Annotated in this window: 414 protein-coding genes, 5 tRNA genes, 1 other RNA gene, 4 pseudogenes and 1 riboswitch (2 of these 425 cut by a window edge); of the genes and pseudogenes, 188 read left to right on the top strand and 236 right to left on the bottom strand. The window is 55.1% G+C overall.

Features of this window, described 5'->3' with window-relative positions:
• The 5 genes from K0H63_RS19695 to K0H63_RS19675 all read left to right on the top strand — a co-directional run.
• Positions 1–2,081, top strand: partial view of a molybdopterin-dependent oxidoreductase gene (locus K0H63_RS19695; protein ID WP_220066159.1) — the 3' portion only. The gene continues 772 nt to the left of window position 1, outside the view; 2,081 of the gene's 2,853 nt are visible here — the last part of the coding sequence; its start codon lies off the left edge, out of view; its stop codon occupies positions 2,079–2,081.
• Between the two features lie 27 nt (positions 2,082–2,108).
• Positions 2,109–2,678 carry a formate dehydrogenase FDH3 subunit beta gene (gene fdh3B, locus K0H63_RS19690; RefSeq protein WP_220066158.1) on the top strand — a complete coding sequence of 190 codons (570 nt, stop codon included), beginning with the start codon at positions 2,109–2,111 and terminating at the stop codon, positions 2,676–2,678.
• A 45-nt stretch (positions 2,679–2,723) separates the two neighbouring features.
• The gene (locus K0H63_RS19685; protein ID WP_220066157.1) at positions 2,724–3,695 is read left to right on the top strand and encodes a formate dehydrogenase subunit gamma; all 972 of its coding nucleotides are present in this window, start codon (positions 2,724–2,726) and stop codon (positions 3,693–3,695) included.
• 517 nt (positions 3,696–4,212) lie between these two features.
• Complete coding sequence (locus K0H63_RS19680; protein ID WP_220066156.1) at positions 4,213–4,545, top strand: immunity protein Imm33 domain-containing protein; 333 nt, start codon at positions 4,213–4,215, stop codon at positions 4,543–4,545.
• A gap of 88 nt (positions 4,546–4,633) precedes the next feature.
• Positions 4,634–5,350 carry a DUF2971 domain-containing protein gene (locus K0H63_RS19675; RefSeq protein ID WP_220066155.1) on the top strand — a complete coding sequence of 239 codons (717 nt, stop codon included), beginning with the start codon at positions 4,634–4,636 and terminating at the stop codon, positions 5,348–5,350.
• A 163-nt stretch (positions 5,351–5,513) separates the two neighbouring features.
• Here the strand turns inward: K0H63_RS19675 and K0H63_RS19670 are convergent, their stop codons facing one another.
• Together K0H63_RS19670 and K0H63_RS19665 are read right to left on the bottom strand one after the other, a co-directional pair.
• Positions 5,514–5,936: an organic hydroperoxide resistance protein gene (locus K0H63_RS19670; protein ID WP_220066154.1), complete on the bottom strand. Its 423-nt coding sequence runs from the start codon at positions 5,934–5,936 to the stop codon at positions 5,514–5,516.
• Positions 5,937–6,206: 270 nt separating this feature from the next.
• On the bottom strand, positions 6,207–6,641 hold the full coding sequence (locus K0H63_RS19665; protein ID WP_258405618.1) for a MarR family winged helix-turn-helix transcriptional regulator: 435 nt from the start codon (positions 6,639–6,641) through the stop codon (positions 6,207–6,209).
• A 369-nt stretch (positions 6,642–7,010) separates the two neighbouring features.
• On the opposite strand from K0H63_RS19665, the gene K0H63_RS19660 reads away from it, so the two are divergent.
• Positions 7,011–8,345, top strand: coding sequence for a coproporphyrinogen III oxidase family protein (locus tag K0H63_RS19660; RefSeq protein WP_220066153.1), 1,335 nt, complete (start codon positions 7,011–7,013; stop codon positions 8,343–8,345).
• Positions 8,346–8,393: 48 nt separating this feature from the next.
• Here the strand turns inward: K0H63_RS19660 and K0H63_RS19655 are convergent, their stop codons facing one another.
• Together K0H63_RS19655 and K0H63_RS19650 are read right to left on the bottom strand one after the other, a co-directional pair.
• On the bottom strand, positions 8,394–10,382 hold the full coding sequence (locus K0H63_RS19655; protein WP_220066152.1) for a GGDEF domain-containing protein: 1,989 nt from the start codon (positions 10,380–10,382) through the stop codon (positions 8,394–8,396).
• Between the two features lie 262 nt (positions 10,383–10,644).
• Positions 10,645–12,561 carry a hypothetical protein gene (locus K0H63_RS19650; protein WP_220066151.1) on the bottom strand — a complete coding sequence of 639 codons (1,917 nt, stop codon included), beginning with the start codon at positions 12,559–12,561 and terminating at the stop codon, positions 10,645–10,647.
• A gap of 370 nt (positions 12,562–12,931) precedes the next feature.
• On the opposite strand from K0H63_RS19650, the gene K0H63_RS19645 reads away from it, so the two are divergent.
• Positions 12,932–13,531 carry a pentapeptide repeat-containing protein gene (locus K0H63_RS19645; RefSeq protein ID WP_220066150.1) on the top strand — a complete coding sequence of 200 codons (600 nt, stop codon included), beginning with the start codon at positions 12,932–12,934 and terminating at the stop codon, positions 13,529–13,531.
• Positions 13,532–13,735: 204 nt separating this feature from the next.
• Positions 13,736–15,244, top strand: coding sequence for a putative bifunctional diguanylate cyclase/phosphodiesterase (locus K0H63_RS19640; protein ID WP_220066149.1), 1,509 nt, complete (start codon positions 13,736–13,738; stop codon positions 15,242–15,244).
• Here K0H63_RS19640 and K0H63_RS19635 read toward each other — a convergent pair.
• Positions 15,238–15,876: a CPBP family intramembrane glutamic endopeptidase gene (locus K0H63_RS19635; RefSeq protein ID WP_220066148.1), complete on the bottom strand. Its 639-nt coding sequence runs from the start codon at positions 15,874–15,876 to the stop codon at positions 15,238–15,240. The two genes, K0H63_RS19640 and K0H63_RS19635, sit on opposite strands and share 7 nt — an antisense overlap.
• Positions 15,877–16,015: 139 nt before the next feature.
• On the opposite strand from K0H63_RS19635, the gene K0H63_RS19630 reads away from it, so the two are divergent.
• Positions 16,016–17,254 carry a methyl-accepting chemotaxis protein gene (locus K0H63_RS19630; protein WP_220066147.1) on the top strand — a complete coding sequence of 413 codons (1,239 nt, stop codon included), beginning with the start codon at positions 16,016–16,018 and terminating at the stop codon, positions 17,252–17,254.
• A 37-nt stretch (positions 17,255–17,291) separates the two neighbouring features.
• On the opposite strand, the gene K0H63_RS19625 is transcribed toward K0H63_RS19630, so the two are convergent.
• Together K0H63_RS19625 and K0H63_RS19620 are read right to left on the bottom strand one after the other, a co-directional pair.
• The gene (locus K0H63_RS19625) at positions 17,292–17,693 is read right to left on the bottom strand and encodes a GFA family protein (protein ID WP_220066146.1); all 402 of its coding nucleotides are present in this window, start codon (positions 17,691–17,693) and stop codon (positions 17,292–17,294) included.
• Between the two features lie 191 nt (positions 17,694–17,884).
• Complete coding sequence (locus tag K0H63_RS19620; protein ID WP_220066145.1) at positions 17,885–20,623, bottom strand: M16 family metallopeptidase; 2,739 nt, start codon at positions 20,621–20,623, stop codon at positions 17,885–17,887.
• Positions 20,624–20,851: 228 nt separating this feature from the next.
• Here K0H63_RS19620 and K0H63_RS19615 point away from each other — a divergent pair, with 228 nt between their 5' ends.
• A complete protein-coding gene (locus K0H63_RS19615) occupies positions 20,852–21,448 on the top strand; it encodes an Hpt domain-containing protein (RefSeq protein ID WP_220066144.1) in 597 nt (198 codons plus the stop codon).
• On the top strand, positions 21,448–22,578 hold the full coding sequence (locus K0H63_RS19610; protein WP_220066143.1) for a response regulator: 1,131 nt from the start codon (positions 21,448–21,450) through the stop codon (positions 22,576–22,578). Before K0H63_RS19615 ends, K0H63_RS19610 begins: the two co-directional genes overlap by 1 nt.
• On the opposite strand, the gene K0H63_RS19605 is transcribed toward K0H63_RS19610, so the two are convergent.
• On the bottom strand, positions 22,575–22,769 hold the full coding sequence (locus K0H63_RS19605) for a hypothetical protein (RefSeq protein ID WP_220066142.1): 195 nt from the start codon (positions 22,767–22,769) through the stop codon (positions 22,575–22,577). The genes K0H63_RS19610 and K0H63_RS19605 overlap by 4 nt on opposite strands.
• Positions 22,770–22,865: 96 nt before the next feature.
• Here K0H63_RS19605 and K0H63_RS19600 point away from each other — a divergent pair, with 96 nt between their 5' ends.
• A complete protein-coding gene (locus K0H63_RS19600; protein ID WP_220066141.1) occupies positions 22,866–23,894 on the top strand; it encodes a GlxA family transcriptional regulator in 1,029 nt (342 codons plus the stop codon).
• Positions 23,895–24,052: 158 nt separating this feature from the next.
• Positions 24,053–24,823: a phosphatase PAP2 family protein gene (locus K0H63_RS19595; RefSeq protein ID WP_220066140.1), complete on the top strand. Its 771-nt coding sequence runs from the start codon at positions 24,053–24,055 to the stop codon at positions 24,821–24,823.
• 38 nt (positions 24,824–24,861) lie between these two features.
• Here K0H63_RS19595 and K0H63_RS19590 read toward each other — a convergent pair whose 3' ends face one another.
• A complete protein-coding gene (locus K0H63_RS19590; RefSeq protein WP_220066139.1) occupies positions 24,862–25,161 on the bottom strand; it encodes a hypothetical protein in 300 nt (99 codons plus the stop codon).
• Between the two features lie 208 nt (positions 25,162–25,369).
• Here K0H63_RS19590 and K0H63_RS19585 point away from each other — a divergent pair, with 208 nt between their 5' ends.
• The 5 genes from K0H63_RS19585 to K0H63_RS19565 all read left to right on the top strand — a co-directional run bounded on the left by K0H63_RS19585 (position 25,370) and on the right by K0H63_RS19565 (position 29,747).
• Complete coding sequence (locus tag K0H63_RS19585) at positions 25,370–26,011, top strand: TetR/AcrR family transcriptional regulator (protein WP_220066138.1); 642 nt, start codon at positions 25,370–25,372, stop codon at positions 26,009–26,011.
• Entirely contained in the window at positions 26,008–26,970 is a 963-nt protein-coding gene (locus tag K0H63_RS19580) for an HlyD family secretion protein (RefSeq protein ID WP_220066137.1), read from the top strand. The genes K0H63_RS19585 and K0H63_RS19580 overlap by 4 nt, the downstream gene beginning before the upstream one ends.
• On the top strand, positions 26,963–27,946 hold the full coding sequence (locus tag K0H63_RS19575) for an ABC transporter ATP-binding protein (protein WP_434086738.1): 984 nt from the start codon (positions 26,963–26,965) through the stop codon (positions 27,944–27,946). The genes K0H63_RS19580 and K0H63_RS19575 overlap by 8 nt, the downstream gene beginning before the upstream one ends.
• Positions 27,936–29,063 (top strand): ABC transporter permease, encoded by a 1,128-nt coding sequence (locus K0H63_RS19570; protein ID WP_220066136.1) that lies wholly within the window; start codon positions 27,936–27,938, stop codon positions 29,061–29,063. Before K0H63_RS19575 ends, K0H63_RS19570 begins: the two co-directional genes overlap by 11 nt.
• Positions 29,064–29,141: 78 nt before the next feature.
• Entirely contained in the window at positions 29,142–29,747 is a 606-nt protein-coding gene (locus K0H63_RS19565; RefSeq protein ID WP_220066135.1) for a DUF2238 domain-containing protein, read from the top strand.
• A 50-nt stretch (positions 29,748–29,797) separates the two neighbouring features.
• Here K0H63_RS19565 and K0H63_RS19560 read toward each other — a convergent pair whose 3' ends face one another.
• Complete coding sequence (locus K0H63_RS19560) at positions 29,798–30,037, bottom strand: hypothetical protein (protein ID WP_220067961.1); 240 nt, start codon at positions 30,035–30,037, stop codon at positions 29,798–29,800.
• Positions 30,038–30,331: 294 nt separating this feature from the next.
• Between K0H63_RS19560 and K0H63_RS19555 the strand changes: the two genes are divergently transcribed.
• Positions 30,332–30,658 (top strand): hypothetical protein, encoded by a 327-nt coding sequence (locus K0H63_RS19555; protein WP_220066134.1) that lies wholly within the window; start codon positions 30,332–30,334, stop codon positions 30,656–30,658.
• A gap of 70 nt (positions 30,659–30,728) precedes the next feature.
• On the opposite strand, the gene K0H63_RS19550 is transcribed toward K0H63_RS19555, so the two are convergent.
• Positions 30,729–31,061 carry a thioredoxin family protein gene (locus tag K0H63_RS19550; RefSeq protein ID WP_220066133.1) on the bottom strand — a complete coding sequence of 111 codons (333 nt, stop codon included), beginning with the start codon at positions 31,059–31,061 and terminating at the stop codon, positions 30,729–30,731.
• Between the two features lie 156 nt (positions 31,062–31,217).
• Between K0H63_RS19550 and K0H63_RS19545 the strand changes: the two genes are divergently transcribed.
• Entirely contained in the window at positions 31,218–31,655 is a 438-nt protein-coding gene (locus K0H63_RS19545) for a DUF6491 family protein (RefSeq protein WP_220066132.1), read from the top strand.
• 18 nt (positions 31,656–31,673) lie between these two features.
• Here K0H63_RS19545 and K0H63_RS19540 read toward each other — a convergent pair whose 3' ends face one another.
• From K0H63_RS19540 to K0H63_RS19510, 7 genes are all read right to left on the bottom strand, one after another.
• Positions 31,674–32,612 carry a sensor domain-containing diguanylate cyclase gene (locus K0H63_RS19540; protein WP_220066131.1) on the bottom strand — a complete coding sequence of 313 codons (939 nt, stop codon included), beginning with the start codon at positions 32,610–32,612 and terminating at the stop codon, positions 31,674–31,676.
• A 514-nt stretch (positions 32,613–33,126) separates the two neighbouring features.
• A complete protein-coding gene (locus K0H63_RS19535; protein WP_220066130.1) occupies positions 33,127–33,552 on the bottom strand; it encodes an Hsp20/alpha crystallin family protein in 426 nt (141 codons plus the stop codon).
• Between the two features lie 161 nt (positions 33,553–33,713).
• A complete protein-coding gene (locus K0H63_RS19530) occupies positions 33,714–33,896 on the bottom strand; it encodes a hypothetical protein (RefSeq protein WP_220066129.1) in 183 nt (60 codons plus the stop codon).
• 173 nt (positions 33,897–34,069) lie between these two features.
• Positions 34,070–34,282, bottom strand: a complete 213-nt coding sequence (locus tag K0H63_RS19525; RefSeq protein ID WP_220066128.1) for a hypothetical protein — start codon at positions 34,280–34,282, stop codon at positions 34,070–34,072.
• Between the two features lie 78 nt (positions 34,283–34,360).
• Positions 34,361–35,497, bottom strand: a complete 1,137-nt coding sequence (locus tag K0H63_RS19520; RefSeq protein WP_220066127.1) for an ABC transporter permease — start codon at positions 35,495–35,497, stop codon at positions 34,361–34,363.
• Positions 35,494–36,228, bottom strand: a complete 735-nt coding sequence (locus tag K0H63_RS19515; RefSeq protein ID WP_220066126.1) for an ABC transporter ATP-binding protein — start codon at positions 36,226–36,228, stop codon at positions 35,494–35,496. The genes K0H63_RS19520 and K0H63_RS19515 overlap by 4 nt, the downstream gene beginning before the upstream one ends.
• Positions 36,229–36,231: 3 nt before the next feature.
• Positions 36,232–37,755, bottom strand: a complete 1,524-nt coding sequence (locus K0H63_RS19510; protein ID WP_220066125.1) for an alpha/beta hydrolase — start codon at positions 37,753–37,755, stop codon at positions 36,232–36,234.
• A 90-nt stretch (positions 37,756–37,845) separates the two neighbouring features.
• Here K0H63_RS19510 and K0H63_RS19505 point away from each other — a divergent pair, with 90 nt between their 5' ends.
• The 5 genes from K0H63_RS19505 (at position 37,846) to K0H63_RS19485 (ending at position 42,807) form a co-directional block, all read left to right on the top strand.
• Entirely contained in the window at positions 37,846–38,217 is a 372-nt protein-coding gene (locus tag K0H63_RS19505; protein ID WP_011761680.1) for a GntR family transcriptional regulator, read from the top strand.
• A gap of 10 nt (positions 38,218–38,227) precedes the next feature.
• The gene (locus tag K0H63_RS19500) at positions 38,228–39,082 is read left to right on the top strand and encodes an ABC transporter ATP-binding protein (RefSeq protein WP_220066124.1); all 855 of its coding nucleotides are present in this window, start codon (positions 38,228–38,230) and stop codon (positions 39,080–39,082) included.
• A complete protein-coding gene (locus tag K0H63_RS19495) occupies positions 39,079–40,320 on the top strand; it encodes a hypothetical protein (protein ID WP_220066123.1) in 1,242 nt (413 codons plus the stop codon). Before K0H63_RS19500 ends, K0H63_RS19495 begins: the two co-directional genes overlap by 4 nt.
• Positions 40,321–40,499: 179 nt before the next feature.
• The gene (locus tag K0H63_RS19490; RefSeq protein WP_220066122.1) at positions 40,500–42,293 is read left to right on the top strand and encodes an AMP-dependent synthetase/ligase; all 1,794 of its coding nucleotides are present in this window, start codon (positions 40,500–40,502) and stop codon (positions 42,291–42,293) included.
• A gap of 115 nt (positions 42,294–42,408) precedes the next feature.
• On the top strand, positions 42,409–42,807 hold the full coding sequence (locus tag K0H63_RS19485) for an acyl-CoA thioesterase (protein WP_220066121.1): 399 nt from the start codon (positions 42,409–42,411) through the stop codon (positions 42,805–42,807).
• A gap of 86 nt (positions 42,808–42,893) precedes the next feature.
• On the opposite strand, the gene K0H63_RS19480 is transcribed toward K0H63_RS19485, so the two are convergent.
• Positions 42,894–45,077: an OsmC domain/YcaO domain-containing protein gene (locus K0H63_RS19480; protein ID WP_220066120.1), complete on the bottom strand. Its 2,184-nt coding sequence runs from the start codon at positions 45,075–45,077 to the stop codon at positions 42,894–42,896.
• A 247-nt stretch (positions 45,078–45,324) separates the two neighbouring features.
• Here K0H63_RS19480 and K0H63_RS19475 point away from each other — a divergent pair, with 247 nt between their 5' ends.
• Together K0H63_RS19475 and K0H63_RS19470 are read left to right on the top strand one after the other, a co-directional pair.
• Positions 45,325–46,071, top strand: a complete 747-nt coding sequence (locus K0H63_RS19475) for a transporter substrate-binding domain-containing protein (RefSeq protein WP_220066119.1) — start codon at positions 45,325–45,327, stop codon at positions 46,069–46,071.
• Between the two features lie 81 nt (positions 46,072–46,152).
• A complete protein-coding gene (locus tag K0H63_RS19470; RefSeq protein ID WP_220066118.1) occupies positions 46,153–46,455 on the top strand; it encodes a hypothetical protein in 303 nt (100 codons plus the stop codon).
• A 1,004-nt stretch (positions 46,456–47,459) separates the two neighbouring features.
• Here the strand turns inward: K0H63_RS19470 and K0H63_RS19465 are convergent.
• On the bottom strand, positions 47,460–47,942 hold the full coding sequence (locus K0H63_RS19465; protein WP_220066117.1) for a MarR family winged helix-turn-helix transcriptional regulator: 483 nt from the start codon (positions 47,940–47,942) through the stop codon (positions 47,460–47,462).
• A 109-nt stretch (positions 47,943–48,051) separates the two neighbouring features.
• Here K0H63_RS19465 and K0H63_RS19460 point away from each other — a divergent pair, with 109 nt between their 5' ends.
• Positions 48,052–48,927, top strand: coding sequence for a DMT family transporter (locus K0H63_RS19460; RefSeq protein WP_220066116.1), 876 nt, complete (start codon positions 48,052–48,054; stop codon positions 48,925–48,927).
• A gap of 5 nt (positions 48,928–48,932) precedes the next feature.
• On the opposite strand, the gene K0H63_RS19455 is transcribed toward K0H63_RS19460, so the two are convergent.
• Positions 48,933–49,679 carry a class I SAM-dependent methyltransferase gene (locus K0H63_RS19455; RefSeq protein WP_220066115.1) on the bottom strand — a complete coding sequence of 249 codons (747 nt, stop codon included), beginning with the start codon at positions 49,677–49,679 and terminating at the stop codon, positions 48,933–48,935.
• Between the two features lie 134 nt (positions 49,680–49,813).
• Here K0H63_RS19455 and K0H63_RS19450 point away from each other — a divergent pair, with 134 nt between their 5' ends.
• Entirely contained in the window at positions 49,814–50,668 is an 855-nt protein-coding gene (locus K0H63_RS19450) for a 23S rRNA (adenine(2030)-N(6))-methyltransferase RlmJ (protein ID WP_220066114.1), read from the top strand.
• Positions 50,669–50,776: 108 nt separating this feature from the next.
• Here the strand turns inward: K0H63_RS19450 and K0H63_RS19445 are convergent, their stop codons facing one another.
• From K0H63_RS19445 to K0H63_RS19435, 3 genes are read right to left on the bottom strand one after another with little or no spacing between them, the layout of a single operon-like run.
• Positions 50,777–51,457, bottom strand: coding sequence for a lytic transglycosylase domain-containing protein (locus K0H63_RS19445; RefSeq protein ID WP_220066113.1), 681 nt, complete (start codon positions 51,455–51,457; stop codon positions 50,777–50,779).
• A complete protein-coding gene (locus K0H63_RS19440; RefSeq protein ID WP_220066112.1) occupies positions 51,457–52,473 on the bottom strand; it encodes a DUF3137 domain-containing protein in 1,017 nt (338 codons plus the stop codon). Before K0H63_RS19440 ends, K0H63_RS19445 begins: the two co-directional genes overlap by 1 nt.
• A 4-nt stretch (positions 52,474–52,477) precedes the next feature.
• Positions 52,478–53,047: a LemA family protein gene (locus tag K0H63_RS19435; RefSeq protein WP_220066111.1), complete on the bottom strand. Its 570-nt coding sequence runs from the start codon at positions 53,045–53,047 to the stop codon at positions 52,478–52,480.
• A gap of 637 nt (positions 53,048–53,684) precedes the next feature.
• On the opposite strand from K0H63_RS19435, the gene K0H63_RS19430 reads away from it, so the two are divergent.
• The gene (locus K0H63_RS19430; RefSeq protein WP_220066110.1) at positions 53,685–55,292 is read left to right on the top strand and encodes an AbgT family transporter; all 1,608 of its coding nucleotides are present in this window, start codon (positions 53,685–53,687) and stop codon (positions 55,290–55,292) included.
• Positions 55,293–55,360: 68 nt separating this feature from the next.
• Here K0H63_RS19430 and K0H63_RS19425 read toward each other — a convergent pair whose 3' ends face one another.
• Complete coding sequence (locus tag K0H63_RS19425; RefSeq protein ID WP_220066109.1) at positions 55,361–56,713, bottom strand: S8 family peptidase; 1,353 nt, start codon at positions 56,711–56,713, stop codon at positions 55,361–55,363.
• A gap of 264 nt (positions 56,714–56,977) precedes the next feature.
• Here K0H63_RS19425 and K0H63_RS19420 point away from each other — a divergent pair, with 264 nt between their 5' ends.
• The 4 genes from K0H63_RS19420 (at position 56,978) to K0H63_RS19405 (ending at position 59,332) form a co-directional block, all read left to right on the top strand.
• On the top strand, positions 56,978–57,427 hold the full coding sequence (locus K0H63_RS19420; RefSeq protein WP_220066108.1) for a YaiI/YqxD family protein: 450 nt from the start codon (positions 56,978–56,980) through the stop codon (positions 57,425–57,427).
• Between the two features lie 52 nt (positions 57,428–57,479).
• Positions 57,480–58,478 (top strand): DUF3137 domain-containing protein, encoded by a 999-nt coding sequence (locus tag K0H63_RS19415; RefSeq protein WP_220066107.1) that lies wholly within the window; start codon positions 57,480–57,482, stop codon positions 58,476–58,478.
• 278 nt (positions 58,479–58,756) lie between these two features.
• Complete coding sequence (locus K0H63_RS19410; protein WP_220066106.1) at positions 58,757–58,933, top strand: hypothetical protein; 177 nt, start codon at positions 58,757–58,759, stop codon at positions 58,931–58,933.
• Between the two features lie 102 nt (positions 58,934–59,035).
• Positions 59,036–59,332 carry a DUF6482 family protein gene (locus tag K0H63_RS19405; RefSeq protein ID WP_220066105.1) on the top strand — a complete coding sequence of 99 codons (297 nt, stop codon included), beginning with the start codon at positions 59,036–59,038 and terminating at the stop codon, positions 59,330–59,332.
• Between the two features lie 87 nt (positions 59,333–59,419).
• On the opposite strand, the gene K0H63_RS19400 is transcribed toward K0H63_RS19405, so the two are convergent.
• Both K0H63_RS19400 and K0H63_RS19395 read right to left on the bottom strand, forming a co-directional pair.
• Positions 59,420–62,560, bottom strand: coding sequence for an efflux RND transporter permease subunit (locus K0H63_RS19400; protein ID WP_220066104.1), 3,141 nt, complete (start codon positions 62,558–62,560; stop codon positions 59,420–59,422).
• A gap of 43 nt (positions 62,561–62,603) precedes the next feature.
• Positions 62,604–63,740: an efflux RND transporter periplasmic adaptor subunit gene (locus K0H63_RS19395; RefSeq protein ID WP_220066103.1), complete on the bottom strand. Its 1,137-nt coding sequence runs from the start codon at positions 63,738–63,740 to the stop codon at positions 62,604–62,606.
• Between the two features lie 422 nt (positions 63,741–64,162).
• Between K0H63_RS19395 and K0H63_RS19390 the strand changes: the two genes are divergently transcribed.
• Positions 64,163–64,837, top strand: a complete 675-nt coding sequence (locus tag K0H63_RS19390) for a TorF family putative porin (RefSeq protein WP_434086772.1) — start codon at positions 64,163–64,165, stop codon at positions 64,835–64,837.
• Here the strand turns inward: K0H63_RS19390 and K0H63_RS19385 are convergent.
• Positions 64,834–65,520: a DNA-3-methyladenine glycosylase I gene (locus K0H63_RS19385; protein ID WP_220066101.1), complete on the bottom strand. Its 687-nt coding sequence runs from the start codon at positions 65,518–65,520 to the stop codon at positions 64,834–64,836. The genes K0H63_RS19390 and K0H63_RS19385 overlap by 4 nt on opposite strands.
• Positions 65,521–65,566: 46 nt before the next feature.
• Positions 65,567–66,421: an NAD(P)H-binding protein gene (locus tag K0H63_RS19380; RefSeq protein ID WP_220066100.1), complete on the bottom strand. Its 855-nt coding sequence runs from the start codon at positions 66,419–66,421 to the stop codon at positions 65,567–65,569.
• Between the two features lie 115 nt (positions 66,422–66,536).
• On the opposite strand from K0H63_RS19380, the gene K0H63_RS19375 reads away from it, so the two are divergent.
• Positions 66,537–67,436, top strand: coding sequence for a LysR family transcriptional regulator (locus tag K0H63_RS19375; protein ID WP_220066099.1), 900 nt, complete (start codon positions 66,537–66,539; stop codon positions 67,434–67,436).
• 46 nt (positions 67,437–67,482) lie between these two features.
• Complete coding sequence (locus K0H63_RS19370; protein WP_220066098.1) at positions 67,483–68,136, top strand: glutathione S-transferase family protein; 654 nt, start codon at positions 67,483–67,485, stop codon at positions 68,134–68,136.
• Here K0H63_RS19370 and K0H63_RS19365 read toward each other — a convergent pair.
• On the bottom strand, positions 68,133–68,663 hold the full coding sequence (locus tag K0H63_RS19365; RefSeq protein ID WP_220066097.1) for a thioesterase family protein: 531 nt from the start codon (positions 68,661–68,663) through the stop codon (positions 68,133–68,135). The two genes, K0H63_RS19370 and K0H63_RS19365, sit on opposite strands and share 4 nt — an antisense overlap.
• 138 nt (positions 68,664–68,801) lie before the next feature.
• Positions 68,802–70,838, bottom strand: a complete 2,037-nt coding sequence (gene prlC, locus K0H63_RS19360; protein ID WP_220066096.1) for an oligopeptidase A — start codon at positions 70,836–70,838, stop codon at positions 68,802–68,804.
• A 303-nt stretch (positions 70,839–71,141) separates the two neighbouring features.
• Between prlC and K0H63_RS19355 the strand changes: the two genes are divergently transcribed.
• The 8 genes from K0H63_RS19355 to K0H63_RS19320 all read left to right on the top strand — a co-directional run bounded on the left by K0H63_RS19355 (position 71,142) and on the right by K0H63_RS19320 (position 79,739).
• Positions 71,142–71,834, top strand: coding sequence for a hypothetical protein (locus K0H63_RS19355; protein ID WP_220066095.1), 693 nt, complete (start codon positions 71,142–71,144; stop codon positions 71,832–71,834).
• Between the two features lie 112 nt (positions 71,835–71,946).
• Positions 71,947–72,555 (top strand): hypothetical protein, encoded by a 609-nt coding sequence (locus K0H63_RS19350; protein ID WP_220066094.1) that lies wholly within the window; start codon positions 71,947–71,949, stop codon positions 72,553–72,555.
• A gap of 130 nt (positions 72,556–72,685) precedes the next feature.
• Entirely contained in the window at positions 72,686–74,041 is a 1,356-nt protein-coding gene (gene gorA / locus K0H63_RS19345) for a glutathione-disulfide reductase (RefSeq protein WP_220066093.1), read from the top strand.
• A 98-nt stretch (positions 74,042–74,139) separates the two neighbouring features.
• Positions 74,140–74,535 carry a VOC family protein gene (locus K0H63_RS19340; protein ID WP_220066092.1) on the top strand — a complete coding sequence of 132 codons (396 nt, stop codon included), beginning with the start codon at positions 74,140–74,142 and terminating at the stop codon, positions 74,533–74,535.
• Positions 74,536–75,024: 489 nt separating this feature from the next.
• Positions 75,025–76,401 (top strand): COG3014 family protein, encoded by a 1,377-nt coding sequence (locus K0H63_RS19335; protein ID WP_220066091.1) that lies wholly within the window; start codon positions 75,025–75,027, stop codon positions 76,399–76,401.
• 15 nt (positions 76,402–76,416) lie between these two features.
• Positions 76,417–77,028 (top strand): penicillin-binding protein activator LpoB, encoded by a 612-nt coding sequence (lpoB, locus tag K0H63_RS19330; protein WP_220066090.1) that lies wholly within the window; start codon positions 76,417–76,419, stop codon positions 77,026–77,028.
• A gap of 52 nt (positions 77,029–77,080) precedes the next feature.
• Complete coding sequence (locus K0H63_RS19325; RefSeq protein WP_220066089.1) at positions 77,081–78,487, top strand: DUF6844 domain-containing protein; 1,407 nt, start codon at positions 77,081–77,083, stop codon at positions 78,485–78,487.
• Positions 78,474–79,739 (top strand): CsgG/HfaB family protein, encoded by a 1,266-nt coding sequence (locus K0H63_RS19320; RefSeq protein ID WP_220066088.1) that lies wholly within the window; start codon positions 78,474–78,476, stop codon positions 79,737–79,739. Before K0H63_RS19325 ends, K0H63_RS19320 begins: the two co-directional genes overlap by 14 nt.
• A gap of 78 nt (positions 79,740–79,817) precedes the next feature.
• On the opposite strand, the gene K0H63_RS19315 is transcribed toward K0H63_RS19320, so the two are convergent.
• The 4 genes from K0H63_RS19315 to K0H63_RS19300 form a co-directional block, all read right to left on the bottom strand.
• A complete protein-coding gene (locus K0H63_RS19315) occupies positions 79,818–80,711 on the bottom strand; it encodes a pirin family protein (RefSeq protein WP_220066087.1) in 894 nt (297 codons plus the stop codon).
• A gap of 98 nt (positions 80,712–80,809) precedes the next feature.
• The gene (locus K0H63_RS19310; RefSeq protein WP_220066086.1) at positions 80,810–83,116 is read right to left on the bottom strand and encodes a penicillin acylase family protein; all 2,307 of its coding nucleotides are present in this window, start codon (positions 83,114–83,116) and stop codon (positions 80,810–80,812) included.
• 33 nt (positions 83,117–83,149) lie between these two features.
• Complete coding sequence (locus tag K0H63_RS19305) at positions 83,150–84,004, bottom strand: LysR family transcriptional regulator (protein ID WP_220066085.1); 855 nt, start codon at positions 84,002–84,004, stop codon at positions 83,150–83,152.
• 139 nt (positions 84,005–84,143) lie between these two features.
• Positions 84,144–84,311 (bottom strand): YqaE/Pmp3 family membrane protein, encoded by a 168-nt coding sequence (locus K0H63_RS19300; RefSeq protein WP_203325419.1) that lies wholly within the window; start codon positions 84,309–84,311, stop codon positions 84,144–84,146.
• A gap of 143 nt (positions 84,312–84,454) precedes the next feature.
• On the opposite strand from K0H63_RS19300, the gene K0H63_RS19295 reads away from it, so the two are divergent.
• Complete coding sequence (locus K0H63_RS19295; protein ID WP_220066084.1) at positions 84,455–85,636, top strand: GGDEF domain-containing protein; 1,182 nt, start codon at positions 84,455–84,457, stop codon at positions 85,634–85,636.
• Here K0H63_RS19295 and K0H63_RS19290 read toward each other — a convergent pair.
• The 13 genes from K0H63_RS19290 to moaA all read right to left on the bottom strand — a co-directional run bounded on the left by K0H63_RS19290 (position 85,610) and on the right by moaA (position 94,632).
• A complete protein-coding gene (locus tag K0H63_RS19290) occupies positions 85,610–86,284 on the bottom strand; it encodes a TIGR01621 family pseudouridine synthase (RefSeq protein WP_220066083.1) in 675 nt (224 codons plus the stop codon). The two genes, K0H63_RS19295 and K0H63_RS19290, sit on opposite strands and share 27 nt — an antisense overlap.
• A gap of 3 nt (positions 86,285–86,287) precedes the next feature.
• Entirely contained in the window at positions 86,288–87,547 is a 1,260-nt protein-coding gene (locus tag K0H63_RS19285; protein WP_220067954.1) for a sensor histidine kinase, read from the bottom strand.
• 49 nt (positions 87,548–87,596) lie between these two features.
• Positions 87,597–88,274 (bottom strand): response regulator transcription factor, encoded by a 678-nt coding sequence (locus K0H63_RS19280; RefSeq protein WP_011761640.1) that lies wholly within the window; start codon positions 88,272–88,274, stop codon positions 87,597–87,599.
• Between the two features lie 19 nt (positions 88,275–88,293).
• Positions 88,294–88,818 (bottom strand): hypothetical protein, encoded by a 525-nt coding sequence (locus K0H63_RS19275; RefSeq protein ID WP_220066082.1) that lies wholly within the window; start codon positions 88,816–88,818, stop codon positions 88,294–88,296.
• Positions 88,819–88,858: 40 nt separating this feature from the next.
• Positions 88,859–89,221, bottom strand: a complete 363-nt coding sequence (locus K0H63_RS19270; RefSeq protein ID WP_220066081.1) for a YgiW/YdeI family stress tolerance OB fold protein — start codon at positions 89,219–89,221, stop codon at positions 88,859–88,861.
• A gap of 69 nt (positions 89,222–89,290) precedes the next feature.
• Positions 89,291–90,403 carry an ABC transporter ATP-binding protein gene (locus tag K0H63_RS19265; protein ID WP_220066080.1) on the bottom strand — a complete coding sequence of 371 codons (1,113 nt, stop codon included), beginning with the start codon at positions 90,401–90,403 and terminating at the stop codon, positions 89,291–89,293.
• Positions 90,387–91,064: a molybdate ABC transporter permease subunit gene (gene modB / locus K0H63_RS19260; protein WP_220066079.1), complete on the bottom strand. Its 678-nt coding sequence runs from the start codon at positions 91,062–91,064 to the stop codon at positions 90,387–90,389. The genes K0H63_RS19265 and modB overlap by 17 nt, the downstream gene beginning before the upstream one ends.
• Positions 91,064–91,852, bottom strand: coding sequence for a molybdate ABC transporter substrate-binding protein (gene modA, locus K0H63_RS19255; protein WP_220066078.1), 789 nt, complete (start codon positions 91,850–91,852; stop codon positions 91,064–91,066). The genes modB and modA overlap by 1 nt, the downstream gene beginning before the upstream one ends.
• Positions 91,853–91,873: 21 nt before the next feature.
• Positions 91,874–92,332, bottom strand: a complete 459-nt coding sequence (gene moaE, locus K0H63_RS19250; protein ID WP_220066077.1) for a molybdopterin synthase catalytic subunit MoaE — start codon at positions 92,330–92,332, stop codon at positions 91,874–91,876.
• A gap of 1 nt (position 92,333) precedes the next feature.
• Positions 92,334–92,585 (bottom strand): molybdopterin synthase sulfur carrier subunit, encoded by a 252-nt coding sequence (gene moaD, locus K0H63_RS19245; protein ID WP_220066076.1) that lies wholly within the window; start codon positions 92,583–92,585, stop codon positions 92,334–92,336.
• Positions 92,586–92,590: 5 nt separating this feature from the next.
• Positions 92,591–93,067 (bottom strand): cyclic pyranopterin monophosphate synthase MoaC, encoded by a 477-nt coding sequence (gene moaC, locus K0H63_RS19240; RefSeq protein ID WP_203327269.1) that lies wholly within the window; start codon positions 93,065–93,067, stop codon positions 92,591–92,593.
• A complete protein-coding gene (moaB, locus tag K0H63_RS19235; protein ID WP_220066075.1) occupies positions 93,061–93,597 on the bottom strand; it encodes a molybdenum cofactor biosynthesis protein B in 537 nt (178 codons plus the stop codon). The genes moaC and moaB overlap by 7 nt, the downstream gene beginning before the upstream one ends.
• A gap of 54 nt (positions 93,598–93,651) precedes the next feature.
• A complete protein-coding gene (gene moaA, locus K0H63_RS19230) occupies positions 93,652–94,632 on the bottom strand; it encodes a GTP 3',8-cyclase MoaA (RefSeq protein WP_220066074.1) in 981 nt (326 codons plus the stop codon).
• Positions 94,620–94,754, bottom strand: a riboswitch (molybdenum cofactor riboswitch). It overlaps the preceding gene by 13 nt.
• 235 nt (positions 94,755–94,989) lie before the next feature.
• On the opposite strand from moaA, the gene K0H63_RS19225 reads away from it, so the two are divergent.
• The 3 genes from K0H63_RS19225 (at position 94,990) to K0H63_RS19215 (ending at position 99,337) form a co-directional block, all read left to right on the top strand.
• Positions 94,990–96,642: an electron transfer flavoprotein-ubiquinone oxidoreductase gene (locus K0H63_RS19225; RefSeq protein WP_220066073.1), complete on the top strand. Its 1,653-nt coding sequence runs from the start codon at positions 94,990–94,992 to the stop codon at positions 96,640–96,642.
• Between the two features lie 279 nt (positions 96,643–96,921).
• Positions 96,922–98,832, top strand: coding sequence for a methyl-accepting chemotaxis protein (locus K0H63_RS19220; RefSeq protein WP_220066072.1), 1,911 nt, complete (start codon positions 96,922–96,924; stop codon positions 98,830–98,832).
• A gap of 127 nt (positions 98,833–98,959) precedes the next feature.
• Entirely contained in the window at positions 98,960–99,337 is a 378-nt protein-coding gene (locus K0H63_RS19215; protein ID WP_011761627.1) for a hypothetical protein, read from the top strand.
• A gap of 121 nt (positions 99,338–99,458) precedes the next feature.
• Here K0H63_RS19215 and K0H63_RS19210 read toward each other — a convergent pair whose 3' ends face one another.
• The 4 genes from K0H63_RS19210 to K0H63_RS19195 all read right to left on the bottom strand — a co-directional run bounded on the left by K0H63_RS19210 (position 99,459) and on the right by K0H63_RS19195 (position 102,493).
• Positions 99,459–100,148 carry an MOSC domain-containing protein gene (locus K0H63_RS19210; RefSeq protein WP_220066071.1) on the bottom strand — a complete coding sequence of 230 codons (690 nt, stop codon included), beginning with the start codon at positions 100,146–100,148 and terminating at the stop codon, positions 99,459–99,461.
• A gap of 36 nt (positions 100,149–100,184) precedes the next feature.
• On the bottom strand, positions 100,185–100,775 hold the full coding sequence (locus K0H63_RS19205; RefSeq protein ID WP_220066070.1) for a GNAT family N-acetyltransferase: 591 nt from the start codon (positions 100,773–100,775) through the stop codon (positions 100,185–100,187).
• Positions 100,776–100,933: 158 nt separating this feature from the next.
• Positions 100,934–101,812, bottom strand: coding sequence for a PfkB family carbohydrate kinase (locus tag K0H63_RS19200; RefSeq protein ID WP_220066069.1), 879 nt, complete (start codon positions 101,810–101,812; stop codon positions 100,934–100,936).
• Between the two features lie 120 nt (positions 101,813–101,932).
• A complete protein-coding gene (locus tag K0H63_RS19195; RefSeq protein ID WP_220066068.1) occupies positions 101,933–102,493 on the bottom strand; it encodes a GNAT family N-acetyltransferase in 561 nt (186 codons plus the stop codon).
• Between the two features lie 288 nt (positions 102,494–102,781).
• Between K0H63_RS19195 and K0H63_RS19190 the strand changes: the two genes are divergently transcribed.
• Entirely contained in the window at positions 102,782–102,955 is a 174-nt protein-coding gene (locus K0H63_RS19190; protein WP_220066067.1) for a hypothetical protein, read from the top strand.
• On the opposite strand, the gene K0H63_RS19185 is transcribed toward K0H63_RS19190, so the two are convergent.
• Entirely contained in the window at positions 102,915–103,337 is a 423-nt protein-coding gene (locus tag K0H63_RS19185; RefSeq protein ID WP_220066066.1) for a GNAT family N-acetyltransferase, read from the bottom strand. The two genes, K0H63_RS19190 and K0H63_RS19185, sit on opposite strands and share 41 nt — an antisense overlap.
• Positions 103,330–103,695 carry a nuclear transport factor 2 family protein gene (locus tag K0H63_RS19180; RefSeq protein WP_220066065.1) on the bottom strand — a complete coding sequence of 122 codons (366 nt, stop codon included), beginning with the start codon at positions 103,693–103,695 and terminating at the stop codon, positions 103,330–103,332. The genes K0H63_RS19185 and K0H63_RS19180 overlap by 8 nt, the downstream gene beginning before the upstream one ends.
• Before the next feature lie 326 nt (positions 103,696–104,021).
• Between K0H63_RS19180 and K0H63_RS19175 the strand changes: the two genes are divergently transcribed.
• Both K0H63_RS19175 and K0H63_RS19170 read left to right on the top strand, forming a co-directional pair.
• Positions 104,022–104,267, top strand: coding sequence for a hypothetical protein (locus tag K0H63_RS19175; RefSeq protein ID WP_220066064.1), 246 nt, complete (start codon positions 104,022–104,024; stop codon positions 104,265–104,267).
• 135 nt (positions 104,268–104,402) lie between these two features.
• Entirely contained in the window at positions 104,403–104,876 is a 474-nt protein-coding gene (locus K0H63_RS19170; RefSeq protein ID WP_220066063.1) for a peroxiredoxin, read from the top strand.
• Positions 104,877–104,906: 30 nt separating this feature from the next.
• On the opposite strand, the gene K0H63_RS19165 is transcribed toward K0H63_RS19170, so the two are convergent.
• From K0H63_RS19165 to ompR, 3 genes are all read right to left on the bottom strand, one after another.
• Positions 104,907–106,850: a methyl-accepting chemotaxis protein gene (locus tag K0H63_RS19165; RefSeq protein ID WP_220066062.1), complete on the bottom strand. Its 1,944-nt coding sequence runs from the start codon at positions 106,848–106,850 to the stop codon at positions 104,907–104,909.
• A 68-nt stretch (positions 106,851–106,918) separates the two neighbouring features.
• On the bottom strand, positions 106,919–108,235 hold the full coding sequence (envZ, locus tag K0H63_RS19160) for a two-component system sensor histidine kinase EnvZ (protein ID WP_220066061.1): 1,317 nt from the start codon (positions 108,233–108,235) through the stop codon (positions 106,919–106,921).
• A 15-nt stretch (positions 108,236–108,250) separates the two neighbouring features.
• The gene (gene ompR / locus K0H63_RS19155; RefSeq protein ID WP_011761616.1) at positions 108,251–108,976 is read right to left on the bottom strand and encodes an osmolarity response regulator transcription factor OmpR; all 726 of its coding nucleotides are present in this window, start codon (positions 108,974–108,976) and stop codon (positions 108,251–108,253) included.
• 202 nt (positions 108,977–109,178) lie between these two features.
• Between ompR and greB the strand changes: the two genes are divergently transcribed.
• The 3 genes from greB (at position 109,179) to K0H63_RS19140 (ending at position 114,240) form a co-directional block, all read left to right on the top strand.
• Complete coding sequence (gene greB / locus K0H63_RS19150; protein WP_011761615.1) at positions 109,179–109,676, top strand: transcription elongation factor GreB; 498 nt, start codon at positions 109,179–109,181, stop codon at positions 109,674–109,676.
• Positions 109,677–109,800: 124 nt separating this feature from the next.
• Entirely contained in the window at positions 109,801–112,134 is a 2,334-nt protein-coding gene (locus K0H63_RS19145) for a Tex family protein (RefSeq protein WP_220066060.1), read from the top strand.
• Between the two features lie 165 nt (positions 112,135–112,299).
• The gene (locus tag K0H63_RS19140; RefSeq protein ID WP_220066059.1) at positions 112,300–114,240 is read left to right on the top strand and encodes an LTA synthase family protein; all 1,941 of its coding nucleotides are present in this window, start codon (positions 112,300–112,302) and stop codon (positions 114,238–114,240) included.
• Here the strand turns inward: K0H63_RS19140 and K0H63_RS19135 are convergent, their stop codons facing one another.
• The gene (locus tag K0H63_RS19135; RefSeq protein WP_220066058.1) at positions 114,241–114,741 is read right to left on the bottom strand and encodes a hypothetical protein; all 501 of its coding nucleotides are present in this window, start codon (positions 114,739–114,741) and stop codon (positions 114,241–114,243) included.
• 51 nt (positions 114,742–114,792) lie between these two features.
• Positions 114,793–115,575 carry a pimeloyl-ACP methyl ester esterase BioH gene (bioH, locus tag K0H63_RS19130; protein ID WP_220066057.1) on the bottom strand — a complete coding sequence of 261 codons (783 nt, stop codon included), beginning with the start codon at positions 115,573–115,575 and terminating at the stop codon, positions 114,793–114,795.
• Positions 115,576–115,601: 26 nt separating this feature from the next.
• Here bioH and K0H63_RS19125 point away from each other — a divergent pair, with 26 nt between their 5' ends.
• Positions 115,602–116,354 carry a ComFC family protein gene (locus K0H63_RS19125; RefSeq protein WP_220066056.1) on the top strand — a complete coding sequence of 251 codons (753 nt, stop codon included), beginning with the start codon at positions 115,602–115,604 and terminating at the stop codon, positions 116,352–116,354.
• On the opposite strand, the gene K0H63_RS19120 is transcribed toward K0H63_RS19125, so the two are convergent.
• Positions 116,351–118,846: a M14 family zinc carboxypeptidase gene (locus K0H63_RS19120; protein WP_220066055.1), complete on the bottom strand. Its 2,496-nt coding sequence runs from the start codon at positions 118,844–118,846 to the stop codon at positions 116,351–116,353. The genes K0H63_RS19125 and K0H63_RS19120 overlap by 4 nt on opposite strands.
• A 220-nt stretch (positions 118,847–119,066) precedes the next feature.
• On the opposite strand from K0H63_RS19120, the gene nfuA reads away from it, so the two are divergent.
• Positions 119,067–119,645 carry a Fe-S biogenesis protein NfuA gene (nfuA, locus tag K0H63_RS19115; protein ID WP_011761608.1) on the top strand — a complete coding sequence of 193 codons (579 nt, stop codon included), beginning with the start codon at positions 119,067–119,069 and terminating at the stop codon, positions 119,643–119,645.
• A 92-nt stretch (positions 119,646–119,737) separates the two neighbouring features.
• Here the strand turns inward: nfuA and K0H63_RS19110 are convergent, their stop codons facing one another.
• A complete protein-coding gene (locus K0H63_RS19110) occupies positions 119,738–121,000 on the bottom strand; it encodes an MATE family efflux transporter (protein ID WP_258405617.1) in 1,263 nt (420 codons plus the stop codon).
• Between the two features lie 85 nt (positions 121,001–121,085).
• Between K0H63_RS19110 and K0H63_RS19105 the strand changes: the two genes are divergently transcribed.
• Complete coding sequence (locus tag K0H63_RS19105; RefSeq protein ID WP_220066054.1) at positions 121,086–122,135, top strand: polysaccharide deacetylase family protein; 1,050 nt, start codon at positions 121,086–121,088, stop codon at positions 122,133–122,135.
• Here K0H63_RS19105 and K0H63_RS19100 read toward each other — a convergent pair.
• The 12 genes from K0H63_RS19100 to K0H63_RS19045 all read right to left on the bottom strand — a co-directional run bounded on the left by K0H63_RS19100 (position 122,132) and on the right by K0H63_RS19045 (position 134,031).
• Entirely contained in the window at positions 122,132–123,151 is a 1,020-nt protein-coding gene (locus K0H63_RS19100; RefSeq protein ID WP_220066053.1) for a protein-glutamate methylesterase/protein-glutamine glutaminase, read from the bottom strand. The genes K0H63_RS19105 and K0H63_RS19100 overlap by 4 nt on opposite strands.
• Positions 123,148–123,969: a CheR family methyltransferase gene (locus K0H63_RS19095; RefSeq protein ID WP_220066052.1), complete on the bottom strand. Its 822-nt coding sequence runs from the start codon at positions 123,967–123,969 to the stop codon at positions 123,148–123,150. Before K0H63_RS19095 ends, K0H63_RS19100 begins: the two co-directional genes overlap by 4 nt.
• Before the next feature lie 101 nt (positions 123,970–124,070).
• Positions 124,071–126,653: a methyl-accepting chemotaxis protein gene (locus tag K0H63_RS19090; protein WP_220066051.1), complete on the bottom strand. Its 2,583-nt coding sequence runs from the start codon at positions 126,651–126,653 to the stop codon at positions 124,071–124,073.
• 28 nt (positions 126,654–126,681) lie between these two features.
• Entirely contained in the window at positions 126,682–127,221 is a 540-nt protein-coding gene (locus K0H63_RS19085; protein WP_011761602.1) for a chemotaxis protein CheW, read from the bottom strand.
• 15 nt (positions 127,222–127,236) lie between these two features.
• Positions 127,237–129,324, bottom strand: coding sequence for a chemotaxis protein CheA (locus tag K0H63_RS19080; protein WP_220066050.1), 2,088 nt, complete (start codon positions 129,322–129,324; stop codon positions 127,237–127,239).
• Positions 129,325–129,343: 19 nt separating this feature from the next.
• On the bottom strand, positions 129,344–129,706 hold the full coding sequence (locus K0H63_RS19075; RefSeq protein ID WP_011761600.1) for a response regulator: 363 nt from the start codon (positions 129,704–129,706) through the stop codon (positions 129,344–129,346).
• A 14-nt stretch (positions 129,707–129,720) separates the two neighbouring features.
• Positions 129,721–130,002, bottom strand: a complete 282-nt coding sequence (locus tag K0H63_RS19070; protein WP_220066049.1) for an STAS domain-containing protein — start codon at positions 130,000–130,002, stop codon at positions 129,721–129,723.
• A 167-nt stretch (positions 130,003–130,169) separates the two neighbouring features.
• Positions 130,170–130,805 (bottom strand): SCO family protein, encoded by a 636-nt coding sequence (locus K0H63_RS19065; RefSeq protein ID WP_220066048.1) that lies wholly within the window; start codon positions 130,803–130,805, stop codon positions 130,170–130,172.
• Positions 130,806–130,814: 9 nt separating this feature from the next.
• Positions 130,815–131,714: a heme o synthase gene (gene cyoE, locus K0H63_RS19060; protein ID WP_220066047.1), complete on the bottom strand. Its 900-nt coding sequence runs from the start codon at positions 131,712–131,714 to the stop codon at positions 130,815–130,817.
• 13 nt (positions 131,715–131,727) lie between these two features.
• Positions 131,728–132,711, bottom strand: coding sequence for a COX15/CtaA family protein (locus tag K0H63_RS19055; RefSeq protein WP_220066046.1), 984 nt, complete (start codon positions 132,709–132,711; stop codon positions 131,728–131,730).
• Positions 132,711–133,253: a redox-active disulfide-containing membrane protein gene (locus K0H63_RS19050; protein WP_220066045.1), complete on the bottom strand. Its 543-nt coding sequence runs from the start codon at positions 133,251–133,253 to the stop codon at positions 132,711–132,713. Before K0H63_RS19050 ends, K0H63_RS19055 begins: the two co-directional genes overlap by 1 nt.
• 28 nt (positions 133,254–133,281) lie before the next feature.
• Positions 133,282–134,031: an SURF1 family protein gene (locus K0H63_RS19045; protein ID WP_220066044.1), complete on the bottom strand. Its 750-nt coding sequence runs from the start codon at positions 134,029–134,031 to the stop codon at positions 133,282–133,284.
• Between K0H63_RS19045 and K0H63_RS19040 the strand changes: the two genes are divergently transcribed.
• Positions 134,030–134,245, top strand: a complete 216-nt coding sequence (locus tag K0H63_RS19040; protein WP_220066043.1) for a DUF2909 domain-containing protein — start codon at positions 134,030–134,032, stop codon at positions 134,243–134,245. The genes K0H63_RS19045 and K0H63_RS19040 overlap by 2 nt on opposite strands.
• 2 nt (positions 134,246–134,247) lie before the next feature.
• Here K0H63_RS19040 and K0H63_RS19035 read toward each other — a convergent pair whose 3' ends face one another.
• From K0H63_RS19035 to lexA, 6 genes are all read right to left on the bottom strand, one after another.
• Complete coding sequence (locus tag K0H63_RS19035) at positions 134,248–135,123, bottom strand: cytochrome c oxidase subunit 3 (protein ID WP_220066042.1); 876 nt, start codon at positions 135,121–135,123, stop codon at positions 134,248–134,250.
• Positions 135,120–135,686: a cytochrome c oxidase assembly protein gene (locus K0H63_RS19030; protein WP_220066041.1), complete on the bottom strand. Its 567-nt coding sequence runs from the start codon at positions 135,684–135,686 to the stop codon at positions 135,120–135,122. Before K0H63_RS19030 ends, K0H63_RS19035 begins: the two co-directional genes overlap by 4 nt.
• Position 135,687: 1 nt before the next feature.
• The gene (ctaD, locus tag K0H63_RS19025; RefSeq protein WP_220066040.1) at positions 135,688–137,283 is read right to left on the bottom strand and encodes a cytochrome c oxidase subunit I; all 1,596 of its coding nucleotides are present in this window, start codon (positions 137,281–137,283) and stop codon (positions 135,688–135,690) included.
• Between the two features lie 10 nt (positions 137,284–137,293).
• Positions 137,294–138,856 carry a cytochrome c oxidase subunit II gene (gene coxB, locus K0H63_RS19020; protein ID WP_434086737.1) on the bottom strand — a complete coding sequence of 521 codons (1,563 nt, stop codon included), beginning with the start codon at positions 138,854–138,856 and terminating at the stop codon, positions 137,294–137,296.
• A 388-nt stretch (positions 138,857–139,244) separates the two neighbouring features.
• Positions 139,245–139,751 carry a cell division inhibitor SulA gene (locus K0H63_RS19015; protein WP_220066038.1) on the bottom strand — a complete coding sequence of 169 codons (507 nt, stop codon included), beginning with the start codon at positions 139,749–139,751 and terminating at the stop codon, positions 139,245–139,247.
• Complete coding sequence (lexA, locus tag K0H63_RS19010) at positions 139,748–140,371, bottom strand: transcriptional repressor LexA (protein ID WP_203325366.1); 624 nt, start codon at positions 140,369–140,371, stop codon at positions 139,748–139,750. Before lexA ends, K0H63_RS19015 begins: the two co-directional genes overlap by 4 nt.
• A gap of 151 nt (positions 140,372–140,522) precedes the next feature.
• Here lexA and plsB point away from each other — a divergent pair, with 151 nt between their 5' ends.
• From plsB to K0H63_RS18995, 3 genes are all read left to right on the top strand, one after another.
• Complete coding sequence (gene plsB / locus K0H63_RS19005) at positions 140,523–142,946, top strand: glycerol-3-phosphate 1-O-acyltransferase PlsB (RefSeq protein WP_220066037.1); 2,424 nt, start codon at positions 140,523–140,525, stop codon at positions 142,944–142,946.
• Positions 142,946–144,202, top strand: a complete 1,257-nt coding sequence (mtr, locus tag K0H63_RS19000) for a tryptophan permease (protein WP_220066036.1) — start codon at positions 142,946–142,948, stop codon at positions 144,200–144,202. Before plsB ends, mtr begins: the two co-directional genes overlap by 1 nt.
• A gap of 63 nt (positions 144,203–144,265) precedes the next feature.
• Positions 144,266–144,339, top strand: a tRNA-Gly gene (locus K0H63_RS18995).
• A 33-nt stretch (positions 144,340–144,372) separates the two neighbouring features.
• On the opposite strand, the gene K0H63_RS18990 is transcribed toward K0H63_RS18995, so the two are convergent.
• Complete coding sequence (locus K0H63_RS18990) at positions 144,373–144,798, bottom strand: globin family protein (protein WP_220066035.1); 426 nt, start codon at positions 144,796–144,798, stop codon at positions 144,373–144,375.
• A gap of 98 nt (positions 144,799–144,896) precedes the next feature.
• Here K0H63_RS18990 and K0H63_RS18985 point away from each other — a divergent pair, with 98 nt between their 5' ends.
• Positions 144,897–145,673: a VOC family protein gene (locus K0H63_RS18985; protein ID WP_220066034.1), complete on the top strand. Its 777-nt coding sequence runs from the start codon at positions 144,897–144,899 to the stop codon at positions 145,671–145,673.
• 31 nt (positions 145,674–145,704) lie between these two features.
• Here the strand turns inward: K0H63_RS18985 and K0H63_RS18980 are convergent, their stop codons facing one another.
• The 5 genes from K0H63_RS18980 to K0H63_RS18960 all read right to left on the bottom strand — a co-directional run bounded on the left by K0H63_RS18980 (position 145,705) and on the right by K0H63_RS18960 (position 152,386).
• Complete coding sequence (locus K0H63_RS18980) at positions 145,705–146,676, bottom strand: ribonuclease T2 family protein (protein ID WP_220066033.1); 972 nt, start codon at positions 146,674–146,676, stop codon at positions 145,705–145,707.
• An 89-nt stretch (positions 146,677–146,765) separates the two neighbouring features.
• Positions 146,766–149,912: an efflux RND transporter permease subunit gene (locus K0H63_RS18975; RefSeq protein WP_220066032.1), complete on the bottom strand. Its 3,147-nt coding sequence runs from the start codon at positions 149,910–149,912 to the stop codon at positions 146,766–146,768.
• Between the two features lie 9 nt (positions 149,913–149,921).
• Positions 149,922–151,502: an efflux RND transporter periplasmic adaptor subunit gene (locus K0H63_RS18970; protein ID WP_220066031.1), complete on the bottom strand. Its 1,581-nt coding sequence runs from the start codon at positions 151,500–151,502 to the stop codon at positions 149,922–149,924.
• A gap of 28 nt (positions 151,503–151,530) precedes the next feature.
• The gene (locus tag K0H63_RS18965; protein ID WP_220066030.1) at positions 151,531–151,881 is read right to left on the bottom strand and encodes a heavy metal-binding domain-containing protein; all 351 of its coding nucleotides are present in this window, start codon (positions 151,879–151,881) and stop codon (positions 151,531–151,533) included.
• Positions 151,882–151,978: 97 nt separating this feature from the next.
• Entirely contained in the window at positions 151,979–152,386 is a 408-nt protein-coding gene (locus K0H63_RS18960; RefSeq protein ID WP_220066029.1) for a hypothetical protein, read from the bottom strand.
• Between the two features lie 478 nt (positions 152,387–152,864).
• Here K0H63_RS18960 and K0H63_RS18955 point away from each other — a divergent pair, with 478 nt between their 5' ends.
• A complete protein-coding gene (locus tag K0H63_RS18955) occupies positions 152,865–153,428 on the top strand; it encodes a NapC/NirT family cytochrome c (protein ID WP_220066028.1) in 564 nt (187 codons plus the stop codon).
• An 86-nt stretch (positions 153,429–153,514) separates the two neighbouring features.
• On the opposite strand, the gene K0H63_RS18950 is transcribed toward K0H63_RS18955, so the two are convergent.
• Together K0H63_RS18950 and rsmD are read right to left on the bottom strand one after the other, a co-directional pair.
• On the bottom strand, positions 153,515–153,808 hold the full coding sequence (locus K0H63_RS18950) for a DUF1145 domain-containing protein (protein WP_220066027.1): 294 nt from the start codon (positions 153,806–153,808) through the stop codon (positions 153,515–153,517).
• The gene (gene rsmD / locus K0H63_RS18945) at positions 153,808–154,437 is read right to left on the bottom strand and encodes a 16S rRNA (guanine(966)-N(2))-methyltransferase RsmD (RefSeq protein ID WP_258405616.1); all 630 of its coding nucleotides are present in this window, start codon (positions 154,435–154,437) and stop codon (positions 153,808–153,810) included. Before rsmD ends, K0H63_RS18950 begins: the two co-directional genes overlap by 1 nt.
• 174 nt (positions 154,438–154,611) lie before the next feature.
• Here rsmD and ftsY point away from each other — a divergent pair, with 174 nt between their 5' ends.
• The 4 genes from ftsY to rpoH all read left to right on the top strand — a co-directional run bounded on the left by ftsY (position 154,612) and on the right by rpoH (position 159,040).
• Positions 154,612–156,309, top strand: coding sequence for a signal recognition particle-docking protein FtsY (gene ftsY, locus K0H63_RS18940; RefSeq protein ID WP_220066026.1), 1,698 nt, complete (start codon positions 154,612–154,614; stop codon positions 156,307–156,309).
• Positions 156,306–156,995 (top strand): cell division ATP-binding protein FtsE, encoded by a 690-nt coding sequence (ftsE, locus tag K0H63_RS18935; RefSeq protein ID WP_203325351.1) that lies wholly within the window; start codon positions 156,306–156,308, stop codon positions 156,993–156,995. The genes ftsY and ftsE overlap by 4 nt, the downstream gene beginning before the upstream one ends.
• A gap of 9 nt (positions 156,996–157,004) precedes the next feature.
• On the top strand, positions 157,005–157,970 hold the full coding sequence (ftsX, locus tag K0H63_RS18930; RefSeq protein WP_220066025.1) for a permease-like cell division protein FtsX: 966 nt from the start codon (positions 157,005–157,007) through the stop codon (positions 157,968–157,970).
• 212 nt (positions 157,971–158,182) lie between these two features.
• Positions 158,183–159,040: an RNA polymerase sigma factor RpoH gene (rpoH, locus tag K0H63_RS18925; RefSeq protein WP_011761571.1), complete on the top strand. Its 858-nt coding sequence runs from the start codon at positions 158,183–158,185 to the stop codon at positions 159,038–159,040.
• Positions 159,041–159,129: 89 nt separating this feature from the next.
• On the opposite strand, the gene menE is transcribed toward rpoH, so the two are convergent.
• From menE to K0H63_RS18900, 5 genes are all read right to left on the bottom strand, one after another.
• Complete coding sequence (gene menE / locus K0H63_RS18920) at positions 159,130–160,593, bottom strand: o-succinylbenzoate--CoA ligase (RefSeq protein WP_220066024.1); 1,464 nt, start codon at positions 160,591–160,593, stop codon at positions 159,130–159,132.
• On the bottom strand, positions 160,590–161,663 hold the full coding sequence (menC, locus tag K0H63_RS18915) for an o-succinylbenzoate synthase (RefSeq protein WP_220066023.1): 1,074 nt from the start codon (positions 161,661–161,663) through the stop codon (positions 160,590–160,592). Before menC ends, menE begins: the two co-directional genes overlap by 4 nt.
• Positions 161,656–162,492 carry a 2-succinyl-6-hydroxy-2,4-cyclohexadiene-1-carboxylate synthase gene (menH, locus tag K0H63_RS18910; RefSeq protein ID WP_220066022.1) on the bottom strand — a complete coding sequence of 279 codons (837 nt, stop codon included), beginning with the start codon at positions 162,490–162,492 and terminating at the stop codon, positions 161,656–161,658. Before menH ends, menC begins: the two co-directional genes overlap by 8 nt.
• On the bottom strand, positions 162,474–164,192 hold the full coding sequence (gene menD, locus K0H63_RS18905) for a 2-succinyl-5-enolpyruvyl-6-hydroxy-3-cyclohexene-1-carboxylic-acid synthase (RefSeq protein WP_220066021.1): 1,719 nt from the start codon (positions 164,190–164,192) through the stop codon (positions 162,474–162,476). The genes menH and menD overlap by 19 nt, the downstream gene beginning before the upstream one ends.
• Positions 164,193–164,750: 558 nt before the next feature.
• Complete coding sequence (locus tag K0H63_RS18900) at positions 164,751–165,182, bottom strand: Lrp/AsnC family transcriptional regulator (protein ID WP_203325344.1); 432 nt, start codon at positions 165,180–165,182, stop codon at positions 164,751–164,753.
• Positions 165,183–165,347: 165 nt separating this feature from the next.
• Here K0H63_RS18900 and yjeH point away from each other — a divergent pair, with 165 nt between their 5' ends.
• A complete protein-coding gene (gene yjeH / locus K0H63_RS18895) occupies positions 165,348–166,604 on the top strand; it encodes an L-methionine/branched-chain amino acid transporter (protein WP_220066020.1) in 1,257 nt (418 codons plus the stop codon).
• On the opposite strand, the gene K0H63_RS18890 is transcribed toward yjeH, so the two are convergent.
• Complete coding sequence (locus tag K0H63_RS18890) at positions 166,601–167,209, bottom strand: energy transducer TonB (protein ID WP_220066019.1); 609 nt, start codon at positions 167,207–167,209, stop codon at positions 166,601–166,603. The genes yjeH and K0H63_RS18890 overlap by 4 nt on opposite strands.
• 174 nt (positions 167,210–167,383) lie before the next feature.
• Here K0H63_RS18890 and K0H63_RS18885 point away from each other — a divergent pair, with 174 nt between their 5' ends.
• Together K0H63_RS18885 and K0H63_RS18880 are read left to right on the top strand one after the other, a co-directional pair.
• Positions 167,384–168,139, top strand: a complete 756-nt coding sequence (locus tag K0H63_RS18885; RefSeq protein ID WP_220066018.1) for a class I SAM-dependent methyltransferase — start codon at positions 167,384–167,386, stop codon at positions 168,137–168,139.
• A gap of 62 nt (positions 168,140–168,201) precedes the next feature.
• Positions 168,202–169,026: an HDOD domain-containing protein gene (locus K0H63_RS18880; RefSeq protein WP_220066017.1), complete on the top strand. Its 825-nt coding sequence runs from the start codon at positions 168,202–168,204 to the stop codon at positions 169,024–169,026.
• On the opposite strand, the gene K0H63_RS18875 is transcribed toward K0H63_RS18880, so the two are convergent.
• Both K0H63_RS18875 and K0H63_RS18870 read right to left on the bottom strand, forming a co-directional pair.
• Positions 169,023–169,460 (bottom strand): tellurite resistance TerB family protein, encoded by a 438-nt coding sequence (locus K0H63_RS18875; RefSeq protein ID WP_220066016.1) that lies wholly within the window; start codon positions 169,458–169,460, stop codon positions 169,023–169,025. The genes K0H63_RS18880 and K0H63_RS18875 overlap by 4 nt on opposite strands.
• Before the next feature lie 25 nt (positions 169,461–169,485).
• A complete protein-coding gene (locus K0H63_RS18870; RefSeq protein WP_220066015.1) occupies positions 169,486–170,028 on the bottom strand; it encodes a DUF2780 domain-containing protein in 543 nt (180 codons plus the stop codon).
• 231 nt (positions 170,029–170,259) lie between these two features.
• Here K0H63_RS18870 and K0H63_RS18865 point away from each other — a divergent pair, with 231 nt between their 5' ends.
• Together K0H63_RS18865 and K0H63_RS18860 are read left to right on the top strand one after the other, a co-directional pair.
• A complete protein-coding gene (locus K0H63_RS18865; protein WP_011761559.1) occupies positions 170,260–170,961 on the top strand; it encodes a hypothetical protein in 702 nt (233 codons plus the stop codon).
• 12 nt (positions 170,962–170,973) lie between these two features.
• Positions 170,974–172,389 carry a DUF4145 domain-containing protein gene (locus K0H63_RS18860; protein ID WP_220066014.1) on the top strand — a complete coding sequence of 472 codons (1,416 nt, stop codon included), beginning with the start codon at positions 170,974–170,976 and terminating at the stop codon, positions 172,387–172,389.
• Between the two features lie 15 nt (positions 172,390–172,404).
• Here K0H63_RS18860 and K0H63_RS18855 read toward each other — a convergent pair whose 3' ends face one another.
• Together K0H63_RS18855 and K0H63_RS18850 are read right to left on the bottom strand one after the other, a co-directional pair.
• Positions 172,405–172,740, bottom strand: a complete 336-nt coding sequence (locus tag K0H63_RS18855) for a hypothetical protein (protein WP_220066013.1) — start codon at positions 172,738–172,740, stop codon at positions 172,405–172,407.
• Positions 172,741–172,809: 69 nt separating this feature from the next.
• Positions 172,810–173,790, bottom strand: coding sequence for a LysR family transcriptional regulator (locus tag K0H63_RS18850; protein WP_220066012.1), 981 nt, complete (start codon positions 173,788–173,790; stop codon positions 172,810–172,812).
• 109 nt (positions 173,791–173,899) lie between these two features.
• Here K0H63_RS18850 and K0H63_RS18845 point away from each other — a divergent pair, with 109 nt between their 5' ends.
• The 8 genes from K0H63_RS18845 (at position 173,900) to K0H63_RS18810 (ending at position 181,115) form a co-directional block, all read left to right on the top strand.
• Positions 173,900–175,102, top strand: a complete 1,203-nt coding sequence (locus tag K0H63_RS18845) for a multidrug effflux MFS transporter (RefSeq protein ID WP_220066011.1) — start codon at positions 173,900–173,902, stop codon at positions 175,100–175,102.
• Positions 175,103–175,240: 138 nt separating this feature from the next.
• Positions 175,241–175,822: a tRNA-uridine aminocarboxypropyltransferase gene (locus K0H63_RS18840; RefSeq protein ID WP_258405615.1), complete on the top strand. Its 582-nt coding sequence runs from the start codon at positions 175,241–175,243 to the stop codon at positions 175,820–175,822.
• 101 nt (positions 175,823–175,923) lie between these two features.
• Positions 175,924–176,268, top strand: coding sequence for a hypothetical protein (locus tag K0H63_RS18835; protein WP_434086736.1), 345 nt, complete (start codon positions 175,924–175,926; stop codon positions 176,266–176,268).
• Positions 176,265–176,906 carry a class I SAM-dependent methyltransferase gene (locus K0H63_RS18830; protein ID WP_220066008.1) on the top strand — a complete coding sequence of 214 codons (642 nt, stop codon included), beginning with the start codon at positions 176,265–176,267 and terminating at the stop codon, positions 176,904–176,906. Before K0H63_RS18835 ends, K0H63_RS18830 begins: the two co-directional genes overlap by 4 nt.
• A 198-nt stretch (positions 176,907–177,104) precedes the next feature.
• Entirely contained in the window at positions 177,105–178,436 is a 1,332-nt protein-coding gene (locus K0H63_RS18825; RefSeq protein ID WP_220066007.1) for a M16 family metallopeptidase, read from the top strand.
• Positions 178,433–179,854 carry a M16 family metallopeptidase gene (locus tag K0H63_RS18820; RefSeq protein WP_220066006.1) on the top strand — a complete coding sequence of 474 codons (1,422 nt, stop codon included), beginning with the start codon at positions 178,433–178,435 and terminating at the stop codon, positions 179,852–179,854. The genes K0H63_RS18825 and K0H63_RS18820 overlap by 4 nt, the downstream gene beginning before the upstream one ends.
• A 165-nt stretch (positions 179,855–180,019) precedes the next feature.
• Positions 180,020–180,595 (top strand): hypothetical protein, encoded by a 576-nt coding sequence (locus K0H63_RS18815; protein WP_220066005.1) that lies wholly within the window; start codon positions 180,020–180,022, stop codon positions 180,593–180,595.
• Positions 180,555–181,115 carry a hypothetical protein gene (locus tag K0H63_RS18810; protein ID WP_220066004.1) on the top strand — a complete coding sequence of 187 codons (561 nt, stop codon included), beginning with the start codon at positions 180,555–180,557 and terminating at the stop codon, positions 181,113–181,115. The genes K0H63_RS18815 and K0H63_RS18810 overlap by 41 nt, the downstream gene beginning before the upstream one ends.
• 6 nt (positions 181,116–181,121) lie before the next feature.
• On the opposite strand, the gene trmL is transcribed toward K0H63_RS18810, so the two are convergent.
• Positions 181,122–181,586, bottom strand: coding sequence for a tRNA (uridine(34)/cytosine(34)/5-carboxymethylaminomethyluridine(34)-2'-O)-methyltransferase TrmL (trmL, locus tag K0H63_RS18805; RefSeq protein ID WP_220066003.1), 465 nt, complete (start codon positions 181,584–181,586; stop codon positions 181,122–181,124).
• A 78-nt stretch (positions 181,587–181,664) separates the two neighbouring features.
• On the opposite strand from trmL, the gene K0H63_RS18800 reads away from it, so the two are divergent.
• Positions 181,665–181,925, top strand: coding sequence for a hypothetical protein (locus K0H63_RS18800; protein ID WP_220066002.1), 261 nt, complete (start codon positions 181,665–181,667; stop codon positions 181,923–181,925).
• 110 nt (positions 181,926–182,035) lie between these two features.
• Here the strand turns inward: K0H63_RS18800 and K0H63_RS18795 are convergent, their stop codons facing one another.
• The 5 genes from K0H63_RS18795 to exaC form a co-directional block, all read right to left on the bottom strand.
• Positions 182,036–184,288, bottom strand: coding sequence for a xanthine dehydrogenase family protein molybdopterin-binding subunit (locus K0H63_RS18795; protein ID WP_220066001.1), 2,253 nt, complete (start codon positions 184,286–184,288; stop codon positions 182,036–182,038).
• Positions 184,285–184,740, bottom strand: coding sequence for a (2Fe-2S)-binding protein (locus tag K0H63_RS18790; RefSeq protein ID WP_220066000.1), 456 nt, complete (start codon positions 184,738–184,740; stop codon positions 184,285–184,287). The genes K0H63_RS18795 and K0H63_RS18790 overlap by 4 nt, the downstream gene beginning before the upstream one ends.
• A 3-nt stretch (positions 184,741–184,743) precedes the next feature.
• On the bottom strand, positions 184,744–185,355 hold the full coding sequence (locus K0H63_RS18785; protein ID WP_220065999.1) for a nucleotidyltransferase family protein: 612 nt from the start codon (positions 185,353–185,355) through the stop codon (positions 184,744–184,746).
• Entirely contained in the window at positions 185,352–186,407 is a 1,056-nt protein-coding gene (locus K0H63_RS18780; RefSeq protein WP_220065998.1) for an XdhC family protein, read from the bottom strand. Before K0H63_RS18780 ends, K0H63_RS18785 begins: the two co-directional genes overlap by 4 nt.
• A 150-nt stretch (positions 186,408–186,557) precedes the next feature.
• Positions 186,558–188,078 carry an acetaldehyde dehydrogenase ExaC gene (exaC, locus tag K0H63_RS18775; RefSeq protein WP_220065997.1) on the bottom strand — a complete coding sequence of 507 codons (1,521 nt, stop codon included), beginning with the start codon at positions 188,076–188,078 and terminating at the stop codon, positions 186,558–186,560.
• A gap of 275 nt (positions 188,079–188,353) precedes the next feature.
• Between exaC and K0H63_RS18770 the strand changes: the two genes are divergently transcribed.
• The gene (locus K0H63_RS18770; RefSeq protein ID WP_220065996.1) at positions 188,354–190,132 is read left to right on the top strand and encodes a sigma-54-dependent Fis family transcriptional regulator; all 1,779 of its coding nucleotides are present in this window, start codon (positions 188,354–188,356) and stop codon (positions 190,130–190,132) included.
• Positions 190,133–190,153: 21 nt separating this feature from the next.
• Here the strand turns inward: K0H63_RS18770 and K0H63_RS18765 are convergent, their stop codons facing one another.
• Positions 190,154–191,515, bottom strand: a complete 1,362-nt coding sequence (locus K0H63_RS18765) for an ATP-binding protein (protein WP_220065995.1) — start codon at positions 191,513–191,515, stop codon at positions 190,154–190,156.
• On the bottom strand, positions 191,512–192,198 hold the full coding sequence (locus K0H63_RS18760; RefSeq protein ID WP_220065994.1) for a response regulator: 687 nt from the start codon (positions 192,196–192,198) through the stop codon (positions 191,512–191,514). The genes K0H63_RS18765 and K0H63_RS18760 overlap by 4 nt, the downstream gene beginning before the upstream one ends.
• 197 nt (positions 192,199–192,395) lie before the next feature.
• Between K0H63_RS18760 and K0H63_RS18755 the strand changes: the two genes are divergently transcribed.
• From K0H63_RS18755 to K0H63_RS18740, 4 genes are all read left to right on the top strand, one after another.
• Complete coding sequence (locus K0H63_RS18755; protein WP_220065993.1) at positions 192,396–192,887, top strand: Spy/CpxP family protein refolding chaperone; 492 nt, start codon at positions 192,396–192,398, stop codon at positions 192,885–192,887.
• Positions 192,888–193,010: 123 nt separating this feature from the next.
• The gene (gene fieF / locus K0H63_RS18750; protein ID WP_220065992.1) at positions 193,011–193,880 is read left to right on the top strand and encodes a cation efflux pump FieF; all 870 of its coding nucleotides are present in this window, start codon (positions 193,011–193,013) and stop codon (positions 193,878–193,880) included.
• Positions 193,881–194,061: 181 nt separating this feature from the next.
• Entirely contained in the window at positions 194,062–194,631 is a 570-nt protein-coding gene (locus K0H63_RS18745) for a porin family protein (RefSeq protein ID WP_220065991.1), read from the top strand.
• 312 nt (positions 194,632–194,943) lie between these two features.
• Entirely contained in the window at positions 194,944–195,489 is a 546-nt protein-coding gene (locus K0H63_RS18740) for a porin family protein (protein WP_220065990.1), read from the top strand.
• Between the two features lie 65 nt (positions 195,490–195,554).
• On the opposite strand, the gene glnG is transcribed toward K0H63_RS18740, so the two are convergent.
• From glnG to ppnP, 4 genes are all read right to left on the bottom strand, one after another.
• Positions 195,555–196,967, bottom strand: coding sequence for a nitrogen regulation protein NR(I) (gene glnG / locus K0H63_RS18735; RefSeq protein ID WP_220065989.1), 1,413 nt, complete (start codon positions 196,965–196,967; stop codon positions 195,555–195,557).
• A gap of 18 nt (positions 196,968–196,985) precedes the next feature.
• Complete coding sequence (gene glnL, locus K0H63_RS18730) at positions 196,986–198,032, bottom strand: nitrogen regulation protein NR(II) (protein WP_220065988.1); 1,047 nt, start codon at positions 198,030–198,032, stop codon at positions 196,986–196,988.
• A 126-nt stretch (positions 198,033–198,158) separates the two neighbouring features.
• Complete coding sequence (locus K0H63_RS18725) at positions 198,159–198,695, bottom strand: DUF4124 domain-containing protein (RefSeq protein ID WP_220065987.1); 537 nt, start codon at positions 198,693–198,695, stop codon at positions 198,159–198,161.
• Between the two features lie 101 nt (positions 198,696–198,796).
• Positions 198,797–199,105, bottom strand: coding sequence for a pyrimidine/purine nucleoside phosphorylase (gene ppnP / locus K0H63_RS18720; protein WP_220065986.1), 309 nt, complete (start codon positions 199,103–199,105; stop codon positions 198,797–198,799).
• Positions 199,106–199,321: 216 nt separating this feature from the next.
• Between ppnP and K0H63_RS18715 the strand changes: the two genes are divergently transcribed.
• Positions 199,322–200,869: an AbgT family transporter gene (locus tag K0H63_RS18715; protein ID WP_220065985.1), complete on the top strand. Its 1,548-nt coding sequence runs from the start codon at positions 199,322–199,324 to the stop codon at positions 200,867–200,869.
• 56 nt (positions 200,870–200,925) lie between these two features.
• Here the strand turns inward: K0H63_RS18715 and ovoA are convergent, their stop codons facing one another.
• The 4 genes from ovoA to K0H63_RS18695 form a co-directional block, all read right to left on the bottom strand.
• Positions 200,926–203,055, bottom strand: coding sequence for a 5-histidylcysteine sulfoxide synthase (gene ovoA, locus K0H63_RS18710; protein WP_220065984.1), 2,130 nt, complete (start codon positions 203,053–203,055; stop codon positions 200,926–200,928).
• 223 nt (positions 203,056–203,278) lie between these two features.
• Entirely contained in the window at positions 203,279–203,905 is a 627-nt protein-coding gene (locus K0H63_RS18705) for a Type 1 glutamine amidotransferase-like domain-containing protein (RefSeq protein ID WP_220065983.1), read from the bottom strand.
• 18 nt (positions 203,906–203,923) lie between these two features.
• Positions 203,924–204,478 carry a TFIIB-type zinc ribbon-containing protein gene (locus K0H63_RS18700; protein ID WP_258405614.1) on the bottom strand — a complete coding sequence of 185 codons (555 nt, stop codon included), beginning with the start codon at positions 204,476–204,478 and terminating at the stop codon, positions 203,924–203,926.
• A gap of 99 nt (positions 204,479–204,577) precedes the next feature.
• A complete protein-coding gene (locus K0H63_RS18695) occupies positions 204,578–205,042 on the bottom strand; it encodes an Lrp/AsnC family transcriptional regulator (protein WP_220065982.1) in 465 nt (154 codons plus the stop codon).
• A gap of 152 nt (positions 205,043–205,194) precedes the next feature.
• Here K0H63_RS18695 and K0H63_RS18690 point away from each other — a divergent pair, with 152 nt between their 5' ends.
• Both K0H63_RS18690 and K0H63_RS18685 read left to right on the top strand, forming a co-directional pair.
• Positions 205,195–206,373 carry a PrnB family protein gene (locus K0H63_RS18690; RefSeq protein WP_220065981.1) on the top strand — a complete coding sequence of 393 codons (1,179 nt, stop codon included), beginning with the start codon at positions 205,195–205,197 and terminating at the stop codon, positions 206,371–206,373.
• Entirely contained in the window at positions 206,370–207,485 is a 1,116-nt protein-coding gene (locus K0H63_RS18685; RefSeq protein ID WP_220065980.1) for an aminotransferase class V-fold PLP-dependent enzyme, read from the top strand. Before K0H63_RS18690 ends, K0H63_RS18685 begins: the two co-directional genes overlap by 4 nt.
• Positions 207,486–207,630: 145 nt before the next feature.
• On the opposite strand, the gene glnA is transcribed toward K0H63_RS18685, so the two are convergent.
• A complete protein-coding gene (gene glnA / locus K0H63_RS18680; protein ID WP_220065979.1) occupies positions 207,631–209,040 on the bottom strand; it encodes a glutamate--ammonia ligase in 1,410 nt (469 codons plus the stop codon).
• 458 nt (positions 209,041–209,498) lie between these two features.
• Between glnA and typA the strand changes: the two genes are divergently transcribed.
• Positions 209,499–211,313 carry a translational GTPase TypA gene (gene typA / locus K0H63_RS18675; protein ID WP_220065978.1) on the top strand — a complete coding sequence of 605 codons (1,815 nt, stop codon included), beginning with the start codon at positions 209,499–209,501 and terminating at the stop codon, positions 211,311–211,313.
• Between the two features lie 51 nt (positions 211,314–211,364).
• Here the strand turns inward: typA and K0H63_RS18670 are convergent, their stop codons facing one another.
• The 6 genes from K0H63_RS18670 to K0H63_RS18645 form a co-directional block, all read right to left on the bottom strand.
• Entirely contained in the window at positions 211,365–213,398 is a 2,034-nt protein-coding gene (locus tag K0H63_RS18670) for a M20/M25/M40 family metallo-hydrolase (RefSeq protein ID WP_220065977.1), read from the bottom strand.
• 233 nt (positions 213,399–213,631) lie between these two features.
• Positions 213,632–214,717 carry a PepSY-associated TM helix domain-containing protein gene (locus tag K0H63_RS18665; protein WP_220065976.1) on the bottom strand — a complete coding sequence of 362 codons (1,086 nt, stop codon included), beginning with the start codon at positions 214,715–214,717 and terminating at the stop codon, positions 213,632–213,634.
• A 4-nt stretch (positions 214,718–214,721) separates the two neighbouring features.
• Complete coding sequence (locus K0H63_RS18660) at positions 214,722–216,797, bottom strand: TonB-dependent siderophore receptor (RefSeq protein WP_220065975.1); 2,076 nt, start codon at positions 216,795–216,797, stop codon at positions 214,722–214,724.
• A gap of 113 nt (positions 216,798–216,910) precedes the next feature.
• Positions 216,911–217,240 (bottom strand): DUF3325 domain-containing protein, encoded by a 330-nt coding sequence (locus K0H63_RS18655; RefSeq protein WP_220065974.1) that lies wholly within the window; start codon positions 217,238–217,240, stop codon positions 216,911–216,913.
• Positions 217,237–218,796: a PepSY-associated TM helix domain-containing protein gene (locus K0H63_RS18650; RefSeq protein ID WP_220065973.1), complete on the bottom strand. Its 1,560-nt coding sequence runs from the start codon at positions 218,794–218,796 to the stop codon at positions 217,237–217,239. Before K0H63_RS18650 ends, K0H63_RS18655 begins: the two co-directional genes overlap by 4 nt.
• Positions 218,793–219,092 (bottom strand): hypothetical protein, encoded by a 300-nt coding sequence (locus K0H63_RS18645; RefSeq protein WP_220065972.1) that lies wholly within the window; start codon positions 219,090–219,092, stop codon positions 218,793–218,795. Before K0H63_RS18645 ends, K0H63_RS18650 begins: the two co-directional genes overlap by 4 nt.
• Positions 219,093–219,293: 201 nt before the next feature.
• On the opposite strand from K0H63_RS18645, the gene K0H63_RS18640 reads away from it, so the two are divergent.
• On the top strand, positions 219,294–220,643 hold the full coding sequence (locus tag K0H63_RS18640) for a diguanylate cyclase domain-containing protein (protein ID WP_220065971.1): 1,350 nt from the start codon (positions 219,294–219,296) through the stop codon (positions 220,641–220,643).
• Entirely contained in the window at positions 220,640–221,533 is an 894-nt protein-coding gene (locus tag K0H63_RS18635) for a hypothetical protein (RefSeq protein WP_220065970.1), read from the top strand. The genes K0H63_RS18640 and K0H63_RS18635 overlap by 4 nt, the downstream gene beginning before the upstream one ends.
• Positions 221,534–221,595: 62 nt before the next feature.
• Here the strand turns inward: K0H63_RS18635 and K0H63_RS18630 are convergent, their stop codons facing one another.
• Together K0H63_RS18630 and K0H63_RS18625 are read right to left on the bottom strand one after the other, a co-directional pair.
• Complete coding sequence (locus K0H63_RS18630; RefSeq protein ID WP_220065969.1) at positions 221,596–222,249, bottom strand: DUF2959 domain-containing protein; 654 nt, start codon at positions 222,247–222,249, stop codon at positions 221,596–221,598.
• A gap of 17 nt (positions 222,250–222,266) precedes the next feature.
• Positions 222,267–222,488: a hypothetical protein gene (locus K0H63_RS18625; RefSeq protein ID WP_011761512.1), complete on the bottom strand. Its 222-nt coding sequence runs from the start codon at positions 222,486–222,488 to the stop codon at positions 222,267–222,269.
• Positions 222,489–222,559: 71 nt separating this feature from the next.
• On the opposite strand from K0H63_RS18625, the gene K0H63_RS18620 reads away from it, so the two are divergent.
• The 7 genes from K0H63_RS18620 to K0H63_RS18590 all read left to right on the top strand — a co-directional run bounded on the left by K0H63_RS18620 (position 222,560) and on the right by K0H63_RS18590 (position 228,132).
• The gene (locus K0H63_RS18620) at positions 222,560–223,555 is read left to right on the top strand and encodes a virulence factor BrkB family protein (RefSeq protein ID WP_434086735.1); all 996 of its coding nucleotides are present in this window, start codon (positions 222,560–222,562) and stop codon (positions 223,553–223,555) included.
• Positions 223,542–224,507 carry an alpha/beta fold hydrolase gene (locus K0H63_RS18615; protein WP_220065967.1) on the top strand — a complete coding sequence of 322 codons (966 nt, stop codon included), beginning with the start codon at positions 223,542–223,544 and terminating at the stop codon, positions 224,505–224,507. Before K0H63_RS18620 ends, K0H63_RS18615 begins: the two co-directional genes overlap by 14 nt.
• Positions 224,508–224,578: 71 nt before the next feature.
• Entirely contained in the window at positions 224,579–225,016 is a 438-nt protein-coding gene (dtd, locus tag K0H63_RS18610) for a D-aminoacyl-tRNA deacylase (RefSeq protein WP_220065966.1), read from the top strand.
• Between the two features lies 1 nt (position 225,017).
• A complete protein-coding gene (locus K0H63_RS18605; RefSeq protein WP_220065965.1) occupies positions 225,018–225,461 on the top strand; it encodes a thioesterase domain-containing protein in 444 nt (147 codons plus the stop codon).
• 144 nt (positions 225,462–225,605) lie between these two features.
• Positions 225,606–226,826, top strand: coding sequence for a S1 family peptidase (locus K0H63_RS18600; RefSeq protein WP_220065964.1), 1,221 nt, complete (start codon positions 225,606–225,608; stop codon positions 226,824–226,826).
• Between the two features lie 12 nt (positions 226,827–226,838).
• Positions 226,839–227,384, top strand: coding sequence for a hypothetical protein (locus K0H63_RS18595; protein ID WP_220065963.1), 546 nt, complete (start codon positions 226,839–226,841; stop codon positions 227,382–227,384).
• 157 nt (positions 227,385–227,541) lie between these two features.
• Positions 227,542–228,132, top strand: coding sequence for an FMN-dependent NADH-azoreductase (locus tag K0H63_RS18590; RefSeq protein WP_220065962.1), 591 nt, complete (start codon positions 227,542–227,544; stop codon positions 228,130–228,132).
• Here K0H63_RS18590 and K0H63_RS18585 read toward each other — a convergent pair.
• Together K0H63_RS18585 and K0H63_RS18580 are read right to left on the bottom strand one after the other, a co-directional pair.
• Complete coding sequence (locus tag K0H63_RS18585) at positions 228,129–228,335, bottom strand: hypothetical protein (protein ID WP_220065961.1); 207 nt, start codon at positions 228,333–228,335, stop codon at positions 228,129–228,131. The two genes, K0H63_RS18590 and K0H63_RS18585, sit on opposite strands and share 4 nt — an antisense overlap.
• Before the next feature lie 3 nt (positions 228,336–228,338).
• Positions 228,339–228,656 (bottom strand): rhodanese-like domain-containing protein, encoded by a 318-nt coding sequence (locus K0H63_RS18580; RefSeq protein ID WP_220065960.1) that lies wholly within the window; start codon positions 228,654–228,656, stop codon positions 228,339–228,341.
• Positions 228,657–228,818: 162 nt separating this feature from the next.
• On the opposite strand from K0H63_RS18580, the gene K0H63_RS18575 reads away from it, so the two are divergent.
• Entirely contained in the window at positions 228,819–229,949 is a 1,131-nt protein-coding gene (locus K0H63_RS18575; protein WP_220065959.1) for an HD domain-containing phosphohydrolase, read from the top strand.
• Between the two features lie 5 nt (positions 229,950–229,954).
• Here the strand turns inward: K0H63_RS18575 and K0H63_RS18570 are convergent, their stop codons facing one another.
• The 22 genes from K0H63_RS18570 to K0H63_RS18465 form a co-directional block, all read right to left on the bottom strand.
• On the bottom strand, positions 229,955–230,695 hold the full coding sequence (locus K0H63_RS18570) for a hypothetical protein (protein WP_220065958.1): 741 nt from the start codon (positions 230,693–230,695) through the stop codon (positions 229,955–229,957).
• Between the two features lie 35 nt (positions 230,696–230,730).
• Positions 230,731–231,963, bottom strand: coding sequence for a beta-ketoacyl-ACP synthase (locus tag K0H63_RS18565; protein ID WP_220065957.1), 1,233 nt, complete (start codon positions 231,961–231,963; stop codon positions 230,731–230,733).
• The gene (locus K0H63_RS18560; protein ID WP_220065956.1) at positions 231,960–232,685 is read right to left on the bottom strand and encodes a 3-ketoacyl-ACP reductase FabG2; all 726 of its coding nucleotides are present in this window, start codon (positions 232,683–232,685) and stop codon (positions 231,960–231,962) included. The genes K0H63_RS18565 and K0H63_RS18560 overlap by 4 nt, the downstream gene beginning before the upstream one ends.
• Positions 232,686–232,700: 15 nt before the next feature.
• Positions 232,701–233,204 carry a hotdog family protein gene (locus K0H63_RS18555; RefSeq protein WP_220065955.1) on the bottom strand — a complete coding sequence of 168 codons (504 nt, stop codon included), beginning with the start codon at positions 233,202–233,204 and terminating at the stop codon, positions 232,701–232,703.
• Positions 233,197–234,354, bottom strand: a complete 1,158-nt coding sequence (locus K0H63_RS18550; RefSeq protein WP_258405727.1) for a beta-ketoacyl-[acyl-carrier-protein] synthase family protein — start codon at positions 234,352–234,354, stop codon at positions 233,197–233,199. The genes K0H63_RS18555 and K0H63_RS18550 overlap by 8 nt, the downstream gene beginning before the upstream one ends.
• A 93-nt stretch (positions 234,355–234,447) precedes the next feature.
• Positions 234,448–235,104 carry a DUF3261 domain-containing protein gene (locus K0H63_RS18545; protein WP_220065953.1) on the bottom strand — a complete coding sequence of 219 codons (657 nt, stop codon included), beginning with the start codon at positions 235,102–235,104 and terminating at the stop codon, positions 234,448–234,450.
• On the bottom strand, positions 235,104–236,378 hold the full coding sequence (locus K0H63_RS18540; protein WP_220065952.1) for an NAD(P)/FAD-dependent oxidoreductase: 1,275 nt from the start codon (positions 236,376–236,378) through the stop codon (positions 235,104–235,106). Before K0H63_RS18540 ends, K0H63_RS18545 begins: the two co-directional genes overlap by 1 nt.
• The gene (locus K0H63_RS18535) at positions 236,379–238,778 is read right to left on the bottom strand and encodes an MMPL family transporter (protein WP_220065951.1); all 2,400 of its coding nucleotides are present in this window, start codon (positions 238,776–238,778) and stop codon (positions 236,379–236,381) included. It lies immediately after the preceding gene.
• A 5-nt stretch (positions 238,779–238,783) separates the two neighbouring features.
• Positions 238,784–239,488, bottom strand: coding sequence for an outer membrane lipoprotein carrier protein LolA (locus K0H63_RS18530; protein ID WP_220065950.1), 705 nt, complete (start codon positions 239,486–239,488; stop codon positions 238,784–238,786).
• A 54-nt stretch (positions 239,489–239,542) separates the two neighbouring features.
• On the bottom strand, positions 239,543–239,974 hold the full coding sequence (locus tag K0H63_RS18525; protein WP_220065949.1) for an acyl-CoA thioesterase: 432 nt from the start codon (positions 239,972–239,974) through the stop codon (positions 239,543–239,545).
• On the bottom strand, positions 239,971–241,527 hold the full coding sequence (locus K0H63_RS18520; RefSeq protein WP_220065948.1) for an HAL/PAL/TAL family ammonia-lyase: 1,557 nt from the start codon (positions 241,525–241,527) through the stop codon (positions 239,971–239,973). The genes K0H63_RS18525 and K0H63_RS18520 overlap by 4 nt, the downstream gene beginning before the upstream one ends.
• Positions 241,528–241,564: 37 nt before the next feature.
• Positions 241,565–243,223 carry a glycosyltransferase family 2 protein gene (locus K0H63_RS18515; protein WP_220065947.1) on the bottom strand — a complete coding sequence of 553 codons (1,659 nt, stop codon included), beginning with the start codon at positions 243,221–243,223 and terminating at the stop codon, positions 241,565–241,567.
• Positions 243,223–243,585, bottom strand: coding sequence for an ApeI family dehydratase (locus K0H63_RS18510; protein ID WP_220065946.1), 363 nt, complete (start codon positions 243,583–243,585; stop codon positions 243,223–243,225). The genes K0H63_RS18515 and K0H63_RS18510 overlap by 1 nt, the downstream gene beginning before the upstream one ends.
• Positions 243,578–244,942 (bottom strand): AMP-binding protein, encoded by a 1,365-nt coding sequence (locus K0H63_RS18505; RefSeq protein WP_220065945.1) that lies wholly within the window; start codon positions 244,940–244,942, stop codon positions 243,578–243,580. Before K0H63_RS18505 ends, K0H63_RS18510 begins: the two co-directional genes overlap by 8 nt.
• Positions 244,943–244,960: 18 nt before the next feature.
• Positions 244,961–245,509, bottom strand: coding sequence for a COG4648 family protein (locus K0H63_RS18500; RefSeq protein ID WP_220065944.1), 549 nt, complete (start codon positions 245,507–245,509; stop codon positions 244,961–244,963).
• Entirely contained in the window at positions 245,509–245,757 is a 249-nt protein-coding gene (locus tag K0H63_RS18495) for an acyl carrier protein (protein ID WP_126168558.1), read from the bottom strand. Before K0H63_RS18495 ends, K0H63_RS18500 begins: the two co-directional genes overlap by 1 nt.
• A 4-nt stretch (positions 245,758–245,761) precedes the next feature.
• The gene (locus K0H63_RS18490; RefSeq protein WP_011761486.1) at positions 245,762–246,022 is read right to left on the bottom strand and encodes a phosphopantetheine-binding protein; all 261 of its coding nucleotides are present in this window, start codon (positions 246,020–246,022) and stop codon (positions 245,762–245,764) included.
• Positions 246,019–246,846, bottom strand: a complete 828-nt coding sequence (locus tag K0H63_RS18485) for a lysophospholipid acyltransferase family protein (protein WP_126168557.1) — start codon at positions 246,844–246,846, stop codon at positions 246,019–246,021. Before K0H63_RS18485 ends, K0H63_RS18490 begins: the two co-directional genes overlap by 4 nt.
• On the bottom strand, positions 246,839–247,543 hold the full coding sequence (locus K0H63_RS18480; protein ID WP_220065943.1) for a beta-ketoacyl synthase chain length factor: 705 nt from the start codon (positions 247,541–247,543) through the stop codon (positions 246,839–246,841). Before K0H63_RS18480 ends, K0H63_RS18485 begins: the two co-directional genes overlap by 8 nt.
• A 208-nt stretch (positions 247,544–247,751) precedes the next feature.
• On the bottom strand, positions 247,752–248,633 hold the full coding sequence (locus K0H63_RS18475) for a DUF3014 domain-containing protein (protein WP_220065942.1): 882 nt from the start codon (positions 248,631–248,633) through the stop codon (positions 247,752–247,754).
• A 104-nt stretch (positions 248,634–248,737) separates the two neighbouring features.
• The gene (gene recG / locus K0H63_RS18470) at positions 248,738–250,813 is read right to left on the bottom strand and encodes an ATP-dependent DNA helicase RecG (protein WP_220065941.1); all 2,076 of its coding nucleotides are present in this window, start codon (positions 250,811–250,813) and stop codon (positions 248,738–248,740) included.
• A gap of 292 nt (positions 250,814–251,105) precedes the next feature.
• Positions 251,106–253,646 carry a penicillin-binding protein 1A gene (locus K0H63_RS18465; RefSeq protein WP_220065940.1) on the bottom strand — a complete coding sequence of 847 codons (2,541 nt, stop codon included), beginning with the start codon at positions 253,644–253,646 and terminating at the stop codon, positions 251,106–251,108.
• Between the two features lie 184 nt (positions 253,647–253,830).
• On the opposite strand from K0H63_RS18465, the gene K0H63_RS18460 reads away from it, so the two are divergent.
• From K0H63_RS18460 to K0H63_RS18420, 9 genes are all read left to right on the top strand, one after another.
• The gene (locus K0H63_RS18460; RefSeq protein WP_220065939.1) at positions 253,831–254,910 is read left to right on the top strand and encodes a pilus assembly protein PilM; all 1,080 of its coding nucleotides are present in this window, start codon (positions 253,831–253,833) and stop codon (positions 254,908–254,910) included.
• Positions 254,898–255,491 carry a PilN domain-containing protein gene (locus tag K0H63_RS18455; protein ID WP_011761479.1) on the top strand — a complete coding sequence of 198 codons (594 nt, stop codon included), beginning with the start codon at positions 254,898–254,900 and terminating at the stop codon, positions 255,489–255,491. Before K0H63_RS18460 ends, K0H63_RS18455 begins: the two co-directional genes overlap by 13 nt.
• A complete protein-coding gene (locus K0H63_RS18450; RefSeq protein ID WP_220065938.1) occupies positions 255,488–256,120 on the top strand; it encodes a type IV pilus inner membrane component PilO in 633 nt (210 codons plus the stop codon). The genes K0H63_RS18455 and K0H63_RS18450 overlap by 4 nt, the downstream gene beginning before the upstream one ends.
• The gene (locus tag K0H63_RS18445) at positions 256,117–256,635 is read left to right on the top strand and encodes a pilus assembly protein PilP (protein ID WP_220065937.1); all 519 of its coding nucleotides are present in this window, start codon (positions 256,117–256,119) and stop codon (positions 256,633–256,635) included. The genes K0H63_RS18450 and K0H63_RS18445 overlap by 4 nt, the downstream gene beginning before the upstream one ends.
• Positions 256,636–256,656: 21 nt before the next feature.
• Positions 256,657–258,714, top strand: a complete 2,058-nt coding sequence (locus tag K0H63_RS18440; protein WP_220067950.1) for a type IV pilus secretin PilQ — start codon at positions 256,657–256,659, stop codon at positions 258,712–258,714.
• 210 nt (positions 258,715–258,924) lie between these two features.
• Complete coding sequence (gene aroK / locus K0H63_RS18435; protein WP_011761475.1) at positions 258,925–259,440, top strand: shikimate kinase AroK; 516 nt, start codon at positions 258,925–258,927, stop codon at positions 259,438–259,440.
• A gap of 6 nt (positions 259,441–259,446) precedes the next feature.
• Positions 259,447–260,526: a 3-dehydroquinate synthase gene (gene aroB, locus K0H63_RS18430; RefSeq protein WP_220065936.1), complete on the top strand. Its 1,080-nt coding sequence runs from the start codon at positions 259,447–259,449 to the stop codon at positions 260,524–260,526.
• A gap of 13 nt (positions 260,527–260,539) precedes the next feature.
• Positions 260,540–262,084: an AAA family ATPase gene (locus tag K0H63_RS18425; RefSeq protein WP_220065935.1), complete on the top strand. Its 1,545-nt coding sequence runs from the start codon at positions 260,540–260,542 to the stop codon at positions 262,082–262,084.
• 51 nt (positions 262,085–262,135) lie between these two features.
• Positions 262,136–262,978: a Dam family site-specific DNA-(adenine-N6)-methyltransferase gene (locus tag K0H63_RS18420; RefSeq protein ID WP_220065934.1), complete on the top strand. Its 843-nt coding sequence runs from the start codon at positions 262,136–262,138 to the stop codon at positions 262,976–262,978.
• 28 nt (positions 262,979–263,006) lie between these two features.
• Here the strand turns inward: K0H63_RS18420 and K0H63_RS18415 are convergent, their stop codons facing one another.
• Together K0H63_RS18415 and K0H63_RS18410 are read right to left on the bottom strand one after the other, a co-directional pair.
• Positions 263,007–263,189 (bottom strand): DUF2970 domain-containing protein, encoded by a 183-nt coding sequence (locus K0H63_RS18415; protein WP_220065933.1) that lies wholly within the window; start codon positions 263,187–263,189, stop codon positions 263,007–263,009.
• A gap of 12 nt (positions 263,190–263,201) precedes the next feature.
• Positions 263,202–263,549, bottom strand: a complete 348-nt coding sequence (locus K0H63_RS18410; protein WP_220065932.1) for a hypothetical protein — start codon at positions 263,547–263,549, stop codon at positions 263,202–263,204.
• Between the two features lie 231 nt (positions 263,550–263,780).
• Here K0H63_RS18410 and rpe point away from each other — a divergent pair, with 231 nt between their 5' ends.
• The 3 genes from rpe to trpS are packed head-to-tail and all read left to right on the top strand — an operon-like array spanning position 263,781 to position 266,149.
• Positions 263,781–264,455, top strand: a complete 675-nt coding sequence (gene rpe, locus K0H63_RS18405) for a ribulose-phosphate 3-epimerase (protein ID WP_220067949.1) — start codon at positions 263,781–263,783, stop codon at positions 264,453–264,455.
• A gap of 5 nt (positions 264,456–264,460) precedes the next feature.
• Positions 264,461–265,138: a phosphoglycolate phosphatase gene (locus K0H63_RS18400; RefSeq protein ID WP_220067948.1), complete on the top strand. Its 678-nt coding sequence runs from the start codon at positions 264,461–264,463 to the stop codon at positions 265,136–265,138.
• 12 nt (positions 265,139–265,150) lie between these two features.
• Entirely contained in the window at positions 265,151–266,149 is a 999-nt protein-coding gene (trpS, locus tag K0H63_RS18395) for a tryptophan--tRNA ligase (RefSeq protein WP_220065931.1), read from the top strand.
• A 53-nt stretch (positions 266,150–266,202) separates the two neighbouring features.
• Here trpS and K0H63_RS18390 read toward each other — a convergent pair whose 3' ends face one another.
• A complete protein-coding gene (locus K0H63_RS18390; protein WP_220065930.1) occupies positions 266,203–267,093 on the bottom strand; it encodes a LysR substrate-binding domain-containing protein in 891 nt (296 codons plus the stop codon).
• 125 nt (positions 267,094–267,218) lie between these two features.
• Between K0H63_RS18390 and K0H63_RS18385 the strand changes: the two genes are divergently transcribed.
• The gene (locus K0H63_RS18385) at positions 267,219–268,091 is read left to right on the top strand and encodes a DMT family transporter (protein WP_220065929.1); all 873 of its coding nucleotides are present in this window, start codon (positions 267,219–267,221) and stop codon (positions 268,089–268,091) included.
• Here the strand turns inward: K0H63_RS18385 and K0H63_RS18380 are convergent.
• The 4 genes from K0H63_RS18380 to K0H63_RS18365 form a co-directional block, all read right to left on the bottom strand.
• Positions 268,081–268,647, bottom strand: coding sequence for a BON domain-containing protein (locus K0H63_RS18380; protein WP_220065928.1), 567 nt, complete (start codon positions 268,645–268,647; stop codon positions 268,081–268,083). The genes K0H63_RS18385 and K0H63_RS18380 overlap by 11 nt on opposite strands.
• Complete coding sequence (locus tag K0H63_RS18375) at positions 268,644–269,237, bottom strand: phosphoheptose isomerase (protein ID WP_011761463.1); 594 nt, start codon at positions 269,235–269,237, stop codon at positions 268,644–268,646. Before K0H63_RS18375 ends, K0H63_RS18380 begins: the two co-directional genes overlap by 4 nt.
• A gap of 106 nt (positions 269,238–269,343) precedes the next feature.
• A complete protein-coding gene (locus K0H63_RS18370) occupies positions 269,344–269,670 on the bottom strand; it encodes a YraN family protein (protein WP_220065927.1) in 327 nt (108 codons plus the stop codon).
• Positions 269,667–271,496, bottom strand: coding sequence for a penicillin-binding protein activator (locus tag K0H63_RS18365; RefSeq protein WP_220065926.1), 1,830 nt, complete (start codon positions 271,494–271,496; stop codon positions 269,667–269,669). Before K0H63_RS18365 ends, K0H63_RS18370 begins: the two co-directional genes overlap by 4 nt.
• A gap of 88 nt (positions 271,497–271,584) precedes the next feature.
• Between K0H63_RS18365 and rsmI the strand changes: the two genes are divergently transcribed.
• Both rsmI and rnpB read left to right on the top strand, forming a co-directional pair.
• Positions 271,585–272,430, top strand: a complete 846-nt coding sequence (rsmI, locus tag K0H63_RS18360; RefSeq protein ID WP_220065925.1) for a 16S rRNA (cytidine(1402)-2'-O)-methyltransferase — start codon at positions 271,585–271,587, stop codon at positions 272,428–272,430.
• A gap of 65 nt (positions 272,431–272,495) precedes the next feature.
• Positions 272,496–272,853: RNase P RNA component class A (rnpB, locus tag K0H63_RS18355), an RNA gene on the top strand.
• 94 nt (positions 272,854–272,947) lie between these two features.
• Here the strand turns inward: rnpB and K0H63_RS18350 are convergent.
• Both K0H63_RS18350 and K0H63_RS18345 read right to left on the bottom strand, forming a co-directional pair.
• On the bottom strand, positions 272,948–274,579 hold the full coding sequence (locus K0H63_RS18350) for a BamA/TamA family outer membrane protein (protein ID WP_434086734.1): 1,632 nt from the start codon (positions 274,577–274,579) through the stop codon (positions 272,948–272,950).
• A gap of 159 nt (positions 274,580–274,738) precedes the next feature.
• Positions 274,739–275,959: a threonine/serine exporter family protein gene (locus K0H63_RS18345; RefSeq protein ID WP_041410642.1), complete on the bottom strand. Its 1,221-nt coding sequence runs from the start codon at positions 275,957–275,959 to the stop codon at positions 274,739–274,741.
• Positions 275,960–276,106: 147 nt separating this feature from the next.
• On the opposite strand from K0H63_RS18345, the gene K0H63_RS18340 reads away from it, so the two are divergent.
• Together K0H63_RS18340 and K0H63_RS18335 are read left to right on the top strand one after the other, a co-directional pair.
• Positions 276,107–276,511, top strand: coding sequence for an MAPEG family protein (locus K0H63_RS18340; RefSeq protein ID WP_220065923.1), 405 nt, complete (start codon positions 276,107–276,109; stop codon positions 276,509–276,511).
• A 144-nt stretch (positions 276,512–276,655) separates the two neighbouring features.
• Positions 276,656–279,058: a YgiQ family radical SAM protein gene (locus K0H63_RS18335; RefSeq protein ID WP_220067947.1), complete on the top strand. Its 2,403-nt coding sequence runs from the start codon at positions 276,656–276,658 to the stop codon at positions 279,056–279,058.
• Between the two features lie 97 nt (positions 279,059–279,155).
• Here the strand turns inward: K0H63_RS18335 and K0H63_RS18330 are convergent, their stop codons facing one another.
• Complete coding sequence (locus K0H63_RS18330) at positions 279,156–279,647, bottom strand: DUF2938 domain-containing protein (RefSeq protein ID WP_220065922.1); 492 nt, start codon at positions 279,645–279,647, stop codon at positions 279,156–279,158.
• Between the two features lie 75 nt (positions 279,648–279,722).
• Between K0H63_RS18330 and K0H63_RS18325 the strand changes: the two genes are divergently transcribed.
• On the top strand, positions 279,723–280,160 hold the full coding sequence (locus K0H63_RS18325) for a helix-turn-helix domain-containing protein (RefSeq protein ID WP_220065921.1): 438 nt from the start codon (positions 279,723–279,725) through the stop codon (positions 280,158–280,160).
• 49 nt (positions 280,161–280,209) lie between these two features.
• Here K0H63_RS18325 and K0H63_RS18320 read toward each other — a convergent pair whose 3' ends face one another.
• From K0H63_RS18320 to K0H63_RS18290, 7 genes are all read right to left on the bottom strand, one after another.
• Entirely contained in the window at positions 280,210–280,758 is a 549-nt protein-coding gene (locus K0H63_RS18320) for an HPP family protein (protein WP_220065920.1), read from the bottom strand.
• Between the two features lie 48 nt (positions 280,759–280,806).
• Positions 280,807–281,460: a type B chloramphenicol O-acetyltransferase gene (gene catB, locus K0H63_RS18315; protein WP_220065919.1), complete on the bottom strand. Its 654-nt coding sequence runs from the start codon at positions 281,458–281,460 to the stop codon at positions 280,807–280,809.
• Positions 281,461–281,639: 179 nt separating this feature from the next.
• The gene (locus tag K0H63_RS18310; RefSeq protein ID WP_220065918.1) at positions 281,640–281,942 is read right to left on the bottom strand and encodes a hypothetical protein; all 303 of its coding nucleotides are present in this window, start codon (positions 281,940–281,942) and stop codon (positions 281,640–281,642) included.
• 29 nt (positions 281,943–281,971) lie between these two features.
• A complete protein-coding gene (locus K0H63_RS18305; RefSeq protein WP_220065917.1) occupies positions 281,972–282,442 on the bottom strand; it encodes a hypothetical protein in 471 nt (156 codons plus the stop codon).
• 20 nt (positions 282,443–282,462) lie between these two features.
• The gene (locus K0H63_RS18300) at positions 282,463–283,002 is read right to left on the bottom strand and encodes a peptide-methionine (S)-S-oxide reductase (protein WP_220065916.1); all 540 of its coding nucleotides are present in this window, start codon (positions 283,000–283,002) and stop codon (positions 282,463–282,465) included.
• 232 nt (positions 283,003–283,234) lie between these two features.
• Positions 283,235–284,446: a M56 family metallopeptidase gene (locus tag K0H63_RS18295; RefSeq protein ID WP_220065915.1), complete on the bottom strand. Its 1,212-nt coding sequence runs from the start codon at positions 284,444–284,446 to the stop codon at positions 283,235–283,237.
• Positions 284,439–284,834: a BlaI/MecI/CopY family transcriptional regulator gene (locus K0H63_RS18290; RefSeq protein WP_220065914.1), complete on the bottom strand. Its 396-nt coding sequence runs from the start codon at positions 284,832–284,834 to the stop codon at positions 284,439–284,441. Before K0H63_RS18290 ends, K0H63_RS18295 begins: the two co-directional genes overlap by 8 nt.
• 204 nt (positions 284,835–285,038) lie before the next feature.
• Here K0H63_RS18290 and K0H63_RS18285 point away from each other — a divergent pair, with 204 nt between their 5' ends.
• Positions 285,039–286,007, top strand: a complete 969-nt coding sequence (locus K0H63_RS18285; RefSeq protein WP_220065913.1) for a hypothetical protein — start codon at positions 285,039–285,041, stop codon at positions 286,005–286,007.
• Here K0H63_RS18285 and K0H63_RS18280 read toward each other — a convergent pair.
• Complete coding sequence (locus tag K0H63_RS18280; protein ID WP_220065912.1) at positions 285,996–286,589, bottom strand: GNAT family N-acetyltransferase; 594 nt, start codon at positions 286,587–286,589, stop codon at positions 285,996–285,998. The two genes, K0H63_RS18285 and K0H63_RS18280, sit on opposite strands and share 12 nt — an antisense overlap.
• Before the next feature lie 95 nt (positions 286,590–286,684).
• On the opposite strand from K0H63_RS18280, the gene K0H63_RS18275 reads away from it, so the two are divergent.
• The 3 genes from K0H63_RS18275 (at position 286,685) to K0H63_RS18265 (ending at position 288,860) form a co-directional block, all read left to right on the top strand.
• The gene (locus tag K0H63_RS18275; RefSeq protein ID WP_220065911.1) at positions 286,685–287,149 is read left to right on the top strand and encodes a methyltransferase family protein; all 465 of its coding nucleotides are present in this window, start codon (positions 286,685–286,687) and stop codon (positions 287,147–287,149) included.
• A 111-nt stretch (positions 287,150–287,260) separates the two neighbouring features.
• Positions 287,261–288,676, top strand: a complete 1,416-nt coding sequence (locus K0H63_RS18270) for a homospermidine synthase (RefSeq protein WP_220065910.1) — start codon at positions 287,261–287,263, stop codon at positions 288,674–288,676.
• Positions 288,677–288,713: 37 nt separating this feature from the next.
• Entirely contained in the window at positions 288,714–288,860 is a 147-nt protein-coding gene (locus K0H63_RS18265) for a hypothetical protein (protein WP_220065909.1), read from the top strand.
• Here the strand turns inward: K0H63_RS18265 and K0H63_RS18260 are convergent.
• From K0H63_RS18260 to K0H63_RS20235, 4 genes are all read right to left on the bottom strand, one after another.
• On the bottom strand, positions 288,848–290,002 hold the full coding sequence (locus K0H63_RS18260) for a porin (protein ID WP_220065908.1): 1,155 nt from the start codon (positions 290,000–290,002) through the stop codon (positions 288,848–288,850). The genes K0H63_RS18265 and K0H63_RS18260 overlap by 13 nt on opposite strands.
• Positions 290,003–290,065: 63 nt before the next feature.
• Positions 290,066–291,382, bottom strand: a complete 1,317-nt coding sequence (gene potE / locus K0H63_RS18255; protein ID WP_220065907.1) for a putrescine-ornithine antiporter — start codon at positions 291,380–291,382, stop codon at positions 290,066–290,068.
• Positions 291,383–291,442: 60 nt separating this feature from the next.
• Complete coding sequence (gene speF / locus K0H63_RS18250; protein ID WP_220065906.1) at positions 291,443–293,605, bottom strand: ornithine decarboxylase SpeF; 2,163 nt, start codon at positions 293,603–293,605, stop codon at positions 291,443–291,445.
• Between the two features lie 225 nt (positions 293,606–293,830).
• Positions 293,831–293,884, bottom strand: a complete 54-nt coding sequence (locus tag K0H63_RS20235) for a hypothetical protein (RefSeq protein WP_350355128.1) — start codon at positions 293,882–293,884, stop codon at positions 293,831–293,833.
• A gap of 418 nt (positions 293,885–294,302) precedes the next feature.
• On the opposite strand from K0H63_RS20235, the gene K0H63_RS18240 reads away from it, so the two are divergent.
• The 3 genes from K0H63_RS18240 to K0H63_RS18230 all read left to right on the top strand — a co-directional run bounded on the left by K0H63_RS18240 (position 294,303) and on the right by K0H63_RS18230 (position 296,518).
• Entirely contained in the window at positions 294,303–294,650 is a 348-nt protein-coding gene (locus tag K0H63_RS18240; RefSeq protein WP_220065905.1) for a YkvA family protein, read from the top strand.
• Between the two features lie 181 nt (positions 294,651–294,831).
• On the top strand, positions 294,832–295,881 hold the full coding sequence (locus tag K0H63_RS18235) for an acyltransferase family protein (protein ID WP_220065904.1): 1,050 nt from the start codon (positions 294,832–294,834) through the stop codon (positions 295,879–295,881).
• An 82-nt stretch (positions 295,882–295,963) separates the two neighbouring features.
• Positions 295,964–296,518 carry a hypothetical protein gene (locus K0H63_RS18230; RefSeq protein ID WP_258405726.1) on the top strand — a complete coding sequence of 185 codons (555 nt, stop codon included), beginning with the start codon at positions 295,964–295,966 and terminating at the stop codon, positions 296,516–296,518.
• A 75-nt stretch (positions 296,519–296,593) separates the two neighbouring features.
• Here the strand turns inward: K0H63_RS18230 and K0H63_RS18225 are convergent, their stop codons facing one another.
• The 4 genes from K0H63_RS18225 to K0H63_RS18210 form a co-directional block, all read right to left on the bottom strand.
• Positions 296,594–297,169 carry a YSC84-related protein gene (locus K0H63_RS18225; RefSeq protein ID WP_220065902.1) on the bottom strand — a complete coding sequence of 192 codons (576 nt, stop codon included), beginning with the start codon at positions 297,167–297,169 and terminating at the stop codon, positions 296,594–296,596.
• 167 nt (positions 297,170–297,336) lie between these two features.
• On the bottom strand, positions 297,337–299,379 hold the full coding sequence (locus K0H63_RS18220; protein WP_220065901.1) for a S9 family peptidase: 2,043 nt from the start codon (positions 299,377–299,379) through the stop codon (positions 297,337–297,339).
• Positions 299,380–299,447: 68 nt separating this feature from the next.
• Positions 299,448–300,299, bottom strand: a complete 852-nt coding sequence (locus tag K0H63_RS18215; protein ID WP_220065900.1) for a hypothetical protein — start codon at positions 300,297–300,299, stop codon at positions 299,448–299,450.
• Positions 300,300–300,379: 80 nt separating this feature from the next.
• On the bottom strand, positions 300,380–300,769 hold the full coding sequence (locus tag K0H63_RS18210; RefSeq protein ID WP_220065899.1) for a nitrous oxide-stimulated promoter family protein: 390 nt from the start codon (positions 300,767–300,769) through the stop codon (positions 300,380–300,382).
• Between the two features lie 265 nt (positions 300,770–301,034).
• Here K0H63_RS18210 and K0H63_RS18205 point away from each other — a divergent pair, with 265 nt between their 5' ends.
• From K0H63_RS18205 to K0H63_RS18180, 6 genes are all read left to right on the top strand, one after another.
• A complete protein-coding gene (locus K0H63_RS18205) occupies positions 301,035–301,751 on the top strand; it encodes a hypothetical protein (RefSeq protein WP_220065898.1) in 717 nt (238 codons plus the stop codon).
• Between the two features lie 72 nt (positions 301,752–301,823).
• Positions 301,824–302,123: a hypothetical protein gene (locus K0H63_RS18200; RefSeq protein ID WP_220065897.1), complete on the top strand. Its 300-nt coding sequence runs from the start codon at positions 301,824–301,826 to the stop codon at positions 302,121–302,123.
• A complete protein-coding gene (locus K0H63_RS18195) occupies positions 302,120–302,428 on the top strand; it encodes a DUF3630 family protein (protein ID WP_220065896.1) in 309 nt (102 codons plus the stop codon). The genes K0H63_RS18200 and K0H63_RS18195 overlap by 4 nt, the downstream gene beginning before the upstream one ends.
• Complete coding sequence (locus K0H63_RS18190) at positions 302,425–303,402, top strand: serine/threonine protein kinase (protein WP_220065895.1); 978 nt, start codon at positions 302,425–302,427, stop codon at positions 303,400–303,402. The genes K0H63_RS18195 and K0H63_RS18190 overlap by 4 nt, the downstream gene beginning before the upstream one ends.
• A gap of 115 nt (positions 303,403–303,517) precedes the next feature.
• Positions 303,518–304,132, top strand: a complete 615-nt coding sequence (locus K0H63_RS18185) for a thiol:disulfide interchange protein DsbA/DsbL (protein ID WP_220065894.1) — start codon at positions 303,518–303,520, stop codon at positions 304,130–304,132.
• A gap of 388 nt (positions 304,133–304,520) precedes the next feature.
• The gene (locus K0H63_RS18180; RefSeq protein ID WP_041409936.1) at positions 304,521–304,733 is read left to right on the top strand and encodes a DUF1107 domain-containing protein; all 213 of its coding nucleotides are present in this window, start codon (positions 304,521–304,523) and stop codon (positions 304,731–304,733) included.
• Between the two features lie 4 nt (positions 304,734–304,737).
• On the opposite strand, the gene K0H63_RS18175 is transcribed toward K0H63_RS18180, so the two are convergent.
• Positions 304,738–304,941, bottom strand: a complete 204-nt coding sequence (locus K0H63_RS18175) for a cell division protein ZapB (RefSeq protein WP_011761426.1) — start codon at positions 304,939–304,941, stop codon at positions 304,738–304,740.
• Positions 304,942–305,113: 172 nt separating this feature from the next.
• Between K0H63_RS18175 and K0H63_RS18170 the strand changes: the two genes are divergently transcribed.
• Both K0H63_RS18170 and K0H63_RS18165 read left to right on the top strand, forming a co-directional pair.
• The gene (locus K0H63_RS18170; RefSeq protein WP_220065893.1) at positions 305,114–306,667 is read left to right on the top strand and encodes a Na+/H+ antiporter NhaC family protein; all 1,554 of its coding nucleotides are present in this window, start codon (positions 305,114–305,116) and stop codon (positions 306,665–306,667) included.
• 51 nt (positions 306,668–306,718) lie between these two features.
• Complete coding sequence (locus K0H63_RS18165; RefSeq protein ID WP_220065892.1) at positions 306,719–307,072, top strand: RidA family protein; 354 nt, start codon at positions 306,719–306,721, stop codon at positions 307,070–307,072.
• 2 nt (positions 307,073–307,074) lie between these two features.
• On the opposite strand, the gene K0H63_RS18160 is transcribed toward K0H63_RS18165, so the two are convergent.
• The gene (locus tag K0H63_RS18160; RefSeq protein ID WP_220065891.1) at positions 307,075–307,335 is read right to left on the bottom strand and encodes a Rho-binding antiterminator; all 261 of its coding nucleotides are present in this window, start codon (positions 307,333–307,335) and stop codon (positions 307,075–307,077) included.
• Positions 307,336–307,485: 150 nt separating this feature from the next.
• Between K0H63_RS18160 and K0H63_RS18155 the strand changes: the two genes are divergently transcribed.
• From K0H63_RS18155 to K0H63_RS18145, 3 genes are all read left to right on the top strand, one after another.
• Entirely contained in the window at positions 307,486–308,193 is a 708-nt protein-coding gene (locus tag K0H63_RS18155) for a DUF1223 domain-containing protein (protein ID WP_258405725.1), read from the top strand.
• Positions 308,194–308,265: 72 nt separating this feature from the next.
• Complete coding sequence (locus K0H63_RS18150; RefSeq protein ID WP_220065889.1) at positions 308,266–309,597, top strand: esterase/lipase family protein; 1,332 nt, start codon at positions 308,266–308,268, stop codon at positions 309,595–309,597.
• A gap of 182 nt (positions 309,598–309,779) precedes the next feature.
• Positions 309,780–311,324, top strand: a complete 1,545-nt coding sequence (locus K0H63_RS18145; protein WP_220065888.1) for a S8 family serine peptidase — start codon at positions 309,780–309,782, stop codon at positions 311,322–311,324.
• Between the two features lie 45 nt (positions 311,325–311,369).
• Here K0H63_RS18145 and K0H63_RS18140 read toward each other — a convergent pair whose 3' ends face one another.
• A complete protein-coding gene (locus tag K0H63_RS18140; RefSeq protein WP_220065887.1) occupies positions 311,370–312,005 on the bottom strand; it encodes a class I SAM-dependent DNA methyltransferase in 636 nt (211 codons plus the stop codon).
• Between the two features lie 253 nt (positions 312,006–312,258).
• The gene (locus tag K0H63_RS18135) at positions 312,259–313,704 is read right to left on the bottom strand and encodes a DUF3300 domain-containing protein (protein ID WP_220065886.1); all 1,446 of its coding nucleotides are present in this window, start codon (positions 313,702–313,704) and stop codon (positions 312,259–312,261) included.
• Positions 313,705–314,558: 854 nt separating this feature from the next.
• On the opposite strand from K0H63_RS18135, the gene K0H63_RS18130 reads away from it, so the two are divergent.
• Positions 314,559–315,260, top strand: a complete 702-nt coding sequence (locus tag K0H63_RS18130; RefSeq protein WP_220065885.1) for a hypothetical protein — start codon at positions 314,559–314,561, stop codon at positions 315,258–315,260.
• A 1,299-nt stretch (positions 315,261–316,559) separates the two neighbouring features.
• Positions 316,560–319,772: a hypothetical protein gene (locus K0H63_RS18125; RefSeq protein ID WP_220065884.1), complete on the top strand. Its 3,213-nt coding sequence runs from the start codon at positions 316,560–316,562 to the stop codon at positions 319,770–319,772.
• 542 nt (positions 319,773–320,314) lie between these two features.
• Here the strand turns inward: K0H63_RS18125 and K0H63_RS18120 are convergent.
• Genes K0H63_RS18120 through K0H63_RS18110 form a run of 3 tightly spaced genes read right to left on the bottom strand, consistent with a single transcriptional unit; the run spans position 320,315 to position 322,724 of the window.
• The gene (locus K0H63_RS18120) at positions 320,315–321,745 is read right to left on the bottom strand and encodes an ATP-binding protein (RefSeq protein WP_220065883.1); all 1,431 of its coding nucleotides are present in this window, start codon (positions 321,743–321,745) and stop codon (positions 320,315–320,317) included.
• Positions 321,745–322,419: a response regulator transcription factor gene (locus K0H63_RS18115; RefSeq protein ID WP_220065882.1), complete on the bottom strand. Its 675-nt coding sequence runs from the start codon at positions 322,417–322,419 to the stop codon at positions 321,745–321,747. The genes K0H63_RS18120 and K0H63_RS18115 overlap by 1 nt, the downstream gene beginning before the upstream one ends.
• Before the next feature lie 2 nt (positions 322,420–322,421).
• Positions 322,422–322,724, bottom strand: coding sequence for a PepSY domain-containing protein (locus K0H63_RS18110; protein ID WP_203325194.1), 303 nt, complete (start codon positions 322,722–322,724; stop codon positions 322,422–322,424).
• Positions 322,725–322,968: 244 nt separating this feature from the next.
• On the opposite strand from K0H63_RS18110, the gene K0H63_RS18105 reads away from it, so the two are divergent.
• Positions 322,969–323,799 (top strand): choice-of-anchor H family protein, encoded by an 831-nt coding sequence (locus K0H63_RS18105; RefSeq protein ID WP_258405613.1) that lies wholly within the window; start codon positions 322,969–322,971, stop codon positions 323,797–323,799.
• Between the two features lie 160 nt (positions 323,800–323,959).
• Here the strand turns inward: K0H63_RS18105 and K0H63_RS18100 are convergent, their stop codons facing one another.
• Positions 323,960–325,123 carry a CaiB/BaiF CoA transferase family protein gene (locus K0H63_RS18100; protein ID WP_220065880.1) on the bottom strand — a complete coding sequence of 388 codons (1,164 nt, stop codon included), beginning with the start codon at positions 325,121–325,123 and terminating at the stop codon, positions 323,960–323,962.
• A gap of 377 nt (positions 325,124–325,500) precedes the next feature.
• Between K0H63_RS18100 and K0H63_RS18095 the strand changes: the two genes are divergently transcribed.
• Entirely contained in the window at positions 325,501–326,586 is a 1,086-nt protein-coding gene (locus tag K0H63_RS18095) for a branched-chain amino acid aminotransferase (RefSeq protein WP_220065879.1), read from the top strand.
• Positions 326,587–326,679: 93 nt separating this feature from the next.
• On the opposite strand, the gene K0H63_RS18090 is transcribed toward K0H63_RS18095, so the two are convergent.
• The 8 genes from K0H63_RS18090 to K0H63_RS18055 all read right to left on the bottom strand — a co-directional run bounded on the left by K0H63_RS18090 (position 326,680) and on the right by K0H63_RS18055 (position 339,880).
• The gene (locus K0H63_RS18090; RefSeq protein WP_220065878.1) at positions 326,680–331,164 is read right to left on the bottom strand and encodes an EAL domain-containing protein; all 4,485 of its coding nucleotides are present in this window, start codon (positions 331,162–331,164) and stop codon (positions 326,680–326,682) included.
• A gap of 309 nt (positions 331,165–331,473) precedes the next feature.
• Entirely contained in the window at positions 331,474–332,085 is a 612-nt protein-coding gene (locus K0H63_RS18085; RefSeq protein ID WP_220065877.1) for a LysE family translocator, read from the bottom strand.
• Position 332,086: 1 nt separating this feature from the next.
• A complete protein-coding gene (locus K0H63_RS18080) occupies positions 332,087–332,839 on the bottom strand; it encodes an SDR family oxidoreductase (RefSeq protein ID WP_220065876.1) in 753 nt (250 codons plus the stop codon).
• Positions 332,839–334,032 (bottom strand): 2-methylaconitate cis-trans isomerase PrpF, encoded by a 1,194-nt coding sequence (gene prpF / locus K0H63_RS18075; protein WP_220065875.1) that lies wholly within the window; start codon positions 334,030–334,032, stop codon positions 332,839–332,841. Before prpF ends, K0H63_RS18080 begins: the two co-directional genes overlap by 1 nt.
• A 179-nt stretch (positions 334,033–334,211) precedes the next feature.
• Positions 334,212–336,800 (bottom strand): Fe/S-dependent 2-methylisocitrate dehydratase AcnD, encoded by a 2,589-nt coding sequence (gene acnD / locus K0H63_RS18070; protein WP_220065874.1) that lies wholly within the window; start codon positions 336,798–336,800, stop codon positions 334,212–334,214.
• Between the two features lie 101 nt (positions 336,801–336,901).
• Positions 336,902–338,038, bottom strand: coding sequence for a bifunctional 2-methylcitrate synthase/citrate synthase (gene prpC, locus K0H63_RS18065; protein WP_126168474.1), 1,137 nt, complete (start codon positions 338,036–338,038; stop codon positions 336,902–336,904).
• Positions 338,039–338,228: 190 nt separating this feature from the next.
• Positions 338,229–339,113, bottom strand: a complete 885-nt coding sequence (gene prpB, locus K0H63_RS18060) for a methylisocitrate lyase (RefSeq protein ID WP_220065873.1) — start codon at positions 339,111–339,113, stop codon at positions 338,229–338,231.
• Complete coding sequence (locus K0H63_RS18055) at positions 339,110–339,880, bottom strand: GntR family transcriptional regulator (protein WP_220065872.1); 771 nt, start codon at positions 339,878–339,880, stop codon at positions 339,110–339,112. The genes prpB and K0H63_RS18055 overlap by 4 nt, the downstream gene beginning before the upstream one ends.
• A gap of 346 nt (positions 339,881–340,226) precedes the next feature.
• Between K0H63_RS18055 and K0H63_RS18050 the strand changes: the two genes are divergently transcribed.
• Positions 340,227–340,736 (top strand): 2-thiouracil desulfurase family protein, encoded by a 510-nt coding sequence (locus K0H63_RS18050; RefSeq protein ID WP_220065871.1) that lies wholly within the window; start codon positions 340,227–340,229, stop codon positions 340,734–340,736.
• A 134-nt stretch (positions 340,737–340,870) separates the two neighbouring features.
• Here the strand turns inward: K0H63_RS18050 and yihG (K0H63_RS18045) are convergent, their stop codons facing one another.
• Complete coding sequence (yihG, locus tag K0H63_RS18045; protein ID WP_220065870.1) at positions 340,871–341,812, bottom strand: 1-acylglycerol-3-phosphate O-acyltransferase, YihG family; 942 nt, start codon at positions 341,810–341,812, stop codon at positions 340,871–340,873.
• Positions 341,805–342,725, bottom strand: coding sequence for a 1-acylglycerol-3-phosphate O-acyltransferase, YihG family (gene yihG, locus K0H63_RS18040; protein WP_220065869.1), 921 nt, complete (start codon positions 342,723–342,725; stop codon positions 341,805–341,807). Before yihG (K0H63_RS18040) ends, yihG (K0H63_RS18045) begins: the two co-directional genes overlap by 8 nt.
• Positions 342,726–342,910: 185 nt before the next feature.
• Between yihG (K0H63_RS18040) and K0H63_RS18035 the strand changes: the two genes are divergently transcribed.
• Positions 342,911–343,774: a substrate-binding periplasmic protein gene (locus K0H63_RS18035; RefSeq protein ID WP_220065868.1), complete on the top strand. Its 864-nt coding sequence runs from the start codon at positions 342,911–342,913 to the stop codon at positions 343,772–343,774.
• Positions 343,775–344,007: 233 nt separating this feature from the next.
• On the opposite strand, the pseudogene K0H63_RS18030 reads toward K0H63_RS18035, so the two are convergent.
• A pseudogene (locus tag K0H63_RS18030) lies at positions 344,008–344,898 on the bottom strand (YifB family Mg chelatase-like AAA ATPase); the annotation flags it as partial.
• A 94-nt stretch (positions 344,899–344,992) separates the two neighbouring features.
• Between K0H63_RS18030 and K0H63_RS18025 the strand changes: the two are divergent.
• The 3 genes from K0H63_RS18025 to K0H63_RS20155 all read left to right on the top strand — a co-directional run bounded on the left by K0H63_RS18025 (position 344,993) and on the right by K0H63_RS20155 (position 347,258).
• Complete coding sequence (locus tag K0H63_RS18025) at positions 344,993–346,510, top strand: recombinase family protein (protein ID WP_220065867.1); 1,518 nt, start codon at positions 344,993–344,995, stop codon at positions 346,508–346,510.
• 172 nt (positions 346,511–346,682) lie between these two features.
• Positions 346,683–347,000, top strand: coding sequence for a hypothetical protein (locus K0H63_RS18020; RefSeq protein ID WP_220065866.1), 318 nt, complete (start codon positions 346,683–346,685; stop codon positions 346,998–347,000).
• 126 nt (positions 347,001–347,126) lie between these two features.
• Positions 347,127–347,258 carry a hypothetical protein gene (locus K0H63_RS20155; RefSeq protein ID WP_258405612.1) on the top strand — a complete coding sequence of 44 codons (132 nt, stop codon included), beginning with the start codon at positions 347,127–347,129 and terminating at the stop codon, positions 347,256–347,258.
• Between the two features lie 250 nt (positions 347,259–347,508).
• On the opposite strand, the gene K0H63_RS18015 is transcribed toward K0H63_RS20155, so the two are convergent.
• Entirely contained in the window at positions 347,509–347,778 is a 270-nt protein-coding gene (locus K0H63_RS18015; RefSeq protein WP_220065865.1) for a hypothetical protein, read from the bottom strand.
• Positions 347,779–348,042: 264 nt separating this feature from the next.
• Between K0H63_RS18015 and K0H63_RS18010 the strand changes: the two genes are divergently transcribed.
• A complete protein-coding gene (locus tag K0H63_RS18010; RefSeq protein WP_220065864.1) occupies positions 348,043–348,681 on the top strand; it encodes a recombinase family protein in 639 nt (212 codons plus the stop codon).
• Positions 348,682–349,107: 426 nt separating this feature from the next.
• The gene (locus K0H63_RS20230) at positions 349,108–349,455 is read left to right on the top strand and encodes a BRO-N domain-containing protein (protein ID WP_220065863.1); all 348 of its coding nucleotides are present in this window, start codon (positions 349,108–349,110) and stop codon (positions 349,453–349,455) included.
• 646 nt (positions 349,456–350,101) lie between these two features.
• Here the strand turns inward: K0H63_RS20230 and K0H63_RS18000 are convergent.
• Positions 350,102–350,530 carry a thermonuclease family protein gene (locus K0H63_RS18000; protein ID WP_220065862.1) on the bottom strand — a complete coding sequence of 143 codons (429 nt, stop codon included), beginning with the start codon at positions 350,528–350,530 and terminating at the stop codon, positions 350,102–350,104.
• A 128-nt stretch (positions 350,531–350,658) separates the two neighbouring features.
• On the opposite strand from K0H63_RS18000, the gene K0H63_RS17995 reads away from it, so the two are divergent.
• Complete coding sequence (locus K0H63_RS17995) at positions 350,659–351,510, top strand: hypothetical protein (RefSeq protein ID WP_220067960.1); 852 nt, start codon at positions 350,659–350,661, stop codon at positions 351,508–351,510.
• Positions 351,511–351,528: 18 nt separating this feature from the next.
• On the opposite strand, the pseudogene K0H63_RS17990 reads toward K0H63_RS17995, so the two are convergent.
• Positions 351,529–352,185, bottom strand: a pseudogene (locus K0H63_RS17990) (magnesium chelatase domain-containing protein); the annotation flags it as partial.
• A 282-nt stretch (positions 352,186–352,467) separates the two neighbouring features.
• Between K0H63_RS17990 and K0H63_RS17985 the strand changes: the two are divergent.
• A complete protein-coding gene (locus K0H63_RS17985) occupies positions 352,468–353,418 on the top strand; it encodes an ABC transporter substrate-binding protein (RefSeq protein WP_258405424.1) in 951 nt (316 codons plus the stop codon).
• Between the two features lie 42 nt (positions 353,419–353,460).
• Positions 353,461–355,290: a GGDEF domain-containing protein gene (locus K0H63_RS17980; protein WP_220065860.1), complete on the top strand. Its 1,830-nt coding sequence runs from the start codon at positions 353,461–353,463 to the stop codon at positions 355,288–355,290.
• Between the two features lie 62 nt (positions 355,291–355,352).
• Here K0H63_RS17980 and K0H63_RS17975 read toward each other — a convergent pair whose 3' ends face one another.
• Positions 355,353–356,156 carry a substrate-binding periplasmic protein gene (locus K0H63_RS17975; protein WP_220065859.1) on the bottom strand — a complete coding sequence of 268 codons (804 nt, stop codon included), beginning with the start codon at positions 356,154–356,156 and terminating at the stop codon, positions 355,353–355,355.
• Between the two features lie 80 nt (positions 356,157–356,236).
• Between K0H63_RS17975 and paeA the strand changes: the two genes are divergently transcribed.
• On the top strand, positions 356,237–357,547 hold the full coding sequence (gene paeA, locus K0H63_RS17970; protein WP_220065858.1) for a polyamine export protein PaeA: 1,311 nt from the start codon (positions 356,237–356,239) through the stop codon (positions 357,545–357,547).
• A 51-nt stretch (positions 357,548–357,598) separates the two neighbouring features.
• Here paeA and ilvY read toward each other — a convergent pair whose 3' ends face one another.
• Positions 357,599–358,477, bottom strand: coding sequence for an HTH-type transcriptional activator IlvY (ilvY, locus tag K0H63_RS17965; protein ID WP_220065857.1), 879 nt, complete (start codon positions 358,475–358,477; stop codon positions 357,599–357,601).
• Positions 358,478–358,692: 215 nt separating this feature from the next.
• On the opposite strand from ilvY, the pseudogene ilvC reads away from it, so the two are divergent.
• The 7 genes and pseudogenes from ilvC (at position 358,693) to K0H63_RS17930 (ending at position 368,752) form a co-directional block, all read left to right on the top strand.
• Positions 358,693–360,173: pseudogene (gene ilvC, locus K0H63_RS17960) on the top strand (ketol-acid reductoisomerase).
• A gap of 777 nt (positions 360,174–360,950) precedes the next feature.
• Positions 360,951–362,621, top strand: coding sequence for an acetolactate synthase 2 catalytic subunit (gene ilvG / locus K0H63_RS17955; protein WP_220065856.1), 1,671 nt, complete (start codon positions 360,951–360,953; stop codon positions 362,619–362,621).
• Complete coding sequence (ilvM, locus tag K0H63_RS17950; RefSeq protein WP_220065855.1) at positions 362,618–362,869, top strand: acetolactate synthase 2 small subunit; 252 nt, start codon at positions 362,618–362,620, stop codon at positions 362,867–362,869. The genes ilvG and ilvM overlap by 4 nt, the downstream gene beginning before the upstream one ends.
• A gap of 63 nt (positions 362,870–362,932) precedes the next feature.
• Entirely contained in the window at positions 362,933–364,789 is a 1,857-nt protein-coding gene (ilvD, locus tag K0H63_RS17945; RefSeq protein WP_220065854.1) for a dihydroxy-acid dehydratase, read from the top strand.
• A gap of 1 nt (position 364,790) precedes the next feature.
• Positions 364,791–366,383 (top strand): threonine ammonia-lyase, biosynthetic, encoded by a 1,593-nt coding sequence (gene ilvA, locus K0H63_RS17940; RefSeq protein WP_220065853.1) that lies wholly within the window; start codon positions 364,791–364,793, stop codon positions 366,381–366,383.
• Between the two features lie 436 nt (positions 366,384–366,819).
• Positions 366,820–367,950 (top strand): pyridoxal-phosphate-dependent aminotransferase family protein, encoded by a 1,131-nt coding sequence (locus K0H63_RS17935; RefSeq protein WP_220065852.1) that lies wholly within the window; start codon positions 366,820–366,822, stop codon positions 367,948–367,950.
• 85 nt (positions 367,951–368,035) lie between these two features.
• Complete coding sequence (locus tag K0H63_RS17930) at positions 368,036–368,752, top strand: substrate-binding periplasmic protein (protein ID WP_220065851.1); 717 nt, start codon at positions 368,036–368,038, stop codon at positions 368,750–368,752.
• Here K0H63_RS17930 and K0H63_RS17925 read toward each other — a convergent pair.
• Together K0H63_RS17925 and creD are read right to left on the bottom strand one after the other, a co-directional pair.
• Complete coding sequence (locus K0H63_RS17925) at positions 368,749–369,531, bottom strand: phosphatase PAP2 family protein (protein ID WP_220065850.1); 783 nt, start codon at positions 369,529–369,531, stop codon at positions 368,749–368,751. The genes K0H63_RS17930 and K0H63_RS17925 overlap by 4 nt on opposite strands.
• Positions 369,532–369,679: 148 nt before the next feature.
• Positions 369,680–371,119 carry a cell envelope integrity protein CreD gene (gene creD, locus K0H63_RS17920; protein ID WP_220065849.1) on the bottom strand — a complete coding sequence of 480 codons (1,440 nt, stop codon included), beginning with the start codon at positions 371,117–371,119 and terminating at the stop codon, positions 369,680–369,682.
• A 280-nt stretch (positions 371,120–371,399) separates the two neighbouring features.
• Between creD and K0H63_RS17915 the strand changes: the two genes are divergently transcribed.
• Together K0H63_RS17915 and K0H63_RS17910 are read left to right on the top strand one after the other, a co-directional pair.
• Positions 371,400–371,708 carry a hypothetical protein gene (locus K0H63_RS17915; RefSeq protein ID WP_011761380.1) on the top strand — a complete coding sequence of 103 codons (309 nt, stop codon included), beginning with the start codon at positions 371,400–371,402 and terminating at the stop codon, positions 371,706–371,708.
• Between the two features lie 28 nt (positions 371,709–371,736).
• Positions 371,737–372,321: a HupE/UreJ family protein gene (locus K0H63_RS17910; RefSeq protein ID WP_220065848.1), complete on the top strand. Its 585-nt coding sequence runs from the start codon at positions 371,737–371,739 to the stop codon at positions 372,319–372,321.
• A gap of 66 nt (positions 372,322–372,387) precedes the next feature.
• Here the strand turns inward: K0H63_RS17910 and ubiK are convergent, their stop codons facing one another.
• The 5 genes from ubiK to K0H63_RS17885 form a co-directional block, all read right to left on the bottom strand.
• The gene (ubiK, locus tag K0H63_RS17905) at positions 372,388–372,645 is read right to left on the bottom strand and encodes a ubiquinone biosynthesis accessory factor UbiK (protein ID WP_011761378.1); all 258 of its coding nucleotides are present in this window, start codon (positions 372,643–372,645) and stop codon (positions 372,388–372,390) included.
• 126 nt (positions 372,646–372,771) lie between these two features.
• Positions 372,772–374,928: a catalase/peroxidase HPI gene (gene katG / locus K0H63_RS17900; protein WP_220065847.1), complete on the bottom strand. Its 2,157-nt coding sequence runs from the start codon at positions 374,926–374,928 to the stop codon at positions 372,772–372,774.
• Between the two features lie 293 nt (positions 374,929–375,221).
• A complete protein-coding gene (locus K0H63_RS17895; protein ID WP_220065846.1) occupies positions 375,222–378,293 on the bottom strand; it encodes a multidrug efflux RND transporter permease subunit in 3,072 nt (1,023 codons plus the stop codon).
• A gap of 12 nt (positions 378,294–378,305) precedes the next feature.
• Entirely contained in the window at positions 378,306–379,424 is a 1,119-nt protein-coding gene (locus K0H63_RS17890) for an efflux RND transporter periplasmic adaptor subunit (RefSeq protein WP_220065845.1), read from the bottom strand.
• 16 nt (positions 379,425–379,440) lie between these two features.
• The gene (locus K0H63_RS17885) at positions 379,441–380,007 is read right to left on the bottom strand and encodes a TetR/AcrR family transcriptional regulator (RefSeq protein WP_220065844.1); all 567 of its coding nucleotides are present in this window, start codon (positions 380,005–380,007) and stop codon (positions 379,441–379,443) included.
• Positions 380,008–380,151: 144 nt separating this feature from the next.
• Between K0H63_RS17885 and rep the strand changes: the two genes are divergently transcribed.
• Positions 380,152–382,164, top strand: a complete 2,013-nt coding sequence (gene rep / locus K0H63_RS17880; protein ID WP_220065843.1) for a DNA helicase Rep — start codon at positions 380,152–380,154, stop codon at positions 382,162–382,164.
• A gap of 12 nt (positions 382,165–382,176) precedes the next feature.
• On the opposite strand, the gene K0H63_RS17875 is transcribed toward rep, so the two are convergent.
• Positions 382,177–384,765, bottom strand: coding sequence for a bifunctional diguanylate cyclase/phosphodiesterase (locus K0H63_RS17875; RefSeq protein ID WP_220065842.1), 2,589 nt, complete (start codon positions 384,763–384,765; stop codon positions 382,177–382,179).
• A 215-nt stretch (positions 384,766–384,980) separates the two neighbouring features.
• On the opposite strand from K0H63_RS17875, the gene K0H63_RS17870 reads away from it, so the two are divergent.
• The 4 genes from K0H63_RS17870 to K0H63_RS17855 all read left to right on the top strand — a co-directional run bounded on the left by K0H63_RS17870 (position 384,981) and on the right by K0H63_RS17855 (position 385,421).
• Positions 384,981–385,057 (top strand) — tRNA-Arg (locus K0H63_RS17870).
• A 35-nt stretch (positions 385,058–385,092) separates the two neighbouring features.
• A tRNA-His gene (locus K0H63_RS17865) sits at positions 385,093–385,168 on the top strand.
• 23 nt (positions 385,169–385,191) lie between these two features.
• Positions 385,192–385,268, top strand: a tRNA-Pro gene (locus tag K0H63_RS17860).
• A 76-nt stretch (positions 385,269–385,344) separates the two neighbouring features.
• Positions 385,345–385,421: transfer RNA gene (locus K0H63_RS17855), tRNA-Pro, on the top strand.
• 185 nt (positions 385,422–385,606) lie between these two features.
• Here K0H63_RS17855 and K0H63_RS17850 read toward each other — a convergent pair.
• From K0H63_RS17850 to hemC, 11 genes are all read right to left on the bottom strand, one after another.
• Positions 385,607–387,526: a bifunctional diguanylate cyclase/phosphodiesterase gene (locus K0H63_RS17850; RefSeq protein WP_220065841.1), complete on the bottom strand. Its 1,920-nt coding sequence runs from the start codon at positions 387,524–387,526 to the stop codon at positions 385,607–385,609.
• A gap of 8 nt (positions 387,527–387,534) precedes the next feature.
• Complete coding sequence (locus K0H63_RS17845; protein WP_220065840.1) at positions 387,535–388,242, bottom strand: transglutaminase-like cysteine peptidase; 708 nt, start codon at positions 388,240–388,242, stop codon at positions 387,535–387,537.
• Between the two features lie 16 nt (positions 388,243–388,258).
• The gene (locus K0H63_RS17840) at positions 388,259–388,864 is read right to left on the bottom strand and encodes an OmpA family protein (protein ID WP_220065839.1); all 606 of its coding nucleotides are present in this window, start codon (positions 388,862–388,864) and stop codon (positions 388,259–388,261) included.
• Positions 388,861–390,270: a TolC family outer membrane protein gene (locus K0H63_RS17835; protein ID WP_220065838.1), complete on the bottom strand. Its 1,410-nt coding sequence runs from the start codon at positions 390,268–390,270 to the stop codon at positions 388,861–388,863. The genes K0H63_RS17840 and K0H63_RS17835 overlap by 4 nt, the downstream gene beginning before the upstream one ends.
• Before the next feature lie 29 nt (positions 390,271–390,299).
• A complete protein-coding gene (locus K0H63_RS17830; RefSeq protein WP_220065837.1) occupies positions 390,300–391,682 on the bottom strand; it encodes an HlyD family type I secretion periplasmic adaptor subunit in 1,383 nt (460 codons plus the stop codon).
• Positions 391,679–393,850, bottom strand: a complete 2,172-nt coding sequence (locus K0H63_RS17825; RefSeq protein ID WP_220065836.1) for a type I secretion system permease/ATPase — start codon at positions 393,848–393,850, stop codon at positions 391,679–391,681. The genes K0H63_RS17830 and K0H63_RS17825 overlap by 4 nt, the downstream gene beginning before the upstream one ends.
• A 94-nt stretch (positions 393,851–393,944) precedes the next feature.
• Positions 393,945–407,630, bottom strand: a complete 13,686-nt coding sequence (locus K0H63_RS17820) for an Ig-like domain-containing protein (RefSeq protein WP_220065835.1) — start codon at positions 407,628–407,630, stop codon at positions 393,945–393,947.
• Between the two features lie 316 nt (positions 407,631–407,946).
• Positions 407,947–409,113: a heme biosynthesis HemY N-terminal domain-containing protein gene (locus K0H63_RS17815; protein ID WP_220065834.1), complete on the bottom strand. Its 1,167-nt coding sequence runs from the start codon at positions 409,111–409,113 to the stop codon at positions 407,947–407,949.
• Complete coding sequence (locus K0H63_RS17810) at positions 409,110–410,297, bottom strand: uroporphyrinogen-III C-methyltransferase (protein ID WP_220065833.1); 1,188 nt, start codon at positions 410,295–410,297, stop codon at positions 409,110–409,112. Before K0H63_RS17810 ends, K0H63_RS17815 begins: the two co-directional genes overlap by 4 nt.
• Positions 410,298–410,354: 57 nt before the next feature.
• Positions 410,355–411,074, bottom strand: a complete 720-nt coding sequence (locus K0H63_RS17805) for a uroporphyrinogen-III synthase (RefSeq protein WP_220065832.1) — start codon at positions 411,072–411,074, stop codon at positions 410,355–410,357.
• Positions 411,075–411,076: 2 nt separating this feature from the next.
• Positions 411,077–412,009 (bottom strand): hydroxymethylbilane synthase, encoded by a 933-nt coding sequence (gene hemC, locus K0H63_RS17800; RefSeq protein WP_220065831.1) that lies wholly within the window; start codon positions 412,007–412,009, stop codon positions 411,077–411,079.
• A 205-nt stretch (positions 412,010–412,214) separates the two neighbouring features.
• Between hemC and K0H63_RS17795 the strand changes: the two genes are divergently transcribed.
• Entirely contained in the window at positions 412,215–414,644 is a 2,430-nt protein-coding gene (locus tag K0H63_RS17795) for a class I adenylate cyclase (RefSeq protein ID WP_220065830.1), read from the top strand.
• Positions 414,645–414,668: 24 nt separating this feature from the next.
• On the opposite strand, the gene cyaY is transcribed toward K0H63_RS17795, so the two are convergent.
• The gene (gene cyaY / locus K0H63_RS17790) at positions 414,669–415,001 is read right to left on the bottom strand and encodes an iron donor protein CyaY (RefSeq protein ID WP_220065829.1); all 333 of its coding nucleotides are present in this window, start codon (positions 414,999–415,001) and stop codon (positions 414,669–414,671) included.
• Positions 415,002–415,081: 80 nt separating this feature from the next.
• On the opposite strand from cyaY, the gene lptM reads away from it, so the two are divergent.
• From lptM to K0H63_RS17755, 7 genes are all read left to right on the top strand, one after another.
• Complete coding sequence (gene lptM, locus K0H63_RS17785) at positions 415,082–415,243, top strand: LPS translocon maturation chaperone LptM (RefSeq protein WP_086015277.1); 162 nt, start codon at positions 415,082–415,084, stop codon at positions 415,241–415,243.
• A gap of 11 nt (positions 415,244–415,254) precedes the next feature.
• Complete coding sequence (gene lysA / locus K0H63_RS17780; RefSeq protein ID WP_220065828.1) at positions 415,255–416,499, top strand: diaminopimelate decarboxylase; 1,245 nt, start codon at positions 415,255–415,257, stop codon at positions 416,497–416,499.
• A gap of 62 nt (positions 416,500–416,561) precedes the next feature.
• On the top strand, positions 416,562–417,389 hold the full coding sequence (dapF, locus tag K0H63_RS17775; RefSeq protein WP_220065827.1) for a diaminopimelate epimerase: 828 nt from the start codon (positions 416,562–416,564) through the stop codon (positions 417,387–417,389).
• Entirely contained in the window at positions 417,386–418,021 is a 636-nt protein-coding gene (locus K0H63_RS17770) for a DUF484 family protein (protein ID WP_220065826.1), read from the top strand. The genes dapF and K0H63_RS17770 overlap by 4 nt, the downstream gene beginning before the upstream one ends.
• Positions 418,022–418,023: 2 nt before the next feature.
• Positions 418,024–418,914 (top strand): tyrosine recombinase XerC, encoded by an 891-nt coding sequence (xerC, locus tag K0H63_RS17765; RefSeq protein ID WP_220065825.1) that lies wholly within the window; start codon positions 418,024–418,026, stop codon positions 418,912–418,914.
• Positions 418,914–419,630, top strand: a complete 717-nt coding sequence (locus K0H63_RS17760; RefSeq protein ID WP_220065824.1) for an HAD-IA family hydrolase — start codon at positions 418,914–418,916, stop codon at positions 419,628–419,630. The genes xerC and K0H63_RS17760 overlap by 1 nt, the downstream gene beginning before the upstream one ends.
• Positions 419,631–419,740: 110 nt before the next feature.
• Positions 419,741–420,328, top strand: a complete 588-nt coding sequence (locus K0H63_RS17755; RefSeq protein ID WP_220065823.1) for a HupE/UreJ family protein — start codon at positions 419,741–419,743, stop codon at positions 420,326–420,328.
• A gap of 20 nt (positions 420,329–420,348) precedes the next feature.
• Here K0H63_RS17755 and K0H63_RS17750 read toward each other — a convergent pair whose 3' ends face one another.
• The 4 genes from K0H63_RS17750 to K0H63_RS17735 all read right to left on the bottom strand — a co-directional run bounded on the left by K0H63_RS17750 (position 420,349) and on the right by K0H63_RS17735 (position 425,800).
• Positions 420,349–420,840 (bottom strand): AlbA family DNA-binding domain-containing protein, encoded by a 492-nt coding sequence (locus K0H63_RS17750; RefSeq protein WP_220065822.1) that lies wholly within the window; start codon positions 420,838–420,840, stop codon positions 420,349–420,351.
• Positions 420,841–420,904: 64 nt separating this feature from the next.
• Positions 420,905–422,194, bottom strand: a complete 1,290-nt coding sequence (locus K0H63_RS17745) for a sigma-54-dependent transcriptional regulator (protein ID WP_220065821.1) — start codon at positions 422,192–422,194, stop codon at positions 420,905–420,907.
• Positions 422,178–424,541: an ATP-binding protein gene (locus tag K0H63_RS17740; protein ID WP_220065820.1), complete on the bottom strand. Its 2,364-nt coding sequence runs from the start codon at positions 424,539–424,541 to the stop codon at positions 422,178–422,180. The genes K0H63_RS17745 and K0H63_RS17740 overlap by 17 nt, the downstream gene beginning before the upstream one ends.
• Positions 424,541–425,800 (bottom strand): ABC transporter substrate-binding protein, encoded by a 1,260-nt coding sequence (locus K0H63_RS17735; RefSeq protein ID WP_220065819.1) that lies wholly within the window; start codon positions 425,798–425,800, stop codon positions 424,541–424,543. Before K0H63_RS17735 ends, K0H63_RS17740 begins: the two co-directional genes overlap by 1 nt.
• A 259-nt stretch (positions 425,801–426,059) precedes the next feature.
• Between K0H63_RS17735 and K0H63_RS17730 the strand changes: the two genes are divergently transcribed.
• Positions 426,060–427,397 (top strand): MFS transporter, encoded by a 1,338-nt coding sequence (locus K0H63_RS17730; RefSeq protein ID WP_220065818.1) that lies wholly within the window; start codon positions 426,060–426,062, stop codon positions 427,395–427,397.
• 59 nt (positions 427,398–427,456) lie between these two features.
• On the top strand, positions 427,457–428,479 hold the full coding sequence (locus K0H63_RS17725; RefSeq protein WP_220065817.1) for a porin: 1,023 nt from the start codon (positions 427,457–427,459) through the stop codon (positions 428,477–428,479).
• Between the two features lie 60 nt (positions 428,480–428,539).
• Here the strand turns inward: K0H63_RS17725 and K0H63_RS17720 are convergent, their stop codons facing one another.
• Positions 428,540–428,692: a hypothetical protein gene (locus K0H63_RS17720; protein WP_220065816.1), complete on the bottom strand. Its 153-nt coding sequence runs from the start codon at positions 428,690–428,692 to the stop codon at positions 428,540–428,542.
• On the opposite strand from K0H63_RS17720, the gene K0H63_RS17715 reads away from it, so the two are divergent.
• Both K0H63_RS17715 and K0H63_RS17710 read left to right on the top strand, forming a co-directional pair.
• Positions 428,691–429,632, top strand: coding sequence for a DUF72 domain-containing protein (locus K0H63_RS17715; protein ID WP_220065815.1), 942 nt, complete (start codon positions 428,691–428,693; stop codon positions 429,630–429,632). The two genes, K0H63_RS17720 and K0H63_RS17715, sit on opposite strands and share 2 nt — an antisense overlap.
• 114 nt (positions 429,633–429,746) lie before the next feature.
• Positions 429,747–430,211 (top strand): Sbal_3080 family lipoprotein, encoded by a 465-nt coding sequence (locus tag K0H63_RS17710; protein WP_220065814.1) that lies wholly within the window; start codon positions 429,747–429,749, stop codon positions 430,209–430,211.
• A gap of 23 nt (positions 430,212–430,234) precedes the next feature.
• Here K0H63_RS17710 and ric read toward each other — a convergent pair whose 3' ends face one another.
• The 6 genes from ric to K0H63_RS17680 all read right to left on the bottom strand — a co-directional run bounded on the left by ric (position 430,235) and on the right by K0H63_RS17680 (position 438,204).
• On the bottom strand, positions 430,235–430,939 hold the full coding sequence (gene ric, locus K0H63_RS17705) for an iron-sulfur cluster repair di-iron protein (RefSeq protein ID WP_220065813.1): 705 nt from the start codon (positions 430,937–430,939) through the stop codon (positions 430,235–430,237).
• 373 nt (positions 430,940–431,312) lie between these two features.
• Positions 431,313–431,699, bottom strand: coding sequence for a DUF3718 domain-containing protein (locus tag K0H63_RS17700; RefSeq protein WP_220065812.1), 387 nt, complete (start codon positions 431,697–431,699; stop codon positions 431,313–431,315).
• A 290-nt stretch (positions 431,700–431,989) separates the two neighbouring features.
• On the bottom strand, positions 431,990–432,748 hold the full coding sequence (locus K0H63_RS17695; protein WP_220065811.1) for a hypothetical protein: 759 nt from the start codon (positions 432,746–432,748) through the stop codon (positions 431,990–431,992).
• Between the two features lie 146 nt (positions 432,749–432,894).
• Positions 432,895–435,000, bottom strand: a complete 2,106-nt coding sequence (locus K0H63_RS17690) for a TonB-dependent receptor plug domain-containing protein (protein ID WP_220065810.1) — start codon at positions 434,998–435,000, stop codon at positions 432,895–432,897.
• 258 nt (positions 435,001–435,258) lie between these two features.
• The gene (locus K0H63_RS17685; RefSeq protein ID WP_220065809.1) at positions 435,259–437,103 is read right to left on the bottom strand and encodes a choice-of-anchor I family protein; all 1,845 of its coding nucleotides are present in this window, start codon (positions 437,101–437,103) and stop codon (positions 435,259–435,261) included.
• Between the two features lie 99 nt (positions 437,104–437,202).
• A complete protein-coding gene (locus tag K0H63_RS17680) occupies positions 437,203–438,204 on the bottom strand; it encodes an alpha/beta hydrolase (RefSeq protein ID WP_220065808.1) in 1,002 nt (333 codons plus the stop codon).
• Between the two features lie 241 nt (positions 438,205–438,445).
• Here K0H63_RS17680 and K0H63_RS17675 point away from each other — a divergent pair.
• Positions 438,446–438,658: pseudogene (locus K0H63_RS17675) on the top strand (hypothetical protein); the annotation flags it as partial.
• 139 nt (positions 438,659–438,797) lie between these two features.
• On the opposite strand, the gene K0H63_RS17670 reads toward K0H63_RS17675, so the two are convergent.
• Both K0H63_RS17670 and K0H63_RS17665 read right to left on the bottom strand, forming a co-directional pair.
• The gene (locus K0H63_RS17670) at positions 438,798–439,298 is read right to left on the bottom strand and encodes a hypothetical protein (RefSeq protein WP_220065807.1); all 501 of its coding nucleotides are present in this window, start codon (positions 439,296–439,298) and stop codon (positions 438,798–438,800) included.
• A gap of 198 nt (positions 439,299–439,496) precedes the next feature.
• Positions 439,497–440,498: a hypothetical protein gene (locus K0H63_RS17665; protein ID WP_220065806.1), complete on the bottom strand. Its 1,002-nt coding sequence runs from the start codon at positions 440,496–440,498 to the stop codon at positions 439,497–439,499.
• 600 nt (positions 440,499–441,098) lie between these two features.
• Between K0H63_RS17665 and K0H63_RS17660 the strand changes: the two genes are divergently transcribed.
• The 4 genes from K0H63_RS17660 to K0H63_RS17645 all read left to right on the top strand — a co-directional run bounded on the left by K0H63_RS17660 (position 441,099) and on the right by K0H63_RS17645 (position 445,650).
• Entirely contained in the window at positions 441,099–442,214 is a 1,116-nt protein-coding gene (locus K0H63_RS17660) for a sugar diacid recognition domain-containing protein (protein WP_220065805.1), read from the top strand.
• 120 nt (positions 442,215–442,334) lie between these two features.
• The gene (locus K0H63_RS17655) at positions 442,335–443,597 is read left to right on the top strand and encodes a GntP family permease (protein ID WP_220065804.1); all 1,263 of its coding nucleotides are present in this window, start codon (positions 442,335–442,337) and stop codon (positions 443,595–443,597) included.
• Between the two features lie 9 nt (positions 443,598–443,606).
• Positions 443,607–444,782, top strand: coding sequence for a glycerate kinase (locus K0H63_RS17650; RefSeq protein ID WP_220065803.1), 1,176 nt, complete (start codon positions 443,607–443,609; stop codon positions 444,780–444,782).
• Between the two features lie 472 nt (positions 444,783–445,254).
• A complete protein-coding gene (locus tag K0H63_RS17645) occupies positions 445,255–445,650 on the top strand; it encodes a c-type cytochrome domain-containing protein (RefSeq protein ID WP_220065802.1) in 396 nt (131 codons plus the stop codon).
• Between the two features lie 104 nt (positions 445,651–445,754).
• On the opposite strand, the gene K0H63_RS17640 is transcribed toward K0H63_RS17645, so the two are convergent.
• The 6 genes from K0H63_RS17640 to prmA form a co-directional block, all read right to left on the bottom strand.
• Positions 445,755–447,365: a PQQ-binding-like beta-propeller repeat protein gene (locus tag K0H63_RS17640; RefSeq protein ID WP_220065801.1), complete on the bottom strand. Its 1,611-nt coding sequence runs from the start codon at positions 447,363–447,365 to the stop codon at positions 445,755–445,757.
• Between the two features lie 253 nt (positions 447,366–447,618).
• On the bottom strand, positions 447,619–448,218 hold the full coding sequence (locus tag K0H63_RS17635) for a hypothetical protein (protein WP_220065800.1): 600 nt from the start codon (positions 448,216–448,218) through the stop codon (positions 447,619–447,621).
• A 75-nt stretch (positions 448,219–448,293) separates the two neighbouring features.
• Entirely contained in the window at positions 448,294–449,328 is a 1,035-nt protein-coding gene (locus K0H63_RS17630) for a hypothetical protein (protein WP_220065799.1), read from the bottom strand.
• Positions 449,329–450,645: 1,317 nt separating this feature from the next.
• Complete coding sequence (gene fis / locus K0H63_RS17625) at positions 450,646–450,951, bottom strand: DNA-binding transcriptional regulator Fis (protein ID WP_011761333.1); 306 nt, start codon at positions 450,949–450,951, stop codon at positions 450,646–450,648.
• A gap of 14 nt (positions 450,952–450,965) precedes the next feature.
• Positions 450,966–451,937, bottom strand: a complete 972-nt coding sequence (gene dusB, locus K0H63_RS17620; protein ID WP_220065798.1) for a tRNA dihydrouridine synthase DusB — start codon at positions 451,935–451,937, stop codon at positions 450,966–450,968.
• 147 nt (positions 451,938–452,084) lie between these two features.
• Positions 452,085–452,972: a 50S ribosomal protein L11 methyltransferase gene (prmA, locus tag K0H63_RS17615; RefSeq protein ID WP_220065797.1), complete on the bottom strand. Its 888-nt coding sequence runs from the start codon at positions 452,970–452,972 to the stop codon at positions 452,085–452,087.
• Positions 452,973–453,365: 393 nt separating this feature from the next.
• Between prmA and K0H63_RS17610 the strand changes: the two genes are divergently transcribed.
• The 5 genes from K0H63_RS17610 to K0H63_RS17590 all read left to right on the top strand — a co-directional run bounded on the left by K0H63_RS17610 (position 453,366) and on the right by K0H63_RS17590 (position 458,877).
• Positions 453,366–454,097 carry a fumarate reductase cytochrome b subunit gene (locus tag K0H63_RS17610; RefSeq protein WP_220065796.1) on the top strand — a complete coding sequence of 244 codons (732 nt, stop codon included), beginning with the start codon at positions 453,366–453,368 and terminating at the stop codon, positions 454,095–454,097.
• A gap of 164 nt (positions 454,098–454,261) precedes the next feature.
• Positions 454,262–454,936 carry a fumarate reductase cytochrome b subunit gene (locus tag K0H63_RS17605; protein WP_220065795.1) on the top strand — a complete coding sequence of 225 codons (675 nt, stop codon included), beginning with the start codon at positions 454,262–454,264 and terminating at the stop codon, positions 454,934–454,936.
• A gap of 80 nt (positions 454,937–455,016) precedes the next feature.
• A complete protein-coding gene (locus K0H63_RS17600; RefSeq protein ID WP_220065794.1) occupies positions 455,017–457,056 on the top strand; it encodes a fumarate reductase flavoprotein subunit in 2,040 nt (679 codons plus the stop codon).
• A complete protein-coding gene (locus tag K0H63_RS17595) occupies positions 457,053–457,781 on the top strand; it encodes a fumarate reductase iron-sulfur subunit (protein ID WP_220065793.1) in 729 nt (242 codons plus the stop codon). Before K0H63_RS17600 ends, K0H63_RS17595 begins: the two co-directional genes overlap by 4 nt.
• Positions 457,782–457,887: 106 nt before the next feature.
• Positions 457,888–458,877 (top strand): LysR family transcriptional regulator, encoded by a 990-nt coding sequence (locus K0H63_RS17590; protein ID WP_220065792.1) that lies wholly within the window; start codon positions 457,888–457,890, stop codon positions 458,875–458,877.
• 151 nt (positions 458,878–459,028) lie between these two features.
• On the opposite strand, the gene rho is transcribed toward K0H63_RS17590, so the two are convergent.
• Positions 459,029–459,150: the 3' end of a transcription termination factor Rho gene (gene rho / locus K0H63_RS17585; protein WP_011761324.1), read on the bottom strand. The gene runs 1,141 nt beyond the window's last position; only the last 122 of its 1,263 coding nucleotides appear in the window; the start codon falls outside the window, past its right edge; it ends in the stop codon at positions 459,029–459,031.

Raw genomic sequence — 459,150 nt, 5'->3', positions numbered from 1 at the left:
GCTTCTCCCGCACAGCGGCCCACGCCGACCTGCACGTGGGCATTCGCCCCGGCACCGACATTCCCTTTATTTACGGCATGTTGTGGCACATTTTTGAAAACGGCTGGGAAGACAAAACCTTTATCGACCAGCGCGTATTTGGCATGGACAAAATCCGCGAAGAAGCCAAAAAATTCCCGCCAAAAGAAGTGGCTGATATCACGGGTGTGTCTGAAGAGGCCATCTATCAGGCCGCCAAGCTGATGGCCGATAACCGCCCCGGCACCGTGGTTTGGTGTATGGGTGGTACCCAGCACCACGTGGGTAACGCCAACACCCGTGCCTACAGTATTCTGCAGCTGGCGCTGGGCAACATGGGCGTTTCCGGTGGTGGTACCAACATCTTCCGTGGTCACGACAACGTACAGGGCGCCACCGACCTGGGCCTGCTGTTTGACAACCTGCCCGGTTACTACGGCCTGACCAGCGCCGCCTGGCAGCACTGGACCCATGTGTGGGATCTGGATCTGGAATGGGTCAAGGGTCGTTTCGACCATGGCACTTACCTGGGTCGCGAGCCCATGACCACCCCCGGTATTCCGTGCTCCCGCTGGCACGACGGTGTGCTGGAAGACAAGGCCAAGCTGGCTCAGAAAGACAATATCCGTCTGGCGTTTTTCTGGGGGCAGTCGGTTAACACCGAAACCCGTCAGCGCGAAGTGCGTGATGCACTGGACAAGATGGACACAGTGGTTGTGGTTGACCCCTTCCCAACCATGGCCGGTGTTATGCACCGCCGTAAAGATGGCGTCTATCTGCTGCCTGCCGCGACCCAGTTTGAGACCCGTGGTTCCATCTCCAACTCAGGCCGCTCCATCCAGTGGCGTGAACAGGTTATCGAGCCGCTGTTCGAGTCCAAGACCGACATCGAAATCATGTACCGTCTGGCGGAAAAGCTGGGTATTGCCGAGCAATACACCAAGCGCATCAGCAAAGAAAATGGCGTGCCGCTGATTGAAGACATCACCCGCGAAATCAACCGCGGCATGTGGACCATCGGTATGACAGGCCAGAGTCCAGAGCGTATCAAGGCCCACACCATGAACTGGGGCACCTTCTCGCAGAAGAGCCTCGAAGCCGAAGGCGGCCCATGCAAGGGCGAAACCTACGGTCTGCCATGGCCATGTTGGGGTACGCCCGAGATGAAACACCCAGGCACCCAAATTCTCTATAACACAAGCAAACATGTGAAAGACGGCGGCGGTAACTTCCGCGCCCGTTATGGCGTTGAGTATCAGGGTCAAAACCTGCTGGCCGAGGGCTCTTTCTCCAAGGGGGCTGAGATTGAAGACGGCTATCCCGAATTCACCGCCGACATGCTCAAGCAACTGGGCTGGTGGGACGACCTGACAGCGGCAGAAAAAGCCGAGGCCGAAGGCAGAAACTGGAAGACGGATCTGTCCGGCGGCATCGTGCGTGTTGCCATCAAGCACGGCTGTATTCCTTTCGGTAATGCCCGTGCCCGCTGTGTGGTGTGGACCTTCCCCGATGCCGTGCCTGTGCACCGTGAGCCGCTGTACACCGCCCGTCGCGATCTGGTGGCCAAGTACCCCACCTACGACGACATGCAGGTGCACCGTCTGCCTACCCTGTACAAGTCGATTCAGGAAAAAGACTTCAGCGGCAGCTATCCGCTGGTGCTCACCTCCGGTCGTTTGGTGGAGTACGAGGGTGGCGGCGAAGAGTCCCGCTCCAACCCCTGGCTGGCCGAGCTGCAGCAGGAGATGTTTGTGGAAATCAACCCGGGCGACGCTGCCGACCGGGGTATTCGCAACAATGACAATGTCTGGCTGGAAGGCCCAGAGGGTGGCCGCATCCTCATCAAGGCACTGGTGACACCCAGGGTGAAACCCGGCGTGACCTTTATGCCTTACCACTTCGCCGGTGTGATGCATGGCGAGAGTTTGGCCCCCAACTATCCGGAAGGCACCGTGCCCTACGTCATCGGTGAATCCGCCAACACGGCCCTGACCTATGGCTACGACCCTGTGACCCAAATGCAGGAAACCAAGTCGAGCCTGTGTCAGATAGTCAAGGCCTGAGTGCGGTAATCGAGGAGATAAGTCATTATGGCTACAATGAAATTTTTGTGTGACACCAAGCGCTGCATCGAGTGCAACGGCTGCGTCACCGCCTGTAAAAACGAAAACGATTCCGCCCTCGAGTGGGGTATCCAGCGCCGCCGCGTCGTTACCATCCGTGATGGTGAGCCCGGCGAAAGCTCCATTTCGGTCGCGTGCATGCACTGCTCCGACGCCCCCTGTATGGCGGTGTGTCCGGCCAACTGCTTCTACAAAACCGACGATGGCATAGTGCTGCACGACAAGGACACCTGTATCGGCTGTGGCTACTGCCTGTACGCCTGTCCGTTTGGCGCGCCCCAGTTCCCTAAAAAGGGTGCCTTCGGCAGCCGCGGCAAAATGGATAAGTGCACCTTCTGTGCCGGTGGCCCGGAAGAGAACTTCTCCGACGCCGAGCGTCAGAAGTACGGCAGCAACCGTCTCGCCGAAGGCAAACTGCCCATGTGTGCCGAGTTGTGTGCCACCAAGGCGCTGCTCGCCGGTGATGCGGAAGTGGTTTCCAGCATCTTCCGTGAGCGCGTGGCCTATCGTGGTGCCGACAACGGTGCCTGGAAGTAATTACAGCCAGGGGGGCGGTCTGTTCGCCCCCAACGGAGGTTAACAATGAACAATTGGTTCAAAATCCTGGCCGTGGCTGTGCTTCTTATGCTGGGTATGGGGCTCGGCCATGCTGCCGATGCCAATGCCCAGTTGGGAGATGCCCAGATGTGGGCCGAGCTGAAAGAGGGCGCCGTGGGTTACACCACCTCGACCAGTGAGTTTCATGGTCAGCCCATCAATACCTACGACCCCAGACTGCTGGAGGCTCGCGGCACCTGGCTGGCGCCGGGCCTGATGGCGGCGTTGTTTGGCATGATAGTAGTGTTTGCCCTGTTCATCATTGTCAATGGTATCTCCAAATTGCACCACGGTTTTTCGGGCAAGATGGTGTACCGCTGGTCCAAGCTGGACGTGAGCATTCACTGGTTGGGGGCCATCCCCTGCCTGCTGCTTATCCTCACGGGTTTGGTACTGCTGGCAGGGCGATTCTTCTTCCAACCCTGGTTGGGTGAGGGCGTGTGGGCCGGTCTGGTGTATGCCGCCAAGCAGGTGCACGATGTCATGGCCATTCCCTTTATGATTGGCTGGGCGCTGATGACCCTGATGTGGGCCAAAAATCAGCTGCCGAAAATGTACGACATCAAGTGGTTTATGGTGGTGGGTGGCTATATCAACTTTGGCCCCTTCAAGAACCAGCACCCCGACGCGGGCTTTGCCAACGCCGGTGAAAAAATGTGGTTCTGGACCTTTGCCCTGTTCGGACTGGTGATCTCGGCCTCCGGCATGTTGCTGTTGTTCCCCAACCTGTTTGAGCCAAGTCGTACCTTAAGCCTCACCGCTCTGATCCTGCACGGCATCAGCGCCATCATTATTTGTGCCTTCTCCATAGTGCACATCTTTATGGCGACTGTGATGTCTGAAGGCGGCATGGAGTGTATGGTGTCGGGTTACTGTGATGAGAACTGGGCCACCCAGCACCACAATTTGTGGTTTGATGAGATCAAGGCTAATGGTTCTCTGAAGTATAAGGACTAATTCCTTAACCTTTAATACTGAAAAGCCCCGCAATTGCGGGGCTTTTTGTTGCTTGCAGCAACGGGGCTGCTTTGAGTTGACTGAGCCAAGCTGCGCTTGGCAAAAGGTCGTGGGCGTCCCGCCCACACCCGGGGAAAGGGGGCCGTTTCGACTGGCCCCCTTATCCAATCCCCCTGCGACTCCCTACGAAGCGGAAAGCCCCTCGGTGATTTGCTTCAAATTGCCTGGCGCGCCAGACGCTCATCCTTGATTCGACTGGCGCTGGCTCGGCGTCCTTGCCTCGCCCAAGGCATTTGAACCAATCCCCTTCGGCCGCTTCGGGGGAGGAGTGGTGCTTTACGAAGGCTTGCCATGTTTTGAGTGAGGTTGTGATTGGCTTTTACTTAAAATCCTGAACGAGTGCGCTTTTCACCCAAGATGGATTTTGATAAGTTTTAAAAATCGAATTTAAAAACAGTATGTTGTGACATTTGTGTGCATGTGCACGAAGCAAATATAGCAAGTCATAGGTGATGCTGTGCCAAGCAAAATTGAAATACATAAAAGGTTCAATGCTATTCCTTTTCCTCCCAAAGAAAGGGAAAAGCTGGGGATTGCGATCGAAACTATCGGGAAGCTTCCAATTAATGGATTGCGGCGCAATCCAGAAAATGGGACCTGTGGTTGGTACATTTGGTGTGGCGAAGAAATGTCTGACGATGCAGACTTTTTCAAGCCTCTGCATGTTGGCCACATATTGGAGTATCTGCCTGAAATTGAGCAGTATTTATCATTGCCACCAGGTTATAGATTTTTGGTTGCTCACGAGTACGAAGACGTTTGGCAAGATCTTCAGCTCACTACTCTATAACAAGGCCGCGTATGTCGCCTACGGTTGGGCTTGTGCTATGCAGTTCGCCCGTGTCGGCAAAACTAATAGCCTTTAGATGGATTATCGTATGACTAATAATCAACAAACCTTCTACAAGTATAAGTCACTAAATAATTTTGAGTTTCTACTGGATTTGATTCTCAGGGAAAGATTGTATGCTGCTCTTCATTACGAATTAAATGACCCAATGGAAGGTGTGGTTAAGATTGACGGAACGATCCCAAAGGATAAAGAACAAGAGTGGGATGATTTAATTAAAACGTTCCGTATAGTCTGTTTTAGTCGAGAGAAAGATCACCCTCTGATGTGGTCTCATTATGCAGATGGGGCAAGGGGATGTGTTATAGAGTTTCAGTTAATTGATGATCAGCAAATACATAAGGTCTCATACGTCAAAAAGCCATTGATAACTGAGAAGCATATCACCAGAAAAAATGCGGAAGAAATTCTCATTTATAAAGAGAAGCCTTGGAAGTATGAGGCGGAAAGCCGATGTCTACTTGATGTGGATGACAAGTTTTTGCCCATTCATATCAAATCTGTGACATTTGGAAGCAGAGCTGAAAAATCAAAAGTAGATATGTTGATTCATATTTTATCGCTATGTAAGCCAGATTTGGCAATCCAAGTTATGGGTGAGCAAGGGCTAATTGATGGCATAAAAGTCGTGTCTCGTAACAGGAGGGTTTATATGGGAGATAGAGTTAGGAGTGAAGATTATTGCCCGCAATGTGCCGAGGTTAAAATGACGCAACAAGATTATGTTTCACGGCATTGTGGGTAGAGGAACTCTTGAGCAAAATGGTGGGAGAGGCTGCACATCGTACTTTCCCATGGCTTTGCTTTGGAACTATAAGGGCGGTGTTTCATTGCCGCTGGGCTCTTTTCTGGCGCCGTGTGTGATAAGGGGACGGGCTGAGAAGTGTTGCACCCGTCCCTTATTTTGATCAGATAAGAGTCAGGGTCACATCCACGTTACCGCGGGTGGCGTTGGAGTAGGGGCATACCTGGTGCGCCTTTTCAATCAGGGCTTGGGCCTGGGTCTGCTCCAGACCTGCAAGCTTGACGCCCAGCTCCACCGAGATGGCGAAGCCCACGCCCTTGGGGTTGGCACCTATGCCGACCTTAGCCGTAACCTCGGGTTCGTTTGGCAGTCGCAGTTTGTCCTGGCCGGCGACAAATTTGAGTGCGCCGATAAAGCAGGCGGAATAACCGGCGGCAAACAGCTGCTCTGGATTGGTGCCCGGACCGTCATTGCCACCCAGGGCCTTGGGTGTGCTGAGGCTGACACTCAGGCGACCATCGTCGGATGCGGATTTTCCTTCACGTCCACCGATAGAAGTGGCGCTGGTATTGTACAGTGCGTTCATAAGTATTCCTCGTTAAATAGGTGTCTGGTTGCGTTCGTTTAGCTTTGTTATTTCAATAATAGTTATCGCGGTAACCATGCTGTGAAATAAAAAGCCATTACGGCGTCTTGATGATAAAGTTATCGCGATAACTAAATGTGCGCAAGTATAAATGACGGCGCAACGTGCAAGAACGCCTGAAATGTGAGCTGGATCACGTATGGGGCGACAGATGGGAGTTGAGCATTGTGAAGCGGTCGCAGCTTGGTAAGGGGCTAGGAAATCGCAGGGTTAGCTGCCGAGTTTGTAGCGCAGGTCGTCCAGCAGCTGTTTGAGCGCTTGCAGTTCGGGGATTTCCATTCCGCAGTGGCTAATGATGCATTGGTTGACCTCAAGGGCCTGTTGCTCCATGGCCTTGCCTGCTTCGGTCAGGGAAATCACCAGAGAGCGCTCATCCTCATCGCTGCGGCGTCGGTGTACCAGACCTTGGCTCTCCAGGCGCTTGATGACGGGGGTCAGAGCACCCGATTGTTGCCCGAGACGCTCTGCTATGTCCTTGAGGCCCATTCCATCCTGCTCCCAGAGGATCAGCATAATGAGATACTGGGTGTACGTCAGGCCCAGTGGCTCCAGCAGCGGTTTATAGAGAGAGGTCATTGCCAGCGAGGTGGAGTAGAGGGCAAAACAGAGCTGGTTGTCCAGAAGCAGGCGTTGATGGCTGGGCATGGCTTTTATCTTCAATGACTTGTTTGGCGGCACTATAGCAAATGCGACCGGGGCGGGCAAAAGTCCGGGCAGGGCGCGGCATAGAATTGATGATCGGTGTCGTCCCTGTGCCTCAGTGTGCGCGGCTGACTCGCGGGCCAAGGTTATGTATCCGGCTTGTAATCGTGTGATAAACGAACTGTGTATTCGCAATGGCTAAAATATGCGCTGCTTAACAAAAACGGTAATCTAAACTTGCTGGAACGGCCAAATTGGTGGAAGTTCACATTTTACCTATGTCTAAATGGGTAGGCTATGGATAGCAAACTCGAAATGTTTTCTTTGTTTTTCAAAAAGATCCATTTCAGATAATCTTTGACAGGAAGCCCTATGACCAGCAGTTCAACCTTAGCCATTCCCGCCGCCCATCAGGCGCAAGTCGATATTACTCTGCCGGCATGGCTGCTGGGCACCGCTGAGCGGGTGATGAACTTCTATGTTGATCGCAACCTGCGGCTCGATACCCTGTCGGTCGATACCATGCCCGCACCAGTGCCCGGCAAAAAGTACATGCTGTATGCCCACGTGCCCTTTTGCCATACCCTCTGCTCTTACTGTACCTTCCACCGCTTTACCTTTAAAGAGGATAAGGCGCGCGCCTATTTCATTTCACTGCGCAAAGAGATGACCATGGCCAAGGAGCTCGGCTATGACTTCGAATCCATGTACATAGGCGGCGGCACCACCACTGTGCTGGAAGACGAGCTGGCCCGCACCATTGAGCATGCGCGGCTGCTGTTCCCGTCCATTAAGGAAGTCTCCTGCGAGTCTGACCCACGCCACCTGGCAAGCCCCGAGTTCCGTCAGCTCAAGGGGCTGGTGGACCGCATGTCCATTGGGGTGCAGAGCTTCGATGACGGCATTCTCAAGATGACCGACCGCTTCGAGAAGTTTGGCTCGGGGCTGCAAACCTTTGACCGTATTCAGGCGGCCAAGGAGCTGTTCCCCATCATCAACGTGGATTTGATTTTTGGTTTCCGTGGCCAGACGGAAGAAGTGATCCAGCGGGATCTCGACATGGCCCGTCGCCTCGACCCCCGGCAGATCACCACCTATCCGCTGATGATCACCCACCAGACCCGCAAGAGCGTGAAGGGCAAGTTGGCGGCGCCACAGGCAGATCTGGCTCGTCAGTACAGCCAAATCCTCACCAGTTTGCGTGGCCAGTACAACCAGCTGTCGAGCTGGGCATTCGGCAAGGCCAATGACGAAGGCTTTGACGAGTACGTGATTGATTATGATGAATACCTAGGCGTAGGCTCGGGCTCGTTCAGCTTCCTCGGTGACACCCTGTATGTGAACACCTTCTCGCTGCGCAAATATCAGGAGCGCATCGAGGCGGGCAAGATGAGCGTTGAGCAGCAAAAACGCTACGACACCAAGGCCATCATGCAGTACCGCTTTTTGTTGGGGCTCTTCTCAGGCAGGCTGTCGCGCCAGTATTTCCGCGACACCTTTGGGGTGAATCTCGATACCGCGTTGTTTAAGGAAATGGCCGCCATGAAGCTGATTGGCGCCCTGAAAAACGACCCCGCCAACCCCGAGGAACTCCTGGTTACCGACAATGGCAACCTGATGGGCCTCTTAATGATGAAAGAGTTTTACTCCGGCATGGATAACGTCCGGGCACAGCTGCGTAAGCCGCTGAAGAATTGCGATATGTAAGGCGTGCTTGTACCTGTAGGAGGTTAGCGGCATTCAATATTGATGCGTTTACTCTGCGATATTGGTTGCGGGATGGTCCGGTGCGATAAGCCCGCTGGCTGAGTCCATGAACCGCTGACAGAAGCTGTCTGCACAAACCTGTTGGCGACCGTTGGCTTTTGCCCGGTAAAGCAGTTCATCAGCCTGACGAATCGCCTCTTCAATGTCCGGGATGTCGGTTGCACCGGTACCCTCGAGAGCAGCTATACCGGCTGAGAAGGTAACATTAAAACCAATGGCCGGCTCCTCCTGACACGCCTGAATAAATGAGCGCTGCACACGCTGTAGCAGGCCTGCAAATACAATGGGGTCTTTCTCCGTCGCCAGCAGAATAAACTCCTCACCACCAAAGCGGCCGATAATGTCCGTTTGCCTCAGTGTCTTTTTCGCCGCCTGAGCAAATGCCCGCAAGACGGCGTCGCCAACGTGATGCCCATGTTTATCATTGATGGCTTTAAAGAAATCCAGATCCAACAGGGCAACGGATAACGGGAACTGCTGACGTTCGGCAAGTCGTTGCATCTGACGGGCCTGATGTAGAAAGGCACGCCGGTTAAGCAGTCCCGTTAAAGGATCCGTATCCGAGAGTTGTTGCAGTTTTATCCTGTGCTGGCGGCTGCGAAGTAGGTACAGCGACAATATCAGGGTGATCATTACGCCTGCACTAATCACTATCAGTGTAATATGAAGCCTTGCTTTTGCTTTTTGTTCTGCCGCGGCAATACGTGCTGCTTGTTTTTCTTGCGCTGCGGCCTGTGTTTCTTCCTGAGCCAGTGCCAGGCGGGTTTGAAAGCTGCTTAGCATTAACGACCGCGCCTCAGCGTCTTTTGCGGCTCTTAATTGATGATAACGCTGAGAGGCTTCAAGTGCGGCCTGATAATGACCTTGCTTCTGATAAATTTGTTGCAGTAGATCCTGACGCTCCCAGTTATCTTCTTCTGTAATTCTGTCAGCCATTTCTTGCGCCGCTGACACATTCCCCAGCAATAGATATGCTAGCCCGGCATAATATGCAGAGCTCTCATTCAGGTGCGGTATTTGCTGTACGGGATTAAATTGCATTAATCGATTTACATTGGAAAAGTTGCCTTGCTGAATTTCTGCCAACCAAACAATTTTTTCCATGACGTCTGAACAGGCGATATTATTGTGGGCTGAAAGCGAAGCCTGGGCATAACGAACTTTTTCTTGGAACGGCAGAAAATACATATTGGCAATGTTGCAGTAAATAATTGCTACGTGATCTGGTTCGTTGGTCTGCAGATAGTGACTAATTAATTGATTGTAAAGCTCAATGGCTTGATTTGTGTCGCCAATTAGGTTGCTGTGATATGCGAGCTCTTCGCTTAAATAATACAGGTAGTCTTGATGTTTTGATGCTACGCTTCCTTTTTTTACCACTTGTGATAACTGGAATAAGGGTTGAGGTATTTTCTCGAAGAGCTGGCGTTTATAATAAATTTCCAGCAAATGCCTTAAAAAGACTATGTGTACATAAGGGTCATTTTTTAGTGCCGGTTCAAGCTTCAGACTTTCCAGTAAAGTAGTCGCTTTCTCTGGCATATTTTGATAGGTGTACATGCCATAACTTCGTATAGTCATGGCATAGATATAGAGCTCAGGATGTTGTGCGAAATTAATTAAATTGAGCGCTTTAGATAAATTCTCTTCGATAGCATCTATCCCATAAGACCGCAGGTTTTCAGCTTTAAATATCAATAAGGCAGCGTGCCGTACCGGATCATTGCTTGCCTCTTTTATGCGCAGATCTATTTGACTGGTTAAACTGTCCTTGTTTTCAGAATGGATATTGTCCAGCTCAAACCTTTCTGCTTGGATCTGGGTCATGCCGTATCGCTCTTGCGCCAGAGCCGGTAGCGTTAGAAGCAGTGCCGTCAGCCCTGCAAGGATGAGCCGAATAAAGCGCAGCATGGGTTTTTGACCATCCATGTCGAGAGCAGAGTTAAAAAGCGAATAGGGCATAGCACTGAAGATCAACAGAGTCACTCCAATAGCAAGTTTTATACAATGTTACATATAATCAAAAAAATAGGCTGTCGTATTTTGCTTGTTTTGTGAACAAAATGTCTGTTTGTTGCCATGCCACACGAAGCCACTGCCAATGTCGAAATATTCGTTAATCACCTTGGCGGTACTTAAGCCCGCTTGCATTTTATCCCTCTCTGGCTTGTTCAAAGTTGAGGAGGTGCTTCAGCCCTGTACTGATTAAGCTTACCCTTGGTTAACTTGTGGTTCCGTATTAGCCTTCCGCTCGTTTCCCGGAATCGCAGGAGACGGCGAAATATTCCGGCGCTGTGCTTAAGGTAAATCTGGGGTACAGGTTAATCAATTCTTCATAAGCAGTCGGTTTTCTGTGCTGCAACTCAAACAGGGCTCTCAGGTGATGTTCCTTGAGTCCGCCGGGGTTTTGTTCGAGGGCATTCATCACCCTTTCTCTGTCGATTTCAACACCAAACATGGTGAAGGAACCCGAAGAAAAAGACTTGATGGCAAAGTAGAGCGGATCGAGTTCATCATCCTGCCATTCGAGATTTGGATGGCTGCCGCTGATACTTTCATAGACACGCGGCTCACCAATTTGAGCCGCTGCCAGTGCAATGGCTTTGATTTCCTTGTCTGTCCACGCCATATCATTGGCCCAGAACAGCCAAGCGGTTGAATCCAGCTGCCCCAGCATCGCCAGCAGTGTTTTGCGGTCTGGCTGAGCACCTTGTTGTTTTAACCACTGAGCGACTTCCAGGCCGGGCATATTGAAGTTGAGTGCTAAAAAGGTGTTGCTGAGCAGCACCATGTATGACCTGTCTTCCTCTGAGGACGCCTGAGCCAGCAGTGTGCCAACGGGGTATTGCTGCCAGTCTGGTGTTTGTTGCATGGCGTCCCGCAGGGGCGCAATTAGCTCGTTCATTTGCGAGGGCAGACTGGTATCAGAAGACCAGATTTTCTCGGCGCAGTAGCGTATTTCAGGCGAGTTTTTCACTTTGTCCATAAAAGGCGAGTCGCGATATTGGGCCAGTTTCTCCGGGTTGAATCGGCGGGCATCAAACCATGCTTGCTGCTGTTCGCATTGCTTTAAACGTGCCCTGGTGTCTTCGTCCAGAGTACTGCCGATATTCCCAAGCTGCTGCAACAGGTCTTGTCTGGCGGTAACGTCATAGCTATCTGTGTACGCTACGTGAACAGAGAATCCTTGTTCTTCCAGGATTTTTACCGTGCGAATTGCCCGTCCACCCCGTCGCATTTTACTGGCGCTGCTCAGCACCACCGGCTGCGCTTGGGGTAACTTTTCCCAAAACCTGGTAAAGGCCTCTGTGCGAACAAGGGTCTCGGTAATTTCCAAATGCAAACCAATCAGAGTGTTGTACATCAGCTGGTTTTCGTACGCCGCATCGGATTGCAGCAGGGATGGAAAGGTATCCAGCAAGGTAGTGGCAGATGTCAGGTCACCGACCTTCAGCGACGCCAAATAAAAGCGCGGTATCGGGCTCAAATAGCGGTTTTCGAGTATCTCGGATGGCACAGAAGCACCGCGAATTTGGGAAATATAGACATCAATATCTCCTTTGTCCGGCGCCCTGTTCCAAAGGTCTGGAAATTGTGTTTTCCACAGGCGTCCTATCCCACTCTCCATAGCTGACAGATTGTCCGCCAGGTCGCTGGTTGCTGGAAGTTGAAAGACGCTATTCGCGGTTTTCAATACTTCGCGGCCCGGCTCACTTTGAGACAGAAAAGACTCAGCAGTTAACACCGCCTCACGCAGTTTGACGAATCGATAGAAATCCCGGCCTTTGTCAAAGTCGTCCACCGCCAATGCATCGGCTATATCCAAGAGTGGTTCGCCCTGCTGGTAAAGCTGCCATGCCATCAGAGTGCGCTGCTGTTGTTGTTTATAGTCGGCATTAGCGCCCAGGCCTGCAGCCCGCAGACACTCGACGGCACTCAGACTGGTCTCCAAAGGGCTATCTTCGAAGGTCAGCAGCTGTGTTTGCCGGTTTGCCTCTGCGATAGTGTCAGCGGTATCTCCCGGGGCATCCCGACCGCTTTCTAAGGCCTTTGTCTTACCCGGCTCCAATGTGGTTGGGGACGGCGAAAGTAAGGTTAACGCGCCAACAATGCCCAGGATGGCGGCGATGGCCAAGGTTATTTGGGTCTTATTCATAACAATCCCTGTAACGCGCGCTCGTTGCCGCTTGGCTGCCGGAGTGGCGGTGTTATAACGCAGTGGCTGAGTGGATGCTTAACCGGGCAGGACGTTGATGAAGCAACTGTCGAGGTTGACGCTGAGTCATGGCGGTCCATGCCGTATGAGAGTTCACTTAAAACAGCCATGTTTTCATACTGGTATCTCTGATTCAAGGAGATGTCATCAAATTCAACCGTTTCTTAGACTAAACGCCAGTCAGAGCCGATTAACGCTGCCAGCGAAATATCGGCGGTGTAGTTTATGCGTGATTGGGCACAATTCAAAAGATGACGGAGCAGGTCTGTTTTGATAAAGATGCATCATCGAACAAGACACTGGACTGAATATGCCTGATTTCAGCGATGGCGAGCACTACTACGATATCCGCTTTGAGCAACTGGACATGGCCAATGCCTGTTATCGGGACATGGAGTTTGAAGACTGCGTGTTTTCAGATTGCGACTTCTCGGCTGCCTCTTTCCAAAACTGCTGCTTTACTCAATGCCGCTTTGAGCGTTGTAACCTCAGTCTGGCGGTATTTGCCGCAAGCCGCTTGTTCGGCGTGACCTTTATAGAAAGCAAGCTGATCGGGGTGGACTGGACCCGTGCCGATTGGCCCGACTTTCATCGTGACTTTGAGCTGGCATTCCAGCAATGCATCCTGAACGACGCCTCTTTTTATGGCCTGACGATGGAGCAACTGGTCATGGCCGAATGCCGGGTGCAGGAGGTGGATTTTCGCCACGGCAACTTCAGCGGCGCCAGCCTCACCCAATGTGACTTCTCCGGCAGCCTGTTTGTGCAAACCAATTTAAGCCGTGCCGACTTCAGCGGCTCTGAAGGTTTTAACATCAATGTGCTTGAAAACACCCTCAAGGGCGCAATCTTTTCGCGGTTCGATGCCTTGAGTTTGCTGGAGTCGCTGGGCATAGAGCTGGTGGATTAACTCTGGGTCGATTCGGCGATCGCCCTGGCATGTTAAAGGGAAGGGATTGACGTGGAGTGGTTGAGCCAACACCTGATTGTTGAATTGTTCTCTGTTAACCACATGAAAATTAGAGATTTGCCAGTATAACCATTTTTATTGTGCGATTTTTGTTGATGGCTGTGATAATTTGAGCAAACGAATCAGTTACAGGTTCAGCCAATTATGGACAGAGCTGTCATTTCGGCCTTCCGGGTCGCCATCATTTATGCGGTTTTTGCCGGATTCTGGATCCTGTTTTCAGATATTGCCGTTGAATTACTGCTCGACAGCCCTCAGCTTCGCGCCATAGCACAAACATACAAGGGATTGGCCTTCGTCATCATTACGGCAACCCTGCTGCTGATGTTGGTGCTCAGGAGCAACAGGGCGCTGGAAAAAGCCAACGACATGGACACCTTGACCGGGTTGAGCAGCCTCAGCGTGTTTATCCGTTCCCTGAATAATACCATCCGTAAACTCAAGCCAAATGAGCGCCTGATCCTGGGCTATCTGGATATCGATGATTTCAAGCAAATCAACGACACGCTTGGCTATGAGCGTGCAGATGCCTTCTTGCGGGATTTGGCCAACGACATCAATGATGCTGCCCTGCCTGGCTCTGTGGTGTCACGCCTACATGCAGACCAGTTTGCCAGTTTTGGCCGCCTGGATACTTCGGTGGATATGGAAGCCCATATTCGGGGATTTCAACGTTTGTTCGCTCACCGTGCCAGGCAACATGGGATAGATGCCACTTGTTGTATAGGTGTTGCCCTGTTCCCTGCCGATGGCACCAATGCCAAAGAAATGATGGTATCGGCCACCGAAGCGCTGAATATTGCAAAAAAGAAGAAAAACGCCATTCAATACCATGATAAGGCACTCAGCGAAAAAGCCTCGCAGCGACGTCAGTTGGTCATGGATTTACGTCAGGCCATCAGTGACGAGGTCCTGTCGCTGGTGTATCAACCCAAGTATGAATTGAGCACGCTCACTGCATGCGGCGTTGAAGTGCTGGTGCGTTGGCATCACCCGGTGAAGGGCTATATTTCCCCCGACGTGTTTATTCCACTGGCCGAGGAAAATGGTATGACAGCGGCCATCTCCAAGCTGGTGGTCGACAAGGCAGCAGCTGAGCTTGGCAGTGCAGGTCTGCTGGATGGCAGTCTGGCGCATGTGGCAGTGAATGTGTCGGCGGACGAATTCAATAACGCCGAAGAAATGTATGCACTGACCCAATTTATCAAAAGCAAAAAAGCACTGGCACCCTATGTGCGGATTGAAATCACCGAAACTGCCACGCTCACCGACATGCAAAAAAGTGTGGAGATTATTTCCAACCTTCAGGCCAGCGGTATCACTTTTTCCATCGATGATTTCGGTACCGGTTATACCTCCCTCGCAATGCTCAAAGACCTGACCGTGGATGAAATTAAAATCGATCGCAGTTTTGTCTCCGGGGTGGAGCTGGACGAGCGCTCATGCACCATCGTCAGTGCCATTGTCGCCATGGCCCAAAGTTTCGATATCCATATCGTGGCTGAAGGGGTCGAAAATGCCGCGCAGCTGAAAATATTGCAGGATATGGGATGCCAGCAGGCTCAGGGGTTTTATCTGGGACGTCCCATGGCATTGCATGATTTGGTGAAGCACCTTAACCAAGACACCACCGAGTTCAGCGCCGCTCACTGAGGGACGAGGCTGAGATACTGGCCTGCGCCCAGGGTAAAAAGCCACAGCCCCCAGAGGCTATGTTCCAGCACGCAGGCGGCAGTTGAGCGGGAGCTGGCATAGGTGTATGCAAACATCAGCCCTCCAACAAACGCCAGTACCACGGCAATCCAATTGGCATAGATGATATGGGCCAGGGCAAATACAGCTGCACTGACCCAAATTCGTAATGTCTTGCTTGGCATTATCCCTTTGAATCGGTGGAATAAATAAGTGCGAAATATCAGCTCCTGTGGGATCACCGAAAACAGCGGATACAGGGCAAGCAGCAAACACCAGGTGTAAAAATCGCGGGTGGGCAGTACAAAGACTTGCTCCGGGGCATAAGCAGACAGAGCCAGGATTGATATCAATACGCCAACAGCAAACAGCACCGGCGAGTACCACAGCAGGCGTTTCAGATTGGCATAGTTGGTCAGGCGAAAACGCTTAAAGTGGCTATCGTTCAGGATCAAAAACAGGCACAGCAATGCCAGCAGGCACAGCAGAGGTAACAACCAGTTGCTCAGTAGGTGTCGATAGTGAAAGGCGGTAAGTGGCAGGAGCACAAACATGCACACAAACTCTGCCCATCGCAGTAACCGGCTTGCCATTTTATTCTCCCATGGGTCTCCAACAACACTAGCACAGGACGTAAGCTCTCGTTTTGCATCTTGGTTGGATGAATATTTTTGGCAATAAATTCAATCAACAGCCATACTCAAGTGCCAAAAAGGGAGACCGGGAACCAATATGACAACCAAGACTGTGTGGCTGATTATTCTGATGGGCTACGGGCTCACTGGTGCCCTGTTTGCGGGAGCCTGGATGCTCGGCTGGTGGCTGGCAGGATTGCTGTCGATGGCGGCCTTCGGTGCTCTGGTTGCCTGGGCTATCCGACGCCAGTTCGCCGACAGCGCCCGGTTTTTGGCACAGTCCATGGACATTCACAACGGTAGCGTCGACCTCCAATCCAGGCTGGATGCTGCCAACCATTCCTCTCTGCGTGAATGTATTGAGGCCAGCAATGGCATGCGGACTTTTATGGATCAGCAACTCTTGCTGGTGTCCGAGTCTGTGGGGCGTCTCATTCCAATCTCATCTGAATTATCAGAGTCTTACTCAAATATGACCCAAAAGGTCAGCCTGCAGAATCAAGTCAGCGGTGCCATTGAAGCCGACATGGAGTCCATGTGGCAGGCCTGTTTGCATGTGCAGGCCATGACAGAGCGCATTGTGGCGGCCTCTAATGCCAGCGATGACAGGGCCAAGCAAGGCATGAGCACTACCCAGGTTGCCCTGACGAGTTTTCATGACTTGGCCGAACGTCTGGAAAAGGCCTTTGCCGAGGTGGAACAACTCAAACAAAGCAGTGACAGAATTGGCGGCATACTCGAGGTGATCAACTCTATTTCACAGCAAACCAACTTGCTGGCACTGAATGCCGCTATAGAGGCGGCCAGGGCCGGAGAGGCTGGCAGAGGGTTTGCTGTAGTGGCCGATGAAGTTCGTTCTCTGGCTGGCCGAACCGCCGAGTCAACCCACGAGGTGCGTGCCATTACCGATGAAATCTTGCGGGCGGTGAGCATGCTGTCCCAGCATATCCACGAATCTCACGGTGAACTCTCGGTGACCCAGAACCAAATCGATGGGGTGGAAGTGTCTCTGTCCGGCATCGCAGAGGCCGTGCAGGAGACCAATGGCGCAGTGGCCGAGATTTCTCTGGCCATCGAAGACCAGACCCGGGCGGCCAAGCATGTGCGCCAGTCCATTGAGGGATTGCAGGACCTGAACCGGGATGCACTGACAGGCTCGCAGATGCACACGGTCTCGGCCGATGATCTGACCCGGCTGGCGAACCATCTGTATGACAAGATGGCCGTGTTTCAACTGTCACAGCACCCAGATAGCAAAACGTTCGTGCGCCGCAGCCAAAGCCGCAATGAGCCTGAACCTTCTGTGGCAGGCTCATCAGGGGTGGAGCTGTTTTAGCCGAGCCGTCCCTGATTAGCCGGGATTAGTCGGTCTGTTAAGCCTTGCGATCCGAGGGATGATTGACCCCATCACAGACGGGGACGTCGCCCAAAAGGAAGGGATCCACGCCTTCCAGGCAACCGATGTTGTATCCAAACTCGGCAGGATTGGAGCGGCGTTGGTGATGGGTGTAAATGCCACAGTGGCCGCAGAAGAAGTGCTTGGCCGTGCAGGTGTTGAATTGGTATTGGCGCAGCGCGTCCTGCCCTTTGAGAATTTTCAGCCCCGCCAGCGGCACGCTGGCGGCTATGGCGCCACGGCGACGGCACATGGAGCAGTTACAGCGACGTGGATTGACAATCCCATCGGGTAAATAAAGCTCCAACACCACGGCGCCGCAGTGGCAGCTGGCAAGATGTTTGTCCCGTATTTGTGTGTTGCCCACCTGTTTAATCATTGCGCACATCCCCCAGGTGCAGAGCCAATGAAGAAGTCTTAAGGTACGGCTGAAGGTGAGACCGGGCAAGTAAAATGCGTGGATTCGGCGAGTTTACTGCGCAAAGCACATGGTCAGCGCCTGAGCCTGGAGAGAGCGACATCCATAAAAAAACCGGACGCGTAAGCGTCCGGTTTTGTCAATTGAAGAGCTTACTCAACCTTACTTTGATCGCCTGCTTTAATCAGGGCGAAATCATCCACCTTGATGTATTTGCGGAAGGCCTTGTTCAGGTCGTCTGCCGTCAGTGCAGCCAGTTTGGCTTCAAAATCGGCATCAAAGGCCATGGTGCGCTCAAGCTTGAGGTTGCTCACCAGGGTGCCCACCAATTCTTTGTCCTGCGAGCGGCTGACCTTACGGCCCTGCAGCAAGCCAGACTTGGCAGCTTCCACTTCGTCCGCAGTAAAGCCGTCTTTCAGCAGCCTGGCTATCTCCTCCCGGAAGCCGAGTTCAACCTTGGCCAGGTTTTGTGGCGCGCAGATGGCGTAGGCACCCAGGGAGCCGCGCTGATCTTCACTGCTTAAGCGCAGGAAAGAGCCGGCACCGTAGCTGAGGCCATCCTGCTGACGCAGACGGGTGGCCAGACGCGAGCTTAAGAAGCCGCCGCCGAGGATGTAGTTACCCAGGGTCAGTGCAGGCGCATCGGCATCCATATCACCCACAGGCAGACTGAGGGAGGCCACAAAGGTGGCGTTTTCCTTGTCCGGTGTGTTGAAGGTGATGGGCGAGGCATCGAGCTTCACATATGGCGAGGCGATACGCTGATAGGTCTGCTTGCTCTTCCAGCCCTTGGTGAGGGCGTCCAGGGCGCTGACTGTAGCGTCTTTATCGAAGTCACCGATAATGGACACCTGCATCTGCTTGGCATTGTAGAAATCGCCGTGATAACGCTTCACCTGCTTGAGGGTGAGCTTTTCCAGCTCGGCCAACTGCTCTTCAAAGGTGCCCACATAACGCGGGTCGTCCTTGCCATAGGGCGACTGATGGCGGCTGTAGGCATTAAAGGCCAGCGACTGTGGGTCTTGCAGGTTTTGCTCAATGGCCACCTTGGTTTCAGTCTTGTACAACTCAAACTCTTTTTCAGGGAAGCTTGGGCTTCGCAGCACGTCTGTGACGATATCGAGCACCGGCAACAGGTTGGCCCTGGTGGTTTCTACCGAGGCAAACAGGTTACCATTGCTGCCACCGATACGCAGGCTCGCCTGCAGCTTATCCAGCTCTTCTTTGATTTGCTCGCGGCTGTATTTACTTGAGCCACGCAGCAGCATCTCACCTACAGCATCGCCAACGGCATTCTTGCCAGACAGGCTGCGAAGGTCGCCAAACTGGCCGCTTATCCTCACCACCACGGATTCGCCGCGGGTCTTTTTCTGCAGCAAAGACACCTTGGTGCCTGAACTCAGGTTGAGGGTTTCGGTGCGGCTGTCGATGTTGGCCTGTGACGGGTCAAAGGCCTCACCCTGTGCCACCTGCTCGCGGCCCTTGTAGTCTTTGACCAGGGCATCGACGTCGGCCACCAGAGGAATTTCTACCCGTGCCGGCTTCTCGGCCGGAATAAAGCGCCCCAGGGTGCGGTTGTTCTGGGTTAGATAGTACTCGGCAACCCGCTGCACATCGGCGGCGCTGACGCTCTCCAGGCGGTCACGGTTTAAAAACAGCAAACGCCAGTCGCCCATGCCCAGCCACTCAGACAACTCAAGCGCTACACGCTCGGAAGAGTTGAACGCCAGGGTCAGGTTTTTCAGCAGGGTACGCTTGGCGGTTTCCACTTCTTTGTCGGTAATGGGGTTATTGCGAATGGATTCCAGGGTATCCAGCAGGGCTTTTTGAGTGGCATCCATGTCGGCGGTCTTGTCCATTTCGGCCATGAAAATGGCCACACCAGGATCTTGCCACTGGAAGTTCATCCCAAATACCGAGGAGGCCAGCTTGGCTTCGACCAGCGATTTGTGCAGGCGGCCGTTGGGGGTGGCTGACAGCACTTCATTGAGCACATCGATAGCGGCATAGTCCTCGTGGGCGCCCGGCGGCACATGGTAGATGGTGCCGAGCAGTTGCACGTCGCCAACCCGGCGCACGGTAACCTGACGCTCGCCGTCCTGCGCAGGCTCCACAGTGTACAGAGGCTCTATGGTGCGGTTGGGCTTGGGAATTGTGCCGAAGGTGGCTTCAATCTTTTTCAGCATGTCTTCTGGCGCAAATTTGCCCGCCACAATCAGGGTGGCGTTATCGGGCTGATAATACTTGCGGTAAAAGTCCTGTAGACGCTCGATGGAGACATTCTCCAAATCAGAGCGTGCACCTATGGTGGACTTGCCATAGTTATGCCATTCAAACGCAGATGCCATCATGCGCTGCAGCGTGATGCGAAAAGGACTGTTTTCGCCGCGCTCAAACTCGTTGCGCACCACTGTCATTTCGCTGTCGAGATCTTTCTTGGCGATAAAGGAATTGACCATGCGGTCCGATTCCATCGACAAGGCCCAATCGATGTTTTCTTCGGTGGCGGCGAAGGTCTCAAAGTAATTGGTGCGATCTGTCCAGGTGGTGCCGTTGGGGCGGGCACCGTGGGAACTCAGCTCTGCCGGAATGTCCTTGTGCTTGGGGGTTCCCTTGAACACCAGGTGCTCCAGCAGGTGGGCCATACCTGTCTCGCCGTAGTTTTCGTGCTTGGAGCCGACTTTATAAGTCACGTTAACGGTCACGGTTTCCTTGGTGGGGTCAGGAAACAGCAACACCTTGAGACCATTGTCGAGGCGATATTCGCTGATACCTTCTACCTCGGTGACCTTTTGGAGGTCGGCCAGTGCCTGAATGGGGGTGAGACTGCACAGGGCCAGCACCATGGCGGTGGCCAGGGTCGGCAGGCGCCGCTTGAAAGTGGTTTGCATTGAGACGTCCTTTTCCTTGTTGAAGGGATTAAAAAATCAACATTAACAAGCCCTAATAACACAATCCAGTTTTTTACGCCGTGGCGTGCCGGCGCAGCGTCCCGGGGATGAAAATCCGCTGCTATCTGCATAGCTGACTATACTTTGAGACTGCGGTAGCGCTTTTATGCAATCAATTCATTCACTTCAATGCGTCACCATTTTATGGACAGCCAGTGGAGACAGACAATGCCCCTGCCAGTAAGCCCGCTGCAAGCTCTGGATTATGCCTCGGCCCTGAGGCGTCTTGGCGGAAATCAGCAACTGCTGAATGCCGTATTGGCAAAGTTTGCCGAAGATTTTCAAACGTTTCCCGAACGTTTAGTTAGCCTGTCTGAGGCGGGCCAATGGGACGAGCTGAGGATCCTGACCCATACCCTCAAGGGAAGTGCTGCCAACATCAGTGCCGGGCGCCTGAGCAGCGCCGCCGCTGCCATCGAAAGCGTAATTAAGAGTGGTGCTCTGATGCTTTCTCCAGCGCTTTGCGGCGAGTGTCTGGAGGCATGGCAGCAGTTGTCGCAAGAGCTTGAGGCCATACACGAAGCCCAGCAGGTACCTGAGCCGGTCGCCATGAGTCTCAGCGAAATGTTGGTAAGGCTGAAACGGTTGGAGGTGCTGATTGACAGTGATTTTGCTGCGGCAGACGCCATGTTTCTCGAACTGAGGCAGCTGCGGGTGCCTGATAGATACCAGAGTGACTTCAATCTGTTTATCAAATTATTCGATGCATTTGATGTGCGTGCAGCCAAGTCGGTTTTGGCCAGACTGTTGGGGAGGGAAGCCTGATGCGTGATAAACCGGAACTCTTGTTGGTGGATGACTCTCCCAACGAAATTCGTATATTGATGGAAATTCTCAAGCAGGATTATCGTCTCAGGGTGGCCACCAATGGTGCCCAGGCGCTGGAGATGATTGGCGAAGCCAACCCTGATCTGGTGTTGATGGATGTGGTGATGGAGCCCATGGACGGTTATGAGGCCTGTAGCCGTCTTAAGCTGGACTGGCCCGAATTGCCGGTAATCTTTGTCTCGGCCAACACAGAAACCGATGAAATCCTCAAAGGCTTTGCTGCGGGCGGCCAGGACTATATTACCAAACCTTTTGATCCCGAGATTTTGCAGCGAAAGGTCAGGCTTACCTTGTCGCAGGCTGCGCAGCGCCTGCAACTCTCCAGCGAAAAACAGCAGGCCACGGCCATGGTGATGGCCGCCATGAACAGCGCTGCGGATATCAGTGTGGTGGTTAATTTTCTGCGGGCCTGCACCAAGCACAGGGATGCCCAGGCCCTGGTACAGGAAATCTGCCGTGCCAGTGCCAATTTTGGGGTACAGGTGTGCAGTCGTATTGTGGGCGTGGGTGACAGGCCCTTTTATGCCGCCAGTCAGGGGGCTGTGCAGCCCCTTGAACAGGTGTTGATGGATAGGGCCTCGGAGTTTGAATGCCGCATGCTGGAAAAAGGTAACAGACTGATTTTAAAGTTTTCATCCGTGGTGATGTTGGTGAAAAATCTGCCGGAAGTACCTTCGCGTGCCGGTGAGCTTAAAGATTACCTGCTTATCCTGATGGAAGCGGCACACGACCTCAATCAGCGGATCACCGCCGATACCAGCATGGCGCAGCAGCGGCTTTCCCTCATGATGGATACCATTGACAAGTCCCGGGTAGCACTTCAGGAAATCAAAGACTTCCAGGTTGACCACAAGGAAAAAAACCTCGCCATTATGAATCAGTTGATGCTGGAAATTGAAACCGGCTTTGTCTCCATGGGACTCTCGGAAGAGCAGGAAGTCTGGATAACTGGGGTTATCAAAGACAAGCTGGATGAGAGTCTGGCGCACCTGGAATCAGGGCTGACGGTCGACCGTAAGCTCCATGGCATAGTCGAGCAGCTCGATGCCCTGGTGCAAACCTTTTAATCGGCACAGTCACAGCCCCGGCGCCACATCAAACCTGCGCCGAGGGCGGTGATCAGCATCAGTGTCGGTAACACCACAAAGTGCACCATGGGTGAGGCCGCCAGCTGAAAATTCAGCCACAGCAACAGATACCAGCTGACACCCAAATAACCGCTGCCCATCAAAACCTGAGTCAGAGAAAACTTTTTCATGGCCTTACCTCCTTGGTGGCGATGAAAAGAGTTTAAAAAAACACCAGCAAGCCTTAAAGTGTCGTTAATGACAGTTTTATGGTTGAAAGTGACACAATGATGCAGACAGCTTGCAACACCCTGAATATCGCGATCCTGATACCCGAGACACCGGTAATGAGCGGTGTGACGGCGTTTTTGGATCTGTTCCGCCATGCCAATACCTATGCTGAACGAACCGGTCATGCCGGTGTACCCACGATAGAACCCAGAGTGTATTCGGCCCGGGGTGGCTGGGTGAGTGCCGACGGAATAGGGGTGGAATCCTTGTCCATGGCTGCGCTGGACCTGACACAGGTCGATGCTCTGGTTATCTCGGCGCCGCTCATTTTGGATGGCCGGGATTTGCATCGCGAGCTGGCGGGCTTCAAGGCCTTTGATGTTCAGATTAAGGCCTTGGCAGATCTAGGTGTACCCGTCGCCGCATGCTGCGCCGGTGCCCTGCTGTTGGCTGACACCGGGCTCCTGGATGGTCGTAAGGCCACAACGGCCTGGTGGCTGGCGCCGCTGTTTGAGCAACACTTTCCCAAGGTTAAGCTGTCGATGGAATCTTTGGTGGAACACGATGGCCTGTTTTTTACCGCAGGTGCCTCCACGGCAAGCTACAGCCTGGGACTGGCCCTGTTGGAGCAATTGGTGGATGAGCACTTTGCCCAGGCGATGGCAAAAGTCTTTCTAATCGACCCCAACCGCAGCTCCCAGCGGGTGTTTATGGATCAGGTGCCACTGCAGCCCCTGCATACTGATCCCCAGGTGGCCGATATCATGCACTGGATAAGCAATAACCTCACCGGGGATTTGGCGTTGGAGTCGCTGGCCGAACGTTTTGCCATGGGCAAGCGCACCCTCATTCGGCGCTTCAAGGCAGCGCTGCACGACACCCCCTCGAGTTACATTCAAAAGCTGCGCATAGACAGAGCAAAGCGCTTACTGGAGCGCACCGATCTGCCTCTGGAGCGCATCCTGCCCGAGCTGGGATACGAGGATGTCAGCTCGTTTCGAAAGCTCTTTATCCAACATACCAGCCTGACCCCCAAGGCATACCGGGAGAAGTTTCGCCCCAGCGAGCGTTGCTGCGACCACTGAGGTGGCCGATATCATCCGACCAAGGGGCTAAACGCATTGGACATATGTCCTAAAGCCCGGGTATTGGGGCATGTCGGCAGGGTCTTTTCCCCTTGGTACTGGAACTTTCGTTGTAAACTCCGGCCTTAAAAACCAAGACGTAACAGGTTGGAGCTTGCATGCCCCGGATTCACTTTGACATCAGTCCACGACAGTGGTGGCTTCGCCATCTGCACATTCCCCTGCTGCTGGGGCTGACATTTTTGGTGTTGGCGACCCATTGGGACTGGGATATTGCTGTGTCTTCCGCGTTTTTCCGCCTGGAAGGCGGTGTGCATTCCTGGCCGCTGAGGTATTGGTGGTTAACCGAGAAGGTGTTGCATACCGGCGGGCGGGACCTGGTGGTTCTGGTCTCGGTGCTGTTGCTGGCGCTGACTGTAACCGCCGCGCTGAGTCAGCGTTATAAACCTTATCTGCGCGGATTTCTGTATCTCCTGTGCTCAGTGGCACTCAGCGTGATGCTGGTGCGTTGGGGTAAGTCGCTGACTCAGGTGAACTGCCCCTGGGATCTGACCTTATTCGGTGGCAAGTATCCCCATGTGCCTTTTCCGGCGAGCATGGAAGGCCCGGGCTTTGGGGGGCAGTGCTTCCCCGGCGGTCATTCCAGTGGCGCCTTTGCCTGGGTCGCACTCTACTACTTTGCCATGGCCTATTTTCCCCGCTGGCGCTGGCGTGTGCTGGCTTCAGTGCTGGCGGTTGGGGCCGTGTTTGCCCTGACTCAGGAGCTTCGCGGTGCGCACTTTTTAACCCATGATATTACCAGCCTGTTGTTGTCCTGGCTGGTGGCCACCTTACTCTATCCGCTGTTTTGGCGCCGTGGCTTTAACGCTGACAGGGCTCTTTCCGTCAGCGCCGCCAAGGCCGCCAACGCAGTCGCCAAGCCAGACTGAGTTTGAACCCGGCAAACCGCCGTGTTGATGTCGCGACGTTAAAACTGAGATAGCAATGCCAGCAGCAGTAGCATTAAAGACAGTCCGATGGCGGCCTTGTGGAGTCTTAAGTAGATAACCACGGGCGTATCCTGGCTGTCTTTCAGCTCACCCTGGCTTAAGGCTTCCTTGATGTAATTACTTCTTACCGCCGTGCCGGGGTGGCGATTGTAGCTGTAAGCTTGATGCCAGATATGTGGGTAGTGAGACTTGATGTGGGCGACCAGCCTGCGCCAGGCTCCCAGGTCCAGTAGCTGCAATGCCAGAACCAGATAAATGACATAATCGGCTGCGTGCATGTGATTTTTCCTCCCTGCTAAATCCTGGCTCGTCTCCATGACAGCCATACTTGCTGCGCGTTTCCCGCGTGTTTGCCCCCTAGAATCCCAAGCATTTCCTACGGCGACAAATTCCTCATTATTAAAGAAAGTGGAGAATTTTCATACTGCCATTTACCCGGCCTTTCTCCTAGTATGTTCATCAAGAGAGGAATTTCGGGAGTTCAGTATGTCGGACCCGGGCCGCCCCAAGGGTGACAGTGATGCCAGAGCCAGATTAATTGCCGCCGCGATAGAGTGTTTTACCGAGCGCGGTTATCAGGCGGTTTCAACCCGCAGCATAGCCCGCAAAGCCGGTGTGGATGCGGCCATGATCCGTTATTACTTCGGTGGCAAACCGGGGCTCTTTGAACACATGGTCAGGGAAGTCCTGTCACCGGTTCTGGCGAAGTTTCAGAGTCTGTCTCAGCAGGGCGCACCCTCAGATTTGGCCGCCCTGATGCAAACCTACTACCGCGCCATCGGCGCCCATCCCAGACTGCCCCGACTGATACTGACGGTATTGCACGAAGGCCAGAGCAGTGAGGCATTCAGGCTGCTGATGTCGGTCTTTGGGGATGTGCTGCGTCTGTCGCACAGTTGGCTGATGCAATCCCTGGTGGCCAATGGCGCCATTCGTGCCGACGTAGACCCACAACTGGCCCGCCTCAGTCTCATCAGCCTGATGGTGTTCCCCCTGATTGCCCCGCCTGCTTTGGTCGCCTCACTGGGGATAGACACCAGCCCGGACGGGCTGATGCGTTTGGTGCCTCATCATATCGCTGTACTTAGCCAGGGCATTTTGGCAAGTGATGCCGGAGATAAATCATGACGTTAATAAAATTCCCCCACTGGGCGGCGCTGTTTGCGCTGTGCCTCACCGCTTGTGGCGAGTCCTCGTCTGCCGTATACGGCACGGTGGAGCGTGACCGCTTAACCCTGATCGCGCCCGCCACGGAACTCATTGCCGACATTCAGGTACGGGAAGGCGACAGGGTGAGCGCAGGCACAGCGCTGCTGCGGCTCGACAGCCGCGCCGCCGACGCCAGGCTGGCGCAGGCGATGGCCAATCTCGCTCAGGCACAAGCCCGTCTTGCCGAGCTGACCCGGGGCGCCCGGGATGAAGAGCTGGCGCGGGCCGAGGCGCGGCTTGCCGGTGCCAGGGCGACCCTGAACGAGGCGAGGGCCCAGTATGAGCGCACAGTCCGTCTGGTGGCTGAGAAGGTGCTGACCGCCGCCGACCTCGACAGGGCCGTTGCCGGTAAAGACAGGGCCCAGGCCGATGTCGACAGTGCCAGTCAGGCGCTGAAGGAGTTGATTGCCGGTACCCGCAGCGAGCAGCTATCGCAGGCTGCTGCTGCAGTGGATGCCGCCCAGGCTCAGGTGCTGCTTGAGCAAAAGTTAAAGGCGGATTTAACCCTGATTGCCGCTCGGGATGCCGTGGTGGACCTGTTGCCCTGGCGAGTGGGTGACAGGGTGAATCAGGGGAGCCAACTGGTGGGCTTGCTCGCCCAGGATGCTCCCTATGTCCGGGTCTATCTGCCTGCCTCTGCCCTCGATAAACTGCTTCCCGGCGCCGAGGTTGGAGTGCGGGTGGATGGGTGGCCAGAACCGGTTATGGGCAAGGTGCGCAATATCCGCAGCGAACCCGCCTTTACTCCCTTTTATGCTCTCAACGAGCGTGACAGGGCTCGCTTGATGTACCTGGCTGATATCGACCTGCCGGTAGACGCAGGTTTGGCTACCGGGCTTGCGGTGGAAGTCTTGTTGCCGGAGGCAAACCATGAGTGAGGTTCCCGCGACCGAAACCCGCGCCACAATGCCTCAGGCGAATGTTCCTCTCGCAATCGAGACCCGAGGTATGACACGGCAATTTGGTGCTCTCAAGGCCGTGGATGGCGTGGACCTGGCGATTCCCCGCGGCAGCATCTTTGGATTTCTCGGCCCCAATGGCTGCGGCAAGTCCACCTCCATCCGTATGCTGACCGGGCTGCTTAAGCCCACCAGTGGTGATATCCGGGTGCTGGGTGAGCCCCTCAAGGGCGCAGAAGAAAAACTGCGCCGCCGCATCGGTTATATGACCCAGAAATTCTCTCTGTACGAGAACCTGACGGTGCTGGAGAACCTGAGATTTGTGGCACGCATCTACGGTCTGCAAGGCAACCAAGCCAAAGACCGGATAGCGCAGCTGTTATCCCTCTACAGCCTCGCAGGCCGTGAAGGCCAGATGGCGGGCTCCATGAGTGGTGGGCAGAAACAGCGGCTGGCGTTGGCGGCCGCCACCATACACGAGCCAGAGCTCTTGTTTCTCGATGAGCCCACCTCGGCGGTAGATCCGGAAAACCGCCGCGAGTTCTGGGAGCGTCTGTTCGATCTCTGTGCCAAGGGCTGCACCATTTTGGTGTCCACCCACTACATGGATGAGGCCGAACGTTGCCATGGGCTTGCCATTCTGGAGCGGGGCATCAAGCGTGCCGACGGCTCGCCCAAGGCGCTGATGCAGGCCATGGGTGCCAGGGTGGTGGAAATCGGTGGCCAGGACTTAAGAACACTCAAGCAGCAATTGTTGGCCGAAGCGCCGGTATTGTCGGCGGCGCAGATTGGCAGTCGCCTGCGGGTGCTCATTCGCAGCCAGATAGATGACCCCGTGGCCTGGCTTGGCCAGCGCGTGGGGGCGAGGGAAATGGACGAGGTGCGTCCCAGCCTCGAGGATGTGTTTGTGACCTGCACCGGCCAGCGGGCCGGGGGAGGTGCCCATGTGGCTTAGAATTCTGGCCATTCTCACCAAGGAGCTTAAACAGCTGTCACGGGACCGCATGACCTTCGGCATGATAGTGATGATCCCGCTGGTACAGCTGATGCTGTTTGGCTACGCCATCAATACCGACGCCAGGCATCTGCCTGCCGGTTTGGTGGACATGAGCGGCAACAGCCAGGGCAGGGCTCTGGTGCAGGCCGTTTCTGCTACCCAAGTGGTCGACTTTGTTGAGCACTATCAGTCGATTGCCCAGGCTGAAGAGGCCATTACCGCCGGACATGTGAAGGCTGCACTGGTGATCCCGGCTGACTTTGGCGCTCGGCTGGTTACCCATCCACAGGCACAGACCGGCAAGGGGAGCTATTTTTCGCGCCCGGTGGCGCAGTGGCTGGTGGATGGTTCAGATACCGTGGTGGCCTCCACCATCAAGTCACTCAGAACCATGCCCCTTGCTGAAGTGCTTGGGCTGCCGGTGCCCGAGAGTACGGCTACCATGGAGGTGGTGATGTACTTCAATCCCGAGCAACGTACCGTGGTCAACATAGTCCCGGGTCTCCTTGGGGTGATACTGACCATGACCATGGTGCTCTTTACCTCGGCCGCGATTGTGCGGGAGCGGGAGCAGGGCAACATGGAGTTTTTAATTACCACGCCGGTCAAGCCACTGGAGCTGATGCTGGGCAAGATTTTGCCCTACGTGCTGGTGGGCTTTGTGCAGGTGGCCATTATTCTGGGTGCGGGTAAGTTATTGTTCGCCCTGCCCATACGCGGTGGCCTCGACTCGCTTGCGTTGGCGGCCATGCTGTTTATTCTGGCAAGCCTCACCCTCGGTCTGGTGATTTCCACCATAGCCCGTACCCAATTGCAGGCAATGCAGATGACAGTGTTTATCCTGCTGCCATCCATTTTGTTGTCCGGCTTTATGTTTCCTTACGAAGCCATGCCGGTGCCGGCGCAGTGGATTGCCGAAGCCTTGCCGGCAACCCACTTTATGCGCATGTCCCGGGCCATTATCCTGCGGGATGCCGAAGTGACGCAGCTGGGATTCGATGCGCTCTGGTTGTTGGGTTTCTGCGCTCTGGGGCTGCTGGTCGCGACCCTCAAATTCAACAAGCGACTGGATTGATGCGGGTCCCTTGGCACTGACAAGCGGCCGCTTCGGGGTTACACTGCCAAAGTCTCTTGATTAAATTGAGGTTTCTCCATGGTAAGGATGCTTTGGTTGTTGGTGTTTTTTGCCGTATTCCTCTGGTCGGCGGTGGGCCCATTTGACCGCTTTACCTGGTTTTTGGAAGTGGTGCCCGCACTGATAGGGTTTGCAATTCTTGCGGCTACTGAGCGGCGTTTCCCTCTCACGCCCCTGGTGTATGGCCTTATCCTTATTCACTGCGTGATCCTGATGGTGGGCGGCCATTACACCTATGCCGAAGTGCCGCTGTTCGACTGGCTGAAAGAGCCCATGGGCTGGGAGCGCAATAACTACGACAAAGTGGGCCATTTTGCCCAGGGCTTTATCCCTGCCATGATTGCCCGTGAACTGGTGTTGCGACTGGGGGTAATGACCAGGGGCAACTGGTGTAATTTCTTCGTGGTGTGCTTCTGCCTGGCGTTGAGTGCCTTTTACGAACTCATCGAGTGGTGGGTGGCCATTGCAAGTGGCGAAGGCGCCGAGGCCTTTTTGGGGACTCAGGGTTATGTGTGGGACACCCAATCCGACATGGGCTTCGCTTTACTTGGCGCCATAGTGGCCTTGCTCAGTTTAAGCCGCTGGCATGACCGCCAGTTGACGGCTCTGAAGCAGCCAAACTGATAGCCGCACACCTTCAAAACCGCCTTCGGGCGGTTTTTTGCTTTTCAGTGTCAGTCGTTTTCGTCGTCTCCGCTGGGAGAGGCCTTGTTTTTGCGTTGCTCCTGCTTGGCTTCATCGAGCTGTTTCAGGGATTCGGTGGGGATCGGAAAAAGCGATATCAGCGGGAAAAATGCCAGAAAGAGATAGGCGCCTTTGGGCATGTTTCTCGCCCAGCGGTACAGGCGCCACATCAGCCAGGGCAATACAGCCAGCATGAGTATGACAAAGCCAATCAGCGGCAGCTCATCCATGGTCTATTTCCCTTTTGCAGTTGGCAATATGTCCTTATGGCTTTGATATGGTGCTGAATCGTCAACTATCAAGTGGACGCTGCCTTATAGGCCGCGCAGTCCGTTGCAGCGTCCGCCTGTCCGGACGGACAGCCTTGAGTGTCCGCTGCCGGTGAACGGACAACCGGGGAGAGTGTCCGGTTTTGTTTAGATTTTAAAAAATCAATCATAGTCAGTGTGTTACATGTTTGGCACGGGAGTTGATTCAGTCAGTCTGTCCAACAGGGACGAACAATTCACTCAAGGAGTTTTGCCATGAATCATCTGACCATAAAAAATCTGACCGTAAAAAGCCTGCTGCTGGCCAGTTTGTGTGTGACGCCGTTTTGCCAAAGTGCAGAAGTCGGCCATCTGGAACAGGATATTCGCGATGGTCTCAGACAGGCACAGAAGCAGGGACTGGTGAGCGAACAAAGTGATATCCGCATCGAGCAGAGCCAATCTGTTTCAGCGCTGACGTCCACGATGTCAATAGACTCCATGGCCGATAGCCGGGTGCAGATGCAAGCCCTGCCGTTGGAGTCGGTCAGCCGTTTGTTGCCGGATTCATTCGATGGTGTTTCGCTAACAGCGAGGGATTAAGCATTATGAAATCTGCTTATGCCGCCGGAGCCGTGACTCTCCCATGGCCCGGTGGTGACAGGCAGAGTCGTCAGCTAAAACACAGGGAATAGGGCCGCTCAAGCAAGTTTTTGATATCGGCCATGGAAAACACCCGCGCCAACTCACCAAAACTGTCCCCATGGAAAAACACTCTGACAACCGGCAGTGAGAACACCCCAAGCTGTCCACAAAGCACTGCCCCTGAGGCCTGGCAATCGATATAGGCCAGCGTCATGGCAGGGAACTCCGTTGCAAGCAAAGCGGCAATTCTTGGCTTGAGCGCCTGGCATACGCCGCAGTCTTTTCCGCCAATCAACAGCAATAGCCCCGGATGTTGCGCAAGTGCCTCGGCCAGTTGTTGCGGCGTTTCCAGCGTAAGCATGTCAAAGTCTCTCAATCTGCATGTGATAGCGCATTTTGCCACAGTTTTTATAAGGCGGCCTGGATGCAATTTGACACTATGAGCTGACTGTATCCCTTCGGTGTTGGCGCTACACTGAATGTCTACAAAGCTTGGTATTCCATAGGGAGATGCCTGATGAAAAGTGCGCGTAAATCCATTGCAGTGATGAGTTTGTTCTTCTTGCTGCTGGCCTGTTCAAGCAATCGCCTCAGCCGTGATGAGTGGGAGTTGAAGGTGAACGACTCCATTAGCCAGTGGCAACTGGAAAGCGTGAAAAAAGTGAATACTTTCAGGCTCGACAGCTGGGCCAGTTTGGGGGAAAAGCATCTGATCCTGCGAACCAGTCCCGGCAAGCCGTATTTGGTTGAGCTGGATGCCCGGTGTCCGCAACTGCACTTTGCCAGGGCGCTGATGCTTGATCAGGCCATGTCCACCAGTTTGGATGCGGGCTTTGATTCGGTGTTTACGGCCCAGGAGCCCCATATAAAGTGCCGGATAAAGACCATCTATCCCCTCAACAGGGAGCAGGATAAAGCCTTACTGGCGTTGGATAAGCAGGTCGCTGAGGACTAAACCGCCACTCCCAGGCGCTTAACAGGACAGCAGCTTGCAGCAATTCCTTCCTGCCGCTTTGGCCTGATAGAGCGCAGAGTCGGCCAGGGAACAGAGAGTGTGTTCCTGCTCCATTTGCTGCCCCGGCTCCAGGGTCGCGATGCCGAGGCTCGACGTCAGCTGCAGCCCATCTTCTAGTCTGATATTCAGGTTTTCGATAGCGGCGCGCACCTTTTCGGCAAGCCCGAGCCCCGCGGCGGCGTTTGTATTGCCAAGCACCAGTGCAAACTCATCACCACCAAAACGGCAGGCCAGATCTGTGGGGCGTTGACACACCGACAAGAGCACCTGACTGACCTGCTGTAAATGCTCGTCTCCCACCAGATGGCCGAAATGATCATTGCAGGCTTTGAAGTGGTCCAAATCCAGTAAAATCAGGGTGAGTGGGACTTGCTCCCGTTGGCTTCTGCGCCATTCGTTGTGTAAAAAGCTGTTGAATAAACGCCGATTGGCGAGGCCGGTCAGCGGGTCATGCATCGACAGCTTGGCAACCTTCAGTTCCAGCAGTTTTCGCTCGGTGATATTGACATGGGCAATGGCAAAATAGCGCGACGCCAGACCGGCAATTTCGGTCACCCGCATCATAAACCAACGCTGGGTTGTGGGGCTGTGGCAGGGGTATTCAAGGTAAAACTGCGCTCCTTCACCTGCCATCACCCGCCTGATGCCTTCTGCGGCAGTTTTGCTGAATGACTCGGTCGCGCCATCGCAAACCCGCAAGTAGTTGGTACCAAGCCAGTTGTGTCCCTGTGTCATGCCGTTCTCTTCGGCAAACTTGTTCCAGGCAAGGTTGGTGTAGACGATGGTGCCCTGGATATCGATGACAACCACCTGATCTTCAATCGAATTCAGCAGTGCCTGCAGGCACAGGGCGCTGTCGGCAAAGGTGGTTGTCTCAAGCAGAGCGGCATCATTCATTCAATCTTCCCCGGCGGCCGTAACAGTAAACAAGCGGTCAAATGTGAATGAACACCGGCCACCTGGCGTTGTGTAGAGTCGTATTCTTGCCATTTTCGAGTGCGTTGGCACCGTGTGGAACGCTCTCCAGTGACCCTGGCATGTGTGCAAACATGCCAAGCAAAGCCCTCCATGGCAAGAACGCCGGCCGCAATTGTCGATACAGCGCTAATTTGTGGTGTCAGGTTTTCGCACGCTCCCCGGTTCCGCAAATTGTCACCGGTGGAATGTCAGTAAATCAAAGGCCGATACGTTTGGTGCTGGAAGTTATCCGTTGGCCCCTGAGGCGGTTATCTGGTCGCCGTTCCCATAGTTTCGATAGCAGTGACCCGAGGTGCGGGGATAAATTTTTTGATTGAGTGCTTTGGTGAAACGCCTTATTGGGACAAGGCACTGGAACAAGAGAAAGGCGCACATCAGGGATAAACAAAGCGCCGCGATAGCGGCGCTTTTCTTCGTACCATGAGCCATGACTCTAGTGGATATCAATCCGTTGGCAGCGTTCTTTTTTGACCTCTGTCTTTGGCAGGGCCAGGTATAACATGCCGTTTTCGAATCGGGCATCGATGGCAGTATCGTCAACGTTGTCAGGCAACTGGAAGCGGCGGGTAAATTGCCCGTGGAACCGCTCATTCAGATGCTGCTTATCGTCGGTGTGCTCATACTTGCGTTCGCCGCTGAGAACCAGATAGCCATCTTCAACGGCCAATTGGATGTCATCCTTACTGATCTCGGGCATTTCGACTTTCAGCTGATAGCTTTCGGCGTTTTCGCTGATATCGGTCGCAGGTAACCAGTTGCGCTGGCCATTTACCATGGCGGTAGGCCAATGCAACATGGGCTCAAACCGGCGCAGCATGTCGTCGAAAGTTTCAGCAGGATTCCAGGGACGCAGTTTCATGGTGTCCTCCTTACAGACGTCCGTCCTGTCTCACTTCAACGAAGGGGAGAACTACATCTCCCTTGAAAAATTATGGTCTTTACCCGGTGCTTTTCAAGGCTTCAAAGGCCTGTTCGTGTGCCTGGCGTGTCCCGAAATATTGCCAGCCTTGAGTGAGGTTTTCAGCGGTCAGGGGGCGGCTGTTTGACGTTGGCGGAATGGTAGAAGGCAAGTGTCATGGCGACTGTCATGGGCAGGGCAATGGCCAGCCCTGTGATCAGGCTGTCCATGGCAACACCGCAGGCTATGCCTATGGCAAGTCCGGGTCCAAGCGCTGACAGCAGCGCAGTGAATTTGGTTTTCATTGGGGTCGTCCCTGATGCCTGATTGATTCAATGCCGTGCGTCCGGCCTGTATCACATGGCAGTTCATCCGCGTCCAAACAGCCCCACCTCAACCGTCAGAAAGCGGCGCAGTGGCTTAAGCTCTGGACATAAAGTGGTGATTGCTGCGTCCGGCTGTGTAAGCTGTACTCAACTCAGAGTCGGGAGATTTCACGCTTCAGCTCGTAGCCGGGTTCGGTCACTATGGCCTCCAGCGCCGCGATACGGGCCTTGAGGGCGGAATTTTCATCGGACAAGGCTTTTACGTCGATTGGGGAGCGGGTGCGCTGGCTTCGAAAATAACTGGTCAGGACCTGGGCTGCGAAAGCGGCCAGCATGATCAGGGTGACTGCGGTTAACTTATCCATAAGGTGTCTCCTTGATATTTCAGGTGTTCTCTGTGGTTATTGCCGGGGAAGCTCCCCGGCAACCTGGGGCATTGGCCATTACAGACCAAACACCACCTTTTCACTCTTGAGCGATCTTTCCATGGTGAAGGCCAGTACCAGCGCGATGGCCAGGGTCCCGGCCGAAGTCGCCAGTAGCTGCATCATCGGCAAGTCTTTACCCTTTACCAGTTCCATCAGCGCCTGCTGCTGGCCTGAGATAGGCAGCCAGGCCAGCACGTCGGGCGCGATTTGGTAGGTGGAGGCCATGGCCAGCGCCAGGGGCACAAACAGCACCATGGTGAGATAGGACTGCGCCTCTTTAAAGGTTTTGGCCATAAAGGACACGGCCAACTCGAGGCTGGCGGCCAGCAGGGCAACCGGCAGGGCGACCAGCAGCATCACCAACATAAATCTGGGGTCCAGATTGATGGCAAAGCCCAGTTCCTGCCAGGGCACCATGGCGTAGGCAAACTTGGACACGAGCAAGATCAGCACTACCCCCAGGATGGCAAAGCCGGTCACCGCCAGGATTTTCGACCACACCAGCTCGCGGGTGCTGATGGGATGACTCAGCAACAATGCCAGGCTGTTACGCTCACGCTCACCGGCGCTGGTGTCGATGGCCAGGTTCATGCCCGAGATAAACACCGAGTAAATCATGGTGAAGATGGCCAGACCCAGGATCATGCCGCCCTTGGAGTCGGCGGTGGCCTCATCCTGCAGCTCCACATTGAGGGGCTGCACCACCCTTGGGTCAATGCCGCGGGCAATGAGTCTCAGACTGCCCATTTCGGCGCTGTATTGCTGCAGCAATGCCTGCAGGCGGCGAATGGACTTTTGCAGCTTTTCGTCTGAATTGTCGGCCACCAGGGTCACCAGTGCCGCTTCCCCTTTGGCCATTTGCGCCGGATATTCTTCGGCGATCACGAGGCGTATGGGTTTGGCCTGAGTCGCATCGTCGCTGTGGCTGACGCCCTTGCTTTCGAGGTAATGCACCAGATCCTTGGCCTTGGCGGCATTTTCTATCTTGATGAAGAGGTCATCCGGACTGGAGAGCTGATTTATCAGCACCATAAAGAGACCAGACATGATTAGCGGCGTACCTATGGCGTAATAGAGGCCCGCCATCACGGAGCGCTTGTCCCGGAGCGCATCGAGAAACTCTTTGCGCAGCATTGTCAGTATCCGTTTCATGCGGCTATTCCTTCGTCGGTTCCAATCAGTTGAATAAAGGCTTCTTCCAAAGAAGCGTGTCCGGTTTGCTCACACAGCTCGGCGGGGCTGCCCACGGCAACCACTTCACCACGGGCCATCACGATCACCCTGTCACAGAGCGCGGCGACTTCCTGCATCACGTGGCTGGAGAAGAGGACGCAGTGTCCCTGGGCGCGTAAATCACTCAGCATGCCCCTCAGCACCCGGGTACTCATCACATCCAGGCCGCGGGTGGGCTCATCGAGGATGATGTTTCGCGGTTGATGCACAATGGCCTGCGCCAGTGCGGTTTTCATTCTTTGCCCCTGAGAGAAGCCTTTACAACGACGGTCGGCAATGTCCTGCATGTGCAATTGAGCCAGCACCCGGGTGGTGGCCTCATCGGCTGCGCGGCCATTTATGCCAGACAGTTCGGCGAAAAAGCGGATGTATTCCCGAGGAGTTAAGCGCTCGTAAAGGCCAAAGGGATCCGGAAAGAGTCCCAGGGCCTGCTTGGCGATAATGGGCTGCTCGGCCACATCAACCCCATCGATGATGGCATTGCCCTCATCGGGCTTCAGCAAGCCAAACAGGGTGCGCAGACAGGTGGTTTTCCCCGCGCCGTTGGGGCCAAGCAATCCGGTGATCTCACCGTCACGGGCCTCAAAACTAAGGTTGTTGAGCGCCTGTACCTGGCCAATTTTTTTGTATAAGCCATTCACTTTAATCATGATTTATTCCTTATTGGCCAAAGGGCTGACGGCAGGCAGTGGCTCGACCGTACTGGCATTGAGATAAAAACCCCGGCGGATATCCTTTTGCAGGCAGTCTGTGTCCAGCGCATCGACAGCGCCTTCGCTGACAAATTCGGCAATGATGCCACTGGCACAGGATTCACGGGCGATACCATGGCCCGAGTAGGGCGCCACCAGATGGCGGGCATTGGGCATGTTCGCCATGGCCATCTCGGCCCAGCTCGGTGGGGTGGCAGGGTCCAGCTCACCGGACAAGAGGAGCACCGGCAGCTTGGTGTCCACCGCGTCGGCAAAGGAAGCATCCATGGCGGGCACCTGCCAAACGCTGCAGGCTTTTTGCAGGCCATCGAGCATCAGCTTGCCGTAGTAACTCTGTTGCAGGCGCTGTTGCAGGTCGGCATCGATGCGATGCATGTCTTCGCCGCACACCACGGAATTGTGCATACCGGCGGCCAAATCCAGGCTGCCCAGAGTCATGCCGTACAAACCGAGAATGCTTTGATAGTTGCCTTTGGACGCTTCGTGGATGGCCAGCGGCAACAGGGCGCGGGTAGTGGGTGAGTAGAGGGCCAAACGCACTACCCCGGCAAACTTACTGCGGGTGAGCAAAAACTGCTGTGGCTCGCCGGTGAGGGGATGATTAACGCCAATATCCACCGGGCTTTGAGCCAGGCGACTGTGCACGGCGGCCAGCTCGTCGGCCAGTTGCGGGAAGCGCGCCTGACAGGCGGTATTCCCGGCACAGTCTTTAAGCATCAATGCCACTGCACGGTCAATGGCTTCACCAATGGCCAGTACCGATTGCTGCATGGGCACAACACCATCGAGGGTGACGGTTGCCAGCGCCTCAGGGTAGTGGCGCAGGTACAGCTGCCCCATGCGGCTGCCGTAAGACACGCCGTAAACGTGCAGCTTTTGGTAACCCAGTGCCTTTCGCACGGCTTCGAAGTCACTCAGTGCAGTGACACTGCCATACTGGCTGATATCGGCCTCCTGGGTAGCCAGGCACGCGCGGGTTTCGGCAATCATGTCGGCGTTTTCATCGTCGATGGCCAGGGGATCCAGGCCGTTGTCGCTGCAGGCCAGCAAGTTGGAGCGACCGGTGCCGCGCTGATCGATGAGCAGTATGTCACGGGTCTGACGCACCTTGCGGAACATGCTGTTAAAACCTGCGGCATTGTCGATGGCGGATTGGCCGGGGCCACCTGCGATGGCGAGAAACGCCTCACCGGGAAAGCTGGGCTTGATGGCAGGCAAGACGGCGTAGTGGATATCTATTTGTTTGCCATCGGGCTTTGCGGGGTTTTCCGGTACTGTAACCAGGCCGCACAGGGCGCGATCGGAGATGTCCTTCAGATAGCAGCTCTGTGGCCCGTCGCTTGCGGGCCGTTCCAGTATGTCTGTCGCCATGGCATGGCTTTTCATGGCCATCATCGCCAACAGGGCTGCACCGGCAAGCCGGGGAGCCTTGTGGGCAAGTTGGCGTAAATTCCTTAGCTTCATAAGACCTATTTCCTTTTTGCAATCCTGGCCGACTGTGTTAGTTTATAGTGTATCGGTGTATCAATGTATTAATACAGTGATTCAAGGCTAATGTTAGAACTTCTCAATGTCAACCCCTCGAGTGGCGAGCCGATTTACCGGCAGTTGCACGAGCAGATAGTCAGACTCATAGTCTCTGGGCAGTTATCCCCGGAGACAGTGCTGCCGTCTGTGCGCCAGATGGCGGAATATCTGGCGGTTAATCCCATGACGGTATCGCGCGCCATCCAGCAGTTGGTGGATCAGGGCTATCTGGAGCGCCGACGTGGTCAGGCTACCCGGGTGGCTGAGAGCAGCGGCAACCACGCCACCTCGGGGGCGCAGCTGCTGACGCCTGAGCTGGAAAAGCTCTGTCAGCAGGCGCGACAACTGGGCGTAGACCTTGATGAACTTAAATCTCTGCTCGACAGCATCTGGCAATGAGGCCTGAAGGATGGACATGGAACTGATGAACGATGGCCCGCTGCTTGAAATCCGGGGACTGAAAAAACGCTTCGGTGACAAGACGGCATTAAATGGCGTGGATCTCACCCTGGAAAGCGGCATGGTGGTGGGGCTGCTGGGGGAAAATGGCGCCGGTAAATCTACCTTGATGCGCTGTATCCTTGGCCTGATGGACGCCGATGAAGGCGAAATCAGCACCCTTGGACAAGCGCCTGCGACGCTCTCGGCCAGCGCTAAGGCCCGCATCGGTTATGTGCCGCAGCAACACTATGGCTACGAAGGCTTCAGTGTTGAGCGGGCCTTGTCGCTGCATGCCAGTTTTTACCCCGACTGGGACCCAAAGCTTGAGCAGAGCTGGATGAAACGCTTCGGTCTTGACCCCAAGGCGCAGGTAAATCGCCTCAGCGTGGGGCAGCGCCAGTCGCTCGCCATCATCATGGCCATGGCCTACCGTCCAAGCCTGCTGGTCCTCGATGAACCGGTGGCGAGCCTTGATCCATCTGCCCGTCGCCGCTTTATGGGCGACCTGTTTGAGCTGGCGCTGGAGTCGGGGTCGGCGGTCATTTTCTCATCCCATATCACCTCAGATCTGGAGCGGGTCGCCAGTCATGTAGCGCTGCTCAAAGACGGCCAGTTGCTTATTATGGGTGAGCTGGACGCGGTGCGTGAATCGGTACGCTTGCTGACCCTGGCCGAAGGCAGCCAGTTGCCGGGCGCTTATCGGGTGCTTGGGCGACAGGGTAACCGGGTGCTGGTGGATGGCTTCAGCGGTGAATCCTTCCCCGGGCTGCTGGGCGTGGACACTGTGAATCTGGAGCAGCTCTTTATGGAGCTGCACCCATGAGAGCCCTGACAAGCTTTTGGTCGCTCTGGTGTAAAGACGTTGGCAGCGCCAGCTTTATTGGTATGGGAGCCCTGTTTGCTGTGGTGTTTGTGCCCATGGCCTTGGTGCTTGGCAAAATCGACGAGGCGGGCTTTATGTTGAGCTTTGCCATCATCGGCTTTTCCAGCGCTATCGCCTGGCAGTGGAACCGCCTGCACGCCGCCGAATGGAGCCTGATTAACCCCGGTTTTAAGGCCATGGTACGCCAACAGTCATTGGCGCTGATAGGTGCCAGTGTGGCTATCATCCTGGCCAGCTGGGTATGGCTGGATGTGCCCCTTGGCTACGGTGGTCTGGCGCTACTGCTTGGCGCTGGCTTTTTATGGCTTTGCAGTCGCCGACCCGGCAACTTTTATCTGTCCATGGTGGCCTTTTTTGCCATAGTGCTGTTTAAACCCCTGCTGGCGTTGGCGCCCATTATTAACTCCCTGGCCCTGCCACTGGCGTTGTTGGCCTGGATATGGCTGGATGCCAGGCTGTGGCATACCCTATGGCAGCGTGGCGCTGTGAGTATTTACTGTAACGGTATGACCACCGGTGGTTTTTTCCTGCCAAGCTGGCGATGGTTGCAACCAACCCGGGCCGTGGATGCCTGGTTGTTCCCCTTCAGTTATTTCGGTGGCCCGGCCATTAACGCTTTTTTGCTGTTAATCCCTGTGATGGCACTGCTTGTCAGTGTGCTGCTGAAAATAAAGGGCAGCGACACCAGCTTTTTGCACCTGTGGGTACAGTTTTCGGTGATGATGAGCGCCATGGCCCACTGGACCCGCACCATGCGCTGGCATTCTGTGGATGGCCTGCTGATGCTGCCGCTGTTTTCGGGCTGGGATGATTTTTGTCAGCGCTATTATCGCGCTCAGCTGCGTTTTTTACTGCTGACAGCGCTTAGCATGGCGCTGACCGCTGCCGTGGCGATTGGCCTGTTTGCCTTACCCGTTTGGCTGTGGCTGCTCACCATTCTGGCCACCGTCTGGGGGGCGGCGCTGATAATGGCTCTTGGGGTATTCTGTCGTAACAGTTTGCATACTACAGCACTGATGTTACTGATGATTTTACCTCTGGTGACCGTGGATGTTGCCATTCGATTCAGCCTCAAAGGTGAGATAGATAGCGGGCTGTGGCTGGCAGTGAATGCAGGACTTGTGGTGATTAGCCTGCTTTTGATGCGGGCCACCGCAGGACGTCTGCCAAGGGCATAATCCTCCTTAACCCACGACTGTGCCACCCATAAACTCCATGGGTGGCGCTCACTCTTTCGACAATTTTAGAGTAATAACTCTTACCTTTGTGTGTGCCTTGGGCTAGAATGCCGCCAAAAAGAGGAACAGTTGTAAGCCAAAGTGGCTGCAAGGTCCCCGGTTTATCAGGCAGGTAACTCATGTCACTCGAGCAATTTCATCTGGTCAGGCTGCTCAAAGCCAAGACTCAACAAAATCCCGATGCCATCGCCCTGAAAGGCTTCGAAAAGGCCGCTCCCTGGGATGCTGTCAGCCGCAAGACCTTCGATCACAGCAGTGACAGTCTGGCGATGCAATTGATTGCCGGTGGGTTGGACGTGCAGGCCAGGGTGGGTATTATGTCGAACAACTGTCCACAGTGGACGGTTGCCGATGTGGCCGCACTCAAGGCTCGCGCCGTGGTCGTGCCCATCTATCCCACCAGTACCCTCGAGCAGGCGGCTTACATACTCAATGATGCCGAAGCCAGTTGGCTGTTTGTGGACAACGCCGAGCGCTACGGGCTTGCCTGCGAGCTGCGTGCCCTGTGCCCACAGCTCAAGTCGATAGTGGTGTTTGATGACGCTGTGACCCTGGTCCACGGTAGTGACTTCCACCTGAGCCAGCTTTTGATGTCTGCACCCGATGGCGAAGCGGCCAAGGAGTTGGGAACCCGCCTGGCGCAGGCCAATCTGGATGACTTGCTGACACTTATCTACACCTCGGGCACCACGGGGGAGCCCAAGGGCGTGATGTTGCCCCACAGAGCCATAGCTTCCACCATTCGCCAGCACGACAAACGCCTGGCCTTTACTGAAGGTGATGTGTCGCTGGCGTTCTTGCCACTGAGCCATATATTCGAACGCGCATGGAGTTTTTATGTGCTTGGCCGCGGCGGCTGCAATGTGTACCTGACCGACACCAATCGCGTAAAAGAAGCCATAGCGGCGGTGCGTCCTCACACCCTTTGCGTCGTGCCCCGCTTCCTTGAAAAAGTCTACAGTGCGGTGCAGGACAAGTTGTCCCGGGCGCCGGCATCCCGCAAGGCCCTGTTTGCCTGGGCCATGTCAGTGGGTGGGCGCCGCTTTGAAGTGGCTCAGGGCCGCGCCAAAGGTGGCTTGTTGTTATCCCTGCAGGCCAGATTGGCTGACAAACTGGTGGGCAGCAAGATCCGTGACGTGCTGGGTGGCAGACTCAAATTTATGCCCTGTGGCGGTGCGGCGCTTAACACCGATGTGGGCGCCTTTTTCAATGCGGTCAATGTGCCCGTGCTCTGTGGTTATGGTCTCACCGAAACCACGGCCACGGTAACCTGTAATACCCTGGATAACCGGGTGCCCGGATCCAACGGTCAGTGTTTGCCCGAGGTGGAAATCCGCATCGGTGAAAACGATGAAATTCTGGTCCGTGGCGATACCGTGATGACCGGCTATTACAAGCGCACCGAAGATACCGCCAGCGCCTTTGACGATGGCTGGTTTAAAACCGGTGATGCCGGGCGACTGGATGAGGCCGGTAACCTCTTTATTACCGATCGTATCAAGGAGCTGATGAAGACCAGTAACGGCAAATACATCGCACCGCAGCGGGTGGAAGGTGTTGTGGGTCGTTGCCCCTTTATCGAGCAGGTGGCGGTGATTGCCGATGCCCGCAACTATGTGACGGCGCTGATTGTGCCGGCCTATGAGGCGCTCGAAGCCTGGGCCAGGGAGAAAGGGCTGAAGTACGAATCGCCACTGGAGCTTATTCGTCACAGCCATGTGCTGGAGCACTTTGAAGCGCGGCTTAAGCTGATGCAGGAAGGTCTGGCAGGCTTTGAGCAAATTAAAAAGTTCACCCTGCTGCCAGATGCCTTCACTACGGAGTCGGGGCTGATTACCCCTACGCTGAAGCTGAGGCGCAAGGTGATTTATCACAAGTATCAGCGGGAAATCAGTGCCATGTACGGCAACTGAACCCAATGAGATAACAGGCCGCCTTCTGGCGGCCTGTTATTTTCTGTCATGGTCTTGAGAGCCTGATATACTGTTGGCGCCTATTAGAATCAAAATCCAACAGGAACAGTAACCTATGGCACAGTTTGACCTCAGTATTCAGCCCAGATTCAACGAAACCGATGGTTTGGGCCATATCAATAACACGGTGATCCCCGTCTGGTTTGAGGCCGCCCGCGAGCCGATTTTTGCCATCTTCAACCCCGAATTGGACCTGAACCACTGGAACCTGATTGTGGCCGGGTTCACCATCGCTTTTACGGCGCCCACCTATTACGGCAAGCCGGTTGAGGTGGTTTCCCGCATCTCCCGCATCGGTAACTCCAGTTTTGAAGTGCTGCAGCAGAGTTTTCAGGCCGGCAAGATGACCGCCGAAGCCAAAACCACCCTGGTGCATTACGACTACCAGACCGAAAAAAGCGTGGCTATTCCAACCGATATCCGCGAGTTGCTTGGCGCCTACCTCACCGCCTGACGTCAGTTTCCTTGCCAACAAAAAAGCCAACCCAAGGGGTTGGCTTTTTGATGTCCGGTTCTGCGTCAGTAACGCAGAACTGCGAATTACAATCCGGCCAGTTTGGCGCGGGCGGCGTGCAGCTTCTTGTAGCTTTCAATCAAACGCTGATGGCGATCCAGTCCTTCCAGTTTTGTGCTGGTTGGGGTGAGGCCATAGAAACGCACTGAACCTTCCACCGAGCCGATGACCGCATCCATGGTCTCTTCGCCGAACATGCGGGTGAGGTTATGGCGGTAGTCTTCCAGCACGAGCTCATCATCCAGGCTGATTTCCAGTACTGCCGACATGGCCTGATAGAAGAGGCCGCGTTTTACGGTGTTGTCGTTGTACTGCAGGAAGGTTTCGGTCAGTTCCTGGGCCGCTTCAAGCTCGCCCAGCGCCAGGTAGCACAGCAGCTTGAGCTCGAGAATGGTCAGCTGACCCCAGACGGTGTTTTCATCGAACTCGATACCAATCAGGGTGATGATGTCGGTGTAGTTATCCAGCTCGCTCTCTTCTAAGCGCTCAACCAAATCGGCAAGCTCATCGTCACTCAGGCGGTGCAGGTTGAGGATATCTTCACGGAAATCCAATGCCTTATTGGTGTTGTCCCAAATCAGGTCGGTCACCGGATACACCTCTGAGTAGCCGGGTACCAGAATGCGGCAGGCGCTGCCAAGGGCAGTGAATTCAGCGATGTAGGCCTCAAGACCCAGGTCTTCGAGAATGCCGAACAGGGCGGCGGATTCTTCTTCATTGGTGCCGGAGAAATCCCACTCCACAAACTCATAGTCGTGTTTGGCACTGAAGAAGCGCCAGGAGATCACCCCGGTGGAGTCGATAAAGTGCTCGACGAAGTTCTCCGGCTCCTGCACCGCCATGCTGTTGAAGGTCGGCTTTTGCACATCGTTCAGGCCCTCGAAGCTGCGGCCCTGCAGCAGCTCGGTGAGGCTGCGCTCCAGCGCCACTTCCAGGCTTGGGTGGGCGCCGAAGGAGGCAAATACACCGCCGGTGCGTGGGTTCATCAGGGTTACGCACATCACCGGAAACTGGCCGCCGAGGGAGGCATCTTTTACCACCACCGGGAAGCCCTGGGCCTCCAGCGCTTCGATACCCGCCACTATGCTGGGGTACTTGGCCAGCACCTTTTTAGGCACGTCCGGCAGGGCAATTTCTTCTTCGATAATTTGGCGTTTAACCGCGCGCTCGAAGATTTCCGACAGACACTGTACCTTGGCTTCGGCCAGATTGTTGCCTGCGCTCATGCCGTTGCTGAGGAACAGGTTTTCAATCAGGTTGGACGGGAAATATACGGTCTCGCCATCGCTGTGGCGGGTGTAGGGAATGGCGCAGATACCGCGCTCATAGTTGCCCGAGTTGGTGTCCACCAGATGTGAACCGCTAAGCTCGCCATCGTTGTCGTAAATATCCAGGCAATACTCGTCCAGCAGGCCTGCGGGCAGGGAGTCGTCCTCTTCCAGTGGGAACCACTTTTCGTTGGGATAATGCACGAACTCGGCATTGGCAATTTCTTCACCAAAATACTGATCGTTATAGAAGAAGTTGCAGCTGAGGCGTTCGATAAACTCACCCAGTGCCGAACACAGGGCGCTTTCTTTGGTGGCGCCTTTGCCGTTGGTAAAACACATGGGCGAGGCGGCGTCGCGGATGTGCAGCGACCAGACATTGGGCACCAGGTTGCGCCAGCTGGAGATTTCAATCTTCATCCCCAGCTCAGCCAGTTTGGTGGTCATGTTGGCGATGGTCTGCTCCAGTGGCAGATCCTTACCCAGAATAAAGGTGCTGTGGTCGGCATCGGGCGTCACCATCAGCATGGCCTGAGCGTCTTCGTCGAGGTTTTCCACGGTTTCGATAACGAACTCGGGGCCAGTCTGGACAACTTTTTTCACGGTGCAGCGGTCGATGGAGCGCAGAATGCCTTCGCGGTCTTTGTCGCTGATGCTCTCTGGCAATTCCACCTGAATTTTGAACTGCTGGTTATAGCGGTTTTCCGGGTCAACGATGTTGTTTTGCGACAGGCGGATACCTTCGGTGGGAATATCCCGCGATACGCAGTACACCTTAACGAAATAGGCAGCGCACAGGGCGGAAGAAGCCAGGAAGTAGTCGAACGGACTGGGGGCGGAGCCATCGCCCTTGTAGCGAATAGGTTGGTCGGCAACCACTGTGAAGTCGTCAAATTTGGCTTCGAGTCTCAGGTTATCGAGAAAATTAACTTTGATTTCCATGGGATAATTCCAGATGTTGCGGGCAAATGAAGTTGCCCTGCGGCAAGACCGCCTAAAAATTAGCGCAATTATCGGCTTTTTTGCCCCATTAGTCTTGGGTTAATTGTGCAGGCACAAATCAGGTTAAAAGAGGAGGAAGTTTGCCGCAGCGCTGCGATAAGGCGTCCTATACTGAGAACAGGCTTGAGGCCCTGCCCAAGATGGCGCAGCCAACCACTCGAGAGTAAGGAATACCAAGGGGTTAACAGTGGCAAAAATTCGCGAGTTTTATGGAATCTTGCTCGTGCTTATCAGCCTGTGTTTTGGTGTCAGGGGCGAAGAGGCTCCACTGGTGTTTATTAATGCCAGGGATGAAAACAACAGCGGCTATAAATGGTTGCAACTGGTGTATGACGAAGCCTTTAAGCGACTGGGCAAGGAATACGAAGTCCGTATATATCCGGATAAGCGAGGCGAACTTCTGTTGGCACAGGGTGCTGTCGATGGCGATCTCGCCCGAACCCAAGACTTTATCGTGCTGCATCCCAACCTGATTTTGGTGCCTGTGGCGGTGGCATGGAGCAATGTGGCAGCGTTAACCACCAGGGAGGACTTGGTCCTGCAACAGTGGGAAGATCTGGCCCTGTACGATTTAAGAGTGGAATACCGCCGTGGCTCTGTATTGGCTGAGACTCGCCTCGTGCCTCTCATCAAGCCGGAAAATCTTTCCATCGCCAATGACTGGGAGACCGGGATTCGAAAATTACTCGCCGGCAGAACCGATGTGTACGTGGATATGGAGGTCGACGTGATGTCGCTGCTCGCCAGCGGCGCCTTCCCCCACGCGAATCTGAAAATGGCGGGGGTGCTGGAAAAAGTTTACGGCTACCCCATACTGCACCCCAAGAATGCTGCCTTGGCCAAACCCCTGGAAAAGGTGTTGGGAAGCATGACCCGTGAAGGGTTAATTGAGTCCTACCGTCGTCAGGCATTGGAAGTCAGCGGCAGTCCTTAATCCGTTCTATTGGCGTATGACGTGGCTTTATCACCATGCCGGGGAGTATGATGGACCCATAAGCAGTTGGTGGAGTGTGGTATGAGCGGTTTTACGCCCGAGTTGGCAGTTGTATTACTGAATCTGGCGATCATAGTGTTGGCTTACGGCTTGGTATATCCCAGGGTTGCAGGCAGCGATTTTCAACGTATTTCCATCTGCGACCTGGGCGCCTCCGGGTTGGCCCTGCTGACAGTGGGGATGAAATACTGGGGTACAGGTGCAGCCTTTAATTTGCTTTTTACTGAGGTGAATTGGTTCTGGTTTACTTTGGTCAGCTACTTTGTACTCGAGCTGCCAGCCATCTTTTGGTACTTCAAAAAGTACGGAGTGAAACTCTCCTGAGTCTGTTTTTGCGGCCATTCCTGTTTGGTTTATTCCGGCAGGTTTGGATGGCATTACCCCGCATCTCTGGTGATTTATTTTCATCTATTATCGTTGGGTCATATAAGGTGTTCCTGAGGTGCCTGCGGAGCGAGGCCTTCAATCCGCGACTTCCGTTTGTTGCATTCCAGACATCGTGAGCACGTGTTCCACTACCCAAATAAAAACTGACAATCGACCTGATAACTCCTTCGATTCGGTGATTTGCTGTCTGTTAAGTGCTGTAGTTCCATCTGATGCAATGGGTAGGCGTTAGATGACTTCCCAATGATTTATATTGTTTACAGGGTAATTTATTTCATCTATTTAATCATTAATTGATAATTAAAGCGTTGTTTTTAATTCACATTACTTTCTTTGATGATTTGATGGATGCTTTATTTGGTATCGTTCTGCGAGGTTGGGACGATGGGGTTAGCGTGAAACTTCCGTAAATTTCGGACTGGCCTACCGTGCCCGTGTCAGTGTCTCTATTGGCCTTTGACCACTCAGGCCCAAGCTCAAGTCCCAGTGCAGCGATTGAATGAGCCTTCGGACTATGCAGGGCCTCATGCTATTTCACGCCTGGTCTGGCGCCATTTTTGCCTGAGCAACCCAGATGTAAAGAAGAAGTCAAAGCTTAACAGATGAGAGATTTTTATCTGTGGTGCGATGTGCAGCACATCTCCACCTATCGCTTTTTGAGGTGTTTTTGCCAATATGCCAGAGGAGGTATCCGCGCGGTTTTGTCCGTGGTTCACGGATGCCAGCCCGGTGGTAAGGGGGCGGAAGGTGTGCTGATCTCTTTGGGGGACTAAGCCGGATACTGGGTCGGTGCCAGCGGCTTAAATAAAAGAAAAGACTCAAAGGTTACACTTAACACCTCTGCTTGTAAGTCAGGTCATGAGCGCCTAAGCGCAATAAAGTAACGAACAGTTCCGGATACCGCTGATAGTCTGAGCCGTGAATGTGGATCCCAACGACACTTACTCAAAATGAGCAAGCCAATCTTTCAATAGCCGGCTGAGGAGCAGTTGCTCATCCCGGCTCAACTTGGACAGTACCCGATTTTGCGTCTCGACATGACGCGAGAGTACCTGCGCCAGGGTTGAAATTCCCTTGGGAGTCAGACAAACTTCGACACTGCGTCTGTCTTTCTGGCAGTGCTCCCGGGCAATAAACCCCTTCGCTTCCAAGCGGTCGAGTCGGTTGGTCATGGCACCGGATGTGAGCATCATGGCAGACAGCAAATCCGACGGTGTGAGCCGATAGGGAGCACCGCTTCGTCTCAGGGTGGCGAGTACATCAAACTCGCCGGGTTTGAGACCATAGGCCTTATGGCAAAGCGCGATTTCCTGCTCCAGATGTTTGGTGAGTCTTGCCAGACGACCCATGACACCCATGGAAAGGGTATCCATGTCGGGTTTCTCTTTTGCCCACTGCGCCAAAATTTTATCTACGGCGTCCATATAAAATCTCATACTTTCATTAGTATAAAAGTATCTTAGCATAAAGATACTTTACGAAAAGTTTTTTCTGCGTTAGCCTGAAAACAATCTCAATATAAAGATACTTTGTATGAATATAATTTTAGCCCTATTGACTGCGGCCCTGTGGGGAACCACTTATGGGGTGACGCAATACACTTTACCCGACTGGCCGCCCCTGCTTTTGGGGGCAATTCGCGCTCTGCCAGCGGGGGTAATTCTCTGGTGTTTTCGCCCTAAGTTTCCCGTCCGTGATCATGGGTTGGCGCTGCTGAAATTAGGGGCTGTGAACATAGCACTCTTCTTCAGTTTGATTTTTGTCATGGCCCATACCTTGCCATCGGCTATCTCGGGTGTGGGCATGGTGTCCGTTCCCCTGTTTGCGATGATCTTCCAGTTTCTGGTGCTAAAGCATAAGCCTACAGGGCCACAGATATTGGCTGGCGTCTTGTTGTTGGTTTTGGGATTAATGCTCTTTAACCCCGCCAGCTTGACACTGAATCCCGTAGGACTTGCCGCCATGTTTGCCGCAATAAGTTGCATCATTTTGGGTAGTCGTATGACTCAAACCCTGAGTGGCAGGCTACATTGGTGGGATGTGCTGGTGTGGCAATTGATTCTGGGTGGCGCCCTGTTGGCGTTGGTCAGTATCGGTCAGTGGCTAATTGCACCAAGTGGATTTGTGGCTGTGGCAGATGGTATCAGTGGCCGAGAGTTTGCCGGCATCGCCTGGATTGTGCTCTTCAACACTGTGCTTGCTTATGGTCTGTATGTGTTTTTGATGCAGCGGATGAGTATTGTCGACTTTACCTTTGGTGGCATTGCCAACCCCATCACGGGTATTGCCCTGGGTGTGCTGCTGATTGGTGAGCAATACAGCCACACCCAGTACATGCTGATGGCCGGAATGATAGTGTCTTCACTGTTACCCAGTCTGTGGCAGCGCTTTAAACGGCCTGCTAACTGAGCCAATCAGCCCATGGCCGCTTTGACATACACGTCGAAGCGGTTTTTCTTGGTCTCGATGCGGGTGCTGGGTTTGATGCCATCGAGATCTTCGGCATAGTCGGGCCGCTTTACCACCACCCGTTTTTGCGCCAGCCTCAGCGCCGGAGCAAGCAGACCATCGGCATCTGTGTCGGCACCAACCAGCGACTGGAATACCCGCATCTCCTTTTTCACCAGTGCGGATTTTTCCCTGTGTGGATACATGGGGTCCAGGTACACCACGTCGGGTTTGTCTTCGAGATTGTCCAGTGCTTCAAGACTGGAGCCATGCACCAGTTGCATTCGCTGCTGCATCCAGGGTCCAATTTCACCATCGAGATAAGCACGGCGCAGGCCGTCTTCAAGCAAGGCCGCTACCACTGGATGGCGTTCTATCAGTAGTACCCGGCAGCCAAGACTCGCCAGCACAAAAGCATCCCGCCCAAGGCCCGCGGTGCCGTCCACCACAGTTGGCGTTGCCCCGGCCTTTAGGCCCACTGCCTTGGCAATGGCCTGGCCACGGCCGCCACCGAACTTGCGTCTGTGGGCAACGGCGCCAGACACAAAGTCCACCATGATGCCGCCGAGCTTGGGTTCGTCACGCTTTTTCAGCGTGAGTACGTCTTCCTCAAACAGCAGGGAAAATTCGGCATCGTCATTGGGCATCAGGTCCCAACGGGCACAAATTTGTGTAAGACGTGGATCGTTTGGCGCTATCTGGATGGGAAACAAGGCTGGATGTCCTGTAATGAAACTCGCGGCAGTATAACGCCAACCCGGGCGCGCCGGAACAAAAGCATACAGTGGCTTGGCAAGCAGTTATAATGTTGGCAGTTTTCAACCCAGTACAGATCCCGGGATCCCCTATGTTGAGTTATCGCCATGGCTTTCATGCCGGCAACTATGCGGATGTGCTCAAGCACGCCATTTTGCTGCAAGTTATCGATTTAATGCAGAAAAAGGATAAGCCTTTTGTGTACATAGACACCCATTCCGGGGCGGGTGGCTATAGTCTGATGGATGAATTCGCCCAAAAGACCGGCGAATACAAAGAGGGTATCGCCCGCCTGTGGGATAAAACCGATTTGCCTGCGTCGCTCAAACACTATGTTGAGGCAGTGCGCCACTTCAATGAAGGCAACGAGAATCCCACCGAAGATTTGACCTGGTATCCGGGTTCGCCAGCGTTTGTGGATATGCACCTTCGGGAAAACGACCGCATGGTATTGCACGAGCTGCACGGTACCGACTTTGAACTCCTGAATGAATACTTTGAAGGTGCCCGTCAGGTACAGGTCAGTAAGTGGGATGGCTTAAGCGGTCTGCTGGCCAGCGTGCCGCCGCTGGAGCGTCGTGGTGTAGTGTTGGTAGACCCGAGTTTTGAAATCAAGACCGACTACGAGGCCGTGGCCGATGCCATCATCAAGGCCCATCGCAAGTTTGCCACCGGGGTATATATGCTTTGGTATCCGGTGGTAAACCGGGCGCAAACCGAAGCCATGCTCTCAAAGCTGAAAGACAGCGGCATTCGCAGGCAGCTTCGGATTGAGCAGGGCATCAAGCCCGACTCAGACGAGTTCGGCATGACGGCAGCGGGCCTTTGGGTGATTAACCCACCCTGGCAACTGGATACCATAGCCACAGAGATGCTGGACTATTTGCAGCCGGTGCTGAATGTGGATGGCGGCTATGTCAAGGTCGAGTGGGAAGTGGGCGAGTAACAGCTTGTCGTCGACTCCAATAAAAAACGGGCATTTTGCCCGTTTTTTATTGGCCGCGGGTCTTGGGTGGGAAAGTACTGAAGGCTTTATGTCCCTAGGCCCGGCCTGTTAAGTGCGCAAATTGCGATAGCGCTGCAGGAGGATATTGACCCGCTCTATGTAGGCCTTGGTCTCGGGATAAGGGGGTATACCACTGTATTCCTCAACCCGGGTCGGACCGGCATTGTAGGCGGCAAGTGCATGATTTAAATCACCCTGGAATCGGTCCAGCATCAGCGACAGGTAACGACTGCCACCCAGGATATTGTCCTGGGGCAGGAAAGAGTTACGCACGCCCATATCCTTGGCCGTTCCCGGCATCAGTTGCATCAAGCCCACGGCGCCGGTGCGGGAAATCGCCTTGGGATTAAAGTTGGACTCGGCATGGATCACCGCTCTTATCAGCGCCGGCTCCAGCGAGTAGGTTTTGGCAGCCAGTAAAATGTCTTTCTCGTAGCTGCGGTTCAAGCGGATGGTACGCCAATTAACCTTGGACTTGGGATTACAGGCATAACAGTCAAACAGCAGGATTTCATACTTGCCGCTGGATGGCGCCTTGTCGCTGAATGCCACTGTGCCATTGGGCTGGACATACTGATACACCTTGGTTTGGGTGCTGGTGCCATTTTCGGAGTAGCGCGCGGTAATGCGGGGTTTCTCGGCGCTGGATGACGATGTATCAGAAGCACCGGCGCTGGTGCCGGTGAGAACAAATAAAAGCAGGGAAAACAGCGACCAGCGAAATGACATTAGAGACCTGTGTACTCGTTAAGCTTAAGTAATTCTATGATAGCAAAGAGTTGCTTCATTTCGCCGTGGATCCGGCCGAATTCGTCTTCAAAGGTGGCGGCGCTGAAAATCGACGACTGCTCGAAGCGATTTTGGCTGCTCTCTATGGTGATAAGCAGGCGGTCGCGGTGGAATGCACATTGGATCCGGCTGGAGAAAAACTGCGCCAGCGCCATGAGTCGTTCCATAAAGGCGGTGGTTAACAGCACCCTTGCTTCAATCTGATCCGTTGAAAACACATCGAACATTTTTTCAAACTGCGGATCTTCCAGATGCACCCGTTCCAGCCCGCCATGGCTGTCAGAGAAAAAGTTGGTCAGGGATCCCCGAGAGCGAATGGCCACAGTATGGCCTCTGAAGGCTTTGTGACTGGAGAGTGAAATAAATAAGCCCCGAAAGACAGTCACATCACGGCTTTTATCCTTGTCCCTTTCTTCCCGCAGCAAATGTACTTCGTTGATGCCGATGCTGACCCCAAGATAGCTACCAAGCACACAGTCATCGAAACGCGCCTTGTCATAAGAGGGCAAAATTTTTGCCTCTTTAAACATACGGAGCCCCATGTCCTGCCCTTTGGCAAACACAAAGTCAGGGCCGAAAAACCGGAAAATCCGCGGGTAAATTTCGCTTTGCACCGCCCCGGTATATTGGCGCATCGGCGAGCTGGCCCAGCGCCAGATTAAAAAGGCGATGCCCACGGCCGCAATCCAGCTGAAGGGCACAAACTGGGCGCCGGGTTTTATCAGCGGCAGACAGGCGATAAGCAGAGCGAGAAACACACCCAGCCCAAGATAGATGCGTTGCCGTGCTTGCTTCAGTGCCCTGATGCGTTGGTTTTCAAATTTACGGCTGAGGGGGGCGATTTCGGCATCGTAATAGGCCTGCAGACGGGGTAGGTCGTCTTTGTGTGCCTTGAGCCCTGTGGCTGCCCGCTGCGCCCTGATGGGCGCACCGAACAGAAATGACAGCATGTTCATGGGGTTACTTCAGGTAGTCGCTGGCGTTTACCGGTGCCCTGTCGGCTTCCTGAGCTTCAAAAAACGGCATGGCCTTAACCGATGCCATGCTGGCAATCAGCGAGCCGGGGAAAATTTCCACTGCGGTGTTAAGTTCCGACACGGCCGAGTTGTAAAAACGGCGGGCGGCACTGATGTGGGCTTCCACTTCGTTGTAGGTTTGCATGGCTTGCACCATGGTCTGGTCGCTTTTCAGCTCTGGGTAGTTTTCAACCGTCACCATCAGCTGACCCATCTTGCTGTTGAGCGCATCGGCCTGTGCCAGGTGCTGGCGCACAGCATCGGCATCATTTTTGTCGTAACCGGCGGTGAGTTGAGTGCGCAGCGCGGTGATCTCGGTCAGCAGCGACTTTTCGTGATCCATAAATTTCTGCGCAATGGTCAGAATATTGGGGACCAGATCGGCACGCTTTTTAAGCTGCACATCGATACCCGCCAATGCCTCACGGGCAGTATTGCGCTTCTTGATCAGGCTGACATACCAGAGGTAGGCCACTATCAAGACTAAAACCAGACCTATTAATAATCCTTCCATCATCAATCCTTTCAAAGGGGTGCCTGCAGGCCATTGCTGCCCAAGATAACCACAAATCGGGCCAAATTGCACCCGTGGCGGGTGAAATCTAAACAGGTTGGACATCAGTATGGTGGTTTTCCCCGCTTTTTATCATCAGAAACTATTGATAGTTAAGATTTTATATTGCATTGCGCAACTGGCCGTTAAATATCAGCGTTAAGGTGGTTTGTTTGCGTCTTCAATTCTGTATCTGTCTGTATTTATGGTGAAAAAGCACCATTCGATTTGAGTGAAAAAACGACACCAATGCAAGCTAACATGTCAATGGCAGCGGTTTATCCCTGTGAAAAGACGCTTATTTGGCAATTTAACAATTAGCCCCGCCTTACAAGCCTGTAATCAGTCATTTAGTTCAGCTTGAGTTCAGCCTGAATACAATAGAGTTACAGGTGCACAACATTTGGATTTGGCGACCAATTTGCCGTGATGGGATCCCCCGAGGGATCCCTTTTTTTCAGCTTAAGTTTGACTTAACTCGTTTGTGATAGGGTTTCGAGCCCGCAGCTGACGCTGGTTTGGCGTTTATGCCGCCCATTGCTGCTGAATGAATTAATGATAACGAGTGCTGCCCAGCAGCCAGGCCGAAGGAAAGAACATGAGCACCAACTCCCGGGAGGCGACCGCCTCTGAAACACCGGAAGACATCGCCAAAAGCGGCTGGTTTGTCCGGTTTTTGAATCTGGTGGAGCGTCTGGGGAATCTCTTGCCCCATCCCATCACCCTGTTTGCCATGTTCTGTGTTGCTGTGGTGCTGCTGTCAGGGATCCTGGGCTATTTCGAGCTCTCGGTGACCGACCCCCGTCCCGAAGGCGCCTCCGGTCGCAATGCAGATGGGATCATTTCGGTCGTCAGCCTGATGAATGCCGAAGGTCTGCGCCTCATAGTCTCCAACCTGGTGACCAATTTCACCGGCTTCACACCCCTGGGCACTGTGCTGGTTGCCCTGCTTGGGGTGGGCATTGCCGAGCGTTCCGGCCTGCTCAGCGCCGCGATGCGCGCACTGGTTATAGGCCGCTCCCGCCGCCTGGTGACTGTCACCATCGTTTTTGCCGGCATCGTATCAAACACGGCCTCCGAGCTTGGCTATGTGGTGCTTATCCCCATGGCGGCAATGATTTTTCACTCCCTCGGAAGGCACCCTCTCGCCGGTTTGGCAGCCGCTTTTGCCGGGGTGTCGGGGGGGTACAGTGCCAACTTGTTGTTGGGCACCATAGACCCCTTGCTGTCGGGCATCACCGAAGCCGCCGCCCGTATGATTGACCCCGAGTATGTGGTTGGCCCCGAGGTGAACTGGTACTTCATGTTTGCCTCTACCTTTGTCGTGTCCTTTATGGGCGCCTGGGTGACCGAAAAAATTGTCGAGCCCAAGTTGGGTAAGTACGACCCCAGTGAAGCCTCCATCGATCTCGATGGTCAGGCCATGGAGCAGGTCACCGACATCGAGCGCCGTGGCTTGAAAATGGCGGGATTGGCTGTCCTTGTTCTGGGCGTCATTCTGGCCTTGACCGTGGTCCCTGAAGGTGCGCCGCTTCGTCATCCGGATACCGGCCTGGTGGCCGGCTCACCCTTCCTTAAGGGCATAGTGGTGTTTATCTTTGTCTGCTTTGCCATTCCCGGTCTGGTGTATGGCAAGGTGGTTGGCACCATGAAAAAAGACACTGATGTGATCAACGCCATGAGCCACAGTATGGGCACCATGGGGATGTACATAGTGCTGGTGTTCTTCGCGTCTCAGTTTGTGGCCTTTTTCAAGTGGACCAATCTCGGTGCCGTGCTGGCGGTAATGGGCGCAGATGCCCTGAGTGCCATTGGCCTCACCGGCCCTTTGCTGTTTTTGCTGTTTATCGCCATGTGCGGCTTTATCAACCTGATGCTGGGCTCGGCCTCTGCCCAATGGGCGGTCACGGCGCCGATTTTTGTGCCCATGTTGATGTTGGTGGGTTATGCCCCCGAGACCATTCAGGCGGCGTACCGGATTGGCGACTCGGTCACCAACCTTATTACCCCCATGATGAGTTACTTCGGCCTTATCCTGGCGGTGGCCTGCCGTTACAAGAAGGACATGGGCATAGGTACCCTGGTGGCCACCATGCTGCCTTATACCCTGGTGTTCTTTGTCGGCTGGACCAGCTTCTTCTTCCTGTGGGTGTTCGGCTTTGGCTTACCGGTGGGGCCGGGCGCCGCCACCTACTACATCCCGTAAGGGTGCCCAACAAAAAAGCCCCGCCAGAGCGGGGCCTTTTTGTCGTCAAGTAACAGCGCCGTCAGCGATTAAAAACTGCTGACATCGAGTCGACCATTGCTGGAGACTTTACCCTGGCAGGAACCCGTGGGTGTGGCACCGTTAAGCAGAGCATCCTTCACGTCCATGTGGCTGGCACTGGGGTGCAGGGCTTTGTAGAGTGCGGCAGCGCCCGATACATGAGGTGTAGCCATGGAGGTACCGTTGTAGCTGGCGTAGCCTGAAATCACCTGACCCTTGCTGCTCTTGGGCACGGTTGAGTAAATGCCGGAGCCCGGAGCACAGATATCCACAGTGGTGGCACCATAGCTGGAGAAGGAACTCATGGCACCGCTGCTGGTGATGGAGGCCACAGCAATGATGTTGTCATTTGGGTATTCGGCTGGATAGCAGTTTGAGCCCGAGTCGCAGTTGTAGCTGTCGTTACCGGCCGCGGCGATGAAGAGGATACCTGCATCATTGGCACGGCCAATGGCATCTTCCAACGCCTGAGAGTAACCACCGCCACCCCAGCTGTTGCTGGTAGCGACCAGATTGAGCCCATGGCGCTGTTTCATATCGGTGAAGTAGTCCACCGCCTTAACGGCATTGGCCGTGGTACCGCCTCGGCGACCCAGGAACTTGCCGCTCATCAGCTTCACGTTCCAGCAAACCCCCGCCACGCCTTTACCATTACCGCCGACAGCGCCTATGGTACCGGCCACGTGGGTGCCGTGATCATCTATGGTGCCATCAAACACCGAGTTATCGTTGCCATCAAAGTCCCAGCCATAAACGTCATCCACATAGCCATTGCCATCGTTGTCTATGCCGTCGCCTGGGATTTCGCCGGGATTTTGGAACGCGTTGTCTGCCAGATCTTCGTGCTCGTACATGTAGCCTTCGTCGATAATCCCAACGACCACATCGCTGCAATCTGTGTTACCGGCATTCCATTGCTCACCCGCGTGTGAACCCCAGCCATTGGCCGGGTTGGTGGCGTCACCGTACATGCCCCAGAGCGAGCCATTGGTGTAGTAGGTGTCATTGGCCGCGTCGGCGTGCTGGTAAATCCAGTTGGGTTCAACAAATTCCACGTTGGGATCGGCGGCCAGTTCGCGCATGGCTGCTGCCATGTCCTTGCCAACGGGCAGGCTGACGAGGCGAAGTTCGCCGCGCTGATTTTTGCCGAGGGTTTCAATGTGGTTGGCCTGAACTCTGGCCAGGGCGAGTTCTTTTTGGCTGTCGTTGGAGTCGGCGCGGTATTGGACAATCAACTCATCGGCAACGTGGGCGCGACCATTTTTGAGCCCTTGCATCGCTTTGTGATTGTCGGCAGCCAGGGAGCCGGCGCTGGCCAGTGCAATGGCAACGGCAAGAGAAACGCGAGTCTTAATCTGCATGCTTAATCTCCTAAAGAGTATTGTTATCAGGGTTTTATACTTCTTATTCACGTGATTTACGTGCCCGGTTTTTGTGACCGGAGATCTGAACATACAAGCATTGGGCGAAAAAGTGTACAACTTTATAACAATCTGTTAACTATTGTTGCCCGTGTACCCCCGCCCCTGGCTCTGGCATAATTTGCACTTTAGCCCAATGGGTTGCGACAACCGCGGCCGCGAAAGCGAGTCGTGCCATATACAGTCTGTGTTTGCGGAGTCTCTGTGCAAATTTGGGTCGATGCCGATGCCTGCCCATCGGTGATTAAAGAGGTGCTTTTTCGTGCCGCCGAGCGGCGACAAATCACAGTGACCCTGGTGGCAAACCAGAGTGTGCGTGTGCCGCCATCACCTTTTATCAAGTCGATTAGGGTGGAGTCGGGGTTCGATGTGGCCGACAACGAAATCGTCAAACGCGTCAGCAAAGGTGAGCTGGTGATCACCGCCGATATTCCGCTGGCGGATGAAGTGATTGCCAAGGGTGCGCTGGCCCTCAACCCCCGTGGCGAGCTTTATACCGCTGAAAACGTCAAGGCCCGGCTGAATATGCGTGATTTTATGGAAACCCTGCGTGCCAGCGGGATCCAGAGTGGTGGCCCTGCGCCCCTGTCACAGGCCGACCGCCAGGCATTTGCCAACCAGTTGGATCGCTGGCTCGCCAAGCTGCCCAAGTAACATCCACAGCCCGGAAGTGGGCGTTGTTAATCTCAGACCATCAGGGAGTCAGATGGCCACCTCAGACTTTAATATTCCATTCGAGCATCGAAAGCCATTTTCCAAACACTATCAGCAATTTATCTGGCCGTTGTGTAAAAAGTTGGAGGCAAGGCGCGGGCCCATTGTGGCCCGTCAGCAGGCGCGGATGGCGGAAATCAGACCCGTCACCCGGTTATTCTGGCCGATGATTTTGCTGTCGTTTGGCAGCAGTGTCCTGGGGTTTTTTGGCGTTCTGCCATCACCGTGGATTTTCATCGGCTTTGGTTTGGCCTTTGTCATTATGCTTGGCATGGCCGCGCTGGCCTGGTGGGCGGGCAACGAACTGTCCAATTTTATGGATGAAGGCATGGACAGGCTTTATCCCAGGGTACTGGCGTATTTTGGCAATGACTTTGTCCTCAAGTGGGGCAAGGAGGCTACCGGCCAGCACAGAGCCTATGAAGATTTCGGCATTTTCCCCAAGCACGATAAATCGAGCTGCTTCAGCCACCTGAAGGGCAGCCACCACGGGGTGCCGTTCGAGTTCTTCAATGTGGGTTTTTACGAAAAGAAAAACAACGATAAGTACGAGCTGGAATTCAAAGGTGTATTGCTGGCTTTTACCCTGAAAAAAGCCTTCAGGGGCACCACCCGGGTGGTGCGCGATGGCGGCTTCTGGCTCCGCCTGGGGCAGCGGGGGCTCGACAGGGTGAAGCTGGAAGATCCCCGCTTTGAGGCGAATTTTGAGGTATTTGCCTCGGATCAGGTGGAAGCCCGTTATCTGCTGAACCCCGGCATGATGGAGCGCTTCATCGAGCTCGACAGCCACTTTGGCCATGGGCTTGAGGCCTGTTTTAAAGACAACAAGCTGCTTATCCGTGTGCCCACCTCGCGGGATTTTTTTACCCACGACCAGGACCATGAAAAGCCCATCGATTTTAAAGATCCCATTGAAGCGATCTTTGCCGATCTCGGCTTTATTTTTGGTATTGCCGACGAGTTGGCGATTGCGCGCCATACGGGGCTGTAATGCTGGCAAAATGCCCAATTTCAATGGCTTATTTGATGTGTTAAAAACAGCATAGCGTACTGTTTGTGTTAACTATTCCTTTGCAGTATGAGATATGAGCAATTGATGGTGTTTTTCGCTCGACATTTGAGCGGATGCGCTGTAAATTGCGCCCGCCCTGCAGGTCGCCGGGTGCTTTGAACAGAACGCCGCCTGAGACGTTGGCCGCCGGGAGCCGTCAAAGCCAGCAACGCCCACGGGCTCAAATAAGCATGTCAGATTTCATTTCGAGGACACCCATGAAGTACGCTTTTGCAGCGCTCCTTGTTATTTTTGCCAGCGGCTGTGCCACCACAGGCAGCGAGCAGGTTGCCAATCCACAAGTGCAGCAAGCCGAGGCAGTCGCCGGCCACAAGAATCGTTCTGTGATGCCGGGCAAGGCAGCCAATCCAAGAAAAGCCGTATCAGCCCTCTGAGCCGAGCCTTTTAAGACCCCGCCCAACGCGGGGTTTATTTTTTAATCCATTCAGTCGTTGGCGGCGTATCCATTCTGGCAACCCAAGCCAAGGAGCCTTGCCATGACAATTCGCTTTTCAAGCCTGAAAGTTCTGCCTTGCATCGATAAGGCCTGCATTCACTCGCTGGACATGTCCCTTTACCAGCTGTCTGTGGTGATAGACGGCGCTGAACTGTATGTCACCGATGAAGAGGATCGCATGCTCAGGAGTTTGAATCTGTGCCAGATGCAGGCGCTGCTTGAGGGCTTGCCGGTTCGCCAGACTGTACTGCGTCAGGAGAGTGCATACGATGAAATGGTGGGGCAGGCAGTGCGACACTGTGACAATGCCATGGAAATTCCGCTGCGCGTTGCCTGAGCGCAACCAGGCCCAACACCCCAGCCGTAATAAAAAGCCCCGCAGTGCGGGGCTTGTTGCTTCATGCTATTCGATGGCGCCACTGACTCAGTGTTTGCCAGCCTCCGCACCGGATTGTGCCTTTTTCTCGCGCTTGCTGAAGATACGCTCAACAATCACAAAGAACAGCGGCACGAAGAAGATACCAAGGAAGGTCGAACTCATCATACCGCCGAGCACACCGGTACCGATGGCGTTCTGGGCACCCGACCCCACACCGGTGGAAATGGCCAGTGGTACAACCCCCAGACCAAAGGCCAGCGAGGTCATCAGAATGGGGCGCAAACGCACTCTTACTGCGTGCAGCGTGGCCTCAATCAGACCCGCACCCTTCTCATAGTATTCTTTGGCGAATTCCACGATAAGAATGGCGTTCTTGGTGGCCAGACCCACAGTGGTCAAGAGGCCAACCTGGAAGAACACGTCGTTGGACAGACCGCGTCCATTCATGGCCAGCAGGGCACCGATGATCCCCAGCGGCACAACCAGCACCACGGCAAAGGGCACTGACCAGCTCTCATAGAGGGCCGCAAGTACCAGGAACACGACCAGAATCGACAGGGCATAGAGGGCCGGAGCCTGGTTGCCTGAGAGTCGCTCTTCATAGGACAGGCCGTTCCACTCGACACCAAAGCCCGGTGGCAACTGCTCGACAATCTTTTCGATGTCATTCATGGCATCACCCGTGCTGTAGCCAGGGGCGGTGGCGCCCTGGATATTCATGGCGGGCAAGCCGTTGAAGCGCTCCAGACGTGGTGAGCCAAAGTCCCAGCGGCCGGTGGCGAAGGCCGAGAAGGGCACCATTTCGCCCTTGGCGTTACGTACATACCAGGTGTTCAGGTCTTCAGGCTGCATCCGGTACTCGGCATCGCCCTGTACATACACCTTCTTCACCCGTCCACGGTCGATAAAGTCGTTCACATAGCTGCCGCCCCAGGCGGTGGCGATGGCACTGTTCACCGAGGAGATATCCACACCCAGAGCGCGCAGTTTAGCATGGTCGATATCCAGCTGGTACATGGGCGCATCTTCCTGACCGTTGGGGCGCACGCCCACCAGGTTGGGATTTTGTGCCGCCATGCCCAGCAGTTGGTTACGGGCCTCCAGCAGCTTGGCGTGACCCTGGCCATTCTTGTCCTGCAGGTAGAAGTCGAAACCGTTGGCGGTACCGAGTTCAATCACTGCCGGTGGCGCAAAGGCAAACACGAAGGCTTCTTTAATCTGGGAGAAGGCCATCATGGCACGACCCTGCAACGAGAACACGTCCTGCCCCGCGCCTTCACGCACGGCCCAATCTTTCATGCCAACGAAGGCAATACCCATGTTCTGACCCATGCCCGCAAAGGAGAAGCCGGCCACCGAGAACACAGAGTTCACGTTGTCCTTTTCCTCTTCGCGGAAGAACTTGTCCATCTTTTCCAGCACCTTCACCGTGGACTCCTGGCTGGAGTTGGTGGGCAGGATCACCTGGGCAAAGAGGATGCCCTGGTCTTCATCGGGCAGGAACGCAGTGGGCATACGCATAAAGATCCAGCCGGTCGCGACCACCAATGCCAGATATATCGCCATCACCCTGGCTGAGCGCTTGAGGATTGCGGCAACGCTGCCCTCGTAGCGCGAGGTCATCTTTTCAAAACTGCGGTTGAACCAGCCAAAGAAGCCGTGCTGACCATGGGCATGGCCTGGCTTGAGAGGCTTGAGCATGGTGGCGCACAGGGCGGGCGTCAGGATCAGGGCCACCAGTACCGACAGCGCCATGGCCGACACGATAGTGATGGAGAACTGACGGTAAATCACCCCGGTTGAACCTGACATAAAGGCCATGGGCACGAATACCGCCGACAGGGTCAGACCGATACCCACCAGGGCGCCGGTGATCTGATCCATGGACTTGCGGGTGGCTTCAACCGGCCCCAGACCTTCTTCCTGCATCACACGTTCAACGTTTTCCACCACCACGATGGCATCGTCTACCAAGAGACCGATGGCCAGCACCATGGCGAACATGGTCAGGGTGTTAATGGAGAAACCAAAGGCCGACAGAATGGCGAAAGTACCCAGCAGTACCACAGGCACGGCAATCGTCGGGATAAGGGTTGCGCGGAAGTTCTGCAGGAACAGGTACATAATCACAAATACCAGTACCACGGCTTCCAGCAGGGTGTGCACTACGCCTTCGATGGATTGTTTAACGAAGGGCGTGGTGTCGTAGGGATAAACCACCTCGAGGCCCGCCGGGAAGAAGGGCTTCATTTCGGCGATTTTTTCCCGCACCCGGGTCGCGGTATCCAGGGCGTTGGCTCCCGTTGCCAGGCTGATGGCGATACCGGCAGCCGGGCGGCCGTTGTAGAACGACTCCACCACATAGCTTTCGGCGCCCAGCTCAACCCTGGCTACGTCGCCGAGGAACACCTTGGCACCGCTGGTATCTGACTTGAGAATAATCTTGCGGAACTCTTCCGGGGTCTCCAGACGGCTCTGGGCCGATACTGTAGCGTTCAGCTCCTGGCCCAGTACCGCAGGCGCACCACCGAGCTGACCTGCTGACACCTGGGCGTTTTGCTCGCGAATCGCTGCAATCACGTCCTGCGTGGTCAGGCTGTATTGGGTCAGTTTCAGTGGGTCCAGCCATATACGCATGGCGTAAGGCGCACCGAACAGGGTAATTTCACCCACACCGGCAACCCGGCTTAAGGGGTCCTGAACATTGGAGCCCACATAGTCGGCGATATCGTTTTTGGTCAGGCTGCCATCTTCCGACACAAAGCCCAGTACCATCAAAAAGCCCGAGGTGGACTTGTTCACCCTGACACCCTGCGCCTGAACTTCCTGCGGCAGCAGAGGCATAGCCGATTGCAGTTTGTTCTGAACCTGTACCTGGGCGATGTCGGCATCGGCCTCGGCATTAAAGGTCAGGGTGATTTCGGCGTTACCGAAACCATCACTGGTGGAATTTATATAACGCAGGTGATCCAAGCCCGTCATGCGCTGCTCAATCACCTGGGTGACCGAGTCTTCCAGCGTCTTGGCGGAGGCGCCTGGGTAGTTGGCGGAGATCACCACAGTGGGTGGTGCGATGTTCGGGTACTGGGACACGGGCAGGCTTTTGATAGCCAATACCCCTGCCAGCATCACCAAAATCGCGATCACCCATGCAAAAATGGGTCGATCAATAAAGAAACGTGCCATAGCTTAATCCTGAATTTCGCGGGTTCCTGAGGTCCTTGGCCAATTACTTGGCCTGCGCCGCGGTGGCAGTGACCGGTGCACCGGGGCGTATTTTCTGCAGCCCTTCAACAATCAATTTATCGCCGGCATTCAGCCCTGACGTAATACGCCACTGATGATTGATAACCTCCGCTGTGGTCACGGTACGGGCCTCAACCTTGTTTTCGGCGTTCACCACCATGGCCACGGCTTCACCGCGGGTGTTGCGGGTAATGGCCTTTTGCGGCACCAGAATGGCGTTGGGATCCACCCCTGTGTTCAGCATGGCGCGTACATACATACCCGGCAGCAACACGTTGTCTGGGTTGGGGAATTCGGCTCGCAGAATCACAGAACCCGTGTTTTCATCCACGCTCACTTCGGCAAATTGCAGCTTGCCCTTGTGCTCGTAGGTGGTGCCATCTTCGAGTACCAGTTGCACTTCGGCGTTATCGGCCGCCTGCAGCTTACCGGCTTTTAGCTTGGACTTGAGGGCCAGCAGCTGGGCGCTGGATTGGGTGATATCCACATTAATGGGATCCAGCTGCTGAATGGTGGCCAGTATCTGCCCCTGATTAGCGGTGACCAGCGCGCCTGGCGTTACGGACGATTTTCCGATGCGGCCAGAAATCGGGGCCTGCACTTCGGTGTAATTCAGATTGATATTGGCGGTATGTAGCTGGGCCTCGGCCACCTTCACCCGGGCCAGCGCTTCCTTGTAGGCAGCATCGGCTTCGTCAAAGTCCTGCTTGGAAATGGCATTGGTTTTCACCAATTTTTCGTAGCGGGCGGCGCGGGCCTTGGCGCTGGCCAATGAAGCCTGCGCGCTGGCGAGGTCGGCCTTGGCGCTTTCGAGGGTGGCCTTATAGGTGGCGTCATCGATTTTGTAGAGTGACTGACCTTCTTTCACTTCACGCCCTTCAACGAAGTTACGCTCCATGATGATGCCGGAAACCTGGGGGCGAACCTCGGCTTCGAGGAAAGCGCGGCTGCGGCCGGGCAGTTCAACCATGATGTTCTGGGGTGCAGCAGTGACCTGCACTGTGCCGACTTCCATGGGGGGCATTTGCTGCTGATTGGCAGCTTGCTGAGCATCTTCCTGGCAGGCACTGACCCACAAGACCATGCCTATGGCCGAGGCAATTTTTAACATTTGCCGCATTGAAATCTCCTTTTTGTGTCTGGGCTAACGGGGATGTGCGGATAAAAAGCTCACGATACCCAGACAAATCGCCCATTTTTAATACTAAATTTATGATCAGTCAGTTATCTCACACAGGATGGGGCAGCTCAAGTCAGCAAATGGCTTAAATTTGTAAAGGAATGCAAAAATCTCGTTTATTTGCATGTATTTAGCTATTTGTTAACATTTGAGTTTATGAGAAAGTCAGTCGGTAACCTCCGTTAACAGCTGTTCATATTTCTTCATAAACTGTCGCGAGCTGTTCACGCGCCTCATCAAGGCCATTCATAACCCGTCCTTATCATTGCCCTCAGCGGGAAAACCCACATTAAGAGGCAGTGATGATGAAATTGAATAAAACCTTGTTGGCCATGGCCGCCATTGCGTGTTCCAGCGGTGTGATGGCACAGGAAGCCAAGGTATTCGGCGGCACCCTGGGGGGCAAACTGACCATCGCCAGCGACTACGTATTCCGTGGCGAATCGGAAACCATGGACGGCGACGTGCCTGCCATTCAGGGCACCCTGAGCTGGAGCAATGATGCCGGCTGGTATGCCGGTTTCTTCGGCTCCAATATCAAGTTTGCCGATCCGAATCTGGAAGTGGTGACAGGGCCCTTTATCGGCAAGGCCGGTGCATTTGGCGATTCAGGTTTCACCTATGATGTGATGGTGTTTTCCTACCTGTATCCCGGCGCCTCCTACAGTAATTACACCGAGTTGTGGATGAAAGTCGGCAAACAGTTCGGCCAGCTGAACATGCAGCTGGAAGTCACCCCCACCCTTGATGACTGGTTTGGTGTCGCCGGTTGGCAAGGGGTTAACTATGCCATTCACCCAAGCTATTCCTTGGACAACGGTGTTCAGCTGTCAGGCTCTGTTGGGTATCAGGACCTGGACGGTGAAGGTGCCGAGGGCTGGGGTCACTGGAACCTGGGCGTCTCCAAAACCTGGGCCGGCTATACCCTGGACCTGAGATACCACGGCAGCACTGTGGGCTCAGATCACAAGGTTTACGGTACCCAAACCGAGATTTTTGACGATCGTTTTGTGGTTGGGATCAGTAAAGCGTTTTAAATCCGGTTGTCACCCACACCACAGGAAATAATGCGGCTGATTTGTGCCAGCGTCCGGCCCGATTCAGCCTGCCAGTGGTTAAAGGCGGCCTGAGCCTGGGTCAGCCCCTTTTGAGTGGCCATCCCGGCATCCACCAGGCCTGTTGCCCTCAGATAACCTTCAACATCTGAGGTCAGTAGGAAGGTGTCTTTCCCTGTGGCGCGCAGGAAGTAGGGGCCTGTGTTGCCCCCAAGCCGCGCACCACGCTTCCTGAGCACCTGCCACAGCGAGGTGATCTCTTCCCCGGGCCAGAGAGCAATGTAACGCGCCAAACTGCCATGTTCTGCGGCAATGTCTTTTATCATCAGGGCATTGTCATAAATGGCCTGGGTCTTTTTGGCATGGCGGATAAGGGCTGGATCGCTTGCGCGTGCGGTGAGCTGCTCCGGTGACATCAGCAGCACTTTAAGCGGATCGAAGCCAAAGAACGCGGTTTCATAGGCCGACCACTTGGCATCGACTACCTTCCACACAAAGCCACTCTGAAATATCTGTTTGCTCATGGCCGACAGCAGGCGGTCATCGGAATACTCCTGATATTCGTCGGCCGACAACGACTGCGGCAGCAGGGCTTCCAGCGCATCGGCGCCGCCTTTGCGCTCGGCGGCGCGCTGATAAATACTGGCAAAGGATTCGATTTTCATGGACTTCCCTGAATCTGTGAATGGCTTTGCCAGTTTACTTGCACACTCAGTTTGGCTTCAACGCTCCTTTGATGACGGCAGCCAAACCAGTGGGTGCGCGGCCAAGCAGCAGGGCTAAATCATCGCTGCGTTTATCGTATTCCCCTGCGGCAATGGCCCGACTGGCGCCGCCGAGTGCCGTGGCTAAAAATGCCGGTAATCCCATTTTCAGCAGCCCATCGATTTGGGCTTCGGCCGAGATAAGGTGGGTGCTGATGGCTTTGCCACTGAGCTGTCCAAGCAGGGCGGCGATATCGGCATAGGACAGGAGTTCAGGGCCGGTCAGTTCATAGGTCTTGCCCGTGTGGCCATCGGTCATCAAAATTCGCGCCAGCGCCTCGGCAAGATCCTGTTTGCTCACGGGGGCAAAGCGTCCCTCCGCAGCGGCATGGGTCAGTACGCCCGTTTCCAGTGTGTGGCCCAGGCCCATGAGTTGCAGCTCTGCATAAAAGGCGTTGCGCACCACAGTGGCGGGAATGGCTGCCACGCTGATGGCTGCCTCGGTGGCGGCGTGGCTTGCGCCAAAACTGAAGGCGCTGTCCAGTGAGGGTGATTGAAAACTGGTGTATACCAGCTGGGCAACCCCGGCCTTTTTGGCTGCGGCGATAACCCGCAAATGTTGACCGAGTCTGATATCGTTCGGTGTATTACCGGAAATAAACAGCACCTTGTCTGCTCCCGCCATGGCCGCATCCAGTGAATCTGGCTGGTCATAGTCGGCAAACACGGCATGGCCGAGTGCTGGGTCCAGTTTGTCCGGTGAGCGGCTGCCCAGTCGTACAGTTTCGGTATTACCAAGAGTTTTCAGGGCATTGGCAGTAAGGGTAGCCAGTTCACCACTGGCGCCGAGTATCAGGATCATCTTAAGTACCTCAGGGTTGGTATGAATGAGGTGCTCAGTTTATTCCCGTGGCGAAATTGGATAATGAGTGATTTACTTATATCTTTGGTAATTCAAACTTAACAAAAGGTCGCCCATGGACGCTTCACAATTGTATCGCATGTTGGTGTTTGCTTCGGTTGTAGAGCAAGGGTCACTGACGATGGCCGCGGAAGTGTTGGGGATCAGCCGCTCCATGGTGAGCCAGCACCTGAAAAAGCTGGAAGAGCGTTTGGGTTGCGAGCTGCTTCACCGCACCACCCGGCGTATCAGCCTAACCGAAGATGGGCGGGAATTTTTCCATTATTGCGGCGAGCTGTTGCAGCTGGCAAGGCAGGCCGAGGCCGTGACACGCCCGGCGGATGAGCATCTTCACGGTAGCCTTCGGGTGACTGCGCCGGTTGGCCTGGGTGAACACACGCTGCTGCCCCTTCTCGGCGACTTTCATCGCCGTTATCCCAACATTCGCCTCACACTGATGCTTGAGGACAGCAAGCTGAACCTGCTTGAACATCAAATTGACGTGGCCATTCAGGCCGGTTGGCCGGAGGATTCCGAATTCAGGGCCATTAAGCTTGGCAGTTTTGATGAGCAGTTGGTGGCCAGCCCCGAATACGTGGCGGCTCATGGAAAACCGTTACACCCAGACAACTTACAGCATCATCAATGGTTGGCCCATGCATCAAGCCATCTGCCCAAAACCTTGACGCTGCACAATGGTCAGGGTGAAGAGTTTCGGGTCAGGATCACCCCTTTTATCAGTTGCAACAGCACCAATGGCCTGATTGCCCTGGCGCTGCAGGGGCTGGGGGTGGTGATACTGCCGGATAATCTGGTGACTGAGCATTTGGCGTCAGGGGCACTGGCACTGCTTTTGCCTGACTATCATTTGCGCGAAGGCGGTGTATATGCCCTGCATCCCTACAAGGAAAACACGCCCCCGAGGGTGCGGGTATTTCTCGACTTTCTCAAGGAGCGCTTGATCCAATCCCGCTAAAACCAACTAAATTAAACAAAGGGCGTTTGATTGGGAGCCTGATTCCATGGAGCTCTTTTACCATCCGTTGTCGCGATATTCCCAAAAGGTTCTGCTTGGATTGTATGAAAAGCAGGTCAACTTTTATCCCCGGGTAACAGAGCTCAGGGATCCCATTCAACGTCAGGCATTCAGCAAGATTTACCCTCCCTGCAAGCTGCCACTGCTCAAGTGCGCCGATGGCAGTCTGGTGCCTGAATCCACCATCATCATCGAATATCTGGACCAACATATCCCCGGAGGCTCGCGGTTGCTGCCAAGAGACAGCGCCGAGTGCCTGCGGGTACGCTTATGGGACAGGATTATCGACAACGACGTCAGCAATCAGTTGTATTTGCTGGAGCAGCAATTGGGCATGGCGCCTGAACACCGTAATGAGCTGGCCATGGCGCAGGTCAGGCAGCGCTTGGTGCAGGTATTGGCCAGCATTGATGATGAACTGGCCGATTCCCATTGGCTGGTGGGGGATGGCTTTACCCTGGCGGACTGCGCCCTGGTGCCCTGCCTCGAACCCGCGTTTGAACTCATGTCCTTACTGGATTTGGAAAACCTTTGTCGTTACCGCCAGCAGGCCAAGCTCAGAGGTGCATGGGAGCTGGTGGCCGAGGAGGCACAGCTCGCCGCCGCCGAAGAAGTTACCGGGCTTAAACTCATCCCTTAGCTGTTACGCTCTTTCTTGAGCTGTAAAAAGGCTTTCCATTTTTGCACTTCAGGCGACAATTCGGGCGTTTCGCCTTCATAGCCCGCTTCCCGCACCAGCTCACTGATGGGCACCTGCTTGCGGTTACACACGAATACCCCGCGCACATGCACTATGCAGTGCAGGCCTCGCTCGCTGACAAAGCGTTGATCAATATAAAAATATTTTTCGTCCCAACCGACTACCCGGCTCTCGATGGTGAATTTTTGCAGTGGCTTGATGTCGCGGATATAGGTGAATTCGGCGGCGTTGACTATGGGCATCCACTTGAGCTTGAGGAAACGCTTCAGCAGGCCCATTTCCGCCAGCATGTAGGTGCGGGCCAGATCCATAAAGGCCGGATAACGACTGTTGGTCAGGTGCATATTGATGTCGCAGTCTGACGGCAGGGCGCGATACTCAATGAGGCTGGTGTCGAGAAAACCAATGGAGCGGCAGTGGCGAACACGCCATAAAAACAACCAGATAAGTCTGAAATACAGGTTCATGGATTCGTAGTTTAGAGTTTTTGCGTAAAGCAGAAGGCTAACAGAGGTCCTACCAGCGGGCAACTGTCAGTGCATCCACAAGGCCTTTGCTCCGGGGAATAAAAAAGGCGCCGAAGCGCCTTTACGATGAGGTCAGTCTCAGTGCTGAATACCGCTGTGGCGCAGCAGCGCATCTGTGTTGGGCTCGCGACCCATAAAGCGGCGGAACAGTTCCATGGGTTCTTCGCTGCCACCCATCTCGAGGATATGGGCGAGGAAATCACGGCCGGTATCCGGGTTAAAGATACCTTCGGCCTCAAAGCGTGAGAAGGCATCGGCCGACAGGACCTCGGCCCACTTGTAGCTGTAGTAACCTGCGGCATATCCCCCGGCAAAAATATGCGAGAAGCTGTGCTGGAAGCGGTTAAAGCTGGGGGGGATCACCACGGCCACCTGCTGACGCACTTCGTCCAGGGTTTCCTGGATGCGGGCACCGTCTTCGCCGCTGTATTCCAGATGCAGGCGGAAATCGAACAGTGAAAATTCCAGCTGGCGCACCATCATCATGGCGGACTGGAAGTTTTTGGCCGCCAGCATCTTGTCCAGCATGGCCTTGGGCAGCGGCTCGCCGGTTTCATAGTGGCCGGAGATTTCGCCGAGGGCTGCTTCTTCCCAGCACCAGTTTTCGAGGAACTGGCTTGGCAGCTCCACGGCATCCCAGGGCACACCATTGATGCCGGATACGCCACCCACTTCTACCTTGGTCAGCATATGGTGGATGCCATGGCCAAACTCATGGAACAGGGTAACCACCTCATCATGGGTAAAGAGTGCCGGCTTGTTGCCCACGGGACCATTGAAGTTACAGGTGAGGTAAGCCACGGGCTTTTGCAGCCCATCGGGGGTTTGACGACGAACCCGGCACTCGTCCATCCAGGCGCCACCACGTTTACCGCTGCGGGCGTAGAGATCCAGATAGAAGCTGCCTCTGTGCTCCCCTTCGCTGTCCATAATGTGGAAGAAACGCACGTCTTTATGCCAGCGATCAAAATCCTGCTGCTCGACGATTTTCATGCCAAACAGACGCTCTACCGTGTGGAATAGGCCGCTCAATACCTTGTTTTCAGGGAAATAGGGCCGCAGCTCTTCCTGGGAAATTTCATATCTGTGTTGTTTGAGTTTTTCGGCGTAAAAGCTTAAATCCCAGGCCTTGAGATCGGTTTGGCCATACTCTTTGGCGGCGAAGGCCTTGAGCTCATCCAGCTCCTGCTTGGCCTGGGGACGGGAGTGCAGCGCCAGCTCGTTCAGGAAGCTGATGACCTGAGCCGGTGTCTCGGCCATCTTGGTGGCCAGCGACTTGTGGGCAAAGCTTTCGAAGCCGAGCAGGGTGGCCAGCTCGTGACGCAGCGCCAGCAGCTCTTCCATCAGCGGGCCGTTGTCAAACTCGCCGGCATTGGGGCCCTGATCCGAGGCGCGGGTGACGAAGGCGGTGTAGCACTCCTGGCGCAGTTCACGGTTTTCGCTGTACATCATCACAGGCAAATAAGATGGGAAGTCGAGGGTGAACAGATACCCCTGCTCGCCTTTCTCTTCTGCCATGGCGCGGGCTGCCGCCAGAGCCGACTCGGGCAGGCCCTGCAGCTCATTCTCATCAGTAATGACTTTCTGCCAGGCGTGGGTGGCATCCAACACCTGATTGGAGAAGCTGCTGGACAGTTCCGACAGGCGCTTTACTATTTCGCCGTAACGGGCCTTTTTGTCGTCATTCAAACCGATACCCGAGAGCTCAAAGTCTCGCAGGGCATGGTCAATCACCTGTTGCTGCGCCTTGGACAGGCCCTTAAATTCATCGGAGCTTTTAAGGGTTTTATAGGCCTGGTACAGCCCCTGATGCTGGCCAACAAAGGTGCCATATTCAGAAAGCAGTGGCAGACAGGCATCGTGGGCGGCACGCCATGCTTCCGTACTGAGTACGGAATTCATGTGCGATACCGGTGACCAAAGTTTGCTGAGGCGATCGTCTGCTTCCTCCAGCGGCGCAACCAATCCCTGCCAGCTGAAATCGCCACGTTCCAGTACCCGTGTAATTTCAGCCCGGCAGTGGTCGATGGCCTGCTCGACCGCGGGCTGAATGTGCTCTGGCTTGATGGCCGAAAAGGGGGGCAGCGCGTTGGCCGCAAGCAGTGGATTGGTCATGGAGATCCCTTATTGTCGTGCAAAGAGTGTCGTGCGAAGCAGCTTGTGCAAAGCAGTTGCGGCCAAGGCCATGGAGCATACATAAGGGCTGGCCGCGGATTTATCAAGGCAAAGCCATACGCCAGCCAGATGACTGCAATGAACATGGCAGATTTTCATTGATCTGTATCCGGTTTTGCATTCATTGGCACTTTACAGTGTCAACTTTGCTGACCGCTCCGCAAATGCTATCAATTCTCATTTACTGTCGCTGGCCCCGCATTAATATTTGCCCAAGAGTAAAACAGATTCGGGATGGGTGGTATGAAACGCACAGCGATTGCCCTAATCGCCTTTATGGCATTGCCGGTAATGGCGGCAGAGCCTGAGTTTGCCATGGAGCTGGGGTGGGACAGCAAGTATGTGTCTGAGGGACGCAATAACTTGTCCCAAGGCGGCATAGGTTGGGCCGGTGCTTCTGCCACAGTGGGCGATTTCAGCGCCTTTACGCTGGTTGGGCGTGCCGATACTGAGCACTTTACCGAGTGGAACTTTGGCGTGGAATACCAGCTGCATCTGCACGAATCGCTGGAAGCCTTTGTTGGCGTTCAGCGCATAGAAGCCTATGGGGACGTGCGCTGCAGCGACAATGAACTCTTTGCCGAACTTGCCTGGACCAGCTGGGACTACCTGGTACCCTCCATTGCTTACACCTACAGCACCGAAGCCGGCGGCTATTTTGTGGAGCTGAGCCTGCACAGCAACTGGCATCTTGGTGAACAACTCACCCTGAGTCCCTACCTGACTCAGGGATTCGACTTCCAATATGTCACCGAAGATCATAATGGCGCCAATCACCTGCAATTTGGCCTCGAAGCCGCCTGGGCATTGGCTGACAACCTGACGGCTTCGGCCCACGTCAGCCGGGTCATTGCCGGAAAAGATATCGAGGTCGACATGGGTGAAGAGGCAAGGGACGAAACCTTTGCCGGTGTTCGCCTTGCCTGGGCGTTTTAACCGGCCTGAACTACACTTGTGAAACACAGATTGGGGCGGGATTGCCCCAAGGTTGCAACCGCCTGCCGCAGTGATATGTCAGCGCGTTGCATCACCAACAGGAGGACAGGGAATGTCACCTCACTTCAACCTCTTTTCATGTCGGTTTTTGCCATGGCTGCTGGTCACCTTATGGGTGGGCACGCCTTCAACCCTGTTTGCCCGCCAAGGCGTGGACGAAGGCGCCAGCGAGTATGAATCCCTTATCAAGGCCACACAAGTTGCGCCGGAAGAGTCGGTACAAGGTCAGTCTGCTGGCGACACTCAGTTGCTGAATAATCAAAGCTTGCTCAGGCCGCGCCATCAGAGCAGGGAAACAGCCCTCGACAGTGAAGGGCGTCCGCTCGCCATTCCCACAGAGGTTAAACCTGTCATGGAGTTTGGGCCAGAATCCCGTGACTGGCAGTGGGACGCCAACAGGGATAAATCGGTTTCCACCGGGAAACGCAGCAAGGCATCCAAAACGTCGTCGGGCAAAGGCCGCGGTAAAGTGGCCAACGATCCCAACTGCCGCTGGCTGGATAGCCGGATTTCACAGCTTGAAGACTTACTCGCATCCAGTGGCGGCGGTACCCACCACCAGGATGAACTTAAGGCGAGAATGGGGGAGTGGCGTTGCCTCAAGTGCGGCGGCGACGGGCCAAAGCAAGGTGACCACTCGCGCTGCCAATACCGCCGCTGAGCCCTGCGTCGACCAAGCCAAACGCCCCATCCTGTGACAAACTGACGCACAGGCCGGTCTTTGCTCTGGTCTAGGTGCAAAAAGCTCCCTACAATTGAGCCTTTGCCGGTCGTTCACAACGGAGAGTTACATGGCCCAACACTACGATTACATCTGTCTAGGTGCAGGCAGTGGCGGTATTGCGTCCGCCAATCGCGCCGCCATCCGTGGCGCCAAGGTTTTATTGATTGAAGCCAAGCATGTCGGTGGTACCTGCGTAAACGTTGGCTGTGTGCCGAAAAAAGTGATGTGGTACGGTGCCCAGGTTGCCGAGGCCATGCATCTTTACGCCAAAGACTATGGCTTTGATGTGGATGTGAAAAACTTCGACTGGAACACCCTGGTGGCCAGCCGTGAAGCCTACATTGACCGGGTACATGCCGCCTATGGACGTGGCTTCGCCAGCAACGGCGTCACCCTGGTGGAAGGCTATGGCAAGTTTAAAAATAACAACACCATAGAAGTAAACGGTGAAGAGTACACGGCCGATCATATTCTGATTGCCACCGGTGGCCGCCCAAGCATCCCCAATATTCCGGGCGCCGAGCACGGTATCGACTCCAACGGCTTTTTTGCCCTGACTGAACAGCCCAGGCGGGTTGTGGTAGTGGGCGCCGGTTATATTGCGGTGGAGATTGCCGGTGTGCTGCACGCCCTTGGCAGCGAAACCCACCTGTGTGTGCGTAAGCACTCACCGCTGCGCAGCTTCGACCCCATGCTGAGTCAGGCACTCACTGATGCCATGGCCGAAAATGGCCCCACACTGCATACCCATGCCGTGCCCAAGGCCGTGGAAAAAAATGCCGATGGCAGCCTGACGCTGCTGCTCGAAAACGGTGAGACCATCACTGTGGATTGCTTGATCTGGGCCATTGGCCGTGAGCCTGCCACCGATAAAATCGGTCTGGAAAATACAGATGTGGCCCTGGACGACAAGGGTTACGTCATAGTGGATGAATGGCAGCAAACCAGTGCCAAAGGTATCTACTGCGTTGGCGATATCATGGCCGGCGGTATTGAGCTCACCCCGGTAGCCGTGAAAGCCGGACGTTTCTTGTCTGAGCGCCTCTTTGGCGGCCAGCCCAATGCCAAAATGGACTATAGCCTGGTGCCCACCGTGGTATTCAGTCACCCGCCCATAGGCACCATGGGGCTGAGTGAGCCCGATGCCAAGGCGCAATACGGCGAAGATCAGGTGAAGGTGTACACGTCGACCTTCACCTCCATGTACACCGCCGTGACTGCCCATCGCCAACCCTGCAAAATGAAACTGGTGTGTGCCGGTGCCGATGAGAAGGTGGTGGGTATCCATGGTATTGGTTTTGGGATGGATGAAATCCTCCAGGGCTTTGGCGTGGCCATCAAGATGGGGGCCACCAAGGCCGACTTCGATGCCGTGGTGGCTATCCACCCCACCGGCGCCGAAGAGTTTGTGACCATGCGCTGAAATTCAACAGCCGCTCAATGAGCGGCTTTTTTCTGCCCTGTCGCCCGCATTTTATCTTCCGACATCGTCAATATTCCCCTCAGTAAGGAACTCCCGAGATGATTGACCACCTGAGTACCTACGCCACCAACTACATAGCCACCCGCGACTTTTATATCGCCGCCTTTGCCCCTCTGGCTTACCCACTGCTGTTTGAAGAGGAGGCCAGCTGGGATGCCCAGTGGCCGACCCGGCGCATGTGCGCCTTTGGTCCCGCAGGAAAACCCATTTTCTGGGTGATTGAAACCGTTGAGCCAGCGTCGCCGAGGCACACCGCCTTTGTGGCGCCAAACCGTGGTGCGGTGGCCGACTTTTACCACGCAGGCCTGGCTGCAGGCGGACAAGACAACGGCGCCCCCGGCTTAAGGCCCATCTACCATGAGCACTATTTTGGTGCGTTTCTGCTGGACCCCGATGGCAACAATGTCGAGGCGGTATGCCATACGCCGGAATAAGCTGCGGCTCAATGTAAAAAGACCGCCCTTCGGCGGTCTTTTTATGTCTTGGTGTAAAGCGTCGCTCACCAGGGGATGGGTGGAGGCTCCAGGCGTTGCCCCTGATAACTGAATGACGCGACTACCTTACCTACCTATTTATAATCAAATTATAAATAGGTATATAAACTTTTTATTTTTAAATATTTGGAATATTTGTCTTATTTATTAATTTAAACATCATTGGTTAATTTAGCGTGTATTAAAGTGCGTTCGTGAATGAAAATAAACAATGAACAGTTTTGTGACGCGCATCTGTTTTTTAAATGTATTTAAAATTGATATTTTTATTGTGGAAGTTGTAAATTCCATTGGCAAGGGAATGCAGTTGCATGGAAATAAGCGATTTTTCTGAATTATCTTTCCTCGACCTCCCTAGAAATATGAAACTTAATCAGCTTATACGCTCAGCCAGATGGAATGGTGGAGTTATTCTGCGGGACAACTAATATGAAAAATGCATTGACAGTTACACTCTTGGCGTTAGCTATATCAGGATGCGCAATTACAGAAAGAAAAAATCAGGGTAAGTTGGACACCAGCTTAGTTCAGGGCAATACCCTTGAGGCCATTACGTTGGCTAAGGAAAAAGCAGGTCTTGATGAGAAAACCAACCAGCTTTCGGATCAGCTTTGGGGTATGCAAGCGGGCAGCTTACTGCGAATGAATAAAGATTACACAGAAAGTAATCGCTATTTCGACAGCATCGAAGATGTGATGTTCATGGAGGATACCGAGGGGGTGCTTGAGTCTACCGGCGAGCTTATCGGTTCGACAATAACCAATGATGCCATGTTGGATTATGAACAAACCTATTATGACTCTGTCATGGTTAATACATATAAGGCATTGAATTTTATATCTATTGGTGACCGTGATAATGCTCGTGTCGAGTGGAATCGTTCGGATGAGAGACAGCGTCGGGCTGCTGATTATTTCGCCAAAAAAATCAATAAACAAAAAGAACAATTAGAAGGTAAAGATGAAGCAACTTCAAAGAATCTAAACAAAAGCTTACTCGAATCAGAGAAAGTGGTTGCTCAGCATAACTTCACCAGTACTGAATGGCAGGCTTATGATGGCTATATCAACCCATTCTCCACATTCATGCATGGCTTGTTTTTTATGCTGAATGCCCAAGATAACAGTGATCTCAACAAGGCCATTGATAGTTTGAATCGGGTTGCAGCGATTACACAGACCAAGGTGTCAGCAGAGACTTTGAAATTAGCTGAGGAACTGCAAAAAGGCACCTCAAACCTCGCTGGACTTAACAAGGTTTGGGTTGTGTTTGAAAATGGCCGCGCAGTTAAAAAAGAAGAGTTGCGTATCGATTTGCCACTATTTTTGGTATCAGACAATGTAGCTTATACGGGTATAGCCTTACCACGGCTTAAAGAATTACCGGCACCCTATGACAGCCTGAAAGTCGGTGATGTGAAAACCGAGGTAGTGGGCGATATGGACAAGATCATTCAAGCCGAATTCAAAGAAGAGTTTCCAGTTATTCTAACTAAGGAAATCAGCCGAACGTTAATTAAAACCGTAGCTCAAAAGCAAATCAATGATCAGAATCCTCTGCTGGGGTTGGGAGCTGGCTTGCTGCAAGCCATCAGTACCCAAGCGGATACTCGCACCTGGAGCATGCTACCCAAAAATTTCCAAGCAGCAGTCGTAGATGCACCGGCACAAGGCAAGTTGACTCTGAGTTTGGGTGAAAAGACTACACCTATTGATGTGGATATTCCGGCAGGTAAAAACGCCATAGTTTATGTCAAGGCCACGACAGCCACAGCCTTACCCATCGTCGATGTTATCAGTCTGTAATTAAGAGCACATTCAATGAAAAACAAAATACTTACCGCTACCTTGATTGGGGCAACCCTTATGTCTGGCTGTCAATCGACTTCCTATGTACCCAAGGATTCTAAAGAGATTGTGACCATGGGACTGTCACACCGGGATTTTGATGATGCGGCGAATCAAGCCCTGAATGAGATCATTGCCAGCCCACTATTGGTACATCCTCAGGCGGCCCAGGGTGGACGCTATATCATGGCTATTTCTAATGTGGTTAATGATACGGCGCAACGTATCGATACCGATCAATTGACTAAGAAGATCCGTGTGGGCCTGCTGCAAAGTGGCAAGTTTATTACAACAACCGCCATCGGTCTTAATGGCGCTGAAGATGAAATGACGGCCAAAGTGAGGGAACTGCAAAACTCCAAACTGGTTAATCAAGCCACTGTGAAACAGAACGGAACAGTGATTTCTCCGGACTTCAGCCTGAGCGGCAAGATTATCCAACGTACCAACAAAATCGATCGCTCCTCCCAGTTGGTGGATTACTACTTTCAACTGACACTGACTCAGTTGGAAACAGGCCTGGCCTACTGGGAAGGGGAGTACCCCATTTCCAAGCGTGGCAGTAACGATTCTGTTACCTGGTAATTAACCTAAAAACCCCGGTATTCCGGGGTTTTCCCAATGGAATGGAGCAATTATGAAGCTGTCATCGAAATTCAATAAAACACTGCTTGCCTTCGCGACGTCGTCTCTCCTGTTCACGGCAGTTAGCCACGGTGAAGAGCAGACCGCTCAGGATGCCGATGTTTTGAGTGCTGCGCCAACCCTGACCAAAGAAGAGGTTGTTGCGGCTGAAGAGCAAGGGTTGGATGATGCAGGTGCATACGTTCAGCAACAGGTGCAGGCATTTGTCGATAGTAAAGTGACTCAATTCGCTGAACAGAATAAACAGGTGCACCTGCACTTTGGCACGGCTCTAGTGTCTGCCAGGCCAACAGAAGCGGGATGGAGCGATGCCCGTATCATGGCTTACCGAAATGCTCAGCAGAAAGCGCGGGAATCCCTGCTTAAGCAGCTGTATCGTGATGTCGCCTCAGAAACTCTCAGAACAGCATTTAAAAACAACAAATTGCCGGAGTTTACCGCAGAGGAGCTCCAAACTGAGAGTCGGTTGGAGGCCATTCTTGATAAATTGGTTACCTTGGCCGATGCGACCTTGAATGCTCAGTTAGCCGAGGTTGGAGTGGATGCCGCCGAATATGATGCTGCACCACCAACTAAGCGTAAATTGATGATGCAGAAGGCCATTACTCAGATTTCCAAACAGAGATCTCGAGGCGATATTAGCGGCTCGCAAGTCATGAAGACCTACGAGGCCACTGATAAAAATGGCAATACGGCAGTGGCAGTAGTAGTGGCAACGTCGGTTAAGAAAAAGAACTTCCTTTCCTCATTGCGCCTGAGCAAAGGCAATATTGAACCCAGTCCGGAAAAAGCGGGTGACTCTTTGGGCAGCTATTTGTCCAAACAGAAACCCAATCTGGTTTACCAATATGGCACTAAGCTGCTGTGGGATGAAAAAGGCTACCCCATGCTAGTGTCCTTTGGTATGTCTGGTAATGATTGTAATCCAAGCGACTATGAAGAATGTGCCGATAATCGGGATTTTAGCTTTGCAGATGCTGAGCTTGATGCGTTGTCACATATCGCTGAAAGCTATTCCTTGATGGGAACTTATGAGTCTGAGAGCCGTAAAACCAGCGGCAAGAGCCGCACTGCCACGGCGACTCTGAACCAGAACAAGGACACTGACGTCAGTGAAGACGCTGTCTCAGAGATGATTAAAGAGGTGTCTGAAGCTTCGTCCATGACCTCCAATGTCAAAGGTTTGGTGGGTTTGAAAACGGCCATGCGCTGGACCGAGAAACATCCTGTGACTAATCGTGAAGTTAACGGCGTGGTGCTGGTATGGCATCCCAAGGCTGAGCAGGATTCTCAGGCATTAAAAAACGGTAAGTTAATAGAGAAAAAGGCCAATGCTGCCAAAGCGAACATAAAATCCGGCACAGGTGAGAGCGATGGGGCATCCAATGAGGAGTTTTAAGCATGGCATTTATGGCTGCACTCTCTTGTTGCTGACTTCTTCTCCCTTTGCTTTTGGCGGTACTGTGGAAGTCGAAGCCAGCGGCTCAGGTTTGAGCCGCGAGCAGGCGATAGAAAATGCGCTGACAGAGGCAGTTCGCCAAGTGCGCGGAGTGAATATTGATCAGCAGATGGTGCGACAGGCGATGAAGGTTAAGGTGAATGATGAGGCAGTGTTGTCCTCTGAGATCACTAATAAGACGGCTTCCCGTACGCAAGGCTATGTCGAGCGTTATCAAATCCTGGATGAAGCCTGTACGGAGCAGTATTGCAATGTGGTGATTTCGGCCAGTATACCTGTGTATAAATCACCGGGGATTACTCCGGATAACAGGCGTAAGCTGGTTGTGTCCAGATTCAGTGGTCGTTCGGGTGCAGAGTTCAGCCAATATTTGCAAACCCATCTGGTACAGAGCCGTCGCTTTGCCGTACTCGACCGGGAGCATAACGCTGCCTTTAGTAATGAACGTAATTTGCTCCTGAGTGCAGATACTCCCCAGTCTGAGAAAATTCGCCTTGGGCAAGTGCTGGGAATGGACTATCTGGTAGCGGGCAGCGTGGCTGTGGAGAGTGGTCAGTATACCAACAGCATCAGCCTGACGGGTGAGCGGCAAAGCTCGGAATACGGTCAGGCCAGAGTGTCATACCAAGTGATCAATATCGCGACCCGGCAGATAAAATGGCAAGACGATGCGCTTATTGCTTTGGATATGGCGAATCCTGAGCAAATAGCCGCTGAAGCTGCCGAAGAAGTTGCCAGAACCATTATTGATGCCATTTATCCTATAAAGGTGTTGTCGCTGAGTGGTAATCAACTGGTGCTGAATCAGGGGGGAAAGAATGTTGTCGAAGGTTACCGTTACGATGTTTATGGCTTAGGGAAAAAACTGGTAGATCCTTACACCAAAGAATCCCTTGGACGTGAGGAAATACTGCTGGGGCAAGTGAGGATCGATAGGGTTTCGACCAAGCTTTCTTATGCGAGTGTGACCAGTGGTGATATACGAGCAATGGCCAAGGATACTGTGTTGCGCAAGGCTAAGGTTGTTCCGGACGCATCCGGGCAAGTGATGCATCCAGTGCAATCGACTGTCACGCCGGCAGTTTCGGGAGGTATATTGCTGCCAGTGGCGGCACCAGCACCAACACCGTCGCCGGAGGGGGGCGTGACTATCCCTGCGCATTCGTCAGTGGAGTCTGAGCAACGCGAGTGAGCAAGGGTAGATAAGCACCATCCATCATAAAAAGACCGCCGAAGGGCGGTCTTTTTATGTCTTGGTGTAAAGCGTCGCTCACCAGGGGATGGGTGGCGGCTCCAGTCGTTGCCCCTGATAACCTGTGACCGGGCCGAAGCGGGGATCCTGTGCCAGCCATTGTGCCTGGGCCTCGGCGATTTCCGCCTTGCTGTGGCCGACAAAGTTCCACCAGATGGTGATGTCATCGGGGAGGGGCTCGCCACCGATAAGCAGCAGGCGGCATCCGGCCTGCAAGCTGATGGTCACGGACGTTTCGCCCCAGTTCAAAAAGGCCAGTTGGTTATCGCTGAAGCTCTCCCCTGCCAGGTGGAAGATTCCCTCCAATGGCATGAGTCCGTGCTCGAATGTTGGCTCAAGGGGCAATGTCAGGGTCACCGGCGCCCCAGTGTCGGCACTGTGGAAAATCTCCAGTCCCAATATGGGTGAGAAGTGCAGCACTGGGGAGTGGTGTTCCGCCCAGTCGCCTATCAGGAGGGTGAAATTCGCCCCGGCGTCCTGCCAGCGCGGCAGCGTGGGATAATGATCGAACCTGGGTGCTGTGTCCTTGTGGGCAGCAGGCAGGGCAATCCAAAGCTGAGCGGCGTGCAGATGGGTCTGATTTGGCAAAGACTCTTCGGTGTGGGCAATGCCGTGGCCTGCGGTCATCAGATTAACCTGGCCGGGACGTATCACCTGAGTACTGCCCAGGCTGTCGCGATGCAGTATTTCTCCCGCCATCATCCAGGTGAAGGTTTGCAGCGCCGTGTGTGGGTGTTCGCCCACGTTCACTGTTACCGGGCCTGAAATGGGGCCAAGGTGATCCAAAAAACACCAGGGGCCAATCAGGCGTCTGGCCTTTTGGGGAATGGCCCGGGCCACAGGTATGCCACCAACGTCGCTGGTTCTGGGGAGCAGTCGCTCTGCCACTGGCTGGGTTGCTTTTGTTTCCATGGCTAATGCCCTGTTGAATGTTGTCTAATCAGACTCGAACATTTCCATGGTTTTGGCAAATCACCTGGCCAGTTGGCGGTCGTTCCTTTTCATTTGGTTTACTGCGGGGTTAAACGCAGCATGTGCTTTACCTCGCCCGGCAGCAAGGGTGTTGGCCTGTGATTGGCGTAATCGTCAAAGCCGCTGCGGTAATAAGGCGATAACGGATGGCCAGACTGACCGCCCGGCACCATCAGGATGCCATCGGACTCGCGCCCCGGCTGCACTATCAGACGCTGGGACGCACCGAAGCCCGGGCTTTGCACCGCAGGTTCGAAGTGGCCCCCGAATCCAGCTACCTGTGGCATGTCCAACAGCGGTGCCAGCAGTGGGATTTGCTTGCTGAAAGGATGCTGTATTTTCAGCGCATTGACCTTGCCCCAATTGAGATCGGCAAGCTTGCCGGCTTGAGAATGGCGGCTTAGCAGTTCATCCCGGTTATTGCGGTAAATTTGTAGCAGGTAGCTGTCCCAATCGGCCATGTTTTCGGGAAGCCAGGAGTCCGGTTGTTGGCGCAGCAATTGCCATACCGACACTTCCAGATTCCCCTTGATTTTGCTCAGGCTGAGACCTTCTTCGGCGAGGCGGGTTTGCAGCGGGGCAAACAGGCTGTCCATGACCCGAATACGGAATTTGCTGACCAGGGTGTAGCCCACCGACTCGCTGCAGGCACAGGCGCCCCAGTTGGCCAGCGCCTTGAGGTCATCCGCAAATTCATCGGGTTGCAGTTTCAGCGTCTTGGTCAACAACTGGTGCCAAGGTGTTAGAAACAGCGCTCTGTTATCCAGTTGCATGGCGAGAAAGTCCCGCTCGTCGAAGTTATCTTTGGCCAGCAGGTTGTCACGAATTTGCGCTGCGCGGCTGGCAATGGCATAACCGCCGTCGCCGAAGCGTTGGGTGTCTGATATGGACAGGACTCGGCTATTGGCGCTCCAGAGTCGCTGATTGGTGGGGTTACTGACGATGGGCACATCTTCAGCCGGTATTGCCCAGCCATTGGCTTGCCAGCGGTTGGCAGCCTGCGCCGTCTGGGTTGGGTTATCCCGCGCCGAAATGGCACCGGTCAGGCGCCAGGCCGCATTGCCAGCCTCATCCACTATCAGCATGTTTTGCACCGGGATGCCGGTATGTCGGGTGAGTTCCAGCCCCTCACCCACGCCAGTGGCGGTTTCCAGATGCATCAGGTTGAGGTTAATGGCAAAGTCGCCGTGAGCCACCCAGGAAAGCGCATAGTCTTTGTCGCCGAGGTGTTTCACCGGACCAAAACGGGACAACCTGAGTGTCATGTCTTTGCCTGCGCCTGTGCTGTCTAGGCGCTCTGTAACGGTTTCGGTGGCTTCATCTGCCGCCAGTTCAATCCAGTCTGCGGTGTCAATATAGCCGTTGGTAAAGCCCCAGGCGATATGACCATTGGTGCCGACCACAATGACCGGAGCGCCGGGCAGACTCACACCCGTAACCTGAATATCGCGCTCGCCCATGTCACCGCCGGTATGGGGGTAATTGAGCTGGGCTCTGTACCAAATGATGGGAACGGCGAGGCCGAGGTGCATATCGTCGGACAGCATGGCGTGGCCGCTTTGGGTAAGGTGCCCCGTGACTGCCCAGTTGTTGCTGCCCTTGACGAAGGCATCGAGCTCGCTTCCTATTGTGCTGAGCTCCGCTCTGTCGAGCGCTGCGGCGGACAAGGTGGGCGCCACCATGGCCTGGGTAGGCAGGGTGCTGCCGTCCAATGCGGCCTGAATAGGGTCGTTCTGGCTGACGAAGGCGAGCATCTCGTCGCCATAAAGCTGCTTGATACGTTCCAGCACCAGCTCGCGCTCAACCGTATTCCCCTGTAAATCCAGATACATGGAGAATATAGTCAGCAGGCTGTCTTCGGGTTGCCAGGGCTGAATATCGCCGCCGCTCAGCAGGTATTCAAAACCGGGCAGGGCTTGCTGGGACAGCGCATGATTTACGCCGCGGCTATAGGCCTCCAGTACGGCTCTGTCTTCTGCAGGCAAGTGCTTCAGCAGGGCCTGGGCGCGTTTTCTGAACTGGTGAAAGCGGTGGCGCTCGTCCAGCTTCAGCGCCGCATCACCAAAGAGTTCAGCCAGCTCGCCGGCTGAGTTGCGCCGCAGCAAATCCATTTGAAAAAATCTGTCCTGACCGTGGGCGTATCCCAGTCCAAAGGCGGCATCGCGCCGACTTTGAGCCCGTATGACGGCGGTACCCAGGTTATCCCGCTCAATGTCGACGGCCTGCTCCAGCCCCGCGACAAGCTTGTTGCCACCCAGCTCAGGCAGGCTGGCGTGGAGGGTAACATACAGGCTGATACACAAGAGCAATACCAACAGCAGTAACCATTTGATGGTTTTTAACATGGGGTTCTTCCTTGATAGTGATTGCTGCGGTCGTTATTGGGCGGCGTCTGTGCCGGTTTGTTCATCCAGCCAGCCAATGAATTGCTGGATCTGGCGCTTGTTACGGCATTCCTGTGGCAGTTGGATGCTGTAACCCGGGCCCGGCAGGATTTTTTCCGGCAGACAGGGTTTCAGCCAGCCTTTTTCCACCAGGGATGCCACCAACAGCGAGCTGGTCAGTGCCAGTCCCTGTCCGGCGAGGCAGGCCTGTACCAGCTGGTCTTCGCGATCAAACTCGATGAACTGGGCTTCTTTGAACTTGCCATAATCTTTCTGCCATCTATCCCAGTTGATTTGTGTGACACCTGAATGACGGCGCACGTGCATCAGGGTTTGCTGGGGATGTTTGCGGGACAGATAGGCGGGGCTGGCATAAATACCAAAGTGTTCTGTCAGTGTGGCCTCTTCGACCTTATCTGCCGGGATAATGGCCACATGCCCACCCTGGGTATCGGGGGTATCGGAATGGCTGACCGATACCCTTACCTCGGGAAAACGTCGCTGAAAGTAGGGTAAATGCTGCGCCAGCCACAGGGCGGCAAAGCCGTGTGGGGCGCTGATATGTATTTCAGAGTCTTCACCCACCCCCAGACTGGTCAGGGTTTGATCTATCTGGCGCAGCACCTGGCGACTGGTCTCAAATAATGTGTACCCCGCAGCCGTAAGTTCTACCGCCCGGGTGTGGCGAATAAACAACTGAATATCGAGCTGTGACTCCAGATTGCGAATTTGATGGGAAACCGCCGTCGGTGTGAGCTCCAGTTCCTTGGCCGCGAGTTTAAAACTGAGATGTCGGGCTGCCGCTTCGAAAACCCGTAGACCATTGAGAGAAGGTAGATGCGCAAACATGATTTATAGATGAATAAAATGACGTCATAAACAGGATGATGGTCATTAAATGGCAAAAAGTCCACAACCCTGAGTAATTAAATTCATCTATAAAAAAGCCCCATCAAGGGGCTTTTTCAATTGTGTTGTGAGCCTGGTACTAGCTCTTTGTCACGACCCACAGGGCATGCAGCAGGCCGGGCAGCCAGAAAAACAGGCACAAAATGATATTGATCAGCAGATGCTTTCCCGCACCTTCTTTTAAAAATACCGCCACAGGTGGCAGCAATATGGCGATGATCACCAGCAGTAGTTTATTGGTATCCATTAGATCTCCTTGCTCGAACTACTTGGCTAACTTCGCAACTGAGCCGAAAAATGGCAAGACTTGTCGGACAAAAAACTGACATTATCTCTTTGCGGCGGCTATAGTAAAGCCACTAAAAAAAGAATAAGTACAATCGGGGTTTGATGGACATCCAAGCTGAGATCCTCATTGAGGTCATAGTGCTGTTGACGGCCGCCTGTGCCGCAGCCTGGGCACTGCTGGCGGGCCCATTACGCATTGCACCAAAGGCCTGTCGCCAGTACGCAGTGGCCAATGGTTTGTTGATGTTGGGGCTTATTCTCAACACCTTCCGTTCGGAGGAGCCGAGCTATCTTGCCTGGTTCGGTGCCGATTTAAGTCTGATTGGCGGCATCATCATGATGCGCTTTGGCACTGTATTCCTGTTTCGATTGCCGATGAACTATAAGCCTGAGCTGTTGCTGTTGGCTGTGGTGATATTCGCCATGTTGCTGGTGCCGCCGTCGGTGGAATCACAGCATTATCTCGGCATCGTGTTTTCGTTGGCGGCGGCCGTGCTGTTCGCCCGTTTGGGGGTGTCGACCTACAAGGGGTTGCTACCGGGTGTCGGTGCCAGTATCACATTAATGCTGGTCATGCCCCTGATACTGGCGGCTGCGTTGTTTTTAGTGCGACTCGGACTCATCCTGACCCAGGAACATGCAGAAGAGCGCTTCATTTCCATCCATACAGCCGATGCCGTGCCCATGCTGTGGTTTTATTTGGTGCTCAGTCTCAGTATCAATGTGGTCGCCATAGGCAATGCCCTCACTCGACTGGTACAAAAAATACGGGTACTGGCAGACAGGGATATGCTGACAGGGCTTTGGAATCGCCGCAGCGCTGAACTGAGACTCAGAGAGCTGTATCTGCGCTGGCAGAAGGGACGCGAGTCTTTTGCCATAGTGTTGCTGGATTTGGATCACTTCAAAAAAATCAATGACAAGCTTGGGCATCAGGCGGGCGATGCGGCGCTGCGGCAAGCGGCGCTGATTTTAAGCAACAGTCTCAGAGAAACCGATATGTTATGTCGCTTTGGTGGCGAGGAGTTTTTGGTCATTTTAGCCGGCGCCGGTATAAAGCAGGCACATCTGGTGGCCGAAAAACTGCGGGAAAGCCTGGCGGCAACGGCGCTGCGGTGGGATGACGACGAGGTGGTTTTGAGCGCCAGTTTTGGCTGTGCCGCGATGGCTGAGGGGATGAGTATCTCTCAGCTGATTTCGGCCGCCGACCATGCCATGTATCAGGCAAAGGCTTGTGGCCGCAACTGTGTGATGGATTCAGCGGCCGGGCCAGTCCAGGGCTGATGGATTGCGCCAGTCGTTTTTGAGCTGCTGTGATAGTGCTTCTGAACGGAAGGCTTCACCCTCTGAGGGCTCGCTTTCGAAGTGGTATTCCTGACCACGAAATTGAAACTCCAGCTGCCAGGCGTGTAGATACGCTCTGTCAGAGGTTTCACCGCCGTAAAGGGTATCACCGAGTATGGGGGTACCCAGGCTTGCCAGGGCGACCCTGAGCTGGTGGGTTTTTCCGGTAAGAGGCTTGAGCAGATAGGCCCTTAATCCCTCGGCCACCGAAGCGGAGAAAAATTGGGTAACGGCCGGGTTATCCATGGTGCGCAGTAACTTGTATTGGCTGCGACGGGACTTGGCCATGTCACCGGCAATCTTGCCCTGCTTCTTCTTTGGCTTGCCCCTGGCGAGCGCCAGATAATATTTCTGCACCCCATGACGGCTGAACAGCTCGGTAAAGTCGGCTGCTGCAGTGCTGGACTTGGCCAGTATGATGAGGCCCGAAGTCAGGGTGTCGAGCCTGTGCACCGGGTAGAGCTTTATCCCCAAATCAGATTCGGCCTGCGCCACTACACCGGCGCTGCCATCTTGGCTATGAAAGTGCACGCCCGGTGCCTTGTCGATAAGGAGAAAATCCGCCTCGTCGGCGATGATGCGATACATAGCTTATTGAAACTCGATGACGGCTCTCAGACCCGGTTGGTTGTCTTCGAGGCGTATATGGGCCTGATGGCGCGATAATATCGCCTTCACCATCGACAGTCCAAGCCCCGTGCCCTGATGATGGCGGCTGGGGTCGAGTCGTACCAGGCGCTCGAACACCCGCTCGCGGCTTTCTGGTGGGATCCCCGGGCCATTGTCGGCAATGACCACTTCGCGGCCATTTTGGCTGATACGAATGGCGGCCCCGTCTCCTGCGTATTTGATGGCGTTATCCACCAGATTGAACAGTGCCTGAAACAACAGGTGCTTATCGCCCTGCAGCGTACATTCACGTCCGAGTTCCAAACTGAGGGTTTGACCGCGTTCTTCGGCCAGCAATTCGGCCATCTCCACCAGATCGGCACACAGCTCCGAAAGGCTTAGCTGCTGCAGATCCAGCTGTTGCTGCCCTTCTTCGATACGGGTCAAAGACAACATGGCATCGAAGGTGGCCAGGCAAAAATCCAACTCCTCTATCAATTGCTCGGCTTTCTCGGCGCGTTCTTCCTGGGGCTTATCCCTCAGCTGTTCAAGGCCGATGCGCAGGTGCGACAGCGGCGTGCGCAGGTCGTGGGCGATATTGTCGGTCACGCCACGCACCGCCTGCAGGTTGGCCTCAAGGGTGTCCAATACCCGGTTAAACTGGCGCGCCAGCATATCGAACTCATCCTGACGCCAACTAACCGGCAGCCGGGTGTCGTAGTGGCCGCGCTCGATGCGCTGTGCCAGGCGGTTGTATTGCACCAAACGGCGCAGAATGGCTTTGGAAAACAGATACCCCAGGGCCATGGTCAGCACTATGGTCAGGGTCATGGTGGTCACTGCAGCCCGCAGGAATTTCTTAATCAGGGTCGCCAGCTGGTCGGTGCGGGTGGCAATCAGCACAGGCCCGTAGCGGGTAATCACCAAGCCACCGGTGAGAATGTGCAGCTTGTCGGGGCCACCGGTCAGAATGGGGAACTCTACCGTTTCTGGCAGCAGCGGAATATCTTCCGGCATCAGGCTAAGCGAACCGACGATATCGAAGCTGTTGCGCCAGGCCACCAACACCGACTTGGGATCGGCGGCGCGGATCTGGGCGGCAAAACTGCGCCGGTCAACGGATTGTGCCAGTTGAATATAGCGCTGCTTTTCGGTCTCCAGGTGCTGCTCTATCTGATACTGCTGCTCAGTAACCAGTTGGCGGTAGAGGGTGAACAGCAGGGCGCCGGTGATAAGGGTCACCAGCGCGGTAAAAATCAACGTGATGCCCCAGATGGAGCTTTGGTGAGGCTTAATGCCTTTGGCGAAGACGATAACCCGCTCCCCGGACTGTTTCTATCAGTTCGCCGTAGCCCAGTTCTTCAAACTTGCGCCTGAGTTTGGCGATATGGACATCAATCACATTGGTACGGGGATCGAAGTGATAATCCCACACGGCCTCGAACAGCAGGGTGCGGCTGATGACCTGATTGGGGTGTTCCATCAGGTACTTGAGCAGCTGAAATTCCTTGGGTTGCAGCATCAGCTCGTGGCCATCCAGGGTCACGTTGCGGGTGAGCAGCTCCATTTCCAGCGGGCCCGCCTGCAGGTGTGTCTGCACAGGTGCGGTTTGCCCCCGGGATACCAGAATTTCGGCGCGAACAAGCAGCTCTGAGAAGGCGAAAGGCTTGGTCATGTAATCGTCGCCGCCGCTGCGCAGACCCTTTACCCGCTCGTCCACGTTGGACAGCGCCGAGAGAATAAGCACCGGAGTTTGATTCGCGTTGGCCCGCAGCGCCGCCAGCAGTGCCAGACCATCGAGGCCGGGCAACATGCGGTCGAGAATGATCAGGTCATACTGGTTGCTGGTGGCCAGCAACAGCCCCTGATGACCATCGGCGGCCGCTTCAATATTGTGTCCCTGCTCGGAAAAACCTTTGACTATGTATTCTGAAGTGGTGTTGTCGTCTTCAACCAAAAGGATTTTCACAGTCGCTCCTTAGTGTGGCTCAGCGTTCCCATTGCAGCATAGGCAAGGGTTTGAGCTTTTGGATGTCAAAGGCGTGTTTGCGCTTGCCGTTTTCATCCACCATTTTGAATTCCAGGTAGCTGATCCCCAGATCGTGTTCCAACTGGGCACCCATTAACTTACCTTCGTGCCGCTCACTGGCCATACGCACCAGTTCGGAAAAGCGCAGCTGCTTGCGATCGAGCAATTTGACCGCTTCCAACTCGTCGTGGTCGTCGGCTTCCAGCTTGCTGTTGCGCTGCAGGATCAGTGTGCCATCGGTGGCGCGAAAGGTCAGCTCTGTGAGGGTGTTTTCATCGGCATTGATCACGTCGAACTCGTATCTGAGCTCCCCGTCCTGCACATCCAGCTCAAAATCGGCGATATAACCGGGATGGTCTGTCTCCACCCTTTCCATCATGGCAACAGGGTTGACCCTGTCACCCGTGTTGAGCAAGTTGAACAAACTGGTGTTGGCCGAGGCGCCGGCTGTCACCATCAATGCTCCAAGCAACCAATATCTCATTGATGCCTCCATAAAAAACCAGTGTCGGTATCCTAAAAGACTATCCCTGTGATGTCACCACGCGGATGCTGTCTATCTCCACTTCCGGGCCGCGCCAGCCTTTGTCGATTTTGCCCCTGAGTTCTACCTGAGTCCGGTCGCTCAGGCTCAGGGTGCGCAGCAACACAGGGTCGATTTCTACCTTGATCTCGCCGCTGGCATCACGCAGCACAAAGTGCTTGTTGTCCAGACGTTTAACCAGTTGACCATTCAGTATCGCACGGGCGCCATCGGCGGCCTTGAGGGCCTCATGGGTGTTATTTACCTGGCGGGCCGCCTGCTCGGTATTGGCCGCATGGGTGAGGGCAGTGGCCGTGGCTGTAATCAGCCCCAGCGCCAGAACCAATGGCATTATGATACGCATGGGCACTCCTCATTTCAGACTATGGCAGCAGTCTAACGGCTTGGGACTGAAATGAGGGTGGCGGCAAGATTAAGCTTTGATCATCTCGAAGATGTGTACCTGATCTGACTTGAGCGCTACCTCGGTGGCCGCGCCCTGCGTAAGCGCCAGTTTGTGGGCCAGATGCAGCGGGATCTCGACGTTGAGTCTTTCTCCCGAGTCCTGGACACTGGCTTCTATCCGCACCGATTCTCCCAGGGTCAGCAGGCTGTCGATATGGATAGGCAGAATATTGAAACTGCGACACAAACGGCCGCTGGCAATGGAGTTGAAGCGTATTCCCTGATTGGGGATCACCCAGCGCACCTTGTCGCCAATGTTTACACGGGGCAGGCTATCGGAGGCAATCAGGCGGTCGCCGAACTTCAGCCAGGTCACGCCCTTGGCGCCATCCTGGGCGACCACATGGGCATCGAAGATATTTCGCAGGCCCATTTGCCGGGCAACGGCTTCGTTGCGGGGACGGGAAAAGACGTCCTGGGGTGTGCCGTGCTGCAGCATATGTCCCTGACTAATCAGCAGCATACTGTCCGCAAGCAGCAGGGCTTCATTCAGGTCATGGGTCACCATGATAACCGGAATGTTCAGCTCGGCTTTGAGCCGGGCCAGTTCCAGATAGAGGCGTTCCCGGGTTTCACGGTCTACGGCCGAGAAGGGCTCGTCCAGCAGTAATACCCTGGGCTCCCGCGCCAGCGCTCTTGCCAGCGCAACGCGTTGCTTTTGGCCGCCGGAAAGCTGGGAAGGCAGGCGGTCGGTCAAACCATGAAGATTGACCTTTTCCAACGCTGCCAGGGCTCTTGGCCTGCGCTCGTGGCTGGGCAGATGGTCAAGGGCAGCCATGATATTGCCAAGGGCACTGAGTTTGGGAAACAGGCCAAAATGCTGAGGGACAAACCCTATATGCCTATGCTGGGGCGAGCAGTTGATGCCCTCTTCACTGTCAAACCAGGTGCGTTTACCGCAGCGAATGCTGCCACTCTCGGGTTTGGCGAGCCCGGCAATCATCCTCAGCAGTGTTGTTTTACCGCCACCCGAAGGGCCCACCACCGCCAGAAATTCACCGGCACGGCAGCGAAAATTGGCCTCGATGCGGATTCCTTTGGTTTGTCGAATCTGTACCTGAAGCTCAGCGTTGCCGCTCATGCTGGCCTCCCATTCGACGTGAAAGACTGGTGGTCAATGCCAGTGCACTGATGGCAAAAAGCAGCAGAATAAGCGACATGATCCCGGCAGCGTCGAAGTCAAATGCCTGCACGCTGTCGTAGATTGCTATGGAGATGGTTTTGGTTTCACCGCTGATATTGCCGCCCATCATCAGTACGACGCCAAATTCTCCCAGCACATGGGAAAAGGTGAGCACCAGAGCGGTGACCAGTCCGGGCCAGATCATCGGCAGTTCTATGCGGGTGAGGATTTTGCTTTTGCTCATGCCGCAGCATGCCGCGGCGTCCCGCACATCCACGGGAATGGCTTCGAAGGCCCGCTGTATGGGCTGTAACGCAAAGGGAATATTGACCAAGATTGACGCCAGTACCAGGCCTGAAAAATGGAACACCAGCTCAATGCCAAAGCTGTCCCTGAGCCATTGGCCGAGCCAACTCTCACTGCCGAAGCTGACCAGCAGATAGTAACCCACCACAGTGGGGGGCAAGACCAGTGGCACCATGATGAGGGCCTCAATCAGGCTCTTCCCGCGAAATTGATGATAGGCGAGGGCGCGCCCGGCAAACACGCACAGCGGCAGCAGGATAAGCACTGTCACCAGCGCCAGCTTGCCCGATAGCCACAGCGACTGCCAATCCATCAGGGCGCTCCGTGGGCCTTGGTCGGCAGTGAGAAACCATAGTCGGCGAAGACTTTACGTGCCTCATCTCCCTGTAAATATTGGTAAAAGCTATTGGCAGCAGCAGAAGCCCTCGGCATTAACACCATGCGCTGTGCCAGCGGCTGATGCTGGTCTTCCGGGATGGGGAGGTAATTCGCCTTGGTACGAAACTGGGGTGCAACCGCCAGCGACAGAGCCACTATGCCGCCCTGGGCCGAGCCGGAAATCGCAAATTGCGCCGCCTGAGAGACGTTTTCACCCAACACCAATTTGTCTTTGATGGCGTCCCACAGGTCTGCCTGTTGCAGCAGGGCTCTGGCGCGTTCGCCGTAGGGGGCTAAATCCGGATTGGCCAGAGCAAAGCGCTTGAGCTCGCCGGTTTTAAGCAGTTGCCGCAAACCTTCAAACTCATTATCCAGCTTCAGCGGCGAGGACTTGGCTGCCACCAAAGCCAACCGGCCATAGGCGTAGATAACACCGTTGTTTTGCACCACGCCGGCGTCCTGCAGCCGGTTTACATACTGCTCGTCGGCGGAAAGAAACAACTCAAAGGGCGCGCCATGGCGGATTTGTGAGGCAAAGTTACCCGATGAGCCATAACTGACCCTGAGCTTATGGCCAGAGCTCTGCTCAAAGTTGCGGGCGATGTCTTCCATGGCAAACTTAATGTTGGCTGCCGCCGCCACAGTGACTGTCTCGGCACGGGCAAATCCGAGGGTGCCACCCCCCAGCAGTATCAGCAGCACAAGCAGACGCACTAACATCATCCTTGGTCCTTCGCGGGTTGTTTATTGCTCCCAGGCCTTGGCGGCCTGATCGTCTGCATCGCGGGCCTCGACCCAGCCTTGGCCCTTGTCACTGGTTTCCAGTTTCCAGAAGGGGGCCTTGGTCTTTAGGAAGTCGATAAGGAACTCACAGGCAGCGAAGGCCGCCTTGCGATGGGCACTGCTGACACCGATAAACACAATTTGCTCACCCAAGTGCATAGTACCGACCCTGTGGATGATGGTGAGGTGATTCAGCGGCCAGCGTTCACGGGCCTGGTCGGCGATTTGTTCCAGCACCTTTTCGGTCATGCCGGGGTAGTGCTCCAGGGTCAGGTCGCTCACCTGATTACCTTCGTTGAAGTCACGCACTTTGCCGACGAAGGTCACCACGGCGCCATCCTGATTGTCGGCGGCAATGCGTTGGTATTCCCCGGGCACGCTGAAATCGGCGGTTTGCACCAGAATGCGGTTTTGGCTCATATCAACCTCCGGTGACCGGCGGGAAAAAGGCCACTTCGTCGCCATCCTTGATGGGCGTGTGCCAGTGGCACAGGGTTTGGTTCACCGCTACCAGCAGCTTGTCAGAGGCCAATACCTTGGCCCATTTGTCGCTGCGATTTGCCAGGGTTTGGCGCAGTGCATCGGCGGTTGCCGTGCCTTCACCGGCATCGAGTGTCAGAGAGGATTCACCCAAGAGCTCACGTACCTGAGCAAAAAAAAGCACATTTATCATATGAGTTACACCTTGAAGTGGCCGGATTTTCCGCCACGTTTTTCCAAAAGACGTACCTGAGAGATCACCATGTCCTTCTGGACAGCTTTGCACATGTCGTAAATGGTCAGCGCGGCCACGGAGGCGGCAGTCAGGGCTTCCATTTCCACTCCGGTTTTTCCTGACAGCTTGCACAAACTGGTTATTCTGACCCGGCTCTGTTCCGGCTCCGGCTCCAGTTCCACTTCCACTTTGGTCAGCGCAAGCGGGTGACAGAGGGGAATCAGATCGGAGGTTTTCTTGGCTGCCATGATACCGGCGATGCGGGCGGTGGCGAATACGTCACCCTTGTGATGTTTGCCTTCGAGGATCATCGCCAGTGTGGCGGGGGCCATCTCTATGTAGGCTTCGGCGCGGGCCTCGCGCTCGGTCACGGTTTTATCCGTGACGTCCACCATATGGGCTGTGCCCTTGTCACTCAAATGGGTAAAAGCACTCATGATGATGGCAACTCCTTGGCGGGTTTAAGATGGGCAACAAAATTACAGGGGCGATGGCGGGCATCCAGTTGTTCACTGAGTATGCCACGCCAGGCGGTGCGACAGGCACCGGTGGAGCCGGGCAGGCAAAAAATGGCGGTACCGTTGGCGACGCCGCCAAGGGCACGGGATTGCACAGTGGACGTGCCAAGCTCCTGGAAACTCAGGTAGCGGAACAGCTCACCGAAACCCTCAATGGCCTTGTCAAACAGAGGCATCACGGCATCCGGCGTATTGTCACGGCCCGAGAAGCCGGTACCGCCGGTGCTGATAATTACCTGCACCTCAGGGTCGGCAATCCAGGCGGAGATGTGGGCGCGAATGAGGTATTTGTCATCCTTGATAATGCGCCGGGCAACGAGCCTGTGACCCGCCCCGGTAACGGCATCGGCAAGGAAGGCGCCCGAGGTATCGTTGGACTCATCCCGGGTATCTGACAGCGTCAGCACAGCAATATTCAGGGGTTTGAATTCGGTTTCGCGGCAGTGTCCCATGGTGTCTCCTTCGGCACTGGGTGAACTGAAACAGATCAGGGGCAGCGGCTGAAATCAGCCGCCAATGGACGCCAGATGCTGGGTCACGCCGGTAATGCCCTGATGCAGGAAGTGGGTCTCTTTTTTGAGCCTGAGCTGATCTTCGAGCCGCGCCAGCAACGCCGGTTGTTGCTCTGGGCTTTGCAACAGATCCCGAAGATCCAGTCCCTGCTCGGTGAAGAGACACAGATGCAGCTTGCCCTTGGCGGACACCCGCAGCCGGTTACAGCTGGCGCAGAAGTTATTCTCATAGGGCATGATAAGCCCGATGCGGCCCCGATAGTCGCTGTGGCTGAAGTTTTGTGCTGGACCATCTTCGGCGCCGCGTTCGTCCAGCTGCCAGCCATCGGCAAGCAGCTGTTGCTTGATTTGGCTGCCGGGCAGATGGTGTGCCTGGAAATAGTCGCGACCAAGGCCGGTTTCCATCAGCTCGATAAAACGCAAATCGATGGGGGTGTTTTTGATCCAGTGCAGGAAGCGTGGCAAGTCTTTATCGTTGAGGCCCTTAAGCAGCACGGCGTTGATCTTTACCCGCTCGAAGCCAGCATTCAGGGCGGCATCTATGCCCCTCATCACGGTATCGAATTTGTTTTCACCGGTAATTTGGTAAAACATTCTGGGGTCGAGACTGTCCACCGACACATTGATACGGCGTAATCCCGCATCAAACCACTCTTTGGCATGTTGCTCCAGGCGGTAACCGTTGGTGGTGGTGGCCAGGGTATTGATGGCCTGGTTGTCTGCGATGACCCGGATGATATCGGTAAAGTCTTTGCGCAGGGTCGGCTCTCCGCCGGTGATACGCACCTTGCGGGTACCGGCCTTGGCAAAGGCGGCAATCAGATTTTCGATTTCACTGAGGGTCAGAAAACTCGGCCTACCATCTGGGTGGTAGCCGTCGGGCAGACAATAGCTGCATTTGAAGTTGCAAACGTCGGTAACCGACATCCGCAAATAGTGAAACTTACGACCAAAGCTGTCTTGAAGTTGAGACATGATCACCTTTCCAAGTATCGGGAGGTGAAGCCATTTCTGCACCCCACCCCGGTGGCACCGCGCCACGGCTCAAACACCATATCCATTGACTTAGGTGCAGGAGCTCGGAGAACCGTCATTGAGGGATTATAGGCCTAAAGCATGACCGAACCATACCTCTAAACGTGTATTTATTGGTCTGGATCATGCTGCCGTGAACAAATTGTGACGCCGCTCACTCGGAATATTATGGTGGTTTGCACTGCCCCAACCAGCTATCTACTGTGCCTGCGAGTGGATTTCGGGTAAGGTGGTTGAGTTACAGAATATAAAACACCCGTTTACATCGGGGGCACAAGTACAGGAATGAGGTGAAAGATGGAACGCGAATTCATGGAGTTCGATGTTGTTATCGTGGGTGCAGGTCCTGCCGGATTGGCGACAGCCTGCCGCTTAATGCAGATTAGCCGTGATGCAGAAAAGGAACTGACCGTTTGCGTGGTCGAAAAAGGATCTGAAGTCGGCGCGCACATTTTATCGGGCGCCGTGTTTGAGCCCAACGTGCTGGATGAGCTGTTCCCCGATTGGCGTGAAACGGGCGCTCCGCTCAATACCGCCGTGACCCATGATGAAATCCATCTGCTCAAGTCCCCCCATGACGGCAAACTGATGCCCAATGCCATAGTGCCCAAAACCATGCACAACGAAGGCAACTACATCATCAGTGTGGGTAACCTGGTGCGCTGGCTCGGCGGTCGCGCCGAAGAGCTTGGCGTGGAAATCTTCCCGGGCTTTGCCGCCAGTGAGCTCCTGTTCAATGACGATGGCAGTGTTAAAGGCATACTTATCGGTGATATGGGCATCGGCGCCAATGGCGAGGCCAAAGACAGCTTTATGCCCGGCATGGAGCTGCACGCCAAATACACAGTTTTTGCGGAGGGCTGTCGTGGCCACCTCGGTAAGCAGTTGATTGAAAAGTTCCACCTGGACAACGGCAAGACCCCGCAGCATTACGGTTTGGGTTTCAAAGAACTGTGGAAAGTACCCGAAGGCAAGCACACGCCCGGGCTGGTGGTGCACACAGGTGGCTGGCCCTTGACCGAGTCCAAGTCATCCGGTGGTGGCTTCCTCTATCATATGGAAGATAACCAAGTGGTGGTTGGCCTCATTATCGACCTGAATTACCAGAATCCGCATCTGAGCCCCTTCGATGAGTTCCAGCGTTACAAGACCCATCCAGTGATTGCCCAGTATCTGGAAGGCGGCGAGCGCATCTCTTACGGTGCCCGTGCCATTACCAAGGGCGGCCTGAACTCTCTGCCCAAGATGAGTTTCCCCGGTGGTTTGCTGATTGGCTGTGATGCCGGCACCCTGAACTTTGCCAAGATTAAAGGCACACATACCGCCATGAAGAGTGGCATAGTGGCGGCTGAAACCCTGGCCGAAGCCCTGTTTGTTGGGGTTGAAGGGGGTAAGGATCTGGATTGCTTCCAAGAGCGCTTTGAGCAGAGCTGGCTCGGTGACGAGCTGCACCGCTCCCGTAACTTTGGTCCGGCCATGCACAAGTTCGGTACCTTCCTGGGCGGCGCTTTCAACTTTATCGACCAGAATATTTTCGGCGGCAAGCTACCCATCACCCTGCGTGACAACAAAGCAGACTACGCCCAAATGGGTCTGGCGAGCGATTTCCCCAAAATCGATTATCCCAAGGCAGACGGTAAACTGAGCTTCGACAAGCTTTCTTCTGTTTATTTGTCCAACACCTTCCATGAGGAAGACCAGCCCTGCCATCTGCGCCTCAAGGATGCCGCCGTACCGCTGGCAGTTAACCTGCCAAAGTTTGATGAGCCGGCGCAGCGATACTGTCCAGCCGGTGTGTATGAAGTGGTCGAAGAAGCGGGTGAAAAGAAGTTTGTCATCAATGGTCAGAATTGTATCCACTGCAAGACCTGTGACATCAAGGACCCCAGCCAGAATATTACCTGGGTAACCCCAGAAGGCGCCGGTGGCCCCAACTATCCCAACATGTAAGGGTGGTTGTAAGCAACTCATTGGCCGGAGAAGAAATTCTCCGGCTTTTTTATATCAGGTAATTGCGAATTGCCCAATCTTTCGCCATAATTCGCCGCCTAAAAATCATAAGCTCATTTTTTCTTCAGTGCCCACTGTTAGCCCCCTTGTCACCGCAATGGGCGGCGTTATTACTTTTTATGCATTATTTCTGAGCCAAGCGGAAAAAACGCTTATTAGGGTCAATACTGCATAGTGAGTATTTATCCCTATTTCCTCAGCTTCAGGAAGAATAAGGCAATGAACTTAAACATGCTTACCATCAAACAAAAGATTTTGCTTACTGTCTCGCTGGCGGTGATCCTTTCCACCGTCGCGGTGGGGCTATTGGGGCAGCACAGCGCCAGAGACGTGGTAGAGCAGCGGATGCTGGGCTCAGAAATGCCGGCCAAAATGCTGAGTATCCGCAACGAGCTTGAAAAAGACATGGTAAGCCTGCTAAACGCTGCAAAGCAGCTGGCTGATAGCCGCATGTTAGGCAAATGGCTTGAGCAGGGGCGTCCTGCAGAAGACGAGTCCAGAGTGGTTGCCCAGTTGCAGGATGTGGCCAGTCAGTACCAGCTGGCACAGGCTTCCTATGCCGACCGCGAAACCGGTGCTTACTACACCCAGGGTGGCTTCTTGCGGGTACTGACCCCGGAACAGGACGGCTGGTTTTTCGATTATCGCAGCAGCGGTGTGCAGCAAAGCCTGAATGTGTTTACCGAAGCCAACGGTGAAGTGAAGCTGTTTATCAACTATCAGCAGCTCAATGGTCGCGGCCTTGCGGGACTGGCCAAGTCGCTGGATGCCATGGTGCAGCGGCTCAAGTCTTTTAAGCTGGAAGAATCCGGCTTTGTCTATCTGGTCGATGCGAAGGGTGAAGTGCAACTGCACTCAGATCCCGGCAAAATTCGTAAGGCCACGCTCAACTCCTTGTATGGTAAAAGCGGCAGCTTGTTGTCCAGGGCCGATTTCAACTACATGGAGGTGGAAGTGGACGGTCAGCCCATGATGGTGGCCAGTAGCTATTTACCCTCCATCGATTGGTACTTGGTCGCTCAGGTGCCAGAGGCTGAAGTGTTCGCCCTGCTGGATGACGCCGCGCTGAAAATTCTATTTTCTACTTTGTTGATTGCACTCGCTTTTGTGGTGTTGTCTGGTTTTGTCGCTTCCAGTGTCAGTAAGCCTATCGCCGCCGTTGCACGTATGTTCCGTGATATAGGTGAGGGTGAAGGGGACTTACGCCAGCGTTTGCCGGTGCAGGGTGAAGATGAATTGGCGCAACTTGCCAGCGGCTTTAACAGCTTTATCAGCAAAATCCAGGACTCTGTGATTGAAGTGGCCCAAACCAGCGAGCAGCTTGGCAAGTCGGCCATTGATGTGTCACGCCAGGCACAGCAAACATTGGAAGACAGCCAGGATCAGAAAGACCGCACCATGCAGGTGGTGACCGCCATCAACGAGATGGGCGCCACAGTGAACGAGATTGCCGCCAACGCAGCCCAGGCTGCCGAAGCCGCCAAGGACGCCGACCGGGCCTCTGGCTCGGGTCAGAAGGTGGTGACCCAGGCGCGGGATACCATCAATCAGCTTTCCAAAGATGTGTCTCAGGTGGGTGAGGTGATTGAGTCCCTGGCCACCCATACCAAGTCCATCGGCAGTATTCTGGACGTGATCCGCGCGATTTCAGAGCAAACCAACCTGCTGGCGCTCAATGCCGCCATCGAGGCTGCCCGCGCCGGGGAAGCCGGCCGTGGATTTGCCGTTGTGGCCGACGAGGTGCGTAATCTGGCATCCCGCACTGCGGCCTCCACCGATGAGGTGCAGGTAATGATAGATAAGCTGCAATCCGAATCGGCCAGGGCGGTCAATGCCATGTCCCAGAGCCGCAGCCGCTCCCAGGAAGGGGTGTCGGCGGTTGATGAAGCCAGCAATACCCTGAGTGGCATTTCCGATCAGATTGGACTTATCAGCGACATGAATATTCAGGTGGCTGCCGCAACCGAAGAGCAATCGACCGTAGTGGAAGATATCAACCGCAATGTGACTGAGATTAACGACATCACCCAGCGCACCGCAGCAACGGCTCAGGCAGCTGCCCGAGCCAGTAAAGATCTCAATGCCCTTGCCACTCGCCTCGATCAGCTGGTGGCTCGCTTTAAGGTGTAAATCATCGCTGGGCCGGGCTCGCAGCGCCGGACACAAGCGCTTGCGACCCGGGCCAGAGTGGCGTAACCTGCCCGGGTCTACTGCAATTATCGGTGCCCTGTCGCGGCACTAAATCAGAGGAAATACCATGTCAGTAATCGCCGTCCCGGAGCTGGAAAGGCCACAAGTTAAATCCCACCACAAGGCTCGTCACCTGAAGAAGCTGGCGCTGGGTCCCTGGGCTGAAACCTGTATCGAATTTCGCTTTCAGGCTGATGAAGACAAGTTCGAAGCGCTGGATGAAGCCCTGGCCAATCAGGAAATCGAAAACGGTTGGGATCTGCTGATTGCCTATTACAACGACCGCTACCATGTGTCTGTGAGTTTCTTCTCTGGTCAGGGCAGTGTGGCCGAGGTGGCTAACACCGTAGCCGAGAGCATCCGTGGTGTGTTTGGCGATCTGCCGCTGACCATTTATGCCGGTGATGCCAACTATGGCGACTGGGACACCACTTACGTGGATTAATGTCTCATCTGGATGTAAATAAGCCCGGCATTGCCGGGCTTTTTGTTTTGAAAGACAGTGTTAAAGCCTGCCGAGAATACGGGCATAGGCCTGTAGCTTGTTCGTTGAATCTGGGCCAGTGTTATTGCCCCGGACCCATCAAGCGCGGGCGCCAGTCTTCAATTTTGCCGCTGGCAAGGCGCTTTTCCAGGCTGTTGCGCCAGCTTTGGGCTAGGCCCGGGCATGCCAGCAATCGCCGATAACCCGTTTCGTGAAACTCAGCCGAAAAATAACACTGCATGGCATCTGCCACACTGATGTCAGACAGGCGTTCTTTCAGCTGCAGAGTATCGGTTTCAGTGATTTCACCGGGCGTCAGCACACGGTAGAACCAGCCACTTTTACCCAGCGTTTGCATCACCAGCGCAAAGCCGGGGTAGGCGAAGCGTAAATCCAGCTTAAAACAGGGAGAGCGTGGCTGAGTCACCTGCAGTACTGTGCTGCCAAAGCTGAGAATGTCACCAATGTGCAGTGTTTCTTCCGTCAGGCCAACGGTACTGATGTTTTCACCCATTGCCGGGGCATCCACAAAACCCCGGAACATATCCCGTCGGCGATACTCGCCGTAATGTTCCCGGGGAAAATGATGCACCGCCCTGTCAGGTCCGCCATGGTGGCGGGTATCCACCTGGGCATCGCCCACAATGCCCTGTGCTGTGACTTGCAGTACTGCTGCGCGCTGTTTGTGTGCGATACCGCTGGATACCTGGCCGAGTTGACTGCTGTCTGTACCGTGATAGAGGGCTGATTTGGTGATGAATGTAGCGGACAATGAGGCGCTCCCCTGTGCTGTTACCCTAATCCCTGACTAGGGCGTCAGAGTAACAGCGGCGCGCCACAACGCCAAGTCATCCACCAGGGCTCCCCGGGTCAGATTGGCGGCAAAGCCCAGCCAGGGTGGGGTATCCAATCCGGCTTTTGGGGTGAAGCCGAGTTTGCCCAGCAGGGCGATGCTGGCGCCGTTACCTGCCATGGCGCGGGCTATCAGCTCAGTCAGGCCGTACTTATCGATGGCCAGCACCATGGCGGCTCTGGCCGCTTCGGCGGCCAGGCCCTGGCCCCAAAAGGGGCGCATTAATCTGAAACCCAGGTCGACACTGGCGTCCCCATGTCGCTTCAAACCACAGAAACCGATGAACTCACCCGAGTGAAGCTGAATGGCCCAACGGCCAAATCCATGGTCGTGGTAATGTTGGTACCCCAGGATAAAGTCCCGGGCCGCTGTTGGGCTCTCAAAGGGTAAGTCCCCGGTGTATTTGAGTACTTCTGCATCCCGGTTCAGGGTGTAAAAATCCGTCGCATCGTCCACTGTGAAGCGGCGTAGTCCCAATCTTGGGGTCAGGGCAAGGCAGAGTTCGGAGGGCATGGGTTCCTCAGTGTCGGCGGCAGGCTTGAGCATGCTGTTTTGGAAATCCTAAAACACCACTGGGGCAGAGGCCAAACTTTGCGCAAAAAAAAAGCCCCGTTCGGGGGACGGGGCGACATAACGAGCAAACAACTGACAAATGGGAAGTTCAGGAGCGCAAACCCAAAATCATGCATCTCACGGGGCTTATACTAGGGCGCCTTGGTTGCAGTTGTATGACATTCTGCCTCTTTTTCCGCCAGATGATCTTTAAGTGCTTCACCGGGGGTAGAGCTTTCACTTTCCACAGCAATCGCTGCCCAAATGGCGGCTTCTTCCATGGCCTGTTTCAGGGTAAGAGCCGACACCAAACCATGAATAAGCCCCGCGGCATACACATCACCCGCCCCCGTGGTATCAACCACATTCGCGGGCCTGGCCGGTACATGCAGGGTTCCGGCTTCGCTGTAGGCACGGGCCCCTTTGGCGCCATCGGTCACGATAAAATGCTGCAGGCTGTCACCGGCAATGCCTTTGGCGTACTGCCACAGGTCGCCAGAGGCTCTGCCGGCGAGATCCGATGCCGAGGTGATGAGGATATGACAGGGACGCTGACGCTCGTCCTTGGCCAGTTGCCCAACCACCAGACAATGTTCCAGCGCCGTTTTGGCCCAGCTGACGGCGCCTTCGGCGGACGAGTTGATATAGAGTACATCCCAGCGCTGCCAACGGGGCGGCGCCGGCAACTCGAAGACGGGTCTCTGGGGTCGTATGATGGTGCGGTCACCATTGGGAGTCATCATCAGCAACATCTCACAGGTATTGCCGGGGCGGCGCGAAATGAGGTGGCAATCGATACCCGCAGTGCTGGTTTCGGCGAGCAGCCAGTCGCCCACCTTATCTCTGCCGACCTGACTGACCAGGGCGACCCTGTGTCCGGCCCATACCAATCCCAGACCGGTATTGGCGCCACCGCCTCCCAGGCGTTGACCGCCATCATGGTAATGAAAGCGCCCGCCGCTGGTCAGGGGTTTGTCCAGCAACAAGATGCGGTCACAATTGAGGTTGGCTACCAGTAAAACATTGGCCATGGCAAGGTTCCGGAAACTGTCTTGCATTGATGGTAACCGTCCTTGGCTGGGCTGCAAAGCGGGGCGTGAATGACTCGGCGGATTGGCGTACCGTTTCCTGATCTGGGTCGCGCTTTGGCCTCAGAGGATGCCAACAGGCCGGGAGCGCCACTCCCGGGCTAGCAGGGCATATTGATACTCTGAGCCCCAGGCCCCTTTAAAGAAGATATTCTCCACCCAGTGGGCTTCTCGCCTGAAGCCCAGGGCTTCCAGTAGTCGCCAGCTGGCCAGGTTCTCTGTATCACAGATTGCCGTCACCCTGTGCCCCGCACTTTGCAGCAGATACCAATCCAGCAGACAGGTGACGGCTTCCTTTGCCAGGCCTTGGCCCTGATGTTGGGGAGCCAGGGTAAAGCCGATTTCCAGCTGGTTCTCGTCGATAAAATGCAGCGCCAGGTCGCCCAGTAGCGCATCGGTGTCTTTGTCGACAATGGCCATCTGAAACCAGGAATCGGCTGTGCCGAATGTACCGCCCAGCTGTGCGTTCAGCAGGGCTTCTGCCTTGCCCATGTCGTAATCTGACCAGCCTTGATAGCGGGCTACCTCTGGCTGTTGGCGGTAGAGGGTGAACGCAGGCAGGTCTTGTTGGGACAGTGGGCGCAGTGCCAGGCGCGTCGTCTTAAGTTGGGGGGCTGTGAGCATGGGATGTCCTTGGCTTTTAACCGGTCGGTATATTGTAATTTTATTAAAATCAATGCGTTGTAGTGTGAAGCCTCTCTCGGCGTAAGCCCCTGCGCCAATTACTGTGCGATATTTGCCACCCGGGTAAGGGGACCGCTGACGTTATTTGGCTAACACATTGTAAGTTATGGCTTTGCTAAGCAGGTGCCTCTCGCTGCCAAAGCGAGCGGATCCACTGAAAGTGGAGATTTTGCTCTAAACTGCAGACTTCAACCTATGCCGAGTGATCACATGGATGTGATGTAGAAAATGGATTTTCTTTTTTTACCGACATTGACCGCAGAGCGCAGGCTGGAGATGTACCTGGCCTGCCTCGAAGAATTTGAACGTTTGGACTACGACGACAAATACGTGGCCGAAATCCGCCATGAAGTTGAGCGTATCAGGGCTGGTATACGTTCGGGCGGTGTATCTCCATCATGATCCCCGGGTTGCCCAGGTCGGTAAAACCAAACTGACGATACAGACCATGGGCATCGCTGGTGGCCAGCATCATACGTCTCAGCCCGGCGAGTTCCGGGTGCGCCATTACGGCCTGCATCAGTACTTTGGAGCCACCTTGTCCGCGGTGGCTTTCCAGCACAAAGACATCGGCCAGATACGCGAAGGTCGCCTTATCGGTGATCATACGCGCAAAGCCGATTTGGTCGTTTCCGCAGAAGAGCCCGAAACAGAGACTGTTTTCAAGGGCGCGGCGTAATGTGGCTTCCGGGATCCCTTTTGCCCAATAGGAATGTTGCAAAAAACCGTGGATGACGGACATGTTCATGTCAGACAGTGCGCTGGTAACCCTGAAATCAGTCATTGCCGGGGATTCCCTGAATTTTGTCTGCGCCAAAGCTCCACAGGGTTTGGATAAGACCGTCTCGAATTTCATACACCACGGCCACTTCAAACGCATCGGGGCCTAACCCTGTGATGTGCTCATGGTCTATCACTTTATTTCCCAGCACCATGCGATTGCTGACTTCGGCATGGAGTGTGGGTACACAAAAGCGTTCTTTTCGATAAAACTCAGCAAATTCGGCCTTACCCTGCAATACAGGCTTGGACGCGGGTGGACGGATAACGGCCACCTTGTCACTGAAAAAGCGTAAAAAGGCGTCCAGGTCATGGGCGTTATAGGCGTCCAGCTGCCCTTGCACCAATTGCTCCGGTGTCATCTTGTTTCCTTTTTTCTGAGTAAATAAGCCGTCGCTACTATGGCGCTATCCCGCTTGCTATGGGCGTTAGTGCTGCTTTAACAACCAACAGGAATAGCATGCCTGAAAAAAAATATAAAAAAATTTTTTGTGCTCTTTAACGTATCTGATTTTGTAACTGGTTGTATAAGAAGCCATTAATATATTGCGCGCAATTTATTTCGCCATATTTTTGACTGGTCAAAAAAACTGCTATTGAAAGTACTGATTTTTTTGAACAAAATTCGCCGTGAATAGAGCTGAATCTATTCCTGAGTAACAGATCGGAATAATTGAAGGATATTGTCATGAAACGGCAGATTTGCTATGCCATTCTCGCGTATGCCGCCTGGCTTACTTATCAGGATATCAACGGCACACTGCAGGACACTAACCTTGAAGGCATGCAGCCTCTGCTTCGCCAGGCTGTTGCCCAGCAGGTGGGTGATGCCAAGAGCTTGTCGGCTTATCGCAGCGAGCCAGAAACGGCAACATGTGTTGACCCCTATGCCTGTAATCAGGCCGGGAACAAGTCTCCTGAACAGGGAGAATAATGACCCTGCAGGTCAACTCAGTAACAAACGGCGCCACAGGGTGCCGTTTGTGTTTTTTGCCCCTGCTTTTTCTCGGTGTTTGTCATGCCTTAAAGGGAGTAGCATGACGAAAACAATCCCTCTCTGGAGCTTATTATGATCACTACAGGTCAATTTCTGCCTGCGGGCCAACTGGCCGAGCTCACCGCCGATGGCATGGTGAACCATGATGTACAAAGCCTGTTTGCCGGCAAAAAAGCCGTAGTATTTGCCGTTCCCGGCGCTTTCACCCCTACCTGCTCTGCGGCTCACCTGCCCGGTTACGTGGTGCTGGCCGACGAGATAAAGGCCAAGGGTGTCGACTTTATCGCCTGCATTTCCGTGAACGATGCCTTTGTAATGAAGGCCTGGGGTGATGCCCAGAATGCCGCTGAGATTAAGATGCTGGCCGACGGCGATGGTCAGTTTACCCAGGCATTGGGCCTGACCATGGACACCGGGGCATTCGGCGGCGTACGTTCACAGCGCTACGCCATGGTGGTAGATAATGGCGTGGTAACCCTGCTGAACGTTGAAGCGCCCAAAGCCTTCGAGGTGAGCAAGGCCGAAGTAGTGTTGGCGGCGCTCTGAGATTGCAGACCCGGCTAAGCCGGGTCTTTATTAAGCCTGTGCTTTGCCACTCAGGGCGTCTTCGATGGCGGAAACCTGAGTGGCAACTTCGGCGGCGATGGCCTGGCTCTCATTGACAGCCTGACTGGATTGGGTCAACAGCGCCGTCATGGCATCGTTAAAGGCTTCCAGGCAGCGCATTTGGGCTCTGGCATTGTTCAGCCCCTCCTCTGCGGTGCCCGCCATCACTCCTGCATGTTCACGCACGGCCTCGGCCGCTTCCCACAGCTGGCTGGCTTTTTGTTGCTGGGTGCCCGTGGCTGAGTCTATGCCATCCACCCTCAGTGCCAATTGATCGCTGGCGCCCTTGAGTTCACCCAGAATATTCTGGATTTCCTTGAGCGAAACCTGCGTGCGCTGAGACAGGCTGCGTACCTCATCGGCCACCACGGCAAAACCGCGTCCCTGTTCTCCGGCTCTGGCAGCCTCGATGGCGGCGTTGAGGGCCAGCAGGTTGGTTTGTTCGGCGATATTTCCAATCACATCTATGATGCCCGCGACCTTACTCACGGAACCATTCAGGCTCAGCAGCGAGCTATTACAGTCCTCAACGGCGCCACGGGTTTCCTTGATGGCGCTCAGCATTTCTTCCGCACCTGCCTGACTTTGCGTCATGCGTTCCACCGTGGTATTGGCGTCGCTGGCCACACGGGTGGAATTGTCGCTGACCTCACTGGCCAGCATTCTTAATTCTTCCGTGCGTTCCCGCGCCTGGGTGACAATCTCACCCGTGGCCTCGGCACTGTTGGCCATGTCGGCGATTTGGCGTCTGAGCTGGTCGAGGGTGGCAGAAATCCCGCTGATCCTGTGTCGCTGGGCCTCGTCTTCCACCTCGAAGCGCTGCAGCAAGCGGTTAAAGTGGCCAGCTATCTGGCCGGTTTCACAGCGGCTGCGGACATCCAGTTGCTGCCGCTGGCCGGTTTCAGTGAGTTGCATAAAGGCCTGATTGAGCCGTTTTAGCGGCTTGACCACCCTTTTTTGTTGTATCACCAGATAGAAGAACGCATAGATAGCCAGCGCCGCTGCCATGGCATAGAGAATAAGCTGCATTTGTTGCTTGAGGTGTTGGCTGCGTAGATGCTGCTCGTCAACCATGGCGAGCAGCAGGCTTTCGGTATCGGCGATGGCAGATCGCAGTGCTGCCTGGGTTTGTTGGTTGTCGGTCAGCAGCTTGTGGGTATTGTCTATTTCACGGCGGTAGCGTCCGCTGAGACTGTCGAGTTCGGCTATCAGGCTTTCGGCCCTGTCCTGTGCCGGTGGAGGTTCTTCGCCGGGCATCAGGGCATCTTCATCTATGGTCTCCAGCAGACCAAGCAAGGGGGCGTTGGTGAGCGCGGCGCGCCATTGTTCGAGGCTGTCCAGACTCGAATCCAGAATGCCCTTCAGGCGAGTATCTTTGTCAATAAGATAGCCGTGGGTTTGCTGAGATAATCCATAAACCAGTGGTGGCAGTTCGGCAGTGAGTGCAAGGAGTTGGCTCGCCTTATCGGGCGAAGTTTCCAGGCCTTCACGGGCATAGGCGGCCAAAAGGCGGTTAAAGTCGAGCAGCTCCGTCTCGGCGTGGGACAACAACTGGCGTGGATTACCGGCCAGTTTGCCGGCTGCGCGGTATTTGCCATCGAGTTCGCTGCCAAAGGTGTCGAGTCGGCTTGCCAGCGATTCGGCCTGGGAGGGCTCCAATACTGTCAGCGATGTGCTCATGTCGGCCAATTGATTGCGGGCGGCCTCCAAACGACTGGCATCGCCACTTGTGAGGTATGATTCCAGTAAGCGCCTGACATCAATTACAAAATGCTGCTGCAGTCGATTGAGTTCGCTGGTTTGAAATTCCAGTTGCTGACGCTGATTGCTGGTCCACAACAGGGTGGCGGCCATCAGGCTTGCCAGTACCAACAGCAGGGCAGATGCGCCCAGAGACAGGGTCGAGATTTTCATCCGGATTCACGTTTAAGGCCGATTTTCATCAGCTTATGACGGTTGGATGACAATTTTATGAAGCTGACTTATTCCAGCGGTAAAAATACCTCTGCTTTCAGACCGCCTTCAACCCGGTTGCTGAGTTTCACCTTGCCCTGATGCCTGTCCACGATTCGCTTGATAATGGCCAGCCCCAGACCTGAGCCCAGACTGCCGCGGGCCATGTCGCCCTGGGTAAAGGGTTGAAAGAGTTTGGGGATTTGATCAACAGGAATGCCGGGGCCGTTGTCTTCCACCGTCAGTACCAAGGCCGACTTTTCCATTCGGGTTGAGATGCGTATCCAGCCCCGACCGTAGCGGAAGGCGTTTTCCACCAGATTACCCAGTACCCGTTTGATGGCGATAACCTGCACCGGGATCGCCTGACAGGAGCCGAGTGCCAGCTCAATTACCCCATCTCGTTTGGACTCGGCCTGGGCATACTCGCTTACCAACTGATTGATATCGGCTTTCTCCCATACTGCTTCCTGATCCTGGCGTATATAGGCGATGAACTGATTGATGATGGCGTTCATATCATCGATGTCGGCGATGATGCCATCTCTGAGGTAGGCATCCTCATCTACCATCATTTCCGAGGCCAGACGAATGCGGGTGAGGGGAGTGCGCAGATCGTGGGAGATACCCGCCATCATCAGTGCCCTGTCCTGCTCCAGCATCCGCATGCTGTGGGCCATCTGGTTAAAGGCGTGGGTCACTTCCACAATTTCGCTGGAGCCGGCAGGGGGAATGGCTTCGGGGTATTCTCCCCGCGACACATTGATGGCCGCCTTCTGCAGTGCCTTGAGGGGCTTGCTCTGGCGGCGGGCAAACAGCCAGCCACCGGCCACACTGAGCGCGCCAATGACCATCAGGTACAGGGTCAGCAGCGACATTTCCAGTTCGTTGAAACTCGACAGGGGTACCCGTATCCAAACACTGGGTGCCTGTGGCGGGCGGATCCAAATTTGCACTGTCTCGCCCTGGGTGATGCGGACTTCCGCATTGCCGCCGAGGTATTCTGACATCTGATTCGACAGCAACCCGTAATAGGTGGCGTTGTCTATTCCGGCTTCCTTGGCCTGCTTTTGGTTGAAAACGTGCATGCTGCCATCGCCGACCTTGGCATTGAGGGCATCCACCAGACTCAGGTATTCGCGGCCAATGACCGCCTCTTCGGTAAACAGAAAATTGATTTGCCTGGCAATGAGCTGGTTGATTTGCTGATAGCTGGGTTTGATGACGTAAAGCGCCACAGACACATAGGAAAACAGCTGATTAATCAACAGTAAACAGCCTATCAGCATCACGGTTTGACTGAAGGCGCTGCGGGGCAGCAAGCGCTGCCACCAGCGAAGTTTCATGATCCGGCTCCGGGCTTAACGACGGGCGCTGCCGTCGGGTACAAACACATACCCCAGGCCCCACACGGTTTGGATATACCTTGGATTGGCGGGATCTTTTTCAATCAGGCGTCGAAGGCGGGACACCTGCACGTCGATGGAGCGCTCCAGTGCCGAATAATCGCGGCCCCGCGCCAGGTTCATCAGCTTATCCCGGGAGAGGGGTTCACGTGGATGTGTCACCAATACCTTGAGCACGGCAAACTCACCGCTGGTGAGCGCAATGGACTCGTCACCGCGATACATTTCGCGGGTCGCCAGATTGAGATGAAACTCACCAAAACCCACTTCTTCTTCCTGCTGCGCCGGTGCACCGGGGATTTCCTGGGTCTGACGGCGCATCACGGCTTTGATGCGGGCCAGCAGTTCCCGTGGATTAAAGGGTTTGGGCAGGTAATCGTCGGCTCCCAGCTCAAGGCCGATAATGCGGTCGACTTCATCGCCTTTGGCGGTAAGCATGATGATGGGCAGGGGGCTGCCGGTCTGACGCAGACGCCGGCAAATAGACAGGCCATCCTCACCGGGCAGCATCAAATCCAATACCAGCAAATGAAAATTCTCGCGCTCCAGCAGCCGGTCCATTTGCTCGGCATTGGCAGCTGCCCTGACCTGAAATCCCTGCTCCACCAGATAGCGCTCCAGCAGGGCTCTGAGTCTCATATCATCATCAACGACCAGAATCTTGGAGGTTTCCTGTCCCATGTATCCTTCCCCTCAAATTGGCACGCAAGTTTTCGGAATCTTAACCGAAAAAGTGACCGAATATCCTAAATTTAGCCACTTTGTACGCAAAAAGCACCCGGGACTTTGTAACATTCAATAATCATCTGAACACCACAGGGCTTGAAAGCCAGTCAAGGTTCTGGAACCCTGTCTCAAGATTTGTTGGCCATGCAAGATATCCATGACAGAAAAAGCCCATCTCATTACCCGCAAGGGCTGGGAAGCTCTGGACAAAGAGCTCAAGTACCTGTGGAAGGAATACCGTCCCGAAATCACCCTCAAGGTGCAGGAAGCGGCAGCCCAGGGCGATCGCTCCGAGAACGCCGATTACACCTACAACAAGCGCCTGCTCAGGCAAATAGACAGCCGGGTGCGCTATCTCATCAAACGTCTTGAAGTACTTAAAATCGTTGACTATTCGCCCCAACAGGAAGGCAAGGTCTTCTTTGGCGCCTGGGTGGAGCTGGAAAATGATGAAGGGGCTGTGGTGCGCTACCGCATTGTTGGCAAGGATGAAATAGACACCAAAAAGGGCTATATCACCATAGATTCGCCCATGGCCAGAGCCCTCATCGGCAAACAGGTGGACGATGAAGTGGTGGTACAAACCCCTTCAGGGCGAAAAGAATGGTTTATCAACGAGATTCGCTATCAACCCTTTGATGGAATGGAAGCTTAGGTCGCAGGCAAAACGCGGCATGGCAGGCCACCCGGCATGAAACTGCGGGGTGGCCGTGATACTCTTGGGCCACAGCCGATCCTTTCATGTGTTTATTGACACTTAAGACGTACGAGTAAAACAGATGACATCGAATATTGCGCGGATCATTGCCGATGAACTGAATGTCCGTGAGGCGCAGGTCACTGCAACCATCACCCTGCTGGATGATGGTGCCACGGTTCCCTTCGTGGCCCGCTATCGTAAAGAAGTGACAGGGGGGCTGGATGACACCCAACTGCGTACTCTGCACAGCCGTCTTGGTTATTTGCGTGAGCTGAATGACCGCAGGGACGTGATCCTCTCCTCCATCGACGCTCAGGGCAAACTGAGCCCCGAACTCAAGGCCGCTATTCTGGGGGCTGACAGCAAGACCCGCCTTGAAGATCTCTATTTACCTTATAAGCCCAAGCGCCGCACCAAGGGGCAGATTGCCATCGAAGCCGGAATCGAGCCGCTGGCGAACCTCTTGCTGCAACAGCGGCCTGCAAATCCCGAGGCTGAAGCCGCTGCCTTTATCAATACCGAAGCTGGTTTTGCTGACAGCCGCGCCGTGCTCGACGGTGCGCGCTACATTCTGATGGAACGTTTTGCCGAAGATGCCGAGCTTATTCGCAAGGTGCGTGAACACCTGTCGGGGGTGGCAGTGCTGCAAAGCAAGGTGATTGAAGGCAAAGAAAAAGAAGGGGCCAAGTTCAGGGATTACTTTGAACACAGCGAGCTGCTGGCCAAAGTCCCCTCCCACAGGGCGCTGGCCATGTTGCGTGGTCGCAATGAGGGCATTCTCAGCCTGAGCATGATTGCCGACCCGGACTCAGAGCCCGGCAGTGGCAGTTATTGTGAGGTTATCATTGCCAACCATTTGGGGTTGACCCTTGGCGACAGCGAGGCCGATAAGTGGCTCAAGACAGTGGTTACCGGCACCTGGCGTATCAAGGTGGCGCTGCAGATGGAAACCGAGTTTATTTCCCGCTTGCGTGAACAGGCCGAAGACGATGCCATCAAGGTATTTGCCCGTAACCTGCACGATCTGCTGATGGCGGCGCCGGCCGGTTCCAAGGCGACCATGGGGCTGGACCCGGGGCTGAGAACCGGCGTGAAGGTGGCTGTGGTGAACGACACCGGCAAGCTGGTGGCTCACACCACTATTTTCCCTCACGAGCCACAAAATCAATGGGATAAGTCGCTGCGAACCCTGGCTAACCTGGTGAGCATGCACAAGGTGGAGCTGATTGCCGTGGGCAATGGCACTGCCTCCCGTGAAACCGATAAGTTGGCGGCCGAACTGATTGCGGCGGTCAAAGAACATCACCCAACGCTGACCAAGGTCATGGTTAGCGAGGCGGGTGCGTCCGTTTACTCAGCGTCTGAGCTTGCGGCCAATGAATTCCCGGATTTGGACGTGTCCATCCGCGGCGCCGTGTCCATCGCCCGTCGTTTGCAGGACCCGCTGGCTGAGTTGGTCAAGATTGAGCCCAAGTCCATCGGCGTGGGCCAGTATCAACACGATGTGAGCCAGAGCCAACTGTCCCAGTCGCTGGAAGCCGTGGTTGAAGACTGCGTAAACAGTGTGGGTGTGGACGTTAACATGGCGTCTGTTCCCCTGCTCAGCCAGGTGTCTGGCCTGAACAAGACACTGGCCAAAAATCTGGTGGATTACCGCGACGAGCACGGCCAGTTCAAGACCCGTAAAGAATTACTCAAGGTGCCACGACTCGGGCCCAAAGCCTTTGAGCAGGCCGCCGGCTTTTTGCGTATCCGCGAGGGTGATAACCCCCTCGATGCGTCGGCAGTGCACCCCGAAGCCTATTCGTTGGTGGAGACTATTGCCCAAACCCGTGAAGTGCCGCTCACTAACCTCATCGGCAATACCGAGCTTATCCGTACCCTGAAGGCCGGTGATTTTGTTACAGACGCATTTGGTTTACCCACGGTGACAGATATCCTCAAGGAATTGGACAAACCCGGCCGAGACCCCCGTGGCGAGTTCAAAACGGCGCACTTTAAAGAGGGCGTGACCGAAATCCGTGACCTCAAGCCGGAGATGATCCTCGAAGGCGTGGTGACCAACGTGACCAATTTCGGTGCCTTTGTGGATGTGGGCGTGCATCAGGACGGTCTGGTGCACATCTCTTCCCTGTCGGACAAGTTTGTCAGTGACCCCCATACCGTGGTGAAAGCCGGAGATGTGGTGAAGGTGAAAGTGATGGAGGTGGACGTTGAGCGCAAGCGTATCGGCTTGTCGATGCGGCTCGATGAAAAACCTCAGCCAGCACAGGCCGCTAAGGGCAAGGCGCCTGCCGCCAGAGCTCCCCAAACCAAGGGTGGCAAGCCCCAGTCCAAACCCCAGAAGCCTCAGGCTATCAATGCGGCCATGGGCAATGCGTTTGCAGATGCCTTTGCCAAAATGAAGAAATAAGCATTAGCTTCAATCCATTGAAAACGCGGCTCTGGCCGCGTTTTTTGCTTTTTCGGATCAAATCGAAAAATTGTGTGAATCTTTCATGAACTTTTGTTGTCGTTCTGTATCATACAACCCGCGTATGACACACCGCCATCAAGAGCGGGATTTTGGAGTAACACAATGAGAAGCACAAAACCGCCACAAAGCATTTGGCGGATGATAGCCATTTTTGGCCTGGTGGCCATGGTTGCCCTGACGGCAAGCCGTATTGGACTTGGTCTGTGGCAGAGTGAAAGAGTGGCAGCAGCTGAGGGATGGACCCATATGCTGTTGCAAGGCGCACGAGTCGACATTGCCACCCTGTGCTGGCTGTGGGGCATTGCCGCCCTGGGCACAGTGATTTTTTCAGGTAATCACGCCTTAGGCCGTGTGTGGCTGGTGCTGCTCAGAGGCTGGCTGGTGCTTGGCCTGTGGCTGATGCTGTTTCTTGAATTATCAACGCCTTCTTTCATCGAGGAATACGGCATTCGCCCCAATCGCCTCTATGTGGAATACCTGATTTATCCCAAAGAAGTTCTGTCCATGCTCTGGAGTGGCAGGCCAATGGAGTTGGTGTTTGGTCTGCTGGCATCCTCTGGGATCCTCTGGGGGGGATGGCGTTTATCCGGGCGTCTTTCCACCCATCTGGTTTATCCGCGCTGGTACTGGCGACCCGTGTTTGCACTCTTGGTAATTGTCGTGACCCTGATGGGGGCGCGCTCTACCCTGGGGCACAGGCCGCTGAATCCGGCCATGGTGGCCTTCTGTGACGATCCTCTGGTGAATTCGCTTACGGTGAATTCGGCCTATTCACTGGTGTTTGCCATTACTCAGATGGGCCAGGAAGAAAATGCCGCCAAGATGTATGGTCAATTGACGGACGAAGAAATCATTGCTGCTGTGCGCGAGGACAGTGGCAGATCTGCCGAGCGTTTTGTTTCAGACCTATTGCCCAGCCTGTCGGATAACCCGGCGTCCTATCAGGGCAAGCCCCGCAATCTGGTGATTATTCTGCAGGAAAGCCTGGGTGCCCGGTTTGTCGGCAGCCTCGGTGGTTTGCCATTGACGCCCAATCTCGATGCCCTGTCTCAGGAAGGCTGGTACTTCGATAACCTCTTCGCCACAGGTACCCGCTCGGTACGCGGTATCGAGGCCGTGACCACGGGCTTTACCCCGACGCCCGCCAGAGCCGTAGTTAAACTGGGCAAGAGTCAACAGGGCTTTTTCACCATTGCGGATTTCTTACGCCGCCAGGGGTACGACACCTCGTTTATCTATGGCGGTGAAAGCCATTTTGACAATATGCGCAGCTTCTTCCTGGGCAATGGCTTTGGCCGTATTGTTGACCAGGATGACTACCAGAATCCGGCCTTCGTGGGCAGTTGGGGTGTATCCGATGAAGACCTGATGCGCCGCGCCGACAGCGAGTTCAAACGCCTGCATCAGCAGGGCACGCCCTTCTTCAGTCTGGTGTTCAGCTCAAGTAACCACGATCCCTTCGAGTTTCCCGATGATCGCATCGAACTCTATGAGCAGCCCAAGCAAACCCGTAATAACGCCGCCAAGTATGCCGACTTCGCCATCGGTGAGTTCTTCAAGCTCGCCAAAAATGCCGACTACTGGAAGGACACGGTATTTATGGTGGTGGCGGATCACGACAGTCGTGTTGGCGGTGCCAATCTGGTGCCGGTAAATCGCTTTCGTATTCCCGGTCTTATCATTGCAGACGGCGTGGCGCCCAAGCGCGACCCGCGGGTGGTAAGCCAAATCGATTTGGCCCCGACCCTGTTATCGCTTATCGGCGTTTCTGGCCGCTACCCCATGCTGGGGAAAGATCTGACCCGCATGCCAGAAGATTGGCCGGGGCGGGCGCTGATGCAGTACGACAAAAACTTTGCCTATATGCGCGGTCAGGATTTGGTGATCCTGCAACCGGAGCGCGACCCAGAAGGTTTTACCTATCAACCGGAAGATGGCAGCTTGCTGCCCAGTCAACAGCCCAAGAGTATGCAAAAAACCGCCTTGGCCTGGGCTTTGTGGGGAAGTCTTGCCTATCAGAAAGGATTATTCAGGCAGGAGTGATCACACCCAGGAGGAGAGGGTACTTTCCGCCCTGGGCTCGCTGGTGTGATGATAAAAGCTGTCTACATGGGATGCGATGGCACGATAAAAGCTGTCGGGGTGCCCGGCTTCCGGAGAAGCCGTTTTGCTCCCCAGCGGGTGCCTCGGTTCCTGTGGCTGGTTTTTTACTCTAAGGTCACTGCGGCTGAGGGCGCCTGCGGTTTTGGCGGGGCGTTTCAGCGGCCGGGGTAACGCCTGCTGTGATTGCTGCTCGGCGTCTTTATGCTGTTGCTGCTGATGTTGTTGCTGTTTCTCTTCTACCCGCTTTTGCAGCCTGGCCTGAACCTGGGGCTCGTCGGCAGTGCGTTCATTTTGCGGATTAAAGGCTCTCTCTTCGTGCCCCTTGGTCAACTGAGGTGGCGGCACTATGGGTGGGCGCTGCTGGTTTTCTACCCGCGCGCTGTCCGTCGCAACATTGCTCGTTGCTAAGGGCACTTGAGGGTAGTTGGTTACAACCAGCATGGCTCACTCCAAAAACAGGATGATTAAATAATAACCTCTCGTTTGAGCAGATTAAAGCCGGGAGAGCCAGTCTTTCACCCCGGTCACAAATTCGGATGGGTGAGAAAAGAACGGGGCATGGGACGCTTTGGCGAGCATCAGGTCCTCGCAGGCTCCGGCGGGGCTTGGCATGGCCGGCATGACCCGCTTGGGCACCAGCCCGTCGAGGCGTCCCCACACTCTCAACCAGGGTTGGCTCAGGGTTGCCAGCTCGGGGCGTAAATCCACGTCTTTTAACATGTTCAGCCCTTGATCCAACGCCACTTGCTGGGGCAGGGGGCGTGACAGCACCAGATCCCGCAGGCGCTTGATGTCTTCCCTTGCCGTTTCGCTGCCCATGGCCTGGATAGCGAGAAAGCGTTCTATGGTTTTGGGCAGATCTTTGCCAAGCTCTGCGCCGAATTGCGACAACACCTGGGGTGGAATGCCGGGCCAGCTTTCTTCCTCCCGCGCCATAAAACAGGGGGATGAGGCTATGGTCATCAGCGCCTCTACTCTTTGGGGATAACGCAGCGCGGCTCTGGTTGCCACAAGACCACCGAGGGACCAACCCGCAAGCACCATCTGCTCGGGCAGGGCCAGCATCAGGGTATCGACCCAGTCATCCAGAGTATCGCCAGACACAGTGCTATGGCCGAATCCCGGCAGGTCAGGGCAGTGCAGCCTATACTCGGGGAAGGCACCCATCAGGGGCGTAAACACCGCCGCGTTCATGCCCCAGCCGTGGAGAATGACCAGGTTTTTACCCGTGCCATGGGTGTCGATATGGATATGTGCCTGTGAACCTTGTGTCACTTGTGCCTCTAGTCAGGGATGATGCCATGGATGAAGTATCCGTGTGGCGCCGAGCATGGACGTATGTCGTTACCACCTTGGCCCAGAGTTTACCCAACCGCTGCCTGCTGTGCCACCAAACGGTCATTGACGGAACCGGTGTATGCAGCCTGTGCCTGCAACGCTGTCTGTATTGCGGCCCCGTGTGCCTGGGTTGTGGTCGCAGCCTGGTTAATGACGGCGCCTTTTGTGGTGCCTGCCGGGTGTTGGACGCGCTGCCCGTTATCGCGCCCTGCAGTTACCATCAGGGTCTGGGAGCCAGTATTGCTGCCATTAAATATCAGGGGCAATTTGCAGCGCTGGATGTATTGTGCCGTGCCCTGATGGCCAGAGTGACTCAACTGAAAGAGGAGGGCGAAATCCCCCCGGTCTCTTTACTCCTGCCAGTTCCCCTTCACCCCAAACGCCTTAAAACCCGTGGCTTTAATCAGGCCTATGAAATTGCTCTCTCGCTTTCAAAGCTCAGTGGGATTCCCCTGTGCGATGACCTGTTACAGCGACGGCGTGATACCCAGCCTCAGGCTGGTCTTACCGGTAAGGCACGGCGCAAGAATTTATTGGGCGCCTTTGAACTCACCGGCAACTGCCATCAGGGTTCAGTGGCCTTGGTGGACGATGTAGTCACCACCGGCAGCACGGCCAATGAAATCGCCGCCATGTTGCAACATCAGGGCGTCAGGGTTCAGGTGTGGTGTCTTGCCCGGGCGGAAGCCCCCGGGCTGCTGGACACGTTCGGTTAGCGGCTCATGGCTGCCGGTAACAGGTAGAGCGCATTGGCGTAGATTTTTTCGGTACCGAGCCAGATGTTGCGAAACAGCAGGTTATCTGTTGTTCCCACCACAACACCCTTACCCCTGGGTTCTGCCAGGAGGGTATTGCTCAGGCCGAATGCCCTTTGGTATTCGCCAGAGAGGTAGCCTGAGATCAGCGGGTTTTGTGGATAGCGTGCGGCGATAACGAAGGGCTCGCTGGTGTCGGATAACCCCAGAACTTCATTTTTCATCACGGCTACAGTGGCAGAGGGAATACCGAACGCCAGTGGATGAGCCGGATCCAGTTGCCAGTTGAGTATGGCACCACCAATGGCCTGGCGGGCGCGCAGGGCCTCTTTGTCATCAAAACCAAGCCCAGCCGTGGAAAACTGCTGCTTGTAGAACCCTTCCTCCAAAACCGTGTTTCTGAGCAGGTTGTGCTTATTGAGCCAAATGAGCGCCCGCTTCTGAGCCACAATGACGCCGCCCTGCTCGGCAAACTCACTGAGCTTGCGTCCAAGTGCGTCGTCCAGGTGATCATAATTTCCGTCTGCCAGCAGTATATGGCTGTAACGGTTAAGGCTAGTCCGTGCCAGTCTGTCTGAGTCCACCAGGGTTACGCCCTGTTTCAGCTCCAGATCCAAATAACGCCAGATTTCCCCCACCTCGGTGGCATCGGTGCCACGACCGCTGACCAATAAGGCATTCACTGGCTTGAGTGGAACAAAGTCACCACTGCCGAGATCAATGCCTTTGGCGGAAGCGAATGAGGCGACCGGGAACAGGCGGACCTCATATTGCCTGGCAAGGTTAGCAAGATAAGGCAGCAATACGTCCCGCGTCATTTGCTGCTGGGCTGTGCTTATCATCAGGGTGCCGGCGGCAAACGCACGGTCACTGGCAACGGGAGTAAAGGGTTTTACCGAGGCCCTGACGGCTATGCCATCCCGGTGAAGCTGCGCCAACAAAGAGGCTGCGCCGCTCTGTTGCCAGTCGATGAGCAGGGCTACCGTGTCTTCTGGCAGTGCCTGCTGCCCAAACGCTGGCGCACCTGTGCTGAGCTGGTTCCCGGCAGGCCGCATGTTCTCTGCGATGACCAGATTGAAGGCGCTGCCCAGATCCCAGGCGCTGACATCGTAGAAAGTGGGGTCTTCAAATCGGGTACGTCGTTCAAACAGGGCTTCTACCAATACAGATTGAGGTTGTTCGTTGGGAATAAACACACTATCAGCTGCGGCGAATATCTGTTTGCCTTCTTTCATATCCTGCGTCAGGTAGCGGTAAACCACGCCATGGTCACGAAGGAGTTCGGCCAATGTGAGCAGTCGCTGTCTGTCTCCCTGGGTCGAGATCAGCCGCCCCTGTTTTCCCACCCGGCCTTTGCCAGCGTAAAAATCGTGCTGAAAGTCGATGAGTTCCTGACGGAGTTGGTTAGCACCTTTGAGGGCCGCCACTGAAGTCGTGAACTGATTATCGATGGCCTCAGCCAGGCTGATGCCACCGTATTGCGAGTCCTGCACCTGACCACGGGCGCTGGCCTGCTCGAACAGTACCCCCACAGCGCCGTTGATGTCCGGATAGGTAGAGCCTTTGCCATAGAAGAAGTCATCGAATCCCTGCCGACTGAAATAGGCCTGCTGCTTGGCATCCAGTGCCTGGCGATAAAAGTTGGCTAACTTCTCAGTCAGTTGCTGGTTTCGTTGTTCTGTCAGTGGGTGAGTACGCTCGGGAACGCCGGGTTGGAAAAAGTAGCTTTGGTTGTGACCCATTTCGTGGAAGTCCCCCACATACTGGGGTTGCCACCTGTGGAGTAACGCGACCCGGCCGCGGCTCTCCGGATGACGTAAAAACAACCAGTCACGGTTGAGGTCGGCGAGAAAATGGTTATAGCGTCCGGCAGGCCAGTTTTGATTGTGCTCCTTGTGGTTTTCATCGGCCACAGGCACGGCTATCCCACGGTAGCTGTTGGACCAGTTGGCAAAACGGTCGAGTCCATCAGGGTTTTGGCTGGGGGTGATAAGCACCACACTCTGGCTGAGCAGCTCGGTAATCCAGCTCTCCTGGCTCATTGCCAAATGTTGCGCCACTGCCAAAGCGGCATGGGCTCCACTGGCTTCATCGCCATGAATTGAATAGGCCAGCCATATCACCAACATTGGCTGCGCTTTGCCCTGTTTGACCTGGGCCCTTTCGGCCAGAATCTCATCGAGCCTGGCCTGATTGGCCGGTGAGGTAATTACCGCTGTCAGTTGCCTGCGCCTTTCATGGCTGTAGCCCGTATCCTCCAGCGAGACTCTGGGATTATCGGCGGCCAGTTTTTCCAGGAAGCCATTCACCTGATCGTGTCTGATGTGCCACTCCCCCAGGGGATAGCCCAGATAGGCCTCCAAAGAGGCAGCGTGTGCAGTGAGGGGCAGCGAGAGGCAGATGCAGTAACAAAGTGCCCGGCCAAGGGAGGCGAAAATCGACAGAAATGACATGTTCTACTCGTTATTATCTTTTTGTATTGCTGAACAAATTAGCAGTTTGTTGATTCATTGACCACCAAGGCTTACCTATTCCGGATGGCGTACAGTGAGATCTAGTCGACAAAATTCCCGGGTGCCATATAAGCCGGGGCTACAATCTGGTTCCTATCCGGAGTATCATAGCCGGTAATTCTTAGTAATTTACTCAGGTTTCCCTGATGGAGCGCTCTACATGATTACCATTTCCGAAGCGGCTCAGGCCCACTTTGTGAAGCTGCTGGCCGATCAACCAGAAGGTACCAACATCCGCGTATTTGTGATTAGCCCAGGTACTGCCCAGGCGGAGTGTGGCGTGTCCTACTGCCCGCCAGATGCCGTGGAAGATGATGATATTGAACTGGAGTTCAACGGTTTCAATGCCATGGTTGATGAGAAAAGCGCTCCTTTCCTGGAAGATGCAAGCATAGATTTGGTGACTGATCAGTTGGGCTCACAGCTCACGCTCAAGGCGCCCAATGCCAAAATGCGCAAGGTGTCGGCTGATGCGTCTCTGGTTGAACGTATCGAATACGTCATTCAGGCTGAAATCAACCCGCAGCTGGCAAGCCACGGCGGTAACATTCTGCTGGTGGAAGTGACCGATGATGGCGTGGCCGTTATCCAGTTCGGTGGTGGTTGTAACGGCTGCTCCATGGTGGATGTCACCCTGAAAGATGGTATCGAGAAGCAACTGCTGGACATGTTCCCGGGAGAGCTGACCGAAGTGCGCGATGCCACTGAGCACCAACACGGCAGTCACTCTTATCAGTGATGCCTGAAAATAAAAAACGCGGCCCGATGGCCGCGTTTTTTATTGGGCTAACGGATAGCCCACATCCAAATTAACCCATTATTGGCCGCGTATCAGGCAACAAAGCCGTGGCGATAGCGCACAAAGTGCCAGCCCAGACTCAGGCTGCGGCACAACATAAAGCCGCCCATGGCGAGCCACAGTGCATGATTCCCCCAATCGGAAAATCCCCACCAGAGTGGAAAAAATACCCCGATGGTTGAGAGCAGCATGCTGTTTCTCATCACTCTTCCCTGGGTGGCACCGATATACACGCCATCGAACAGATAGGAGCCAAACGCCAGTAAGGGCATGGCTATCAGCCAGGGTAGAAAGCTATTGGCGAGCTGCTGAACAGCGGTTATATCGGTCATCACAGTCGTCAGCCACTCACCCCACAGGGCAAATCCACCGCTGAACAGGCAGGCAAAAACCGCCGACCAGGCAAATGCCAGTGCCACAGTACTATCGAGCGCGGCCGGGTCGCGACGCCCTATGGCGGCGCCGGTTTCGGCCTCGGCATAGTAGGCAATCCCATCCAGTGCGTAGGATGTCAGCATTAAAAAGTTAAGCAGTACCGCGTTGGCTGCCACTGTAGTGTCTCCCAGACCGGCGCCTTTGAAAGTCATAAAGGCAAAGGTGGCCTGCAGGCAAAGGCTGCGAAGAAAAATATCCCGGTTCAGTCTGAGCAGTTGGCCGAGATTCGCCAGAATGTCGTGCAGCAGCGGGGATGGGCAGGCAAGCGTTCGCCAGGCCTTGGCGGTAAAAAATGCAGCGATGGAAAAGGCGCAGATATCAGCCATAACGGACGCCAGGGCGGCCCCTTTAACACCCCAGCCAAAGCCAAACACAAACAGGAAATCCAGTGCGATATTGACCAGGTTGGCCAGGATCAGCTGCCACATGGCCACCTTGGGTTGTTGGCGGCCCAGAAGCCAGCCAAGCATGACCAGATTGGCCAGCGCCAGCGGCAGAGACCAGATGCGAATGGCAAAGTAGTCGCGGCAGTATTGCAGTACTTCTGCGCTGGCATCAGACCAGCCCAGCAGCGTATTGAGCAAGACTGGCTGGATCAGCAGTACCAATAGCCCGGCGCCGACCGCCAGTGTCAGCCCTTGCACAAGAATGCGTTTTTGGGCTTCACCATGGTTCCCCCCCCAGGCTTGGGCGGTCAGGCCCGTGGTGGCCATCCGCAGGAAACCCAGCAACCAGACGATTAGCGTGAACACGGTTGACCCCAGTGCAACCGCGCCCAAATAATAGGCCTCACTCTGGTGACCCATGATGGCGGTATCCACCAGACCGAGCAGCGGCACGGTAATATTGGACAGCATCATAGGCAGCGCCAAGGCCCACAGACGTTGATGGGCTGACCAGGTCAATGGGAAAAAATTCACAAGTTTAATCAGAGAGTTCCTCTAAATGCATAAAGTGTTGTTGTTCATATGTGGTTTGTTCTCCAGCCTGGCTCAGGCGGCTGTGGTGTTGCAGTATCACCATGTCTCTGAGACCTCGCCCCGGGTTACCAGTGTGACGCCCGCCGAATTTCGCAGCCATATGGAATTTTTAGCAAAAAATGGCTTTGAGGTTGTGCCTCTGACTGACCTGGTCACCCAGATAAAACGGGGTGAAACGCCGCCTTTGAGAGCGGTCGCCATCAGTTTTGATGATGGTTATCAGAACATTGCTGACAATGCCGTTCCCATCTTAAAGGAATATGGATTTCCCTACACATTGTTTGTCTCTATCGCCCCCATGATGGAGGGACATAAGGGGATGATGAGTGAAGCGACTCTGAAACAGTTGGCAGTCGAAGGCGCCGAGATTGCCAATCACAGTTACGATCACGGCCATCTGGTACGGCACTTGGAAGGGGAGGATGAAGCAGCCTGGCTCTTGCGTATCAAGACTCAACTTTTGCAAACCGAAGCCGCACTGACCCGTATTCGTGGTGAATCGACACAACCCATGTTGGCCTATCCCTTCGGCGAATATAACGCTGCGCTGCAGTCTTTGGTTGAGGAGCTTGGGATGGTGGCATTCGGCCAGCAGTCAGGTGCGCTTGGGCAGTACAGTTCCTTAACCGCCTTACCGAGATTTCCCGTGGGGGGGCGTTATGCGAGCCTGGAGACCCTGAAAGAAAAACTGTACAGCCTGCCCATGCCGGTGGCGACCATATCGCCTGCGGATCCCCTGTTATTGCAGGACTGGCAACCGCGCATGAAAGTGACCCTGGCGGAGGTGGCCGATATCAATAAAGCCGGGATGCGGTGCTTTTTACCCAATCAGGAGGCGGTTTCACCACGCTGGCTGGACGATGTCAGTTTTGAGGTGCAGGCGGACAAACCACTGCCGCCGGGGCGCTCACGTTACAACTGCACCGCACCATCCAAAACACAAAAAGGATTTTACTGGTTTTCCCAGGCCTGGCTCAGACCCAACCAAGATGGCAGCTGGCCAAAAGAGCCCTAATCTGATTTGAGCAAACTGAGCAGCTTGGGGGCAATCTTATCCAGATGGAGCTGCTCACAGACGGCGCCCAGCTCAACGGAGCTGCCCGGCATGCCCCACACCACAGAGCTGTCTTCATCCTGGGCTATGGTGTAGGCCCCCTGTTCCCGCATATGCAGCAGTCCCTGGGCGCCATCACGCCCCATGCCGGTGAGAATTACGCCCACGGCTGCCCTGCCTGCGACTTCCGCCACACTGTTAAACAACACATCCACAGAGGGCTTGTGGCGGTTCACCGGGTCTGTGTCCAAAATGGCGGTACGAAAGTGGGCACCCACCCGACGAATGACCAGATGGGCGTGACCCGGGGCGATATACACGTTGCCGACTTTTAATTGTTCATTACCAATGGCCTCAACCACTTGCATCTGCGAGTTAAGGTCCAGACGCTTGGCAAAGGAAGCACTGAAGGCGGCGGGTATGTGCTGTGCGATAACCACAGGCGGGAAGTTGGCCGGCAACATGGAAATGAGTCGTTGAATGGCTTCTGTGCCGCCGGTGGAGGCACCTATGGCAATTACGCGGTTTTTCAGCTTGCCGGGGCTCTCAGATTCAGGTGGTGGCGCAGACAGTGCCCTTACCCTGCTGACAGCGGCCTGGCGGACTTTTTCCAGCAGTTCATCCTGATAGTCGAGCAGTTTGTTGGTCAGGTCATGTTTGGGCTTACTGATAAAGTCCACGGCCCCAAGCGACAGGGCTTCCAAAGTAACGGCGGCACCCTTTTCTGTGAGTGTTGAAATCATGATGACGGGCATGGGGCGCAGCTTCATCAGGTTGCGCAAAAACGCGATGCCATCCATCCGGGGCATTTCAATATCCAGAGTTATCACATCCGGATTGAGCTCCTTAATCATGTCCCTTGCCTGATAGGGATCTTCGGCACAGCCCACCACATCGATGTCCTCTGCCTGCGCCAGCATATGGCTCAGCAACTGCCTGACCAGGGCAGAGTCATCGACGATGAGTACTCTTATCATTTTCTCTCCCCGTTGAGTCCCGAAATGCTGCCTGTTCTGGGTTTGTATATGGTCTGGCCAATGAGATCAAAGTCATCGGAAATCAGGTGCAGGGTTTCCGAATGGCCAATAAAGAGATACCCATCATCGCTGAGTAGCTGTCTGAATTTCTGAATGATTTTTTTCTTTGTCGGATTATCGAAATAAATGAGTACATTACGGCAAAAAATGGCATCGAAGGGCCCTTGCATAGGCCAGCTTTCCAACAGGTTAAGCTGGCGAAAAAACACCAGATCCCGCACCGAGTCCTTCACTTTGGCCATGCCGCCCTGAGCCGTGAAATACTGTTCTGCCAGTGTTGGAGGCAGATTTTCGAGGGTTTCTGGAGGGTAGATCCCCGCCTCGGCCTTGGTTAATACATTCGTGTCCAAATCGGTCGCCAGAATTTTCAAATCCCACTGAGAGCGTGGAAAAAAGGGCTCCAAGGTCATGGCAAGAGAGTAGGGCTCTTCACCGGTTGAGCAGGCCGACGACCAGACCCGCAGACGACGACTGCGCCTTTGCCGCCATTTGGGTACCAGATGATCCCGCAAATAGTGAAAGTGGTGCTTTTCACGAAAGAAGGCGGTGAGATTAGTGGTCAGGGCGTTGATAAAGTGGCCCATCTCATCGGGCTCCTGTTGCAGGTAGCCACAGTATTCGAAGAAGGAGCGTATCCGAAGGGCGCGCAGGCGACGGCAAAGGCGGGAATACACCATATGGCGCTTCCGCTCAGGTAAGACAATGCCTGTTTGGTTGTAGGCCAGCTCCCGAATGAACTCAAAATCCCTTTGAGTCATCGGAAACTCCCGTTCGGATGTGAATTCCAAAGCGCCTCCTTTGGCCCCGAAAGCATCTCTGACAACAAGGGGCTCTGACGAGCCCCTTGTTGTCGGTCAGGTCAGAACTCGTGCCATTCTTCTTTACTGGCTTTAAATTTGGTCGGCCGCTTTTCGCCGCCAGCGACCAGTGCCAAAGGTGCCGCTGAGGATGCCTGTACGTCGGTTCTGAAGAACCCGAGTTGACGTCGCATATTGCGGGCCTGTTCGGCCATGGCATCACCGGCGGCGGAGACTTCTTCCACCAGTGCGGCGTTTTGCTGGGTCATCTCGTCCATTTGAGACACTGCTTTGTTCACTTCCTGGATACCCGATGCCTGCTGTTCGGCTGCGACACTGATTTCATTAATCATCTCAGCCACCTTGGATACGGCGTGCACGATTTCCTGCAGGGTGTTGCCGGACTGGTTCACCAGCGAGGTACCGTCATTGACCTTATTCACGCTGTCGCGAATAAGTTCTTTGATTTCCTTGGCCGCCCCCGCTGAGCGTTGGGCGAGATTGCGCACCTCACCAGCCACCACGGCAAAGCCTCGGCCCTGTTCACCTGCGCGGGCGGCTTCTACTGCCGCATTCAGTGCCAACAGGTTGGTTTGGAAGGCGATTTCGTCGATAACACCTATGATGTCAGCAATTCGCTTACTGGATTCGTTAATGGCCTCCATGGCGGTGACCGCCTGTTTGACCACCTTGCCGCCATGATCTGCCTTGGTGGAGGCCTCTTTGGCGAGGGTGTTGGCCAGGGTGGCGTTTTCGGCGCTCTGTTTTACGGTGGCCGTCATCTGCTCCATGCTGGAGGCGGTTTCTTCCAGTGACGCGGCTTGTTCCTCGGTGCGCTGGCTCAGGTCGGCATTACCCTGAGCAATTTCTTCGGCGCCCGAGGTGACGGTATTGGCTGATTCACTGATGCCGCCAAGGACTTCAGTCAGACGGCTGACGGTGGCATTGGCGTCGGCCTTGAGCTTGCCGAACTGTCCCTGATACTCGCCATTAATCTTGCGGGTTAAGTCACCCTTAGCCAAACCATCAAACATATCAACGACATCGGAAATAACGTTATCGGCAATGCCGACAAGGCTGTTGAGGCCGTTGGAGAGATTGAGGAAGAAACCTTCTTTATCATGGGTGGCGATGCGCTGCGACAAATCGCCGGAGCTTGCGGCTGCGATGATGCCATCAATCTCATGCTCGATGGCCGTTTCGGCGGTGCGGTCTGCCCACTCAACTACAGTCCCGATACGGGTGCCATCGGTGTCGTTAATAGGGTTGGCGATGATCCGGAAGGTGCGACCACCGACTTTAAGTTGGCTGGTGTAAGTGCTGGTGAGGTTGGCCAGCAGGTTTCGTTGGTGAGCAGGGTTTTTATGGAACACATCTATATTTGCACCCATCAGCTTATTGCTGTTGAAATTGGGTAAGTCCCTGACAATGTCGGATTGGGCAATGCTGAACATTTTTTTAACTGCATCATTGAGATAGATGATATTGCAGTCTGCATCCGCCACCATGGTGTTTGACGATACATTGTCCAGCGCCTGACGGATACGGGCATTTTCGGCAGCGAGAGCCCGTTCTTTCTCTTCCCGGGCCAATTGCGCAGTAATGTCGCTCCACTCCACCACGGTGCCTGTGCGTTTGCCATTATCGAATACAGGAGTGGCAATCAGGTCGAAGGTTAAGCCTGCTACCTTGATACGGGCCTTGTAAGAGCTGGTGAGTTTGGCCAGCAGCTGGCGCTGATGCTCGGGGTGTTTGTGGAAGATATCTATGTTGGTGCCCATCAGGGTGGAAACATCAAATCGGTTGATGGATTCACGCAGTTTTTCCTCATTGCCGGTCAACATGGCTTTGAGGGAGTGGTTGAAGTAAATGATGTTGTTATTTTCATCGGCCATCATCACGTTAGCCTGACAAACATCCAGCGCCTGCTTGATGCGGTTGGTTTCGCGGATCAGTTTTTCTTCAGCTTGCTGCCGCGCCAGGGATTCGGTCAGGTCCTGCCATTCCACCACGGTTGCGATTCGTTGATGCTGCTCATCGAACACGGGTGAGGCAATCAGGCTGAAGGTCCGGGTACCGACTTTGATTTTGGCGGAGTAGGTGGACTTTAATCCGGCTATCAGACGACGTTGATGGGATGGCTCGCGGTGGAAGCTGTCCATGTTGGCACCCTGCAGGCGACTCACATCAAAGTTGGGTAGTTCTTTGCGAATATCCGCTTCGGCATCGCTCAGTGTGGTGCGCAGTGAGTCGTTAAAGTAGAGGATTTCCCCGTTGGGATCCGCCAGCATTACGTTTGCCTGGCAGATGTCCAGTGCTTTGAGGGTGGCCCGGCCTTTTTGCTGCTCGTCCCAGAAGCTGGCAAATTCTTCAGAGAACTCCTGCCAGCCAGGGATATCGTAACTGCCAAGTTTGGGTCTGGTATGGCTTCGCAGCGCCTGACGTATTTCTGCCAGCGCTTCAGCAACCCTCGGGCCGCCCTGACTTAAACCAATACCCAGTACAATCAGCGCAACAACCAGGGCGGCACTGACCATGTTACCGGATTGCCCCATCAGGCTGAGTACCAAAGAAACGGCAACTATCACCATGCCGCCCAAGGTAAATGGGGCTGGCCCCATCAGCTTTTTATTGCCTGCGTCCATGTTGATTCCTCTTGCTTTAGTGTCCATTTCAGGCAGTCATTACCTGAGCTTGTTGTTCGAGATTGCCGATGATCCGATTCAGTGTCTCGGGATCCGGTAAGATGGCGGAGCCAAGTAACCGGTTGATCTCAAGCAGAATGACCATCTTGTCCTGCACATTTGCCAGCCCCTTGATGAACCGCAGGTCGGTGCCGTGACCAAAGTCAGGGGCCTGGCGGATTTCTTCTTCTTCGATGCTGAACACGTCTGATACGGCATCTACCACTATGCCTATCACCTTTTGTGTTTCATCCATGGTTACCTTGACCACTATCACCACGGTGGTAGCGCCATATTCCAGAGTTTTTATCCCAAACTTTTGCCGCAGATCTATGATGGGGACTATGGTGCCCCGCAGGTTGATGACGCCTTTGACATAGTCGGGGGCGTTTGGCAGCACAGTGGTGGGCTCCCAGCCGCGGATTTCCTGAACGGAGAGAATGTCCACGCCGTACTCCTCATTGGCCATGATGAAGCTCAGATACTGTTGATTACCTTGCTTGACCTGTTCGATGGAAATGTCAGCCATATCGAGTCTTCCTTTTTACGCGGCGTGTTCATTGCTGCTGCCAATACCGGCCAACTTGACCAGTCCGGCAACGTCTATGATGAGTGCGACTGTGCCATCGCCCAGTATGGTGGCGCCCGAAATGCCCGGAATACGGGTGTAGTTTTCCTCCAGGCTTTTGATCACAACCTGTTGTTGCGCCAGCAGTTCATCCACCAGCAGGCCGGTTTTTTCATTGTTGTGATCCACTACCATCACCAGGCCATCTTTGATTTCCCGCGCATCGGCGTCGTGGTTGAACTCCCGGTACATCTTGATTACCGGTAAATATTCGTCCCGCAGACGGATAAGCTCATGGCCATCGGACAGCCGATTGATGCGGTTGGTGGGCACCTGCAAGGATTCGTAGATGGACACCAGCGGCACCACGTATATGTGCTTGCCGATGCGGATAAGCTGGCCGTCGAGAATAGCCAGTGTCAGGGGTAGCCGAATGGTAAAGCGGCTGCCTTTGCCCGCCTCGGACTTCAGTTCGATGGAGCCGTTGAGTTCGTGAATATTGCGTTTGACCACATCCATACCCACGCCACGCCCGGAGAGATCTGACACCGCATCGGCGGTGGAAAAGCCTGGCTTGAATATCAGCTGGTGGATGGCCTCTTCCGATAATTCTTCATCGGGCCCGACTATTCCTTTTTGGCGGGCTTTTTCGAGGATTTTGCGGGTATTGAGTCCGGCGCCATCGTCCACTATTTCGATGATGATGCAACCGCCCTGATGGTAAGCATTGAGCATAATGGTGCCGGTTTCAGACTTACCCTGTGCCAGCCTGAGCTCGGGGGATTCCAACCCATGGTCGAGAGAATTTCGTACCAGATGGACCATGGGATCGACAATCTTTTCCAGTACGGTTTTATCCAGCTCTGTGTCTTCACCTTTGAGGATAAGCTCTACTTTCTTACCCAACTGCTGACCTATGTCTCTGACCAAGCGGGGGAAGCGGTTAAAAGCAAAACTGATGGGCAGCATGCGAATCTGCATGACGCTTTCCTGCAAATCCCGGGTATGGGAAGCCAGCTGCTCAAGCCCCTGTTGCAGCAGTAACAGCGACTCCTGGTTGATTTCGTCCTGTTGGCCTATCTGGCCCAGCATGGCCTGAGTGATCACCAGCTCGCCCACCATATTGATGAGCATATCGATTTTTTCTGTGCTGACCCTGATGGAGCTGCTTTCTCCACTCTTGGCGGCAACCGCGTTTTGTTTTTGGCTGGCTGCGGCTTTGTCTGTGGAGAGGGTCTGTACCTCCGGTGCCAGCGCAATGACCTCAGGGGCTGCTGCAGGCGCGTCAATTTCGGCTTGCGGTGATGGCGACAGCATCTCTGTGGGGGCATCTGCCGAAGGTACCGCTTCCATTTGTTGGTAACTGATTTCGCACTCATCTTCGACCCATTCGAACACTTCTTTGAGTTTTTCCAGTGGCTCGTCTGTGGTCAATCTTAAGCGCCAGTGCAGGTAGCAGGCTTCGGGATCAAAGTCGTCCCATGAGGGCAAGGAAACCGGCAGGAGTTCGGTCGTCAGTGTGCCCTTGGAGGCGAGCTCAGCAAACATCAGCATGGGATCGTTGCCGCAGCGCATAATGTCGGCGCCAGCCTTGAAATCAATTTGCCAGCACAGTGCTTTTGAGTCGGAGCCTGATAGTGCCTGAGGGGATGAAACCGATTGCGTTTGGCTTGGTTGATTGGACAGGGTGTGATTCAGCCGCAACTCAAGCTCGGATAATTTGGGGTCATTGAATTCGGCTTGGCTCATCAGGGCTTCGAACATGCCCCTGAGCAAATCCACCGACAACAGCAGCATGTCAACGTGGTCAGGCTGCATCTGCCTTCGTCCGTCGCGGATTTCGTCAAGCAGAGTTTCAAGCAGATGCGTGTAGTTGGCCACCTGCATAAAACCGAAGGTGGCACTGCCGCCCTTGATGGAGTGTGCTGCCCTGAAGATAGTGTTTATGGTCTCTGGGTCCGGCGCGGCCACGTCCAGCTTCAGCAGCTCAGACTCCATAATCGCCAGGCCTTCGATACTTTCCTCGAAGAACACCTGGCTGAATTGGCTAAGATCTATGTCCATTCCCTAGTCTCTCTGCGGGTTATCCCAACACTTTGCGCACCGTGGCCAGCAATTGTTCCGGATTGAAGGGTTTCACAATCCAACCTGTAGCACCTGCTGCCCGCCCTTCCTGCTTTTTATCGCCACCGGATTCTGTAGTCAGCATCAGCAGTGGGGTGAATTTGTAAGCAGGTAGGGTTCGCAGGTTACGGATAAGGGTGATGCCGTCCATCACGGGCATATTCACATCCGATATAACCAGGTCGTACTGGCCGGCCTGCGCCGCTTTCAAGGCTTCATCGCCATTGCACGCCTCGGTGACATCAAATCCGGCGGTTTTCAGCGTAAACCCCACCATTTGTCTCATTGAGGCCGAATCATCAACGGCAAGAATCTTCTTCATAGGTTGTTGTCCTTTTACGCTTGGCTGGTTATTCCCGGAAGTTGCATACCCATCTGCTTGAACTGAGCGACAAGTTCTGTAGTTATTCCTTTCCAGTTCAGTGGGATACTACTGTTTACACAATGGGACTGCAGGCACAGCAGCAGTTGCAGGCCAGCAGTGTCTGCCTTGATTAGCCTGGCGGCATTCAGGGTGACAGGTCTGCCCTGATGCAGCAGATCGGCTAACTGACTGTAGATAGGCTGGATGTTGCGGATGGTCAGCTCGCTTCCGAGCTCTACTGTGTTTTCTGACATTGAGGCATCCCTTGAGTGCTGGACCTGAGTTCCTTTACACACAAAAGATAGACGCCATTTTGGACTGTCGCCTCATTTACAAGGATTTTTTCTTTTGGAATGGCGTTTGATGCTAAAGGGGCAACAGCAAGGGCAAAACCGGTGTTTTGCCCGGGTTTATTGGAGGGTCAGTATTGATGACGAATAAGGCGCATATCAGAAATCAGCGCCTGATTCCGTATTTGAGGAATGGATTGGCCATCGCTCTTGGGTTTGAATACGGCGTACCTTTCACCTTTGGGTGAAATCACAACGATGGAGGCACTGTGGTCGACCTGATAGTCGGGGCCATCACCCACCATGGTGTACACCATGCCCAGAGATCGGGTAAGGGAATACAACTCGCTGTGCTCTCCGGTGACGGCGAGAAATTCCGGATGGAAAAAGGCCGCATATTGGGCCAGCCTGGTTGGCGTGTCCCGCGCCGGGTCTACAGAGAGAAAAATCACCTGCAGCGAGTTTTCCTGATTCAGTTCAGGATAAGCCGCCGCCAGCTTTGACATGGTCGTTGGACAGATGTCTGGGCAAGAGGTGTAACCCAGAAAAATCAGGCTCCACTTACCAATGAGCCTTTGATTGTCAAAGGTTTGTCCCTGCTGATCGACCAGTTTAAAAGGGGGTAACGGCTTGGGCGCTGGAAACAGATAACCCGTGTCCAGTGTGGGTGGCGTCTGGTTATCACTGGAGTTGCCCGAGTTTATCAGCAGTGTCAGACCGCCCATCCCCACCAGGAAGAAGACGGCCATCATCCAGGATTTTTTCATGCATGCCCCTTATATGTAGTGGTCAATCAACAGCAGGATAAACAGCAGCATCAGGTGATAGATAGAAAAGCGGAACACGTCCATCGCCATGCCTGGGGTCTCATGATACTTAAGCTGCCATGCCTTATAGATAAAGCCGATACTCAGTAAGGTTGAACCCAGCAAATACAAGGCCCCACTCATGCCAACCAACACGGGTAGCAGGCAGGCCAATGCAAGCAATACAGTGTAAAGAAAGATACAGGTCTTGGTAAATTCCACGCCGTGGGTCACGGGCAGCATGGGAATATCGACCTTGGCGTAGTCAGCTTTGCGATGTATTGCCAGCGCCCAAAAGTGGGGTGGTGTCCAGGCGAAGATAATAATCACCAGCAGCAACCCATGGCCGTGGAAATCATTGGTCACCGCTGTCCAGCCCAGTAAGGGGGGCATGGCTCCGGCGAGTCCGCCAATCACAATGTTTTGTGGCGTCGCACGCTTGAGGTAGGCGGTATAGACCACGGCATAGCCAAGCAGGCTCGCCAGTGTCAGCCAGGCCGTGAGTGGATTGACCAACCAGTAGAGGCAGACAAAACCAATCAGTGCCAGCAGGGCGGCAAAGGTAGCGGCGTGGCTGACGGGCACCTTGCCTTTGGGTAGAGGGCGATTATAGGTGCGTGCCATCAGACCATCGATACGCCGGTCAATGAGGTGGTTCATCGCGGCTGCGGCGCCTGCCATCATGGCAATGCCCAGCATTCCGGCAATCAATGGCTGCAGTGGTACCGCGCCCGGCAATGCCAGGCACATGCCCACAAGCACTGTCAGCAGCATCAAGGCAACCACCTTGGGTTTGGTCATTTCCAAATAGGCGCGCCATGGTAAACGGGACAGGCCTGATACGGGGGTAATGGAGAGAGATTTGGCCATAACAGCTCCTTTTTCAGGCTTTGCGCCACAGTGCGTAATTAATAAAGACCAGTGTGACCAGCAAAAATGCGGCCCCCAGATTGTGGGCAACGGCAATGGCCAGTGGGAGATGAAGCACTACGTTGGAAATCCCCAGGCCAATTTGCAGCACCAAAAAACCTGCCAGTACCCAACCGGCATGGCGAAGCACCTTGCTATGGGCCCGGCTTATCATGCGAAACGCCAACAGCCCCAGCAGAGCCGCAGTAATCATGGCACCAAAGCGATGCGCGATATGTATGGTCATGCGGGCGTGGTAGTCCAGCACACCAAATTCAAAGCTGGGGTGCGTACCCTGGAAGGGTGAGAAGGCATCGGCAATTTTCAGATTGGTTGTCCAATCGCCCTCGCAAAACGGTAACTCTGTGCAGGCGAGGGCCGCATAGTTGGACGAGGTCCAGCCCCCCAGGAGGATCTGCGCAACCAATACCCCAACACAGGCCAGTGCCAGTCGCTGATACTGACGCATGCCCGGATCTCCGCCGGGGATGCGGAAACCACTGGTACGCAAATACAGCAAGGTCAGCAGCGACAGCAGGGTAAAACCGCCAAGCAAATGAGACATAACCACCACGGGCATCAGCTTCATGGTGACAGTCCAGGCGCCCAGTGCGCCCTGGAACAATATGAGCAGCAGAATAAATATCGGCAGTTTGCGCGGTGCTTCTTTCAACCTGTAACAGGCTATCAGCACCAAGATCACCAGCAAGCCCAGGCTGCTGGCAATGTATCTGTGGATCATTTCCGGCCAGGCTTTGGTGGGATCAATCGTATGGTCTGGAAACAGCGACTCGGCTTTGGCCAGCTCATGGGCCGCAGAGGGGACTTTAAAGTGACCATAGCAGCCGGGCCAGTCGGGGCAACCCAGGCCGGCATCCGACAGGCGGGTATAAGCCCCCAGTAAAATCACCATCAGGGTGCAGGCGAGGGTGAGTTTGAGCAGGTTTCTCAGTGTCATCAGCCAACCCTCGATAATTTAAGCAGTTTACGCAGGTCGGCCAACATGGCTTTGCCTTGGGAGATATTCGCTTCTTGTCCACTGACCGAGGGATAGCGCATCACCAGGGTGCCCATGGGGTCGACCAGAATAAATTCCTGGGATGCCAGTAAGGGGTTCAGTGCCATTGGCAGTGAGGCTGTGGGTAACTCAGCGCCGTCGAGGGCTGTGATGTCGCTCGAGTCAGACACCAGCACCAGGGGAGTGACCCGGCTTCGCTCAGCGCCAAGCGCTGTGTGGCTTTGATGAATGACATAGAGCCTGTCTTTACACATTTGATCGCAGGTTTGGGGCATCAGATAAAGAATTTGCCATCGTTGTGGTGCCGGGTTGGTGGCGCCCAGGCTTTGGTAACTGGTTTCCTCGGTGAAGAGTTGCCCCTGATTGGTCACCCCTTCGTTGTACCAGTGTTGGCTGAGGACGAGCTTCGCCAGCGCGACTGGCAGTATGAAAGCCAGCAACAGCAGAAGCAGGGGGCGCGCACTGAATTTTTGGGAGTTCATGTCTCTCTCCTCTTACATTTATGAATGATTAATCCCTTAACTCGTTCTGTTTCTTCCTTGACTTCACAACATAAAAAATCACCAGCAGTGCCAATGCTGCCGCCAGGGAAAACCACTGTGCCGCGTAGCCCAGATGTTTTTCCGGTGGCATATTGACCGGCATCCAGCGCCTGGGTAAGGGCCTGCCCGGCAGGCTGTCTGGCTGTAGCACCAGGTCAATAACCTCAAGCTGCAATTGAGCCGCAAGCGCGGGTATGTTGAGCGCCTGAATGCGCATTGGATCGCCCGCTTCGGCGGCCAGATCATCACTCAGCGGATTCAGTTTGCGCCGATAAATCCGGCCCTTTACGCTCAGCTGACCATCAATTGGCTCAATTTGTGGCAGCGTTGCTCTGTCGCGGCCCGCAGCCACAAACCCCAACTCCACCAACAACACACTTTGAAATCCATTCACCCGCAGCAGGCGAAACGCCTTGTATCCCACCTGGCCATCCAGCACCTGATTATCCAGCAGCACCGTTATCCCGGGGATAAACTCCCCGGTCACCTCCAGTCGGTAACCTTCGAGGTCGTCCGAATTGGCTTGCCTTGCCAGCAAACTGTCCATCGATAAGGGGGAGGCCTGATGGTGTTCTGCCAATGACGCCAGCAACTCACGCTTTTCCTCTGCCCGTTCGAGTTGCCAAAATCCCAACTTGACGAGCACAGCAAACAGCACCAGAGTGAATAACATCAGCAACTTGCCGGCATATCCCGGCCTGGTACCCGGAGAATCCATGACTGCTTTTGTTTTTAAATCTGTGCTGGTATTGCTGCTGATTTTTATCATCTTCAATCTCGGCCGCGCCCTTTACATCATGGTCAAGGGGGATGGCAGTGTCCCCATGAGCCGCTATTTGGGTCGCCGTGTCGCCCTGTCTGCCCTGGTCATACTCTTGCTGCTGGTGGCTCTGGCGCTGGGGTGGATAACACCTCACCCCAGGCCTTACTGAACCTAAAGTACGTAAACAAACACAAACAGGCAGAGCCAAACCACATCCACAAAGTGCCAGTACCAGCTGCCAGCCTGAAACGCGAACTGGTTATCGTGGCTGAAATGGCCCTTAAGCACCCTGAAAAACAACACCAGCAGGAAGATAGTGCCGAGGGTAACGTGCAGGCCGTGGAAGCCTGTGAGCAAAAAGAAGGTGTTGCCATATACACCGGACGCCAGGGTGAGCCCCATTTCGGTGTAGGCATGGATATACTCTTCAACCTGCAGCGACAGGAAGCCCAATCCCAATAAAATGGTGAACCCGAGCCAGAGTGTCAGCGCCGTGCGTTTACCCTTCTCAAGCCCCATATGGGCAAAGTGCAGGGTAAAGGAGGAGGTGAGCAGCAGGATGGTGTTGATCAGCGGCAGACCCGTCCAGCCCATGGCCTGGGTTTTGGTGCCGTCAGGGGTGGTTTCCAGTGGCCACACGGCCTCAAACGCCGGCCAAAGTACTTCGTGTGTCATGGCGTTGTTGGAAGCACCGCCAAGCCAGGGCACTGCTATGGTGCGAGCGTAGAGAAGCGCGCCAAAGAAGGCCGCAAAGAACATGACCTCAGAAAAGATGAACCAGCTCATCCCCTGACGGAAGGACCTGTCCATCTGGCTTGAGTAAAGTCCCGACATGGACTCATCAATCACATTTCTGAACCAGCCAACCATCATGAACAGAATGACGGCAACACCGGCGAGCAGAATGTATCCGGCGCCGCTGCCACCCGATTTAAGCTGATGTACAAAATTACCCGCGCCGTAGGCAATCAAAAACAGGCCAATAGCGCCGATAATGGGCCAGCCACTCTGGCTGGGAACATAGTAGTTTTGATGCTTGCTTGTCATTTCATGGCTCCCGCCTGCAGGGCACCGGCCAGATCCTTGTCTGTGATGTCATACAGGGTGTAAGAGAGGGTCAGGGTATGGATAGACTCAGGCAAATCCGGATCCACAAAGAAAATCAGTGGCAAATTGGCACTGTCTTTTCCTGCCAACACCTGTTGGTTAAAGCAAAAACACTCAGTCTTATTGAAATAAGCGGCGCCCTGTCCGGGGGATACCGAAGGAATAGCCTGGCCAACCAGAGCATTTGACGACAGGTTGTGTGCCAGAAAATCGGTGCGTACCAGCTGCCCTGGATGTACTTCCATGCGCTTAACCGCCGGGCCAAATTCCCATGGCATCCCGGGTTGCACCTGCGCCATAAACTCCACGGTCACAGTTCTGGCTTCGTCTACCTGCATCTGGCTGTATTGCGCGGCTTCGGAACTGGTTTTGCCGTTAATCCCCAATTGTTCGCACAGCACGTCGTAAAGGGGGACAAGGGCGAAACCAAAACCGAACATTCCAACGCAGCCAAGGCAGAGTCCGATTATCAGCTTTCGGTGAGAAACCCCGGGCGCCGTCATCTTATTTCACCTCGGGAGGAGTGCTGAACGAGTGGTAGGGGGCAGGACTTGGCAGCGTCCACTCCAAACCCTCTGAGCCTTCCCATGGCTTGGCCGGAGCACGTTCGCCGCCGCGGATACACTTGATAACCACCGCGAGGAAGATGAGCTGCGACAGACCAAAGGCAAAGCCGCCTATGGAGACTATCTGGTTTACGTCAGCGAATTGAATCGCATAGTCCGGAATTCGCCTTGGCATACCCGCGAGGCCAAGAAAGTGCATCGGGAAAAACAGCACGTTCACTGAAATCACCGAACACCAGAAGTGCAGCTTGCCGAGCTTTTCGTCATACATGTGCCCGGTCCACTTGGGTAACCAGTAATAGGCCGCCGCCATAATCGAGAAAATGGCGCCGGACACCAGCACGTAGTGGAAGTGTGCAACCACAAAGTAGGTATCGTGGTATTGGAAGTCCACTGGCGTGATGGCAAGCATCAATCCCGAGAAACCGCCAATGGTAAAGAGGATGATAAAGGCAATGGCAAACAACATGGGTGTTTCAAAGGTCATGGAACCACGCCACATGGTCGCGACCCAGTTAAACACCTTCACCCCCGTGGGTACCGCAATCAACATGGTGCAGTACATAAAGAAGAGCTCGGCAAACACCGGCATCCCAGTGGTGAACATATGGTGTGCCCACACCAGAAACGACAGGATGGCGATGCTGGCCGTGGCGTAAACCATGGAGGCATAACCGAAGAGCTTTTTACGGCTGAATGCCGGCACTATCGCCGAGATGATCCCAAATGAAGGCAGGATCATGATGTACACCTCGGGGTGACCGAAGAACCAGAAGATATGCTGGAACATCACAGGGTCACCGCCACCTGCGGCATCAAAGAAACTGGTACCGAAGTATTTGTCGGTGAGCACCATGGTAACAACCCCGGCCAGCACTGGCATCACGGCAATCAGCAGGAATGCGGTGATAAGCCAGGTCCAGACAAACAGAGGCAGTTTCATCCAGGTCATACCGGGGGCGCGCAGGTTGACTATGGTCACTATCACGTTGATGGCACCCATGATGGAGCTGATCCCCATGATGTGAACCGAAAACACAAACAGTGCTGTACTGTCGGGGCTGTAGGTGGTGGACAGAGGGGCGTAAAACGTCCAGCCGAAGTTGGGTGCACCGCCTTCCATAAACAGCGAGCTGAGCAAGATGAGGAAGGCAAAGGGCAAAATCCAGAAACTCCAGTTGTTCATCCTGGGCAATGCCATATCTGGTGCCCCAATCATCATGGGGATCAGCCAGTTAGCCAACCCGGTAAAGGCTGGCATAACGGCACCAAACACCATGATAAGGCCGTGTACCGTGGTCATCTGGTTAAAGAAGTTAGGCTCAACCAGTTGTAATCCAGGCTGGAACAACTCGGCACGGATCACCATGGCCATGGCGCCACCGGTCAGGAACATAATAAAACTGAACCAAAGGTAGAGTGTGCCTATATCCTTGTGATTGGTTGTTAATATCCAGCGCATTATGCCCTTGGCCGGGCCATGATGGTGTTCGTCATGGACGCCCTGATGGGTATCGTGGGTCGTGGTTGTCATTATCGTTCCCCTACTTTCCATGATTGTTTACGTCGGTGGCCTGAACGTTATCGCCGGTGTTGTTATCCCAGGCGTTACGTTCATAGGTCACCACCGCAGCAATGTCCCTGGCAGACAACATTGAGCCAAAAGCCTGCATCGCGGTCCCGGCTTTGCCGTGAATGACTATGTCGAGGTGATTGGCGATGGGGCCGGTAGCGATTGGGCTTCCCTTGAGGGCGGGAAACGCACCGGGCAAACCGGCACCATTGGCTTGGTGACACGCCGCGCAAGAAGCCATGTACACTTGCTCACCACGGGCCATCAAAGCGTCCATCGACATGGGCTCGTCGGATGAAGGCTCGTCGGCAGTAGGTTCGGCAACTGGAGGAGCTTCGGTCGATGTCACGGCTGCACTGACGGGTGTCGCTTGGTCAGCTCCCTGCATCTCGGTCTGGGCTGCGGGAGCGCCGTTACTGCCATGGGCGTTAACATCAGAGGCCTGCACTGTGTCACCTGTATTGTTGCCCCATGCATTACGCTCATAGGTCACAACAGCGGCAATCTCTGTGGCAGACAACTGCTTGTTGAATGCCTGCATGGCTGTGCCGGCTTTGCCGTTGATAACGATGTCGAGATGCTTGTCGACAGGACCCATGGCAATGGCACTGTCCTTAAGGGCGGGGAATACGCCGGGCAGGCCCATACCATTGGGTTGGTGGCAGGCGGCGCAGCTGGCCATGTACACCTTTTCACCCTGCGCCATCAGTTCTTCCATGGAAAGGGTTTGGTTCAATGCCGCAGCGGCTTGGGCAGCGGCGTTGCTTGCCAGTTGCTTCTGGTTTTCAACCCAGGCGTCAAACTCTGCTTCGGGCAATACCTCAACCACTATGGGCATAAAACCGTGGTCTTTACCGCACAGTTCGGCACATTGGCCGCGGTAAATGCCGGGTTTATCTATCCGGGTCCAGGCCTCGTTGATAAAGCCCGGATTGGCATCTTTTTTTACGGCAAATGCAGGCACCCACCAGGAGTGAATGACATCGTCGGAAGTCATCAAAAAGCGAACCTTACGGTTGGTGGGCAGCACCAGATGCTTATCCACTTCCAGCAAGTAGTGATCGCCTTTTGCTTCGGCGCCTTCTATTTGACTTCTGGGGGTCGCCAGGATGCTGTAAAAGCCGAAGTCGTGGTCGAAGTAATCGTAATGCCACTTCCATTGGGAGCCGGTGACCTTGATGGTCAAGTCGGCGTTGGAGGGATCTTCCATGGCGATGAGGGTCTTGGTTGCCGGAATAGCCATGGCAATCAGGATCAGAAAGGGCACCAGAGTCCACGCGATTTCGACCTTGGTACTTTCGTGAAATTGGGCGGCAACGGCCCCTTTGGATTTGCGGTGGTTTATCATGGCGTAAATCATGGCGCCAAAAACCACTACACCTATGGCACAGCAGATGTACAGGATAGTCATGTGCAGGCCATAGACCCTGCCACTTATCTCAGTAACACCTTGTGTCATGTTGAGCGGCATATCAGCCGCAAGGATGGGCGGGGCCATAAAAGCCGCCGCGAAACAATACAACCATTGCTTCACAAGACATCTCCTCTGTCAATTGCATCAAGCAACTACAAAGAAGAGTCACACAGTAAGTCTCTGCTCTATGCAAACTCTTCGGTTCCCACAAAAAGCAACGATGACTTCAAAGTGCGTTGGCGGTTGGTATCTTATTTAATGAACTACAGCTTTGTTCACCACACTTGCACCTACAGCTGAATATATCGGTCAAATACACAATATCCATGGCGCAAGCCTCAGATACTGCGACGACATAATCGCCCGGATATAACAAACAAATCGTTGTTAACCTGAACTACATTACTTGCAGTTTAAATATTGATCAAGATCACTTTATTTTCTAATTATCTGAAAAAATTATCGAAAAAAAGCCCCGATAACGGGGCTCAAAGGGATGAGGAGATGATCAGTGCAGCGGAGAGGCACTGCGAAGGGGGTGACTTAACTCGGGCCTAACAGTAAAAGCGTTGGCCTGTGAGTGAGCATTTACATTTTCAAAAATGACACCCAATGCCACGGCATTTTTGGCTACCAATGCCAATCTGCGTTTATCTCTGGGATCCAGTTCGTTGGTCCAGCACAGTACGGCGCTTGAGGTACCGTTGGTTAGGGCCTTTTCCATCGCCCACAGGGTTTCAAATTCGTCTTTGGCATGCACCAGCAGCACACGGTCCATGCGCACACCAGCCTGTGCCAGAGTGGATTTGAGTCCGATGTTGGGTGGGCTGATAAGCACTATCCATCGGCCCTCAAGACTGAGGCGTGCGAGCTCTGGGGCGAGCTGCTGTATCTCTTGGCGCCCCTGGGATTGAGTGCTTTGGGTGATCACCTGAGATGCGGGGCAAACATCTTTGGCGGCGGAATCTGTCCACAAGCCGGGATGACGGGGTGCGTTACCAATCAGCTTGTTCATAACCAGTCTCCATTACGGATAACGCCCACGGCCAAGCCTTCGATAGTCAGACTTTGGCTGGCAAGATCCACTCTGATAGGGGCGAACGCCTCGTTCTCTGCGTGCAAGAACACCACATTGCCTTGTTTCTCGAAGCGTTTTACCGTGACATCATCTTCCACCCGGGCAACGACAACCTGGCCGTTTCGTGCCTGGTTCATCTTGTGCACTGCCAGCAGGTCTCCGTCGAGAATACCTATGTCTTTCATACTGTCGCCGCGAACGCGCAGCAGAAAATCGGCATGGGGGCGGAACATGGCAGGATCGACCTGATAATACTGCTCCACATGCTCTTGGGCGAGAATGGGCTCACCGGCAGCCACCTGACCTATCAGGGGCAGCCCCGGGTCTGGCTGATCTTCCAGCTCATCACCCGCCAGTCTGATACCTCGCGAGGTGCCGGGCATAATCTCAATGCAGCCTTTTTTGGCAAGCGCTTTAAGATGCTCCTCGGCGGCATTGGCACTTTTAAAGCCGAGTCTGGATGCAATTTCTGCCCGTGTTGGGGGCATGCCGGTTTCGGCGATGTTGCGTTTGATTAGGTCCAGGATCTCGGCCTGGCGAGGCGTCAGCGGTCTCATGGTCATTCCTGTTTTTCTATACAGTTACTGTTAGTATATACAGTATTTTCATCAGCGCAAGTATTAACCATTTTTCAGATTATTGGCTAATGGCTGCGGCTGTCTGATATTCTATTGCGCTATTGATTGAAGCCAGGTTCCCAATATCAGCATGTCAGCACACGAGTCTTTTTGGTTTAAGTCTTTGCGTTGGATCCAGAAGCAGTTGGTACACACCATAGTGGTACCTCAGGATCCCTTCGCCGATTTGAATCTCGATCCCTCCCGCCCCTTGGTTTACGTCATGAAAACCGAGTCAGTGAGCGATATTGCTGCGCTCCATGAGGTGACCGGCAAGTTGGGGTTACCCAGCCCATATCAGATGCTGGAAGTCGATGGAATCAAGACCCCACGGGTCGTGTGTCTGGAGGGCAGAAAGCCGCTGTTTGGCAAACGTGACAGCAATGAGCCTTTTTTGCAGACTTTCCAGCAACTGCTGGCTTTGCACCGTCAGCAGCAAGAGCTGGATATACAGCTGGTGCCTGTAAGTCTTTACTGGGGGCGAACCCCGGGTAAAGAAGATGACACTATGCGTGCAGCAGTGCTTGAGCGGGAAGATCCGACCTGGCTGCGTAAATGTTTGATGATTTTATTCCTGGGTCGCCATAACTTCGTGCAGTTTTCCCGTGCTGTGTCGCTGCGTCATATGGCCGATGAACATGGCACAGACAAGCGCATTGCCCACAAGCTTGCCCGGGTGGCGAGGGTTCATTTCCGCCGTCAGCGTAAAGTGATGACAGGGCCTGTGTTGCCCAATCGTCAGGCCATGTTTCATGCACTGCTGAAATCCGACAACCTGAAAAAAGCGATTGCCGAAGAAGCCGCCAGCAAAAAAATCTCTGAAGAAAAGGCCCGTGAAACCGCCATTCAATATCTGGATGAGATTGCAGCCGATTACTCCGACAGTCTGGTGCGCATCGCCGAGCGCTTCCTCACCTGGCTGTGGAACAAGCTCTATAAAGGCATCAGCATCAAGGGCGCCGAACAGATTCGCCAGTTGCACCATGACGGCCATGAGATTGTGTATGTGCCTTGCCACCGGTCGCACATGGATTATTTGCTGCTGTCTTACATCCTTTATTACGAAGGCATGGTGCCGCCCCATATCGCTGCCGGGATTAACCTGAATTTCTGGCCCGCCGGCCCCATGTTCCGCCGTGGCGGCGCCTTCTTTATCCGCCGCAGCTTCAACGGCAACAAGCTTTACACCGCAGTATTCCGCGAATATCTGGATCAGCTGTTCGCCAAGGGATACTCGGTGGAGTACTTCACCGAAGGTGGCCGCTCCCGAACCGGCCGTCTGCTGGCGCCCAAAACCGGCATGCTGGCCATGACATTGTCTTCGGTTATCCGCGGAATTGAGCGACCAGTGACCCTAGTGCCCGTGTATCTGGGTTATGACCATGTGATGGAAGTGGCTACCTATCACAAAGAGCTGTCGGGTAAGAAAAAAGAAAAGGAATCCGTATGGCAGGTATTTGGGGCCATACGCAAGCTGGGTAACTTTGGCCGTGGCTATGTGAACTTTGGCCAGCCCATCACCCTGCAGAACTTTTTGACCGAAAAAGTCCCCAATTGGCGTGAAGAAGTGGGAGAAGATCCAGAGCAAAAACCGTCCTGGCTGACCCCTGTGGTGAATGCGCTCGCCAATCGGGTAATGACCCGCATCAATGATGCCGCAGCCGCCAGTTCTGTCACGCTTTCCAGTATGGTGTTGCTGGCCTCGGAGCAAAATGCGCTGGAGCGCAACCAGCTGGAGCGCCAGATTGATTTGTACCTGAGTCTGCTCAAATCCGTGCCTTATACCTCGTACGCATCAGTGACCGAGGGCAGTGGCAAGGAACTGGTCGATCGCGGTATTGAGCTGAACAAGCTGACAGAAACCAAGGATGACCTGGGTACCATCATCTCCATCGATGATAGCCTTGCGATTTCCATGACCTATTACCGTAACAACATCATCCACTTGTTTGTAATTCCGTCATTGATTGCCACCGTGATGGTGCGCCACGAAGAGGTCTCCCGCGAAGAACTGCAGGAGCTGGTTGCCGAGTTTTATCCGCTGCTTAAGGCCGAGCTCTTTATGGGTGTTGCCGATTTGCCAGCCTATGTGGATGCGCTGGTGGAGTGCTTTAAGTCAGAAGGTCTGATTACCGGCGATAACCGTCTGAAACTGGTAGATGAGCGTATTAATCAGCTGTTGTTGCTGGCCGGTGTGGTAGGCGAAACCTTGAAACGCTACGCCATTATTTTCAACCTGCTGGGTGAGCAGCCCAGAATGGAACGCGCCGACCTGGAGCATCACAGCCATCGTCTGGCCAGTCGTCTTGGTGCCATTCATGGCGTTATGGCGCCTGAGTTTTACGATAAAAAGCTCTATGCCTTGCTGTCGAGCAAGCTGAAAGATCTGGGTTATCTGTCCGACAAGGCCGATGGTGACAAGGTGCGTAAAATCCGTGATCACGCCAACGGACTGCTGAGAAGTTCGGTACGTCAAACCATTATAGAGACGCTGAATCAGGAGCAGGACGACTGATGGCTAACCATATGAATGCCGCCAGGCATCCGGTCAAAACCCCCTCGCTGCTGGGTGGTGCCATGATTATCGCCGGTACCACTGTGGGCGCGGGAATGTTCTCCTTGCCCGTGGTGGGCGCCGGCATGTGGTTTGGCTATTCGCTGCTGCTGATGGTGGCGATTTGGCTGTGCATGTTGCTGTCGGGATTACTGCTGCTGGAAACCAACCTCAGGTTTGAACCGGGCGCCAGTTTCGATACCCTCACCCGCGATACGCTGGGCCGCTTTGGCCGTATCGTTAATGGCCTCTCCATTGCCTTCGTGCTCTATATTCTCACCTACGCCTATATCAGTGGTGGTGGCTCCATCGTAAATCACAGCCTGTCGGGCATGGGCATCAGCTTGCCCCAGAGTGCGGCAGGTCTGGTGTTTGCGGCGGTATTGGCGGCTATCGTTATGATAAGCACCAAAGCGGTGGACAGAATCACCACCATCATGCTGGGCGGTATGATAATTACCTTCTTCCTGGCAGTGGGCAATCTGCTGATTGAGGTGGAGCCGGGTAACTTATTCTCACCCGATGGCGAGGCCCGCTTTGCACCATTTTTGTGGGCCGCAATTCCCTTCGGACTGGCGAGTTTTGGCTACCATGGCAATGTGCCTTCCCTGGTCAAATACTACGGTAAAAATCCGTCCGTCATTATCAAGGCGATTTGTATCGGCACCTTTATCGCGCTGGTGATTTATGTGTGTTGGTTGCTGGCTGCCATGGGTAATCTGCCGCGCAGCCAGTTCAGCGATATCATCGCCCAGGGCGGCAATATGGGTGTGCTGGTGTCGGCCCTGTCTGAGGTCATGGCCAGCGACTTACTTGGCAAAATGCTGACCCTGTTTGCCAACCTTGCCGTGGCGTCTTCTTTCCTTGGCGTTACCCTGGGGTTGTTTGACTATCTGGCGGACTTGTTTGGTTTTGCCGACGATGCCAGTGGTCGCCTGAAGACGGCTGCCGTCACCTTTTTACCGCCTACCCTGTTGGGGCTGCTGTTCCCCGACGGCTTTTTGGTGGCCATCGGCTTTGCTGCGCTGGCCGCCACCGTTTGGACCCTGCTGGTTCCGGGGGTGATGGCGCTGAAACTCAGAAAGCAGCAACCTGACTACCCTGGTTTCAGGGTGCCCGGTGGCACTGGCGTTATTTATTTGGTGATAAGTTTCGGTATCCTGACGGCGGCTTGCCATCTGCTCGCGATGGCTGAGCTGTTACCTGTTTACCGTTAAAATATGCTGCCATGCCTTTGCTTGACAAAGGCATGGATTTCAGTAATTTATAACGCGTAAAAGGCGGGTGTAGTTCAATGGTAGAACGGCAGCTTCCCAAGCTGCATACGAGGGTTCGATTCCCTTCACCCGCTCCATTTCACTTGCTTCACGTCTCCTGCTTCACGTGACTAGGCACAGCCCTGCTTTTTCATCTCCGCCTTCATCACATCTGCTACCAAATGTAATACCGCTATCCAGGCGTCTTTTACTTCTTGGGTAAACTTGTCACCCAGGCCTTCTGCCAGGGTATACAGCAGTGCGTTGCCCACGGGGGAAAAGTGATGGGTTTTCACACCATATTGCACATGCCGCCGGGCCAGGTCCTGCAATACAGGGACTAATTTATCCGGGTTATCCAGTCCCTTTACTGCGGCATCCAACATCGCCATCAGCTTGCGTCCCTGTGCCTTGAGATCAGATTTAAATAATGACCTCAGTGATGGGTCTATTTCGAACAGGTTGCGATAGAAAAGCGCTGCGGCATCATCGGCAATGGGACGAACCAGCCCAAAAGACTGGTTGATGAGCGATATTTGGTCGTTGGTCAGTGACATAGAGATTCCATCCCTGAAATTGTTTCCCTAAGCATAGACAAAGTTAGTTAAGACTACTTAACTTCAATTCCATACACTTATCTGAAGGAGTCAGGGGCATGCGTGTAATCGAATATGCACCGGGTCAGCCTTGCTGGAGTGAGCTGGCCACCCATGACTGGCAGGGTGCCAAGGACTTTTACCATAAGTTGTTTGGTTGGGAGATGGCAGATATGGCCATGCCCGGCAGTGCCTTTTCTATGTTTACTCTCGATGGTGACGACCTCGGTGCCATCTATCAGGTGCCTTCTGCATTGGCTGGCAGCGTAAAGACCCAATGGGGAATTTACTTTGCGACAGATGATGTGAATGCGGCAATTGAACGGGTTAAAGCGGCGGGGGGTGAACTCATTATGGGGCCCCACGAGGTTGGTCATGCCGGTTGGATGGCACAGTTGGCTGATCCCGAAGGAGCCCGGTTTGCCGTTTGGCAGAGCAAAAGGCACATTGGTGCCAAGCGTCGCGGCGAGCCAGGCGCCCTGTGCTGGGTGGAGCTTGCCTGCCGAAGTCCGTCACGGGCGCAGGGATTTTACAGCAAGGTTTTTGGCTGGGACTGCCGGGAATCCGCAAACGAGGACATGCCTTACCGGGAATGGCTGGTTGCCGACGAGGCCCTTGGCGGCATGTTGGAGATGACCGCCGAATGGGGCGAAATGCCCGCCCACTGGATGCTGTATTTTCAGGTGGTGGACTGCGATGTCTTTGCCAAGAGGGCGCAGGAATTGGGTGGCACCCTGTGTGTGCCCCCCACCAACATTCCCGGGGTGGGTCGCTTTGCTGTGCTCAACGACCCGGATGGTGGTGTGTTTTCTGTCATCGCTATCCACAGTGCCTGAGGCAGACCAACATAGGTATTAACCGGGCGTATCAACCGGGCGTATCAACCAGAAAGCTTGCCGGGCAGCTGTCTCTGAGCTCTGGGGCCTGGCGCGCCAGCAGGTGATTCAGTTGCAAAGAGGCATCCAGGGTTGCTGGCAGGCTGATGCGGATTTCCGTCAACAGGCCTCGACTGCAATGAAAACTGATCCGCTTTGCACTCTGCTTACCAAATTCTTCGGTAAATGCCTGACGCAGCGTTGCCGTTGACTGCATTTTGCCGCTGCTGTCTGCCAGCAGTTTTACCATGCGGCTTTCATTGACCAATCCGGTAAGTCTGGCGGCTTCGATAAAGTACTGATCAGCATTCATCTGCTGACAACTGCCGTGTTTCCACCACTGATGTTTTTCAAGGCAGGAGCCAAAATCGGCCGATGGCATCACCTGAGCCAATTTGCCCTGTGCGGCATCGCCGAGGGCAATGTCAGGATAGCTGCAAAAACCCCTGGCCTTACGTTTCACCTCTCCACAAAAGCCATAGTCGGTACCGCAGGCGCTCTTGTTGGGCCACAGGCCATGGAGCGTCAGCGACAGCCAGCGAGTCGACGTGGCAGTCTTGTCCAGCGCCTTGCACTCTGGCTTGCCGTTGCCAAAGAGTTCACAGAAGGCGCCTTGCCAGCTCAGTGCCAGCACATGGCTGTCTTGCTCGCCGCTTAAGTCACAGCGGCTTGGCGCCTCTTCGGCCGTATGGCTCTCCAGGTTACCGCACTTTGCCGCGACCCAACGCTCGGGGGATACCAGCGCCGCCGTGGTGACCCGAACCCAGTCGGGCCGCTTTGGATTGCCCAGCATCTCCAGCACCTGATATGCCTGCCCGGGGACAGTCATCACCTCATTGGGGTTGGTCAGTTTGTTTTTGGATTGATACAGGGGGCAGCTTTGTTTGGCCACAAAGGTATCGGCAGAAACAGGCAGGGATAAAGCACCGACAAACAGCGGTAACAGGCGCAGAAAAAACGTCACTTGGAGCATTACCTCAGAAGAATATTAGCTCAGTGTATCAGGCTTCCCCATAAGAGGAAGCCTTACATATCAATAAGTAGACGAAAATATCACTGCTCTTCACCCTTGGCGGCGAAACTTTTACGGTACACCAGCAAATAGAGCGCTGGCAGCACAAACAGCGACAGTAATGGCGCCGTGACCATACCGCCGACCATGGGCGCGGCTATCTTTTGCATCACTTCGTTGCCCGAACCTGCGCCCCACATGATGGGCAGTAGACCAAAAAAGATGGTCGCAACTGTCATGGCCTTGGGTCGGATACGCATGACGGCACCTTCTACCAATGCGGCCTTGAGATCGCTCTCGTTGTGGTAGTGGCCCAGTGCATCGCGGTCTTTGATGGCGTTGTTCAGATACACCAGCATCACCACCCCAAACTCGGCGGCCACACCCGCGAGGGCAATCATACCAACTGCCACCGCGACCGACAGGTTGTAGTCCAGCAAATACAGCAGCCAGGTGCTGCCCACCAGCGCGAAGGGCAGGCTCAGCATGATCATGCTCGCTTGCTTACCCGAGCCAAAAGTGAGCATCAGCAGGATAAAGATGATACCGATGGCGAGGGGAACCACCTGTTTCAACTTGGCATCGACCCGCTGCATGTATTCGTACTGACCGGCAAAGCTGTAGCTGTATCTGGGGGGCAGATTCAGCTCCGCTTCCAACGCCGATTTTGCCGTCTCTATGTACTGGCCGATGGAGGTGCCCTGAATGTCCACAAACACCCAGGAGATCAGGCGGCCGTTTTCGCTCTTCAGCATAGGAGGGCCATCACTGATTTGAATGTCGGCGAGATTACCCAAAGGCAGATAGTGCCCTGACTTGGTGATGACCGGCAGTGCCCGCAGTTTTTCCAGGCTGTCGCGCAGCTCCCGCGGATAACGCAGGTTGATGGGATAGCGTTCGGCGCCCTGCACCGACTCACCTATGTTCATGCCACCAATGGCGTAGCGCACCACATCCTGAATATCGTTGAGCGTCATGCCGTAGCGGGATGCCACATCCAGCTTAGGCGCTATGTCGATATAACGCCCACCGCCGGCCCGTTCGGCGTAGGCCGAGCGGGTGTTGGGCAGCGCCGCCAGAATCGCCTCGACGTTGGCGCCAATTCGCTGCAATTCATCCACATCGGCGCCGGTTATCTTGATGCCCACCGGCGTCTTGATCCCGGTAGAGAGCATGTCGATACGGGTCTTGATGGGTTGCACCCAGGCATTGGTGAGCCCCGGCACCCTCACGGTGCGCTGCAGTTCATCCACTATGTCATTCAGGCTGATGCCCTCGCGCCATTCCTGCCTTGGTTTAAGCATGATGGTGGTTTCCAGCATGGTCAGCGGCGCGGGATCGGTGGCGGTTTCGGCGCGGCCGATTTTGCCGAATACCCGGGCAACTTCGGGCACGGTTTTAATCAGCCTGTCGGTTTGCTGCAGTATTTCGGCGGCCTTGCCTGCACTTATCCCCGGCAGTGCCGTGGGCATGTACAGCAGATCCCCTTCTTCCAGTTCGGGCATAAATTCGCTGCCCATGCGGCTTGCCGGATACACCACACTGGCCAGTGCCAGCAGCGCCACCAAGAGGGTCAACTTCGGGTAAGCCAACACCTTGTTCAGCGCGGGTTTGTACAGCGCAATCAAAAAGCGACTGATGGGGTTGGCTTCCTCCGACGGGATTTTGCCGCGGATAAAATAGCCCATGAGAACCGGCACCAGGGTAATGGCCAGCACAGACGCTGCCGCCATGGCGAAGGTCTTGGTGTAGGCCAGCGGCGCGAACAACCTGCCTTCCTGGGCCTCCAGCGCAAACACAGGAATAAAGCTCAGGGTAATAATCAGCAGCGAGAAAAACAGCGCAGGTCCCACTTCCAGCGATGCCTGAGTCACCACTTCCCAGTGCTCGCGGGTGCTCGGCTCACGCTCATGTTTCCGCTTGAAGTGTTCCAGGTGCTTGTGCAGGTTTTCAATCATCACGATGGCGCCGTCCACCACGGCACCGATGGCGATGGCAATACCGCCGAGGCTCATGATGTTGGCATTAATACCCATGTGATTCATCACGATAAAGGCGATAAGAATCGACAGTGGCAGGGTAAACACGGCCACCAGGGTCGAACGGGCGTGCAGCAAAAACAGCAGGCACACCAGACCCACCACCAACATTTCTTCCACCACCTTGGTCAGCAGGTTGTCCACAGAGTTTTGGATTAGCTGAGAGCGGTCATAGGTGGGCACAATCTCGACGCCATCGGGCAAACCAGCCTTGAGCTCGTCCAGCTTGGCTTTGACGGCATCTATGGTGGCCAGGGCGTTTTCGCCGTATCGCATCACGATAATGCCACCCACCACTTCGCCTTCACCATCCAGCTCGGCAATGCCACGGCGGGACGCTGGACCTTTGCGAATGGTGGCCACATCTTTAAGCAACAGCGGCGTACCGGCACTGGTGGTGATCCCAAGGGGGATTTCCCGGAAATCTTCCAGCGTTTGGCGGTAGCCTTTGGCGCGTACCATGTACTCGGCTTCGGCCATTTCCACTACGCTGCCACCGGCCTCGCTGTTGGCGCGGGTGATGGCAGCCTTGATGGTGGCGATGTCGAGCTTATAGATGGCCAGCTTGTCTGGCTCCAGCACGATTTGGTAGGTCTGTTCCATGCCGCCCACAGTGGCGACTTCAGACACACCTTCAACACTTTGCAGCTCCAGTTTCAGGTACCAGTCCTGCAGGCTCTTGAGCTGAGATAAATCCAGGCTGCCGCTTCGGTCGACCAGGGCGTATTCATACACCCAGCCTACCCCGGAGGCGTCCGGGCCCAGGGAAGGCTCAACCCCAGCGGGCAGCCGGGTGCGTACCTGGCTCAGGTATTCCAGCACCCGCGAGCGGGCCCAGTAAATATCGGTGCCGTCTTCAAAAATCACGTAAACGTAGGAGTCTCCAAACATGGAGAAGCCCCGCACGGTTTTCGCCCCCGGCACAGCCAGCATGGCGGTGGACAGGGGATAGGTGACCTGTTCTTCCACCAGTTTGGGGGCCTGGCCCGGGAAGCTGGTTTTGATGATCACCTGCACGTCAGATAAGTCAGGCAGGGCATCCAGCGGTGTACGTTTAAGCTCTGTGATGCCCCACAGGGTCACCATCAGCGCCACCACCAGCACCATAAATCGCTGGCGGATAGAGGACTTGATAATGTAATCCAACATAAGGCCTCCTTAGTGCTGATGGGCGCTGCCAAGGCGCATCAGACTGCCCTTGAGACTGGCTTCGGAGTCCAGCAAAAACTGCCCGGAGGTGACGACTTCTTCACCGTCACTCAGACCGGACAGCACCTCAACCTTGCCCTGGGAATACATGCCGACAGTGATCTGGCGGGCGACAAAGCTGGCATCGGCGGTGCGGACTATTACCCGGTTTTCCTTGCCGGTTTGAATCAACGCCTCCTGGGGAATGGTCAACACATCCCGTTTGGGCCCACCGTAAAGCTTGACCTTGGCAAGGGTATTGGGGCGCAGCTGTTGGTCTGGATTATCCAGCACTACCCGCACCCGCAGGCTGCGGGTTACAGGGTCAAGTTCGGGGTAAATGTAATCTATGGTGCCTTCGATGCCGCTTAGCCCCATGGCAGGTACCGCCACTTCAGCAGTCTGACCTACCTTGAGCCAGCTCTGCTCGTTTTCGAATACGTCGGCAATCACCCATACCTTACTGATGTCCGTCAGGGCCAGCACTTCGGTCATGGGTTGAATATACATGCCCTCACGGGTATTCAGGGTGGTGATCACCCCATCCTGGCGGGCATAAAAGGGCACCCGGTATTGGGTCGTTTGGGTTTTGGCGAGCTCTTTGATTTGCGCCTCATTCATGCCGAGCAGTTCCAGTCGCAAGCTGGCTTTACGCAGCAGTTCTTTGTAACGACCCGAATCCCCTGACTTTTTAAAGGTATCCACCGCAAGCAGATAGTCATCCTGGGCGTTAACCAGATCCGGCGAATAGATTTCGTAGAGCAACTGCCCTTTCCTGACTTTGTCACCAACGGCATTGACCTTGAGGGTTTCAATCCAACCGTTCAGGCGGGCGTGCACATGGTGAATTTGGCGCTCGTCGTACTCGATTTGGCCAACGGTATCGACAAATTTCCACAGGGTTTGGCGTTCGGCCTTGGCAACCCTGAGGGCCAGTGCCTGCTGCATACCACCGGATACATCGACCTGAACCTCCTGGCCACCGCCGAGTTCTACCTTCTCGAGGTCCATGCCGCAGATGGGGCAAGTGCCGGGCTCGTCGCTGATGATATGAGCGTGCATGGGGCAAACATATTTGACCTTGCCTCCGTCGATTGGGCTGGCCGCAGGCTTGGCGAAAATATCCTGTGGCGCGGCCTGATGGGCGCTGTGATCTTCTGTCGCCTTATGCTCTGGCTGAGGCTCGGACTCTTCTTCCTCTTCTTTTTCAACCAGGAACATTTTGCACTTGGGACAGCGGCCTGGCTCATGGCTTTCCACTTCTGGATGCATGGGGCAGATATAAGTTTTGTGCGCTGCAGCCAAAGGTTCGCCGGACTGGGCAGAAATATCTGCACCGGGTACCAGAAACATCTTGCACTTTGGACAGCGGCCCGGCTCGTGGCTTTCTACCTCGGGATGCATGGGGCAGTGATAAACGGCGGCCTCTGTGGCCTCAGATGCGGGAGACTGCTGTGGGCTTTCAGCCAACACCATGGCAGGCATGCCGGGACCAAAGGCCAGACTGGCGCCTATCAGCAATAGGGCGCTTTTTTGCTTTTTCGTGTTCATAGTAAACCTCATTTCCACCCTTGGCCTGTCAGTGATGCTGATGGTTCATGGCTTTTTTCGGACAGTTGGCGCAGTGCTCACCCTGGGCTGCAACCGGCTCGAGATCCATGCCACAGTCTGGGCAGGAATCACCGGCAGCACCGGTTACCTTGGGATGCATAGGGCAGGCGTGGGTATGCTTTGCTTCCAAATCCATGCCGCACTTGGGGCAGCTGTCACCGGCTTTACCGGTAACCTCGGGATGCATGGGGCAGGCATGGCTTGCTTCGGCGGCGGTTGCCTGATGGGCGTGATGCTCATGGGCAGGCGTTGCCTGGGCGCCAACGGACAGAGTGACAGATAAAAGGGCGGCCAAAAACAGGCCAATCAGTGTTTTCATAGAGATACTCCACTCGGGTCAGCAGCTCAGCGAGAATAGCTGCAACGACCTTACATTCAAAGAAGCTGAATTAATTGCGTATTTTTGCGGTGTGCGTTCAGGCCCTGGGGGGCTTGAAGGCGGCAGTGGGCGCAATGGAGTGGAAATGAGGCAAGGGCAGCGCCATGGCTTCTTCCGGACCATAGGAAAATGGCCAGACATTGCCAATGGGCAGGCTCAGACTAACAGAAATGGTCAGACAATGACCGCAATCACCGGTGCAAAACCCGTTGCCATCGCAACAGGAAGACATGCTGTGGTCGGGAAGCATAGTCATGTCCTGGCTGTCACAACAGTCATGGGTTGAGTCGGCCATGTCAGTTTGCTGAGCCATTACGGCGCTATCCATGGTCATGGCCATGTCGGGTTGCATCACCATGGCATGACCATTACCCACCAGTGCCTGTCCCACAAGGGCAAGCAGGGTAATTATCACCAGCAATGGTTTACGCAGCATCAGCGACATAAAGACCTCGGACCATGAACAGCGTCGATATTAGCACAGTGCAATTAATTGGATATTGATTTTACTCACAAACCCGCAGCTGTCAGTGCGCTGTTGACATGAGAGCCAGCAATGGGGCGTGACAGAGCCGTGAAACTTGCGCGGCAGAGGCTCAGTTTCTGTGTGTTTTATCAGACCGGGTTCGTCAGACAAAAGTTCCCATTCGGGGGTGGAGATAAACTTTTAATGAATAATCAAAGGGCTTCTCTACAAAACGGACGCAGTACGGCTTGCAAGCCTCAAGCCTTTACTTTAGGTTTTAATGTTGAAACATCAGGGAGGACGTTATCGAACTGGCAAAGTTTGCGCTGGATCTCAATCCCACACAAAATTTGGCTATTCGCTAAAAAATCCCGGTTAGCATCAAATTTCTTCAACCAAAATTACCCTACTATGGGGCTACTAAAAAAATAACCCTAAAAATTTAGGAGATAGAGTGATGAACTGGCGTGCACTATTCAAACCCAGCGCGAAATACTCAATATTTGCCCTGTTGTTGGTAGGTGTTGTGGTTGGCGTGGTGGGCTACTTTGCGACTCAAACTACCTTGCATATGACCAGTACAGACCAGTTCTGTATGAGCTGTCACAGCAACCATTCCCTGAAAGACGAAGTGTTGGCTTCGGCTCACGGCAACAATAAAAACGGTATTGTTGTGCAGTGTCAGCAGTGCCACATTGCTCAGGAACCTTTCGCTTATCTGAAGAAGAAAATCATCGTATCCAAGGACGTTATCGGTTTCCTGACCATCGATGGTTTCAACACTCAGGAATGGCTGGAAGCGAACCGTAAAGAGCAAGCGGACCTGGCCCGTGACTATCTGCGTTCCATCGACTCATCTACCTGTCAGAACTGTCACAATCGTATTTACGAAAATCAGTCTGAGAACATGAGCAAGATGGCCGTGCGTATGCACACCAACAACTTCAAGAAAGATCCTGAAAGTCGCAAGACCTGTATCGATTGCCACAAGGGTGTTGCCCACCCTTATCCAAAGAGCTGATAACAGCACTTGCGATAGTGGCTCATTCGATAAGAATAACCCGATAGCAAAAAGCCCCGATTACGGGGCTTTTTTGTTGGGCGGCTTTAAGCCTTGCGGGCCTCTGCTTCAAACTTGGTCAAAGCTCTGGCGCGGTACTCCAGCAGTGCAAATACCCCAAAGGCAAACACCTGCAGATAATCGCGGCTCTTGAGTGGCAGGAGCTTCTTGAACAGCAGATGAAACACCCCCAACTGGAAGCTGTGCATCACCACAGTGACCCCCAGTAAAATTTTGAGCAGGGTGCCTATGTTGCCTTCGAACGGGGCAAACAGGTTATAGCCCATCATCACCCAGGCACCGAGGGTTGCGAGTTTTCCAAACATGATCAGCCACTTCATTATGCTTGCTCTCCCTGGTTGAATTGCAATAAGCGGTAGCAGACCTGGCCAGCTGTCTTGTGTTTAAGCTCTGTAAAGCCAGATGGCAGCGGCATGGCCGCGAGTTCACTCTCGGTTTCGAGATACACCAAGGCATCCTCTTTCAGCCAGCCATGGTCCCTGAGGGCATGCAGGGTTGCATCTGCCAAACCTTTGCGAAAGGGTGGGTCGATAAAGACGATATCGAAACCTTCAGTGGTGCCAGCGGCCAGTAACGCCAGGGTATCGCCATTGACCACCTCGGCGCAGTCGCACTTCAAGGTTTGCAGGTTGGTTTTCAGCTGATTGGCAGCGTCCCGCTGCAGTTCAAACACCTTGGCAAAGCTGGCATAACGGGACAGGGCTTCCAGCGCCAGAGCGCCACTGCCCCCAAAGCAATCCAACACCCGTGCATGGGGCAGGTCGGCCGCAATCCAGTTGAACAGGGTTTCGCGCACTCTGTCAGTGGTGGGGCGCAGTCCCTCCAAATCTTTGATGGGCAGCTTACGTGAACGCCACTGGCCGCCAATGATCCGAACCTGGCCCGAACCCATGGCTCCGCTCGGTTTGGTGCCTGGTCCGCGCCCGGCCGATGAACGATTTCTGCTCATTGATTTCCCGTCATTTTGCCCGAAGAAAGAAAGTGGTAGACTAGGCCACCCCGTAAAAGGTCGTCATTTTAACGTAAAGCGTATCCTCAGGGATACCTTCCCAGACGGCACGGAATGACCGATGAAGCCTTGGCTTCGAAAACGGCCCAGTGCCAACACAGACCGGTACCAAAGATGTCAAAGAAAGGTTTTTTCTCCTGGTTCCGCCGGGACAAGGATGATGCGGCCGCAAAACAGGCCGAAGCAGAACACGCGATCGTCGAACAGAATCAGGCAGCAAGCGCCGAGGCCGAACAGGCTAAGGCTGAGCGTATAGAAGCCGAGCGTTTAGAAGCCGAGCGCATCGCCGCCGAACAAGCCGAGCAGGAGCGCATTGTTGCCGAGCAGGCCGCAGCCGAAGCTGCCCGCCTGGAAGCAGAACGTCAGGAAGTGGCCCGTGTTGCCGCTGAGCAGCTGGAAGCCGAGCGCATCGCTGCCGAACAAGCCGAGCAGGAACGCATTGCTGCCGAGCAGGCCGCAGCCGAGGCTGCCCGCCTGGAAGCAGAACGTCAGGAAGTGGCCCGTGTTGCCGCCGAGCAGCTGGAAGCCGAGCGCATCGCCGCCGAACAAGCCGAGCAGGAACGTATTGCCGCCGAGCAGGCCGCAGCCGAGGCTGCCCGCCTGGAAGCGGAACGTCAGGAAGTGGCCCGTGTTGCAGCCGAGCAGCTGGAAGCCGAGCGCATCGCTGCCGAGCAGGCCGCAGCTGAGGCTGCCCGCTTGGAAGCAGAACGTCAGGAAGTGGCCCGTGTTGCCGCTGAGCAGCTGGAAGCCGAGCGCATCGCCGCCGAACAAGCCGAGCAGGAGCGCATTGCTGCTGAGCAGGCCGCAGCCGAAGCCACAGCGGTTCAAACTGAGCAGGCAGAAGAGGTTCAGCCAGAGCCTCAGGCCAAGCCGGTGAAAGAGGGCTTCTTCGCCCGTCTGAAGCGTGGCCTGATGCGCACCAGCGAGAACATAGGCAGTGGCTTTATCGGCCTGTTCCGCGGTAAGAAAATTGATGATGAGCTGTTTGAAGAGCTGGAAGAGCAGCTGCTGATTGCCGACGTGGGTGTAGAAACCACCTCAAGGCTTATCAAGAGCCTGACCGAGCACGCCAGCCGCAGACAGCTGAAAGACGCCGAGGCCCTGTACGAACTGCTCCGTGAAGAAATGCAGCGCACCCTGGAGCCGGTCAGTGTGCCTCTGGTGCCGGAAAATGCGCAGGGCCCCTATGTGATCCTGATGGTGGGTGTAAACGGTGTGGGTAAAACCACTACCATCGGCAAGCTTGCCAAGCAGTACCAGAGCCAGGGCAAGAGCGTAATGCTGGCCGCCGGCGATACCTTCCGCGCCGCCGCCGTTGAGCAGCTTCAGGTGTGGGGCCAGCGCAACAATATCCCCGTGGTGGCGCAGCATACCGGTGCCGACAGTGCCTCTGTGCTGTTTGATGCGCTGCAATCGGCCAAGGCCAAGGGTGTGGATGTGCTGATTTGCGACACCGCCGGTCGTCTGCAGAACAAAAACCACCTGATGGAAGAGCTGAAAAAAGTCGTGCGGGTAATGAAGAAGCTCGACGAGAGCGCACCTCACGAAGTCATGCTGACCCTGGATGCCAGCACGGGCCAGAATGCCATCAGCCAGGCCAAGCTGTTCCAGGAAGCCGTGGGTGTAACGGGTATCTCCATTACCAAGCTCGATGGTACTGCCAAGGGCGGAGTTATCTTTGCCATTGCCGATAAATTTGGTATTCCTATCCGTTACATAGGTGTTGGCGAACAGATTGACGATCTGCGGGTATTTAACGCCCGCGACTTTATCGATGCCCTGTTCAGTCAGGAGAAAACGGATAACCCATGATTCGATTTGAGCAGGTCAGCAAGGTCTACCCCGGTGGTCAGAAGGCCCTGTCCGATGTGAATTTCCATCTGCGCCGTGGCGAGATGGCGTTTCTCACCGGCCATTCGGGGGCGGGAAAGAGCACCCTGCTCAAACTCATTACGGTTATCGAACGTGCCAGTGCCGGTAAGGTGTTTATCAACGGCCACGATATCGCCGATATCAGCCGCCGTCATGTACCTTACCTGCGCCGTGAAATAGGCATGATTTTCCAGAATCACCATCTGTTGATGGACAGAAGCGTATTCGACAATGTGGCGCTGCCACTGGTGATAGAAGGCTTCAGCCACGGTGAAATCAAAAAACGGGTCGCCGCTGCGCTGGATATGGTGGGCCTGTATGGCAAAGAGCGCCATAACCCCATCATGCTCTCCGGCGGTGAACAGCAGCGGGTCGGCATCGCCCGCGCCATAGTTAACAAGCCGGCCCTGCTGCTGGCCGACGAGCCCACCGGCAACCTGGACCCCAAGCTGTCCATGGACATCTTGCGATTATTCGAAACCTTCAACGATGCAGGCACCAGCGTGCTGATTGCCACCCACGATCTGGGGCTGATAGCCCGGATGAAATACCGCACCCTGACCCTGCGTCAGGGCCGTATGTTGGGGGCGCGCGAAATCGGCGAGCCTCTGCGTCCGGGTGTATAAGGAGCCAAGATGCGCGAACATGGCGAACTGACCCGCAGCAAGCTGCCCATCAGTGGGCAAATCGTGATGTTTTTCATCCGTCACATTCAGCAGGGCATGGCCAGTATCGGTGAGCTGTGGCGTAATCCGGTATCGTCGCTGATGACCATGGCGGTGCTGGGGGTTAGCCTGAGTTTGCCTGCCGCGCTGCAGGTGCTGGTAAAAAACGCTGATACCATTACCCAGTCCTGGAACAACGCCGCCGAAATCTCGCTGTTTATTGAAGAAGGCAAGAACGAGCAGGCGATTCAAAGTCTTATCTCCCGTATCAAGGTGTACCCGGAAGTGGCCGAGGTGCACTACATTAACCGGGACCAAGCCCTGGCGGAGTTTCAGCGTCTCTCCGGCTTTGGCGAGGCTCTGTCGTATCTCGAGTCCAATCCACTGCCCGCCGTGGTGACTGTATTGCCCACCGAGAAATACTCAAGCCCCATAGGCGCCCGTGAGCTGTTGACCAAGCTTGAGCGCGAGCAGGGTGTCAGCTTTGGCCGCCTCGACATCGAATGGCTGGAACGGCTGCAGGCCGTGGTGCGTTTGCTTGAGCGCACTGTGCTTGCCATCGCCGCGCTCCTGGTGGTGGCCGTGGTGCTCATCATAGGCAACACCATTCGGCTGGCGATTATGAACCGGCGCAACGAAATCGAGGTGATGAAGCTGGTCGGGGCCACCGAGGCTTTTATTCAACGGCCATTTTTGTACACCGGCATCTGGTATGGGGTGATTGGCGGCATGCTGGCCTGGATCATCATCAATCTGTTGGTGTGGTATCTCGATGGTGCCATTGCCGAGTTGCTCGGGCTCTACGGCAGCGATATCGAAATGGCTTCCTTAAGCTTCACCGAATTGGTGCAGCTGGTATTTTTGGCCTCATTCCTCGGCTGGCTTGGCTCATATTTATCAGTGCGTCAGCATCTTAGGGCAATAGAACCATCCTGAGTCAGCGGGTGCATTGGCTGATAAATGAACGAATGTTCACTTGTGATGTCCAACCTGCAGAGCCAAAATAACGACCTGTGCCCAGCACGCGAACCCGGTATGCCGGATGCTTGCTTGACATGACATGTCAGATGGCCGATAGTTCATCAGCCCGGTTTGGCCGCCATCCGGCGTCAGCTACGGGCAAATGTGAGAAGTAATCAGGAGTACCAATGACTGGACAAACGCAATCAATGGCGCTGATGGTCCCCCAGGGAGCCAGTAGTCTTGAAGCTTATATTCACTCGGTCAACAGCATGCCCATGCTGGAGGCGGAGCAGGAGTATCAGCTCGCCAAGCGTTTGCAGGAAACCGGTGACCTGCAGGCAGCAAAGCAGCTGATTATGTCCCACCTGCGCTTTGTGGTTCATGTGGCCAAGAGCTACTCAGGCTATGGCCTGCCACAGGCAGACCTGATCCAGGAAGGCAACATAGGCCTGATGAAGGCCGTTAAACGTTTTGACCCCGATGTGGGTGTGCGTTTGGTGTCTTTCGCCGTGCACTGGATCAAGGCAGAAATTCACGAATATGTGCTGAAAAACTGGCGCATTGTTAAAGTGGCCACCACCAAGGCACAGCGCAAGCTGTTCTTTAATCTGCGTAAAGCCAAACAGCGTCTGGGCTGGTTCTCGGACGACGAAGTGGCCATGGTGGCAGAAAACCTGGGTGTGTCCAAAGACGATGTGACCGAGATGGAGTCGCGTATGGCGGCTCAGGATCAAGCCTTCGATTTGGTGAACGATCACGACGACGATGAAGGCTTTGCCCCGGTGCACTATCTGGAAGATCATTCTTCCGACTTGGCCGCCAACATTGAAAACGACAACTGGGAATCCAATGCCCAGAATCGTTTGATTGCCGCCATCAAGACCCTCGATGAGCGCAGCCAGCACATTCTGCGTGCCCGCTGGTTGGATGACGATAAGGTCACCCTTCAGGAGCTGGCCGAGCAGTATCAGGTGTCTGCAGAGCGTATTCGTCAGCTTGAAAAGAATGCCATGAATAAACTCAAGGCGCGCATGGAAGCCTGATAAGCTTCCAAAAACGAAAACCGGCCCAATGGCCGGTTTTTTGTTTTTGGTGATCCGTCAGGCATCCACTGATTTTGGTGCCCTGAGCCTCACTGTGGCTCATTGGCGCACAGCACTGCGGCCACCACCGACTTGCGGTTGGTTTTCAGGCCACTGGTTGCCATCTCGGGCCAGGCTTGATAACTGCGAGGCCGTTTAAAGCGGGCGATACGGCTTGCAAGAAAGTCATCCAATTCCGCTTGGGTCGGCATAGCATTGCGACAACGCAGCAGCGCATGGGGTAGCAGGCCAAAAGTGTTATCGGCTTTGGGATAAACGATGGCCTCCAGCACCTGTGGATGCTGGCACAGCGCCGCTTCAATTTCTTCCGGGTGCAGGTTTTCGCCGCCGCAGATAAACATGTTATCGAGTCGTCCCGACACAAAAAGCCTGCCGGCTTCGTCCAGATGGCCGCAATCTCGGGTGGCAAACCAGCCCTCATCGGTGAGCGGTAACCTGAGACCATTATCCTCAAGATATCCCAGGAACAGAGTCTCGCCCCGCACCTGAATTTCCCCCTGATGGATTCTGAGCTCCCGTCCCGGCAACAGGGTACCGCTTGCGCCCTGGCTATTGGCCGGACCTGTGGTGATTTGTGAGCTCATTTCTGTCATGCCGTAACTGGTAAAGGCACAGAGCCCCAGCGCCTCCAGTCGTGAAAGCAAAGCGCCGCCGATAGCGCCGCCCCCCAGCAACAATGCCTTGACCGACTTAAGTGAATCTGGCGAGTCCTCAAGCAGGGCAGTGAGCTGCGCCGCCACCAAAGAGACATGGGTGGGTGACAGTGCTGACATGGCCTGGGCTACCGACAGTTGTATTGTCGATGCTTGCTGCTGTGGCAACACTACCGCAGCACCTGCGAGGGCGCAGCGATTGAGAATGGCAATACCACCGATATGAAACAGCGGCAGTGACAGCAGCCAGCGATCGCCCGGCGACAGCGGAATAAGGCCTCGGGCACCCTCGGCGCTGGCAATGTGATTGGCCAGAGCATGCACCGCCGCCTTGGGCTCGCCCGTGGAGCCTGAACTCAGCACCAGATTAACCGGCTGCGACAAATCTAGGGTTGCGGCGACAGGAGGTGCCTCGGTGCTTGCGGCCATCCCGCTGGTCGTGTCCTCAAGGTGGATACGGGGCAATGCCGGGCAAAGGCTTTCAAGCGCCGGGGCGTGCAGGGCATCAAGGGCAAAACGACGTATCAGGCCTTCAAGCTGAGATTCTGGAAACCGCCATGACAGGGGGCAAAAAAGTGCCCCCGCTTCGGCGCAGGCCCAGTAGAGGATTATCTGCTCGACACTGTTGGGCCCAATCACCCCGAGGCGCGTTATATCTTGCGACTTAAGCTGCTGAGCGACCTCACGCACCTGCCTGGCCGTCACCTCGAAAGACAAGGTGTATTCCGGCGTTATCAGTGCATGGGCGTCGGGCCAGGTGGCCGCTGCTTGCTGCAGGGGCGAGATGGACAGTTGAGGGTTGACTGAACGCTGTGGGCTGATTGAACGCTGAGGGCTCATAGCAGCGAGGCTCCGAGTTCACAGCCAAGCACAGGGCCTGGGGCTTCTGGCGTGAGACAACGTTTTTGCCCGTGTGAGACGATGCAGTCGGCTTCAAAGGGAAACAGGGTATCGAGCCCTGGCGCTTCGTCCGGGGTGACCTGTTTGGCAAAGGCCGCCAGCGCGGCTATGCCCAGAGATGACTCCAGTGCCGAGCTGATAACGCAGCGAATGCCCCGCGAATGGGCTTCATCAATCAACGCCTGTACCCGGGCGGGCGAGCCGAGCAGCATGGGCTTTAACACCAATGCCCTGAGTCCCTGTGACTGGGGATCTTCCGGGAAGTGAAAGTCTGACAGGGCAAGAGACTCATCCAGGGCATAGCCGATGCCAACGGTCCGAAAGAGTGCGGGATTGTCAGCCGGATTGCGACAGGGCTCTTCGATATAGTCGATGGCCGCCCTGGGCAGACATGCACAAAAATCAATGGCATCGTCCAGTTCAAAGCCCTGATTGGCGTCGAGACGCAGCTTCAGCTGTGGTCGTTCTGCAAGAATCGAATGGATGAGTTTAAGCTCGGTCTCCATGGAGGTTTGGCCCACCTTCACCTTCACGAATCGGGTATGTGCCGGCAGCGCTTTAACGCGTTTTCGAACAGCCTCCAGCGGCTCGTCCTGGGCAAGGTAAATGAGCGGAATACAGGGCATTGGGTGGGCTATGTCATCGGACAACTGCTCGCTAAGTTGGGCAGCGAGTATACCAAGCCCCCAGGCTACCGACGCTTCAGAAACCGACTCGGCCATGGCTTCAAGCTCGACCACCCAATCAGCTTCGTCTGATGATGTTATGCCAGCCAAGCCGCTTTTTAACGTATTAATGCAGTCGTCAATGGACTCGGCGCTGAAACCAATGATGGGGGCGCCATCCATATCCGTGCCGCTTAAGGGCGCAATCTCGGCGAACACTCGCCGCTCGCCGATGCGGGCCTCTAACACCAAACCCACGCGATGCATGATGCGCTGCTTACCCACGGGCAGTGGGCGGCTGAGGGCGATGCGATAGGGATAAAGGGCAAAAGAAGGTTCAGACATGCGATTGACCCGCGCTGGAGTGATGGAATATGCCCTGAAGCAGGCAGTGTGCAAAGCGGCCGGGCTGCTCGGCATGGCAATTGTGACCGGCGCCTTCAATTGTAAACAATCGAATATCCGCTTGTTGCTGCTGCCACTGGTTGGCGAGGGCGGTAAATTTCTGGTCTTGCTCGCCTACATACAGATTCACCGGGCAGGGCAAGTTGGCTGGCACCGCTCTGAGGTCCTGTTGATTTGCCAGTGAGGTGGCCAGATACATCTGCAACAGGGCCTGGCGGTGTTTGTCTTGATGCTGGGCACAGCGCTTTGCCACCAGAGCATGGCGGGCGGTGTCATCGAGATGGGCAAATACGCCCTGACGATACCAGGCATCGAGAAACACGGGCAGGGGTTCAATTGCCAGTCGTTTGGCCCAGAGGCTATCGGCGGCAAGCCGCTCGGCCCTGGCAATGTTGCTCTCAAGGCCCGGATGACAGGACTCAAGGTTAAGGCTCAGCAGACTTTTTGGGGCCAGACGTGCCATATGCAGCGCCAGGCGGCCACCGAGGGAATAACCGAGCAGGTGAAACTCAGTTACATTCTGCTCGGCAAGCCAGTGGAGCAGGTCGAGGCAGACCTTGTCAAACGGGCTGCTGCAGTTGCCATCAAGCTGATGTTCGGCCTTCTCGTCGAACTGCACTTCAAACGGGGCTGAGCCGTGCCCGGGTAAGTCGGGTGTCAGCAGTCGAAAATGGGGCCCGAGTTCGGAAGCCAATGTGTCCCAATCGCTGCCGCTGCCTAAAAAACCATGTAATAACAGCAGGCAGGGCTTCAGCGGCTGCGTATCCACTCTGCCATTCTCCTTATCTGATTACTTGCCTGATCCTGAGCCACAGTCACTTCAATCACAGAGGCGCCCGGATGTTCCAGAGCCGCCTGATAGGCATCGATAAAGGCCTCCATATCTTCGGCCCGGTCGTAGGGCAGGCCAAACATGGCGGCGCCGTAGCCAAACTCCAGCCCATGGCTGAGGCGATAGAAATCGCTGCGAAGCTCTTCTGTGGGGACTGGCAGCAAGTTGAAGATATTGCCGCCATCGTTATTGAGCACAACTATTACCAGCGGCGATTGGCAATCCCGGGCGAGCGCCAGAGAGTTCAAATCGTGCAGCGCCGATAAATCCCCGAGAATCAGGGTGGTGGGTCGTCCTCTATGACGGGCTACACCGCAGGCGGTGGCGATAAGACCATCGATGCCGGAAGCGCCCCTGTTGGTATAGGTAGATGCGGCGCAGCAGCCAATGGGCGCAAACATGTCATAGAGGCGCACCGGCAGGCTGTTACCGATAAAGAGTTGCTGCTCGGCGGTATGGCTGGCGGCGATAGCGCGAATAACCTGCGCCTCACCGAATTCGCCACCATCGATATGGTGGATAAAATCCTGCTCAACCGACTGATTTAAAGCGATAAGCTGCGCCGCCCAGTTGGCCTCCGACGAGCGCGGCCATTCGAGGGCGCAAGCATCACCAGCCCGGCCGAGCCAAAGTTGCTTGTTGCTGTGGCTGGGGTCGAGCCTTTCCTGATGGGGCAATACCTGCCAGTAACTGTGCCAGTCTTTTTCGGCCAGATAACTGATAAGGCGTTTCGACAGAAGCCTACCGCCAAAGACCAGCACCCGTTCGGCCTGATCCAACAGGGCACGGGCCTTGGGATTCAGCAGCAGCTGATCGATATGGCCTATGGCGCCCGGATGCTGACGCAGCTGGCTTTGAGCATCGGTCAGCAGTGGCCAACCCAGCTTTTGCGATAGTGTGATGAGTTCAATCGGTGCTTCGGCTTCGGTCAGCGTGCCCGCCACTATCACCCCTTTGCCATGGACAAAGCGCATCATGGCATCCCGGGGGGGGAAGGCGCTGAAGCTGGCATTGGCCACCGACAGATACGGCGCCTGGGTATCCTGCCACTGGCCAAGACGACTTAAATAACTGTCGAATTGCTCGAACCTGCGCTCTGAAGGATACAAAGGTTCGGGGTACATGCAATTGATATGCAGCGGCCGGTCGAGATTTGCCAATTGTTCATCGAGGGCACTGAGCAGCACTTCCGGGCCAATTCGCAGGTCGGGAGTCGGCAGATTGAGCTGGCGGGCATAACCGCCAAAAATACCGGGCTGTTCAATGGCCTGATTGGCGCCGCAGCCAATCAGTTCCCAGGGTCTGTCGCCGGAGAGAATAATCAGCGGCACGTGGGTCAGGGATGCTTCCACAATGGCCGGATACAGGTTGGCCACGGCGGTGCCCGAGGTGGTGATGATGGCGACGGGCGCTTTGCTGGCTTTTGCCAGTCCGAGCGCGAGGAAACCCAGCCCCCGTTCATCAAAATGCAGATGTCGGGTCAGCTTATCCTGGGCGGCGGCAGCCAGAGTCAGTGGCGTTGAACGGGAGCCCGGCGCCATACACAGGTGCATTACACCGTGGCGGGTGAGCTCCTCCAGAATCAAAGAGCCCCACAACAAATTGAGTTCGGCAGTACTCGAATGCAAGTGATCCATGGTGAAAAGGGATTGGATAACAATGACCTTAGTGTACCCCTAACCTTGCTGGTTAACAGGCTAATTTTGTCAGACTTAGATTAGGGAAGGTGCGAATAAGTCCCGTGCTTGCTCTGCGTGAGCTTAAAGTGGATAGATGCAAGGCACAGTTTGCAGCGAATGGCCCTAGTCCTTCGCAAGAACTGTAACGCAGCAGATACCGCTGTAAGCCACGCCCTGCGGGGCTTTGATAGCAACACCATTTCGGCGTTATTCAACTTCAGCAGGACGGCGGGGGCGCCCAGCCATGCCCTCAGTTGAATGCCTTGAACTGTCGCTGCTATCAAAGCCAGAGCTGTGCGACGACTTGTTCGCACCTTCCTGAGGTCTCGCTAATTGTCCCGACATCCGTCGATTTGGCTTAACAACCAGATTGGATTGAACACCTGCCCATCACAACAGGGCGATTTCATCGGCGCTATTAGCCAGAGTGCGCGGGAAGTCCCGTTGGCTTAATAACCCAAGCACTCAGTAACTCGCTGATAGCCACATTCACATGCGTTGGGTCTGTGCCTGGTCTCAGGGCGCGAGATTATTAATCCACTCACTCATCACCACATGGGTTTTGATTTTGACAATTTCGGTGTGGGTGTCGATATATTCGCGGATTTCGTGCAGGCGGCGCATGGAAGGGGCATGGACATACACCAGCAGATCCATATCACCTGAGATCCCATGGCAGGTGAGCACTTCAGGAATGGCATGGAACACGTGCACCACATCGGCGCAGCGGGGGCACTTATGCTGAATTTCAAAGTAGGCCGACACACCTTCTTTTTGCGATTCAGACAGGAGTACTTGATAGCCGCGGATCACTCCCGATTGCTCGAGTTTTTTAATACGTTCGGAGACTGCACTGCGGGACAGATTCACTTCGTCGGCAATGGTTGAAATGCTTCTTCTGGCATCCTGGCGCAATGCCTGAATAATGGCCTGGTCAAACTTGTCCAACCTGAAACTCCTCGATAACTTGAGTTTGCCGACGAAATGTCGGAATTATCTTTAATAACCGCCAAAATGACGGCGTAAGTTCACCTTGTGCGGGAAAAGGGCGGCAGAATGTGGCGCTGCTCACAGCTATACTTTGCCTAACTTTCCACAGCAATAATCTAACAGATGGAACATATCAAAGGAACGATCGGTCGCTGGCAAGGCGCCGGACTCATGGCCACCACTTTATTGGGCACAGGGGTGTTTATCTTACCGCAGATGACACTGGCAAAAGCCGGTACCAGCGCGCTTTGGGCCTGGGCACTGCTCACCCTGGCCATTATCCCCGTGACTTTGGTGTTTGGCCGTTTGGCAAGCCGGTTTCCCCATGCTGCCGGCCCGGCCTTCTTTGTGGAAAAAGCCTTTGGCCGCACCCTGGGGCGGAGCATTGGGCTTATCTTTTTGCTGGTGATCCCCATGGGCGCTCCCGCCGCCATTTTGATGACATTTCAGTTTGTCACTGCTCTGTTGCCATTGGCGGGTGTTGAGTTGCTATTGGCGCAGCTTTTGGTCATAGGTCTCCTGTGGTTCGCCAATTTAAAAGGCTTGCAGGTGTCCGCCAAGGCGCAATTTGCACTGACTCTGGGAATAGTAGCCGTGGTGCTCGCGCTCTTTATGGGCCTGGGTGTACAGCATCAAGCCGTCGAATTGCCGGATTTTGAATCAGCCTGGCAGACCGGCCCCATGATGCTGGCTGCGGGTATCGCCTTCTGGAGCTTTCTGGGGGTCGAGGCCATGACTCACCTGGCCCACGATTTTCGTGAGCCGGAAAAAGACATGATCCCCGCAATGATGCTTGGCACTGTGCTGGTGGGACTGATTTATCTGGGTTGCACCAGTTTGTTGTGGCTGGTGCCATCCGGCACGGGCGTCGCCATGATGGGGGTATTCGACACCCTGCTTGGGGGCGGAGGTGCGCAGGTAATCGGCATTCTGGGCGTGTCAGCGGGCCTTGCCACCGTAAACGTTTATGCCGGCAGTGCTGCACGTTTGCTGTGGAGCTTCAGCCGCGAGGGCATCATGCCCCGTTACTTCCAGCGCCTGAATGACCACGGTGTCCCCGTTCGTGCGCAAACCGCTATTTTGGGCGCCATGGCGTTGGTGCTGACGCTGGTGTTTGTGTTTGAGCAGGATTTGGAACAGCTGATCGCCTGGAGTAACGGGGTGTTTGTGATTATCTATGCCCTGTCCATGTTGGCAGCCTGGCGTTTACTCGGTGCTTCTTCGCGGCTCTGGATCCTGTTGGGGCTGGGGTTTTGCCTGGCGCTTGGGGTGTCACTCGGTGAGCGTATGGCTTACGCGGTACTTTTGCTGATGATGGTGTTGCCCCTGCTGTGGTGGCAGAAGGGGCATTTACAGCGTAAAGCGGGTGGCGCCTGTTAAATCCGCTGATCCAGACTGAAATCGAGGCGAATTTGCTGGTTACTCACACCAACGGGTTTGCCATCGACCATTTTGGGTTTGTACTTCCAACGCTTCACCGCATCACGGGCAGCAGCATCGAAGGTTCGTTTGGGGTTGGCGTCCAGCACCCGCACATTGGTGGTGCTGCCATCGGCAGCGATGTCAAAACCCACTACCACAAAGCCTTCTTTGCCGTTTTGGGCGGCGCTGATGGGGTAGTTGGGCTGGATTTGCACAACGGGTACGGCATCATAATCTGAGTTACCGAAGTTTGAGCCGCCTTGGGATACGGGTGGCAGTTCTATGGTGGGGGAGTCGATGGGCACTCCTGTTCCTGAGCTTTCCCCGGTTGTGGCGATTTCCACCGGTTTTATTGGCTCTGGCTTGGGTGGAGGCGTAGTGTTCCGAACTGGCCTGAGTTCTTCTCTGTCCGGCATAGTCACCTGAAGCTCCGGTGTTGCCGTTGGTTCCTGGTACTCTAACGGCGGCTGTTTTACCAGATAGGCCATAAAGACGAACAGCCCCAGGGTGACCAAGGCGCCCAACATGCCCAGCGTACCTTTTTGCATCAGCGATTTACCCATATCCACCTTCCTGTGTTGTATTGGCTTTCACTGATATAGCTAGCAGTTCGAAATTTAACCGGCAAACATTTTCTTACACTTTTCCTCAATAAAAGCAAATATTTACAAATAATAAACAGATAAAAAACCTTTTATTTACCAAAATGGTGGTGCAAGTCACTTTTGGGGGAAAATATGAAAGCTGTCACTGTATGGAGTTTACTGGCCTTGAGCCTTTGCACCACCGCCATGGCCGATGCCCGCGAAATCGGTCCGCATATTCGCGATGCCATGGCCGATCAAGCCCGGCCTGAAGCCGACCGGGGACGGGATATCCAGCGAAAGCCGGATCTTATCCTGAGTTACTTTGAGGTGACACCCGGACAAAAGGTGCTGGACCTCTTTTCCGGTGGTGGATATTACACCGAGCTGCTTGCCCGCGCTGTTGGAAGAGATGGTCGGGTGGTGGCCCACAACAATCAGGCTTACCTGCCATTCGCCGGAGATGAACTCAAGCAAAGGGACTACGCTGCCCGCCTGCCCAATGTGGAAACCCTGCTGGCGGAAGCCAACGACCTGCACTTTGTCGACCAGAGTTTTGACAGGATTTTTTTCGTGCTGGGATTTCATGATGCGCTCTACAGCACCAAGGACTGGCCAGCTATCGACCTGGATAAGCTGGTGGCCCTGATGCAAAAATCGCTTAAGTCCGGCGGCCAGGTTGCGATTATTGATCACAGGGCAAAACCCGGCAGTGGAGCCGATGTGGCAGAGCAGCTGCACCGTATGGATCCCGCTCTGGTAATAGCAACAATGACCGAGGCAGGTTTCAGGTTCGATGGAGAGCTGGATGCATTGGCCAACAAGGCCGATCCGCTGGATATCTCAGTATTTGATAAAAGAATACGGGGTCATAGCGACCGATTCGTACTTAAGTTTACTAAACCCTGAACCCGGCTGGCGGCTGCTTCTTCTGGACTATAGTTTATCTGTTACCCAGAGGAGAACGTCCCATGCATTCAGCCGCACTGCTTCAAAAAGTTGATGAATTACCAAGGCTTCCCAAAGCCATAGCCGAACTCTTGGATATAGTGAATAACGAAGATTCCACCGTTAAAGCCGTCTCCGAGAAACTGTCCCATGACCCAGTGCTCAGCGCGCGGGTGCTCCGGCTTGCCAACTCTGCCCGTTTCGGGTGTTCACGGGAGGTGGGTACCATTGATGATGCCGTCGTGCGCCTGGGCATGCAGACCCTGAGGACCTTGGTCATTGCGTCGGCTGTGGTCGGCGCGGTTCCCAAGGTGGAAGGCTTCGACCTGGCCGATTTTTGGGGCAATACCTTTGAAGTGGCCATTATCTGTCAGGAGCTGGCAAAACGTCTGGGAACCCTGCCCGAAGAGGCCTTTACCTGCGGTATTTTGCATTCCATCGGAGAGTTGTTGATAGTCAATGGCGATCCGGCCGTGGCGGCTACCATCTCAGCCGCCGTTGCCGAAGGTGCTGATCGAAATCTGATGGAAAAAGAGATTTTGGGTTACGACAATGCCGAAATCGGGGCTCTGCTGGCCCAGAATTGGAAGTTTACGCCTGCCCTGGTGAAGGGCATTCAGTTTCAGAATCATCCCAAATCTGCCGAACCCTACTCCAAACTCGCCGGTATGTTGGCCATGGCGAAGCAAATTGCCGCCGACTGGGACAAAATTCCCGATGACGAGCGCACCAGTTGGCTGGCTCAGATTAATATTCTGGCCGGGATCAAGGTGGATTTGGGGGGACTTGCTGAGAAGCTGGCCAAAATGCATGGCCAGGGCATGGAAATGGGCAAACAGCTGGCTTAGCCAGCCTTTGCCTGATTACGCAGCTGTATCAGCTCACTGTGTTTGAGATAGAGCAGATCGGCCGTTTTACGGATGATCTGCTCTTCGTATTGGCACAATTCACCGTCGGAGAAGGCCAGTTGCCACATGGCCAGGATCAGGGCCTGCTTCTCTGCCAAATCAAACTGCTTGTTTATCAGGTCTGTGTATTCAAACAATGAAATTGCCTGCTGATGGCGGTCGATGGCGTTTGTCATCAGGGCATGGGCTTCATCGACGCTCACCCCGGTGAGCCTGGCAATGAATTCCGGCAGCAAACGCTGTTCGCTGCCGGACAGATCTTCGTCTGCCAACACTACTTCAATCAAGAGTGCAGCCGCCGCTTCTGACTGCGTCAAACGGGGGCCAGTGTCACCCAGACGCTGGTTCAGCAACTTTTTCAGTGCACTAATCATCATGGCCTCCCGTGACGTTTATGAGTTACAGCAGGCTTCCCAAGCCTTTCATCAGTAAGCCAACAGTATCATCACCGGCAGTGCTTTGAAGATAGTTTTTGGCAACATCCACCATGGGAGCCGCCAACTCGCGGGAAATACCCAGTTTTTCAAAAGCATCGTATACCATGGCACTGCCTTGCAATGAGCTGCCAAGGCCACCGGCCTTGGACAGCAGGCCAGACATACCAGTGTTGCTGTTAAGACCAGGGACTGCTGACAGCATCTGATCAGCGCCGGGTATGGCATCAGTCAGGCTGGAGAACTCGCTGCCGCTCAGGCTACCCTGCGCCATTTTAAGCAGTGCGCCCATGCCACCCTCGGCCTGGTTTTGATTTAACCCCAGGGCCATCAGGTCTCCCAGCAAGTCGCTGCTTTGTGCCTGAGTGGTCGGTGTGGCTGGCTGGGCGGTAGCGCCACTCACTTGCTTAAGGGTGTCGGAGGCCAGTGAGCCCAGATCCACTGCATTGGCGGAAGAAGACAGTGCCATGGCGGAGAAAACCAGTGAAAGGGCAGTGATTCGTTTCATTCAGTGACGTCCTGTAGGTGATTCATCTCAAAGTCAGGGGGCTATTCTAGACAAAGCGCGGTAAAAAATGCACGGAATTTGCGTCATATCATGGTGGATAGCTGCTTAAGGCCTGTGCATGCACGGCGGTTTTTGGGTATTCTAGGCGCACAAAATAAGGGGTCCATTTCCGGTTAGGCAGCCGAGTCTGTCGTCTGGATTGAATTTAACGTTAATCGGTTGGAAAGACATATGTCACTGTCCGTTATATTGAGCGAAGCTTATAACTTTTTTCGCAATCACCTGGGTCAACTCGCGGCTCTGACGATTCCGCTGCTTTTGGCGCAGACAGGCATCCAGCTGTGGCTGGGCAGTGAATTTGCCAAAGTTGATGTCAACAATCCGCAGTTTGGCTCACCACACTTTTTCGCCATGATGATGATGCTCATCATTTTCTCTGTTTTGATTGCCGCCCTGACGCTGTACTTGCAGCTGCGTAGCGAAGGCCATGAACTGTCCACTGGCGCTGTGCTCAAGGCCAGTTTGCCTTTTGTGCCACCGCTGCTGCTGGCGGGAGTGTTTTCCGGCATGGCGATCGCGGCACCCGTGATTATTGCCGCCGCCTTTGGCCCCCTGTGGCTGATTGGTTTGGGTATCAGCCTCTACCTTTTTGCTCGCCTGGCCTATGTGAACTTTATGGTGGTGGTGGAACGTCTGACGCCCCTTGAGGCCATCAAGGCCAGCTTCCGCTTTTCGTCTTCCATCGTGTCCAAAACCGTGGCCCTGCTGCTGTTGTATGTGCCCCTGTCTCTGGTGGGCGGCACCCTGTCACAACTGGTGGCCGGTGTTGGGCTTCCGCTTCAACTGATTGTTGATGCAGGATTTTCCTTTATTGCTCTGTTTGTTAACGTGGCGCTGTTCCGCCTCTACATGGTTAACAGAACTCAGGCTTAAGGAGCAAAGCGGATGGCTGGCAAGGGACTGACAGATACCGCAATGATTGCGGCCTTCGATGACGACCTTGCCAAGGAATATCGCCGCGCCAGACGCTTTGCCAAAGATGTCCCCGCCCAGGCGCTGCTGACACTGCGCAGCGCCCTCTACAAGCTCACGGGTATCCTGGCCGCAGGCCGCCTGACCTTCGACAGCCCCAATCTTTACAACCGCATCGAGGCCTTGTCACAGGCGCGTTTGCTGGGAGTGCGTCAGGTCCGTGCCATGCACAGGCTCAGGGCCGACGGTAACCGTGGCGCCCATCCGGAAAAATATCATCTCGATGAGGCGTCACTGCTTGCACTGGCAAACAAGGCGCTGCTGAATTTTTGCCAGCTGGTGTCCGAGTTGTCGGGCGCAACCCACTTCGAATTTGAACCCCTCGATGAGCTCAGCAACAGAGAACTCTGCTACAGGGCCGTTATGGCGGATGATGCCGAGGCACAGTATCTGCTGGGGATGGCCTTTAAAACCCAGGGGTTACTGGCCCGGGATGCGCAGCAAGGCCCGGATGATGAGCCCACAGCGTCAGCGGCGCTGGCGAAGGCGCAATATTGGTTTACCCAGTCAGCAAACAGCCTTGCGGTGGCCCGCTATGAATTGGGGGTGGCGTTTCTGCATGCTTATCAGGGACAGGTCGATGAGGCCAAAGGTATTTCCCTGATTGCCGAGGCCGCCACGCAAGGCGTGGAAGATGCCAAGGCCTTGCTGGGATACTTTGCGCTGACCGGACAGGGCATGGCCGTGGATCTGCCCAGGGCCGAATCTCTGCTGACCGAGGCTACACAAGGCGGCCATACCGAGGCCGAAGCCAACCTTGGGGTGCTCAGGTACCAGCAGGGGCGTATCGAGGAGGCATTCAGGCATATTGAATCGGCGGCGCGGGGCGGATTCCCACAGGCGCAGTATCATGTGTCCCTGATGCTGAGTCGGGGTGAGGGCTGCCTGGTTGATGCCCTTGGCGCCGAGCGCTGGCTTGCCGAGGCTGCCGAGCAAGGGCAGCTGGACGCCATGTTGGCGCGTGCCCGGCATATGCTCCATGATGAGGCCACCCTCGGCAGTGATTTAACCCTCGCCGAAGATTACCTGCGTAAAGTCATCAGATTCAGTCAGAATGTGCCCGCCATGCTGGAACTGTCGATGGCGCTTGCCGATGGCATTCTGGGGCGTATTGATGTGGTCGAGGCGGCAACCTTGCTTGGCGAGGCCGCACGGCTTGCCAATGACCAAGAGCGCGCCATCATCACGCCACTGTGGCAGTCCCTGGCGACCCAGATTGAAAATGTGTTGCAGCTTTCTGTGAATGCAGACGAAAAAAAGGCCCTGGAGAGAGCCAAAGAACTGCTTTTGGAGATGCCGGGGCAGGGTGAGAGCGCCCCGGAGCAGTGATATCAGTAGCTGACCTTACTCGGTCGGATCGTGTTCGAAGGTGCGTCCCTGATGGGGGCGCGGGCGGAATAGGTCTCGGTCACGAAAGCGAACAAATGCTTCTTCCCCATCGACGGTGCTCTGGGATTGCTGTGCAGCCTGGGCTTGCTGAGCCTGGCGCTGCAATTTACCCAGCCAAACCCGGCCAAACACACTGAGTAGTGCAAAGGCCACGGCGCCTGCCAATAAGACAAAGGGCAGCATCACCAGGCTGAGACCCAGCACCACAAATCCTGCGATAAACATGGCCAGCCCGCGGAATCCGCTGAAGCGCTCACGCAAGGGGGGAGTGTGGAATTGACTGTAGATCATAATGCCTCCTGGGCGAATGTCGTGCTGACAGTCTGCGTAAAATGTGCACCATAATCACGTGAAATATGGTTAATCTTGCGTCCATTTAAGCTTCTCACCAAAGCTTTTTCGGGCGCTTTGGATGATAAGCTCGCGTATCCATCTGTGGCCGGGATCGCCATCATTTCGCTGGTGCCACAAGAGCACATAGGCCAGAGGCATAAAGTCAAAGGGTAATGGCAGCATCTCCAGTGCGTAGAGCTTGGAGGCATGGCGCGCAAAGCTTTGCGGCAGGGTGAACACCAGATCGGTATTGGCACAGACGCTGGCGGCGCCATAAAAATCGGGCACTGTGGCGCACAGGTGCCGCTGCTTGCCCTGAGTTGCCAGATAGTAATCCAGCGCCCACCAGTCGTTGCCTTCGCAGCGCACCTGCACATGGGCCAACTCCAGGTAAGTGTTGAGATCCCATTTCCCTTCCCCAAGCAGTGCCATGGCCGGGTGTCCCTGGCGCACCAGGCAAATTTGTTGGTCCTGGTAGAGCGTTTGATGGCAAATACCTTCCGGCAGGCTGTCGATACGAAAGTTGGCTTCGGGCTGCAAATCGATACCGTCTATCCCAAAGTCAATCTGCCCCAGTTGAAGATCGCTGATGGATTTTTCGTTCCACACATAGGAATTGAGCCGCAGACCCGGCGCCATGGAAAGCAGCGGGCCGATAAAGCCGGGGATCAGTGTCTCGTACGCACTTTCCACCATGGCGAAGCTGAAGGTGCGGGTACTGCTGGCAGGATCGAAACTGGGGGGCATCACCAACTGATTGAGCGCCTGCAACACCCCCGGCAGCCGCTCGGCCAGGGCCAGGGCATGGGCCGTGGGTTTCAGCCCGTGGGCCGTGCGGGAAAACAGCGGGTCGCCCAGGGTTTCCCGCAGTCGGCTCAGGCTCTTGGACAGGGCCGACTGACTGAGATTCAGGCGCACGGCGGCGCGGGTGACGCTTTGTTCTTCCAGCAATACCTGCAGTACCACCAGCAGATTGAGGTCGATGCGTGTCAGCTTGTCCAGTTGCATGTGATATTCCAGAGGGGAATTTTTAAAAGTATTTTATACCATTTCTGTTCATACCATGGCAGGAGTAAACTTCGTCTATCATTTTTATTTCCTTATCTGTGACTTTTTCATGCAACGAAATCTGCTGCCTATTTTGATGTCTCTGGTGCTGTTAAGCCCGCTGGCCATCGACATCTATCTGCCTTCTATGCCTGCCATGGCGCTGGACTTCAGCGTGGATGAACGGCAGGTGCAGTCGACTCTGGTGCTGTTTTTGTTCGCCATGGGGGTGGGGCAGGTATTGATTGGCCCCTTGGCCGACCGCTACGGTCGTCGTCCGGTGGCTCTGTTCGGCACAGTGCTCTACGTAATCAGCAGTCTGCTTGCCATGGCCGCCCTGGAGTTTGAATTGCTGCAACTGGCCCGCCTGCTTCAGGGGCTTGCCGCCTGTTCCACTTCCATCGTGGCGTTCAGCGCCGTGCGTGACAGCTACAGTCCGTCCGACAGCGCCCGTATCTACAGTTACCTCAATGGTGCCATCTGCGTGATCCCTGCGCTGGCACCCACCCTCGGTGGCCTGTTGGCTATTCAGTTTGGCTGGCGTTCGACCTTTGCCTTTATGGCCTTCTATGGGTTGGTGATGCTGTTGGTAGTGGGTTACCGTTTGCCGGAAACCCGTCCTGCCCATACCGAGTCCACCGGCCCTCTGTACCGCTGGGGACGTTACGCCCCGGTGCTCAAGAACAGCCATTTCATGTTTTATGCCGTGACCTGCATGGCCGCCATGGCCGCGATCCTTTGCTATGTTTCTTATTCGTCCATTTGGCTGATTGGTAAGCTGGGCGTATCTGAACTGGCGTTTTCCGGGCTCTTCGGTCTCAATGCCGTGGTGAACGTGGTGGCCTGTTTTGCAGCGCCAGTGGTGATCCGTAAGTTGGGGAACCGTCCAACCGTGTTGGTGGCGTTGGTGCTAATGATATTGGCATCCGTGCTGGAGCTGGTGTTGCAACTGCCTGAATGGGCATCACCCATGGCCGCGTCTTTTGCTTTTATGTTGCCTATGATGCTGCTGTGTGTGGGCTTTGCGCTGCTGCTTGGTCCTGCAACCAGTATGGCGCTGGCGCCCTTCGGTGAGCGTGCCGGTACTGCCACTGCGCTGCTGGGCTTTATTCAAATGAGTGGTGCATCTGTTATCACCGCCCTGGTACAGCTGACACCGCTGACCGCACCTTATGCCATTGGTTATACCATGGGTGGCTTGGCGCTGGTGTTGCTGGTCATCATGTTGATGCCACGGTTTGGTCATTGGCACCAGGAGCCGGCCACTCACTAATCCTCAGTTATCACCCTTTGGCCTGTCCGGGTTTCCCCGCGACGGGCTTTTTTTTATGATGGGCAAAATGTGTAGCCATGGGTGTTCAGGGTGTCCCGGGATTTTTGTGTAAATTGCCATTTTCCGCTTAGAGTCTGTGTGTGCGATGCCATCTCGCCGGTTGCTGCCCGTACCCGGGTTTGGGTGCTGAAGCATCCATCGGAAGTGGAGCATGGGAAAAACAGCGCTCGACTGCTGCCGCTTATCCTAGACACCGCCAGGATATTTGTTGGCGAGTCTGAGGCGGATTTTGCAGCGCTGCGACAACAGCTTGAAGTGGAGAATTTAGCGCCTGTCTTGGTATATCCGGCGGATGAAGGAGAGGAATTCAGTCCTTCATCGACTGGCGGCCAGCCGGACTCCAGAGTGCTGTTGCTCTTGGATGGTACCTGGCGCAAGGCGTTGAAAATGTATCACCTCAACCCCTGGCTGCATGGGTTACCCAAGTTGTCTTTCACGCCGGATACGCCATCGGCGTATCGGATCCGTAAAGCCAGTCGCAGTGACAGTCTGTCCACCCTGGAAGCAGCGGCCTGTGCATTGGAATGCCTGGAACCCGAACTGGATACCGGCCCAATGCTTCAGTGTTTTGATGCCATGATAAGCAGGCGCCTTGAGGCCATGCCGGAGGCGGTGCGGCAAAGGTATTTGGCTGACTCTGAAAGCGAAACTGACAGATGAGTGTTTTACGCGTCACTACTCGGTGAAAGCCTCTTTTTAGTTGCGCTCACCGCCTGCTGGCCGGACAATAAGCTGCGCGAAACTCCAAGGGAAGGATGTGTATGACATTATCAAAACTGCCGCTTGCCCTCTGGGTAGCCACTGCCCTGGCAGCCCCACTGCAGGCCGCCGACGATAGCAAACCCCGGTTGGTGATGAAGGCCGATAAGGCCCGCGAACAGGCGCAGAAAACCGAGGCCGAGCAACTGGAAAAGGCCCGCGCCGCCGCGTCCGAGACTTCAAGCCGTGAGGCCGATGTGCTTAAGCGTCAGCAACAGGGTGAGTGGGAAGATAGCCAGCGGGAGAAGGCCGCAGCCCAGTTCGATGAACGTGAAACTCGCGAGCAAAAATACCTTCGGGAAGCCAAAGAAGCGGCCAAGAAAGAGCGCAAGATCCCCAAACCATGAGTTTTTCCTGTTCCCTGTGTGGTGGCAACGACTTGTATCTGTTTGCCGAAGACCGCCGTCGCCCCTATTACCGCTGCCGCTGCTGTGCCCTGGTGCAGGTGCCTGCGCCTTTTCATTTAAGCGCTGAAGAGGAAAAGGCCGAGTACGACAAACACGACAATGGTGAAGACAGCCCGGGTTATCGCAGCTTTTTAAGCCGCACCCTCACCCCCTTGTTGCCACGTCTTACCCCCGGCGACAAAGGCCTGGATTATGGCTGCGGCGCTGGTGCCCTGCTCGCCAAAATGGCCGGTGAGCAAGGGTTTGAGTTTGCCGCGTACGATCTCTATTACTTCCCTGACCGCGCCGTTCTGGCAGCCCGGTATCAATGTGTGACCCTCACCGAAGTCATTGAGCACGTGGCCGATGCCCGCGCCTTGCTGGATGAGCTTTCAAACCTGTTGGCACCGGGTGCGCTGCTCGCCATCATGACCAAGCGGGTACTCTCGGCCGAAGCCTTTAGCCGCTGGCACTATAAAAACGACCCCACTCATATCAATTTCTACTCCGATGAAACCTTCGCCTGGATAGCGGCCGAGCGCGGCTGGACACTGGAGATAGTCGATAAAGACGTGGTGTTTTTACGCACTTCAAACTGACAGGGCCCTGCGTTTTGCCGTGACAGTAGGCGAGCCTGCGGCATTGTCAGGATAGCGTCAGTCAGCCGGTATCACTTTCATTTACAATTTTTAAACCTCAATCTTTCTGTCCTCCCTTGCTGGCGTTGGGGAAATTGCTTTTAAATGGCGGATTAACCAAAGTAATACACCATTTAACCACTTGGAGCAGGAAGCGAGATGAAGCGAACGCTATCAGCCCTGGCTCTGGCAATGGGGCTGGCAATGGCCCCCATGATGAGCCAGGCCACCACTGCCGCCGATATCAAGAGTTTTACTCTGGATAACGGCATGAAAATCATGGTGCTGGAAGATGCTTCCATCCCCAATGCCAACATGTATCTGTTCTGGAAAGTGGGCTCGCGCAACGAAGCCCCGGGTCTTACCGGTATCTCCCACTTCTTCGAGCACATGATGTTTAACGGCTCGAAAAAGTACGGTCCCAAGATGTTTGACCGCACCATGGAAGCCGCCGGTGGCGCCAACAACGCCTACACCACCGAAAACCTGACCGTGTACACCGACTGGTTCCCAGCTTCCGGTCTTGAAACCATTTTCGACCTGGAAGCCGACCGCATCGCCGACCTGGACATCAATGCCGACATGGTTGAGAGCGAGCGCGGCGTGGTGACTTCTGAGCGCAGCACCGGTCTTGAAAACTCCAACATCCGAGCCCTGATGGAAGAGCTTAAAGGTGTGGCTTTCCGTGCCCATCCCTACAGCTGGCCCGTGATTGGCCACGAGTCAGATATTGCCGCCTGGACGCTGGACGACCTGGTGCAGTATCACAAGACTTACTATGCCCCCAACAATGCCGTGGTGGTGATTGCCGGTGATGTGAAACTGGCTGAGGTAAAATCTCTGGCAAACAAGTATTTCGCCCCAATTCCTGCCCAGGCGCCGCCCCGCGAAGTGAAAACCGTGGAGCCGCTGCAAAAGGGTGAGCGCAGAACCTTTATTCACAAGCCTTCTGCCAGCACGCCCAATGTGATGATGGCTTACCATGTTCCGGCTACCTCCCATGAAGACTACTATGCCCTGGAACTGCTGGCGGGCATTTTGAGTGCCGGCAACAGCTCGCGCCTGTATCAATCCATGGTCGACAGCCAGTTGGCGTTGGAAGCCGATACTTATTTCCCGATGTCGTTCGACCCCAACCTCTTTTACCTCTACGCCGTGGGCGCACCCGGGGTGAAGGCAGATGCGCTGGAGCAGGAGCTGATTGCCCAAACCAATCGCATCGCCGCCGAGGGTGTAACCGAACAAGAGCTTGAAAAAATCAAAAATATCAAGCTGATGGACTTTTACCGCACCATGGAAACCATTAACGGTAAAGCCAATACCCTGGGTACCTACGAACTCTTCTTTGGCAGCTTTGATAAGTTGTTCAATGCCCCCGAGGCCTACAACAAGGTCAGCACCGCCGACATTCAGCGCGTGGCGCAAACCTATCTGAAACGGGCCAACCGCAGCGTTGCCGTGCTGTCTGCCGAGGAGGAAATGGACAAATGATGCAATATAAACCTCTGTTGATTGTGGCAGCGCTCGCCCTGGCCGGCTGCGCCGCTACCCAGGACGTTAAGCGTACTCAGGAACCCGCTGCCGCCGCCTTTCAGTTGCCCTCCTATGAAAAGGTGACTCTGGATAACGGGCTGACGGTGTTTTTGATGCAGCAAAAAGAAGTGCCGCTGATTACAGTAAACGCCGTGGTACGTGCCGGAGCGGTGAACGACACCAGTGCCGGTATCTCTGCTTTGACGGCCGAAGGCCTGATGCTTGGCAGCGCCGGCAAGTCCAAGCGTGATATCGAAAACCAGGTGGATTTTCTGGGCGCCAGTTTAAGTGCCGAAGCCGGTAAGGAAGGCAGCTATATCAGTGCCAAATTCATGGCCAAGGATCTGGACACCATGCTGCCGCTGTTTGCCGATGTGCTGCTGCGCCCCGACTTCGATGCCACCGAATTCGACAAGCTCAAGCAGCGTGAAGTGGGGGGGCTGATTCAGGCCAAGGAAAGCCCAAGAGCCGTGGTAGGTAACTACTTCGGCAAATTGGTATACGGTGAGCATCCCTACGGCAACGCCAGTGGGGGCAACAGTGAGTCTGTCGCCGCCCTTACCCTGCCACAGATTCGTGCCTTCTATACCGGTTTCTATCAGCCCGGTAATACCTCCATTTCCGTGGTGGGTGATTTTGATGTGGCCGACATGAAGGCGCAGCTGAAGCGCACCTTTGGTGAATGGCGCTCAGATGCAGCTCCCCAGCAGCAATCCTTGAAACAAGGTCTGCCGGTGCTGGAAAAGAGCCGGGTGCTCTTGGTGGACAAGCCAGACGCCATGGAAACCACCTTCCTGATTGGTGGTATGGGTATTTCTGAAGACAACCCGGACGCTGTGGGCTTAACCGTGGTGAACACCATTCTGGGTGGCCGCTTTACCTCCTGGCTCAATGACGAGCTGCGTGTGAATGCCGGTCTGACCTATGGTGCCCGCTCCGGCTTTGCCTCTTACCGCGACAGTGGTCTGTTTCAGATAAGCACTTTCACCAAAACCGACACCACGGAAGCGGCCATCGACCTCGCGCTGAAAACCTACGCCCGTCTGTGGGAGCAGGGGATCGATCAGGCAACGCTGGATTCGGCGAAGGCCTATGTGAAGGGGCAGTTCCCGCCTAAGTTTGAAACCAGCGGCCAGCTGGCCGGGCTTTTGTCAGATATGTACCTCTATGGCTTTGATAACAGCTATATCAATGACTTCGAGCGTAAAGTCGACAGCCTGACCCTGGAAGAAACCCAGCGACTGATCAACACCTACTTCCCCAAAGACAAGCTGCAGTTTGTGCTGATTGGCAATGCCGCCAAGGTGGCTCCCATCGCTGTCAAATACGGTGAAGTCACCCAGGTGAATATCAAGGATGTAGGGTTCGGCGGCTAACACCGAATCCCTACAAAGAAAAAGGGCCTGCTGTTGCAGGCCCTTTTCATTTTCAGCGTGGTGAAGCGAAGACGGTTATCTGTTCTACACTTAATTTCGAGATGGCGGCTGCAGCCAGAATGCGGCCGGAATTCAGTCCAGACCAAGAGGGAATGGAATAAGGCCATGAAAAATCAAGAACATGCCCAAGATGAAGATTCGCTGTCTATGGAAAGCCTGGAGGCGGCCTTGCTGGGAGAGGACGACTGGTTGCATGTGCAGGAAACGGTCAAATTGTTACTGCTTTCCATGGCCCAGATAGAACTGACCCTCACGGACGGGGAATACAATGTCACCGGTTTGGGACAACAGTTTACCGACATGGCGTCGCACTTGCGGCAGGTAAATCTTTATCTGGCCAATCAACCCGATACGCCAAAAGACATTATCAAGCACGGCATTATGCTCGAAACCGAAATCGACAAGGGTGTGGTGGCCTTCCAATTTTACGACCGCCTGTCCCAGCGGCTGCAGCATGTGGTGACCGGGCTTGCTCTCACGGAGGATCTGCTCTGTGACGATAAAAAACGATTGCAGGGTGAGGAATGGCTACGGGTACAAAAACAGATTAAATCCACATACTCCCTTGAATGTGAACGTAAAATGTTCGATCTTGTGCTCCAGGGTATGCCACTTCATGAAGCCTTGGCGCTGTATCGGGATGAACATCTTTACCGCAAAGACGATATCGAACTCTTTTAACTCTGTTCTCCTTGGCTTGTCTGCGTTGCTGCCGCTGGCCGCGGCAGAGATGCCCTTTGCCGATTGGTGCGCCAGCCTTGCCGGACAGTGGCAGGGCACGGGTGCCCGTCCCGGTGAGGTGCCAAAGCCGTTAACCACCCAGGCCATATGCAGCGCCGATCGCCAGCAGCTTATCTTCAGCGTCAGCCGTGGGGCACGATTTTCCAACAGCGAAACCTGGTGGTTTCGCCGTCAGGGAGACAGAGTCCTGCTGACTTACTTCAATGGTGTTACCGAAGACAAGGGGCAGGAGTTCAGTCTTTATCGTCGCGGCGGCGGCTACTCACTGCTGGGTGAAGGGATGGTTAATGAGCGTCCTGCCCTGATCCAGCTGTTGTTTGAACCAAAAGACCAGGGTTGGCAGTGGCTGCAACAAGCCCGATTTCTCGACGATGATATTGAGCAGTACATGCTCTACCGCGGGTTATCCTTACAGCCGTTACCGGCCTTAACCACGAGTGAAGGCCGTCAGGTTAACTGAGGTGGATTAACGGGCACCGCCAAAACCCTGCTGACGCCAGGCTTCGTAGCTGATAATGGCCACGGCATTGGACAGGTTCAGGCTGCGGCTCGACTCCACCATGGGAATGCGCAGACGCTGCTCTGTGGGTACCGAGTTGATAATGTCCATGGGCAGACCACGGCTCTCGGGGCCAAACAAGAGCACATCACCGGCCTGGTAAGTCAGCTCTGAGTGGGGGCGGCTGCCCTTGGTTGTGCAGGCCAGAATGCGCCGCCCGGCCATGGCTTCAAGGAAGCTCGGGAAGTCCTTATGGCGGGTTACACGGGTCATATCACTGTAATCCAGCCCGGCACGGCGCAACTTTTTCTCTTCCAAATCAAACCCCAAAGGTTCAATCAGGTGCAGTTCGCAGCCATTGTTGGCGCACAGGCGAATAATATTGCCCGTGTTGGGGGCGATTTCGGGTTCATAGAGGGCGATGTGGAACATAAAGCGGTTGCGGCAGTCCAAAAGAGCGACGAGTATAGCAAAACTCGGATTAATCAATCATTAGAATGGATTTTAATAATGAAAGCGCCACTGTTTATTCTGGTCGTACTGCTGCAAGGATGCTCGTCTTCGGATTGGGTCGACTTGCCAAAAAGTTATGAAGATGAAAGAGATGGCAAGGCATCACCTGCCGAAGTCGCCCTGAATCTTCCGCGGGCCATTGCCGGGGCTGATCCCTGTAAAAATGGCCATCCCGATGATATTGCCAAGTGCCGCGCCGAGCGTCAGGCCGAGACGGATGCACTGACTGAAAGCATCCGTAATCGCACCCAAAAGTAATCTCGCCAAGCAGGCAAATAACAGAGGCGGAAAAGTGATAATCACTTCTCCGCCTCATCTTTTTGTGCCGTTGGCAACTTATCATCAAGCTGCCAATACCTTGAACATCATCAGATTTTAAGGTGCTTCGACAGCGGCAGATCGCGGTAACGCGCCCCGCCAGCGGCTACTATGGCATTGGCAAGGGCCGGGGCCACAGGCGGCACGCCAGGTTCCCCCACACCGCCGGGTACTGCGCTGGAGGCGATGATCTCAGTCGCAATCGGCGGGCAGTGTGGCAGCCTGAGCAGCGGGTAGTCGTGGAAGTTTGATTGGGTCACGGCGCCCTGGTCGAAATCGATTTCGCCAAAGAGCGCAAGGCTTAAGCCAAACATCACCGCGCCTTCCATCTGCGCGGCCACCCGGTCCGGGTTGACCACAGTACCGGCATCCATCAGCGCGATGGCGTCCACCACAGTGAGCTTGTCACCTTCGAGCCGCACCTTGATGGCCACGGCGGCATAGGCAACAAAGCTGCGGTGAATGGCAAAGCCCCAGCCTTCGTTTTTACCCGCTGGTTTTTGTGCCATAAGCGCTTCGGCGCGGTCAATCAGCTTAAGGTAGCGGCCCACATCCACCGGATGACGACTCTGATCTTCACCATAGTTGCCATATTCAAAGCCTTGATTGGCAAAGTTTTCAACCCGCGCTATGCCGAGCAGTTCCCGCCACTGGGCGGTGCAGGATTTTCCATTGGCAATGGCGAGCTCGTCCACAAAGCTGCCCACCCCAAAGCCGTGTTGAATGTTGCTCACCGACCTTAACCAGCCGATGCGGGTGTGGGTTTCAGCCTTGACGGCTTCGCAGCGCACGGCACTGATATCCCAGGGGATATCGGTAAAACCCAGGTCCAGCTCGAACGGCTGCGGAGTATCCACAGCACTGTCAAAGGTGCTGCCGATGGAGGGGAAGGCGGTGCGCGACAATATCGCCTGCACCTTGCCTTTATCGTCAATACAGGCCTGGTAGTACTGGGCGCTGATGGCGTGCAGGTAGCCGTTTCTCAGCTCATCTTCACGGCTCCATTGCACCAGCACCGGCTTGTTTATTTTGCTGGAAATAAACGCCGCTTCGACGCTGAAATCCGGCTTGGATTTGCGGCCGAAACCGCCGCCGAGCAGGGTGACGTTTACCTTCACCTTGTCTTCATCGATACCCAGCATACCGGCCACATTCTGCTGGGTGCTTTGAGGTGTTTGACTGCTGGCCCACAGCTCGCAGCCATTTTTATCGACGCTGGCAATCACCGCCGGAGGTTCCATAGGCGCATGGGCGAGATAGGGCACTGTGTAAGTGGCGCTGACCATCTTGTCCTCTGGCCAGTTAGCAGGCTGGCTGCCAAGCTCGCGGGCGACTTTACCGGGCTCCAGCACCCTTTGTTTGAGGGTATCGAGATATGCCTTGCTGTTATGGCTGTCGTTGGCGCTTTTGCTCCAGCTGAGTTTGAGGGCTTTTCTGCCTTCCAGCGCACTCCAGGTATTACTGGCCACCACGGCAACGCCGCCGAGTGGCTGAAACGCCGGTGCGCCCTTGGGGATTGGAAGAGGGACTATATCCAGCACCCCTGCCACCTTGCGGGCAGCGCTGTCGTCCATGGACTCGAGCGCGCTGCCAAACACCGGCGGGCGGGCAATCACCGCATACACCAAGCCTTCGGGACGGTTGTCGGCGCCATAAATGGCACGGCCACCCAGCATATCGTCCATATCGACAATAGTGTGACCCTTGCCGATTTGGGTGAATTGGTCAGGGGTTTTGAGGGTGAGAGTTTTGGCATCCGGCAGCGGCAGCTTGGCGGCGGCCATGGCGAGCTCACCGTAGCTTAAGCGCTTGTCGCTGCCTTTGTGATGCACGGCGTGGGCCTTGGCGTAGACCTCAGTCACGGGCACCTGCCAGCGTTCGGCGGCGGCTTGCTCCAGCATGTGTCTTGCCATGGCGCCCATCTCGCGCATCTTGTCGAAGCCCTTGCGGATACTGCGGCTGCCGTCGGTGTTCTGGCTGCCATAGCGTTTGTCGGCCAGGCCCTGTACCACCACCACCTTGTCCCAGTCGGCTTCCAGCTCGTCGGCCAGCACCTGAGGAATGCCGGTGCGAATGCCCTGACCCATTTCCGAGCGGTGGCAGGTGAGGTACACCCTGTTGTCTTCGCCGATAGCGATAAAGAGGTTGAGGCGCTGCTCTTCGCCAAAGGCGGCGGTTTGCGCCGCCAGCATGGGGCTCCAGCCGAGGCCTGAGGCCCCCAGCATCAGAGCACCGCCCGAGGCACCAAAGAGTTTGAGCACATCGCGGCGGCTGAAGTTTTCAATGGCAGTAAACTTGCTCATGACTTGGCCTCCTGCTTGCCCTGATAGTCCTTGATGGCGGCGCGGATGCGGGTGTAGGTGCCGCAGCGGCAAAGGTTGCCTGCCATGGCCTCGTCAATCTGGCTGTCGCTGGGGGCAGGATGTTTGCTCACCAGCGCTGCTGCCGACATCAACTGGCCCGCCTGACAAAAGCCGCACTGGGGCACCTTGTGGCGGCGCCAACTGTCTTTGAGCTTGTCGTCAGCGAGGCCCTCGATGGTGGTCACCGATTTGCCTTCCAGGCTTTGGATACTGGTGAGGCAGGCGCGCATTGGCTCGCCGTCCACATGCACAGTGCAGGCGCCGCAAAGCCCCGCGCCGCAGCCATATTTGGTGCCGGTTAAGCCCATCAGGTCCCGAAGCGCCCATAAGAGTGGCATTTTGGGGTCGGCGTCCAGAGTAAACAAACGGCCGTTGATCTTAAGTGAAGTCATGGTTCACTGGCTCCTTGTGCTCACAAAGCGCCCGAAATCGGCGCGGGTGTCTATATCTATGCTGGCGCCGGGCAGCGCCATCCATCCCAGTTGTTGTTGTTTTTGCAATGATTTCAAAAGCCCCTTGGCGCCTCTGTCGCCACAAAGGCGGGTGAGCTCATCAAAGTCGGCACGGTTGAAAATCGCCGGTGCGCCGGGGGCATCCAGATACCAGGAGGCAGTGGTTTTACCCGACTCCTGCCAGCTTTGAATAAGGGACTCATAGTCTTCTGCACTCAGCAGCGCATGATCCGCAAGGGCCAGCAGCAAGGCATCGGCGTCTGTGCCGAGCGCCGCGTTGGCGACTGCGGCAATACTGTGGCCAAGCCCCAGCTGCCAAGCGGGCGAGGGGATAATGGCTGTGTCTGAAGGCAGCAGAGGCATCAGTGCCTTGGCGTGGCCACCCAGGCATACCTGCACCGGCAGGATTTGGGTGTCGCAGCTACTGCGCACCTGGCTTAGCGCATTAAAGCTACGGCCAAGCAGGGTAGTGCCGCCGGGCAGCGGCATGGCGAGCTTGACCCCTTCGAAGCGGCGCGAGCCGCCTGCGGCCAACAGCACTGGCAAGAGTTTCATCCAAGGCCTCCATTGCTGTGTTTGTGATGGCTGTGTTTGTGATAGTTGGGTTTGCCATGCAGGCTTGCCTGGCAGGCGGCGAGTATCGACAGGGCAATGTCGGCGGGCAGCTCGCCGCCCAAATCGATTCCGGCTGGGCTTGCCGGTGGACAGCAAAAATCGTCCCAGCCCATGCCTGCCGTGTTTAACAGTTTCTCGCCCCGGTGGCGCGGTCCAAGGAGCGCCAGATACTGAAGTGGCAAGGAACTGAGTTTGGGCAAAATAGCGGCATCGAGTTCGAGGCTGTGGTGCATCACCACCGCCATATCAATGCTGGCAAGAAAGTCAGACGTTAGCCCATCGGCTGGGGCTTTAATGAGCTCACAGCCATCAAAGTCGCAGGGGCGGGCATAGCTGGTGCGCGGGTCGACAACGCTGATGCGCCACTCAAGCTGGCGCGCCATTTGTGCCAGTGGCCGTGCATCCATGCCGCCACCGAAGATGGCCAGATGTGGCCTTGGGCGAACCGGCACGACCAGAAGTTCTGATCCATGGTTGTCGGTTTGCGGATTGAGCAGTAAGCGGCCGGGACGGCTGAAATCGGCCGCAGGAAAAGGCGCGTCGGCTTCCGGATAAAAGTGTGCGCGAAGACTGTCGGCAGGGGCGCGGTTTTGCGGCAATTCGAGGCACCAAAAGCCTGGGTTGCCGCTGGCGAGCGCCTCTGCCATGGCGGCGAATTGTAGTTGCTGATTCGCCGCAGTTAACGGCAGCAGCAGTATATCCACCAGGCCGCCGCAGCCGAGGCGGTAGCTGGCGTCGGTTTCGTCTCTGGCATCGTAACGGCCGAGCACGGCGCAGTGTCCCGCCAGCGCCTTTTGGGCCTGACGGCGAAGGTCAGCCTCAAGGCAACCGCCGCTTAACATGCCAAGGCTTGGCCCCGAGGGGTGAAACAGCATCATGGCCCCGGATTTTCGGTAGGCGCTGCCTTCCACCGAGGCAATCACCGCCAGCACCCAGTCGGCATCCGGGTCGCTGCGCCAGGCATCCAAGAGTGAATCCAAACGGTTGGCCATCTGTCCCTGCATCCTTTTGGCGTAAAGTTTTAACCTAGCAAAAGGTGCCCGAATTTAGAAGGCGCTTAAGTTTTGCCAAATGTTTCTCTCGTGCGGCTCCCATAAACAAAACCCCGACCGGGGTCGGGGTTTTGAGAGGGCTGGTTAAGTTTAGAAGAAGCCCAGCGGATTGGTGTCGAAGCTCACCAGCAGGTTTTTGGTGTTCTGGTAGTGCGACAGCATCATCTTGTGGGTCTCGCGGCCAATTCCCGACTTTTTATAGCCACCAAAGGCGGCGTGGGCAGGGTAGGCGTGGTAGCAGTTAATCCACACCCGTCCGGCCTGAATGCCGCGGCCCATGCGCTGGGCGAGATTCATATCCCGGGTCCAGACACCGGCACCGAGGCCATACTGGGTGTCGTTGGCAATGGCCAGTGCTTCAGCTTCGTCCTTGAAGGTGGTAACAGAAACCACGGGGCCAAAGATTTCTTCCTGGAACACCCGCATCTTGTTGTGGCCCTTGAGGATGGTGGGCTGGATGTAGTAGCCGCCTTTTTCGGGGCCATCCTGCAGGTTGATTTCGCCGCCCATCAACACCTTGGCGCCTTCGGCACGGCCAATGTCCAGATAGCCCAGGATCTTGTCGTACTGCTCGCGGGACGCCTGTGCACCCACCTGGGTGTCAGTATCCAGCGGGCTGCCCTGACGTATGGTCTTGGCGCGGGCGAGTACCTTTTCGATAAAGGCATCGTAGATGGACTCCTGCACCAATACCCGGCTTGGGCAGGTGCACACTTCGCCCTGGTTGAAGAAGGCCAGCAACATCCCCTCGATGGCCTTGTCGAGGTAGTTGTCTTCGTGGCTCATCACATCGGCAAAGTAGATGTTGGGTGACTTGCCCCCAAGTTCCACCGTGGAGGGAATGAGGTTTTCGGCGGCGCACTTGAGGATATGGTTGCCCACTTCGGTGGAGCCGGTGAAGGCCAGTTTGGCGATGCGTTTGCTGGTGGCGAGGGCAGCGCCTGCTTCGGCGCCAAATCCATTGACCACGTTGAGTACGCCGGGGGGCAGCAGATCTTCGATGGTTTCCAGAAGCACCATGATGGAGGCCGGTGTTTGTTCGGCAGGCTTGAGCACGACGCAGTTACCCGCCGCCAACGCCGGGGCGATTTTCCAGGCCGCCATCAGCAGTGGGAAGTTCCAGGGAATGATTTGCCCGACCACGCCCAAAGGCTCGGGGAAGTGGTAGCTCACGGTATTGGCATCGAGGTCTGCTGCGCTGCCTTCCTGGGCGCGGATACAACCGGCGAAATAGCGGAAGTGGTCAACAAACAGCGGCAGGTCGGCGTTCAGGGTTTCGCGCACCGCTTTGCCGTTTTCCCAGGTTTCCACCACGGCGAGACGCTCCAGATGCTGCTCGACCCGGTCGGCGATTTTCAAAAGCAGATTGCTGCGCTCAGTCACCGAGGTTTTGCCCCAGCTGTCTTTGGCGGCATGGGCGGCATCAAGGGCGAGCTCGATGTCGCGATAGTCTGAACGGGCTGCCTGACAGAACACCTTGCCATCCACAGGCGAGACGTTATCAAAGTACTCGCCACCCACGGGGGGCACCCACTTGCCGCCAATAAAGTTGTCGTATCTGGCCTTGAATGAAGCGATGGCACCCGCTGTGCCCGGAGCGCTGTAAATCATCTGCTTGTCCTTTTTTGCTGTTGAGAGTGTCTTGTTGTTGTGATTGTTCCGACGGTGCAATCGGCCCGTCGGTGAACAACCTCTATCGCAAAGGATGGGCCATAATTGTTCAACTTGTCGTCAAATCGGCCTAACAGTATGATGAAAATCTTATTTTCGAATATACGCAGCAGCGGGTCGGCCGAGGGATTGGCGTGGCGACCGAAGTCGTATTGTTGCGCCTTGGTACAGTTGTTATAAGTGACTGTGCCGAAACGGAACACAGGAGCACACAGATGAAATCTGCCGTACAGCCCTGGCTTGCCGACTCCTGGCGTCGCAGTGAAGGCGCCGGTCTCAGTGAAACCCGTCCCGGGGAACTTAAGCTCTCCCGGGTCGAACTGGATGAGCGCTGTGAGCGCCACCGTCAGCTTATCGCATTGGTGGAATCCGAAGCCCTGCCGCTGTTTACCCGTCTGATGGCCCACACCGACAGCAGGCTGATTTTGTCGGACGCCGAGGGTTTTGTATTGCGCCACTGGGGGCTGTCGCGCTACTCCGACCGGCTCGCCAACGTGGCGCTGGACTGCGGCGTAAATTGGCTCGAAGAGCACAAGGGTACCAATGCCATAGGCACAGCGCTTAAGGCCAAAGAAGCCCTCTCAGTGGTGGGTGAGCAACACTTTTGCCGCCCCCACCGTTTTATGAGCTGCACCGCCAGCCCGATTTTTTCGCCGTCCGGCGAGCTGATTGGTGCCCTCGACATCACCTCCGAGCGGCTCAAGCATAACCAGCAAACCTTATTGCTTATCTCCAGCCTGGCGCAGCAGGTGGAAACTGCGCTTCTGTGCGCGCTGCCCGGTGGCCGTTTTCGGGTGGATTTGGCCGCCAGTCGACAGCTTCTGAGCTCCGGCTGGCAGGGCATTCTGATTGCCGATGACGATGGCCGTTTGCTTGGGCTTAACCCCATGGCCCGCCAGTATCTGGGCGGCGCCTCGCCCGGTATGCAACTGGGCGAGCTGTTGGGGGATGACTGGCAGGCACAGCAGGCGCAGTGCCTTCGCGGCGAGCTGCATTTGGCCACCTCGGCCATTGGCGAGGGCGCCTTGTCGATTCCAACCAATAAGGCCAGCAGTTTGCACGGTATCAAGCCGCTGCGATTCCACGACCCACAGCTGGAAACCGCCTGGCAGCAGGCGCGCAAGGTCGTTAGCCGCAAGATCCCGCTGTTGGTGCAGGGGGAAACCGGGGTGGGTAAAGAGCACTTCGTGCGCCAGCTGTATCAGGACAGTCGCCTCGATGGTGAGCTGGTGGCGGTTAACTGTGCTGCCTTGCCCGCCGAGCTGATCGAGGCCGAGCTTTTTGGTTATCAGGGCGGCGCCTTTACCGGCGCAGCCCGTCAGGGGCACCTTGGCAAGGTGCGTCAGGCCGATGGCGGCTTTCTGTTTCTGGATGAAATCGGTGAGCTGCCGCTGGCGGCTCAGGGCCGGTTGTTGCGGGTACTGCAGGAGCGGGAAGTGACCCCTGTGGGCGGCCTTAAAAGCCACAGGGTGGACATTCAGGTGGTGGCGGCTACCCACATGGATTTGGCTGCCATGGTACGTGATGGCCGTTTTCGTGAGGACCTGTATTTTCGCCTCAACGGTCTGCAGGTCAGCCTGCCGCCATTGAGGCAACGGGCAGATAAATCGCGGCTGATCCACAAGCTTCACCGCCAGTATCGGGTCAATCCGCCGGGGGATGAGCAGCGGCTGTGCCCGAAGTTACTGGCATTGCTGGAGGCCTATGGCTGGCCGGGGAACCTTCGGGAGCTGGATAACCTGATGCAGGTTGCCTGCCTGATGGCTGAAGGGGAGCGCGAACTTAGTGAGGCGCACTTGAGTGATGCCCACAGGCGGACACTGATGCAGGGCCAAGAGGTGCAATCAGCTTCTGAGCCGAGCCTTAAGGCCGGGCTTGATGGCCGTATTCAGACAACGCTCTCTGAGTGCGACGGCAATATCAGTGAAGCGGCTCGCCGTCTTGGGGTAAGCCGCAACCTGATTTACCGCAGCCTTAAGCGCACCGACAGTTAGCGGAAAGCCTCTCGCAAGCTGCTAACGCGGTAATTGAATCGTCACGCACAGGCCGCCGGTTGGCCTGTTTTGGGCGCTGATACTGCCGCCCTGGGCTTCAATGGCCGCCGCGGTAATGGCAAGGCCAAGCCCCCAGCCGCCGCTTTCTCGCTCGCGGGACTTATCGGTGCGATAAAAAGGACGGAAGATGGCTTCGAGTTCGACTTCATCCACGCCGGGGCCATCGTCGCAGATTTGGATCTCGACCTGAGTTGACGAGTCTGCCACCGTGAGACTGACCTGCAGCTTGGCGTAGCGGATGGCGTTACGCAGCAGATTTTCCACCGCCCGCGCCAGCAACTTGGGGCTGTGGCTCAGGCGCAGGTTGTCGTCCATCTCAATGGCCAGATGTTTGCCACACTCGCTGGCTTCAAATTCCGCATCATCCAATACCTGGCCGAGCGTCTCGGCAAGTTCGCAGTCAACTTTGGCTTCGGTGGCGCCCATGGTCACCCGGGAGAGTGTCAGCAGCTCGGCTATCAGGGCATCGAGCTGCTCGGCCTCATGGGCAATACGGCTAAGCTCATTGCTGTCCTGACCGCGTTTTCGTGCCAGTGCCAGCGCCAGTTGCAGCCGGGTCAGTGGGGTGCGCAGCTCGTGGCTGATGTCCCCCATCAGCCGCTGCTGATTGTTAACCTGCTGCTCTATGGCTTCAGCCATGGCGTTAAAGGCATGCCCGAGCTGGCCCAGTTCGTCGCGGCGATTCAGGGTGGCTTTATCGACCCGGCTGCCAAGGTCGCCCCGGGCCAGGGCATCGGCGCTCTGTTTGAGCATCTTAAGCGGTCTGCCAAGGTGCCAGGCCAGCAGGCCGCACAGGAGACCCGAGACCAACACCGCCAGCCCCAGGGTCAGCAGTTTGTGCTCGATAAAAAACAAAAACAGTGGCCGGGGATGTTGCCCTGGAACCCGGCCATAGAGGCGGTATTCCTTGCCGTCGACATGGAACTCTTTGGGGCCAAACACCATTTCATCCCGGAACTGGTACATGATGGGGCGCTCGGCTTCTTCGGCGAGCAAAATAAATTTACGCAGGGAGCGGGGTTGGCGTTCCCCGAGAATACGGCCTTCCTCATTGGTGATAAACACCCGCATGGGCTTGCCATCGGTGTGACGCGAACGCTCCCAGCGCCGCATCCGCTCTGGCTCCATCAGTTCGGGCTCCCGCTCAATCGCCTTGGCGATCTTATCCAGACTCTGTTGCAGCTCTTTGGGGATAGGGGTGGATTCCTGCCGCTGCTGCAGCAGCGGCAGGCTGCCAACGGCAACCAGCACCACAGAGCTGCACAGCCAGAAGCCGAGCAGCAGTTTGATAAAGAGGCGATTGGGCAGGGTGTGGGTGTTCATTTCAGCCAGATGTATCCCTTACCGCGGATGGTTTTTACCCTGGGGCGACCATCGCTGCGCTCGGGCAGCTTTTTGCGCAGGTTCGACAGGTGCATATCGAGGCTGCGGTCAAAGGGCATCAGGCGCTTGCCGAGTACGGTTTCACTCAGGGTTTCTTTACTCACCAGCTCGCCCGCCTGGGACGCCAGCTGTAACAGCAGGGCGAATTCGGTACCTGTCAGGTTGATAAGGCTCTGGGCGCACCAGGCTTCCTGGCGGCTGGGGTCCAACTTCAGGTCACCAAGTTGTATCTCTTCCGGGACATGACTCTGTGGCGTGCCCGGCTGAGCCCGCCGCAAAATGGCGCGGATGCGGGCCACCAATTCACGGTCGTTGAAGGGCTTGGGCAGATAGTCGTCGGCGCCGATTTCAAGCCCCACGACCCGGTCGATATCATCACCGCGGGCGGTAAGCATAAGCACCGGCGTTTGCTTGTGGTTACGTAGCTGCTTAAGCACTTCAAAGCCATTCAATTTCGGCAGCATCACATCCAGCAGAATGAGATCAAAGTGGCTGCTGACGGCCTTGCTGAGTCCTTCGGCGCCATCGTGGGCGAGAGTGAGGACAAAACCTTCCAGCTCCAGCAATTCTTTTAACAGCTCAGACAAACCTGGATCGTCATCAACAAGCAACAAGTGATTCATTTAACCTCCGGGATCAGGACTCCCAGTATAACCAGCCGTACGTCAATGGGTGTTTTACCTTTGTAAGTCTGTGTAAAGAAGCAGGCGGCGCTCATCTTTACACTTTTTTACCCGTCCGACACCCTCGTTGACATTGACCACAATACACTGGGAACTGTCGAAACACACAAGTCCCACCAATCACAATGAGGTGATATATGAACAAGTTAATGATCAAACGTGGTCTGATTGCGCTGGTTGCCGGCAGTGCGCTGCTCGGTGGTGTTGCCATGGCCAATCCCCACCACGAAGGGGGTCATGAAGGTCGCCCCATGATGGACAATATGCGCCATATGTTCCGTGGCCTGGATCTGACCGATGAGCAAAAGACGCAGTTCCGTGAGCTGATGAAAGCCCACAAGGACGAGCGCAAAGCCCAGCGAGAAGGTAAAGATGATGCCGCCCGCACGGCTCATCATGAAAAAATGAAAGCACTGATGAGCGCTGCCACCTTCGATGAAGCGGCGGCCAAGGCACTGATTGCCGAGCGTCAGGCCAAGGGTGAAGCCCGCGCACTGGAAGCCATGAAGCTGCAGCATCAGATGTATCAGTTGCTGACCCCTGAGCAAAAAGCCAAGTTTCAGGCCCGTTTTGACGAGCGCAAAGCCGACCGGGAAGAGCGCCGTAAAGAACGCCAGGAAGCGTTTTAAGCCAAGGTACAGCTTGCCCTGACAGGCCGGTGCCTTGCGCCGGCTCGCGTTTCCTGACCCAGAACGGGCGTAGCTGCACAAAATTTGTTATAAGAGAACCACCTGCCTTGTGTGGTTCTTTTTATGTCTGCTGAAAGAGATTATGCATTCTGGGTTAAGCTTGCCAGCCGCGCGGCGGTGGCAACGGCCCTGACACTGATTCTGATAAAACTGCTTGCCTGGCTTTGGTCCGGCTCGGCCAGTATGCTGGCATCCCTCACCGACTCCTTCGCCGATGCCCTGGCTTCCATCGTGAATTTCATTGCAATCCGCTATGCGCTGACGCCGGCAGACGATGAGCATCGGCATGGCCACGGTAAGGCCGAACCACTGGCGTCGCTGGCGCAGTCGGCATTTATCATGGGGTCTGCCTTTCTGTTGCTGTTTCATGGCGGCGAACGGCTGCTGAGCCCGACGCCACTTGAGCATGCTACCGTGGGTATTTGGGTATCCGCCATTGCCATTGTGCTCACGCTCGCCCTGGTGACACTGCAGAAAAAGGCGTTGGCCGCAACCGGCAGCACTGTGGTGGAGGCCGACTCGCTGCACTATAAATCGGATTTGTTTTTGAACGGTGCCGTACTGCTGGCGCTGGTACTGGCACAATACGGACTCTGGTGGGCCGATGGCCTGTTCGCCGTGTTGATAGCACTCTATATCGGTCAGCAAGCCTTTGGGTTGGGGTATCGCTCAATTCAGGCATTGCTGGACAGAGAACTCGATGAAGATATGCGCCTCACTATTGTTAACCTCGCCAAAGAGGACTCCCGGGTAAGAGGCGTGCACGACCTCAAGACCCGTCAGGCCGGTCAGACCATCTTTATTCAGTTGCATCTGGAACTCGATGGCGACTTGCCACTTCGCGAGGCACACCGCTTATCGGACAAGACTTCGGCGCGTATCCGTAATGCCATTCCTGAGGCGGAAATTATTATTCACCAGGACCCGGTGTAACGTCTGTGTTAGTGGATGTGGCCTCGGCGTGTTCTGTTGTGCTGCCAGGAAACCTTGGGTTAACCCGGTTTACGGTTGTGAAATAAATTTTTCTTAACGTATTGATACATTCAGCAATTGTTCAGCAGACTTGGACGATATTCTCCGGCATAACTCCAGCAATGTCGTGAAAGGAAATCCAATGAACAAAATGAAACTGGCGGCCTTGGCCGCGCTCATCGCCAGCACAGGTGCCATGGCTGAAACCGATAAAACCGGTTTTTACGTGGGTGGTGCCATCAATCAGGTGAAGGCCTCCGGTGAGGGTGACGGCTCTTCCGATGGCGTAGGTTTTGGTGCTTACGGCGGCTATAACTTCAACGAATGGTTTGGTTTGGAAGCCAACCTGTTTGCCAGTGGCGATCTGGGCGAAGAGGGTGTGGATGTCGGTGCCGGCGCCCTGACCTTTACCCCAAAATTTACTTACCACTTCAATGATACCTTCTCTGCCTTTGCCAAAGTGGGTGTGGCGTCCATGGCGGTGGTGGTCGACTATGGCCCATTCGATGCCGACTACACTGGCTGGGGCGTGACCTGGGGTGTGGGCGTTAATGCTGCGCTGACCGAAAAACTGAACCTGCGCCTGAGCTACGATGAAACCCGTGGTGATTTGGATGACAGTGGTTTTTGGTATGACAACGAATACTACAATGGTGAAATCGACAACGTGAAGATTTCCCAGATCTCCCTGGGACTGCACTACCAGTTCTGATGCCAGGGCGGCGGTGAAAGTGCCGGCCAGGGACGGTGTGATAAGGACGCTTCGGCGTCCTTTTTTCTTGTCTGCTCACAGGCGGGATAAGGTGAAGAGCGCCTTGGAGTGGGTGATAAGCCGTGGATTTTTTTAATCTGGCAAGGGCTCAGCGGCAGGCCTGCGGGGGTGTGATTGATGACCCGAATCTGTGGCTGGATATAACCTAACGGTTTATTTTTTCAAGGGATAGGCGCTAAAATAGGTAGCTGAAATCAAGGAATAATGGGCAGACACAGAGGGATGCCCAACTCAACTGAAAAAGGATGTCCGATGAAACTTAAATGTCTGTTGGCTTCAGCCCTGATGCTGTGCGCCGTTTCGCCTGCCTTTGCTGCCAAAGATCTCGGTTTTTACGCCGGTGGCTACGTCAGCAACACCAATCTCGATGACAAGATTGGCCCTTTCGATGAATCTGCCTGGGGGCTGGGTGCCTATGGCGGATATAACTTCAACCAGAGTTTTGGTCTCGAAACCAGTGTGTTCGGCACCGACAGCTTTATTGATGGTGTCGACCTGCAGGTCGTGGGCCTGACTTTTGCCCCCACTGTGCGCCATGCATTCAGCGATACCGTTACTGTCTACCTCAAGGGTGGTGTGGTGTATCAGGTGATTGCCAGTGACGACAGCCTGGACGATGACTATCAGGGCACGGGTTACCTGCTTGGCGCCGGAGTGGATATCAGTTTCTCCAGCAATCTGGCCATGCGGGTGTTTTATGAATTCAGTGAAATCGAGCCCGAGCACGATGAACTGAACAACTATTTTGCCAACACGCGCATGGATCACTATGGCGTGGGTCTGCACTGGCGCTTCTGAGGCTGGGCATCATGCCATAAAAAGGGACGCACACAGCGTCCCTTTTCTTTGCTTCTCAAGACCTGCTAATCCATCTCAAGCTCTTTGAGTTTGCGGGTCAGGGTGTTACGGCCCCAGCCGAGACGGCGGGCGGCTTCCTGTTTATGGCCCTGGGTGTGCTTGAGCGCCACTTCGAGCATGATGCGCTCGAAGGTCGGCTGCATATCGGCCAGCAGATCCGATTCCCCTTCTCCGAGACGCCTGTCGACTATATCTCTAAGGGCACTTTCCCAGTCACCGGCCACCACGGCGCCGGCATGATTGATCACTGGGTCCTTGAAGAGCTCTGGTGGCAGGTCCTGTGGCAGTATCTCCTGCCCCGAGGCCATTACCGTGAGCCAGCGGCAGGTGTTCTCCAACTGGCGCACGTTGCCGGGCCAGGGCAGTTGCTGCAGCTTGGCGGCGGTTTCTTTGGCAAGCACCTTGGCTTCAACACCAATTTCCCGGGCGGCGGCGGCCAGAAAGTGGCGGGTCAGTTGCGGAATATCTTCGCGGCGCTCTCGAAGCGGCGGCAGATGCACCCTGATCACATTGAGGCGGTGAAACAGGTCTTCCCGGAATTGACCCTGTTGCACCAGCCGCTCCAGATCCTGGTGGGTGGCGGCAATAATGCGTACGTCCACCTGCACCGGCGAGTGGCCTCCTACACGGTAAAACTGACCATCGGCCAGCACCCGCAGCAGCCGGGTTTGCACATCCAGGGGCATGTCGCCGATTTCATCCAAAAACAGGGTGCCACCGTTGGCCTGCTCGAAGCGGCCCTGACGCACACCGGCAGCGCCGGTAAAGGCGCCTTTCTCGTGGCCAAACAGCTCAGATTCAATCAAATCCTTGGGAATGGCAGCCATGTTCAGTGCGATGAAGGGCTTGTCTTTGCGGGGGCTGTGTTTGTGCAATGCCCCAGCCACCAATTCCTTACCCGTACCGGACTGACCGTTGATCAGCACGCTGATGGAGGAGCGCGACAGACGACCTATGGCACGAAACACCTCCTGCATGGCAGGGGCCTCACCTATGATTTCCGGCGCCTTGACCGGTTCACTGGCGTGGGCCTGGGGTGCCTGTTCGCTGGCGTGAGTCAGGGCCCGTTCCACCAGGGCGATGGCTTCGTCGATGTCGAAGGGCTTGGGTAAATATTCAAAGGCACCGGACTGGTAAGCGGCCACGGCGCTGTCGAGGTCCGAGTGCGCCGTCATTATGATGACCGGAATATGGGGGTAATGCAGGCCGATACGCTCCAGCAGCGTTAAGCCATCGGTGCCGGGCATGCGGATGTCCGACACTATCACTAAAGGTTGCGACAGCTCCAATGCCTGCCACAGCGACTCTGCTGCTGCGAAGCTGGCACTGGTGATGCGTGCGCTCTTGAGGGCTTTTTCCAGCACCCAACGGATAGAGCTGTCGTCGTCGAGGATCCAAACCTGTTCACTGATACTCATGCAGTCTCCTTTTGGGTCCTATTTTCCGGTTTTAATGGGCAGGGTGAGCACAAACTGGGTGTGACCGGGGGCAGAGTCACAGTCGATGCGGCCACCATGAAGCCTGGCGATGTTGTGGGCGATGGACAGCCCCAGGCCAGAGCCCTGTTCGCGACCTGTCACCATGGGGTAGAAGAGGGTATCCATCAATTCCGGCGGTATACCCGGGCCATCATCAATGACAGATAACATCAGCACCAGTTTGTGGCGCTGGGCGCCCAGAGTGACCTGGTGGCTGGTGCGGGTGCGCACCGTGATGGTGCCGCCGCCGTTTTCCAGTGCCTGTACTGCGTTTTGCACTATGTTGAGCAGCGCCTGCTGCATCTGGTCTGCGTCCAAATCTATGTCGGGAATGGAAGGGTCGTAGTCCCGGATAACGCGGATATTGGCAGGGGCGGACAGCTCGACCAGCTTGATCACCTTTTCGGCGACTTCATGGATATTGTGGGGCAGGTGGGCCGTGGGTTTTTGTGGCCCCAGCAGCTTATCCACCAAGGCGCGCATACGATCGGCCTGCTCGATAATCAGGGTGGTGAATTCCTTGAGTGACTCATCTTCCAGCTCGCGGGACAGCAACTGCGCCGCGCCCCTCAGGCCGCCGAGGGGATTTTTGATTTCATGGGCGAGGTTACGCACCAAAAACTGGGCCGCCTGCTGCTGGGCATCCTGGGTCAGTTGTTGGTGGATGCGGCGCTGCTGATCGACCTGACGCAGCTCAAGCAAACTCAGGCCGGGTTCATTTTCCAGTGGGATCAGGGTGAGATCCACCGTGTGGTGTTGGCCATCGAAGGTGACCAGGCTGGCGGTGTTGACCGTCAATCCCAGCCCCTGACGCACCGCATCGGCCAGTATGGTGGCAGGTACTTCCTGCAACTGAAATATATCGGTCAGAGCTTGTTCGCTGAGGCGATGACTGCCGGTGCCAAGCAACTGCTCAGCAGCAGCATTGGCAAAGCAGGGTTTTAGACCTGAGTCTATGACCAGTACCGCGGTCACCAGGTGATTGAGCAGGTTTTGAGTATCCATCGGGCCTTTCCTGACTGGGTCTGCACCAATATGGTGCACCAATATGGTGCAGTCCGCAAGTGTCAGCAGTGGCCGTTGGCGTGAGTTGGGTTTGATTAACTTATTGTTATAGTTGTTTTTATTCTATCAATTACCCGAAATGGGAACCGCCTTGGGTTGCTGCAACATAGTGGTACGGTGCAAAAACAGGGTTCTACTGCCACTGGATGCAATCGGTTTGCCATTTCGGGCAATCAGTTGCACTTCAATGCTGTGCTCACCCCGGTCCAGTTCGCTGACCCGAAACAAAGGCACGTCCATCGCATCGCCCCATACCTTGCCATCAATGCGCAGCACCCACAGGGCGTTGGCTGGCTTTTCAGGGGTAACGGTGGCCGTGACTTCAAACTTACCTTCGTTGTTGCGAATGGTTTCGTCGGCTTCGGGGGTCAGAATGGATACTTGATATTCGATGGCTTCCACTTTGGTGTCTGCCTTCGGAATGGCAGCGGGTACGTCCAAACGAATTTGATTGGAGGAAGTCTCTTTCAACTCAACAACTTCGGCGTTGGGCTGGGGTTTATCGCTGTAATGAACCTTGCCGTCTTTATCGACCCATTTATAGACATTTGCCTGAACACTCAAGCTAAGGGCCAGCATGCCAAGAAGGGTAAAGGTGCGCATAAGCCTATCCTGTAGTTTCACATGTGACTAAAGATAGCGGTTTGCGTGCAGAAAGTCGCCAAACTCAGGGTGTTTCTGCACGCCAGCGGATAAATATGACATCAGAGATAACTGCAAAGGTACTCGGCAACGTCTGCAGCACGGATTGAGAAGCTGACATCGGCGTCCAGATTGAAGGTGCTGCCTTCAGCGAAGGTTTGCCACTGACTCTCCCCCGGCAGCAGCACCTCAAAGGCGCCGCTGATCACCTGCATTTGCTCAGGCTGAGTGGTGGAAAACTCATATTCGCCCGGTAATACCACGCCGATAGTCTGCTTTTGTCCGCCAACGTAGATGGCACGGCTGGTAACCTTACCGTCAAAGTACACATTGGCCTTAAGGGCGACGTTCACGTTTTCCAAAACCTTCATAGTTTTCCTCTCCTTTAGCTGCGATTACTCGAATATAAAGGGCAACGCGGCTGCAGGCCAATGAATAATTTGATGCTGTAATTTGATTAGGTTTCGGCCTGCGTGGTGGTCTGGATCCTGCTGGAAAAGTCACTTTCCTTAAGTTGTATTTCATTCCTCTGTTCTAGGATGATGGGTTAATTTAACAAAACCAAAATCAATAAAGGGAGCAACAGCATGGAGACAGGCACGGCGACCAGGGAGGGAGGCCTCCTTGGCAAGTTTTTGAATGGCATCGAGAAGGCCGGAAATAAGCTGCCGGATCCGGCGGTGATATTCTTGCTGGCCATGGTGCTGATTTGGGGTCTGTCGGCGCTGTTTTCCCGCTTTGAGTTCAGTGCCATCGATCCCCGCACCGGCGAAGCGATTGTGGTGCACAACTTGCTGACCGGTGATGCGCTGGCGGGCTTTCTGGCCAATATGGTGAAAACCTTCACCTCGTTCGCCCCGCTGGGGGTGGTGCTGGTGGCCATGCTGGGGGTTGGGGTGGCCGAGCATTCGGGCTTTATCAATACCGGCCTGAAGATGATGCTCAAGGTGACACCGGCCAAGCTGCTTACGCCATCCATCATCCTGATTGCCATCGTCAGCCACACAGCCACTGATGCTGGCTACGTGCTGGTGATTCCGCTTGCCGGAGTGATCTTCTACGCCATGGGGCGCCATCCCCTGGCGGGCATTGCCGCAGCTTTTGCCGGGGTATCCGGCGGCTTTGGCGCCAACTTTGTGCCTTCAGGGCTGGATCCCTTGCTGCAAAGCTTTACCCAGAGCGCAGCGCAAATCATCGACCCGGAAATCGCCATTAACCCGCTCAATAACTGGTTTTTTGCCTCGGCGTCGAGTCTGCTGATTGTGCTGCTGGGCTGGTATCTCACCGACAAGGTGATTGAGCCGCGTCTGGCCAATACCCCAATCGATGGTGATACTTCCAACCTGCCCAGGTTCGATGAGGCGGGCCCCCGTGAGAAGCAGGGTTTTTTGCTGGCCGTAGCCGTGATGGTGGCGGGTCTGGTGCTTCTGTATATGGCGGCAAGCCCGGCGGATTCTCCGTTAAGGGCCAAGAGTGGTAATTTGTCTGACTTCAGCGCGCCCCTGATGCAATCGATAGTGCCGCTGATTTTCCTGCTGTTTTGGATCCCCGGTGCCGTATATGGCTTCTACGTGGGCACCTTCAAAAAGAGTAAGGACATGATAGATGCCATGTCCAAGTCCATGGGTAGCATGGCCTATTACATAGTGATGGCCTTCTTCTGCGCGCTCTTTATTGCCGCTTTCAGCCAGTCCAATCTGGGGGCTTTGCTGGCCATTGAAGGGGCCGAGGTGCTCAAGGCGTTGGCGCTGCCAAGTGCGGTGACCATAGTGGGCATCATCTTCCTCACCGCCTTTGTGAACCTGTTTGTGGGCTCAAGTTCGGCCAAGTGGGCGCTGCTGGGCCCCATTTTTGTGCCCATGCTGATGCAGCTGAATATCTCCCCCGACCTGACCCAGGCGGCTTACCGGGTGGGCGACTCAGGCTCTAACATCATCACCCCACTGATGCCTTACTTCCCGCTGGTGGTGGTCTATTGCCAGAAGTATGTGAAAAACACCGGCATTGGCACCCTGATTGCCATGATGCTGCCGTTCTCTGTGGTGTTCCTGGTGGGCTGGACCGCCTTCCTGCTGCTGTACTGGACCCTGGGCTTCCCGCTGGGCCTGCAGGCGAGCTACACCTACGGTCTGTAGGCAACATGAGCTAATAAAAACGCCCGCAATCGCGGGCGTTTTTTATTAGCTGAGACTCATTGGCGTTTGCGCCAGATACTCATCTCCGACAGGCTGTGCTGGAATTTGCGTTTGGTTTCGCGAATGACGAAGGGCACTTCCTTCACCGCCACCAGTTCGAAGTGGGGAATGAGCGTCTCGGTGAGGCCATCGAGGGTGGTAAAGTTCTCACCGTTCACCTTGATACCGCCCAGCCAATTGGACTTGGGGGTATAGTCCTCAAGCCAGGTGTAAGGTGAGGCAATCACCAGATAACCGCCCGTATTGATGCGGCTGTGAATTTGCTCGAGGAAGGCCTTTGGCTCATTCAGCCTGTCGATTAGGTTGGAGGCGTACACCAAATCATAGCCACTGAAGCGCGGCTTTAGATTAAGCGCATCGCCCTGCAGGAAGTCGATTTTGTGCTTCACTTCGTTGTAGCCGAGGCTTGCGAGCGATGCGGTGCGGTATTCCACCAACTCGCCTTCCGTACGTATGGTGTAGCGCTTCTCGCCCTGCTCCTTGAGGGCATAGGCCTGTTGGATGAAGCGGGCGGAGAAATCGATGGCATCTACGGCATCAAAATGGCGTGCCAGCTCAAAACTGGCCCGGCCCACGGAGCAGCCGATGTCCAGCGCTTTGGCGTGGCGCTCAAGGTTGATTTCGGCCAGCGCTTCCTGCACCCCTTTTACACAGAAGTTGGCCACGCCGAAGTACTCGCGGCCGTAATGGAATTCGAGGTACTGGGAGATCAGTTCATCGGTTTCATACACATTCACCTTCACGCCCTCATCCGGTGATTGGCTGGACTCCACGTAGCGGAAGCCAGCATGCTGATAGAAGTGACGGCGAAACGCATAGCGCGAGGCGGCGATGGCTTCGTTGCCGGTGGAAATCCAGCTGCCGCCCTTGATGAGGTTATGCTTGCCATCAAAGGTGGGGGTGGAGAAGTCGTCATACAGCGGGTGCACCCCAAAGCCCGGGAAGCCGTCGATGGCAGTCTCGGTCCATTGCCACACATTGCCCACCAGATCGAAAAAGCGTCCCTGACGGAAACGGTTCACCGGGCAGGATGAAGCGTAGTGGGCCAGATTGAGGTTACCCGGGAGTTCGCGCCAGGCGGGCGCGGCGCCTATGGCGGTCATATCGCCTTCAAGCTCTTGTCTGAGCCAACACCATTCGGCCTCGGTGGGCAGACGAATACTGCGCTCCGTAGTCGCCGCCTTCCAGTTGCAAAAGGCTTTGGCTTCCAGCTGGTTTACTTCCACCGGCCAATTGAGTGGCAGCGGGATTTCGCTGCAGAGATTACGCTGATACCAGCGGCCGTCTCTCTGGCGCCAAAAGCGTGGCATGTCGGCGTTGGTGTATTCACGCCAGGCATTGCCTTCATCGCTCCACCATCTGGCTTCCTGATAGCCACCGGCCTCTACAAAGGCCATAAACTCGCCGTTGGACACCAGTTTTTCGCTGGCGCGAAAATCGCTGATGTGGTGATGGCTATGGCCGTATTCGTTATCCCAGCCGTAGGTTGCATCTTCATCGGCTTTGCCAAGGCTGATATCGCCGCCTTTGACCTGGAGCATCGGATTATCCGGTGTCTCGCCATAATCCCTGCATTCGGGCCACTGCATTGAAGGTGTCAGATCTTCAAGGGGCAGCTGGCGGATAATCACCGAGGAGGTCTCGAGGTGAATGCGCTCGTGTTCAATGCCCATCAAAATCGCCCAGGCGAGGCTATTTTGGCCGATGGGCAGCTCCAGCGGCATGGTGTCGATAAGGCCTTCAATCAGGGCTCGCACCTCATTGCGGTACGCGCGCACCTCATCCACCTGCGGCCAGTCGTAATGGGCATCGTTCAGGTCATCCCAGGACATTTCGTCCACACCAATGGCAAACATGGACTCGAAATGGTCGTTGATACGCTCGTCTATGTACTTGCCCAGCTTGAGCTTATTGATAAAAAAGGTGGCGGTGTGGCCGAAGTAGAAAATCAGTGGATGACGTAGCGGCTCGGCCTTTTTAAAGTAGGCATCGTCATTGGAAATCAGGGAAAACAGGGATTCATACTGAGCCCAACTGTTTTGGAAATAGGCTTTGATTTCAGCGCGTTTGCTTTGAGTGTCCTCGCCGCTGAGCAAAGGCGTGGGCGGTGCGGTCAGTAATTCCATGGCAAGTTTTTCCCCTGTGCGGATATGGCTGTCGGCAGCTGTGCCAATCAATATAAGTGCTGAGAATGACAGCGAGCCATTACGGCCAGAATGGATGTGCGGATCAGCTTGATAGACCTTGTAATCCGATAATGGCTTTCAATGCTCAGCAATTAATCGGCACACCCACAAAGGCCTGTGCCGAATGGTTAGCCCCAAGGCTTGGGGTCGAGACCCGCACCGGTTATTCCGGCGCAATAAGAGTGGGGGTGCCTGTTGTGTGAAGCGCGTTGTCCCTCAGCTCGATGGCATCAGTGTTTGCCATCAGATACAGGGCGGCGGGCGTTTCACTGACCTTGAGGCTGGCCGCAAGCGCTGCCTTGTCCTGAACATGGGGGATGATCCCAAAGGGGACCAGCCCCAGCCCCTGTGTGATTTGAAAGGGTACGACCGGCTCGTCGCCACAGTAGACCGCTGAGGCGATGTCCGGTGTCATCAGGATGGCTCCGGCGCTGACGCCCACCAGGTGGCCGCCGGCCGCCACGAAGGCTTTCAGGCGCTCATCCAAACCACTTGCACCAAGATGGTGCAGATATTCAAAGCTGTTGCCACCGCAGAGATGAATGATGTCGCAGGCAAACAGCGGCTCGTACAGTTCGCAGTCCGGCCCGTGGATAGGTTCGGCAAAAGCGGTTATCTGTGCGCCCAGGCTATCGTAGAGTTCGACTATGGGCTGAAAGTATTCCCGGGTGGGGTCGGCGCTGGAGGCCAGGTAGCCTACGCTGGGATTTTCACCAATGGAAGCCAACCATTTGCCCAGACAGGCCCGAATTTCGTCAGCGCGGGTATCACTCAGTAACAGCAGCGACATCTTTTGCTCCTTACTCCTTTACCGTTTGGTGCTGTAGGGATCGTCTGCCAGCAGGTAACTCTTCAGCTCGGCTTTATTTGGCTGGCCCTGTAACCAATCGCGGATCCTTTTAAGTTCAGTGTAGGTGCTGTCACCAAACTTGCGGCGATAGTGCTCGCCAAAATTGGCCTGAGTCTGGCTCTGTTTTAAGCGATTTTGCCACTCCTGAGTGACCAGCAAATTCAGGCAGCTGGCAAGCCCCATGGACTTGAGCAGTGGCCATTCGCCCTTATCGAGCCATACGCCACCCACAGCGGCGCTGTAGTCGAGCCTGTGGTCTGTGTCTGTGCTGATTTTAAGCTTACGCATCAGGGTTTGGCTCATGGGGCAAAACAGCGCCATGGGGCTGTCTTCACTGTCTTCTACGGCCGTAATGGCCTCAAATTCGGTGTCGGGGTTGGCCTGTTTCCAGGTGACAAAGTCGTCAATCAGGACCCAGTGGCCACCGCAGTGATTACAGCGGTGGGCCAAGAAGAGGTTGTCGAGCCGGGTAGGAACCAGGCTGCCGTGTTTACAGGCGCTGCAGTGCATCATCAAACCTTTGTATGAGCTTTACGCTTGGGGTCGTTAAATTTGAAAAGCCTTCCCAGACTAGGGGATTTTCAGTTGCCGCTCAAGACCGGCAATGCTTGGTCAGTCCAATGGCAGTGCCGTGCGGCAAAAGGTTTGTTTGAGTACCACGGTCGACTCTATACCCGATACTCCCGGCAGGCTTCCGAGGGATTTTTTGACGAAACGTTCGTAGGCCAGAAGGTCTTTGGCGACGATTTTGAGCAGGTAATCGTGGGCCCCCGTAATTACAGAGCACTCCATGACCTCAGGCAGCAGGGCGACGGCAGTTTCAAACTGTTCGGCGGCCCTGTCGGAGTTTTCGCTGAGTCTGACCGAGGCATAGACTATCACCTCGAAGCCCGCTTTCCTGTGATTGATGGCGGCGGTATACCCCGTGATATAGCCTTCCTGCTCGAGGCGACGAATACGCCGCAAACAGGGGGTGTCAGACAGGTTTACCGAGGCGGCCAGTTCGGTGATGCTCTGGCGGCCATTGCGTTGCAGTGCGGCGAGGAGCGCGAGGTCTTTCTTATCCAGCTGGCTCATGATGAGTGAAATTCGATATTGAATACTTATTTGTTGTTGATTATCACTAATAAGAGGCGCTTTGTCGCCAGGCTTTGGTGAAAATACCCTGTTTCTCTGTGCTAGGCTGATACAGGCTCTGCCCGAATGGCTGAGCATGGAGAACGATAATAATGAAACCCATGACACTGAACGTTGAAGCTTTTGATGACTGGCTTCGTACCCGCTTTGTAGAACTGAACAATGAACTCGAACACCTCTATTGGCTGCAAACCGATAGAGCCAACGTGGTTGGCGTGGGTGATGATCTGAAGGCGCAGCTGGAAACCGAGGGGCGCAAACATATTTGCGCCCTGCTGGATGAAGGTAATACCGACGAAGGCTTCGATGCCGCCTTCGATTTACTCGGCAATGTGGGCCTGTATATGGCCGCCTGCCGACGTCACGAAATTACCGAGCCAACACGGGAGACCCAGTCTCCGCTGGTGGAGGCCTCGGCACTGGCGATGCACATAGGTGCGTCCATCGGCGTAACCCCACGCTTTGCCACCGCGCACCTGACTACCCATAACCTGGCCCGGGATGGCAAATACAAGCGATTTACCGATTTGCACGACGAGCGCCTGTTCGTGGACTACAACACCAAGGGCATTCTTGCGTACAAGCGCGCGGCCGATGCGCTGCTGAAAATCCTGCCGCTGGGGGTATCTCACCCCATCACCGCAGACTTGCTCAAGGTCGCCCGTCAGGCGTTGCAGGATGTGATGGACTCAAATACCACCCTGTTCAACGAGCTGGATACCGACCGTTTCTTCTATTGTGTGCGCCCTTACTACAAGCCTTACCGGGTGGGCAGCCAGGTGTATCGTGGCGCCAACGCGGGGGATTTCGCCGGCATCAACGTGATAGATCTGCTGCTGGGGCTTTGTTACGCCAATGAGCCTTCCTATTCCCAGATGCTGGTGGATAAGTTCCTCTATATGATGCCGGAAGATCAGGCTATTTTGCGTGACTGCATGCGCCGCACCAGCCTGATGGAGCATTTCCTGGCCGCCACGGGCGCCAAAGAGCAGAGCTGGTATCAGGACAATTTGCGCCTGTTCCTTGAGGTGTGTGAACTCCACGGCCAAACAGCCATTCAGCATCACGACCAGTTGGTACACAAATACATTGCCGAGCCGTCTGTGAATATGCAGCAGCAACATATGTCCAAGGTGACAGCCAGTGGCCCACCGCTGCATGTGCTCATTGGGGCGCTGGAAAAACTCAGGGACAGACGCGCGGCAGCCAAGCGCAGCGATATACGTACTGCCTGGCAGGAAGTGGCGCGATTAAAGGCGACTTTGTCATGAGTGAACAAAAATCAGCATTTTTTCTACCCGATGGCACCTACCTGCTGAGCCACTCGGTTGGTCGGCCGCTTAAAGCAGCCAAGGCGGGATTCGAGCAGGATTATTGGCAGCCCTGGTGCCAATCGGGGCGCGAGCCATGGGGTGACTGGTTGTCTGCGGTTGAAGGGTTTCGCACGGCATTGGGGCAACTCTTTGATGGTAACGCCAGGGATTTTTGCCCACAGGTGAATTTGTCGTCGGCGCTGACCAAGCTGGTGTTATCGTACCCAAGGCTTAAGGCCCGCGGCGCGCGCATTCTGATGTGCGAAGAAGACTTCCCGTCCATGGGATTTGCGCTGCAGCAGGCCTTGCCCCATGCCCGTCTGGAGTTTATTCCCGCGGGCGTCGACATCACAGACGCCAATGCCTGGGAGGCGTATTTAACCCCGGGGCTGGATCTGGTGTTTATCAGCCATGCGTTTTCCAATCTGGGAGCCTTGTCACCGGTGGAAGCGCTGGTCCCGCGCTGTCGTGAGCTGGGAATTTTGACCCTGGTGGACGTGGCTCAGTCGGCGGGGGCCGTGCCCTTATCTGTGACCGGGCTGGCACCTGACTTTCTGATTGGCTCGGCGGTGAAATGGCTCTGCTCCGGGCCGGGAGCGGCCTACCTCTGGGTTCATCCCGAGCGGCTGGCAGAATGCGAGCCTGTGGATGTGGGCTGGTTTTCCCATGAAAACCCGTTCGAATTCAATATTCACGATTTTCGTTATCATCCGTCGGCGTTGAGATTCTGGGGTGGAACCCCCTCTGTGGCGCCTTACGTGATTGGCGCCCACAGTATTGGCTGGTTTGCTTCCCTGGGTGCTGACAAGGTAAGAGCGCACAATCAGGCTTTGGTTTCAATGCTTTATGATGAGTTGCACCAGCATGGTGCAGGCCCTTCTCAGGCGCAAAGCCGCAGTGGCACTGCCATTTTACAATTCGGTGACAGTACTGCAGCTGTGATGGCCGCTCTCAATGAGGCCAGTATCAGCGTCGACAATCGTCGCTACGGCATGCGGGTGTCACCGCATCTCTATAACGATGAAGCCGATATACAGCGCTTTATTGCGTGTGTGCGAGGCGCACTGTAAGGCGGGTTGCACGGCGGATTCGACATTGTTGTTTTTGTTACCATAAGCCCAAAATAAACGCCCCGGACCTGAGTCCGGGGCGTCTTTTTTGTTTTCCGCCTACTTTATCTGCTGACTGCAGATAAAGGGGCGGTTTTGCAGGGTATTACAGGCTGTAATACATTTCGAACTCGAGTGGGTGAGTAGTGCGGTTCACGCGCTCGGCTTCAGCAGTCTTCAGACGGATGTAAGAGTCGATGAAGTCGTTGCTGAACACGCCACCCTTGGTCAGGAACTCGCGGTCTGCATCCAGAGCCGCCAGTGCCACGTCCAGAGACTCGGCTACAGTTGGGATCTCGGCCGCTTCTTCGGCTGGCAGATCGTACAGATCCTTATCCATGGCATCGCCAGGGTGGATCTTGTTCTGGATACCGTCCAGACCGGCCATCAGCAGAGCCGCGAAGCCCAGATATGGGTTGGCAGTTGGGTCTGGGAAGCGGGTCTCGATACGACGACCTTTAGGGCTTGGTACCACTGGGATACGGATAGAAGCAGAGCGGTTACGGGCTGAGTAAGCCAGCATTACCGGGGCTTCGAAGTGTGGTACCAGACGCTTGTAAGAGTTGGTGCTTGGGTTGGTGAAGGCGTTCAGGGCACGGGCGTGCTTGATGATACCGCCGATGTAGTACAGGGCAGTTTCAGACAGACCGCCGTACTTGTCGCCGGCAAACAGGTTAACGCCATCTTTGGCCAGAGACTGGTGAACGTGCATACCTGAGCCGTTGTCGCCAACGATTGGCTTAGGCATAAAGGTGGCAGTCTTGCCGTAGGCGTGGGCCATGTTGTGCACCACGTACTTCAGGATCTGGATTTCGTCGGCTTTCTTGGTCAGGGTGTTGAAACGGGTTGCGATTTCGTTCTGACCGGCAGTGGCCACTTCGTGGTGGTGAGCTTCAACTACCTGACCCATTTCTTCCAGTACCAGACACATGGCAGAGCGCAGGTCCTGTGAAGAGTCAACCGGAGCAACGGGGAAGTAACCGCCTTTCACGAATGGACGGTGACCGGTGTTGCCATCTTCGTAGCTGGTGCCTGAGTTCCAGGCGGCTTCTTTGGCGTCGATCTTCACGAAGGTACCGCTCATGTCGGTGCCGAAACGTACGTCGTCGAACAGGAAGAATTCTGGCTCTGGGCCCATCAGCACTGTGTCGGCGATGCCGGTGGCGCGCAGGTATTCTTCGGCCTTCTTGGCGATGGAGCGTGGGTCACGATCGTAACCAGTCATGGTGCCTGGCTCGAGGATGTCACAACGGATGATGGCAGTGGTTTCTTCGGTGAAAGGATCCAGCACGAAGGTGGTCGCATCTGGCATCAGTACCATGTCAGATTCGTTGATACCTTTCCAACCGGCGATGGATGAGCCGTCGAACATTTTACCGTCTTCAAAGAAGTCGGCGTCTACCTGATGCGTTGGAATAGACACGTGCTGTTCTTTACCCTTGGTATCGGTAAAGCGCAGATCCACGAACTTCACTTCCAGGTCTTTCAACTGCTTCAACACATTTTCAACTGACATGCTTGAGTCTCCGGTAGGGTAAAGGGTCTTCCCTTACTATCATTACTTTTGTCGGTGGTGGCTTTTGCAGGCTGCACCGAAACTTGGCACAGATAAAGCCAGTAACGTGCCAAGATGATAACTTGCTGATTATAAGAGAAATGGTGTTTAGCTGGTGACCAGAATGGACAGGGTTTGCACCAAAATGGAGCATTTCGCGCACAATGTTGGTGCGCGCACTGTGGCTGTGCATGATAAAGGTGCAGTCGGGCAAGGCCTGGCTCTCCCAAACGGCCAAAAAATAATCCTGTCCGTGAGGACGCTGCTAGAGTAGAATGGCACGCTTTTTAACGCAAGGGGCTGGGGAATAGTTCAGAAAAACGTCATTTTCCCACCCCCGCCGGCAACAAATCCGGCCGTTCCTGGGCGCGCCCACATAGGAACATCGCACACTGAAACAAGATGGTAAGAGGCTAACCGTGTTAGAAAATTTGCGTAACATCGCCATTATTGCCCACGTTGACCATGGTAAAACCACCCTGGTTGACAAGCTGCTCTCCCAGTCCGGCACCCTGGAAAGCCGTGGCGAAGCCACCGAGCGCGTGATGGACTCCAATGACCTGGAAAAAGAGCGTGGCATCACCATTCTGGCGAAGAACACTGCCATCAAGTGGAATGACTACCGTATTAACATCGTAGACACACCCGGCCACGCCGACTTCGGTGGTGAGGTTGAGCGTGTACTGTCTATGGTGGACTCAGTTCTCCTGCTGGTTGATGCCGTTGACGGCCCAATGCCACAGACCCGTTTCGTAACCAAGAAGGCATTCGCCCAGGGCCTCAAGCCTATCGTGGTTATCAACAAAGTTGACCGTCCGGGCGCCCGTCCTGATTGGGTAATAGATCAGGTATTTGACCTGTTCGACAACCTGGGTGCCACCGACGAACAGCTGGACTTCCCTATCGTTTACGCCTCGGCCCTGAACGGCTTTGCCACTCTGGATCCCGATGAGCCAAGCGAAGACATGACTCCGCTGTTCCAGACCATCGTTGAAAAAGTATCTCCTCCGGATGCCGACGCCGAAGGCGCCTTCCAGATGCAGATCTCTCAGCTGGACTACAACAGCTACGTGGGCGTTATCGGCGTAGGCCGTATCAAGCGCGGCAGCGTAAAGACCAACCAACAGGTCACTGTGGTAGGTGCTGACGGCAAGACCCGTAACGGTAAAATCGGCCAGGTACTGGGTTACATGGGCCTGGAGCGTCACGAAGTCACCAGCGCCAACGCCGGTGACATCGTTGCTATCACAGGTCTGGGCGAGCTGAAGATTTCTGACACCATCTGTGCCGTAGGCAATGTTGAGGCTCTGCCTCCGCTGTCTGTAGACGAGCCAACCCTGACCATGACCTTCCAGGTAAACACCTCTCCGTTTGCCGGTAAAGAAGGTAAGTACGTGACTTCACGTAACATCCTTGAGCGTCTGCAACAGGAACTGGTTCACAACGTGGCCCTGCGTGTAGAAGAAACCGACAGCCCTGACCGTTTCCGCGTGTCTGGCCGTGGTGAACTGCACCTGTCTATCCTGATCGAAAACATGCGCCGTGAAGGTTACGAGCTGGCGGTATCCCGTCCAGAAGTAATCATCAAGGAAATCGACGGTGAGAAGTGCGAGCCATACGAGCAGCTGACCGTTGACGTGGAAGAAGATCATCAGGGTACTGTGATTGAAAAGCTGGGTACCCGTAAGGCTGACATGAAAGACATGCAGCTGGACGGCAAGGGTCGTGTACGTATCGACTTCGTTATCCCAAGCCGTGGCCTGATTGGCTTCCAGACCGAGTTTATGACTGCGACCTCTGGTACCGGTCTGCTCTACCACACCTTCGACCACTACGGTCCATACAAGGGTGGCGACATCGGTCAGCGCAACAACGGTGTACTGATCTCCAACGCTACCGGTAAGGCACTGACCTTCGCCCTGTTCGGTCTGCAGGACCGTGGTCGTCTGATGATTGGCCACGCCGCTGAAGTTTACGAAGGCCAGGTGATCGGTATCCACAGCCGTTCAAACGACCTGACCGTAAACTGCCTCAAGGGCAAGCAGCTGACCAACATGCGTGCCTCTGGTACCGACGAAGCTCAGGTGCTGACTCCGCACATCCAGATGACCCTGGAGCAGGCGCTGGAGTTTATCGATGATGACGAGCTGGTAGAAGTGACGCCACAGAGCATCCGCGTACGTAAGAAGTTCCTGACTGAGAACGACCGTAAGCGTGCCAGCCGTCAGGGCTAATCCCTGATAACGGACCAAAGAAAACCCCCGGCTTGCCGGGGGTTTTTGTTTTTACAGATTTACCTGCACCATTTGGGAGCAGGCATTGCTGTTGTCGCAGACCTGATAGCTGACCGAGACCGGCTCATTTTTGCCGACCTTGAATCTGTCGGTATAGCCGGTGCGGCTGGTTGTGCCAATTTCCACGCCATCGCGCAGCACCCGGTAGTTGCCCGAGCCAGTGTCCCAACTGAGCGCCACATAGACACTGCCAAGACGCGACTTGGTTGCCTTGGTGACCGAGAGCTCAATGTCACTCTGGGGAGGCTCCGGCACAGTCACATAGAAGCTTTGACTGCTGCTGGCGCTGGCACCGTCATCATCGGTCACGGTCAGGGTGACTGTGTAATTGCCCGATTGGGCGTAGCTGTGGCTGGTGTTCGCGCCGTTGCCGGTGCTGCCATCGCCGAAGTTCCACTGCCAGCTCACCAAATGGCCGTCACTGTCGCTGGCGCTGGACACAAACTGGCCGGTGGCTCCATTGAAGCTGGCGCTGAAGTTCGACAGCGGTGGCTGATTGGGGGTTGGGGTCGACACATCAAAGCTGCCGGTGAGGCTTAAATCTGAGTAAGCGCTGTAGGCTTTGAGCATCACATGCCAGGTGCCTTCGGTGGCCAGAGCCAGGTCGCAGCTTTCATTACTGCCGTTGTTCCAGGAGCGGCAGTCAAAATCTGAGGTCGATGGCGGCGTGCCGAACTTCACGTACATGTCGGCATCGCCATTGTTGGCGCTGGTGACAAAGCGCAGGTTCTCGGCATTGGCCGGTACCGCCAGGGTGAAATAGCTCTGGGCATCCCTGGCGGCGCTGAGCCCGGTAAGGGCCACGCCATTTTCAAGCTCGCCGGTTTCGGGGCCTGTGCCACCTGTGTTAAAGCCCAGCTCTACCAGATAGCTCGAGGCCAGCTTGGCAAAGTTGAGTGCATGTTCCATGGTGGGGTCGAGCTTGTCCAGGGTGTCCTGGGCGGTGTGGATATGGGGGTTGTAGTCGTTGAAGCGTGACTCAAATGGCATGGCAGCGGGGTAGCCCTGATTGTGCCAGGAGGCATGATCCGAGCAGCCATAACCGCACACATCCACGCCGTAGCTTATCTCCGTATGGTAGGTATCCATCAGCTTGATAAGAAACTGATTCAGGCCCGAATCTGTGTAGTCCTGCATCAGCACTATGTCTTCGTTGCTGCCGTTAAAGCCGGTCATATCCAGCTGCATAACCGCTACCACATTTTGTCCCTGACTGCGGGCCTCGGCGGCGATTTCGGCGCTGCCACGCAGACCCACCTCTTCGGCGGCATAGCCGATAAACTTGATGGTGCGCTTGGGCTGACCCTGGCTCATAAAGGCGCGGATCACCTCGGTGATGGTGGCCATGCCCGAGGCATTGTCGTCGGCGCCGGGAGCGCGGGTGGTTTCTGTGGTGTAGCCATTGATGGAGTCCAGGTGGCCGCCAAGAACGACAATCTCATCCGGGGCTTCGCTGCCGGTGAGGGTGAGGACGACCGAGTCCTGACGCCAGTCGGCATGGTCATACACGGCGGCATTGGCCCAGCTCTGGCCCGTGGCCAGTGCTGCCCAGTTATCTTTCACCCAGTGGGCGGCGTTTTCACCGTGGCTGGTGGTGTAGTAGCGGTTGGTGAATGCCTCCAGGCTGGTGACTGTATCCTTGATATTGCTTGCCATCAGCCGCGGCAGAATGTCGGCAACCCGCGCCGCCTGATTGGGCTCGCCGGGGAAACTGAACGCGGCCTGGCTGACCGGTACCAGACTGGCCGCCAGCGCATCGGCCTCGGTGGCGTGCACGCTGAAACCGCCGCAGCGATTGTGCTCTTTGTGCATCAGGGCGCTTAATTCCAGCAGCTTATCTTCGTTGAGGCGGGTGATAAGTTTGCCATGGCTTTCCCGCAGCTGAGGCTGGAGGTTATGCCTTTGCAGCAGGCTTTGCAGACTGTTTCCGGCGTCCTTGTCGGTCATAATCCACAGCTCATCCGCCATGGCGCCGAGGGGACACAGCAAGAGTGCCATACTCAGCAGCCGTTTTTTCGTTTTCATGGGTCAGTTCCTTTTTTGATGTTGTTATATGAGAGCGTGACCGACAATCCATTGCTGGTGCCACAGGCGGTCTGTGCGCCAGACAAGTGTGCCGGGAGGGCGGGCAGGGCCACATAAGGCGAAGCGATGATTTTTCGCCACAGCACTAGTAACTGTGGTTAGAACGGCGTTCTATTAACGTGCTGAGTAAAAAAGAAAAAGACACCGGATGGTGTCTTTTGGAAAGGTGTTTTTTATGCAGTTACCGGTGTGCGCCTCGGCGCTTTTCGCCCGCTGCGCTGGCGCCACATCCAGAATCCGGAGAGTGCCATCAGGCAGGGAAAGAAGCCGATAATACACCAGAGAATGCGGGTTGTGAGGCCACCGAAATCACCATAATGCAGTGGTCTGAAACTGTCGGTGAACTGATACAGCGCCGGTGCCCCGGCCACATCCAGGGTGCTGGTGTGTACCCCCGATTGATCGTTGTAGCTGATAATTGAGCCGAAGCGGCTTCGCAGCACGCCAGCATCTTCACGATAGCCAAAGAAGTGCACCCCGGGATAACTGGCGTCGGGCAAACGCAGATACGTTGGCACGAACGCGGGCAGTTGGCGGCGGGTATCGGCCAGCAGCGCATCAAAATCCAGCGCCGGACTGTAGTAGTTTTGGCTGATGATGTACTGGCTGTCGTCGTGGCCCGAGAGCTCTTCCTCATAGAAGTGCTCCAGATTCCACCAGGCGCCGGTAAAACCGAGCACCAGGAATATTGGTGCCCCCACAATGCCCAGCATCTTGTGGGTGTCGCTCAGCAACAGGCGCAGTCCCTTATGCCAGCGCAGGGTGAAGAAGGTTCGCCAAAACTGCCGGTGCAGCACTATGCCGGAAATGCCGAGGAACAAAAACAGCAGTGCCATGACACCGGCAATCAACAAACCGGCATGATCCAGCAACAACATGTAGTGCAGATCCAGCAGCCAGTCGGTGATGGCCCAGGTGAGGGACACCGGCGGCGTCAGGAGCGAGCCGCTGGCGGGGTCGACCCACACTTTTTGCCAATCGTAGGTGCCCATGGCGGCCACAAACAGGGTATCCGCTTCACCAGTCTGGCCAAATTGCCATCCAAGGATCTCACTGCCAGACAGCTGCTGATTGGCACTGGCCACCAATTGATTCATCGGCAGGCGCGTCCCGGCGCTGGCGTTAACCACTTCTGGCATCAACAGACTGTCGAGTTCTGCCTTAAACACCAGCAAACTGCCCGTCAGGGCGATAATAAAGAGCGGCAGGGCGGCAATCAGCCCCGCCAATCCGTGCCATTTCCACAGTAGTCTGCGCATGGGATTACCAGTTCGCGGTGAAGCTGAGTTTCACTTCACGGCCGCTGCCCGGCAGTACCCGCAGCAGGCTGTCTGAGCCGGAGAAGTAGTCTTCATCGTTCAGGTTGTTGACGATAAAGCGCAGATCGTACTGGTCCCAGCTGTAGGTCAGGTTCAGGTCAACCAGGGTGTAGGACGGCAGGTAAAAGTCGCCTTCACTGCTGTCGGTCAGCACCGCCTGTACGTTGCCTTGCTGCTTGCCGTAGTGATTGACACCGGCAGCCACGCTCAGACCATCGAGCATGTCATCCAGGTTGTATTTGAGCCAGCCACCCACTGCATAACGGGGCACATTGGCGACCCATTTGTCGTGCTCGGTATCGACGGCATGGGTGTATGCGCCGTGGCCAATCAGCTGCAGATCCTGTGTCAGCAGCCACTGCAAATCCAGCTCTATGCCACGGCTTTGCAGCTCGCCGGATGCCGAATAGGTAAAGTTGCCACCGGCATCCACATTGGCCAGCGCAATGTTCTTTTTGGTCAGCTCATAGAGAGACACAGTGGCGTTCAGGTCACCGTTAAAGGCGCGGCTCTTAAGGCCCAGTTCCCACTGCTGGCCTTCTTCCGGATCGAGAACCTTACCGTTGCTGTCCACATAGGACTGGGGGGTAAAGGCTTCAGAATAGCTGGCAAAGGCCACCCAATCGTCGTTGAAAGCGTAGCTTACACCGGCTCTGGGGCTCAGTTTGGTTTCGTAGTCATCCACATAGGCTTGCTTGTAGCGATCGAAACGGGCGCCCAGTGTAAAGCTCCAGTGGTCTCCCAGATTGATTTGATCCTGGGCGTACAGGCCCAGAATGCGATTCTCTACCTTGTTTTCGGGGCCGAACTGATTGACCTCTGTATCGGGGAAGACACTGTAATCGGGCTGGTAGAGATTAATGGTGGGGAAATCACTGCCCAGGGCGCCGCTGGTATAGAGATCCGATATAAAAATATCCACCCCTGCGGTAAACAGGTGCTCGGTCTCGCCCAGCATAAAGCGGCCATTGAGTCCTGTGTCCAGTGCCCAGGTTTTCCACTGGGTGCGATAGCTGAATTTGTACAGGTTCAAATCGCCGGTGTCGGCATTGTAACTGCTGGGATAGTAGAGATTGTGCCAGTCGCTTGAGGCATCCTGAAAACGCACATTCTGGCGCAGCTGCAAGCTGTCGGTCAGGTCCCAGCGCAGCTCGTAACCCAAACGATAGGTTTCGTCTTTGATGGCGCCGGGATCTTTGATGTTGCCGTAAAAGAGGTCCTTATTCAGCTGACCCAGTGGCGACTGCAGCACAGTCCCCATGGCAGGCAGTGGCATGCCCAGCTGGTTATCGTCCTTTGTGTAGCTGGTGAGCAGGGTCAGCGCGGCATCTTCACCCAGATTAAAGGTGAGCGACGGTGCGATAAAAAAGCGATTTTGTCCGTCAATATGGTCCACGCTGTTGGCCGCTTCGCGGTACGCCAGACCAACACGGCCGAAGATCTCGCCATCGTCGCTCAGTACGCGGTTGATGTCGGCATCCAGCTCACGGTAGCCCAGATTGCCACCCTGCAAGCTGATGCTGCCCATGTCGGTTTGGGTTGGGCGCTTGGTCACCAGGTTAACCATACCCGAGATGGCACCTGCACCATAAAGGGTGGAGGAAGGCCCTTTCATCACCTCAAGGGTTTCGAGATTCGACTGCTCCACATTGGCACCCAGACCATTGTCATTCAGGCGCAGGCCGTCGAGATAGATGTTTTGCGAGGCATCGAAACCCCGGATACGGAAGTAGTCGTAACCCTGATAGTAACCACCCGGCTGGATCCCGGCCACGTTCTTCAACGCGTCTTCCAAATGCACGACACCCTGATCATCAAGGAAATTTTTGGACAGGATCTGAATGTTCTGCGGCGCCTTCAGCAAGCTGAAGTCGCCCTTGGTGGTAGAAGGTGCAGTGGCTTTAGTGGTGACGATCATCCTTTCGATACTGATGTCAGAAGAGTCCTGACCATGGGCCGCCATGGCTGACATCAGTGCCACAGACAGCCCGGTTAATCTGAAGAGGCTGGAGCTGGACATGATTTGAGTATCCTCGCGTGGTAAATTCGCAAAGATACTAAACTAAATAAAAATAATTATCATTAAAAATTGAGTGTATGCTCAAATAGTGAGACACAGATCCTTTTCAGCTCTCAGTAAGCGGCAATAACCAGCAGTAAGAGTGCAGCAGGTATGAGCCAACCGGAGAGCCTGAGTGCCCGGGGTTTGAGGTTAAGCAGTACGCTCTGCCCCATTGCCGCGGGCGCCATCAGGGTAATCAGTAGAATCAGCCCATAGCCGCCATCCAGAGCGATGGCCAAGGCCATTCCCAACGCCAGCACGCCAAGGCCTGCCCCTTGCAGCCATCTGGCCCTGGCATCCGATGGTGGTATGCCGAAAATCGCTCTGTGGTGGCCAAACTGGGAGGCAGCCAGCAAGCCGAAGCTGCCAAAACACAGTAAAAACAGCGCCAGTGCCATCATGCGGTACGCTCCCTCGCCGCCATGGTTGCCCGGGCGGGCACGACGAACTTACGCCGTGCAAAGAGGCAGGTCATGCCGAGCACAATAAAGAGCAGGTCGGCCGACACCAGTACCCATTGGCCGCTGAGCAGATTACCCACCAGCCCCTGTGGTGATGTCAGTGTGTTCAGCACCGGCATCAGCAGCGCCAGCAGTGCCGTTATTCCAAGGAGGGCACGCCATACGGCAGCATCCCGGCGCCATATCGCCGTCAAGCCACACAACAGCAAGCCAAGGAAAAACGCCAGCACCTCGTCTTCAGCCCTGCCGGCGCTGTGCGCCGGAAGCAAACGGTTGGCATAGAAAAACAGTACAGTGCCCAGTGGCAGACCCATAATCGCGCTCAGGTTTAGCCCCTCGACCAGCTTCAGACCCCAGGTATTTCTGCGCTTTTCCCTGAGCTTGGTGGCCCAGAGCAGGCAGCCGCTGGCTATCATGGCGCAGCCCATCAATCCCATCACAAAGCCCAGTATTCGCAGCGGCCAACCGGCGAAACGAGCGGTGTGCAGTGCCATCAGTGTATCGTGCAGCTGCTGACTGCTGCTGGCGTGGTTTGCGCCGGGATTGAGCAGTTTGCCTGTTACACCGTCGAATACCAGTTGTACCCGCTCGTCGGTAATGTCGCGGCCGGTATCCCGGGTGAAAAAGATGCGGGCGTTGGCGTCACCGGGGTGTTGAACCCGAACGTTCTTGATGGCGGCGGACTCGCCCCACAGCTGGCTTACCTGGGGCAACAGCAGGGTCAGGTCCAGGGGTTCCTGTGGCTGACCACTGGCTTTTTGTTGATCGAATCTGGGTGACAATTCCTGACGCATAGCTTTGGTGTCACCGTTCCATACGCTGAGGGTTGCCCAGGGCATATACATCAGCATCAGGGTGATAAGCCCGGTATAGGTGATGGTGAGATGAAACGGCAAGGCCATGACGGCGCTGATATTGTGGGCGTCAAGCCAGGAGCGACTGCCCTTGCGGGGACGGAAACTGAAGAAATCTTTGAAGATGCGCTTATGTATAACAACCCCGGTAATCAGGGCGATAAGCATAAACATGGTGCAGATACCCACCAGATAACGGGCAGTCAGCGCCGACATATAGTGCAGATCGAAATGCAGTCGGTAGAAAAAGTCGCCGCCCTTGGTGTGGCGTGGCTCATCTGCCAGTTCACCACTGAGGGTTATTGGCTGTGAGTGGATGAGCGGGCGTTGGTTTTCCCGCCGCTCAGACCATTGGAATGCCAGATAAGGTTGGCGCTCCTGGGGTAAGGCGATATACCAATCCGGGGCATCCGGCACCCGGGCAGATAAAAAAGCCTGCCCCTGCCGCAAATTTTGCTCGAGGCTCTGGTTCATACCGCTGCCCAGCACCTGGCTGTGCAGTTCGGGTGTGGCATAGAGGCTTAACTCGTGGCGGAAGAAGCTCAGGGTACCGGCAAAAAAGACCAGCAGTAACACCCAGCACACCAGCAAACCGGCCCAGGTGTGCAACCAGGTCATGGTGCGAAAAAAGGTCTCTTTCATGGCGCAGGAGCCTCCAGAAACATCAGACTCAGCAAGAGAGGCGTACTTAACAGCAGGTGCAGCATCAGTGCCTTGGTGCCGCTGCGGGCGGCATAGGCGAAGAGTATCCACAGGGCGAAGATCAAAAACGACAGCATCATGCCAATCAAGGCAGCGTCGGCGCGGGATATGGCACTTATTCGGGGGAGCCACAAGGGCAGGCATGCGGCAAACATGGCCGCGAGACCATAACCACCCAACATCGCCAACAGGCTGCGACCCATTAATTTGCGGATGCTGGCAGACAGGATTGACATGGTGACCCCAGAGAAAGACAGAAAAGAAGCCGATCCTAAAAGATTGCAGTTAAATGATAAACATTCGCAATTAAAATTTACAATGTAAGTTTTTTGTGGCTGGGATGGTAAAACCGGTTGGCGCTTTTACAGATAGGGGTTTCTCAAGCTGCTGATATACAGATATGCTTTAGGTTAAGTCTTTCTCTTGAAAAGTGGTTTATGCAGAGTACCCACTTAGCCCGTACCAAACTCTGGATTGTGGCGTTTGCCATTGTGTACTGGCTCTTATCATTGTTAACGGTGGAATATTTACACCGCAGTTACTTAAGGGATTATCTGGCTGAACAACAACAGTGGTTTTCGCAAAAGTTGTCCCTTATCCGGGCCAACATCGAAGCCAAAGTGAATGCTGACATTTTGTTGGCAGACAGTCTTGCGACCATTTTGAGCTTTAATCCCGACGTCCCCTACAGCAAATGGAATCTGCTCGCAGGCCAACTGGCCGACAAGGGCGAGTACATTCGCAGCATCAGCATTGCCCCCAACGATGTGGTGGCGCTGGTGTATCCCCTTGCCGGTAACGAGTCGGTAATGGGGTTGGATTTTCGGGAAACCCCGGCGCAGATGCCTGCGGTGCTGGAGGCCAGAATGTCCCGACAGATCACCCTCGATGGCCCTATTTCCCTTATCCAGGGTGGCATTGGCTTGATTGCCAGGGCGCCAGTGTTTGCCGATCCCCCTACCAATACCCAATATTGGGGCGTGTGCAGCATAGTGATAGATCTCGACCGCCTGATAAACAGCATCCGGGACGCCGAACTGACTGATGGCATGACGCTGGGCATTCGCACGTTGCAGTATCCCAACACGCGTGGCCCCGTTTTCGTGGGGCAAAACGGTGACTTTGACAATGCCCGGGCTGTAGCTCAGGTGCATTTACTGGGTGCCAACTGGGAGATTGCGCTGGCCGAGCCAGTAGAGCTGAGGTCCTGGGGAGCGACCAATGCAGTGCGTCTTATCGGTTACGGAGTGGCTCTGTTTCTCTTCCTGAGTTTTCTGATGGTGTCCAATGCCTACCGCATGGCCCGCCAGGTGTCATTGCAGGATGTGCTCACGGGTCTGCCGAACAGACGATTTGCCATGTTGCTGCTCAACAAGCTTATCCAGACACCCAATGGCCGCTTTACCGTGGTCAATGTGGATCTCAATTACTTCAAGCAGGTGAACGATAATTTTGGCCATGCAGCCGGCGATGCCATGTTAAAGGCGGTCGCCAAACGTATGCAGTCTGTGCTGCGAAACAGCGACATGGTCGCCCGCCTGGGGGGCGATGAGTTTTTACTGATTCTGCCTCGATTAACCGCATCAGCCGATATCAGCCAGGTGCTGATGAAGGTGCGCCATGCAGCCTGTGAGCAGCCGCTGCACATGGCGGACATCACCCTCAATATCAGTATCAGCATGGGCGCCGCCCGGTATCCTGAGGATGGACAGGATATTACTGAATTGCTGCATGTTGCCGACAAGGCCATGTACGAAGACAAGCAGCGCATCAAAGGGGAAAGATGATGAAGCTGCCAAGGCTATTCCTTGCTGCATTATTGTTGGCGCTGAGCTGGCCCAGTGCCGCCACCGAGCCACTGACGGTGCGTTATGTGGATGCCAGTGTCATGAAACGCAATCCGAACAACGCCTATTTTGGTCAGCTATTGCAACTGGCGCTGGAGAAATCCAAAGCGAAATATGGCCCTTATCAACTGGCACCGCTCGATATCGACATCTCACAGCGGCGCCATTTCAGGGAGCTGAATAACGGCGTTATCAATGTGTTCTGGACCATGACCAATTATCGCCGTGAACTGGATGCGCTGCCGGTACGCGTCCCGCTGATGAAGGGGGTCTACGGGCTCAGGCTGCTGGCTGCCAATGAGCATGATCTGGCGACGCTTGCCGGGGTTCAGGGCCTGGGCGATTTCGCGCCCTTCACCTTCCTTCAGGGGCGTGATTGGCCAGATACGCAAATCCTCAGACTCAACCGGCTGGAAGTCTCGACGGACGTATCTGAAGGCGACATATACGAGTTCACCCGCCGCCACCCGGGCTACCTTTTCCCCAGGGCGGTAACCGAGCTGTATTCAGAAACCGAAAGCCGTAATTTCAGTGAGTTGGCGGGAGAAGAACACCTGCTGATACGTTATCCCGCGGTAATGTATTTCTTCGTCGCCAAACAGGATACCTTATTGGCGCAGCGGTTGGAGTACGGCTTGAAAGCCGCCATGGCAGATGGCAGTTTTGACCAGCTCTTTTACGGCTTTGCCCCCCACAGGGTAGCGCTGAAGCAGGCACAGCTGCATCGACGTAAGCTGCTGACCCTCGATAATCCCCTGCTGCCCGAATCGGCGATGCCGGCTGAGGTGATGAAGCTGCAGGATGAAGTGATAGCCCATCTTGAGCCGTGAACCGCACGGTCACAAAAAAGCCCCCATACGGGGGCTTTTTGCCTTCCATTGCGGCGATAAACTTACTGGCCAGCGGCTTCCATTGCGGCGATAAATTTATTGGACTCGGCGATGGAGCGATTCATCTCCTTGATGAGTCCGGTAATGTCTGTCTTCAAGCTGGTAAATTCTCCCTTGATGGCACCAATGGTCTGGGCATTGAGGTTGTGCTTGAGGTACAGCATGTTGTCTTTCATTGATGTCAGTATGGGTGGCATCTTGCTTTCGGCGCGACGCATGCTGCGCATCAGCGACTCATAGTTACGACGGGTTTCTTTCAGCTTGGTCTGGCTTTTTGAGCGCAGACTGGCCTTGCTGATTTCGGCTATTTCCGCCTGCCATTCATCAAACAGGGCTTCGGCTACATCCTCAACCTTGTCGATGCGGTTTGATACCTCGTCTGCGGCGCTCTGGGCCGCCTCATATTCGTCTTTGGCCTTGTTGTAGGCCTTTTCCAGGTCGCCGCCATCGTGGTTCAGCAGGGCCTGCATTTCTTCCAACGCAGAACTGAACTGTTGCTGGGCTTCTTCCTGAGACTCTTTGGCGTCTTTCACCCGGTCAACCATGATGTCGCGCTTGTGATAGCCAACCTTTTCCATGGCGCCATAGTAAGCACTCTGACAACCACCGAGTAATAAAGCACTGCCAAGCAGCGCCAGCGAGAGAAATTGTTTCATTGCTTGGCTTCCTGTCATCAGTCTGCTTTAAAGCGGGCGGCATCTATGATGGACCACAGATGGGCAATGCCCCCAATGATGGCCGGCACTATCAACCACCAGAGCGCATAGCCGCCGACGGTGATAACAAAGAACAGCAGGGCCGCCATGATACGCCCCTGAAGCAATTGGCCAAGGCCGGGAAAAAAGAGGTTAACCCCTGCGGCGAGGACGTTGCCCGCCGATCCTTGTTGTGACATTGAATCGCTCCTTTAACACTTGTAAAGCAGGTATTGTACGTTTTATTGTACGAACATAAACCGTACCTGTGATGAGCGGCAAGAGAAAACCAGTGAAAAATAAGATAGATGTGAGCCTGATACAGAGCTTTTTTCTGGGGGTTTGGCGATTTGTGCTCCATCTTGTCTCTCGCCTGAAAGAAGACCAAATTAATGTGCGCGCAGGGCACCTTACCTATGTCACCCTCTTGTCGTTGGTGCCCATGGTGGCTGTGACCATGTCGGTATTATCGGCATTCCCGGTGTTTCAGGGCATTCGTGGCACTATAGAAACATTCGTGTACGAAAACATGATCCCCGCCGCCGGTGACACGGTGCAAACCTATATCAACGAATTTGTGAAAAACGCCTCCAAGGGCACGGCCGTGGGGATTGGCTTTTTGGTGGTAGTGGCCATCATGCTGATTTCGGCCATCGATAAGTCTCTCAATGCCATTTGGCGCACCAAAGAAAAGCGCCGTTTTATGGTGGCCTTTTCCATGTACTGGATGGTGCTGACCCTGGGGCCCGTGTTGATGGGGGCCAGTATTGCGGTAACGTCTTATCTGGTGTCCCTGAAAGTACTCAGCGAGGCCGATGTGTATGGGGTGGTGCCCATGCTGATAGAAAAGCTGCCGCTGATGTTTTCCGTTGCCGCGTTTTTGCTGCTGTATATGGCGGTTCCCAATCAGAAGGTGAAATTCCTCCACGCGCTGCTCGGCGCCCTGGTGGCCGCCTTGTTGTTCGAGGCCGGCAAGCGGGGTTTTGCCCTCTACGTCACTACCTTTCCGAGTTATGAGGCCATTTACGGGACTCTGGCGACCATTCCCATCCTCTTTGTCTGGGTGTATCTCTCCTGGACTATAGTGCTCTTTGGCGGTGTTATTGCAGCGGCCTTGCCTGAATACCTGGACTATGACGATGGCGTCGACGATGACGACACCCATGGCAGCCAGGATGCCCCATCGGGTGAAGCCTTGTCATCGCCAGAGGAAAATCCCTCTTCTTCATCAGTCACCAAACCCAAAACCGACAATGACCCGGGTTGAACAGGCACTGCCGCCGCTCATCAGCAGCAAGTGGATTGCCGTTGGTGATGGCCACAGCCTGCATTTGGCGGAGTATGGCAATCCCGATGGCATACCACTTTTGTATCTCCACGGGGGGCCCGGTGCCGGGTGCAGCAGTGATGATGCCCTGCTGTTTGATGGTCGCCATTGGCGCATCTTGCTGCTTGATCAACGTGGTGCCGGTTTATCTCGTCCCCGTGGCGGATTGGACCACAATGGACTGACCCAACTGCTGGCCGATATGGAAGTGTTGCGGGAAACCCTGGGTATCGAACATTGGTGTCTCGCTGGAGGCTCATTCGGTGCCACGCTCGGACTTATCTACAGTGGCCGCCATCCCGACCGCGTTATCGCCCAGAGCTACTGGGGGCTGTTTATCCCTTCCAGTGAGGGTATGGCCTGGCTATACGGCCCGGCGGGTGCCGCCCGACTGTTTCCTGATGAATACAACAGCTTCAGTGCCGGGATCCCGGTAAAGGGGTGGCTGTCATTGCTGTTTGAATATTTCAGCAAGGGGTTTGCGCATGCCAACCAGGCCGTGTCTGAGCGCGCATTCCGCCGCTGGCTGGACTGGGAGCTGGCACTGGCCTATCCCGGTAATCATTTGCTTGGCCCTATCGACTGGCGCTCCCGGGTGCTGGCACTCATTGAATTACACTATGCCCGAAGTGGCTATTTCGACGCAGAAACCGCCTTTGTGGCGGCATTGCCCAACATCCGTGCCCATACCCGCATCCTCCAGGGGGAATGTGATTGGGTGTGCCCTGCCGATATAGCACAGCACTATGGGCCCCTTGGCGCACGACTGGGGCAGGATTTTGAGCTACTTACCGTGGTTGGTGGTTATCACTCCCTTGCCGATGGTCGCATGCACAAGGCGGTGTGCGCTGCCGGAAACTGGATGCTGTCGGTGTGGCATAAACACTGCTGAAGCCTGTGGATGGGATTCAGGGTGCGGCTATGGCACAATCGCCGGGTTTTCCATCAGGCAAGGAATAATCTGTGATTGCATTGATACAAAGGGTCAGCCGTGCCAGCGTCACCGTGGACGGTGAAATCACCGGCGCCATCGAGCAGGGGCTGCTGGTACTGCTGGGGGTTGAGCAGCAGGACGACCGCACCAAGCTGGAGAAATTGGCGCACAAGGTAATGAACTACCGTGTGTTTTCCGACGAAAACGGCAAGATGAATCTTAATGTCTCCCAGGTGGGAGGGGCTTTGCTGGTGGTGTCGCAATTTACTCTGGCTGCCGATACCGGCAGAGGTCTGCGCCCCAGTTTCTCTGGCGCAGGCACGCCAGAGCAAGCCGAGCGCCTGTATGAAGAGTTTGTGGCCCATTGCCGGGCGCAGGGTGTGCCCACCCAAACCGGCCGGTTTGCCGCCGACATGAAGGTGGAGCTGCTGAACGACGGGCCCGTAACCTTTCATTTGCAGGTGTAGCATGACACCAGAACAGATCTTACTGCAGGAGCTGGCAGACACCTGGCACAGCACTATTCCCCTGAGTGCCTTTATGCAAATCTGTCCGCGCAGATACGATGGCATCCAATTTGAAGTCAGTGCCCCCCTCGAGCCCAACATCAATCTGCACCACACCATGTTCGCCGGCAGCATCTATACCCTGATGACTCTGACGGGCTGGGGCATGCTGTGGCTTAAGCAGCGCGAAGCGGGTGTGGAGGGCAGCATAGTGCTGGCCGATGCAGCCGTGCGTTATCTGGCGCCTGTCAGGGGCGCGCCTCTGGCGAAAGTGAGCTGGTCGGGTGACGACATGACGCCCCTCGCCAGGGGCCGCAGAATCAAGGTGACCCTGGTGGTCGAACTTTGGTGTGAAGGGGAGCTGTGTGCCAGCTTCGAAGGACGTTACGTTAGTCTGCCGCACTAATGACAGGAAATTTTTTACAACTTCTGATGGACCTTATTGATGTTACCGTGGTGATTCCCTAGAATCGTCCGGTTAAAAAAATGTTAAATATTTGGTTGCTCGTACGGTATGGAGTGGCCGAAACTGCATCGTAAGGACATCAGTATGCGCTTTCTTTGTCTGGCACTGGCGGTTGCGCTTTGTGCCAACCTGTCCGGGTGTGCCAACACCCGACTTAATGCCAATAAATTGCCAAAAGGTGTGGCAGTCAACAAGTCCATCGCCCTGCCGGTGGATGTCTCTGTGGCCTACTACCTGCCCAAGATCCAAATGGACAGCCGTTTCTATCTGGAAAAGTGGAATATCTGGGTCGAGCCGGGTTCTGCGTTGTCGGACGGTGTTCGTGATGCATTCAATGCTTACTTCAGCAATGCTGTCCTGCTGGACCGCGCCAGTGATGACGCCGTTGGCCTGGTAATAGACCTGGATCCCGAGTGGGAGTTCGTCTCGGGCAAGGCCGTGATGACCTTGAGCTACAAGGTATTGAATGGTGGTGACAAGCCTTTGAAAGAAGGTAAGAAAACCTTCAAAGCCGACATTGGCTATGTGGGCGATAACTCTGGCATGTACAACGCGGCGATGCGGGCAACCCAATTGGTCATTGTGGACGTGCTCAATAGCCTCAAACCCTCCGCGGCCGAATATCCGGCGCAGCTGGCCATGAAGGCGACCAATCCGCTGCAACTGGCCAACATGGAAAAGCCTGTGAGCAGTGGTACCGGGTTTTATATCAATGAAACCGGACAGTTACTGACTGCTGCCCATGTACTTAGGGAATGCATGGTCACCAAGGTGCAGACATCAACTCAGTCCTACGATGCTACTGTGGATGCCAGCTCCACCCTGCTGGATTTGGCAGTAGTGAGCACGGGTGAACCGGCCCAGCGTTACTTGCCGCTGCGCAAGGGCAGTGAAATTTTCCTCGGTGAAGCCGTGACCAACGTGGGTTACCCCCTGCAGGGCCTGCTCGCAGCATCGCCAAACCTGACCCGGGGTAACGTCAGCTCCCTCAATGCCCTCAAAGGTTCCGTTGGCCAGTTCCAGTTCTCGGCGCCAATTCAGCCCGGCTCCAGCGGCGGTCCTGTGGTATCCGATGGCGGTGAACTGCTGGGGGTGACAGTTGCCACGCTCAACGCAGCCAAGCTTATCGAATCCGGCGCCTTGCCACAGAATGTGAACTTTGCCCTCGATGCCAAGCATGTTGCCCGATTCCTCGACAAGCATCAGGTGGCGTTTCATCAGGTAGAGCCGAATCTGAAAGGGGATATTCGCATCAGTAACGATGCTGCCCTGTCGTCTGTGGTGCAGTTGGCCTGTTATCAATAAGGAGTCAGTGACATGAAAGGATTGATATTTGGTGCTCTGGCACTGACCGGACTGATGACCCCTGTAATTGCTCAGGAGCAGGCCCAGACGCAGACGCTCGTGTTGCCACCCGTGCTCTTTGTCAGCACCTTTGACAGCACTGAGCTGTTTGACAAGCTCAAATCCAGCCAGCAGCTCGGCAACATAGATAAAGAAAACCTCGGCACGCCACTGCGCCTGGTGGTGAGCTACAAACTGCAGCCAACAGCGGGTGGCACTGCAGCCGGCCTGACATCGGCCATCCTCGCCGGCAGTTCGCTGGGGATTTTACCCGTGGTAACCAATAACGATCTGGTGTTGACCTATGATTTCCGCGTACACGGCAAATCGGTCAGCCGCATCGAATACCGCGAGAACTTTACCCAGGCGCAAAACATGTATTCCAACCAGTTGGGCGGCCTGGACAAGGACGCCATGGCTTGGGTGCTGTCCACCACGGATAAGTTTGTGGCGGATTTGGTACAAAACCAGGAAGTGAAAACCCTGGTGGAAGAGTACAACTTCTACTTCGGCAGTTAATGCGCGGATGGAAGCGGAAAAGCCAGTCTCTGACTGGCTTTTCTATTTTTTAGAAAGGAATGTCTGATTTATTCTGCTTTTTTTCAATTTTGTGGGCTAATACACTGCAACCATCAAGTTACCCCAGTGGGGATATTCACAGTTTCTTGGAGGTCTTATGTCAAAGGTATTAGTGCTCAAGTCCAGCATTCTTGGTGATTTTTCCCAGTCTGGCCGCTTGATTGATGAATGGGTTGCTGCCCGCCGTGCGAGTGGCGATACAGTGACAGTGCGCGATTTGGCTGCCCAGCCACTGCCGGTGCTGGATGGTGAAATTGCGTTTGGTCTGCGTGGCGGTGAGAGCTTAAGCCCCCGTCAGCAAGAAGCGCTGGCGCTGTCCGATGCCTTGATTGATGAGCTCAAAGCGCACGATCAACTGGTGGTAGCGGCCCCCATGTACAACTTCAGTATTCCCACCCAGCTGAAAAACTGGATTGATCTGGTGGCCCGTGCCGGCGTGACCTTTACCTATACGGCCGAAGGTCCACAGGGGCTTATCCAGGGCAAGCAGGCCATGTTGATCACGACCCGCGGCGGTGTGCACAAGGGCGCAGGCAGCGACCATGTGGTGCCTTATCTGAAAACTGTACTCGGATTTATCGGTATCACAGATGTGGATACCGTGTACGCCGAAGCCCTGAACATGGGGCCGGAAGCGGCAGAGCGTGGCATCAAGGATGCCCGTGACCAGCTGGCGCAGGTGGGTTAATCCCGACTTTCCTTCTCATCATCCTGTTTTTGCCCCTCCTGTTCGAGGGGCATTTTTTTATCGCCGTCGGCCAACATGGGACGACACATGGGACAGCCTTGCCCAGCCGCACTGTACTCTACGTAGCGTACCTTTCTTGAGGCATTGCGCCCCGTGCTGAAGGCAAACCCGGGGGCTTGGTTTTTGGGCGTCTGTGTTGCCATGGCTTAAGCGCCCGCCAGTAAATCCTTGATGGCGCCGCCATTGATGACGGAGCTGAACCCCTTGGCTCTGAGGATATCGCATCCTTTCTGGGCGCGAATACCGGCGCCGCAATAGAGTACCAGTGGCACGGCCTTGTCGGCTTGAGCCGATTGCCAGTGTTCCAGCGTATCCAGGGGAATGTTGAGTGCTTGGGGCAGATGGCCCTGGGCAAATTCGGCCGGACTTCTGACATCCACCAGGGTGGCGCCATATTTTACCAGTTGCCAGCATTCGGCGGGCTGAGCGCTGCCGGATAATCTGGCGAGCATTGAATGCAGCATGCTAACCTCAGTTTAATTAGAGAAAGTTCATAAAGAGTAATCTGATGAACTGAGAAATGCAATTATCGTGACAGAGCGCTCTTTTTTGGCATTGATAGGGCCTGTCCAATAGCCTATGTCCTATAGTTATTCTTTGAGTTTGTTCTCTACAGGGATTGGCGTATGTTCAATTCTGCCGTGGCTATTCCTGCCATTTGGTGGCAGCAGGGAAGTAACGCCAGCGACCGCCTCACACGTATCCACGACCGCCTGCTGGAGGCCTACCCAGAGGTCGACCGTATAGCCTGCGCACTCTACGATCCCCATACCGATCTGCTGAAGACCTTTATCAACAGTACCCGCAGAGGCGAGGCCATTCACGGCTATCAATATCGTCTGAAAGACAGCCTGTCTCTGAGTGAATTGGCCAGTGCTGCTGAGTGTCGGGTGATCCACAATATTCACGCGACGGTAGCACCTGATAACCCTCACTCAGTGTGGCTGTTGCAGCAGGGTTACCAGTCCTCCTTTACGATCCCTTTGTACGACAATGGCCGTTTTATCGGCTTTCTGTTTTTTGACTCTTCCCGGCTGGGAGCCTTTGATACCCGAAAACAGCGGGACATGTTGCTGTACGCCAATCTGGTCAATATGACTCTGAGCAGCGAGCTTAACGCGGTGCGTATCATTCAGGCCTCGGCCCTGGTTGCCCGCGACTTTGCCGATTTACGCGACTTCGAAACCGGCTCGCATTTGGACAGAATGGCCGCTTATTCCAGGTTGATTGCCCGATTTATAGCGGATGAGGAAGGGCTCAGTGATGAGCAAATTGAGCATATTGCGCTGTTTGCTCCGCTCCATGATGTGGGCAAAATTGGCATCCCGGATCGGGTACTGCTTAAGGCCGGTAGCCTGGATGCAGACGAACGGTCGCTCATGCAAACCCACGTAGAAAAGGGAGAGAAGATCATCCACAAGATTTTGGGTGACTTTGGTTTGAGCGATGTACCCGACTCGCAGATCATGCTGAATATTGTGGCCTGCCACCACGAGTATCTCGATGGCAGCGGTTATCCCCGAGGGCTAAAGAGCAACGCGATTCCCATTGAAGCCAGAATCGTCACAGTAGCCGATATCTTTGATGCCTTAAGTTGCCAGCGCCCCTATAAAGCCGCCTGGCCGCTGGAGGCGTGTTTTAAAGAGCTGGAACGCATGGTGGAGGCGGGTAAATTGGAGGGGCGCTGCGTGGCGGCGCTGAAGGCATCACGCCCGGAAATAGAAGACATCATGGCGCGCCTGAACGACGCGCCATGATGGGATCAGTAATGTTGTGCCAGCGCTTTTTTGGTGTGCTTGGCGACTTTTTTGAAGGGGCTCAGGGTCAGTTTTTTCAGCAGGGGTTTGTATTTTTCGTCACCGCTGCTCGCCAGCACCTTGGCGTACCAGGCATAGACATCCTGGGATTCATTGTCCTGGGTCAGCAAGCGTGGGTTTTCCAGCTCGGCGGCAATAATGTCCATCAAAAATGGCTCGTTATTCCTCTGGTTGGCCATGTAACGTACCGATCTGGCCATGAGTCCTAAATCGCTGCTCTTGAGGCCATTGGCCAGCATGTTGGTGCGTTGGCTTTGTCCTTCGGTGAAGGTGGCCGAGTTGGTGATCACCGGATTCCAGAGTTCAAATAACTGCAATTCCACAATCGATTTTTTGGCATAGCCGCGCACCTTGCGGTGATGATCGCCTTGTTCAATATTTTTCAGAGTTGTCAGGTATTTGGGGTTTCCTGAGTAGCCGAGGGCTTTCATCAGCCAGGCGCTTTCATCCACACCATCCCTGTCGGTGGCATAGGGCAGGCTCTCAATGAGTCGCTGCTCAACCTCGTCAAAAATCTCGGGATCGCTGAGGCCTGCAAGTACCAGAGTCTCGATGGCCCTGTGCTGGGCAACCTCATTATTTCCTTTGAAGATTTCAATGTATTCCGCCTTGGTGTATTCCTTGGCCGCTATGGCCTGTGGTAACCAGGCCATACTCAGCAGTAAAACCAGTGCAACTTTTCTCATGTGTTCTCCTGTCGTCCTGTTTGGAGTTGGCTGCTCTATGCCCGCCAGCGTTTAAAAATCAGTGAGGTATTGATGCCGCCGAAGGCGAAGTTATTGCTCATCACATAGTCCGTTTCAAGCTGGCGCAGTTCGCCACGGATATAGTCGAGCTCACCGCAGTCGGGGTCGATTTGTTCAAGATTGATGGTGGGCGCGAACCAGCCCTCATTCATCATCATAATGCTGCACCAGGCTTCCAGTGCGCCGCAGGCACCCAGGGTGTGGCCTGTGTAACTCTTCAGTGACGAAATAGGCATACGGCTGCCGAACACGGCGGAGGTGGCACGGGTTTCGGCCACATCGCCCCTGTCGGTGGCGGTGCCGTGGGCGTTCACATAGCCTATGGCATCGGCGTCCAGCGCGGCATCTTTCAGCGCCAGACGGATTGCCCCTTCCATGGTGGTCGCATTGGGCTGTGTCACGTGCAGGCCGTCGCTGTTGGTGCCAAAGCCAATGAGTTCGGCATAAATATGGGCGCCGCGGGCCCGGGCGTGTTCCAGCTCTTCCAGCACCAGGGTGCAGGCGCCTTCACCTATTACCAGGCCATCTCTGTGTTTATCGAATGGCCTCGGCGTCAGCTCAGGGGTGGCGTTTTGGGTGCTGGTGGCAAACAGGGTGTCGAACACCACGGCTTCGCTGGGGCAAAGTTCTTCGCCGCCACCGGCCAGCATGGCGGTTTGCATGCCGTACTTGATGGCTTCATAGGCGTAACCTATGCCCTGGCTGCCAGAGGTGCAGGCACTGGAAGTGGTATGAATGCGGCCTTGAAGACCGAAATACACCCCCACGTTGACCGCCGTGGTGTGGGCCATCATGCGAATGTAGCTGGTGGCATCTATGCCGGACATATCGCCGCTGTCGAGCATGCGGCCAAAGCCAATCAGGGGATCGGTGCTGCCGGTGGACGAGCCGTAGGCTATGCCCACTTCGCCTGAGGTCAGAAAGTCGCTGCCAAGCAGGCCTGCATCCTCCAGCGCCAGTTCACTGGCCCGGGTTGCCATCAAAGACACCCGCCCCATGGAGCGGATTTTTTTGCGCGAATAGTGGGCTGGCACGGTAAAGTCGGTCACAGGCGCGGCCAGACGGGTGTTGAGGTTATCGAACCTGTCCCACTCGTCCATGCATGCCACCTTGTTTTGCATGGCCTTAAGGCTTGCCGCAATCGATGACCAGTCATGGCCGAGGCTGCTGATGCCGCCAAAGCCTGTGACCACAACCCGGCGGCTCACAGCATGCCTCCGTTCACCGAAATCACCTGACGGGTGATGTAGGCGGCATCATCGGACATCAAGAATCCCGCCAGTGCGGCGATTTCTTCCGGCTTGCCCATGCGGCGCATCGGCACCAGCTGGTCGACCATGTCGGTGGGGAATTCGCTTACCATGTCGGTTTCAATCAGGCCGGGGGCGATGCAGTTAACGGTGATCTTGCGCTTGGCGAGCTCCAGCGACAGCGCCTTGGTGGCGCCGATAAGCCCGGCCTTGGAGGCACTGTAGTTTACCTGACCACGGTTTCCGGCAATGCCGGATACAGATGCCAAAGTGATGATGCGCCCGCCCTTACGGCTTTGGATCATCGGCATCACAGTGGGCTGCACCACGTTGTAAAAACCGTCGAGGTTGGTGTGAATAACGCTGTCCCACTCATCATCGGTCATGGCCGGAAAGGCGGTGTCGCGGTTGATGCCGGCATTGAGCACCACGCCATAGTAGGCGCCGCTTGTGTCGATATCGGCTTCAATGGCGGCGCGCACGGCTGCTCGGTCGGCCACATCAAATTTCAGCAGGCTGACCTTCACGCCAAGGGCGGCAATCTCGCTTGATGTTGCTTCGGCAGCATTCAGGTTTGAGTGGTAATGCACTGCAATATCATAGCCTTGAGATGCAAGGCGCAGGGCAATGGCCTTGCCAATGCCGCGGCTGGAACCTGTCACCAGGACTCTTTTAGTCATTGTTATGCTCCTGTGCTAGATACTGGTAGAAGAGCCTTGGCTCTCACGAATATAGGCGTCTGTGTCCTGAGGCTGGAACACATTGACGTTGGCCTCGGCGACCATAGTGGCGCCATGGAAAATGCGGCAGTCGAATACCGCAAGGCCGGTGTCTTCCTGATAAAGGCGTTTCACTTCAGTGGTGTAGGTTTCGCCCTTTGCAAACACTGCAAGTGGCATGGACAGCTTGCGCGACCCCAGCAAAAAACCGACCTGAATGGGTTCGCCACGCAGGGTGGCTTCGACCCCGGCGAGCGCCGCAATGCTCTGGGCCATGTACTCTATGCCCACATAGTTGGGCACGCCGCCCAGCGCCTCATCAAAATAGGGGCTTGCGTCGCTGATATGGGTGGCGGTAAGCAGGCTATCGTGGCCGTGCTCCAGCACCTCGTCAATCAGCACCATGGGGCGGCGATGGGGCAAAAAGGTTTCCACGTCGATGCTGGAAAGCGGCGCGCCATCCCAAAGCTTGTCAGTCATGCAGGCCTCCACGGCTGAAAATCAAACTGGCATTGCTGCCGCCAAAGGCAAAGGAGTTGCTCATCACATGGCGAATGGGGCCTTGGTTTGCCTGGGGCTTGCTGGAAGGCATAGGCACCAGCGGTAACTGTGGATCGTTGGTGTCGGCTATGCCGTCCCACACCTGAGGTGGCAGGCTGCGATTGCCTTCGCTTAACAGCAGCACGCAAAAGGCGGCTTCAATGGCACCGGCGGCGCCGAGAGCATGGCCGGTAAGCGGCTTGGTGGAGCTGCAGGGTGGCAAATGGCCTTCAAATACGGCACAAACCGCGCGGCTTTCCATGGCGTCGTTTTTCGGCGTGGCGGTGCCGTGCAGGTTAATGTAATCGATGTCGGATGGCTTAAGGCCTGCGTCTTTGAGTGCTGCGCCCATGGCATCGATGGCGCCGCGTCCTTCTGGATGAGGTGCTGAAATATGATGGGCATCGCCGGACTCGCCGCAGCCGCTGAGCAAAACCGGGCCGTCGCCGCGAACCAGGGTAAACAGCGCCGCGCCTTCACCTATGTTGATGCCATCGCGATTGGCACTGAAGGGATTGCAGTGGCCTTTGGAGACAGACTCCAGCGCATCGAAGCCGTTGACTGTGAGACGACAAAGGCTGTCGACGCCGCCCACAATCACCATGTCGCACAGCTTGGCATTGAGTAATCGCTTGGCGCTGGCAAACACCTTGGCGCTGGATGAGCAGGCGGTTGACAGTGTGTAGCAGGGACCATCGAGTTCAAAGTACTGACGCAGAAAGTCGCTGGTACTGCCAAGCTCCTGCTGGAAGTAATGATAATCGGCGGGAAATTCACCGTGCTCGGCGTGGTAGGCCAGGGCCTCTTCGCCCTTGGCAATGCCGGAGGTGGAGGTGCCGAGCACCACGCCGATGCGATTTTTGCCGAAACTGGCGATAGCCCGGGCAACCGTGGGCGCGATCTGCTCGGCGGCGGCCAGCAACAATTGGTTGTTTCGGCAGTCAAATTGCGCCATGGCATCGGGTAATTGCGGCAAATCTTGTGTTACTTCGCCCACCAGGGTGGAGCCAGTTGCCAGCAGGTCGGCACGCAGCACCATACCACTGATGTCCCCAGCAAGGAGGCGCGGCAGGATCTCGCCTGCACTCATCCCAAGGGGAGTGCATAAACCTGTGTCTGTGATGGCTATCTGAGTCACTGTGTTTCTTCCTAAACTTTACAACTGAAAATGCACCTGCCCGGGTCAAGCCAGGGGGGTTATTTTCAGCTTCATCCCGGCTGAAGGCATTTCGAGTATTATCGTGGCGAGCCAGGGTTCCTGATGACTGTAACTGATGTGCACTATGCCGCCATCTTCCGGTGATGTCAGTATCCTGCATCGACGCTGAGGGCAGCTTTGTTCGCTCACCTGCCCACCCGACAGGGCGGCATTGAGCTCCTGTTCGGGCCAATAAATAAGTTGCAGCAGGGCAATCAGGTACTCGGCCCGGAAATTGTCACCAAGCAGCACACTCTGCTCACTTTTCAATTGGTTGCCATCAAAACTTACGTCAAAAAGCGGTTGCCCCATGGGCGCCAAACCTACCACCGAGAGGCGCTGGCCATCGAGTTCGAGCTGGCTTAAGAGTTCGTGGCGTTTGCCATTAATTTCTATGCTGACTTTCTGGGTCTGGCTCTGATTCTTCGGTGTTGGCGCTGGCGTTGTTGCGGGTGCCTTGGGAGCCCGTTGCGGCTTTGGGGCGTCCGGATTCTCCTTTAGCTCCTTTGCCTGTACAGGGAGGGGGGCCAAACAGTAATTCACATTGGTGGACAGGCCGAGACAGGTTTGGCGCAGCAACAGCTGAGTACAGCCGGTGGCGGCCAAAAGCAGGAAACATGTCAGCAGCAGTCGTAATTTCATTAAGCCATCCCTTGAGCTTCGGCCTTGGCCTCGCGGCACAATTCTACCACCATATTCAGGCGTCTTTGCGATTCTTTCACGAAGGGGTTTTCCGTATCCCATGCGTATCCGGCGAGGATAGAGCAGATCATTTGCTTGATGGTGGGGTTGGGATTTTCAAAGAAGATCACTTCCTGGAAAGTGCCTTCGTACCAGGCCTGCACATAGGTGCGAAAACAGTTCACGCCTGTCATCAGCGGCTTGGCATATTCGCTTTCCCAGTCGACCTGTTCGCCATTCAGTTGCTTAAGCAAGGTGCGGGCGGCGAGAGAGGCGGACTGCATGGCAATGGTCACCCCGGAGGAGAACACCGGGTCGAGGAACTCACCTGCGTTACCAAGGAGGGCGAACTTGTCGCTGGCAAGCTGGCTTACATTGGCCGAATAACCTTTAAGTTCGGCGCACTGCTGCACCACCACTGCATCTTTCAGCAGCGCTTTAAGGCCCGGCTCTTCGCGCACCACCTGCATCAGTTTGTCTTCCAGGCTGCCATCAAGGCGCGCCAGCAGATGGGGCTCGGCTACGACACCCAGAGAGCAGCGGCCGTTGCTGAACGGGATCAGCCAATACCAGATGTCTTTGTGTTCTGGGTGGACGCTTATCAGAATCTTATTACGGTCGAAATTGGCATCGCTGATGTTGTCTTCGACGTGGGTAAAAATCGCCATCCGTGACGGCAAATTAGAGGGGCGCTCCAGATCCAAAAGCCGTGGCAGCACCCGGCCAAAACCACTGGCATCCAACATAAATTCGGCTTCGACCTGATAGCTGTCACCCGCTTCAGTGCTGACAAAGAGGCTTGGCTTGCCACTGATGTCGATGCGCTCAACCGTGTGGCCGTAGCGGATTTCCACGCCCTGGGCCTCGGCTGTATCGGCCAGCAGCTTGTCGAAGTTACCGCGCTGCACCTGGAAGGTGGTGCCATGGCCAGCGGTGAACTTGTCGGTAAAGTCGAAGGTGGTGTAGGCACCATTGCGACGGAACGCCGCGCCATTCTTGAATTGGAAACCGGCGGCATTGACCGCCTCCAGCATGCCGGCCTCTTCGATAAAGTTCATGCAGCAGGGCAGCAGGCTCTCGCCAATGGAAAAGCGCGGGAAGTGTTGCCGCTCCAGCACCAGCACCCGTTTACCGGCCTTGTGCAGCAGGCTGGCCGCAATAGCGCCGGAGGGGCCTGCGCCGATAATCACAACATCCACAGCCATATCGAGCGGCTTGCTATTTCCAGAGTGCATCTAGTTCAGTTTCCTTTTAAACGTGTGAATGAGGGGCGAGAGCAGCAGGGTAAAGCCAATCCCGAGGGCCAGCGTGAGGCCAAAATAGTGTATTGCCGGGGTGTTACTGAGTGCCAGCAGACCAAAGGCGAGGGTGGTAGAGCTGGCTGACAACAGCACCGCCAGCATGACTCTGTGGCCATCCTCCCGGTTTTCATCTTTGGCGAAAAACAGGCTGTAATCGACGCCTATGCCAAATATCAGCAGCAGCGCCAGTGCATGGAATAAAGTCAGTGGCGAACCCAGCAGCCCCAGCTGCGACAGGCTGAGCAGTGCCGCCAGCGCCGGTACTGCCACCATGGCTGCGGCAAGTTTCCAGGGGTGACGCAGGGCAAACACCCCAAAGGCGATAAAGAGTGCCAGCGCCAGCAGCCACAGGGTGGTTTGGCGATACTCTCCCATCAATTTGGAGATGTCGCCCACCTTATCTACCAGGGTTACCCCCGGCAGAGTCGCTACCGCTTGGTTAAGTGCCGGTAAGTCCTGAATGCCGCCAAGCAGCACCATGGCGCCCCATTCCAGGGTCGCTGATTCTGGAGCGCTGGCATCTTTAGCCGTGGGTTCAAGCAGCAGCGGCTTGAGGCTTGCCCCCAGCGCAGTGGCAAAAAAAGCATCCGCTTCGATGGGCGTTTGGGCACCGGCCTGGTATTTGGCCCGAAGCTTTGCTTCGAGCTCAGGCTCCAGCCCCAAGCGCGCGACTATGTCACCAAGCCTTGGGCCATAGATTTGTTGTTGCAGGCGATAGTCCTCAAGCTGCCGCGCCCTGGATGGCAGGTAATCGGCAAGGTTCACATGGCTTTGCAGCAGTTGGTCTTTCTCGGCCTGAGCGAGTACAGGCGCGAGGGCTTCGAGTCTTTCGAGCAGCGCCTGCATCGACTCGGCCCGCACCAGCAAAAACTGATTATCCACTCCGCCCGAGAGCAGGGTTCGAACTTTGGCTTCTTCGGCCATCAGCGCGTCTGAGCCCTGCTGCAGGCTGCGGATATCATCGCGGGTTTGCAGCTTGCCAAGCCCAGCGGTGCCAACAACAAGGATGAGCAGGCCTGCCACGGCCAGCGCCTTGGGGCCTGTGGCTTCGAACGGCGAAAGAAAACGAGAGGCCAGCTTGATGGCCGAACCTGAGCCCTGAATACGGCTACCCGCCAGGGCCGGATAGGCAAGATACAAAGTCAGATATGCGCCAATAAGGCCGCCGCCGCAAAAGGCCGCAACCTGCTGCATGCCCGGAAAAGGAGTGAAGCCCAGCGCCAGATAGGCGAGCACGCTGGTGGTCAGTGCCAGCGTCAGTGCTGGCAGAATGCGGCTCAGCGTTTGGCCTGCACGCTCATTGCGGCCGATGCGCTCGGCATAAAAATGGAAACTGTAGTCGATGGCAATGCCAATCAGCGAGGTGCCAAACACCAAGGTGAGCAAGTGTAATTTGCCGAAAATCAGGATGGTGAACAGGCTGGCGCTCAGCATGGCGCTGGCAAGGGTAAGGCTTGCCATCAGCAGCGGCATCAGTGAGCGGAAGCTCAGTAGCACCAGCAGCACCACGCCGGCCAGCGACAGTGAGCCAATCAGGGATACCTCGGCCTTGGCGCTTTGGGTGGCTTCAAGGGCGTGGAACAGGGCGCCGGCCTTAAGCAGGCTCAGCTGCATGCCCTGGTTTACCCTGGTGAAGGCGGCATTGATGGCACTGAGCTGCGCTTCCTGCGCTTTGGGGCTGAATACGCTGTCTTTGCCCTTGGCCATGATGATGGCGGCAGTTTGACCGCCTGAGTTGCCAAGTAAGATACCGTCTTCCTCACCGAGGCGATGGCCTTTACCAAAGCCCTGCATCAGCGCCGGAAACAGCAACAAGGGGTCTTCGCTGATAAGTTCGCTGCTGGCAAAACCGAAGGCGCTGTAGAGGGCGATTTCGGCCTGCTTGATGAGCACATCGAGCTTGCCGTTTTCCAGCAGCGTGCGTTGTGATTCGGTCAGTAGATTAAAACGAGCCGGAAAGTAGAGCCGGTAAATTTCTTTGGGGTCCAGTTCGCTGCCGCTGCGCACCGATGCGAACGCGCTGGAAGCGGCAAGTTCGGCCATCATGGCCTTGGCGGCTTCGATGGTTGCGGCTTTGTCTTCGCCTGTCAGCACCAGATAGCTTTCGTTGGCGAGCCGGGTCTCGAGACTGTCAAGTGCGCGGCTGGTGAGGGCATCCTGCTGCAAATGGGGCAGCATGGCGAGAATGTCGGTTTCGACCACATCCCTGTTACTGAGGGTTTTAACGCCGAAAACGACGGCTGCGGCGAGCAACAATAGCCAGAGCACGAGCCTGAGCCCTGCGCGGCCTGCAGTTTGTGGCTTATCTGTGATTTCGCTTCCCCCAAGCACCATCTAACTTATTGCCCCGACTCAATTTGTGGGCTAAAGGCCTGCCGCTCTTGCTCCGACAGCGGCCCGCTTTGCTGCTTGCTGAAGCGGATATCGCTGACATCGCCATTGGGGCTGATAAGTTTCAGCCTGTCTGTGCTGGCTTTGTTTGTGCGCGTCTCGGTACCTTCAGGGCTTGCCTCGCTGACAAAACTGCCCTCAAGCTCAATGGCCGCAAACAGCGCCTTGATGTCGTCATCTTTTGGAGTGAGGCTGAGTTGCCAGCGATTGTCTGTCATGTTTAAGGTGAGCGAAAAATGCTGCGCCAATTTGGCCACATCGCCGCCCATCATCGCCTTGACCAGCATGGGCATTAAAGTCGCTGGGCCCGCCTTGGCATCCACCTCGGTTTGCTGCCACAGACCTTCACTGTCGCGGCTCAGCATGCGGGTTTCGCTTAAAATCAGTAAATTTTCAAAGGGCTGGCTTTGTGCCCACATCAGCCCCTGCTCGGGCGAGAACACGAAACTGCCGCGGCTGACCAGCGGCCGCTTTAACGCCTTGAGGGTGCGGGTCTGTTCAAACTCGCCGCGCACCGCGCCCTGTGGCTTAAGGGCAGTGCTGAGCGCCCCGAGATTGACGTCGGTGTTCTGGGCTGTGTCTTCTGCCTGCACAGGCAGCCAGACCAGCACGGATGTCAGTATTCCGATGCAAAACTTAACAATCAGCCCCATAGATACCTCTTTATGCGCTCAGCGTTAAACATTATGGCGAGCTTCAGCCGAAGCTCAGGCGTCTGCTTCGCCCAGCAGTGGGCGAATTTTGGCCTGAAATACCTCGGGCGTGACAAAGCAGAGTTCGTTATTGCTCATGTCCACAGCGGCTTGAATGGTGTAGCCCTTGGTAAGCCGCTCGCCACTTTCGGCATCCCGCACCTGATAGTTAATCCGTAAGCGGTTTTCCCACTCCACCAGATCGGCGCTGACGCGAATTTTCTGCCCGAATGTGCTGCTGCGAACATACTTTATCTGCACATCCACTATCGGCCAGGCAAAGCCGGATTCCTGCATCTGGCGGTAGTTGTAGTCGAGTTTGTCCAAGAGTTCACAGCGGACAATTTCGAAGTAACGCAAGTAGTTACCGTGCCAGGTGATCTGCATCGGATCCACATCGTGGAAGGGAATGATGATTTCCGTCTCGGCGTGAAGCAGAGATTTCATCGGCACACCTCCCACTCGGCGGCCTGAATGCGTGCCAGCGTCTGGCGCAGTGTGGCTTCGAGTGGTCTGTCTTCGGTCACCAGCGGGCAAGCCTCGCTGACCTGGGCCAGGGTCTTGGCCACGGACGCCGTGAGTGACGACTCACACAGCTCGCCCTGACGGATGCGCAGGCGCATGCCCTGCGCCATGGCGAGCAATGCCGCCGCGGCCACCTGCTCGGTCAGCTCCAGCACCCGCAAACAGTCGCGGGCGGCAATGGTGCCCATGCTGACTTTATCCTGGTTGTGGCACTCGGTGGAGCGGGAGAACACGCTGGCGGGCATGGTCAGCTTGAGCGCTTCGGCGGTCCAGGCCGACACGCCAATCTGCACCGCCTTAAAGCCGTGGTTGATGGGGCGGCGGGCACCTTCGGCGCCGGAGAGATTCGCTGGCAAGCCATTGTTAAATTTGGGGTCCATCACCAGCGCCATCTGGCGATCGATCAGATCGCTGATGTTCGCCACCAGATTCTTGAGGCTGTCCATGGCAAAGGCGATATGGCCGCCGTAGAAGTGGCCGCCGTGGAGAATGTGCTCGCCTTCGCCATCGACAATCGGGTTGTCGTTGGCGCTGTTGAGTTCGTTCTCAATAAACTGGCGCAGCATCGGCTGGGCGTCGGCCAACACGCCTATGATGTGGGGTGCGCAGCGGATGGAATATCTGTCCTGCAGCCGGTCGGAGTTGCGTGGATGCTCGTGGTGATTGAGGTCGTCACGGATCCAGGTGGCTACCTGGCTTTGGCCCGGATGGGGCTTGGCGGCAAACAGGATGTCGTCGAAATGGTTGGAGTTGCCCTTGAGGGTCAAGGATGCCATGGCGGTTATGCGCGACGACAGGCGGGTCAGGTAGTCGGCTCTATCAAAGGCAAGACACGCCAGCGCCGTCATTACCGCCGTGCCGTTCATCAAAGCCAGGCCCTCTTTCGGGCGCAGCTTCAGCGGGGTGATATTCAGCTTCTGGAACACTTCGCTGCTGGGCACACGTTCGCCGCGATAAAACACGTCGCGCTCGCCAATCAGTACCCCGGCCAGATAAGACAGCGGAGTCAAATCGCCGCTGGCGCCCACCGAGCCTTCTTCAGGGATAACCGGGCAGATGTCTTCATTAATCAGGGTTTCGATGCGCTCAAGCAGCTCAAAACTGACGCCGGACTTGCCGATGGCAAGTGAATTCAGGCGGCAGGCCATCACGGCGCGGGACTGCATTGGCGTCAACTCGCGGCCCATGCCGCAGCCGTGGAAGCGCGACAGGTGCAGCGGCAGTTCGTGCACCAGATCCAGCCCTACAGTCACAGTGCAGGAGTCGCCATAACCCGTGGTGACGCCGTAGACCACGCCTTCTTCGGCCAGCAGACTGTCGATAAAGCGGGCGCCGCGCTGGATGTATTCCACGTATTCCTGGTCGCGTCTCAGTTCAACCCTGGCACCTTTGGCGATGGCGACTACCTGCTCTATGGTCAGGGCGCCGTAGCCAAACTTAACAGTCTCTTTCATTTCAGTTGATTGGTTAGTCATTTTACCGTTCCTGTGGCGTCTGCCCGGGCCCAAAGCCTCATTGGCCGCGGCGCCAAAAATCGAAGAAGTTGAACCACTGCAGTGGCTCTTTGCGGGCGTAGTGCTCAAGCCTTTCGGCATAGCGCACCACCGCGTTTTGAATACGTTCACTTCTGCCGGCTCTGGGGCCCTTGAGGGTGTCTGCAAAGGGCTCCACATGCACCCGATAGCGGCCCTGCTCCCGCAGGCAAAACATCAGAAATACCGGGCAGTCCAGCAGGCTCGCCAGAATAAAGGGCCCTTGTGGGAAAGGCGCGGTTTCGCCAAGGAAAGGTACTTCCACCACCCGGCCTGCATTGCCGCTGGCGGTGCGATCCCCTGCTATCACCACCAGTTCGCCGGCGGCGATTTTGTCTGCCAGCATGATGGAAGTTGATGGGTCCAGCTCATTGATATGAATGAGGTTTAGGTCGCTGTCCGGGTTGAGCTGCTTCAGCACCTTGTTAAAGTTTTCGGCGTTGGCGGTCATCACCATCACGTTCACTTTGACTTTGCGCTGGTGGATGGAGATGGCCCGACAAAGCTCGAGGTTGCCAAGGTGCGATACCAGGAGCACGCCGCCCTGGCCGCGCTCCAGCATGTCTGCCAGCAGCGCCCGCTCGGGGAAATCGACTTCGCTCAGTTTAATCCGGTCGCACCAGGCATCGATACGGTCAAGGGCGGCATTGCCGAAGGCGAGAAAGTGCCTGAGGCTATGGCGCCAACCGACCTGTGGCTGAAGCTGGGGATGATTTGGCTCCAGCGCCTGTACCCGCTCCAGAAACTCAATCGACGCCTTGCGGGCAGCGCCGCCGGTCATAAAGAAATACGCAATCACAGGGTACATGATGGCGCGGCACAGCCAGTGGCCGCCGAAGCGGTAACTTTCGGCCAGCAGCTTAATGCCCCAATAGCTGCCCCGCTCGCTGATGGACGACCAATGGGTTTGTTTTCTGCCGCGGCCAAGCAGGCTTGGCAGGCGTTTGAGCATGCCAAAGAAGAGTTTGGTGTGCAGGGCGCTGATGCGCACGTTGTCGGCAAAGCCCTGAAAATGACTGACGCCGTTCTCGGGGTAAATCACCGCCGTGGGCACATGCACCACATCGACACCGCGCCAGTAGAGCTTCACCAGCACTTCGATATCAAAATCCATGCGCTCGCCAAGCTGCTCGCTTAAAAACAGCGCTTCGGTAGCGGCCAGCGGATAGACCCGAAAACCGCACATGCTGTCCTGAATATCGAAGCTCAGGGTTTCGACCCACACCCAGAAATGGGTAATGTAGCGGCCATAGAGGCGGCCCTTGGGCACAGAGTCATCATACTGGGGCCGTCCCGAAATCACTGCATCCGGGTGCTCGTTGGCGGCGCTTAACAGTTTTGGAATATCATCGAGGGTGTGCTGGCCATCGGCATCCACCTGCAGCGCGTGTGTAAAGCCTGCTTTGTAGGCGGCACGCAGGCCGGTCATCACCGCCGCGCCCTTGCCCCGGTTAAAGGGGTGGTGCAGCAGGGTCACCCAGGGGTATTTGGCATCGAGGGCCATCAGCAGATGGCAGGTGGCCTCGTTGCTGCCATCGTTGACCAGAAACACCGGCAGCCCCAAAGGCTCCAGTGTTTCCAGGGTGCGCTCGATGGCATGGGTGTGGTTGTAATTGGGGATGACTATGGCGACTCGCATCAAGAGTCCCCGCGCGCGGTAATCACAATCCGGCCTGAGCCGAAGCGACGCTCACCATCGCTGTAGGCGAAGGTGAGTTTGCCCTTGGCGGTGTTGTTGCTTATCAGCAAATCCACCTCGGTGCCGGGCAGTATCAGCTGCTGAAACTTAAGCACTTCAAGGCTTGCCACGCTGGCATCATAACCAAAATGTTCGCAGCCAAAACGCACTGCCCAATCGAGTTGAGTCACCCCCGGCAGTACGCTTTGCCCCGGGAAGTGGCCCTCGAAAAACGGCAGGTCAGCATCGATGGCGAGCCTGAGTCTCAGTTCAGTGTCTGTCTCTTCGCGCGCCAAAACCTGTGGCAGCAATGACTTAATCATGGATGAACAACTCAATCAAAGTTTGGTGAACGCGCTTGCCCTGTGGATTCAGTGGCAGCTCGTCCGGGTAACGCCAGCGCCTTGGCAGGGTGACCCGCTCAAATTCGGTTAACAGATGCGCCTTCAGCTGGTTGTTGAGGGCAAGTTTGCCCTCTTCGGCCAGCAGTGCCTTGCCTTTGTCTGACAGCTCCACCACGGCGCCAAGCTGGGTGCGGGGCTCAGTCAGCAGCACCAGCGCGGCGCGGCTCACCAGCGGATGGCTCTCAAGCAGGGCTTCCATCTGCACCAGCGACAGGCGCTTTTCTTCAATTTTGACAATCCTGTCCAGCCGGCCTTGCAGCACAAAACGGCCATTGTCATCGATGGCGATTTTATCTTCACAGCGAAGGGTCTCGGCGGGATTGTCGAGATAAGGCGAGCGCAGCAGCAGGGCGCCATCGTCGGCGCGGGTTATCTCAATGCCGGGAAAGGCCTGCCATGCCTCGGCGGCAGAGGCTTGTCTGCGCCAGCCAATGCCGCCGGTCTCTGTGCTGCCGTAGACCTCGATGGGCAGGCTGCCATAAACCTTCTGGATGCCACGGGCAGCGTCTTCACTCAAAGGGCCGCCCGATGAAAACACCAGGCTGGGTGAGTGAAATTGCCGCTCATTATCAAGTGCGTCCGGCAGGCGGCTTAACTGCGCCGGGCTACTGATAAGGCACAGGTTTGGCAGCAGCGCCGTGTAGTAACTCAGGGTCTCTGGGTATTCCACCAAATCACTTAAAAACGGTCGCCCGGCTGCCAGTGGCCAGAGAATTTTAAACAGCAAACCATAGATATGCTGGTGGGAAACGGTGGAAATAACACTGCAATGGGGCAGGGCGGCGGCAAAGGTGGTCTCGAGGGTGCTGACTTCGACGTCGAGCTGTTCGAGGGTCTTTTTCACCGCCTTGGGCTCGCCGCTGGAGCCTGAGGTGTATAAAGTCAGGCTGCCGCTGGGCGTGGTATCGGGCCAGGCGGCCGGTGTTTGGGCGGTTTCTTTTTTCAGGGCAACCCAGTCGTGGCCTTCACACAGGGGCACATCCGAGAGCACGGCATCGAAATTCTGGGTGAGCTGACTTAAGGTGCCGCTTTGGGTGTTGGGTGGCAGTACCAGCTCTTTGCCCGCCAGCAAACCGGCGCAAAGACCGATGGCGAACAAGTCGGAACTTTCGCAGGAGAGTAACCAGCGCTGTTCACTCTTGTGGCTGAGAGTTTGCCACAGATGATGCACCTGGGTGGTAAACAGCGCCCCGGTAAGAATATCGTGGTGATTGAAGCTTATCAGCTGCTGAGCCGCCGGGCCGCGTGTCAGGGCGTTGTAGAGCAGAGACGTCATCGCGATGCTATCCACATGTCAGGCACCTTTTTTCAGAATGAAGGTGCGGTACAACCACTCCCCGCCAGCCATTATGCCCATCAGAATGTAGGCAATCAGGCCGTTGTACAGGGTCCAGATTTCCAGGCTGGTAAAGTGGGCGGTATAAAAGGCCATGCCGCCGTTTACCACAAAGAGCAGGCACCAAAGCGCCGTGACTCTGCGAAGATAAGGTATGGCTTCGTCGGGCAGGTCCGCCTCGCCGAGGCGCGCCAGCCGCTCTACCATGCTGGGACCGCGCAGCAGTGACTGGCCGAACACCCCGAGCATGGTCAGGTTAATGACTATCGGGTAGTAGAGCAGCCAATCCTGACGCTTGGCCAGCAAGCTGCCGGCGGTAAGCAGTACCCCGGCCAGCAGCGGCAGTGCCATGGCTTTGAGTTGCTGGCGCTTTAACACCAACCGCAGCAATAGCAGCAGACACAGCATACCTGCCAGCACGCCGGGAGGCAGGTAATTCAGCCCCAGCCAAACCGCCAGTGGGTAGACGAGCAGCAACGCCGCCGTCAATACCTCAATAACCCGCATCAGCCCTGAACCAGAGCCTCGATGGCGTTAACCACATCTTCCACGGTGCGCACTGATTTGAACTCTTCGGGCTTAATCTTTTTGCCGGTGAGTTGCTGCAGCTTGATCACCAGATCCACCGCATCGATGCTGTCCAGATCCAGATCCTGATACAGGTTGGCTTCCAGGCTGATGGCATCGGCGTCGATTTCAAAATCGTCCACCAGAATGGTGGTCAGCTTTTCAAGAATTTGCTCGCGATTGTCCATAGCCTTACTCCTGACCACGCTGAGATTCGATAAAGCTGGCAAGGGTTGCCACGCTGTAGAAGTGAGCCTTGGTCGCGTCTGAGTTGGCTTCAATCTTCACATCGAATTGCTTTTTAATGGCCAGACCCAGTTCGAGCGCATCGATGGAGTCCAGTCCCAGGCCGTCGCCAAACAGAGGCGCATCGGTTTCTATATCAGCAATGGTCACATCTTCCAGGTCGAGGCAGTCGATGATCAGCTGTTTGATTTGGTCATGTAATGTCATAATTCTATTTCAAGTCTTTGTTTATAATAGTTTTCCATATCCCTGGTCAGTATTCGCGCCATCCTGGCATCTCCTCCTTCCTCGGCCTTATAGTCCATGGCGGAGATGGGCGTTCCTACCTCTACCGTCATGCCAATGGTGCGCCGGGGAATTTCCCACCAGGGGTCCTGTTTGGTCAGGCCAGGGGGCTTGGTGTGCAGCAACACAGGAAGTATGTCGCTGCCGGTACGCAGGGCGATATTGGCCGCGCCGCGCGCAAAAGGGTTTATCTGCTCGCCAAGCACGGTGCGGGTGCCTTCGGGGAAGATAATCAGATTGGTGCCGCGGCCAAGTACGTCGCGGCAGTCATCCAGCAGCAGTTCGGCGCCGCGGTTGGGAATATAACCCGCCGCCGACACCACGCCGCGCATAAAAGGGTTGCGCCAAAGCCCCTGCTTTACGATGCAGCCCGCGTTGGGCATCAGGCTTATCAGCACCACCACATCAATCAGGGTGGGGTGGTTGGCAATCACCAGCATGGCTTCGGCATTGGCGAGGCGCTCCACCTCTTTGGTTTCCAGTTTTATCACACCCGCCGCCGACAACATGTGCACAAAACCGCGAAACATCAGGTGCACGGCTTTTTGTACTCGCTTGATGCGAACCTCGGGTTTGCCGGGCCAGTATTTCAGCAGCGGTAAGATGGTCAGCGAGCTTAACAGGCCGCCGAGGCCAAAACAGATGTAGCACAGCATGCCACCCAGCCAGCGCGGCACATAGGCAAGCCCGGTCAGTCGGTGCTGACAGGGCGAGCGGCGCGCAAGCTTCTGGGTGTGCTCAGTCATGACTCAGGCTCCAGTCGAAACCGGACAGGTGGCCACGGCAGTTTTCACCTTTGGCAAGGCTTGCCAGCAACTGGCCGTAGCTCATGGGTTCGAGCTCGGCTCCTTTGGACAAGGTCAGTTGCGGCTTGCCGCAAGACTCTGGCGCCAGCATCATGCCCAGCGCCAAGGGCAGTTCAAATTCTTCTGTGTAGTCGTTATAGACGGGCGGCACAGGATCATCACCAAATACCAGCAGCAGCGGGCTTGGGTCTTCGCACAGCTGGGCGTAGGCTTCCACCATCGCCTGCGACAGGCTCTCGGTGCCGGCGGCGACTGAAGTCGAGGCAGCGCGGTTTTCGCTGAGAATGCCAAACAGGCCGCTGGCGGTGTTGTGTACCGACTGGCTGAAACCCATGGGGGATAAAGGCTCGCGGACAATGACACTGTGGAGCAGGTCGATGGTGCGATTCAGCTCGCCGTGACGTGAGGCAAACACACTGCGGCACTGGGATACGGGTTCACACTGGAAGGCCACATCGAGCATCATGCGGCTTAAACGGCTGAAGCGACGACGCTGCATTGCCGGCACCTGAGGCAGCGCAGGCGCAACAGTGCTGCTCGGGTCTGAGAGCGATTTTTGCCAAGCGGCCCAGCTATCCCTGTCTTGATAAGCCGGGGACCATCCCCCCCACGCCATCACGCTGAAAGTTAAATGCACTGCATTGCCTCTGACGCTGTTGCCAGGCGCCGTAAGTTATCCATCACTTGAGCCGCATTGGGCATGAATCGTTATTGCTCGATTTTGCGGACTGCTTACTGTTAAGTCCGTCTATTTTGGACTGAATATTCTATATCAAAACACCCTGATAACAGAAGCCCCCGGAGACCGCATGGTATCCGGGGGCAAGTTGTTAAATGACGGGGATTTATTGCAACAATGGTCGCAGTTTCTTAAGCGCGGCTTTTACCTTGCGGCTGTTTGTCGGGCCCATACGTATCATGAGTTTCTGCGCAGGTGGCAGAGCTTCCAGCTCGGGGTCGGCAAACTTGTAGTTGACGCTGAAGGTGACAAGCTCAATGGGTGATTCGATGATGGGCGCTGCCAGCAGCTGGTCGATAGCCTTGAGGCTGCGTTCTTTGAAACTGACATTGCCGTAACCCAATTCATCGAAGGCCTGCTCCAGCATGGGTGTCATCTGGGCATAGGTTTCCAGCAGCTTCTCCTCGTTTAAATTGGCAATGTAATTGGCATACAAATCGTAGCGCTTGTAGCTGTCGGGATTTAAATAGGTCTTGGCGGTGATTTCGCTGACGGTGAATTTCGCTTCGGGGCCCTTTAGTGGGCTTTGTTTACGCGCCAGCTGGCCTTCGGCCAGATTATCCATAAAAACCACGAAGTGGCGTACCAGATCCTGCTGGGCAATGATGGGTTCGACCGGCAGACTACCAGCCAATGCAATGGCTTTTTGGGTAGCAAAAGTATCGCTTTCTGCCAGCTCAGGAATGGGATCCACAGTGACTTCAGGTATTGCTTCTTCGGGTGTATTGGTCACAGGTTGTGGTTGAGGTTGGGCCTCAGGCTCCTGCTCGGGTTCGATTTCCGTCACCACAGGTTCGGGCAGAGGCGTGGGCTGAGGGGCTTCAGTCGGCACGTCCACCACAGGAGCAGGTTCGGGCGCACGGGTGAAATACATCCACAAGCCGGCGGCAATGGCAATCAGGGCCAGGATCAGCAGGGCCGACAGACGGTTGCTGCGCTGGGAGGTTTCTTCCTGCGGGGTGATTCTGTCTTCGGGATTGACTTGCATCTTGGCTCCTTGTTGCTACTGACCCGTGAAACATCCATTGTCCCAGTTCGCCGGTCGATGTCCATAGCCCAAGGCTGAACAAAAACAATATTTAATGCAGACGACTAAGCCTGTACGTATTGTTCGCGGCCGCCAAGCCAACGCTCGATTATGGCATCCACATTGTCGGGGGCCTGGCTCATCAGATGACGTGCCAGTTTCTGGATGTGGGGAATAAGCGCCTGATCCCGCACCAAATCGGCCACCTTCATTTGCGCAAGCCCCGTCTGGCGGGTACCCAGCACTTCGCCGGGGCCACGAAGCTCCAGATCTTTTTGGGCAATCACAAAGCCGTCGTTACTTTCCCGCAGCACCCCGAGACGCGCCTGGGCGGTAAAGCTGAGCGGCGCCTTATACAGCAGCACGCAGTGGCTGGCCACCGCGCCGCGGCCAACCCGGCCCCGCAGCTGATGCAGCTGGGCAAGCCCCAGCCGCTCAGGGTTTTCGATGATCATCAAACTGGCGTTGGGAACATCCACGCCCACTTCAATAACCGTGGTGGCAACCAGTAAATCGAGCTTGCCTGCCTTGAAGTCGGCCATAATGGCCTGCTTTTCGGCGCCCTTCATCCGGCCGTGCACCAGCCCTATGCCAAGCTCGGGCAAGACCTCTTTCAGGCCCTCGGCGGTGTCTTCGGCGGCCTGACATTCGAGTACTTCCGACTCTTCAATCAGGGTGCACACCCAATAGGCCTGACGCTTGTCCTGCAAGGCGGCCTGACGCACCCGCTCAATCACATCCAGCCGGCGGGTGTCGGGAATGGCAACCGTGGTGATGGGAGTTCGCCCCGGCGGCAGCTCATCAATAATCGAGGTGTCGAGATCCGCATAGGCGGTCATCGCCAATGTGCGTGGGATGGGGGTGGCGGTCATGATCAGCTGATGGGGGAAAAAGCCCTGCTGAATGCCTTTTTCGCGCAGCCCAAGGCGCTGGTGTACGCCAAAACGGTGCTGCTCGTCGATGATGGTCAGGGCGAGGCGGGAGAAGCTCACCTGCTCCTGAAAAATGGCGTGAGTGCCCACTATCATCTGCGCCGCCCCTGAGGCGATATCTTCCAGCGTTTGGGCGCGAGCCTTGCCTTTAAGCTTGCCGGCCAGCCAACCGACTTTAAGCCCCAGCGGCTCAAACCAGCGGGCAAAGTTGGCGGCGTGTTGCTCGGCCAGGAGTTCTGTGGGTGCCATCAAGGCGACCTGACAGCCATTTTCGATGGCCGCCAGCGCCGACAGCGCCGCGACCAGGGTTTTGCCCGAGCCCACGTCACCCTGCACCAGGCGCATCATGGGAGTGGCTTTGGCCATGTCGGCATGGATCTCTGCAACTACCCGTGACTGGGCGTTGGTTGGGGCAAATGGCAGACTCTCAAGAAAGCGGGGGATAAGCTGACTCGTGGCGGCGAGCGGCTCGGCGGCGTCCTGATTGCTGCGCTCGCGGATTTTCAGCATGCTTAAGTTGTGGGCCAGCAGCTCTTCCTGCACCAGCCGCTGCTGCGCCGGGTGCTGGCCCTGCTCCAACTGCCATAGTTCGGCATCTGCCGGGGGCCTATGCAGGGTGCGCACGGCATCGGCCAGGCTTAAACGGTTGGGCTGCAACGACTCCGGCAACAGCTCCGGCAGACCGCCTTCTTCCAATTGCTCCAGCGCCTGCTCGGTGAGCCTTATCCAACTGGCTTGCTTCAGGCCTTCGGTGGTGGGGTAGATGGGCGTCAGGGTGTCGGCCAGGCTCGGCGACTCGCCAGGCGCGGTCAGCTTGTATTCCGGATGGATAATTTCCAGCTGATGCTTACCGGTGCGGATTTCCCCAAAGGCGCGGATCATCATCCCCGGTTGCAAGCCATTCTTTTGCGCCATGGAAAAATTGAAAAAACGTAAGGTCAGGCCGCCGCTGGCATCGCGCACATTGCAGGTGAGCATGCGCTTGCGACCATTGACGATTTGGCTGGAAATGACTTCGGCTTCGACGGTGGCAGTGGTGCCTGGGATCAGCTCGTTGATGGCATAGATGCGGGTTCTGTCTTCGTAACGCAGCGGCAGATGAAACAGTAAATCCTGGACGGTATTAACCCCCAGTTTACTGAGTTTTTCTGCCACCCGGGCGGCCACGCCCTTGAGTTCGGTTACGGGAACAAGATCCAGTCTTTGCAATGCCTTGGCACCGGATTACTGTGAATTTATACATATACTAACAGAGAATCTTTTCGGAGCAACTTAGAGCAAACTGCTTCACTGCGGCGGCTCGAGCCACTTGCCCTCGGTTATCTGGGCAGAGCCAGGAAGTGCCTGGCAACGAGTCCCCTGCGCCTGGTCACATCAGCGCCAAAGGGTACTCCGCCAATGGGTGAGTTTGCGTGGTTAAGCAATGCCTTGCTGCAGGACTTTATTCATTGTTCCAGTAATGAAAAAGGGCCCTAAGGCCCTTCTTTCATGTAGGCAACACTTACTGAAACAGATCGTCAGCCGTGGTTTCCGGTGCCGTGGTGTCGTCTTCGGCGATTGCGGAATTGGCGTAATCTGTTGGCACTGTGCCTGCGGCAAAGTATTCAAATCCGCTGGTGTAATCGGTACGGCGGCTCAGCTTGCCCGAGCTGTAATCGATACGGGCAGAGACAATGCCTGCAGGGACCGGCATGGGTTTTTCTGGCGTGTCAGCAAGGGCCATAAACATAAATTCGTTCCAGGCTGGACCTGCGGTTTTCGCGCCCGCTTCCGCCCCGGAAATCTGGTCTTTGGCGCCGTTTGCGTTCCACGCAGTACGGCCAAGCTCGCGGCCATGGTCGTCAAAGCCCACCCAAACCGTTGTCACCAAATCAGGATTAAAGCCACTGAACCAGGTATCGCGTGACTCGTTGGTGGTACCCGTTTTACCTGCAATATCATGGCGTTTCAGCAAGCGAGCAGCGCGCCATGCGGTACCGTTCCAGCCAGTGCCCTTACTGAAGTCTCCGCCACCCCAAATCACGCTCTTGAGCGCTTCGGTGATAAGGAAAGCATTTTGCTCGGATATCACCCGATTTGCGTAGCGGGCTGCAGGATCGCCACATTGAGTTGAAGTACCTGTTTCGATTGTTGCATCCAGCATGGCTGGCGGCACAGAGGCTTCGGTGATCGCCGTATCCTCAGGCATCTCTTCCGGTACTGGTGCTTCGCAAGCCAATGCTGGCAGGGTCTTTTCGATCAGGTTGCCGGTGGCAGACTCGACTCTGTCGATAAAGAAAGGTTCCACCAGGTAACCACCGTTGGCGAACACGCTAAAGGCCCTGACAACCTGCAGCGGCGTGACTGAAGGAGAGCCCAGTGCCAGTGATTCATTGCGTGGCAAATCATTGGGGTCAAATCCAAAACGGGTCAATAGCTCAACAGTTGCATCTATGCCTGAGTAGCGGAGTGCTCGGACCGCCATCACGTTAATCGACTGCGCCAGGCCTACCCGCAGACGGGTGGGACCCGTATAAGTGTCCGGCGAATTTTTGGGGCGCCAGGCCGTGCCTTGGCTCAGATCAGGTTTGTTGATGGGGGCATTGTTGATAAGCGTTGCCAGGGTATAGCCTTTTTCCAAGGTGGCGGCGTAGATAAACGGCTTGATGTTGGAACCAAGCTGGCGTTTGGCCTGTATGACCCGGTTGAACTGGCTCTGACTGAAGCTATAACCACCCACCAGGGCGCGGATAGCACCATTGTGGGGATCGAGTGACACTATGGCGCTGGATACTTCCGGAACCTGGGATAATTGCCAGTCTTCTCCATTGTGGCGGATCCATACACGCTCGCCGGCCGTCAGCACATCGGTGGCCGTTTTGGGTGCAGCACCCTGACGGGTGTCACTGATAAATTTGCGCGCCCACTGAATGCCTTGCCATGGCAGGGTGACAGTTTCGCCGTTATTTCGCAGGACAGTGGCCTGTTGCTCCTGCACATTGATGACGGCTGCGGGCTCCAATTCCTGCACAGATGCGACTTTTTGCAGGGCACTGACAATGGTATCTGTTGTGGGAGCCTCTTCTTTCCAAAGCACCTCCGCTGCGCCACGATAGCCATGGCGCTCGTCATAGGCGTATATGTTGTTACGCAGCGCTTTCTGGGCTTTTAGCTGTAGTTCAGAATCTACCGTGGTGTATACGCTATAACCGCCTGTATAGGCTTCTTCTTCGCCATACTTTTGAATCATGTAGTCCCGTGCCATTTCCGAGACGTAAGGTACATACAGGTCTATCTCAGCGCCATGATAAGAGGCGGTGTTGGGTTCGGATATGGCCAGCTGGTATTCGCTGTCGTTGATGTAGCCCACTTCGCGCATCCGCATCAACACAATATTACGGCGATTGAGCGCTCGTTCGGCGGAGGTAATGGGGTTCAGTGTTGATGGGGCCTTGGGGAGACCGGCAATCACGGCCATTTCGGCGAGTGACAAATCTTTCAGATCTTTGCCGTAGTACACCTGCGCCGCTGCGCCTACACCGTATGCACGCTGACCCAAATAGATGCGGTTTACATAAAGCTCGAGGATTTCATCTTTTGTGAGCAATTCCTCAATGTGAAAAGAAATAAAGATTTCTTTCACTTTGCGGATAATAGTCTTGTCTCTGGTAAGAAAGAAGTTGCGCGCCACCTGTTGGGTGATGGTACTGGCGCCCTGTTTTTTCTCTCCGGTAGCAGCAAGCACAAAGGCGGCACGAATGATGCCAATGGGGTCTATCCCCTGATGTTCGTAGAAACGTGCATCCTCGGTGGCCAAGAAGGCCTGCAACAATGGCTTGGGTACGTCTTCAAGTTTCATTGGAATACGACGTTTTTCGCCGTATTGAGAGATAAGCTTGCCGTCCTGGCTGTATATCTTCAGCGGTGTTTGCAGCTGAACCGTTTTAAGGGTCGTAACATCAGGCAGGTCAGGTAAAACATAAAAATATGCCGCAATAATAGCGCCTACTCCGAGTAAGGCTAAACTAAAGAGGGCAATGAGAATACGTTTTAGCCACTTCACCAGATAATTCCAAAATAGTTTACGAAGGCCACAGTATATAAGGGCAAATGGCTAGGGTGAAGTAAAAAGCAGCGTCAAAAAATTGCCATTTGTAAAACCTATAAACATTCTATACAAATAAGTATAACGAGTTGATTTTGTGCTACTCTATCTCTGCAACCTAAAACTAAAGTGACAATGGACTATGCTTTCAAATCTATGGAAGCGTCAGGCTCCGCAGATGGTGGGGATCGACATTGGCTCCCATGAAGTCAAGGCGATTCTGCTGAGCAAGACGGCTGATGGTTATAAAATTGTAAGTCACGCTGCTGTTCCCGTGAAAAAGGGAGCCGTAAACGATCACGATATTCGTGATGCTGCGGCCGTTGTTGACTGTTTGCGTCAGCTGAGGCGCGCCCTCCCAAAGAGTTGCAAATTTGCAGCTGTTGCAGTCTCTGGGTCTGCGGTGATGACCAAGGTGATCTACATGGATGCTTCGCTCAGCGAGGCTGAAATGGAAGCGCAAATTGAGATCGAAGCCGATAACCTTATCCCTTACTCTCTCGATGAAGTCAGCATCGATTTTGAAACCCTGAGCGTTAACAGTATTGACCCCAGCAAAGTCGATGTGCTTCTGAGCGCTTGTCGAACAGAGAATATCGATGCCCGGGTGGATGCGCTCGACGAAGTCGACCTTGAGACCAAGGTAGTCGATATCGAGGGGTATGCGCTGGGCCGTTCGGCAGAGCTGATTTTTGGCCAACTTCCAGAAGGAGCGAGCCAGAAGGTTGTTGCCATGGTCGATATTGGTGCCAACATGACCACCTTTGCTGTTGTCGACCAGGGTGAAACCGCTTTTACCCGCGAACAGGCCTTCGGTGGCGAGCAATTCACCCAGTCTATTTTGTCTTTTTACGGCATGTCCTATGAACAAGCTGAAAAAGCCAAAGTAGAAGGTGATTTGCCTCGTAACTATATGTTCGAAGTGCTATCTCCTTTCCAAACACAGCTTTTGCAGCAGATTAAGAGAACGCTGCAAATCTACTGCACCTCCAGCGGCAGAGATAAAGTGGATTACATAGTGCTGTGTGGTGGAACCTCCCGTCTGGAAGGCATGGCTAACCTGCTGACCAATGAACTGGGTGTCCACACCGTAATTGCCGACCCTTTCCAGGGAAATTTGCATGCCGACGATTCTGTTAAATCCACCTTGCAACCCAGTATCAGTAAATACATGGTTGCCTGTGGCCTGGCATTAAGGAGCTACGGTCAATGGCGAACATAAATCTGTTGCCCTGGCGTGAAGAGGCCAGGGAAAAACAAAAACGTGATTATATTGGCGCACTGGCACTCGTATTCCTGTTGTCGGCTTTCTTGGTCTTTGCTTGTTTACAGGTCATCGACATGATGACGGATGAACAAAAAGCGAGAAATGCGTTTCTGACCACTGAGATCCAGCTGCTCGAAAAGCAAATCGCCGAGATTAAGAAGATTACCGAACGCAAAAAAGATATCGAGCGTCGCACAGATATTATTTTGAATTTGCAGCAGGCAAGAAATCTTCCTACTCACGTACTCGATGAGCTGGTGCGTGTTGTGCCACCCGGCATCTATCTTTCAAGCATTGAAAAGAAAGGCGCTATGGTGTGGATTGAGGGACGCAGCGAGTCCAATAACAACGTTGCCAACATGATGCGTAAAATGAAGACCTCTGCTTGGCTCGATGACCCAGTGATGCAAAGTATTGTGTCGCAAAATGACGAGCTTCGAAAACTGCAGCGATTCAGTCTGAAAGTAACAGTCGTTGATAAAGCCGCCCAAGAGCTGGAAAAAGCGGCCGCCAGTAAACAAGGAGCGGCAAAATGAAGCTGGATCTGAGCGAATTCAACGACATTGACTTTGAGAACATTGGTGGCTGGCCAGCCCAGGTAAAGGTCGTATTTGCCATTCTCCTGGCCGTGATTGTGGGTGTTGCCAGTTATTTTCTGTTTATTTCAGATGCTATCGATGGCTTGAAGAGAGAGCAGGATAAGGAAGTGCAACTTAGGCAGGATTTCCAGAAAAAGTATCAACTGGCTGCCAACCTCAAGCTGTACAGAGAGCAGCTGAAGGAGATGGAAGCTCAGTTTGCCGAGCTGCTGAAAATGTTGCCGTCAGAAAATGAAATGGATGGCTTGCTTGATGATGTGACCTTTGTGGCCACCGACTCGGGACTCCATATAGAGAGTCTTGACTGGGAAGGCGCAGTCCAACGTGATTTTTATATCGAGTTTCCCATTAAAATGGTGGTGAGCGGCGATTATCATCAAATGGGCAGCATGGTCAGTGGGGTGGCTAAATTGCCCCGTATTGTCAGCTTGCATGACTTTGTGATTAAGCATCAGGATGGTGACATTCTGACCATGGACATTCTGGCCAAAACCTACCGCTTTAAAGAAGGGGCGGAATTGCCTCCAGAGAAAGACGCCAAGAAGGCTAAGGGAGGCAAGAAATGAAACGAGTCTTGCCGTTAGCCACTATCTTACTGTTTTTGACTGGTTGTATTGGCGATCGTAGCGATTTGGAACTATTTGTTACTACAACCAAAGCTCAGCACGTTGCCAAGATTCCACCGCTGAAAAAGCCCCCCGTGTTTGAGCATTTTGCTTACCAGGCGGAGTTGCTCCGCAGCCCCTTCGTTCCTCCCTCGAGGGAGCTGACCGAAGAAGCAGTGGATGTTTCCAAAGATTGTACTCAACCCGATCTCAAGCGTCGTAAGGGAAGACTGGAAACCTATGCATTGGATAATCTGAAGATGCGGGGCACCTTGACCCAGGACAAGCGCATTTGGGCGTTGGTGCAAACCAATGATGGCAATGTATTCCGCTTGGGAGTGGGAGACTATCTGGGGCTTTACCACGGCCGTATTAGTAAAGTCACGCCACAAAACGTTGAAGTAATAGAATTAATTCCGGACGGTTCCGGCTGCTGGGCAGAGCGCTCCAGCACCCTGGAATTGGCCGGAGAATAACCTGCGAAGGATGAGGGAATGATGGAATCTTCTGCCGCGTTCACAACACGCACCAACAAGCCGGGGTTGGCAAAAGCCTTGGTAGGTATTGCGTTGTTTTTCGGTGTAACCACAGCAGCCGTAGCGGCCAATCGGCTGGTCGATGTTAAATATCACTCGGTGATAGACAGCCAATTGGAACTCGAGTTGGTGTTTGAAAACCCCATTGCTGAGCCTGAGATCAATCTCAATGCGACACCGGCTCAAATACTGCTTTCATTTGATGACAGTATTTCCGGGCTGGCGACAAATGCCATGCCAGTTAACCGTGGTGGCGTCACTGAGGTCAATACTCAGCAACAAGACTCGGATTTAGTGGTAGGCGTGAATCTGTCCAAGGTTCTTCCTTACCAAGGTGCTGTGGTTGGCAACAGCTATCGACTAACGGTAAATGATGCAGTCGTTTCTGAGGCCACTGATACCAAATCGTCATCCAGTGCTTACGTTAACAACATAAAAAATATCGATTTTCGTCGTAACGGCAAAGGTGGCGGAGAGCTTATCGTTCAGCTGAGTAACACCAAGGTTGCGGCTAATGTTGAACAGATTGGTGCCAAGTTAGAGGTGAAGTTTTTTAACACAGACATACCCAAGGACATGTTGTATGTCATGGATGTGCAGGACTTTGCTACTCCGGTAAAGAGTTTTGAAACCTTTAAGGAAGACTTGGTTACCCGTATTCAGGTCGATATTGGCGGTGAGTACGAATACAACTACGTTCAGGAAGCCAGCCAGTTCAAACTGTCTATGAACAAGGTCGTACGGCAGGCATCTGTGAAGCAGGAAAAGAAATATAACGGCAAGACCTTGTCGCTTAATTTCCAAAACATTTCTGTGCGTACCGTGCTGCAGTTAATTGCCGACTACAACAACTTCAACCTTGTGACCAGTGACTCCGTCCAGGGTGACATTACCTTGGTGTTGGATGACGTTCCATGGGATCAGGCACTCGATTTAATTTTGAAAACCAAAGGGTTGGATAAGCGTATCGAAGGCAATATTCTGATGGTTGCGCCTGCAGAAGAGCTTGCAGTTCGTGAGAGTATGGAGCTGCGTAATCAACAGGAAGTGCAGGAACTGGCACCACTCTATTCTGAGTACATGCAAATCAACTACGCCAAAGCCACTGATATTGCTGAGTTGCTTAAGAGCGAAGGTTCAAGTCTGCTTAGCGATAGAGGCAGTGTTGCGGTAGATGAGCGCACCAACACCTTACTGGTTAAAGATACTGCTGAGACTCTGGCCAACGTGCAGCGTATGATCGAAGTGCTTGATATCCCAATTCGCCAGGTACTTATTGAATCCCGCATGGTAACTGTGAAGGATAACGTTGCGGAAGATCTGGGTATCCGCTGGGGTATTACCGATCAGCAAGGCACCAAGGGGACCTCGGGCTCACTCGAAGGTGCTGAAAGTATTGCTGGCGGTGTCATTCCGGCCATCAGCGACCGTTTGAATGTTAACCTGCCTGCGCCCACCAATGCCGCCAGTATTGCTTTCCACGTTGCAAAACTTGCCGATGGCACAGTATTGGATATGGAATTGAGTGCGTTGGAGCAGGAAAACAAGGGTGAAATTATTGCGAGCCCTCGCATTACCACTTCTAACCAAAAAGCAGCCTACATTGAGCAGGGTGTTGAAATTCCTTATGTTCAGGCGGCCTCAAGCGGTGCAACCACAGTAACCTTCAAGAAGGCTGTGCTGTCTTTGCGGGTGACCCCACAAATCACGCCTGATAATCGTGTGATTTTGGATTTGGAAATCACTCAGGATAGCCAGGGTGAAACCGTGGACACACCCACTGGCCGTGCCGTGGCAATCGATACTCAGCGTATTGGCACCCAGGTGCTGGTAGATAATGGCGAGACTATAGTACTGGGTGGTATTTACCAGCAAAATCTCATCAGCCGTGTCAGCAAGGTACCTGTGTTGGGCGATATTCCCCTGGTTGGATTCCTGTTCCGCAACACGTCAGATAAAAATGAACGGCAGGAACTGCTTATCTTTGTGACGCCCAAAATTGTGACAGAAAAAATCTGATCTTCAGACAGTAACAGGGCCGGGATAACCGGCCCTTTTGTTTTCTGCTCTGGTAGCTTTTCTTGGTTTTGGTCTTCTACTGACTTGCCTTCCCCACCTTTCTACTGAGATAATCCCCGGTCAAGTCTCTTTAGAGCAAGGTACTGAGATCGCCACCCTGTTTGGGATGGCATAGGTAGACACTTCATAAACGATTCAGACGTATAAGAAATGGCTGAAAAACGAAATATTTTTCTGGTAGGCCCTATGGGCGCGGGCAAGAGCACCATAGGCCGTCATCTGGCTCAAATGCTGCACTTGGAATTCCATGACTCTGACCAAGAAATTGAAAGCCGCACAGGGGCTGATATTGCTTGGGTATTTGATGTTGAAGGTGAAGAAGGTTTCCGTCGCCGTGAGGCGCAGGTAATTGCCGACTTAACTGAAAAGCAGGGTATTGTGCTGGCAACCGGTGGTGGTTCAGTACAAAGCAAAGATATACGTAACTATCTGTCCGCAAGAGGGATTGTGGTATATCTCGAGACAACAATAGACAAGCAGGTTGCTCGTACCCAAAGAGACAAGCGTCGTCCGCTGTTGCAGGTCGATGATCCTCGCTCGGTGCTTGAGACACTGGCCGAGAGCCGTAATCCACTCTACGAAGAAATCGCTGATGTGATTGTCAAAACCGATGACCAAAGTGCCAAGGTTGTTGCCAATCAAATCATCGAACAGCTGGGATTCTGACACACCATGAAGCAAATTCAGGTTGATTTGGCAAATCGAAGTTATCCGATCCACATTGGCCCGAATTTGTTTGAAGATCAGGCGCTCTTTGCGCCTGTGGTGAGTGGCAAAAAAGTACTCGTTGTCAGCAATGAAACGATTGCCCCCCTCTATCTCGAAAAGATCAGTGCCACCCTGTCCGCTCACGCGGCTCAGGTGGCGTCTGTGATCCTGCCTGACGGCGAGCAATACAAAACACTCGACTATCTCAATCAGATTTTTGACGCGTTGCTTGAGGGAAGTTTTGCCCGTGATTGTGTTCTGGTTGCACTCGGTGGTGGTGTGATTGGCGATATGACGGGGTTTGCTGCGGCCTGTTATCAACGTGGTGTTGATTTTATTCAAATTCCTACCACGCTGCTATCCCAGGTCGACTCCTCTGTTGGCGGCAAAACTGCTGTGAACCATCCTTTGGGTAAAAACATGATAGGTGCCTTCTATCAACCCAAATTGGTGGTAATTGATATTAATTGCCTGAAAACCCTGCCAGCCAGAGAGTTTGCCGCCGGTATGGCCGAGGTGATCAAGTACGGCATTATTCGTGACAGTGAACTCTTTACCTGGTTAGAGCAAAACGTTTCGGCGCTTAAAGCACTGGATCAGGATGCCATTATCCATGTTATTGCCCGCTGCTGTGAAATCAAAGCCGAGGTAGTATCAGAAGATGAAACAGAGCAGGGTGTTCGCGCTTTGCTCAATCTGGGACACACCTTTGGTCATGCCATTGAAGCCGAGATGGGCTATGGCAATTGGCTACACGGCGAAGCCGTTGCTGCTGGCATGGTCCTTGCTGCACAAACTTCGGTAACACTGGGGCTAATCGATAAGTCAATTCTTTGTCGAATTACGGCACTTATTCAGGCATTCGATTTGCCCGTCCAGGCTCCGGAGTCCATGGACTTTAATAGCTTTATTAAGCATATGCGGCGAGATAAAAAGGTATTGGGCGGCCAGCTCAGGTTGGTTTTGCCTTTGGGCATTGGCGTAGCTGAAGTCAGCAGCCAGGCCACTGATGCCGAGCTGGCAGAGGTCATTCGCCGCCCCTGATATCGGGTGCAACATGACATTTATTCCTCCTTCAGTACTGCTTCCCTCCCAAGAGGCCCTGCTGCTTCGAATGCAGCATGTTGCTTGCTATAGCCAGCAATTGGTGGTTATTCAGGGTATTGAAGGCGCAGGTAAGTCCACCTTGCTAACGGCATTGGTGAGTGAACTCGAAGACTACAACTCGGCGCTGGTCGTGTGCCCCATGCATGCCGATGCCGCCGAAATCCGTCGCAAAATCCTCATCCAGTTACTCGCCGACCCCCTGTTTGATGACGAAGAGCCGCTGGGTAATACGCTTCACCGGTTATCAAAACGTCTAACCAAGCCTCTTCATATATTGGTGGATGATGCACATCATCTACCGCTGGAGCTTTGGGCAGAATGTCTGCTGCTGACCAGGCAGCAATGCGCCGGTCGTCCCATTGCCATTACATTAGCGTCAACACCTGAGGTTGCCAGGCATATATACGGTCAGTTAACCGCCTTACAACGCGAGTTGATGCTGCCAATTGACATTGCCCCACTCGAACTCGGTGAGCGTGAAGCGCTCTACTACACCCTGATAAGCCGAACCGAAGCCGTCCCTTATGTGCCCCGTGATATCGTTAAATCACAGCTGGAACAGCAACAGGGATGGCCGGGAGAGGTGGTTGCCCTGCTGGATAGAGCCTTGCGGCCTGAAGAGCAAAAGCGACCGGATAAAAAGCGTCTATGGCGCACGGTAGGTGCAGCCATGCTGACCGCCAGTGTCTCTTTGGGGATTTGGTATCTGATCCAGAGCCATCCAGGCGATGCACCTGAGGCCGAGCCCCATGAATATCGCGAAACCGGATTATTGGCCCCTTGGGGCAAGATACAGTTGGCCGGCTATTTTGCCGCAAGAGCAGCCGCAAGAGAGGCCGCATTTGATGACATGCGCCTGGCTGCGGAAAAAGCACAGGCCGCTCAAGAAGCGCAGCGGCTGGCCGATGAGGCCGCACTTGATGAAGCCAGACGTTTAGCCGAAGTGCACACTGCAGATACGATGCATTCTGATACCGCTGCCCTCAAGCCTGGCGAAGCGGCAGAGGGAGAGAAGGCTGGGATAAATAAGCCAGCGGCTACAAGTCCGGAGAACGAATCAACACAATCGCCCGAGCCCTCAGTTTCAGAGATTGCCACATCCCAGGAGACTGACGCGGCCACCCAAGCGTCAACAAATAAGCAAGTACTTGCCGGGCATGATGACTCGGCTTTTTCGGCCGAAACCTGGTACCAAAGGTCGATTCAGAAGTTGCCTGTCTCAGGCTTTACCTTACAACTGGCCACGGTCAGCAAGCGGGACTCTGCTGCTACCATATTTCGGCGTATGGCGTCCGAGCCTGAACTCAGATTGGTGCACTACAAAGACAAGCTGGTGATACTGCAAGGGAACTATACCAGTGAGGTGGAGGCAAACGACCAAGCCAGGCTGGTGATGGAGCGTTATGGCGGAGGCAAACCCTGGGTTCGCGCGTGGAGAGATTTAACCTCTTATCGACCACTCGATTCGGCATCCGGCGGTGAAATTTCAAATTAAACAAAGTACAATCAGGGGCTTCTTTATCTCTTCGGGCGGCATCTCCCAATCATGACCATGAAACAAAGGGCCTTTCTTAAATGGGCCGGTGGTAAATTCAAGCTGATGGACGACCTGCGTCGCCATTTGCCTGAAGGAAAACGCCTGGTTGAACCCTTTGTTGGCGCAGGTTCGGTTTTTCTCAATACTCAATACGATGCCTATCTTCTGTGCGATATTAATCAGGATTTGATTGGGCTCTATAAGATAGTCAAGGCGCAGCCCGACGAGTATATTCGGGCCGCCAGGGCGCTCTTTTGTGATGAGATGAATGCCAAAGACGCCTATTACGATATTCGTAGTCGCTTCAATAAATCCAAAGATCCCTTTAGTCGTGCCGTCTATTTTCTGTATCTGAACCGTCATGGTTTCAATGGCTTATGCCGTTACAACCGCAAGGGTGAATTTAACGTTCCTTTTGGCTCTTACAAGAAGCCCTATTTTCCCGAGCAGGAAATCCGTGCCTTTTCTATTAAGGCGCAGCGAGCCGAGTTTCGCTGTATCAGCTACGAGCAGGCGTTTGAGCTTGCAACCAGCGGCGATGTGATTTATTGCGACCCGCCCTATGCGCCCTTGTCGACTACGGCAAGCTTTACCACCTATGTGGGAGCGGGCTTTACCTTGGACGATCAGGCGCTGCTGGCCCGTCACTCACGTCATATAGCTGTAGAGCGCGGCATACCCGTACTCATCAGTAATCACGACATCCCTCTGACCCGCGGTTTATACCTGGGCGCCAAACTGGAAACGGTTAAGGTGCAGCGAAATATCAGCCAAAAAGGCAGTGGGCGAAATAAAGTGGATGAACTGATGGCGCTCTATGATGAAACCTTCCATCTGGAAGCGCTGGATTGATACCAGGTTTGGCTGGAGCCGCCCTTTATCAACTCAATACCAGATTCACTACCCAGATAAGGCCCAAAACCATACAGGCTGCCAATAATAAGCCCATCAGAATGTAGGGTATGGGTGACTTGCCGCTGAAATCCTGTTGTCGATTGGCTTCAGACTGAACCCCAAAAAAAGCGGCCAGGGTGCTACTCAATATTTTCAGGAATCCGGTCATTGTAGCCCGGGCTTAACGTTGGTTAGCCGCTGGGCTTTCCGCTGGCTGGCTGTTATGGCCGTGCAGCAGTTCGAGTAAATCGAGGAAGTGGAACTGTGTCGTGCGGCTGCTACCTGTGAGCCAGGATTTCCAGCTCAGGTCCTGTGATTGGGTGGCACAGCGATTGTTGGGGTGGCTGGCTGGTAAGCTGTTGTTGTAGCTTGTATTTGGGCTGCACACACAGGCTGATGCACTCTGATCGCCTGCATCTGACTGGAAAATCAAACCAGCAACCACCACAGACACTGTCGTGGATAACACCATGACGGCCTTCAGGTTAGCTAAGCGACGTGGCGCTTGTTGCGGATTCGTGGTTCCCATCGTCATTTCCTTTGAGAGAGACGTTAAAGCCATTGGTCAGGTCCAGCTTGGTTGTCGATTATAACAAAAGCGCACGCTTTTTGAACAAGTTTCTTTCAATTGATACCGCCATGGGCAGTGAATCGTCCCGTTTGGTGTGTTGGAGCCCATAAAATCGACAGAGAGTGCGGAAAAAAATAGTGAAATCGGATAGAATACGCGCCCTCTCAACCCATGCCCGAGACTCTGAATATGCGTCCTTACCTGATTGCTCCTTCGATTTTGTCCGCCGATTTCGCCCGTTTGGGTGACGATGTCAAAGCTGTGCTCGATGCCGGTGCCGATGTGGTTCACTTCGACGTAATGGACAACCACTATGTGCCAAACCTGACCATTGGCCCCATGGTGTGTAAAGCGCTGCGTGACTATGGCATCACCGCCGATATCGATGTGCACCTGATGGTAAAGCCGGTCGACCGCATTATTCCGGATTTCGCCAAGGCGGGCGCGTCCATCATTACCTTCCACCCAGAAGCATCTGAGCACGTCGACCGCACTCTGCAGCTCATTCGTGATCATGGCTGTAAGGCCGGTTTGGTGTTTAACCCTGCCACGCCGCTGCATTACCTCGATTATGTGATGGATAAGCTGGATGTGATTTTGCTGATGTCGGTGAATCCTGGCTTTGGGGGCCAGTCTTTTATTCCGGCGACTCTCGATAAGCTGAAGCAGGTCCGTGAGCGTATCGATGCCAGTGGCTACGACATTCGCCTCGAAGTGGATGGCGGCGTGAAAGAAGACAACATCGCAGAAATCGCTGCGGCCGGTGCCGACATGTTTGTGGCTGGTAGTGCCATATTTGGCAAACCCGATTACAAGGCGGTTGTTGACCGTATGCGTGCCGAGCTGGCTAAGGTAGCCGGCTGATGGCTCTGGTGAATCGTATCCGTGCCATCGCCTTTGATTTGGATGGCACCTTGGTTGACAGCGTGCCGGATCTCGCCGCGGCCACCAATGACACCCTCCGCGAGCTGAATTTACCACAGTGCACCGAAGCCGATGTGCGGACCTGGGTGGGTAACGGTGCCAGAGTCCTGATGGCCCGAGCCCTGACCCATGCGCTCGGACGTGATGTGACAGGCTCCATGCTGGACGATGCCATGCCGCTCTTTATGCGTCATTACGAGCGTCATCTGGAGTGTCACAGCCGTCTTTATGACGGGGTTATCGAAACGCTCAACGAGCTTTCTGCCATGGGGATCCGCATGGCTATCGTGACCAACAAACCCCACAGGTTTACCCTGCCATTGCTCAGGGCGTTCGGCATTGATGGCCATTTTGAGCTGGTGCTTGGTGGTGATTCGCTGGAACGAATGAAACCCGATCCCCTGCCGTTGACCCACATTTTGGACAGCTGGAAGCTCGGCCGTGACGAACTCTTGATGGTGGGCGACAGCCGCAACGACATACTGGCCGCCAAAGCGGCTGGAATTGCATCCTTTGGCTTGACCTATGGATACAACTACGGTGAAGATATTGGGCTTTCTGGCCCAGACGCCGTATGTAACACCTTTGCAGATATCTTGACTCGCCTGACGGCGACACACTAACGGAGTAAGTACATGACTAAACCCATCGTTCTCAGCGGCGCGCAGCCATCAGGCGAGTTGACCATAGGCAACTACATGGGTGCTCTGCGTCAGTGGGTGGCGATGCAGGACAGTCATGATTGTCTCTATTGTGTGGTGGATTTGCATGCCATTACCGTGCGTCAGGACCCCAAGGCCCTGCGTGAGGCTTGCCTTGACACTCTGGCGCTGTATTTGGCCTGTGGTGTTGACCCGAAAAAGAGCACTGTGTTTATCCAGTCTCAGGTGCCGCAGCATACACAGCTGGGCTGGGTGCTCAATTGCTACACCCAGATGGGTGAGCTGTCGCGCATGACTCAGTTTAAAGACAAGTCACAAAAGCATGCCAACAATATCAACGTTGGCCTGTTTGGCTACCCTGTGCTGATGGCAGCAGACATTCTGATCTATCAGGCCAATCAGATTCCCGTTGGTCAGGATCAGAAACAGCACCTAGAGCTGACCCGCGATATCGCTATTCGCTTCAACAACGCCTACGGCGATACCTTTACCGTGCCAGAGCCTTTTATCCCACCTGTGGGTGCCAAGGTGATGTCACTGCAGGACCCGACCAAGAAGATGTCCAAGTCAGATGACAATCGCAATAACGTGATTGGTCTGCTGGAAGATCCCAAGGCGGTAATGAAAAAGCTCAAGAAGGCCATGACCGACAGTGATGAGCCGCCAGTGGTACGTTTCGATGTAGACAACAAACCCGGCGTGTCCAACCTGCTGAGTCTGATGTCTGGTGTAACAGGCCAGAGCATCGCTTCGCTCGAAGCCGATTTCGAAGGCAAGATGTACGGCCATCTCAAAGTCGCCTGTGGTGAAGCCGTGGTTGGCATGCTGGAGCCGCTGCAGGAGCGCTATCGTCAATTCCGCGAAGACAGGGCATACCTGGATACCGTTATGCGTGACGGCGCCGAGAAGGCCCAGGCGCGCGCCGAAGTAACCCTGAAACAGGTCTACGAAAAAATCGGCCTCTTGGTATAACGCCAGTCGACTTAGCTAAAAAATCAGCCCAAGTGGCTGATTTTTTATGTCTGCTATCCGGTTGTGGCGGCTTGTTGCTGGATCCATTCGGCAAAGGCGGCCATGGCAGGCTCTTTCAGGCGCCGCTCCCGGCAACAGAAATGGAAACCAAACCCGGTTTCCAGTGCCGGCCAGTGCAGCGCCAACAGTTTTCCAGCGGCGATGTCGCCTTCGACAATGAAATCCGATGCCAGGGCGATTCCCTGACCGGCAATGGCCGCCTCAATCGCCAGCAGCACATGGCTGTAGCTCTGTAACTGTGCCTGGGTCAGCGTTTGCGCCTGAGACCTGGCCCAGCGCGCCCAATCCGGTCCTACATCTGCTTCGTCAACCGAAAGCAGCGGCAGGCTGTCGAGTCGCAGCGGCATTACCAGCGCTTCGCCAAGGGCATTGACCAGTGCCGGACTGCATACGGGGATCAGCCGCTCCGGCCTGAGCAGTATTTGCCAAAACCCACGTTGATGCTGCTCACCGCAGATAAACATATCCGCCACCTGATCCGACAGCGGTGGGTCACCGCTGACCATCTCGAGGTGAATCTTGATGCCTGGATGCTGACGGCGAAAGTCACCCAGTCTCGGGATCAACCACTTCACGGCGAAGGAGCTGTACACCGCCAGCCGCAGCTCCCGGCTTTCAGCTTCATTCAACTGACGACAAAGGCTATCCAGACCATCCAGAGCCGACTGCACCGCCAAAAACAGCTGTTCGCCCTTGGGGGTCAGCGTCAGTTCCCTGCCGCGGCGGGAAAACAGGCTTTGCCCCAGATGTTGTTCCAATGCCCTGACCTGATGTGAAACGGCGCTTTGGGTCAGGCACAACTCTTCGGCAGCCCGGGAAAAGTGCAGATGACGGGCCGCAGCTTCAAAAACCTGCATTGCACGAAGCGGAGGAAGTTTACGCATCAGAAATGGCTTAACAGAGATAATTAAGCATGAATCTAATTCATGGCTAATAAAAAAACATCATTTTTCTTAGTTAGTTGTGGGCTATATCATGCGCTCAGTTTCATGAGCTGAGGTGATTAAAGGTGCAAAGAGCTGTACTGGCCGGGTTGTTGTTGTTGCTGGTAGGAAACGTTTTCAGCGCCCTGTACGATGTGTCTGTGAAGTGGTTGCCCGAGGATGCCAACGCCGGCAGCTTTTTACTGCTCAGACAACTAACCTCCAGCCTGATGCTGTTGCCATTGTGGTGGCTTGCGGGCCGCCCTCATACGCAACACTTACAAATCCACCTTTGGCGCGCCAGTGTTGGTGTTGTTGGCGCGCTTTTTTTAATTCTGGGGCTGATGGCTTTGCCTCTGGCAACCGTCAGTTCGCTGTTCTATTCCGCGCCCCTCATCATCATGCTGTTGGGCTGGTGGCTGCTGGGTGAGCGCGTCAGTACAGGTCAGTGGCTGTGTGCCATCCTGGGATTTGGCGGAATTCTGCTTATTCTGGCGCCCACCCAAATTGGCTGGCCAGGACTGATGGTGCTTGGTGCTGCCGTCACTTTCTCGCTGTGTCAGTTGCTGCTTCGAAAGCTGTCCGCCACCGAAAGTCCTGTGGTGACCATATTGCTCTATAACTTGCTGGGCCTGCCGATTGCGCTGATTTTTGCCGCCTTCAATAACTTTGCCGGATTCAGCTGGGCATTACTCGGCGTGGCGCTGGCGAGTAACCTGTTTTTAATGGCATATCACTGGTTTTGTGTGCTGGCCTACCGCAGAGCGAGAGCGGCGGATATTGCCATTGGCGAATACAGCGGCCTCTTGTTTATCGTAGCGCTGGGATGGTGGTGGTTCGATGAGTGGCCGGGTGAGCACGTGTGGTGGGGAGCCGCGTTGGTGGTGCTGCCATCGCTGATTTCACCACTGATAGCCCGCCTGTGGCAGGCCATCAGTGACGTTGAGGTTATTCGATGAGCTCGAAAACCTTAATAACTTTACGCACGCCGGCTGTGTTGCGGGCGACTTCAACCGCCAGCTCAGCCTGAGAGCGCGGGATCAGTCCCAGCAGAAAGACTTCACCGTTTTCGGTGACCACCTTGACCCGGGTGATATCCAGAGTCTTCTCATTGAGCATCCGCCCCTTCACCTTGGTGGTTATCCAGGTGTCGTTGCTGCGGGTGGTGAATGAGGTGGGATTGCCGATGCGGATTTGGTTGTGGATCTTACCGCCGAGCTTGAGATCCTGCACCACTTTCACCGCTTTATCCCTCAGGGTGGAATTGGGCGCCTGGCCAATCATCAGCACGTTGCCATTCATGACCACGGCGGTGATATTGGTTTTGGCTTTCAGTTCCTCATCTTTCATCAGGGCACTGGAAATCACAAAGTCGGCGTTGGTGTCGTCCAACTGCGTGGAGATAGAGCGCTCGTCATTGGCCATCACGGCGCCACCGACGGCGCCTACCATCACGGCACCGGCGCAGCCGGTCAGTGTGATACAGGCAAGTGCGGTCAGCAGCAGTCGTATCATGCGTTTTCGTCCTGAGGGAACAGGGTGCGGTCGATGTTGTCGCACAGGCAGTGGATCACCAGCAGGTGCACTTCCTGAATACGGGCTGTCACATTGGATGGAACCCGAATTTCCACGTCGCTGGCACCCAAAAGTCCCGCCATGGCACCACCGTCTTTCCCGGTAAGGGCGACTATGGTCATGTCGCGGCTCAGGGCGGCTTCCATGGCTTTAATCACGTTGGATGAGTTACCGCTGGTGGAGATGGCCAGCAGTATGTCGCCGGGTTGGCCCAGGGCAAGGATCTGCTTGGAAAACACCTCATCGTAGCTGTAGTCGTTGGCGATGGCCGTGAGCGTCGAGGAGTCCGTGGTCAGCGCGATGGCCGGCAGTGGTGGACGCTCAACTTCGTAGCGGTTCAGCAGCTCGGCCGAAAAGTGCTGGGCATCACCGGCACTGCCGCCGTTACCGCAGGCGAGGATCTTATTGCCACCCAAAAGGCAGGCCACCATCATCTCAGCCGCCTTGGCGATAGAATCCGGCAGGGCTTCTGCGGCATCGATCTTGGTCTGAATCGACTCGGTAAAGCTGTCTTTGATACGTTCTAACATGGTGGATCCTTACAAAATAAACTGCCGCTATCATGCCACAAAGCGGCGCGCGAGTAGAGGGCAGGGGGCTAAATTGTTGTTCATGGATATGGCAGGTGGCTTGGTATCAAAATGCATCTTTAATCCATTCCAACTTATCCCCTGTAATGGCCACCATATCGAACCTGCAGGGGGCGTCGATGCGATGGCACTGGAGGTAATGGGTAGCTGCGCGCCTGAGTCTTTGCTGCTGTGCGGGAGATAACGCCTGCACAGCGTCGCCAAAGCCTTTTGGGGTACGGAATTTGACTTCCACAAACACGTACACCCGCCCTTCCCGCATCACCAAATCAATCTCACCAAAGGGATAACGCACATTGCGCGCCTCAAGCCTCAGCCCTTGGGCGCACAGGTGCTTCATTGCTCTTTCTTCGGCGAGCTGACCCGGGTTCACAGTGGCCTCAGTACACCGCGCTGAATTTTACCCCAGGATAGCTGACGCTTGATGAGTCCGTCGTGGGTCACCGACAGCACGCCGCCACGTCCCTGGAACTGGAAACCCGGGAAGGCGCGCATTTGCGCCAGTTTGCCCACCAGTTCCAGCGCATCCCAGCCCATGATAAACAGGCGCTTCTGGCCGTTGTTCCAGGTTGGCCATAACTCATTGATATCCCTTGATTCATTACTCAACTGCATCAACCAGGGAATGTCACTGACCATGACATTGTTGAATTCCTGCGGCACCTGACGGGCGTTGTCCTGGGGTCTGGCGCGGCTTGAGGTGTACATGGGTACAGGATCGGCAAATACCGAAAAGCTCACATCGATAAAGGGTTTGAGCAGCTGTATCTCCTGCGGGCTGGCAATCATATAAATGGCATCCACGTCTTCACGGGAGCGGAACTCGGCCTCGAGCTTGCGACCGAGGATCTCTTTCATGCGCGCAATACGGGCCTCACTGTCCAGTACGCCCAGGGCGCGCTGCACGGTGAGCTTCATTTCATTGCCCTGCTCGAAATAATGGACTTCGGCCATGTCTCCGGTTTGTTTGTGCCAGGTTTGGTTAAAGGCTTCGGCCATTCGGCGGCCGGTGGCGTCGGCGCTGGCGAGTAGAAGCGGCTTTTCTACGCCATCACGATAGAGGCGTTCGGCAGCATCGCTGGCTTCTTCAGATGGCGACAGGGAAAAATAGAACTTATCGACATTGGCCTGGTAAGTGCCAATTTGGTTGAGATACAACTGAGGCACAGAGGGCCCTTGTGGCTTTGGCAAGGCCTCGATGGCTTCGATGCTGCTTTGCAGCAGAGGGCCAATGATAAATTCGGCCCCCTCAGCGAGCGCCTGCTGATAAGCAGCAACGGCATTGGCGCCGCTGTCGTAAAAACTCACCTTGGTGTTGCTGTCATCTGCGGCCAGATAGCCTGCCAGTATGCCTTGCTTGATGGCATAGCCAGCAGAAGCTGCGCTGCCGGACAGGGGCAAGAGCACGGCAATGTGGCGGGCCAGATAAGGTTTGGCGTTGAGGGCGCGGTCCAAATCTGACGGTAAACGGTTGGCGGCCGGATGGAATGGATTTTCCCGCTGCCAGTCTCCCAGAAAACGCACCAGGGTTTGTGGGTCAACGGCATAGTGTTTGGCGATAAAGGCCAGCTGCAGCCAACCCTTGTAAATTGGCGATGTGGCTTCCTGCATAAAGGTTTCAATGGTCTCTTCATGCATGGGTGCCAGAATACCCCACAGGCGATCGTTCACTTCGGCCGCTTCGGTGGCATTGAGGTACTTGCCCAGCTCGGCCAGTTCTCGCACCTCGTCCATGGGCTGCTTTTTCAGGCGGAAAAGCTGTGCCCGCAGCTGATGGTAAGACACCCACTGCCAGTCTGGCAGTTTCCAATGACTGGGATAAACCAGGGTTTTCAGCGCCGCAGCGGCATCACCGGATTGTTCCAGTGTCCGGGCGGTCAGGTATTTGAATTCGGCCTGGATTTCCGTGTCCTGTGCCAGATTGCCTCTGATGGCGCCAAGCAGTTGCGCTGCCCCCTGGGGATTGGATTCATTCAGCAAGGCGTGGGCGGCCAGTAATTGGTAGCGGCTGCGGGATGAGGCATCCTTTGCCGAATCGGCCAGCGCCAGATATTGGCTGGAAGACAGCTCGGCCTTTACCAAAGAAACGGGTCCCTGTGGCTGGCTGACATCTGTCCCTGGCGTGCCTGCGCAACCTGCCAATAACGACAGAAACAACGCAACACCTGCTAATTTCAATTGATTCCGGCTTTTCAACACTTGGCTTCACTCTGGTAATATGCTGAGCTCAGTTTAACCTTCTCCGGCCCGGGGTTAAAGCCTTGGCCATCATACTCCAGAGGTAATTATGTCCCTGCCCCCAGCGCTTTATATTGTTCCGACCCCCATAGGCAACCTGGGAGACATGAGCCCGAGGGCCGTTGAAATCCTCCAATCCGTGAGTTTGATAGCCTGTGAAGATACCCGCCATTCGGGTCGGCTCTTCAGCCATTTTGGTATCAGCACCCGCACCACGTCGGTGCACGATCACAACGAGCGTGCCCGTGCCCAGTGGATTATTGAGAAGTTGAGCCAGGGGGATGCCGTGGCGCTGGTGAGTGATGCCGGCACGCCGCTGATATCCGACCCCGGCTATCATCTGGTGTCCCAGGTGCGTGAAGCCGGATTTGCCGTTATCCCTCTGCCAGGCCCCTGCGCTGCCATTACTGCGCTCAGTGCTTCTGGCCTGCCCTCCGACCGCTTCTCGTTTGAGGGCTTCCTGCCGGCCAAGGACAAGGGCCGCAACGATAAGCTGACCGCGCTGAGGGAAGATCCGCGCACCCTGATTTTTTACGAGTCACCCCACCGTATTCTGCAAACACTAGAATCCATGGTGGCGGTGTTGGGTGCCGACCGACCCATGGTGATGGCGCGTGAGCTGACCAAGACCTTCGAAACCTTTTTGAGCGGAACCGCGGCCGAGGTATTGGCCAGGGTCAAGAGTGATGACAATCAGCAAAAAGGTGAGATGGTGCTGATGTGTCACGGCTTTGTGGCCGAAGAAACTGAAGAGGCCATTCCGGCCAAGGCGATGGAAACACTGGCGCTGCTGGCCACTGAATTGCCACTGAAAAAGGCCGCCGCCATGGCCGCACAAATTCACGATTTGAAGAAAAATGCCCTCTACAAAGCGGGTCTGGATGCCGGATTGTAACATCTGAACCAAGGGGGAGGTCGAAAGCCCTTGGTGAGCCGGGATGCTTGGGCTATAATCCGCGCCGAGTCGACTGGGCAGTCGCTGCGCTCGCAAGAGCGGGGAGGAAAGTCCGGGCTCCATAGAGCAGGGTGCCAGATAACGTCTGGGCGGCGTAAGCCGACGACAAGTGCAACAGAGAACAGACCGCCTGCCTTCGGGCCGGTAAGGGTGAAACGGTGCGGTAAGAGCGCACCGCGCGACTGGCAACAGTTCGTGGCAAGGTAAACTCCACCCGGAGCAAGATCAAATAGGGTTCCTTATGGCGTGGCTCGCGTTGGAACCGGGTAGATTGCTTGAGCCTGCGAGCGATTGCAGGCCTAGAGGAATGGCTGCCACTCCTTTCGGGGAGAACAGAACCCGGCTTACAGGTCGGCTCACTCTTTCAGCAAAAAGGCCGCTTTCGAGCGGCCTTTTTGCTTTTTAAATCAAAGTATTATTTTGCTGGCGCTGCCTTCCTGTCTCAGTGGCAGCATCCCTAAAAGTGATTCTTTACCAGGAATCGCCACTCCCAACTGTCCACATGCTCGCCACTGCCAAAAGGCACCGTCAGGTCAATGTGGGCGATATTGCCGTAGCTTGAACGGGATGAATAGATTCGGGCCCCAATACCAATAGAGGCTATGGGATCCCGGGTTTCATTCAGCTCGGCCTCGGGGCCGCCAAACGCTTGTCCTACATCGATAAAGGCTGCCCAACCCAGTTCTGCCAGCTGATAGAGGTTGATATTGGGGTAGTTGCGGATTTCGGCGCTTAGCAGCCAGTGATGATCCCCATGCTGGTAGTCATTCGGATAACCCCTGAGCCCGGTTTCGTCGCCCAGAGCAATGGTGACATCCCCGTAGGTGTTGTCGGAGGTGCCGAGCACGGCCTTGCCATAAGCAGTCCATTTGGGATTAATCTGATAAAAGTACTCGGCAATGCCCTGCAGCTGATAATTGTCTTTTTGCGTGGTGTTTAAGGTGGCTCTACCTTTGAGCCATAACAGCAGCAGGCTGTCTTCGCTGGCAAAACCACGGGACGAGGCCATGCTCAAATGCACACCCGGTACATCCCCATCTGTGTCCTGAACCTCCAGCCCCGCAGTGAAATAATGCTGCCAGCCCAGGTTAAAGTCTTCGTTGTAGTTGATGAGATGGATGTTTCTTAAAACCCGATAATCATCCTGAATGTACTGCCAACCTATCCAGGGATAGAGAAAGTCCCTGTCCTTTGGCAGTTCGGCGCTGGGCGAAAACACACTCGGTTCAAAGCTGTGTTTATCTTGGGTGGCGCCAATTATCCACCGGGTCAGGTGGTCACTGTTTTTGTCTGAAAGCCAGCCGTAACGCAGGTTAACGTAATCCACATTATGGGCGAATGTATTCACTTCTACCCCGTTTTGTCGCAGGGTATCGGTACGCTTATCGTGCAGCACTTCTGCCGAATACATCAGCTTGCCGTCCAACGTGTAAAAGGGACGGTCGAAATACAGGTAAGCGGCTTCCCCATCGCTGTTGTCATAAAAGTCGGCGGCCAGTCTGCCATGGGGCACTATGGTGAGCGGTATATCAAAAGCAACCTTGTAGCCGGTTCTGTCGCGCTCGGATTGATATTTAAGGCGGGTTTTTATCCCAGTCCCCAGGAGGTTGTCTTCTTTGATGCCAAATGAATATTTGGTGTCGCCGCCGTTATGACTGGCGCTGACTGTAGGCAGCAATGACCAGTTGTCCCAGGTTTCGACCACCACGTCTCTGTGGCCATTCGCTTCGTCGGCGTCCGGATCTTTTTCGGCAAACTTGATGGTGGCATCCCGCAGGTACGGCTCGGCACGCAACAGGCGCTGCGCTTCATCCAGGTCTTTTTGCGTGACGGCATCGGTTTCTTTAAAGCTGAGCAGGCTTTTTACCGTGGACTCCCGGGTGTTGATGTGCAGGAAGTTGGCCCAGCGGTGAATAAAAAAGGTGTCAGGATCTGACTCATCAAAAATGGGATGGCTGATAACCAGGATTTTGCCCACATCGGCGCTGTCTGCACCATCGGCAGCCGCTTCCGGGGCCGTCTCGGCCAGTGCACTGAAGGCAAGGGGCAGGGCCAACAACACGCCTTTCAGTCGAAGCTCTGTCGCCATTTCCATCCCCCCTGCAGCTGTGGTCTCTACATTTTATTAACACCACAAGAGAGGGGATAGTCAAGGCAAGGTACGAAAAAACTTAAATTTTTACTTAAGCTTAAGTGCAACTATGGATGGATAAAGGGGCCAACGACATTTGCCATCAACCCCTATTTTTCAGAGGGTTCTGCGAGGTGGCACTGCCACGTTGGCAAAGATGAGGCCGGCAATCAGCGACATAAAAATCAGGAAAATCTGTGACCCCAGATGCGCCTGGTTAAGCATGGTTTCACCCGAAATAAGCACGTTCAATCCGATGTAGGTTTTACTGCCGGGTACCAGGATAACTATGCCCTGCAGCAGCGCAATGGAGGCCGGCGCTTTCATCCAACGGGCAAAGAGATTGGAGTATATGCCTACAGCAAAGGCACCGATAAAAATACCTATGCTGTCGCCAAGGTAGATACCGCCGGCCATGGCCGAAAAGAAGGCCACAATCCCGGCCAGTACGCCCCAGGGGGCATCCTTCATACGGGCTTTAAAGATGATCACCAGCGCCATGGACAGAATGGGTACCGCTGACCATATGGCCAGCCGGGGCACCGGCTGAGACTCCATATAAATGGCCTCGCCAAACAGGGCCTTGCCCACAACCAGCCCGAGAATGGCACCAAAATACAACTTAAACAGCAGCATGACCGCATCCATGATGCGCATGGTGCCTGACATGAGGTCACGGGCGGCGAGCTCAGCCAATCCCAACGTCAGGGCAAGGCCGGGAATAAAGATAATGATCCCCGATAGAATCACCACGGGAATATTGATGCCCGGATCGTATTGGCTGATAAAGGTGGCGCCCAGGGCGCAGACGATGGCGGCCAGTGGCTCCAGCATCTCCGCCATACGTTTGGAGCGCTCGGCCCGGTACACCAGCGCATAGACTATCAGCCCAAGCAAACCAGACCAGAGCACATCGTTCCAACCCGAGCCCATCAGCATGGCAAAGGCGGCCGCCGACGAGCCGAACGCCAGCAGGGTGAGCAGTGGGCCATAGGGGTTGGGTTTATTGATGATTTCTTCCAGACGGTCCATGGCGTCCTGCAGGGTGCGCTTACCGCTTATAAGTTCATCCACCAGTTCGTCGGTGCGGGCGAGGGAGCCCAAATCCAGCTCACCGGGTTTTACCCGGGCGACGTGGTTATATTCCTGATCGGCATCGTGTTGCAGGACAAAGGTCATGGAGGTGGGGGAAATCAGGAAATACCCCTCGATACCCAACATTCTGGATACATTTTGCAAGTGGGTTTCTAGTCGGTAGGCCGGCGTGCCAAACTTGTGCAGAGCCTTTCCCAACTTAATGATAAACCTGCGCTTTTCAATAAATTCTGCGTTGTCCACGCCTAGTATGTCCACCCTGTAGGTTAGTCGGCCTGCCCGCGATTGCACGGGCGCGCGGATCATACCCCAAGTTGCAACCGGGGGGTTAACCGGATTTAATGACATTTCAAAGAATAATGCCAATCCAACAACCTTTCGGAGACAAATATGCCACTACCGGTTACAGCCTTATATTTAAGCTTATCCGCACTCTTGATGCTGGTGTTTGCCTGGGGCGTGGTGCGGCTGCGGCGCAGTGAAAAAATCGGTTTGGGTGCCGGGCACAGTAAGGGCCTTGAAGTGGCAATTCGGGTACACGGCAATTTTCTGGAATACGCACCCATGGTGCTCCTCCTACTGGCCTGTGCCGAACTCAATGGACTCTCGCCCCTGTATCTGCATGTGCTCGGCGCAAGCTGGTTGATTGCGAGGATACTCCATGGCATTGGCCTGACTCAGGGCCGAGGCGGTTACCATGCGGGGCGCTTCTACGGCACGCTTCTAACCTGGATTCTGGTGCTGGTACTGGCACTGATAAACCTGGCGCAATGGGGCTTTGGTCTGGGGTGGTAATGTCGCCATAACATCCGACGAAAAAACTCGGTCTTTGGTTGTTTTTTAGTCACACTTAAGGGCGGAGTCCTGTTATACTCCGCGCCCTTGAAACGGCGTCATCCGGGGATGATGCCAGAGTGATTGAGTCGTCAGGTTAGTGTGATGCGCGTTGAAGCCACCCTTTTCAGTTATCCCAGATTCTGGGCCGAGTGCTACGGCACTGCCCCCTTCCTGCCCATGTCCCGGGCCGAGATGGACCAGCTTGGCTGGGACAGCTGTGACATCATCATAGTCACGGGCGATGCCTATGTGGACCACCCCAGCTTTGGCATGGCGGTGATTGGCCGTATGTTGGAAGCGCAGGGATTCCGTGTGGGCATTATTTCCCAGCCCGATTGGTCCAGCAAAGACGACTTCATGAAGCTGGGTAAGCCCAACCTCTTTTACGGGGTGACGGCAGGCAACATGGACTCGATGATCAACCGCTATACTGCCGATCGCAAACTGCGCCACGACGACGCCTATACTCCTGGCAACGTGGGTGGCAAGCGTCCTGACCGAGCCGTTACCGTATATACCCAACGCTGCAAAGAAGCCTTTAAAGACGTCCCCGTGGTGATTGGTGGTATCGAGGCCAGTCTTCGCCGAATCGCTCACTACGACTATTGGTCTGATAAGGTGCGTCGCAGTGTGATCTTCGACGCCAAGGCCGACATCCTGGTTTACGGCAATGCCGAGCGCCCACTGGCCGAGATTGCCCACCGTCTGGCTGGCGGTGAAGCGGCATCCCAGCTGACCGATATTCGTGGTACCGCCATTATCAGCAAGACGCCCATGCCCGGCTGGCGCGGCATGGACTCCCGCAAAATCGATCAGCTGCATAAAATCGACCCCATCCCCAACCCTTATGGTGCCGACGATGTGGGCTGTCAGAATTTATCCGGCCCCACCGATGCCAAGGTATTTAACGACGAAACTGCGCCGGATGGTGTGCGAGTAGCCAAGCCCATCAGTATCCAGCCGCCCAAGCCGCGTCCATGGGAGCAGACCTATGTGCTCCTGCCCGCCTTCGAGCGGGTGAGCGAAGACAGATACCTGTACGCCCACGCCTCGCGTATTCTGCATCAGGAGCAAAACCCCGGTTGTGCCCGTGCCCTGTTTCAGCCCCACGGCGATCGCGGTATCTGGGTGAATCCTCCGGCCTGGCCCCTGTCCACCGAAGAGATGGATGCGGTGTTCGACCTGCCTTACCAGCGGGTGCCGCACCCCGTGTACGGCAAGGAAAAAATCCCTGCCTACGACATGATTAAGACCTCCATCAATATCATGCGGGGTTGCTTTGGCGGCTGTTCATTCTGCTCCATTACCGAGCACGAAGGCCGTATTATCCAGAGCCGATCGCAGGAATCTATCGTCAAGGAAATCAAGGATATTCAGGCCAAGGTGCCCGGCTTTACCGGTGTGATTTCCGATCTCGGCGGCCCGACGGCCAACATGTACCGTTTGGGCTGTAAGAGTGAGAAGGCCGAGAAGACCTGCCGCCGCCTGTCCTGTGTATTCCCCAGTATCTGTGGCCATTTGGATACTGACCATCAGCACACCATCGACCTGTACCGCGCCGCCCGTGACGTGCCCGGTATCAAGAAGGTGCTGATTGCCTCCGGCGTGCGCTATGACCTTGCCATCGAGGATCCCCGTTATGTGAAGGAGCTGGCCAAGCACCACGTGGGTGGCTACCTGAAGATTGCCCCTGAGCATACCGAAGAAGGGCCGCTGTCGAAGATGATGAAACCCGGCATGGGCACCTACGACAAGTTCAAGGAGCTGTTCGACCAGTACTCGAAAGAGGCGGGCAAGGAGCAGTACCTGATCCCTTACTTTATCTCGGCCCACCCGGGCACCACGGATGAAGACATGGTGAATCTGGCGCTCTGGCTTAAGGAGCGTAAGTTCAAGCTGGATCAGGTGCAGAACTTCTATCCTTCACCCATGGCCAATGCCACCACCATCTATCACACCGAGCTGAACTCGCTGAAAAACGTCAAGCACAGCAGTGAAGAAGTGCCGGTACCGAAAAAGGGCCGCCAGCGCCGCCTGCACAAGGCGCTGCTGCGTTACCACGACAGCGCCGGTTGGCCGCTCATTCGTGAGGCCCTGATAGCCATGGGCAAGGAGCACCTGATTGGCACTGGTACCCAGCATCTGGTGCCGCCGGAAGGCCGCGCCGAGCAGTGGGCCGGTAAGGGCAACAGTACCAAGGGCGGTAAGCCAAAGGCCGAAAAGGGTCAGCAGGCCTTTACCCGCTTCAGCGCCAATCAGTTTGACGACCGTAAAGGCCCGGCTGAAAAAGCCTCAGGTGCCAAAGCCAATGGTGCCACTAAAGCCAAGCCTCAGGGTAAAGGTGGTGCAGGCACAGCTCCTGCTAAAAGTGGCGCAAATAAAAGTGGCCCGGCTAAAAGTGGTCCGAATAAAGGCAAAGGCGGCAATCAGCGCCCCGGTGCCAAACCGATATTTGGCAAGCCTAAGCCTGCCGGACAAGGCCAAAACCGCAAGCCGAACAAATAAGCTTGGTTCATAAAAACGAAGCTTGAGTCTTAAAAAAACGCCGCATTCAGCGGCGTTTTTGTTTTCAGCGAGCCAGCAATCAACTCAATATTTGCCGTTAAAGCTGCGCAAGCGGCTTGATGATAAGAGCGCTGAGGTACAGGCCTAAACCAAACACGGCGTGGGTGAGCAGGCTGTGTGCCCGGGCATGCCAGGGCTTGGGCGCCCTTGAGGCAGCAATGCCCATACCCAGCGCCGGTTGTAGTAACAAAAACGGCGCTGCCACTGTAACAAGCCCGAGGGTGATTGCCGGGGCTAAGGTAGGCTCGGTAAACCAGATGGCACCGGCAAACGGCAGCAGCAGTCCGGCAAAGGCGATGCCTGTGGCGTAATGGGCAAGCCAGCCAACCAAGGCTTCGCCTTGCTGTGATTCAGAGCTGGCTATCGGGTTATGGATAAAACGCCCTTTGGGTATCCACAGCAGCCAGCGGCCAACCATGGCATAGTTCAGCGAAGGTACCCCAAACAGCCTGAGTCTGACTATGGCCCAGATATCCATCACCAGGGTCGCCCCCACGCCAACTATCAGTATTTGCAGCAAAAGTAGCATTCTTGTCTTCCGTCCTTGTGGTTAAGCCGTCAGCAGGGTACAACTTCAAGTCAACTTGAGGTCAAGGAGGATGTGGTGGACATTTCACAGGTAGCGAAACAGTCGGGCGTAGCGGCTTCAAGGCTCAGATATTATGAGGAAAAGGGGCTTATCCAATCCATCGGCCGCGACGGTCTTAAGCGAGTGTTTCCGCCCGGCATTTTGGAGCGGCTGGCCCTGATTGCACTGGGACAGTCGGCGGGGTTTTCGCTGGATGAGATTGCCGGCATGCTTGGCACTGATGGCGTTCCTGAAATAGACAAAGCCAAGCTGGTGGAAAAGGCCGATGAATTGGATGCCCGCATCCAAAGGCTAAGCACCATGCGCGATGGCCTTAGGCATGCAGCCCAGTGCAGCGCCCCCAGTTACCTGGAATGTCCCAAGTTTCAGCGCCTGATGCAGCATGCTGCGAAAGCTGACAAAAAGCAGCGTCAGTCGGGGCTTGCCTCCGGGCAGAAAAAGCCAGCGCGCTAGCTGCGTCAGGAGACCGCTTTCGCAATCACAGCGGCCTGATTCCAGTCGCCTAGAGCCAGTAGCGTGGATAGTGACGTTTGGGGTTGGATGACAGGTTATTGATAACCAGCGCCACCAACAGTAGGGCCACCGAGCCGAGCAGCACCGGGGTAACGGCATACAGGTAGCCGAGGCGCTGAACGCTGTCACCGCCAATCACGGCAATCAGCGCCGCCGCGCCCGCGGGCGGGTGCATGGTGCGGGTCAGGTGCATCGCAGCAATCGCAAGCGATACCGCAAGCGCTGAGGCGAGCACGGGATTATCGCCCACAAGCTGCCACACACTCACGCCAATTAAGGCCGAAAGCAGGTTACCCAATATCAGATTGCGGGGCTGGGAAAAGTCCGCCATGGGCGCGCCATACACCAGCACTGCCGAGGCGCCAAAGGAGCCAATCACAAACATGTGCCCTGGCTCCACCGGTCCCATCCATTGCCCCAGATTGGCTACCAGATAGATGCCCACAAAGGCGCCGAGCCAGGACCAGAGGATTTTTTTCATCGGCGGGCGTGGTGGACAGGCCGCCTTGGGCTTCATCCGGCGTAAATAAAACTTCATAGATTGCTGCATCTCCCGAGGCGGATGGTTGGGTTGGGTTGGATTGGATCAGGGCGTCTGGTCGGCCCGGTTTGGCAGTATCTGCTGTTGCCAATATTGATAAAGGCCGTCGATATCCCCCGAACACAACAGTGCCATGGCGCCTTGCAACTCATCGTCGCGCCAGTGCCACCATGTCATTTCCAGTAATCGCTGTATTTGACGTTCATCAAATCGAAAACGTATATGCCTGGCGGGGTTGGCACCGACAATCTCATAGGGTGCAACGTCCTTGGTAACCAGCGCCCGGCTGGCTATCACAGCGCCATCACCTATGGTTACACCGGGCATGATCATGGCTTCAGAGCCAATCCACACATCATTGCCCACCACTGTATTGCCCGCGCGGCGAAAGCCATCTATGGCGCCGGCGAAGTGCGGGTTGTCCTGATAGAAAAACGGGAAGGTGGTAATCCAGTCGGTCCTGTGTCCCTGATTGCCCGCCATCATAAACACGGCGCCCGAACCAATAGAGCAGAAGTTGCCTATGATGAGCTGGTCAACATCGTCGCGTTCAGGGCTCAGGTAGTGGGCGCAGTCATCAAAACTGTGTCCGTGGTAGTAGCCGGAGTAATAGCTGTGGCGGCCAACCTTAATGTTGGGATTGGTAATCTGGTCTTTTATCGGTTTGCCCGCAAAGGGATTGTCAAAGTAGTTGGTCATCTCAAGGTTCCCAATGATGCAAAGTCTTCTGAATCAAGGCATGGGAGGAAAGGTGCGCGCCACGGCTGTGAGGAAGGAAAAGCAGCGCGCGATTTCCAGAGTATTGTTGGCGATGCCAATCGAGCGAGCCCGGCGTCAGTGCCGCTTTGGCAGACACGCTGGGCATTAGTTGTATAAGATTAAAGGTCTTCGCCCTGATAGCCGGTGAGAAAAAATTCCACCTTGCCACAGCTTTGGCAGGCATACATGTCGAGGGCTTCTTTGTTGACGAAAAGCTCTCCCAGTTCACCCAGCACGCCCCAACGGCTGCCTTCATGAAAGTCTTTGCTTCCGACAAAACGCAGGGGAGTATGGCAACGCAAACACGCGAGCGCAGCTTTTGGAGCAGGCACTTCGCCGTCTCGGGGAGTATTGCACTGCCAGCAAATTTCAAAGGCGTCGTCTTCCACCTTGGTGTGGCAATGTTTGCAAATCCAGGACATCAGGTTTCTCCTAAACCAATCTGAATTGATTACGTGTCTGACTGACACAGTGCGGGGTCCAGCTTATCGCTGTCCAACGCTGGCATGATAGCGGCTTGCTGATGCCCCCACCAGATCAAGAGGACGCAGGCAACCGTTATGGTCAGGTAGAGTACAGGTTTCACATAGGCTTTGGCGCCACGGACTACCAATGTGGGTTTATATACTTTCTCGCCTTCGGGGGGAAAGCGGCCTTGCACCAATCCCCTGATGGCCATCGGCACCAGAGTGAACAGCATTGGGATAAGCACCAGTACCGGAATGCCCACCAGGATGAGCTGCCAGAAATAGTCGGCACCATTCAGGCCGGCAAACTGATAGCAGTGGGGGCGATTGGCGAAGTCCTCGATAAATGGATTGAACCATAACCGCTGGCCCATAATCAGCAGCAATCCAAGCAGCGAATACAGGCACACCCGCGTCCATTTTTCCCTTTTGGTGTATTCCTGTGCGTATTCCATGTCAGTCCCTTGTGGTCAAATCACGACTTGTCATCCTCCAATAGCCGCGCCAGCTTTTCAAGTTTGGGGGCAATATAAACCTGGCAAAATGGCCTGTCTGGGGCGGTTTGATAGTAGTTTTGGTACTGAGCCGGAGAGGCTTTAAAGCCTTGAAGCGGCAAAATTTGGGTGATAAGGGGCTGGAAGAATTCGATGCCAAGCACGGTTAATATCTCAGTCAGCCGTTGCTGCTGATTGTGGTTGTGAAAGTACAGCGCCGAGCGATATTTGCCGCGCAGGCTGTGGGCCTTGGTGGCGGAGTGGGTGTGAAGATGCACCCGTACCAGCTGCTCTTCGCTTATCTTTTCGGGATCAAAACTCACCCGTGCCGCCTCTGACCAGCTGTCACAGGGCGGCGCAGATTGTGCAAAGCCCTGCTCGACCTTGATTACCCCGCTCAGGCTTTGAAACACCGCTTCGATACACCAATGGCAACCTCCGCCGAGGGTAATTTCGGCCAGTTTTGTTACGTCATTGGTTGCGGAGCCTGGCAACTTGGTGGTGTGGGAACTGTGCATCATAGGCCTCTCCATTCGTTAATCCATAAGACCCGTCATAGCGGATTTCACTTTCCTGTAGGCGACTTTTCTGCAGGCCAGCGTTGAGTGACAAAGGGGGGGGACAGGCGCTTGAGGGGAGAAAGGCAACGCAATACCACAAGGGCCGGCCCGCTTGTGGCGTTGCATCGCATCTGCTTAACCGGCAGTTTGGCCACTTGCCGGAAATTCAGGTGTATCGCTTAGGGCTGAGATATCAGTGTTTTTCTTCATTGTGGGGCAGTACTGCGATGCGTTCGCGCTCACCGTCACCCGGCTTTTGACTGACGGGCTCAGGTGGGGCCAGCCTGTAGTCGAGTTGTACCTCGACGCCATTGTTGGCCTTGGGCTCATATTGCCATTGGTTCAGCGCATCGATTGATACCTTATCAAACATGCCTTGGGGCTCAGATTTGAAAATCACGACATTGGATACTTTGCCTTCGGCATTGATATCAAACCTTGCCTGGACATAGCCTTCGATACCCTGTTTAGCGGCATCTATGGGGTACTTGGGCTCAATCCGAACCACAGGCTTGCTGAGATCTTTGCTGTCGCCAGCCATGGCCGGAGCCTGGGCCCAGATACCGAGGGCGGCCACCAGTGCCAGTGGTGTCAGCAGCGAAGCCGCGCTGAAACCCTTGCTGTGTTTGAGCTGTATGAGTCGTTGTTGCATGGTGTGTTTATCTCCATAGTGGTGTGAAAGCGGCTGCCAACTCCGGGCAACCGTAGCGGCATTGCCAATGAGCGCGCGGCCATAGGCAATACGGTCGGCCTGGCTGAGCTCGATGGTGACATCGGCGTCGCAGGCCATTTCCTGATCCTGTCTGAAGCGGCGATACGCCAGCAGGCACAGGGGGTTAAACCAGCACAGGCACAACAGCGCCAGCGCCAGTAAGTTGCAATGCAGATCGCCCCGGCGCCAATGGCTGAGCTCGTGGGCAAGAATAAGCTGTTGATCTTTAATGCTGAAACGTGTTTCAAAGCCGTCGGGCAGCACAACAGTGGGACGAAACAGGCCGAATACAAAAGGGCCTTCGGTTTCGGTGGATGTCAGCAAACGCGTGCCTGTGCTCTTGGTGTCTGCGGCAGGCTTGGCGCCTTGCATAAGCCGGGCAAGACGAATCAGGCTTAAGCCGAGCACAGACACAGCAAGCACCAGACCGGTGACATATGCCGCGTTCAGCCAATCGGCTTTGCCTGCGCCGTGGGAAATCTCGCCCAGGGTGACTCTATAGGTTTCCATCGCACTGCCACCGGCAGGGCTTGCCAAAGGTACGATAAGCGCCAGCAGCAACACCGGCACACATAGCCACAGACCGTATTGGAAGCGGGCACCGAAGCGCTCAAGCACCCAGGGGCGCAGCAGCAGAAGCAGTGCCAGCAGCAGCGTCAGTGGCGGCGTGAGCCTGAGAATCAGCTCAATCATGCTTTTGCTCCTTCTCCCAGGCGTCGATAAGCTGCTTAAGCTCGGCTACATCCTCTTCGGTCAGCTTATTGCTGCCCGCAAAGCCCGCTACCAGAGGCGCCAACTTGCCGCCGAATACCCGCTCGATAAAGCTCAGGCTCTCTTTGCGTTGATAGGAATGTTCGGCGAGCTTTGGGAAGTAAAGATAGGCGCGACCATCCTTTTCAAACCCCAATGCCCCCTTGTTCACTAAGCGGTTTATCAGGGTTTTGACGGTTTTCTCATGCCACTCTCCCTCGCGGTTAAGTGCCTCGACTATTTCGTTGGCGCTGAGGGGCGCTTGCTGCCACAGCACCTTAAGCACTTCCAGTTCGGTGGGGCTGATGTCTTTCAATTCGGGTTGGGTCATGGCGCTGCCTGCTTAATCAATTACACGTGTAATACTATTAATATTACAGGTGTAATCGTTATGGCAAGTATAATTTTTATGGGGCTGTGTTTTGCCGGCTCGTGGAAGCGGAACGGCATAAAAAGCGGCTTAGCCCACAGGTGGCTGGTGAATTTATTATTTATTTTCAGTAGGCTGTATTTTTTACGCATTCAGGGAATGAAGATGCTGAAGCCACTCGTTTATTGGTATGTACGAATCTTTGGACAAAAAACGGATCATGATCCCGCCCTCGGCTACGGCCGAATAGCTGAGTTTGAGGGATGGCTTCGCAATCGGGATTGGCCACAGTTTGAAGCCACATTCGATGCCATCAGCCGGGGCGAACAGGAAGTGCTGATTGGCTATTTTGCCGTTCAGGCCGACGCCGAACGCTGGTTTGGGCCCTGGCTTCGTGCCTCATCCAGCCCGATCCCGGCCCTGTTTGAGGGGCGACGCTTACTCATTCGGGCCTGGAAAGCACGCTCCGGCCTGACCATAGACTATCTGCCCCAAAGCGCGGTACGAAAATGGCAGCGCTGGGGTAATCAGGCCGTGAATGTGCTGCAGCAAGCCAGGGATATCTCGCCCCGGGATCTGCGGGTGCGGCAAGAGCTGTTGTGGGCCCAGGCTGCCACCGGGGATGCCTGGGTATTGGCGCAGGAAACCCTTGCCCTGTTGTTTGAAAGTGAAACGGCAGATCTGCCGCTGGGCATGACCCTGATGCAAATTCTCAATGAAAAATGGTTTGGCGAGGATGAGCTCGACGAACAGGTGGCAAGGGCGCTGGCATCCAGAAATCCAGCATACAACTCGCTGCTGGTGTCGGTTTGGGTGGAGCGCTGGTTGAGTGCCATGCAGGAAGAAGTCCCCTTCGCCGACCACTATTTTATGCAGGAGCATATTCTCGACGAGCTGCGCGCCTTGGCCGTTACTGATACCTGTCTCACCGGCGCAGACAAGTATCTCGCCAACATCGCGGCAAATTTCTATGCCTTTGCCTTTTTCAAGGGGCGCGAAAAAATGCTGGCCAGCAAATACCTGCTGCAGGTGAGAGACAAATACCTGCCTGAACCCTGGCAATACGAAAGCTCGCCGCGAACGGCGATCAACAGTGCCAGGCGTTTTGCGAAGTTGGGTAACTTAACGGGCTGACCCGGAGCCAATCTTTGCGGTAAGCACATGGTCTTCCCATTGGCCGTTGATTTGAAGATAGGCGCGGGCCAGGCCTTCCTTTTCGAACCCAAGCCGCTTTAGCAGCGCGGCGGATCTGTGGTTGGATGGCATGTAATTGGCCATTACCCTGTGTAGTTTCAGCGCATCGAAGGCATAGGCGAGGGCGGCCTCACACAATTGGGTGGCATACCCCTTACCTTGCAGCGACTGGTCGATGCCGTAGCCCAGATAACAGGCCTGAAATGGGCCGCGCACCTGATTACTGAGGGTTGCCATGCCCCAAATTTGTGCTGAATCGGCCAGTACCAGATAGCTGCAATTGCTGGTCTCAACCAGCGATGCGTTGATGCGCGTCTGCCACTGGGCGGCGCTGTGGTAGTCTGCCTCCCGCAGCGGCTCCCAGGGCGAAAAGTGGTCCCGATTGCGGCCAAAGTAGTCTGCAACCGAGTTGGCATCCTCTTCGCGTATCAGCCGTACAGTCCAATTTTTTGCATCGAATTCAGCGGCTTTACTGTGGTGCTGGCTGAGGCACTGACTGAGGGTGTCTGGCGGATTTGGCATGACGGCGTTCCGGTGGCGGGTAAATTTCAAGCATCCTTTAATCCCTGCGATGTTACACTCGGGTAACGCCATAGCCAAACACCTAAGGACGCTGAATGGGCAAGATGATGGTTGCAGCACTGACCAGATACCCGCTGTTTTTGATGTTGGGTCTGGCTGCGACCGCTGGTATCAGCCTGTTGGATGGCGAGCCCTGGCTTAGTGCAAATCGATTGTTGCTGCTTGTTGGCGTGACGCTGGGGACGGCGGGTACCCTGCTTTTGTTAGCCGCCGCAGGCCTCTTCCGGCGGGTTGGCACCACGGTAGATCCAACCAAGTCACCGGATGCGCTGGTTACCCATGGTATCTATAGTCTCACTCGTAACCCCATGTATCTGGGTATGTTATTGCTGTTGGCGGCCGAGGTATGTTTACTTGGGCGGCCACTGACGCTGCTGTCACCGCTGTGCTTTTTTGTGCTGATGAACACCCAGCGTATTCCCGCCGAAGAAGCCATGGTGGCGGCACGCTTCGGTGATGCCTTTACCGAATATAAGGCCAGGGTCAGGCGCTGGTTGTAGTGTCAGAGGGTCAGGTTTAATGCCTGGCAGGCAGAATTTGTGCTCATCCGCCGATGAATATTCCATGGCCTCGGTCACAGAGGCCTTGCCGGAAGGAGGTTTCTCACCGACATGACAGAGCCGATCAAGTACGTCAAAGCCCCGGGCCGCATCCTGATAGTCGGCTTTGGCAGCATAGGTCAGGGCCTGCTGCCGCTTATCCTGCGCCACATCGATATCTCACCCAAAAACATCTGCATCATTACCGCCGACGACAGAGGCCGCGAAGAGGCCGACAAGCTCGGTATTCGCTTTATCGAGATGCCCCTCACCCGCAAGAATTATCAGAGTGAACTCGCACCGCTGGTGGGCAAGGATGACTTTTTGGTGAATCTGTCGGTGGATGTGTCCTCTATCGCCCTGATTGAGTTTTGTCAGGCCCGTGGCGCCCGCTATCTGGACACCTGTATCGAGCCATGGGCAGGCGGTTACACCGACCCCAGCAAGTCTTTTGCCGCCCGCTCCAACTACGCCCTGCGGGAGCGGGTGCTGGCACTGAAAGACAAGTACCGCGGCGGCCCCACTGCCGTGGTGGCCCAGGGGGCCAATCCGGGCATGGTATCCCATCTGGTGAAACAGGCGCTGATGAACCTGCAGCAGGATATTTTCGGCACCCATATCGAGCCCACAAGCCGCGATGAATGGGCCAAACTCGCCCATGACCTCAACATCGAGGTTATTCACATCGCCGAGCGCGATACCCAGGTGGCCAATCAGGCCAAGGCCATGGATGAGTTCGTAAATACCTGGTCCTGCGATGGCTTTGTCAGCGAAGGTGCTCAGCCCGCCGAACTGGGTTGGGGCACCCACGAGAAACACTTCCCCCGTGATGGTGGCCGCCACGAGGAAGGCTGCGGCGCGGCCATTTACTTAAAGCGCCCCGGCGCGACCGTGAAGGTGCGCACCTGGACCCCCAACTACGGCCATTTCCACGGCTTTTTGATCACCCACAACGAAGCCATCTCCATCGCCGATTTCTTTACCCTCAAGCAGGATGGCAGGCTGGTATATCGTCCCACCTGCCATTACGCCTATCACCCCTGCGACGATGCGGTGATGTCGCTGCACGAGTTCAACGGCAAAAACTTCCAGCTGCAGTCGCGTCAGCGGCTGATGCGGGACGAGATTGTCAGCGGCATCGACGAGCTGGGTGTGCTGTTGGCGGGCCATAAGAAGAATGCCTACTGGTATGGCTCGCAGCTGTCTATCGAGGAGGCGCGGGCCCTGGTGTCCTTCAATGGGGCCACCAGTTTGCAGGTCACTTCGGCGGCGCTGGCGGGTATCGTCTGGGCGCTGGAAAACCCCAATGCCGGGGTGGTGGAGTCGGACGAGATGGATTATCGCCGCAACCTCGAGATCATGGGGCCCTATCTTGGCCCTGTGGTGGGGGAATACACCGACTGGACACCGCTTTATCAGCGTGGCGAACTCTTCCCGGAAGATGTGGATGACGACTACGCCTGGCAATTCAAAAATGTGCGGGTGTAGTGCGTAAAAAAAACAAAAAGCACCACGGGAAATCCCCGTGGTGAGAGGATATGACCAAACCGCAGCACCGGTGGAAGTGGAGGTCGGCGCTGATGCCCGGGGCTTCATGGCGAAGGCCCCGGGTGTGGCGGTCATCAAGGCGTGTGTCACGCCGCTTTTTGTGGAGCGAAATCAGAAAAAGTAGTTAATACCCACTGCGAACTGGTTGTCTTCCAGCGCCTCCAGCGACTTGTCGTCCATGTCGGAGAAGTCGAGCTTGGCTTCGAAAAACATCACAGTATCCAGGCTGTACCTGTAGTGCAGCCCTACCATGGCGAAGCGGCGGGTCCAGTTGCCGGTGATGGGTGTGTTGTCGTCGGTATCCAAATCGAGATAGGTCAGCACTGCCATAGGTACAAAGCCGTTATCCGCCTGCCAGGCCAGCATCAGCTCGGCGCCGGTGGCGTCGTACAAATCGCCATTCACCTGTTCATTGTTTTCACTCTTGTGGGCATTGAAACCCAGGTACAAGCCGTCGGCCTTGCGCTCGTCGGCATAGTGGTAGTAACTGCCGTACATGGCACCTATGCCGATGATTTGATTGGCTTCATCGATTTGGCTGTTACCGATGTGGCCTGTGATGTCACCCCGGTTCATGCCCGCCAGCAAGCTGAACTTATCGGTTACGGCCCAGGTCACGGAGGCGCCGTAGCTGTTGTCAAAACTGAGCTCAGCATCGTCAATCTGGTTGCCGTCGCTGTCGGTCACGCTGATATCGCCGTTGTTTTTGGCGGCGTATTGCAACGCGATGGAGACGGGGCCAAAGCTGTTACGGTACAAAAAGGCGCTATCGGCGCGGCCAGTGCCGGTCAGGCCGCCATCACCGAAGCCGTAGGCACCTACGCTGTAACCGGCAAACACGTTGGGCAGGTCGGTGGTGCCGGCCACATCATAGTAAGCGCCCCACTGCTTGCCGAACGTCAGGCTGCCATATTGGTCGTGGGACAGGCCCACATAACCCAGGCGGTTATTGAGGAAGTCGCCACTCTTTTCGGCATTCAGCTTGCCGCCCTGCATCACCAGATCTTCGTTGCCCGAGACGATGTTCACGCCCCATTCGGTCACCGCATAGGCGCGCCAGCCATTGCGTTCTTCCCGCTCGAAGGTAAAACGCAGCTGCGACAGGTTGTCATTCACCGCAGTCTCGTCGCCATCGTAGAGGGCGTTAAATCCGAGCCAGCCGGTGAGGCCGAGGCTGTTCTTGTTGTCGTTGTACAGCTCCATGGCGTTGGCGGCAGTGGCGCCAACGAGCAGTGGCAGCAGCAGTGCCAGTTGTGATTTTTTCATGATTCCACCTTCGAATATCTTGCTGTGGCCCCGCCACGAGACGAGGCCTTATGTGTGTTGTGTTCAGGCCTGTTGCAGGCGCAGTTCGTTTTTCTTGGAGATAACGCCGTACAGGGTCCAGCCAAAGAAGGTGGCAATGGAGCCCAGCATCACGGCGGTTTCACCTGAGCTGTACAGGGCATAGAAGCTGTAAAGCGCGCCCATCACCGCCATGCAGTTGGCCACACGGGCCTTGCTGACCGGGATCTTCATCTGCTTTTGCATTACGCCGAGGGCCGCCATCGACAGGATGTAAGGGATGATGTTGGTCACCACCGCCAGGTTCACCAGGGCTTCAAACTGCTTGTTCAGTGAGGGGCTGATGGTCATCAGGCTGAGCACCGACTGGATAGAGACGATGGCCAGCATGCCAAGCACGGGCGCGTCGGTTTTGGTGACTTTGGAGAAGATTTTGGGGAAGAAGCCTTCGTCGGCAGAGGCCTTGAACACCTGAGCTATGGTGAACTGCCAGCCCAGCAGCGAGCCGGTGCAGCTGATGATGGCACAGGCCATTACGATGGCGCCGATAGTGGGGTTAAACATTTGGGCAAAGGCCAGACCGAAAGGCGCGTTGGACAGGGCCAGCTCACCGTTTGGCACAATACCGGCAATCACGTTGGTGGAGATGATGTAAATCAGCGCCGCGCCCAGGGTGCCGCCCATGACGGCGATGGGCACGTTCTTCTCTGGATTTTCAACCGCTTCTGAGTTGGCACAGGCTGATTCCAGGCCCAGGAAGGCCCACAGGGTCATGGCGATGGAGCCGCCCAGTGCTTCAAAGAATGGCAGGTCATGGGGGTTCCAGGCCGACTTGTAGAGGTCAAAGTCAAACCAGAACCAACCTATGATGGACACGCCAATCACCGGCAGAATGATGCCCCACACAGTGATGCTGGACACCTGACCCGTGATACGGGCGCCACCGAAGTTGGCGACTGTGGCGAGCCAGAGCACACCAATGGTGGCCAGACAGGTGGCGATGGGGGTCAGTTCCACGCCAAAGAGTACGGCGCCGTAGCCCACTGCCGAGATGGCAATGGCCACGTTGGCAATAAGCAGCGATACCGCATAGGTGTAGTTGGCCATAAAGTTGCCGCTGCGTCCGAAGGCGTATTCGGCGTAGCCGCCCATGCCGCCGGATTTTTTACTGAACATACCGCACTTGGCGAAGGCATAGGCCAGCGCCGTGGAGCCCGCGGCCGTGACCAGCCAGGACAATACCGAAATGGTACCTACCTGGGCCAGCTGGGTCGGCAGCATGATGATGCCTGAGCCCATCATGTTAACTATGGTGAGAATGGTGAGTTGAACCACACCTATCTTGTTGTTTGATTTACTCATAATAGTGTCTCGATTCGTTATGGTTTAAAGGGGCGGCGTCCCTTGGCCGCCCCGTCGTTATCAATGCTTGAGCACGTAACCCATGGCCTGTACCCGGCCGTTATCGGTGCGCTCCAGGTACACGCCCTGAAGCTCCGGAGCAAAGCCCGGCAGCAGGTTGATGCCTTCTTCCAGCGCCAGGAAGTAGCGCTGCACCGCGCCGCCCCAGACTTCCCCCGGCACCATACAGAGCACGCCGGGTGGGTAAGGCAGGGCGCCTTCGGCCGCGATTTGACCTTCGATTTCACTGAGCGGCACCAGCTCGGCCTTGCCACGTACAAAGGCGATATTGGCGTCCTGTGGATTCATTACCGCCTTGGGGAAGTAAGCCGCACGGAACATCTCTTTTTGCAGCTGCTTCACGTTGCGGCTGACATAGAGGTCGTGCATTTCCTGACACAGGCGACGGATGCTGTAGCCCTCATAACGCTCGCGGTTGGCGCGATAGACGTTGGGCAGCACTTCGCTTAAGGGCGCATCCTCGTCAATCAGCTTTTCGAAGCGGGCAATCTGGGTCACCAGATGCTGCATCTTGGCCATGTCCTCGGCGGGGGTCATGAGGAACAGGATGGAGTTAAGGTCGCACTTCTCTGGGATGATGTTGTTTTCACGCAGGAAGTTGGCAAGGATGGTGGCCGGGATGCCGAAGTCTTCGTACTCGCCGGTCTCGGCATTGATGCCGGGGGTGGTGAGCAGGAACTTACAGGGGTCGACAAAATACTGGCCCTTCTCGTAGCCCTCGAACGCGTGCCATTTAAGGCCAGGTTCGAACTCGAAGAAGCGCAGATCGTCTGCCATCTGCTCGGTATCAAAGGTCTGCCAGGGCGCGCCTTCCACTGTGGTGGGGATAAAGGGCTTGATGTACTTGCACTTTTTCAGCAGTAGCTTGCGGGCTTCGATACCGGCCTTCACCGCCTCACGCCACAGGTAACGGCCGCTGGCGCCTTCGTGCATCTTGGCGTTCACATCCAGCGCCGCAAACAGCGGATAGAAGGGGCTGGTGGAGGCGTGCATCATAAAGGCGTTGTTAAAGCGTTTATGGTTGCAGTAGCGTTCCTGTCCCTTGATGTGGCTGTCTTTTTTGTGGATTTGCGAAGTTTGTGAGAACCCGGCCTGCTGCTTGTGTACCGACTGGGTAACGATAATGCCGGGATCGTCGGGGCCGAGCTCCAACAGCAGTGGCGAGCAGTCTTTCATCATGGGAATGAATTGCTCGTAGCCCACCCAGGCGGAGTCAAACAGGATGTAGTCACACAGGTGGCCAATGCGGTCCACCACCTGACGGGCGTTGTAGATGGTGCCGTCATAGGTGCCAAGCTGGATGATGGCGAGGCGGAAGGGGCGCGCCTCCTGTACCCGCTCAGGGGCGACCTTACCGATTTCGTCCCGCAGGTAGGCTTCATCAAAGCAGTGAGAGTCGATACCGCCGATAAAGCCGAAGGGGTTACGGGCCGTTTCCAGATACACAGGAGTGGCACCGGCCTGAATCAGGGCGCCGTGGTGGTTGGATTTGTGGTTGTTGCGGTCAAACAGCACCAGATCGCCGGGGGCAAGCAGGGCGTTACACACCACCTTGTTTGAGGCGGACGTGCCGTTCAATACAAAGTAGGTTTTGTCGGCGTTATACACCTTGGCGGCATAGGCCTGGGCGTCGTGGGGGGCGCCTTCGTGGATAAGGAGATCACCGAGCTTTACATCGGCATTGCACATGTCCGAGCGGAACACGGTTTCACCGAAGAAATCAAAGAACTGACGGCCAACAGGGTGTTTACGGAAGAACTGACCACCCTGGTGCCCCGGACAGGCAAAGGTGGAGTTACCCATTTCAACGTACTTTTTCAGGGTGCCGAAGAAGGGCGGCAGCAGGGATTCCTGATAACGGCGCACCGCGGTTTCGACCTGTTTACCATAAAAGTCAGTTTTGGCGTTGCACAGTTCAAATACCCCGGTGATGGTATCGCAGAAATCATCGGGGAACGCTTCTTCACAGCACACAGAGACAAATATCGGTAAATTCAAACCGGTATTTTTAATTTTGTCGACAATGCCGTTATTTACATCAGTAACAGAAACAACGGCGGCACCCACATCGCAAAAGTCAGTGGTTAATACGTTGACGACTTCCCGTTTGGTATCAAAACAGGCGCGAACAGATAAACTGGCGGCAATTTTTAACGAATTCATAATTAACCTGATTAATTTTGGTTAGCCGGACCCCTGCCAATATTTATTAAATCGACATGGTAAATTCCGGGCAGCCGAACAGGTGCTGACAAATCAGGGCCGCGAATTAATTAAAAGGCGCAGTATTCCCCTGACAGAGTCAGTCCAAGGCTGGCAGATAAATTGTATTGTTGTGCGATAGACTCTCAGGCGACAGATAGCCCAAGGCGTCCGGCGAAGGCAGGATTAAAGCAGGAAGAAGAATGAATAGTCGAAGTAGTCGCGTTGCTCAGGCATCATAATATGCCTCGTTCGGCGAATATGCGCCATGATCTTTGATTTCTTTCTCATATACAACTCCATTACGAACATCAAGAAACCATTGAAAGAAAATGCCTCATTTGGCGAGGTGATTTTATCCGTGTCGAAATAAAGATAATTTGAAGTGAATCATAAAAAACAAAGTCTTTTACTAAATGTAACTCCATGTAATCTGTGTAATTTTATTTATTAATTTATTCTTGGTTAATTCAATTCGTACTCATTTATTATTTTTTAATTCTACAATATGCATTTAAATTTTATTTATTTGCATTTATCTGACTGATTATTTGGCTGGAGTGAATAACCGCGCAGCGCGCTGATTTTGATTCGCTGACAGAGGCGCGCTTTTGGCGTACAGTGACATGAATGAAGGCGCAGCAAGGGAGGCTTGGCCGTGAACGACACCCAGTACAGCGACACAGGTTTTTGGCAAAAGGTGAAGGACTTTGCCAGGCAGGCGGGCCGAGAGGTGATAGAAAAGGCACTGTGGCTTTATTATGCCGCCCAGCGCCCCGAGACCCCCACCTGGGCCAAAACCATCATCTATGGCGCCCTGGGCTATTTTATTACTCCGGTGGACGCCATTCCGGATCTCACCCCTCTGATGGGTTTCTCCGATGATCTGGGGGCTCTGGCCGCAGCACTGACCATGGTGGCCGTCTATATTGACGATGGCACCCGCGCCAGAGCGGCCGAAAAGCTGGAGGCTTGGTTTGGTGCTGACAATAAACCAAGTGAATGATTGTAAAGGACTTAGTTGTTGCCCACGTCGGGTCAAAAAATATTCTGTTGACCCTATTCCAGTTTTACCAAACCGGGGCTATATTGTGCCCACGCTGCGCCCTGTAGCCCTGTCGAGATCATCAATGAACGCTTTTGCTCCTTCCGTGTTCACTGCACCTTTCTACTCCTAGGTGTGTTCCATGCGAAAACAACAACTTGAATTTACCTATATGCGGGCCATCGCCATTTTGTGGATTGTGGCCGGGCACAGTATTTACAACTCGGGCGCCGGTTTTCCCCTGCCGCTGGAAAATCTGGTTCGGGGTGGCACCGCCTTGTTCGTGTTTATCTCGGGCTACTTTTATCACCGGATTTTTCATCCGCGCATGGTGTACAAAGAGTTTATGGTCAGCAAGCTGCGCAACGTGTTGCTGCCATTTTTATGGGTGTCGCTGGTGGGCCTTGCCATGCTCGCGACCCAGTGGAGTCTGATGTACGACAGACCCCTGTCTGAAGTTGCCAAGGGCATCTATTACACAGTGCGTAATGGCTATGTGCTTTATCCCCATTGGTACATTCCCTTTATTATGGCGGTGTTTGCCATCTCGCCGGTGTTTTCGGCCTATATCCGCATGAGCGGAGCCGCGCGCTGGACCCTGCTGGCGCTGAGCTGTGTGATAGCCCTGCTTATCCATCGTCCCATCGGCAACATCAATGTGCTCCATTCTGTGGTGTATTTCACCCCCTTCTACCTGATGGGGATTTTGTATTCGGCCCATGAAGAGTGGCTCAAAGAAAGAGCCGTGCCACTGCTGTGGCTGGCATTGCTGGGCACCCTCTTAAGCCTGTATATGCAAACCTATGTGCAGGGCCATGTGGGCAACTATCACAAAGAGGCTCTGAGCTGGGGCGGAGTAGACTGGCAGTTTGTGCAAAAGTTTAGTCTGGTGATCCTCGCTGTTGGGCTGTGCCTGTGGTTGTCCCAAAGGTCACTCTCCGATCGCACCCAAAAGAGTCTCAACGCCCTGGCCGAGATGAGTTTTGCCATCTTCTTTATTCACCCACTGTTTTCCATCCTGTTTAGTGTCATCACAGGATTGCTGCGCTTCAAACTGGCCCCCGGCAACATGTGGACCAGTCTGGGCCTGTCGATGGGAATTTTTGTATTCCTGCTGGTGGGCAGTGTGGTCACAGCCAGGGCCATCAAGGCAAAACTCGGCGATCGCTCCCGCAGTTACATCGGCTGGTAAGATTCAGACTCAATTCACTCTGACTTGCTAGGCTGCTGTCTTTTGGGTTGGGGTGAATTACATGAACAAGACTCTGATTTTGATGGCGTCACTGACCGTCAGCACCGGCGCGGTCGCCGGGGATAAACCGGCAGCAGCGGACTTTTTTGACAGGCTTGGCGCCCTTTGCGGCAAGGCATTCGAAGGCAAGGTGACCAAGGGGAACGAGTCCGATTCTGCTTTTGCCAACCAGCGGTTGGTCATGCACGTGCGTGAGTGCTCCGAGAGTCAAATCAAGGTGCCATTCCACGTGGGTAACGACAGCTCCCGCACCTGGGTTATCAGCAAAACCGATAGCGGGCTCAGGCTCAAACACGACCATCGTCATCAGGATGGCAGTGAAGACAAGGTCACCCAATACGGCGGTGATACCCGGGATGAAGGCAGCCGCGAGTGGCAATCCTTTCCGGTGGATGCCTTCTCCATCGCCAACTTCAAAGAAAATGGGCTCGACAAGTCCGTGACCAACGTCTGGCATCTGGGCTTGACCGGAGATGTGTTCAGTTATCGCCTCACCCGCGAGAATCGTGATTTTCTGGTGGAGTTTGATTTAACCCAGCCAGTCGCCACACCCAATGCACCCTGGGGCCATCAATAGTCTGGTCATGCCCCACGGGATTTAAATGAAAAAGGCGACCCAAGGGTCGCCTTTTTGCCAGCTGTCTTTTACCTGCTACTTGCCTTCGAAGGTGAACGACTGCCCTGCCAGCGCGGCCTCAAACATCAGTCCGCCCTTGGCTGCGGTAAACACAGTCATGCCATTGATATAGGCCGCAGTGGCATTCTGTGCGCCGCCTGCCTGCCCTGCACCGGCCGAGTTACCTGTGGTGCCTGCCTGGGCATTGGCGCCCACGTTAATGGCCACGGCGGACGCCTGACCGCTGAACTCAAAGCTGCCGCTGGTAAAGTCGCGAAAGGCCTTTTCGTCTTTAAAGAAAATGATTTCGCTGTAGGCCTGGCCACCCAGCTGGAAGCCAATGGAAACCTGGGTCATGCTGGAGTCGCCCACATAGGCGCCCTGACGATAGACCCGGCCTTTGCCGTAGGCGGCGCCTATGCCAATGCCACCCTTGCCTATGGTGGGGAACAGGGCATAGCCGTAGGCATTATTGAAAAACTTGTGGGTTTCGCTGGCTTGCTTAAAGGTGGCCAGTGCATCCTGATATTTGGCGTCATCCTCGGCGGCGAAGGCTTGTCCGATACCGAGCAGCATCAGAGTAGCAAGCAGCAAATGCTTGAATGATTTCATGGTTCTCTCCTTTTCGGGTGAGGGGGTGACTGACACCAGCATAGGCATGGCGCAGAAAAAGTGAATAGCATTCAGTAAAAAAGCGCCTCGAAAGGCGCTTTTTCTGCTTTGGTGTCAGCCTGGGTTCAGAAAAACACCATTAATTTCCCTCCGGGCGTTAGCCGGGTTCAGGGCTCTATGCCGAGCACATAATAGTTAAACCACTTAAGATCCCACTCCATCTTGGCCTTGCGGTGCTGATACTTCGACAGGCCATGGCCCTCGCCGGGATAGACCACCAGTTCCACCGGCACGCCCAGATAGTTGTGCAGTGCCCGGTACAGACCCTGGGCATGGCCCAGCGGCACCCGCGCATCCTTCTCACCTATGTGGATAAGGGTCGGCGTCTTGATTTTGTTGGCGTGGGTCAGTGACGAGCCATGGGTGTAGGCATCGGGCTTTTCCCAGGGCAGGCCTTCCATAAAGTTGACCACATGACCCGGGGTGTCTTCCAGCATCCACTGCAGACGCTGGTCGAACACCCCGGCGCCCGAGCTTGCCGCCTTGAAGCGGTCGGTGGTGCTGATGAGCGCATTGGTGAGGTAGCCACCATTGGACCAGCCCATCACCGCCAGCTTGTCGCCATCGACAATGCCATCGGCAATCAGCTTATCAACGCCCGAGAGTATGTCTTTGACTTCGATATCGTGCTCACGGCCAACCAGCTCGGTGAGGAATTTATCGCCGTAGCCGGTGGAGCCACGGTAGTTTGGAGACAAGAGCGCCCAGCCCTGAGCCGGGAAGCTGGCGCGGCCGTAGCTGCGGTGTTGCAGCGAGTAAGGCGTGGCGGCAGTGGGGCCGCCGTGAATTTGCACCACCAAAGGCAGCTTGCCCCTGGACTTATCCCAGCCGTAGGGCAGCTCCAATATGCCTTCGACTTCGCTGCCATCCGGTGCCTGCCATTTATAGATGCTGATCTGCGGCAGCTGCCAGTTGGCGCTCTGTGGATTGATGTCGGTCAGGCGGTTTGCCGTGGCCCGCTTGCTGTTGGCGTCGGCCACGAACAGATCGGTGAAATGATCCAACCCATTGTGACTGAATGCCACCTGGCTGCCACGGCTGTTAAAGCTGTAGCTGCCAATCACAGTATCCCCCTCAATCAGGGTACGGGTATCGTCCTGCTGCAAGCCATCGATTTCGGTACACTGCAATTTGACTCTGGCGGCATCGGCTACCCGGTAACAGATCTCATCGCTGCCCGGACGCCACTGGATATCGGCCCCATTGAGGGTGACCTTGCCGCTGCGGCTCAGCTCCATTTGGCCCTTGCCAAGGGTATCGACCACAAACAAGCGGCCGGGGTGGCCGTCAAAATCGATACGAAACGCCAGGCGTTTGCTGTCGCCATGCCAGGCCAGTCCTTCGAGCCAGCCATAGGGCGATGCCGCCTTCTCACGCCAGGCGCCGTCTTCCAGTACCCGGTTTTGCTTCTTGGCAGTATCGAACACTTCGACCTGCGACCAGCCTTCGAGATAGACGAGCTCATTGTCGTCGGTAGTGATGCGGGCTATTTGGTTGCCATCGGGGCTGACACTGAAATCCCATACCACCTTGTCATCGTCCAGCAGGAGCTCCTGACGGAAGTTCACCAGATCCAACTTGTACAGCGGATTGGTGTCGCGCTTGCCGTGACCATACTGTGGCGCACCATGGCTTGAGCGCATGCCGGCCCAGCGGTCTTTGTCCTTGGTGTCTTTGTGTGTGAGAAAATACAGGCTGCCACCGTTGGGAGCCAGCTCAAAGGCGGACACGCCTTCGGCTTCCCGGGTCATGGGCACGGCTTCGCCGCCGGATACGGGAATACGGAACACCTGGCCCTTACCATTGTATGGGGCCTTGGCGTCGTCACGTTTTTCCTTACCGATAAAGTAGATGAACTGGCCGTCCGGGCTCCACACGGGGCTGGACTCGCTCTCGTCGGTGAAAGTCAGGCGTGTTGGCTGGCGGCTCTTGATATCGATTTGCCACAGGTCATTCTGGCTCTTATCCAGTTCTTTGTTCCAACGGCCTTCAAGCCAGAGTGCATGCTTGCCATTGGGGCTCAGTTTCACTGTGCCCATGTTGGCAATGTCGAAAAAGTCATCCAGGGTAATTTGGTGGCTTGGTGCGGCCATGGCGGCCGGTGCAGCCAATAAACTGGCTAAAAACAGGCGTGGGTAAAGCGGTGACATCTGGTTTCCCCCGATTGCTGAAAGTGCCTTTACCTTATCGGGTTGAATATAAAATCACCATGAAAAACTTACTTTTTTTCCTCGCGAAGCAAGGTTTGCAGGTAGTTGAGCTCGTCGGCACTCAGCAATTGGCTGCTGGATTTCTGGCTGACTTTTTGCGGCAGGCTCAATTGGCCGCGAAGGTAGGCAGCGCGGGTAATTTGCTGCAGGCCGTAAAACGCCAGCAGGTAGAGGCTCAGCAGCAGTATCATCCTTGGCAGCATCAGCATCAAGGACGTGACGCCATCCCCGAAATAAATGGGGATCAGGGTCAGCACCACTCTGATGAGCCAGTTGAACATCAGCGCCAGGCACAGGGTCATCAGCCAGCGAAAACGTATGTCCTGCAGGCTGTGTTCGTGGGCGCGGGCACCACGGCTGGAGTGAGAGAGTAATAATTTGAAAATCAGCACGAAATAGAAGCAGGTTTGGATAAACAGCAGCACGATTAACACGGTGGCGAGTGGACTGTAGTCGGCGAGGGAGACTTTTTCGGTACCGCTTGAGACCATCAGTCCCGGGCGCAGCAGCTGGTCTATGGCTACGCCAATGGCAATCAGCGGCGCGGGCAAATAGTGATACCAGAAGCGGCCGCTGTGCTTATCGAGCGCCTGGCGGCAGTACTGGTACAGGAGTGGCATCAACAAAAAGTAGCCTGGAATAAACAGGCTATAAATGAGCGGCATGGGCAGCGACACTGTGTCGCGGGTCAACAGGCCGCTGAAGAAGGTCAGGGAAAGCAGCGAAAAGATCCCGGCGAGCAACCTGTGATGACCGCTGTTTGAGCGATAGAGATAGCGCAGATAGAGTCCCAGCCCCAGGCAATGGAGGGCACCAAGCAGCGATAGCCACTTAAAGGTTTGCTCCAGAAACTCCATCATGGGTGTGCACTCGTGTGATTAAAAAAGCGACTCTTCGACGTCCTCTTCTAGCCCATGTGCACACGGGTGGCAATCCTGCCTTATTCTGATGTGGCTTTTTGTAAACGCAGATGACGGTTTGAAAGATTTTTGGGCGGCTTGTCGGGGGCGGGTTTACGCTCCAGCAACAGATGCCGTATCGCCATGATGGGGTGGGGCAGTAACATTCTGGGGCCCGCATAGCGCATGATTTGGCGCGCCAGCTCCCTGGGCTCGGGCTTGTAGCAATGCACGGGGCACTTGTTGCAGGTGGGTTTTTCCTGGCCGTAGGGGCAGCGATCCAGCCGGGTCTTGGCGTATTCCATAAAGGCCTGACACTCGCCACAGGGCGTTTTGCAGCCATGATGGTCCCGGCAATAGATGGCGACCATGGCACAAATGGTGGCAAATTCCCGTCCCAGATTGCCGCTCAAACTGAAGGACTCTGACATGATAAATACCCAAGCAATTTACTTGGTTTTATCTTAGTCCCCGCGCCCGGCCAACTCAAAAGCGGATCGCCAAAGCATGAAGATGCGCACAAAAAGAGTCTTTTGACGTCGGTGGCAATTTTGATGCCCGATGCCATGAGAGGTGCATAAATACTTGATTTAAACAGGTGAAATGCTCTAATAATAACCACTGCTCCCGGCGCCTGAAGCGGGCCGGACATTGGGGAATGGCGGCTCGGCTGCCAAGAGAAACAGGACACACACCATGAAATACGTCGTACTCTTCCTGCTGGTGCTGGCTGGGGTCTTCCTCTACAGGCGCGCCAAGCGTTTGGCCAACGAAGAGCATCAGGTACATAAAACACGTACCTCTCCCGGCCAATCCGACACATCTACAGCAGAGGTTGAAGCGGCCAAGCCAGCAGACGAAACGCCCGCCGAGCCTGTGGTTGCCGCCGAGGCTGTGAAAAACACACTGCCAGAGCCAGAGCCAGAGCCAGAGCCAGAGCCAGAGCCAGAGCCAGAGCCAGAGCCAGAGCCAGAGCCAGAGCCAGAGCCGGTCATAGAAACGCCTGCTCCCGTTGCCAAGGGCATTGCCGTGCCTGACTTTGCCAATGAAACCCTCGCCCGTGCCATAGGTGAGGTAAACAGCGCCACCACCGATGAGCAGAAACATCAGCATCTGCTGGTGGCGGTCAACGAGTGTTATAAACAGCGCAAAGAGGCTGCCTATCTCAGCTTTGGCGCCGGTCTGGCCGACGAATACGCCAAGCTCGCCATCAAGGTGTTGGGCATGGGCAAGCCGTTAAAAGGCGTTGGCTTTATGCAGCTCTCGACTCTGCTCAATGATAAAGGCGACTTTAACGGTGCCATCGAACTTTGCCGTCAGGCGGTTGATCATGGTCTGTCCGATGGCACTGTGACCGGCTTTGAAGGCCGCATCAGCCGCATCGAGAAGGCGCGCGACAAAGCCGCAGGCTAGTAAGTGCGCCTTTGCGCAGGATAAAATAGCGGGCGGTGCATTTGGCACCGCCTTTTTTATTGGGAGATGCCCTTGATACGCGCCGCACTTGTGCCCCTCGTTGTCCTCCTGCTTGGAGCCTGTACTCAGGCAGACCAGTGGACGTTGGCCTTCAGGGCTGAGCCCTCGGATGCGCCCTGGCAATTCAGCGAGGTCGCCGGCCACTACCATACGCTCGAGCAGTGTCAGGCCAAGGGTGATGGACTGGTGCGCCTTGGTGGTGACAAAGGCCACTACCAATGTGGCCAGCAATGTGAGGCCGCCCAGGGCCAGCTCAGCTGCACGGTTATCGCCCCTTCGACATCCTCCCCAATGATGCAAGAGAGCCAATGAACATCTATCAAATCCGCCTCGACAAAGAGGCCGTTAGCCTTGCCATTCGCGGTGATATCGACTTTGACCGCTTTGACGACTTTGCCGAGCCCCTGGCCGCGGCGCTGGATTGCCGGGTGCTGGAGCGCCAGTGGGGCGCCGACCGTCATCAGTGGCTGCTCGACTTTGAAGGATGCCGTCTGTGGCTGAACTTTGAGTTCTACGGCGATGTGGCCTGGCTTGCCAGCGATCGCGAAGAGGATCTTGAGGTGCTGGCATTTCTTGCCAGCCTGCTGAAGCCCTTGATTCGGGAGGAGCTGCCATGAGCCCCGCCTTTCATTTCCAGACCCTGACGCCGGACACCATACTCGATGCTATTGAGTCAGTGGGTATCTACCCGGAGACAGGCCTGACGCCCCTGAACAGTTTCGAAAACCGTGTCTATCAGTTCCGCTGCGATCGTGCCAATCGTTATGTGGCCAAGTTTTACCGCCCCGAGCGCTGGACAGATAAGCAAATACTGGAAGAGCACGCCTTTGCCTTTGAGCTCGGGGAGGCCGAAGTGCCCCTGGCTGCGCCTGTTGTGATAGAAGGCCAGAGCCTGTTTCATTTTGAGGGCTTTCGGTTTGCGCTATTCCCATCCATCGGTGGGCGCCAGTTCGAGATGGATAATCTTGACCAACTGGAGGCCGTTGGCCATTTTATCGGTCGCCTGCATCAGGTGGGTAAAGCCGGGCATTTCAGCGAGCGCGAAACCCTGTCATCGGCCATGGCCAATGATGCCTTGCAGGTACTTATGGCCTCACCACACGTGCCGCACTCCCTGATGGCAGACTTTGCCGCCGCGGGGCAGGCGCTGGTGAGTGCCATCGAATCGGCCTGGATAAAAACAGACACCCTGCGCCTCCATGGCGATCTGCACCCGGGCAATATTCTCTGGACCCCAGAGGGTCCGGGCTTTGTTGATCTGGACGACGCCCGCAGCGGCCCGGCGGTACAGGACCTGTGGATGATGCTCGCAGGCGATGACAACGAGCGCCGTCTGCAGCTGGATACCCTGTTGGGGGCCTATGAAGAATTTTGTGATTTCGACACCAGAGAGCTGGCATTGATAGAACCCCTGCGGGGTTTGCGTATGCTCAGCCATATGGCCTGGATCAGTCGCCGCTGGGACGACCCGGCCTTTCCCATGTACTTTCCGTGGTTTGCCGAAGATGCCTATTGGCAGCGGCAAATTCGCGACATGCAGGCCCAGGTGGCGCAAATTGCCGAGCCACCCCTGAGTTTGCAGCCTTTTTGACGTGTTTTGTAACACAAAGTTGAACTAGGGGCTTGAGATGGCATCAAAAAGCGTATTAGTTTAGGCATCGCCCAATGAGATTTGGTCCACCGGACCCGCTAAGCAAGGAAATAAAATGAAAAAAGCACTCTTGATGGCAGCCGCGCTGCTGGTTGCTCCCCTGATGTCCATGGCCGCCGATTTCAAAGAAGGTGTGCATTATGAAGTGATTAACGAAGGCCCAGGCAGTGCCAAGCCCGAAATCACCGAGTTTTTCTCTTTCTACTGCCCACACTGCTACAACTTCTCCAAAACCGTTGTGCCTATGATCGAAGCCAAAAAGCCTGAGGGTGTGGCTTTCAATCAGGCTCACGTTGACTTTATCGGCCGTGAAATGGGCCCAGAAATGTCACGGGCCTTCGCCGTGGCTCATCAGCTGAAAGTCGAAAAGAAAATGGAAAAGGCGCTGTTTGCCGCTATCCACGACAAGAAGCAGCACTTCACCAATCGTGACGACGTGCGTGCCCTGTTTGTGGCCAACGGTGTTGATGGCAAAGATTTCGACTCTGCTGCCAACTCCTTTATGGTGAATGCTCAGATGTCGAAGATGAAGCGCGATACTGAAAACGCCAAGCTGTCCGGTGTGCCTTCCCTGGTGGTTAACGGCAAGTACAAGGTACTGACCGACTCCATCAAGAGCTACGAAGAAATGCTGGATATCGCCTTCTACCTGGCGACCAAAAAAGACTGAGTTTAAGCACTCAACAAAAAAAGCGCCCCTGAGGCGCTTTTTTTATCTCTAAAGGGGGCTCTGAGAGGCGTTTCACAGGCCGTAAGCCGATGAAAATTTTGGAGCAAAAAAAAACCGTACTCCCTGGTCGCAAGAAGCACGGCATAGAGCCATTTGGCTCAGTTTTACCCTGAGTAACGCGACAAATGTAGCAATAAGTCAGAAGCTTGGCAAGCGCCAGAGAATTGACGTGATAAAAAAGTGTCCGTTCGGCCAGGAGGTAAATCAGCAGCTTACGTAAAGTGAATGCGGAAATTGGAAATTTCTGTTGTACCGGATGAAACTCGACTGCTAAAACTGGTGTCCAATTGATGGGTTCACTAAAAATAAAACAATAAAGGAGGGTCTCGTGAGGGTTTTTCCTGTGTATGCTCCCAAGCTCATCGTCAAACACGTACGGATTTTTTTGACGGGCGCAATCTGGGTTAAGGACCTGGGAAGGCTGGAGTTTGAAAAGGGAAGATTTTTACTGCCCAGAAAGAGCCTGCCTCAGGTTAAGCAGGCGATTCTGGAATTGAATGAGCTAATAGAAGCTCAAAATCAAGAGGTCAAAACGGCCTGATAGATCAGTCAACCTGGTTGCTCAGCAAACCAACAAGACCAGTGATCTTGTCATTCCAGGAGCTCAGCTCCTGTTTAAGCTGATGGTTTTGCTCCGCCAGGTTGGCCGCTTTCTCTTTCTCTTCGTCGAGTTCAAGTTTCAACAGCTCAATGGTTTCCAGGGCGGTCTGGATTTTGGTTTCCAGTTGGGACAATAATTCGAGGCTCATGGGAAAGGTCCTGTAAAGGTTCTGGATGGAGCCCAGATTCTAGCAGGCTCATTGCGCCGGACCTAGCGCTAATAAGCATTTTCACGCTTTCTGACACCCGTTTTCAGCCTGTTCTCCTCTTTGCCATATTCCCCGCGGCAGTTATGCTGACACTATCCGACAGACACTGCGAATGGATGTGACTGACTTGCTGGAACTTATTCCTCTGATACTGACGCTGGTGCTGGCTTTGCTGCTCAGGCGCACCCTCATAGCACTTGGCGCGGGCGTTGTGCTGGGCGCGTTGATTCTGAATGATTTTTTACCAACAACCAGCCTCAAATACCTGTTTAATACCCTCACGGCGCAGTTTTATCAGCAGAGCCAATGGCAGTGGTGGCATCTCAACGTGCTCTTTGCCATGTTGCTGTTGGGAATAATGACCAGTCTGCTGGGCCGAAGCGGCGCCGTGGACGAGTTTGGCCACTGGCTTTCGGCACGGGTACACAGTCGCCGCCAGGCAAGAATGGGTATCATAGGCCTGGGTTTTCTGGTGTTTATCGACGGTATCTTCAGCTGTTTGGCGGTGGGCAGTGTCGGGCGCCCCATTGCCCGCCAATATGGCATGTCACCGGCGCAGCTTTCCTATATGGTCGATACCACCGCATCCCCCTTGTGCTCACTGGTACCCGTGGCTAGTTGGGGCCCCTATGTGATGGCGCTTCTAGCCGCCATCAGCTTTTTACCTGTTTCGGCGCTGGACGCCTTTATCGCCATCGCCGCTGTTAATTTTTATGCGGTATCGGCCCTGGTACTGGTGGGGCTGGGCAGCCTCTTTAACTGGGGTTGGTCTGAGCACATAGATACTGCGGCCGAGGTTGGGGCGACTGAGCGGGCTGCTGGTCTTGATACTGCCCACCAACAACCACAGCCATCGAACGCGGCTTCCCCCTGGCCACTGATGCTACCCCTGTTGGGGTTGCTGATGGGTGCCCTGGTGTTCACCCTGGCCTCAGGCGCCTCACTGGCCAAGGAGCCTGGCATGGCTGCCTGGCTGGCCGCCGCAGATGTAGGAGCGGCCATGCGCAATGCCAGTTTGACCGCAGTCGTGCTGGCGGGCTTGATGGCGTTCTGGCGTGGGCGCGGAAGAGGTCGAGGGCTGGCTCCCCTGATGATAGATATGCTGGTGGGGCTGAGATCCATGGCGCTGGCGGTGGGCATTTTGTTGCTCACCTGGATGATAGGGGCGCTTATCAAAGATCTGGGCAGCGCGGCGCGCATTTCGGCCCTCGCCAATGATCTCTTGTCCCCCAGTCTGCTGCTCGCCGGTATCTTTGCTCTCTGTGCCATCATGGCCTTTGCCACCGGCACCAGTTGGGGCACCTTCGCCATTATGATCCCCCTCTGTGCTCAAGTCGCGCAGGGAATGGCCCCCGAGCTCCTGCTACCGGCGCTGGCTGCCGTGATGGCGGGCTCTGTGTTTGGTGACCACTGCTCGCCGATTTCCGATACCAGTATCCTCAGTGCCACTGCCAGCGGCGCGGCCGTGCATGAACATGTGACCACCCAGTTGCCCTTTGCCCTGATAGCGGCCATCGCGGCCTTGTGTGGTTTTCAGCTGCTTAATCTGGGGGCGTCCCGGGGGCTCGCCTGGGCACTGACGCTGCTGACGGGAATTGGACTGCTGTGGCTGTGGCAGCGCCAGCGCGGCAGTGGAAATTTACTCAAGCAAGACGGACAGGCTTAGCCAGCGCCGCGATGTGCGGCTACAATCCTGCCTTTTATGATGGAGAACCCCATGAGCATCATTCGAATGGATACCGGCGCTCGCATGAGCAGCATAGTGATCCACCAGGGCACTGTGTACCTCTGTGGTCAGGTGGCTAAAGACAAGCTGACCGACATCCGCACCCAGACCAAAACCATGCTGGAAGAAGTAGACACCCTGCTGAGCCAGGCGGGCAGCAGCCGTGAGCACTTGCTGAGCTGCACCATCTATCTGAAAGATATGGCCGACTACGATGCCATGAATGAAGTGTGGGATGCCTGGGTACCCCAAGGCCATGCCCCGGCGCGGGCCTGTGTGGAAGCCGCCATTGCCGAGCCCGAGTATCTGGTGGAAATTTCCGTGGTCGCGGCCCTCAAGGCCTGAATCTAACCTATCAGTACCCGACCGAACCCGGCACCCTCAATATCCGGGGTGATGGCGATGATGCGGTCGAGTCTGATGGCCCGTTGCGACGTGGCGGTTTCTATCAGCAGCCACTCGCTCTTGTCGGCGCGGGTCTCTGTGGTCACCGCCCGCCCGTGAATGCTTCCTTCGTCTTTGAGCTCCAGCAGCAGCGGATACCTGCGAATGCAGGCCAACTCCAGCACATCATAGCGGTCGCAGGCAATGCGTTGATAATCTTGCATAATACTCCATGAGTAACATCTGGTGGCAGGCGGTGTCGATTTAACCTTAGTGAGTTAAACGCAATTTTCAAGTCGGCCGCTGAAATCCGCTGCCCGGCGCTAAGGTCTTACTCCATATCAGTCGGCGTTGGAGTGTTCACCTTGAAAGCGATGTGCCTGTTTGGCCTGCTGCTTGTCTTGCCTGTTGCTGTGCCCATAGCGGCCTTCGAGTTTGAAGCGAAAAGCCAGGGCGCGCAGCCCCAAATTATTGAACTCTATACCTCACAGGGCTGCAGCAGCTGCCCACCGGCTGAGGCCTGGCTGTCCGGTCTGGCCAATGAGACCGGACTTTGGCGCAGTCTCTTTCCGCTGGCCTTTCATGTCAGTTACTGGGATTACCTTGGCTGGAAAGACCCCTTTGCTGACCCCGCCCACGGCAAGCGCCAATATGCTCACTGGAATCGCAAACACAGTAAAGGGGTGTACACACCGCAAATCTTTATCGGAGGGCGGGAATGGCGCGGCGGTGAGGTGCCGAAAGCCCAGGCGGGGCCGCTCTGGTTAAAGCTGGAGGGGCAAAGCCTGCAGGCGAGCTTTGAAGGCCAGGCCGATACCCTGCATCTGGCGGTGGTCGGTATGGGGATGGTCAGTGCCATAGCCCGTGGTGAGAACCGTGGCAAACGGCTCACACAGGATTTTGTAGTGCTGCAACATTGGCAGTTCAAGGGGATCGCCACTGACACAGGCGTCCATTTCGCAGAGGAATTTGAGCTGATATCCCGGCCTGAATGGCAGCAGGCGAGCCGCCTTGCACTGGTTGCCTGGGTAGAAGACAAGTCGCTGCCGCTGCAGGCCCTTGGGGATTGGATACTGCCCTGAGCTTGTCAGCACCTGCGGTTTGTGTTCTTTTATGGCATTCAATTGATTGGCTTTTTCAGGGAGGATGCCAGAGTGAAACTGGTGATGGTGCATGGCTGGAGTGTCACGGATACCCGGGTGTATGGCGGCTTGCCCGAGGCACTGGCTCGTTTTGCCCCCGAATCGCTGGCGCTGGATATTGAGCACATCTTTCTGGGTCGCTATATCAGCTTCAATGACGAGGTACGCCTTGCGGATGTGGCCGACGCCTTTGAGCGTGCCCGGCAGGAGCGTTTGCAGGGGGAAAGTTTTGCCATAGTGACCCATTCCACCGGCGCGCCTGTTATCCGCACCTGGCTTGCCCGTTACTATTCTCAGGGGGCTCAGGGACTGAAGCAATGCCCGCTGACTCACCTGATTATGCTTGCCCCCGCCAACCATGGTTCGGCGCTGGCACAGCTGGGCAAATCCCGCCTTGGGCGGCTCAAATCCTGGTTCGATGGGGTAGAGCCGGGGCAACAAATTCTCGACTGGCTGGAGCTTGGCAGCCTGGGGCAACATCAGCTGAGCCGCTACTGGCTCAGCCAGGACCCCGTGGCCGATGGCCTGTATCCCTTTGTTATCAGCGGCGAAACCATCGACAGTAACCTCTATGACTTCCTCAACAGCTATACAGCCGAGCCCGGCAGCGATGGCGTAGTGCGTCTCGCCGGGGCCAATCTCAATTATCGCTGGCTCGAGCTCACTGAAACCCAAACCCTGGACGATAACGGCCGGGCAGTGCTCATACCCACGGCAGATGTTATTGCGCCTGCCTGTGGCTTTGAGGTGTTGCCACGGGCCAGTCACAGCGGCAGCAAGCTTGGCATCATGACCTCGGTCAATGGCCGCTCGCCAAAGCCCAGGCCGGTGGTCAGCCGCATCCTGCAGTGTCTGCAGGTGGGGTCGGCAGGGGATTACAGCGCCCTTTGCCAACAGATGGCTGACAGCAATCCAAGATCAGGCCCACGCTTTACTCAGCTGGTGGTGCGCCTGTGGGATAACGAAGGTGAGCCTATCTGCGATTTCGATTTTTTGTTGCTGGCGGGGCCAGACTACGACCCGGGCAAGCTGCCCAGGGGCTTTTTTAAGGACAGGCAAAAGAATCAGCGCAGTGGCAATGCCCTTACTCTGTACCTCAACCACGACCGCATGCTGAAAACCGCCGAAGGCTGCTTGGGATTTCGCATTCTTCCCCGGCCGGATAATGGCCTTGCCCACTACCGGCCGGTGGAGTTTCGCTGCGCCGGCAAGCTTGCTGAATACCTCAGGGCGGACCAAACCCTGATGCTGGATGTGCACCTGACACGGCATATTCATCCCCATGTATTCAGCCTGACCGGTGCAAGCGAACAGGGGGACTTCAGGCAGCTGGCAGAGGTTTAACCTGATGTAAGCGCTTTAACGATATCTTTGTCGGCATCCGCTTGTGTTTGCCATGGATTGTGCGTATAACAGGCCTTTGTGATACAAAAGTGTTACAAATGTAATAAAAAATAATAACAAGGTCTGTATGGCGTTTGACTGTTCCATCAGATGACCGCTTTGAATATGCACAGGAGTATGCAATGCAATCCATTTACAAACCACTGGCCGCGGCTGTAACCCTGGCGCTGTGTTCTGGCGCTTATGCTGCCGACCAGGAGCGCTATATCGTTAAGTTTAAAGAAGGCAAGGGCCCGAGCGTAATGGCTCAGCTGAAGTCTCAGGGTGGCAAGATGGCCCTGGATCTGAGCAGCCACAATGCCGCTGCCTTTACCCTGCCAGCCAAGGCGCTGAAAGGGCTCGAAAACAACCCCAACGTAGAATACGTTGAAGTGGATGCCAAGCGCTATCCTCTGGGTCAGGTTGTGCCTTACGGTATTCCCATGGTGCAGGCCGACCTGCTGAGCGATGCCGCCACCTCCAACACTACCGTGTGTATCATCGACTCCGGTTATGAACTGGCCCACGAAGATCTGGCCGGTAACCAGGTAACAGGCACCAACGATGCCGGCACCGGCAACTGGTTCACCGATGAAAACCACCACGGTACCCACGTGGCAGGCACCATCGCCGCCCTGAACAACAACACCGGCGTAGTGGGTGTAAACCCCAATGGCAACCTGAACCTGCACATCATCAAGGTATTCAATGCCGATGGTTGGGGCTACTCTTCTTCACTGGTATCGGCGCTGAACAAGTGTGAGCAGGCCGGTGCCAAGGTAATCAACATGAGCCTGGGTGGCAGCCGCTCAAGCCGCACCGAAGACTCGGCCTTTGCCGCCGCTGAAAGCCGTGGCGTGCTGTCTATCGCTGCCGCCGGTAACGATGGCAACACCCGTCACTCTTACCCAGCCTCTTACAACTCTGTGGTATCTGTTGCTGCCATCGACAGTAACAAGGTGGTTGCCGACTTCTCCCAAAAGACCAGCCAGGTTGAACTCTCTGGCCCAGGTGTGGGTGTGCTCTCGTCTGTGCCAACCGGCACTGCACTGGTTGCCAGCACCACCGTGGCCGGCACAGGTTATGAAGCCATAGGTATGGAAGGTTCACCCACCGGCGATGCTTCTGGCATGCTGGCCGACTGTGGCACCGGCGAGACTGCCTGTAACGCCAACGGTCAGGTGTGTCTTATCCAGCGCGGCGTGATCTCCTTCGCCGAGAAGGTGCAGGCCTGTGAAAACGGCGGCGGTGTTGCGGCCATCATCTACAACAACGTGTCAGGTGCACTGAACGGCACCATGGGCGACGTGGTCACCTCTATCCCATCTGTGGGCGTGAGTGACGTAGACGGCGCGGCCATGCTGGCCAAGGTTGGCAGCAATGCCAGCGTCAGCATCGGCGCCGGTAACTATGCCTACTTCGACGGTACCTCCATGGCCACCCCACACGTAGCCGGTGTGGCTGCGCTGGTATGGAGCCACTTCCCTCAGTGTTCCAACACCCAAATCCGTGCGGCGCTGCGTGCCACTGCCGAAGATCTGGGCGTAGCCGGTCGTGATGATTCCTACGGTTATGGTCTGGTGAAAGCCAAAGACGCCGTGGATTACCTGACCACCTATGGCTGTGACGGCCAGAGCAGCGGCGGCGGTAACACAGGCGGTACCTGTAAGGGCCGTAACTGTAAGTAAGCCTTAGCCATCGAGATGAAAAAGCCGGTCAGTGACCGGCTTTTTTTATTGACCTTTAATCGCGATTAAAAAGTGCTCGGTTTCGCTGCGGGTTTCTGTGTCATGCTGCCACAGCGGCGTAAGCCCCAGAGTGCTCAGTTGCGATTGGATGCCATCTGCCGTGTGCCCCTGACGCCAGACGCTGTCGCCATGGCTGTTGGTCTGAACATGGGGGTTACCGTCGCACTCGATAAAACTCAGATACAGCAGTCCCTCACTGGTCAGTTTGGCGGCGCAGTCCTTTAAAAATTGCGCGGCGCTGTGGCTGTCGAGATAGGGCAGGCCGAAGGCGCAGGCAATCACATCAAACTCGCCCGTAAGGCTTGCGGTATCTCTGAGATCCAGGCAATGAAACTCACCATCCGGCAGCGCCTCTTTGGCGAGCATCAGCATTTGTGGCGATAAATCGGTGGCGGTGATGTTAAGCCCGGGGAGGCGGGATTTCAGGTGCAGGCTTAAGGTGCCCGGGCCGCAGGCGAGGTCCAGTAAGCGCCTATGGCTGGGCTGCATCCTGTCCGCCAGCGCATCGAAGGTGGCCAGATAACTTGGCAGCAGCACAAAAGCGTCGCGATAGGCCTTTGCATGTTTGTCGAAGGTGGCAACGGTTTGCGCAGTGTCGGCTGCACTGATTTGGCCGGACATGAGATTAAACTCCCTGACTTGGCTGGGCCCATTCCGATGGGCGGTAAAAAGGTGGTGCCCAATGCGGGTCTGAATAGAGTGGGTCTGATTCGAGTGGATCTAATCAGAGCGGTTCTCAGTAAAACACGGGCAATAAAAAAGACCGGCAGGGCCGGTCTTTGTTTTTGGCATATTTTCAGCGCTCTGGCAATCGCTGCCTGTGGGCAATCGCGTCCTGTGGGCAGGGCAATGTCAGCTCAGCCCTTAAACGCAGTTACAGGTTGCGCTCGCGGGGATGGTCATTGTGGCGCTCACGCTGTGGCTGAGGGCGTTCCCGCTGGGGCTGCTGATGCTCACGGGGCTGCTGGCGCTGCTGACGGGCTTCCTGCTGTGCCTCGCGCTGACGTTCACGCTGCACCTGTTGCTCCCTTGGCTGTTCCCTGGATTGGGCAGGCAGAACTCTTGATTGGGTCTGCACCTCGCGCTGACGCTCCTGGAACTGCTGGCGCTCGCGCTGCTGTTCACGCTGCTCGAATCCACGCTGCTGTGGCTGGCTGCGCTCACGGTTGTCATTCCGCTCACGGCTGTTCAGCTGCTGGTTTAGTTGACGCTCACGGGATTGATGCCCCATCTCACGGTCGCGTGAGCTATTGCCCCCTTCCCGTTCACGGGCGCTATGGCCAGCGTTTTCAAAGCGGCGTTCGCTGCTGTTCATGCGGGCCTTGAAGTCCTGCTCGCGGCTGTGGCTCAGCTCCCGCTGCCTTACCTGGGGATTGTGCTGCTGCGACACAACACGGCTGTACTCGTCATGGCGTCTGTGGTCGCGCTCAATCCGGCTGGGGCTGCTCACATTAAAGCGCTGGCGGACGTCGGCGCTGCGGTAGGCCACACCGTGGCGATGGCCCGGGTCATGGCGCCAGCGCTGTGCACCCTGGCTGATGGCATACCTTGGCTCCGGTGGGCGGCGATAGTGATGATGGTGGTGCACTATCACGTGCCTGTCGTACCAGTGGAAATTCGAGAAGTAAAAGTTAAAGGAAATGCTGATCCCCGAATGCCAGCCAAAGTGACGGTGATAACTCACATAGCCGGGGAAGGGCGCCCAGTACACCGGCGGGTAGCGGTTCCAGCGCCAGTGACCATACACCACCCGTGGGTCGTAGTAGGGCACATAGATGATTTCGGGGCTGGGCGACTCGATAATGATTTGCGTGGGCTGGCGTTTCACCACCAGATTATCGCCGCCGTCCAGATTACCGGCGCGGTCGGCCTCGCGGCGCAGCATCTGTATGCTGTCCAGCACCGCTTCTTCATCGGCGAGGAAGGCATCCCCCAGATCCCGGGTCCAGTTGAGGTCATCGCTCATGCGCTCCAGCACATTGGGGAAGGCAATCAGCGCGGTCACGCTGGGGTCCCAGCCCTGCTTCTCGGCCTTATCCATCAGCTTTTTGTCGCTGAGCTTGCGATTTTTCTCACGCCAGCGGTTTGCTTCCACCACTTCCAGCGGATAGCTGGAGGCAATCAGGATATGGGTCAGCAGGGTATCGGGGTAGAGGGCAATGGGTGCCAGCAGCCGTGCCAGCTCGGCTTCGCTGAAGCGCTCGGCGCGGATATTGCTGCTGTATTCACTCGGCTCGGCCTGGGCCACCGAGGTGCAGCCGGAAAACAGGGGCAAACACATCAGGGCCGACACAAGTTGTATTCTGATAGACCTGTTCATAGGGCCTCCTTGATTGTTTCACACGGGCATGATGCCAGTTTGATTACAGGCTACAGGGCCGAAGATGAACGAAGGCTGAAGGGCGAAAACGGCCGCAAGGCAAACGACAGAACAGTTTCTGTCGCCTGCTTGTTGAAAATGAATTTTGAGCCGAAGGGACTCAGGCCCGCCACGCGGATATTCTGTTAACGCAGAAGGCACGTTTGGGCTCTGGCGGGACAGAAAACCCTGCGGGTTTTGTCGCGTTGCAAGCGACGGAAGCCTTTATCCCTGGCGGGATTGGCTGCGTGCCGCAGCCGAGGGGCGTGGGCCAAATGCATCCATGCATAACCGCCAGTTCGCCATCCATGGCTCTCGCTCGTGGGCCTGTCGCTGAGCGACACTCGCCAACCAACACCCGGCCAGCAAAGCAAGGAAATCACCAGATATGCAAGAGCCAACCGCTTACTCCTTTACCTTCCTCCCTCTTTTCATTAATAGGCAAAGCAGGCTCAAGCCCTTGGTTAAGGTGGCGAAAGGTGTTGAACATTGCTCGAAACATGAACAAATCCACTAGAATACTGCCGATATCTTTACAGATATCAGAAGAAATAATTTTTAAAAGCAGTTGGTTACAGTATCATGCGTTGGCAGGGCGTGCTTGCAACGACCAGTTAAGTATGCTCCCAAGGCAGAAAACGCCTATTGCTGTAGCCCACTCACACTTATACATTTGAAGCAAAGGAATCGACTCAAAATAAGTCGCTTTACAATCAAAAGTGTTGAGTGTTCTGATTTCGACTTCAGACCGCAGGCAGAGGCAAACGCATTGAAGCCCACTTTATCTGTAAAACCTAAAATCAAGGAATGAGAAAATGCTAACAAAAAACCTGTTTGTGTTCGTATTTGCAGCGGTAATATCCGGATGTTCTATCCAAAACTCCATTCCCGTGACATACCACAAACAGCCCATCTCAGGAGTAAAAGTCGACAACACTGACTCTATTGGCGTGACTCAGTGGCGAGACAAAAGAAATATAGCTGGCGTGAAAGATAAGTACTCTGAATCTGCTGTGATCAGGATGGGTGGTGCAACAATTGGTATGACTCACAATGGTCAGAAATTCGTAAGAGTTGCTGATTTTGTGAGATTAAACTTTATTGAAGAATTGCAGTCTCTAGGTGTCAATGCGCGTACAATTGAAGTCATGCCAGCATCAAGTGATAAAGAACTACTTGCAAATATTGCCCAGAACAACAACGTTAAGATGGTTATTTCTGCTGACTTGATGAATTTCGATTTCAATTGTGCAGGGGCATGGACACTTGAATGTACAAGAAGTGTTTCTTTCTCAATGTCTATGGTCGACAAAGATGGTAAAGAAATCATCACCAGAGAGGTGTTTGATGCCAATATGTCGAATAACGAGGGCATGGGTGTACTGCACCAAACAGTGCTCGACCAAATAGCCAATAACGTTATGCGAGAAGCACTGAAAAAAGCAGTTATCAGAACGGCACAACAGCTTAATGCAGCGAAATCAGTCGCCGAGACTGGCCTCATCGCATCTGAATAAATAGATTCACACAACAAAGAAACAAGCGAAAGGACACCTATAAAAAGCACCACAAAATAGCGGGTGTCCTGGATTCCTATTGCCCAATGCCTTCCTTTGTTGTAGCTTGGTTCAGCTTGTTACTGACAAGGCTTTTTTAACCCTAAGATGATGAATTGCAGGTGTTAATTAAGCCATTGCTGAATAAGCGCAGCAAACAACAATGTGGATCAGGGAAGAACCGCTCAACCAAGCCTTCACAGGCACGGCCAGCAACGCAGGGACAGCGCCAGCCAAGCGCTTTTACGCTAAAAGCTCACTCACCCTTCAGCTTCTCCCCTCATCTCACAAGGCCATGTGGCCCCCGCAGGTCATTAAGCAGCATTAAGCAGGTCATTAAGCAGGTCATTAAGCAGAAAACACTGCACAAAACTTGACCTAACCCTGGGTTTGCCATCGCCCAAGCTGCTAACTTGCTGTTGTTTTAGTTGGATTTTTTACAGGCGGCTTTCAACCAAAGCCAGTTGGTCAGGTACGCTCTAAGGCTGCAAGCGCCGGTGCGGTAGCCAGCCCGAAATTCGGGCGCTGCGCTTTGCCAGGATGAATTGGCAGGTCAACCGACCTGCGGGTGATTTGGGGAGATTGCCAAACTTCGTTTGGCGAAAGTCGTGGGTCACCGACCCACACCCGGGGAAAGGGGACCGTTTCGACAGGCCCCTTATCCAATCCCCCAGCGACCCGCCACGAAGCGGAAAGCCCCGTCGGGCTTATGGTGAAAATTGGCTGGCGCGACCGATTCGCTCCAAGCTCAACGGTCGCTGCTTCGGCATCCATGCCTAGCCACGCCATTTTGACCAACACCCTTGGCCGCTTCGAGCGGGATGAGTGAAACCTTTGGTTGCAGTGTTGGGGGAAAGAGTTGTGGGTGTCCGCACTTTTCGACGTCTTTTGGGAAAAATTGTGGGTGACCTTGTTTTGCTTAGTCCGTCAGGTCGCCGATGATTGGGTTTAATTAACTCCGACCCCTTTATCGCTTTCAATCAGATGAACCAAGAGTTGTGCCTGCCCCATCTTTATGTAGTGACGTAAATATTACGACAGTTCGACGATAGCGAGTCGAGCTGATGGAAATAAACTCAAGCAAGCGGGGTGGTGCGATGATTACAGGGCATGCGTATTTTGGGGTTAAATTTGAGTAAAGTGCGTTTCCAACCTGTAAACCAGGGGGGGGCAATTTTATGATGTTGTGAATGTTAACGGCTTGTAATGTTGCGTGGTTCAATGTATGTTTTGCTTTTTTTTTCATCAGGGATGAAGGGTATGAGGATAACTGTTTACACAGTGGCCATTATGGGCTTACTAGCCAGTCTGACAAGCAATGCCGCGAACTATAAAGTCGTAAATACTAATACAACATTTGATGAGCTGTCATATCAAGACTCTGATAGTGAATTCATGGTCCCAAATGTCGGACTATCTGATTTCGAGGAAAAGGCAGTAGTTCTGGGTGATAGGTTGGTTTTTTCCGCTGTTGATTCTGTAGGAAGTAGAGAATTATATTCTTATTCCACTTTGGATAAGAGTGTTACAAAACTAAGTGGTTTAAATACAACTGGATTTATTAATAGGCTGAGGCGTATAGAAAAAGCTAAGGCCATATTTACTGCAGAGAACGGTCTGTTCGAGACAGATGGTACAATAGCAAATACCAAAAAAATTCATACTGATGAATTTATAAAATCAACAAGAATGATTTCTGTAGACTACATAATAAAAGTCGATGACGATGGGATCGTGCACCAACGTGTTGTTGATATAGTAAAAAATAATTTATCAGGAAAAGAGACAGTAATCGCCTCTGGAGTTGGCGGTGGTGGTGTTGCGAGAGTTGGTCGTTATAGTGTAACGAGTAAAAGAGGTGCTCAATTATCTTCTGAGGGATTTTTAGATTCAGTTATTACAGATGGAACGATAGATAATACTCATGAATTGAGTATAAAAAAAATTAAAAGCCCTGATAGATTGCGACGTAATGTCACCTATAATTACAATGAAAATACAATGTATTTTTTGAGTCAAGTGGATTCTGATGTTTCCTTTTCGAAATTGACAGATGATGGCTTTGATAGTTTAGCAAAGCTTACTGGCGGTTATAGTTGTGGTGATGAAAGTCTCGATATGGATAACTTCTTCTCTGTTTCAAATATCTTTGAAGATGAGTATAGCTATTATATATCAAGAGATGATGTTATTGATTTATTGGAGTCAAGAACATCTAATAAAAATTCTTGTGTGGTTGTTATCGGGAAGCAAAGCAAAAAAATTGAAAAAATCATAGATTATAATAAAAAAAGCTATCCGTATGCAGATTTTATAGGGGTGAATGCGGCAGGGGAGTTGATAGTTGCAGTTGATCAATGGCAGCGAGGTGATTACAGCTCTCATGGGGTTCGCTTTGAGAAAATGAACGTGCTTGCTTACAATCCTAGTACAGAGAAATCAAGATTTTTATTCGAGACTGCTTATAGAACATTTGAATTTTTATACATATCAGACTCCAACTTTGTGTTCAATTTGGTAGACTTTAATTCACCCATGACTGATACAAAAAGCTGGCGTACTTCAACGTATAAACTCAATGTAAGTGATCTAAATTTAACAAAAATGTCTGGTAACTCAAATAATTTTGATCAATATGGGCGGCCAGCCGGATTTATTTTTACAGATAAGACAGAAGATCTAGCTCAATTTTACGAGGTCAATGATAGTATAATTTCAATTGGTTATTTTCCATTTTTTGGAATGTATAGTTTCACTGATAAAATTGAAATGGTTAGATTAGATTCAAGATATTATCGTGATGGAGAAAGTGGTGCCTCCGAATGGAATTATTTCCCTGTTTCAAATGGATGGATTTTTCAGAATCAAAAAAATAACAAAATTGGTCATGTAAATTTTCGAGGAGAGTTAATATATTTTGATTTTCCTGTTAGTTGCGGAACTGAGTGTGGATCTTATTTTAACGGCGTAATTGGTGATGGAAGCGATTATTATGTGAAAATTGACATTGACTATGAATCTTTACTTTTTAGATTGAATCAAGAAAATACTGCACCAATAGAGAAAATTAAGTTGGATGGTGATTTTTATAATAAAAATCTCAACGCAGTCATTGATGTTAATCCTGTAATTGATGGTAAGTATCTCGAAGGGGCGGGAGGGTTCTATGACTTCAAAACTGGTGATGTTGTTGAGCCACAATATCAGTGTGGAACTTCAAAGCTGTTCACAAAGCAGGCTGAGCATAATATACATGTAAAGTTGATTTCTCAGAATGGGACTGAATTGTTTTCTAGTGAGCATGTTCATAATATAGAGTTCAGTGCAAAAGCGCTCGGAAAAGTTCTTATAAACCAAGTTGATGAGGGGTATATTAAGGTTGCCTCGTTAGACTGTAAAAGCGGTGAAGTAATGAATTTTCCAGAGGATAAATCGCCATTCATAGATTTTCGCAACGGGGCGTTTAATAGTTATAATGGAAAGTATTATTATTTTAAGGATAGTGTCCTGTATTCATTTAGTGCAATGACGGGCAATGTAGACTTGGTTTATGATGCGACCCAGATACCGTTTCCATATCATGTTCAAAATTTAGCATTTGTCGGCGATACAGTTTTATTTTGGCCTGAGCAGCAAAGTTCTATGGAGGAGTATAAGGTTTATTACATTAAGAATGGGAGTTTTGGTGAGATATATATTGATGATGGTGTTTCACATCAACTCTCATTGGTTAAGGGGCAACATAACACTGATGAGAGATATATTTATGGTTATTATCGTCGCGCATCTAGTCAATTTGACTCCGGAAGTCAAAAGGAGTTGTTTATTTTTGACAATGAGACATTGGAAGTGAAATTTCTGGATGTGTTTCCTGAGTCATCTCGTTCTTATATAAATAGTCCAAAATTCTCATCTGGTCGTGTTATGTATAATGGCAGTGCCCCTGGGTTTCGCTATGAATTAATTGTGATAGATCCAGTTTGTGTATTTGAGAATCAATGTGACTGGGAAAATTCCCCGCCAAACGTAGATATGAATTTAACATTATATTATGCTAAGGGTGATTATTTTGATATTCCTGTGAGAGCTATAGATTCGGATTTTGATAAGTTGACATTCAGTTTGTTAGATAAACCAGCTTGGCTTAATGTTACTACCGATGGGCATATTAAAGGAGTGGTTCCTAGTAATGCAAAGGCAAACAATTCAGTAACCATTATTGTCGATGATGGTACTAATAGTGTCAGTCAGACATTTTCTTTAAATATAATTGATACCAATGCTGGTGATGCTGGAACGACACCACCAACAACACCGCCAACCAATACGACTGAGCCTGCGACGACAAAAGACTCAGGTGGTGGAGGTGTGTTTGATATGACCTTTTTATCGGCATTGTTGTTGCTCTTGTTTTTGAGAGAGGCTTTTGATTTTCGCAAAATAGTTATAACTAAGTTTGCCAGCAGAAATTAACAGTTTGACGTTGCTTAAAAAGTAAAAGGCTGCCAAGTGCAGCTTTTTTACTTTTCACCGGGAATGAGGATACCTATAACTCTTTAACTGTTGAAAGCATCAGGCTGACACAAGTCTCCCCATCTGGTGAAGCTGAGGTATGAAAGTTTGGGTGATAGGTCATCAGCCATAGTACTTCACTCGCAGAATCCACCGGCTATACTCCCATCGAAGCCGCTTTGGCAGTTGGGCTGAGTGAAACGGGCAAGCCGAGATCGGGATATCGAGGCAGAGACCGTCGAGCTTGGAGCGAGTCGGTCGCGGTGACCGTTTTCAGCCCATAAGGCCAAAGTGTCCGGCTTCGTCTGGGGTCGCTGGGGGATTGGACAAGGGGGCCTGTCGAAACGGCCCCCTTTCCTCGGGTGTGGGTTGAAGACCCACGACCTTCTGTCGCTTGCAAAGCGACTCATTTCTCTCGTTGCTCGAAGAGCAACAAAATCGCTTTCAGTCGTTTGAAAAACGACTTCAAAAAAACTTCCTATCGCTAAGTCAAGCGAACCAAGTTACTGGGGGAAAGACACCTCAAACCTCGCTCCACCGAGCAAATCACTGCGCTCGACCCGCAGCTTCCCTTGATAGGCGTCTGTCAGGTCGCGGACTATGGCGAGCCCTATCCCATGTCCCTTGTCATAGGTATCCGCGCGGATGCCGCGCTCAAAAATCTTCTCCCGCATCGAATCGTCCACCCCGGGGCCATCGTCCTCGACGATAAGCCGCAGCCTGCCATCGTGCTTGGTGGCGGTTAAACACACCCGTGAACGGGCCGCCTTGCAGGCGTTATCCAGAAGATTGCCCAAAAGCTCGGTCAAATCCCCCTTATCGCCCTTGAACACCAAATCGGCCGTGAGCTTAAGCTCGAAGTCGATGCCCTTGTCGCCGTGGATTTTGCTTAAGGTACGACTTAACCGCTCGGCCTGGGGCAGGATTTCTACCCCCTGGTGCCAGGAGGCGGCGCCGGCGCTCTGGGCCCGCTTCAGCTGATGGCTGATTGAGTGGCTGATGCTGTCCACCTGCTCCATCACGGCTTCATCCAGCCCCGGGTGGCTTTGCAGCACTGCCAGCGGGGTTTTTAAACTGTGGGCCAGGTCGGAGAGGGCATTGCGGTAACGCTTGCGCTGGTTTTGCTCTGTGGTTAACAGCGAGTTGAGCTGATGCACCAGCGGCCCAAGCTCCGCCGGGTAGTCGCTGTCTATGCGCTCCTTGTCGCCGTGCTCCACGGCCTTTAGTTCGGCCTCGAACCGTGACAGCGGCTTTAAGGTCCAGCGCAGCCACAGCCCCAGCACCACAGCAAGCAGCGCCAGCGCCAGCAGCAGATAACGCCACAGGCTGGATTCAAACTCGGTGAGCGCCTCGCGGTAGCGCTGCTGGGATTTAAGAATATGAATGCTTAAGGGCACATCCACGCCCTTGCTCTCGTACAGGGCGGTAAAGCTCATGACGAACAGCGGCTCGCCATTGAGTGTGGTTTCGCCAAACACCTTGGCATCGGCGCCGGGAGCGGGGCTGGGCAGCTTGTCGATGGCGCCGTGGCCAATCAGGGAGCCGGAGCGCCACAGCACTTCACCTTTCCCAGAGCCAGAGCCTGAGCGCACCTCGGCATACAGACCTGAACCATCGACATTGAATTGGGGTTCGTTGAGGAAAGGCGGCATTTCCAGCTGGCCGTCTATCACGTCGGTTTGTGCCAGTACCGAGTAAATAAGGGCGCCGAGCTCGTCGCGGCTGCCCGCCAGCGCCTGACGCTCGAACGCCTGAAACAGGGCGATGCCGAGTGCTGGCAGCAGCAGCGCCACCAGGATGGCGGCACTGACGAAAAGGCGGGTCTTCAGCGATAAGCGGTCGATAACGCCGGAGGCTGGCCTCGGCTGAGATAAAGGCTCAGGCGCAGGCTTTGGTTCAGGCGAAGGCTTTGGCGTAGAGGCTGGGTCTGACATCAGTTGAGCAGGTTCAGCCGGTAGCCCTGGCCGCGCAGGGTTTCAATCAGCCCGAGCTTATTGTCCGGGTCGAGCTTTTTACGCAGCCGGCGAATAAACACCTCAATCACGTTGGAGTCGAGGTCGAAGTCCTGATCGTAAATATGCTCGGTGAGCACGGTTTTGGACTGCACCTCGCCCCGGTGCATCATCAAAAATTGCAGGAGGCGGAATTCGGAGGCCGACAGGCTGACCCGCTCGCCACCAAGCAGCACTTCGCCACTGGCGGTATTGAGGGTAACGGGGCCGTTTTCGATGATGGGGCTTGCCTTACCGGCGCTGCGGCGAATAAGCGCCTTTAAGCGTGAGGCCAGTTCCCGTGGGTGGAACGGTTTGGTGAGGTAGTCGTCGGCACCGGCATCCAGGCCTTCGACTTTGTCTTCCCAACTGTCGCGGGCGGTGAGGATAAGGATGGGGAACTCGCGGCCCTCGGCCCTGAGTTTGGTCACCAGGCTGATGCCATCGAGTTTGGGCAGGCCCACGTCGATAATGGCGGCGTCGTAGTCGTATTCCAGCCCCTGAAACAGCCCCAGCTCGCCATCGGCGGCCACATCCACGCTGTAGAGGCTTTCTCTGAGGTGATCCCCCAGATTGGCGGCCAGAGCCGCATCGTCTTCAACCAGTAACAGGCGCATTGTCAGTCTCTCCCAACCCGTCCGGTACGGGCATCCACAGATACGTAAAAGACCTTGCCGTCGTTGCTGACCATCTTGACCCGGTAGCCGGGATTGCCGCCCACCTGGCTGCGGCTGACCTTGAGCACCCGGCCCGGATAGCGGCTGGCGGCCATACCGGCGGCCTGATCGCCACTGGTGACCTTAAGCGACTGCTGCTGGCCCTGATTGTTCATCTGGGCATAGGCCTTCGCCATGGCTGTGCCCGGCGTTGCCAGTTGCAGACAGGCGCCAAACAGGATTGTCAGCAAAAACCGGTGTTTCATGTCTTTTCTCTCTGCGTATCAATGGTGCCAGTGTAAAAGATCCCCCGCGTGAAAGGAAAGTGCGAACAGCGACTTAACTCGCAGGATGCGTTGTGCCATCCGGGGGCGCCTCTGGAAATCCATTGGCATATTGATAGCGGTTGACGGCTGAACATTGGCTGAAAGTACTCAAAAACCGCGTTCAGGAAGCGTTCATGGCGAAACGGATTTAATGGCTTCAACAAGTCAGTATGAGGACGCGACTATGAAGACTCCATTCCAAGGCACACTTTCTTCCCTGAGTATCAAAACCCTCATGGCAGCCATGATGCTGGCGGGCACCTCGGCCTATGCAGAAACAGCAACAGGCACACAAACAGGAACGCCTATTGGTGCGCCCATGGTGTCGGCCGTGGGGGCTCAGCTCAGCGACAAGCCAGACAGCAGCCGCTATGTGGACGACGCCATGGCCAGTGAACTCAAGGCCAGGGTGCAGCAAATCCAGGCCGTGGCCGCCGAGCCCAAGACCCGTGAGCAGGTGGCAGCGCAGAAAGAAACCAGCGCCAAACTGCAGCGCAGCCGCCAGCAAAGCTACGGCGTGTATCACGAGTTCAGTTTTTACAATGCCTTTGCCCGCCTGTTTGAAGACAGGGACTACGATGGCTTCCATCGCAGCTTTTCGGTGACCTTCGATGCGGATGTGTATTCCAACTATCCCGACGAGTCGGTGCCCGTGTATGCCGAGCTGTATTTGAGCCGCAACGGCGGTGACTGGGTGCGTTACTTCACCACTGAGACCTTTTACATTCGCGGTGCCAATGAGCTGGATGACTACGAGGTGGTGACCACCCTGGCCCAGGGCTATGGCACCGATCATTACGATGTGCTGATTGACCTCTATGAAGTGGGTTACAGCGACATAGTGGCCACCATCAGCGCGGACGATACCAATGATTTGTATGCCCTGCCGCTGGAGAGCGCCAACTATGATCGTGAAGAGGTGGTGATCGATGTGGAAGGTGGCGGCAGCCTGGGCGCCGGTGCGCTGGCTCTGCTGGCACTGGGTGCCTGTCTGCGCCGCCGCGAGCGGAAATAGACCGTAGACCGTAAACGATAGCAACGCAAAAGCCGCAATGGGAGTCACCGCGGCTTTTGTTGTTAAACGAAGCCCTCGATTCAGAACCCTTCCTTATTCCCTAATCCCGACTCCCGACTCCCGATTCCCCATTCAACATTCAACATTCCCGACTCCCCATTCACGCTTCAAGTCCATCCAGCCAGGCGAGCAGCTCTTGCTGATGCTCCCCAAGTAATGGCGGTGGCAGCGGCGAGTTCAGCGACTCGCCATCCATCCTCACCGGGCTGCCCACAAAGGGCAGCCTTTCGCCGTTAAAGTCACGCACTATTTGCATCTGCCTGTGTTTGGCCTGTGGCTCATCGAGGGCTTCAGATACTGTGTTGATGGATCCTACGGGTACACCTGCGCCGTTAAGCAGCGTTAGCCACTCGCCCTTGGTTTTGCTCAGCATGGCGGCCTTTATCAGAGGCAGCAGCACCTCGCGGTGGCTGACCCGCCCGGCATTGGTGGCAAAGCGGCTGTCGTTGGGCAGTTCATTGAGTCCTGCCAGCTCGCAGAAGCGGGCAAACTGCCCATCGTTACCCACCGCCAAAATCAGGTGGCCATCGGCACAGGCAAAGGCCTGATAGGGCACGATATTGGGGTGGGCGTTGCCAAGGCGGGGCGGATTGGTGCCTGCGGCGAGGAAGTTTTGCGCCTGATTGGCGAGCATGGCGAGCTGCACATCAAACAGCGCCATATCGATATGGCAACCAAGGTTTGATGACTGGCGCGCCACTATGGCCGCCAGAATGGCATTGGCGGCATAAAGCCCGGTAAAGAGGTCGGTAATGGCAACGCCTGTTTTCATGGGCTCGCTTAGCGCATCACCGGTGAGGCTCATCAGGCCGCCCATGGCCTGTATCATAAAGTCGTAGCCCGCCCGGGGCGCGTCCGGGCCGCTCTGGCCAAAGCCTGTGACCGAGCAATACACCAGCTTGGGGTTTATCGCCTTGAGGCTCTCATAATCCAAACCGTACTTAGCCAGGCCGCCCACTTTGAAGTTTTCCAGCAGTATGTCGCTGTGGCGGGCAAGTTTTTGAATTCGTGCCACATCATGAGGATTTTTCAAATCCAGCAGCAGGGATTTTTTCCCCCGATTGGCGGCCAGAAAATAGGCAGCATCCCCCTCTTTGTGCCCCCCGGCATAGGGCGGCCCCCAGTGGCGGGTATCGTCGCCGCCGTCGGGGTGTTCTATCTTGATGACCTCGGCCCCCATATCGGCCAGCAACTGGCTGCACCATGGGCCGGCCAGCACTCTGGATAAATCCAATACCCGCAGGCCTTTGAGCGGTTGTTTCATGGAGTTTCCTTAACGGTTTACAGCTTCTTATTGTTGGAACTAGGGAAGGTGCGAATAAGTCCCGTGCTTGCTCTGCGTGTGCTTAAAGTGGATAGCTGCAAGGCACAGTTCGCAGCGAATGGCCCTAGTCCTTCGCAAGAACTGTAACGTCGCAGATACCGCTGTAAGCCACGCCCTACGGGGCTTTAATAGCAACACCATTTCGGCGTTATTCAACTTCAGCAGGCCTCGGCATGCTTTCAGTTGAATGCCTTGAACTGTCGTCGCTATCAAAGCCAGAGCTGTGCGAGGACTTGTTCGCGCCTTCCTTAGCGCCGCTATTGACTTTATCCCTGCTGCTCCCTAGTCTGCAAGGTCAGTCATCAAGGTGGTATGCAATGGATATAAAGTACAATTTAAAACCCGCATCAGAGCGCCGCACTGAGCCCTTTGAACCTCAGGGAGACGTTGGATTCGGCAAGCTTAGAACCGACCATATGTTTATGATGGACTACAAGGATGGCCAGTGGCAGAACGCCCGTATTTTGCCCTACGGCCCCTTTGAAATGATGCCAGGCGCCATGGCGCTGCATTATGGCCAGTCTATCTTTGAAGGCGCCAAAGCCTTTATGCATGACGACGGTGAAATTTACACCTTCCGTTTGGACAAAAATGCCCAGCGCCTCAATCGCTCGGCCGACATTGTCTGTATCCCAAACATTCCGGAAGCCGTGCAGCTTGAGGCCATCAACGCCCTGATTGATGTGGACCGCCTGTGGTTCCCCCGTCAGGAAGGTGCCTGTCTTTATATCCGCCCCTTTGTATTTGCCACTGAAGACCGCCTGTCGGTGAGCCCGGCAAACCAGTACACCTTCTGTGTGGTGCTGAGCCCAAGCGGTGCCTACTATGGCAAAAACCTCAATGCCATTCGTTTGCTGATCACCACCCAGTTCCACCGCGCTGTGTCCGGTGGTACAGGCGCCTCCAAGGCCGCCGGTAACTATGCCGCATCCTTGCGCGCCGGTAAGGCTGCCGCCGAGCATGGCGCTGCCCAGGTGTTGTATCTGGATTCCACCAACGAATATATCGAGGAAGTGGGCGCCATGAACCACTTCCATATCCGTAAAGACGGCACCCTGATTATTCCTGAGTTTACCGATACCATTTTGCGCTCCATCACCTCTGAGTCGATTTTGGCTTTGGGTAAAGAACTGGGCTGCGAAGTGCGTCAGGAGACGATAAAACTCAGCGATTTTATTGCCGATATCGAAGCCGGTGAGATCGTTGAGGCCGGTGGTTTTGGTACTGCCGCTGTGGTCTCCCCCGTTGGCTCTTACATCTTTGAAGATGGCCGTATCGTGACCGTGGGCGATGGCAAGGTGGGTGAGCGCATCGGCCACATCTACAAGGTGTACACCGAGATGCAAAAGGGCCTGCGCCCTGCGCCGGAAGGCTGGGTTCGCAAGGTCGAGCGCCGTAGCTGATAGCTGGGGCACTCACCACAGCAAAAAGGCTCCATTGGGAGCCTTTTTTCATGTTGGTTATTTTCTTATGCCTGTAACCCAGAGGGACAAGTATCAGGTCTCGAAGCTGCGGCTTTTCAGCAGTGCCATGGCATCCCGTGCCGACATGGGCTTGCCAAGCAGGAAGCCCTGCACCTGATCGCAGCCGTGTTTGCGCAGGTGTTCGAGCTGGGCTTCGTTCTCAACCCCTTCGGCCACCACATTCAATTCCAGACTGTGGGCCAGTGCGATAATGGCGCCAGTGATGGCGGCGTCGTCCGGGTCGGTGCTGATGTCGCGCACAAACTCCCGATCGATTTTCAGGGTATCCAGCGGGAAGCGCTTGAGATACGCGAGGCTCGAGTAGCCGGTGCCAAAGTCATCCACCGCCAGTGACACCCCAAGAGCCTTGAGCCGCTGCAATACGGCCACAGATTCCTGTGGACTCTTCATGATCATCGACTCGGTCAGTTCCAGTTCGAGGCATTTTGCCGGTAGGCCAGCCACCGCCAAGGCCACTTCGATGGTGGACAGAATATCAGCCTTGAGCTGGCGCGCCGACAGGTTGACCGCCACATGCAGGTCATCAAACCCTGCGGCAGCAAAATGTGCCATATGGCGACAGGCCTCGTTGACTACCCAGTGCCCCAGCTGATTAATAATGCCGATTTCTTCCGCCAGCGGAATAAACTCCGCAGGGGAAATGGGCCCCAGCTCCTTGCTGTTCCAGCGCAGCAGCGCCTCAAAGCCTGTGATGCCACCATCGTTGACCCTGAACTTGGGCTGGAACACCAGGCTGAGTTCCTGACGGACGATGGCCTGCTTGATACCGGCCTCCAGCTGCACATGGCGCATGGCGTATTCGTTCAGCCTCAGGGTGTAAAACTGGAAGTTGTTCCGTCCCAGCGACTTGGCGTGATACATGGCAGTATCGGCGTATTTCAACAGCGAGGTGCTGTCGCTGGCATCCATGGGGTAAAGGCTGATCCCTATGGAGGGTGAAATGTTCAGGGCCTGATCTTCAAGTACGAAGGGCGTTTGGAAGGCGCGAATAAGCTTTTCGGCAATCACGGTGGCGGCCTTGGTCTTGGCCACGCCCTCGAGGATGATGGTGAACTCATCACCACCCAGGCGGGCAACAGTATCGCCTTCACGCACACAGTTTTGCAGCCGGTGGGCAACGGCCTTGAGCAGCAGATCCCCTATGTGGTGGCCCATGGAGTCGTTGATGTGTTTGAAGCGGTCGAGATCCAAAAACAGCAAGGCCACCATGTTGCCGGTTCTGTGGGCCTGGGCCAGCGCATGATCGAGCCGGTCCTGGAACAGGGTGCGGTTGGGCAGGTTGGTGAGCGGGTCGTAGGAGGCCAGGAGACGCAAATCTTCTTCGGCCTTTTTGCGGTCGGTGATGTCGGTAAACACGGCCACAAAGTGGCTGGCTTCGGATTTACTGTCGAGTACCTGGTTGATTTCGAGCCAAATCAAAATGGAGCGTTGATCCCGGGTGCGGATTTTCAGCTCACCCGCCCAGTGTTTGTTGCGCAGCAGTTGCTGTTCTATGGTTTCGTAAATTTGATGCTGTTTGCGGTCGTGGGTTAAAAACAGGAAATGCTTACCCTGCACCTGTTCGGGGTTGAAGCCGGTGATCAGGCTAAAGGCCGGGTTGACCGAGGCGATACGATAATCCAGGCCGCCCACGACCACGGCTTCGTTCATGCTGGCCAGCACCTGAGCCGACAGCCTGAGTTCGTTTTCGCTGTTTTTGCGGCTGGTGATGTCCTTGTGGGTGCCCACCATACGCACCGGCTTGCCATGTTTATCCCGCTCTACCACCTTGCCCCTGTCCATGATCCATATCCAGTGGCCAGGTTTATCTTCGATGCGGTATTCGGCCTCGTAAAAGGCGCGGCTGCCATCCATATGCTGGTCGATGGCATGGAGCACCCTGGGTTTATCTTCCGGATGGATGCGTTCTATCAGCACGGGACCATTGAGCTGTTGCTGGGTATGGGGATGCATACGGGTGCGGAATACCTGACCGCTGGGAATATCCCAGTCCCACATACCATCACCCGAGGCCCACAGCGCCAGTTTGAGTCGCTCTTCCGAGGTGCGGATGCTGGTTTCAAACTCGCGTCTTTGGCGCCGCTTGAAGCGCCTTTCGCGCCAGAACCAGCCAAGGATGGCGGCCAGTGTGAGGGCGTACAGCACATAGGCCGGAGGGGTGCGATACCAGGGGGCGACCACGGTCAGGGGCACGGTAAGAATTTGGTAACCCAGGGGGTTGGCGACCAGTCCATGGCGAACCCTGAGCAGGTAGTTCCCCGGACTCAGGTTGGTATAGGTGATGCGGGCCTGGGCCTGAGCGCTGCGCCATTGGCTGTCAAATCCTTGTAAATAATAGGCAAATTGATCAATGCCCGGATAGGAAAAGTCCAGCGAGGTGACTTCAAAGCTGACGACCTTGTCTTCAAAATTCATCTCAACGTTGGGCGGGGCGCTCAGGTCGAGAATCCGGGTGCGTTTGTCGCCCAGACTATAGCTGGTGAGCGCCAGAGGGGGTTCCTGACGGCTCTTGGGGATGTGCTCTGGTTCAAAGCGGGTGATGCCATTGATGCCGCCAAACCAGAAATAGCCATCCTGTCCGGCAAATTTCACTCCGCCGTTGTACTCCTGCTCCTGCAGGCCCTCAAATTTATTGAAGGTAATGATGCTGTCTTCACCTGGGGTAAAACGGCTGATACCGGCGTTGCTGGAAAACCAGAACTGCCCCAGTTTGTCTTCCAAAATGGCATAAATGGTATCGCTTGGAACCCCTTCATTGCTGGTTAAATGGCGAATGTGCCAGCCATTTTCCTCCTGACGCAATATGCTGATACCACCGTGGGTGCCCACCCAGACATCGCCATTGGCTGCACCGTAGATATCGCGGACACGGTTGTTGCCCAGGCTGTTGCTGTTGGCTGGGTCGTGGGTAAATACCTGAGTTTCATTGGTGTTGGTGTTGAGGCGAATCAGGCCATCCAGGGTGCCAATCCAGAGCCAGTCGTCGATAAACTCCAGCACCAGAATCTGGCGCACCACCAACTTGTCGGCCAGCGTTTCATCCAGGGGGAAACGCTTGAGCTCAGTGCCCGAAATGGGCATGTAAAACAATCCCTCGTCAGACCCCAACCAGAGGGTGTCGTGTTTGTCTATGGCCAGGGTGCGCCCCTGACCCTTGTGCTCGGGCGGGTGGAGCAGCCTGAAGGCGCCGGAAGGCTGCAGATTCCCCAGACCATAATTACTGGCAAACCAGAGCGAGCCGTCTTTGTCTTCGAAAATGTCACGCACCACCAGCGAAATGGCTTCGGGGGCAAGGTTAAGGGCATTGGCAAAGAGATGGGTATGGTATTGGTAGTTGTCTTCGTTGGGTTTGAGGGTTTTTAAGCCAGCGCCTTCGGTGCCAACCCAGATGACTCCTTCGCGGGTTTGATGAATAGCCCGCACCATATTGATTTGTTTGGGTAATGCCACGCTGTTGTCGAACAGGTGCTCGAAGTACTGGCGGCGGATATTGATTTTATCCAGCCCGGAATAGCTGCCGCCGAGCCAGAGCACCCCGTTGGGGTCGAGCAGGACACTCATCAGGTTGTTGTCGCTGATGTCGCGAAAACTGCGGGAGTTGTTTCTGTGGTAGCGGGCGCGCCAGCGGTCGGTCTTTTCCAGCTCAATCAACCCGGCACCCGGGGCTATCGCCCAGATTTCTTCGGCCGAGGCCAGGGTAAAGTCCCGGATGTCGCCATGGAAGAATCCCTGGGGTTCACTCTGCCAGAGTGATTTTGCCCCATGGGTATCCATTTCATACTGCCAAAGCTCTTTGCCAATGGCGAGGTAAGCGATATTGCCTATGCTGTGGATTTGATTGACCGGACTGGTGGAGGGCAGCTTGAGCTTCACTATGTTGTTGCTGCTGATGGCATAGGTGCCGTGGGCCTGGGTGCCCACTAACAGATACTCATCTTCTATACTGCCCAGGCTGGTTATTTGGGGTGTCAGGGCATTGCCAAGGGGAATGGGGCGAATCTGGCCGCTTTTGCGCTGCATGGCAAATAGGCCCTTTTCTGTGCCTATCCAAAGGCTGTCGCCGATGACGGCCAGACGGCTGACCCTGAGCTCACTCAAACCATCGACTTCACCGTAGCGGGTGAACTGGCCCGTTTGCAAATCCAGACGGTTCAGGCCCTGGGTGTAGGTGCTGATCCACAGGAAGCCTTCCGGATCCTGGACTATGTCAGTGATGTAGCCTTCCGACAGGCTGTTGGTATTGATGGGATCGGGTAAGAAGACGCCAAATTCCTGGCCATTGAAATAGTGCAACCCGTCCTGACTGCCAGCCCAGAGCATGCCGGCCTTATCGGTATAGAGGCGGGTGATTGTGTTTTGATTCAGGCCGTCACTGCTGCTGAAATGCTGAAATTCCAGGGTGTTGTGATAGTGATAGCTGCCGTGATCTGCACTGGCCGGTAAGGCACCGAGCAGCAGAATCAAACTCAACAGAGCGCAAATGAGTGCTCGAAACATGCTTCTCCAATCTTCAAGGTATTGGCCTGTGCGCAGTGGGCTGCGTCTGTTTACGACCCGGATTTATTGTGCCGGGCGGCATGGATGCACTGCGATCCTTGCAGAGGATGGAACCTGGTGTTTCATATTTGTTGTCAGTGTTAGATTTTAGCGTCGGGGAAAGGTGTGTCAATTTGCATGTAACACAAAACGATAAAAAGAAAAAAGGCCCCGCCGGAAGGGAATAAGCGGAGCCTTAAAAACCGGTCGCAGTCAGCCTTGCCCGCAAAGAAAAAGCGTCATGGTGCTGCTAAGTCAAATTGTGGTGAATCAAGCCGTTGTAGCAGCTATGCCCTGTGAAAGAGATAGCACAAGGGCTACTAATATCCCCATTGCCATCAAACGCTTAAGCCAGATTATCTGCCTGGGTGATTGCAGCTTGCTGCCCGCAAGCTTGCCAAGCGCCAGCCACAGCCCATCTACCAGTACCGCCAGCAGCAGGCACACGGCGATGGTCAGTGCGTAGCTTGCCAGGGGGTTGCCAAGGGGCAGGGCAAACTGGCTCAGCAGCGACAGCAGTGCCATATAGGCCTTGGGATTCATCAGGTTAAACAGCAGCCCATTTTTGAAGCCCACGGCGTTGTCGCTGCTTGCCGTCACCTGCGGTGAGGTGGCAATGCGAAACGCGAGATACAGAATATAGGCGGCTCCCAACCACTTGAGCGTGCTTGCCAGCACAGGAAAGCTTTGCAGCAAGCTGGCAAGGCCACTGGCAGCGGCCAACATGATAAGCAGTAAACCCGCTATCAATCCGCCCAAAAACGGCAGGCTGCGTCTGAACCCCTGTGCGGCGCCAAGGGCTGCCAGGGTCAGCGGCGCCGGCCCCGGAGATCCAAGCAACAGCACTGTGGCGACTGCCAGCAAGGATAAGGCTTCAAACAAGCTACAGGCCTCCTGTGACATCAATAATGCTGCCGCTGACAAAGCTGGCGTCATTGCTGAGCAGCCAGACGATGGCATTGGCCACCTCTTCGGCTTCACCGCCCCGCCCAAGGGGGATCCGGCTTTGCAATCGGGCCACTCTGCCGGGCTCACCACCGTCGGCATGTATGTCGGTATGGATAAGCCCGGGGCGCACGCCATTAACCCGAATACCGGCGGGGGCAAGCTCAATGGACAGCCCCTTGGTAAAGGTGTCGATGGCGCCCTTGCTGGCGGCATAGTCCACATACTCATTCGGGCTGCCGGTGCGCGCCGCGCCGGACGACACATTGACGATGGCGCGGTTTACGTCTTTATCCAGCGTTAACATCCGCTTTGCCGCCTCACGGGCACAGAGAAACTGCGAGGTGACATTGGCGCTGAGCACCCGATTGATGCGTTCGGCATCCATCTGCAGCAGGGGCATCTGCCCAAGCAAGATGCCGGCGTTATTCACCAGATGGGTGAGGCCACCAAAGGCCTCATCGATACGGGCAAAGAGCGCCAACACCTGCGTCTCGTCCGCCACATCGGCCTGGACACAGATCACCTCGGTGATGGCCGAAAGCTCTTCGGCCAGTGCCTCGGCAGAGGCTTTGTTGCTGCGGTAGTTAAGGCAAATACGCCAGCCCATTTGGGCCAGACGCCTTGCGGTCGCCGCGCCTATACCTCTGCCGGAACCTGTGATGAGTACTGCTGGCGTAAATTGCGACATCAGTCCTGGGGCACCCGCACTGTACCTTCCATCAGGATGCGCGCCGAGCGGCTCATGATGGCCTTGGTGACAGTCCACTGGCCGCCTGCTTCTTTGGCTTCGGCGCCTACGCGCAGGGTACCGGATGGGTGACCGAAACGTACCGCCTGCCGCTCACCGCCACCGGCGGCGAGATTTACCAGGGTGCCGGGAATTGCGGCCGCCGTGCCTATGGCCACCGCTGCCGTGCCCATCATGGCGTGGTGCAGCTTGCCCATGGACAGCGCCCGTACCAAGAGGTCGATGTCATTCGCCTGCACTGTCTTGCCGCTCGACACCACATGGGTCATGGGCCTCGTCACAAAAGCCACCTTGGGGGTGTGCTGGCGGGTTTTGGCTTCATCCAGGGTCTTGATAAGTCCCATACGGATGGCACCGTGGGCGCGCAGCTGCTCGAACATGGCAAGGGCTGCCGGGTTGCCATTGATGGCTTCCTGTAGCTCGTCGCCGCGATAGCCAAGGTCTTCGGCATTGACAAAAATGGTCGGGATACCGGCATTTATCAGGGTCGCGCGGATTTTGCCGCTTGGATGCACCTCGGTGGGTATGTCCAACTCGTCCACCAGATTGCCGGTGGGGAACATGGCGCCGCCGTCTTCGCCGTCATCAGCAGGGTCGACAAACTCCAGCACGATTTCGGCCGCCGGAAAGGTCACCCCGTCCAGCTCGAAATCGCCGGTTTCCTGCACTTCGCCATTAGTAACAGGCACATGGGCGATAATGGTTTTGCCGATATTGGCCTGCCAGATCCGCACTGCGCAGATACCATTTTCAGGCACCCGGGAAGCGTCAACCAAGCCCGCATGAATGGCAAAAGCACCGGCGGCGGTGGACAGGTTGCCGCAGTTGCCGCTCCAGTCGACGAAGGCGGTGTCGATGGATACCTGCCCATAGAGGTAATCCACATCGTGACCGGGCACGCTGCTTTTATTCATGATCACGCACTTGCTGGTGCTGGAAGTGGCGCCGCCCATGCCGTCGGTGTGCTTGCCATAGGGGTCGGGGCTGCCAATCACCCGCAGCAGCAGTGCATCACGGGCTGCACCCGGCATCCGGGCCGCCTCGGGCAAATCGTCGAGGCGGAAAAACACCCCTTTAGAGGTTCCGCCACGCATATAGGTGGCTGGAATTTTTATCTGTGGTTTAAATGCCATAGCATTGAATCCTTTGACATTAATATCTTTCGTTGACAGGTCTGAGAGCAAAGCCAATTTCTGACTTCACTTCAATCTGCTCAAGAGCGGAGATCTTGCTGTGAGGCCGAGCCGGGAGCGCGGAGTGTATCAGCCGATACATGAGCACTCCCGGCGTGGGGATCGCGGCAAGAGAACGCTCAAACACTTCCCTGCAAGAAGTCCTGGGCGAAGCGTTGCAGAACCCCACCTGCCTCGTAAATGGACACTTCTTCTGCGGTATCCAGGCGACACTTCACCGGCACTTCCAGGGTTTGGCCATCTTTCTTGTGCACCAACAGGGTCAGGGCTGCACCCGGGGTGCGCTCGCCCTTCACATCGAAGGTTTCAGTGCCATCAATGCCATAGGTCATGCGGGTTTCGCCCGGCATAAACTCCAGCGGCAACACGCCCATGCCCACCAGATTGGTGCGGTGAATGCGCTCGAAGCCTTCGGCCACAATCACTTCAACACCGGCAAGACGCACGCCTTTGGCGGCCCAGTCACGGCTGGAGCCCTGACCATAGTCTTTACCGGCCACGATGATCAGCGGCTGCTTACGCTCCATGTAGGTCTCAATGGTTTCCCACATGCGCAGCACCTTGCCTTCCGGCTCGAGGCGGGCGAGTGAGCCTTGCTTCACCTTGCCATCTTCGTCTTTCACCATCTCGTTGAAGAGTTTGGGGTTGGCGAAGGTGGCGCGCTGGGCGGTCAGGTGGTCGCCCCTGTGGGTGGCGTAGGAGTTAAAGTCTTCCTCCGGCAGGCCCATTTTGGCCAGATACTCACCGGCGGCTGAGCTTGCCAGAATCGCATTGGAGGGTGACAGGTGGTCGGTGGTGATGTTGTCACCCAGCACCGCCAGTGGCCGCATGCCGCTTAAGGTTCGCTCACCGGCAAGGGCGCCTTCCCAGTAGGGTGGACGGCGGATGTAGGTGCTCTGTGGACGCCAGTCGTAGAGTGGCTTCTCGGTGCCGTATTCCACGGCGAGATTGAACATGGGGTCGTACACGGCGCGGAACTGCTCAGGCTTCACCGACGACTTGATGATGGCATCGATTTCCGCATCCTCTGGCCACAGGTCTTTAAGGGTTACCGCGTTGCCATCGGCATCAGTGCCGAGCACATCTTTTTCGATATCGAAGCGCACAGTGCCCGCGATGGCGTAGGCCACCACCAAAGGCGGCGAGGCCAGAAATGCCTGCTTGGCGTAAGGGTGGATACGGCCGTCGAAGTTACGGTTGCCCGACAGCACGGCGGTGGCGTACAGATCCCGGTCGATGATTTCCTGCTGAATCACTGGGTCCAGCGCGCCGCTCATGCCGTTACAGGTGGTGCAGGCGAAAGCCACAATGCCGAAGCCGAGCTGCTCAAGATACGGCAACAAGCCTGCTTCTTTCAGGTACAGTTCAACCGCCTTGGAGCCGGGGGCGAGAGAGGTTTTCACCCAGGGCTTGCGCACCAGACCTTTTTGCACCGCGTTGCGGGCAATCAGGCCCGCGGCAATCACGTTACGGGGGTTACTGGTGTTGGTACAGCTGGTGATGGCGGCGATGATCACAGCGCCATCGGGCATCTTGCCTGCTTCTTCTTGCCAGTCGGCGGCAATGCCCTTGGCGGCCAAGTCGCTGGTGGCCAAACGGGCATGGGGGTTGGAAGGCCCGGCCATGTTGCGCACTACGCTGGAGAGGTTAAACGTCAGCACCCGGCCATAGTCGGCGCCAGTCATGGAGTCCGCCCACAGGCCTGTGGTTTTGGCATAGTTTTCAACCAGCTGCACCTGCTGCTCGTCGCGGCCGGTGAGGCGCAGATAGTCGATGGTCTGCTCGTCGATATAGAACATGGCGGCGGTGGCGCCATATTCGGGGGTCATGTTGGAGATGGTGGCGCGGTCACCCAGAGTGAGCGCCTTGGCGCCTTCGCCAAAGAACTCGAGGTATGCACCTACCACCCGCTCTTTACGCAAAAATTCGGTCAGTGCCAGCACCACGTCGGTGGCGGTAATGCCGGGGTTTGGCTTGCCGGTGAGCTCAACACCCACGATATCCGGCAGGCGCATCCAGGAGGCGCGGCCCAGCATCACGTTTTCGGCCTCGAGGCCGCCAACGCCGATGGCGATAACGCCGAGGGCATCCACGTGGGGAGTGTGGCTGTCGGTGCCGACGCAGGTGTCGGGGAAGGCGATGCCATCACGCACCTGAATCACCGGTGACATCTTTTCCAGGTTTATCTGGTGCATGATGCCGTTGCCGGGTGGAATTACATCCACATTGCGGAAGGCCTTTTTGGTCCAGTTGATAAAGTGGAAGCGATCGTCGTTGCGTCTGTCTTCGATGGCGCGGTTTTTCTCAAAGGCATCCTTTTCAAAGCCGCCGTGCTCCACCGCCAGTGAGTGGTCCACAATCAGCTGGGTTGGCACTACAGGGTTTACCTTGGCCGGGTCGCCGCCCTTGGCAGCGATGGCATCCCGCAGGCCGGCAAGGTCAACCAGTGCCGTTTGGCCAAGAATGTCGTGGCATACCACACGGGCAGGGAACCAGGGGAAGTCGAGGTCTTGCTTACGGAAAATCAGCTGGCTTAAGAAGTCGTTCAGGCGCGCAGGCTCGGCCTTGCGCAGCAGGTTTTCGGCCAGCACCTTGGCAGTGTAGGGCAGTTTGTCGAAGGCGCCGGGGGCGATGGCGTCCACCGCCTCGCGGGTATCGAAGAAGCTTAAATTGGTGCCGGGCAGAGGCTTACGGAATTGAGTGTTCATAACGGCGTTCCAGACATGCAAAAGGGGCGCGAATAATGAGTGGCTGTTGTTTTGGTGCTGCGGGCGTTATTGGGGCCGACTGCTCGTCGGCCCCGCTGTTATCAGCCGCGCTCGCTGATGGGGGTCACGCTGCGCAGTTCCACACCCACATAATCGGCGCTTGGGCGGATGATGCGGTTGTTGCTGCGCTGCTCCATCACGTGAGCGGTCCAACCGCTGACCCGGGAACATACGAAGATGGGGGTGAACAGTTTGGTGGGAATGCCCATGAAGTGATAGGCGCTGGCGTGGAAGAAGTCGGCGTTACAGAAGAGTTTCTTCTGTTCCCACATAAAGGCTTCGCAGGCCACGGAAACACGGTACAGACGGTCATCGCCGTATTCCCTGGCGAGTTTTTCAGACCACTCTTTGATGATGGCGTTGCGTGGGTCGGACTCGCGGTAGATGGCGTGACCAAAGCCCATGATTTTCTCTTTGCGCTCCAGCATACCGGCCAGTACGTCGCGGGCGTGCTGCTCGTCGCGCATATCCTGAATCAGTTCCATGGCCGCCTCGTTGGCGCCGCCGTGCAGCGGGCCACGCAGTGAGCCGATGGCACCGGTTACGCAGGAGTGCATGTCAGACAGGGTCGAAGCACAGACGCGGGCGGTAAAGGTAGAGGCGTTGAACTCGTGCTCGGCGTAGAGGATGAGGGACACATCCATTACCCGGGCGTGCAGTGCAGATGGCGCCTTGCCGTGCAGCAGGTGCAGGAAGTGGGCACCGATTTGCTCGTCATCGGTTTCGGTTTCGATGCGCACGCCATCGTGGCTGAAGCGATACCAGTAGCAGATGATGGATGGGAAGGCCGCCAGCATGCGGTTGGTCACGTCAAACTGGTCGGCAAAGCTGTGTTCGGTTTCCAGGTTGCCCAGCATGGAGCAGCCGGTACGCAGCACGTCCATGGGGTGAGCATTGGCGGGGATGCGTTCCAGCACTTCTTTCAGTGCCTGTGGCAGACCGCGCAGACCTTTGAGCTTGGCGCGGTAGTTGTCCAGCTCCAGCTGAGTAGGCAGCTCGCCGTAGAGAATGAGGAAGGCCACTTCTTCGAAGCTGGCGTTTTCGGCCAGATCTTTTACGTCATAGCCGCGGTAGGTGAGGCCTGAGCCGGATTTACCCACTGTGCTCAGGGCGGTTTCACCGGCGCTCTGACCACGCAGGCCTGCACCACTCAGTTTTTTATCGGTTGTCTCAGCCATTTTGCATTCCCTCTCGTTAACTCGTTTGTTCTTGGCTGCCGGCATCGGGTAGGGTCGATGGGGTCCCGGCACTATTTATGGGTTACTTTTGGTGCCCCGGGGTCTTGACCGGGGCGGGAAGCAGCTACTGCCTGGGCTTTATGCCCCGCTGTCTTCGTCCTTGCTTTCTATTTTGCTGTTTTGCCGGGGCTTATTTGTTTTTACCTTCGGCAAACAGGCGGTCCAGCGTGTCTTCAAAGTTGTGGTAGTTCAAAAACTCGTACAGCTCCTTGCGGCTCTGCATGGTGCCCAACACATTGCGCTGGTGGCCATCGTTCATCAGCGCCTGCATCACCTTAAGGGCTGCCTGGTTGGCGGCGCGGAAGGTGCCGAGCGGGTACAGCACCATGTCGGCACCGGCTTCATACAGGGCGGACTTGTCGAACAGCTCGGTCTGACCGAATTCGGTCATGTTGGCGAGGATTGGGGCCTTTACCGCATCCTTGAACTTGCGGTACTGGGGCAGTTCGGTCAGGGCCTCTGCGAAAATCATGTCGGCACCGGCCTCGATGTAGGCCTGGGCGCGCTCAATACCGGCGTCGAGGCCTTCTACGGCTACTGCGTCGGTGCGGGCCATGATGACGAAGTTCTCGTCGGTGCGGGCATCCACGGCGGCCTTGATGCGGTCAACCATCTCTTCGGTGCTGACCACGGCCTTGTTGGGGCGATGGCCGCAACGCTTTTGCGACACCTGATCTTCCATGTGCACCGCGGCAACACCGACCTTTTCAAATTCCTTGATGGTGCGGGCGATGTTGAAGGCGCCGCCCCAGCCGGTGTCGATGTCGACCAAAAGTGGCAGCTTGGTGGCTGAGGTGATGCGACCGGCATCAATCAGCACATCGTTCATGGAGGTCATGCCCAGATCCGGCAGACCATAGGAGGCGTTGGCCACCCCGGCACCGGACAGATAGAGGGCCTGAAAGCCGGTTTTTTCGGCCATCAGAGCGAAATAGGCGTTGGTGGTGCCGACGATTTGCAGTGGCTTGGAGCGTGCCAGTGCGTCGCGAAAACGCTTGCCTGCGCTGTGGGTCATGCTGTCTCTCCCTTTAATTGCTGTTTGTTGGCGAAGGTAGCTGAGCTGTGCTCACGGGCGCTTGCCTCGGCCTTGAGTTCTTTAAGACGCGCCTCTGTGTTGCGTCGTCCCTGTTCGATATGGCGCTGCATCAAGAGCGCTGCCAGCTCTCCGTCACGCTCGGCAATGGCCTCGACTATACGTCTGTGTTCGGCGATGGCACGGCTTGGGCGCTGGTGGTTGCTGCACTGATAACGGTACATGCGCAGCAGGTGGTACAGGCCACCCATCAGGGTTTCCTGCAGGTGTTTGTTGCCGCTGGCGCGAATGATTTGATAGTGGAAGTCCACATCACCCTGCTCCTGAAAATAGGTGTCGCCCTGTTTGAGTGCGGCTTCCTGGCGTTCGAGCAGCGCCTGCAACTCGGCAAGCTGTGCCTCTGTGATGCGTTCGGCGGCGAGGCGACAGGCCATGGCTTCCAGCGTGGAGCGCAGGTCGTAGAGATCGTTCAGTTCTTCCACCGACAGCTGTGCCACCCGGGCACCCACATGGGGCATGCGCACCACCAAACGTTGGCGTTCCAGGGTTTGCAGGGCTTCACGGGTGGGACCGCGGCTGATGCCGAATTGGGCGGCCAGTGCCTGTTCGTTGATCTTGCTGCCGGGGGCCAGTTCGCCCTTGATGATGGCAGTTTGAATGGCACTCAGGATCTGATCGGCCAGGGTGGCCGTGGCGCGCTCGCTGGCGCTGCGTTCAGTGCTGAGATCTTTAAGGTTGCTCTGGCTCATTGAGTGCTTGTTGCCGCTTCGACGGCGGCCCTGTCGCTGACAATGGTTGAAAATTAGACCTCTTAGGGCGGATTGTCAACAATCTGTTGACGTAGACGTAAGTCTAAGCAATAACATCTTTTGATTTAATTTCTGTGTAAGATTTTGATTTATAGTGTTAATGTGCTTTTGACTTGTTTGCTGTGTTGTTTGCGTTACAACGCGATCTAAAGATTTATTGTCAACAACTGGCGGTTTTGCACTTTGTCTGCAAGGCATGGGATGATGTGGCTATCAGCCAATAAGGGTAGCTGTTGTGGACGCATTTCGCGTAAAAAGCCGCGGCCCTGAATAGAGTGCAGAAGCAATGGAAAAAGTCTTGGTGAGCGCCTGTCTGCTGGGCGAAGCCGTGCGATATGACGGCAAAGATAATTTAGTGGCGTCGTCCCTGTGGCAAGGCTGGCAGCAGGAGGGACGCTTGGTTGGCATCTGCCCCGAGTGCGCAGGTGGTTTGCCGACGCCCCGGCCTCCGGCAGAAATAAGGAGACCTCCGGCAGAAATTGTCAGCTCTGTGGCAGACATACAAGCGCCACACTCACAAGCGAGCATTCGGGTCGTCACAGTGACAGGGGACGATGTGACAGCCGCCTTTGTGAAGGGCGCCGAGGCGGCATTAAGGCTTGCCCGGGACGCCAATATTCGTTTTGCCATTTTAAAGGCCCGCAGCCCGTCCTGTGGCAAGGGGCAGATTTACGATGGCAGCTTTTCCCGTACCCTGACTGACGGGGATGGCATTACCGCTGCGCTGCTGAGTCGGCACGGCATAGAAGTGTTTACCGAATATCAGCTGCAACAACTGGCCGAGCGGCTGGCGTAGATTGAGAACTGACCACTGATAAGGCACAGCCCCAATAAAACATCATCCATAAAAAACGCCGACTCGGGTCGGCGTTTTTTATGGGCGATTTATGTAACTCAGCGGCTGCGCTTTTAAAGCAACAGAGCAGTCCGTCAGTGGCCTCGCTCGGCCAGTTCACGGTAGCTGCTGGTGCTGGCCTTGTGCTCGGTCAGCAGTTCGTGGATTTGCTCATCCTTTTTCTGCCAGACATCATTGAGCCAGCGCTGGAACTGGGCACGGTACTCGGCATTGCTGAAGTATTGTTTGTCGTCCACTTCGGGTACCGGCAGTGCTTCTACTCTGACAACGATTTTGCTGACCTTGCCCTGCATCACCCCCGCAAGGATATCTTTGGGCGCATCGGGGTAAACCACAGTCACGTTCAGCAGGTGGCTGAACTGCTCGCCCATGGCGGAAAGGGCAAAGGCGATACCGCCGGCCTTGGGGCGCAGCAGATAGCGATAAGGGGAGTTCTGCCGGTCGCGCTTTGCTTCGGTAAAGCGGCTGCCTTCCACATAGTTGATGATGGAGGTGGGCAGATCGCGGAATTTCTCACACGCCTTGCGGGTGGTTTCCAGATCCTTGCCCTTGAGCTTGGGATTCTTTTTCAGCTTCTCGGGGCTGGTGCGATTCATAAAGGGCATGTCCAGCGCCCAGCAGCCCAGGCCCATAATGGGTACATAAATCAGTTCTTTTTTGAGGAAGAACTTGAGCATGGGAATGTGGTTACGCAGGATATACGTCTGGGCGGCAATATCGAAGCCGCTCAAGTGGTTACTTATCACCAGATACCAGCCATTTTTATCCAGCCCATCGAGACCTTTTACATCCCATTCGATTTTGGCAATCAGCTGCAGGATGGCACCGTTGAGGGTAGCCCACAGCCACATAAATCGGTTCATCAGCATGGTGACCCGGACTCGGCCAGCTTTGAAGGGCGTCAGTAGCTTGAACAGGCCGCCGATGCACACCAGCGAACCACAAATGGCGGTGTTGATAATGAGCAAGCTTCCGCTTAACAAAAACAGCAGCGGCCCCGGCAAAAAGTTAAGCATGTTGTTCAGAAACCTCAGTTTTTATCTCTTTCTCACCGGCAAGCTGTGCCAGAATGCCGTCTTTGCGAGCCCAGATCTGGTTGAGTTGTTCCTGGAAGCCCTGCTTAAACTCGCGATCGTTGATGTAGTCGCCGCGCATCTCGTTGGCGATATCCGCCACAGTCACGTGCACGCGGATTTCATCCACCTGACCTGAGATAAAGTCCCAGAAGCTGGGCACCTTGCCGGGGTAGTAAATGGCCACGTCCACCAACTTGTGGATTTGCTCGCCCATGGCGGAAAGGGCAAAGGCCATGCCGCCGGCCTTGGGGCGCAGCAGATGCTGGAAAGGTGAGTTCTGCTTCTTGTGTTTGGCAGCCTGAAAGCGGGTGCCCTCCACAAAGTTCATCACGCTCACCGGCTTGTCTTTAAACTTGGCGCAGGCGCGGCGGGTGATTTCAATGTCCTTGCCCTTGAGCCTGGGATTCTTTTTCAGCTCGGCGGTGGAATAGCGGCGCATAAAGGGGAAATCCAGTGCCCACCAGGCGAGACCAAGCACAGGCACATAGAGCAGCTGCTGCTTGAGGAAAAACTTCAGGAAGGGGATTTTGCGGTTGAAGATGCGCTGCAGGACCAGAATGTCGACCCAGCTCTGGTGGTTGGCTATCACCATATACCACTCTTCGCGGGTCAGTTCAGGGTTACCCTGCACGTCGATGTGCACCGGGTGCAGCGAATTTTGGATAAACGTGTTAACCGAAATCCAGTTGGAGGCACAGCCATCCACCAGATGTGACATCAGCTTGCGCAGGGCACGAATGGGCAGCAGCTTTACCAGACCAAGCAGCAGGATAGGCACAAACCAAAACAGGGTGTTAAGTGTGTAACCCAGAAAAGCCAGTGAGCCTCGGATAAGCGACAGCAACGCGCGCATTCATACCTCCAGAAATTTGTGGAGGCCTATGTTAACCGTGAATGACCCATTGCTCAATCGCACCGCAGTACCGATGCGGCTGGCACTACCAGTAACGGGGTTTTTATCGGTGGAACTGGCTTAGTTGTGGTAATTGCACTGTACTTAAATTTGACGCATCTGACTGATACTGTGGAAATCTTTCAATGTTTTGGTTGAACCGTTTTTTAGGCTTGATTTCAATGCCTTTTCTGGTGGTTGAATCTATGGCGTCTGAGCCCGTGCTCACCATGGCTTACCGTACCACCGAAAAGCTGCCCTTTATCGCCGAGGCGCCGGACAATCGTGGTCTGTTTGAAGACATGTATCTTGAAGCAGCAAAACGTATTGGTGTGTCGCTTAAGATAGTGCGCCTCCCCAAGGTGCGGGTTATCAATGGATTGATGGATGGCAGCATCGACTTTTATCCCCAATTTACCTTCAGCGACATTCGACAGGGCTATTGTCAGTTTGTGGTCAATGGTCTCAGGGTCAATTACTACGCCATTTCCCGTCCGGAGGTGGAGCGGCTTGAGCGGGTTGAAGACTTTAACGGCTTGTTATTGCTTCATGTGCTCGGTAATCCGGACTATCTGGGGATGCTTGGTTTTGGGGAGGCCAGAGTCACCAGGGTCGATGTGGCCGAAATGGACCTGCAAAAAGCCATTCATATGATTGAAAAAGGCCGCGCAGATGCCTATCTGTACGAGGCCGAGCCCCTTGAATATGCCGTGGCGCAGAGTGGCAGTACCATGGTGCGTCTGCACCAGCGGCTGCATCAGGGGGATGAATGGGCAACCCTGGGATTTTCCAAAAAATCCAGATGGGCGAAGTTTGAGCCAAACCCAGACTATGACCCATTAATGCCGACCAGTGTGAGCAATCAGCCTCAGCGTTTTGAGGCAGGAAGCGTACCGGCACGCCTGGCTCATGCACTGTCTGAGATGCGTCAGGATGGCACGCTCGATGTGTTTTACCAAAGGTACCTGAACACTGCCGCTGATAAGCTTCTTCCTGCCAAAGACCACTGACGTTGGTGTTAACGGGCTTCAATGACCTTTGGAATCGGCCCGATAAGCGCGGGGCCCGGCGTACAATTTTATCTTTACTTATCCACTTCGAAGGGTGGTGTCTGGCCATCAATCTGAACACCTGCCTCAGCAATGGCTCCAAGGCGTTCGTGATCTCAGGGTTTTCTTCGCGAAATCAAAAAGGATGATTCCTTAAAAATCAGTCCTTTGTTGTTTGGTGTGATGTGATAGAGTCAGCGCCCAAGTTGCTGTCCAAGATTGGCGAGCAGCCTGTCCATGGCCCTGTAACCCAGCGCCTGTGCGATATGGCGCCTCTCTACCATATTGCTGTTTTCCAAATCTGCGATGGTGCGGGCGACCCGCTGCAGGCGATGAAAGCTGCGTACCGACAGCCCAAGTCGATTGACACTCTGCTCAAGAAAACTGAGGTCTGCGCTGTTAAATCCTGCGTTTTTCAGTGCCTTGCCCGAGAGTTCGGCATTCAGTACGCCTGCCCGGGCAAGCTGCTGTTCCCTGGCGCGGTGAACGCGTTGGGCGACGCTTTGGCTGGTTTCACCGTTATTGCCTTCCTGAGTCAGGGTGCCCGGTGGCAGAGGGGGTACTTCGATGGACAAATCGAAGCGGTCAAGAAAAGGGCCGGAGAGCCTGCCAAGGTAGCGGTTTATCTGATCAGGGCTTGAGCGGCTGCCCGGCCCCATACTGCCGCAGGGGCTGGGATTCATGGCAGCAATTAATTGAAATCGGCTGGCGAAGGTGAGCTTTGCGGCTGCCCGTGAAATCACCACTTCACCGGTTTCCATGGGTTCGCGCAAACAGTCGAGTACCTTGCGGGGGAATTCAGCCAGCTCGTCGAGAAAGAGCACGCCCCGGTGGGCGAGGGAGATTTCGCCGGGCTTGGGCACACTGCCACCCCCCACCAGAGAGATTGCTGAACAGGTGTGGTGGGGCGACCTGAAAGGACGTCGGTGGAACTCACTGGGTTTGATATTGAGCCCGGCTACCGAATGCAGCGCTGCCACTTCGAGGGCTTCATCATAACCCAAGGGGGGCAACAGGCCCATGATGCGACTGGCGAGCATGGTTTTGCCGCAGCCAGGCAAGCCGAGCATAAGCAGGTTGTGATGATAGTACCAGTTTCCCAAGGGCGGACTTGAAGACCCTCCAGTTTTAGGGAAATATCCGCCACCGCTATCACCACCGACCACATATTACCTATTGATGAATAAGAAGATTGCGATAAGTTACATCCGCTTCAGCACCCCCACCCAGTCCAGAGGCGATAGCTATAGACGCCAGATGGAAGCCGCTAAACGCTACTGTCAGGAGCAGGGGCTAGAGCTAGAGGACAACATACTCCTAGACGCTGGGGTCTCAGGATTTAGGGGAGACAACCTCAGGGACGGAGCCCTGGGCCTGTTTATAGAGCAGGTCCAGAAGGGCCTAATCCCAAGTGACGTGACCCTGATTATTGAATCCCTGGACCGCTTGAGCCGCATGGAAGTAGGCAAGGCGCTTCGCTTGCTCCTGGAGGTTGTAGACCTAGGCGTGACCATCGTTACCCTCATTGACGGACAGGTCTACACCAAGGGCCTGGACACGATGCAGCTCATGCTCTCCCTGGCTGTGATGAGTAGGGCGCATGAGGAGTCATTGACCAAGAGTAAGCGCCTGGGAGCCGTTTGGGGACGTAAGAAGGAGGAGGCGAGGGCTGGTGCTGTCGTGACCCAGATGATCCCCGCATGGCTAAGGATTGTGACTGTCGATGGAGAACAGCGCTTTGAGGTCATCGAAGAAAAGGCCGAGGCCGTTAGGGCTGCCTTTGAGTTTATGGCGCAAGGACATGGACGGAGCTCGACTGTGAGGCGGCTGAATGAGGCTGGCCTTCTGAACCCTAAAGGGCTTCCCTGGGCTGAAACCTCCATCGGTAGGCTGATTGAACAGGGGGCGGTCATTGGACGCTACCAGCCGCACATAGGCAAGGCCCACAATCGTAAGCCAATAGGTGACGAGATTCCCGACTATTACCCCAGAATTATCTCCGATGAGCTGTATTGGAAGGTCTACCACCAGAGCAAGAATAACCGGAACAGCAAGGCATCCAGAGGAGACTCCTTCAGCAACCTGTTCAGCACGTTGGCTGTGTGTGAGTGCTGTGGCTCGGGAATGCGATACCAGGACAAGGGGAAACCGACAGAGCGCTACCTCGTCTGTTCAAGTAGGCAGACTGGCAGAGGCTGTCAGCTCCCTTACATGAATTATGGACAGCTAGAGAAGGTGGTCCTCATCAGCCTTGTGAAGCACAAGCACCAGCTTTTAAGACCCCAGGATGAGGTTAACCCTGTTGAGGTGGCAGCGCTGAAGGGACGCCTTGAGAAGTCCCAGGAGAGCCTCAGGAACGTAGCAGAGGCGATAGCGGCCCTAGGCTTCAGTGAGGCCCTGAAGGTTAAACACCAAGCCTTAGCGGCGGAGGAGAAGGACCTCAAGGCCCAGATTAAGAAGGCCGAGGAGGTAGCTCCAAAGCTGCCTGAAGGGGACCAGCTAGAGGAGCTGGCAAGGCGTATCCTGGACGTGAATGTCAGGAGACAGCTTCACAGGGTCCTTCAGCAGATAGGCTTCAGGCTCTCGGTAGGGATTGATTGTGTGTGGGTCAATGAGCATTGTTATCGACGCAGGGTGGAGCATAGAAGGGCGGTGTGGTCAGGTGATGATGGATTACACGTCGCTTTCGGGTCATGAGGGGGTAAAACAGGCGCTTCTACGTGAATCCTTAAGGTCTATGCCCTTGCCGGTTCACCAGATTTTACGTGGAGGCGTTCTTAAGATATGACGGGCTTCACTAAAAGATAAAATTTTGTTGCGTTTAGTTACTGTGGGGATGTATTTTGTAAAAAACAAGAAGGACTTAATAATGGATGATACAAAAGCCCTGTACCAAATAGTGTTCCAAACTGCTAATCGATTTCTAAGGCAAGCTAAGCTGTTTTCGATAGAAGAGCTGAATGAGCACAATGAACCCACCTATGAAGAACTTGCAGTGTTTGCACGTAAAATTGCCGCTATTATCGGACAGCTCGCTAACTTAGGTGGGTGTGACGAAACACGGATTGCTCTCAATGCCCGTCAAGCAGCATTACTTATGGAAACAATGGCAGAAGCAATCAAGGATCAAAATTCCGAAGCTTTAGATGATGCAGCCTCAAAACTTGAAGCAATGACATTCATCTGATAAGTTTTAGTTGACAGGGGTCTGCTCAATTTATAAACTTATCGCCCGCTAATAGTCCGATGTTGACTATTAAGTAACCAGTACTACACTGGATAATGCCTATACCACGCACGAGAGGAATCGAGTATGAAGCACACTGCAAATGATCTGCAGATTATGCGGCTGGTTAGAGAGGCTCATCAGTATCTGAACGAAATGAACAGACTGCTTGCAGCCGTAGAACAAAGACTGGTGGAAAAGCACCAGCAAGCTGCTTAATCGACCCATTCCGTTAAGGCCCGCTCAATGCGGGCTTTTTGTTGCCCTCATGAAATTCATCAGTAGCTTCCAATACATGAATAAGCAGCATAGTGCTCCCAAGTTTTGTTTTAAGCCGCGCAGATTCACGTGAGCTACCTATGTCACCGTCTAAAATCTTAAAAAAAAATCTGAGGCCACACTCGGGAATAGAGCTTTCCGCTGTTCCCCCCCTGGGGGGTGTCCCGAGAGTGAGCCTTTCAGCGTGACCCTATGCGGCCACCGAGTAGACCTTTGCCATGTCAGAGACTATCGCTGGTCGCCCTTCAGCTCTCGCCTGTTCGGCTTCTTCCCTGGTGACAGCCTTCCAGTCCTTCAGCATCACCGCTTCAGGGTCCACGTTGAAGCACTCCTGGACTATCAGCATCATATAGCAGTCGTCCTCCTCTATCAGGCGCTGGTAGCCCTTAGGGATCACTGGCAGCGTCTCTATGACCAGCTCCAGGTTGGCTTGAGTCATGGCATGGGTCAGTTCGTTCATGGTCACTCCGTTCGATTGAGGGGCCTTGTGGCCCTGAGGACGGTTATCTTACGGATATGACAGTAAGCCTCTGTGATGGCTATCCCAGGAAAAACTCTAGCATCTTAGACAGTTAACCGATTGATCACGGATTGATCAGTGGTCCTCATTCTGTGCGTCAACTCTAAAGATTACTCTACAGGTGACACTTTTAGGTTGACTTTTGTGTCAACTCTAGCGCCAAATAAAACCTCTAAATATTACACCTTGAGCAGTGAGTGACAAATGACCACATTCGCCTATATTCGTGTCTCTGATTCCACCAAGCAGGACAGCTCCAATCAGCGCTTCACCATTGAGGGCTACGCCAGGGAGCTGGGCCTGACCGTTCACAACTGGAGGGAGTTCAACCTGTCAGGCTCTAAGACCACCGCAGAGGCCCGAGGCATTGACGAGCTGCTATCTGAGGTCAAGGCTGGGGATGTGGTTCTAGTGTCTGATATAGCCCGTCTGGGGCGTGATTCCATCCACCAGCTTCTTCACACCATCACCTCCATCACCACCAAGGGGGCCACCCTTCATCTCTGTTACTCAAAGACCACCATAGCGCCCGAGGACGTGAACGACTTGCCCAAGGTATTCATTGCCATCGGGGAGGCTTTCGCAGCCGTCAGGTTTGCCGAGGAGCGCAGCCAGAAGGCCAAGGTGGCATGTGAGAGACGTAAGGCCGCAGGGCTTCACAATGGCCGTAAGCACGGCGCAGAGGTCCGCTCCAAGCTCGATGACCACGCAGCCTTTATCCTGAGGGAGCTGGAGAAGGGGACTGCCAAGACAGCGCTTATCGGCTTGCTGAAGGACATGGGCGTCAGCGTTACCCGTCAGGGCCTGTATAAGTGGATGGAGCGCCGCTTAGGCAACCTCTGATATAGGGATTATGACGAGTCCTGGTCAACAATATCACCGCCACGGTCCACCCTAATGCTGATGGCATGTATGACCTGAACGATATTCACCGAGCGTTCAAGCTGCCGAAGACCTGTCAGCCACACCAATGGAGGCACCGCGTCCGTTCAGCTTTTGAGCAAAGCGCAAAATTGCGCGTCGCCAACAAAGGCCCTATGCGCCAGACATTAGCCACCCAGGACGCCCTTTATGCCTATACGATGTGGTGTGATGTGGAGTTCTACATGGCGGTAGTCCAAGCCTTCACGGCCCTAGTCAATCATGACCACGTTGAGGCTAAAGCCATCGCTGACACCGTAGCGTCCATCCCAGAGGCCCGAGCCACTGAGCTTTACGTGAAGGGTCAACGTGGAGGCTACGCCATGCGTCAAGCCATCGCTGAACTGAATGGTAGCCAATCAGGTCCGTGTGGTCCCCGACTTCAAGGACGGTCAGCCCTACTTTGTGGCGAAGGACGTAGCGGAGGCCCTGGGCTTCAAGAACCCAGCCGCAACCGTTACAAACTACTGTCTAAATAGGATTGTCGCCTCGGCTTCCAGTTTCAAAGTATACAGAAGATATACTTTGGGCATCCCTAACCGTGGTCTAAGTGTGATACCCGAAGGGGACGTGTACCAATTGGTGATGCGCTCGAATCTGCCTTCAGCCATGGCCTTCCGCTCCTGGGTCTGCAATGTAGTCCTCCCGACTATCCGCAAGACAGGGGCCTATGTGATAGGCGAGGAGGGATTATGACGGGGCTGATAGGTGCCGATGAAAATCCCTCAAGGCTCTCCTACCCTGTAAGACCAATCCTCTATCAGACCAATGAGTCCTGGGACGCTCTGAGGTGCCCTGTGGTGGCTTTACTTCTTGTGGATGCCTCATGGCCTTACTGAGAAACGGGGACGTGTATGACGGCCTCTGAGGGTGAATCTGAAAAGGCACAGTATAGAGATAATGGAGCCATTTTGGCGCTGACCAGGAGCCTTTGAGCTGCTTCGCTGAATAGACACAGTATAGAAATAACGGAGCCGTTTTGGCGCTGACCATCATCAACCACTCGCCACCTTTAAGGCATGACCTAAGGACCCTGGAGAGAGGAGGAAGACCACTATCACTATCATCACACCACCTAGCCCATTACCTTCAGGATGACCTTGAAGACCGGACGAGAGGAGGCGCTGAAGGAGATACCTTAAAGGGATACCTGAAGACCACCGAAAGGAGTATGACCCAAGAGAGATAATGACCATGACAAGGACAATCACCCTAATCAGGTATGACCGATAGGCTCACCTTTAAGGTATCCCTAGGGGGTGGTCTATTACCACATTTCGGGCATATCCACAATATATTTATGGTCTTTATTGTGTCGTATGATCATGATTTATACAGGTCTTCACTGGCACCAGTCAGGCTTCTTAGCCCCACCGTAAGGGACAGCCAATCCAGACCGTAGCAACAATTGACCCAGGTCCACACCGTCTAGGTCCACATCGGCCAAGATTCTGAAATACTTGTCCCGCTCAATCCCTGACAGCCTTATGGTCCTAGCCTCTCGGAGCTTGGCTACCGTGAACTGTTTGGCCTCTCGGGCTTGCTTGACCTCCTTCTCACACTTCCCCCGCAGCTCTGGCGTGTCGATGCCCTTAATCCTGACCGTGATTTTCTCCCCAAGGACAGGGGGCCATTCGTCCACGTTGACTGTGAAGCTGTCGCCGTCATAGATGCTTATGACCTGGGAGACTGTGGCTGGCGGTTGGGTAGCCCCTAGGGATTGTGACGCTATGAGAGCGCCTAGGAGGGGCCATAGGGCGTGTTGGTTCATATGGTCTATCACATCCTTGTGTTGGGCTTGAAGGCGTCCTGAAGTGCTTGTGATGCTTTTACTGAAGACTAGCAAACTAACTGATAGTATGGTGGAAATTCCTGAGGTGATGTACCCGAGAGGCTTAAATGAACCAGCCAGCAACACAGCAACAAGGCACCGAGGCTGATCAAAAAAAGGTGGGCTATAACGAGACTCTATCGCAGAAAGGAAGGGCCTCAGTGGCTGCTAGCACGGTCTTGATTCTGAGTTCTTTGGGTTTTGTTCACTTGACTCAATTACCGTTTATAGGTTCAGCCTTGAAGCCATCGGAAGGGATACCTTTAGCCTTAATGCTGTCGTTCGCAGCTTTTTATTACTGGTACAGGTTTAGCTCGTATAAACGCGTAACAGAATTGGATTCCATGGCTGAAGAGCTGAGTCAAAAATATATGAGGCTTTATCTACAATTGAAGGTTAATAGAATCATCGCTAAAGCTCACCGTCATATATTGCGACATGGTAGTTTGGGCGGCTTTGACATTTATCTTAGGTCGCCAGCATATGATGCCAATCAAAGAGATTCTGGACGTTTTTGGTCGCCGTTTCACTTAAAATTTTGGGCGGCTTGTCCAGGACAATTCGGAGGCTTCACGTGGCCAATACCGTTGACTTGGGGGCTGTTAGGCTATATGCCAAATGAATCGTGGCCTTTAGACTTTCAATCTGAGTATCGATTTGCGGATAGTGAGGGTTACGAGTGTATATTTGTGATGGACCATAGCATCCACATGTCGATGAAAAAATGGCGCCGAATGAAAATAATTTGTCAGCTATTAGCTTCGGTCCGTTTACCCGACTTTCTCGAAAAAACGTTCCCCACAATTCTATTGATTGTCGCCCTGGCGTTGGCATTGCCCACCCTATTTGACTCACCCCCTATCAAGCCCAAAACCACATGCGAGGAGGCTGCTTCGACCATGATAAAAGCCTGTTCATAATTGCCGGTCTTATTGACATAACCTCAGTAGGTTATGAGCGCCCGCAGCGGCGATTTCCAGTGCCTGTTTGGCCTGATACTGGCCTATGACGTCACTGAGGCAAAGCGCGTTGGTCTGTATGTCATCGAGCCATTCTGCGCCCTGTTCCAACCCCGGCAGCGGCTGCTGACCATGGAGAAACGCCACCAGATGTACTAACTGGCTGCACAGGCGAATGGCGGGATAATCCACCAGTTCGGCGTCGGCGCGGTTGGCGAGTGGCAATATGAGTTCGCGTCCATTGCGGCGCGCAGCCACGATAACGGGCAACAGGCCCGGGCAATGGCGAATATCACCGGACAGAGCCAGTTCGCCAACAAACTCACGGTCTTTCAGGCTGGTGAGGGGGATTTGACCGGAGGCGGCAAGAATGCCGATGGCGATGGGAAGATCGTAACGGCCACCCTGTTTGGGTAGATCGGCGGGGGCAAGATTAACCGTGATACGGCGCATGGGGAACTCGAACCCGGCGTTCACCAAGGCACTGCGTACCCGCTCTCTGGCCTCTTTGACAGAGGCTTCCGGCAGGCCAACCAGGTTAAAGGCGGGCAGGCCATTGGCCAGATGTACTTCAACAGTAACCGCCGGGGCTTCAACCCCCAGGCTTGCACGGGTGGCGACACAGGCAATGGCCATGGGACAAGTCCTTTTGTTCCAAAGATGACCTAAGCTTAGCAGGTGTCGGGAAAATGTAATCCCATGGTGTTTTATCTCACCAAGAGACAAGGCCACCAAATGCTACATTGCATTGTGTTATCAAATGTGAGATTTATGGTTAAATTGACTGTAAAACATAATCAGGGAAGATGCTCCACCGGCACGGATACAAGGCTCTTGGGAGATTAAGGTGTGCTCATGCGGCTGTTGTTTATCTTGGGGTTCTGGCTGTTTTTTTCCCCTTCTTATGCAAAAACGCCAGTGTTGTTTCTGAATCCGGGATACAGCAGCGAAAGTTTTTGGGGCGATGTGGATAGCCTGCTTGAGGCCAGCGCCGCCCGCTTGGACATGCAGGTCGAGACCCTGCACTCAGACCGTAATCATTTCGATATGATACGCCAGGCCACGGAAGTGGCCGGTCGCGCCAAGCTGCCGGCTTTCGTGCTGATGGTTAACGAAAAGCACGGTGGCCTTCGGATGCTGGAGGCCTTTTACCTCAAACCCGTTTATATCCAATTCATCCTCAATGACATCAGTACCGAAGAGCGCCAAAAGCTGCTTAAGGATCCCCATTGGCGCACCTACTTGCTGCCGGCTGTTATCCCCGATAATCAGGACGTAGGCACTCTGACTGCAATGGCGCTGGTGAAAAAACTGGGCGAGGAGCCTTCCCAGTTGGTGCTGATTTCCGGCGATAAAACCACCCCGGCCTCAGTGGAGCGAACCCAGGGGGCTTTGGCCGTGTTTCAGGCCCAGTCGGATGTCACTGTGGAGCAAACCGTCTATGGGCAGTGGCAGGAAGACAAGGCCTATCAGCAGGCTCAGGTGCTGCTTCAGCGTTATCCCACAATAAAAGCGGTATGGACCGCCAACGATCATATGGCTTTTGGGGTTATTCGGGCGCTGAAAGAAAAACAGCTTACACCGGGCAAAGATGTGTTGCTGTCTACCATCAATACCTCACCACGGGTGCTGGCACTCAGACGCGCCGGGGAAATCAACGCCCTGGGCGGAGGGCACTTTCTGGCCGCAGGCATTGCGCTGGCCAATATTCGCCAGTTCAAGGATACCGGCGATTACCCAAAGGTGCATATTTCATTGTTTCGATTGCTGGAGCCTGACACGCCGCTGTTTGATGCACTGGAAAAGCGGGACTGGGCCGGGCTGTTGGATCAGGTGCTTGACCCCACAAGGATACCCGGAAGCCTGTGAGCGAGTTTCCGACGTCGATCTCATTAGAAAAAAGGTGAACTGTTGAGCTCCCGCGTACATTCCATCAGCAGCAAGGTGACAGGTATGATCATTGGTGTCAGCACGCTGCTGGCACTTGTCACCATGCTTATCCAGTTTGTGTGGAACTATCTGGGGGCTGTGGACAACGCCAAGGCTGAAATTCGTGGTTACAGCGAGCTGATATTGCCGTCTATTGCCCAGGCGTTGTGGGATGCCGACAGGCCGCTGCTGAATGATCTGGTATTGGCGGTCTCGCGCTTGCCTGCTGTCAGCTTGGTTGAGTTGTCCAGTCTCGATGGTTTCACTGTGCAATCGGATAATGCGGCCCATTCGGCGCAGACCAATCCCAACGCCCGGATTGAAATGCCCGTGATGTACGAACAGCAGCCTGTTGCCACACTGCGGGTAGTACTCAGCAACAGCGAAATCTATCGGATGCTGTGGCAGCAGATGGTGTTTTTGGTGCTGGGAAACGGCATTAAAACCCTGGTCATGGCATTCGTAATTCTGTCGCTGCTCAAACATCTGGTGATTGGGCGTCTTGCCCGTTTATCGGCCTTTGCCAATACCGTGAGTTTGGCCAATGGCGAGCGTATCCATAAGCCCTTTTGGCCTGCCAATGATCAGGATGAAATAGGCTCGGTAGGCCGGGCGCTTGAAGCCATGTACCACAGACTCAGATCCGATCTGGCGCTTATCCGCATGCAGCAGCGCCAGTTGGCAAGAAGAGGCAGGGCGCTGAGCCATACCGTCGCGGCACAGGACTCCCAGCTGACCTGGCTTGCCAATGCCAACAGTCTGCTGGCCAAGGTGAGTCTGCAGTTTCTGGCGGCCACCAGTGCCGATGCCAGCAAAGAGCTGAATCATTTCACCCGTGAGCTTGGCGCCTTATTGGGCGTTGAGCGGGTCAGTGTGCTTGAGTTTGTGAGGGGGAAGGCCATCTATCGCAGTTTTTGGTCATCCAACGAATCAGATACGCCCGCCAGTGAGTTGGTCATAGATAACCTGCCGTTACTCAAACAAAAATTTGGCCACAGTCATACGTTGGTCATTGAGGATATCGAAAACCTGAAGGAATCCTCTCCCCAGGAATACCGCTATATGAAACAAGTGGGTATTGTCTCTGCGGCTGGGTTTGCCATTGCCGATGGTGACACCCTGCTGGGGGTGCTGTCTGTGGCCAATCGCCGGGGACCGCTGAATTGGACCGCGGATAAGACCCACATACTGACCCAATTTGCCTCGGCACTGAATGAGCTGTGGCTCAGGGAGCGGCACGAGAGCCGGATGTTTGAGCTGCAACAGGAATTGCTTCGGGCCAATATGCAGCTTGCCAGAGAGGCAGAGACAGACCCGTTGACAGGCCTCACCAACCGTCGCCCCTTTACCGATCGCTTATCGATGCAGCTTGAACAGGGGGGCGTACTCCTGATGGCTGACGTGGACTTTTTTAAAGGCTACAACGATACCTATGGCCATGTGGCCGGTGACGATGTATTGAAAAAACTGGCAGTGGAACTTCAAGCGCTTTTGCAAGACAGTGCCCTGCTGGCGCGGATTGGGGGAGAGGAGTTTGCTCTGATAGCCCCCGTGATGAGCGCAGATGAGCTTGAGGCACTATGCGACGGGCTGCTTACCCATGTCCGCAATCTTGCCATAGAGCACAAAGGATCGCATTTCGGCATAGTGACCCTGAGTTTGGGCGCGGTAAATCTGGATAATTGCAGCAATGTCCGCGATGCCCTGAGTCAGGCCGATGCCAGTCTTTATCTGGCCAAGCAGCAGGGGCGCAACCTTGCTGTTATCAATGGCCGGGTTAGTCCAAAGCCGCAGTTGATTGTGTCTTCCTGAGCGCGTCCCTTGCATTGGGCGATGATGTGCTTTGTTTCCGGCTGGGGCCATAACCAAAGGATTTAACGGGGGGCAGGTTCCAACTGCCTGCTTGCCTGTTCCAGGATGTGTGCCAGCTTGCCGGATGCCCTGAGGGTGGCAATTCGTTCATCAAATAGGCGTTTGAGTTCATTGCCGCGTGTGCTTTTGCGGGAGATCAGCACATAAAAAGGCTCGGCGGCGGCGCCGTTAATCAGGCCTTTCTCCAAAGGCGGCAAGGGAGGGTTGTTCATCAACGCCATCTTGGGGGCGAGCAATTCCAACCGGTCCAGATAAAAACGACAGCGACCCATTTTCAGGGTTTCCGCCAGCTGTTCGTAACTCGCCATGCGCATCAGATCCTTTTCTGCCGCCAGTCCGAAGTTGGCGTAGTTATGGCCGCCAAGGCCACAGATACCACCGTATCGCCAGAGGTCTTCGGCTGCAGCGACCTCGGCCGGAGCGTCACTGTTTTGTTTCAGAAAAAAATACCCCGGTGTCAGGTAATAATAGGGGGCTGATGAGATATAATCTTTGCGGCGCTGATCATTCATTGAGGCACTCATGGCAGCGTCAACGGCCCCTGTTGTCAATGACATCAGGCAGCGCCGCCAGGGTAGGGCTATCACTTCATAGGGAATATCTTCAAAAACGTGTTTGAGCACCTCGATGTCGTAACCGGCAAGGGTCTCTGTCTTTTGTTTTCCATCCCGGACAAAGTAGTTGAATGGCGGAAACTCTGTGGATTCGACACAAAACACCAAGGGGGACTCGTTCTGGGCATTGGCAGTGGTCGAGAACAGGGTCACAAAGCTGCAAAACACGAGCGTATATAATAGCTTAAACATAACTCCCCTCCGGCTTTAGCCGCACCCCTGAGTATAGCAAGATATCTGCGTATTGCCTCAGTTGCAGGACGGATTGAAAAATGAGTTTCTTTGAAAATAGTTTGATTATTCTGATGCTTATTGGCATCAGTTGTTTTTTTTCCATGTCGGAAATCGCCCTGGCGGCCTCCCGTAAAATTCGGCTGCGACAGCTGGCCGAAGAAGGCAATGAGCAGGCCCGAAAGGTACTTGAGCTGCAGGCCCACCCCGGCAGCTTCTTTACCGTGGTACAGATAGGCCTCAATGCGGTGGCCATCATGGGCGGCATTGTGGGGGAGTCGGCCTTTACCCCCCACATCATGGCCTTGCTCGATGGCATGGTGCCGGCTCAGTGGCTGGGTCAATTCAGTTTTATCTTGTCCTTTATGCTGGTGACCAGCCTGTTTATTTTGCTGGCAGACCTGATGCCGAAGCGTATCGCCATGGCTATGCCAGAGCGGGTTGCCGTGTCTTTGGTGGGAGCCATGGGCCTTTGCATTACGGTGCTGCGCCCTCTGGTGTGGGTGTTCAACGGCCTGGCCAATGGCCTGTTCCGTATGCTCAGGATCCCCACGGAGCGTAACGATGCCATCACTGAGGATGATATCTACGCGGTGATGGATGCCGGTGCCGAAGCCGGTGTTATCGACAAGGGTGAGCAGCAGATGATGGAGAACGTGTTTGAAATGCAGAGCGTTCCTGTGACGTCTGCCATGACACCAAGGGAGAGCCTGGTGTTCTTCCTGCAAAGCGACACCGAGGAAGACATCAAACGTAAAATTGCTGCCGATCCCCACAGCCAGTTTCTGCTCTGTGATGGTCAGCTGGATGCCATCAAGGGCTATGTGGACTCCAAGGACTTACTTATCAAGGTGATAAGCGGCCAGACATTGAATCTGAAAGACCCGTCACTGGTGCAGAGCTGCCCCATTATCCCGGATACCCTGAGCCTGTCGGAGGCGCTGGATTACTTCCGCAATAACAGGGTCGACTTTGCTGTGGTGCTCAATGAATACGCGCTGGTGCTGGGGGTGGTGACCTTTAACGACCTGCAAAGCGCCGTGATGGGCACCTGGTCGCTGGCCGAAGGGGAAGAGCAAATCGTGGCCCGTGATGCGTCCTCATGGCTGGTGGATGGGGTAACGCCCATCACCGACGTGATGCGTGCCTTTGGCATCGACAGTTTTCCCCAGAGCCAGAACTACGAAACCATTGCAGGCTTCATTATGTTTATGCTGCGAAAAATTCCCCGTCGCACCGATTTTGTGGTCTATGCCGGTTACAAGTTTGAAGTGGTCGATATCGACTCATACAAGGTGGATCAGTTGCTGGTGACCAAGGTGGAATTGCCGCCGGGTGCTGAGGATCAGTAAACCGCAGGATAACAAAAGGCCGCATGATGCGGCCTTTTTCATGGCAGGCTTTCAATAGTCGATGCAATCGAGAAAGGCGGCGATCAGCGGGTCGTTGCGGCGTTTGGCCTTGCAGCAGCATCCCAGTTCAAATGGCGCTATGGCCACCGGGCTTGGAATAAGCGCTATGCGGTCGCGCACCGGACTGTGCTGAATCACCACTTCCGGGGTGATACTCACGCCGCAGCCCAGCGCCACCATGGAGATAATGGCCTCGTGCCCCGATACCTTGGCGTAGATATTGGCATTGATCCCCATGGCCTTGAACCAGGCATCGGCGCGGCGCCTGCCGGGACCATGGTCCTGAATGATAAAGGGCAGCTTGTCCCAGGGGATGGTCTCTTCGGCCAAAAGCTCCCGTGCTCGGCACGCCACCTGGGGCGCAATGATACTCAGGGGAATGGTTTCAATCGGCGAAAAATGCAGGTTATCGGGAAAGGGCTCCGGCAAGGCTGCAATGGCGATGTCGGCGCGGTTTTGTTGCACCTCGCCCACGGCATTGGCGGCATCACCGGTATTGAGCACGATTTCCACCAGCGGGTGTTCCCGGCGAAATCTGTCCAGTAGCTTGGGCAAATGGCTGTAGGCCGCGGTAACAGAGCAGTAGAGATTCAGCCTGCCCTTGAGCTGTTGCTGATTGGGGTCGATACGGCTTATCAGCTGCTCCCAGCCATTCATCATGTCCTGGGCGAAGCGGCGAAATTCCACACCGGCCGAGGTCAGGCTGACGCTGCGATTGTCGCGCTCAAACAGTCGGGTACCGGCTTCCTCTTCCAGCCGCTGCATGGCACGGCTTAAGGTGGAAGGGCTCACATGCATCTGCTCGGCGGTGCGGGCAAACTGCAATGTGTCACACAGGTTTAAAAACAGCTTTATTTCGCGAATATCCATGCCAACCTCACAGGCATCATGACAGCCGTTCCGGACGTCACATCAAAACCTTACCGGGGTAAGTTTGTTGCAAAAATTGAAATATAAAGTTTCGTTTATATCATTTTGAGCAATGCTATCTCTGTTCTATAGTGAGTTCAATCACAATCGGTTGATGATATTAAGGTCACACTGATTGTTTGAACCCAATTGACGAAGGATAAGTGGTATTCACTATGGCTAACTACTTTAACTCATTGAATTTACGTCAGCAGCTGGCCCAGCTGAGCCAGTGCCGTTTTATGGATCGCAGCGAGTTTGAAAACGGCTGTGACTACATCAAGGGCTGGAATATCGTTATCCTCGGCTGTGGCGCCCAGGGCCTGAACCAGGGTCTGAACATGCGCGACTCTGGCCTGAATATCTCCTACGCCCTGCGCGCTGAGGCCATTGCTGAAAAGCGTGCTTCCTGGAAGAAAGCCACCGACAACGGTTTCACCGTAGGTACTTTCGAAGAGCTGATCCCACAGGCCGATCTGGTACTGAACCTGACGCCGGATAAGCAGCACTCCAACGTAGTTAACACTGTAATGCCGCTGATGAAGCAGGGCGCGACCCTGTCATACTCCCACGGCTTCAACATCGTTGAAGAAGGCATGCAGGTTCGTCCCGATATCACGGTTGTGATGGTGGCGCCCAAGTGTCCCGGCACCGAAGTGCGCGAAGAATACAAGCGCGGTTTCGGGGTTCCTACCCTGATTGCGGTTCACCCAGAGAACGACCCACGCGGTGACGGTCTGGAAATCGCCAAGGCCTATGCCAGCGCCACCGGCGGCGACCGTGCCGGTGTACTGCACTCGTCATTCATTGCCGAAGTGAAATCGGATCTGATGGGCGAGCAGACCATCCTGTGTGGCATGTTGCAAACCTCAGCCATCCTCGGTTACGAGAAAATGGTGGCCGACGGTGTTGAGCCTGGTTATGCCGCCAAGCTTATCCAGCAGGGTCTGGAGACCATCACCGAAGCGCTCAAGCAGGGCGGTATCACCAATATGATGGATCGCCTGTCTAACCCAGCCAAAATAAAAGCCTTTGATATGGCTGAAGAATTGAAAGGCGTTCTGGCACCTCTGTTCGAGAAGCACATGGATGACATCATCAGCGGTGAATTCTCCCGCGTGATGATGGCTGACTGGGCCAACGACGATGCCAATCTGCTTCGCTGGCGCGCCGAAACCAACGAGACTGCGTTTGAGAATGCACCAAGCAGCAATGAGCATATCGACGAGCAGACTTACTTCGACAAGGGCATCTTCCTGGTGGCCATGATCAAGGCCGGTGTAGAGCTGGCGTTCGATACCATGGTTGACGCCGGAATCATCGAAGAATCAGCCTATTACGAGTCGCTGCACGAAACGCCGCTGATCGCCAACACCATCGCCCGTAAGCGTCTGTACGAGATGAACGTGGGATTTCAGATACCGCCGAATATGGCTGCTATCTGTTCAATCATGCTGCCGTACCTCTGCTGCGTGACTATGTAAAATCCATGTCTGCCGAGTACCTGGGTGGAGGGCTGAAAGACAGCAGCAATGCCGTGGATAACGTGCGTTTGATTGAAGTGAACCAAGCCATCCGCAACACCGCCGTTGAGTACATCGGCGAGGAACTGCGCGGCTACATGAAAGACATGAAGCGCATCAGCGCTGCCCAGTAACAGGGGCACCATACCGGGCCGTTCAAGGAGCCAACAGCCCGGTTGCAACAAATGCAATAAAGCAACAGTTGTGTTGAGTGGTCACAACTGCCGCTGGCCGAGAGGCCTGAGCTTGTGGCCTAAGGAAGGTGAGAATAAGTCCCGTGCTTGCTCTGCGTGAGCTTACAGTGGATAGATGCAAGGCACAGTTCGCAGCGAATAGCCCTAGTCCTTCGCAAGAACTGTAACGTCGCAGATACCGCTGTAAGCCACGCCCTACGGGGCTTTAATAGCAACACCATTTCGGCGTTATTCAACTTCAGCAGGACGGCGGGGGCGCCCAGCCATGCTTTCAGTTGAATGCCTTGAACTGTCGTCGCTATCAAAGCCAGAGCTGTGCGAGGACTTGTTCGCACCTTCCTAAACTCGATACTTTTTCTGTTGTTGTTTGCATTGTCTCGGCAGGGAAGCTGAATCTTTTTTTGGAATGCAAATTTTCTGTTGTAAAGCCGGTAAGCTTTGTGCTAATTCTTAAAGCTCGCTTAAAAAGGCGACATCAGAAACGAATACGCAAGTTGATTAAGGACTCTGTCAAACGTGTTTAACCAGGCTGCCAAGCTCATTCTCGTGATTATTACCGTAGTGATTATTAAATCACAGCGGGGACGGCGCATGGCAAACTGACAGACCTAATCCAGGAAAGAAGTTGCAGAAAAGCCCCCCGCTCCGAAAGGACCGGGGGGTTTCTCGTTTCAGGGCATTTAAAAACTCGCGTACAGGCGCAGGGCAGGAAATTAGATGGAAGGACAGACGATGAGAGGGGCTGACGCAGTCATCAAGGTATTGGCCGCCCATGGGGTGAACACGGTATTCGGTTATCCCGGTGGCGCCATCATGCCCATCTACGATGCGCTTTACGGCAGTGAGGTCGAACACACCCTGTGCCGCCACGAGCAGGGTGCAGGCTTCGCTGCCGTGGGCTATGCCCGTGCCAGTGGCAAAACCGGTGTGTGTTTTGCCACCTCGGGCCCCGGCGCCACCAACCTCATCACCGCCCTTGCCGATGCTCTGTTGGATTCCGTGCCTGTGGTGGCCATCACGGGGCAGGTATCCACCGCCGTGATTGGTACCGATGCCTTTCAGGAAATCGATGTGCTCGGTATGAGCCTGTCCTGCACCAAGCACAGCTTTATGGTGCAGAGTATCGATGAGCTGGTGCCCACCCTGTACCGCGCCTTTGAACTTGCCGCCTCTGGCCGCCCCGGCCCTGTGCTGGTGGACATCCCAAAAGACATCCAAATCGCCCAGCTTGAATATCGTGCGCCGCTGTTGGCTGTAGCCGATGAGCCAGAAGTGCTGGATGCCGACATAGCTGCCGCCCGCGCCCTGATAGCGGCGGCCAAAAAGCCCATGCTGTACGTGGGCGGCGGTGTGGGCATGGCAGGCGCCGTCGAGCCGCTGCGCCGCTTTATCAAGGCCACCAATATGCCGTCGGTTGCTACCCTCAAGGGCCTTGGTGCCATCCCACATGGCACCCCGGGGTACCTCGGCATGCTGGGCATGCACGGCGGCAAGGCCGCTAACCTTGCGGTGCAGGAATGCGATCTCCTGATGGTGGTCGGCGCCCGTTTCGATGACCGTGTGACCGGTCGTCTGGCCTCCTTTGCCCCCAATGCCAGGGTGCTCCATCTGGATATAGATGCCGCCGAGCTGGGCAAGCTGCGCCAGCCCGATGTGGCCATTGCCGCCGAGCTGCGTGTTGTGCTGCCAAGGCTTGAAATGGAATTGGATATCGCCCCCTGGTGCAGCGAAGTGGAATCCCTGGCCGAGGCCAATCGCTGGGACTATAACCATCCCGGCAGCCTTATCTACGCCCCCGCCATGCTGCGCCGCCTGGCCAACAAGCTGCCGGAAGACAGCGTGGTGAGCTGCGATGTGGGTCAGCACCAGATGTGGGTTGCCCAGCATATGCATTTCCGTCGCCCTGAAGATCATCTGTCCAGTGCCGGCCTTGGCACCATGGGCTTTGGCTTGCCTGCCGCCATCGGCGCCCAGATGGCCCGCCCCGATGCCACAGTGGTGGCCGTGTCCGGCGATGGCTCCTTCATGATGAACGTGCAGGAGTTGACCACCATTAAGCGCCGTAAGCTGCCGGTGAAAATCCTGCTTATCGACAACCAGCGTCTGGGTATGGTGAAGCAGTGGCAACAGCTGTTTTTTGAAGAGCGCTACAGCGAGACCAACCTGTCGGACAACCCGGACTTTGTTGCACTGGCGTCTGCCTTTGAGATCCCCGGCCGCACCATTTTTGCTGCCGAAGAGGTGGAAGAAGCCTTGACCGAAATGCTCACCAGCAAGGGGCCTTACCTCCTGCATGTGGCCATAGATGATGCCTTTAACGTTTGGCCCCTGGTTCCGCCGGGTGCCTCCAACAGCGATATGATGGAAGAAATGGAGAGAAGCACATGAACCATAATCTGGAAGTCACCATGGCACAGCGTCCCGAAGTGGTTGAGCGTGTGCTGAGGGTTGTTCGCCACAGGGGCTTTACCCTGACCAACATGAATATGCGTCTGGGGGATGAGAGCGTATATCTGTCGCTGTCGGTCTCAAGCGAGCGGGGCATTGAGCTTTTAAGCAACCAGCTTTGCAAGCTGGTGGATGTGACCGGTTGTCATGTAATGCAGCCCGCCATGCCGCAGTCGGTCAGTGCCTGATCTCAATACATAAGTAAGATATTCTGTTTCCATCGAAAAATTTAAAAAGCAAAGGAAGTTTCAATGGCTAAATTACGTTCCGCCACCAGTACCGAAGGCCGCAACATGGCGGGAGCCCGCGCTCTGTGGCGTGCCACCGGCGTGAAAGATACCGACTTCGGCAAGCCTATCATCGCCATTGCCAACTCCTTTACCCAGTTTGTGCCCGGCCATGTGCACTTAAAAGACATGGGCTCACTGGTGGCCTCGGCCATCGAAGAAGCGGGCGGCATCGCCAAAGAATTCAATACCATTGCCGTGGATGACGGCATCGCCATGGGCCACGGCGGCATGCTCTATTCGCTGCCATCCCGCGAGCTGATTGCCGACAGCGTGGAGTACATGGTCAACGCCCACTGCGCCGATGCGCTGGTGTGTATCAGCAACTGCGACAAAATCACCCCCGGCATGCTGATGGCGGCGCTGCGCCTCAACATTCCTGTGGTGTTTGTTTCCGGCGGGCCCATGGAAGCGGGCAAAACCAAGCTGTCGGACAAGCTCATTAAGCTGGATTTGGTGGATGCCATGGTGGCGGCAGCGGACGACCGCATAAGCGATGCCGACAGCGAGAAAATCGAGCGCAGTGCCTGCCCGACTTGCGGCAGCTGCTCCGGTATGTTTACCGCCAACTCCATGAACTGCCTCACCGAAGCGCTGGGGCTGTCACTGCCGGGCAACGGCTCCATGCTGGCGACCCATGCAGATCGCCGTGAGCTGTTCCTCGAAGCCGGTCGCCGGGTGATGAAGCTTGCCAAGCGTTACTATGGCGAAGATGACGCCTCTGTGCTGCCCCGCGCCATTGCTTCTTTCAAGGCCTTTGAAAACGCCATGGCGCTGGATGTGGCCATGGGCGGCTCGTCCAATACCGTGTTGCACCTGCTGGCGGCGGCCCAGGAGGCCGAGGTGGATTTCACCATGGCCGATATCGACCGCATCAGCCGCAAGGTGCCGCACCTGTGCAAGGTGGCGCCCTCCACGCCCAAATACCATATGGAAGATGTGCACCGCGCCGGTGGTGTGATGGCGATTCTGGGTGAGCTGGACCGCGCCGGATTGCTGCACACAGACGTAAACCACGTGGCCTCGGAAGATGGCACCTTGAAATCTGTGCTCGAGCGCTTCGATGTGGTGCTGACTAAAGACCAAAAAGTGCACGAATTTTTCCGCGCAGGTCCTGCGGGCATCCCCACGACCCGTGCCTTCAGCCAGTCCTGCCGTTGGGACACCCTGGATGATGATCGCCGCGAAGGCTGTATCCGCAGCCGTGAGTTTGCCTTCAGTCAGGAAGGTGGCCTGGCGGTATTGTCGGGCAATCTGGCCGAAAACGGCTGTATCGTTAAGACAGCCGGGGTGGATGACTCCAATCTTAAGTTCAGCGGTGTGGCGCGGGTATACGAGAGCCAGGAAGACGCAGTCGCCGGCATCCTTGGCGGCGAAGTGGTGGCAGGTGACGTGGTGGTTATTCGCTATGAAGGCCCCAAGGGCGGCCCCGGCATGCAGGAAATGCTCTACCCAACCAGTTACTTAAAGTCACGGGGCCTTGGCACCCAGTGCGCACTTATCACCGACGGTCGCTTTTCCGGCGGCACCTCGGGGCTGTCCATCGGCCACGTGTCCCCCGAGGCGGCCTCCGGCGGCACCATAGGCCTGATTGAAAATGGCGACCGTATCGATATCGATATCCCTGGCCGCAGCATCAAACTGCTGGTGAGCGACGCCGAGCTCGAAAGCCGCCGCGCAGCCATGAACGCCAAAGGGCCGCTGGCCTGGAAACCACTCTCACGGGTTCGCCCTGTGTCCATGGCGCTTAAGGCATACGCCATGCTCGCCACCAGTGCCGATAAGGGCGCGGTGCGCGATGTCTCCAAACTGGAGGGCTGAGATGCTGGATTTTGCTGGTAGTGATACTCATAAATCAGAGGTGAAGCCTGTGGATCTTGCTCATTATTATCTGCAAAAAATCCTGCTTTCGTCCGTGTATGACGTGGCCAAGGTGACGCCCCTGTCCCACATGGGCAAGCTGTCGGCGCGCCTGGGGCAGGAGATTTATTTAAAGCGTGAAGACATGCAGCCGGTGCACTCCTTCAAGCTGCGCGGTGCCTACAACCGCATTTCGCAGCTGACTCAGGCTGAATGCGAACGCGGTGTGGTATGTGCCTCGGCCGGTAACCATGCCCAGGGCGTGGCGCTGTCGGCCTCAAGCCGCGGTGTGGATGCTGTGATAGTCATGCCCACCACTACGCCGGACATCAAAATCGATGCGGTGCGTCGCCGTGGCGGTAATGTGCTCTTGCACGGAGAGTCATTCGATCAGGCCAACGCCCATGCCCAGCATCTGGCGCAAACCGAGGGACGGGTCTATATCGCCCCCTTCGATGATGAGGCTGTGATTGCCGGACAGGGCACGGTGGCCCAGGAAATGTTGCAGCAGCAGCGGGATCTGGAGCTGGTATTTGTGCCCGTGGGCGGTGGCGGTCTGGTGGCTGGTATTGCCGCTTACTACAAGGCGGTGCGCCCGTCTGTGAAGATCATCGGGGTCGAGCCAGAAGATGCCGCTTGTCTTAAGGCAGCCATGGCTGCGGGCGAGCCTGTGACACTGTCTCAAGTGGGCCTCTTTGCCGACGGCGTGGCGGTTAAGCGCATCGGCGCCGAGCCCTTTCGAATCGCCAAACACTATGTGGATGAGGTGGTTACCGTGAGCTCAGATGAAATCTGCGCCGCGGTGAAGGATATCTTCGAAGATACCCGTGCCATCGCTGAGCCTGCCGGTGCCTTGTCGCTGGCGGGGCTTAAAAAATACCTGGCACAGGCTACGCCTGCTCTTGCTGAGGCTGGCACACCTACCCGCAAGGTGGCCGCCATCCTGAGTGGCGCCAATGTGAATTTCCATAGCCTCAGATACGTGTCTGAGCGCTGCGAGCTTGGCGAGCAAAAAGAAGCGGTGCTCGCGGTGAAGGTGCCCGAAGTGCCCGGCAGCTTCCTTAAGTTTTGCGAGCTTTTGGGCAAGCGCGCCATGACCGAGTTTAATTACCGCTTCTCTGGCCGCGACAGCGCCGTGGTGTTTGCCGGTATCCGGCTCTCCGGTGGTCAGCAGGAACTGAAAGAGATAATCGCGTCGCTCACCTCAGGTGGCTTCGAGGTGCAGGACCTCACCAATGATGAAACCGCTAAGTTGCACGTGCGTTATATGGTGGGTGGCCACCCCACAGAGCCTTTGAGTGAGCGGCTGCTGAGCTTCGAGTTTCCCGAGTATCCGGGGGCGCTGCTTAAGTTTTTAACCACCCTTGGCAGTCGCTGGAACATCAGCCTGTTCCACTACCGCAACCATGGCGCCGCCTTTGGGCGGGTGCTGGCAGGCTTTGATGTGCCGGAGGGCGACCATGAAGCCTTTGGCCGCTTCCTCACCGAGCTTGGCTTCGTGTGGCAGGAAGAAACCCACAGCCCGGCTTACCGCTTGTTTTTGGGCAGTAAATAAGTGGGAAAGCCCGTTAGGGAGGTGTGAGTGAGTCCCTGCGTGCTCTGGCTTTGGCGGCAATAGGAGTTCGAGGCATTCAACTGAAGGCATGCCGGGGCATGTCGAAGTTGAATAACGACGAAATACTATAGCCTCCGAAGCCCCTTTGGGCGCGACTTACCTGGGCGTGACTTACAAGGGTGTGGTTAGCGGCGCATTCATAGCTCAGTTCCTATTTGTCATTAACGAGAGCTAAATTCAGCAAGGTAAGCCAGTGCAGAGCGTGTATGGGGCTCATTCGAACCTCCCTTAGACCAAGGCAGGGGCGTTTTAGTATCCGGAATATGCTAGGGTAATTGCTCGGTTCTGAACGCCAAAATCCAGGATTCACGACCTCAGTGCCAAGAAAACCATGACCTCAGCGCGGCATTGCCGCGACAACCAACAAGGAGTTTCCATGCAAGCCGCTCCCAAGATAGCGCCCTTTATGCCGCCACGCCGTATTCTGATGGGCCCGGGCCCCTCTGATGTGTATCCCGAGGTGTTGCTGGCCCAGTCGCGCCCCACGGTGGGCCACCTGGACCCCTTGTTTGTGGCCATGATGGATGAGCTCAAAGCGCTGCTGCAATATGCCTTTCAGACCCGAAACGAAGTGACACTGGCGGTTTCTGCTCCGGGCAGTGCCGGTATGGAAACCTGTTTTGTAAACCTGGTGGAGCCTGGTGAGACGGTTGTTGTATGCCGCAATGGGGTGTTTGGCGAGCGGATGCGTCAGAACGTGGAGCGCTGCGGCGGTATTGCCGTGGTGGTGGACTTCCCCTGGGGCGCACCTGTCGATCCAGAAGTGGTAGAAGGGGTACTGAAGCTTAACCCCGATGCCAAATTTCTTGCCTTTGTCCATGCCGAAACCAGCACGGGCGCACTGTCGGACGCCAAAACCCTGTGTGCGCTTGCCCGAGAACACAACTGCCTGTCGATTGTGGATGCGGTGACCTCCCTTGGAGGGGTTGAGCTCAGGGTCGATGAGTGGGGCATAGATGCCATTTATTCTGGCAGCCAGAAGTGCCTGTCCTGTGTACCTGGCCTGTCGCCTGTGTCCTTCTCTCCCAGGGCGGTGGAAAAGCTTAAAAGCCGCAAGACGCCGGTGCAGAGCTGGTTTTTGGATCAGACTCTGGTAATGGGCTATTGGGGTGGCAGTGGCAAGCGCGCGTATCACCACACGGCGCCGGTTAATGCCCTTTATGCCCTGCACGAGTCGTTGCGACTGCTCGCGGAAGAAGGCCTTGAAAACGCCTGGACCAGACATCAAAAGATGCATCAGTTGCTTAAAGCCGGCCTCGAAAAGCTGGGGCTGGGTTTTGTGGTGGATGAGGCTTACCGCCTGCCGCAACTCAATGCGGTGTACATTCCAGAAGGTGTGGATGATGCCGCCGTGCGCAGCCAGCTGCTTAAGGGGTATAACCTTGAAATTGGTGCCGGACTCGGTGATCTGGCCGGAAAAGCCTGGCGAATTGGGCTCATGGGCTATGGCGCACGGGCCGAAAATGTGGCAATTTGCCTGAAGGCTCTGGAAGAGGTGCTGCAGTAATACGCGCTGCCAAAACCTGCGGGTTTTTGGCCTCTTCGGTTGTCAGTGTCTATAGTGAATGACAGTGATAATGCTAAGAGATTTTATGCGCTTACCTTTGATTTTATGGCTGCTTTTGGTGATGGTCGGGGCACATGCCTCTACCATCAGCATTGGCGCCTCTTCAAATTGCCCTCCCTATATTTTGGAAGATGCCGAATCCGGGCTGGAAGTGGAAATCATCCGTGCTGCCTTTGCGGCCGTGGGAATGGAAGCCAGCTTTAAGTTTTACTCCCGCAAACGGCAGTTGCTCTTCTACGAAAAAGAACGTTTCGACGGCATAATGACGGTGAATAGTTCACTGGATTTAACCGGTTATCCTTCTGATATTTATATCTATTATCAAAATGTTGCCATCAGTCTTGCCGAGAAGCACCTCCGCCTCGAGCGGGTTGCCGATTTGCAGAATTTAAGCATTGCCGCCTTTGATGATGCCTCCATACTGCTGGGGGGCGAGTTTTATAAGGTGAGCAAAAAGACTATCTACCGCGAACTCGACACCACCGAGAATCAAAACAAGATGTTATATCTCGGGCGTATTGATGTGGCTGTGGCTGAAAAGTATGTGTTTTTGGCCAATAACGTCAGGCTGGCAAGTGAGCTGGATACGTCGAAGGCCCTGGATATCCACGAGCTGTTTCCGCGAACTGCCTATCGCCTGATGTTCCGCAATTCCATCGTGCGTGATGCCTTCAATGAAGGACTGAGTAAAATCCGTGAAAACGGCCGTTACGACGCTCTGGTGAAACAGTTCCTCGATTAATCTGATTGAGGCTGACGAGTCCTGAATAGTCTTGGGCCCAGCCAGCTTGCCACTAAAATCCCCAACAGGCAGAGCGGCAGCGCTAGCGCCGTGGCTGCCATCACATCCTGGCTATGGTGCATACCCAGCAGCATGCGCGAGCCGCCCATCGCCAACGCCCAGACAGCCAAAAGAACACAGGTGCCCCAGTGTCCGGAGGCGATAAAAAACCAGCTCGCGGTCAGGGCCAGAATGGTGGCAAACAGGGTGTGGCCAGAGGGAAACGACAACCCCACTTCCTGCTGCCAGTGTTTTGCAACGTGGGGGCTCATGGGCGGTAAAGCCGAAGCGTCATTGGCAAAAAGCGCTGTCATCAACTCTCGGCGCTCGGCCTTGTGAAGCCGGTAAAAGTCATCTGTGTCCAGCAGCTTGTGTTTGGCCAGGAACAGTACATTGGGTCTGGGCTCATTAAAGTGGGTCTTCAGGCTTTCGTTGAGCCAGAGGCTGCTGCCGAGTGAGAGCGCCAGCGCCAACAGTAATTTGATTGCCTGTGGGTGTGACAGACGAATAAAGGCCAGCACTATGACTGCCGCCGTGCTGATGGCGCCCCAGGGCGCTGTGCCGGTAAAGGTGATGGCATAGACAAGTTCGGCAATGACACCGTCCAATGGCAGCCAGGGGAAGAGGGGAAGCTGCGCCAGGGTCAATACAGTTGCCGGCACCAGCAGCAACAGCCATAGGATGAGCAGGAGCAGAGGGCGAATGCGGCGGTCAAAACGCGGAGCCAAAGTATGCTGCATCAAGATTCCTTTCAGGCAACAGTGAAAACAATCCAGGCAGACTAACCATCAACTCCCGGAAATTCAAAATAAAAAAACGGCGACCACAAAGTATTTGGCCGCCGTGTCCTTCATGTTCAAGGCTCGAGGGATGAATTGGACATTAGGTTTATTCCTGCAGGCATTTTCCCTGGCGTCTTGTCAGGTACATGAGTACCAGCAGGACGGTGACCAAGAGGGTGCTGCCCATCAGCAGGGCATAGTCTTCGAGCCGCAAAATGGAATACAGCAGACCATAGAGACCGAGCAACATGGCCAGCATGATGCTGCCGCGAACATAACTTTGGGTGGCGCTGGCCACATAGGCAGGAATGCTGAGCACGGGCACGGCTGCGGCAATCATAAAGGCCTGGCCAAAGCTCAAATGCTCCGACAATGCCAGTAGCAACAAATAAAACAGGGTCATGGCTGCGCCAACCAGCAGGTATTGCAAGGCCGACAAGGCTTGTCCCTGCCCAAGTTCAAACATCAGCAGCAAAATAAAGGTCAGGGCCACAAACAGCAGGCCATACTTGATGGCGCGCTCCACCTTGCCGTAGTGGGTGACGGGTTCAAATAACTGGGTGTGCGCCCGGGCCTCCATCAGATCCATTGGTTGGGACGCCCGCATGATTTGTGGGTAGTTGCGGCTAAGGTGGCTGATGTGCCAGTTGGCATTAAAGCCATTGGCGCTTATCTCACGGGCTTCGGGCAAAATGCCATTGAAACTGGGATGGGGCCAGTCGGCATTGAGCTCGAAGCGTGAATCTTCTCCAAGCGGCAGAAACCCAATGCCCTGTGAGCCCCGCAGGCGCAGTTTAAAGTCCACTTTGAAGGGCGCTGTGTTTTGTCCAAGCTGCACAGGTTGATGAAATCCCCGACTAAGTGCCTCCTGAGCCAGGCCGGTGCCTGACATCAGTGAGCCGTGGGAACTCAAGCCATCGCCACTGACCACAAAATTGTCTACCCCATCGATGGCCTGATTGGAAGACAGACCAAACACCAGTCTGGCGCGATTAAATTCGTACGCTTCCAGATTGCTGATAAGGGGCAGATTCAGGGAAAACTCCGCCTGCCCCTCAACACCGCTTTGATACACCAGCGAGTGGTAAATGCCGCGGTCGCGGAAATCGTGGTTGAGGCTCGCCTTCATTTTCAGGTGCTCGGGCAGGATAAGCAGCTCATCCTCAATACTGCTGCGCCTCTGCTTGCGGCTGCCATCGGCGCTGGTTTCTTCGGTGAGCACCGAATAACGATAAGGAAGCACCAACACGGGACCCGCCAGAACCTGCTCTTCACCCCATGCCTGACCTATGTCCCGCACCACATCGCGGTACAGGCGCTCTCTGTCTGAAGCCAGATCCTGCACCAGCGTCAGCGGAATGATGGCCAGCAGGCACAGCATCAGGGTGAGTGAGCCCTTGAGAATGAGGGCGATCCGATTCAGTAATAAAGGATTATCGGTATTGCCGTATAGCCGGGTCAGTCCGGCGCGAATGGCCACAAAGGTACCAAAGCCAATGGCCCCGAGGAGCGCGAGCGCCATGAGGCCGAAAAACATGTCCGCCATCTGTTCTTCCTTGCAGTCTGGTTCGTGGTGAGATTGCAGTAATTGAAACAGAACCCGGCCTCAACAGGGGGGCAGACCAATGATCAATAGTGGCAGAATTATGGCAATTGCGGTGTAGAAAGCAGCGATTGTGCAAATAGCTGTCATCCTTGACTAAAGTTAGTACAGGATGCAGTAAATTTGACCGGGGTCACCCCGACGGTGACTCGACTGGCCTATGCTGACATCAGGTGTGGCCCGGGTGCGCACTTGTGCCCCGGGAATGCTAAGGAGGTCCAAGATGCGCTTTCAGGTTCAATTTACCCTGGCCATCCGCAGTTTCGATCGTAAACGCGCGGCATTCCTGTCAAAAAAACTGACCCTGCCTTTTGTGCCCTTTGTGGGTTTACAGTTGGTGGAGCCCAGTGGCAACAGCGAGCCCGTGATCTCTGTGGCCTGGTCCGACGAAACTCAGACGTTCCACTGTCATATCGATGCCATACAGGCGCAGATGCCTCAGGGCTGTGAGCTTGACCTTGATTATCTGATTGAGTCAGCAAGGGAAAATGGTTGGGAGGGCGCCGCAAAAATTTACGATCTGGCCGCATAGTCATAAAGCATTGAAGGAGTCTGGCCCGATGAGAAAGGGAGTTTGGTTGTGGTGTTTGCTGTTTTCGGCCGGTGCATCGGCCCATGAAGTGGCTCTGGGTGGTGGCTTCGGTGCCGGTTTTTCCCACCCTGTGCTGGGGTTGGATCATTTGCTGGCCATGCTCAGTGTGGGCATGGTCAGTACCCGACTTGGCAGGCACGCCATCTGGCAGGTGCCTCTCGCCTTCCTGTGTTTTATGTCCCTTGGTGCCGTGCTTGGTATAGCCGATATCGCCTTGCCCCTGGTGGAAGCCGGGATTGCTTTGTCGGTAATGCTGCTTGGGCTCGCCATCGCCTTTAACCGTGCTCTGCCGCTTTGGCCTGCCATGTTGGCGGTAGCGATATTCGGCATATTCCATGGTCATGCCCATGGTATGGAAATGCCAACACTGGCGAGTCCCTGGTTGTATGGGCTGGGCTTTCTCCTCGGTACAGCTACGATACACCTTATCGGCGTATTTACCGGCTTACTGCTGGCGATGAAAGAGCGCCGCTATCCACTGACCCGCATCACCGGAGCAGGCATAGCTGCCATGGGCACCCTGTTCCTGATAGGCACAGTGTTGCCGGGATAAGCGGGTCGGCAACGAAAAACGCCAGGCATTGCCTGGCGTTTTGATATGTCAGCCTGAATGACAGGCTCAGGCCTGCTTGTCTTCCAACAGTTTTTCCAGGGCTTCGACCTTGGTTTGCAGCGCTTCCAGCTTTTCGCGGGTACGCAGCAGCACATGTTGCTGCACCTCAAATTCTTCCCGGGATACCAGGTCGAGCTTCATCAACTGGCTTTGCAATACCTGCTTGCTGCGCTCTTCCACTTCTCCGGCAAACTGCTTGAGACCAGAAGGAAGGTTGTCACTGAGCTGTTTGGCCAAGTCTTCGATTTTTTTGGGGTTCAGCATCTGTCATTCCGCCTTGGTTTGAATTGGCTCGATTGTACCCCAGCCAATGCTCAAGCCCAAGTGCTGCTATAGATGATGAAACGCCTCCTTACGGAGGCGTTGTCAGTCTAGGAGCGCACAGTTGTCCTAGGTATCGAAGCGGTCAGCATTCATTACCTTGCACCAGGCGGCCACGAAGTCCTTCACAAAGGTCTCCTTGTTGTCGTTCTGGGCATAGTATTCGGCGTAGGCGCGCAATACCGAGTTGGAGCCAAACACCAAATCGACCCGGGTGGCAGTCCATTTTTTCTGGCCACTGGCCCGTTCGCAGATCTCATAGAGATTGTTGGCGACCGGCTTCCAGCTGTAGCTCATATCGGTGAGGTTAACGAAAAAGTCATTGCTGAGGCTGCCGGGATTGTCGGTCAGCACCCCATGTGCCGTGCCACCATGGTTGACCGCCATGGCCCGCATGCCGCCAATCAGCACTGTCATTTCCGGCGCAGAGAGCCCCATCAGTTGTGCCCGGTCGAGCAGCATTTCTTCCGGCGTGACCACGAACTCCTGCTGTTGCCAGTTACGGAAGCCATCTGCCAGTGGCTCGAGCACCTCAAAGGAGTCGATGTCTGTTTGTGCCTGGCTGGCATCACCGCGACCTGGGATGAAAGGTACCTTGATATTGAAACCGGCGGCCTTGGCAGCCAGCTCGACACCGAGGTTACCTCCCAGTATCAGGGTGTCGGCGATGCTGACACCCATGTCGTTGGCAATGGGGGTGAGCAGTTCCAATACCCTGGCCAGTCTGGCGGGCTCATTGGCCGCCCAGTCTTTTTGCGGCAACAAGCGAATACGGGCACCATTGGCGCCGCCGCGCTTGTCTGAATTTCTATAGGTTCTGGCGCTGTCCCATGCGGTGGCAACCAATTCGGCGGCACCAAGCCCTGTGGCGGCGATGCGTGCTTTTACAGCTTCCGGGTCGTACTGGCTGTTGCCCTTGGGAACTGGGTCTTGCCAAATCAAGTCTTCAGCGGGCACATCGGGGCCAAAGTAGCGGGATTTGGGGCCCATATCCCTGTGAGTGAGCTTGAACCATGCTCTGGCAAAGGTGTCGGCAAAATACTCGGGATCGTTATAAAATTTTTCGGCGATGCGGCGGTAATCCGGGTCCATCTTCAGCGCCATGTCCGCATCTGTCATCATGGGATTGCAGCGAATGCTGGGGTCTTCCACATCCACCGGCTTGTCTTCTTCCTTGATGTTCACCGGCTCCCACTGCCAGGCGCCTGCCGGGCTCTTGGTGAGCGCCCAGTCGTAGCTGAACAGCAGATGGAAATAGCCGTTGTCCCAACGGGTGGGGTGGGTGGTCCAGGCGCCTTCGATACCGCTGGTGACTGTGTTGCGGCCTATGCCCCGGCTTTGATGATTTATCCAGCCAAAGCCTTGTTCTTCCAGGGGGGCAGCCTCTGGCTCTGGCCCCAGATTGGCGGCGCTGCCATTACCATGGGCCTTGCCCACGGTGTGGCCACCGGCGGTCAGCGCCACGGTTTCTTCGTCATTCATCGCCATTCTGGCAAAGGTCACGCGCATGTCCTGGGCGGTTTTCAGCGGGTCTGGGTTGCCGTCCACCCCTTCCGGATTAACGTAAATCAGCCCCATCATGACCGCCGCCAGCGGGTTTTGCAGATCGCGAACCCCGGAATAGCGACTGTTTGCACCGCCACTGGGGGCAAGCCATTCTTTTTCTGCTCCCCAATAGGTGTCTTTCTCGGGATGCCAGATATCTTCGCGGCCAAAGGCAAAGCCGAAGGTTTTCAGCCCCATGGACTCATAGGCCATGTTGCCCGCCAAAATCATCAAATCGGCCCAGCTCAGCTTGTTGCCGTATTTCTGTTTGATGGGCCACAGCAGGCGCCGCGCCTTGTCGAGGTTGCCATTGTCAGGCCAGGAGTTAAGCGGAGCGAAGCGCTGTGCACCATGGCCGCCACCGCCGCGACCGTCGGCAATGCGGTAGGTGCCGGCCGAGTGCCACGCCATGCGGATCATCAGGCCGCCATAATGGCCCCAATCGGCTGGCCACCAGGTCTGGCTGTCGGTCATCAGGGCTTTGAGATCGTGTTTGAGCGCCTCTACATCGAGGCCTTTGAGGGCTTCCCGGTAATTAAAACCCGGCGCCATGGGGTTGGTTTTGCTGTCGTGCTGGTGGAGGATGTCGAGGTTCAGGGCCTTGGGCCACCAGTGGTTGTCTGCCTGGGTGGCAGAGGTTGCACCACCGTGCATCACCGGACATTTGCCTTCATTACTCATGTTGCTGCTCTCCTTAGTACCATTCCCTGTTTAAGGGCTTCCATCAGAAAACACGGTATCGACAGGGGCTGGGCAACTGAGTCACTCAGCTGCCATTTGCCGCCGACACCTTTGGCTGCACATTGTATTGACCTCCTCATACTAGTAGAGGGGAGAGTCGGCTTCCAATCACATTTAGCGATTGCAACGACCTGTTATTTAAGCGTTAGCATTGTTGCAGGCGAAGGGGAAATGGGCTGAGAAGGGCAATAAAAAAGCCGGGATAGTCCCGGCTTTTTCCAAAGGTTCAGTTATCAGGCGTTGGCCTCAACAAATTCAGGCAGCGGCTTGTGCTTTTCGCCGAGGAAACTGTAGATCACCGGCAGTACAAACAGGGTGAACACAGTGCCTATGGCAAGGCCAGCCACAATCACCAGACCTATGTTGAAGCGGGCTACGGCGCCGGCGCCGGAGGCGAACAGCAGCGGAATAAGGCCCGCAATCATGGCTGCAGTGGTCATCAGGATGGGGCGCAAGCGGATTTTGGCTGCCAGACTGATGGCCTCGATGCGAACGATACCACGGTGCAGCTGCTCTTCCTTGGCCACCTCACACATCAGGATCCCGTGTTTGGTGATAAGTCCCACCAGAGTGATCAGGCCCACCTGGGTATAGATGTTCATGGACGAGAGCCCGAACACATGGGTCCACCCCAGTGCAATCAGGGCGCCGCAGATGGCCAGCGGCACAGACACCAGGATAACCACAGGGTCTTTCAGGCTCTCGAACTGACTCGCCAACACCAAAAAGATGATGGCAATGGCCAGCAGGAAGGTGCTGTACAGCGCCGAGCCTTCGGTCACAAACTGACGGGCTTCGCCGAGGAAGTCGTAGTTGTAGCCCTTGGGCAACTCGTTGTCGCCTATGTCCTGCAGGAAGGCGATGGCATCCCCTATGGCAACCCCGGGGGTGGCCACGCCGCCAATGGTCAGCGAGTTCATCTGGTTGAAGTGGGGCAAAGAGCGGGGCTGAGCCACCATCTCGATTTCCACCAGGCTTGAGAGCGGAATTGAATTACCGTCGGCGGCCTTCACGTAATAATTTGCCAGCGACTCGGGATTGGCGCGCAGTTTACGCTCCACCTGAGGGATCACTTCATAGGAGCGGCCATCGAGGTTGATGCGGTTAACATAGCCGTCGCTCATCATGGTCGACAGCGTCATGCCGATATCCTGCATGGTCACCCCGTAGGTGCCCGCCAGATCGCGCTTGATATGGATGCGCATGCTGCCTGAGTCGAACTTGAGGTTCATCTCGGAGTAGATGAAATACGGGCTCTTTTGCACCTTCTCCAGCACTTGAGTACCAATCTGGAACAGGCTCTCAAAACTGCTGGCGGTAGTGACCACAAACTGAATTGGCAAGCCGCTGGAGGCGCCGGGCAATTCAGGCATCTCGAAGGTGGTTACCGCCATGCCGGGGATGCTCTTTACCTCACCGGCAAAGAACTTCTGCATCTCCTTCTGGCTCTTGTCACGCTCGCTCCAGGGCACCAGCGGCGCAATACCAAATGCCTGATTGGCGTTTGGAATGCCCACAAAGGCGAGTGAGGCTGCCGATTCAGGCTGGGCCGCAATCATGTTGGTGACCAGCGTCATGTTGGCCTGGATGTAATCGAGGTTGGCCGTGGAAGGCGCAGTACCCATCATCATCACCACACCTTTGTCTTCCTTGGGGGCAAGCTCAGCGGGGATGAATTTAAACAAAAACGGCAGCGAGGCAAACACGATAATCGCGAAGGCCACGACCACGGCACGCCTTTGCATGACAGCCGCCAGCATGCGGGCGTAACTGTCGGTCATGCGACTCAGGGTTGTTTCAACCGCATGCTCAAACTTGCTCGGCGCGCTGTGCTCTTTGAGGATTTTCGAGCACATCATGGGCGACAGAGTCAGTGCCACTATCCCCGAAATAAATACGGCGCCCGCCAGGGTCAGGGCAAACTCTTTAAACAAGGAGCCCGTGATGCCCCCCATCAGCGCGATGGGGGCGTACACAGCCGCCAGAGTGATGGTCATGGAAATTACCGGCACCGCGATTTCACGGGTACCTATGATGGCAGCGCGAAACGGGCTTTCGCCGAGCTTGATGTGTCTGTCGACGTTTTCCACCACCACGATGGCGTCGTCCACCACCAGGCCGATGGCCAGTACCATGGCGAGCAGTGTCATCAGGTTCAAACTGAAGCCGAATGTTTGCATGATGATGGCCACGCCAATCAGCGACAGTGGAATGGTCACAATTGGAATAAGCACGGCGCGCAGCGAACCCAAAAACAGGGTGATCACCACAATCACGATAATCGCCGCTTCACCTATGGTTTTGATAACCTCATTGATGGACTCATCGATGGCGCGGGATGAATCATAGAGAATGCGCGCCTTGATGGATGGCGGCAGACTGCGCTCGATTTCCGGCAGCAGAGTACGGGCATCGGCGGCCACCGTGAGAGGGTTGGCCGTGGGTGTCACGTCCAGACCTATGACCACGGCCTCCTGACCGTCGGCCAGTGCGCGGTACACATCGTGGCTCTTATCCAGCGACACTTCAGCAATGTCACCGAGGCGAACCACCTTGCCGTCACCACTTTTAATCACCAAGCGTTTCAGTTCGTCGATGGTGGCCACCTGAGTATCGGCGGTGCCGTTAAACAGGGTATAGACACCATTGGCCTGACCCACGGCAGACTGGAAGTTGTTGGCCTGCAGTACCTGCATCACTTCGGTGGCGCTCAGGTTGAACGCGCCCATGCGAGCCGGGTCGAGCCATATGCGCATCGAGTACTGGATACCGCCGTAGAGGTTAACCTTGGCGACCCCGTTGATGGTAAAGAGCTGCGGTTTAACCACCCGCTCCAGATAGTCTGTCAGCTGGCTCGAGTTGATGCTGTTGCTGGAAAAGGCGATATAGAGCACAGACGTTTGTGAGCCGGTGGACATGGTCACAGTCGGGTCTTCCGACTCCTTGGGCAGCTGCGAGCGCACCGAATTTACCTTGGCAAGAATATCAGCCAGGGCGCCATTGGGATCGGTATTGAGCTTCATGTACACGTTGATATTGGACTTGCCGAGAAAACTCTCGGAGGTCATAAAATCCACGTTGTCGGCCTGGGCCAATGCCTGTTCCAGCGGCTGGGTAATAAAGCCCTGAATGAGGTCGGCGTCGGCACCATAATAACTGGTGGCCACGTTGACCACGGTATTGGTCATCTCGGGATATTCCCGCACCTGCATGCTTTTGAGGGCATTCAATCCCAGCAGCAGTATGAGGAAGCTTATCGAAACGGCAAGCACCGGCCGTTTGATAAAGATATCTGTAAAGCGCATCCGGATATCTCCTTAGAGCTTGGGCATGGTGGCGGCTTCGGTCATGGCCTTATCTTCCACCACGCTGACCTTGCTGTTGTTGGACAGGCGGATTTGCCCGGATGTGATCACCAGATCGCCTTGCTTCAGCGGGCCCGTGACCAGAGCATCGTTGCCACTGCGCTCGAGTACATTCACGTTGATTTGGCGAACTCTTAAAACGGGCTGGCCGTTTTCGTCATGCTTCTCAACCAGATAAACCGAGTTGCCATAAAGCGTAAAGTTAATGGCAGTCTGCGGCAGTACGATTTGTTGCTCGAGCTTATCGAGGAGAACGCTGACCCGGGCAAACATACCGCTTCTGAGGCGGGCATGATCGTTGGGGATCCGCGCCTGGATCTGAATCAGACCGCTTTGATAAAAGACCGCAGGTTCGATGGCGGCAATTTCCCCTTCGAAGGCTTCTTCCGGATAGGCATCCACATACACATGAATTTTTTGCCCCACGGCTACTCTGGGTAACTGGGTTTGTGGAATGGTGAAGCGGATTTTCATGGTGCTGATGTCTTCAAGACGCACTATGTCACTGCCAACCTGCAGATACTCACCGAGGTTAATGTTGCGGATACCCACCAGGCCAGAGAAGGGCGCGCGGATTTCGCGGCGACCTATGGTGGCTTCCAGGCTTTCGATATCAGCCTTCAGTGCCAGATACTTGGCCTCGGCGTTGTCCAGGTCCTGCTTTGATACCGATTTTTGTGCGTACAAACGAGTTAAGCGTTTGAAGTCGGCTTCAGCGGCAGGCAGCTGCACCAGCTTGGCCTGCAGGTTTGCCTTTTCGACCCGGGTGTCCAGGGCAACCAGCAACTGGTCTTTGCTGATATTGCTGCCATTCTCGAAGGCGATGTTGGTGACTACGCCCGCCGCTTCGTTGGCGATGGTGACACCCTGATGGGGCTCGACAAAGCCGATAGCGTCAATGGTGGGTTGCCACTGAGTAGGGCTTACTGCCAGCGCCGTGACCGGAAACTCGGCTTCCGGCATATTGGCGATGGCCTCGGCAATCTTGCCTTTTACAAACAGATTAAAGCCGATGACACTCCCCAGAGTCACCAGCGCTATGGTCAGCATGACCAGAATCCACTTTTTCATTGCCTATTGGCTCCGCTTATTGGTGAGGCTTGATGGCGCGCCAGCACAGGTCACATACCTGCTCCAGCTCGCTTTGTTGAAAGTTCATGCCGGTGCGGCGCATTCGCCTGCACAGGCCCACGGCCGGCTCAAAGGCCAGCGCAAACAAGAGTTCATCATCCATCTCCAACATCAGTCCCTGGGCCTTCGCCTCGGCGAAGAGTGCGTGCAGGGGGGCGAAGGTTTCCCGCTCAAACTTGCGGTGCTCTTCGCTGTTGGCGCCGGGAAGATGGGTGTATTGCTCGAAGTTGAGCCGCTCCAGGGTACAGGTTTCGCCGAGGCGGATGATGTTGAACCAGATACGCCGAAAACGGGCCTCGATGCTGCCTTCAACGGCATCAGCGAGAATAAAGTTGGCGATTTGGGTCAGCACATCGCGTCTCAATTCATCGATGAGGGCATCTTTATCGGCGAAATACCGATAGATGGTGCCCGCAGCCACACCGGCATCTTTGGCCAGCTTCTGCATCGACAGATTGTGAAGTCCGTCGTTGGCGATAATGTTTTCGGCTGCTCTGAGAATTTGTTCCCGCTTGTTGTCCATAACTGACACCTGTAGTGAATGAACGTTCATTCATTTTATGGTGCTGCAATAAATTTGGCAAGCGCTGCAGGGTCGCCTGCATGCTTTGGGATCTGCTATGATCGCCAGTCCTCTGTTTGGTTAACCCGGTTAAATATCGCCCCCATGAAGCTGAACCCCGCACAAAATGATGCAGTCCATTATGTTTCCGGTCCTTGTCTGGTATTGGCGGGTGCGGGCAGTGGTAAAACGCGGGTGATCATCAACAAAATTGCTTATCTGGTGCAGAAGTGTGGCTATCAGGCTCGCAATATTGCCGCCGTGACCTTTACCAATAAGGCGGCGCGGGAGATGAAAGAGCGGGTCGCCCAATCCATGGGTCGCAAAGAAGCGCGGGGGCTGTGGATTTCTACCTTCCACACACTGGGTCTGGAAATTCTCAAGCGCGAGCACAAGGCCGTAGGACTCAAGGCCGGCTTTTCGCTGTTTGATGACCAGGACACCCTGGCGCTGTTAAAGGAGCTCACTGAAAAAGAGCTTCAGGAAGACAAGGATCTGCTCAAGCTGCTGGCGACCTCGATTTCCAACTGGAAGGGCGCGCTGGTGATCCCGGATCATGCCCGCAAGGTCGCCAAAGATGAACGGGAGCAGCTGTTTGCCCTCTTGTATCAGCGCTATGCCCAGCATATGAAGGCATACAATGCCCTCGACTTTGATGACCTTATTCTGCTGCCGACCCTGCTGCTGAGGCATAACGAAGAAGTGCGCAGGCGCTGGCAGACCCGTATCCAGTACCTGCTGGTGGACGAATATCAGGACACCAACGGCAGTCAGTATGAGCTGGTAAAGCTGTTGGTGGGCGAGCGCGCCCGTTTTACCGTGGTGGGTGACGATGACCAGTCAATCTATTCCTGGCGCGGTGCCAAGCCACAAAACCTGGTGCTGCTCGGTAAGGACTTTCCGAGCCTCAAGCTTATCAAGCTGGAGCAGAACTACCGGTCCAGTCAGCGAATCCTGCGTGCGGCCAACATCCTCATTGCCAATAATCCCCATGTGTACGACAAGTCACTGTTTTCTGAGCTTGCTTACGGCGAGCCCATGCGGGTGATAACGGCGCTGAATGAAGAGCAGGAGGCCGAACGGGTGGTGGCTGAAATTATTCGCCATCGCTTTGTGGGCAAAACCAGTTACGGCGATTACGCCATTCTCTACCGTGGCAACCACCAGTCGCGCCTGATAGAAAGGGCGCTGATGACCAACCGCATTCCCTACAAGCTCAGCGGCGGTACCTCGTTTTTCTCCCGCGCCGAAATTAAAGACATCATGGCCTATCTGCGGCTGGTGGTGAATCCGGACGATGACAATGCGTTTTTGCGCATCGTAAACCTGCCCAAACGCGGCATAGGCCCGGCAACCCTGGAGCGTCTGGGTAACTTTGCCAACAGCAAACATATTTCCATGTTTGCCGCCATTTTTGAGCCTGAGCTGGAGCTCCATCTGGGGAACAGTGCCATGACGGCGCTGGAGCAATTTGGCCGCTTTATCGTGGAAACCGGTGATATTGCCGAGCGCGGCGAAGGCGTGGATGCCATCAAGCAGCTTATCCGCAAAATCAATTACGAGGACTTTCTCTACGAGACCAGCCCCAGCGCCAAAGCGGCCGAAATGCGGATGAAGAACATCTCCGAGCTGTATCGCTGGGTGACTGAGATGCTCAATGGTGACGATCTGGATGAGCCCATGACGCTGTCGGAGGTCGTGGGCCGTTTGACGCTCAGAGACATGATGGAGCGTAACAGTGAAGACGAAGCAGGGGACCAGGTGCAGCTGATGACCCTCCATGCCTCTAAGGGGTTGGAGTTTCCCTATGTGTTCATGATTGGCATGGAAGAGCGCATTCTGCCGCACCAGACCAGCATTGATGAAGACAATGTGGAAGAAGAGCGTCGGCTCGCGTACGTGGGGGTGACCAGGGCGCAGCGTGAGCTTTGGTTTACCCTGTGCCGTGAGCGGCGTCAGTTCGGCGAAACCATGCGCTGTGAACCCAGCCGTTTTCTGGACGAGCTGCCTCAGGATGACTTGATTTGGGAGAGTCGCAAGCAGCCCCAGACAGAGCAACAACGTCAGGAAACGGGCAAAGCCAACATCGCCAACCTCAGGGCCATGTTTAAAAAATAATGTCTCGGGACATCAGGCGCAGACGCTGCTCTGCGCCTGATTCAGTGGCTGCAGTTGTTGAATGCGGTCTATGCCGGCCTGAATTAAACTCTGGCGGGTGAGGCTGCATTCGGTGCCTGAGGCGATAACGATTAATCCCAATGACGTGGCTGCCATTGCCGAGGCGGTGAGTAAGCGCACTTTTTCCGAGCCAAGTCTGTCTGTCGTAGGCGCCAACCTTAACGCCTTGATGGGCATTAAAGTAAGGGATTTAAGAGAGCTGTAGCCATTGCCATAGCCGGATAGCCCAAAGCTCACCCCCAGTTTTCCCAGTGCCTCAAAGCCTGCAATGTGTCCCTGAGTGTCTTGCACCAGGGCGCGCTCATCGAAGAACAACCACAACCTTGCGGTATCCAGATTCAGCTCTCTGACCATATTTTTCAGGCCTCTCAGGGCATGTTTGTGCTTGAGATGGGCGCTGGATAAACACAAATGCAGTTCGGCTTCGTTGAGTTCGAGGGGAAGTGGACGCTTCAGGTGTCTGAGCAAACAGCGGTCCAGCTCGAGGATAAGATTGGAGCGCTCGGCAATGGACAAAATGGTGTCTTCAGCCAGCTCGCCCCCTTTGGGGGGACGCCAGCCAAGGCTTAAACGATAGGCCAGCGGCTCGCCCGTGGAGAGAGATTCCACCGGCAGGATTTTGAGATATAACTCATCCCGCGCCAATGCGTCCCGCAGTAAGGCTTCGTCATGCAGTTCTGCCTGATGTTCTTGCCGACGTTTGCTGTCGTAAACCACATAGCAACCCTTGCCCCGGGACTTGGCCTGATACATGGCAGCGTCAGCGTCTCTCAGCATTGACTCGGGGGTATCCTGTTGGCTGCGCCCACTCACGGCAATGCCGATGCTGGCGCCGGACTGAAACAGGGCATCGCCCAACTGGAAGGGTTCTGACAGCTGCGACAGGATGCGTTCGGCTACTTCCTCGGCATCCTTGGGAGTATTGATTTGGTCGAGGAGCACGACAAATTCATCGCCCCCCAATCTGCCAAGGGTGTCGTTTTCGCGAATGCAATTGGACAGTCGGCGGGCCGTTTCTATCAGGAAGCGGTCGCCCTCAAGGTGACCCAGAGTGTCATTGATTTGCTTGAATCTGTCGAGGTCGATGAAGAGCAGGGCGAATTGGTCACGTCCATGGCGCCTCACATGACGCACAGCCTGGCCGAGACGTTCGGTAAACATACTGCGATTGGGCAGGCCTGTCAGGGTGTCGTGTTTGGCGTCGTGAATCAGCTTTTGTTCCACTTCACGGCGGCGTTGAATTTCCAGTTCCAGCTCGCGGGTGCGTTCAGCGACTTTTGATTCGAGCCGCTCGTAGCTCTTTTTCATGAACTCAGCATGCTGTTTGCGCTCGATGGCGGTGCCTATGTGCTGGGAAACAAAGGTCAGCAGCTCCAGATCGCGTATTTGATAGTTCTGAGTCATGCTGAGGCTGTAAATGGTCAGGGCGCCGCGAACTTCGTCTCCGATAAAGAGCGGAACGCCAATCCATTGATGCATCTTTTGGGTGTTGTTCAGCGTAGGGGTGTTGACATAAATCTCCCCCTTATTGACCAGGTCCTGAATATCTTTTTGATCCAGCAGCAGTGGGCGGCGTCTGCTGAGCAGGTATTCAGTCAAACCGTCGGTCAGAGGGCGACGGCTGGGGGGCTCTGTGCCCAACTGCGAAACATAAAAGGGGAAACGCAGCTGCTGATTGGTATCGTCAAGCAGCGCGATATAGCAGTTGCTGGCGGGGATCAGGTGGCTGAGAATGTTGTGAAGTCGGCTGTAGAAGTCTTCCTGCTCCAACCCCGAGGCCGACAATTCGGCAATTTCAAACAGAGATTTTTGCAGCCGCTCGGCTCTGCGTCTTTCATAGACTTCGAGTTTCAGCTTGTCGTAGGCTTCGCTGAGTTCCTTTGTCCGCTGATCGATGGATTGTTCGAGCTGCTCCTGATGACGAAGTCGCTCCATCACCCCTGAAATATGGTGGCTGATAAACTCCATCAGCTCGATTTCGGTAAGGCCATAACTCACGTTGGGATCGTACGTTTGTACCACCAGGACGCCGGTTGTACGCTCCTGATACCGAATGGGCACGCCGAGCCATTGATGGCTGGCACTGCCCAAATTCTCGATGGCTTCTTCAGCAACAAGGCGTTCAAAGTCCGCTTCGTTGCACAGCATGGTTTCGCCGCAGCGAAATACATAACCGGTAATGCCGCGCGTCAGTATGCTGTGGATGTCTCTATCTGGGTACATCTGGGCCGGGTGGGGGTCCATTTCATCGGCAAAGAAAGGGATTTCCAGACGTTCGGTACGGTGGTTGTAAGTGACAATAAAAAAGTTATCAGCCGCTATCAGGGATTTGAGATGCAAGTGAACGCCAGCATAGAAGTCTTCCGGAGAATTTACTTCGGTGGCGATGTGGGTAATTTGTAAGAGTGCATCCCGGATGATTTCGGCACGTTTATACTTGCCGGCTAGCCGTCTGAGCCTGTCAACCCGCTTAAGTAACCGCTCAATGCTTTCCCCTGACGGGGAATTGGCTTCATCCTTAAATCCAGTATCCCTAAACATATTGTTCGTCGCAGTTGTGTATTAGTGGGTAACAGAGACGTTAAAAGAACAGCATACTCTCGAATGGGGTAGGCTCAAAGTGAATTCTTAGAACGATTTTTGTGCATACACACCAGTGGATTAATCAAAACTTGAGCAAACGATGAAAAAAAGCATTTTATGCTCTGGACTCAGGAACAAATACCTCCTACTATATGCGGCGCTGACACGGCGGGGCACCCATAGCTCAGTTGGATAGAGCGCACCCCTCCGGAGGGTGAGGCCGAGGGTTCGAATCCTTCTGGGTGCGCCAGTTGGATTAAGTCGGGTCAGCAAGGAAATTCAGTGGTGACTGTAGCTCAGTTGGTAGAGTCCCGGATTGTGATTCCGGTTGTCGTGGGTTCGAGCCCCATCAGTCACCCCACTTTTCCAGATGAAGAAATTCGTCGGTGATTAGCGCAGTCCGGTAGCGCATCTGCTTTGGGAGCAGAGGGTCAGAGGTTCGAATCCTCTATCACCGACCACTTCCTCTCTTTTTTGAATGCGGATAAATGCCTTGCGGCATTTTTTTGTTTTCAGCCACAGTGTTATTCGATGTTTCGGTGATTAGCGCAGTCCGGTAGCGCATCTGCTTTGGGAGCAGAGGGTCAGAGGTTCGAATCCTCTATCACCGACCACCTTCTTTCTACACACATCCTCTACACATTATTCCACCGTCTGAAACAATATTGTTTGGTGTGGCCTTGTTGCATCTGTTGTCTGACATCTATCTCGATGAATGGTGACTGTTTGGCTGAGCCTGGGTTATTGGATGAAAAATAATAAAGGCACCCAAAGGTGCCTTTATCAGTGTTGCTGTGTATTAATCCACACTCACAGGTGGAGAAATAAAGCCTTGGTATGCCGTTGTTTTCAGTGGAATGAAGCGCTCTAACTGCGGCTTTTCCTGAATACCTGTAACAATAACCTGAATTTCCAAACCACGGGCCACGTTGACCAAGGCACGGCAGAGCTCTGCGTTGTGCTGGTTTTCGTCGTAGTAAGCAAAAGATTGATCCAGTTTTACATAGCTGGGTCTCAGGGTTTGCAGATAGGACATAGAGCCAAACTGACGGCCAAAGTGATCGATACCAAACTTTGCGCCATTGTCCCTGATAATGGCGCACAAGGCCTCACAGGCTTCCGGATTACTGTAGACCCCGGATTCAGGAATATCGAAGCACAGCCGTTCCGCCATAGGCGTTGAGCGAAGGAACTGCTGTAACCACTGATGGAACTCAGTGTCGGTCAAACTTTGATGGGTCAGGTTAATGGCCACTGGTTCAAAGTTGCGCTCCAGTAGATGTATGTCATGCACCTTTTGGATCAAACATTTATCCAGCAAAGCCCCCAGGGAAAGCAGCTCTACATAGGGCATAAATTGTCCGGCATGGGCCAGCTTATCGCCAATTTCCAATTGGCAGTAAAGCTCATGCTGCAGCAGGCCTGCGCCATCTGTGAGCTGAATGGGCTGCCAACGGAATTTGAACAGTTTGGCATTGATGGCGCTGGAGAGCTTTTCACGCCATTGTTCGCGAGTAAACATCTGCTCTTCACTGGACTCAAACCAGTGATACACCTTGCCACCCTTGATAGCGGTTTGCAGTGCGTTATCCGACTGCGCCAGGATGTCAGACACTGTCATTGAGCCAATGCGTTCAGCAATACCTATGGCGAAATGCTCATTGGGTTTACCACCAGCTTTTGAGATTTCCTGATTGACCGTGCGGATCAGGGTTTGCAGGTACTTACTGATAAGTTCTTTATCAACATCAAATACCAGGAATGCAAACTCAAACGCGGCAATTCTGGAAACCACGCCCGGCGCAATTTCTTCCAGTTGGGATTGCAGTTTTTCTGACAGGAGTTTGATGGTTTCGTCGCGTACCTGATAGCCGTATTTTGCATGCACTTCTTCAAGCCAATCAAACTTGGCCATAAAGAGTGCACCACTGCCGGGTTCAGAGAGCCAGCTGTTGATGCGTCCCACCAGATATTGACGGTTGGGCAAGCCAGATACCTGATCCACCAGATTCTTTTTGCGCAGCGAGGTAACTTCTTCGTCCAGTGAACTGAAGATCTGCTTGAGCTGGGAAGACATGCTGTTAAAAGCAATAACCACTTCCTTTAACTCACTGGTCTTTGGGATCGCAAGTTCAGGGCCGAACTGGCGATTGGCAATGCTCTTGGCGTGTTCAGAGACTATGTGCAGTGGTCTCAAAATCCAGCTAAGACCAAAACGTGCGAGGAATATGGCAACCAAAAACAGGACGGAGAAAACGATGATTGTGTTGGTGAGAATTCGCCAAAGCTCGTGATAGCCAAAGCCTGGGTGGGCTGTCACTTCCAGTTGCGCCAGTTGCAGCCACCCCGAAGTGATGGTGCTTTCCTTTTTGATGGTGCCGAATATATCAAGGTTAATGAACCACTGGGGAACGCCCTGGATTTCGAGGCTGTTGTTCCACTCTTGCTGTTTTCCATCCACTAACCAAGTCAACTTTACCTGCTGGTAGTAGCCACCTTCGAAGATAACATTAATCAGAGTCTCGGCGGTGGCGATATCGCCGGTTTCCAGAGCAGGGACCAGCAGCAAACCCAGTGAATTGCTGACGTTATTGAGGTCCGACTCCATCTGTTTGGTCAAAAAGCTTTTGGTCTCAGTAAATTGCACATAAGCCAAAGCAGTAATTACCAATAAAAACAGACCAAACAATAGCGAATACAGCTGTCGAAACAGTGTCATATCGTTAGTTACTCCAATCTCATCTTGGGTTGCCTGAGCCGATCAACTCCTAATCTGTGGGTTAGATCGGTCCATTTTTCCAGCCGCGAGGAAGAGCCCGCGAGCACACCCCGTCCCTTTTCTTTGTTTAACCACAGTTGTTTACCGTTAAAGCTATAAACAGGCAGCAAATCTCGCCTGGCTGTTGCCGGCTTGATTGCCTTATCCAGATTATCGAGTACCAGTGGCACGGACCCCGGCGTTTCATAATAGGCCAGCACCATGTGGTATTGATTGACTGAGGTTGCCTTTACCATGGTGATCCTGAGCTTCTCGTCCGGTATACCGAGTTGCAGCAGGGTAAAATACTTGGCGATGGAAAAATCCTCACAATCGCCACCGGCAACCCCGATAAACTCCATGGGTGTTGCCCAATAGTTGGAATCGCCCCACAACTTAATGTCGTCGACGAAGGTGAACAGATTAAAAAAGGTGTTCACCTTCGTCAGCTTTTCCATTTCGCTCAGCCCTTGGGCCGAGTCAACCACTTGAAACCAGGCATTGGCACGTTTTCCGGCCCTGGGGCCATATTTGCTCTCCAGGGTGGAAACGATTTTGCTCCTGTCCAGCTGTGTGCTGGACTGGGCAAACAGACAAGTTCCCAATATGGCCGTTGCCAACAGACTGTGTTGGCAGACCCTAAGCATTGTTTGGGTAAACGTTTGTCCGCCTTTCATGCTATTGATTCAAATGTTATTTCACTTCCTGGTCGACAGTATATATGTGCCACTTCATGTCTGCAGTAGTGTCGTCACCAACAATCTCCGCGATCACCCGACGGTTTTTGTCGTGTGCTTCAGGGGTGTCACTTGGGTCAACCGGGTTGTTGTAGCCAAATCCCACCGCCTTGAGGCGGCCGGAGTCGATACCATATTGCTGGGTCAGCACGTCGGTGACAGCATTGGCTCGGCGCTGAGACAGCTCCATATTGTAGTCATACCCACCTGTCCGGCTACAGTGGCCTTCAATGGTCACCTTGGTATTGGGAAATTGACGCATGAACGACGCCAGTTCCTCAATTTGTCCGAAGTATTGTGGGGCCAGATAGGATGAATCGTTGGGGAACAATACCTTGACTTCCCGACGTTCGTTGATGGTTTTGATATCACCGCAGCCGTAGTTATCGATAGCTGCACCCATCATGGTGCCAGCACAGCGCTCACGGGCTTCAATCACACCGTCACGATCTGGGTCGTTCAGATCGAACACTTGCGTCGTAGGCTGGTCCATGTTCACTGTATCGCGCATGGAACAGGCGCCAAGGCTCAGCAGAGCCAACATCAATAAAGTCATTCTCATGGTTTTACTCCCCCTTCATATTCACGCTCTCCCTGCCATACTGTGGGTCTGGTTACCTTCAGTGAATCCAGCAGGCGACCAGTGGCATTCAATACCCGATACTTGGCAACAATCTCATCGAACTCGGCCTGCAGATAATCTTTACGGGCTTCAAAGAGTTCGTTTTCGGTATCCAGCAAGTCGAGTAAGGTGCGCTGACCCAGATTAAACTGTTGGGTGTAAGCCACTTGTGTGTCTTTTGCCGCTTTAACGTGCTCGCGGATATAGTCTTTCTGAGGTGTCAGCATTTCATAGGCATTCCATGCCAGATTGACGCCTTCAACGACTTCACGGTAAGCGCGTTGGCGTATTTCTTTGGCTTCACCGATTTTGTAAGCGGCTTCTTTTTCACGGGCCAGATCTTTGCCGCCAGCGAACAGGTTGTAACGCACACGAACCATGGCAACCAGGTCGTTGTTGTAACCACCTACATCAGTACGGAATGCACCAGTGCCCGCTATGCCGTCTTCGCCATCGAGGTTGTTGTTCCAGTTACCATCGAGTTCAAGAGTGACGCGTGGGTAGTAGCTCGATTGCGCCGATGAACGCTCGTTTTCGGCAGCATTGATGTCGGCAGCAGCAGACTTGAGCACTGGGTGGTTGTCCTGTGCCAGGGTCACGCTGGTAGACAAGTCAGTTGGCAGCATATCGGCATCTGGTACGGGAACAATCATGTCGTCGGGTGCTTTATCTACCACGCGGGAGAACTGCGCCTTGGCATCGAAGAAGTTATTGCGCGCCGAAATCACGTTGGCGTTGGCGCGAGCCAGACGACCTGTGATTTGGGACAAGTCAGCAATAGAACCCAGGCCTGAATCAGTACGCTGCTTGATTTGGTCATAGATTTCTTTGTGAGTTGCCAGGTTTTTCTCCGCCAGAGTCATTACTTGCTCGGTACGGATGTAATTGACATACACCTTAGCCACATCCAGCGCCATGTCTTCGGCCGCGGCGAACAAGGCCCACTGATCTGCGCTGGCTTCAAAGCTCAGACGGTCCACCTCGCTGGCAGTATAAAAACCATCGAACAGCATTTGACGGATACTGATACCGGCTTCACCGCGCTTGAGTTCAAAGTCACCATCTTCACGACCGAAGCGACGACGGGTTGCTGGACTGTCCGTTTGCTCCCAGCCCCAACCACCGGTGAGGTCCACCGTAGGCATGTAGCCAGAAATCGCCTGATTTACCTGCTCTTCACGCGCTTTAAAGCGGTTGAACGCAGCACGCAGGTCAGGGTTACTGTCCAGCGTATGGGCGACGGCCTGTTCGAGCGTCATGGCACTTGCGGCCATAGGCATCATGATGCCACCTATGGCTGCAGCCAGTACGCCCAAGCGCAACTGTTGCAAGCGTTTCTTGTTCATTGATAAACCCTCCCGGTTTAGTTAGAGCCTCATCGTTCCCTAAGTGCGGTGTCTTTGGCTCTTAGAATTGGATTAAGTATGTATTCAAGAATGGATCTTTGTCCGGTGATGACATCCACTGAGGTGAGCATCCCGGGGATAATTGGCATCTCCGTGCCATCGTCTTTAACCAAGCTGGACTCTGCGGTCCTGACGCGTATCAGATAAAAGCTGTTACCTTCTTCGTCCTGGGTGGTATCGGCACTGATATGTTCAACAGTGCCTTCTAACCCGCCATAGCGGGTAAAATCATAGGCTGTAACCTTAACTACCGCAGGCAAGCCAACGTGCAAAAATGCGATGTCTTTCGGGGTGATCTTGGCTTCAATGAGCAGCTGATCTTCGGATGGCACGATTTCCATAATATTCACCCCGGGCTGCACCACGCCCCCGAGAGTATTGATATGCACTGTCTTCACAGTGCCATTAACCGGTGAGGTAATGACCGCTTTACTGACCTTATCCTGTGCCCCGACCTGTGCCTCGCTCATGCGCGATAGACGGGTTTGCATCTCGTTTAGCTGGGCGCGGGTATCTGCGGCGAATACAAACACGGCTTCCCGGCGTTTTAAGATGGCCTCATCCAAAGTGGCTTTGATTTTGGGGCGTAGCAGACGCATTGCTTTGAGCTCGCCCTGGAGTTCATTCACTGTGCGCTCGAGCTTCAGCAGTTCAACTTCCGGCACAATGCCTTTTTGTGCCAAAGGACGGGTTAGCTCCAATTCGCGACTGATGAGCTGAAAACTGGTGGTCATGGTCGCAATCTTGGTGGTCAGCTCTTCGTTTTCCTGCTGCCGCTGCTGAATTTGTCTGGCGAGAATTTCCAGTTGGTTTTCCAGATTGTCGAGTCGGCCGTTGTACTCGGCTTGTTGATGCACAATCATTTCAGGTTTTTGAGCATTCAGCGCTTCTGGGAATGTCAGGTCCTGTTTGACGATGCGAACCTGCTCACGCCAATCAGATGCCATATCCGACACGGTAATGCTGTTGAGTTCAGCCCGCATGCGGATCACATTGGCCTGCAAGCTGAACACCTCTTCTTCCTGTTGGGCAAAGTCCGAACGGAAGCGGGTATCGTCGATACGCGCCAAGGGTTCCCCCTTGCTGACCAGATTACCCTCGCGCACGAACAGCTCTTGCAGTACACCACCGTCCAAGCTTTGAATAACCTGAATTTGCGACGAAGGGATAACCTTGCCAGTGCCTACGGTAACCTGATCCAACTCGGCAAAATATGCCCAGATGAGGAAGGTAAAAACCAATGAGGTGAGTGCCCAGATAGTCAGTCTATGGCTGGTCGGGGCATCGGTCATCATGGCGCCATAGACGTCATCAACCATCTCCAGATCCCGGGTTGTCAGCGCTTTACTCATCCTTTGGCGCCTCCCGCGAGCAGTCCCAGACTCAGTTTCTCGAGCACGTCATTTTTGGGGCCATCAGCGAGCACATGACCACGGTCCAATACGATGACCCGGTCGACCAATTTCAGCAGGTGCATCTTGTGGGTGATGATAAGTAAGGTCCTGTCTTTGCTGACATGCTCCATAGCGCGAATAAACTGTTTCTCCGCTCTGGCATCCAAACTGGCAGTGGGTTCGTCCATCAGCAAAATGGGTGGGTCGTTCAGGGTGGCCCGAGCCAGGGCGACAGTTTGGCGTTGTCCCCGAGACAAGGCCTGTCCACCTTCGCCGACCTGTTGATCCAGCCCTTCGGATTCGAGATTGGTAAAGAGGCTGACACCAGAGATTTGCACTGCGCGGATAAGCTGATGCTCAGATACCTGGCGGGTACCAAAGAGTATGTTGTCTCTGATAGAACCATGGAACAACACCACATCCTGAGGCAGGTAACCGAAGTTTCTGCGCAGATCGCTGGGGTGGATCTGTGCGCTGTCAATTCCATCGTATCTGAGGCTGCCTTTGGTGGGTTTGTACAGGCCACACAGGAGTTTGGCCAACGTACTTTTCCCTGAGCCATTGCGGCCAATGATGGCCACCTTTTCACCCGGCTGAATAGACAAAGACGTTGGATGCAAAACCGGTTTCTCAGAACCCGGATAGCAAAAGCTCACATGGTCAGCTTCGATTTTGCCCATAAGACGGGTTTTACTGACCAAATGCCCTTTATTTTCAAACTCATCTTCCTGAGTCATGATTTGGTCCAGCTGCTTTAACGCACTGGCTGTGTGATTGGCGCGGGTTAACAAACTGGCCAACTGTGCCATGGGGGACATGGCGCGGCTGGAAAGCATCACTGCTGCGATAATACCCCCCATGGAAATGGCATTATCGGCAACCCGATACACCCCCAGAATGACCACACCCACCACGGTCAGTTGCACCATAAAGCTGGCAACGTTTGATACCGAGTTGGACAGCTTTTTGGCCTTGAGCTGCCAGTTGGCCGTGTGCCCTATCATCTGTTGCCAACTTTTTTGTACCAACCCTTCTGCGCCATAGGCTTTGATGGACTCAAGTGCTGCCAGACTTTCAATCAGGTGTCCGTGTTTCAGACTGGCGAACTTATTACTTTCATCAATAGCGGCTTTAAGCTTTGGTTGTATGTACAAGGTGTAGCCAATGATGATGGCGCCGCCGAGTAATGGCAGCATCGCCAGATCGCCAGCCACAATAAAGATAATGATCAGGAAAAAGAGCGCAAAGGGTAAATCCACCAGGGTGGTAATGGTGGCGGATGTCAGAATGTCTCTAATGCTGTCAAACTCGCCGAGCTGTTTAGCCATACCGCCAACACTGGGAGATCGTTTTGACAGTGGAATACCAACGGCTTTGGCAAACAGTTGCGATGACACTATGATGTCGACTTTTTTACCAGCAACATCAATCAAGTAGCTTCTAAGCTGGCGCATGACCAAATCAAAGATGTAAGCAATGCCTGCACCAATGGCCAGTACCCACAGAGACTCGAATGCCAGATTGGGCACTACTTTATCGTACACATTCATGATAAAGAGTGGCGAAACCAGGGCAAAGAGGTTCACCAACACTGAGGCGATAAGCGCATCCCGGTAGATTGGTGCCGCATCTTTTAAAGTTTTCAGTAACCAGTGGCTTTTATTGTCGTGATGATGCACGTCAAAGCGCATATCACCCCGATATTGCTGTTTTACCAGAAACAGATAACCGACATAGAGAGTTTCGAGCTGCTCAATGGGGAGAGTCTCTTCTCCGCCGGTTTCAGGCAACTGAATGACAGCTTTTTCAGGGGTCAATTCTCTGAGAAGGCAAGCTTTCTTATCTTTCAGCAGCAGGATGCAGGGCATCATGATGGGAGATATCTGGTCCAGACCTTTACGGGTCAAGCGGGCGTTGAGACCGGCTCTGGCCGCAGCCTGAGGGACCAAATCAGGCGTCAGTACGGCTCCCGATAAGGGAAGGCCCGCCGCCAGTGATTCACTGGAGCAGGGGGAACCAAAATATTCAGTGAGGAGCACCAGGCTATCCAACAGGGGATCGACAGTGACCCGCGTGGAAGCTGCGATAGTCCATTGCTCATCGCTTCCGGAAGCAGATAAAGACACCGTTTACATTTACCTTATTATTTTTATGACGTTAGACCCAGTATAGTTATGCCGGGCCATATTGCTATAGCCCGGCATTTTCCTGGTTGAGGTATTAAGGCATCAACTCGGTCTTATGATCCTCATCGAGTGACAAGATACGGCCCACAGCCTGGGCTGCGCCTGTATCGGCTTGTGTATCGACTATCAATGGGCCGGTACCATTACCCAGCAGCCCGTTGATGATCCCGGATTCATCGGTTGAGGCCAGACCATACTCATCTGCCAAATCAACACCATCCAGTACGATACGCTGATCAACTGTGCCATCGCGGTTGGCATCAATTTCAATGGTGGTTGAACCCCGCTCAAAGCTGAAGCTCAGGTAATCTTCCAGATTGCCATTTTCTTCGCCTTGCAGCAGGTCGCTCAAGTCCAGTTTGTCTTCATTGATATTGAAGTCGATGATATGGTCAGTTCCGGTTTCACCAGCTCTCCAAACGAAGGTATCGGCACCGCCATCTCCGCGCAGCACGTCGTCGCCAAGGCCACCTATAAGGGTGTCATTGCCTTCGCCGCCACGAAGAGCATCATTGTGGCTACCACCATCAATGTAGTCATCTCCGGTGTGTCCATAGAGTATGTCAGAGCCAGATTGACCAAAGATCTTATCGTCGCCGCTACCACCGTTGACAACATCCGCTCTGGCAGAAGACACATCATTGGAAAGCAGCATGCCATCAGTATCCACAATACTGTCTGGGCCAGCTAATGTTCCGGTCATTATATGATGAGTCGACAGAGTATTAACCGATAGCTCGAGTTGGTCATCTGTTCCAAAGCCAGCTGCACCGGTTTTACCTGCATAGATAACATCATTACCCATAGCGGTTTCGATATGGTCGTTGCCATCCCCACCGCTTACAACCTGGATGTTTTTGTCACCATAACTCTTGTTATTTGCACCGGACGCACTAACTGTATTTCCATGTCGGTCCGTGATAATGCCACTTAATCCTCCACCGAATGTGGCATTCAGTACGTTCTGTCCGGCGCGGGTTGCACTTTCGCCATTAACAACGATGATGGTGTCATTGAGGTTAGAGCCTTGAGTTGAAATCAAGCCAGCATCCGCAATATTGATACCATCGGCATTTACTGGATTGACATCAATCTTCAAGGTAGCGCTGGTTCTATCTCCATCGCCATCTTGGGTGGTGTAAGTAAAGGTTTCGATATCACCAGAAGCGGGGATACTGTTGGCACTCGCTGTTAACTGGTAGGTATAGGTACCATCAGCGTTCAAGATTAGGTTGCCGTAAGTACCGGCGATGATCGCGCCTACTTGGCCAATAACGCCAATGTCGGTTTGATCTCCTTCCGCCACGCCTATGATGGTTGGAGCGCCATCGGCGCCCACGATATCGTTGGTGAGCACGTTGCCCTCGGTGTGCGGCAGGGTATAACCATCTCCTGGAACCATGCGCACCACCAATTCATAACTGTTGGCAGCATTTTCGGCGGTGTGGATTTCAGTAACCACGTTTCCTGTGACTTTATCTTTGAAGCCAATAACCTGCAGGGTGTACACCGCACCTTCATAGTTAAAGGTCACACTGGTTTGTCCGACAGTTACTATGTCCTTCGATGCTTCAGAATCGTCGCTGTTGCGAGTCTCATTGTGGGAGAAACTGAGATCCAAAGAAACCGGCGTGGTTTTGCCATACGCATCGGTCAGCGTAAACGCCACATTCATCTTGGCACCGGTGATTGAAGTGCCAGAGTAAGTAGGCCAGTTATAGTGGGTAAAGGTACCGAGCACTATGTCTTCATTCAGTGCGAGCTGGCCAGACAGACCTGCGTCATTATCGATAAAGCCATAACCTGACTTGTAATTGCCTACTGGAGAGCCCCAGCGCAGTTGATCCAAGCCGCTGTCGTTATCCAGACCACCACCATTGGCAGCATCGGTTCCATCGAACTTCTCGATGCTAGAGCCGCCTTCGGTTGTCGTCCAATTCGCAACAACACCGGAAACCAAAAAGCTGTCGACGACCACATCAACACTGTTGGTATCATCAACAGCAAGGTTATTGTCGTCAGCAACAGTAACTGTGACCGTTGAATTAGCTGCTACACCGCTTGAGTCGGTCGCCGTAACTTTAATGCCCGATATTTGAATAGAATCGACATTTGCATTGTGAGGCAGATTGCCAATCAGCTCTGCTTTCACTTCAACAGCACCTTGCTGGCCTGAGGTTATAGCATCCCAATCAAGGGTTAACTTAATAAGGTCTCTGTTGCCAATGGAGCCAATCAAAGTTTGCTTATCACTACTCAAGGTCCACTGAAGTTGCTGCCGGATACCATCGACCTGAATGCCATCGTCACTTGCAAAACCAATACTGTTTACATTGCTGCCTCCAGCTTTAAACAGCAGTGTACTGCTATCGCTATCTGGGGCATCGGTGAGCAAGGTAGCCTCCCTCAATGAGTTAAGTGCATTTGGCGTTAACGCACTGAGTGCGGTTGGTGGTGGCGTCAGAGTCACAGTAAACGGATTGGTGCTATCAATATCACCGTCGCTGTCGGATATCGCGACATTAAAGTCGAGAACGGCACCGACAGGATCCACATGCTCCGTTGATGAAGTAAAACCAAAGAGGTTGAAATCAGGATTTCCGGCAACTTTTGAGAAGTCAATTTGACTGATGCTGGTAAATCCAGCGCTGTTTATTGCTGCAACCAGTTCGGTGCTGGTACCTTCCAAGGTCACAGTAGTTTGAATACCGCCTATCACGCCATGAACCACTACAGTGACATCATCGGTGTAAATGCTACCGCTATTTGAAGTAAACGATAATTCTTCGACTCCGGTAATTGGTGATACAAAGTTCAAGCTAAGCACTTCGCCATCATCAATGTCTTTACCCGAACCCACACCATAGCCGTTGGCAGACGAGTTGACTGTAGCGGCCTTACCGTCTGCGGTCGCAGTCATGGTGAAAGCGACGGTTGCAGGAACATCTTTGCTGATTTGTCCGCTGCTATCTACATAGAGCACATTGTTGTTACCACCGATGTTAGTGGTGAAGTTTACCGGCAAATCCGTCACCGTAGTGATTGGATTGACGACATTCATCACGTAACTACCGTCATTGGGATTTACAGTAAGCGTAAATATCAATGTTTGGGTAGAAGACAACTCGTCATCGTAGTCATCCAGCCCCGCCCAAGCTGCCGCTTCATCTCCGCTGTCAGTGTATGCAATCAAGATGTTTGGGTTTTCAGGGTCGACGAAGTAATAAATGGTTTCGTTATCACCGGTTGTTTCAGTTGATGCTGTAAACCAAGTAAATTCATCGTCTCTGTCCCATCCAGAGATATTGACGCTAAGATCAGCACTGTACTGATCAGCCGGCACGTTATTATCTTCGTCAGCAGGTAAGTTATCGTTACCGTCTGCGCCAGCAACAGTCACAGTGCCGCTGATCTGGGTATCCGCTGCATTCAAACCGCTGCTGTCAGTGGCCGAGGCTTCAACAAGGTCGTCATTGATGGTCAGGTCAAGGGTTGCAGAAATAACACTGTTATTTTCGCCAACAGCTTCGATAACGATACCTTCAATCAGCGAACTGAGATTGATGTCACCTGCGCCGTTGACTTGTTTAATGTTATCCAGCAATTCCACGTTAACGCTAATGCTGCCAGTCGTGTTGGCAGATATTGGATCTGTATCGGTCAGTGTCAACTTGATGACAGGAACACCGTCGATACTACCGACTAAACTACCATCCGTCAGAGCCCAGGCAATACTCACGCCTGTAGCAAGATTGGTTGCAGCTTGAATGCTGGTTACATCGCCAAAACGGAATTGTGTCAGTGCTTCGCTGCCAGCAGTGAAGGAAATCTCCTGCGAAACCACATTGGGCACATTGTCACGCAGATCACTTTCATTAACGCTCAACTCATTATTGCCAGGAGCAAATACCTGTGCAGTATCAGAGTCCTCAGCAGATTCATTACCAGCAAGATCGGTTTGAGTGACCGTTACCGTGATGCTTTGTCCGGCATCGGGTGCATTTTCAATCCAGGTAATAACACCGTTGTTATAGCTGAAGCCATCTGCCAATTGTCCATTGGGAAACTGGAGTACATCATCTACCAACTCCAGCTCATATTCTTGAGGCTGGGCATTGCCAATTGTCACTGTCAGAGTAACAAAACCACCTTCCAGCAGATCTGCGTGGCTCACATTCGCCTGTAGCTGAACCCCAGGGCCATTGCTGTTGATTTCACCTTGGGTGAGCAAACCATCGCCAGGCGTGCCGTCATCAACAATCCATACAGTAGGTGCGCCGATGTCCGTGTCGACACCATAGCCTTCGGTGTCGTCGGCTGAGGCGGTGTTGCCGGCGTCATCGGTGGTGGTGACGGAGGCGGTGATGCTGTTCACGTCAGCGCCGACCAGCAGGGCGGCATCGACGGTGGTGGTGAAGCCCAGTACGCCGCCACCGAGGTCAATCACCAGCACGGAGGCAATTTCTTCGCCATCGAGGGTCAGGGTCACGGTGTCGCCGAGTTTGACGTCGCCGCCCACGGTACCGCTGAGGGTCACGCTGCCGTCGCTTTCGGCCTGGTTGATGACGTTGTCATCGCCGACCACGATGGGGTTGAGGTCGATGGTGGCACTGATTTCCGTGTCGACACCATAGCCTTCGGTGTCGTCGGCTGAGGCGGTGTTGCCGGCGTCATCGGTGGTGGTGACGGAGGCGGTGATGCTGTTCACGTCAGCGCCGACCAGCAGGGCGGCATCGACGGTGGTGGTGAAGCCCAGTACGCCGCCACCGAGGTCAATCACCAGCACGGAGGCAATTTCTTCGCCATCGAGGGTCAGGGTCACGGTGTCGCCGAGTTTGACGTCGCCGCCCACGGTACCGCTGAGGGTCACGCTGCCGTCGCTTTCGGCCTGGTTGATGACGTTGTCATCGCCGACCACGATGGGGTTGAGGTCGATGGTGGCACTGATTTCCGTGTCGACACCATAGCCTTCGGTGTCGTCGGCTGAGGCGGTGTTGCCGGCGTCATCGGTGGTGGTGACGGAGGCGGTGATGCTGTTCACGTCAGCGCCGACCAGCAGGGCGGCATCGACGGTGGTGGTGAAGCCCAGTACGCCGCCACCGAGGTCAATCACCAGCACGGAGGCAATTTCTTCGCCATCGAGGGTCAGGGTCACGGTGTCGCCGAGTTTGACGTCGCCGCCCACGGTACCGCTGAGGGTCACGCTGCCGTCGCTTTCGGCCTGGTTGATGACGTTGTCATCGCCGACCACGATGGGGTTGAGGTCGATGGTGGCACTGATTTCCGTGTCGACACCATAGCCTTCGGTGTCGTCGGCTGAGGCGGTGTTGCCGGCGTCATCGGTGGTGGTGACGGAGGCGGTGATGCTGTTCACGTCAGCGCCGACCAGCAGGGCGGCATCGACGGTGGTGGTGAAGCCCAGTACGCCGCCACCGAGGTCAATCACCAGCACGGAGGCAATTTCTTCGCCATCGAGGGTCAGGGTCACGGTGTCGCCGAGTTTGACGTCGCCGCCCACGGTACCGCTGAGGGTCACGCTGCCGTCGCTTTCGGCCTGGTTGATGACGTTGTCATCGCCGACCACGATGGGGTTGAGGTCGATGGTGGCACTGATTTCCGTGTCGACACCATAGCCTTCGGTGTCGTCGGCTGAGGCGGTGTTGCCGGCGTCATCGGTGGTGGTGACGGAGGCGGTGATGCTGTTCACGTCAGCGCCGACCAGCAGGGCGGCATCGACGGTGGTGGTGAAGCCCAGTACGCCGCCACCGAGGTCAATCACCAGCACGGAGGCAATTTCTTCGCCATCGAGGGTCAGGGTCACGGTGTCGCCGAGTTTGACGTCGCCGCCCACGGTACCGCTGAGGGTCACGCTGCCGTCGCTTTCGGCCTGGTTGATGACGTTGTCATCGCCGACCACGATGGGGTTGAGGTCGATGGTGGCACTGATTTCCGTGTCGACACCATAGCCTTCGGTGTCGTCGGCTGAGGCGGTGTTGCCGGCGTCATCGGTGGTGGTGACGGAGGCGGTGATGCTGTTCACGTCAGCGCCGACCAGCAGGGCGGCATCGACGGTGGTGGTGAAGCCCAGTACGCCGCCACCGAGGTCAATCACCAGCACGGAGGCAATTTCTTCGCCATCGAGGGTCAGGGTCACGGTGTCGCCGAGTTTGACGTCGCCGCCCACGGTACCGCTGAGGGTCACGCTGCCGTCGCTTTCGGCCTGGTTGATGACGTTGTCATCGCCGACCACGATGGGGTTGAGGTCGATGGTGGCACTGATTTCCGTGTCGACACCATAGCCTTCGGTGTCGTCGGCTGAGGCGGTGTTGCCGGCGTCATCGGTGGTGGTGACGGAGGCGGTGATGCTGTTCACGTCAGCGCCGACCAGCAGGGCGGCATCGACGGTGGTGGTGAAGCCCAGTACGCCGCCACCGAGGTCAATCACCAGCACGGAGGCAATTTCTTCGCCATCGAGGGTCAGGGTCACGGTGTCGCCGAGTTTGACGTCGCCGCCCACGGTACCGCTGAGGGTCACGCTGCCGTCGCTTTCGGCCTGGTTGATGACGTTGTCATCGCCGACCACGATGGGGTTGAGGTCGATGGTGGCACTGATTTCCGTGTCGACACCATAGCCTTCGGTGTCGTCGGCTGAGGCGGTGTTGCCGGCGTCATCGGTGGTGGTGACGGAGGCGGTGATGCTGTTCACGTCAGCGCCGACCAGCAGGGCGGCATCGACGGTGGTGGTGAAGCCCAGTACGCCGCCACCGAGGTCAATCACCAGCACGGAGGCAATTTCTTCGCCATCGAGGGTCAGGGTCACGGTGTCGCCGAGTTTGACGTCGCCGCCCACGGTACCGCTGAGGGTCACGCTGCCGTCGCTTTCGGCCTGGTTGATGACGTTGTCATCGCCGACCACGATGGGGTTGAGGTCGATGGTGGCACTGATTTCCGTGTCGACACCATAGCCTTCGGTGTCGTCGGCTGAGGCGGTGTTGCCGGCGTCATCGGTGGTGGTGACGGAGGCGGTGATGCTGTTCACGTCAGCGCCGACCAGCAGGGCGGCATCGACGGTGGTGGTGAAGCCCAGTACGCCGCCACCGAGGTCAATCACCAGCACGGAGGCAATTTCTTCGCCATCGAGGGTCAGGGTCACGGTGTCGCCGAGTTTGACGTCGCCGCCCACGGTACCGCTGAGGGTCACGCTGCCGTCGCTTTCGGCCTGGTTGATGACGTTGTCATCGCCGACCACGATGGGGTTGAGGTCGATGGTGGCACTGATTTCCGTGTCGACACCATAGCCTTCGGTGTCGTCGGCTGAGGCGGTGTTGCCGGCGTCATCGGTGGTGGTGACGGAGGCGGTGATGCTGTTCACGTCAGCGCCGACCAGCAGGGCGGCATCGACGGTGGTGGTGAAGCCCAGTACGCCGCCACCGAGGTCAATCACCAGCACGGAGGCAATTTCTTCGCCATCGAGGGTCAGGGTCACGGTGTCGCCGAGTTTGACGTCGCCGCCCACGGTACCGCTGAGGGTCACGCTGCCGTCGCTTTCGGCCTGGTTGATGACGTTGTCATCGCCGACCACGATGGGGTTGAGGTCGATGGTGGCACTGATTTCCGTGTCGACACCATAGCCTTCGGTGTCGTCGGCTGAGGCGGTGTTGCCGGCGTCATCGGTGGTGGTGACGGAGGCGGTGATGCTGTTCACGTCAGCGCCGACCAGCAGGGCGGCATCGACGGTGGTGGTGAAGCCCAGTACGCCGCCACCGAGGTCAATCACCAGCACGGAGGCAATTTCTTCGCCATCGAGGGTCAGGGTCACGGTGTCGCCGAGTTTGACGTCGCCGCCCACGGTACCGCTGAGGGTCACGCTGCCGTCGCTTTCGGCCTGGTTGATGACGTTGTCATCGCCGACCACGATGGGGTTGAGGTCGATGGTGGCACTGATTTCCGTGTCGACACCATAGCCTTCGGTGTCGTCGGCTGAGGCGGTGTTGCCGGCGTCATCGGTGGTGGTGACGGAGGCGGTGATGCTGTTCACGTCAGCGCCGACCAGCAGGGCGGCATCGACGGTGGTGGTGAAGCCCAGTACGCCGCCACCGAGGTCAATCACCAGCACGGAGGCAATTTCTTCGCCATCGAGGGTCAGGGTCACGGTGTCGCCGAGTTTGACGTCGCCGCCCACGGTACCGCTGAGGGTCACGCTGCCGTCGCTTTCGGCCTGGTTGATGACGTTGTCATCGCCGACCACGATGGGGTTGAGGTCGATGGTGGCACTGATTTCCGTGTCGACACCATAGCCTTCGGTGTCGTCGGCTGAGGCGGTGTTGCCGGCGTCATCGGTGGTGGTGACGGAGGCGGTGATGCTGTTCACGTCAGCGCCGACCAGCAGGGCGGCATCGACGGTGGTGGTGAAGCCCAGTACGCCGCCACCGAGGTCAATCACCAGCACGGAGGCAATTTCTTCGCCATCGAGGGTCAGGGTCACGGTGTCGCCGAGTTTGACGTCGCCGCCCACGGTACCGCTGAGGGTCACGCTGCCGTCGCTTTCGGCCTGGTTGATGACGTTGTCATCGCCGACCACGATGGGGTTGAGGTCGATGGTGGCACTGATTTCCGTGTCGACACCATAGCCTTCGGTGTCGTCGGCTGAGGCGGTGTTGCCGGCGTCATCGGTGGTGGTGACGGAGGCGGTGATGCTGTTCACGTCAGCGCCGACCAGCAGGGCGGCATCGACGGTGGTGGTGAAGCCCAGTACGCCGCCACCGAGGTCAATCACCAGCACGGAGGCAATTTCTTCGCCATCGAGGGTCAGGGTCACGGTGTCGCCGAGTTTGACGTCGCCGCCCACGGTACCGCTGAGGGTCACGCTGCCGTCGCTTTCGGCCTGGTTGATGACGTTGTCATCGCCGACCACGATGGGGTTGAGGTCGATGGTGGCACTGATTTCCGTGTCGACACCATAGCCTTCGGTGTCGTCGGCTGAGGCGGTGTTGCCGGCGTCATCGGTGGTGGTGACGGAGGCGGTGATGCTGTTCACGTCAGCGCCGACCAGCAGGGCGGCATCGACGGTGGTGGTGAAGCCCAGTACGCCGCCACCGAGGTCAATCACCAGCACGGAGGCAATTTCTTCGCCATCGAGGGTCAGGGTCACGGTGTCGCCGAGTTTGACGTCGCCGCCCACGGTACCGCTGAGGGTCACGCTGCCGTCGCTTTCGGCCTGGTTGATGACGTTGTCATCGCCGACCACGATGGGGTTGAGGTCGATGGTGGCACTGATTTCCGTGTCGACACCATAGCCTTCGGTGTCGTCGGCTGAGGCGGTGTTGCCGGCGTCATCGGTGGTGGTGACGGAGGCGGTGATGCTGTTCACGTCAGCGCCGACCAGCAGGGCGGCATCGACGGTGGTGGTGAAGCCCAGTACGCCGCCACCGAGGTCAATCACCAGCACGGAGGCAATTTCTTCGCCATCGAGGGTCAGGGTCACGGTGTCGCCGAGTTTGACGTCGCCGCCCACGGTACCGCTGAGGGTCACGCTGCCGTCGCTTTCGGCCTGGTTGATGACGTTGTCATCGCCGACCACGATGGGGTTGAGGTCGATGGTGGCACTGATTTCCGTGTCGACACCATAGCCTTCGGTGTCGTCGGCTGAGGCGGTGTTGCCGGCGTCATCGGTGGTGGTGACGGAGGCGGTGATGCTGTTCACGTCAGCGCCGACCAGCAGGGCGGCATCGACGGTGGTGGTGAAGCCCAGTACGCCGCCACCGAGGTCAATCACCAGCACGGAGGCAATTTCTTCGCCATCGAGGGTCAGGGTCACGGTGTCGCCGAGTTTGACGTCGCCGCCCACGGTACCGCTGAGGGTCACGCTGCCGTCGCTTTCGGCCTGGTTGATGACGTTGTCATCGCCGACCACGATGGGGTTGAGGTCGATGGTGGCACTGATTTCCGTGTCGACACCATAGCCTTCGGTGTCGTCGGCTGAGGCGGTGTTGCCGGCGTCATCGGTGGTGGTGACGGAGGCGGTGATGCTGTTCACGTCAGCGCCGACCAGCAGGGCGGCATCGACGGTGGTGGTGAAGCCCAGTACGCCGCCACCGAGGTCAATCACCAGCACGGAGGCAATTTCTTCGCCATCGAGGGTCAGGGTCACGGTGTCGCCGAGTTTGACGTCGCCGCCCACGGTACCGCTGAGGGTCACGCTGCCGTCGCTTTCGGCCTGGTTGATGACGTTGTCATCGCCGACCACGATGGGGTTGAGGTCGATGGTGGCACTGATTTCCGTGTCGACACCATAGCCTTCGGTGTCGTCGGCTGAGGCGGTGTTGCCGGCGTCATCGGTGGTGGTGACGGAGGCGGTGATGCTGTTCACGTCAGCGCCGACCAGCAGGGCGGCATCGACGGTGGTGGTGAAGCCCAGTACGCCGCCACCGAGGTCAATCACCAGCACGGAGGCAATTTCTTCGCCATCGAGGGTCAGGGTCACGGTGTCGCCGAGTTTGACGTCGCCGCCCACGGTACCGCTGAGGGTCACGCTGCCGTCGCTTTCGGCCTGGTTGATGACGTTGTCATCGCCGACCACGATGGGGTTGAGGTCGATGGTGGCACTGATTTCCGTGTCGACACCATAGCCTTCGGTGTCGTCGGCTGAGGCGGTGTTGCCGGCGTCATCGGTGGTGGTGACGGAGGCGGTGATGCTGTTCACGTCAGCGCCGACCAGCAGGGCGGCATCGACGGTGGTGGTGAAGCCCAGTACGCCGCCACCGAGGTCAATCACCAGCACGGAGGCAATTTCTTCGCCATCGAGGGTCAGGGTCACGGTGTCGCCGAGTTTGACGTCGCCGCCCACGGTACCGCTGAGGGTCACGCTGCCGTCGCTTTCGGCCTGGTTGATGACGTTGTCATCGCCGACCACGATGGGGTTGAGGTCGATGGTGGCACTGATTTCCGTGTCGACACCATAGCCTTCGGTGTCGTCGGCTGAGGCGGTGTTGCCGGCGTCATCGGTGGTGGTGACGGAGGCGGTGATGCTGTTCACGTCAGCGCCGACCAGCAGGGCGGCATCGACGGTGGTGGTGAAGCCCAGTACGCCGCCACCGAGGTCAATCACCAGCACGGAGGCAATTTCTTCGCCATCGAGGGTCAGGGTCACGGTGTCGCCGAGTTTGACGTCGCCGCCCACGGTACCGCTGAGGGTCACGCTGCCGTCGCTTTCGGCCTGGTTGATGACGTTGTCATCGCCGACCACGATGGGGTTGAGGTCGATGGTGGCACTGATTTCCGTGTCGACACCATAGCCTTCGGTGTCGTCGGCTGAGGCGGTGTTGCCGGCGTCATCGGTGGTGGTGACGGAGGCGGTGATGCTGTTCACGTCAGCGCCGACCAGCAGGGCGGCATCGACGGTGGTGGTGAAGCCCAGTACGCCGCCACCGAGGTCAATCACCAGCACGGAGGCAATTTCTTCGCCATCGAGGGTCAGGGTCACGGTGTCGCCGAGTTTGACGTCGCCGCCCACGGTACCGCTGAGGGTCACGCTGCCGTCGCTTTCGGCCTGGTTGATGACGTTGTCATCGCCGACCACGATGGGGTTGAGGTCGATGGTGGCACTGATTTCCGTGTCGACACCATAGCCTTCGGTGTCGTCGGCTGAGGCGGTGTTGCCGGCGTCATCGGTGGTGGTGACGGAGGCGGTGATGCTGTTCACGTCAGCGCCGACCAGCAGGGCGGCATCGACGGTGGTGGTGAAGCCCAGTACGCCGCCACCGAGGTCAATCACCAGCACGGAGGCAATTTCTTCGCCATCGAGGGTCAGGGTCACGGTGTCGCCGAGTTTGACGTCGCCGCCCACGGTACCGCTGAGGGTCACGCTGCCGTCGCTTTCGGCCTGGTTGATGACGTTGTCATCGCCGACCACGATGGGGTTGAGGTCGATGGTGGCACTGATTTCCGTGTCGACACCATAGCCTTCGGTGTCGTCGGCTGAGGCGGTGTTGCCGGCGTCATCGGAAGTTGAAACAGAGGCATCAATGACGCGGTCTGCATCTGCCGCCAGATCGCTGCCAGGCACATCAATGCTGAAACGCAGGGTGCCGTTGTCGTCAAATACCTGACCTGTGAAGGATTTACCGTTGATTGTAAGGGTAACAGTGTCACCCACTTTAACGTCGGCACCGACTACACCAGTTACAGGGATTGTTTGACCGGCTTCAGCACTGTTAATGATGTCATCGGCAGTGATGTTGGCATCCAGAGTGATGCTGGCTGACAGATCGTTATCCAGGATGTCAGTGGTAACCGTTGCATCGGTCAGGTCGAGGTTTTCAAACACAGGTGTGCCATCTGGCGTGACGATACCGCTGACACTGACACTGAAGGATTCCGTTGGTTCGAATACTTCGTCGTTAACTGTGGCGATAGTAAAGGTCGCTGTAACGCCATCTGCACCAATGATGGCTTGTATTGTTTCAACAATGTCGTTGCCGTCAGCGGTGATGTAGGTGTAGGTGAGTGTAACTATGCTGCCAGCCGGCGCTGGGTCGCTCAGGGTCACAGTGTAGGTGCCAGTATTCTCACCTTCTGCAACAGTAGTTGGACCATTCAGGGTCACTGTGACTGTGTCTTCAGGACCGGGTACGGCTTCATCAACAATGTTGGTGCTGGCACTGTTTTCGGCACCTATCACTGCATTGCCACCGGTGACGCTGGAAATGGTGATGGTGAAGTCTTCAGAAACTTCGTACAGCTTGTCGTCAATGGTGTTGATGTTAATGGTAACGCTGGTTTGGCCGGCAGGGATCACTACGCTTGCCACACCGATAAAGTCGGTACCGTCTTCTGCAACACCTGAATAAGTAAAGGTGACTGTGATGTCTTCGTTTGAGGCTTCGTCCAGGCTCACAACGAAAGACGCAGTGCCACCTTCTTCTACGTCGGTTTGATTGGCTGTGATGCTCACTTCAGGAGAAACAACATCACCCACATCCGTTGCTGTGCCGGTATTGCCGGTGGTGTCTATGACACTGGCATCGGCGGTATAACCCCCTTCAGGTAAGGGGTCGACCACATCAACGCTGTATGTTCCGTCCTCATTGACTATGGTAGTCAGGGTCTGGGTATCGCCATTGCTGTCGGTGACAACGATGGTAACTGTGCTGCCGGGTTCTGCATCTGTGGTACCAGTAATCGTCGGAGTGGTATCTGTTGAATTGTCGGGAGCGTCAACAGTAATAACCAGTGGCGTAACAAGCAGGGGTTCGATGGGTTGGGTTTCGAGTATTGTTGATTCTGGGAATTGGGCGTCAAATGTAGAATCATAACCCGAGCTTGCAAGGGTTTCGCTGCCGCTTCTGTCCAGGCTGACAAAGCCAGAGCCGCCTTCGTTACCGGTCTGGCCGCCTGCTGCGGTTTCAGGCAGATCTGCCGTTGGATCATCACCAGCGGCAATTTGGGCCTGTAGCGCTTCAATTTCATTCAGCGCATTGGGGTCAAGCTGTTCAGCTCCAACTTCTGGCTGATTGGCCGTTGTAGGGGTGTTTGATTCGCTGATAATGGTGCCGTCCTCCAGCACCAATTCAAATTGCGCGCCTTCCTTAATCCAAAGCACGGCTCCAGCGGGAATTGCATCACCTGCAGAAACAGATTTTTCTGCGCCTTCAGCGACCATGCTAATTTGCCCATTTACCGACTTGAGCAATCCATTTTTCGGTGTGATATACGAACCCATAACAAGCTCCCAACGGCTTATATTCGATACAGAATTTGCCTGAGAACAGGCAAAATTACCCAACTTAAGAAGTGAAGTGTAATTCTAAAACACCTTTAAGTCAATTTTTTGACGGCATCCTTACTTATTAAAAAACTTAGCTTTTTGTCATCTTGTTTGACGTTTTTACACTAGTTCTGACACCGGATATCTGGTGGTTAATTCATCAGTAAATGCCTATATATAGTGTAGGCGACAAACAAAAAAAAAGCGTTTTCATGGCAAAAACCACGAAAACGCTTTGTTTAGGTTAACAAAATGTTGTTCGGTAATGGTGTCAGGCCTTGGCGGCCTTCCGGTAATGTTGCAACGCGAGTTCAGTATTGCCCAGTTGCTCGTCGAGCTCCGCGAGTGCCAACCAATTTTCTTTGGATGGATTTAACTCACAGGCTCTACGCCAATGCTCGTTGGCAGTTTTAAACTCCCGGGCTTGCTGGCAAAGCCGCGCCACACATTCATGATACTCATGCACATCCTCGTATCTGGGAGCGAGCTTGAGCAATTGTTGCCTTGGTAGCTCATCCTGACCATTCAGAATTTGGGGGAGCAGCGTGAGAATGTGACTCTCGGGCAAAGACTCCAGATCTTTAAGCAGCAGTTTAACGGCCTCGGCCTTTTTACCTTGTTTGGCCAGCCCAAGTGCGTAGGCGGCACGATTGGCACTGAGCTGCTTTTCGCTGCGGGATAGCCACTGCCATTCTTTGTCCAGGCTATCCCAATCTTTACTGCCGGCCTGCTCCAGCAGGTTCACGCTGACTCTGACAGACAAGTCTTCAAAACTGGCATCATTAAGCAGTGCGTGTTTCTTGATGGCAGGTAACAATTCCCTCAGCGCCCGCCAATCCTGCTGGGCAAGATAGACTTCCATGGCAAGCTTTACCACGGCAGCACTGCTTTTGCTGGTTGGCGCCAGATGATTGAGTGCGGTTCTGGCACGCTCCAGCTGGCCCTGTTTAAGCAGATAGCGGGTGCGGGTTGTAAACACGGCCGTCGCCGCATTCGGCTCTGTTACGGCTTTTTCAAGATAGTCATCGCGCTCGGCATATTTTCCCTGATGCTGAGCCGCCCTTGCAGCAGCAAGCAGATTCAGTGCCGGCAATTCACCTTTGGCGGCTCCTTTGGCCATACAGCGCTCAGCATCGGGCCAATTCTCTTCAGCAAGCGCCAGTGCGCCGTTCAGAGTATGGCGCTTGGCGGCATTGCGACGCCAGCGTTCGGGCAAATAACGGCTGCCCAGCACCAGGCTAATGCTTTTAATCGCTATCCATTCGGCAATCACGATAACGCCGTAGGCAATCACCAGCGCGACAATGGCAAACACCAGACTGGTTTCAATTTCGTAGCCCCAGGCTGACAGGTACAGATAGCCGGTGTTACCAACAATGTAGGGGCTTAAACACAGCCCAATCAGAATAATGCCAAGATAAATAAGCGTTTTTATCATGCCTCAGCCTCCGATCCGGCTGCCGTAGAAGGTTCTGGCTCCTGATCCGGCTCGGGCAGAGGATTCACTGCCGGTGTTGGCGTGGGATTGGGGATTGGCAGCGGTGCCTTAACGCCGTCCTGCACCAGGGTTCTGAGCATGTCGCTGGACTGGAATTTGCTGATGGGCACAGCATCGATGCGCAGGGACGCCAGCGAATCGAGACGTTCGAGTATTTGTGCCCCAGTACCTGAGTCCACACTGAAATAGAGTTTTACCCAACCACTTGCCATCAAAACGGCTTCCCGGAAGCTCAGTTCATCGTGTCTATACAGCGCAAGTTGGGCCTGCAGCAGCTTGGTGCGAATGTTTTCTTTCAGATACCACTCCTGCTCCGGGGAAAGGAGAGGCGTAATATCGCCGGTACGCTGACGTACGGTCACAAAGTCATTGATCAGCGCTTTCCAACTTTTTGCCAGGTTGGTTTGCCAGTCATTCAGGGAGTCGCTGATGGTCTCATCGGTGGGTGGAGTGTATTCCTGCTTATTACGACCCGGAGTCAATCGCTCAATACGTTTCATGATTTCGTCCAACGCATAAACGTTGCCGGCGATATCGGTACTGCGGACCGAAGCCACCTGTTCCATATCGGCCGCGAGCGCTTTGCGCAGGCTGAACAGTGAAGGCTGCTGCATGGCGGCGATACGCTCATCGGCGGTTTTCAGCAAACTCAGCGCAGTGGCCGGGTCTTGCTCAAGCCAGAGTTTACGGCCTGCCATGCGCACAAGATAGTCGGCTTCGGCAATCAGCCAATCGTCGGGGGTTTTCTGAGACAGATTGGTCAGACGACGCTCAAGGGCACTCTGATCGGCGGTAAGACGCCCCAGCTCAGTCTCCAACTGGCCTATCTGCTTCAGCCCTTGTTCCAATTGACTCAGGCGCGATACCGGCTCTTTCAGCGCGGCGCTCTGTTTCTCCTCCACCGACAGTGTGTAGTGGTACTGTTCCACCAACTGTTGATAGAGATAGTAACCACCCGCCAGTGCCGTGGCACCCATCACCAGCGCAAGTGCCACCGCTATACGCATGCTCCAGGAACTGCCGGGGCGGGACTCTTTATTGGGCTCAATATCTTTGGGCTGAGAAGAGGGTGAAGGAGGCAAAGCCTTTGACTCTGCGGCGGCCTCTTGCTGTTGGTTTTCCATGAAACAATCCTTGATGCTAGAAAGCGTGCAATTCAGGGAAACCAAAGCAGCAAAAGCTTAAATGCCCAATGCGTCCAGCACGGCGGCATGGTTTGCTGCTCCGGCGTTGGTGACTCGAAGAAGTCCCTTTTTCCTTGCTTGGGTTTCGACCCGGGTACTGGGGACTATGATATGACAGTCTCTGAGCCATGCAAAACTGTCTTTGGGCACCAGATTTATCAAGTTTTCCAGTACTTCACCACTGGTCACTACTATGGTGTCTATGCCGAAGGATTGCCAGCGACTGACAATGGCAGGAACATCCAATGGCGGACACGCCCGCTGATAGACCTCAAGATAGCTGACATTTGCCCCACGAAGCCGCAAACCATCTGCCATGGCTTCGCGGCCACCTTTGCCCCGGACTATGACTATGTGTTTACCGGATACATGTGCCAGAGAGGGGAGTGTGAGTAAACCTTCAGTGGCCTGGCTGTCGGCGGGTGAGCGCTCGGCCGTGATACCCTGCAAAGCCAGGGCATCGGCAGTGGCATCTCCCACTGCGTAATAGTCGGCATTTGGCCATTGGTTCTGCAGCCAGGGGGTGGCAAAACTGACCGCACTGGTGCTGATGAAGATGAGTATGTCGGCGCGGGAAAGTTCATCGACCTGCGCTTGAGTGACGGCTGCTGCCTCCACCGATAACAAGGGTTCCACCAAATAAGGTATGGCCAGCGCATCCAGCGCACTGGCCATGGCGGCGTTTTTGCCCTCAGGACGGGTGAGCAGCAGCTTCATGGTCAGTTCCGGGCGTAGACCGCATCCAGAATGGTTTTCGCGCCGCGGCTGAGCAGGTCGTCTGCCAGTTGATGACCCAGCGCAACCGCATCGGCAGTTGAGCCTGTCACAGAGCCTGTGATCACTTCGCTGCCATCGGGGTTACCCACCAAACCACGCAGTGTCAGGGTGTCGGCTTCGATTTCGGCAAAAGCACCAATCGGCACCTGACAGCCCCCTTCTAGGCGGGTATTCATGGCGCGCTCAGCAAGTACGCGCAGACGGGTTTCTTTGTGCTCCAGCGGTGCCAGCAGGGCTTTGACGCGGGTATCATCGGTGCGGCATTCAATGCCTACAGCGCCCTGACCATTGGCAGGCAGTGACTCTTTGGTACTGATAAAACCTGCGATGCGCTCGGCAAGCTTAAGGCGGATAAGGCCCGCCGCGGCGAGGATAATGGCATCGTATTCACCTGAGTCGAGTTTGGCCAAACGGGTGCCAACGTTACCGCGCAGGTCTTTGATAATCAGATCGGGGCGACGGGCGCGCAGTTGACACTGTCGACGCAGGCTGGAGGTGCCTACCACGGCGCCCTGTGGCAGCTCATCGATACTTTTGTAAGTGTTGGACACAAACGCGTCCCGTGGGTCTTCGCGTTCACAAATTACTTCAAGGCCCAGGCCTTCCGGAAAATCTACCGGCACGTCTTTCATTGAGTGAACGGCAATGTCGGCGCGGCCTTCCAGCATGGCGACTTCCAGCTCTTTCACGAACAGGCCTTTACCACCTACCTTGGCCAGTGGTGTATCCAGAATAACGTCGCCCTTGGTGCTCATGGGCAGCAGTTCCACGGTCAAATCCGGATGAATGCGCTCAAGCTCTGCTTTAACAAACTCAGCCTGCCACATGGCAAGGGGGCTTTTGCGGGTCGCGATACGAATAAGGTTTTGAGACATGCCGATTTTCCATCTTATGGTCTGCGTTAGTTGCGCCAATGCTAACATTGCCTCGGCGACTATGTAAGGAACCGCTGTCGCATCTTTGTGGTGTGAAAGGAGAAACTGTCGGTAAAAATGTGATCTCTATCGCAAATGTTTGCGTTCGCCATCCTGGGTGTTAGCATGGGATAACTTTGGGTCCAGGGAATGGTGACGCATTAAGATGATCGCGCATAGTCGGTGGTCAACATCTGCTTTGAGCTTGTCAGAACGCCTCAACAAGGTCCGACTGGCCCGGGCGCTGGCGTTGCTTTCTCCCCTCAAACGACACCTTCTTCACGCGATTCCGCTGTTGCTCCACTTTCATGGCCCCCGAATTCCCGGCTACAACGGCCATGCCACACCTTGTGGTTTGGCACGTTTTGAACCCCAGGACCCCCATTTGGAAGCCGCCAGGGTATTGTCTCTGGCACTTCCCAGTCTGCGTGCCGATTGGCCTTATGCCATCGAAGGTATTTATGCCATGGGCAGCACAGGCAGCTTCGGACAAAACCCCTTCAGCGATGTTGATGTATGGGTTATCCACGAGCCTAATTTATCCGCCGATGACATCCAGGCCCTGGCCGATAAGTTGGCGCTCTTGCATCAATGGTTTGCGGGCTTTGAGTTTGAGGTGAACTTTTATCTGGTGCATCCCTTTCAGTTTCGTGCAGACAAAAGTTATTCGGGTAACGGACGGGTAAGGCTGGGGGTGGAACACAGTGGCAGTGCACAGCACTGGCTGCTTCTGGAAGAGTTTTACCGCACCCAAATTTGCCTCGGTGGCAAGCCATTGTATTGGTGGCCCGATGCCAGGCCCGACAGTGACGGACTTTGGCTCGGGGATGTGCAAAGTTTGCCCGCCAGCGAGTATTTCAGTGCCTCCCTGTGGCAGCTCTACAAGGGGCTGGTAAAGCCCCACAAGGCGCTGCTCAAGGTGTTGCTGCTGGAGGCCTATGCCTGGCGCTACCCCAATACAGAACAATTGAGTACCAGGGTGTGGCTGCACACTACCAAGGGGGATTTTTCCACCGCCAACGATCCTTACTTCTTACTTTACGAAGCGATAGAGGAGTATTTGCTTGCGATAGAAGATCACCGTCGGCTTGAGATTGTGCGACGCTGCTTTTATCTCAAGTGCGCCGTGCGCTTGAGTCATCCTCAGCAACCCAAGGATTGGCGCTACCTGAAAATGCAGTTGTTGGTGTCGGCCTGGGAGTGGCCAGATACCCTTATCCAGACTCTGGATGACTGTGAAGATTGGCATACGGGGCAGCTGCAGTGGTTCAACGCCCAGTTGAATGAGTTGATGCTCGCGAGCTATCAGAAGCTGCTGCGCTTTGCGGCCAACTACGGCGTTAATGAGGGGCTCAGGGTCGAAGACCTGGGCATGCTCACCCGCAAGCTGCATACCTGCTTTAACGAAGACAAGCATCTGGTTTCCAAGTTGAATCCGCTCTGGAGCAGCCGCTTGCAAGAGCCGGTGTTGACTGTGATCACCAGTCAGTCTGATGGAACACATTACCTCTATCGTCAGGAGCCCCAGGCATCGGCATTAAAGGGCGAAGCGGCAGTATATGTTGCAGATAACCTTGCGTCGCTGCTGCTGTGGGCGTGTATAAACCAGGTGTGTGATGACCATACCCACTGGTTCAGTTACGGTGAGCGCAGGTTGGGCGCCCGCCTTGCTGCTACAGGTAAGCGTTTGCGTGAAGCGATAAAGGATACAGAACTTAAGGTTTCCAAGCAGGATCTCTGTCAGCCCTGGCACTACCGAAAACTGGTGTTGGTGGTCAACCTTGAGTATGACCCCACCACAGACTGGCCAGGGCAGGAAGTTCTGGTGGATATCATGAACGCCAACCTCTTCTCCCTGGGACGCAAGCAGCTCAACATGCTGGGCTCGCTGGATGTGCTGTCGTTCAACTCCTGGGGAGAGTGGCATGCACACCATTTTGAAGGCGAGCAGGCGCTGCTAAAGGCCATGACCTTTCTGGCACCTGGGATCCGCCGTGCTGCGGGCAAGCTGGACCTCAGAACTCTGGGTTGCAGCTCGCGCTTAACCTTTCAGCTTGAGTTGGCGGTACATTCCTTGCTGAAACAGGTTGCTAACCTGAGTTGTCAGGCAAGCGCCTCATCGACCCTGGTGCAGCCTCTGCGTATTGGTACCCGAAACTACGGACTGTTCTTTAATACCCTGGGCGTGGCGTACGAAGACCTTGCCGATGCGCCTTCAATTTACAAGCAGATGAGCCGTGGTCATTTGCTGTCTATCCCCAGACCCGGGTTGGGGGACGATCCGTTTGCCAGTGTGCCCGAGCTTATCCAGGACTATGCCACTGAGGATGTGATTCAATATTTCCTGCGGCCGAGAGAGGAGGGGATTGATGTTTTTATCCTCAATCACAAAAACGAAATCAGCCACTATGTGCAGCATGGCACCACGGTTGAGGCACTGGTGAGTAAAGTGAGCCAGCAACATGCCTTTGACGGGCTTTACGAGATGCACGGCCGCTTTAACCTGCCGCAGTTTTTCCAGCTGGTGAGGATGCAGGGGGAACTCAGGGCGCAGCCCGTGGGCATGGTCAGGGAAGATATGGGGGCCGAGTTTTAGCCCCCAATTGACGCAGTGTTCAGCCTACCAGCAAAGGTTCAGATTGGCCTGGCGCTTGATGGACTCTTTCAAAAACGGCATAAATTCGGCACCGCCGTTACGCTCGTCAATCCATTTACCTTCTTTAAAACCAAAGTGATAACCACCAAAGCGGGTTGCCAGCCAGATTTCGTGCAGCGGCTCCTGCTTATTGATTACAACCTTGGAATTGTCTTCGAAGGTCAGCTGTAACACACCACCGGAACTGTCGATGTCCACATCGGCGTCTTCATTGTCGATGGCGTTTTCGATGGCACTTTCAATGATATTGAACATCTCGTCGGCCAAATGGTGAAACTCTGTGTCTGTCATCGCCATGTGTGTTGATCCTTTTCAATCTTGGGCTTGAGTGCGATTATAAAGCCAAACCCGCGCCTTATGCATTGAAGTTGAGAAAAATGAGACTGTATTTATCCCTATTGCTTGTTAGCCTGCTGCTATTGGGCTGTGGCCAGAAAGGCCCGCTCTACAAGACACCGCCTGCGCCTGATAATCAGGCCCAGCAACCGGCCGCGCCAGTTGCAGCCGATACTCCCAGCACCGATGCGCGCAAACAATAAGGACCTCTATTTTGGATCATTTTCTCTATCGTGAAGAGCGGCTGTTTGCCGAAGACTGCGATGTGGCCGGTCTCGCAGCTGCACATGGCACGCCCCTGTACGTTTATTCCCGCGCCACCCTCGAGCGCCACTGGCATGCGTTCGATGGCGCTGTGGCGAGCCATCCACACCTGATTTGCTATGCGGTCAAGGCCAACTCCAACCTGGCGGTACTCAATGTGCTGGCCCGCCTTGGCAGTGGTTTCGATATCGTTTCCGGTGGTGAACTCAGCCGCGTGCTGGAAGCCGGCGGTGACCCTGCCAAGGTGGTGTTTTCCGGCGTGGGTAAAACCGTGGCGGAAATGGAGCTGGCGCTCAATACCGGCATCATGTGCTTCAATCTGGAATCCGGTGCCGAGCTTGAGCTGCTCAATGAGGTGGCGGGTCGTCTTGGCAAGGTGGCGCCTGTGTCGCTGCGGGTCAACCCAGACGTAGATGCCGGTACTCACCCTTATATTTCCACTGGCCTGAAAGAAAACAAGTTCGGTATTCCCATGGAAGAGGCCGAGGCGCTATTTGCCCGTGCTGCCGCGCTGTCCAATCTGGAAGTGAAAGGTGTGGATTGCCACATTGGTTCGCAGCTGACCGAACTTAAGCCCTTCCTCGATGCCATGGACCGCATGTTGGCACTGATTGACCGTCTGGCAGAGCAGGGCATAGTGATTGAGCACTTCGATGTGGGTGGCGGCCTTGGCGTGACCTACAACGGTGAAACCCCGCCCCATCCGGACGTGTACGCTGCCGCCATTCTCGAAAAGCTCAATGGTCGTCCGCTCAAACTGATTTTCGAGCCGGGCCGTGCCATTGCCGCCAACGCCGGTATCTTCGTTACTCAGGTGCTTTATACCAAGGACAATGGCGACAAACGTTTTGTGATTGTGGATGGCGCCATGAATGACCTTATCCGTCCTTCCCTTTACGGCGCCTGGCAGAACATCATTCCCGCGGTTAAAACCAATCAGCCGACGACCCGCTGTGATGTGGTTGGCCCTGTGTGTGAGACAGGTGATTTCCTCGGTAAAGACCGTGAACTGGCCGCTGGCAGTGGCGATCTTCTGGTGATACGCAGCGCCGGTGCCTACGGCTTTACCATGGCCTCCAACTACAACACCCGTCCCCGTGCGGCCGAGCTGATGGTCGATGGGGACAAGGCGTATGTGGTGCGCGAGCGGGAAAAACTCAGTCAGCTCTGGCAAGGAGAGCAACTCCTGCCGTAAACTGGGGAAAGTACCCGATTTTTGGGCGCCGGAGCACTGGCCCGGCGCTAAGGAAGCATAGCTTGATCCACTTCACCAAGATGCATGGTCTGGGCAACGACTTTATGGTTGTCGACGGTGTGACCCAGAACGTGTTCTTTTCGCCGGAACAAATTCGTCGTCTGGCCGACCGCAATTTCGGTATCGGTTTCGATCAGCTGTTGCTGGTTGAGCCCCCCTACGATCCGGACCTGGACTTTCACTATCGCATCTTCAACGCCGATGGCAGCGAAGTAGAGCAATGTGGTAATGGTGCCCGCTGTTTTGCCCGTTTCGTGCGCAATAAAGGGCTGACCCAAAAGCATAAAATTAAAGTCAGCACCAGTGCGGGAAAGATGACGCTGCGCCTGGAGCGCGATGGTGGTGTGACCGTGAATATGGGCGTGCCCATACTCGACCCGGCACAAATCCCCTTTAAAGCCAAAAAATTTGAAAAAACCTATCTGCTGCAGGCGGCCCAACAAACCTTTTTGTGTGGTGCAGTCTCCATGGGCAATCCCCATGTGGTACTTGACGTGGATGATATCACCCAGGCACCAGTTGCAGACGTGGGCGCCCAGCTGACACGCCACGAACGTTTCCCCAAAGGGGTGAACGTCGGCTTTATGCAGGTGGTCGCCCCAGACCATATCAAGCTCAGGGTCTACGAGCGCGGTGCGGCCGAAACCCTCGCCTGTGGCAGTGGCGCCTGCGCTGCCGCCGTGGTGGGGCAGCTTCAGGGGAAGTTGGGTAGCCGTGTCCGGGTAGACTTACCCGGTGGCAGCCTGACCATCAACTGGGAAGGCGAGGGCAAACCCCTGTGGATGACAGGCCCGGCACAGCAGGTATACGACGGACAAATCCAGTTATGACAGATCCAAACCACAGGACAGAAGCGCCCTTTGATGAACAGATAATCCGCGAGTATCTGCTCGATAACCCTGATTTTTTTGGTCGTTATCCTGAGCTCTTGCTGGCGATGCGCATGTCTCACAATGAGCGAGGCACAGTATCGCTCCTTGAGCGCCGTCAGGAAATGCTCAGAAGTCGGGTGGCCCAGCTTGAGGAAGAAATCACGGCCCTGATGACCCAGGCCCGCAGAAACGAAAAAATTTTTCGTTTCAACAATGACTTGCAGTTCAAGTTGCTGGAAAGCGAAGATCTGGGGGATGTTCGCCAGACCCTATCCCAGGCGCTGATAGGCGAGTTCGGTTTTACCCACGTCAGGCTTATCACTGTGCATGATGTGGACAGTGAACTGTCGGCCATCTGGAGTAACCGTCTCGCCCGTGGGCACTATTTCGGCCGTCTCACCGCCAGTGAGTCACGGCGTTTGTTTGGTTCTGAGGTGGGCTCAGTGGCACTGACCCGACTGTCAGAACATTGTGGTCAGGTGGTATTTGCCATCGCCAGCCAGGATCCGGCCCATTTTCATCCCGAGATGGACAACTTGCTGCTGGATCAGCTGCGGCGGATTCTGGACCATCTGCTGCCAAGGTTGTAACCATGGCTGACCAAGCCGATTGGCTGGCACGTTTTACCCGTTATCTCGCCACCGAGCGGCAACTGTCGCCCATGACGGTACGTAATTATCGCTTTGAACTGGAGCGCGCCGATGCGCTGCTGGGGCAACGAAGCTGGCAGCAGTTGAGTCGCCAGGACCTCAGTGGTCTGATGGCGCGGCTGCATCGCCAGGGGTTGTCGCCGCGTTCCTTGTCGCTCACCGCGTCGGCGCTGAAGCAGTATGGGCATTTTTTATTGAAAGAAGGCCTGATAGACACCAACCCGGCCGCTACCCTGAGTGCGCCGAAACAGCCCAAAACCTTGCCGAAAAACCTCGACCCTGACTCGGTCAATCACCTGCTGGACATTCCCCCTGAAGATGGTCTTGCGCTGCGTGACAGAGCCATCATGGAGCTCTTTTACTCCTGTGGCCTGCGTCTGGCCGAACTGGCCGCTCTGGATATGAAGGACCTCGACCGCGAGAGCCGGGAAGTGCGAGTGATAGGTAAAGGCAGCAAGGAGCGGATTTTGCCTGTGGGCAGCGTGGCCCTGAGTGCCATTGCCGACTGGCTGAAGGTAAGGGCACAGATGCCCTGCCAGGACGATGCACTCTTTGTCTCTACCCGGGGCAGCAGGCTTTCCCATCGCAGCATTCAGGCGCGTATGGAAAAATGGGCGCAAATACAGGGGCTCAGCGTTGGGGTGCATCCACACAAACTCAGGCATTCCTTTGCGACACACATGCTGGAGTCCAGTGGCGATCTGCGGGCCGTGCAGGAATTGTTGGGGCACGCCAACCTCGCCACTACCCAAATCTACACCAGCCTCGATTTTCAGCATCTGGCCAAGGTGTACGATGGTGCTCACCCCAGAGCCCGTAAAAAGGGGGACTGATGCAGATATTCCGTCGTCTGAAGCCCATTGCTGCCATCAGTTTTGATCTGGACGATACCCTGTACGACAACCGGCCCGTGATCATGGCGGCGGAGCTTGCACAGCAGATGTATCTGGCCCGCCATTATCCTGTGACCAAAGCCTGGGGACGGGACGAATGGCGTCATCACAAGCTCAGGGTTTTGGTTCATCATCCCATGCTGGCCCACGACCCAACAGCACTGAGACTTCTGACCCTGCATTCAGGTCTGCTCTATTTCGGCTTACCTGAAGCAGAAGCCACAATGGCCGCCCGTGCCGTGATGGATGAATTTATCAGGGCCCGCAGCCATTTTCGGGTACCAGAAAGCTCGTTGCAGCTGCTGGCAAAACTCGGGCAAAAATACCCGCTGATAGGGCTTACCAATGGCAATGTTGACCCGGTGCGTATAGGTCTGGGAGACCGGCTGGCGTTTGTGCTCGCCGCAGGCAGTGGTGTGCGTATGAAGCCTGTGGACGATTTGTTCCGGATGGGCTGCAATCGCCTTGGCATAGCGTCTGAGCAGCTGCTCCATGTAGGGGACAGCCACAGCGCCGACGTGGTGGGCGCACTCAAGGCAGGGTGCCAGGCGGTGCTGCTCAATCCTGCCCATGGGGGATTAGAACCCGGCCCCCTCGCATCGCCTTTGCCTCACCTGCAAATTCAGAAGCTGGATGCTTTGCTGGCTCTGCTGTAAATCGCGAAGCACTAAAGCGATCCCCGATACAAATTCCATCTGAATTTATCATTTCCTTAACATTGCTGACCTGTTAGCCTATAACTTCCTCAAAGGAAAGGGGAAAGTATATGTTCAGGCCAAAAGTCATTTTTTCATTGGTAATTGTCATCTTAACCATGGTGGCATGGCCTGCTGCTGCCCACGATATTTACGCCAACGAAGGATTTTTGTCCGGTGTGATCCATCCCTTCCTCGGTCTCGATCATCTGTTAACCATTTTTGCTGCCAGCCTCATAGGCATGCAGCTGGGCGGAAAGGCGCAGGTGTCTGTGCCACTTGCCTTTTTACTGTTTTTTATCTTTGGTGACATCATTGGTTTACTGCGGGTGCCCATGCCCTGGGTTGAGCCGGGCATAGCGCTGTCGGGGATCCTTTTGGGCCTGGCTTTGCTGATGGGGCGCGAAGTACCTTTATCCTTTGCCCAGGCCTTGGTGGGGATTTTTGCCCTGTTCCATGGTCACGCCCATGGCGCTGAAATTCCCATGGGGGCCAATCCCGTGTGGTACACCCTGGGGATCAGCATGGGTACGGTGGCGATTATGTTGTTTGGGGGCGCCGTAGCCTGGTATCTGAGCCTGATAGAAACGCCCAAACCCTTGCTGCGTGGGCTTGGAGGGATCATCACCTCCCTCGGGCTGCTGCTGTGGTTGTTTTAAGGCCGATTGTCTGTTGACGCCTATTGTTCCGGCGGGCACAGGCGGCGCTGCTTTTTAAGCAGCTGGCTGACCTGACGCCGACTGGCGCGCATATCCGACGAATCCACCCTGAAAAAGGTACCCGTGTAGGGATCCGGTCCGAGGAAGACGGGCTTTTGATGGGCGGTGGCCTCGGGAACATGCAGGCGAATAAGTTTTTTGCCTGCAAGCTCAATAATTTGAACGTCAGTCGCTGACAACACATTGCATGACACCCGGCGCGGGTCTTTCAGAATGCGCCAGATGTCCTCCAGCATGGGCAGTGGATTGGCTATACCCTCGATAGTGAAGTCGCCCTGGGACTCCCGCACCCCCAAAATAATCTCGCCGCCAAGGGTGTTGGCGAAGGCGCTGTAGCTCTCCCACATGCCTTCAGGCAGCTGCCCCTGGCCATCGCGTCCCGCAGCGAGCTTAAATTCCACCTGTACCGACTCACGCAGATGCTGAATGTCATCGAGGGCAAACTGGGTCATGGGCTGTCCTTGAACTGCACTTTTCCCTGATATAACACGGGTTTTATCCAATGACCAGTGACCCTCAGCTCCGTCCCGGTTTCACCGGCTTAAAACATTCCTTATCGAGACCGTACTTTTTCATCCTCAAATACAATTTCTTACGGGGCACGTTGAGGTAGTCTGCTGCCTCCGACACCCGGCCAGAGAACAGAAACAGCGCATCTTCTATCAGGCGCTTTTCATAGTCGTCCACCAGTTCATCCAATGGGCCTTTTACAGAAGGCGCCGCCGCAATTCGCTGCACATTGGCCAGTTTGACTATCCCCACCGCATAGAGCTCGGCCACGTTGCGAAGTTCCCGCACGTTGCCCGGCCAGCTGTGCTGCTTTAGGTTGTCCAGGTAGCGATTTTCAACAGCGGGCATCTTACGGGACAGGCGGCGGCAGCTTTCTTTCAAAAAGGCCATAAACAGCGGCACTATATCGCTTGGTCGCTCGCACAGGGCCGGCAGCCGCAGCCTGACCTGGGAGAAATAATAAAAGCATTCGGGAGTGAGGGTTTGCTCCTGTACCAGGGTTTCGGGCTGACTTTCCAGAATGGCGATGGTGCGTACATCCTTGTTGCCCCTGCGTTCCTGATCCAGCAGAAAGCTTGCCAGCCAACGCTGGCTGTCGGTGGGCAGATGCTCAAGCTCCCTCAGGATAAGGGTGCCGCCACGGCTCGCGTCCACCGCCTGTTGCAGTTTCTCCGGACTTTCCACCAGAGCGCATTCCAGCTGTTGCAGCGGGCCATCGCAACGTGGGCCGAGTTTATGCAGCAAGGCCGCCAGGGTATTGCGGCCAACCCCACGGGGGCCTTCCAGCATCACGTCTCTGTCGGTTAAGGCGAGTTGTCCCAGCTGTTCCCGCAGATCGTTGATTTGCGCGCTGCTGCCAAGGAGTTGACCGGCCAGTGAGTCCTGAATGTTCTGCCGCTGGCCAATCAATTGATGGCGCTGGGTGGCGGCCTTTTTGACCAGGGCAAGAAAGGTCGGTGGGTCGAGGGGCTTTTCGATAAAGTCGGCGGCGCCCTGTTTTACGGCCTTCACCGCCAGTGGAATATCGGCGTGCCCCGTAATCATGATGACAGGGATCTGTGGGTCGATATGGTGCACGGCTGCCAGTAAATCCAGCCCATGCATGGCGGGCATATAGATGTCGCTCACGACCACACCGTCCCAGTCGCGACTTAATACTTCCAGTGCCTTCTGCGGTGAATTGGTTGCCCGCACCTGGTAGCCGGATAAGTTAAACAACTGGCGGCAGGCGTCCAGTACGTCTTCATCGTCGTCGATAAGCAGCAGATTAGGCTTGGGTTTAAGTAGATGGGACATTTGGAAACTCCAACAGCATCAGGGTATTGCCTTCCATAGTGCAGGCAAGACGGATATCGCCTTCCTGGCGCTCCATCAGGGTTCGGCAAATCGACAGCCCGAGGCCCAGCCCCACTTCTTTGGTGGTGACAAAAGGCGAAAACAGCTTTTGCAGCACGGCCTCGGGGAAACCCTGGCCACTGTCCTGCATCGCAATCAGGGTGCTGCCGGGCTGCGGCAGTTGTTCTATCAGGATGTATCTTTGCTCGCAGCTTGCAATGGCATCGAGGGCATTGACCAAGAGGTTAATCAGTACCTGTTCTATCTCCACCGGATCGCCAATCACACAGAGGTTGTTATCGAGGCGGCTCTCTACCCGCACGTTCTCACGTTTTATCCGGGGGGCGAGCAGCAGCAGGGCATTATCGGCTATGGTGCCCAGTGAAACGGCTTCCCTTACCCGGGTTTGCGGGCTCTTGCGGGCAAATTCCTTCAAGGCGCCCACAATACGGTGCATTCGCTGACTGAGCTGGCCGATGCGTTCAAGATTATCGGTAAGCAGGGAAGTATCGCCCTGCTCCGCGGCGATACGGCTGGTGTAAAGGAAGGTGGAAATGGCCGAAAGCGGCTGATTGAGCTCATGGGCCATGCTGGTCATGGCCTGGCCCAGCACCGCCATTTTGGCGGCCTGAATGAGTTCATCCTGGGCCCGCAGCAGGTCGTTCTGGGCCTGGGTGCGGCGCTCAACTTCCTGTTCAAGCTGCTGATTCTTGTCTTTCAGATCCCGGGTGCGCTCGGCAACCCGCTCAGACAGCTCGCGGGTATTCAGCTCCTGACGTGTCATGTCGGTGATGGTGATAATGGTCTTAAGCTCACCCGCCTGCTCATAGCGGCGAAAATCGAAGTGCCAGAAGGCCCGCTGATCATCGTCGCCCAGCTCCAGCAGGCAATGGCTCTGACCGAGCCCCTGTAAGCTACTGCCGGGAGCAAACTGATCTGCCAGTTGCTGGGCTGCCGCAGGGGGAAAGGCCTGCCACAGCAATGATTGCTCAGGTTCATTTCCCAGGGGTAACAGCTCTCTGGCAGTGGGATTGACCGATTCTATGGTGCCGTCCATCAGGCAGGTTATGAGACAGGCCTGGGTGTTGTTAATCAGGTTGAGTGCATTGGTTTTGTCCATCAGTTGCCGCTGGGCGCGAAACTGCAGCAACTGCTCGCCAAGGCGGCCAATTTCATCGCTGCCACGCACGCTAAGAGGGCTCGACAGGTCGTTGCTGCACACCTTGGCCAAATCCTCGCTGAGCAGATTCAGGCGGCCAATGAGGCGCCGTGAAATCAGGCCGGTCAGTACAAAGGTACTTAGAATAAGTGCACCTGTGAGGATAAGCAGTAGCCAGGCCTTGCCCTGGCTTACCTGACGGTTGGTGGCTTGCACCAATGACTCCAGATTGGTGTTGGCCTGAGCCACTGCGGTCACGACCTGAGCATGATAGGGCTGGATAAGCTCATTGATTTTGGGTTGCAGCGCTTTGATTTGACGCTGGTTTTCCACGTCTTCGCCAAGCAGCCGATGCAGGGCACCGCCGGGTTTCACCAGCTCAACCAGTTCCTGCAATATCTGGCGGTGGCTCACAGTCGATGGATAGGCCGCAAGCTGGGTGGTGAGCAGTTTCAGCTCGTCGATTTGAAAACCAATAAACGAGAAGGCGTGCTCCAGCTCCCTTTGATGACGCTGGTTGATAATCTCGGCGCTGAGCTGATGAATTTCGTTTTCTTTCAGGGCGATATTTTGCAGTGCCGAAAACTCCTGCAGCACTGAGTTGATGGTGGTGGCCGAGGTGCGGTTGCCAAGCTGTGCGCTTAAGTGCCAGGCCACCTCCTGCAGCAGCGGCGTCATTTCATCGGTTAAATCCTGATGCAGTCGCGCCAGCTGTTTTTGCTGCGACGAAAGATGCTGTGCCAGGGTGAGTTGATTGCGCAGCAGCTGATTCTGGTTATGGATTAATGTCTCAAGCTCGGCGAAACGGGCCTGTTGCAGTGCCCGCTCATCGTCGCTGTGCAGGTTAACAAGGTAAGCATTCTCAAGCTCACCCATGGCCTCGGATACCTGCCGCTCGAGGGTAAGCAGGGTGATTTCGTCCTCGGCGCCGGGCAGTTGTCCCAACAGCTGCAATAGCCTGTTGCTGGCGCGCTCAAGCTTGTAGGTGGCATTAATCGTGGGCACGCTTTCACTGATGATGCTGCTGACACGGGCACTGAGCCTATCCCACATCAGCAGGCTGGTGAGGCCGACCAACAGTGTCAGCCCCAGCATGGCCGAAAAGGCAATAAAGAGTCGCCTGCCGAGGGGCGAGTGGGACTTGGACATCAGGGGTACTCCAGGGTGCGAACCAGGGCCATGGCCTGCTCCAGTTGCTGTGCCACCTGCATGCGCCAATCCTGCATGGTGCGCTCCATTTGCGCAGAGGGTTGCTGCTCGTAGTCGGCGAACACCGCCTGTAAGTCGGGGGACATGGCTTCGGCCTCGCTGATGGGCACCTGGCTGGCCAGGGTCATTGCCCGGTGCAGTACCTCATGGTTTTTCGGGGTATTTTTCATGGCACCCTGGGCCTTGATAATGGCAAGCCAGGTGTAGCGAAGCTTGGGCAGCTGCTGGGCGATGGCCTGCTCAAACAACGCCTTAATCACGTTGTTGCGTAAAAACAGCTGCTGCTTTTCGATAACAAAGGCAGTGCTGTTGGCGAGCTTGTCATCGTTTAAGGGCGTTTTGGCAAATTCGGGCTCGGTGAGAATCGCCTGCCCCTCGGGTGACAGCAAAAAGCTTAAAAACTGCCGGGCTTTGGTGGCGTGTTCAGCCTTGGCGGTGAGGCCGCAGTAGGTGGGCAGAATCACGGTATCGGGTAAATAGCTAAAGCCCACATAATCAAAATGACTGCGGGCCACACTGGCGTAGTTATCTATCACGGGCCCTGCGCCCACCAGACCGCGGCTGATGGCATCGCTGACCCCGAAGCTGCGGGCAGACAGTGAGGCGAGATTGCCTCCTATGCGCATCAAAAGTCCCCATCCCGCGTTCCATCCTTCTGATTGCAATATGTTTTCTACCATCATGTGGGTGGTGCCGGAATGGCTGGGAGAACTCATCATCACATGGCCGTTAAATCCGGGCTGGGCCAGGTCCTGCCAGCTCTTGGGCTGAGGAAGCCCGTGTTTATTCAGGTAGTCACGGTTGAACATCAGCCCAATGCCCGAGTAGGCCACCGGCAGCACATAGTCGGAAGCCGGCAGGCTGTGGCGTTTCAGCCAGGCAGGGGCTGCGGGCAGCTCCCCTAAGGGGGCCAGCAGCCTTTGTTGATGCAGGGTTTGAAACAGCGTCGGCGAGGAGGACACCACCAGATCGATGCGGGGTTGATTCTCGTCTGTCAGCAACCGGATGGCAGGCAGGGTGCGGCGGTAAATCACCCGCACCTCGCACTGCTCTTTGGCAGAGAATTTGTCCACCAATCCTTTAAAGGGCAGCTCAGAGAAAGAGGTGAGGATCACCAGGCAATTGTCTTTCGCCTGGCCGGTATTCGGCCAGCCAAGCCAGAGCATCAAGAGTAGGGCGAGCAGGGATTTTTGTGTCATGGCTCAAAACTTTTTAATTAATTTTTAACGTTTTTTACAACCCGCTGAGTCGGTTATGACTCAAGGTTGGCCTATTTTCCAACAATCTGTCTTCAAGGGTGAGTGTAGCCATTCCAATTTTGACCCGGAAATTCTGCCTTTTGAGTTAATTCTGACTCAGTTTGCTGCTTTTGTGCCCGGTAATTGTGCCTGAAAAGATGCTGGCGAGTCGGGAGCCGGATCCCGGCGAACGAGCAACTTAAACGTGGGAGGAAGGCAGATGCTGGACTTTTTCAAAACGCGGCCGGATCAGCCCCTGATTGAAGGGACACCGGAAAAAATCCGCTCTATTTATAAGAAATATCAATGGCAGGTGTTCTTGGGACTGGTGCTGGGTTATGCCATGTTCTACGTCGCCCGCATGAGTTTGAACGTCGCAAAAAAACCTATGCTGGATGCCGGCATTGTGACCCTGGATGAACTGGGGATCATAGGCTCGGCATTCTTCTTAACCTATGCCGTGGGTAAGTTCTCCAACGGCTTCCTGTCGGACTATGCCAACATCGGCCGCTTTATGTCGGTGTCGCTGGGTCTGTCGGCCATCACCTGTTTGCTGATGGGGATGAACACCGCCACCTTCTTCTTCATCCTCTTGTGGGCGATGAATGGCTGGTTCCAGTCGGTGGGCAGTGCGCCTTCGTGCGTGTCGATATTCCAGTGGTTCTCGCCAAAACAGCGGGGCTCTGTGTACTCCATCTGGGGTGGCTCGCGCAACATCGGTGAAGGTATCACCTGGATCCTGACCGCCACCGTAGTGAGCTTCTTCGGCTGGAGAGCAGGCTTCGTTGGTGCCGGTATTGCCACCTTTGCCGCCGCCATCGCCATGTACTTTGTGCTCAAAGACAGACCGCAAACCTATGGTCTGCCAGAGCCAGCCGTGGCCTATGGCGAAGATGCCGAGATCAAAAAGAAGGTCGATCCCAAGGAAATCCGCCGCGCCCAGCTGTTTATCCTTAAGCAGCCTACCGTGTGGCTCATCGCCCTTGCCTGTGCGGCCATGTATATCTCCCGCTATGCCATGAGCTCCTGGGCCGTGCTGTACCTGCAGGAGTCCAAGGGCTACAGCCTGATTGATGCGGGCTTTGCCATGTCGGCTTACCCCATCGCCGGTTTCGCCGGGGCCATTCTGGCCGGGATCATTTCTGACAAGCTGTTTAACGCCAACCGCCATATCCCAACCCTGCTGTACGGTCTGGCCAACATTGCCGGTCTGTGCCTGATGTTCTGGGGCCCACAGAGCCGGGTAGTGGATGCCGTTGCCCTGGGTCTGATTGGTTACGCCATCGGTGGTCTGGTGGTGTTCCTGGCTGGTCTCACCGCCTGTGACCTGATGCCCAAGACAGCCGTTGGCGCGGTGAAAGGCTTTATCGGCCTGTGTTCCTACATTGCCGCCTCTGCCCAGGAAATCGTGTCTGCCTCGCTTATCAAAATTAACGAAGTAGACGGTGTGAAGCACTACGACTTTGCCACCGCCCAGTACTTCTGGCTGGCCGCCGCTGTGGTGTCCATGTTACTCGCCTTGAGCGTGTGGAATGCCAAGAAGGTAGTGGATTACTGATAACGGCCGGGCCACCTGCGGGTGGCCCCAAGCAAACCAATCGCGTAAGGAATTTCATTATGAACAAAGCACTTATTGCACTGGCACTGCTTGCTCCCGGCAGCGCCGCACTGGCCGCCGATGCAGACTTTTATGGCCGTATCAACCTGTCGGTAACCGACTCGGACCTTGGCGTGGCCGCCCAAAATGGCAAGGCTGGTACCGTGCTGGAAAACAACTCCTCCCGTATCGGGGTAAAAGGCAGCGAAGCCATAGGCGAAGGGCTGGAGGTGTTTTACAAGCTGGAGTTTGGGGTGGATAACTTTGATAACTCAGGCAAAACCTTCAAAGCCCGTAACACCTACATAGGGGTGAAAACCGACTTCGGTGCCCTGACCTTTGGCCGCAACGACAGCGTATTCAAAACCGCCGAAGGCAAGGTAGATATCTTCGGCACCAGCAATTCGGATATTGACCGGCTGTTGCCGGGACAGGGCCGCTTTGGCGACAGCCTCACCTATCAGTCCCCCAAGTTGGCAGGGCTGGTACAGCTTAACGGCACTTATCTTTTGAGCGACAACTATGGCGCCGATGAGGCAGCCTACGCGGTTTCGGCCACTGCCGGTGACGCTTCCCTCAAGAAGCAGCCCTGGTATCTGGCCCTTGCCTACAACAGCGGTATCGACAATATCGATGCCAGCCGCGCTGTAACCCAGGTGAAGCTGGGCGAATGGACACTGGGCGGTATTTTCCAGCAGAGCGAGCATCAGGATCCGGCGTTTGCCGCCCTCGATGGCAACAGCTGGTTTGTGAACCTCGCCTGGGATCTGGGTAAGACCCGGCTCAAGCTGGAGTACGGCCAGGACGATGCCGGACTTGGCAAATATGTGTCGCGCTTTATCAAGTCGCAAACCAACGGCAAGCTCAGTGATGTCAGCGAGGTGGATTTGAGTCAGCTCAGCGTCGGCGCCAACTACAAGCTTGCCAAGAGCACCCAGCTCTATGGTCATTACACCCGCTTCGATGGCGACCTGCTGCTTGGCGGCGTGAATGTCTCCCTCGATGACGACCTTTTCACCCTGGGGGTTCGCTACGACTTTTAACCCCTGATTGTTTCCACTGTAACAGCTATCTCAAGCGGGCATTGGCTCGTGATTGCTCCTTCACCCTGGGCAATGGTCGTCGGGCGCCTCTTCACCGACGGCCACTTTTTCACTCGCTTTCTGTTTGGTCTGGGCTGATTTCAGGCCTCTGCCGTGACAAGCCCCGCCGCTTTGGTTAAGGTTGGCGAACTCTTCATACACTTGCGCCGACATGTCACTCCCCGAATTACCCAACATCCGCATCGGTATGGCCATGTGGTCCCACCCCGGTTGGAAAACCCTGTTTCCCGGTATGGATGCCGAAGCGCGGCTGGCCGCTTACGGCCGGGTATTTGGCACAGTGGAAGGCAACACCAGCTTTTATGCCCTGCCATCGGCGCAGCAGGTGAACATTTGGCAAAGGGCCACGCCGGAAGATTTTCGTTTTACCTTCAAACTGCCAAGACGCATCACCCACGAGCTTTCACTGCGGGATTGTCGTGAGGAAGTGTTGCAGTTTTTTCAGCTGTTTGAGCCCTTGATGGCCAAAACCGGCGTGTGGAAAATCCAGTTGCCGGCCCGTTTCGGCCCAGAATCTTTACCTGTGCTGACACAGTTTCTGTCATTGCTGCCCGAGGGGGTTGGTCTGGGCGTTGAGGTGCGCCACAGGGCGTTTTTCGCCAAGGGCGAGGCCGAGCGCGACTTCAATCGCCTGCTGATGGACAAGGGCATCAATCGCATCATCATGGATACCCGGCCCGTATTCGCCCTGCCAGCCATCAACGAGGCGATAACCGATGCCCACCAGAAAAAACCGCGGGTGCCTGTGCATCCCCTTGCCACGGGGGCCAACCCGGTGGTGCGCTTTATCGCCCAGCCCCATACCCCTGCCGCATGGGGGCCGGGTGGCAAGCCTGCCGACCTTGACTGCGCAAACAATCAGGCCTTCTTTGCCCCCTGGCTAGGCAAACTCGCCGACTGGTTGGCCGAAGGTCGCTCCCCCTATCTCTTTATTCATACTCCGGACAACAGTGATGCCCCACTGCTTGCCAGCGAACTGGTGGCACAACTTGCCGCGCATCTGCAGGCCTTACACCCCGGGCTGACCTTGCCCTCGGTGATGCTGGAGAGTGCCGAATCTGACGGTGGCCAATTTGGCCTGGGACTCCAGTAATAAAGTCCGGCCTGACCGTGTTTCCTGCATTATATTTGTTACAGGGCTCAACAGGTTGGACCTTAAGAGCTCTGACCCGGACCGTCGGGGAACTCAGTGTTTCTGGGGGTAATAATGAAAAAGATCATCATCATGGCTATGGCAATGGGCGCATTGTCTGCCTGCACCATCAAGCAGCATGTCGACCCCATCAATCTCGATACACAGGCCGCTATCTGCATTGTGGAAAATCCGGATGTGCGGGAAGGATTTTTGCTGGAAATGGAAAAGGTGCTGCGGGAGAAGCAAATCAATTATCGGGTGGTAAAAGAGCTGGACGCACGGGATGGCTGCGAATGGACGGCCACCTACACGGCCAGCTGGGCATGGGACCTGGCACTGTATCTGGTTTACGCCGAAATCAAAGTCTTCCATGAGGGCAAATTGGATGGTGAGGCCATCTATGATGCCCGCATGGGTGGCGCCAATATGGGTAAGTTTATCGACGCCGAACCTAAAATCCGCGAACTGGTTGAGCAGCTTCTTGCCCGGAAGCAGTCAGCCGTTACCTTGGTCGCCCCCAGACAAGTAGCGCCCTGAGGTAGCTGTTTAGCTTGTGAAGCTCACCCCTGGGTGAGCTTCAGTGTTTTTGGAAACAGCAGATTATTTTCCAGATGAATATGGCGGTGCAGATCCGCTTCAAACTCAGCCAAGGTGTGGTAGCAAATGCGCCATGTGGTACAGGCATGGGGTGGCGGAGTGAAATTCCCGGTTAGCTCCCGCAGTTTTTTCAACACGTTGCCCGCGTCTTCATGCTCATACTCCATGGCCCTGACCGGATTGCCAATATGACCGAAACAGCCATTGACCTGTTCACCGGCGGCGAGGGCGCGAATGGCGGGGAAGAGAATTTGCTCTTCTTTGAGCAGATGGGGCATCAGGTCGTCCACCAGGGCCCTTATCCAACCAGCCAAGGGTTTGATTTCTCCGTGGGTTTCACCGTGGGCACGAACCATTTTGGCGGCATACTCCAGCAGCAAGGGCGCCTTTTCCCTCACATAGGTGTGATGGGTTGATTCAATATAATCAATGAGTTCGGGCAGGGACAGTTTGTCCAGTTGGTCATCGGCCGCGCCAGAGGCTGCGTTTTGTAACAGTGCCTGCATCACCTCGGAAGGGTCAGCATCGGCCCTGTCGCAGGCTTCTTTGAGTGGGCGGCCGCCGCCACAGCAAAAGTCGATGCCAAAGCGGGAAAACACATGGGCACGCCTGTAGTCCTGCGCCACCAATTCGCCAACCGAACATTCGAGTAAAGCCTGTGAATACATAATGCGCTCCTTTAGCTGCAATCTGCATGCATGTTAAGAACGCACACTGACGGCGGCAATATAAGCTTGAGTATTTTGCTGGGTTAATCACAGCATCAGGGCCAATTTATGCCTAAAGGAGTAGCGTTGGAGCGGTTCAGGGACACTCGGAATACGATTCCAGCGCCAGAAAGCGAGAAAGCGAAGTGAGAGCGCTAGAAAGGAAGACAGAGAGAATGTGTGAGTGAGTGTGCGTGAGTGAGTATGCGCGTCTGTAACCGAGCCTGGCAGGGCGCTGCGGATGACCTCTCAGGTTCGCCGGGCCCCTGTCGGCCAGTGTGCAGCCGCACAGGGGAATCACCCGGTGGAGACCTTGTCGATTGTTGCAGCTGGCTTAGCGTGAAGACACCTGGATATAGACAATCTCGTCGCTGTTTGGGCTTGCGGCAGCAGAGAGATCTTTAATGGTGACGTTTTCTATTACCCGGTTTTGCTCCCTCGAATGGGAAGCCAGGTAGTCATACGCCTTGTCGGCGCCATAGCTATAGGCAAACTGGGCAATGCTCTTGTCGTTGCAGCGAATACTGTTGGCATGGTAGCGGGCGCTGGAATTGGACTCAGCTATTTGCATCCGCAGCTTGGTCAGCTTATTGCTGCCTGCGGCGACGCACATCAGGGTTTCAGGGCTGTTGTCGGCGGCGATAAAGCGGTATTCGGTGGCGCTTGCTGTGGCGGTTAATCCCAGCAGTAATGCGGGTATCAATATGATGCGAGCTTTCATAGTCTGTTCCTTCAATGATGACCTATCAAGTTCCTGGCCTGGAGGGCGCAGTAGGGCTTGCCGGTGAGTGCCAGCCCAGAGCGGCGTCCCATGGCAAATTCACTGTAGGAACTTCCGCCGGGAAAAGCTGTAACCGCTTGTAGGAGACTTGTATCCGAATGGAAATTCTGTATGGCTGAATGTCGCTGAGTAAGCGGATGTGTCTGATAATGTCGTCGGAAACAGATTTAACATCTGCAAGGGGGCAGCGGGTCGCGGGCGATTGCTGCCCGGCACCTGTGGATTGGGCGTCAGTCTGTCAATGGTTCCCGGCCAGCGGGGACTGGCCCGGGCTGTGGCAGGGTTAAATCGACCCTGCGCCACTTCAGGGCCTGATTATCTGGGTCGTTGGCCTCGAGCCAGGCCTTGGTCTGGTCGCACAGCAACGCACGTTCGGCATGGAAAAACGCAAGCCCCTGCAAGTCGTCCCTGTTGGTGTCGGTCAGGCGCCACCTCAGCATCTGCCTGGTGGTTTGGCCCCATTGGGGATGAAGGCTGGTGTAGGGGGCAAGATCGCCCGTGAGGGTTGCCATCCAGTTGCCGGCGCGGGTGTACAGCTTAAGCTCGCAGCTCTTGGGTGAGAATCGCCACTGGCCGCTGCGGGACTTTTTCTCCTGATAATCAAACGGCGAGGCGGGGTAAGCATCGGGGGCGGTATTATCGCCCATTTCGGTGGCCAGCCTGGGTGAGTATTCCTGGGTTAGGTAAAAGCGCCTGTCGCTGGGCACTTCTGAGGTCACGCCGCCGGTCACCGGAAACTCCATGGACAACATCAGTTGCCAGCGGTTGGGCAGGGTGGGGGTGTATAAGCTGGCCACAAAACTGACCTTGGCCGAAACAAAGCGATCGCTTATCTCGGGATAATGATTGTCGTTGGGGGCAAAGCGATAACCGCAGCCTCCTAGACCCAGTGCAAGCAGTCCGGTGGCAACCAAGGAGACGGCGCTGATTGTTCTCAAAAGTGGGCGGTGGGTAAAAGCGGTCAAAAACGGCCTGGCAGCTCGGAACATTGAAACATCCTTATTCAATGGATTGGCGGGCATGTGTATTATGCCCGCCGGTATGCGCCGCTTATCTTATTGAATAATAGAGGTGAATACCAACCTATGGTCCGGGCATTGTGACCCGGGTATCGGCTGAATGCCCTGCTGCCGGATTAGAAGCGATAAGTTGCAGTTAACTCCAGTGAGCGACCGGCCCCCGCCAACTGGGCAAATCCTTCGTCCTTGTTGTTGCGGTAGTCGGCCACGCTGACGCCACCCAAAGGCAGCTGATAGTAGTGGTCGAGGAGGTTATTCAGCGCCAGTGTTAAGGTCAGTGACTGCCAACTCACGCGACTTTCCAGGTTCAGCAGTGAATAGCTGTTGGTGGTATTTTCCAGGCGGCGGCTGTCTACCTCGTCTTTGGTGGTCACCCACTGCCACTCTAGCGCTGTTTGCCAGTCACCCAGACGATGGGCCAGCGCCAGGCGGGTTTCCAGGGGCTTGATTTGGTATAAGGGCTCACTGCCGTCTTTGCGCTCCCCCCTCAGGGCAGTGGCTTCGGCCTCGATGCTCCAGCGGCCGCTCTGGCCTTCACTCAGCCGGTAGTCGGCGCTCAGGTTGGCGCCATACAACCTGGCATCCAGATTGGTGAACTGCAGCAGGTTACGGGCGCCATCGGCGCCGCCACGGGTGAAGCTGCCAATCACCTCCACATCGATATAGTCCTGAATGTCGCTGTACCAGGTGGAGGCACCGAATTGCATATCCTCCCCTGCATAGCTGTAGGCCAGGCTTAGGGTGTGGGCGGTTTCGGGACGCAGATTGATGTCGCCCACATAGCCATTGCCATCACCAAACCAGCCCACCATGGTGCTGGCCATTACGCCCCGGCCCCAGCTGTAGCGCTCGTACAGGTTGGGCGTACGGTTTTTCCGGGCCAGCCCCAGCTCCAGTTGCCAGTTTTCACCACCCTGATAACGGGCCAGCACTGTGGCATCGAGCAGCGCATCCGACTGCTTGCGGTAGCTGCTGTTAAAGGCGGATGCCGCCGCGGCATCGGCATTGGGCATGCCCATTACCGGCATCTGGTTGTAGGGCTGCACCTCACCCGTATTGGTGGTCACATATTCAAATCGTACGCCGGATGATAACCACCAACGGGGGCTGAGGTTATGCTGCCACTCGCCATACAGGGCGGCGCGGCGACGTTGACCATCGTGAATGTTCACATAATCCATGGGACCCATCATCATGGAGCCGGGCACCGCAGGCCAGGTATCGTCGAGGCGCTGGTTAAAAAACTCATGGCCCCAGAGCCAAACATCGCCGTCACTCTCCGGCAGGCGCCAGGCCAGTTGATAACTGTAGTCGCTGCCTTCGGTTTCCATGGGCATTTTGCCCGGCTTCTCATCGGTGAAAAAGCCCATCTTGTGCTGCACCAGATGCCAGTTGAGCTGGGCACTGAACTCGCCCTCGTTGGCCAGCCTGCGGTCGTAATTCAGCTGTGCCCCATAGCCCTTGTTATCAGTCATATCCATGTATTGGTTGGCAAAGCCTTCGAAGGGGATGTACTGATGGGTCAGCTTGAGCGACAGGGTTTGGCCTTCATCCTGCCAGGCCGCGAGCCAGCTGTGGTTTTGGGCGCGGAACAGGGTATCTGTGACCTTGTTGCCATGGCCGTCCCGGTAGCTTTTGGCATCTTCAAAGGCGCCGCGGTACTCGAAGCTCAGGTGTTTGCTGCTCGCCGAGGCGCTGGCACCATAGGTTTGGCTGTGACTGACACTGCGCCACCCGGCCGACAGCGAGCCCTGATCCCATTGCAGCGACTCAGACTGGCCAAAGCGGGGCACCAGGCTGCTGACCTTAATCACGCCGGCAATATTGTCGCCCCCCAGGCTCACCGGTGACACGCCCGCCACCACGCTGACACTGCGGATTTGACTGGCCGACACATACGACAGGGGCGGGTTCATCTGGTTGGCGCAGGCTGCCGACACCTCGGCACCATCTACCAGGATCTTGATGCGATCGCCCATCATGCCATTCAATACCGGCAGCGCGGCCATTCCGCCGGCGGCAGAAAAGTCCACCCCCTGCTTACCAAGGAGACGCTCGGCGCTGCCGAGTTGCTGATGGTCTCCGGGCCTTTGGCCTTCGACCTCGAGGTGTTCGATATCGGATAAGGGGGCCTGAGTCGCCAGGGAAATAGCGGGGAATGCGCCGACGGTGACGGACAGAGCGATAAAGAGTTTATTTTTAAGAAACAAAGCATTGTGCATTGAGTAGGCCTCGCTGTTGCTGTTGTTTTGGCATGGGCTAAAAGCGCGGCCATTATAGGCGGCAACCTTTGTGACCAAGGTGTGGCAAATTGTCGCAGTAACAGTGAAGGCTGAATTAGCAGGCCGATGTTGGCGGGTGGCCACCTAAAAATGTTGGCGGGTGGCCGCCCAGAAACATAAGGCCGCAACATCAGGGCCATAAAAAAGCCCGACGCCTTATGGGCAGCCGGGCTGGGAACAAAGGGCTAAGCCCTGGGCTTATTTTTCGCTGACCTGATACAGGGTCACGCTGCCGCTGACTTCATTACCCACCACCAACAGCGGCTGGCCGCTTGGACTGTCGTCGGCGCTGATGAACTTGATGCTCTCGGGGCCTAAATCACCTGCATTGGGCACCTCGGTACAGTCCATGCCTTCGCTGCTGTCGCAGGGGTTGGCAAGTTCGTCATCCAGTTCAAAGCTCACATCAAAGTTGCGGTTGTTGTAGTGGGCCACAAACGCAGCCTGAAAGGGATTACTGATGTCATATACAAAGAGATCGCCCGAGCGTTCCTGGCCGATAAAGGCGTAGGTGCGGCCATTGATGGTGCCCACGTCTATGGCTTCCGGCTCGCCGCCCTTGTCGTCGGAGCGGTCGTCACCCTTGTTTTCGCTGTGGGAGCTGTTGGCATTGTTGCCAAGGACGGCGGCGGCAATGCGGCCAAAGTCGTCACCGGAGTCAAATACCTGATTGAGCTGGGCATCCCAGATGGAGAAGGAACGACCACCGTAGGCATACAGGCGCTCGACTATGCCGTCCTGGTCTTCATCCAGCAGCGCCGAGGTTACCTTGAGCCTGCCGAGGCCGTTTTTACCACCGCTGACATCATAGAGATTTTGCAGTTCGGCAGAGAGCTGCAGATTAAACTCGTCGGGGTCGACCACGTCGGCCACGCGGATATCTTCTGAGTAGGCATTCCAATCGCGGGAGTCACCCTCGTTGGCGCTGACAATAAAGGTGGCACCATTCCAGCTGTAGGTGGCAATGGTGTCGGGTTGATACATGCCGTACACCCCGGGGGCGTGTTGCAGCTGGATAACCTCATCCTTGTTGGTAAAGTCCAGGCGGTATTGGCTCCAGTCCTTAACACCCAGCGCCTTAACCTCCACCGTCATGGCCTCGAGATCCACTATGCCGATGGCGTTGTTTTCCTGCAGCGACACCCAGGCAGTCTTGCTGTCGGCGGCAACGCTGATGTACTCGGGCTCTATGTCCTGCGCCGCCGTGGTGCCATCCGGCCCGGCAAATTTCACGCCGGATGCCTTGAGCAGCGCCATGCGCTTGGCGTCGGTGTCGTAATCGGTGGCCTTGATAAGCTTGCTGGAAAAGCGCATATCGGTGCCAAAGTTGATGTGCTGCGCCATATCCGCCGGCTGGTTATCGCCGAGGGCAATCACACTGATGCTGCCTTCGGGATCGGCAAGATAATCGGTATCCGGCTCGCCTTCGTTGGCGACCAATACCCTGGTGCCATCGGGGGTAAAGGTCAGCATGTCCGGCAGGGCACCAGCGGCAACGGCCTTCACAAAGGTGGCTGAGCCATTGCTGTCGAGCTGGTAAAAGAGCACGGCGCCGGTGGCGGTTTTCACGGCGTTTTCCACCGCCAGTGCCAGCCAATCACCCTGAATGGCGAGGGAGTTGGCCACCCCAAGGGTGAGTTCGGTTTCGCTGTCGTCGGCGTTTTTCACCTTGACCGACGCCGGGAAGCTCATGGGAGTGGAGGTTAAACTGTTGTCCGAAACCGGATTTGCCACGGCGGCGGTAGGCAACCCCGCCAGACTGATAACCTCGATATGGTTGCTGGCGGCATTGATGGCAAAGACTTTGGCCGATGCCTTGTGAAACTGCACTATCTCGGCGGCAGATTTACCGTAGATGCCACTGGCAAAACGGCCCACCACCTGAATGTCGAGCTCACGCACCGCGTCCTGACCCGGTTGACCTTCCGGCCCGGAAATTCCCGGTGCGCCCGGCTCACCCTTGGCGCCATCGTCGCCATCGGTAGAGCAGCCTGCCAAGAGTGAAGCCAGCGCCAGTGCCAGCAGCGAATATCTGAGTGTCATCCTGTTTTCCCCTTTCCATCAATGTTTGTCATAAATGACAAGATGAAACCCACTTTGAATGACAGGGGGATGACACTTTGGTGGCAACTGTGTGAAACGTCAGTCGTTATTGCTATGTCCAAGCAGCCAGGTCAAGCCGTGGATGGCGGTGGTGGGAAAGGCCATCCCATGGTCGGCCTCGGGGATCTCCAGGTATTTAAGCTCGATTTGTCTCCCGGGTAAGGCCTCGAGTCTCGCCTTGAGCTTACGGGCCCCGGCGACCATATCGTGCTGTTGTTGCGGTGGAAACTCCCGGGCGCCCACGGCGATAAACACCCGGTTTGGCGTGGGTTTGTCAGTGGCCGCATTTGTGGCACCTTGATCGGCGGCTGTATCCCTGACTAGTGAGGTTGTCAGCAGGGATTCATCATCAAACCACACCGAGGGACTGCCCAGGATGTAGTCATCAAACAGCACAGGTCTTGCCTGAATAAGCCAGCCACCGAAGAGGCCGCCGAGGGAATTGCCGATAAAGATGCGTCTGGGGGCTGATGGTGTGCCTGCGGACGCTGACTGGCTTGTTGTGGAGGCGGTGACCTGCGAATCAGTGACCGTTGCCTGTGCGAGATAGCGGCGGCTGATTTCGGGAAAGAGTGTCTTTTCAATAAAGTCGGCGTGGGCGGCCGCACCGCCTGTGGCGAGCTTCCAGTCTTTATCCTCTGTGGGGGTATAGTCACGCACCCGGCTCGCCTGGCCGCGGTCACCTTCTGCAAAGCCAACACCTATCACCAGCGCATCCTCCATGGTGCCACTGCCCACCGGAAAGCGTATAGCGCCTGTCACTATGGGAAAGGCGTAGGGCGAATCGAGCAGATACACCTGGGGCGCAGTGGCAAGCCTGCTGCTGTCTTTGGGGCGCTGCACCGCAATCTGGTAATTTCTGCCACTGCTGGGGTCGCGAAGGGTAAATACCTCGGTGCGGGGCAGAGTAAAGCCTGCCGGCGGGGCTTGTGTTGCCAGTGTTGTTGTGGCTGTGCTGTGGTTGTCTGCCTGTACCGTAAATGTGGCAGCATTTAGGCACAGGCCGATGGCGGCGGATTTGGTTAATGCAATGAATCTCATCGAAATAGTCCGGTCATCCCTGGGGCTGGTCAGTGTGCCTCATCAGGCTTTGAGCATAAAGCCGCAATTGTTCGACTGGGGCGAATACCGCCTGCTCGCAACATTGACTATGGCAGCCAGCATTCATCACTGATCCAGATCAGGGTAAATTTGCTGCAATAGGTTAGCTTGGGCTGTATCAGATTTAACTTATGCTTGCAGACCTGTGGGCAGATGCTGCAACAGAGGCGGGAAATTACAGATGCGCGATGAGACCCTGATCCGAGTGCTGAAGACCCTGATGCTGCTGGGGATCTCGTTAATTTTGCTTGGCGTTTATCTGCATAACTTTAACGACGCCGTCGAAGCTATGGGGGTGAGGGGGATAATCCTCAGCGCCCTGTGTGTGGCCATTGGTATGGCGCTCTCCCTGCCTACCAAGATGTATCTCACCTTTGTGTTTGTTCGCCGTGAGGAGCTGGCAAAACGCCTTGCCGCAGAAGGTGGGCACGGCTTTGACAAAGCACTTGTCGAAGCGGCAGACAAAGTGACAGATGCAGGGGCAGATGAGGCCGGGCGCTGAGCACGGCTCACATCAGCACTGTGCGCGCCGATTACAGTGACAGGGAGGACAAAAACTTCTCAGTATCGCCGTTATTGGCTTCGTGGTCGGTATAGATGGCGGTTTGGGTCACCATGGCGTTGTGAAAGCTTATCATCCGCTGGGTGACCAGCTTGTCGTTTAAGTCCAGGCTGAACTCGTAGCCATCGTAACCATCCACCATGATAAAGCGCTTGTCTTTGAGTCTGGCGCCCATGTTGATAAGGGAACTGGGGTAATAGTCCCCCAGGGTCACATCCGGGTTTTGTATCACAACCAGGGTGTACTCGGCGGCCGCATGCCTTGAGCCTTGCCATTCCACCGTGTGTCCTTCCACCGAGCGGCGCTCCACCGTGGGTGCCTTGGGAAACATCACGCTGATGTTCACTGTGTCCAGCACATAGGGCTGCCACACCACCTCAGGCTCGGCCTTTTCTGCATAGTGCTTTTGATACAGGTCGTAGCCGCCGTAGGCCAGCGCCCCCACCAATAAGAGTTTCAAGAGTCCGTTCATGCCTGTTCCTTGTAAAAACTAACTTCTGGCTAAAGGTTTTGCGTGTTGCTGAAAGCTATCAAGTGAGTGCATCGATGATTGATATATCTTGCAGCTATGCTTGATAACTAGTTGGATGGTGAAACCTGAAAACTATCCGACCCAGATTTACGTTGAATCAGGAACCTATCAAGGTAAATCTGAGTCGTTATAACAGCATCAGCGAATTAACGTATCTTTACCCAGTACTTCTTCGTAGTCGGTTATTATCTCTTTCAAAGGTCTGTCTTCTTTGTTGGAGAGAAGTTTGTGGGATAGGGCGCTGAGTTTGATCAGAATATCTTTACATTCAATGCGTGCAGCTTGAACTTCACAGGAAGTGCCATAAAGGATCTGAGCCATGAGTTCATCACCTTTGGTGACGCTTGATGATGCCAAATTGATATAAGTGGTAAAGACAGTATCCCTGATTTGGTCTGCTGTATTATTTCTGATGGCATCTTTATAAGTTTCTTCTTCGCCACTTGGAACAAAGCTGCTAACCCAAGAAAAATAATCTATATCCAACAGTATTGAAAACGCCCTGTCTTTGAAATCACTGTTGGAAATAAGCGCTTTGATACTGTCTTCGGTCGACAATGTTTGATTGTGAAGGGTTTCATTGACAATGTTTTGTAAATCAACGAATTCCTTGAGAAGTGCAGACCATCCAGAACCTAATCTATTATGAATTTGGGCGATTTCTTCTATGTCACGGAAAAAATCTTCTCTGATTTTTTGACCATCTTTTATGGAGTCGAGAACCGGCAGCAGGGTGTAACGACGTTTTTGAATGGTCTCGTAGTAGTGGTCGGTGCCTTCAATAAAGGCTCTTAAGGATTCAAGCTGTGTTTGAATAAAAGGTCTGTTTTTTCCGATGTGTAATGCAAGTTTCGAGAAATTTATTCCATCGCCCTTGTCTGTCAGACGAATATCTATCGGCCGCTCAAACTTGGTACCATTGAGAACGATTTGACTGAACGCATTCTCAAACTCCTCAAGGATTGACTGAACTTTTGCCAGCGAAGATGCCCGTGCTCTTTCATTGATACCCACTTCACGCTCGTTTTTGGCTCGACGGCGACTTTCGAGCCACCAGGTAGCTAATGCGGTGATAATGGTAACGCTGGTGGCAATATCGAAGCCCAATTGCACTTTTTCAGCTAGCAAACTATCAATCATAATTCCTTTTCCCTGATAATGGTGATGTTGTTTAAATCATTGAATTAGATGCAAATGAATCATCAAATTGCCCGGTTTACTGCATGCGTCTATCCCTTGGCACCAACCAAGGCATATTGACACGTAAAAACAATACAGGACTGACGGATATCCCCAGCACGCAGTGATTAGCAGCCAGGAGGACACCACTGGAGACTTACAGCGGCACTCCCTTGTCATCCTCGCCGCTTCAGTATGGCGAGCGCCCACATCATCCCTGTAAATGCAGTTTTAAAATTGCAGCCTGAAACCGCAATCAAGAAATAGATTAAGCATTGTTTTTTAAAATAAAGTTACAGCAGCGTACGATAAAAGTGACATGCGGGCAAGCGCAATACCCGAGCCTATGTCGGCAAATACGGCCGATGTCACAAACATTATTTTGCAGCGCAGTGAGATGAGACGAGCGAATACTGACATTGGGTTTTATGGCCACTCCTGGATCGGATAAAGTGGCGGTAGATTAAATAGCATCGGCTAACGCGGGTAGCACAGTGGGTTGTGCCAGCCATTTACGCGCTATCGCCTCAGTTTCCCAGATGCTTCCGTTTCGGAGATCCTATGCAACTCAATGATGCCCTGGCGGCGCAGATTGTCAGCCGGGCAATGAAAATTCTGTCGTTCTCGGTCAATGTGATGGACGAGCACGGCCTTATCATTGCCTCCGGCAATCCGGAGCGGTTGCATCAACGCCACGAAGGGGCAGTGCTGGCCCTGGCCGAAAACCGGGTGGTGGAGATTAATGAGGCTACCGCCCAGCAGCTCAAAGGGGTGCGCCCTGGCATTAATCTGCCCATTGAGTATCAGGGCAAGCGCATTGGGGTTATCGGTATTTCGGGCGAGCCCGATGAGGTGCGCGCTTATGCCGAGCTGGTGCGGATGACCGCCGAGCTGATTTTGGAGCAGGCGGCGCTGACCGAACAGCTGCAGTGGGATAAGCGCCACAAGGAGGAGCTGGTACTGCAGCTTATCCGCGGCGAGGGCGATGTGGAGCAGTTGCAGCAGGCGGCGCGTTTTCTGGGGCTGGATTTGGCGCAGCCCCGGGTTGTGGCTGTGCTGGCGCTGGAAGAGGCGCAGCCGGCAAGGCTTCGTGAGCTGGTGCATCAGCTTGAGAACCCGGAGCGCGACAATCTGGTGGCGATTCATGGACTGGATGAAATCGTGGTACTTAAACCCGCCAAAATTGTCGATGAGGTGTGGCAGTCGGAGCAGGAGCGGGGGCGGGTAAAGCAGCTTTTGGCACGTATACCGCACTTTAAGGTGCGCATCGCCGTGGGCGATTATTTTGCCGGTGTCGATGGGCTGGCGCGCTCTTATCAAACCGCCCGCGACACCCTACGCCGGGGTATGCGTCAGGCACCGCGTAAGCAGGTGTACTTTTTTGAAGACTATCGGCTGCCGGTGCTGCTTGGCAGTCTGGCGGACTCGTGGCAGGCCGATGAACTGCGCGCCCCCCTTAAGTTGCTGACGGGTTCCGACACCAAGGGGGTGCTTGTTAAAACCCTGCGGCAGTATTTCGCATTGAACTGTGATCTCAATCGCTGCGCCGAAGCCCTGTTTATTCACCCCAACACACTGCGCTACCGCATCAGCCGTATCGAGCAGATAACTGGCTTGAATATCAATAACCTGGATGACAAATTTTTACTCTATCTCGGTCTCAATCTGGAAAGCTGATTTGTTCGATACAACAAATATTGCCGTTAAAATCCTGTTGATATTTGTATCACTGAACAAAGCTTTCCCGCTGGCAATCATCATAATGGCCACCAAACAAACATATAAAAGGTGTCTGCCATGACTTCGGTAACTGCCCTTGGCGCCATAGCTGCGCTATCCATCGCTATCTTTCTGATTCTGAAAAAAGTGCCGCCCGCCTACGGCATGATAGTCGGCGCCCTTGCCGGTGGCCTTATCGGCGGTGCCGATTTAACCCAAACGGTGGCGCTGATGATTGGCGGTGCCCAGGGCATCACCACCGCAGTCATGCGCATTCTGGCGGCCGGTGTACTCGCAGGTGTGCTGATTGAGTCCGGCGCAGCCACCACCATTGCCGAAACCATAGTGAAGAAAATCGGTGAAACCCGCGCCCTGCTGGCGCTGGCACTGGCAACCATGATCCTCACCGCCGTTGGCGTGTTTGTGGACGTGGCCGTCATCACGGTGGCGCCGATTGCGCTTGCTATTGCACGGCGTGCCGACCTTTCCAAGGCCGCAATTCTGCTGGCCATGATTGGCGGCGGTAAAGCGGGTAACGTAATGTCACCCAACCCCAATGCCATTGCGGCGGCCGATGCCTTTAACCTGCCGCTGACCTCGGTGATGGCGGCCGGTATTATTCCGGGTATCTTTGGTTTGGTGATGGCCTACTGGATTGCCAAGCGTTTGAATAACAAAGGCAGCAAGGTTGCCGCCGAAGAAGTGGTCAGTGTGGATGAGAGCAATCTGCCGCGCTTCTTCGCTGCCATCAGTGCGCCCCTGGTGGCCATTTTGCTGCTGGCACTGCGCCCCATGGCCGGGATTGTGGTTGACCCGCTGATTGCACTGCCGCTGGGCGGCTTGGTGGGCGCCCTGATGATGGGTAAATTCTCCAAAGTAAACCAATATGCGGTATCGGGTTTGGCCCGCATGGCGCCTGTGGCCATTATGCTGCTGGGTACGGGTACCCTCGCAGGCATCATCGCCAACTCGGGGCTGAAAGATGTGCTTATTGGTGGTCTCACCGCCTCAGGTCTGCCATCTTACCTGCTGGCGCCTATCTCGGGTGCGCTGATGTCGCTGGCGACGGCTTCGACTACTGCGGGTACCGTGGTGGCATCCAACGTATTCAGCTCGACCCTGATTGAACTGGGCGTAAGTGGTTTGGCGGGCGCTGCCATGATCCACGCCGGTGCCACTGTATTCGACCATATGCCCCACGGCTCCTTCTTCCATGCCACCGGCGGCAGCGTGCACATGGGCGTGGGCGAGCGTCTCAAGTTGCTGCCTTACGAAACCGCGGTCGGCCTGACCATTGCGGCCGTCTCCACCCTGATGTTTGGTGTGTTTGGCCTCGCCTAAGGAATTGATATGAAAATTGTAATTGCCCCGGATTCATTCAAGGAAAGCCTGAGCGCCATGGAAGTGGCCGATATGATAGAGGCCGGTTTCAAGCAGGTGTTGCCCGATGCCAGTTACGTAAAACTGCCGATGGCCGATGGCGGCGAAGGCACGGTGCAGTCTCTGGTGGATGCCACCGGCGGCGCGATAGTGCCAGTCGAAGTGACCGCGCCGCTGGGGAATCGAGTAGAAGGCTTTTTGGGGCTGCTCGGCTCTGGCTCTTGTTCGAATGATGGCTCTGATTCTGCCACGAGCGAAGGCAAACGTGCCGTTATCGAGATGGCGGCGGCGTCGGGCATTCATCTGGTGGCGCCCGAGCGGCGTAACCCGCTGCTGACCTCAAGCTTTGGCACCGGCGAGCTGATTTTGGCGGCGCTGGAGCGGGGCGTGACCCATCTTATTTTGGGCATTGGCGGCAGTGCTACCAATGACGGCGGCGCGGGTATGATAACCGCCCTTGGCGGCAAGCTTTTAAAAGCCGATGGCAGTCCGATTGCCCTTGGCGGCGGCGGTCTGGCAGAGCTTAGCCATATCGATTTAACCGGCCTCGACCCACGTTTGGCGGGGCTGACTATCGAAGTGGCCTGCGATGTGAATAACCCACTCTGTGGTCCCAAGGGCGCCTCGGCGGTGTTTGGCCCGCAAAAGGGCGCGACTCCTGAAATGGTTTCACAGCTTGATGCCAACCTGGCGCGTTATGCCGACTGTATCGAAAGCACCCTTGGCAAGTCGGTAAAAGATATCCCCGGCGCGGGCGCTGCCGGTGGCATGGGGGCGGCGCTGGTGGGTTTGCTTGGCGCCGAGCTTAAGCCCGGCATCCAGATTGTGATTGAAGCGCTGAAACTCGCCGATGCCGTGGCCGATGCCGATTTGGTTATCACCGGCGAGGGCCGTATCGACAGCCAGACCATTCACGGCAAAACTCCCATCGGCGTGGCCCGCTGCGCCAAGCAGTTTGGTAAGCCAGTGATAGGCATTGCAGGCTGCCTTACCGACGACTGCGGCGTGGTACACGCCCATGGCCTTGATGCAGTATTTGCCGTGGTTAACCGCGCCATGACGCTGCCCGAAGCGCTGGCCACTGCCCGCACCAACCTTGAGCAGACCGCCCGCAACGTCGCGGCGCTGTACCGTCTACCCCGCTGAGCGCTCTCCACCCGTGGCCGGTATCAAACACCGGCTGCGGCTTCATCCCCACAGCCAACCCTGTCATTTCGATAACAGATCAGTGAATGGCCACAGCGCAAAGGCAATAGTTGCTATGTGATTAGGGCGTTGACGCTGGCCGATATGGCCTTGCTGATGGCAGGGTACAGCACAGCACAGCACAACACAGCACAACACAGCACAACACAGCACAACACAGCACAACACAGCACAACACAGCACAACACAGCACGACTTGGTTGAGAATGCCAAAGCCTCCTGGCTCGCTGCCTTGCAAGCCTGAATGCTTCCTCGGACCCCCAGATTTATCCATGAAAAAAATGTGGTTAAAGATGCTTTCCAACTACACTTAATGCTATGGCATGGGGTGATTTTTCGAGGTACTGGCGCGCTTGCGCCTGACTCGTGCGTGCCCACGCTTGCTACTGAAGTCCTTGACTAAGGAGGCGTTATGTTACTGAAAAATATTGCGCTGATACTGCTGCTGGCTACGGGCATGGTCGTGAGCGGCTGCAGTCGTCAGGTCAGTTATCAAAATGATGTGTTGCCCATTTTGCAGGGCTCCTGTTTCGGCTGCCATGTGGCGGGTGAAGGGGCCCAGAATGCGGGCTTAATCCTGAGCAGCCACAGCAGCATGATGGCAGGCACCAAGATGGGGCCGGTTATCGTACCCGGCAGCGCCGCATCCAGTACCCTGTATCTGGTGATTTCCCACAATGTGGACCCGAAAATACAGATGCCGCCCCACCACTCAGACAAAATGGCCCAGGGGGAGGGTAAACCCTTAAGCCAGGAGCAAATAGACACCATCAAGCTGTGGATAGACCAGGGCGCCAACAATAACTGAGCCCGGGCCAAGCGATACCATCAGGGCGATGCATACAAAAACAGGGGCGAAAGCCCCTGTTTTATTGGTTTGCCTGACTTAAATAGCGGCCTTGAAAGTTACTGTTAATTAGCCCGTAAATCAAAGGCTATTAAACGACCATCGCTTTCCTGGGCGCCGGTGGCAAGCAGCAGTATGCGATTATCGGTAATGGCCAGGGTACCGGGTTCATCGTATGACCACACCTGCTCGCGGGTTTGCAAATCGATGGCATAGACATGGGCATTGGTGCTGACAAAGAGCAGATTTTTGGTCACCACCACATTGCGGTGGAATGAGGTGTCCTGGGTGGTGGGGGCAACCCAGCTCCACAGCACTTCACCTGTATCCTCGTCGATGGCATCCAGTGAGGCAGGATTGTTTTTGCCAGCATAGACCACGCCATTGTGGGTGGCGAAGAAGGTTTTGTAGGTGAAACGGCTGGCCCAGCGGTATTCCTTTTTCACCACATCGAAGCTGGAAATCACCCTGTCTTCAAAATGCTCGGCATTGCTGCTGGCACGGCCGCTGAAGGCGCCGCCACTGTAGGCCATGACTCTGCCTTCAGTGCCAATCACTGGGGAGCCATGGTAGTCGTAGTTGCTATTACCGAAGAGATCCTGGATGGTGCTGAGTTTGTCGCCGGTATTTTTGTCGAATACGGTCAGCTCGTTGCCACTGTGCACGTACACATGGTTGGCATCCACCGCAGGCGTGTCCATACCCCATGAGGTGCCGGGGGACTGCGACCAGGCCTGAACACCGTCGTTAATGTCAAATGCGTAGGTAAAACCGCCGTAGTAACCGCCGGTCTGATAGACCTTGTCGTCATAAACCGTGGGGGCGAGATAGTGTCCCCACTGTGATGAAAAGTTGGTCTGGAACTTAAGCTTGCCAAGGGCACGATCGATGGCCCATACCTTGGTGTCCTGATGGCCGGATGTCGCGATAAACAGGGTATCGTCGTTGATGGCCGGCGGATTCAGCGCGGGCACATTGCCAAAGGACAGGCGCCAATTTTCTTTACCGGTGAGTTCATCCAGCGCAATCACGGCCGCATCGCCGAAATACACATCGGTAGAGAGGTAAACTTCGCCATTGCCGCCAACCGGCGCATTAATGCCACCAATGGGCTCGGAGGAAGGGGCGCGTTGCCACTCCCACAGTTTGGCAAAGTTGTTGGTGTTCAATAACACAGGTACGTAGCCATTGTGAGCCGCGTTGGCCTGATGGGTCTGCCACTCGGGCACTTTGGCCACATCCAGTTGCAGGGTCAGCGCTTCCTGCGAGTCGGGGTAAAGGCTTGTGCAGCTCGCGTCTTTACAGGCAACCAGTGTGAGTGTTGGCGTGTATTGCCCAACTTGCAGGTCTATATTGAGCTGGGTATCCAGGCTGAAGCTATTGCCACTGAGGGCCGCCGACACCACGGGGGAAATGTACTGATTGTTTTGGTCGTAAAGCTTCACAAATACCTGACTGGCGCCAAGATTGCTGCCAGACCAGGTGCCACTGACGGTAAGGGGTAACGCATCCCCCTGGCTGAGCTGCAGCGATACCTGTTCGGAAGCCAGCTGCAGGCTTACCTTGGCCACGGGCTGCTCGCCACCGCCAGAATCACCGCCGCCCGAATCGCCACCGCCACAGGCAGACAGGAACACAGCCGAAGTGGCAAACAAGTAAGTCAATCCGTGTTTCATTACTATCCCTTTAATTATTGTTATTCCAGCCGCAGCCAAGCGGCGGAGTATTGTTATTTTAATCGCATGCTATGTTTTAATTTGCCCGGTGTCAGGCACAAATTAAGCCGCCAGAAAATAGCACCAAGCGAGGGTGTTGGCGAGAATATTTAAATCAATATTTACATATGGGGTAGGGCGAAAGCGCTTGCATAAAAGGCGAGCAATAGCGAGTCCGATTCACGCTTTTTGTGGGAGATAGTTAATGTGCTTGTTAACTCTCAACACCTAAAATCTCTCTGAGACTTTTCGCGATTTTCCATCTGATCTTAATGCTCTTATCACGTACTGCCGGCATTTCTTTTTTTAGTTTTTCCATTAAAGGCTTGATTTCTTCATTGGAAGCCTCCTCAACCTTCATCCAAGCATTGTAATAATTATCATGCATGAAGTTAATATCACTCTCCAAAGTTTTTGGGAGAAATATTGAATGCTCTTCAAAATATTGATAGAACGAAATATAACTGTCATAAAATTTTTCGCCGTCTTTGCGCAACTCTTCGATATCATTTAATTCAGGGCCCCAAGAAAAAATCTCAGCCCGCTTCGTGAGATGAGTAAGCCTAGAAAAGAGTTCTTCCAAAACCTCCAACCTTCGTGACTCTAATACTGAAAGCTTTATCCTAAGACGTTCATTATCTAGTTGTAGAGATGCAGTTAGCATCGCCAGCTCTTTTTCGGCCTCTGATTTCAATTGGTTTTTAAAAACATCAATATCTTTAGATAATAAATGCCCTGTTAGAGACCTTATTAGCCAAGCTACAGCTGCAAGTAATAAGCTAGCCCCCCCTAAGAATTTAATAATGTCTTCCATAGTCTAAATTTGCATCCTTTAGAGTTAACGCCACAAGAAGGGGCCGCCGAAAAAGCAGTCCCTTTGCTTGCAAAGTTAAGAGCCTACACTTTTGAGCAGGGAAAATATATAGGCAGCAACTACGGAGCTGCTTGCCGCTATAACCCAGGACAATATGCTAGGCCATGCACGCTTAAAAAAGCTAGGCTTTGCCTGCTCAAGATAAATGGCTGTATTAGGGATATATTTATTATGAATGAACAATAAGATATTGAGCAATACAAACACGGATGCTACAAATATCGCCCTGCTCTTCCAACCATCTATATCTGGTATGGCGATTAGCATTGAGAAGAATATTGCCCCATTAAGATTAAGACCATACTTTCTGTATGTGGTAACCAATGAATTTTGCTTCAGCTTCAATGTTTGGAAAATAGACTCTGCCTTGCCTAAAACCCATGATTCATTAATGCCTGAAACACGGATTTCGCTAACACCATTAGCTACTAGCTCTACGATAATGACACGATTAATTCCATAGGCTTCCGGTTCTTGGACCACTAGCTTGATGTAATGTAATTGCTCTATACCATCTAGCTGTTCGAAGAAATCATCAGCATATTTGGTAAGCTCGCAGCCTCGTAATGAGTAAGTAACAATAACTCTTCCCTTACTGAAATCTTTTTTAATATAACCTATAAGTTGGTTCAAATCGTCTTTGAACAGGCGAACTGAACCCATTTGTATAGTTTTATTGTGTATTTGCTCTGGGTTTCTATTTTGTGCTCCTGGGTCAGCTGATGCTAAGTCGTGAGGGTAAATTTCAAAAGTCCCCGCAGTACCAATCGTAGACTCCCACTCTCCGCGAATATGGCCGTCTGCACTTAAACGACCTCTTACTGTTACATTTCCCAGTTCAACCCCTTCCACCGCTTGTGCTGGGATACAGTTGAGCAAAAGCTCATCATCAATCGATCCAGTGTAGTCATATATAGAGACACCGAAAATTGCGTCCATAATTCGCAACTTACCAGATACATTTTGATCATCCTGAACAAGATCAAGAAATACATTCCCTGTGTTGGTTCCGTATATTCGACCAGCCCACCTGTTAGCTAAGTTTGGCATTCTTCGGTGATCTCCTTGCTGTTAACATCTATGGACGCTCCCGATTGTGCAAGCAGGTTGAGCCTAAAGCACTGTAGGTTTTGCAGCCATCTATTCGGATTTTGTGAGGATCAAGCCTCGATATTTGATGAATTCCGCTGGCTTACGACTCATCATTTGGACGTACTTATTTGTACTATGTTAGGAAGAGTCTCTGTAAGCCCCGGTGCTACCTGTCTGTCTTCAGTTAACTTGCCTGCGCAAAACGCTGCGTCTTATTAATTTACAATGTGAGGAAAATCCTCACGAAACACAGCTGAGGATGGGTGCAGCACTGTGCTTGGTGACTGCAAATTTTCCTCCGCGTGGCGGCCAGAGGCCTTCGGGAAACGCTAGTAAGATGAAATTGTTCATCTCACTGTCTGACGACACGCTTATTCCCCTTCGGTGCCGCTGAGGGTGTTGGGATTGGGCGCGTAGCCGAGACAAGGATGTCGAGGCTGGTTCGGTCGAACAGGGATGTGAGTCCGAACCAGTAGCAAGACCAATTCCATAAACCCGAAGGGCTTTCGGCACCGTCAGGGGCGGCGGGGGAGTTCCAAGAGGGGATCGCTGTAGGTCCCCTCTTGGCCGGGTGTGGGTTGGAGACCCACGACTTACCGTCGCTTGAAAAGCGACAAACCCGCAGGGTTCGTCAAGCGCAGCTTGGCACAGCAACACCCAACACCCCAACACAGCCGCATACAGGTCGGCTTACCTGCTTTCAGCCACGCTACCGCCACTGGATTTCGCTACCAGACAGCACCCAACCCAACCAAATGCAGACACAACACAGAAACCACAAACAACAATGGCAGATTCCCCGAACACACAGGGACGACCAACAGGGAAGAGATGAAGAGGAGAAGGAAAGAAAGCACGCTCCATTGCCACTGGCACCCGTCCATAAAGAAAGACCAGCGAGTACCCACATCATCCCTGCTATTGCAGCGTTACTATCGCAGCTTTGTTATCACAAGACGGCAACTGCGACCCGAAGCCACAATTCAGTAACTGCTTAAGTATTGTTTTTACTGCAAACTTTAACCAAAAGTTGCCCAAGCGTACGATAAAAGTGACAGCCGGGCAAGATGCAGTCACGGCCTGGTGAATGGTGAATGGTGAATGGTGAATGGTGGAATAAGGGATTAAGGGATTAAGGGATTAAGGGAAGTGGGAATAGGGGAAGTGGGAGAAGCGGGAAGTGGGCGGCCATCGCATTGGCTACAGCAGCGGCCAAATAAAAAAGGCCCGGTACGAGTACCGGGCCCTCTTCAACAGTATGTTAATCCCGAAGGATTAGTTCATGCCGTACTTTTTCAGCTTCTTGCGCAGGGTGCCACGGTTGATACCCAGCATGTTGGCTGCGCGGGTTTGGTTACCGCGGGTGTGTTGCATGATGATATCAAGCAGAGGGGCTTCAACTTCGCAAAGCACCATTTCGTAGACTTCCTGGGCTTCCTGGCCATCCAGCTGGGCGAAGAAGTTGCTAACAGCGCGCTTAACGGCATCACGCAGCAGTTGCGGCTTGATGGTGCCGTTTGCGGTTTCGATTTTGCCTACGGTAAGCGGATGAGCTTCAGTGTGAGTTGTCTGATCAAACATTCGTATTCTGCTCTTTATTGATACTGTATTAATTCGTCGAAATAACGTTCCACAGCGGAACGTTGCTCGGCAGCGGTTTCCAGCGCATTAAACTGGGAACGGAAATCACGCTGCTGCTCTTGATCCAGGTACCAGCCTATATGCTTTCTGGCGAAACGGATTCCCTTGAATTCGCCATACAGGTCATACAGTTTGGAGAGATGTTCGAGCATCACGCGACGCTTTTCTTCATCTCCCACCGGTGCCAGTTGCTCCCCGGTATCGAGAAAATGCTGGATCTCTCTGAAAATCCAAGGCCGTCCCTGGGCACCCCGTCCTATCATCAGGGCATCGGCACCGGTGTAGTCGAGCACGTAACGTGCCTTCTCCGGACTGACGATGTCCCCATTGGCGACAACAGGAATCGAGACACTCTGTTTGATGGCGCGGATGGTGTCGTACTCGGCATCGCCTTTGTACATGCACTGTCGGGTTCGGCCGTGAACGGCCAACGAGGCAATGCCACAATCTTCTGCTATCCGGGCGATTTGAACACCATTCCTGTGTTCCGGTTCCCACCCCGTGCGAATCTTCAGCGTGACCGGCACTTCGACTGCGCCTACCACGGCCCTGAGGATTTGCTCCACCAGGTCGGGGTATTGCATCAGTGCCGAACCGGCCTGCTTTTTATTCACTTTTTTTGCCGGGCAGCCCATGTTGATGTCGATGATCTGTGCGCCTTGCTCCACGTTGAAGCGGGCGGCCCAGGCCATCTGTTCGGGGTCGGCACCGGCAATCTGCACTGAGCGTATGCCTTCCTCTCCCGAATGTGCCATGCGCTGACGGCTTTTGTCTGTATCCCAAAGTTCGGGATTGGCAGACAACATCTCTGACACGGCCATGGCAGCACCATAGCGCAGACAGAGATTTCTGAACGCCTGATCGGTGACACCTGCCATTGGTGCCACGATCAGCTGATTGGTCAGTTGATAGGGTCCAATTTGCATTGTTGCGTTTCACCTTGTGCGTCAAAGGGGCGCTATAGTACGTCTTTTTGTGAGGGAAAAAAAGGTCAATAAATGACCTGAGCACAACTTTTTTGCTTGACATTTACGGGGCGAGGTTTCCCGCCCCAATGCGGGTTGGCGCGCCTTTTACAGCGATTTGCGTACCCCTGTCAAGCGGCTCCAGTCGTCTTTGTGGGCAGGTTCGTCCATGTCAAACCACTGGGCGTAACATTCACGGATTTCTTCGGCCTGCTCTTTGAGCAAACCCGAGAGGGCCAATTTGCCGCCGGGCTGAACAAGATCCTGGATAAGCGGCGCCAGTTCGCGCAGCGGGCCGGCCAGAATGTTGGCGACCAGCACCTCGGCCTTGAGACCGGCGGGTTGGTCTTCGGGCAGGTACAGGGCCAGACGGTCTTCAACCTGATTACGCTGGGCGTTGTCGCGGGAGGCGTCGATGGCCTGATAGTCGATGTCGATACCGGTGGCTTTGGCAGCGCCCAGCTTAAGGGCGGCCACGGCGAGGATGCCTGAGCCACAGCCAAAGTCGATAATCTCTTTTCCGGCCAAATCCAGGCTGTCGAGCCACTCCAGGCACAGGGCCGTGGTGGGGTGAGTGCCGGTGCCAAAGGCCAGACCCGGATCGAGGATCACGTTAACGGCTTCTGGGTCCGGCACGTCGCGCCAGCTTGGGCAAATCCACAGACGCTTGCCGAACTGGATGGGGTGGTAGCTGTCCATCCATTCGCGTACCCAGTCTTTGTCTTCGATTTGTTCAATCTTGTATTTGAGCTCGCTGCCGAGGAAGGGCTGCGCCTTGAGCAGTTCCACCACTGGGGCCAAATCGAAGTCGGCATCGAACAGGGCCACCACCACGGTATCGTTCCACAGCGGGGTTTCGCCCAGCTTGGGTTCGAAAATGGGTTGGTCTTTACCATCTTCAAAGGTGATGGAGACAGAGCCTTCCTCCATCAGCAGATCGCTGATGGCATCGGCGTGATCGCTGCTTGAATGCAGGCGCAATTGGATCCAGGGCATGGTGGTTCCTGTGTTTTCAATAGGGGGAAATGGGCGCATTGTAGCCTGTTTGCGTGCCCTTGGCACTGGCACGTGCCGCTGGGGTGCCGAGTCGGGCACGGGTGGGTCTGCTAACGTCTTGTACCTGATTGGTTTTTTGCCGGGGTGTTGCGAGTGTCTTGCTAATGGGTTGTTTGTTTTGATGGCATATCTAACACGGTGAATTAACAAGGTTAATTGGTATGACCTCTGTTTGTTTTTATCCCTTTGTTTGTGATCCGCTTCCAATAATGACCACTGTGGCGGTGAGATGCCTCACGCTTTGCTTCTGCCCGTCTCGCCACAGTTTTTACAGCTGATATTGTGTTCTCCTCGGTAATGTCGCCCGGGCGCGGCACAGGGGGAGAGGCAAGCATGAACAGCGCACGCACACTGACAGAACACACATTAAATCCACGCACGGCAGGGCATCCCTGGTCGGCGCGTGCCGACAGGTTGCAGAGCCTCACGGGACTCATGCTGGGGGGCTTTTTGCTGCTGCATATGCACTTTGAGTCGAGCATCCTGCTGGGCAAAGAGGTGTTTTATCAGGTGGTACAGCTGCTGGAAGGGGGCATGTTCTCCAGCACCGGCCACGGCTTCCCCTGGGTGACCAAGGCATTCTCTGTGCTGGTAATGGTTGTGGTGTGTTTGCACGCGGCATTGGCGCTGCGCCGTTTCCCGACCCAGCTTGGCCAGTGGCGCCTGCTGCGCTCACATCTGGGTTCCATCGCCCACAAGGATACCCACGCCTGGTTTTGGCAGCTCATCACAGGTTTTGTGCTGTTTTTCCTGGTGCCGGTTCACTTATTTACCATGATCCTGAATCCCGAAATTGGCCCGCATCTGTCGGCCGAGCGGGTGTTTCATGACAATGCCTGGGTGCTTTATGCCCTGTTGCTGCCTGCTGTGGTGGTGCACGCCATGATTGGACTGTACCGGGTGTCGGTGAAGTGGGGCTGGGTGGTGCGTCGCAAGCCGCTTCGTAAGGTGGTTAAGCTGCTTATCGTCTATCTTTTGTGCTTGGGCACATCGAGCCTGGTGGCTTACATGTTTATCGGCAGCAGCCTGACATTGCCGGTAACGCCGTTCTCGCCGGCGGGTTAAGTTGAACTGGCACGACCTCTGCCTTAAAGAGTGATGCAGATCCTGATTCAGTAACCGATGAATTAACGAGCATTGTGTTGATTTGCGTCAGGGTTTAGCTTGGTTTTGTGAGCGACATTGGCACTCATAACCGACACAAGAATAACAGGCAATGAGGGATGAGCATGGCAGGCAAATTGGATATAAGACGCTGGAGCGGCGTGCTGGATTTGGGGCAGAGCGTGAGCGGCGTGGTGCTGGCACTCTTTCTGTGGACCCACCTGTTGCTGGTGTCATCCATTTTGCTTGGCCCCGAGGCCATGACCTGGGTGGCCCGCAATATGGAGTTGGCCTTTTTATCTGACGATGGCCATGGTTATCCCTGGGTGGTGAGCCTGATAGCCATAGGTGTGGCAGCCCTCGCGGCCTTCCATGTGCTGGTGGCCATTCATAAGTTACCCCTGACCCTGCGTCAGCAAAAAGCGCTGAAAAGCCAGATGCAGGTCATCAATCACAGCGATACCCGCCTGTGGAGTTGGCAGGCCGGTACCGGCATTGTGATTTTAATGCTGCTGCCAGTGCACCTGTGGCTGGTGGGCAGCGCGCCCGAAACCATAGGTCCTGTGGGCAGCGCCCAGCGGATATGGGGCGAATATGGGTATTTGATTTACCTGCCGCTGCTGCTCACCGTAGAGCTGCACGCCGCCATCGGTCTTTACCGGGTGGCGCTGAAATGGGGTGCGGCGCGGGACCTCAATACCCGGGCAAGATTAAGAACCATCAAGACGGTGCTCAGTGTGCTGTTTGTGGGTATAGGACTGGCGGCGTTGCTGGCCTTTATTCCCCATACTCCCGTGTAATTCATTAATACTGTTAAAAATAAGGCGGATAACAACCGCTGCTTACGCTGTACTTTGCAAAAGTGTGCCAAGGAGTAAACGTGAAACTCATTTATACAGACTGTCTTGTGGTGGGCGCGGGCCTCGCGGGTCTCAGGGTTGCCATCGCCGCCAAAGAAAGGGGCCACGATACCTTGGTGTTATCCCTCATCCCGGCCAAACGCAGCCACTCGGCGGCGGCGCAGGGCGGTATGCAGGCGAGCCTGGGGAATACGGTCAAGGGCCTTGGCGATAACGAAGATGTGCACTTTCAGGACACGGTAAAGGGCTCCGACTGGGGTTGCGACCAAACCGTGGCGCGCATGTTTGCCCACTGTGCCCCCAAGGCGGTGCGGGAGCTGGCCAACTGGGGCGTGCCCTGGACCCGGGTGACCAAGGGTCCCCGTGAAGTGGTGGTCAATGCCGAGCGTATCACTATCGAAGAAGCCGAAGCCGCCCATGGCCTGATTAACGCCCGCGACTTTGGTGGCACCAAAAAATGGCGCACCTGCTATACAGCGGACGGCACCGGCCACTCACTCTTGTATGCGGTGGACAACAAAGCCATTTCCCTCGGCATTCCAGTCCATGAGCGGGTAGAGGCCCTGTCGATTATTCACGATGGTGAGCGCTGCCACGGTGTGGTGGCCCGCTGCCTTATCACCGGCGAGCTGCGCGCCTATATCGGCAAGTCCACCACTATCGCCACCGGTGGTTATGGCCGTATTTATGAGGTGTCCACCAACGCCATTATCTGTGAGGGAATTGGTCAGGCACTGGCGCTGGAGACCGGCGTTGCCACCCTGGGCAACATGGAAGCGGTGCAGTTTCACCCCACTGCCATTGTGCCCGTGGGGATTCTCACCACCGAAGGCTGTCGCGGTGACGGTGGTTTGCTAAGAGACAAAGACGGCTACCGCTTTATGCCGGACTATGAGCCGGAGAAAAAAGAGCTCGCCTCCCGCGACGTGGTGTCGCGCCGCATGACCGAGCATATGCGCAAAGGCAAGGGCGTCGACAGCCCATACGGCCCGCACCTGTGGCTGGATATCACCCTGCTTGGCCGCAAACATATCGAAACCAACCTGCGGGAAGTGAAAGAGATTTGCGAAAACTTCCTCGGTATAGACCCGGCGAAGGATTGGATCCCGGTGCGGCCGACCCAGCACTATTCCATGGGCGGTATCCGCACTACACCCACCGGCGAGAGCCCGCAGCTCAAGGGCCTGTTTGCGGTGGGCGAGGCTGCCTGTTGGGACATGCACGGCTTTAACCGCCTCGGTGGCAACTCACTGGCCGAAACCGTGGTGGGTGGCATGATCATCGGCAAATACGTGGCGGACTTTTGTGACGATAACGATCTGGTGCTGGATACCGGCCTGGCCAAACGTTATGTGGACAAGGTACGCGCCGAAATCGATGGCCTGATTGAAGGCTCTGGTACGGAGAACTCCTGGGAGCTCAAGTCTGCCATGCAGCGGGTGATGATGGACTATGTTGGTATTTTCCGTAATGGCCCCGAACTCGACGAAGCGGTTAAGCAGCTTAAGGCGCTGCTGGCGCGCTCGGTCAATCTGGGTGTGAGCTGCAAGAAACGCCATGCCAACCCTGAGCTTGTGGAAGCGCTGCGGGTACGGCGCATGCTGAAAGTTGCACTCACCGTGGCCTGCGGCGCGGCTGCCCGCACCGAGAGCCGTGGTGCCCATGCCCGGGAAGACTTCCCCCAGCGTAACGACAAAGACTGGTTGTGCCGCACCCTGGCAAGCTGGCCCGATGCCAACGCCCTGGAACCCACACTGGGCTACGAGCCTCTGGACGTGATGCAAATGGAGCTGCCACCGGGTTATCGTGGTTATGGCGCCGACAATGCCATCGCCCATCCGGACACCGCCAAACGCGAGGCCGAAATTGCTGAGCTGCTTGCTGCCCTTGGCCCCAATGCCAGCCGTGAAGCTATCCAGCAGGCCCTGATGCCCTTTGAGCTACCCGAATCACTGAGACCGGCCAACGAACGTCTGGCCGACCGCCTCAATGGGCTGGTGAATACTGACACCACAGGCAGCCCATCCACGCCCAACATTGCCGGAGACGATAATTCATGAGCGGCCGCATTCTGACATTCAATATTTTCCGCTACGACCCACAGGACGCCGCTGACAAGCCCAAAATGGTCAAGTACCAGTTGGAAGAAACCAGTGGCATGACGGTGTTTATTGCCCTCAATAAGCTCCGTCAGGAGCAGGACCCGTCGCTGCAGTTCGACTTTGTGTGCCGCGCCGGTATTTGTGGCAGCTGCGCCATGGTGATCAATGGTTTCCCCACACTGGCGTGTCGCACTCTCACGGCAAAATATCCCAAGGGTGAGATCACCCTGATGCCGCTGCCGGGCTTTGAGCTGATTGGCGACCTGTCAGTGAACACCGGCAAGTTTATGCGTGAGCTGGCCGAGCGCTTGAAGCTGTGGCTGCACCCCAAGGGAGACGATCTGAATATCCACCGTCTGGAAGACCCCATGGATCCGGAGGAGGCCGCCAAGCTGTATGAGCTGGAGCGCTGCGTGGAATGTGGTGTGTGTGTATCGGCCTGTGCCACCAAGCAGATGCGCGACACCTTTGTGGGCGCCGTGGGCATGATGAAGATTGCCCGCTTTGAGCTCGACAGCCGCGATGGCCGCAGCGCCGATGACTTTTACCATGTAATTGGTAATCAGGATGGGGTGTTTGGCTGTATGACACTGCTGGGCTGCCAGGACAATTGCCCCAAAGACTTGCCCCATATGCAGCAAATCGCCTATCTGCGCCGCAAGATGGCCTCGACCCTGCTGTAATCTGTGGCTGACCCACAAAGCCCGCGCCGGAAATTCCTGCGCGGGCTTTGTTTTAAGGGCCAATTGGGGGTAGTGTTAGCCGGTAAATATCAGGCGAGGATTGCAATTGCTGACCACAGATTTAGCGCTGTTTGTTCGGGTGGCAGAGGCAGGCAGTATCAGTGCGGCCGCCGCCGAACTGGATATGACGCCGGCATCGGCCAGCGCCGCCATCAAGCGGCTGGAAAAACAACTGGGCTCGGCGCTGTTTATCCGCACCACCCGCAGCCTCAGGCTGTCACAGGCCGGAGAACGTTATCTGGGCCATTGCCACGAGGCACTCAGTGCCCTCGAACTGGGTCGCATGGCGCTGTCCAGCGAACGGGGCACTGTAGAAGGCACCCTGAGGATTTCGGTGTCGTCGGATTTTGGCCGCAATATCTTTTTGCCATGGCTCGATGAGCTGATGGAGCAGCATCCCGGGCTTGAGGTGCAGCTGGAACTGGGGGACAAGGTCAGCAGCCTGTTTCGCAGCAATATCGACGTGGCACTGCGCTACGGCATGCCCCAGGACTCGGAGGCGGTGGCTTTCTCCCTTGGGCACTTGTCGCGTCAGCTTGCGGCCTCACCTCTGTATCTGGCCCGTGAGGGGACGCCCACCACACCGGCCGAATTGGCCACCCACCAATGTCTGTTGTATAAACGCGCCGATAAGACCCACGATCTGTGGCACTTTTTCAGTGATGACGAAGAACACAAGGTACGAGTCAGCGGCAGACGCAGCTGCAACGATGCCGAAATTGCCCGGCGCTGGGCTGTGGCGGGGCAGGGGCTGGTGTATAAGTCGCGGCTGGATTTGGCCGCCGACCTGCTTGATGGCCGCCTGGTGCCCTTGCTGCCGGAATATGGTACCGAGCCGCTGGAGCTGTATTTACTGTGCCCCGGAAGGGCGCAGGTGACACCGGCGGTGTTGGCGTTGCGGGATATGTTGAGGACCAGGGTGGCCGAACGCCTGGCGATGCTGGATAAAGCCATGCTCGATAAAGCCACGCTGGATAAGGCGATGACGGGTAACGCCCTGCCGGGCAGTACAGCTTCTGACGAGGGATGGGGCTGAGTCCCAAGTTTTTGTCAGAGCCTCGCTTTCCGCCTGAGCCTGGCTTTCGGTCACAGCCAGGCAGCCGGATTTTAAAGATTAACGAGAATAAAAAAGCCGCTCAATGAGCGGCTTTTTTACGGGTTGCTTTACCTGAATGCCTGGCGGGCGCTTACTTGGCGCGCTTCATGGCGGTAAAGAACTCGTCGTTGGTCTTGGTCATCGCCAGCTTGTCGATGAGGAACTCCATGGCGGCCACTTCGTCCATTGGGTTCAAAATCTTGCGCAGGATCC

The sequence above is a fragment of the Shewanella zhangzhouensis genome (genome assembly GCF_019457615.1).
GTDB classification, from domain to species: Bacteria; Pseudomonadota; Gammaproteobacteria; order Enterobacterales; family Shewanellaceae; genus Shewanella; species Shewanella zhangzhouensis.
The sequence above is the reverse complement of the archived record's forward strand: the minus strand, read 5'-3'. Positions and strand labels throughout refer to the sequence as shown.

What these genes read in the sequence shown, in the direction of transcription:
- fdh3B (WP_220066158.1), top strand. Translation starts at nt 2,109, where the DNA reads ATGGCTACAATGAAATTTTTGTGTGACACCAAGCGCTGCATCGAGTGC.
- K0H63_RS19685 (WP_220066157.1), top strand. Translation starts at nt 2,724, where the DNA reads ATGAACAATTGGTTCAAAATCCTGGCCGTGGCTGTGCTTCTTATGCTG.
- K0H63_RS19675 (WP_220066155.1), top strand. Translation starts at nt 4,634, where the DNA reads ATGACTAATAATCAACAAACCTTCTACAAGTATAAGTCACTAAATAAT.
- K0H63_RS19670 (WP_220066154.1), bottom strand. Translation starts at nt 5,936, where the DNA reads ATGAACGCACTGTACAATACCAGCGCCACTTCTATCGGTGGACGTGAA.
- K0H63_RS19665 (WP_258405618.1), bottom strand. Translation starts at nt 6,641, where the DNA reads ATGCCCAGCCATCAACGCCTGCTTCTGGACAACCAGCTCTGTTTTGCC.
- K0H63_RS19660 (WP_220066153.1), top strand. Translation starts at nt 7,011, where the DNA reads ATGACCAGCAGTTCAACCTTAGCCATTCCCGCCGCCCATCAGGCGCAA.
- K0H63_RS19650 (WP_220066151.1), bottom strand. Translation starts at nt 12,561, where the DNA reads ATGAATAAGACCCAAATAACCTTGGCCATCGCCGCCATCCTGGGCATT.
- K0H63_RS19645 (WP_220066150.1), top strand. Translation starts at nt 12,932, where the DNA reads ATGCCTGATTTCAGCGATGGCGAGCACTACTACGATATCCGCTTTGAG.
- K0H63_RS19640 (WP_220066149.1), top strand. Translation starts at nt 13,736, where the DNA reads ATGGACAGAGCTGTCATTTCGGCCTTCCGGGTCGCCATCATTTATGCG.
- K0H63_RS19635 (WP_220066148.1), bottom strand. Translation starts at nt 15,876, where the DNA reads ATGGCAAGCCGGTTACTGCGATGGGCAGAGTTTGTGTGCATGTTTGTG.
- K0H63_RS19630 (WP_220066147.1), top strand. Translation starts at nt 16,016, where the DNA reads ATGACAACCAAGACTGTGTGGCTGATTATTCTGATGGGCTACGGGCTC.
- K0H63_RS19625 (WP_220066146.1), bottom strand. Translation starts at nt 17,693, where the DNA reads ATGATTAAACAGGTGGGCAACACACAAATACGGGACAAACATCTTGCC.
- K0H63_RS19620 (WP_220066145.1), bottom strand. Translation starts at nt 20,623, where the DNA reads ATGCAAACCACTTTCAAGCGGCGCCTGCCGACCCTGGCCACCGCCATG.
- K0H63_RS19615 (WP_220066144.1), top strand. Translation starts at nt 20,852, where the DNA reads ATGCCCCTGCCAGTAAGCCCGCTGCAAGCTCTGGATTATGCCTCGGCC.
- K0H63_RS19610 (WP_220066143.1), top strand. Translation starts at nt 21,448, where the DNA reads ATGCGTGATAAACCGGAACTCTTGTTGGTGGATGACTCTCCCAACGAA.
- K0H63_RS19605 (WP_220066142.1), bottom strand. Translation starts at nt 22,769, where the DNA reads ATGAAAAAGTTTTCTCTGACTCAGGTTTTGATGGGCAGCGGTTATTTG.
- K0H63_RS19600 (WP_220066141.1), top strand. Translation starts at nt 22,866, where the DNA reads ATGATGCAGACAGCTTGCAACACCCTGAATATCGCGATCCTGATACCC.
- K0H63_RS19595 (WP_220066140.1), top strand. Translation starts at nt 24,053, where the DNA reads ATGCCCCGGATTCACTTTGACATCAGTCCACGACAGTGGTGGCTTCGC.
- K0H63_RS19590 (WP_220066139.1), bottom strand. Translation starts at nt 25,161, where the DNA reads ATGCACGCAGCCGATTATGTCATTTATCTGGTTCTGGCATTGCAGCTA.
- K0H63_RS19585 (WP_220066138.1), top strand. Translation starts at nt 25,370, where the DNA reads ATGTCGGACCCGGGCCGCCCCAAGGGTGACAGTGATGCCAGAGCCAGA.
- K0H63_RS19580 (WP_220066137.1), top strand. Translation starts at nt 26,008, where the DNA reads ATGACGTTAATAAAATTCCCCCACTGGGCGGCGCTGTTTGCGCTGTGC.
- K0H63_RS19575 (WP_434086738.1), top strand. Translation starts at nt 26,963, where the DNA reads ATGAGTGAGGTTCCCGCGACCGAAACCCGCGCCACAATGCCTCAGGCG.
- K0H63_RS19570 (WP_220066136.1), top strand. Translation starts at nt 27,936, where the DNA reads ATGTGGCTTAGAATTCTGGCCATTCTCACCAAGGAGCTTAAACAGCTG.
- K0H63_RS19565 (WP_220066135.1), top strand. Translation starts at nt 29,142, where the DNA reads ATGGTAAGGATGCTTTGGTTGTTGGTGTTTTTTGCCGTATTCCTCTGG.
- K0H63_RS19560 (WP_220067961.1), bottom strand. Translation starts at nt 30,037, where the DNA reads ATGGATGAGCTGCCGCTGATTGGCTTTGTCATACTCATGCTGGCTGTA.
- K0H63_RS19555 (WP_220066134.1), top strand. Translation starts at nt 30,332, where the DNA reads ATGAATCATCTGACCATAAAAAATCTGACCGTAAAAAGCCTGCTGCTG.
- K0H63_RS19550 (WP_220066133.1), bottom strand. Translation starts at nt 31,061, where the DNA reads ATGCTTACGCTGGAAACGCCGCAACAACTGGCCGAGGCACTTGCGCAA.
- K0H63_RS19545 (WP_220066132.1), top strand. Translation starts at nt 31,218, where the DNA reads ATGAAAAGTGCGCGTAAATCCATTGCAGTGATGAGTTTGTTCTTCTTG.
- K0H63_RS19540 (WP_220066131.1), bottom strand. Translation starts at nt 32,612, where the DNA reads ATGAATGATGCCGCTCTGCTTGAGACAACCACCTTTGCCGACAGCGCC.
- K0H63_RS19535 (WP_220066130.1), bottom strand. Translation starts at nt 33,552, where the DNA reads ATGAAACTGCGTCCCTGGAATCCTGCTGAAACTTTCGACGACATGCTG.
- K0H63_RS19530 (WP_220066129.1), bottom strand. Translation starts at nt 33,896, where the DNA reads ATGAAAACCAAATTCACTGCGCTGCTGTCAGCGCTTGGACCCGGACTT.
- K0H63_RS19525 (WP_220066128.1), bottom strand. Translation starts at nt 34,282, where the DNA reads ATGGATAAGTTAACCGCAGTCACCCTGATCATGCTGGCCGCTTTCGCA.
- K0H63_RS19520 (WP_220066127.1), bottom strand. Translation starts at nt 35,497, where the DNA reads ATGAAACGGATACTGACAATGCTGCGCAAAGAGTTTCTCGATGCGCTC.
- K0H63_RS19515 (WP_220066126.1), bottom strand. Translation starts at nt 36,228, where the DNA reads ATGATTAAAGTGAATGGCTTATACAAAAAAATTGGCCAGGTACAGGCG.
- K0H63_RS19510 (WP_220066125.1), bottom strand. Translation starts at nt 37,755, where the DNA reads ATGAAGCTAAGGAATTTACGCCAACTTGCCCACAAGGCTCCCCGGCTT.
- K0H63_RS19505 (WP_011761680.1), top strand. Translation starts at nt 37,846, where the DNA reads ATGTTAGAACTTCTCAATGTCAACCCCTCGAGTGGCGAGCCGATTTAC.
- K0H63_RS19500 (WP_220066124.1), top strand. Translation starts at nt 38,228, where the DNA reads ATGGACATGGAACTGATGAACGATGGCCCGCTGCTTGAAATCCGGGGA.
- K0H63_RS19495 (WP_220066123.1), top strand. Translation starts at nt 39,079, where the DNA reads ATGAGAGCCCTGACAAGCTTTTGGTCGCTCTGGTGTAAAGACGTTGGC.
- K0H63_RS19490 (WP_220066122.1), top strand. Translation starts at nt 40,500, where the DNA reads ATGTCACTCGAGCAATTTCATCTGGTCAGGCTGCTCAAAGCCAAGACT.
- K0H63_RS19485 (WP_220066121.1), top strand. Translation starts at nt 42,409, where the DNA reads ATGGCACAGTTTGACCTCAGTATTCAGCCCAGATTCAACGAAACCGAT.
- K0H63_RS19480 (WP_220066120.1), bottom strand. Translation starts at nt 45,077, where the DNA reads ATGGAAATCAAAGTTAATTTTCTCGATAACCTGAGACTCGAAGCCAAA.
- K0H63_RS19470 (WP_220066118.1), top strand. Translation starts at nt 46,153, where the DNA reads ATGAGCGGTTTTACGCCCGAGTTGGCAGTTGTATTACTGAATCTGGCG.
- K0H63_RS19465 (WP_220066117.1), bottom strand. Translation starts at nt 47,942, where the DNA reads ATGGACGCCGTAGATAAAATTTTGGCGCAGTGGGCAAAAGAGAAACCC.
- K0H63_RS19460 (WP_220066116.1), top strand. Translation starts at nt 48,052, where the DNA reads ATGAATATAATTTTAGCCCTATTGACTGCGGCCCTGTGGGGAACCACT.
- K0H63_RS19450 (WP_220066114.1), top strand. Translation starts at nt 49,814, where the DNA reads ATGTTGAGTTATCGCCATGGCTTTCATGCCGGCAACTATGCGGATGTG.
- K0H63_RS19445 (WP_220066113.1), bottom strand. Translation starts at nt 51,457, where the DNA reads ATGTCATTTCGCTGGTCGCTGTTTTCCCTGCTTTTATTTGTTCTCACC.
- K0H63_RS19440 (WP_220066112.1), bottom strand. Translation starts at nt 52,473, where the DNA reads ATGAACATGCTGTCATTTCTGTTCGGTGCGCCCATCAGGGCGCAGCGG.
- K0H63_RS19435 (WP_220066111.1), bottom strand. Translation starts at nt 53,047, where the DNA reads ATGGAAGGATTATTAATAGGTCTGGTTTTAGTCTTGATAGTGGCCTAC.
- K0H63_RS19430 (WP_220066110.1), top strand. Translation starts at nt 53,685, where the DNA reads ATGAGCACCAACTCCCGGGAGGCGACCGCCTCTGAAACACCGGAAGAC.
- K0H63_RS19425 (WP_220066109.1), bottom strand. Translation starts at nt 56,713, where the DNA reads ATGCAGATTAAGACTCGCGTTTCTCTTGCCGTTGCCATTGCACTGGCC.
- K0H63_RS19415 (WP_220066107.1), top strand. Translation starts at nt 57,480, where the DNA reads ATGGCCACCTCAGACTTTAATATTCCATTCGAGCATCGAAAGCCATTT.
- K0H63_RS19410 (WP_220066106.1), top strand. Translation starts at nt 58,757, where the DNA reads ATGAAGTACGCTTTTGCAGCGCTCCTTGTTATTTTTGCCAGCGGCTGT.
- K0H63_RS19405 (WP_220066105.1), top strand. Translation starts at nt 59,036, where the DNA reads ATGACAATTCGCTTTTCAAGCCTGAAAGTTCTGCCTTGCATCGATAAG.
- K0H63_RS19400 (WP_220066104.1), bottom strand. Translation starts at nt 62,560, where the DNA reads ATGGCACGTTTCTTTATTGATCGACCCATTTTTGCATGGGTGATCGCG.
- K0H63_RS19395 (WP_220066103.1), bottom strand. Translation starts at nt 63,740, where the DNA reads ATGCGGCAAATGTTAAAAATTGCCTCGGCCATAGGCATGGTCTTGTGG.
- K0H63_RS19390 (WP_434086772.1), top strand. Translation starts at nt 64,163, where the DNA reads ATGGCACAGGAAGCCAAGGTATTCGGCGGCACCCTGGGGGGCAAACTG.
- K0H63_RS19385 (WP_220066101.1), bottom strand. Translation starts at nt 65,520, where the DNA reads ATGAAAATCGAATCCTTTGCCAGTATTTATCAGCGCGCCGCCGAGCGC.
- K0H63_RS19380 (WP_220066100.1), bottom strand. Translation starts at nt 66,421, where the DNA reads ATGATCCTGATACTCGGCGCCAGTGGTGAACTGGCTACCCTTACTGCC.
- K0H63_RS19375 (WP_220066099.1), top strand. Translation starts at nt 66,537, where the DNA reads ATGGACGCTTCACAATTGTATCGCATGTTGGTGTTTGCTTCGGTTGTA.
- K0H63_RS19370 (WP_220066098.1), top strand. Translation starts at nt 67,483, where the DNA reads ATGGAGCTCTTTTACCATCCGTTGTCGCGATATTCCCAAAAGGTTCTG.
- K0H63_RS19365 (WP_220066097.1), bottom strand. Translation starts at nt 68,663, where the DNA reads ATGAACCTGTATTTCAGACTTATCTGGTTGTTTTTATGGCGTGTTCGC.
- prlC (WP_220066096.1), bottom strand. Translation starts at nt 70,838, where the DNA reads ATGACCAATCCACTGCTTGCGGCCAACGCGCTGCCCCCCTTTTCGGCC.
- K0H63_RS19355 (WP_220066095.1), top strand. Translation starts at nt 71,142, where the DNA reads ATGAAACGCACAGCGATTGCCCTAATCGCCTTTATGGCATTGCCGGTA.
- K0H63_RS19350 (WP_220066094.1), top strand. Translation starts at nt 71,947, where the DNA reads ATGTCACCTCACTTCAACCTCTTTTCATGTCGGTTTTTGCCATGGCTG.
- gorA (WP_220066093.1), top strand. Translation starts at nt 72,686, where the DNA reads ATGGCCCAACACTACGATTACATCTGTCTAGGTGCAGGCAGTGGCGGT.
- K0H63_RS19340 (WP_220066092.1), top strand. Translation starts at nt 74,140, where the DNA reads ATGATTGACCACCTGAGTACCTACGCCACCAACTACATAGCCACCCGC.
- K0H63_RS19335 (WP_220066091.1), top strand. Translation starts at nt 75,025, where the DNA reads ATGAAAAATGCATTGACAGTTACACTCTTGGCGTTAGCTATATCAGGA.
- lpoB (WP_220066090.1), top strand. Translation starts at nt 76,417, where the DNA reads ATGAAAAACAAAATACTTACCGCTACCTTGATTGGGGCAACCCTTATG.
- K0H63_RS19325 (WP_220066089.1), top strand. Translation starts at nt 77,081, where the DNA reads ATGAAGCTGTCATCGAAATTCAATAAAACACTGCTTGCCTTCGCGACG.
- K0H63_RS19320 (WP_220066088.1), top strand. Translation starts at nt 78,474, where the DNA reads ATGAGGAGTTTTAAGCATGGCATTTATGGCTGCACTCTCTTGTTGCTG.
- K0H63_RS19315 (WP_220066087.1), bottom strand. Translation starts at nt 80,711, where the DNA reads ATGGAAACAAAAGCAACCCAGCCAGTGGCAGAGCGACTGCTCCCCAGA.
- K0H63_RS19310 (WP_220066086.1), bottom strand. Translation starts at nt 83,116, where the DNA reads ATGTTAAAAACCATCAAATGGTTACTGCTGTTGGTATTGCTCTTGTGT.
- K0H63_RS19305 (WP_220066085.1), bottom strand. Translation starts at nt 84,004, where the DNA reads ATGTTTGCGCATCTACCTTCTCTCAATGGTCTACGGGTTTTCGAAGCG.
- K0H63_RS19300 (WP_203325419.1), bottom strand. Translation starts at nt 84,311, where the DNA reads ATGGATACCAATAAACTACTGCTGGTGATCATCGCCATATTGCTGCCA.
- K0H63_RS19295 (WP_220066084.1), top strand. Translation starts at nt 84,455, where the DNA reads ATGGACATCCAAGCTGAGATCCTCATTGAGGTCATAGTGCTGTTGACG.
- K0H63_RS19290 (WP_220066083.1), bottom strand. Translation starts at nt 86,284, where the DNA reads ATGTATCGCATCATCGCCGACGAGGCGGATTTTCTCCTTATCGACAAG.
- K0H63_RS19275 (WP_220066082.1), bottom strand. Translation starts at nt 88,818, where the DNA reads ATGAGATATTGGTTGCTTGGAGCATTGATGGTGACAGCCGGCGCCTCG.
- K0H63_RS19270 (WP_220066081.1), bottom strand. Translation starts at nt 89,221, where the DNA reads ATGCGTATCATAATGCCATTGGTTCTGGCGCTGGGGCTGATTACAGCC.
- K0H63_RS19265 (WP_220066080.1), bottom strand. Translation starts at nt 90,403, where the DNA reads ATGAGCGGCAACGCTGAGCTTCAGGTACAGATTCGACAAACCAAAGGA.
- modB (WP_220066079.1), bottom strand. Translation starts at nt 91,064, where the DNA reads ATGGATTGGCAGTCGCTGTGGCTATCGGGCAAGCTGGCGCTGGTGACA.
- modA (WP_220066078.1), bottom strand. Translation starts at nt 91,852, where the DNA reads ATGATGTTAGTGCGTCTGCTTGTGCTGCTGATACTGCTGGGGGGTGGC.
- moaE (WP_220066077.1), bottom strand. Translation starts at nt 92,332, where the DNA reads ATGAGCCAAAACCGCATTCTGGTGCAAACCGCCGATTTCAGCGTGCCC.
- moaD (WP_220066076.1), bottom strand. Translation starts at nt 92,585, where the DNA reads ATGATAAATGTGCTTTTTTTTGCTCAGGTACGTGAGCTCTTGGGTGAA.
- moaB (WP_220066075.1), bottom strand. Translation starts at nt 93,597, where the DNA reads ATGGGACACTGCCGCGAAACCGAATTCAAACCCCTGAATATTGCTGTG.
- moaA (WP_220066074.1), bottom strand. Translation starts at nt 94,632, where the DNA reads ATGTCTCAACTTCAAGACAGCTTTGGTCGTAAGTTTCACTATTTGCGG.
- K0H63_RS19225 (WP_220066073.1), top strand. Translation starts at nt 94,990, where the DNA reads ATGGAACGCGAATTCATGGAGTTCGATGTTGTTATCGTGGGTGCAGGT.
- K0H63_RS19220 (WP_220066072.1), top strand. Translation starts at nt 96,922, where the DNA reads ATGAACTTAAACATGCTTACCATCAAACAAAAGATTTTGCTTACTGTC.
- K0H63_RS19215 (WP_011761627.1), top strand. Translation starts at nt 98,960, where the DNA reads ATGTCAGTAATCGCCGTCCCGGAGCTGGAAAGGCCACAAGTTAAATCC.
- K0H63_RS19205 (WP_220066070.1), bottom strand. Translation starts at nt 100,775, where the DNA reads ATGCTCAAGCCTGCCGCCGACACTGAGGAACCCATGCCCTCCGAACTC.
- K0H63_RS19200 (WP_220066069.1), bottom strand. Translation starts at nt 101,812, where the DNA reads ATGGCCAATGTTTTACTGGTAGCCAACCTCAATTGTGACCGCATCTTG.
- K0H63_RS19195 (WP_220066068.1), bottom strand. Translation starts at nt 102,493, where the DNA reads ATGCTCACAGCCCCCCAACTTAAGACGACGCGCCTGGCACTGCGCCCA.
- K0H63_RS19190 (WP_220066067.1), top strand. Translation starts at nt 102,782, where the DNA reads ATGGATTTTCTTTTTTTACCGACATTGACCGCAGAGCGCAGGCTGGAG.
- K0H63_RS19185 (WP_220066066.1), bottom strand. Translation starts at nt 103,337, where the DNA reads ATGACTGATTTCAGGGTTACCAGCGCACTGTCTGACATGAACATGTCC.
- K0H63_RS19180 (WP_220066065.1), bottom strand. Translation starts at nt 103,695, where the DNA reads ATGACACCGGAGCAATTGGTGCAAGGGCAGCTGGACGCCTATAACGCC.
- K0H63_RS19175 (WP_220066064.1), top strand. Translation starts at nt 104,022, where the DNA reads ATGAAACGGCAGATTTGCTATGCCATTCTCGCGTATGCCGCCTGGCTT.
- K0H63_RS19170 (WP_220066063.1), top strand. Translation starts at nt 104,403, where the DNA reads ATGATCACTACAGGTCAATTTCTGCCTGCGGGCCAACTGGCCGAGCTC.
- K0H63_RS19165 (WP_220066062.1), bottom strand. Translation starts at nt 106,850, where the DNA reads ATGAAAATCTCGACCCTGTCTCTGGGCGCATCTGCCCTGCTGTTGGTA.
- envZ (WP_220066061.1), bottom strand. Translation starts at nt 108,235, where the DNA reads ATGAAACTTCGCTGGTGGCAGCGCTTGCTGCCCCGCAGCGCCTTCAGT.
- ompR (WP_011761616.1), bottom strand. Translation starts at nt 108,976, where the DNA reads ATGGGACAGGAAACCTCCAAGATTCTGGTCGTTGATGATGATATGAGA.
- greB (WP_011761615.1), top strand. Translation starts at nt 109,179, where the DNA reads ATGACAGAAAAAGCCCATCTCATTACCCGCAAGGGCTGGGAAGCTCTG.
- K0H63_RS19145 (WP_220066060.1), top strand. Translation starts at nt 109,801, where the DNA reads ATGACATCGAATATTGCGCGGATCATTGCCGATGAACTGAATGTCCGT.
- K0H63_RS19140 (WP_220066059.1), top strand. Translation starts at nt 112,300, where the DNA reads ATGAGAAGCACAAAACCGCCACAAAGCATTTGGCGGATGATAGCCATT.
- K0H63_RS19135 (WP_220066058.1), bottom strand. Translation starts at nt 114,741, where the DNA reads ATGCTGGTTGTAACCAACTACCCTCAAGTGCCCTTAGCAACGAGCAAT.
- K0H63_RS19125 (WP_220066056.1), top strand. Translation starts at nt 115,602, where the DNA reads ATGGATGAAGTATCCGTGTGGCGCCGAGCATGGACGTATGTCGTTACC.
- K0H63_RS19120 (WP_220066055.1), bottom strand. Translation starts at nt 118,846, where the DNA reads ATGTCATTTCTGTCGATTTTCGCCTCCCTTGGCCGGGCACTTTGTTAC.
- nfuA (WP_011761608.1), top strand. Translation starts at nt 119,067, where the DNA reads ATGATTACCATTTCCGAAGCGGCTCAGGCCCACTTTGTGAAGCTGCTG.
- K0H63_RS19110 (WP_258405617.1), bottom strand. Translation starts at nt 121,000, where the DNA reads ATGATGCTGTCCAATATTACCGTGCCGCTGCTCGGTCTGGTGGATACC.
- K0H63_RS19105 (WP_220066054.1), top strand. Translation starts at nt 121,086, where the DNA reads ATGCATAAAGTGTTGTTGTTCATATGTGGTTTGTTCTCCAGCCTGGCT.
- K0H63_RS19100 (WP_220066053.1), bottom strand. Translation starts at nt 123,151, where the DNA reads ATGATAAGAGTACTCATCGTCGATGACTCTGCCCTGGTCAGGCAGTTG.
- K0H63_RS19095 (WP_220066052.1), bottom strand. Translation starts at nt 123,969, where the DNA reads ATGACTCAAAGGGATTTTGAGTTCATTCGGGAGCTGGCCTACAACCAA.
- K0H63_RS19090 (WP_220066051.1), bottom strand. Translation starts at nt 126,653, where the DNA reads ATGGACGCAGGCAATAAAAAGCTGATGGGGCCAGCCCCATTTACCTTG.
- K0H63_RS19085 (WP_011761602.1), bottom strand. Translation starts at nt 127,221, where the DNA reads ATGGCTGACATTTCCATCGAACAGGTCAAGCAAGGTAATCAACAGTAT.
- K0H63_RS19080 (WP_220066050.1), bottom strand. Translation starts at nt 129,324, where the DNA reads ATGGACATAGATCTTAGCCAATTCAGCCAGGTGTTCTTCGAGGAAAGT.
- K0H63_RS19075 (WP_011761600.1), bottom strand. Translation starts at nt 129,706, where the DNA reads ATGAAGAAGATTCTTGCCGTTGATGATTCGGCCTCAATGAGACAAATG.
- K0H63_RS19070 (WP_220066049.1), bottom strand. Translation starts at nt 130,002, where the DNA reads ATGTCAGAAAACACAGTAGAGCTCGGAAGCGAGCTGACCATCCGCAAC.
- K0H63_RS19065 (WP_220066048.1), bottom strand. Translation starts at nt 130,805, where the DNA reads ATGAAAAAATCCTGGATGATGGCCGTCTTCTTCCTGGTGGGGATGGGC.
- cyoE (WP_220066047.1), bottom strand. Translation starts at nt 131,714, where the DNA reads ATGGCCAAATCTCTCTCCATTACCCCCGTATCAGGCCTGTCCCGTTTA.
- K0H63_RS19055 (WP_220066046.1), bottom strand. Translation starts at nt 132,711, where the DNA reads ATGACACTGAGAAACCTGCTCAAACTCACCCTCGCCTGCACCCTGATG.
- K0H63_RS19050 (WP_220066045.1), bottom strand. Translation starts at nt 133,253, where the DNA reads ATGAACTCCCAAAAATTCAGTGCGCGCCCCCTGCTTCTGCTGTTGCTG.
- K0H63_RS19040 (WP_220066043.1), top strand. Translation starts at nt 134,030, where the DNA reads ATGACTGCTTTTGTTTTTAAATCTGTGCTGGTATTGCTGCTGATTTTT.
- K0H63_RS19045 (WP_220066044.1), bottom strand. Translation starts at nt 134,031, where the DNA reads ATGGATTCTCCGGGTACCAGGCCGGGATATGCCGGCAAGTTGCTGATG.
- K0H63_RS19035 (WP_220066042.1), bottom strand. Translation starts at nt 135,123, where the DNA reads ATGACAAGCAAGCATCAAAACTACTATGTTCCCAGCCAGAGTGGCTGG.
- K0H63_RS19030 (WP_220066041.1), bottom strand. Translation starts at nt 135,686, where the DNA reads ATGACGGCGCCCGGGGTTTCTCACCGAAAGCTGATAATCGGACTCTGC.
- ctaD (WP_220066040.1), bottom strand. Translation starts at nt 137,283, where the DNA reads ATGACAACCACGACCCACGATACCCATCAGGGCGTCCATGACGAACAC.
- K0H63_RS19015 (WP_220066038.1), bottom strand. Translation starts at nt 139,751, where the DNA reads ATGAACAAGCTGATTGGTAACGCACCCCGTCATCCCGGCTTGTGGACA.
- lexA (WP_203325366.1), bottom strand. Translation starts at nt 140,371, where the DNA reads ATGAGACCGCTGACGCCTCGCCAGGCCGAGATCCTGGACCTAATCAAA.
- plsB (WP_220066037.1), top strand. Translation starts at nt 140,523, where the DNA reads ATGTCAGCACACGAGTCTTTTTGGTTTAAGTCTTTGCGTTGGATCCAG.
- mtr (WP_220066036.1), top strand. Translation starts at nt 142,946, where the DNA reads ATGGCTAACCATATGAATGCCGCCAGGCATCCGGTCAAAACCCCCTCG.
- K0H63_RS18990 (WP_220066035.1), bottom strand. Translation starts at nt 144,798, where the DNA reads ATGTCACTGACCAACGACCAAATATCGCTCATCAACCAGTCTTTTGGG.
- K0H63_RS18985 (WP_220066034.1), top strand. Translation starts at nt 144,897, where the DNA reads ATGCGTGTAATCGAATATGCACCGGGTCAGCCTTGCTGGAGTGAGCTG.
- K0H63_RS18975 (WP_220066032.1), bottom strand. Translation starts at nt 149,912, where the DNA reads ATGTTGGATTACATTATCAAGTCCTCTATCCGCCAGCGATTTATGGTG.
- K0H63_RS18970 (WP_220066031.1), bottom strand. Translation starts at nt 151,502, where the DNA reads ATGAACACGAAAAAGCAAAAAAGCGCCCTATTGCTGATAGGCGCCAGT.
- K0H63_RS18965 (WP_220066030.1), bottom strand. Translation starts at nt 151,881, where the DNA reads ATGAAAACACTGATTGGCCTGTTTTTGGCCGCCCTTTTATCTGTCACT.
- K0H63_RS18960 (WP_220066029.1), bottom strand. Translation starts at nt 152,386, where the DNA reads ATGTCGCTGATGCTGCGTAAACCATTGCTGGTGATAATTACCCTGCTT.
- K0H63_RS18955 (WP_220066028.1), top strand. Translation starts at nt 152,865, where the DNA reads ATGAACTGGCGTGCACTATTCAAACCCAGCGCGAAATACTCAATATTT.
- K0H63_RS18950 (WP_220066027.1), bottom strand. Translation starts at nt 153,808, where the DNA reads ATGAAGTGGCTGATCATGTTTGGAAAACTCGCAACCCTCGGTGCCTGG.
- rsmD (WP_258405616.1), bottom strand. Translation starts at nt 154,437, where the DNA reads ATGAGCAGAAATCGTTCATCGGCCGGGCGCGGACCAGGCACCAAACCG.
- ftsY (WP_220066026.1), top strand. Translation starts at nt 154,612, where the DNA reads ATGTCAAAGAAAGGTTTTTTCTCCTGGTTCCGCCGGGACAAGGATGAT.
- ftsE (WP_203325351.1), top strand. Translation starts at nt 156,306, where the DNA reads ATGATTCGATTTGAGCAGGTCAGCAAGGTCTACCCCGGTGGTCAGAAG.
- ftsX (WP_220066025.1), top strand. Translation starts at nt 157,005, where the DNA reads ATGCGCGAACATGGCGAACTGACCCGCAGCAAGCTGCCCATCAGTGGG.
- rpoH (WP_011761571.1), top strand. Translation starts at nt 158,183, where the DNA reads ATGACTGGACAAACGCAATCAATGGCGCTGATGGTCCCCCAGGGAGCC.
- menE (WP_220066024.1), bottom strand. Translation starts at nt 160,593, where the DNA reads ATGAGCCCTCAGCGTTCAATCAGCCCACAGCGTTCAGTCAACCCTCAA.
- menC (WP_220066023.1), bottom strand. Translation starts at nt 161,663, where the DNA reads ATGTCTGAACCTTCTTTTGCCCTTTATCCCTATCGCATCGCCCTCAGC.
- menD (WP_220066021.1), bottom strand. Translation starts at nt 164,192, where the DNA reads ATGGATCACTTGCATTCGAGTACTGCCGAACTCAATTTGTTGTGGGGC.
- yjeH (WP_220066020.1), top strand. Translation starts at nt 165,348, where the DNA reads ATGGAACATATCAAAGGAACGATCGGTCGCTGGCAAGGCGCCGGACTC.
- K0H63_RS18890 (WP_220066019.1), bottom strand. Translation starts at nt 167,209, where the DNA reads ATGGGTAAATCGCTGATGCAAAAAGGTACGCTGGGCATGTTGGGCGCC.
- K0H63_RS18885 (WP_220066018.1), top strand. Translation starts at nt 167,384, where the DNA reads ATGAAAGCTGTCACTGTATGGAGTTTACTGGCCTTGAGCCTTTGCACC.
- K0H63_RS18880 (WP_220066017.1), top strand. Translation starts at nt 168,202, where the DNA reads ATGCATTCAGCCGCACTGCTTCAAAAAGTTGATGAATTACCAAGGCTT.
- K0H63_RS18875 (WP_220066016.1), bottom strand. Translation starts at nt 169,460, where the DNA reads ATGATTAGTGCACTGAAAAAGTTGCTGAACCAGCGTCTGGGTGACACT.
- K0H63_RS18870 (WP_220066015.1), bottom strand. Translation starts at nt 170,028, where the DNA reads ATGAAACGAATCACTGCCCTTTCACTGGTTTTCTCCGCCATGGCACTG.
- K0H63_RS18865 (WP_011761559.1), top strand. Translation starts at nt 170,260, where the DNA reads ATGTCACTGTCCGTTATATTGAGCGAAGCTTATAACTTTTTTCGCAAT.
- K0H63_RS18860 (WP_220066014.1), top strand. Translation starts at nt 170,974, where the DNA reads ATGGCTGGCAAGGGACTGACAGATACCGCAATGATTGCGGCCTTCGAT.
- K0H63_RS18855 (WP_220066013.1), bottom strand. Translation starts at nt 172,740, where the DNA reads ATGATCTACAGTCAATTCCACACTCCCCCCTTGCGTGAGCGCTTCAGC.
- K0H63_RS18850 (WP_220066012.1), bottom strand. Translation starts at nt 173,790, where the DNA reads ATGCAACTGGACAAGCTGACACGCATCGACCTCAATCTGCTGGTGGTA.
- K0H63_RS18845 (WP_220066011.1), top strand. Translation starts at nt 173,900, where the DNA reads ATGCAACGAAATCTGCTGCCTATTTTGATGTCTCTGGTGCTGTTAAGC.
- K0H63_RS18835 (WP_434086736.1), top strand. Translation starts at nt 175,924, where the DNA reads ATGACATTATCAAAACTGCCGCTTGCCCTCTGGGTAGCCACTGCCCTG.
- K0H63_RS18830 (WP_220066008.1), top strand. Translation starts at nt 176,265, where the DNA reads ATGAGTTTTTCCTGTTCCCTGTGTGGTGGCAACGACTTGTATCTGTTT.
- K0H63_RS18825 (WP_220066007.1), top strand. Translation starts at nt 177,105, where the DNA reads ATGAAGCGAACGCTATCAGCCCTGGCTCTGGCAATGGGGCTGGCAATG.
- K0H63_RS18820 (WP_220066006.1), top strand. Translation starts at nt 178,433, where the DNA reads ATGATGCAATATAAACCTCTGTTGATTGTGGCAGCGCTCGCCCTGGCC.
- K0H63_RS18815 (WP_220066005.1), top strand. Translation starts at nt 180,020, where the DNA reads ATGAAAAATCAAGAACATGCCCAAGATGAAGATTCGCTGTCTATGGAA.
- K0H63_RS18810 (WP_220066004.1), top strand. Translation starts at nt 180,555, where the DNA reads ATGAACATCTTTACCGCAAAGACGATATCGAACTCTTTTAACTCTGTT.
- trmL (WP_220066003.1), bottom strand. Translation starts at nt 181,586, where the DNA reads ATGTTCCACATCGCCCTCTATGAACCCGAAATCGCCCCCAACACGGGC.
- K0H63_RS18800 (WP_220066002.1), top strand. Translation starts at nt 181,665, where the DNA reads ATGAAAGCGCCACTGTTTATTCTGGTCGTACTGCTGCAAGGATGCTCG.
- K0H63_RS18795 (WP_220066001.1), bottom strand. Translation starts at nt 184,288, where the DNA reads ATGAGCAAGTTTACTGCCATTGAAAACTTCAGCCGCCGCGATGTGCTC.
- K0H63_RS18790 (WP_220066000.1), bottom strand. Translation starts at nt 184,740, where the DNA reads ATGACTTCACTTAAGATCAACGGCCGTTTGTTTACTCTGGACGCCGAC.
- K0H63_RS18785 (WP_220065999.1), bottom strand. Translation starts at nt 185,355, where the DNA reads ATGAAACTCTTGCCAGTGCTGTTGGCCGCAGGCGGCTCGCGCCGCTTC.
- K0H63_RS18780 (WP_220065998.1), bottom strand. Translation starts at nt 186,407, where the DNA reads ATGGCCAACCGTTTGGATTCACTCTTGGATGCCTGGCGCAGCGACCCG.
- exaC (WP_220065997.1), bottom strand. Translation starts at nt 188,078, where the DNA reads ATGATTTACAGCGCTCCGGGCACAGCGGGTGCCATCGCTTCATTCAAG.
- K0H63_RS18770 (WP_220065996.1), top strand. Translation starts at nt 188,354, where the DNA reads ATGAAATCTGCCGTACAGCCCTGGCTTGCCGACTCCTGGCGTCGCAGT.
- K0H63_RS18765 (WP_220065995.1), bottom strand. Translation starts at nt 191,515, where the DNA reads ATGAACACCCACACCCTGCCCAATCGCCTCTTTATCAAACTGCTGCTC.
- K0H63_RS18760 (WP_220065994.1), bottom strand. Translation starts at nt 192,198, where the DNA reads ATGAATCACTTGTTGCTTGTTGATGACGATCCAGGTTTGTCTGAGCTG.
- K0H63_RS18755 (WP_220065993.1), top strand. Translation starts at nt 192,396, where the DNA reads ATGAACAAGTTAATGATCAAACGTGGTCTGATTGCGCTGGTTGCCGGC.
- fieF (WP_220065992.1), top strand. Translation starts at nt 193,011, where the DNA reads ATGTCTGCTGAAAGAGATTATGCATTCTGGGTTAAGCTTGCCAGCCGC.
- K0H63_RS18745 (WP_220065991.1), top strand. Translation starts at nt 194,062, where the DNA reads ATGAACAAAATGAAACTGGCGGCCTTGGCCGCGCTCATCGCCAGCACA.
- K0H63_RS18740 (WP_220065990.1), top strand. Translation starts at nt 194,944, where the DNA reads ATGAAACTTAAATGTCTGTTGGCTTCAGCCCTGATGCTGTGCGCCGTT.
- glnG (WP_220065989.1), bottom strand. Translation starts at nt 196,967, where the DNA reads ATGAGTATCAGTGAACAGGTTTGGATCCTCGACGACGACAGCTCTATC.
- glnL (WP_220065988.1), bottom strand. Translation starts at nt 198,032, where the DNA reads ATGGATACTCAAAACCTGCTCAATCACCTGGTGACCGCGGTACTGGTC.
- K0H63_RS18725 (WP_220065987.1), bottom strand. Translation starts at nt 198,695, where the DNA reads ATGCGCACCTTTACCCTTCTTGGCATGCTGGCCCTTAGCTTGAGTGTT.
- ppnP (WP_220065986.1), bottom strand. Translation starts at nt 199,105, where the DNA reads ATGAAGGTTTTGGAAAACGTGAACGTCGCCCTTAAGGCCAATGTGTAC.
- K0H63_RS18715 (WP_220065985.1), top strand. Translation starts at nt 199,322, where the DNA reads ATGGAGACAGGCACGGCGACCAGGGAGGGAGGCCTCCTTGGCAAGTTT.
- ovoA (WP_220065984.1), bottom strand. Translation starts at nt 203,055, where the DNA reads ATGGAATTACTGACCGCACCGCCCACGCCTTTGCTCAGCGGCGAGGAC.
- K0H63_RS18705 (WP_220065983.1), bottom strand. Translation starts at nt 203,905, where the DNA reads ATGTCGCTGCTGTTACTGAGTGATACCCGCGCTGACGAAATTCGGGCC.
- K0H63_RS18700 (WP_258405614.1), bottom strand. Translation starts at nt 204,478, where the DNA reads ATGATGCACTGCAGCGCCTGTAAACACGGCAGCCTGGTTCCTACCCGG.
- K0H63_RS18695 (WP_220065982.1), bottom strand. Translation starts at nt 205,042, where the DNA reads ATGAGCCAGCTGGATAAGAAAGACCTCGCGCTCCTCGCCGCACTGCAA.
- K0H63_RS18690 (WP_220065981.1), top strand. Translation starts at nt 205,195, where the DNA reads ATGAAACCCATGACACTGAACGTTGAAGCTTTTGATGACTGGCTTCGT.
- K0H63_RS18685 (WP_220065980.1), top strand. Translation starts at nt 206,370, where the DNA reads ATGAGTGAACAAAAATCAGCATTTTTTCTACCCGATGGCACCTACCTG.
- glnA (WP_220065979.1), bottom strand. Translation starts at nt 209,040, where the DNA reads ATGTCAGTTGAAAATGTGTTGAAGCAGTTGAAAGACCTGGAAGTGAAG.
- K0H63_RS18670 (WP_220065977.1), bottom strand. Translation starts at nt 213,398, where the DNA reads ATGAAAACGAAAAAACGGCTGCTGAGTATGGCACTCTTGCTGTGTCCC.
- K0H63_RS18665 (WP_220065976.1), bottom strand. Translation starts at nt 214,717, where the DNA reads ATGCGCAGACTACTGTGGAAATGGCACGGATTGGCGGGGCTGATTGCC.
- K0H63_RS18660 (WP_220065975.1), bottom strand. Translation starts at nt 216,797, where the DNA reads ATGTCCAGCTCCAGCCTCTTCAGATTAACCGGGCTGTCTGTGGCACTG.
- K0H63_RS18655 (WP_220065974.1), bottom strand. Translation starts at nt 217,240, where the DNA reads ATGATGGCACTGGCGCTGTTTTTACTGTGTTTTGGCAGCTTCGGCTTG.
- K0H63_RS18650 (WP_220065973.1), bottom strand. Translation starts at nt 218,796, where the DNA reads ATGAAAGAGACCTTTTTTCGCACCATGACCTGGTTGCACACCTGGGCC.
- K0H63_RS18645 (WP_220065972.1), bottom strand. Translation starts at nt 219,092, where the DNA reads ATGTCAATCCTGTCTGCCAGCATCCGCAAATTAATGGGTCGCAGCCTG.
- K0H63_RS18640 (WP_220065971.1), top strand. Translation starts at nt 219,294, where the DNA reads ATGCAGAGTACCCACTTAGCCCGTACCAAACTCTGGATTGTGGCGTTT.
- K0H63_RS18635 (WP_220065970.1), top strand. Translation starts at nt 220,640, where the DNA reads ATGATGAAGCTGCCAAGGCTATTCCTTGCTGCATTATTGTTGGCGCTG.
- K0H63_RS18630 (WP_220065969.1), bottom strand. Translation starts at nt 222,249, where the DNA reads ATGAAACAATTTCTCTCGCTGGCGCTGCTTGGCAGTGCTTTATTACTC.
- K0H63_RS18625 (WP_011761512.1), bottom strand. Translation starts at nt 222,488, where the DNA reads ATGTCACAACAAGGATCGGCGGGCAACGTCCTCGCCGCAGGGGTTAAC.
- K0H63_RS18620 (WP_434086735.1), top strand. Translation starts at nt 222,560, where the DNA reads ATGAGCGGCAAGAGAAAACCAGTGAAAAATAAGATAGATGTGAGCCTG.
- K0H63_RS18615 (WP_220065967.1), top strand. Translation starts at nt 223,542, where the DNA reads ATGACCCGGGTTGAACAGGCACTGCCGCCGCTCATCAGCAGCAAGTGG.
- K0H63_RS18605 (WP_220065965.1), top strand. Translation starts at nt 225,018, where the DNA reads ATGACACCAGAACAGATCTTACTGCAGGAGCTGGCAGACACCTGGCAC.
- K0H63_RS18600 (WP_220065964.1), top strand. Translation starts at nt 225,606, where the DNA reads ATGCGCTTTCTTTGTCTGGCACTGGCGGTTGCGCTTTGTGCCAACCTG.
- K0H63_RS18595 (WP_220065963.1), top strand. Translation starts at nt 226,839, where the DNA reads ATGAAAGGATTGATATTTGGTGCTCTGGCACTGACCGGACTGATGACC.
- K0H63_RS18590 (WP_220065962.1), top strand. Translation starts at nt 227,542, where the DNA reads ATGTCAAAGGTATTAGTGCTCAAGTCCAGCATTCTTGGTGATTTTTCC.
- K0H63_RS18585 (WP_220065961.1), bottom strand. Translation starts at nt 228,335, where the DNA reads ATGGCAACACAGACGCCCAAAAACCAAGCCCCCGGGTTTGCCTTCAGC.
- K0H63_RS18580 (WP_220065960.1), bottom strand. Translation starts at nt 228,656, where the DNA reads ATGCTGCATTCAATGCTCGCCAGATTATCCGGCAGCGCTCAGCCCGCC.
- K0H63_RS18575 (WP_220065959.1), top strand. Translation starts at nt 228,819, where the DNA reads ATGTTCAATTCTGCCGTGGCTATTCCTGCCATTTGGTGGCAGCAGGGA.
- K0H63_RS18570 (WP_220065958.1), bottom strand. Translation starts at nt 230,695, where the DNA reads ATGAGAAAAGTTGCACTGGTTTTACTGCTGAGTATGGCCTGGTTACCA.
- K0H63_RS18560 (WP_220065956.1), bottom strand. Translation starts at nt 232,685, where the DNA reads ATGACTAAAAGAGTCCTGGTGACAGGTTCCAGCCGCGGCATTGGCAAG.
- K0H63_RS18555 (WP_220065955.1), bottom strand. Translation starts at nt 233,204, where the DNA reads ATGACTGACAAGCTTTGGGATGGCGCGCCGCTTTCCAGCATCGACGTG.
- K0H63_RS18550 (WP_258405727.1), bottom strand. Translation starts at nt 234,354, where the DNA reads ATGAGTGCAGGCGAGATCCTGCCGCGCCTCCTTGCTGGGGACATCAGT.
- K0H63_RS18545 (WP_220065953.1), bottom strand. Translation starts at nt 235,104, where the DNA reads ATGAAATTACGACTGCTGCTGACATGTTTCCTGCTTTTGGCCGCCACC.
- K0H63_RS18540 (WP_220065952.1), bottom strand. Translation starts at nt 236,378, where the DNA reads ATGCACTCTGGAAATAGCAAGCCGCTCGATATGGCTGTGGATGTTGTG.
- K0H63_RS18535 (WP_220065951.1), bottom strand. Translation starts at nt 238,778, where the DNA reads ATGGTGCTTGGGGGAAGCGAAATCACAGATAAGCCACAAACTGCAGGC.
- K0H63_RS18530 (WP_220065950.1), bottom strand. Translation starts at nt 239,488, where the DNA reads ATGGGGCTGATTGTTAAGTTTTGCATCGGAATACTGACATCCGTGCTG.
- K0H63_RS18525 (WP_220065949.1), bottom strand. Translation starts at nt 239,974, where the DNA reads ATGAAATCTCTGCTTCACGCCGAGACGGAAATCATCATTCCCTTCCAC.
- K0H63_RS18520 (WP_220065948.1), bottom strand. Translation starts at nt 241,527, where the DNA reads ATGACTAACCAATCAACTGAAATGAAAGAGACTGTTAAGTTTGGCTAC.
- K0H63_RS18515 (WP_220065947.1), bottom strand. Translation starts at nt 243,223, where the DNA reads ATGCGAGTCGCCATAGTCATCCCCAATTACAACCACACCCATGCCATC.
- K0H63_RS18510 (WP_220065946.1), bottom strand. Translation starts at nt 243,585, where the DNA reads ATGATTAAGTCATTGCTGCCACAGGTTTTGGCGCGCGAAGAGACAGAC.
- K0H63_RS18505 (WP_220065945.1), bottom strand. Translation starts at nt 244,942, where the DNA reads ATGACGTCTCTGCTCTACAACGCCCTGACACGCGGCCCGGCGGCTCAG.
- K0H63_RS18500 (WP_220065944.1), bottom strand. Translation starts at nt 245,509, where the DNA reads ATGCGGGTTATTGAGGTATTGACGGCGGCGTTGCTGCTCGTCTACCCA.
- K0H63_RS18495 (WP_126168558.1), bottom strand. Translation starts at nt 245,757, where the DNA reads ATGGACAATCGCGAGCAAATTCTTGAAAAGCTGACCACCATTCTGGTG.
- K0H63_RS18490 (WP_011761486.1), bottom strand. Translation starts at nt 246,022, where the DNA reads ATGACATTACATGACCAAATCAAACAGCTGATCATCGACTGCCTCGAC.
- K0H63_RS18485 (WP_126168557.1), bottom strand. Translation starts at nt 246,846, where the DNA reads ATGACTGAGCACACCCAGAAGCTTGCGCGCCGCTCGCCCTGTCAGCAC.
- K0H63_RS18475 (WP_220065942.1), bottom strand. Translation starts at nt 248,633, where the DNA reads ATGCAAGTCAATCCCGAAGACAGAATCACCCCGCAGGAAGAAACCTCC.
- K0H63_RS18460 (WP_220065939.1), top strand. Translation starts at nt 253,831, where the DNA reads ATGCTTTCAAATCTATGGAAGCGTCAGGCTCCGCAGATGGTGGGGATC.
- K0H63_RS18455 (WP_011761479.1), top strand. Translation starts at nt 254,898, where the DNA reads ATGGCGAACATAAATCTGTTGCCCTGGCGTGAAGAGGCCAGGGAAAAA.
- K0H63_RS18450 (WP_220065938.1), top strand. Translation starts at nt 255,488, where the DNA reads ATGAAGCTGGATCTGAGCGAATTCAACGACATTGACTTTGAGAACATT.
- K0H63_RS18445 (WP_220065937.1), top strand. Translation starts at nt 256,117, where the DNA reads ATGAAACGAGTCTTGCCGTTAGCCACTATCTTACTGTTTTTGACTGGT.
- K0H63_RS18440 (WP_220067950.1), top strand. Translation starts at nt 256,657, where the DNA reads ATGGAATCTTCTGCCGCGTTCACAACACGCACCAACAAGCCGGGGTTG.
- aroK (WP_011761475.1), top strand. Translation starts at nt 258,925, where the DNA reads ATGGCTGAAAAACGAAATATTTTTCTGGTAGGCCCTATGGGCGCGGGC.
- aroB (WP_220065936.1), top strand. Translation starts at nt 259,447, where the DNA reads ATGAAGCAAATTCAGGTTGATTTGGCAAATCGAAGTTATCCGATCCAC.
- K0H63_RS18425 (WP_220065935.1), top strand. Translation starts at nt 260,540, where the DNA reads ATGACATTTATTCCTCCTTCAGTACTGCTTCCCTCCCAAGAGGCCCTG.
- K0H63_RS18420 (WP_220065934.1), top strand. Translation starts at nt 262,136, where the DNA reads ATGACCATGAAACAAAGGGCCTTTCTTAAATGGGCCGGTGGTAAATTC.
- K0H63_RS18415 (WP_220065933.1), bottom strand. Translation starts at nt 263,189, where the DNA reads ATGACCGGATTCCTGAAAATATTGAGTAGCACCCTGGCCGCTTTTTTT.
- K0H63_RS18410 (WP_220065932.1), bottom strand. Translation starts at nt 263,549, where the DNA reads ATGGGAACCACGAATCCGCAACAAGCGCCACGTCGCTTAGCTAACCTG.
- rpe (WP_220067949.1), top strand. Translation starts at nt 263,781, where the DNA reads ATGCGTCCTTACCTGATTGCTCCTTCGATTTTGTCCGCCGATTTCGCC.
- trpS (WP_220065931.1), top strand. Translation starts at nt 265,151, where the DNA reads ATGACTAAACCCATCGTTCTCAGCGGCGCGCAGCCATCAGGCGAGTTG.
- K0H63_RS18390 (WP_220065930.1), bottom strand. Translation starts at nt 267,093, where the DNA reads ATGCGTAAACTTCCTCCGCTTCGTGCAATGCAGGTTTTTGAAGCTGCG.
- K0H63_RS18380 (WP_220065928.1), bottom strand. Translation starts at nt 268,647, where the DNA reads ATGATACGACTGCTGCTGACCGCACTTGCCTGTATCACACTGACCGGC.
- K0H63_RS18375 (WP_011761463.1), bottom strand. Translation starts at nt 269,237, where the DNA reads ATGTTAGAACGTATCAAAGACAGCTTTACCGAGTCGATTCAGACCAAG.
- rsmI (WP_220065925.1), top strand. Translation starts at nt 271,585, where the DNA reads ATGTCCCTGCCCCCAGCGCTTTATATTGTTCCGACCCCCATAGGCAAC.
- K0H63_RS18350 (WP_434086734.1), bottom strand. Translation starts at nt 274,579, where the DNA reads ATGGCGACAGAGCTTCGACTGAAAGGCGTGTTGTTGGCCCTGCCCCTT.
- K0H63_RS18340 (WP_220065923.1), top strand. Translation starts at nt 276,107, where the DNA reads ATGCCACTACCGGTTACAGCCTTATATTTAAGCTTATCCGCACTCTTG.
- K0H63_RS18335 (WP_220067947.1), top strand. Translation starts at nt 276,656, where the DNA reads ATGCGCGTTGAAGCCACCCTTTTCAGTTATCCCAGATTCTGGGCCGAG.
- K0H63_RS18330 (WP_220065922.1), bottom strand. Translation starts at nt 279,647, where the DNA reads ATGCTACTTTTGCTGCAAATACTGATAGTTGGCGTGGGGGCGACCCTG.
- K0H63_RS18320 (WP_220065920.1), bottom strand. Translation starts at nt 280,758, where the DNA reads ATGAAGTTTTATTTACGCCGGATGAAGCCCAAGGCGGCCTGTCCACCA.
- catB (WP_220065919.1), bottom strand. Translation starts at nt 281,460, where the DNA reads ATGACCAACTACTTTGACAATCCCTTTGCGGGCAAACCGATAAAAGAC.
- K0H63_RS18310 (WP_220065918.1), bottom strand. Translation starts at nt 281,942, where the DNA reads ATGTCCTGGATTTGCAAACATTGCCACACCAAGGTGGAAGACGACGCC.
- K0H63_RS18305 (WP_220065917.1), bottom strand. Translation starts at nt 282,442, where the DNA reads ATGGAATACGCACAGGAATACACCAAAAGGGAAAAATGGACGCGGGTG.
- K0H63_RS18300 (WP_220065916.1), bottom strand. Translation starts at nt 283,002, where the DNA reads ATGATGCACAGTTCCCACACCACCAAGTTGCCAGGCTCCGCAACCAAT.
- K0H63_RS18295 (WP_220065915.1), bottom strand. Translation starts at nt 284,446, where the DNA reads ATGATTGAGCTGATTCTCAGGCTCACGCCGCCACTGACGCTGCTGCTG.
- K0H63_RS18290 (WP_220065914.1), bottom strand. Translation starts at nt 284,834, where the DNA reads ATGACCCAACCCGAATTGAAAGACATCAGCCCCACCGAACTGGAAGTG.
- K0H63_RS18285 (WP_220065913.1), top strand. Translation starts at nt 285,039, where the DNA reads ATGCTGAAGCCACTCGTTTATTGGTATGTACGAATCTTTGGACAAAAA.
- K0H63_RS18280 (WP_220065912.1), bottom strand. Translation starts at nt 286,589, where the DNA reads ATGCCAAATCCGCCAGACACCCTCAGTCAGTGCCTCAGCCAGCACCAC.
- K0H63_RS18275 (WP_220065911.1), top strand. Translation starts at nt 286,685, where the DNA reads ATGGGCAAGATGATGGTTGCAGCACTGACCAGATACCCGCTGTTTTTG.
- K0H63_RS18270 (WP_220065910.1), top strand. Translation starts at nt 287,261, where the DNA reads ATGACAGAGCCGATCAAGTACGTCAAAGCCCCGGGCCGCATCCTGATA.
- K0H63_RS18260 (WP_220065908.1), bottom strand. Translation starts at nt 290,002, where the DNA reads ATGAAAAAATCACAACTGGCACTGCTGCTGCCACTGCTCGTTGGCGCC.
- potE (WP_220065907.1), bottom strand. Translation starts at nt 291,382, where the DNA reads ATGAGTAAATCAAACAACAAGATAGGTGTGGTTCAACTCACCATTCTC.
- speF (WP_220065906.1), bottom strand. Translation starts at nt 293,605, where the DNA reads ATGAATTCGTTAAAAATTGCCGCCAGTTTATCTGTTCGCGCCTGTTTT.
- K0H63_RS18235 (WP_220065904.1), top strand. Translation starts at nt 294,832, where the DNA reads ATGCGAAAACAACAACTTGAATTTACCTATATGCGGGCCATCGCCATT.
- K0H63_RS18230 (WP_258405726.1), top strand. Translation starts at nt 295,964, where the DNA reads ATGGCGTCACTGACCGTCAGCACCGGCGCGGTCGCCGGGGATAAACCG.
- K0H63_RS18225 (WP_220065902.1), bottom strand. Translation starts at nt 297,169, where the DNA reads ATGAAATCATTCAAGCATTTGCTGCTTGCTACTCTGATGCTGCTCGGT.
- K0H63_RS18220 (WP_220065901.1), bottom strand. Translation starts at nt 299,379, where the DNA reads ATGTCACCGCTTTACCCACGCCTGTTTTTAGCCAGTTTATTGGCTGCA.
- K0H63_RS18215 (WP_220065900.1), bottom strand. Translation starts at nt 300,299, where the DNA reads ATGATGGAGTTTCTGGAGCAAACCTTTAAGTGGCTATCGCTGCTTGGT.
- K0H63_RS18210 (WP_220065899.1), bottom strand. Translation starts at nt 300,769, where the DNA reads ATGTCAGAGTCCTTCAGTTTGAGCGGCAATCTGGGACGGGAATTTGCC.
- K0H63_RS18205 (WP_220065898.1), top strand. Translation starts at nt 301,035, where the DNA reads ATGAAATACGTCGTACTCTTCCTGCTGGTGCTGGCTGGGGTCTTCCTC.
- K0H63_RS18195 (WP_220065896.1), top strand. Translation starts at nt 302,120, where the DNA reads ATGAACATCTATCAAATCCGCCTCGACAAAGAGGCCGTTAGCCTTGCC.
- K0H63_RS18190 (WP_220065895.1), top strand. Translation starts at nt 302,425, where the DNA reads ATGAGCCCCGCCTTTCATTTCCAGACCCTGACGCCGGACACCATACTC.
- K0H63_RS18185 (WP_220065894.1), top strand. Translation starts at nt 303,518, where the DNA reads ATGAAAAAAGCACTCTTGATGGCAGCCGCGCTGCTGGTTGCTCCCCTG.
- K0H63_RS18175 (WP_011761426.1), bottom strand. Translation starts at nt 304,941, where the DNA reads ATGAGCCTCGAATTATTGTCCCAACTGGAAACCAAAATCCAGACCGCC.
- K0H63_RS18170 (WP_220065893.1), top strand. Translation starts at nt 305,114, where the DNA reads ATGGATGTGACTGACTTGCTGGAACTTATTCCTCTGATACTGACGCTG.
- K0H63_RS18165 (WP_220065892.1), top strand. Translation starts at nt 306,719, where the DNA reads ATGAGCATCATTCGAATGGATACCGGCGCTCGCATGAGCAGCATAGTG.
- K0H63_RS18160 (WP_220065891.1), bottom strand. Translation starts at nt 307,335, where the DNA reads ATGCAAGATTATCAACGCATTGCCTGCGACCGCTATGATGTGCTGGAG.
- K0H63_RS18155 (WP_258405725.1), top strand. Translation starts at nt 307,486, where the DNA reads ATGTGCCTGTTTGGCCTGCTGCTTGTCTTGCCTGTTGCTGTGCCCATA.
- K0H63_RS18145 (WP_220065888.1), top strand. Translation starts at nt 309,780, where the DNA reads ATGCAATCCATTTACAAACCACTGGCCGCGGCTGTAACCCTGGCGCTG.
- K0H63_RS18140 (WP_220065887.1), bottom strand. Translation starts at nt 312,005, where the DNA reads ATGTCCGGCCAAATCAGTGCAGCCGACACTGCGCAAACCGTTGCCACC.
- K0H63_RS18135 (WP_220065886.1), bottom strand. Translation starts at nt 313,704, where the DNA reads ATGAACAGGTCTATCAGAATACAACTTGTGTCGGCCCTGATGTGTTTG.
- K0H63_RS18130 (WP_220065885.1), top strand. Translation starts at nt 314,559, where the DNA reads ATGCTAACAAAAAACCTGTTTGTGTTCGTATTTGCAGCGGTAATATCC.
- K0H63_RS18125 (WP_220065884.1), top strand. Translation starts at nt 316,560, where the DNA reads ATGAGGATAACTGTTTACACAGTGGCCATTATGGGCTTACTAGCCAGT.
- K0H63_RS18120 (WP_220065883.1), bottom strand. Translation starts at nt 321,745, where the DNA reads ATGTCAGACCCAGCCTCTACGCCAAAGCCTTCGCCTGAACCAAAGCCT.
- K0H63_RS18115 (WP_220065882.1), bottom strand. Translation starts at nt 322,419, where the DNA reads ATGCGCCTGTTACTGGTTGAAGACGATGCGGCTCTGGCCGCCAATCTG.
- K0H63_RS18110 (WP_203325194.1), bottom strand. Translation starts at nt 322,724, where the DNA reads ATGAAACACCGGTTTTTGCTGACAATCCTGTTTGGCGCCTGTCTGCAA.
- K0H63_RS18105 (WP_258405613.1), top strand. Translation starts at nt 322,969, where the DNA reads ATGAAGACTCCATTCCAAGGCACACTTTCTTCCCTGAGTATCAAAACC.
- K0H63_RS18100 (WP_220065880.1), bottom strand. Translation starts at nt 325,123, where the DNA reads ATGAAACAACCGCTCAAAGGCCTGCGGGTATTGGATTTATCCAGAGTG.
- K0H63_RS18095 (WP_220065879.1), top strand. Translation starts at nt 325,501, where the DNA reads ATGGATATAAAGTACAATTTAAAACCCGCATCAGAGCGCCGCACTGAG.
- K0H63_RS18090 (WP_220065878.1), bottom strand. Translation starts at nt 331,164, where the DNA reads ATGTTTCGAGCACTCATTTGCGCTCTGTTGAGTTTGATTCTGCTGCTC.
- K0H63_RS18080 (WP_220065876.1), bottom strand. Translation starts at nt 332,839, where the DNA reads ATGTCGCAATTTACGCCAGCAGTACTCATCACAGGTTCCGGCAGAGGT.
- prpF (WP_220065875.1), bottom strand. Translation starts at nt 334,032, where the DNA reads ATGGCATTTAAACCACAGATAAAAATTCCAGCCACCTATATGCGTGGC.
- acnD (WP_220065874.1), bottom strand. Translation starts at nt 336,800, where the DNA reads ATGAACACTCAATTCCGTAAGCCTCTGCCCGGCACCAATTTAAGCTTC.
- prpC (WP_126168474.1), bottom strand. Translation starts at nt 338,038, where the DNA reads ATGGCTGAGACAACCGATAAAAAACTGAGTGGTGCAGGCCTGCGTGGT.
- prpB (WP_220065873.1), bottom strand. Translation starts at nt 339,113, where the DNA reads ATGACCCACAGCGCAGGCAAGCGTTTTCGCGACGCACTGGCACGCTCC.
- K0H63_RS18055 (WP_220065872.1), bottom strand. Translation starts at nt 339,880, where the DNA reads ATGAGCCAGAGCAACCTTAAAGATCTCAGCACTGAACGCAGCGCCAGC.
- K0H63_RS18050 (WP_220065871.1), top strand. Translation starts at nt 340,227, where the DNA reads ATGGAAAAAGTCTTGGTGAGCGCCTGTCTGCTGGGCGAAGCCGTGCGA.
- yihG (WP_220065870.1), bottom strand. Translation starts at nt 341,812, where the DNA reads ATGCTTAACTTTTTGCCGGGGCCGCTGCTGTTTTTGTTAAGCGGAAGC.
- yihG (WP_220065869.1), bottom strand. Translation starts at nt 342,725, where the DNA reads ATGCGCGCGTTGCTGTCGCTTATCCGAGGCTCACTGGCTTTTCTGGGT.
- K0H63_RS18035 (WP_220065868.1), top strand. Translation starts at nt 342,911, where the DNA reads ATGTTTTGGTTGAACCGTTTTTTAGGCTTGATTTCAATGCCTTTTCTG.
- K0H63_RS18025 (WP_220065867.1), top strand. Translation starts at nt 344,993, where the DNA reads ATGAATAAGAAGATTGCGATAAGTTACATCCGCTTCAGCACCCCCACC.
- K0H63_RS18020 (WP_220065866.1), top strand. Translation starts at nt 346,683, where the DNA reads ATGGATGATACAAAAGCCCTGTACCAAATAGTGTTCCAAACTGCTAAT.
- K0H63_RS20155 (WP_258405612.1), top strand. Translation starts at nt 347,127, where the DNA reads ATGAAGCACACTGCAAATGATCTGCAGATTATGCGGCTGGTTAGAGAG.
- K0H63_RS18015 (WP_220065865.1), bottom strand. Translation starts at nt 347,778, where the DNA reads ATGAACGAACTGACCCATGCCATGACTCAAGCCAACCTGGAGCTGGTC.
- K0H63_RS18010 (WP_220065864.1), top strand. Translation starts at nt 348,043, where the DNA reads ATGACCACATTCGCCTATATTCGTGTCTCTGATTCCACCAAGCAGGAC.
- K0H63_RS20230 (WP_220065863.1), top strand. Translation starts at nt 349,108, where the DNA reads ATGGTAGCCAATCAGGTCCGTGTGGTCCCCGACTTCAAGGACGGTCAG.
- K0H63_RS18000 (WP_220065862.1), bottom strand. Translation starts at nt 350,530, where the DNA reads ATGAACCAACACGCCCTATGGCCCCTCCTAGGCGCTCTCATAGCGTCA.
- K0H63_RS17995 (WP_220067960.1), top strand. Translation starts at nt 350,659, where the DNA reads ATGAACCAGCCAGCAACACAGCAACAAGGCACCGAGGCTGATCAAAAA.
- K0H63_RS17975 (WP_220065859.1), bottom strand. Translation starts at nt 356,156, where the DNA reads ATGTTTAAGCTATTATATACGCTCGTGTTTTGCAGCTTTGTGACCCTG.
- paeA (WP_220065858.1), top strand. Translation starts at nt 356,237, where the DNA reads ATGAGTTTCTTTGAAAATAGTTTGATTATTCTGATGCTTATTGGCATC.
- ilvY (WP_220065857.1), bottom strand. Translation starts at nt 358,477, where the DNA reads ATGGATATTCGCGAAATAAAGCTGTTTTTAAACCTGTGTGACACATTG.
- ilvG (WP_220065856.1), top strand. Translation starts at nt 360,951, where the DNA reads ATGGAAGGACAGACGATGAGAGGGGCTGACGCAGTCATCAAGGTATTG.
- ilvM (WP_220065855.1), top strand. Translation starts at nt 362,618, where the DNA reads ATGAACCATAATCTGGAAGTCACCATGGCACAGCGTCCCGAAGTGGTT.
- ilvD (WP_220065854.1), top strand. Translation starts at nt 362,933, where the DNA reads ATGGCTAAATTACGTTCCGCCACCAGTACCGAAGGCCGCAACATGGCG.
- ilvA (WP_220065853.1), top strand. Translation starts at nt 364,791, where the DNA reads ATGCTGGATTTTGCTGGTAGTGATACTCATAAATCAGAGGTGAAGCCT.
- K0H63_RS17935 (WP_220065852.1), top strand. Translation starts at nt 366,820, where the DNA reads ATGCAAGCCGCTCCCAAGATAGCGCCCTTTATGCCGCCACGCCGTATT.
- K0H63_RS17930 (WP_220065851.1), top strand. Translation starts at nt 368,036, where the DNA reads ATGCGCTTACCTTTGATTTTATGGCTGCTTTTGGTGATGGTCGGGGCA.
- K0H63_RS17925 (WP_220065850.1), bottom strand. Translation starts at nt 369,531, where the DNA reads ATGCAGCATACTTTGGCTCCGCGTTTTGACCGCCGCATTCGCCCTCTG.
- creD (WP_220065849.1), bottom strand. Translation starts at nt 371,119, where the DNA reads ATGGCGGACATGTTTTTCGGCCTCATGGCGCTCGCGCTCCTCGGGGCC.
- K0H63_RS17915 (WP_011761380.1), top strand. Translation starts at nt 371,400, where the DNA reads ATGCGCTTTCAGGTTCAATTTACCCTGGCCATCCGCAGTTTCGATCGT.
- K0H63_RS17910 (WP_220065848.1), top strand. Translation starts at nt 371,737, where the DNA reads ATGAGAAAGGGAGTTTGGTTGTGGTGTTTGCTGTTTTCGGCCGGTGCA.
- ubiK (WP_011761378.1), bottom strand. Translation starts at nt 372,645, where the DNA reads ATGCTGAACCCCAAAAAAATCGAAGACTTGGCCAAACAGCTCAGTGAC.
- katG (WP_220065847.1), bottom strand. Translation starts at nt 374,928, where the DNA reads ATGAGTAATGAAGGCAAATGTCCGGTGATGCACGGTGGTGCAACCTCT.
- K0H63_RS17895 (WP_220065846.1), bottom strand. Translation starts at nt 378,293, where the DNA reads ATGCGCTTTACAGATATCTTTATCAAACGGCCGGTGCTTGCCGTTTCG.
- K0H63_RS17890 (WP_220065845.1), bottom strand. Translation starts at nt 379,424, where the DNA reads ATGAAAAAGTGGATTCTGGTCATGCTGACCATAGCGCTGGTGACTCTG.
- K0H63_RS17885 (WP_220065844.1), bottom strand. Translation starts at nt 380,007, where the DNA reads ATGGACAACAAGCGGGAACAAATTCTCAGAGCAGCCGAAAACATTATC.
- rep (WP_220065843.1), top strand. Translation starts at nt 380,152, where the DNA reads ATGAAGCTGAACCCCGCACAAAATGATGCAGTCCATTATGTTTCCGGT.
- K0H63_RS17875 (WP_220065842.1), bottom strand. Translation starts at nt 384,765, where the DNA reads ATGTTTAGGGATACTGGATTTAAGGATGAAGCCAATTCCCCGTCAGGG.
- K0H63_RS17850 (WP_220065841.1), bottom strand. Translation starts at nt 387,526, where the DNA reads ATGACACTGTTTCGACAGCTGTATTCGCTATTGTTTGGTCTGTTTTTA.
- K0H63_RS17845 (WP_220065840.1), bottom strand. Translation starts at nt 388,242, where the DNA reads ATGAAAGGCGGACAAACGTTTACCCAAACAATGCTTAGGGTCTGCCAA.
- K0H63_RS17840 (WP_220065839.1), bottom strand. Translation starts at nt 388,864, where the DNA reads ATGAGAATGACTTTATTGATGTTGGCTCTGCTGAGCCTTGGCGCCTGT.
- K0H63_RS17835 (WP_220065838.1), bottom strand. Translation starts at nt 390,270, where the DNA reads ATGAACAAGAAACGCTTGCAACAGTTGCGCTTGGGCGTACTGGCTGCA.
- K0H63_RS17830 (WP_220065837.1), bottom strand. Translation starts at nt 391,682, where the DNA reads ATGAGTAAAGCGCTGACAACCCGGGATCTGGAGATGGTTGATGACGTC.
- K0H63_RS17820 (WP_220065835.1), bottom strand. Translation starts at nt 407,630, where the DNA reads ATGGGTTCGTATATCACACCGAAAAATGGATTGCTCAAGTCGGTAAAT.
- K0H63_RS17815 (WP_220065834.1), bottom strand. Translation starts at nt 409,113, where the DNA reads ATGATAAAAACGCTTATTTATCTTGGCATTATTCTGATTGGGCTGTGT.
- K0H63_RS17810 (WP_220065833.1), bottom strand. Translation starts at nt 410,297, where the DNA reads ATGGAAAACCAACAGCAAGAGGCCGCCGCAGAGTCAAAGGCTTTGCCT.
- K0H63_RS17805 (WP_220065832.1), bottom strand. Translation starts at nt 411,074, where the DNA reads ATGAAGCTGCTGCTCACCCGTCCTGAGGGCAAAAACGCCGCCATGGCC.
- hemC (WP_220065831.1), bottom strand. Translation starts at nt 412,009, where the DNA reads ATGTCTCAAAACCTTATTCGTATCGCGACCCGCAAAAGCCCCCTTGCC.
- K0H63_RS17795 (WP_220065830.1), top strand. Translation starts at nt 412,215, where the DNA reads ATGATCGCGCATAGTCGGTGGTCAACATCTGCTTTGAGCTTGTCAGAA.
- cyaY (WP_220065829.1), bottom strand. Translation starts at nt 415,001, where the DNA reads ATGGCGATGACAGACACAGAGTTTCACCATTTGGCCGACGAGATGTTC.
- lptM (WP_086015277.1), top strand. Translation starts at nt 415,082, where the DNA reads ATGAGACTGTATTTATCCCTATTGCTTGTTAGCCTGCTGCTATTGGGC.
- K0H63_RS17770 (WP_220065826.1), top strand. Translation starts at nt 417,386, where the DNA reads ATGACAGATCCAAACCACAGGACAGAAGCGCCCTTTGATGAACAGATA.
- xerC (WP_220065825.1), top strand. Translation starts at nt 418,024, where the DNA reads ATGGCTGACCAAGCCGATTGGCTGGCACGTTTTACCCGTTATCTCGCC.
- K0H63_RS17760 (WP_220065824.1), top strand. Translation starts at nt 418,914, where the DNA reads ATGCAGATATTCCGTCGTCTGAAGCCCATTGCTGCCATCAGTTTTGAT.
- K0H63_RS17755 (WP_220065823.1), top strand. Translation starts at nt 419,741, where the DNA reads ATGTTCAGGCCAAAAGTCATTTTTTCATTGGTAATTGTCATCTTAACC.
- K0H63_RS17750 (WP_220065822.1), bottom strand. Translation starts at nt 420,840, where the DNA reads ATGACCCAGTTTGCCCTCGATGACATTCAGCATCTGCGTGAGTCGGTA.
- K0H63_RS17745 (WP_220065821.1), bottom strand. Translation starts at nt 422,194, where the DNA reads ATGTCCCATCTACTTAAACCCAAGCCTAATCTGCTGCTTATCGACGAC.
- K0H63_RS17740 (WP_220065820.1), bottom strand. Translation starts at nt 424,541, where the DNA reads ATGTCCAAGTCCCACTCGCCCCTCGGCAGGCGACTCTTTATTGCCTTT.
- K0H63_RS17735 (WP_220065819.1), bottom strand. Translation starts at nt 425,800, where the DNA reads ATGACACAAAAATCCCTGCTCGCCCTACTCTTGATGCTCTGGCTTGGC.
- K0H63_RS17730 (WP_220065818.1), top strand. Translation starts at nt 426,060, where the DNA reads ATGCTGGACTTTTTCAAAACGCGGCCGGATCAGCCCCTGATTGAAGGG.
- K0H63_RS17725 (WP_220065817.1), top strand. Translation starts at nt 427,457, where the DNA reads ATGAACAAAGCACTTATTGCACTGGCACTGCTTGCTCCCGGCAGCGCC.
- K0H63_RS17715 (WP_220065815.1), top strand. Translation starts at nt 428,691, where the DNA reads ATGTCACTCCCCGAATTACCCAACATCCGCATCGGTATGGCCATGTGG.
- K0H63_RS17720 (WP_220065816.1), bottom strand. Translation starts at nt 428,692, where the DNA reads ATGTCGGCGCAAGTGTATGAAGAGTTCGCCAACCTTAACCAAAGCGGC.
- K0H63_RS17710 (WP_220065814.1), top strand. Translation starts at nt 429,747, where the DNA reads ATGAAAAAGATCATCATCATGGCTATGGCAATGGGCGCATTGTCTGCC.
- ric (WP_220065813.1), bottom strand. Translation starts at nt 430,939, where the DNA reads ATGTATTCACAGGCTTTACTCGAATGTTCGGTTGGCGAATTGGTGGCG.
- K0H63_RS17700 (WP_220065812.1), bottom strand. Translation starts at nt 431,699, where the DNA reads ATGAAAGCTCGCATCATATTGATACCCGCATTACTGCTGGGATTAACC.
- K0H63_RS17695 (WP_220065811.1), bottom strand. Translation starts at nt 432,748, where the DNA reads ATGTTCCGAGCTGCCAGGCCGTTTTTGACCGCTTTTACCCACCGCCCA.
- K0H63_RS17690 (WP_220065810.1), bottom strand. Translation starts at nt 435,000, where the DNA reads ATGCACAATGCTTTGTTTCTTAAAAATAAACTCTTTATCGCTCTGTCC.
- K0H63_RS17685 (WP_220065809.1), bottom strand. Translation starts at nt 437,103, where the DNA reads ATGACACTCAGATATTCGCTGCTGGCACTGGCGCTGGCTTCACTCTTG.
- K0H63_RS17680 (WP_220065808.1), bottom strand. Translation starts at nt 438,204, where the DNA reads ATGAGATTCATTGCATTAACCAAATCCGCCGCCATCGGCCTGTGCCTA.
- K0H63_RS17670 (WP_220065807.1), bottom strand. Translation starts at nt 439,298, where the DNA reads ATGAACGGACTCTTGAAACTCTTATTGGTGGGGGCGCTGGCCTACGGC.
- K0H63_RS17665 (WP_220065806.1), bottom strand. Translation starts at nt 440,498, where the DNA reads ATGATTGATAGTTTGCTAGCTGAAAAAGTGCAATTGGGCTTCGATATT.
- K0H63_RS17660 (WP_220065805.1), top strand. Translation starts at nt 441,099, where the DNA reads ATGCAACTCAATGATGCCCTGGCGGCGCAGATTGTCAGCCGGGCAATG.
- K0H63_RS17655 (WP_220065804.1), top strand. Translation starts at nt 442,335, where the DNA reads ATGACTTCGGTAACTGCCCTTGGCGCCATAGCTGCGCTATCCATCGCT.
- K0H63_RS17650 (WP_220065803.1), top strand. Translation starts at nt 443,607, where the DNA reads ATGAAAATTGTAATTGCCCCGGATTCATTCAAGGAAAGCCTGAGCGCC.
- K0H63_RS17645 (WP_220065802.1), top strand. Translation starts at nt 445,255, where the DNA reads ATGTTACTGAAAAATATTGCGCTGATACTGCTGCTGGCTACGGGCATG.
- K0H63_RS17640 (WP_220065801.1), bottom strand. Translation starts at nt 447,365, where the DNA reads ATGAAACACGGATTGACTTACTTGTTTGCCACTTCGGCTGTGTTCCTG.
- K0H63_RS17635 (WP_220065800.1), bottom strand. Translation starts at nt 448,218, where the DNA reads ATGGAAGACATTATTAAATTCTTAGGGGGGGCTAGCTTATTACTTGCA.
- K0H63_RS17630 (WP_220065799.1), bottom strand. Translation starts at nt 449,328, where the DNA reads ATGCCAAACTTAGCTAACAGGTGGGCTGGTCGAATATACGGAACCAAC.
- fis (WP_011761333.1), bottom strand. Translation starts at nt 450,951, where the DNA reads ATGTTTGATCAGACAACTCACACTGAAGCTCATCCGCTTACCGTAGGC.
- dusB (WP_220065798.1), bottom strand. Translation starts at nt 451,937, where the DNA reads ATGCAAATTGGACCCTATCAACTGACCAATCAGCTGATCGTGGCACCA.
- prmA (WP_220065797.1), bottom strand. Translation starts at nt 452,972, where the DNA reads ATGCCCTGGATCCAATTGCGCCTGCATTCAAGCAGCGATCACGCCGAT.
- K0H63_RS17610 (WP_220065796.1), top strand. Translation starts at nt 453,366, where the DNA reads ATGAACAGCGCACGCACACTGACAGAACACACATTAAATCCACGCACG.
- K0H63_RS17605 (WP_220065795.1), top strand. Translation starts at nt 454,262, where the DNA reads ATGGCAGGCAAATTGGATATAAGACGCTGGAGCGGCGTGCTGGATTTG.
- K0H63_RS17595 (WP_220065793.1), top strand. Translation starts at nt 457,053, where the DNA reads ATGAGCGGCCGCATTCTGACATTCAATATTTTCCGCTACGACCCACAG.